Below are 406,882 nucleotides of genomic sequence, written 5' to 3'. Positions count from 1 at the left end.
GCCCTCACCGCCCGCGACCCCGACCGCCTCGCCAAAATCCTCGCAAACCACATGCGAAACAGCTGGGAACGCGTCAGGCAGACGCTCCCGTAGGGTCGGAAGCCTCAACCCTCCCGGTCAGGCTCGTCATCGCAAGTCGGACCCGGTCCGATCTGCCAACACAATGCGCCCTTTCCTGTCGTCATGCCCGCGCTTGTCGCGGGCATCCGCGCCGCACCGCCGATACCAGGCTGAAAGGCGTGGATGGCCGGGACAAGCCCGGCCATGACGTTCGCGCGTCTCATCCCCCTTCCATTCGCGTCGGTCGGACAGCCGTCGCGCCGATCGACGCCGCGTGATGAGCACGGCCGACGGCCCGAGCGGTCGCGTCTCTGATGGCTACGCCAGCTGCGGGGCGCACCTCTCCCGGTACCTGCCCCTCGCCGCCGCGCTCCGCCTCCCCATCGCCGTCGACGCTCCCGATTCCATGCCAGGCGCGCCACCGCACCGGTGCAAGGCACCGCGCCATCCGCGTTCTATATTCTGTATGCAGAATACTTGATGCCGAATTAAGGCGGTGCTAGCGTCACCGGGTCCGATCGGTCAGGGGGGCGCAGATCCTCCGGCCCCGCATGGGAAACGCTCGATATCCGCCGGCCGGTCCCGCCTCACGGCCCGCGCAACGTTGGAGGGAAGACAATGTCCGTGACCACCCGGTCCGTGATCGCCCGGTCCACGACCACTCCGTCCATGACCACTCGTCGGCAGGTGCTCGCAGGAATGGCCGCTGCGGGCGCAGCCCTCGGCCTCGGCGCGAGCCCGTTGCGTGCCGCGCCGCGCAAGCTGCGTCTCGGCCACCCGCACCCTGAATCGGACAACTGGCACAAGGTCTCGCTGCGCTTCGCCGAGATGGTGCGCGAGCGGTCCGGGGGCGAGCTCGAAATCCAGGTCTTCGCCAATGGCGTGCTCGGCAGCGACCCGACCATGATCAACGCCGTGCGTGGCGGCTCGCTCGACATCGCGCTCACCGGCAATCCCTTCTTCACCGGCCTCGCGCCCAAGCTCAACGTGCTCGACCTGCCCTTCCTCTTCAACGACCGCAAGCACGTGGCCGCGGTCCTCGACGGGGAGATCGGCGACGAGATGCGGGCCGAGCTCGGGCAGAGCGGCCTCGTCGCCCTCTCCACCTGGGAAGTCGGCTGGCGCAATCTCACCAACAGCCGCCGCCCGGTGAGGACGCCCGCCGACCTTGCCGGCCTCAAGATCCGCACGACGCCGAACCCGGCCCACGTCAAGGCCTTCCAGCTGCTCGGCGCCGTGCCGACGCCGATGGCCTTCACCGAGCTGTTCACGGCGCTCGAGATGCGCTCCGTCGACGGCCAGGAGAACCCCGTCACCCTCATCCTGAACGCCAAGTTCTACGAGGTGCAGAAGCACGTCAGCCTCACCCGCCACGCCTTCACGACGGCGCCGCTCATCACCAACAAGGCGAGCTTCGAGGCGATGGACGAGAAGAACCGCGAGATTCTCTCGCTGGCTGCGCGCGAATGCGCCGTTCTCCTGCGCACGGCGAACGAGGAGACCGAGGCGACCGCGCTCGCCGCGCTGAAGCAGGAGGGCATGGAGGCGGTGGAGGATCCCGACCGCGCCGCCTTCGCCGCCATCGTCATGGAGCCGGTCCGCAAGGACTATGTCGAGAAGTTCGGCTCCGCCCTGCTCGACCGCATCGTCGCCGCCGCCTGACGACACGCCCGGCCGTCTCGGCGGCCGGGCACCCATCGTTCGCGCCTCGTTTCAAGCTGCCACAGGGTTCCCCATGCGCGTCGTCGACCTCAGCATGGCCATCGCGCCGCATTTCCGCTGGAAGCCGGAGATCTCCGTGACCGGCAACATCGCCCAGGGCGATCAGTTCCGCGTCACGCGGATCGCGACCACCTGCCATGGCTTCACCCATGTGGATGCCATGGCCCATTTCATCGCCGACGCGCCGACGATCGAGCACACGGACCTGGCCCGCGTCGTGGGGCCGGCGCGGGTCTTCGACCTTTCCGGGGTCGCGCCGGACAGCCCCATCGAGCCCGACGTGCTCGCCGCGGCCGATCCGGGCGGCGGCGAGGGCGAGATCCTGCTGCTCGCCGCCCAATGGGACCGCCGTCGCGATATCGCGACGCGCAGCTTCTGGACCGAGGCCCCCTGGCTCAGCCGGGCGAGCGCCGAATGGCTGCTGGAACGCCGCCCGAGCGCCGTGGCGGTCGATTTCCCGCAGGACTATCCCATCCGCCTGCTGCTCGACGGCAAGACGGTGCCCGACGAGCAGCACGTCACGCATGACGTGCTGCTGCGCAACGGCGTCACCCTCGTGGAATATGTCGTCAACACCGCCGCCCTCTCCTCGCGGCGCGTCCTCTTCAGCGCCGCGCCGCTGAAGATCGCGGGGGCCGACGGCGCTCCCGCCCGCGTCTACGCCATCGAGGGCCTGCCGGTCTGACCCGGACCGGGAGCACGCGAGAGGGGGCCGATGTCACGTTTCGTCGATCTGGGGTTTCGCGCGGTCGAGGCGCTGCTCGTCGTCCTCCTCGCCGTGCTCGTCTGCCTCGTCTTCACCAACGTGGTGCTGCGCTATGCCTTCGACAGCGGCATCATCGCCACGGAGGAGATCTCGCGCCTCGTCTTCGTGTGGATCGTCTTCGTCGGCGCGGTTCCGGTGATGCGGCTTCACGGCCATCTCGGCGTCGACATGTTCGTCGAGAGCATGCCCGCGCGCGGGCGCTTCTTGGCGGCGCTGACGGCGAACCTCGTCATGCTCGGCTGCTGCGTGATCTTCGGCTGGGGAACCTGGCGGCAGAGCCTGATCAACGCCGACAACGCGGCGCCGATCACCGGCATCGCCACCGGCTGGGCCTATGCCGCGGCGACGATCTCCGCCGTCTCGATCGGCATCATCGTCCTCGCCGACCTCGTGCGGCTCATTCGCACGGGCGAGCCCGTGCGCGCGCAACCCGGCGGAGACGTCGCGTGACGATCCTCATCTTCGCGACCGTCCTCCTCGGCTCCGTCGTCATCGGCCTGCCGATCGCCTTCGCGCTCCTCGCCACGGCCGTCGCGCTGATGCTGCATCTCGATGCCTTCGACATCGACATCATCGGCCTGCAGATGGTGAACGGCGCCGACAGCTTCCCGCTGCTCGCCATCCCCTTCTTCCTCCTCGCCGGCGAGGCCATGAACGCGGGCGGCCTGTCGCGCCGGCTCATCGACTTCTGCATGGCGATGGTGGGCCACCTGAAGGGCGGGCTCGGCTACGTCGCCATCTTCACCGCGCTCATGCTGGCGAGCCTGTCCGGCTCGGCCGTCGCCGATACCGCGGCGCTCGCCGCCATGCTGCTGCCGGTGATGCGCCAGGCCGGCTACGATGCCGGACGCTCGGCCGGGCTCATCGCGTCGGGCGGCATCATCGCCCCCGTCATTCCGCCGTCGATCGGCTACATCATCTTCGGCGTCGCCGGCGGCGTCTCCATCACGCGCCTGTTCCTCGCCGGCATCGTCCCCGGCGTCCTGATGGCGCTCGCCCTTGCCGCGACCTGGTGGGCGACCTGCCGCATGGACCGGCTGGAGGCCCTGCCGCGCAGGAGCTGGGCGGAAGCCGGACGCGCCTTCCTCGCCTCGCTGTTCGCGCTCTTCCTGCCTGTCATCATCGTCGGCGGGCTCAAGCTCGGCATCTTCACGCCCACCGAGGCGGCGGTCGTCGCCTGCGTCTACGCCATCTTCGCCGGCTTCGTCATCTATGGCGAGCTGACGCCCGCAAAGCTCTACCGCTGCGCCATCGCGGCCGTGCGCACCACGGCCGCCGTGATGTTCCTCGTCGGCGGCGCGGCGGTGACGGCCTATCTCGTGACGATCGCCAACGTGCCCGGCGAGATCTCCGCCCTGCTCGGCCCGCTCGCCGAGCACCCGATCCTGCTGATGGTGACGATCCAGCTGCTCGTCATCGTCATCGGCACGGCGCTCGACTTCATCCCAACGATCCTCATCCTCACGCCGGTGCTGCTGCCGGTCGCCAAGCAGGCCGGCGTCGACCCGGTCTATTTCGGCGTGATCTTCGTCATGAACTGCGCCATCGGCCTGCTGACGCCGCCGGTGGGGACGGTGCTCAACGTCTGCTCGGCCGTCGGGCGGCTGCCGCTCGCCTCCGTCATCCGGGGCGTGCTGCCCTTCCTCGTCGCCGAGGTGGCGATCCTCTTCCTGCTGACGCTCTTCCCGCAGCTCGTGCTGGTGCCGGCGCGCTGGTTCTACTGACAGGCGCCGCGCGCGTCAGTGCAGCTTTTCGGTATAGACGAACTTCGGCATGCTCCAGCCGTAGCGCAGCGCGAGCAGGCGCAGCGCAAGGCCCGCGAGCATCGCGATCCCCATGGCGAGGGCATGCGGCAGGCCGGCATATTGGCCGCCGATATAGAGGGCGCCCGCCAGGATCGAGACCGTCGCATAGAGCTCGGCGCGGAACAGCAGCGGCACCTCGGTGCACAGGACGTCGCGCAGCACGCCGCCGACGCAGCCCGAGATCATGCCCGAGGCGATGACGATGACGTAGGGCATGCCGAGCGCGAGCGCGATGTTGCAGCCGATCACGGTGAAGACGACGAGGCCGACCGCGTCGAGGAAGAGGAACAACCGGCGCAGGTGATGCATGTAGCGGGCGATGAAGACGGTGGCGAGCGCCGCCCCGGCCGTGATGAGCAGATAGGAGGGATGCTCGATCCAGGTGAGCGGATGGCGGCCGAGCAGCACGTCCCGCACCGATCCGCCGCCGAGGGCGGTGATGGCCCCGAGCATCGCGACGCCCAGCCAGTCCATGGAGCGCCGGCCGGCGGCGAGGGCCGCCGTCATCGCCTCCGCAACGATCGCCACGATATAGAGGACGTTGAGGATCTGCTCGGATTGCATGCTCGGCGTGCGGATCGTGAAGGGGCTCCGTCGGTCGGAGCGCGATTGTATGTGCGAAAAGCCAACAAAAGCTTTCAGGGCATGGACAGACCCAAGCCGGGCCTGCGGCTTCGCCGGACGACGGGGACATGACTGCCCCGTCGCCCGGCGAAAAGCCCATGCTCGTCAGCCGGCTGCCGCCCTCCGCTCGGCCACCTTGGCGGTCGCGACGCGGTCCTCGGCATCGAAGGTCAACGGCCGGTCACCGGCCTCGTCCCTGATGCGGCTCGGCAGGCCCATCCGCCCGAGAAGGTCGAGGAAGGGCTGCGGCGGCAGCTCCTCCACATTGGCCATGCGGCCGACGTCCCAGGTCCCCTCGGCGATGAGGAGCGCGGCCGCGACCGGGGGCACGCCCGCCGTGTAGGAGATGGCCTGGCTGCCGACCTCGCCGTAGGCCTCCGCATGGTCCGAGACGTTGTAGATGAAGACCTCGCGCGGCTTGCCGTCCTTGACGCCCTTGACGAGGTCGCCGATGCAGGTCTTGCCCGTGTAGTCCGGGGCCAGCGACGAGGGATCCGGCAGCACGGCCTTCACCACCTTGAGCGGAACGACCTCCTGCCCCTCGGCCGTGCGGATCGGCTGCTCGGAGAGGAGGCCGAGGTTCTTCAGCACGGTGAAGACGGTGATGTAGCGCTCGCCAAAACCCATCCAGAAGCGGATGTCCGGCACGCCGAGGTTCTGCGACAGCGAGTGGATCTCGTCGTGGCCGGTCATGTAGGTGGTGCGCGTGCCGACCAACGGCAGGTCCCAGTCCTTGCGGATCTCGAACATCTTGTTCGACGTCCACTTACCCTTCTGCCACGACCACACCTGCCCCGTGAACTCGCGGAAATTGATCTCGGGATCGAAGTTTGTGGCGAAGTAGCGGCCGTGGTCGCCGGCATTCACGTCGATGATGTCGATCGAGTCGATGCGGTCGAAATGCTCGTCGCGCGCGAGCGCCGCATAGGCGTTGACGACGCCCGGGTCGAAGCCGGCACCGAGCACGGCCGTCACGCCGGCCTTGGCGCATTCCTCGCGCCGCTTCCACTCGTAATTGCCGTACCACGGCGGGGTCTCGCAGATCTTCAGTGGATCCTCGTGGATCGCCGTATCGATATAGGCCGCACCGGTGCGGATGCACGCGGAGAGGATGGACATGTTGAGGAAGGCCGAGCCCACGTTGATGACGATCTGACTGTTCGTGGACCGGATGAGCTCTGCCGTCTTCTCCACATCGAGGGCGTCGAGCGCATGGGCGACGAGCTTGCCGGCCGTCTTCAGGCTCTTCTTCTCGTGGACGGACTGGACGATCGCCTCGCACTTGGCGAAAGTCCGCGAAGCGATATGGATATCGCCGAGGACATCGTTGTGCTGCGCGCATTTGTGGGCCACCACCTGGCCCACGCCACCGGCACCGATGATCAGAACGTTCCTTTTCATTTGGGCTTGGATCTCCTTTCGTTCCGGATGAGCCTCAGGACAGGCTCGACTTGTAGTCTTCGAAGGAAAATTCGCGCACGAGGCGCAGGCTGCCGTCGAGCTCACGCACGACGATGGACGGCATCTGGACGCCGTTGAACCAGTTCTTCTTGACCATCGTGTAGCCCGCCGCATCGTTGATGGAGATGCGGTCGCCCGGCTTCAGCGGTGCCTCGAAGGAAAATTCGCCGAAGATGTCGCCGGCCAGGCACGACTTGCCGCAGACCATGTAGCGGTGCGGGCCCGTGTCGGGGCTGACCTTGGCGCTCTGCCGATAGATCAGCAGGTCGAGCATGTGCGCCTCCGTCGAGCTGTCGACGATGGCGAGGTCCTTGCCGTTGTGGAGCGTGTCGAGCACGCTCACCTCGAGCGTGGTGCTCTTCGTCACGGCCGCCTCGCCCGGCTCGAGATAGACCTCAACGCCGAAGCGCTGCGAGAAGGCTTTCAGCCGCTCGCAGAACAATTCGAGCGGATAGCCCTCGCCGGTAAAATGGATGCCGCCGCCGAGGCTCACCCAGTCGACCTTGGAGAGAAAGGCCCCGAACCTGTCCTCGATCTGGCCGAGCATCCGGTCGAAAAGGCCGAAATCCGCGTTCTCGCAGTTGTTGTGGATCATGAAGCCGTCTAGCTCGTCGACGACGGCCGCGATCTTCTCAGGGTCCCATTCCCCCAGCCGGCTGAACGGGCGGGCGGGGTCGGCGAGGTCGAAGTCCGACGAACTGACGCCGGGGTTGAGGCGCAGCCCGCGCGCCAGCGCGCCGGCGCGATCGGCGAAGCGCTCCAGCTGGCCGATCGAGTTGAAGATGATCTTGTCGGCATTCGCCACGACGGCGTCGATCTCGTGATCGGCGAAGGCCACGCTGTAGGCATGCGTCTCGCCGCCGAAGGTCTCGCGCCCGAGCCGGACCTCGAAGAGCGAGGAGGAGGTGGTGCCGTCCATGTACTCGCGCATCAGGTCGAACACCGACCAGGTGGCGAAGCACTTGAGCGCCAGCAGCGCTTTCGCCCCCGAATGTTCGCGCACGCGCTCGATCACGCGCAGGTTGCGCATGAGCGCGCTCTTGTCGATGAGGTAATAGGGCGTCTGCAGCTTCAAGATCTCTTGCCCGTCGGGTTGATGGTTGGTGCGCTGCGACTCCGCGGCCGCCCCGCTGAAAATGCCGTCCGGCGCACGGACGCCCGGTGGCCGCAGGCCATCGGTGCCGGTGCGCGCAGCGACTGTTATGGGTGGGGAGCGGCTATGCCCGGCAGGCCGCAAGACCCGTCGCCGGGAAAAGCGCTTTGGCGCTGTTGCCCCGCTCGCGTGTCTTTCTGCCCGCTGTTCGTGCGGCTGGCGACATGGCGGCCCAAATGGCCGCATCAGGACAGATGCCCCGATCCGTGGCGCATAGCGCCGTCGCGTGCGCCCTTATGGCGCGCGCCCCAAAAGGTTCTTCCGTTTGGGTGGCATCCAGTCCGACTGAGCCCATCCCCAATTGGAAGAGGGCGTCGTGAGACATGGCGTCCTCCCCAACCAGCAGATGAAACCTGCAAAAGGTCGTCCGGCCTTATCGCATCGATGGCCCGAATGCAACTCCGGGGAGCGCTTCCGGCCATGCCGGAGCGCCGCGATCGCCATCGTTCAGCGCAGCGCCACGGCGGCCGCAGACGTATCCCGTCCGGTTTCGCCGGCGGTCTCTTCGGACGTCTCGTCGAGCCGCCAGCGCAGGCGCACGCCTCCGCCGGGCGTGCTCTCGAGCATGGGAATGGCCGACAGGAGCTCGCGGGTATAGGCGTGCTGCGGCCGGTCGAAGATCGCGTCGCGGGTCCCCTCCTCCACGATCCGCCCGTCCTGCATCACCACCACCCGGTCCGCCACCTGCTCGACGACGCCGAGGTCGTGGCTGATGAAGAGGCAGGAGAAGCCGTGCTTGTGCTGCAGCTCCGCGAAGAGATCGAGGATCTGCGCCCGTACCGTCACGTCGAGCGCCGAGACCGGCTCGTCGGCGATGACGAAGGACGGACGGCGAACCACCGCGCGGGCGATGGCGACGCGCTGGCGCTGCCCGCCCGACAGTTCGTGCGGATAGCGGTCGGCATAGTCTTCGGAGAGGCCCACCTCGCGCAGCACCTCGACGACGCGCTCCGCCTTGTCGCGCCCGCTCATGCCGGGCATGAGCCGGAGGGGCTCGCGCACGAGGGCGCCGATGGTCATGCGCGGATCGAGCGAGGAATAGGGGTCCTGGAACACCATCTGGCAATTGAGCCGATAGTCGCGCCAGCCCTCCCCGCCCGCCACGACGGGCCGGCCGGCGAAGCGGATCTCGCCGCCGCTCGGACGCACGAGGCCGGCAATGGCCCGGCCGAGCGTCGTCTTGCCCGAGCCCGAGCCGCCGACGAGCGCCACCACCTCGCGCGGCCGGATCGCGAGGTCGATGCCGTGCAGCGCGCGCTTGCCGGCCTGCCTGCGCATGAAGCCCTGGCGCCCGGCGTAGTCGACGACGAGGTCGCGCACCTCGACGGCAGGCGCCGGGGCCGGGGGCACCTCGCGCGTGAGCAGGCGCCGCGGCATGGCGGCGAGGAGCTTCTGGGTATAGGCATGCCGCGGCTGGCGCAGCAGGTCCTGCGTCGTGCCCTCCTCGACGACCTCGCCCTTGCACATGACGATGATGCGGTCGGTATAGCGGGCCACCATCGCCAGATCATGGCTGATCATGAGCACTGCCGTGCCGTGCGCCCGCGTCAGCTCGACCATGAGCTCGAGCACGTCGCGCTGCACGACGGCGTCGAGCGCCGTCGTCGGCTCGTCGGCGATGAGCAGCGCCGGCTGCAGCAGCATGGCGGAGGCGAGCATGATGCGCTGGCGCATGCCGCCGGAGAACTGGTGCGGATAGGAGGAAAGCGCCCCCTCGGGATCCTTGATGCCGACCCGCGCCAGCATGTCGAGGGCGCGGGCCCGCCGCTCCCCGGCGGCGAGCTTCGTGTGCAGCGCCAGCCCCTCGTCGAGCTGGCGGCCGACGAGCATGGAGGGGTTGAGGGACGTCATCGGCTCCTGGAAGACCATGCCCACGCGGGCGCCGCGCAGCTGCCGGAGCTCCCCGGGGGCCATCGTCGTGACCTCCCGCCCCTCGAAGCGGATCGACCCGGCGGAGCGGCGGATGGCCGGGGGCTCGAGACCCATGACGGCGCGCGCGGCGAGCGTCTTGCCGCTGCCGGATTCGCCGACGATGCCGACGATCTCGCCCGGCGCGACCGAAAAGCCGATGGTCCGGACGACATCGAGGCCGGTGCGCGCCACCGTCAGCGTCAGGCCCTCGACGTTGAGAAGTTCGCGGCGGTCCATGTCACACCCCCCGCATGCGCGGATCGAGCCTGTCGCGCAGCGCATCGCCGAGAAGATTGATGCCGAGCAGCGTCAGCGAGATGCACAGGCCGGGGAAGATGCCGAGCCATACCGCCTGCGCGATGAAGGAGCGGCTCGAGGCCAGCATGTTGCCCCAGGTCGGTGCCGGCGGCGGCACGCCGAGGCCGAGGAAGGAGAGCGCGCTCTCCGACAGCAGCACCCAGCCGAACATCGAGGTCGCGAGCACGGTCAGCGGCGCGATGCAGTTGGGCAGCACGTGGCGCATCACCGTGAAGATCTCGGAATTGCCCATGACGCGCGAGGCCTCGACGAATTCGCGCTCGCGCAGCGACAGCACCGTGCCGCGCACGATGCGGGCAACGGACGGCGTATAGGCGAGGCCGAGCGCGAGGATGATGCCGTATTTGTTGGCGCCGAAGACCGCGAGCAGCCCGAGCGCCAGCAGGATGCCGGGAAAGGCGAGGAGCGCGTCGTTGAAGGCCATCAGGATGCGGTCGGTCCAGCCGCGCAGGTAGCCGGTGAGCAGGCCGATGATGGTGCCGCCGGTGACGGCCGCGGCGACGGTGACGAGGCTGATCCACACGCTGGTGGCCGCCGCCGCCATCAGGCGGCTGAGGACGTCACGGCCGAACTCGTCGGTGCCCAGAAGATAGGCCCCGCCCGGCGGCTGCAGACGCGCGGCGAAGTTGATCTTGAGCGGATCGACCGGCGTCCACACGGCGCCGAGAAGCGCGGCGACGACGACGACGCCGATGATCGCGCCGCCGAGGACGGCGTTGGGGGCAGGCAGTCTCATTCCGCGGTCACCCTCGGATCGAAGACGGGATAGAGCAGATCGACCACGAGGTTCACCACCACGTAGACGAAGGCGACGAACAGCAGACAGCCCTGGATGACGGGATAGTCGCGGGCGAAGATGGAATCGACCAGCAGCCGCCCGAGCCCGGGGATGGTGAAGACCGTCTCGACGACGGCGATGCCGCCGAGGAGATTGCCGAGCACGAGGCCGATCAGCGTCCAGGTGGGGCCGAAGGCGTTCTTGAAGGCGTGCCGCCACAGCACCGCCCTTTCCGACAGCCCCTTGGCGCGGGCATGGGTGATGTAGTCGAGCCGCAGCACCTCGAGCGTGCTCGCGCGCGACATGCGGATGAGCACGCCCATCTCGTGCAGGAACAGCGTCGCGACCGGCATGAGGATGTAGAGGAGGGCCGCGGTCGGATTGTCCGAGAAGGACACGTAGCCGACGACCGGCAGCCACTCCAGCTTCAGCCCGAACAGGAGAAGCAGCAGCAGCCCGAGCCAGAAGGTCGGGATGGAGAGGAGCACGGTCGCGGTGCCGACGAGGGCGAGGTCGAGCGCGCTGTTCTGCCGCCAGGCGGCGATGACCCCCGCCGGCACGGCAATGAGGCTCGCGATGGCGACGGCGATGAAGACGATGCGGGCGCTCACCCAGAAGCGCTCCAGCACCAGGGGCAGCACCGGCTGGCCGGAGGTGATGGACAGGCCGAGATCGCCCCTGAGGACATTGCCGAACCAGATGACGAACTGCGTGGCGATGTCCTTGTCGAGGCCGAGGCGCTCGCGCAGGTCGGCAAGGCTCGCCGGATCCGCGAGGTCGCCGAGCATCAGCGAGGCCGGGTCGCCCGGGATGAGGCGGATGAGGACGAAGACCGCAACCGCCATGATGGCGAGGGTCGGCACGGCCATGAGGATCCGTCTGATGGCGAAGCGCAGCATGAGCCCTGCCTTCCCTCGTCGTTACGTCAGTTGGTGGCCACGCGGGCGCCCCAGAGCCGCGGCTTGCCCTCCCAGGGATCGGCCCCCTCGAGCCGCTTCGTATGGGCCCAGGCCTCCTGCCCGTTGGCGAAGATGATGAGCGGGGTCGTCTCCAGCTGCAGCTCGTGCAGCTGGTCGAACAGCTTCCGCCGCTCCGCCTCGTCGGAGATGACCGACGCCTTCTCGATCAGGTCCTGGGCGGCGGGATCGTCCCACACCTTGCGCGGCTGCCGGTCCTTGGGACCGGAGAACTGCTCATAGCTCAGGGCCGGGTCGAGCCGCGCCGAATAGGAGAAGGACATCATCTGGTAGTTGCCCTTGTTGTAGCGGTCGAGCTGCGTCGCCCATTCGAGCACCTCGATCTCGGCATTGATGCCGACCGCCTGCATCATGGCCTGGGCGATCACCGCCGCGTTGAAGCTCGGCACGTGCACGCGCTTGTTGGCGATGATCCTGATCGGCTCGCCCTTGTAGCCGGCCTCCGCGAGCAGCTGCTTGGCCTTCTCCGGGTCGTAGGCATAGGCCTTGCGCTGCACGTCGCCGTAATAGGCCGAGGTGAGCGCCACGGCCGAGTTGTTCGCCTTGCCATGGCCGTTGGAAACGGCCGCGACGAGCTCGGGAATGTCGATCGAGGCCGCGATCGCCTGGCGCAGCTTGACGTTCCCGAGCAGCGGATCGCGGGTCTGGAACAGGAAGGTGTGCTTGGTCGCCGACGGATAGAGGCCCACCGCGGCCGACTTGCTGGCGGAGAGTTCCGGCACGTCGGAATCGAGCACCTGCGCGAGGTCGACGGCGCCCGAGACGAGCGCGGCCTTCACCGTCGAGGCATCCGGCACCACGAGGAACTTCACCTCCGCGAGTGCGGTGCGCTTGGCGCCGACGAGACCGTCCGGCCGGTCGCCCGGCGGCGAGGAATAGTCGTCGAAGCGCGTGACCGTCACATATTCCCCGCGGCGCCATTCGCCGAACCGGAACGGGCCGGTGCCGATCGGCTTGTCCCAGGATCCGTCGGCCGCGACGGAATCGCGGTGCAGGACCGCCGTCATGCCGCAATCGGTGCGCGCGAGCGAATCGAGGAAGAGCGCGCTCGGGCGGTCGAGCGTCATGACGAAGGTCGCCGCATCGGGCGCCTCCGCTTTCTCGACCTTGAGACCGCTGCGCCCGTCGAACTCGGACCGGCAGCGCCAGTCGGTCTTCGGATCCATGTAGCGGTTCCAGCTCCACAGCACGTCGTCTGCCGTGAGCTCGGCGCCGTTGTGGAACTTCACGCCCTTGCGCAGCGTGAAGGTGTAGGTGCGGCCATCGGGCGAGACGTCCACCTTCTCGGCGAGAAGCGGCGCGACCGAGCCGTTCTCGCGGTAGCCGACGAGCCCCTCGACCATGTGCAGCACCACGGCATCGGTATTGTCGTCCCGGTTGACGCCCGGGTTGGTGCTGCGGATGTCCGCGTTGAGGGCAACCGTCACGGTCTGTGCCGCGGCCGGCGCGGCGGCGAGCAGGGTGCCGAGAGTGAAAGCGATCGTTCTCTTCATCATGCCTACTCCGCCGCCAGAAGCTGTCTGCTCGAACGCCGCGCCTTCAGGACGTCGGCGAAGAATGCCTCGACGTGAGGCACGACCTTGCGGCCGTCGTGGGGCACGTTCGGCAGCAGGTCGAAGCGCACCTCTATTCCCGCCGCCTCGAAGGAGCGGCGCAGGCTGTCGAGCCGTTCCGGCCGCGTGCGCCCGGCGTCGTTGGCGCCCGGCATGTAGTGGCGGCCGCCCTCGCGGTGGGTGATTTCCCAAGTCTCCAGGTCGGCGGCGCCAACGATCATCTGCACCGGGACCTCCCGCATCGCTGCCATATCGAGCTCGATGCCGAAGCGCTCCCTGACGTTGCGGATGCCGACCCACCAGTCACGCTCGCGGTCGAGCAGCGTCACCGAGCCCGGTGCGCCGATGGAGGCGGCCCACAACCGGTCGGGATGCAGCATCAGGAAGCGATGGGTGAAGTGGCCGCCGCCGGAATAGCCGAAGAGCGCGAAGCGCTCGACATCGAGGCCGTAGCGCGCGCCGACCTCCTCGACCATGGCGAGCAGCACCTCGTCATAGCGGATGTCGCCTTCGACGATGTACTTGAAGCCGTCACGGTTGTCGTCGCCGCGCACCCCCACGGGAAACAGCGGGCACAGGATGACGCAGTTGTTCCAGCGCCCGAAGGCGGCGAAGGCATCGCGATATTCGATGAAGGCCCGCCCGGTGCCGTGCATGGCGACGACGAGGTCGAGCGCCTCGGCCGGATCGGACCGGCGCGGGATGTAGAGGCAATAGGAGAAGCGGGGGTCGCCCTTGCAGGCGAAGACGGTCGTCTCGCCGAGATCATACGTCTCGACGGCACGCGCTCGGAGGTCGACGTCCTCCAGGAGCGCTGGAGCAAGGCTTTGGACCATTGAGGATTTCCAGTTCGCGCAGAAATTGGCGCCAAAAATGTTTACACCGCCTGCCGCCTTTGGCAAGACGTATTTCCGACACTTCCGCGACGGCGGTCGGCCCGGGCCTTCACGCCGCAGGAGCGGGGCGGGATTGCCCTTGCCGCGCCGCCGCGTATGAGATGGGCCTGTCCGCATCATTGAGGTTGCTCCACTCCCATGACCGCCAAAGCCGATGGAACTGCCGCAGCGCTCGTCGACATCATGGCGCGCGACATTCAGGCCGGCGTCTTTGCCGCGGGCGCCTGGCTGAAGCAGATCGACCTCGAACGGCGCTATGGCGCAACCCGCATGGACGTGCGCCGGGCGCTCGACCAGCTCGCGCTGAAGCGCCTCGTGCGGCACGTGCCCAACCGCGGCTACCACGTCCATGCCCTCGATGACCGGCAGGCGGACGAGATCCGCGAGCTGCGCGTGGTCCTCGAATCGGCCGCGGCCCCGAGCATGGTCCGCAACGCCACCGCGGCCGATATCGCGGAGCTGCGCGCCCTCGCCCGGCGATTCGAGGAGCTGATCCTCACCGGCACGCTGCTCGAGCAGTACGAGGCCAATATCGCCTTCCACGTACGGCTCCTCCGGCTCTGCTCCAACCGCGAGCTCATCAACATGGCCCTGGAGCTGCGCGGCCGCGGCCCGTCCGCCCCGGCCACGCAGTGGAAGACCCGCGCCCGCATCGAGCAGTCCGGCCGCGAGCACTTCATGATGGTCGATGCGCTCGCCGCCGGGGACGCCGACCTGCTGCGCAGCGTCATCGCGGCCCACATCCAGCAGTCGGAAGCGCAGACGACGCTCTGACGGCCCCGTCAGTCGGCGATCGTCACTTCCCAGGCGCGCGGCTTCGACAGGACGGACGCCTCGTAGCCCTTGACGTTCTTGCGGAAGGCGCTGGCCTCGACGCCGTTGTAGAGCATGACGAACGGCACCTCCTCGAGGAAGCGGCGGTGCAGCTCGTCGAAGATCTGCTGCCGCTCGGCCTTGTCGGAGATCACCATCGACTTCTCGAGCAGCGCCTGGGCATCCGGGCTGTCCCACACTTTGCGCGGCTGCTTCTCCTTGGAGCCCATGACGGAATCGTAGCTCAGCGAGGGATCGAGCCGGGCCGAATAGGGAAAGGCCATCAGCTGGTAGTTGCCCTTGTTGTAGCGGTCGAGCTGCGTGCCCCACTCCAGCACCTCGAGGGTCGCGTTGATGCCGGCCGCCTGCAGCATGGCCTGGATCAGGACCGAGGAGGAGAAGGTCTGCGGATAGCGCTTGTTGGTCAGGATGACGAGCGGCTCGCCTTTGTAGCCCGCCTCCTGCAGCAGCCTGGCGGCGGCCGTCGGATCATGGGTGTAGCCCATGTCGTGAGCCGGCGTGTGATAGGCCGACGGCAGCGGCACGATGGAGTTGTTGTGCCGGGCGAGCCCCTCGGTGACCGCCTTGGTGATCTCGGCCGTGTCGAGGGCCGCGGCGATCGCCTGGCGCAGCTTGACGTTCGACAGCAACGGATCGCGCGTCTGCATGAGGAGCGTGCTGATGCCCATGTTCTGCGCGATCGAGAGGCTCAGGTCCGGATTGGCCTTCAGCTCCTTCACATCGGCATTGGCGACGTCCGGCACGATGTCGACGTCGCCACGCAGCAGCGCCGCCTTGGCCGCCGCACTGTCCGGGATGACCATGAAGCGCACCTCATCGACCAGCGGGCGCTTGGAGCCGACATAGCCATCGGCCTTGCCCTCGCCGGGATTGGCGTAGGCGTCGAACTTCGCCAGCCTGACGAATTCGCCGCGCCGCCATTCCCCAAAGGTGAACGGGCCCGTACCGATTGGCTTGTCCCAGGAACCGTCGGCCTTGAGCGAGTCCTTGTGCAGGATGCCGGCCATGCCGCAATCGGTGCGGGCAAGGGTCGCCAGGAACAACGCATCGGGCTTGTTCAGGCGGAAGACGACGGTTTGCGCGTCAGGCGTCTCAACCGCCTCGACCTTCGCACGGCCGCGGCCGTCGAATTCGGAAAGGCAGCGCCACTCCGTCTTCGGGTCCATATAGCGCTGCCAGCTCCACGCCACGTCCTGCGCCGTCAGCTCGGCGCCGTTGTGGAACTTGACGCCTTGGCGCAGGGTGAAGGTGTAGCTCAACCCGTCGTCGGAAACCGCGACGCCCTCGGCGAGGAGCGGCGCGATGCCGGCATTCTCGGTGTAGCCGACGAGCCCCTCGACGACGTGCAGCACCACCGCATCCGTGTTGTCGTCGCGGTTGACGCCGGGATTGGTGCCGCGGATGTCCGCGTTGAGCGCGATGCGCAGCACCGACGTCTGTGCGAGCGCCGGGCCGGCCGCAACCGCCAACAGGCCCGTGAGACACCCTGCGAGCAGGGCTCTGGTATTCGACCTCATCTTCATCCTCCGCATCCTGCTGGTTCCCGCTCTGTTGTTGTCATGACCAGCCGCTTGCGGCCGTCTCTCAGACGGCCGCAGCCAAGGGCGGCGACGTGCGCCCGGCCTGCTCCGGCTGCCGCACGTCCATCTCGAGTGTGTAGGTCGTGAAGGTGCGGTTCAGGGCCGGCAGCATGGCCACCTCCATGAGGCCGAGCATCGGCTCCATCACGATCATCGCCACCGTGGCGCTCAGGTTGTTGCTGAGGTTTTTTCGCGGCGGCCGGCACACCGACCACGGCGTCTCGAAATCGTCGAAGAGCGCCTCCTTCACCACCTCGCGCGTGACGGCGCCGAGGTGCGGCGCGACGAGGCCGCGCACGCGGATGTCGCGGTAGAGGCTGTCCGGCGTGTTGGCGATGCCCGTGTCCTTGAGCTTCGACAGCGCGACGGGGCTCTGGAAATGGTTGGCGTGGACGATGAGGCCGCGCTCGGGATGCACCTGGAAGGTCTCGTCCGGCGCGCATTCGAAATCGATGGCGACGCCGTTCGCCTGGCTGACGATCATGTTGTTCGCCGCCGACTTGGGGGTGACGTAGACGGCCCGCATGGCCGCGGCGAGCTGCCTCTGCTCCAGCACCTTGCGCCGGATGAGGGCGAGCGGCACGCCGAGCTGACGATAGTCGCGGTCGGTCTCGAGATAGTTGGCGGTGATGGCGATGCCAGCGGCGTTGAAGCCCGAGCGGCCGAGGGCGCCGGCCTCGGTGAAGGTGAGGATGTCCGGACCGTCGTCGCGCCGCACCTTGAGCACCACCGCCGTCTCGGCGCATTCCACCTTCCAGTCCCAGTTCTGGGCGTGGATGAGGCGCCCGTCACGCGTGGCCTCCGGCAGGGCGACGACACCCGTGCAGCCATCCGGGTCCTCGTCCGTGAACGGCCGCTCTCCGGCGGGACGCTGGGCGAGCTTGAGGATTTCGGTGCGCGCATTGAGCAGCATCACGGAGCCGTAGGGAACACCCGCCCCCTCGGCGATGCCGTGCATTTCCTCGATATAGGCCGGGTCGAAGGCGGCGATCGTCGGCTCGAAGCGGCGGGCGAGCGTGTCGATGGCCTCGTCGGAGAGCTTGCCCGCCCTCAGCTGCTCCGAATAATGCGCGATGCCGAGGCGGATGCGCTCCGCTGCCTGCTCGCCATATTGACGGCCGCGCTCGCGGGGCGAGCCGGATATTTCGACGAGCGGGCAGGATGGAACCATCGGGGGCGACCTCTCTCGGCAGCGGGTGTTTACATTTCGCCTATTGTATTTCATCGTGAGATAGAACAATCAAGAGGGAATGCCTCGTGCACCAGCCGAGCCGCCTGCAGCAGGACCTTGCCAACCGCATCGTCGCGCTCGTCAACGACGACGGGCTCGCCGTGGGCGCCCTCCTCAACGAGAACGGGCTCGCCCGGCGGCTCGCGGTCTCACGCACGCCGGTGCGCGGGGCGCTGCGCTATCTGGAGGACCAGGGCATCGTCGCGCGCCGGCCGAACCGGGGCGTGGAACTCGTCGCCATCCCTCCGAAAGCGCAGGTCGCGCCGGCCGAGGATCACGACGAATGGCTCGTGCGCATCGCCCGCGACCAGCGCAGCGGATCCCTGCCGCAGGAGATCACCGAAGGCGAGGTCATGCGGCGCTACGGCCTCAACAGGGCGAGCGTGCAGCGCATCCTGTCCCGCCTCGCCGAACTCGACATGGTGGAGCGCAAGGCCGGCTACGGCTGGCGTTTTCTCGCCGGCACCCGCGACCGGGCGACCCACGACGAGAGCTACCGGTTCCGCCTGCTCCTCGAGCCGGCCGCCCTCCTCGAGCCCGGCTTCCACCTCGAGGGGGCGTGGATCGAGGCGATGCGCCGCCGCCACGAGGAGACGCTGGCGAGGCCCTGGCAGGAAAGCTCGAGCGTCGCCTTCTTCGAGATGAACGCGGATTTTCACGAAGGCCTCGCGGCGGCATCGAACAATCGCTTCATCCATGCCGCCATCCGCCACCAGAACCAGCTGCGCCGCTTCTCGCAATACGACTGGAAGTTCGGCTTCGAGCGCGTGGTCGTGAACTGCCGCGAGCATATGGAAATCCTCGATCACCTGGCGCGGAACGACCGCGAGGTCGCCTCCCTCCTGCTGCGACGACACATCGAGCGCGCCAGCCTGATCCGCGCATCCGGTACCGACCCCGGGTGACAGCCATGTATTTTGCCTAAAATAAAATCATACGATCGGAGCCGTCATGACCGCTGCCGCCCCATCCGCACGCCCGTTCGCCAACGACGTCGGCGATGCCTTCTGGCTTCCCTTCACGGCCATGCGCCAGTTCCGCGCCAATCCGATGACCTTCGTGGCTGCGGAAGGCATGGACTACATCGCCGCCGACGGGCGCCGGGTGCTCGATGCCATGGCCGGCCTGTGGTGCGTCAACGCCGGCCATGCCCAGCCGCGCATCGTCGCCGCCATCCAGGAGGCAGCGGCCCGGCTCGACTTCGTCTCGTCCTTCCGCATGAGCCATCCCGCCGCCTTCGCCCTTGCCGAACGGCTGGCGCAGCTCGCGCCGGAAGGGCTCGACCATGTCTTCTTCACCAATTCCGGGTCGGAGGCCGTGGACAGCGCCCTCAAGATTGCCCGGGCCTACCACCATGCGCGCGGCGAGGCCGGCCGCACCGGGCTGATCGGCCGCGCCAAGGGCTATCACGGCATGGGCTTCGGCGGCCTGTCGGTCGGCGGCATCGGCCGGCACAAGCGCGACTTCGGGCCGCTCCTGCCCGATGTCGCCCATCTCCGCCTGCCCTATGACGGCTCCATGGCCTTCTCCCGCGGGCAGCCGGCGCACGGCGCCGGCTATGCCGACGAGCTGGAGGCGCTGCTGCAGGTCGTCGATCCGGCGACGGTGGCGGCCGTCATCGTCGAGCCCGTCATCGGCTCGGGCGGTGTCTATCCGCCGCCGGTCGGCTATCTGGAACGGCTGCGCGCCATCTGCAGCCGCCACAGCATCCTCCTCGTCTTCGACGAGGTGATCACCGGCTTCGGCCGCCTCGGGCGCGCCTTCGCGGCGGAAGCCCTCGGCGTCACGCCCGACATCATCACCTGCGCCAAGGGCATGACGAACGGCGCGGTGCCGATGGGCGGCGTGATCGTCAGCCGGCAGGTCTTCGATGCCTTCATGGCCGGACCGCCGGAGGCGATCGAGCTGTTCCACGGCTATACCTATTCGGCCCATCCGCTCGCCTGCGCGGCCGGGCTCGCAACCCTCGATGTCTATGAGGAACAGGGCCTCTTCCAGCGCGCCGCCGCGATGGCGCCGGCCTGGGAAGAGGCCCTGCACGACCTGCGCGGGGAGCCGCACGTCGCCGACATCCGCTCGATCGGCATCCTCGGCGTCGTCGAGCTGACGCCCCGGCCGGGCGCCGCCGGCGCCCGCGCCACGGCCTGTGCGCAAGCGTGCCACGAGGCCGGGGTGCTCGTGCGCGCCTCGGGCGATCTCATCGTCCTGTCGCCGCCGCTCATCCTCGCGGAGGAGCACGTCGCCCGCATCGTCGGCGCCATCCGCACCGCCCTGCGCGCGCTCGACTGAGACCTCTCCCGCCGCTCAGCCCGGCAGGCTGTAGTTCAGCGGCACCCAGTCGTAGCCCTTGTCGTCACGGCGCACGTGGCCGAGGCCCGGGAAGCGGATGTGCGCGCCGCCGACGAGGTAGCGCTCGTCGGCCGCCTCGGCGAAGGCCAGCGCCCGCGTCGCCACCGCGGCCGGCGTATCCTCGTCGAAGGCGATGCCGACGCCGGGCTCGTCGAACTGGATGACGTCACCGTGGGTGATGTCGCCCCACAGCACCAGCTTCTCGCCGCGGCTCTCGACGACGACGGCGCTGTGCCCCGGCGTGTGGCCCGGCCGGAAGACCGTGCGGAAGCCGGGCACGGGCTCGGCGTTGTCGTCGAAGGGGACGAGGCGGCCCGCCTTGCGGTAGGGCTCCAGCGAGGCGACAGCGCCCTCGAAGAGCTCCTTCTTGTCCGCCGGCGCCTCGGCGCGATTGGCCTCGCTCAGCCAGTAGTCGATGTCGCGGCGGTGGGCGTGGACGGTGGCATTGGGGAAGACCTGCTCCCCGTCGACGACGAGGCCGCCGGAATGATCCGTATGGACATGGGTGAGGACGACGTCGTCGATCTGGTCGGGTGAATAGCCGGAGGCCTTCAGCGCCGAGGGCAACCGCCCGAGCGTCGGGCCGAGCAGGGTGCCCGTCCCGGCATCGACGAGGACGAGCCGCTCGCCGGTGTTGACGAGGAAGGCGTTGACCGAAAGATCGACGGGCGAGCGCAGGAAGGCGGCCGCCAGGCCCTCCTCCACCCGCTCGGGGCTGGTGTTGTTGTAGAGCGTGGTGAGCGGCACCGGCACCGTGCCGTCGAGCAGCACCGTGAGCTCATAGTCGCCGAGCTTCATGCGATAGAAGCCGGGCGGGGCGGAGCCCGCGAAGGGCGCCGCGGCGAGCGCCGGCAGGGTCGCGGTTGCACTTGCCGCGGCAGCGGCGGGAGCCAGCGACAGGAATCTGCGTCTGTCCATGATCCGTCCAATATCCGTCGTTTCGATCGATCCGGCGCCATTGCGCCGCCGCCGAAATCTGGCTACGCCTGCTCCAGCAAACAAATCGATACGGATCATGAGCTCCATCGATCATTTCGATCTACGGTCCTTCGACCTCAATCTGCTCGTCGCCTTCGATGCCCTGATGCAGGAGGGCACGGTGACGCGCGCGGCGGCGCGGCTGAAAATCGGCCAGCCGGCCATGAGCCACAGCCTCGCGACGCTGCGCGTGCTGATGCAGGACGAGCTTTTCGTGCGCGTCGGCCAGGCGATGCAGCCGACCGCCAAGGCGCTCGCCGTCGCGCCGCGCGTGCGCCATGCGCTCGAGCAGATGCAGGATGCCATCCGGGCCGAGGACGGGTTCGACCCGGCGACGCACCAGCGCACCTTCCGCATCGGCTTCTCCAGCGAGATGGAACTGCTGCTGCTGCCCGACCTCGCCGCCCTCGCGCGGCGCACGGCGCCGGGCATCCGTCTGCTCGGACGCTCTGCGGACAAGAATGAGGTGCACCATCTGCTCGACAACGGCACCATCGATGTCGCCGTCGGCTGTTTCGAGCCCGGCGCCCAGCGCCACCGGCACCAGCATCTCTTCGGGCCAGAGCTGATGTGCTGCTTCAACGCCGCGTTGCTGCCGCTCGCGACGCCGATCAGCCTCGAGGACTATCACGCCGCCGACCATGCGCTCATCAGCCTCGGCCAGTCGCTGCAGGGCTGCCTCGACGAGGCGCTGACGCGCGCCGGCCTGTCGCTCAACGTGGTGATGGCCGGCTCCGAATTCCTCACCATCCTCGCGGCGGCCGCCGAGGCGCCGCTCGTCGCCACGTTGCCGGCGCGCATGCTGCGCCGCTTCGGCGCCCGCTTCGGCCTCACCCTGAGCCCGCTGCCGCTCACCTTCGACCTGCCGGCGGTCTCGATGGTGTGGTCCGCCCGCAGCGACCGTGACGCCGCGGCCGCCTGGCTGCGGCACGGCATCACGGCCGTGCTCGGCGGGCAGAACGAGCTGCCGGCTGCGGCGGCTGGCCCTCAGCGCCTTCGGGCGGTCTGATTCAGCGCCGCACGGCCTGCGGCAGGGCGCAGACCCGCGAGCGGGTCAGGAAGCGGCGCTCGCGCCCGTTGTCGAGCGAGAACATGCCGCCGCGCCCCGGCACGACGTCGATGATGAGTGCGGTGTGCTTCCAGGCCTCGTACTGGGCCGCGCCGATATAGAACGGCGCCCCGCCGATGTGCCCGAGGAGGACATCGCCGTCCCCGACCATGAACTCGTCCCGCCGGTAGCACATGGGCGAGGAGCCGTCGCAGCAGCCGCCGGACTGGTGGAAGAGGACCGGCCCGTGCTCGGCCACGAGCTCCGCGATGAAGGCGAGCGCCGCAGCCGTCACCGTGACGCGCGACGTGCCCTTTTCCTCCGCCATGTCCATGGGTAGCGCCCTGCATTGCTGCGGAAGGGCGGGTCGGACCCGCCCTTCCCTGTCGCTATCAGAAGAAGCCGAGCTTCTTCGGGCTGTAGCTCACCAGCATGTTCTTGGTCTGCTGGTAGTGATCGAGCATCATCTTGTGCGTCTCGCGCCCGATGCCGGACTGCTTGTAGCCACCGAAGGCGGCGTGGGCCGGATAGGCGTGGTAGCAGTTGGTCCACACGCGGCCGGCCTCGATGCTGCGGCCGAAGCGATAGGCACGGTTCATGTCGCGCGTCCAGATGCCGGCGCCGAGGCCGTAGAGCGTGTCGTTGGCGATCGACAGCGCCTCCTCGTCGTCCCGGAAGGTGGTGACGGAGACGACCGGGCCGAAGATCTCCTCCTGGAAGATGCGCATGCGGTTGTGGCCGCGGAAGACCGTGGGCTTGACGTAATAGCCGCCGGCGAGGTCGCCGGGCAGCACGTTGCGCTCCCCGCCCGCCAGCACCTCGGCGCCCTCCTGCCGGCCGATGTCGATGTAGGACAGGATTTTCTCGAGCTGCTCGCCCGAGGCCTGCGCGCCGATCATCGTCGCCGGGTCGAGTGGGTCGCCCTGCACGATCGCCGCGACGCGCGCGAGCGCCTTCTCCATGAAGCGGTCGTAGATCGCCTCGTGCACCAGCGCGCGGCTCGGGCAGGTGCAGACCTCGCCCTGGTTGAGCGCGAACATGACGAAGCCCTCGACCGCCTTGTCGAGGAAGTCGTCGTCCTCGGCGAGCACGTCCTTGAAGAAGATGTTCGGCGACTTGCCGCCGAGCTCGAGCGTGACGGGGATGAGGTTCTGGCTGGCATATTGCATGATGAGCCGGCCGGTCGTCGTCTCGCCGGTGAAGGCGATCTTGGCGATGCGCGGGCTCGAGGCGAGCGGCTTGCCGGCCTCGAGGCCGAAGCCGTTGACGATGTTGAGCACGCCCGGCGGCAGGAGGTCGCCGACGAGCTCGGCCCAGACGAGGATGGAGGCCGGCGTCTGCTCGGCCGGCTTCAGCACCACGCAATTGCCGGCCGCGAGCGCCGGCGCGAGCTTCCACGCCGCCATCAGGATGGGGAAGTTCCACGGGATGATCTGGCCGACGACGCCGAGGGGCTCGTGGAAGTGATAGGCGACCGTGTCATGGTCGATCTCGCCGATCGAGCCCTCCTGGGCGCGGACGATGCCGGCGAAATAGCGGAAGTGGTCGATGGCGAGCGGGATGTCGGCCGCCGTCGTCTCGCGGATCGGCTTGCCGTTGTCCCAGGTCTCCGCCCGCGCGAGGAGGTCGAGGTTGTCCTCCATGCGCTGCGCGATGGCATTGAGGACGGCGGCGCGCCCGGCGGCGCTGGTGCGTCCCCAGGTGTCCTTGGCGGCATGGGCGGCGTCGAGCGCCGCCTCGATATCCGCCGCGTCCGAACGGGCGATGTCGCAGAGCGGCTGCCCGTTCACCGGCGAGGTGTTCTGGAAATACCGGCCGGCCTTCGGCTCGACCCAGGTCCCGTTGATGAAATTGCCGTAGCGGGCGGCGAACGGCGAGCGCGCGGTGCGCGAGACATCGACCTTGTTCATTCTCTTTCCTCCCAAGGCTCTGCGAGAAGGCTGCTGCGAGCCGGTGAGGAAGCTTGCGCCCTGGGCCGAAGGCCGTCAGCCGGCCCCTCGCGCCCGAGGGCCGGCGAGTGTTTCAGAACTGAGACAGTTCGGCGGGAGATTCTCGGGTCGGGATCAGTGAGCGGCGTCGAGGCGCAGCCGCTTCAGCGCCCGGTAGAAGGTGGCGCGACTCATGCCGAGCGAGGCCGCCGCCACCGAGACGTTGCCGTGCGAGCGCGCCAGTGCGCGCTGGATGACGCCGCGCTCGGCATCCGCCAGCTGCTCGCGCGTTCCCGGCCCGCCGGCGAGGAGATCCGCCGCCGGCAGCGAGCCCTTGAGGTCGCCGTCGTCGAGGCCGAAGGCGAGGCGGGCGGAGCGCGTCGCGCCGATGACGAGGTCGTGCCGGTCGACGGCGATCAGCCCGCCCCCGCCGCGCTCCGGCGATGGCGCCAGCAGCACGCGGGCGTCGGGAAAGGCCCGCCGGAAGTTCTCCGCCTCGATGCGCCGCACCGCGTCGCTCACCGCGACGGCGATGAGGTTGACGAAGCCTTCGGTGAGGTCGGCGCGGCAGGACGACACGTCGAGCGCGGCCGCGAGCCGGCCCTCATGGTCGTGGATCGGGGCGGTGGTGCAGCTGAGGCCGCTGTTGCGGGCGTGGAAGTGCTGGTCGCGGTGGATGGTGAGGAGACGCTGCTCGACGAGGCAGGTGCCGATGCCGTTCGTCCCCTCGCTCGCCTCGCTCCAGACCGTCCCGGTCCACAGGCCCCAGCGATGGAAGGTTTCGTCGTCGGCGGGGGCCCCGCGCCGGTCGACGGGCACCCCGTCGGCATTAGCGAGGAGCACGCAGCAGCCGACGCCTCCCACCGCCTGGTAGAGGCGGTCGAGGCTGTCCTGCGCCGACCGGATCAGCAGCTCCAGCCGTTCGCGCGCCCGCTGCAGCTCCGGCCCCGTGAGCGTTTGGGGACTGCGGCCGTCGGCGGGATCGAGCCGGTGAAGGGCGCATGAGCGCTGCCAGGAGGCGACGAGGGCCGAATGCGCCGCCTCGCTGCCTGCGATGGCGGATTCGATGCGGTCGACGTGGCGTGCCACCGACGCATCGCGCATGTGGCTTCCTCCCATGGTGCGGGCGTTATGGCCGCCCCTTGCGGCCGACGATAGTGGCGCCTGCCCGTGCGGACAAGCCGTGCGGCCTTAGACTTAAGGCCGCACGGCGCGTACCGGCGTGGCCTCTCGTTCAGACGAAGACCATGCCGCCGTCGACGAGGAGCGACTGGCCGGTCATGAAGTCCGAGGCCGGGGACGCGAGGAAGCAGGCCACGCCGACGAGGTCCTGCGCCGTAGACGCCCGCCCGAGCACGGCGCCCGCCGCGAAGGTCTCGAAGGCCTCGTCCGGCTTCTTCGTCAGGCCGTGGTCGCGGAAGCCCTCGTCGATGACCTTCCACATGTCGGTCGCGACGACGCCCGGGCAGATGGCGTTCGCCGTGATCCCGTCCTTGCCGAAGGCCCGGGCCGCCGCCTGGGTCAGCGCCACGACGCCGAACTTGCTGGCGCTGTAATGGGCGAGCGGTTCGTAGCCCTGCTTGCCGGCGATGGAGGCCGTGTTGACGATCTTGCCGCCGCCGCCCTGCGCCAGCATGGTGCGGATCGCCTCCTGCATCGCGATCAGCACGCCGAGGGCGTTGACCTCGTTGACGAAGCGCCAGTCCTCCTCCGTGATGTCGAGGAAGGGCTTGGTCTGGGCGACGCCGGCATTGTTGAAGATGACGTCGAGGGGCCCGTGCGCCTTCACCGCCTCGTCGATCATGGTGCGCACGGCGGCCCGGTCCCGGACGTCCACCTCCACGGCGATCGCTGACCCGCCCGCCTCGCGGATCGCCCGCGCGGTCTCGTCCGCCTTCTCCTTCGACAGATCGGCGACGGCGACGCGGGCGCCCTCGGCGGCAAGGCCGCGGGCGATGGCAGCACCGATGCCGCGCGCGGCGCCTGTCACGATGATGCTCCTGTCCTTCAGTCCGAACGGCATGGCATTCTCCTCGGCCGGCCGCGAGAGGCCGGCCTTCGTTGCAGGTCATAGGGCGTTGTCAGCGATCTTCAGCCGGTGACATGGGCGCCGATCAGCTCGTTGACGCGGCTCGCCTTTTCCATCTGCACCATGTGCCCGGCGCCGGGGATGACCTCGGCCTTGGCGCGGCCATTGAGCGCCTCGGCATGGGCGGCCGGGATGATGCGGTCCTCCGCGCCCCAGACGACGAGAACCGGGATGTCGAGCGCGGCAAGGGAGGAGGCGACGAGCGTCTTCTGCCGCCCGTCGGCGAGGAAGGCGCCCGACAGCGCCTCGAGCGCCGCCGAGACGCCGTCGAGGCGCTTGTATCTGAGGAGGTCCTCGACGAGCTGGCGGCTGACGAGGGACGGATCGGCGAAGAGCTGCTCCACCACCGGCTTCAGCTCCCGGCGGGAGGCGGCGGAGACGAAGCCGGCGATGTAGCCGGCATTGATCTCCTCCCCGAGCCCGGCCGAGCCGATCAGCGTCAGTGATCGGGCCCGCCCCGGCGCGGCATTTGCCGCGAGTGTCGACACGGCGCCGCCCATGGAATGGCCGACGAGATGGGCGCGCTCGATCGAGAGCGCGTCCATGAAGCCGAGGAGGGCGCGGGCGAGGCCCTCGACGCCCCCCTCCGGCATCGCCTTGGCCGACTGGCCGTGGCCCGGCAGGTCGAGCGCATAGACCGTCGCCTTGTCCGCCAGCGCATCGATGTTGAACAGCCAGTTGTCGAGATCGCCGCCGAAGCCGTGCACGAGCACGATCGTCTCGGCGCCCTCCCCGCGCCGCGCATAGCGCAGCCGGCCGGCGGGCGTCTCGACGAACTCATAGGTCGGGCCCGCCTCCTCCTCGCCCGCCTCGTCCGCAGAGGGGGTGACGTAGCCCGCCACATAGGCGTCGATCTCCTCCTCCGGCACGTCGGCATCGGCGACGACGCCGATGAGGGCCTTGACCGGATAGACCGTGTCGACCTCGCCGATGGCGCGGCGCAGGACGCCAGCCTCACTCGCCTCGACGACGCCGGCGATCTTGTCGGTCTCGACCTCGACGATCTCCTCGCCGACGGCGATCCTGTCGCCAGGCCGCTTCAGCCAGCCCGTGACCTTGCCCTCTTCCATGGCAAGGCCCCACTTGGGCATCACCACCGGCTTGATGCGCTGATCCGTCATGTCCTTCCCCTCAAGCTGCCATGGCGCGCGGCGCGATCTTCGACACCGCGGCGGTGATCGCATCCGCCGTCGGGATGTAGAGGTCCTCGAGCACGGGCGAGAACGGCACCGGCGTGTGCGGCGCCGTCACCATCTGCGGCGCGGCCTTCAGCGCCCCGAAGGCCTCCTGCACCACATGCGCGGCCACATCCGTCGCAATGGAGCAGCGCGGGTTCGCCTCGTCGACGACGACGAGCCGGCCGGTCGTCTCGACGCTCTCGAGGACCGTGTCCCAGTCGATGGGCGAGAGCGTCCTCAGGTCGATCACCTCGGCCTCGATGCGCTCCTTGGCGAGCCGCTCGGCCGCCTCCAGCGCCCGGTGCACGGTGAGCCCATAGCTGACGATGGTGACGTCCTTGCCCTCGCGCACCACCGCCGCCTCGCCGAAGGGGATGGCATAGGCCTCCTCCGGCACGTCGGCCTCATGGCCGTAGAGGTTCTTGTGCTCGCAGAAGATGACGGGATCGTCGTCGCGGATGGCCTGGATGAGCAGGCCCTTGGCGTCATAGGCATTGGACGGGCAGACGACCTTGAGCCCCGGCACATGGGTGAAGACGGGCGTCAGCATCTGCGAATGCTGGGCGGCGGCGCGGAAGCCGGCACCGACCATGGCGCGGATGACGACGGGGGTCTTGGCCTTGCCGCCGAACATGTACTTGAATTTCGCCGCCTGGTTGAGGATCTGGTCGAAGCACACGCCCATGAAGTCGAGGAACATCAGCTCGGCCACCGGGCGCATGCCGCAGGCGGCCGCGCCGATGGCGGCGCCGATATAGGCCGATTCCGACAGGGGCGTGTCGAGCAGCCGGCCGGGATATTTGGCGTGCAGCCCCTTGGTGACGCCGAGCACGCCGCCCCAGGCATCCTCCTCGCCGGGGCTGCCGGCCCCGCCGACGATGTCCTCGCCCATGACGATGACGGCGGGATCGCGGCGCATCTCGAGGTCGAGCGCCTCGTTGATCGCCTGTTTCATGCTGATCTTGCGGGCCATGACGGTTTCCTCCGGATGTTCTTGGCTGTCGAGCGTCAGTAGGCGACGTAGACGTCGCTCGTGAGGTCGCGTGCCGACGGCAGCGGCGCGGCCTTGGCGGAGGCCACCGCATCCTCGATGAGCGCCCCGACCTCCTGGTCGACCGCCGCGAATTCCTCGGCCGTGACGACGCCCGTCTCGCGCACGCGGGCGGCGAAGATCTTCAGGCAATCGCGGTGCTCGCGGTTGTAGTCGTTCTCGCCCTTGGCCTTGTAGGTCTGGGCGTCGCCCTCGAAATGGCCGAAGAAGCGGACCATCTTGCATTCGAGCAGCGCCGGCCCGCCGCCCTCGCGCGCGCGGCGGATCATCTCGCCGGCCGCCTCGTAGACGGCGAAGAAGTCCGTGCCGTCCACGGTCACGCCCGGCAGGCCGAAGCCGGAGGCGCGGTCGACGTAGGAATCGACGGCGGTGGCGTAGTCGACCGAGGTCGATTCCGCATAGCCGTTGTTCTCGACCACGAAGATGACCGGCAGGTTCCACACGGCGGCGAGGTTCATGCTCTCCAGCACCATGCCCTGGTTGGAGGCGCCGTCGCCGATGAAGGTGATGCCGACGCCGCCGTCGCCGCGGAACTTGGCCGCGAGGCCGGCGCCGCAGACGAGCGGGGCTCCGGCGCCGAGGATGCCGTTCGCCCCCATCATGCCCTTGGCGAGGTCGGCGATGTGCATGGAGCCGCCCTTGCCGCGGCAGGCGCCGGTCGCCTTGCCGTAGATCTCGGCCATCATCTCGTGGACGTCGACGCCCTTGGCGATGCAGTGGCCGTGGCCGCGGTGCGTGGAGGCGATGCGGTCGACGTCGGTCAGGTGCATCATGATGCCGGTGGCGCAGGCCTCCTCCCCCGCATAGAGGTGGACGAAGCCCGGAATGTCGCCCTTGGCGAATTCGACATGCAGCCGCTCCTCGAACTCGCGGATGGTCCGCATGGTGCGGTAGGCCTTCATCAGGTCCGCCTTGTCGAGCGGGAAGGGATTGGTGGACATCGGCATTTCCTCCTTTGGTCGACCCTTGGGGTTGTCGTTGGTTCAGGCGAGAGCCGTGGCGAGCAGGGATGCCCCGGCCCTGAGCAGCCCGTGCGTCGCGGCGAATTGCATGACGGCGGGCACGTTCACGGTGCGGAAGGCATCGGCCGTGAGCGTCACCGAGACGGGCTCGCGCCCGTCGAAGAAGATCTCGCGCTCCCCGTCGAGGGCGACGGAGCCGGCGGCAAGATGCGGGTGGAAGGGGATGCCCGCCGGCATGCGCCGCCAGTCGTCGATGCCGACAGGCACGACGAGGCCGGGCGCAATCGGGGCGCTGAGGACGGTGCGCGCCGTCGCGGCGGGCGCCAGCGAAACCATCATGCCGCCCGCCTCCTCGCGCCCGACCGGCTCGATCAGCCCGGCGATGGCCGCCATGCCGATCACCTCCGGGTCGGCGAAGGTGACGAAGAGCTCGCGGAAGGTCTCGGTGCGCCACAGCGCCCTGGCGCCGATATAGCTGTCGGTGACGAAGGCGACGTCGACGAGCGCGATCTCCGCCGGCCGCTCGCCGACCGCGACGTCGAGGCGCTTGTTGGACGCGAAGGCGACCTTGGCCGGCACGCGCCCGGTGGCGGCGAGGCCGGCCGCGAGGCCGGTGACCGTCGGCTCGCGATGCTCCGGAAAGGCGTTGTTGGTGCCCGTCGAGATGCCGGCGATCGGCACCCGCCCGCATTCCTTGACCACGGCCCGGTGCGTGCCGTCGCCGCCGAGGACGACGATGGCCGCGACGCCCGCGCGGTGCATGAGGCGGGCGGCGCGCGCGCTGTCCTCCGCCGTGCCGGTGACCGGCATGTCGAGATGGGTCACGTGCGGAAAGCGGCTCTCACCCTGGTTGCGCGAGCGCTCGATGCCGCGCATCACGTGGCCGCGGATGCCGCCGTGCTCCGGCATCATCACCACATGCTCGATGCCGCAGGCGGCGAGCGCGGCGAGCACGCGCAGCACGATGTTGGCGCGATCGGCGATCTGCAGGCTCGCCGCATTGGCGACGACGCGGCGGATGTCGCGTGCCGAAACCGGATTGGCGATGATGCCGACGATGGGCCCCAAGCCGTCCTCCCTTCGCTTGTCGTCTTTTGCGAAGGATGCGGCAAGGACGATGCCAATGGCGCGATCAGCGCCAAGTCATTGAAAACAAATGCTCCGGCTGTTCTCTCAGGCGGGACTGGTGAGGCGCCGGCGCCCCAGCTGTGGCGCCCCGCCTGCAACAGGTGTGGCGCCCGTCAGCTCAATTTATGCGGCGGCACGATGCCGAAGCGGCGCATGCGACGGTGGATGGTGGAGCGGTCGAGACCCCATTCCCGCGCCACCGCCGAGACGTTCCACTGCCGCGCGCGCAAGGCCTCGACGAGACGCTCCGCCCGCACCGTCTCCTCCGGGACGGCGGCGCGGGCCGGCGATGGCACCGGGGAATGAAGCAGTGCCTCCTCGAAGATGGTCGGCGGCAGATCGGCGACGTCGATGACGTCGCTCGTCGCGACGGCGCGGGCATAATCGAGGCAATTGACCAGCTCGCGGATGTTGCCGGGCCAGGAATGGGCCTTGAGGGCGTTCATGGCGGCGGGCGAGAGCCGCCGCGGCAGGGCGCCGTCGCCGCGCGCGGCCATGAGGTGCTCGATGAGCCAGACGAGATCGGCGCGCTGGCGCAGCGCCGGCAGGGCGAGCACGGCGCTGTTGAGGCGGAAGTAGAGGTCCTCGCGGAATTCGCCGGCCCGCACCAGCTCGACGAGGTCGCGGTGCGTGGCGGCGATGACGCGGATGTTGACCGGCACCGGCCGGGTGCGGCCGACGGGCGTCACCTCGCGCTCGGCGAGCACGCGCAGCAGGCGGGTCTGCAGCGCGAGCGGCATGTCGCCGATCTCGTCGAGGAAGAGCGTGCCGCCGTCGGCCTCGATGACGAGGCCCTTCTTGCCCTTGGCCGCAGCGCCCGTGAAGGCCCCCGGCTCGTGGCCGAACAATTCGCTCTCGATGAGCGCCTCGGGCAGCGCGGCGCAGTTCACCGCGACGAAGGGCCTTCCCGCCCGGGCGCTCGCGGCGTGGATGGCCTTGGCGAGATGCTCCTTGCCCGTGCCCGTCTCGCCATGGATGAGGATGCTCATCTGCGTGTTGACGAGCCGGGCGGCCCTGGCGATGACCTCCTCCATCATCGGGTCGCCGCCATGCAGCTTCTCGAGGGGCCGCGCCAGCGCCGCCTTCCGTGCCGGCGCCGGCTGCTGCGACGCGCGGGCGGGTGGCGGCAGGCTCTGCGCGAAGAGGGTCGTGCCGCTCGCCAGAAGCCGGACGGCCCGCTGGCGCGTCGGCAGCGAATGGGCGAAGAGCGGCAGGTCGTCGACCCGGCAGTCGAGATAGTCGCTGATCATCGCCCCGAGCGGGTTCGGATTGCGCATCGAGCGCAGGGCGGCCTCGCGCAGCAGGAGGCGGCGCGCGCGGTCGTTGAAGCCGATGATGCGCCCGCCCGCATCGACCGCCAGCACGAAGTCGGGATCGACGTCGGCGAATTCCTGGCTCGCCGCCAGCTTGAGGATCCACTCGCTGCGGAAGTTGTTGAGGAGATTGGCGTTTTCGATCTTGTGGGCATACGACCTGACGAGCTGCAGCGCGAGGTGCTGGCTCTGCTTCGGCTCCGGCGACTTGAGCGCCGAGATGTCGAGCACGCCCGCGAGCGTGCCGCCCGAGTCGAAAATGGGCGCGGCGGTGCAGGTGAGCGGGATGTGCGTCGCGTCGAAATGGTCGCTCTGGTGCACCGTCAGCGCCTCGCCGGTGGCGATGCAGGTGCCGACGGCGCAGGTGCCCATATGCGTCTCGGCCCAGTCGGCGCCGAGATAGAGCCCGGCCCGGTGCAGCTGGTCGTTGAAGGTGGGATCGCCGATGAAATCGACCGTGACCCCCTTGGCGTCGGTGAGGAGGAGCACGTAGCCGAGGCCCGAGACCTGGCGGTAAAGTGTCTCGAGCCCCACGCGCGCGGTGTGCAGGAACTCGTCCATCGCGTCGCGGTGTTCGCGCAGCTGCGCCTGGGGCAGGATCTGCGCATCGCGCAGGACGACGGGATCGAGCTTGTGCTCGTCCACGCACCGCCGCCACGACTCCCGGATCACCGCGTCGCGCGCTGTCCGCTCGCCGACGGCGACCCGCACGACCTCGTCGATATGGGCGGCCTGCTCCTGCCTCATGGCTGCGCTCCTCCCCATATGTCTTCTCGATTTTGCGTGAAGTGTCGCCCCGGACGCCGGTCCGATCAAGCCGTGACGGCACGTCCATCCTTCGCCTTGCTTCAACCCGTTGATCATGCGTGTGAAACCGTCTCGGCCGGCTGCGCCGTCATGCCCGCGCCTGTCGCGGGCATCCACGCCGTCAAAGTATCGAGGAAGCCCCGAAAGGCGTGGATGGCAACAGCAACGCGCCTTGCGTCTCTTTGAAGTGACCCAAGTCGCACAGGCTCGACTTGGGTTGGACAAGCCCGGCCATGACGGCGGAGAACTTGCACACTACAAATCGGACAACCGCACCCGGGGGAAGAAAGCGGCCTGCTCGCGAAAGCGGCAGCGGCGCAACCGGTCTGCCCAAACCGTCATCGGGATGTTATGAATAGAGCCTATGTCCGGACCTGACTTGCAGGGCATCGCCGCACCGCGATGCACAGCTGTGCAACGGGGGCTCGATGACACTGGCGCCGTTTCTCGAGGTGAAGAAGGCGAGCGTCGCGTATGGCGCGACAACGGTGCTCGACGGCATCGACCTCGCCATTGCCAAGGGTGAGTTCGTCGCCCTGCTCGGCTCCTCCGGCTGCGGCAAGACCACCCTGCTCCGCACGATCGCCGGCTTCGTGATGCCCTCCGCCGGGACCGTCGCGGTCGCCGGGCGGGACGTGACGCGCCTGCCGCCGGACAAGCGGGGCATGGCCCTCGTCTTCCAGTCCTACGCCCTGTGGCCGCACATGAGCGTGGCCCAGAACATCGGCTACGGGCTCAAGCTGCGGCGCCAGCCGGCCGAGGCGATCGCCCGGCGCGTCGCGGAGATGGAGGCGCTGCTCGGCCTCACCGGCCTGTCGCGCCGCAAGCCGGCCGAACTCTCGGGCGGCCAGCGCCAGCGCGTCGCCCTCGGCCGGGCGCTCGCCATCGATCCCGAGATCCTGCTGCTCGACGAGCCGCTGTCGAACCTCGACGCGCGCATCCGCCTCTCCGTGCGGCACGAGATCCGCGCCCTGCAGCGTCGGCTCGGCATCACCGCCGTCCACGTCACGCACGACCGCGAGGAGGCCATGGTGATGGCCGACCGCATCGTCATCCTCGACAACGGCCGCATCGCCCAGGCGGGCACGCCGGAGGAGGTCTACAACCGGCCCGTCTCGTCCTTCGTCGCCGCCTTCATGGGCGCGGAGAACCGCATCGGCCTCGTCGGGACCGTCGCGGGCGACCGCTTCGCCATCGCGGCCGGACCAACGAACGAGCCCTGCTCTGTGCCGCTCTCGGGGCGGCCGCTCGCCGACGGACCCGTCGTCGCCCGCTTCCGCGCCGAGGCGGCCGAGCTCGTGCCGGCGGGCGATGCCGCGCACATCCCGGAGGGCACGCTGGTTCTACCCGGCCGCGTCGAGAGCGCGAGCTATCCCGGCGGCCATTGGCGCCACGCCGTCGCCGTCGGCCCCGACACCGTCCTCGTCGACGCGCCGCAGGCCTTCGCCCCGGACGCGGCCGTGAAGGTATGCGTGCCGCCTGAGGCGCTCTTCCTGTTCAGCCCGGCCGGCGCCGAACCGGCCGCAGCCGGATCCTCCCGACACAAGACAGACAAGGCCAGCGAACTGGCCGGAGCCTGACATCGGGCCCCCGCGCCCGACCATAACGGAGACCGAGCAATGAAAACGTTGTTCAATGCAGCACTCGTCCTCGGCTTCGCGGCCACTCCGGCCGCGGCAGCCGATCTCACGGTGGTCACCGCCGGCGACCAGAACATGGTCGAATATGTGAGCGAATATCTCGGGCCGCTGTTCGAGAAGGAGAACCCGGGCACCAAGGTGCGCGTCGTCGGCACTGGCCCCGGCGATGCCGGCTCGCAGAAGATCCTCGAGCGCTTCGAGGCCCAGTCGAAGGCCGGCAGCACCAAGTGGGATGTCGACGTCGCCGTGGTGCACGAGAAGTTCGCCGGCCCCATGGTGGAGGCGGGCTATCTCGAGGCCTACCGCGACAAGATCCCGAGCGGCAAGCTCGTCACCCGCGGCAATGCCGACATGGCGCTCGGCACCAAGGTGAGCGGCTATGTCATGCCGATGTTCAACAGCCAGACGGCGCTCGCCTACAACCCCAATCTCCTCGCCAACCCGCCGAAGAGCTATGCCGAGCTCGCGGAATGGGCCAAGGCGAACCCCAAGCAGTTCGGCTACAACGGCATCAAGGGCGGTGCCTCCGGCGTCAGCTTCGTCATGGGCTGGGTCTACGCCTTCGGCGAGGGCGACGCCGGCAAGCTGCAGAACGGCCCCTTCGAGGAGGCCGAGACGAAGAAGTGGGACAAGGCGCTCGCCAGCCTCAAGGACTTCACGAGCCACGCGACCCTCACCCCCGGCAACGCCGGCACGCTCGACCTCCTGAGCCGCGGCGAGATCGCCATGGGCCCGGTGTGGGTCGACATGTTCTATTCCTGGCAGGCGGACGGGCGCCTGCCGCCGGACCTCAAGCTCGTGCTGCCCGAGCCCGGCATGCCCGGCCAGCCGATGCACTACGTGGTGCCGGCGAAGAGCCCGAACAGCGAGCTCGCCGAGAAGTTCGTCGCCATGGCGACGAGCCCGAAGGTGCAGGCCGAGGGCATCGTCAAGCGCTTCAACTGGTATCCCGGCATCGACGCCCAGCACGTCCAGGCCGAGCTCGACGAGGCCACCTGGAGCAAGCTGTTCAAGGACATCACGCCGGAGGACCTCGCCAAGAACGGCAAGCCCTTCCCGATCGCGCCCTACAACAACGCGATCCTCGAGGCCTACGAGCGCCAGGTCTCGAACTGAGCGGGGCCATTGGCGCCCGGTGTCAACGGTCCCGGACGCCGCAATTCCCTTCCCCGCACGACGAGCAATCGTGATTGGTACGTGCGGCGCCAGATCCCTCCCCTTCAGGGGAGGGTGGATCGGTCTGAAGGACCGAGACGGGTGGGGTCACGGCCGGAAACGACGCGCAAATGTCGATCGCGTGCCCCCTCCGTCGCCGCATCGCGGCGCCACCTCCCCCGTGCGGGGGAGGATCCGTGCCACTCTTGCCATACACGGCCGACCTATTCCTGTGAGGGAAGAGAACTAGCAGCTCCCATCCATGATGTTCGCCGCATAACCGGATCACCCCATGTCGAAACGCCTCCTCGGCCTCATCCTCGTCCTGCCGGCGCTGGCGACGATCACGCTGCTCTTCATCGTGCCGCTCGCGGCCTCGGTCGTTGGTGCCTTCGAGGTCGAGGGCCGCTACGGGCTCGGCAATTTCGACAAGGCCTTCGCGCTCTACAGCCAGGATATCCTGTTCACCGTCGTCATCGTCAGCCTGTCGACGGCGATCATCGGCCTCGTCGCCATCGCCATCGGCGGCTATCTCACGCTCGGCGAGAATCCGGTCGCCGTCGCCATCCTGCGCTGGCTATACCGCTGGCCGCTGTTCATCCCCTTCATCGTGGTCGGCCAGGTGCTGCGCACCTTCCTCGCCAAGAACGGCATGATGAACAACACGCTCGTCTCCCTCGGCATCCTGACGCCGCTCGAGACGACGAGCTTCCTCGACTGGCGCGGCATCGTCATCGCCTTCGTCTGGAAACAGGCGCCCTTCGTGGCCCTGCTCGTCTCCGGCGCCATGGCCTCGCTCGACCGCGGCACCATCGAGGCGGCGCGCAACCTCGGCGCCTCGCGCCTGCGCATCCTCATCGAGATCGTCGTGCCGCAGGTGGCGACGACGCTCATCGTCGGGCTCGTCCTGTCCTTCGTCACCATGATGTCGGTGCTGTCGGTGCCGCTCATGATCAACGCCCAGTCGCCGACCATGATCACCGCCGACATCGCCTTCCGCCTCAACGCCTATCGCGACTACGGCGTCGCCAATGCGCTCGGCCTCATCTCGCTCCTCATCACCGCGAGCGTCGCCTGGATCTATCTCAGGCACAACGTGAGGAGCCGGGCATGACGAGCCTCGCGACGACGACACCGGCCACCGGCCGCCGGCTGCCGCGGATCGACCTCTGGTGGCTGCCGCGCGGGCTCGTCCTCGGTCTTCTCGCCTTCATCATCTTCGGGCCGCTCACCAATCTCGTGCTGTGGACGGTGGCGGAGCGCTGGTACTTCCCGCACGCGCTGCCGCTGGAATACGGCTTCAGCTATTGGCAGCGCGTCTTCTCGCCACGCGGCAACGCCATGGAATCCCTGGCGAACAGCGTCTTCGTCGCGACCTTGACGGTGATCGTGGCGCTCGCGCTCGCCGTGCCGGCGGGCTATGCGCTGGCGCGGCTCAGGCTGCCGCTGCGCAGCCTCATCCTGATCGCCTTCCTCATCCCGCAGGCGTTCCCGAACCTGCCCGTCTACGTCAACATCGCGCGGCTGTTCTACGGGCTCGGTCTCAACGGCACCATTCCCGGCGTCGTCCTCGTCCACGTCACGCACGGGCTCGTCTATGCGGTATGGATCGCCACCGCCGCCTTCTCGGCGGTCGACCGGGAGCTGGAGGAGGCCGCCCGCTCCATCGGCGCGAGCGCGCTGCGCGCCTTCCGCGACGTCACCCTGCCGCTCGCCGCCCCGGGGCTGATGGCGAGCGCCATCTTCGTCTTCCTCGAATCCCTCGACGAGTTCACCGGCTCGTTCTTCGTCGGCGCGCCGGACGTCAACCTGCTGCCGCTTCTGCTCTATACGGCAGGCGCCGGGGGCAACTACCAGATCGCCTCGATCACGGCGCTCCTGCTGCTCGTGCCCTCCATCGCCTTCATGCTGGTGGTGGAACGCTTCCTCAAGGCGGACGTGCTGTCGCGCGTCGGCCACTGACGCAAAGGCCGCATGACCTTGGACGACATCCCCGGCCCGCCCCGAACGACCGGCAAGCCGCGCTTCGTCAGCGCACAGGACGTGGCGCGCCGCGCCGGCGTGTCGCGCTCGGCCGTCTCGCGCGCCTTCACGCCCGGCGCCAGCATCGCGGAGGAGACGCGCGAGAAGGTGATGCAGGCGGCCGCCGAGCTCGGCTATCAGGTCAACGACCTCGCGCGCGGCCTCCTCGCCAACCGCAGTCGCCTCGTCGGCATCGTCGCGACCAAGCCCGAGGTCGGCTTCCGCGCCGACCTCACCGCCGCGCTCGCCAAGACGCTGATCCGGCGCGGCAGCGTGCCGCTCCTCATCAACACGGGCGAGACGGAGGACGAGCTCACCGCGGCCCAGCAGACGCTCTTCGGCCATCGCGCCGAGGCGACCATCGTCCTCTCCGGCTCGCCGCCCTCCTCCTTCGTCGATCTCGCCCGGCGCAATGGCCAGCCCCTCGTCGTCATCGGCCGCTCGGAGCCGGAGACGGACCACGTTATGGTGGACAACATCGCCGCCGCGCGCCTCGCCGCCCGGCTCTTCGTGACGCGCGGCTTCACGCTGCTCGGCCTCGCCGGCTCGCGGTCGGCGACGCCGAGCATCGTCGAGCGCGAGCAGGCGTTCTGCGACGAGGCCGCCCGCCTCGGCGCGACGATCGTCGTCGAACGTGGACCCGACACGGATTATGCAGGGGGCCTTGCCGCCGGCCGCGCCCTGCTCGACGGCCAGCCGCGGCCGCGGGCGGTCTTCTGCGTCAACGACCTCGTCGCCCTCGGCGTCATGGATGCGGCGCGCACGGATCTCGGCCTCGCCGTGCCCGGCGATGTCGCCGTGATCGGCTTCGACGACGTACCCCAGGCCGACTGGCTCGCCTATCGGCTTACCACCTTCCGCCAGGATCCGGAACTGATGGCCGCTCGCGCCGTCGCCGTGCTCGATCGGCGCCAGCAGGATCCGGCCGGGCCGCTCATCGCGGAGCGCATCGAGGCCCGCCTCGTGGTGCGTGACAGCTTCGCGCCGGCGGAGTGAGAAATCTATGACGCTGCCGCGCGGAGGATCCGCCGGGCGCGGGCGAGGAGCGGCGCATCGACCATGGCCCCGTCGAGCTTGACCGCCGCGCCCGAAGCCGCGGCCGCGACGACGCGCCGGGCCCAGGCGACATCGTCCTCGCTCGGCCGGAACGCGGTCCGGATGGGCCCGACCTGCCGGGGGTGAACGGCGAGCTTGCCGCCGAAGCCGAGCGCGGCGGCCCGCCGCGCATCCGCTGCGGCGCTCTCCTCGTCGAGCGCCGTGGTGACGCCGTCGACGGGCGCCGGCAGGCCCGCGAGGCGCGAGCGCAGCACGATCTCGCTGCGCGCCATGAGCAGGGCCTCCCACGCGTGCTCGCAGCCGAGATCGAGCGCAAAATCGAGCGACCCGAAGGCCGCCGCCGTCACGCCGGGGGCGGCGAGGAGAGACGGGAGCTGCGCCAGCCCCCGCACGGTCTCGACCAGCGGCACGATCGCCCTCGCCTCGCCGAGGACCGTCCGCAGGGCGGCGATGTCGGCCGCCTCCTCCGCCTTAGGCAGCATGACGCCATGGGCGGCGGACGCGGCGACAGCCGCCAGGTCGTCGTCGAACCAGCCGCTCGCCCGCCCGTTGATGCGCACCAGCACCCGGCAAGCGTCTACCGGCAGGCGGGCGAGATTGGCGCGTGCCGCCGCCTTCTCGCCCGGCGCCACCGCATCCTCCAGATCAACGATGATCGTCCCCGCGCCGCTCGCCGCCGCCTTGGCGAAGCGTTCCGGCCTGTCGGCGGGAACGAAAAGGGGTGAAAGAAGCGAGAGGTCGGCGGTCATCGTCATTGCTGAAGGGCACGATCGGCCGCGGCTCCGGCCGCGACCGAGGGTGCTCACATCTCCATCTTCATCGGCTCGGGGAAGTAGCGGAAGCCCTCGCCGTCCTTGGCCACATGGCCGACGCCCGGCCAGGCGAAGTGATAGGCGAGGATGGGGATGCGGTTCGCGGCCAGCATGGTCAGCATCTTCACCCGCGACTGCGCCGCCTGCTTGGGGTCCGTGTCATAGGCGAATTCCGTCAGCGGCTTCTTCATGAGCAGCACGGGATGGTGCGTGAGATCGCCGATGTAGCAGAGCTGCTTGCCGCCCGTGGTGATCATGAAGATGGTGTGGCCGACCGTGTGCCCCGGCGCGGCAATCGCCTGGATGCCGGGCAGGAACTCCTCCCCGTCCTTGAAGAAGACCATGCGGTCGCGATTGGGCAGGAGGTTCTTCTTCGCCGTGTCGAGGAAGACCGCGAAGTCCTTCGGCACCTTCGTCTCGTCGGTCCAGAAGTCGAAGTCGGCCTGGGCAATGTAATACTGCGCATTGGGGAAATGGCGCGTGCCGTCGTCCGCCATGCAGCCGCCGCAGTGGTCGATATGCGCATGGCTCATCACCACGGCGTCGATGTCCTTCGGGTCGATGCCGGCCTGCTTCATGGAATTGAGCAGCTTGCCCGTCGTCGGGCCGAAGAGCTTCAGGCTGCCCATGCCGGTGTCGAAGAGGACGAGCCGGTCGCCGGTGTTGAGGATGAGCACGTTCTGCTCGAGCACCGCGTTCGACAGCGGCAGGAAGTTGTCGGTGAGCTGCTGGTCCATCTCCAGCGGCGAGAGGCCGAGGAAATTGGTATGCGGATCACCGAGCGGCAGCGTGCCGTCGGAGACGATGGTCGCCTCCGCATCGCCGAACTTGAAGCGGTAATAATAGGGTGCCGGCTCGCCGATCATCGGCGCCTTGGCGAGGAGGCCGCCCGGATGCATCAGGGCGAGCGCGCCGCCCGCGGCGGCTCCCCGGACGAGCTGACGACGCGACAGCTTGAAGTCGAGACTCTTCATCGAACGTCCCTCCACTTGGCTTTTGCCCGCATCCGCTTGCAACGCCCCAGGCCCGGATGCCCGGCCCGGCACTCCACTTCGTTCCGCCCCTCAGATCGTGCGTCCGCCATCGACCTCCAGCACGACGCCGGTGACGAACTCCGCCTCGTCGGAGGCGAGGAAGAGGCAGGCATTGGCGATGTCGCGCGGCGTCGAGAGGCGCCCGAGCGGGATGGTGGCGAGGAACTTAGCCCGATTCTCCGGCGTGTCGGGCGCGCCGATGAAGGCTTCCAAGAGGCCGGTGGCGCCGAGGACCGGGGCGATGCAGTTGACGCGGATCCTGTCCGGCGCCAGCTCGACCGCCATGGACCGGGACAACAGGTTCACCGCCCCCTTGGTCGAGTTGTACCAGGTCAGCCCCGGCCGCGGCCGGATGCCGGCGGTGGAGCCGATATTGACGATGGCGCCGCCGCCGGCCGCGCGCATCAGCGGCACCACGGCCCGCGTCATATGGAAGATCGACTTGACGTTGATGTCGTAGACGCGGTCGAACTCCTCCTCGCTCACCTCCAGCATGGGCTTGTTGCGGTGCGTCCAGCCGGCATTGTTGACGACGATGTCGATGCGCCCGCCGCCGTGCCCGGTCGTCGCCGCCACGGCCCTCTCGATGTCGGCCGCCTTCGTCACATCGCCGGCGACGGCGCGGGCGGCGGAGCCGATGGACGCCGCCATCTTCTCCGCGCCCTCGCCGTTGAGATCCATGATGACGACCCGGGCGCCCTCGCGGGCGAAGGTCGCGGCGATCTCGGCGCCGAAGCCCGAGGCTCCGCCCGTGACCAGCGCCGACTTGTCCTTGAGCCGCATGGTGCGTTCCTTCCCGTTCTTTTCAGTTGTGCTTGAAGACGATGGTGCGCAGCGTCGAGAAGTCGTGGAGCGCCGCGAAGCCCTTCTCGCGGCCGTGGCCCGACTTCTTCATGCCGCCGAAGGGCAGTTCGATGCCGCCGCCCGCGCCGTAGGCGTTGACATAGACCTGGCCGGCGCGGATGGCGCGGGCGACGCGCGTCGCCCGGCTGGCGTTCTCGGTCCACACCCCGGCGATGAGGCCGTAGTCGGTGCCGTTGGCGAGCGCCACCGCATCGGCCTCGTCGTCGAAGGGAATGACCGCCATCACCGGGCCGAACACCTCCTCGCGCGCCAGCGCGTTGGTGCGCGGCACGGGGCCGAAGAGCCTCGGCGCGACGAAATAGCCCTCGGCCGGCGTGCCCTCGGCGATGCGGCCCTCGGCGAGAAGGTCGATGCCGTCCGCGCCGGCGCCGTTGCAGAATTGCTCGACGCGCGCCTTCTGCCGGGCGCTGATGATCGGCCCGAGGTCGAGGTCCATCTCCGGCGTGCCGGCGCGCAGGGTCGCGAAGCGCTCGACGACGGCACCGACGATGCGGTCATAGGCCGAGCGTTCGACAAGGAGGCGCGAGCCCGCCGAGCAGGTCTGGCCGGCGTTCTGGACGATGGCATTGACGAGGGTCGGCAGCGCCGCATCGAGGTCGACGTCGGCGAAGACGATCTGGGGCGACTTGCCGCCGAGCTCGAGCGTGCAGCCGATGTGGTTGCGCGCCGCCGCGGTCTGGATGAGCACGCCCACCTCGGGGCTGCCGGTGAAAGAGATGAAGTCGATGTCCGGATGCTCCGACAGCGCGCGTCCGGCGACGCCGCCGAGCCCAGGCACGACATTGATCGCCCCTTCCGGGAAGCCGACCTCCGCGGCCATCTCGGCGATGCGCAGCGGCGTCAGGCAGGCCTCCTCCGCCGGCTTGATGACGGTGGCATTGCCGACGGCGAGCGCCGGCGCCAGCGTGCGGCCGAACATCTGCGCCGGATAGTTCCAGGGGATGATATGGCCGGTCACCCCGTGCGGGGCGCGCTCGGTGGCGACGAAATAGCCCTTGAGGAAGGGGATCGTCTCGCCGTGGAACTTGTCGGCCGCGCCGCCGTAGAACTCGAAATAGCGCGCGAGCGCCGCGATGTCGGCCCGCGCCTGTTTCATCGGCTTGCCAGTGTCGCGCGCCTCGAGCCGGGCGAGATCCTCGGCGGCATCAAGGACGGCCTCGCCGAGGCGCGAGAGGAGCCGCCCGCGCTCGACGGCGGTGAGGCGTCCCCAGGCACCCGTCTCGTAGGCGCGGCGCGCGGCTTTGACGGCCTTGTCGATGTCCGTGGCATTGCCGGCGGCGATCTGGGCGAAGGGCTTGCCGTCGGCGGGGGCGAAGACGTCGATGGTGCCGCCGCTCTCGCACGGCTGCCATTCGTTGTCGATGAAGACGCCCTTGGCGGGCACGAGCCGGGCGGCCTCGCGCCGCTTGGCGGTGGCGGAAACGGTCATGGCGCTATCCTTCAGGCGGCGGCCCGGCGGTCGATCTCGCCGCGCTCGATGGTGATCGTGCGCTCGGCGAAATGTTTCAGCAGGGCGGGATTGGATTCGGTGATGATGAGCGAAAGCGTGCGGTCGGCGTCGCGCAGGGCGCGCAGCGCCTCGGCGTAGCGGTTGGCGAGCACGGGCGCGAGGCCCTGGAACGGCTCGTCGAGCAGCACGAGCCGCGTGCCGAGCATGAGGGCGCGCCCGAGCGCCACCATCTTGCCCTGCCCGCCCGAGACGGAGCCGGCCGGGCGCTCGGCAAGCTGCGCAAGCTCCGGCAGGATGGCATAGACCCGGTCGAGCCGGCGCTTCGTCTCCGCCGCCGACAGCCGCGCGACGCGCGCCGGCAAGAGGATGTTCTCCGCGATCGAGAAGGCGGAGAAGAGCCGCCGGTCCTCCGGCGCATAGCCGATGCCGAGGCCGGGACGCTCGTGCGCCGGCACCGGGTCGATGGCGCGACCGTCGAGCCGGATCGAGCCCGAATAGTCGATGAGGCCCATGAGGGCGCGCAGCGTCGTCGTCTTGCCCGCGCCGTTGCGGCCGACGAAGGCGACGGTCTCCCCCTCGCGGACGCGGAAGGCGACGCGCCGCAGCACGGGCGTGCCGGCGATGGAGACCGAGATGTCGGCGAGTTCCAGCATGGCATCAGCCTCCGATCACGGTGCGCACGACCTCGGGGTCGTTGAGGACCTCCGCGGGCGGGCCCTGCCGGCTGATGGTGCCGGCGCTCCACACGGCGACGCGGTTGGCGTAGCGGGAGACCATCTCCATGTCGTGCTCGACGAAGACGGCGGTGACGGCCCGCTCCCTCAGCGCCGCAACGAGCGTGTCCATGATGGTGAACTTCTCCGAGGAGGCGACGCCCGAGGTCGGCTCGTCCATCAGCAGCACCTCCGGTTTCAGCGCGAGGGCGAGCGCGATGTCGACCAGCTTGCGCTTGCCCTCGGGCAGTTCCCCCGCCTTGCGGTCGGCGACGTCGGCGCAATCGACGAGGGCGAGCAGGTGCTCGACGTCGCCGCGCTCGGGAATGTCGGCGAGACGCGCGAAGGGGGCGAAGCGTCGCGCCTGTGATGCGGCGGCGATCAGCATGTTCTCGCGCACGCTCTGCTCGAGGAAGAGCTGCGGGATCTGGAAGGCGCGGGCGATGCCGAGGCGCGTGATGGCGCGGGGCGAGGAGCCGAGAATGTCGCGCCCCTTGAACTGCACAGTCCCGCCCTGGGGCTTTAGGTAGCCGGTGCAGATGTTGAGGAAGGTCGTCTTGCCCGCCCCGTTCGGCCCGATGATGGCGAGGTGATCGCCGGCGAAGACATCGAGCGAGACGCCGTCGGCTGCGACGACGCCACCGAAGCGGATGGCGATGCCGCGGGCGGAAATGAGCGCGCTCATCGGCCACCTCCCACGATGCGAAGCGGCCGGGGCTCGCGCGCGGGCGCGTCCGGCGCGTCCGCCTCCTCAGGGGCGGGCTCGGCGCGGGCGGAGCCGCCCGTGAGCCGGCCCCACAGGTCCGCCGCCATGCCGACGATGCCGCGCGGGGCGAAAAGGATGACGGCGAGAAGGACGATGCCGAGCGTCATCTGCCACGTGTCGCCCACATAGGCGGCGGCGGAGGAGCGGATGAACTCGTAGACGAAGGCGCCCGCGAGCGCCCCGGCGACATGACCCGTGCCGCCGAGGATGGCGACGAAGACGAACTCGCCCGAGCGCACCCAATAGGCATAGTCGGGCGTCGCGATGCCCTGGATGGCACCGACGAGCGCACCGCCGAGGCCGGCGAGCACGGCCGAGGCCACATAGGCGACGAGGAGCACGAGGCGGGCCGAGATGCCGAGATATTCGACGCGCGTCTCGTTCGACTTGATGGCTTTCAGCGCATGGCCGAGCGGACTGTCGAGGAAGCGTGCGCCGCCATAGAGCGCAAGGGCGAGGATGGCGAGCGAGACATAGTAGAGAATGGTCTCATATTGCGCGCGCCCCATGGCCTCGCCGAGGATGGTGGGGCGCGCGATGCGCAGCCCGTCCGAGCCGCCGGTAACGTGGATGAACTTCTCCAGCATCGAGAACAGCACCATGGAGAAGGCGAGGTTCAGCATGCCGAAGAAGATGTAGCGGTAACGCACCACGAAGACGCCGACGAGAAGGCCCGCGAGAAGCGAGGCGAACGCCGCCGCGACGAGGAGCAGCACCAGTTCCCCGCCCGCCATGGCGCGGCCGACGAAGCCGATGGTGTAGGCCCCGACGGCGAAGAACATCGCGTGGCCGAAGGACACCTGGCCCGCCTGCAGGAGAAGGATGATGCCGAGCACCGGCAGCGCCTTCGCCCAGACGATGGTGAGAAAGCTGCCGGACGAGCCCGAGACGATGGGATAGGCGACGGCCACGAGCGCGGCGACGGCAAGGAGGGCGAGACGGAGGGAGCTGTTCGTCGCCATGGCTCAGATCTTCCGCGCCGTGGCTTTGCCGAAGAGGCCCTCGGGCCTCACGAGGAGGACGAGCACCATGATGAGATAGGGCATCAGCACCTCGAGCTCGGGAGCGAAGAAGACGGCGAAGGAGCGGCCGAGGCCGATGGCGAGCGCCGCCACCGCCGCGCCCTCGATCTGGCCGAGACCGGCCGTCGCCGCGACGGCGAAGGACAGCACGATCATGTCCGCCCCCATGCCAGGAAGGATCGAGGTGGTCGGCGCCGCGAGCGCGCCGCCGAGCGAGGCGAGCGTCGTGCCGATGACAAAGGTGAGGAGGAAGACGCGGCTCGCGTTGATGCCGATGGCGGTCGCCGCCTCGCGATCCTCGGTCACGGCCACGATGACGGCGCCGGCGAGCGTGCGGCGCAGGAAGAGGCGCAGCGCGAGGAGAACGGCGATGGCGACGAGCGGCAGGAACACCACCTGATAGGCCGTATAGGTGATGCCGGCGACGGCGACATTGCCGAGAAGGCGCAGCGGCTCGCTGTAGAAATAGGGCTGCACGCCCCAGATCAGGCGCTGGGCATTGTCGAGGATCATGAAGACGGCGAAGGTGACGAGCAGCTGCAGCGCCTCCTCGTGCCGGTAGATCCGCTGCAGCAGGAAACGCTCCAGCGCACCGCCGACCACGACGCCGACAGCCGCGGCCGCCACGACGAAGAGCGGATAGCTCAGCCAGGGCGACAGGCCGAGGGCCGAGAGCCCGAGGCCGAGGCTCGCCGCCGCATAGGCGCCGAGGGCATAGAAGCTGCCGTGCGCCACGTTGAGGATGCGCATGACGCCGAAGACGAGCGTCAGGCCGACGGCGACGAGGAAGACGAGGGAGCCGTAGGCGACCCCGTCGAGGACGGCGAGGATGATGATGTGTGACATCGGACCCGCTGCACCAGGAATGCTGCGCCAGGAATGACGGACGGCCGGACGCCCGGGGCACACGGCCCCGGGCGCAAGAAGTCACTTGCCGTGCTTGTATTCCTTGGCTGGCGTCTCGATGAAGCCGGCGCCGAGGCCCTCGATCCATTCGAGCGACTTGCCGCCGGACGGGGCCATGATGGCCTCGGCATCGAAGATCATCATGTCGTCGATGATGGGGAACGGATGATCGCCGGTGGTGCGGGTGACGCCGATGAGCTGCGCCTCGAGCCCCTGGTTGTCGGGCCGGATGGTGATGGGCCGGCCGTAGCCGCGGAACTTCAGGCCGTCCATGGCGTCGACCACCTTCTCCTTGTCCGGGAAGGCGCCGCCGTTCGCCGCCGCAGCCTTGTCATAGGCGGCTTCGAGCGCCGCGAAGGCCTGGGCCATGTGGAAGGCGGGATAGATCGGATAGGCGCCGGTCCGCTGCTTGAACTCCTCGACGAAGCTCTTGAAATCGGCGTCGTCCTTGTACTCCGGATGCAGGAAGTAGTGATCGCCGCGGGCGCCGACGATGACACCGTCCGGCAGCTCGCCGGCGAGGCGCTGCAGCGAGGATTCGGCGAGCGGCAGCACGAAGGTCGACATGCGGAAGAGGCCGCGCTGGTTCGCCTGCCGCACCAGGGTGTCGAGGTCGCCGCCCCAGGAGGTGGAGAGGATGACGTCCGGGCGGGCGGCGAGCAGCCGCGAGATCTCGGCCGAGAAATCCGGCGCGCCGAGCTTCGGGAAGAGCTCCGCCACCACCTGAACATCCGGCTTCAGCTTCTTGAGCGCGGCCGAGAAGAGCTGCCAGCTGTCGCGGCCCCAGGCGTAGTCCTGGTTGACGACGGCGATGGTCTTGAAATCGGGCTTCGTCTTGAGGAGATAGAGCAGCGCCGCCATCATCTCCGGCGTCGCATTGGCCTGGGTGCGGTAGTTGTAGCGGTGCTCGCCCTCCTCGAAGATGCGCTGCGTGCCGCAGTCCCACATCAGGTTGAGCACCTTGAGGTCCTCGGCGAGCGGCGTGAGGTTGACGCAGTTGCCGGAGGAGATCGCCGCCATGGTGACGTCGACCTTCTCGCTCTCGACGAGGCGGCGGTATTCGGCCGTCAGCGTCTCGGCGCCGGCACCCTCGTCGATGAAATAGAGCTTCAGCGGCACGCCCTGGATGCCGCCCTTCTTGTTGATGCGCTCGGCCAGCATCTCGGCCGCCTGCTTGCCCGGCACGCCGAAGACCGAAGCCGCGCCCGAGGTGAAGGTGGTGATGCCGACCTTGATCTCGGCCGGCTTCTGCTGCGCCATCGCCGGCGCAGACAGGATGAGCGACAGTCCGAGCCCGGCCGCCAATGCGGCCAGCTTTCCGCCATGCTTCACGGCTGATCCTCCCTGATGATGATGTCGGCCTCTTCCGGGCCTGAATTCGACATCGAAGACGCTCGGGGAGTTTTGCCTGCAAAGCAAAGACAGAGTTGCTTTGGCCGGTATAAGCAAATGTTCTTGGTGGCTTCGTGATGGCCGGCAGGTGGAAGGCGAGCTTATAGCCCGGATATTGCTTCTGTATTGGCACCTCTCGCCTAGGGCGGCGCAGGATGGACGACAAATGCTCGGGGAGGACATATGCCGAGGCCGTTGAGCGGACTTCTGGTCGTGACGCTGGAACAGGCGGTTGCGGCGCCCTATGCCTCGTGCCGGCTCGCCGATGCCGGGGCGCGCGTCATCAAGCTGGAGCGGGCCGAGGGCGACTTCTCCCGCGGCTACGACCGCTTCGCCAAGGGCTCCTCCTCCTATTTCGTCTGGCTCAACCGCGGCAAGCAGTCGTGCCGCGTCGACCTGCGCAACCCGCAGGATCTCGCCCTGGTGCAGGCGATGATCGCGGAGGCCGACGTCTTCATCCAGAACCTCGCGCCCGGCGCCACGGACCGCCTCGGCATCGGCAGCGAGGCGCTGCGCCGCGACCATCCGCGGCTCATCACCTGCGACATCTCGGGCTATGGCGACAGCGGCCCCATGCGCGAGCGCAAGGCCTACGACCTGCTCGTGCAGGCCGAGAGCGGGCTCGCCGCGATCACCGGCACGCCCGACGGGCCATCGCGCGTCGGCGTCTCGGTCTGCGACATCGCCACCGGCATGCATGCCTATGAGGCGATCCTCGAGGCGCTCATCGCCCGCTCACAGACCGGCCACGGGACGGGGGTCAAGGTCTCGCTGTTCCACTCCATGATGGACTGGATGAACGTGCCGTGGATCTCCCATGCCTACGGCGGCAAGACGCCCCGGCGCATCGGCCTCGCCCATCCGTCCATCGCCCCCTACGGCATCTTCACCTGCGCGGACGGCGCTTCCTTCCTCATCTCCATCCAGAACGAGCCGGAGTGGCGGATGTTCTGCGCCGACGTGCTGGAGCGGCCGGAGCTGATGGAAGATTCCCGTTTCCGCACCAACAACGACCGCGTGGACAACCGGGCTGCAACCGATGCGGCCGTGCAGGAGGCCCTCGGCCGTCTTCGCCGCGAGACGGTGGTGGAGCGGCTTGAGCAAGCGCGGATCGCCTACGGGCGCCTGTCGGAGGTGGCCGACATCGGCGAACATCCGCAGGCGCGTTTCATCACGGTCGAATCCCCCGGAGGTGCGCTGCGCATCTTCTCGCCCGCCGCCACCTTCACCGACGGCGAGCGCAGCTACGGGCCCGTGCCGGCCCTCGGCAGCCACGACGAGGCGCTGCGCCGCGAGTTCGGCACCGCCGCGGCGGAATGATCAGGACGCCTCGGCGAGGCTCGCGTCCCAGGTGCCCTCGATGACGAGCTGGCGCAGGATGTCGTGGCAGAGCGCCTCGATGGCGACGGCCGCGGCCGGCAGCGGCCGGTCGGACGCCGTGGCGACGAAGACCTTGCGCCTTATCTGCGGCCGCGCCAGCGGCCAGGCGCGCAGGCGTCCGGCCGCGCATTCGGCCTTGATGGCCATGGCCGGCAGGATCGAGAAGCCGTAGCCCGATTCGACCAGCGTCTTGATGGGCGCGTAGGAATCGATCTCCGTATCGGCATTGAGCGCGGCCCCGCACTCGACCGCCGCCACCTCGTCGAGCAGGTCGCGCAGGCCGTGGCCGGGGCTCGGCACGACCAGCGGCAGGGCGATCGCCCGCGCGTAGTCGATGGGATCGCGGAACGGCCGGGCATCGTCGAGTGTCGCATCGGCCGGGCCGAACAGCAGCAGCTCCTCCGACAGCACATGCGAGAGCTTCAGGCCGCGCCCGTCGATGCCGCGGTAGAGCACCGCGATGTCGATCTTGCCCTCGCGCAGCCAGTCGAGGATGAAGCCGCTCATCGCTTCCGCCACTCGCAGCTTGATGCGGGGATAGCGCTTCGCCGTCTCCTTGATGAGCCGGGCGCTCAGGACCTGGCTCACCGTGCCCGGCACGCCGAAGCGCACCTCGCCCGAGGGCGCGACGCTGTCGCCGCGCACCTGGTCCGGCAGGGCATCGAAGGCCTCGAGAAGATGCCTCGCCTGGGCCACGAGCCGCTCGCCCGCCTCGGTCAGCTGCACGCCGCGCGAGGTGCGGAAGAGCAGCTCGGTCTTGAGGTCGAGCTCCATGTTGCGCACGTGCTGGCTGAGCGCCGGCTGGGCGACATGCACGCGCTCGGCCGCGCGGGAGAGCGAGCCCTCCTCGGCGATGGCCACGAAATAGCGCAGATGACGGATGTCCATGGTGGCGACGATATAGCACAATCTTATCGGCGCCAGCTCCAAAATATCTTTGCAATATGCCCCATCGCCCCGCACGGTCACGCTGCAGCATGAGGGAGCCGCCCCGGCCATGAACGCGAGACCGTCCGGCATGCAGGAAGACATGGACCTCGAACCCGTCCGTGCGACGACGCGGGCGCTCTGTGCGAAATTTCCCGGCGAGTACTGGCGCCGGCTCGACCGCGAGCGCGCCTATCCGACCGAATTCGTCACCGCCATGGCCGAGGCCGGCCTGCTGGCGGCCCTGATCCCGGAGGAATACGGCGGCAGCGGCCTGCCGCTCGCCGCCGCCGCGGCGATCCTCGAGGAGGTGCATGCGAGCGGCGCCAACGGCGGCGCCTGCCACGCGCAGATGTACACCATGGGCACCCTGCTCCGGCACGGTAGCGAGGCGCAGAAGAAGCGATACCTGCCGAAGATCGCGAGCGGCGAACTGCGCCTGCAGGCCTTCGGCGTGACCGAGCCCGGCGCCGGCACCGACACGCTCTCCATCACGACGACGGCCGAGCGGCGCGGCGACACCTATGTGGTGCGCGGCCAGAAGGTGTGGACGAGCCGCGCCCAGCATTCCGACCTCATGATCCTGCTCGCCCGCACGGCGCCGAAGGGCTCGCTGCCGTCGCGCACGGACGGGCTGTCGGTCTTCCTCGTCGACATGAAGGCGGCGCCCCCCGGCCGGCTGCGCATCAGCCCGATCCCCACCATGATCAACCACGCCACGACCGAGGTGTTCTTCGACGAGCTCGAGATCCCGGCGGACGCGCTCATCGGCGAGGAGCACAAGGGCTTCCGCTACATCCTCGACGGCATGAACGCCGAGCGCATCCTGATCGCCGCCGAATGCGTGGGCGACGCCCGCTGGTTCATCGAGAAGGCGACCCACTACGCCAGCGAGCGCAAGGTCTTCGGCCGGCCCATCGGCCAGAACCAGGGCATCCAGTTCCCCATCGCCCGCAACTATGTCGAGCTGCACGCCGCGCGCCTCGCCGTCGCCCACGCCATCGGGCTCTACGACAGCGGCCAGCCCTGCGGAGCGGAGGCGAACATGGCCAAGCTCCTCGCTTCGGAGGCCTCGTGGCACGCGGCCGACACCTGCCTGCAGACGCACGGCGGATTCGGCTTCGCCGAGGAATACGACGTCGAGCGCAAGTTCCGCGAGACGCGGCTCTACCAGGTGGCGCCGATCTCGACCAACCTCATCCTGTCGCACGTGGCCGAGAAGGTGCTCGGCCTGCCCCGCTCCTTCTGAGGCCATCATGAGCGACTGGAACGCCTGGCTCGGCCGCAGCGAGCGGCGCGGCGACGACATCGTCCACAGCCCGGCCGTGCGCCTCGCGGCGACGCTCGGCGACCTGACCACCTCCTATCATCCCGACACGGCGACCCTGCCACCGCTGTGGCACTGGCTCTACTTCCTCGACGCAACCCCGCGTGCCGACATCGGGCTCGACGGCCATGCCGCCAAGGGGGGCTTCCTGCCGCCGATCCCCCTGCCCCGGCGGATGTATGCCGGCGGGCGCTTCACCTTCCCCGGCAGGCTCACCTTCGGTGCGGTGGCCGAGCGGGTCTCGACGGTCGCCTCGCTTGCCGAGAAGACGGGCCGCACCGGCCCGCTCGCCTTCGTCACCGTACGCCACGAGGTGAGCCAGGGCGGCGTCCTCGCCGTCACCGAGGAGCACGACATCGTCTATCGCGAGGCCGCCCAGCCCGGCGCGCCGCCCGCCCCTGCGTCGCGGGCCGAGCGCCCGGTCGAGGCCGAGGAGACCGTCGCGCCGGACGAGGTGATGCTGTTCCGCTTCTCGGCGCTGACCTTCAACGGCCACCGCATCCACTACGATCATCCCTACGTCACCGGCGTCGAGGGTTATCCCGGCCTCATCGTGCACGGGCCGCTGATCGCCATGCTGCTGTTCGAGTACGCCCGGCGCTCGCAAGGCGGGCGCGACGTCGCCGCTTTCAGCTTCCGCGCCGCCTCGCCGCTCTTCTGCGGCACGCCACTGCGCCTCGTGCGGACTGCCGGACCGGAGGCCGCGCCCGTCTTCGAGGCACGCGCCGAGGACGAGCGGCTGGTGATGACGGCGACCGTGACCTTCGCCTGACGAACGCGCAGCCTACATCGCCGCCGCGCTCGCCCGTCCGGCCGGGCCGGTGAAACATTGCGAGAACAGCTGCGCGACCGGCGCGCCTTTCGCCATGGCGTAGACGGCGTCGATGGTCCGGCCGGCTTCGGCCCGCGCCACGCCGCCGAGGGCGAAGAGGTCGAGGGCCTTTTCGCTCAACTCCTCGCGCGTCAGCGGATAGTCGGGATCGCCCTTGCAGACGGCGCGGACCTCTTCAAGTCGTTCGCCGCCCGCGAGCGTCACGGCGACCTTCGCCCCCCATGCGCCGGGATAGCCGGCGTTGACGGCTTCATCGAGCGCGAGCGCGGTCCTCGCCCGCAGGTCGGCGAGCCGCTCGCGGGCTTCGGCCTCGAAGCTCGCTTGCACGACCTTGCCATCCGCGAGCGCCGCGGCGACGCAATGCTGCAGCGAGAACTTGGCGCCGTAGGGCTCCCGCGGCTTCGGCCGGTCGCAGACGTCGATGCCGGCGCGGTAGGTGCCGATAGCGACGTCCGCGATGAGCCGCCCGGCGATACGGCCATGGAGCGCGATGGCTGCATCGATGGCCGGGTGCGTGTGCCGGCAGCACGGCCAGGGCTTGATCGAGGTGAGCGCGAGCTGCCACGGCGCGGCAGGGTCGGCGAGGACGGCTTCCGGATCGGGGTCCGGGCACAGGCCGACGAAGAACCCTTTCTCGCCCTCGAGGATCGAGGCCGGACCGGTGAAGCCCTCGCGCGCCAGCAGCGCGGCAAGGACGCCGGATTCGGCGGCGCGGGCGGTGTGCAGATGCTTGCTCATGGCGCCGGCGGCGAGAAACTCCCACAGCCCGCTCGCCTGCGTGCCGGCATTGCCCAGCGCCCAGACCGTGCGCTCGTCGTCGAGCCCGATGAGATGCGCCGCAGCCATGGCGGCACCGAAGGGCCCGCAGGTCGCGGTGTTGTGCCAGACGCGGTAATGGGCCTTGCCGACGGCGTTGCCGATGCGGCAGCAGGCCTCGTACCCGTGGAGGACCGCCGTGAGAAAGGCCCGGCCATCTGCGCCGCCCGTTTCGGCGAGCGCCGCCGCGGCCGGGATGATCACGGTTCCCGGATGCGTGACGGAGGTGCGGTGCAGGTCGTCGAGCTCGAGGATATGGGCGAGGCCACCGAAATGGAACGCCTGCCGGCCGATGTCCCCCGTGCCCCACGGCGCGACCGCGGCGATGGCCCGCGCCGGCGCCGTATCGCGCGCGCCGACGGCGCAGGCGAGCGTGTCGACGACGAAGAGCGCCGCCCGTTCGAGGTCGTCCTCGCCCACCCGTCTTGCCCGGATGAGGCGAACGAGTTCGGACGTCAGGCTCATGCGCTTGTCTCCCTTCGGCCGCGATGGGATGCGATTTTCCTCCCGCGCGCCAATAGAAGATTGCGATGGCAGCTATCGGCGGGACTTTTGGGCCCGCCCGCCCGGCCACTGACGCGGCTCCGGCGCGTCAGGGCGCCTCGTCCGTGCGGCCGAGCCGAGCCATCATCGCCGTGATATCGGCGGCGAAGAGCTGCGCCGCGGCGCCGAGGGTGCGGCCGCGCTTCTTCAGCAGCATGGACCGGGCCCCGACCAGCGGCCCGTCGGTGAGGGCGACGGTCACGAGCCCGCCGTCGATGCCGTGGATGGCGAAGCGCGGCAGGAAGGTGACGCCGCTGCCCTCGCGCGCGAATTCGAGCAGCAGGGCGATGGAATTGCTCTCCACCTGCTTGCGCAGGCGAAAGCCGCCGAGCCACTCCGCCTGCTCGATGGCGCGGCGCGTGCCGTAGCGCGTCAGCTGGAGCGCGCATGGCACATCCGCGAAGGCCGACAGCGGCAGCCGCTCGGCGCCGGCGAAGGGATGGCCCCTGTTCATCACCGCGAAGACCGGCGTCGCCGCCTCGGCCAGGCAATCGAGCGCAGGCGTGAGGCGCGGGCTGAAGGCGAGGGCAAGGTCGAGTTCGCCGGCGCCGAGGCGCTCCAGCATCTGCTCGGTGCCCGCCGTCTCCGCATGCAGCGTCACATTGGGATGGGTGGCGAGGAAGCGCGCCGTGCGCGTGCGGAAGGTGGCGGCGATGAAGCCCTCGCCGATGGCGAAGCGCACGATGCCGCGCTCCCCGCCCTCGACGGCCGACAATTCCTCGATGAGGCGCTCGTCGAGCCGCCAGCGCTCCTGGGCGTGCTGCGCCAGGAGTTCGCCCGCGACGGTCGCGCGAATGCCGCGCCGCCCGCGCTCGAGCAGCGGCACGCCGAGGTTGAGCTCGATGGCGCGCACGGCACGGCTCACCACGGAGGGCGCGACGCCCATGGCCTCGGCTGCGCCGCGGATGGAACCGGCATCGAAGGCGGCCCGGAAATATTGCAGCGAGCGGTCGTCGATGGAGCGCAGGGCGCGCGCCAGCCGCCCGCGGGCTTGGGTCAGGCCCCGCCGGCTGCGCTCGCCGCCATCTCCATCAACCGTAGCCAAAGCTGAAGCCGGGCTTCTCCGCTGTCTCGATCCAGATGCTCTTGGTCTGCAGGTATTCGTCAAGTCCCTCGCGCCCGCTCGAGCGGCCGAAGCCGCTGTCCTTGAAGCCGCCGAACGGCGTCATCACGCTGATCGACTTGTAGGAATTGACCCACAGCGTGCCCGCCTCGAGCTGCGAGACGACACGCATGGCGCGCCCGACGTCGCGGGTCCAGACCGCACCGGCGAGACCGAAGTCGCTGTCGTTGGCGATGGCGAGCGCCTCCGCCTCCCCGTCGAAGGGAATGACGCCGACCACCGGGCCGAACACCTCCTCGCGTGCGATCTCGAGGTGGTTGGTGACATCGGCGAGCACAGTCGGGCGGTAGAAGAAGCCGTCGTCGTATCCGGCCGGCCGGGCACCGCCCGCAAGAAGCCGGGCGCCGTCGCGCCGGGCCTGCGCCACCATCGTCTCGATGCGCTCGTACTGGCGCGCGTTCTGCACGGGGCCGACCTGCGTGCCTGTCGCCAGCGGCGCACCGACCACGATCTTCTCGGCAAGCGCGGCGAGCCGCTCCGTGACCTCGCCGTAGATGCTGCGCTCGACGAGGAGCCGCGAGCCGGCGACGCAGCTCTGGCCCGCGCCGGAGAAGATGGCGCCGGCAGCGCCGCCAACGGCCTTCTCGATGTCGGCATCGGCGAAGACGATATTGGCCGACTTGCCGCCGAGCTCGAGCACGCAAGGCTTGACGCCTTCGGCGCACAGGGCGGCGATGCGCCGGCCCGTGGCCGGCGAACCGATGAAGGCCACCTTGCGCACGGCGCGGTGGCGGATGGCGGCTGCACCCGTCGTGTGGCCGAGGCCGGTCAGCACGCCGACGGCCGCTTCGGGCACGCCCGCCTCGATCATGAGCCTGCCGAGGGCGAGCGCGGTGAGCGGGGTGTTCTCGGAGGGCTTGAGCAGCACCGCATTGCCGGTGGCGAGCGCGGGGGCGGCATTCCAGCCGGCGACGAAGAGCGGCGCATTCCACGGCGTGATGATCAGCACGACGCCGTAGGGCACCTTCATGGTCTGGTTGACGTGCGAGGTCGGCACCGGAATGACCTCGCCGTGGATCTTGTCGCACCAGCCGGCGTAATACTCGAACATCTCGGCGACCTTGATCGCCTCGGCGCGCGCATCGGCCAGCGGCTTGCCGACATTGACCGCCTCCATGCGGGCGAGATCCTCGGCCCGCTCGCGCACCAGGGCGCCGACGCGATGGAGGATGCGGCCGCGCTCGGCAGCCGTCAGCCCCCACCACGCCTTGCGCCCCTCATCGGCCGCCGCCGCGGCGGTGGCGACGAGCGCCTCGCCCGCATCGGCATAGGTGAGGAGGGTGCGCCCGCTCGCCGGGTCGGCGACCGTCACCGTCTCGCCGGCGCCGTCGACGAGGCGGCCGGAGACGAGGCTCGCCACCCGGGCCTCCTCCCCCCAGAAGGGGGAAAGGAGCGAGCGCGCGTCGCCAGGTGCTGCGGAAAGGGCGGTCGCGGAAGGGGCGGTCATGCGGGATCTCCCAGAACGGCGCGGTTGAAGTCGGCAGCCGGGCCCCAGCCCCTGGTCAGCGCATTCCAGCGCTCGCGCACCTCGCGCAGCATGGGGATGGCGAGGCCCGTGCGCTCGGCGAGCTCGAGCGCGAGGCCGACGTCCTTGGCCATGAGGCCCATGGTGAAGCCGGAATCGAAGCTGCCGCTCGCGATCCAGCGCGGATAGTTCACCTCCGTGACGGCGCTGCGGCCGGAAGCGCCGTTGACGACCGTGATCAGCCCCTCCTGCGAGGCGCCTGCGGCGACGCCGGCGCGCATCGCCTCGCCGGCGAGGATGAGATGGCCGGCGACGAGCACGTTGTTGACCAGCTTGGCGATGTGGCCGTCGCCCGGCCCGCCGACGACCGAGACCTTCTGGCCGAGGATGGCGAGCACGGGCCTCGCGCGGTCCACCGCCTCGGCCGTCCCGCCCACCATGATGGCGAGCGTGCCGGCCGCGGCACCGGCGGGCCCGCCGCTGACGGGCGCATCGACGAGCGCGTGCCCGGCCGAGGCGAGGCGGGCGTGCAAGGCGCGCGTCAGGTCCGGATCGCTCGTCGAGGTGTCGATGACGAGCCGACCCTTGACGGGCGAGGCGGCGAGGCCGCCCTCCCCCGTCAGCACCGCCTCGACGGTGGCCGGGAACGGCAGCGACAGGACGATCGTCTCGGCCTCGCGCCAGATCGCGGCGAGGTCGGCGGAGACCTCGGCGCCGGGGACCGTTGCCGCCGCCTCGCGGGCGCCGGCGGAGACGTCGTAGCCGATCACCGGCACGCCCGCCCGCGCCAGGGTCGCGAGCATACCCTGCCCCATGCGGCCGAGACCGACGACCGCAACCTTCTGCACTGCCATGTTGTCAGACCTTCTCAGCCGGTGATGCGCAGCACGAGGTCGGCGATGACGACCGAGCCGATATAGGTGCCGAACATCACGCAGATGGCGACGACCACGATCTTCCAGCCCGACTTTCGGGCGATCGTGAACTCGTTCTTCGTGAGCGCGAGGCCCGCATAGGCGAGCGCCGGCGTCGCCATGGCGAGGAAGTTCAGCTTGCCGACCGCCTCGTTGACGACGGCCGCCCCCGGCACGCCGGGGATCGTCGCGATGATGGCGACGAGGGAGATCCAGGCGACGCTCGGCAGGTAGAACGGCATGTACTTGGCGATGACAAGGCCGACGATCGTCATGGCATAGAGGCAGGCCATGCCCGGCAGCGCCTCGAGCGGCGAAACCTTCGTCGCCACCCAGTTGCCGACGAGCGCGACGGCGCAGACGACGAGGAGCTGGACGGCATGGCTGGCGAGGTCGATCGAGCGGCCCTCGGCCGGCGTATCGGAAATGGCGATCTCGTTGTTCATGGCTGAGGCTCCTCAATGCATCGTGCTGGCGCGGTCGGCCGGCGCACAGGTGCGGTAGAGCCACTCGGTGAGCGGCAGGGCGAGGAAGAGGCCGGCATAGAGCCCCGTGGCATAGGTCAAGATGTTGCTCGCCGCGGCGAGGGCGAGGATGAGGTCCTTCTGATCCGGCACGACCGCGGCAAGGCCGCCGGTGCAGGCCGCGAGCATCGAGCCCGAGCCGACGCCGCAGGACATGGCGAGCGCGCGCACGTCGAAGATGCCGAGCCCGTGCACGAGCGGTGGCATGATGGCGAAGATGAAGGTGCCGATCAGGGTGCCCGTGGCATAGACGCCCATGGCGCCGGCGCCCTCGGGGCTGTTGAGCCCGTACTTGTCGGCGATGAGGGCAAGGTTCGGCTCGCGGTCGATGGAATAGCTCGCGCCGATCGCCTCGCGGCCCATGCGCAGGAGGAAGACCGCGACCGGGAAGGCGATGAGGATCGTGCCGAGATTGCCGAGCTCCTGCAGGATGAGCGCGGGCCCGGCAGCGATGATCTTCTCGATCTGCGGGCCGACCGTCGTGCCGAAGCGGGCAATGAAAGGCATGATCGCGATGGTGATCATGGTGCCGGCGAGCTTCGTCGCGTCGTGGTTCAGCACCTTGCCCGTCGCCTTGAGCACGTTGGGATTGAAGATGATGCCCAGCGCGAAGGCGTAGAGGATCGGCAGGAGGATCACCGCCCCGATGCCGATCGGCACGCGGATGAGGCCGATGACCTCGGACACGACAACGATGGCGAGAACCGCCAGGTGAAGAACGAGCGCGGGACCGATCGCCCCGCCGCGGCTGGTAGCCATGAGAAGACCCCCTCTGTGGCGCCGGCCGTCGTTGATTCTCGAACGCTCGCGCCCACGATCTGGCCGGCAAGGGGGCACCATGCCGGCAAAATTGCGTTGCGAATAGAACTGTTTTCGCGCCGTAGAGTTGCGCTGTGAGCAACGCTGAGGCGGATGTTTGTTGTGACTGGGTTCTAAGGAGACCGATCTACCGTTCCTTGAAACGCCATGCGTCGCCTGTCATATTGAAACAGGACACTTGACGCATGAGGTGGATGATGCCGGCCGCTGCCAACGAGATTTCCCCGGAGAAAGGGCTCGGAGATCTGCAGAAAGTCGCGAAGCTGCTCGGGGGCTCGCGCGTATTGTCGCGTCAGATCACAAGCCCTCTCGATGCCCATGATTTGCTGCTGCACGGACTGCCGACATCGGCCTTGAATTACCTCATCGCCCATCTCGCCGTGCTGCGTAAGGGGGACTCGCTGGAGAAGGCCGTCGGCATGAGCGTGCGGACGTTTCAGCGTCGCAAGGACGCGCCGTCCAAGCCACTCAGCCAAGAGCAGAGCGGGCGGACATGGAAGTTCGCCGAAATCCTTGCCAAAGCGGTCGACGTGTTCGGCTCCCAGGAAGAGGCGGAGCAATGGCTCGAGCGTCCGGCGATCGGCCTCGAGCACCGCCGCCCGATCGATCTCCTGTCTACCCCGGCCGGCATCGAACTCGTCGAAGACCACCTCGAACGGCTCGCATACGGTGTCTATGCATGATGCCGCTTCCCGCCGCACTCGGCGGCCGTGAGCTTCTGGCATGGCGGCTCGATCAGGCCAATTTTGCCGCCGGCTGGGATAGCGGCGAAGGCGCCTATCGTGTCGGCGGGCGCTGGAACAGCAAGGGGGTGCGGGCCGTCTATTGCTCGATCGACCCCGCGACGGCCATTCTTGAAGTAGCCGTCCATAAGGGCTTCAAGACGCTCGACACCGTCCCGCACATGCTGACAGCCGCGGTTATCACCGACACCTCGGCTGTCCAGGTCGTGTCCCCCCACGATGTTCCCAATCCGAACTGGTTGCGGCCGGGGATTCCGAGCGCCGGCCAACAGGCATTCGGCGACGATCTTCTCCGTCAGCACCGGTTCGTCGTGATTCCAAGCGCGGTTTCTCCGCACAGCTGGAATTTGATCTTCACGGCGAGCATGGCCGCCGGGGCCTATGCAATGAAGCATCAAGAGGCATTTGCGCTCGATCCGCGACTTCACCCGCCGGCAGCGGAATGACGGGCCGGCGTCGTCCGCGCACCTCACGCTTGCGACGCGGGAAAAGACCTGAGGCGGCAGGCTTTCACCCGCCGCCTCAGGTCTTGAGGCGATAGCCGGTCCGGAAGATCCAGCTGACGACGGCGAGGCAGAGCACGAGGAAGGCGAGCGTCATCGCGACGCTCACCGTGATGTTGACGTCGGAGATGCCGTAGAAGCTCCAGCGGAAGCCGCTGACGAGATAGACGACCGGGTTGAACAGGCTCACCGCGCGCCAGAAGGGCGGCAGCATGTCGATGGAATAGAAGCTGCCGCCGAGGAAGGTGAGCGGCGTGACGACGAGCAGCGGCACGAGCTGCAGCTTCTCGAAATTGTCGGCCCAGATGCCGATGACGAAGCCGAGCAGGCTGAACGTCACCGCCGTCAGCACGAGGAAGGCGAGCATCCAGAAGGGATGCTCCACGCGCAGCGGCACGAAGAGAGCGGCCGTCGCCAGGATGATGAGGCCGAGGATGATCGATTTCGTCGCCGCCGCGCCGACATAGCTGACCACGATCTCCATCGGCGAGACCGGCGCCGACAGCACCTCGTAGATGGTGCCGACGAAGCGCGGGAAATAGATGCCGAAGGAGGCGTTGGAGATGCTGTGCGTCAGCAGCGTCAGCATGATGAGCCCGGGCACGAGGAAGGCGCCGTAGCTCACGCCGTCGATCTCGGCCATGCGCGGGCCGATGGCCGCGCCGAAGACGACGAAATAGAGGGAGGTGGAGATGACGGGGGAGACGATGCTCTGCAGCAGCGTGCGCCCGGCGCGCGCCATCTCGAAGCAGTAGATAGCGCTGACGGCGTGGAGGTTCATCGGGCGTTCCTCACGAGGCTGACGAAGATTTCCTCCAGCGAGCTCTGCCGCGTCTGCAGGTCGCGGAAGCGAACCCCTGCCCCGGAGAGGTCCTGCAGCAGGGTGGTGATGCCGGTGCGCTCGCCCTGGGTGTCGTAGACGTAGGTCAGTTCCGTGCCGTCCTCGGAGAGCTCGAGCGCATAGCCATCGAGGCCGGGGGGCAGCGCCTCGAGCGGCACCTGCAGGTGCAGCGTCAGCTCCTTGCGGCCGAGCTTGCGCATCAATTCGTCCTTCTCCTCGACGAGCACGAGCTCGCCGCGGTTGATGACGCCGATGCGGTCCGCCATCTCCTCCGCCTCCTCGATGTAATGGGTGGTGAGGATGACCGTAACGCCCGTGTCGCGCAGCGTGCGCACGACGTTCCACATGTCACGCCTGAGCTCGACGTCGACGCCGGCGGTCGGCTCGTCGAGGAAGAGGAGCCGCGGCTCGTGCGCCAGCGCCTTGGCGATGAGCACCCGGCGCTTCATGCCGCCGGACAGCGTCATGATCTTGGCGTCGCGTTTGTCCCACAGGGAGAGGTCCTTCAGTACCTTCTCGACATAGGCCGGGTTCGCCGGCTTGCCGAAGAGCCCGCGGCTGAAGCTCACGGTGGCCCAGACAGTCTCGAAGGAATCGGTCGTCAGCTCCTGCGGCACGAGGCCGATGATGGAGCGCGCGGCCCGGTAGTCGGCGATGATGTCGTGCCCGTCGACCCGCACGGTGCCGGCGCTCGGCCTCACCAGCCCGCAGACGATGCTGATCAGCGTCGTCTTGCCGGCGCCGTTCGGCCCGAGCAGCGCGAAGATCTCGCCGCGCCGGATCTCGAGATCGATGCCCTTCAGGGCCTCGAAGCCGGATGCATAGGTCTTCGAGAGATTCGTGATGGAGAGGATGGGCTGCATGCGCGGCAAGATAGCGTCGGCGCGTGCCGTTTCGACGGTTTTTTCCGGCTTGCCGGATACGGCGTCCGGCTCGGCCTCCGCGACAGCCGCGTCGTGGCCATGGGTGGTGGGCATGGATCGGTCCTTGCGAGGGTGCAGGCCCGACAAGTGGGGTCACGCTTGCGTGATCGCAACCCGTTCACCGGCTGCGACCGCACGTTGCCCGCGCTTCAGCCAGGCCCGCGGCGCCTCGCCCGTCATGCGCCGGAACATCGTGATAAAGGCCGCGATGCTTTCATAGCCGAGGTCGAGCGCCACAAGGGTCACCGGCTCGCCGTCGGCAAGGCGTGGCAGCGCGGCGAAGAGGCAGGCCTGCTGGCGCCACAGGGAGAGGCTGAGCCCGGTCTCGCGCTGGAAGGTGCGGGTGAAGCTGCGCCGACTCATGCCGGCGGCCTTCGCCCAGGCGTCGATGGTGACATGCGCCGAAGGCTCGGCGAGGAAGCGGCGGCACAGCGCGACGAGCTGGGGATTGGCCGGAAAGGGCAGCGCCAGTGGCCGCTCGGGAAGGCGCGGAATCTCGTGCAGGATGAGGTCGAGCAGCAGCGCGTCGCGGCCGGCCGCGGGCACATCGCGCGCCAGCGCCATCGCCTCGACGATGAGGCTGCGCATGAGGCTGGTGACGGCGACCACGCGCAAATCTTGCGGCAGGCCGGGAATGGCCGCGGGGTGGACATAGACGGAGCGCATCGCGACGTCGCCGAGCATGTCGACCGCGTGATCGATCCCCGCCGGCAGCCAGATGGCATGGCCGGGCGGCACCATCCAGCGGCCGCTGTCCGTGTGGACCATGGCGACGCCGGACAGGGCATAGAGCAGCTGCGCGCGCGTGTGGCGGTGGCGCGTGACGTGATGGCCGTCCGGATAGTCCGCCGGCAGGGCGATGACCGCCGCCTGCGCGCTGTCGATCCACTCCCGGCGCTGCCGATCGACATGCAGGGGCTGCATGACGCTACGCCCATTCATGCGCCACCCTCAGACTTGGCCCAGTCACGAAACTTTTGGACCAAAACACGAAAGTAGTACGCCCGCAAGCGGCCTATGGAAGAAGCAGCAAGCCATCGGAGCCCAGCCCGTGACCGACACGCCCGTCACCGCCAGATCCCATGCCGAGAACACGGCCTTCCTCGTGATCGCGGCGGTGAGCCTGTGCCATCTCATCAACGACGTCATGCAGTCGCTGCTGGCGGCGATCTATCCGATGCTGAAGCGCGACTACGGGCTCGACTTCTGGCAGATCGGGCTCCTGACCATGACCTTCCAGGGCACGGCATCGCTGCTGCAGCCGATGATCGGCCTCTACGCGGACAAGCGGCCGATGCCCTATTCGCTGCCCGTCGGCATGGGCTCGACCTTCGTCGGCCTGATGGTCCTTGCCTTCGCCAGCGACTACCTCCTCCTCGTCGCCGGGGCGGCGCTGATCGGCATCGGTTCGGCGATCTTCCATCCCGAGGCCTCGCGCGTCGCGCGTCTCGCCTCCGGAGGACGCTACGGCCTCGCCCAGTCGCTGTTCCAGGTCGGCGGCAATTTCGGCTCGGCGCTCGGGCCGCTGCTCGCCGCCTTCATCGTCGTGCCGCGCGGCCAGGCGAGCGTCGCCTGGTTCTCGGTCATCGCCTTCATCGGCATGGCCATCCTCTGGCAGGTCGGCGCCTGGTACGCGCGCTATCAGGCGCGGGCGACGCAGCGCCCGAAGGCGACGCGTGCGGTCACGATCGCCCGGCACAAGATCGTCGTCGCCCTCGTCGTCCTCGCCATCCTCACCTTCTCGAAGAACGTCTACATGGCGAGCATCTCGAGCTTCTACACCTTCTACGTGATCGACCGGTTCGGCGTGTCCGTGCAGATGTCGCAGGTGATGCTGTTCGTCTTCCTCGGGTCGGCGGCGGCCGGCACGATCCTCGGCGGCCCGGTCGGCGACCGCATCGGGGCCAAGGCGGTGATCTGGGTGTCCATCCTCGGGGTGGTGCCGTTCACCCTCGCCCTGCCCTATGCCAGCCTCGAGTGGACGATCGTGCTCTCGGCCATCATCGGCCTGGTGCTCGCCTCGGCCTTCCCCGCCATCGTCGTCCTGGCGCAGGAGCTCGTCCCCGGCCGCGTCGGCATGGTCGCCGGCATCTTCTTCGGCCTCGCCTTCGGCACGGCCGGCATCGCGGCGGCGCTGCTCGGGGTCGTCGCCGACGCCAAGGGCATCGCCTATGTCTACTGGCTGTGCTCCTTCCTGCCGCTGCTCGGGCTCCTCACCATCTTCCTGCCCAACCTGCGGCGCGGCGGGGCCGCCTGATACGGCGCGACGCGAAGGCGACAGCGTACCGACGAGGGAGAGCCGGGAAACGGCGACGCCCCTCCTTCACCGCGGCCTCATGGAAGGCCTTCTCGCCCTCGTAGAGCTCGGGCCGTAGGGCTGCGGCCGATGCCGCAGGCCGCCGTGACGACCTCCGGCCGCACCAGGATCATCGCCCACGGCACCGGGCCATGGCCGACGATGCCGCACGCCCGCTCGCCGAAGGACGCGCGCATGAACCGATGGCCCGTTACGTGCCGCGCCGGAGGCTGGCGTGGTTCACGAAGCGGGCGACGGCCCCACCGGCCGCATGCCGATCAGCCAATTTGATGCGCCTCAAAGTGCCGGAGGCCGAATGCGCCCAAACAGGATGCACGCCGTGCCCAACTCGTGGGCAGGCGACGATCCTGACGGGACATGATGAACTGCCGCAGCCCCTTCGCCTTCCTGGCCGTGCCGCTTCTCGTCGCGGCGTGCCTCCTCCTCGCCGCGGTGGGGCAGCCGGCGGCGGCGGGCGAGCTTGACCGCTACCTCGGCAGGGTCGCCCCGCAGGACATTTTTCCACAGGCGGAGCGCTTTGGCCCGCCCCAGGGGGAGCCGCCGATCGCGCCGGTGATGCGCGGCGAGGAGCGGCTCGGCTTCGTCTATCTCAATTCCGACTTCGCCAATGCCGTCGGCTATTCCGGCAAGCCCATCAAGATGCTCGTGGGCATCGAGACGAGCGGCGTCGTGCGGTCGATCAGGCTCGTCGACCACAAGGAGCCGATCGTCCTCATCGGCATCCCGGAAGCGCGCATCGTCGCCGCCGTCAACAGCCTCATCGGCAAGGACATGGCCGCCGTGGCGCGTGGTGCCGAGCGTCCGCCGCAGGTCGACATCGTCAGCGGCGCCACCGTCACGGTCCTCGTCATGGGCGACAGCGTCGTGCGCTCGGCCGTCGGCCTCGTGCGCAGCGGTCGCCTCGGCGGAGGCACCGATGCCGCGCCGGTCGCAGCGCCGGCGGCGCGCGCCATCGACATGTCCGTGAGCGAGATCCGTAGCTGGGAGGACCTCGTCGGCGACGGCTCCGTGCGGCGCCTCAACCTGTCCGTCGGCGAGGTGAACGAGGCCTTCGCCAAGGCTGGCCAGCCGGAAGCCGCGGCCCATGCGGAAGGGGAGAACGAGGACCTCTTCATCGACCTCTATGCCGCGCCCGTCTCGGTGCCGACGATCGGCCGCAGCCTCCTCGGCGATGAAGGCTACGAGCGCCTGACGAAGCGGCTCGCGCCCGGACAGCACGCCCTCCTCGTCGCGGGCGAAGGCGCCTATTCCTTCAAGGGCTCCGGCTATGTCCGCGGCGGTATCTTCGACCGCATCGAGCTGGTGCAGGACGGCAGCACGACGCGCTTCCGCGATCGCAACCACACGCGCCTCGGCGACCTTGCGGCCGAAGGAGCGCCGGACCTGCCCGAGATCGCGCTCTTCGTCGTGCCCGAGCACTTCCCCTTCGATCCGGCGCAGGAATGGGACCTGCAACTCCTCGTGCAGCGCCCGGTCGGAGCCCGCGACAAGGCCTTCCTCACCTACGACCTCGCCTACCGGCTGCCCGAGCGCTATCTCGTCGCCGAGGCGCCTGCGACGCAGCGGCCAGCCGCCGCGCCCGCCCCGATCCCGGCAGCGGGCGAAGCGCTCCTCCCGGCCGGCATGGAAGACGTGCTCGCCATGCCGCTGTGGGAGCGCATCTGGCGCGACAACACCGTCAACATCTCGATCGCCGCCGTCGCCATCGGGGTGCTGACGCTGATCTTCTTCTTCCAGGACTGGCTCGTGTCCCGGCCGCTGCTCTTCACCTGGGTGCGGCGCGGCTATCTCGCCTTCACGCTCTTCTGGCTCGGCTGGTGGATGAATGCCCAGCTGTCGGTGGTCAACGTCATCACCTTCACCAATGCGCTGATCACCGGCTTCAGCTGGGAATATTTCCTCGCCGCGCCGCTCGTCTTCATCCTGTGGTCGTCGGTGGCGGCGGCGCTCCTCTTCTGGGGGCGGGGCCCGTTCTGCGGCTGGCTGTGCCCCTTCGGCGCCCTGCAGGAACTGACCAACAACCTCGCCCGCTTCTTCAAGGTGCCGCAGCTGACGCTGCCCTGGGGCCTGCACGAGCGGCTGTGGCCGCTGAAATACATCATCTTCCTCGTGCTCTTCGGCCTGTCGCTGCATTCGGTCGGGCTCGCGGAGCAATGGGCTGAGGTCGAGCCGTTCAAGACCGCGATCATCCTCAAGTTCGCGCGCGAATGGCCCTTCGTCATCTATGCGCTGACGCTCCTGTCCATCGGCCTGTTCGTCGAGCGGTTCTTCTGCCGCTACCTGTGCCCGCTCGGCGCGGCGCTCGCCATTCCCGGCCGCATCCGCATGTTCGAATGGCTGAAGCGCTGGCCGGAATGCGGCTCGCCCTGCCACCGCTGCGCCAAGGAATGTCCGGTGCAGGCGATCCACCCCGAAGGGCACATCAACGTCAACGAGTGCATCTACTGCATGCACTGCCAGGAACTCTACCACGACGACCAGCACTGCCCGCACATGATCCAGGTGCGCGTCAAGCGCGAGCGCTGGCTGGCCCAGAACGCACCCCGCCCGGCGGGTGAAGCCCCCAACAAGCCGATCATCACGCGCAACGGCAAGGCCGTGGCTGATGCGGCCCGGCCCGCCGAGACGGCGGGTGCCCCCTCATGAGCGAAAAGGAGGCTCTGATGGCACAGGAAGACACGAAGTCGGTAGAAACGAAGGCCGGCGTCAGCCGGCGGCAGCTGCTCGGATCGACCGCCTCCGTCGCGGCGGTGGCAGGCGTCGCCGGTGCCGGCGGAACGGCCGCGCTGACGACGCTCGGCGGCCCCCTTGCCGGCCCTGCCGAGGCCCAGACGCGCCCCGCCGCGCGCGCCGGCCAGAAGGCGGAGGTGCATCCCGGCGAGCTCGACGAATATTACGTCTTCTTCTCAAGCGGCCAGACGGGCGAACTGCGCATCGTGGGCCTGCCCTCCATGCGCGAGCTGATGCGCGTGCCGGTGTTCAACCGCTGCAGCGCCACCGGCTGGGGCCAGACCAACGAGAGCCTCAAGGTGCTGACCGAGGGCCTCCTGCCCGAGACGCGCGAATTCCTCGCCAAGCAGGGCCTCAAGACCTATCTCAACGGCGACCTGCACCACCCGCACATGTCGTTCACCGACGGCAGCTATGACGGGCGCTACATCTTCGTCAACGACAAGGCCAACACGCGCGTCGCGCGCATCCGCTGCGACGTGATGAAGTGCGACAGGATCATCCAGCTGCCCAACCAGCACACGGTGCACGGCCTGCGCGTGCAGAAATATCCGCGCACCGGCTATGTCTTCGCCAATGGCGAAGACCGCGCGCCGATCCCCAACACCGGCGAGGTGCTCGACGACCACAAGCAATACCACGCCATCTTCTCGGCCATCGACGGCGACACCATGAAGGTCGCCTGGCAGGTGATGGTCGACGGCAACCTCGACAACGTCGATGCCGACTACCAGGGCAAGTACGCCTTCGCCACCTGCTACAACTCGGAAGAGGGCGTGACCCTGCCCGAGATGATGGCGAACGAGCAGGACTGGATCGTCGTCTTCAACCTTGCGCGCATCGAAGAGGCGGTGAAGAAGGGCAACTTCAAGGAAATGGGCGGCGTGCCGGTCATCGACGGCCGCAAGGGTTCGCCCTACACGCGCTATATCCCGGTCTCCAACAGCCCGCATGGCATCAACACGGCGCCCGACGGCATCCATGTCGTCGCCAACGGCAAGCTCTCGCCGACCGTCACGGTCTTCGACGTGCGCCGGTTCGACGACCTGTTCGACGACAAGATCAAGCCGCGCGACACCGTCGTCGCCGAGCCGGAGCTCGGCCTCGGACCGCTGCACACGGCCTATGACGGCAAGGGCAACGCCTATACGACGCTGTTCATCGACAGCCAGGTCTGCAAGTGGAACATCGACGCCGCCAAGCGCGCCTACAAGGGTGAGAAGGTCAACCCGATCATCCAGAAGCTCGACGTCCACTACCAGCCCGGCCACAACCACACCTCCATGGGCCAGACCAAGGAGGCGGACGGCAAGTGGCTGATATCGCTGAATAAATTCTCGAAGGACCGCTACCTCAACGTCGGCCCGCTGAAGCCGGAGAACGATCAGCTCATCGACATCTCGGGCGATCGCATGGTCATCGTCCACGACGGCCCGAGCTTCGCCGAGCCGCATGATGCGACCATCGTGCACCGCTCCAAGGTCAACCCGGTGCACGTGTGGCAGCGGGAGGACCCGCTCTTCGCCGATGCGGTGAAGCAGGCGGCGGCCGACGGCGTCAACCTGATGGAAGACACCAAGATCGTGCGCGACGGCAACAAGGTGCGCGTCTACATGACGTCGGTGGCGCCGACCTTCAGCCTTGAGACCTTCCAGGTGCAGCAGGGCGACGAGGTCACGGTCTTCGTCACCAACCTCGACGAGATCGAGGACCTGACGCACGGCTTCTGCATCGTCAACTACGGCATCAACATGGAAGTCGGGCCGCACGCCACGGCCTCCGTCACCTTCACGGCCGACCGGCCCGGTGTGTACTGGTACTACTGCAGCTGGTTCTGCCACGCCATGCACATGGAGATGAAGGGCCGGATGTTCGTGGAGCCGCGCAACGCCTGAGCCGAAGACGAGGCCGGGGGGCCTCATCCCCCTCTCCCCGCGGGCTGGCCGGGCTTGCCCGACCTGCCCAGACAACGGCGGAACCCGGAATCCCGCGTTCCGTCGGGGAGAGGGGGCAAGGCCACCACGCCCCCGTTCCAGAAGGACCTTGAGCGATGTGTGCGCTCGCGACCATCCTGCGCAGCCTGCCGGCGGCGGCCCTTGCCGCCGGCCTGTCCTCAGCCGCCACGGCGGGGGAGATCGTCGTCTCTCCCGGCGAGGCGCTGCAGGCGGCGCTCGACCGGGCTGAGCCCGGCGACATCCTGCGCCTTCAGCCGGGCGTCCATCGCGGGCCAGTCACCATCGGCCGGGCGGTGACGCTCGACGGGCAGGATGCGGCGACCGTCGCGGGCAGCGGCGAGGGCAGCGTCATCACCGTGACGGTGCCGGGCGTCACCTTGCGCGGGCTCACCGTGCGCGGCTCGGGGCGCAGCCTCGAGACGCTCGATTCCGGCATCCTCCTCACCCGCACGGCCGCCGGCGGCGCGCTCGTCGAGCACAACCGCATCGAGGACAATCTCTTCGGCGTCTATGTGCACGGCGCCGCCGGAGCGCTGGTGCGGGACAACGTCATCGTCGGCCAGACGAGCGGCCGCTCGAGCGACGCGGGCAACGGCGTCTCGGTGTGGAACGCACCGGGGGCGAAGATCATCGGCAACGACATCAGCTTCGGCCGCGACGGCATCATGGTGATGTCGAGCCGCGACAACGTCTTCCGCGGCAACCGCTTCCACAACCTGCGCTTCGGCGTCCACTACATGTACACCAACAACAGCGAGGTCTCCGGCAACATCTCGCGCGGCAACGCCATCGGCTTCGCCATCATGTTCTCCAACCGGCTCTCCGTGCGCGACAATCTCTCCGACGGCGACCGCGACCACGGCCTCCTCTTCAACTACGCCAACGGCTCGGTGATCGCGGGCAATGTCGTGCGCGGGCGCATGCTGCCGGCGACGCGCTGGCGCGATGCGGGCCTTTCCGCCGACACCGGCGAACATAGCCTGCCGGCCGGCGGGGCGGAGGCGCGCGAGGCCGACGGCGCTGCGCGCATCGGCCCGGAGAAATGCGTCTTCATCTACAACGCCAACAACAACCGCTTCGAGGGCAACCGCTTCGAGGCCTGCGAGATCGGCATTCACTTCACCGCCGGGTCCGAGGGCAATGCCATGACGGGCAATGCCTTCATCGCCAACCGCACGCAGGTGAAATATGTCGGCACCCGTTTCCTCGACTGGTCGAAGGACGGGCGCGGCAACTACTGGAGCGACAACCCCGCCTTCGACCTCGACGGCGACGGCATCGCCGACACCGCCTACCGGCCCAACGGCATCGTCGACCGGGTGCTGTGGACGGCGCCGCAGGCCAAGGTGCTGCTCAACAGCCCGGCCGTGCAGGTGATCCGCTGGGCGCAATCGCAGTTTCCCGCCCTCTACCCCGGCGGGGTCGTCGACAGCCGGCCGCTGATGGCGCCGCCCGCGCCGCCGCCGCACCTGCCGCAAGGAGACCGGTCATGACCGCAACCGTCGCGCTCTCGGGCGTTGGCAAGCGCTTCCGCACCGTCGAGGCGGTGCGCGATGTCTCGTTCTCGCTCGACGAAGGCGAGATCGTCGCCCTCGTCGGCCACAACGGCGCCGGCAAGACGACGCTGATGAAGCTGATGCTCGGCCTCATCCAGCCGACCGCGGGCAGCGTGCGCGTGCTCGGCGAGGACCCGGCCTCGGGCGCCTTCGCCGCCCGCCGGCGCCTCGGCTTTTTGCCCGAGAGCGTCTCCTTCAACTCGGCGCTGACCGGGCGCGAGACGCTCGCCTTCTACGCCCGCCTCAAGGGCGAGCCGGTCGGCGAGGCGCTCGCCCTGCTCGAGCGCGTCGGCCTCGGCGCCGCCGGCGGTCGCCGCGTCGGCACCTACTCCAAGGGCATGCGCCAGCGCCTCGGCCTCGCCCAGGCCCTCATCGGCGCGCCGCGCGTGCTGCTGCTCGACGAGCCGACGACCGGGCTCGATCCGGCGCTGCGCCAGAGCTTCTATGAGATCCTGCAGGAGCTGCGCGGCCGGGGCGCGACGATCCTGCTCTCGTCGCATGCCCTCTCCGAGCTTGAAGGCGAGACGGAGCGCGTCGTCATCATGAACCGGGGCGCCATGGTGGCGGACGGCTCCCTCGCCGAATTGCGCCGGCTCGCCCGCCTGCCGGTGCGCGTGCGCCTCACCGCAGCCGGCGGGCTCGACGGGCTCGCGGGGCGCTTCGCCGATCTCGGCCCGCTGCAGCGCGTCAACGGCCATGCGGTCGAGATCGCCGTCGACGACGCGCGCAAGATCGAGGTCGTGCGCCGCGCCCTCGCCGACGAGACGCGGATCGAGGACATCGAGGTGACGCCGCCGAGCCTCGACGAGCTCTACGCCCATTTCCTGCGCTCCGGGGAGACGCGGTCATGAGAACGATCCTGATCATCGCCGGCAAGGAAATCCGGGACGGGCTGCGCAACCGCTGGGTGCTGGCCACGACCCTGCTGCTCGCCGGCCTCGCCTTGTCCCTCACCTTCCTCGGGGCGGCGCCCTCCGGCGCGACCGGCGCCCAGCCGCTCGATGTCGTCATCGTCAGCCTGTCGAGCCTGACGATCTTCCTCCTGCCGCTCATCGCGCTTCTCATCGCGCACGACGCCGTCGTCGGCGAGGTGGAGCGCGGCACCATGCTGCTCCTCCTCAGCTATCCGGTCGGCCGCTCGCAGGTGATCCTCGGCAAGTTCGCGGGCCAGGTCGCCGTGCTCGGCTTTGCGACCTTCGTCGGCTACGGCGCGGCGGCGGCCGCGCTGCTTGCCAGCGGGGCGGAAATCGACGCGACGAGCTGGCTCGCCTTCGCCGCCATGATCGGCTCCTCGGTCCTCCTCGGCGCGGCCTTCGTTGCCATCGGCCAGCTCATCAGCGCCTCTTCCCGCGATCGTGGCACGGCCGCGGGCATCGCCGTCGGCGTGTGGCTCGTCTTCGTGCTCATCTACGACATGGGCCTTCTCGGGCTGATGGTTATGGACCAGGGCCGCACCGTCACCGGGCCGGTGCTCAACGCCCTCCTGCTCGCCAACCCGACGGATGCCTACCGGCTCTTCAACCTCACGGGCTTCGCCAATGTCAGCCAGTTCGCCGGCATGGCGGGCCTTGCCGGCTCCGCCGCCGTGAGCCCGTCGCTGCTCCTCGGCGCCCTCGGCGCCTGGGCGCTTGCCCCGCTCGCGCTCGCCACCCTCGCCTTCTCGCGGAGAGAACTATGAAACGCCTTCTGGCCGTCGGCCTCGTCCTCGCCATGGCCACCGTCGCCGGGTGCCGGCAGGAGGAGGCCGCCGCCCCGCCGCCGCCCCACGCCCTGACGCGCGAGGCGCTCGGCGCCTATTGCGGCATGAACGTGCTCGAGCACCCCGGGCCCAAGGGCCAGATCATCCTCGACAGCCGGCTGCACCCGGTCTGGTTCTCCTCCGCCCGCGACGCCCTCGCCTTCACCATGCTGCCCGAGGAGCCGAAGGACGTGCTTGCCATCTATGTCTCCGACATGGGCAAGGCACCGAGCTGGGAGGAGCCGGGCGAACGCAACTGGGTCGAGGCGCGCGAGGCCTTCTTCGTCATCGACAGCACGCGGCGCGGCGGGATGGGGGCGGCGGAGGTCGTGCCCTTCGGCGAGCGAGCGGCCGCGGAGGCTTTCGCCGCCGACAACGGCGGGCGCGTCGTCACTTTCGCCGAGGTGCCCGAGGATTACGTGCTCGGTTCCGGCGAGCCGGCTGAGACCGGATCCCTTCTTAATCACGCGTTGCACTGAGGCCGCCATGACGAATGTCCCGACGCGCCGCCGCTTCATCGGCATCAGCGCCGCCGCCGCCGGCCTCGCGCTTCTGCCGACCGGCGGCGCCCTGGCGCACGCAGCGGACGGCAAGGTAGTGGTCTGGCGCGGAACGGCGCTCGGCGCCGTCGCGACGCTCAGGATCCACCATCGGGACCGGACCGCGGCCGAGCGGCTCGCCGCACGGGCCGTCGCGGAGGTGCGCCGCCTCGAAGGGCTCTTCAGCCTCTACCGGGACGATTCCGCCCTCGTCGCGCTCAACCGGCGCGGGGTGCTGGAGGCGCCGCCGCCGGAACTCGTCACGGTCGTTGAGGAGTGCCGGCGCTTCCATACGCTGACCGGAGGCGCCTTCGATCCCACTGTTCAGCCGCTGTGGGAGCTCTATACCCGCCACTTTGCGCAAGAGGCGGCCGCCCCGGACGGGCCGCCCGCGAACCGCCTGGCCGAGACCCTGCAAAAGGTCGGCCTGCAGCACGTCATGGCCGACCGCGACCGCATCGCCTTCGCCCGCCCCGGCATGGCGCTGACGCTGAACGGCATCGCCCAGGGCTGGATCACCGACCGGGTGGTGGCGCTGCTGCGCGCCGGCGGCATCGCATCGAGCCTCGTCGACATGGGCGAGGCGCGCGCCTTCGGGCAGCGGCCCGACGGGACGGCCTGGCGCGCGGGCATCGCCGATCCCCACGCCGCCGGCCGCATTACCGAAACAGTGGCGCTCGACGACTGCGCCGTCGCGACCTCCGGCGGATACGGCCTGCGCTTCGATGCCGCCGGGCGCTTCGACCACCTCATCGATCCACGCACCGGCCGCTCTCCACGTCGCTACGACAGCCTCTCCGTCATCGCGCCGGACGCGACGACGGCCGATGCCCTGTCGACGGGCTTCAGCTCTCTTGGCGCGGCGGAGATCCGCCGCATCCGGCAGGAAGCAGGAGCCGCCGCCGTGCTGGCGACGACCGGCACCGAAACCCTTCACCTCTGAAGCGGGCGTCTCGCACGGCTGCTCCCGCTCCCCGCGCCCGCGTGCATTGCCGCCGCTTGACAACACGATCCTACTACATCATTTATATCGCACGCGATCTGATCGCGTGCGATTATTGACTGATTGTGACGCCCCGAGCGCCGCCTCCGAGAAGGAAACTGCCATGTCCGTGAATGTTCTCTACCGCACCTCCGCCCGCGCCACCGGCGGCCGCGACGGCCGTTCGGCGACGCTCGACGGCGCCGTCGACGTCAAGCTGACCACGCCGAAGGAGCTGGGCGGGGCCGGCGGCGACGGCGTCAATCCCGAGCAGCTCTTCGCCACCGGCTATGCCGCCTGCTTCCTCGGGGCCATGAAGTTCGTCGCCTCCCAGGGCGGCGGCACCAAGGTCCCCGCCGACGCCACCGTCACGGCGACGGTCGGCATCGGGCCCCGCTCGGCAGGCGGCTTCGGCCTCGACATCGCGCTCGAGGTCTCGCTGCCCGGCGTCGAGCGCGCCGCAGCCGAGGCGCTCGTCGCCAAGGCGCACGAGGTCTGCCCCTATTCCAACGCCACCCGCAACAACGTCGACGTGCGGCTCACCGTCGTCTGAGGTTCCGGGGCGCCTCTTCGTCCGTGACGGAGAGGCGCCCCGCCGCTACGACGCCGCGTTCAGGGTGGTGACGGCCACCGCCGCGGCCGAGGCGCGGTTCTCGACGCCGAGCTTGGCGTAGATCTGCTCGAGGTGCTTGTCGACGGTGCGGGGGCTGAGGCCGAGGATGGCGCCAACGTCGCGGCTCGACTTGCCGCGCGCCACCCACAGCAGCACCTCCGCCTCCCGCGCCGTCAGGGCGAACCGCTGCCGCAGCAGCGCATCGGCCGAAGCGGCCTCGGTCATGCTCAGCCTCAGGAGCGTCTCGCTGCCCTCCCCGGCGCGGACGACGGACAGGCGGCATTCGGGCCGGCCCGGCAGCGCGATCTCCATCGTTGCCGGGCCGTCGGCACGCCGCGTTGCCGTCAGCCAGGCGCGGATCTCCGCCGGCAGGACGGGCTCCCCGAGGGCCTCCTCCAGCAGGCGGCGGGCCTGCGGCGTCGACCACAGGATATCGCCCGCTCCATCGACGGCGAGGAGAAAGCGGCCGCTCGCATCGAGGGCGGCGCGGGCGCTCGACGCGATCCGGGCGTTGCCGAGATGGGTGCGCATGCGGGCCAGGAGCTCCTCCCGCCGGACCGGCTTCGTCACATAGTCGACGCCGCCGGCCGAAAAGCCGGCCACGATATGCTCGGTCTCGGTCAGCCCGGTCATGAAGATGACGGGGACATGGGCGGCGCGGCTCTCGCGCTTCAGGGCGCGGCAGGTCTCGAAACCGTCCATGCCCGGCATGACGGCATCGAGCAGGATGAGATCGGGGGTGATCTCCTTGACCAGCGACAGCGCCGCGGCGCCGCTGACGGCGACGAGCGCCGTGAAGCCGGCCTCGCTGAGGAGATCGTCCAGCATGGCGAGGCTCTCCGGCGCATCATCGACGACGAGCACCACGTCCCGGCGGCCTTCATCCCGCGTCATGTCTCCTGCCGCTCCCGCTTGAGAGGCCCGCCTGCGCCTGCGAGCGCAGCGCTGAGGCCATCAAAGTCGTACCGGTCGACGAACAGCGTGAGCCGCGCCGCGAGCCGGGCATGGACGGGATGCGCCGCGGCCAGCCTCCCGAGCAGGTCGCGCAGAGCGCGCGCATGGCCGATGCGCGCCAGCCTGCCGAGCTCGCCGGCCACATCGGCCGGCAGAGCCGGAACCGGAGGCTCCGCGCCCTCATCCCGCTCCGGCGCGCTGTCCTCTCCGTCCTCGATCCATTCGATGCCGGTCAGCCGGCGGATCTTGTCGAGCAGCCGGCGGATGTCGGTCGGCTTCATCATCACGTCGTCGACCACGGCCGAGAACGAGCGCTCCGCCTTTGCCTCGAGCGCGTTGGCCGAGATCATGATGATGCGCGTCCCGGTCAGGCCCCGCTCGCGCAGCTGCTGCGCCACCTGCCAGCCGTCCGGCCCGCCGGGCATGGCGATGTCGAGGAGGACGACGTCGGGCCGGCACAGGTCGGCGAGATCGAGGCCCGCCGTCCCGTCCGGCGCCTGCAGGACGATGAAGCCGAGGGGTGCCAGGATCTCATGGACGAGGTCGCGGTGGGGTGGGTCGTCGTCGATGACGAGGACGGTGAGGCGCGGGCCGCGGTAGCCGCGGATGCGCTCCTCGTCGGCCGGCCGCGAGGACGGCTGCGACACCTCGGACAGGACCAGCTTGACGCGGAAGGTCGAGCCGCGGCCGACCTCGCTCGTGACGGTAATCGCCCCGCCCATGATGCCGGCGAGCAGCTTGGAGATGGTGAGCCCGAGCCCTGTGCCGGCCACGGCGCTCGACGGCGGCAGGGCGCCGCGCGCAAAGGGCTCGAAGATGCGCTCGATGTCCTCGGGGCGGATGCCGACGCCGGTATCCTCGATCTCGAACTCGGCCACCGGGCTTCGGTAGTGCACGCGCAGGCGGACATGGCCGCGCTCGGTGAACTTGATGGCGTTGGAGACGAGGTTGATCAGGATCTGCCGCAGCCGCTTCTCGTCCGTATAGACCGCCTCGGGCAGGTTGGCCGGGCAGTCGAAGATGAAATCGATGCCCTTCGCGCGCGCCTGCAGCCGCACCATGCCGACGAGCTGGTCGAGGAATTCCCGCAGGCGCACCTCCTCGCGCTCGAGGTGCAGGCGCCCGGCCTCGATCTTGGAGATGTCGAGCAGCCCGTCGATGAGGCCGGAGAGATGCTCGGTGCTGCGCCGGATGACGCCGACCTGCCCGCGCCGGCGCGGGCTCAGGTCCATGTCCTGCTCGATGAGCTGGGCATAGCCGGAGATGGCGTTGAGCGGCGTGCGCAATTCGTGGCTCAGCCCGACGACATAGCGGCTCTTGGCGAGATTGGCCGCCTCCGCCGCCTCCTTGGCGCGCTGCAACTCGGCGTCGGTGCGCTCATGCGCCTCGATCTCGCGCATCAGCAGCTCCGTCTGGCGCTCGGCCTCCTTCTGCGCGGCGCGCCGGCTCTCGGCGGCGAGCACGAAGAGCCAGGCGGTGACGCCGACGATGATGATGAGGATGGCGAAGACCTTCCACAGGATCGCGCCGATGATCGCGCGCTCCTCCATGTAGTCGAGGCGCGACTGGAAATAGACGAGCGCCAGGACGACCGCGAGCAGGACGCACGAGACGAGGAAGACGCCGAGGAAATGGCCGAGGCGCGAGTTGAGCCGCGCCACGATGCGCATGGGCAAGGCCCGCGTGAGGCCGGCAAGGATCTGGTCGGGAAGGCGCGCGCCGGTCTTGCACAGGTCGTGGCAGCGCGCATCAAGCGAGCAGCACAGCGAGCAGATCGGCCCCGAATAGGCCGGGCAGCGCGCCATGTCCTCGGCCTCGAAGGCGTGCTCGCAGATGCAGCAGCGGATGGCGGTGGCGCCCTTCCAGTCGTGCTGCGCCTCGCGCGCCAGGTAGTAGCGCCCGCCCGTCGCCCAGGCGATGGCCGGGGCGGCGATGAAGGCGACGGCGAGGGTGACGAACGGGGTGAGCGCCTGGGCCGTCTCGCCGGCGGCCCCGGTCGAGGCGACGATGGAGGCGAGCGTCGCCAGCAGCATGGCGCCGACGCCGACCGGGTTGACGTCGTAGAGATGGGCGCGCTTGAACTCGATGTGCGGCGGGCTGAGGCCGAGCGGTTTGTTGACGACGAGGTCGGCGACGAGCGCGCCGAGCCAGGCGATGGCGACGTTGGAATAGAGCGCGAGGATCCGCTCCAGCGCCTTGTAGATGCCGAGTTCCATGAGCAAGAGCGCGACGAGCACGTTGAAGACGAGCCACACGACCCGGCCGGGATGGCTGTGGGTGAGCCGCGAGAAGAAGTTCGACCACGCGATGGAGCCGGCATAGGCATTGGTCACGTTGATCTTCAGCTGCGCCACGACGACGAACAGCCCGGTCAGGGCGAGCGCCACCTCGGGCGTGCCGACGGCATGGCGGAAGGCGGCAAGATACATCTGCGCCGGCTCGGCCGCGTTGTCGATCGGCACCCCCTGCACCAGCGCGAAATAGGCGAGGAAGGAACCCGCGATGAGCTTGGCGACGCCGAGCACGGCCCAGCCCGGCCCGGCGCTGACGAGCGCGAGCCACCAGCTCAGGCGCCGTCCCGCCCGCTGGCGCGGCAGGAAGCGCAGAAAGTCCACCTGTTCGCCGATCTGCGCGATGAGCGAGAAGGTCACCGCCGCGGCGGCGCCGAAGAGCAGCAGGTCGAAGGTGCCCTCGGGCGTTCCCTGCCGGCCGGGGAAGGCGAGCCAGCCGTCGAAGGAAGAGGCGCTGGTGGCGGCGATGACCACGAAGGGCAGGAGGTTGAGCGCGATCCAGACCGGCTGCGTCCACAGCTGGAAGCGGCTGATGAAGGTGATGCCGTGGGTGACGAGCGGGATGACGACGAGCGCGCTCACCACATAGCCGAGCGCCTGCGGGACGCCGAAGCACAATTCCAGCGCCACCGCCATGATGGCCGCTTCGAGCGCGAAGAAGATGAAGGTGAAGGAGGCGTAGATCAGCGAGGTGATGGTCGAGCCGATGTAGCCGAACCCCGCCCCACGCGTGAGGAGATCGATGTCGACGCCGTATTTGGCGGCGTAGTAGCTGATCGGCAGGCCGGTGGCGAAGAGGATGGCACCGACGGCGAGGATGGCCGCCACCGCATTGGAGACGCCGTAGCTCAGCGTGATGGCGCCGCCGATGGCCTCGAGCGCGAGGAAGGAGATGGCGCCGATCGCCGTGTTGGCGACGCGCGCGGGCGACCATTTGCGCGCGCCCATGGCGGTGAAGCGCAGCGCATAATCCTCGAGCGTCTGGTTCGCCACCCATTGGTTGTACTGGCGGCGGACGCGATCGATCTTCCGAGCTTCTGCCATGGCCGGCCCTTACGGCGCGGGCGGCGGGCACCGCCCCCGTGCTGTCCGGCCACGACAAGCAGCAATCGTGCCGGATGCGCGGGACGGCCTCGCGCGCTCCCCTTCAGCCCTCGCCGGCGGCGTCTCTGCGGACATTGCGCTCCTCGTGAGCGGCGATGATGCGGCCGGGCGCGGTGCCCGCCCATACGTCATTCTACGTATTGCTGCATCGCACAAAGCCCTCGACCGTGAAGGCCACGAGGGCGAAACGGCCCTCCTCCCGCCAGGGAATCCCCGCCTGACCGGCCGGCGCGCAGCGCCGCCGCCATGCCGCTTCCACGATCAATTGCGAGGCAGCCATGTCGCATAAACCGCCACCGACCGAAATGCCCGCCCTTCCCTCGGCGCTGCGCCGCAAGCTGCTTCTCGGCATGGCGGCCCTGCCCGCCGCGGCCGTCCTGCCGCGGGTGGCCTGGGGCGCGGCGCCGGCAACCGCCGCCGTCAACACCACGGGCCTTGCCGTGAGCGACGACAGCGTCACCGTCGGTATCCTGCATTCCGTCACCGGCACGATGGCCATCAGCGAGACCGGCTCCGTGCAGGCCGAGAAGCTCGCCATCGACCAGATCAACGCCGAGGGCGGCGTCCTCGGCCGCAAGATCAAGTTCATCCAGGAGGACGGCGCGAGCGACTGGCCGACCTTCGCCGAGAAGGCCAAGAAGCTCCTCGTCAACGACAAGTGCGCCGCCGTCTTCGGCTGCTGGACCTCGGCCTCGCGCAAGGCGGTGCTGCCGGTCTTCGAGCAGTACAACGGCATGCTCTACTACCCGACCTTCTACGAGGGGCTCGAGCAGTCGAAGAACGTCATCTACACCGGTCAGGAGGCGACGCAGCAGATCATCGCCGGGCTCGACTGGGTGACGAAGGAGAAGGGCGCCAAGACCTTCTACCTGCTCGGCTCCGACTATATCTGGCCGCGCACCTCCAACAAGATCGCGCGCAAGCACATCGAGAACGTGCTGAAGACGAAGGTGGTGGGCGAGGAATACTTCCCGCTCGGCCACACGCAGTTCAACTCCGTCATCAACAAGATCAAGCTGACCAAGCCGGACGTCATCTACGCCATCATCGTCGGCGGCTCCAACGTCGCCTTCTACAAGCAGCTCAAGGCGGCGGGCATCGACCTCTCCAAGCAGACGCTGGTCACGATCTCCGTCACCGAGGACGAGATCGACGGCATCGGCGGCGAGAACATCGCCGGCGCCTATGCCTGCATGAAGTACTTCCAGTCGCTCGACAACCCGAACAACAAGTCCTTCGTCTCCGATTTCAAGAAGATGTGGGGCGACAAGACCGTCATCGGCGACGTGACGCAGGCCGCCTATCTCGGGCCCTGGCTGTGGAAGCTGACGGTGGAGAAGGCCGGCTCCTTCGACATCGACAAGGTGGCCGCCGCCTCGCCCGGCGTCGAGTTCACCGCCGCGCCGGAAGGCTACGTGCGCATCCACGACAACCATCACCTGTGGTCGAAGACACGCGTCGGCCGCGCCAAGGCGGACGGCCAGTACGAGGTGATCTACGAGACGGCCGAGCTGATGGAGCCCGACCCCTTCCCGAAGGGCTACCAGTAAGGAGCAGCACGGGTACGGCAGCGATTGGAGCGTTGCCGGTGGAACCCTCTCCCCGCCTGCGCGGAGAGGGCAGGGTGAGGGGGAAGGGCACCGCCCTTGGCACGGGCTGGCCTTGTGAAGACGGCCTTGCCCCTCACCCCACCCCTTCCCCGCAAGCGGGGAGAGGGGCCACCGGCCGCCCGATCGCCCGCGTGTCCTGCCCTTCTTCGGCTCAGCCCCTCGCCTACCCCACCCGTCGCCCAATCACCGGAGACGTCGATGTTCGCAGATTACTCGCTGAGCGAGCTCGGCTCGATTTTCGTCATGCAGGGCTTTGCCGGCCTCATCCTGTTCTCCGTCTTCGTCCTGATGGCGCTCGGCCTTGCCATCATCTTCGGCCAGATGGGGGTCATCAACATGGCCCACGGCGAGTTCATGATCCTCGGGGCCTATGTCACCTATTTCACCTCGCAGTTCTTCCAGAACGTCCTTCCCTCCCTCTTCCCCATCTACTTCTTCGTGGCCATGGGGCTCGCCTTCCTCGCCTCCGGCGGGCTCGGCATCGCCGTGGAATGGGCGCTCATCCGCCATCTCTACCGGCGGCCGCTCGACACGCTGCTCGCCACCTGGGGGCTCAGCCTGATCCTGCAGCAGGTCTATCGCTCGGTGTTCGGCCCGCGCGAGGTCGGCGTCGAGCTGCCGTCGTGGATGATGGGCTCCCTGCCGCTGACCGATGTCATCGAGGTGCAGATCAACGGGCTCTTCGTCATGAGCCTGACCTTCGTCATCACCCTCGTCGTCGGCCTGATGATGTTCCGCTCCCGCTGGGGGCAGCAGGTGCGGGCGGTGGTGCAGAACCGGGTGATGGCGGGCGCGGTCGGCATCAACACCCACAAGGTCGACCGCCTCACCTTCGGCATCGGCTGCGGCATCGCCGGCGTCGCCGGCTCGGCCTTCACCATGATCGGCTCGACCGGGCCGACGGCCGGCCAGCTCTACATCGTCGACACCTTCCTCGTCGTCGTCTTCGGCGGTGCCCAGAGCCTCGTCGGCACCATCTTCTCCGCCTTCACCATCTCCCAGGCCCAGTCGACCATGGAGTTCTTCCTGTCCGGCTCGACCGCCAAGGTACTCACCCTGCTCGCCGTCGTCGGCATCCTGATGCTGCGGCCGCAGGGCCTCTTAGTCCTCAAGATCCGCCGCTGAGGTGACGCGATGGAGCGCATCGGCTTTCTCAAGACCTCCGAGGCCGTCGGCATCGCGATCCTCGCGGCCCTCATCCTCATCGTCCTGCCGCTCGGGCTCGACATCTTCCGGCTCAATCTCGCCGGCAAGTATCTCACCTACGCCTTCGTCGCCATCGGCCTCGTGCTGTGCTGGGGCCACGGCGGCATCCTCAGCCTCGGCCAGGGGATGTTCTTCGGCCTCGGCGGCTACGCGATGGCCATGTTCCTGAAGCTCGAGGCATCGAGCCCGGAAGCGACGAAGATCCAGTCGACGCCGGGCATCCCCGACTTCATGGACTGGAACCAGCTCACCGAGCTGCCCTGGTTCTGGCAGCCGTTCCACAGCCTGACGCTGTCGCTCGTCGCGGTCGTCCTGGTGCCGACGGCCTTCGCCTTCCTCATCGGCACGGCGATGTTCAAGCGGCGCGTCGGCGGCGTCTATTTCGCCATCATCACCCAGGCGATCGCCGCGATCCTGACCATCCTCATCGTCGGCCAGCAGGGCTACACCGGCGGCATCAACGGCATCACGGACCTGCGCACGCTGAAGGGCTGGGACATCCGCACGGACGAGGCGAAATACGTCCTCTATTTCGTCAATGCCGGCCTCCTCCTCGCCGCCGTCGCCGCCGCCTATTTCGTGCGCCAGTCGAAGCTCGGCCGCATCCTCGTCGCCATGCGCGACAAGGAGGACCGGGTGCGCTTCTCCGGCTACAACGTCGCCAATTTCAAGACCTTCGTCTTCTGCCTGGCGGCCGCCCTGTCGGCGATCGGCGGGGCGATGTTCACGCTGCAGGTCGGCTTCATGTCGCCGTCCTTCGTCGGCATCGTGCCCTCCATCGAGATGGTCATCTACACGGCCGTCGGCGGGCGCCTCTCCATCCTCGGCGCGGTCTACGGCACGCTCCTCGTCAACTGGGCTAAGACGAGCTTTTCCGAGAGCTTCCCGGAACTGTGGCTGCTCGGCCTCGGCGGCCTCTTCATCGCCGTCGTGCTCGCCTTCCCGAACGGCCTCGCCGGCATCTACGCGGACACCATTGCGCCGAGGCTGTCCCGCCTGCTGCGCCGTGCCCGCCCCGCGCTCGGGGGCACGGTGCCGGCCGGCGCGCCGGCCGAATGAGGAGGGACACCCCCATGCACACCATCGCCCGCGATGCCGCGGCACCCGATTTCCTGCTCTCGGTCGAGGGTCTCACCGTCTCCTTCGACGGCTTCAAGGCGGTGAACGACCTGTCGTTCTACGTCGACAAAAACGAGATCCGCGTCATCATCGGCCCGAACGGCGCCGGCAAGACGACGGTGCTCGACCTCATCTGCGGCCGCACGAAGGCGACCGCCGGCTCGATCCGCTTCAGGGACATCGAGTTGACGCGGCTCAGCGAGAACCGCATCGTGGAGGCCGGCGTCGGCCGCAAGTTCCAGACTCCATCAATCTACGAGGACCTGACGGTCTTCGAGAACCTCGAAATCTCCTTTCCGCGCGGCCGCTCCGTCTTCGGCGCCCTCGCCTTCCGGCGCGATGCCGCCGTCAGCGAGCGCATCGAGGAGATCGCCGAGATGATCTTCCTTAAGGACCACCTCGCCGAGCGGGCCGCCTTTCTCAGCCACGGCCAGAAGCAGTGGCTCGAGATCGGCATGCTGCTGATCCAGGATCCCGAGCTCCTCATGCTCGACGAGCCGGTGGCGGGCATGAGCGTCGCCGAGCGGCGCAAGACGGCCGAGCTCCTGCACAAGATCATCGTCGGCCGCTCGGTCATCGTCATCGAGCACGACATGAAGTTCGTCGAGGACATCGCCCACCGGGTCACCGTGCTGCACCAGGGCAAGGTGCTGTCCGAAGGCAGCATGGAGCGCGTCAAGAACGACCCCAAGGTCGTCGAAGTCTATCTCGGACATTGAGGAGGCGCCGATGCTCGACGTATCCGCACTGCGCGTCGCCTACGGGGAGAGCGAGGTGCTGCACGGCCTCGGCTTCTCCGTGAGGCCGAACGAGATCGTCGCCATCCTCGGCCGCAACGGCATGGGCAAGACGACGCTGATGAAGGCGCTGATGGGCATCGTGCCGGCAAGGAGCGGCCGCATCAGCGTGGGCGAGGCCGAGGTCACCGGGCTCGAAAGCTATGAGCGGGTGGCGCGCGGCATCGCCTATGTGCCGCAGGGGCGCATGATCTTCTCGACCATGACGGTGGAGGAGAACATCGAGACGGGGCTCGCCGTCTCGGGCCGGCGGCGCGTGCCGGAAGACATCTATGAACTCTTCCCCGTCCTCCTCGACATGAAGCAGCGGCGCGGCGGCAATCTCTCGGGCGGGCAGCAGCAGCAGCTCGCCATCGCCCGCGCGCTCGCCACCGATCCCAAGGTGCTGCTGCTCGACGAGCCGACGGAGGGCATCCAGCCCTCGATCATCCGCGACATGGGCCGGGCCCTGAAGCGCATCCGCGACGAGCGCGGCCTCTCCATCTTCGTCTCGGAACAGGTGCTGAGCTTCGCCCTCGACATCGCCGACCGCGTCCTCGTCATCGAGAACGGCGAGATCGTGCACGAGGACGCCCGCGCCGCCGTCGACGAGGCGAAGATCGCGAGCTTCCTGTCGGTCTGACGAAACCCCCGCAGAACTTTCCCCGGAGGAGCGAACATGCCCGAAACCATCATCAAGGTAGACCTCACCCAGTCGCCCTACGAGAACGACATGGTCCACAACCGCTGGCATCCGGACATTCCGATGGTGGCGTGGGTGAAGCCGGGCGAGGATTTCGTCATCGAGACCTACGACTGGACCGGCGGCTTCATCAAGAACAACGATTCCGCCGAAGACGTGCGCGACATCGACCTCTCCATCGTGCACTTCCTCTCCGGCCCCATCGGCGTTGAAGGTGCCGAGCCCGGCGACCTCCTCGTCGTCGACCTCCTCGACGTCGGCGCCAAGCCGGAGAGCCTGTGGGGCTTCAACGGCTTCTTCTCCAAGAAGAACGGCGGCGGCTTCCTGACCGATCATTTCCCGCAGGCGCAGAAGTCGATCTGGGACATCGAGGGCATGTTCACGCGCTCCCGGCACGTGCCCGGCGTGAGCTTCGCCGGCCTCATCCATCCCGGCCTCATCGGCTGCCTGCCCGACCATAAGCTGCTGGAGACTTGGAACCGGCGCGAGGTCGACTTCATCGCCACCAACCCGACACGGGTGCCGCCGCTCGCCAACCCGCCGTTCGCCGCCACCGCCCACATGGGCCGCCTCGCGGGCGAGGCGAAGGCCACAGCCGCCGCCACCGGCGCGCGCACGGTGCCGCCGCGCGAGCACGGCGGCAATTGCGACATCAAGGACCTGTCGCGCGGCTCGAAGATCTACTTCCCCGTCTATGTGCCGGGGGCCGGCCTCTCCATGGGCGACCTGCACTTCAGCCAGGGCGACGGCGAGATCACCTTCTGCGGCGCCATCGAGATGGCCGGCTGGCTGCACCTCAAGGTCGACATCATCAAGGACGGCGTCGCCAAATACGGCATCCGGAATCCCATCTTCAAGCCGAGCCCGATCACGCCCAACTACCGCGACTACCTCATCTTCGAGGGCATCTCGGTCGATGAATGGGGCGGCCAGCACTATCTCGACGTGCACGTCGCCTACCGGCAGGCGTGCCTCAACGCCATCAACTACCTGACCAAGTTCGGCTACACGCCCGCCCAGGCCTACGCCATCCTCGGCACCGCGCCGGTGCAGGGCCACATCTCGGGCGTCGTCGACATCCCCAACGCCTGCGCCACATTGTGGCTGCCGACCGAGATCTTCGACTTCGACATCAACCCCGGCAATGCCGGCCCGCAGAAGATGATCACGGGCGACATCGACGTGCCGCTCGCGCCGGACCTGTGAGGCGCCCATGCCGGTCTACGACTATGAATGTGTGGATTGCGGCGTCTTCACCGCCTTCCGCCCCATGGACGCCTGGCGCGAGCCGTGCGCCTGCCCGGCCTGCGGCGGCGAGGCGCCGCGCGCCTTCGTCACAGCGCCGACCGTGGCGGGGATGGATCCACAGCGGCGCGCGGCCATCGCCACGAACGAGCGCAGCCGGCACGAACCGCGCCGCAGCGCAGCCGGCCACGGCGCCGGCTGCAGCTGCTGCTCCGGCGGCCTGCGACGACGCAGTGTCACGACAAAGGGCGGCGCCAAGAGCTTCCCGACGGCGCGACCGTGGATGATCAGCCACTGAGCGGCGGCGTAGCTTATGACGCAAACGATGGGGGGACGCGTGTCCTACCCATTGTTCACCGGTCGCAGAAACCGCCGGGAGCTGGAGAGCTGGCTATTTCTGCAGCCCCGGTCTGGCTTGTCGAAGAGTTCATCTCAATAAAATTTTATGAAAATTGGCGATTATTGTCCGGCCAGGCCGCGTGTCGCCGCACCGGCATAACGCTCCTGAAAACAAGGAGATCGCCACCTGCCGTCCGCTCCGGCGGTTGCTGCCGCGCGGGTGTCCGCCACGCGTCTGCCATGCATTTCGGCAGGGCTGCGGATGTTGCAGGCGCATGATCGTGCTAGTCTTACCGCCGGGCGGGAGCGAGGCGTGCTGGTGGACGAGAGCGATCTTTTCTACCTCACCGATGATATGCCTCAGGATGAAGAGGCCGGCGGGGCGCGACCATGGACGGTTGCCGTCATCGACGACGACTGGGCCGTGCACGAGGCGACGCGCTTTGCCCTGCGGGATTACCGGCTCGACGGGCGCGGCCTCGAGATCCTCACTGCCGGCTCGGCCGCCGACGGCCGCCGGCTCGTCGCCGAGCGGCCGGATATCGCGGTGATCCTGCTCGACGTCGTCATGGAGAGCGACGACGCGGGCCTGGGCCTCGTCGATTTCATCCGCCGCGACCTCGGCAACGAGACCGTGCGCATCATCCTGCGCACCGGCCAGCCCGGCCAGGCGCCGGAGCGCCGCATCGTCATCGACCACGACATCAACGACTACAAGGCGAAGACCGAGCTCACCGCCGACCGGCTCTTCACCACGCTGACGGCCGCCCTGCGCAGCTACGCCCAGCTGGAGCGCCTCGAGGTGGCGCACCGCCAGCTCGCAGAAGGGAACGCCCTGCTCGAGCAGCGTGTCGCCGAGCGTACCGCCAGCCTGCGCGAGGCCAACGAACGCCTTGCCGCCCGCGGCGCCGAGCTCGCCCGGGCCAACCGCCTGAAGTCCGAGATGCTCGGCACCATCGCGCACGACCTCAAGAACCCGCTCGGCATCATCCTCGGGCGGATGGAGATCCTCGACGACCTCGTACGCCAGGAGCCGCCGCCGCGCGAGGCCATCCGCGCGCAGGTGGAGCACGTGCGCAGCTCCGCCCGCCACATGGGCCGCATGATCGACGCGCTCATCGCCGACGCCATGGGCGATGCCCTCGACATCACGCTGCGCCGTGGCCCGGCCGACCTTGCCGCACTCGTTGCCGACGTCGCCACCAGCAACCGCGTCCTCGCCGAGCGCAAGGGCCAGCGGCTCACCGTGGAAGCGCCGGAGCGCCTCATGTTCACGGGCGATGCCGACCGCCTGCGCGAGGCGCTCGACAACCTCGTCTCCAATGCCGTCAAGTACAGCCCCGGGGGCACGAACATCACGCTGTCGCTCGTGCGCGAGCCCGGCCGCGCCGTCTGCCACGTGCGCGACGAGGGGCCGGGCCTGTCGGCCGAGGACGAGTTGCGCCTCTTCGGCCGCTTCCAGCGCCTCTCGGCCCAGCCGACGGGCGGCGAGAGCGCGACGGGCCTCGGCCTCTTCATCACCCGCCGCATCGCCGAGCTGCACGGCGGCACGGTGACCGCCCGCAGCCATGGCCCGGACCGTGGCGCCACCTTCAGCCTCCTTCTGCCCCTCGACGACGGTGACGACGCGCCATGACGAACACGGGGCCGCACATCGCGGTGGTCGACGACGAGCCGGCCACCCGTGAGATGGTGGGCGACTACCTGCGCCTGCACGGCTTTGCCGTGACCCTGTGCGACGGCGCCACCAGCCTGCGCCATTTCATGGCCAGGCAGCAGCCGGACCTCGTGGTGCTCGACCTCAACATGCCGGGCGAGGACGGGCTGTCGGTGGTGCGCCAGCTCAAGGCGGCGAGCGACGTGCCGGTCATCATGCTCACCGCCACCGCGAGCGCCATCGACCGGATCGTCGGGCTCGAGCTCGGCGCCGACGACTATCTCGCCAAGCCCTGCGAGCTGCGCGAGCTCGTCGCGCGCATCCGCTCGGTCCTGCGCCGCAGCACGCGCGTCGCCCCCTCCCAGCCTGCGGCCGGACGCAGCGTCCGCTTCGGCACCAAGTGGCTCGACATCGACACGCACCGCCTGCGCGACGAGGATGGGCAGACGCAGCCGCTGACCAAGTCTGAATTCCTGCTGCTCAAGGCCTTCGCCGATCATCCGCGCCGCGTCTTGTCGCGCGAATATCTGCTCGATGTCGCCGATGCGCGCGACGCCGAGGCGTTCGACCGCGCCATCGACGTGCGCATCACCCGCATCCGCCGCAAGATCGAGCCCGACCCGGGCAACCCGCGCTTCATCCGCACCGTGCGCGGTCTCGGCTACGCCTTCGAGCCGGACGGCGAATAGCCTTCTCGTTTCGTGCCCGGCCCCGGGACGAAACATCATGTCACGCCTGAAAAGAAACGGCGCAACCGCGGCCGGCGACGCAAAAGCCCCGCAACGGCGGGCGGGCAGGATGCCCGCCAGTCCGTCGGAGGGGTCATGCGGATCAGGGACAAGATCATGCTCGTCGGCGGCATTCCCATCGCGATTGCCGCCGGCATCGCCGTGGCCGCCTGGCTGCTGCTGAGCGAGGCCGAACGCGCCCGCAGCGGTGCGGTCCTCGCGGGCGCCATCTATCGCGATCTCCTGGTCGCCATGACCATCCGCGACGATTACGTGAGCGCCAATCCGGCCGAGCGCGACCCGCACACGGAGCGCTTCCGCGAGCAGGCGGCGAGCGCACAGGTGCAGCTCGCCTCGCTCGGCCCGCTCGCACGCACCCAGGCGCAGCGGCGCGAGGTGGCGAGCCTGCAGGACACACTCGCCCGCTATGTCGCCCGCATGGACGAATATATCGCCGTGACGACGGTGAACGACCGGCTCATCGCCGAGATGTCGCTGCGCGCCGCGAGGCTGGTCAACCTCGCCGACGAGGCGCGCGCCCGGCAGCACGCCTCCAACGCCGACATCATCACGACGCTGACCGAGAAGGATCAGCAGCTGCGGCGCCTGCGCGACATCGTCGACCGGGCCTATCAGCTGCGCGCCACCCTGTGGGGCCTGCAGACGGCGTTGCAGCATTCCGACGGGCATGACCATGGCTTCGCCGTGGCGCAGATGCGCCATGCCGCGAGCGGCCTCGCCGAGGCGCTGGGCGCCGGGCGCGGCGGCGCGGCGCTCGAACTCGGCAACCTCGCCCGCGCGGCGGCTGCGGCGGGGCCTGCGGAGACCGGCACGGTCGCCGAGCGCCTGCTCGCCTGGTGCGACCGCCTGCTCAAGATCGAGGTGACGGCCCAGCGTGCCCTGCAGGAGGAGGTGGCCCAGCTCCTCACCTATTCCGTCGAGGCCAACGAGACCGAGCAGGCCACCCAGAACGTCGCCGTCTCCACGCTCAAGCTCGGCCAGGAAACGCACGAGGCGCTCACCCGCCGCGATGCCGACGTCGCCGAGCGCAAGCTGGCGCGCAGCGGCGAGCTCGCCAACATCGCCGCCGCCCTGCCGATCTCGCCCCTCATCCAGACCGACATGATCGATGCCATCACCGAGTGGCGCGAGCGGCTCGGCACCACCATCGAAGGCATCCGCAAGCAGAACGCGATGATCGCCGACATGGACCGGACGGCGTCGGCCATGGTGGCCAAGGCGCGCTCGCTCAACGACCTCTTCACGGGCGATGCCGACTGGCTCGGCGCCTTCATCGGCCACGTGCTCGTCATCGGCGCCACCATCGGCCTCCTGTTCGGCTCGATGGCCGCCTTCGCGGCCGCCCGGTCGATCACCATGCCGCTCCGCCGGCTGCAGGGCAGCATGCTGGCGCTCGCCGCCGACCCGCTCGCCGGCCGCATCGCCGAATCCGACCGCCGCGACGAGCTCGGCGACATGGCGCGGGCAGCCAATGTCTTCGTCACCGAGATCAGCCGGCGCGAGCGCGACCTGCGCCATGCGAAGGAACGGACCGACGAGACGCTGGCCGAGCTGCGGCAGACGCAGGCGGACCTCATCCAGGCGGAGAAGCTCGCTTCCCTCGGCCAGCTCGTCGCCGGCGTCGCCCACGAGATCAATACCCCGCTCGGCATCGCGCTGACCACCGCCACGCTGCTGGGCGACGAGGCGCAGGAATTCGAGCGGGCGCTCGATGGCAACCAGCTCGCGCGCTCGCGCCTTGCCCATTTCCTGGACCGGATGAAGGAGGGCTCGCGCCTGCTCTTCGACAATCTCGGCCGGGCGAGCGACCTCGTGCACAGCTTCAAGCAGGTCGCGGTCGACCAGGTCAGCGACGAGCCGCGCCGGTTCGAGATGAAGGGCTGGCTCGAGGACGTGATCCGCAGCCTCGGGCCGCTGCTGCGCAAGACACGGCACGCGGTCGCCATCGACTGTCCGGCCCGGCTGCAGGTCGCCACCTATCCGGGGGCGCTCGCTCAGGTGCTGACCAATCTCGTCATCAACGCCGCCCTGCACGCCTATGACGAGGGCGAGAGCGGGCGCATCACCATCGCCGTGGAGGAGGCCCCCGACCAGTTGCGACTCACGGTGCGCGACGACGGCAAGGGCATCGCGCCGCAGCATCTCGGGCGCATCTTCGATCCCTTCTTCACCACCGCCCGCCACCGGGGCAGCACCGGGCTCGGGCTCCACATCGTCTACAACCTCGTCACCAACAAGCTGCAGGGCCGCATCGACGTGGAGAGCCGCCCGGGCGTCGGCACCGCCTTCCGCATCGAGATGCCGAAGCAGCTCGCCGGCGAAGCACGGGCCGAAGCCCTGGCGGCGCTCTGAAGAGGGGGAGAACATGATGAAATACCTGGTGGCCGGCGCCCTGGCGCTCGCCCTCGCCGCCTCGCCCGCCGCCGCCAAGACGCTGGTCTTCTGCTCGGAAGGCAGCCCGGAGGCCCTCAACCCGCAGATCGTGACGACCACGACGGGCATGAACGCGGGGCGGCCGATGTTCAACAACCTCGTCGAATTCGTGCCCGGCACGACGCAGATTGTGCCGGCGCTCGCCGAATCCTGGGAGATCTCGCCGGACGGCACCACCTACACCTTCCACCTGCGGCGGGGGGTGAAGTTCCATGCCAACGCCGTCTTCACCCCGACCCGCGACTTCAACGCCGACGACGTCCTCTTCTCCCTGATGCGGCAGTGGAAGGAGGACCACCCCTTCCACGGCACGCCGGGAGCCACCTTCGACTATTTCCGCGACCTCGGCATGCCGGACCTCATCCGCGCCATCGAGAAGGTCGACGACCACACCGTCCGCATCAGCCTTGCCCGTGCCGAGGCGCCGTTCCTCGCCAATCTCGCGATGCCGTTCAACGTGATGCTGTCGGCGGAATACGGCGAGCTCCTGCTGCGCCGGGGCGAGCCCGCGCGGCTCGATGCCGATCCCGTCGGCACCGGGCCGTTCGCGCTGGTCGGCTACCAGAAGGACATCGCCATCCGCTACCGGGCCTTCGCCGACCACTGGAACGGGCGGCAGAAGATCGACACCCTCGTCTTCTCCATCACGCCCAATCCGGCCGTGCGGCTCGCCAAGCTCAAGGCGGGCGAGTGCCACATCATGGCCTTCCCCAACCCGAGCGACCGGGAGGCGATCGCCGCCAATCCGTCGCTGCGCCTCCTGCAGCAGGAAGGGCTCAACATCGGCTATCTCGCCATGAACGCCGCGCGCCCGCCCTTCGACAACGTCGAGCTGCGGCGCGCCGTCAACATGGCGATCGACAAGCGCGCCATCATCGAGGCCGTGCACCAGGGCACCGGCACGGTGGCCAAGAACCCGATCCCGCCCCTGCTGTGGTCCTACAACGAGGCGATCGAAGACTACCCTTACGACCCCGCGCAGGCCCGGCGCCTGATCGCCGAGGCGGGCTACCCGGACGGGCTCGACACCGATCTCTGGTACATGCCCGTCAACCGGCCGTACAATCCCGACGGCCGCCGCGTCGCCGAGCTGGTGCAGGCCGATCTCGCGCGCATCGGCATGCGCACCCGCCTCGTCACCGAGGAGTGGGACCAGTACCGCGTGAAGCTGCAGGCCGGCGAGCCGCCGCTCGCGCTCTACGGCTGGACCGGCGACAACGGCGACCCCGACAATTTCCTCAACGTGCTCCTCGGCTGCGCGGCGGCCCGGCCCGGCGGCAACAACGTGGCCAAGTGGTGCCTGCCCGAATACGACGCGCTCGTCACGCGCGCCAAGGCCACGAGCGACCGCAGCGAGCGCGAGACGCTCTACCGACAGGCACAGGAGATCTTCAAGCGCGAGGCTCCCTGGGTTCCCCTCGCCCATTCCATCGTCTTCATGGCCACACGCAAGGAGGTGAAGGGCTTCGGCATCGACCCGCTCGGGCGCCACGTCTTCGAGGGCGTCGACCTCGATGGGGAAGCCTCGCGTTGAAAAGCGAAGCCGAAACGAAACTGCAGATAGGTTGAATCGAACGATTGTTGCGGCAAAACCGCAAGAGACGAAACCAAAAACGTTTCGGACGCAATGCGCAGGAAACGCGATCCGCGCATTCTCACCCCGTCGGCACCGCCGGCCGGGCACCCGTCCGGCGGCGGGCCCCCGGCTCGTGGGTCAGCCATGCTCGCTCCTCGTTCGCACACACAGCACCAGCACCGGACAGCGACGACCTCGCTCGCCTTCCTCATCCTGCCGCTCGTCATCGGGCTTCCTCTCGCGGTGTGGCTCGACCTGAGGGGCCTGTCCACGCGGATGATGCAGGGCGAGGCGACCGAGATCGGCGTGCTCATCGACGAGATGCGCACCTATTACGCCAATGACGTGCTGGGGCGGCTCGACAGCGAAAGCCATGGCGAGGAGGCCCCGATGCCGACGGCCATGTCCATCGAGCTCGGCAAGCGCATCAGCGCGCGTGATGGAGCGGTCAAGGTCCGCATTTTCTCGGATTTTCCCTTCCGCAAGCGCGCGGGCCATCCGATCGACGCCTTCGAGCAGACGGCGCTCGAACAGCTCAGGCAGGATGCGACGAGGCCGGTCGTCGACGTCTCGGGCACGCTCGTCGACCGCACGGTGCGCATCGCGACGCCCATCGTCATGGGCCCGGCCTGCGTCGCCTGCCATAACAGCCATCCCGACAGCCCGAAGCAGAACTGGCGCGTCGGCGACGTGCGCGGCGTGCAGGAGGTCACCGTGCGCCGGCCCATCGAGGCGAGCATCTTCTCTTTCCAGTCCCTGCTCGTCTATTTCGCGGTGGTGGCGGCGTGCGGCCTCGCCTTCATCCGCATGCAGAGCCGGCAGACGGCGCTCATCCGCCACATGAACGGCGAGCTCGCGCAGGCGAACGCCTTCCTCGGCACCGTCTCGGCCAAGATCGCGCGCTATCTCTCGCCGCAGGTCTACCGCAGCATCTTCAGCGGCGCCAAGGATGTCGCCATCACCGCCGAGCGCAAGAAGCTCACCATCTTTTTCTCCGACATCAAGGACTTCACGGCCCTGACGGAGCGCCTGCAGCCGGAGGACCTGACCGCGCTCCTCAACGAATATTTCACCGAGATGTCGGTCATCGCGCTGCGCCACGGGGCGACCATCGACAAGTTCGTCGGCGACGCCATCCTGCTCTTCTTCGGCGATCCCGATACGCGCGGCGTCCGGGAGGATGCGGCGGCGGCCGTGCGCATGGCGCTCGACATGCAGGCGGCACTCGGCCGGCTCAACGCCGAATGGCGCAAGCGCGGCCTCGCCGAGCCGCTGGAGGTGCGCATGGGCATCAACACCGGCTTCTGCCACGTCGGCAATTTCGGCAGCGACAACCGCATGGACTACACGATCATCGGGGCGGAGGCGAACCTCGCGGCGCGCCTGCAGGCCGTCGCGCAGCCGGGCTCGATCGTCATCAGCTACGAGACCTATGCGCTGGTGCGCGACATCGTCGAGGCCGAGGCACTCGCGCCGATCGCGGTCAAGGGCGTGAGCCGCGCGGTCGTGCCCTATGTCGTGCGGGGGCTCGCCGGGGCGGCCGAAGCCGAGGTCATCCACGGCCAGGCCCAGGGCCTCGACCTCTTCCTCGACATCAAGGCGCTCGACGCCTGCTCGGCGGGCGAGACGCGCCGGCTCCTCGAAAAGGCGCTGACGGCGCTGGAGACCCGGGCCGGACGGGAGCGGCCGCGCGCCATGTGACCAAACCGCTCCCTCAGATGCTGCCCCGCCGGTGCAGCACGGGCTCGAAGACGGTGACGGGATCGGCCAGCTCCTCGCCCCGCAGGCGCTTCAGAATCATCTCCCCGGCGCGCCTGCCGAGGGCCTCGACGTCGATGGCGAGCGTCGTCAGCCCCGGGCTCAGCGCATCGGCGAGATCGTTGTCGCCGAACCCGAGGATGGCGATGTCGCCCGGCACGTCGAGGCCGAGCCGCCGGGCCTCCATCAGCGCGCCGACGGCCAGAAGATCGTTGGCGAAGAACACCGCCTGGACCTCCGGCGCCCGCTCGCGCAGGGCATGGAAGGCGGCGCGCCCGTCCGCCACGCTCTCGACCACGTCGACGGTGAACTCGCAGGCGACCGTGAGGCCGCGCTCCCCGGCCCGGGCGGCGAAGCCCTTGCGGCGCAAGGCGCCGCGCCCGCCGCTGCGGCCCACATAGGCGACGCGTTGATAGCCCGCATCGGCGAGGCAATCGGCGGCCATCCGCCCGCCGTCGATGTTGGAGAAGCCGACCAGCATGTCGATCGGGTCGCGCGGATAGGCCCAGGTCTCCATCACCGGAATGCCGAGCCCGGCGAGGAAGCGGCGGTTGTCCTCGAGCTCGATGACGCCGGTGAACATGACCGCCGCCGGCCTGATCTGGCGCAGCGAGCGGATCATCGCCGTCTCGCGCGCATAGGAATAGGACGTCTGGCCGATCATGAGCTGGAAGCCTTCGGGCTCCAGAATGGCGGCGCAGGCCCGCACCGCAAGGCCGAACTGGGGGCTCAGAATATTCGAGACGAAGGCCGCCACGATGTCGGAACGGCCGGAGCGCAACGCCCGCGCGTGGGGATTGAGGGCATAGCCCGTGCGCTCGACCACCTCGAGGATGCGCTTGCGGCTCTTGTCCGCGACCTTGGAGGGGTCGCGCAGGGCGCGCGAGACCGTGATGGGCGAGACGCCGGCGAGCGCGGCGACATCCTCGATGCGCATCGCCCGCTCGCCCGAGGCGGCGGGGCCGGCCGAGGCCGGCAGGCGCAGAACGTCGTCGATGGTGGGCTGCCGCCTGCCGTTCTCAGCGCTCACGCCCTCACCCCCCGATATCCGCCTGCGGCGCGGCAAGATCGCCGGCCGCGACCGGGCGCGCCACCTGGATCAGGCAGTCGCCGGCCTCGCTGTCCGTGTGCAGCCGCCGCGAGATGACGATGCCCCCCTGCCCGAAATGGAGTGCCTCCTCCGGCAGGTCGAGCCGTGTCAGGTCATGGTAATAGCCTGCGAGATCACCCGCCGCCACGCGGTCGCCGACATCCGCCACCGGCTCGAACCAGCCGCGGCGCGTGGCATAGATGGCCTGGTCGTGGCTGTCGAGGGCGAGCAGTTGCATCGGCTCGGCCGGCCGGTCCGCCTCGGACAGGACCGGCGCGGCGATGGCGCCCGTGGCGATGAGCAGATTGTCGATGGCCCGCGCCGTCAGGCGCATGGTCTCGCGCGTGACCGTCGCCCCGCCGCCGAACTCGCCGCTGATGCCGATGGCGCCGGCCCGTGCCGCCGCGCCCATGGAGGTCGGCGCTGCCGCGCCGTTCTCGGCGACGAAGCCGTAGGGCATGGCGAGCGCCTGCATCAGCTGAAGCGCCCGCGCGAAACGCTCCGGCGGCCCCTGCTGCTCGATGAGCGCGCAGGGCAGATGCGCCATGGAAGTGCCGCCCGCATGCAGGTCGAAGACGACGTCGTGACGGCGGAAGAGATCGTGCTCGAGGAAATGGGCGATGCGCGCGGTCGGCGTCCCGTCCGCGCTGCCGGGGAAGGCCCGGTTGAGATTGCCGTCGTCGTAGGGCGAGCGCCGCCGCGCCGCCATGACCGCCGGCACGTTGACCATGGGCAGGATGGTGATCTCGCCCCGCACGGCGGCCGGCGCGAGCCGGCGCATCAGCCGCGCCAGCAGCAGCTCTCCCTCGTATTCGTCGCCGTGGTTGCCCGCCATCAGCAGCACCCGCGGCCCGGCACCGTTACGGATGCGGCAGATGGGGACGTGGATGTGGAAATAGGGCGAGCGGTCGATGGAATACGGCAGGCGCAGATGGCCGGACTGCTTGCCGTCGGCGTCGAAATCGATCGAATGGATGAGGCCGGTGTGCATGAAGCGGACCTTGATGGGCGGGCAAGGGGCCCGCGAGGCGGCCACGGCCATGGCCGTGGCCTCGAGCAGGGCTCAGAGCGCGGCGACCGCCGTCATCTCCACGCGCAGGTCCGGATTGGCGAGGCGCGCCTCGACGCAGGCCCGGGCCGGCGGATTGGCCGGGTCGATCCAGGCGTCGTAGACCGCGTTCATGGCGTCGAAATCGGTGATATGCGGCAGGAAGACGTTGACGGCCACGAGCTTCGACTTGTCGGAGCCGGCCTCGGCGAGCAGCGCCTCGATCTTGGCGAGCACGGAACGGGTCTGCGCCTCGAGCGAGCCCTTCGGGTCGTCGGCGACCTGGCCGGCGATATAGACGGTGCCATTGTAGACGACGGCCTGGCTCATGCGCTTGCCGGCCTGATAACGCTGGATCATCTTCTGATCTCTCTTCTTGCTGCGGGTGAGGTGGCGGCGCGGGCCCGCGCCGCCACTTGGCGTCACATGTGCGGCAGGTCCTGCGCTTCTTTGAACCAGCGCTTCTGCAGCTCGGCGAGCTTGCCGTTCATGCGGTTGTAGAAGAGCGCCGTGTTGATCCAGTTGAGCAGGTTCTGCTCGCCCTGGCGCACGGCAACATGGGCGGGCGACTGGCGGATGAGGAACTTCAGCTCCACCTCCTTGCCGGGATTGTCGTCCGACACCTTGAGCGCGATGGCGCTGTTCTCGGCGAAGGCCTGGGCCTGGCCGGCGAGATAGGCCGCGACGGCGGACGGCGCGTCCTCGAAGCGCACCAGCTTGACGCCCGGCGCATTGTCGGTGAGCCAGACATCGAGCGTCGTGCCCTTGGCGACGGCGACCGTGCGGTCCTTCAGCTCGTCGGCCGCCTTGGCGGCCGGCATGTCCTTGGCGCCGTAGACACCGAGGTTCACCGCCGCATAGGGCTGCGAGAACATGACCTGCTGGGCGCGCTCGGGCGTGGCGCCGGCGGCGGCGATCAGGATGTCGACCTTGTCGGCGAGCAGGCTCGGGATGCGGCTCGCGCCCGTCACCGGCACGAGCTCGAGCTTCACGCCCATGTCGGCGGCCAGCAGCTTGGCGAGATCGATGTCGAGGCCGGTGGCCTCGCCCTTCTCGTCCTTGAAGCCCCAGGGGGCGACATCCATCAGGACGCCGACGCGCAGCTTGCCGGCGCTGATCGCGTCCTGCAGCTTGTCGGCGCGCGCGGCGTCCGGCATGGCGAGCGTCGCGCAGGCGATCGCCGCGGCGGCGAGTGTTGCGAAAATCCTCATCCTCGTTCTCCTCTGACTTCTCCTTGGGCGCTCACCGTTGCGCCTATTTGACGGAGCTGATGAAGTTCCTGAGCTCGGGGGTCCTGGGGTCGGCGAAGAGCTCGGCGGGCTTGCCCTGCTCCCAGACCCTGCCCTGGTGCATGAAGACGAGCTTGGTGGCGACGGTGCGGGCAAAGCCCATCTCGTGCGTGACGAGGATCATGGTCATGCCCTGGCGCGCCATGTCCTCCATCACCTTCAGCACCTCGCCGACGAGCTCGGGATCGAGCGCCGACGTCACCTCGTCGAACAGCATCAGATGCGGCGACATGGCGAGGCAGCGGGCAATCGCCACGCGCTGCTGCTGGCCCCCCGACAATTGCTCGGGCCAGGCGTCGATCTTCTCGGCCAGGCCGACGCGCGCGAGCACGTCACGCGCCAGGTCCCGCGCCTTGTCCTTGGCGATCTTGCCGGTCAGCACCGGAGCGAGCGTGATGTTGCGCTCGACGGTCAGGTGCGGGAACAGGTTGAAGGCCTGGAAGACGATGCCCACCCGCTGGCGCAGCTGCCTGAGGTTGGGCATGTCGGCGGCGATCCGTTCGCCCTCGATGCGGATCTCGCCGCCGTTGATGGTCTCCAGCGCGTTGATGCAGCGCAGCAGCGTCGACTTGCCCGAACCCGAGCGACCGATGATGGTGACGATGTCCCCCTTCTCGACATCGAGCGTGATGCCCTTCAGCACCTCGACGTCGCCGAAGCTCTTGTGGACGTCGCGAATTTCAACGAGCGCCATTGAGACGGGCCTCCAGTTTGCGGGACCAGACCGTGAGCGGCAGGCACAGCGTGAAATAGATCGCCGCCACCACCGAGTAGACGAGCAGCGGCTGGAAGGTCGCGGCGCTCGCCATCTGTCCGGCGCGGGCGAGCTCGACGAAGCCGACGACCGAGGCGAGCGAGGTGTTCTTGATGAGCTGCACCAGGAAGCCGACCGTCGGCGGCAGCGCCATGCGGAAGGCCTGCGGCCCGACGACGTAGCGGAACTGCTGCCAGCGCGTCAGCCCGAGGCAGGCCGCCGCCTCCCACTGGGTCTGCTTCACCGCCTCGATGCCGCCACGCCAGATCTCGCCGAGAAAGACGGCGGTATAGGCCGTGAAGGCGACGCCGACGGCGACGAGGGACGGCACCTCGATGCCGAGGAACACCGGCATGCCGAAATAGAAGAACATGAGCAGGCCGAGGAGCGGCACCCCCTGCACGAGCTGCAGGACACCGGCTGCCAGCCAGCGCAGCGGCGCGAGCCGGCTCGAGCGCATGAGCGCGAGCAGCAGCGCCAGCGGGCCGCCGCAGGCGAGCGCCAGGGCGACGAGAACCACCGTCCAGCGCAGGGCCGAGAACAGCGAGATGAGATCGGCTTCGTTGAACGTGCGCATGGGAACCCTCAGCGCCGCACCGGCCAGCGGAACATGAGCCTCTGGAGCCCGGCGAAGACGAGCTTGAAGGCCATGACGAGCGCGAAGTAGATGGCGCAGACGACGGCGTAGACCTCGAAGCTGCGGAAGGTGCGGCTGTCGATGAAGCCGCCGGTGTGGAACAGCTCCTCGGCCGAGACCTGTGAGGCGAGCGAGGTGCCGAGCAGAAGCAGCACGAACTGGCTGGTGAAGGAGGGATAGATGGTCCGCAGCGCCGGCAGGAAGACGATGTGTCGGAAGACCTGCCAGCGCGTGAGCCCGAGGCATTCGCCGGCCTCCAGCTGGGCACGCGGGATGGCGTCGAGCCCGGCGCGGATGATCTCGATGGCATAGGCCCCGAAATAGATGCTCAGCGCCACCGCCGCCGCCTCAAAGGGCGGCAGGCGCAACCCGAGGCTCGGCAGCACGAAGAAGATGATGAAGAGCTGGATCAGTGCCGGCGTGTTGCGGATGACCTCGATATAGCCACGGATGGCCCAGCGCACCGGCCGCGGCCCGCCCCGCACCAGCACGGCCCCGCAGACGCCGATCAGGGTGCCCGCGACCGCCGCGATCACCGTCAGGAGCAGCGTCAGCAGCGCCCCGTGCAGGAGCAGGTCGTCGTAGCGCCAGAGCTGGCTGAAGTTCAGCGTCATGGCGTGCCTCAGCCGAAGAACGTCGGATAGGCGTTCGCCACCCGCCCGTCCGGGCCAAGGCCGAACACGAGGCGCCAGCGGTCGAGGCAGGTGCACGGATGCGAGATGCCGAAGGCGACGATGTCGCCGACCGCGAGCGACGCATCGTCCGGCAGTTGCAGGAAGGCGTGCTGATCGTTGAGCTTGACGACGGCGGCGCCTAACAGGCTGCCGATCGGCGCGCCATCGCGAAACGCCTCGAGCGGCACCGGCACGCCCTGGTCGAAGGAGACGTCGCGCATGCCCATGCCGCAGATGGCAAGGCCCGGCTCCGGCCGCGACAGCACCTCCGCCCACAGCCGCAGCGCCGGGCGGAAGGCCTCGGCCGCCTTCACGACCTTGCCATCGATCGAAAAGCCGTTGCGCGCGTCGAGGCCCGAAAGGGCGCGGGCATAGACGCCGTGGTCGTGGAAGAAGATGGCGCCGCTGCGCAGCATGAGGGCGGCATTGCCGTCCGCACGCACCAGCGGCCCGAGCGCCGCGACCACCCTGTCGAAGTAAGACGAGCCGCCGGCCGTGACGATCAGCGGCCGGCCGGGCGCGGCCCGGCGCACGCGGGCGAAGGCCTCCCCCGCAAGCGCCATCAGGGCGCCGATCGCGTCACGCGTCGCCGCGGCATCGGCGCCAGCCACGGCGCCTTCATAGGCGGCGACACCGTCGAGCACGAGGCTGCCGTCCGCCTCGGCGACGGCGGCGACGATCGCCTCGACCGCAGCGAGGTCCCGCGCGCCGGCCCGCGCGCCGCCCACCTCGACGAGGACAGGCAGCACGCGCCCGGCAAGGCGCGCGGCCTCGGCAAGGGCCGCGACGCAGGCCGGCGAATCGGCGAAGGCGCGCAGGTCGACGCCCGGCCAGGCCTTGAGGAAGGCGCCGAGCTGGCGGGCACCGGAGCGGCCACCGATCTCGTTGGCGAGCAGCAGACGCTCGATGCCCGCATGGGCCATGACCGAAGCCTGCTGCACATTCGCGACCGTCGCGCCCCAGGCGCCGCGGGCGACGAGGGTGCGCGCGAGGTGCGGCGACATCGGCGTTTTCGCGTGGGGGGCGATGAGGACGCCGTGTGAGCGGGCATAGGCGAACATCAGCTCGCAATTGCCGGCAAAGGCCACCTCGTCCAGGGTCAATACCGGCAACGCCATGTCCCCGGCCGCCGGATGCCAGCCGAAGGCCGCAACGGCATCGAGCCCGACGGCGCCGCATTCCACGGGAATGCCGCGGAAACGGCTGTCGACCTCACCCCACACGGCATCGGCGCGCTGCATGTTCCCCCACCGCTCGACTCGCTATGACAACGTTACCATAGAGGAATTTCGATCGATGACAACGTTGTCATTTCCGGATGTCGGGATTGAGCGCGCGCTGGCCTCCGGGCCGACCACGGCACAAAAGGAAACGACCCTGAGCAGGCCGTCGGAATTTGGGGGGATGAGAGCCACTCAGGGCCGGAAGTCGTTGGCGTCGGGCTGGAGGAACGCCAAAGCTGAAACACTTTTCTGCAACGCTCAAAATCTAGCGCAGAGCATTATCGATAACAAGCCGGCTCGCGAACGGTGTTTATTTGCCCACAAATAGTAATGCGCCCTGAAAGCTTTTCGGGGCGCATTACTGGTGAGCTTTCTATGCTTTGCTCGCCCGCTGCGCAGCAGGCGAGACAGGTGTCGGCGGCCGCCCCGTTCAGGAGGTCAGAGCGCCGGCGGTCATGCCCTGCACCATGTATTTCTGCAGGAAGATGAAGGCGACGACGAGCGGCAGGCTGGCGAGGACGGAGAAGGCCATCATCATGTTCCACTCGGTGACGAACTCGGCCATCAGGCTGTAGATCGCCATGGTCAGCACGCGGTTGCCCCAGGATTCGATGAGCACCACCGCGAAGAGGAACTCGTTCCAGGCCAGAAGAAACGTGTAGAGACCCGCGCCGATGAAGGCCGGATAGGACATCGGCACCAAGGTGCGGAAGATGGCGCCGAGCCGGGAGCAGCCGTCGACCATCGCCGCCTCCTCGATGTCGCGCGGGATGTTGAGGAAATAGCTGCGCAGCATGAGGATGCAGAAGGGCAGCGTGAAGGTGAGATAGACGATCACGAGCGCCGTGCGCGTGTCGTAGAGGCCGAACGTGATGAAGATGCGGAAATAGGGGATGCACAGGAGCACGAGCGGGAACATCTGCGTCGTGATCAGGAACATCAGCACGGCGCGCTGGCCGGCGAAGCGGAAGCGTGCCAGCGCATAGGCCGCCGTCGCCCCGAGCACCAGCGACAGGGCCGTGACCACGAGCGATATGATCATCGTGTTGGCGAAGACGACGAGATAACGCGGGCTGGAGAAGATCTTGGCATAGGGCTCGAGCGTGAAGACCTCCGGCACCCAGTCCGGCGGCATCTTCGTCACTTCGAGGTTGGGCCGCACCGAGACGGTGCCCATCCATGCGAGGGGGAAGAACACGATGACGATGGCGAGGATGAGCAGCCCATAGGCGAGGAGCCGCATCAGCCGCTCGCGGTTGCGCAGGCCGAGGTAATAGGGAGAGACGACGGCCGGTTCGGTCGCAGGCATCAGCATCTCAGTGCTCCTTGCTCATGGTGCGGCGCACGTAGATGGCGCTGACGACGAAGAGGACGATGAACATCACCATCGCCTCCGCCGAGGCATAGCCGAAGCGCAGCTTCTGGAAGCCGTCGAAATAGATCACGGTCGCCAGCACCTCGGAGGAATGGGCCGGCCCGCCGCCGGTCATGACGAAGACGGGGTCGAAGGCGCGGAAGGTCCAGATCGAATCGAGCAGCACGATCGTGGTGATGACGCCGCGCAGCTGCGGCAGGGTGATGTGCCAGAACTTCTGCAGGCCGGAGGCGCCGTCGATGTCGGCCGCCTCGTAGAGATGCTTCGGGATGGCCTGCAGCCCGGCGAGCAGCATGACCATGAAGAAGGGAAAGGCGCGCCACACGTTCATGGCCGTGACGGAGCCGAGCGCCGTCGCGGGATCGCCGAGCCAGGACGTGGCGAAATTGATGTCGATGAACCCGAGGCGGGCGAGAAGGCCGTTGAACACGCCGAAGGGCGCGAGCATCAGCACCCAGATCATGCCCGCCACGGTCGGCGCCAGCAGCCAGGGCACGATGAGCAGCCCCCGCGCCAGCGAGCGGAAGGTCTCGTTGAGCTGCATGTTGAGCAGGAGGGCGAGCCCGAGGCCGATGACGAGATGCAGCGCGACGCTCGCCGCCGTGAACACCACCGTCTGGCCGAAGGCCTGCCAGAAGAGCGGGTCGTCCATCAACGCCGCATAATTGCCGAGGCCGACCCAGGTCTCCCGCTGCAGGTTGCTGTCGTAGAAGCTGAGGCGGATGACCTCGCCGAGCGGATAGATGAGCAGGGCGACGAGGATCAGGAGCGATGGCCAGAGAAAGGAATAGGCCAGAATTTCATCGTGAAAGCGGTTTCGAAACGAGGGCATGGCTCACCCGGCCGTTGTCGGGGGCCGGCCGCCATGCGGCGACGCGGCCCCCTGAACAAGAGGGAAGGTCGGCAGGGGCCTGCCGGAGCAGGCCCGAGAGGAGCCGTGCGCCTATTTCGTCGCGGCGAAGATCTTGTTCCACTCGGCCGCGGCGTCGTCGAGGGCCTCCTTCGCACTCTTCTTGCCCTGCACGACGTTCTGCACTTCCGTGGTCATGATCTTGTTCATCTGCACCGCGTTCGGCATGACGAGGAAGGGCGACTGGGCCGTGGGGCGCTCCATCTGCGAGACGAAGGCGGCGAACTCGGTCTTCTCCTTGAACCACTCCTCGTTCATGACATCGGTGCGCGCGGGCAGCGCGCCGGTGCCCTTGGACCAGATCGCCATGCCCCTGGGGCCGGACAGCCACTTGAGGAAGGTCCAGGCGGCCTCCTTGTCCTTGGCCTGGGCGGTCAGGGTGTTGAGCGAGCCGCGCACCATGGTGCCGGTGGTCTTGCCCTCGGGCAGCGGGGCGATCTTGTAGTTGAGGTTGGGGTTGAGCTGGCGCTGGATGGCGATGCCCCACGGCCCCTCGAACATCATGGCGATGTTGCCGGAGGCGAAGTTCGCGCGCTTCTCCTTCTCGCCGTTGCTGAGGACGCCCGGCACGCTGATCTTGTCCTTGTTGACGCGCTCCACATACCACTCGATCGCCGCGACACCCTCGGGGCTGTTGAAGGCGGCCTTGTTGGTCTCGGCGTCGATGAGCGTGCCGCCCGCCTGCAGGATCAGCGGATAGATGTCGTAGGTCATGTTCGTCGGCGGCTCCGACTGGAGCGTGGCGGTCACCGCGAACTGGCGCTTTTCCGGGTCGGTGAGCTTGCGCGCCATCTCGGCGAATTCGTCCCACGTCTTCGGCGGGTCGGACAGGCCGGCGGCCGCAAACAGGTCGGTATTGTAGAACAGCGCGACCGAGCCGCTTTCGACGGGCAGGTAATATTGCTTGCCGCGCCATTTCTGGTGGAAGGCGGAGGGAATATTGCCGAAGAACTCCGGCGGCTCCTTGGCGATGAGGTCGTCGAGCGGCTCGATCATGCCGAGGTCGGCGAACTCGGCCACCCAGTCGACCTGCACCATCAGCACGTCGGCGAGCTTGTTGGCCTGGTGCTGCACGATGGCGCGATCGTGGAAACCGGTGAAGGGCGCATCGACCGACACGAGCGTGATGTCCGGATGGTCCTTCTCGAAGGCCGCCTTGAGCTCGGACATGAACTTCTCGCCGACCTCCGTGCCCTTCCACTGGTTCCAGCGCACCTCGCGCTGCTGGGCGACAGACGATGTCGACATGGCGAGCGACGCCGCAAGGGTCGTCGCGACCGCGGTCAACCACACGGATCCGCGTCTGTTGTTCATGATCGTCCTCCTCAGATGGTGGCGTTTCCTCTGTCTTCGGGGAGCTCTCGGCCCGGCCGGGCTCCCTTCTCGTCATCAACCCGTTCTTCTCGTCAGCGGGCCAATCGCGTGATCGCCTCGGGCTTCGTGGCGTGCACCTTCACGGGGCGGGCATATTCGCGCACCAGAGCGCGCGTTTCGCCGACGTTCATCCAGGTGAACATGTTGCGGAACATCTCCTGAAGCGAGGCCATGATGTCCGCCTGCACGTCCTGCGGCAGCTCCCAGAAGCGCTTCTTCATGACTTTCCAGGCCTTCTTGCGGGTGTTGTAGAGAAACTGCACGTCGTTCTCGTCCGGGTGCCGCTCGGCGCCATGATGGGCGAAGGTGTAGTCCCTGATCTCGTCCTTCACCGCCTGCGGCAGGCGCGGATGGTCGAAGATGAGGTTGTTGAAGCCGAGCGCCAGATGGATCTCGATGGCGCCCGTGCGCGGGAAGCGGGCGAGCTGCTCGCCCGACAGGGTCGAGGCCCCGTGCTGCACCGCGCCGCCCATGCCGAACTCGGACCGGCACAGGTCCGAGATCGTCCTGACGAGGGCATAATCGACCTCGACGGCGGCGAGCGTCCCGTCCGGCAGCATCTTGCCGCCGTGATGCGTGCCCGAATTGATGCTGATCTTGCTGACCGGCGCGACCTCCCCGTCCCCGGCGGCGAGAACCTCCCGGTAGACGGCCATGAACTCGCGCAGCTCTTCCGGAGTGGTGTTCTCGTGGCCCACCTCGCCGATCTCGGCACCGAGCGAGATTGTCACGCCCTCGGGCTCGATGGAGCGCACGAAGCGCGTGAAATGGGCGGTCAGCTCCGCATTGAGGCGCTGCTGGTCGCGCACGGTCGGCAGCGACAGATCGACGACGGTCGAGGCATCGATGTCGATGCTGTAGAAGCCGGCCGCCACCTGCTCGCGCATCACCGCCTCGAGCCGTTCGATCTCGGCGGCCGCATCCCGGGCATAGGCGGCGGCATTGACCTGGTCATGGTCGGCCTGGAGGAAGACCGGCCCCTCGTGCCCCTCGCGCAGGGCGGCGGCGAGCACGGCGGCGGTGTATTCCACCGGCGGCTGCGCGGCATAGAGCGCCTCGGCGACCGCCTGCTCGAAAATGAACAGCGCCGCATCCATCTCCCGCGCCGCGCGGAAGACGGCCCGGCAGGTCTGATAGCTCCAGCCGCGCAGGTTCATGGCCGGAACCGTGCGTCCCTCCCAGCGCCCCGCGGCCCGCGCGAGATAGAGCTCCTGCACCGACGCCGGCACGATGCCGGCGGCCAGCGCCGCCTCGCGGATGGCCCAGATCGCGAGGGCCCGCGCCTCCGGCTCGCCCAGCGCGGCCGTCTCCGCCCAGCGGTCGATCATGTCGGCCGGCGGCCGGCGGCTCGCCGAGAAATCCCCGCCCCTGGCGAGATCGACGTCGATGCTGCGGAGATCCTCGGCAAGCGCGGCAACGGTGGAACAGCCCATGGGTCATACCTTCCCGGATGATGATCGGATCGCATCACGGCGCCGGAGGGGCCTCGCTGGGATGCCGCCCGTCATCGCCGCCGCTGCAGTGCCGGCCTTCGGCCCGCCGCGGACACCGCTGCAACGGAACGGGTCATGCCGGCGCATCGCCTCCTCCCGTCGTGGTTCGTGATTGTTTTCGATCACCAGTTAGGCATTTTCCTTTCGTAATCGCAACATTCGATTTTCGATTTATGACTCAAGCTGCGCGACCTCGGTGCGCGACCGCTCGCCGTCCGTCAGCAGGCGCACGACGGCGGCCCGGTCGGGCATGCCGTCCCAGCCGCGCCCGCGCGCCCCCTTGAGCGCCGCCGCGGCAGCCGCGAAATGGGCCGCCACGACGGGCGACATGCCCTCGCACAACCCGAGCGCATAGGCCCCGTGGAAGACGTCGCCGCAACCCGTGCTGTCGGCGATGGCGACACTGAAGGCCGGCACGGGCACGATGTCGCCGTCGACCAGCCACAGGCTGCCCTCCGCCCCGCGGGTGACGGCGAAGATCCGGCCCGGCGCCGCCCGGGCGCACCGGCGCAGCAGCTGCTCGGGCGGCCCCTCGCCGGCATAGTCGCGCAGACCCTCGCTGGAGAAGACGATGTGATCAGCCTTGGCGAGCAACCGCTCGCCGTCGGCCGCCAGGCCGCCGTCCGCGTCGAAGATGGTCGGAACCCTGCGCTTGCGCGCCCGGTCCAGCACCACCTCCGCCGCCGCCGGCCAACGGCTGTCGACGAGGACGGCCGCCGTGCCGTCGAGCGGATCGTCCGGCAGCACCGCGGGATCCGGCGCGAGGCTGCGCCGATCGGAGACGATGCTGCGCTCGCCGCGCGCGTCGACGAGCACGATGGCGCGCAGCGTGCGGCCGGCGGGAAGCTGCGCGACGCCGCTGCAGTCGACGCCGCTCGCCTGCATCAGCCGCAGCGCCTCGCGCCCGGCATCATCCTGGCCGACCCGGCCCCAATAGGCGGCACGGCCGCCGAGCCGGGCAATGGCGACGGCCGCGGTGGCGGCGGGGCCGCCGAAGCGCGATTCGTAGTCGAGCACCCCCGTCTTGATGCCCGACGACGGCAGCGCGCCGACCCGGAAGACTTCGTCGTGGACGAGATTGCCGACACAGACGATCCTCATCATGGCGCGCCACGTCCCCCCACGAAGGGCCGTCGTTGCGACGGCTGTTCGGTTCCGCTCATGCGGCCCGCATGTTCTTCTTCGGCGCCGGCTGGCCGGCAGACGGTCCCTGCCCGGCAGATGAGGCGCCCTCCATGATGAGCATTCCGTTTTCGTTTCCGCAAGCCTGTTTTCTTTTTCGAGCATTGCGGGCGCCGCCGGGGCGCGCTATGGCAAGATCATGGCTGCGCTGATCACCCGCCACGACCGGATTCTCGAAACCCTCGAGGTGCAGGGCTACCTGACCATCGAGGAGATGGCGGACATGTTCGCCGTGTCGCCGCAGACCATCCGCCGCGACATTCGCGATCTCGCCGACCGGGGGCTTCTGCGCCGTCACCACGGGGGCGCGAGCGTCAACCGCAGCACGGCGAATGCCGCCTACAGCCTGCGCTACGAGGAAACCGCGGCGGAAAAGGCCGCGATCGCCGAGACCGCGGCGCGCCTCGTCAAGCCGGGCAATTCCCTCTTCCTGACGCCCGGCACCACCGTCGACGCCTTTGCGCGGGCGCTCGCCAGATGTCAGCCGGCCGGTCTGCGCATCGTCACCAACAGCATCTCGGCGGCCACGATCCTCGCCGATTGCCCGGATGTCTCGATCCAGGTCACCGGCGGCCGGTGGACGAAATACAACGGTGCCGTCTGCGGCATGTTCGCCGCCGAATTCGTCGAGCAGTACCGCTGCGACCTGTTGGTGACGAGCATCGGCGGCATCGATGCGGAGGGCAACCTGCTGGAATACCGGGACGAGGAGGTCATCGTCGGGCGCAGCATGCTGCGCAACGCCCGGCGCCGGGTGCTGCTCGCCGACCACAGCAAGTTCGGCCGGGTCGCCATGGCGCGCCTCGCCCACCTGCGCGACTTCAACGTGCTCGTCACCGACAGGCGGCCCGTCGGAGCGATCAAGGCGATGATCGAGGAGGCGCGCTGCGAGCTGCTGATCGCCGAGGCGGAGCCTGCGCTCGAGAAGAAGCGGGCTTAAGACCTCTTCTGATCAGCTGATCCGCGCGAGGGCCGCGACGACATCCGCCACGGCGAAGGGCGGGCTCGCCAGCACCTTGCCACGCTCCTCCTCCGCGAGCGCCGGCACCACCCGCGCCATCGAGGCCTGGGCCAGCACCACGACATCGCTGCGCGCCGCGACCTCCCCCAATGCGTCGACGAGGCGCCGGTCGTGCCCGTCGCGGTCGCCCGCCATCAGGGCGTCATAGGCACCCTCCACCAGCACGGCCTCGACATCGGCCTCGACGCCTTCGGCCCGGGCCGTCTCCTCGACGAGCGCCGTGGTCGGCTCGAGCGTGGTGGGCAAGGTGGCGATGACGGCGATACGCCGGCCGCGCCGCACCGCCGCGCGCGCCATGCCGGCATCGACCCGCAGGATCGGGATGCCGACCTGCGACGAAACCGTGGCGCCGAGCGCGCCGATCGACGAGCAGGCGTTGAGGAGGAGCCGCGCCCCCTGATCCTTCGCCGTGCGGCAATAGCCGGCCCAGCGCGGCAGCACGGCCTCGAGGCGCCCGCCGTTGTCGCGCAGCTCCGGCAGGATCGAATCGTCCAGGATGTTGATGATGCGGAGCTCGGGCGCCTCGGCGCGGATCAGGCCGGGGAAGACGTCGAGGGTCGCCACGGACGTGTGGATGATGCCGAGGGTCACGGTCATGCGGGCCTCGCGGTGAAGAAACGGCGGCGCCGACCGGCGCTCGACCGCCCGGATGAATGAGATCGCCACTATTCCGCCCCGTCGCCGGGCCTTCAAGTGCGAACCCGTCGCGCTCATGCCCGCTTGCCTTTCGCCGCGGCCGTGGCAAAGGTCGCGCGTCGTCGCCTCAACGCCGGTCGCTCAGGAATGCCCGCCACCGCTCCCGCATCCGCCGTCTCCATCGCCTTCGCCACGCCGGCGGATGCAGCGACGGTCGCAGCGCTCATCGCGGCCATGGATGCGCATTATCGCCCGGGCGAGGCGCTGCCGCCGGCGGGCGACTATCGCGCGATGGTCGCGGCGACGCTCGGAGAGCGGGAGGGCACGCGCTTCGTGCTCGCCAGCGGCGCGGACGGCGCGCCGCTCGGGCTCGCCTGCATCGCCGTGATCCGGCCCGGCCGCGACCTCAAGGGGCTCGTCTACCTGAAGGACCTCTTCGTCGTCGAGGCGGCGCGGGGCCGGGGGCTCGGCCGTGGCCTCATGGCCTTCATCGCGCGCTTCGCCGCCGACAACGGCATCGGCCGCATCGACTTCACCACCGACCGGGGCAACGAGGGCGCCCAGCGGCTCTATGCCGCGCTCGGCGCGCGGGCGGTGGAGAAGGTCTATTACACCCTGCCGGGCGAGCAGCTCGCAGCGCTCGCCGCCGAGGCCTCATAGAGGCTATTCCATCGCCGACTGGCGGCATGGAAATCATTTCAATTGGCATTTTCCCGCCGGCTGGCAGCATCGGCCGCAAGAGGAGACGATCATGCCAGCCGACATGCCCCGCCCGGCCAATCCCGCGCCGCCCGCCCCGGACTTTCCCTGGCCCGACGGCAAGCAGTCCGCCTTCTTCCTCGGCTTCGACGTCGATGCCGAATCGGTCTGGCTCGGCATCGACCGGCGCAATGCCGAGCGCCTCGTCACCATGTCCTACGGCGGCTACGAGGCGCGCGTCGGCATCCCGAAGCTCCTCGAGCTGCTCGCCCACCACGGCGCCAAGGCGACCTTCTTCGTCACCGGCTGGACGGTGGACGCCCATCCCGCCGCCTGCGAGGCCATCCTGAAGGCGGGGCACGAGATCGCCCACCACGGCTACTGGCACCTGCGGCCGGAGCCGGGCGACGACGAGGTGATGCGCGAGGAGGTGGAGCGGGGCTTCGAGGCGCTGAAGCGCGTCCTCGGCGTCGTGCCCGTGGGCTACCGCGCGCCGTCGGGCGAAAGCTGCGTCGCGCTGCTCAAGATGCTGCGCGAGCGCGGCATCCGCTATTCCAGCTCCTGGCGAGACGACATCCGGCCCTACCGCCACCTGCTGCCGGACGGGCCGGGGCCGATCGAGATCCCGGTCAACTACAGCCTCGACGATTGGAACTTCGGCATCACGCACCGCATGAGCCCGCGCGCGCTCTTCGGCCGCGAGGCCGTGCTCTCCATCTGGCGCGACGAATTCGAGCAGACGCACGCCTGGGGCGGCGTCACCACCATGATGCTGCATCCGCAGGTGTCGGGACGGCCGATGCGCCATCGCCTGCTCGACGAATTCCTGACCCATGTCGCGTGCTTCGACGACGTCTGGTGGGCGACGGGCCGCGACATCGCCGACCATTACGAACGCTGCGAGGCAGCGAGCGGCGCCTGAGCCGCCGCTGTACTTTCCGTCTCGCGCGCTTCCGCCAGCGCCCAGTCGCAGAAGGTGGCGAGGTCGGCATGCCGCGGCCGGTCGAGCGGCGTCGTCAGCCAGTAGCAATTGGTGCTCGAGTAGCCGAGCCCCGCCGGATTGACGAGTTGCCCGCCGGCGAGCTCGTCGAGGATCAGGCTGCGCGGCACCAGCGCCAGGCCCTGTCCCGCGATGGCCGCGCGGATGACGAGCGAATAATAGCCGAGCCGCACCATCCGCTCCGGTCGCACATCGCCGATGCCGTGGCTCGCGGCGAAGTCGCTCCAGTGGAGCGGCGTCTGCCGATGCTCCAAAATCGGGAAGCGCCATGCATCCTCCGGCGCATCGATGCCGCCGCCGCGGGCGATGAACTGCGGTGCGCCGACAAGGAGCACCTCCCGGCCGAGGAAATAATCCGCCTGCCAGCCGGGCCAGTGCCCGTCACCGAAGCGGAAGACGATGTCCGCCTCCTCCACCGTGTCGCTGGCGGCGAAGGTGCTGAACTGCACCTCGATATCGGGATGCGCCTCGACGAAGCGCGAGAAGCGCGGCATGAACCAGCGATCCCCCAGGATCGGCAGCACGTGCAGCCTGAGCGCCGGCCGCGAGGAGCGCAGGCCCGCAACCCGGGCTGCCGCCGTCTCCAGCGCGCCGAGGGCGACGCGCGCCTGGGCGATGTAGATGACGCCGGCCTCGGTCGGCGCCAGTCCGCGGCTCGTGCGCGTGAAGAGCGCGAGGCCGACGAGGTCCTCCACCGCCTTGAGCTGCTTGCTGACCGCGCTCTGCGTGAGGTTGAGCGCCTGGGCCGCGGCCGAGACCGTGCCGTGCTGGGCGAGCGCCGCCACGACGCGCAGCCCCGTCGTCGTCGGCAGATGCGGGCGCGTCATGCCCCCTCTCCTATTCCATTTTGGACTAGTGTTTCGGAAATCTATTCAATTGTCCAGTTTCGGGGCCGGTGCCAGCATCGATTGTGACAGGAGGATTGCGGATGACCGAACCGGTGAGACTGTGGGGTGCGCGCTTTCGCTCGCCGCCGTCCGAGGCGCTGATGAATCTGTCGCGGGCGCCGGCGAACTATTTCCGCCTGGTGCCGGAAGACCTGCAATCCTCAGTGGCGCATGCGCGCGAACTGATGCGCGCCGGCATCCTGACCGAGGCCGAGACGGGCGAGATCATTGCCGCCCTCGAGGCGATCGGGGAAGACTGGCGCGCCGGGCGCATCGCCCCCTCCCCGGCCGACGAGGACGTGCACACCTTCCTCGAGCGCATGCTGAAGGACCGGCTCGGTGCGCTGGGAGGCAAGCTCCGGGCCGGCCGCTCGCGCAACGACCAGGCGGCGAACGACCTCAAGCTCCACCTGCGCAGCGCCGCCCGCCGGCTCGCCAGCCAGGTGCTCGCCCTGCAGGGGGCGCTGATCGCGCAGGCGGAACAGCATCGCGACACGCTCTGCCCCGGCTTCACCCACCTGCAGCCGGCCCAGCCCGTCACCTTCGCCCACCAGCTCCTCGCCCATGCCCAGGGCTTTTCGCGCGACGTCGAGCGCTTCCGCGACTTCGACCGGCGCGCCGCACGCTCGCCCCTCGGTGCCGCCGCGCTCGCCGGCTCCGCCATCGCGCTCCATCCCGAGCTGTCGGCCAAGGAACTCGGCTACGACGCCCCGTGCGAGAACTCGATCGATGCCGTCGGCAGCCGCGACCACGTGGCCGAGTTCCTGTTCGTCACGGCGATGCTCGGCGTCAACCTCTCGCGGCTCGCCGAGGAAGTCTTCCTCTGGTCCTCGAAGCAGTTCCGCTGGGTCAGCCTCGACGACGGCTATGCCACCGGCTCTTCCATCATGCCGCAGAAGAAGAATGCGGACATCGCAGAGCTGACGCGCGGGCGCGCGGCGCGCCTCATCGCCAGCCTCAACGGCCTCCTGGTGGCGCTCAAGGGCCTGCCCTTCGCCTACAACCGCGACCTCTCCGAGGACAAGTGGGCGAGCTTCGAGGCCATCGACACGCTCGACCTCGTGCTGCCCGCCATGGCCGGCATGATCGCCACCATGGCGGTCGACCGCGAGCGCCTCGCCGAACAGGCGACCGAGGGCTTCACCCTTGCGACGGAGGTCGCGGACTGGCTGTCGCAGAACGGCGTGCCCTTCAGCGAGGCGCACGAGATCACCGGGTCGCTGGTGCGCTATTGCGAGGAAATGGCCATCGACCTGTCGGAGCTGACGCCGGCGGACCTTGCCGCCGTCGATGCACGGCTCGGTGCCGACGTTCTGCCCAGGCTGACGCCCGAGGCGGCCGTCGCCGCGCGCAGCGGCTATGGCGGCACCTCGCCGGCGCGGGTCGGCGAGCAGATCGAGCGGCTGAAGAGGACTGTCGAGGCGCAGCGGCGCTGGGCGGAAAGCGCCTGAGCGCGCACACTTCCGGGGAAAGCATCGTCATCGGCGCCGAGGGCCCAATGGACGATGCCAGGAACGATCCCTTGCCGACGGCCGAAGATGCCGCGGCGGGATCAGGAGAACGAGCAAAGCCGATGACCGACACCGTCTACCAGATCAGCCATCTCGTCCATGTGCCCCGGCGGCACTATGGGCGGATGGTCGCCGCCGCCCTGGTCCTGGCGGCGCTGGCCGCCATCGCCCACGCCTTCGTCGTCGGGCAGATCGAGTGGAGCTACGTCGGCGAGTTCCTGACGGTGCCGGCGATCATGACCGGCCTCGTCAACACCATCGTCATGGCCATCCTCGCCATGGTCGTCGGCATCGTGCTCGGCGTCGTCTTCGCCATCATGCGGCTGTCGGACAATCCGGTGCTGTCCTACACGGCGCTCGGCTACATCTGGCTGTTCCGCGCGGTTCCGGCGCTGCTGCAGCTGCTCTTGTGGTTCAATCTCGCCCTCATCTTCCCGACCATGGGCATTCCGGGCCTCTTCTCGGTGCCGACGGTCGAGGTGATGACGCCCTTCGTCGCCGCCCTCCTCGGCCTCGGCATCCAGCAGGGCGCCTTCACGGCCGAGGTCGTGCGCGCCGGCCTTCTCTCGGTCGACCGCGGCCAGTACGAGGCGGCCCAGACGCTCGGCATGACGCGGCTCAAGATGCTGCGCCGCATCATCATGCCCCAGGCCATGCGCGTCATCATCCCGCCGGTGGGCAACGAGTTCATCGGCATGGTCAAGCTCACCTCGCTCGCCAGCGTCATCCAGTATGCCGAGATCCTGCACAGCGCGCAGAACATCTACTACGCCAACTCGCGCGTCATCGAGCTGCTGATCGTCGCCGCCTTCTGGTACCTCATCGTCGTGACGGCGCTCAGCCTCATCCAGGGGCGCATCGAGAAGTACTATTCCAAGGGTGCGGCTCCCGCCGCCGATACGAAGTGACGGGAGGACTGGCCATGGACATCCGCACCACCGCCGCAGCCGACGACCAGAACCTTTCCCCGGCCGCCCCGCTCGTCGTCGCCGCAGATGTGCGCAAGCGCTTCGGCGACAACGAGGTGCTGAAGGGCATCGACATCGCGGTGCCGAAGGGCGAGGTGGTCTGCATCATCGGCCCCTCGGGCTCGGGCAAGAGCACCTTCCTGCGCTGCATCAACCAGCTCGAGCGCATCGACGGCGGCGCCATCTGGGTTGCTGGCGAGCTCGTCGGCTACCGGCGCGACGGCAACTTCCTGCACGAATTGACCGATGCCGAGATCGCGCGCCAGCGGCGCCGCATCGGCATGGTCTTCCAGCGCTTCAACCTCTTCCCCCACCTCACCGCGATCGAGAACATCATCGAGGGCCCGGTGCAGGTGCTTGGCGAGAAGCCGGCCGAGGCCCGCGAGCGCGCCGAGGCGCTTCTGGCGCGCGTCGGCCTCGCCGACAAGCGCGACGCCTACCCTGCGCACCTGTCCGGCGGCCAGCAGCAGCGCGTCGCCATCGCCCGTGCGCTCGCCATGCGCCCCGAGCTCCTCCTCTTCGACGAGCCGACCTCCGCACTCGACCCGGAACTCGTCGGCGAGGTGCTCGGCGTGATGCGCGACCTCGCCGGCTCCGGCATGACGATGATCGTGGTCACCCACGAGCTCGGCTTCGCCCGCGAGGTGGGCAACCGGGTCGCCTTCATGGACCAGGGCCAGCTCGTCGAGATCGGCGACGCCCGTAAGGTGCTGACCGATCCGCAACAGGCGCGCACGCGCGCCTTCATTTCCGCCGTTCACAAGTAAGACAATCACTTCTGGAGCAACGGAGCCAACTGCCATGAAGACACGTACCCTCGTCCTTTCCGCACTCGCGCTCGCCCTTGCCGGCGGCGCGGCGATGGCCCAGGCGCTGCCCGAGCGCATCATGACGAAGAAGCAGATCGTCGTCGCCAACGTGCCGAACTATCCCCCGCTCGAGTTCAAGGATCCGAAGACCGGCACTCTGACCGGCCTCGATATCGACCTCGGCAATGCGCTCGCCAAGAAGCTCGGCGTTGAGATCAAGTGGGAGGAGATCAGCTTCGAGCAGATGGTGAGCGCGCTCACCACCGGCCGCGCCGACATGATCCTGAGCGGCATGAGCGACCTGCCCGGCCGCCGCGAGACGCTCGACTTCGTCGACTATCTCGAATCCGGCGCCCAGTTCTACACGACGGCCGACCGCGCCGCCGAGTACAGGGCGCCGGAAGATCTCTGCGGCAAGACCGTGGGCGCGAGCCGCCGCACGTCCTTCCCCGCCGAGATGGAGAAGTGGAGCAAGACGACCTGCGAGGCCAACGGCAAGCCGGCGCTCAAGATCGTCGGCACCGAGGGCTCGGCCGATGCCCGCACGCAGCTGCGCCAGAAGCGCCTCGACGCCGCCGTGCAGGGCAGCGAGACGCTTCCCTACCTGCTCAATCTCGAGCCCAACACCTACGCCATCGTCGGCAAGCCCTTCACCTCCGTCTACCAGGGCATGGGCTTCGCCAAGAAGGACACGGAGCTGCGCGACGCCGTCGCCCACGCCTTCAAGGAGATGATCGCCGACGGCACGTACGAGGAGGTGCTGAAGAAGTGGGAGCTTCAGGACGCCAAGCTCGACAAGCTGATGATCAACGGCGAGGCTAAGTAAGCCTCCGCTCCAGGTTCTCCCCTCGACTGCGCCGGGCGGCCTCCGCCCGGCGTCCTTTCCCTTCCACCGCGGTCCCCATGACAGCCAGTGCCGACAACCTGCGCGCCGCCGCGCTTGCCCGCTTCGTCGTGCATGCTTCGCCCGACGACTTGCCCCGGCCCATCCGCGACAAGAGCGCCCGGCACATCCTCGATACGCTGGCCTGCGGCATCGCCGGCGCCGCCTCGCGCGAGGCGCAGGCCTGCCTTGACCTTGTCGAGGCGACGGAGGAGCCCGGCCCCGCCCCGGCCTGGGGCACCGACCGGCGCCTTGCCTCCCGCTCGGCCGCACTCGTCAACGGCATCGCCTGCCACGCCTTCGAGCTCGACGACACCGGCGGCTGCGACCATTCCGGCGCCGTCGTCGTGCCGGCAGCCATGGCCGCGGTCGCGCTGTCCGAGCGCGCGATCTCCGGCGACGAATTCATCCTCGCGGTCACCCTCGGCTATGACGTCGCCCGGCGGGTGCTCGAGGCCTGCGGCGGCTACGAGCCGCACAACAACGCCGGCTGGCACTCGACCGCGACCTGCGGCACCTTCGGCGCCGCGGTGGCGGCCGGACGGCTGATGCAGCTCGATGTGACACGCATGGCCCATGCCCTCGGCCATGCGGCGAGCTTCAGCGGCGGCCTGTGGGCCTTCATCCACGACGGCAGCCAGACGAAGCGCGTCCACGCCGGCCGCGCCGCCGAAGGCGGGTTGCTCGCGGCGATGCTCGCCGGCGCCGGCGTCACGGGCCCCTCGGCCGTTTTCGAGGATCGCTGGGGCGGCTTTCTCGCCACCTTCGCCCAGTCCTCCGCCCGGCCGGAAGCGCTGACCATCGGCCTCGGCGAACGCTGGCGCATGGAGCGCGTGTCGCTCAAGCCCTATGCGTCGTGCCGTGGCACGCATTCTTCCATCGACGCGCTCGGCCTTCTTCTCGACGACAACGGCCTTGACGGCGGCGACGTCGAACGCATCGAGGTGCGGCTCAGCCGCTTCCTCCTCGACATGTGCGGCGGGCGGACGGTCGATACCCTGCCCGAGGCGCAGATGAGCCTGCCCTATGCGCTCGCGGCCCGCCTCGTGCTCGGCCATGCGGGGCTCGACGCCTATCGCGCTGTCCGCCGGTCCGATCCCCTGCTGCGCGCAGCCATGGACCGCATCGCGCTCACCGCCGACGACGCCATCCCGGCAACCGACGAGCCCTTCGTTCGGATCGCGGCGCGGGACGGGCGCTCGTTCGAGACCCGCGTGACGAGCCCGCTCGGCTCGCCGGCCAATCCGGTGGGCGAGGCGGCCTATTTCGACAAGGTGCGCGGGCTGTGCGGCATGGCGCTGCCGGCCCCCGCCGTCGAGCGCCTCGTCGCCGGGGTTCTCGACCTCGGGGGCGACCCGGACATGCGCTGGCTCGGCGACGCCCTCGGAGCGCCGCGGCGGCCGCCCGTCTTCGACTGACGCTTGGCGCGGCGACCACTCCCTGAGCCCGCGCCACGACGGGGCAGCGAAGTGTCGACGAAGCCGCAGTGCGCGCGTTCAGCCCATTTTCCGGCCCATCGGGACCGGTCTGAAAGCGCAGGATAGCCCCGCCGGTCGGACCGTGCAGGGTTACCGGAAGGTCCCGGCGCAACGCGCCGGGACCAGGATCAAGGGATCAGCCCCACCAGTGGTGATGGTCCTGGAAGGCCTGATCGTGGCTTTGCATGGCCCCGAAGACGCTCGACAGATCGATATGGTCCGTCGGTGTGAACGCGTCACTGGCGGCCGCGGCATGGGACTGGAAGTCGCTTCCCATTTTGGAGGGCGAGAACGATCCCGCCCGCGCGCCATGGTCCAGGAGTTGCGAGAAGTCGATCCCGCCCCATCGGGCCGCATCGCTCCCACCCTGATGCCACCAGCCATGATGACCGGGCCTGGAATCGCCCGCCAGGTCCGGCGTAGGCACCAGATCCGGCGCAGGCACCAGGTCCGGCGCGGGATCCACCGCGGCGGTGGCGTCTTGGGCCTGGCTCGCGCTCACATCGGCGACGAGGCTCTCCTCGCCCGAGGTGGCGGAAGCCGTCTCGGTGGTCGCAGCCGAGCCGTCGGTCGCACCCGATCCACCATTGGCATCAGCCGAAACGTCGGCATCCGCCTCGACGGTGACAGACGCATCGGCATCGGCTGCTTCGATAGCATCGGCAGCTTCAATCGAGCCCTGCGTCGCCGACGCCTCGGCCGCAGCCGCGCTCTCGGTCGTCGCGCTCGTGGACGAGCTGGAGGACGTGGACGCCGTCACCGACGGATCCGTGATGCCGTCGCCTGCACCTTCCGCATAGACGCGAACGTAATCAACCTCCATCGTCGACGGGCCGGACCCGCCGCCATCATTGGTGTAGAGATTGAGCAGCAGGTACATGGGGTCGTGCATGTCCGCCGGTGTCGCAGCCTGATAGACCTGCTGGCCGTCGAGGTACCAGGTGATCTTATCGGGCTCCCAAGCCACGCCGTAGCGGTGGAACGAGGTCGACAGATCCGGAATCTCGAGCCAGGTGCTGTCGGCCGAGTGCCCGCCGACCCCGGTGTGGGCGGTGAACACGCCACCCCAGGAATTGGACTCGAAGACATCCAGCTCCGGCGGCCAGGCGCCGCTCGTGGGGAGAAGCCAGAACGCACCGCCGCCGGCCCCGCTGCCGTTGCCGCCATCGGCGATCGTGCCCGTCGCGGGCATCTTGGCGCTCATCTCGAAATACCCATAGGTTTGCGAGAAGGTGCCCTGCGTATCGAGGTGCCCAGAGGTGTACGGCTCACGCAGGCCATCCGGGGCCGCTTGAGCCGTGATGTTCAGAACGCCATCGTCGACTGTCCACGGACGGACGCCGGACGTGCTGGGATTGTCGGCACTCACGAACCATGTGGTTCCGGCCGAGTATCCGTCCGGCGCGTAGTCATGCGTCGTATTCCACGTGCCAGAACCGGCGTGATTATGCCGAATGGAAAGATCATCGAACTCATCGCTGAAGGTTAGATGAGCTGTTGCGGCTAGGTTGTTGGGATCTATAGCCAATAGTGCCTCCGTTATCGTGGTTGTTATTCATCGGCGCGAGGGTGATGTTGGAGGTCAACGTGGCAGCAATATGGCGCCCGCACAGATGAGCCGCACGCTCGGCTTGGCGGCCGCGCGGCTCATCATCAAAACGGCTGCCTGATCTGGCGCTTACGGAACGTTGCTGACGTTCTCATGCAGGGGCCGGCACGACCGGCTTGGGAGACGGTCCATGGCGCCCGAACACCGCAAATGGCGTCGCCTGCCGAGAGCCCGATCGGACCGGGCGCGGGCTCAGGCCCCGCTCGCCCGTTCCGTCTCGGGCGCCGCCCGGACGAAGAAGATCCTGATTTCCTTCAGCGCCGTCCTCACGAAACCGGGCAGCAGGACATATTCGAGCAGGACCGCATAGACGACGAACCCCAGGCCGATGCCGCTCAACAGCGAGAGCAGCATTGGCCAATCGTAGGCGGCCATCCAGTTGATCGTGACGAGCGCACAAACGGCAAAGCCGAGCCCGGCGGCCGCGATCCGCAATGCCGATTTGGTTCCCACGGTCCAGTTGACGCCGCACGCTTTCTGCAGCGTGAACAGGCATAGCGGGACGATGCAGGCAAAGGCGCCGGACCACGCGAAACCGACCGCCGTGAGGCTGAACTGGGCGCCGATGACGATGAAGATGGAAACCGTCAGCAGTTTCGCCGTGGCCAGCTTGAAGAACAGGTCCGGCCGTCCGGCCGCCGACAGCGCCGAGCCTGCGAAGAAGGACAGCGGCAAGGTGAATGCGACCAGACACATGGCCTGCAGGATGCCGACGGCGCCCGACCATTGCGGCCCGAGTAGCGCCAGGACGAACACCTCCGCCCCGATGCCGAGCGCGAGGAGCATGGGCATCCAGATGGCCAGGGTGGACCGCACCATCATGTCGTAGGAGCTTGTGAAAACGCCGCGGTGAGCGGTGTTGCGGCTCAGGATCGGCATGACGAGCATGCGCATCGGCGTCAGCAGGACGGTGCTCGCCATATCGAGGAGGCGTGAGGCAAGCACGTAACAGGCAACCGCATCGGGCGGGAAGAACAGGCCGACGATCAGGCTGTCGACGCTGTTGCTGAGCGCGGTCGCAAAGCTTCCCCCCATGAAGCAGAAACCGAAACGCGCCAGTTCACGGCCCTGCTTGAGATTGAATATGAAGCGCGGCCGCCATGAGGTCGCCGTCCACAGGATGACCACCGAAACGACAGTCTGCGTCAACTGCAGGGCGACGAGCGACCAAACGCCCCAGTCCGCGGCCGCCAGCGCGATGCCGACGACGACGCCTGCGATCCGTCCGACAATGGTGCGCCGCGCCAGGACGGCCGTGTCCAGGTTGCGCAGGAAGAGCGCGATCTGGACGCTCATCAGCGCCTGCAGGGGTGCGAGGAAGGCGATCCACCTCAGCACGGGCTCTATGATGGGAGCGTGGTAGACCGCTGCGAGCCAGCCGGCGAGTCCCTGGATCGCGAGAAAAATGGCCGCTGCCAGGAGCAGGTTCATCCAGAATACCGTCGATGTGCGCGACGGCCCCGGATCCTCCACCCAGATGAGAGCATCCGCTATGCCGTGATAGAGAACCACATTCATCAGGCCGATCAGCGCCATCGCGATCGCAAATACGCCGTACTGCTCCGGTCCGATCAGGCGCGCGATGATCAGGAATGCGAGGAACGGGATTCCCTGGCCCCCCACGACATCCATGAAAGTCCAAAGCAGCGCTTTCTTCTCTCTGGTCTGCAAGAGCCTATCTCCAATATTGGACTGGAGCACTCGCTGAGCGGGCGACTTGGGTCCGCTCACCATTTCATGTGCGCGAACAGCGCATTGGATGCGTGTTCCGCCATCTCTTCCTGGGAATGACCGACACCCGGAGCTTCGATGAGGCGCCAGGCGAACTCCGTCTTGAGACGCTCGGCCTGACGTTTGCCGAAAGCGATGAAGAACTGCCCGCGAGCGACGCGGTTTACACCTTGGCGGCCGGCGCAGGCCTCGTATCCGTCGGCCCCGAAGTAATCCGTCGATTTCGTATCGTGCTGCCCGACATCGACGACGAGCGGGTGGCCCAGGGCGGAGCGGAGCGCCTCCTCGTCCGGAGCCGCGCCGCCGAGACCGCAGGGATAGTCCTGCGTCGGATCAGGCAGGGTGTACCACCCCCCGCTGTCGGCCACGACGAGGTCGACTCGTGGTGCGCCGGTCAGCAGAAGGTATCGATGCGCGAACTGCGCTCCGGCGGAGAATCCGTAGAGCTGGAAGCGGTCCTTCACCGCGCCGGTCGCCTGGCGAACCGCATCGACGGCCCGATCGAGCGCATGGAAGGTCCAGGCTGCCTTGGGCTGGGGCCGGCGGGCCGCATCGGTGACATTACCAAGGTTGTACCACAAGGTGCCCGGGAACTTGGCTTCGCTGAACTCGGGCACGATCAGCAGGAGGTTGTACCTCTCGGCAATCGGGCGCCAGGTGTCCCGCAAGAGCGTCGCGTTCCGGTCGGCGCCATGCAGGACAACGAGCAGGCGCCCGTCCTGCGGGCGCCAGGCAGCCGGCTTGTGAATGAAGACATCCATGGGACCGGGCGTAACGCCCGCCGGCTCGAAATACCGCAAGACATCTCTTCCCGCCGCAAGATCATTCTGCGCCGTGCTCCGGCCCTCCAAGACCATCACCATGGGCACCATGAGGATTGCCCCGGCTATCCCTGCCGCAATCCCCCTGAGGGAGGCGATCGTTCGTGCATAACGCAGCAAATGCATCCTCCCCAAAGCAACAATTACAATAGCAGTCTAATAGTGCTGCCGGCGCAGACCATCGCTGTAGACGGATCGTGGTGAGCGATTGCGAACTAATCCGAGGTGATAGGCGGGCGCAGCACGGCCCCGGCCGTCCACACCGCCCCTCGGCTGCTGCACCTCACGGCGCAACCGGTGCGAGCGGGGCGGCTGGCTTCCCGTCTGGCGGGCGAGAGATCCGGCGGCATCGAGCAACGCCAATCCGGGTATTTGCCGGGGCCGCCGGCGGTGCTTCGGCGCAAATGCCCGGCAGTCGTGCTCCGCCCTCAAGCTTAGCCGGTCCGGTATGGAGGCTTATCTCGGAAAGTCAATACGCTCTATGGTATCTACTCCCGAAATGCCGAACTACCTCAGGATGTCCCGACCCGCACTGCATAGTTCCGATAATATATTCCCCGAGTCCGACAGACTTGGACCCTGACAGATTTTAGACGTCATGCCGCTGCGCTGGTCGCCATCGAACATAGGGAAGGTGCCCATGAGCATCTCCTTCTCGTTTCGCCTGAGGGAGCTGGCGCCAATCGCCGTCCTTCTCGCCGCATTGCTGTGGCCGCATGGTCCCGCATGGGCGGCCTACCGCTTGCAATCGGGCGATGTTCTTGAACTGGCGGTTGCCGGCGTGCCGGAGCTGCGACAGCGTTCGACGGTCGGGATCGACGGCGAGGTTGCATTCCCGCTCGTCGGAAACGTTAGGGCCGGCGGCCTGTCCGTCGCCGATCTCAGAGCCAGGCTCCTCAACATCCTCGCTTCGAAGATCTACCAGCAGCGAACGAGCGACGGGCGCGAGGTCTCGCATGTCGTCCTCCCCGAAGAAGTCACGCTGTCGATCGTCGAGTACAGGCCGATCTACCTGAACGGAGACGTGACGAGACCGGGCGAGCAGCCGTTTCGGCCGGGCCTCACAGTCCGCCAGGCGGTCGCAGTCGCCGGCGGGTACGACATCATGCGGTTCCGGATGAACAATCCCATCCTGGAATCGGCCGACCTGCGGGCAGAATATGAATCGCTGTGGACGGATTACGCGCGGGAACAGGCGCATCTGTGGCGCCTGCGCACGGAACTCGGGGATGCGGTCTCGCCGGATCCGGCCAATCTCCCGATCGCACCGGACCTGCTCCAGCAGCTGCGCTCCAATGAGGAGCGGCAGCTCGCGGCGCGAATGGCCGATCAGGACAAGGAACGCGCCCATCTGCAAGGCGCGATCGACGCCGCGACGACGCACCTCACCATTCTGGCCGGGAAACGAAAGAACGACGAGGATGGCCATCGCGCCGACAGCAACGAATTCGACAAGGTCCGCGATTACTTCCAGCGCGGCATGGCATCCAACGTGCGGCTGTCGGAAGCCCGCCGCGCCATGCTCATGTCGTCGACGCAAGTGCTCCAGACGATCGTCGAGATCAACAATATCGAACGGCAACGCACGGAGTATCAGAGGCTGTTGACCAGGCTCGACGACCAGCGTCGGATCGAACTCCTGCGGGAGCTGCAGGACGTCAACGTGCGCGTCGCTCAGGTCACGGCACGGCTGCGCAGTGTCGGCGAGAAGCTGCTTTACACGAGCACGCTGCAATCGCAGCTCATAAGGGGCACCGGCGGCCAGCCCGAATTCGTCGTCTACCGGGCTGCCGAGAACCGCGAGATGGAAAGCAGCGAGGACACGGAGCTCTTTCCCGGCGATACCGTTTTCGTGACGCTGCGCGCCACTCCAGTGACGGCCGAGTCCGCGCAAACCCGTCAATCAACTGCGGCTGGGGATAAACACTATGCTTCAGGTTCCCCATAAGCACGACGCCGGTAATCGGGACGTGCCTGTTGCGGCACATGGAGGCGTGCCCGATGTCGAACTTGCCGACATTGCAGCCCTTGCCGCTTTCGCCCGGAGAAACCTCGGGACCATTTTGGTCTGCACGATCCTGTGCATGGCCGTCGGCATTTCGTATCTTGCCTTTTCCACGTCCTACTACACAGCGCGCACAACCGTGCTTCTCGACGTCAAGAAGCCGCGGGCTGTTCAGGATCAGGATGCGATCCCGAACAACGTCGCCGAGATCGGCTATATCGAAAGTCAGGTCGTAGTGCTGCAATCGGCCCTGACGATCGAGAATACGGTCACCCAGCTCCATCTCGACGACGATCCGGAATTCAACGGAATGCTGGACTGGCGGGCCAGCATTGCGCGACTTTGCCCGAGCGCGGCATGGCTTCCCTGCCCCCGGCAGCCTCCAGACAGCGCAGCCGCGCGTTTGCGCAGTGCGGCAGAACATGTGCGGCAGGCGCTCGTCGTGCAGCGCATCGGCACCTCGCAAGTGATCGAGGTCAATTTCTCATCGCGCAACAAGGATAAGGCCGCCGAAATCGCCAACGCGCTGGTGAGCAGCTATCTGGCCGGCCAATCGGCCGCCGGCATGCGTCTGACGCAACAGGCAATCACCTGGCTGGAGCAGCGGATCGAAGCCTTGCGGCAACAGACCCTCGAAGCGGCCCAGAGGCTGCAGGAGTTCAAGGCCGGCAGCGGGCCCAGCGATCCGGCCCAACGCGCCTTCATGCTGCGCGAACTGCTGAGCGCCCTGGAGAACCACCAGACGCTGTACCAGGGTTTCGTGCACCGCTATGCCGAAACCGCCCAGCAGCTCTCCTTTCCGATCTCCGACGTCCGCGTCCTGACGGTCGCATCCCCGCCGTCGAGACCCGACGGGCCGTCGAATACCGCCATCCTGGCGATCGCCGCCCTCGGGGGGATCGTCCTCGGCCTGATGATAGCGGCGGCGAAGGAGCGCCTCGACCGGACGATCCACACGCCGGATCAGCTGGAAGCATCGACGGGCCTGACATGCGTGGCAGCCATGCCGCAGATACCGTCTTCTCCCCGCAAAATGCGCTCGCAGCGGCCCGCGGCTTCGCCAGGTGAAGCGGGCGCGCGGCTGTGTGCGACACGGCCGGACACGGACGCTTTGAGACAGGTCGTGAAAGACCCTGGCTCCGAGTTCTCCCGCGCGATCGGCCTGCTCCTCTCCCGCCTCGAAACCCGGCTGAGGGACACGGGCTCGGCTGTCATCGGCATCGCACCCGTCGGGCACCGCCTGTCGCACGAGATCGTCGCATCGAACCTTGCAATGCTGGCCGCCGGCTTGGGGCGCAAGACGCTCCTGATCGATGCCGACCGGCATGCGGCCGCACTGACCCGCTGTCTCGCGCCCGGTGCCGCCTGCGGCGGGATCGACATCGCGGCCAAGAAGAGCACGATCGAAACGGCTCTCTACACGGACGAGACGACCGGGATGCAGTTCCTGCCGAGCCGCTTCCCCTCCCGGCCGGAGCCGGCCGAGGCCATCCGCTTTCCTGACTGGATCGCGGCGGCGATCTCCCAGGCGCGGGACAATTATCCCTTGATCATCGTCGCGATGCCCGAGTGCCTCGAATCCGCCGACGCCCACTATGCGATCGATGCCCTGGACGACCTCGTGCTGGTCGGTCAGGCGGGGCGGCTCACCGTCGGCCAGATCAGCGAGTTCTTCCGTTCCATCCGAGGAAACGAGAAACGCGTGGCCGGAGTGGTCTTGAGCCATGTCTTCGATCGCTCAAAGCGCTGCTAGGGCGAACCCTTTCGGGCTTGCAGCCCCCGGGTTCGGCGAGCGCCAGGCTGCGCCGATAGTCGGAGCCGTTGCCGCCCTCCTGTTCCTGATCATATGCCCCGGTCTTCTCCTTTCGATCGGCGCGCCGATGCTCGCCTTGCCGGCGATTTTCGCCGTCGTTTTCTTCTTCGTCTTTCGGGACAGCATCCCTGCCCTGTTGATCGCAACGGCCATTTTCCAGAACGTGGCAATCGCCTTCTGGGTTGAGGAAAGCTCCACCGTCGGCCAGATCAGCACCGCCCGGGCCCTCAGCTTTCTGGTGATGGTCTCGTTGTTTGCCGCGGTATCGATCGGAGCCATCGCCGCACGGCAGCGCGTCGCCCGTTGTCATGTTCATCTCGTGTGGCTGTCGTGGATCGTCCTTGTCGTCATCGGCGGCCAGACCGCCCTGGGTATCCCCACCGCCGGCCTCAACGGCGCTGCGGCCTATGCCAGGAACATCAGCCTGCTGCCGATCGCCCTGGCGCTCGGCCTGCTGTGCCAGCCCCGGAACGGCACCGGCAGCCTACGGTGGTTCAGTGCGGCGTTCGTCGTCCTGCTCGTGTTCGGCTACGTCGAGATGGCTTTCCGCGAGGAACTGTATCCCCTTGTCGGCTTCGACCGGTTCATGCTCAGGACCTCTGAACGCTCAGCCGACATCCAGTACCGACTGTTCCTCGGTTTCTCGCAATATCTGAATGCGCAGCAAACCGCCCTGTTCAATGATCCGAACCTCGATGCGTTCTCCATCATCCGCCTGCAGGGTCCGACCGCGCATCCGATCAGCTTCGGCTATGCTCTGGTCATCACCTCCTTGCCTCTCCTCGCCAGAGCACCTTTGACGGTGCTGCTGCTGCAGGCTCCTCTTCAGTACGGGATCAACTCGAAGGGCGCCGTACTCCTCTTCCTCGCTTGTGCGGGGGCGCGCCTCGGTGTGCGAATCCTGCTGTCGATGCCGTCCATTCTTCGTGCCCTGGCCGTGGTGACGGTCTGGGCTATGTCCACGGCCGCGGGGATCGTTCTCGGGCTCCGGCATGGGGATTTCCATGTGCTTGGGTTCCTGGGCGGGCTGAAGGCCTTCGTCGCAAAACCTCTCGGCCATGGCGTGGGAACGAGCGGCAATCTGACGGAGACGGGCGTCAATGGCCGGATCGACTGGGTCGCCATGCAGCATGCCGGCAGTGCTGATCGCGGCATCGAGAGTGCCGTCGGCGTGATGCTCGATCAGCTGGGCGCGTTCAGTGCGGTCTATTTCCTCTTGGCCATCCTGGTCATCCGGCAGCTGATCGTCGCGAGAGATCCGCTGCACATCGTTCTCGCGACGGCCGCCATCGGTCTCATCGCGAATGGCGTCCTGCAGGAGGAAGCACTGTTTTCTCCCTCGAGCGCCGGACTGCTGTTCTTCATGATCGGCCTTGTGCTTGCTGCGCAGCCCGCCACCTCCGGCCAGCCTGTCCATGGCCGAAGCGCGTCCTTCCGGCCAGCGGATTGGTCGCAGCTGCGACAGCCCGGCAGCGCGGCCTGATCACGGGATCGGACGAACCGCGCAATCGGGTTGCACGCGGGCCGACAGGCCCGGAATTGGCAGCGGGATCCTCCACGACACCGCCGAACCGTCGATGCATTCGAGCCGCCCGGCCCGGTTGAGCGTATGGATGCGGCGGCCTGGCCAGTCCGGGCCGGGAGCAAGGATCGTGCGGACGGTCTGCGCGAATTCCTCCTCATCGAGGCGGGTCACCTCGGCAAGGCCCAGCGCCCGCCCGTAGCCGCTGCGGCAATCCTGCACCGGCCGCCACAGCCGCCCGTTGCGGCACACGATATTGCCGGCGGGACGCGCAGCGGACGCATCGATCAGGACCGGATTGGCCGGGTGCGGCCGCCACGGCCCGACCAGCGCATCCGCCATGAACAGGGACAGAGTATCGGAGGGCGCACCGGCGCCGTCGCGGGTGGCGACGAACATCCAATAGCGCCCGCCATGGCGGACGATCGTCGCGTCGCTGGCTTCGATGCCCTCGAGCAGCACGGCTTCCTCCACCCAGCGGGTGGGAAACGGATCGGCGCGGTACAGGCGGACGGAGCGGTCAGCCGAGCTTTCCGGAACCATCCAGATCTCGCCACCGTCAACCATGAGGAATGGATAGGACAAGTGCCAGGGCGTCTCCAGCACCGGTCGGGCTGCGCCGGTCGGACCATCCGGTCCGAACGGGATCGCCGCGATGATACCCTTCTGCTGACGGTGGTCGAAATCCTCGACCATGATCCAGGTCTCATCGCGCCAGACGACGGGGAACGGATCGGCCAGGAAGCGCAGGCCCGGATCGGGAACATCGCGCCACGGCGTGCCCCCGAGATCGCGACGGTCGAGAACATCGGCCTCGTCGTCGACGAACCGCCATCCGACCCGCCAGTGCGGTGCTCGCGTGCACAGCCGGTACAATCGCCGCAATGCCGAGAAGGCGAGGTCACCGACCGCGTAGCGCACCGCCGCCGTTGCGCTCGCCGGAGCGGCAGCCCGGGGCATGGGCCGCACGCACTGCCCCGGTTGCGACAGGGCCGAGAGCGCGAGCGTCTGCACGCGCGCGACGATGCATTCGTAGGCTTCGACCAGGCTTTCGGCTGTCTCGATGGAAGGCAAGGCACGCGCGAGGATGCGGGAACTGCCCGCCTCGGCGATCTCGAGGAGCGGTGTACGCCCCGCGAGCAGCGCCCCGAACAGCGCAGCCTCGTCCGGCACGCCGTCGTAAAGGAGACGCAGCGCACCCGGTCCGCCCGCGCCGGCGGTGCTGAGGTCGAGCACCGGGCCCGCGGGCAGCGGGCAGCCCGAAGCGGCGGAGACGCGGTCGCTCGGGCGCGGCCCCGGCAGTCCGCGGACCAGTTGCTCCAGGGAGAGGAGGAGCTCGACGGCGGTCGGCAGTGTGGCACCGTCTGTCACGACGAGGGATGCCGCTCGCCCGGACGCCAGCCGGGACGCGAAGTCGACGTGCCAGCGTCTCAGCCGCCGTCTATCCACGATGAGGGAGGTCATGGCGCCGCCGCTTGCTTCGCGCCGAGATCGCGAACGAGGCTGTCGTAAGCCTCCACCATCGCGTCGACCGGATATCGCGCAGCCAGGCGCCGGCCGCGAGCGGCCATTTCGGCAGCACGCCCCGGAGCCGCCACGAGGCCTGCCACGGCCGCCCCGAATGCCGCCGGATCGCTGGCATCGACGAAAACCGCACAGGGCTCGCCGGCGACCGAAAGCACCTCCCGCAGCACCGGCAGATGGTTCGCCACGACCGGAACGCCGGCTTGCGCCGCCTCCACTGCCGCGATTCCGAAGGTTTCGGCCAGCGACGGGAAGACGAAGACGTCGAGGGCGGCAAAGAAGTCGGCGATGTCCTCGGCACCGAGTTCACCAAGAAGATGGAGGCGCTCGGCACAGGCGAGATCGCGTGCCAGTGCTCTCAGCCGCGCGGCGTCCGGCCCCTGTCCTGCCAGGGCCAGGTGCCAGGTCGGGTTCAACGGCAGCAGCCTGACGGCGGCGTCGAGCTGTTTGGTCTGATGCAACCGCGCGGCGCAGCCAAGGACTGTCGGGCGGACGGGCAGACCGAACCGGATCCGAGCGCCCTTTCGGTCGAGGAGACTGCGCTTCACCGCCACGCCGTGGTCAATCCGCATCAGGCGGCTCCGGTAGGCGCGAGGGTGGTCCTTGAACTCGGCTGCCGCCTCGCCCGACACCGCCACGATGCGGCTGTAGACGCCAAGGCAGCCGAGCCAGCGGTCGGCGGTGCGCACCGGCGCTGCCACGACGGCGCCCGCCGAGTTCTGGTTGGCGATGACGTGACGCACGCCGGCAAGCCGGGCGAGCGGTGCGCCGATCACATTGCCGTAGTGCTGGAAACAGAGGACGACATCGGGCCGGAAGCGCCGGATTTCGCGCCCCAGTCCCCACAGAAGACGCGCAAGGGCACGCGGCCCCGTCGGGCGGGCGGTGGCGCAGAACACCGTTCTCTCATCCCCGTCGAAGGCCGCCGTGCGGCGATAGAAGAAGATCTGCCGGATATCGTGCCCGCGGTCTGCCAACCCCGCTGCGAGAAGCCGGGCAATCTCCTGCGCGCCGGCATTTTCGGCCTGCGTCTGCAGGAGGAGCACACGCATCCCCCCATCCGCAGTCGGCTTACGACATGTCCTGACCTCCGATGGAGCGCGGTGAACAGGACCAATGACCGCGGAATCACTCTGCATCACACTATTCGCTCCGCTAAAGGGCGAATTGCTCAATAACGCTTGGTCAACTGTCGAAGTGTCCCACTGAAGCTGCGCATTGTCGAGGCACGCGTCCGACTGCTCCGGTGTTATGTCAAGGCAATATTGAATTACACCTATGGTATTCGCCAGGCCGCGCATGCTGGCGCGGGGGGACGTCGAATATCTCCTGGAAGTGGTGCGCTTCGCCTGCTGGCAAGACGCTGCAGCGCCTTGCGCCAGCGATCGACCGGCAAGGGGCGCGCCCGGTGCAAGGCGCTTTCGCGCTCCCCAGCCGGTGCGAGCGGACCGGTCGCGCAAACCGTTCTGCCGCAGCGCAGCCTGCCGCGTCAACACGGGCGGCATTCAATATCGGAGACTCGGATAATCCATCTGAAGTAGTCCGACGAGGTGGGCCCGTCGCCCTTTTGCTGGATATGGACACCAGCTGCCGTATATTATCGCTGCTCGCCCCGTTGTGGGTACGCTCGATGATTTCAGGCGGGAGCCTGGCGCTCTAGCCAACATATCGGCCAGTCATACCAAGGAGATTCCCGAGCCAGAGATATCTCAGCGGCCCCTTAAGCTTGCGAATAGCACTACGGACTAGTTCAAAGGATCCGACAATGATGTCGAGTATCGAGACGGTCGTTTTGGAGCCCAACGTTCTTCTGCGCGCAGGCCTCTGTAAGCTTCTGAACGGAACGCAGTTCAAGGTGATCGCGGCGGTAGCCTCCCTCGGTGAGTTGCGCCTCAGGGCGAAGCACCACCCCACGCTGATCATTGTGAGCGCGGACGCGGCACCGGAAGATGTTTCGAATGTATTCGGCGAGCTGCAGCAGCAGCACCCGGACGCACGCATCGTTATATTGGCGAGGGGCCACGATTCAACCAGGATGCGCGAATTGGCTCAGTATGGTGCAAGTGCCTATCTTTGCGAAACCATGTCTCCGGAGGCCATCATCAAGTCTCTCGAGCTGATCATGCTGAACATGAGCGTGGTTCCGGCGGCCATGTTGTTCAATCTGTGGGAGAGCGAGCCCGACGGCAGTGACGTGTCGTTGCCGGAGGCCGATCCCGCCATGCCGAGCGGCGCCGATCCGACCCGGCCGCATCTGTCCGGTCGGGAAGTGAGCATCCTTCGCTCTCTGGTGCACGGAGATTCGAACAAGCACATCGCGCGCCAGCTCGATATCGCTGAGGCGACCGTCAAGGTTCATGTCAAGGCGATCCTTCGCAAGATTCGCGTGCGCAACCGGACACAGGCCGCCATCTGGGCGATGGCGAACAGCATTCCGGATCGGGGCGCCGAAGTGCTGCGCGAGGAAGCCCCGCCCGTTCCGCATCGGCAGCTGGCCTGAGCGGAAGGCGCATCCGGGAGGGGCCTGTCACGGGCCGGCGGAGGCATCAAAAGCTTCGCAACCGCTGCCGGGGCCGGATCGGATCAGGCGGATTCAACCTGATGGGAGCGGGTTCAGTGCTGTTCTAACCGCGCGGCGAGCCCCTGCTTACGCGAAACAGGGCTACCACCTAAGACCGACGGAATATACATAGAAGAAGTTGCCCCGGTCCAAAGCTTTGAAATACCTTATGCAAGGCGACAGAAGTGGCGAAACATGCCCTTGCAGAGGTTCAATCATCATGCAAGAGCTTAAGAAGAAAGAGAGCTCCTCGCGTGAAGCATATGCTTGGATCGTATCGAGTTTGGTAGAGTAGAGGCACCACCCATGGAGTCCTCGAGAAATATCCGCGTCGTCCTTCTGTCGCCCCCAGGCGATCTCGGGTACATCGTGCTTCGCAGTCTCGCCACGTTGGGTTCCAGCACACTTCTCGTTTGTCAGCCGCGATCGGCAATCCGTCTTTCCCGCTACAGGACCAGGACGCTCCTGACGCATTCACAGGCGTTCCAGGATCCGCACATGGTTGCAGACGCCATCAATGCGGAGGTCGGGCGCCAAGGTGTCGATGTTGTTCTCGCGAGCTCCGTTCCAGGCTTGAAGTTGCTGGCCGAGATACGCGATCGCATCCGCGCTCCCGTGTTCCCGATGCCGGACCTGCCGACGCTCGAGATTCTCAATCATAAGCTGAAGTTTGCCGACATCTGCGCGGCGTGCGGCGTGCCGACGCCGCCGACGCTGTTCTATCGCAGCCAGACGGAGCTGCGACCGGCCGAAATCCGCACCAAGATCGCGTTTCCCTGCGTCCTGAAGCCCGTCAGCGCCTCCGGAGGTGACGGCGTGAACGTGGTCCACGGCGAAGCCGAGCTGAACGCCGCCTTGTCGTCGGCGGCCGAATACCTGCACGACGGGCTGCTCGTCCAAGAGTATATAGCCGGGCGTGACGTCGGGCTCAGCGTTTTCGCGCAGGATGGCGAGATCAAGAACTGGGCGAGCTTCTATTGTGATGGCCACTGGTCTACCGAGTTCGCGCATATTCCAGGTTTGCTCGAAGCCGGGAGAGCCATCATCGCCCACACCAGGTTCACGGGGATTGCCAATTTCGACGCGCGTTTCGACCCGCAGTCGGGCCGGCTTCTGTTCCTCGAGTGCAACCCGCGCTTCTTCCGGCGTGTCGAGGCCGGGCGGAACTGTGGCCTCGATTTCGTTGCGGCTGGCCTTGCCGCGATGGGGCTCGCGGCAGACCAGCCGACGAGCCTCACCGAAGGCCGCCACCTCTCGGCCCGGGATCTCTTCAGCCGTCCCGGTCTGAAGCTGGTCTCCTCCCACGCCTATTCCCTCAAGAGCGCGAGCCGGGATATCATGAGCATTCTCAGGGACCCCGCACCGGTGCTCGGATCCTTCCTGCATGAACACGCGGTGCGGTCGGTGAAGTTGTCATGGCTGGGCTTGGCCGCAATACTGTCGAACGTGGCGGACTGAACAGAGCGGACCGCTTTTTCTCGAACCCGTCCTGCCCGCGCATCAATCCGGTTCCTGATGACTATCGTAGGCCCGCATGACACGAGGCAGCATCTGGGAAGACGTGAGGCCTGCCTTGAGGACGGGCGTTGCACGTTGCCATGGCCGGGCAGGCCGTGCTTGCTCCTGCCTTGCGGCGCCGGAAGCTTTGAGCGCGCGATCCGCCAAGACGATCCGCGAACGCCGGCCGCTGATGAAGCTGGTGATCTTGCTGCTTTCCGCGGCGCTCACCGGCATTCCCTCTCCCGCTCCGGCGGAAGATAAGGCGACCGCCGCGGTGGCCGCCGCGAGCTCATGCAACAATGAGGATCAGACCGGCGTCCCGGTCGCGCGGCTGCGGGCTATCGCCCGCGGCTTCTCGCTGCCAGGCTGGACGGACCGATGGCCGCCCCGCGCTCCCGACGAGCGAATGCTGGCGCAGTTGCGCACGATGGGACTGACTCATGTCCGGCTGCCCCTGCTCCTCGAGAGGCTCTCTCCCGCGTTCAGCGGCCCGGCGGTGATTGCGCAGTCGCTCCAGCAGACCGACCATGCCGTCGAGATCCTGCTGCAGCTCGGCTACGCCGTGACGCTCGACATGCACCCGGCGGAACGGTTCCAAGAGCTTCATCAGGCGGAGCCCGACCAAGGGCTCGCCATTCTCGCAGAAGTCTGGCAACGGCTCGCAACACGCTATGCCAATACCGCCCCGGATCGCATCTTCTTCGAGATCCTGAACGAGCCGTCCGTTCCCTCCCCCATCTGGCTGGAGCAGGGCCCCCAGATCGTCGCGATCGTGCGGCGCGCCGCTCCGGACCATACCATCATCTACGGGCCGGCCTTCTACCAGCGCTACGAGGCCCTGCAGGCGCTCACCCCGCTGGCGGACCCGAACATCGTCTACGCATTTCACTTCTACGATCCGATGGCGTTCACGCATCAAGGACAGACCTGGGGGCGCGATCCGCCGCCGAGCGTCGGCCGCATACCGTTCCCGGCCGGCCTCGCCGATATCGAGCCGTTGATCCGCAGGTTGCAGCAACAGGGCCAGTCCGAAGCGGCGGAGAGCTTGTCGGAGCAGTTCCGTGAACCCTGGACGCCGCAGACGATCGACCGGATCTTCGCCGGGGTGGCCGATTGGGCCGCGTCGCACGCGCGGCCGGTCATCGTCAATGAGTTCGGCGTGCTCTCGTTCAGGGCCGACCCGCAATCGCGGGCGGCGTGGATCCGAGCGGTCCGCACTGCCGCCGAACGGTACTGCATCGGCTGGACCCATTGGGAATATGCCGATGGCTTCGGCTTCGTGCGTCGCACCGGCAGCCGCGAGACCATCGACCCGGTGGTTGGTCCCGCCCTGACCGCGCCGCTCGGGAGCACACCCGTTCCGTGATGGGTCGGGGTCGGACCGGGCGGGAAGCGCCGCCGCGGTGCCCGGCTCGGGGTGCGTATGGTCGTCACCGATAGACTGGCATGCCCGCCGTCTTGGTGAAGAGGTGGTAGAGCGCCGGAATGTTGGTCTTGAGATAGCGTGCGCCCAGGCGATGCGGCTCCTGACCTGCACGAAACAGCCACTCCAGGCCGATCCTCTGCATCCAGAAGGGAGCCCGCGGCGCCCGCCCGGAATAGAAATCGAGCATTCCGCCACAGGTGCGGATCCAGCCTACACCCTGCAGCCGTGTCCGGTTGCGAACGGCGAAACTCTCCTGCAGGGGGCTGCCGAGACCCACCCACAGCACGTCGACAGCCTGGGAGCGGATCGTCTCGCAGATGTCTTCTTCCTCTTCCTTCGCAAAATATCCGTCCCGGCCGCCGATCAGCTGCAGGCCCGGAAAGGCCTGCCTGAAATAGGCGATGGCCCGCTCGTTGTCGCCGGCGCGGCTGCCGAGAAAGAAGAAGCGCAGTCCAGCCGATACCGCCGCCCGCGAAGCATCGAGGATCAGGTCCGTCGTCGCAATGCGCTCAGGGAGCGGGACGGTGCTCATCATGCGCGAGACCAAAACCAGCGGCATGCCATCGGCATCAATGATGTCGGCCTGATCCATCAGGGTACGGAAATCGGGATCGCGGTGATAGCGGGCGATCACCGAGCCGTTCGATGCGAAAACGAGCTTTGGCAGCACGGCGCCGTGTCGCGCAGCATAGCAATCCTCGATCATCCGTCCGATCAGTTCGGCTCTGGTGAGGCAGGCAGTGGGAATGCCGCCGACATTCAGAACGGGGACGCGTGGTCCGGAGCCATCCGGCTCGAGCCTTGCCGTAGACATCACAACGCTCCTCGCCCCCAGGCTGCCCCGAGGACCGTTTTGGTTATGATGATGACGTCGAGAGACAGCGATCGGTTCTCGACATACCAGGAATCCAGCCGGACGCGCTGGGCCATGTCGCTGAGTTCCGGTGTCGGCCCGCGGGAACCGTTGATTTGCGCCCAACCGGTCAATCCCGGCTTGACCCTCTGGCGAATGTCATAGCCTTCGATCAGGCGCCCATAGTATTCGTCATGCGCGATCGCGTGGGGGCGCGGCCCGACGAGCGACATCTCGCCCCGCAGGACATTGATCAGTTGCGGGAGCTCGTCCAGGCTCGTCTTGCGCAACAGCCGGCCGACACGGGTGATGCGGGGGTCCTGCGGCTTTGCCTGTTCGATCGTTGCACCGTTCTCGAGCACCGTCATGGTCCGGAACTTCAGGATCTCGAACGGCCGTCCGCCCCGGCCCCTGCGCGTCTGCCTGAAGATGATGGGGCCCCTGGAATCCCATCGGATGACGCACGCCAGGACGAGGAAAAGGGGGATCAGCAGCAGCAGGCCGATGGTCGACAGAATGATGTCGATGATGCGCTTGGCGGCATCCGACCACATCGGTGCAAACTGAATGCGATGAGGGATCTTGGAATCAGGCGAGTAAGACCTGCTATCCAGATCACGCGACACGCTCCACGACATCGACGTCCCCCTAGATGGATTCAACTGATCAGTTGAACAGAGCGCACCTCTCTCCCGGGCTCCTTCTCTTCTCCTCTGCACGCAGGCCACACTTCATAATCTTACTACTGATGGTGATTTCCTCGTAATAACCTTTTGAGGTACTTCCTGAAATCTCGTGCCCCATCGGCCCACTGCGCCCGCAGCGAGACAGGTGCCGCACCTGTTCGAGACCAATGGAAACCAGGCTGGATGGCGTTCCGACGCGACCGGCCGGGGCGGACCACACGGCCGGGGACAGCCGTGGTTCAAGCGTCCGAGCCGGTCGAAGAAACCCCGACCGGATCCGAGCCGCATGAGATCGTGATTTCAGAAAGCCCGTGTAGGCGAGCGGCGCTCCTGGCAGCGGCCGAGGCGTCGGCCGCCATGCTCCCCTTGTCCCCCGCGGCGAGAGACTGCCACTCCGCAGCGCCGACGTGCCACAGGCATCCCGCAGGCCCTGCACCGCCGTAAACCGGTTCTGGAGCGGCGAATATTCAATGCGCCGAATGTGGAGGAGACAGGAGCGCTCGACGGCAAAGATAATAAATCCATCTGTCTCGGCAATGTTCGTAATCAGCCTCGGGCACGACCTTCCCGTCGATCCCGAACGGAAGCACACGGTCAAACCCGACGGAGTGCAGCTGAGTGATCTGATCTTCGATGGCAATGTAGTATGTCATCAACCGAAATAGATGCGCCTGATCGTTGATGATTGCATATGTCTGATGAAATTCCTCGTGGCGGGCACGCGCCATGTGAAATGTCATGCCAGCGACATAGGCGGCGAGGGTCTTCGCCGCCGCAAGGGGATTCCTGAAGCGCTCGCGGCGAAACCGGGTGATGTCCCATGCCTTCCGGATATCGGCCCGGCGATTATGGGTTGAAAACGCAAATGAACCATCGATTGACAGGAGACGATGGCAATTTCTGAGTATCATTAACCTGGATTCGTGGTCCACATAATCGATGCCATTGAAGCTGAACAGTATAAAGTCAAACGACCCCTCCTCGAAATCATCCATGTAGCGCGCATCCCGCAGCTGAAATGAAACGCCGGGAAAGGCCTCCCGGCACATGCGCACCATTTCCGGCGAATAGTCGATGCCGATATAGTCCCTGCTGATATCCAGCAGATATGGCGTCGTTCGTCCTCCACCCACGCCGATGTCCAGTATCCGCTTGTTGCTGATCCTATCGCGCAGCATTTCCAGGACCTCGGCCTCCGCCGGTTGCAGTTCCTCCGCCCTGCGATAGCGGGATACGACGCTCCGGGCGCGATAGGCCGCCTGGTTAGGGTCGGTTGTCCGGCCGGCAGACCTGCTCAATAGAGTGCACATGCGACATCCCCACATGTTCAGCTGAAGCAGCCATGCCCCGAATGCCGTTCCCGTGCGAGCTAGCGCCGATTAGACAGGAGTAAATTTGCAAAATAAATAATTGTTTTACCAAATATGGAACCTGCGAATGAGAAATCGTCGACTCCATATTGCATATTGGCCATCTGCGCCTTGTATCCTTCATCTCCACGCAGGAGATCCATTTCTTTCAAACCGTTGGACGAAGCCCAATCGATGAGCCTGATCATCAGGTGCCGACCAGGAGAATATTTCGACCACGCCGCGTCATAGCTCGGCATGTAATAGTATAGCTTCCCCCCGAATACACAGCCCAGGTGAACCGAGATGATCTGATCACCACATCGGAGCCAGGAAAGGTGCAGGATACCCATTTGTCGTAAGGCCGCGGCCAGCGCATGCACGACGCCCGCCGCCTCTTCCGGATCGTTGAACAGTCCCTTCTCGCCGCGTTGCGTCGTCCAGTTTGTCTTCTGCTGCAACAAGGCCGCAAGCACATCAGCCGGCGCGAGATCCGTATCCACTTCGAATTCGATATTCTGCTTCTTCTCCACCTTCTCGAGGCGCCGTATGTGCTTTGCAATATCGGGAAGCGGCCCCCGATCTTCGGGCGCCCCACCGGATAATGCGCCGCACGTCTGAACGGCGTAGATGGTATTGCTCCTGATGTTTCTGCCGATGGCGCACAACGAGCGATGGGTCGGTGTGGCGCGATGAACCGTCTTGATCAGCGCAATGTCGTAGCCGCCACCGCGGCGGACGCTATCCCACAGGAAGGCATTCAAGCTATCGTCCGCCGTCAGGACGTCGCAGTAGTCGAACAGCTCACCTCCCGCCCAGCGCAGGACGCGCACGCCGTTGCGCCTGCATACGGCGAGCGGCGCGACGGCGACGAGATTGCCATCTCTTGTCACGGTCGTGACATGCAGTCTGTAGCCGTTCTTTCTGCCCCGCAGGCGCCACCAGGCCTCGATCAGCGCCGGGTCGGTAAACGGCACTTTCCCATGGGCGAGCTGCAGGCGTTTCCACGCGTCGCCCACCGCGGCGACCGCTTCTTCCGACTGCATCGTTTGCACGTGCAATCCTTGCAGGCGCTGGGCGGCTCGGGCCGCCACGGCGGTATCGGCAACGGCTGATGTGATGGTCATCGGCAGCCAACGGTTCGCTGTGAGGCGGCCATGCTAGCGACAAGCCATTCACGGCCGCATGGAGGATCGGGATACCCCTGCGTGGAATATCGGGGTAACGCATCCGGAGCGGCGCTTCGGCGCCGGACATCGGCTCCCGGCCATGGGCCCCGCCACCCTGCCGCGCTTCCCAAGGACCGTGACGACGCAGCGACACGTCACCTCCGGGGCGGGAAGCCGACGTCGTCATCCGTCCGCGGGGTAGCCCGTTAGGAGGCGGCCATACAACTCCTGCCCCGTTTTATGCGGGATTGGGCGGCCGCAGAGTAGATAGTGCAGCAATGCCTGCGCGAGCACGATCGACCAAGGCGGTCTCATGAACCTATCGCGGGCGTTTGAAATCGACGATTTGAGACGCATGGCCAGGCGGCACTTGCCGCGCATCATCTTCGACTGGATCGAAGAAGGTGCCGGGGACGAGGCCGCTCTGCGCGCGAACCTGGAGAGCTTCGGCCGCTACCGGTTCCTGCCCCGTTACATGCGTGACGTGTCGGATCGTGATCAGGCGACGCACCTGTTCGACAGGACCTATGCGAGCCCGTTCGGGCTCACACCGACAGGCATGCAGGGCCTCATCCGCCGCAACGGCGCGCTGATGATGGCCAAGGCCGCCAATGCGGCGAACATTCCCTATGTCCTGTCGGGATTGACGACGACGTGCCTGGAGACCGTCGCCGCAGCTGCGCCGGAGCATTTCTGGTATCAGCCATACCCCTCTAACGACCGCACGATCGTCGAGCGCCTCATCGAGAGGGCCAGCGATGCCGGAGCCACGGCCCTGGTGATCACGGCGGATCTGCCGGTCGAGGGCCTGAGATTGCGCAGCATGCGCAACCGATCGTCCGGGCATCCCAACCCGTGGCTCATCCTTGAGGCCCTTCGCCACCCGGCCTGGCTTGCCGATTATCTTCGGAAGAAGCCAAAGTTGGAGGACCTAATCCCTTATGCGCCGCGCGGAGCCACCCGGCGCGATCTCGATGCGATGTTCGGCCGCGAATACGCGCCGATACGATCGAAGCAGACATGGAGCGAATTCGAGCGGTACCGCAAGATGTGGCCGCGCGCGCTCATTCTCAAGGGGATCATCAGCCCGGATGACGCCATCCGCGCCGTGGAGCTCGGCGCTGACGGCATCATCGTATCGAACCACGGCGGGCGCCAGCTCGACCGTGCCCCGCCGCCGCTTGAAGTGCTGCCCTTTGTCAAGGCGGCCGTCGGCAATCGCGCCGCAGTCATGCTCGACGGCGGCATCCGACGGGGCTCCGACATCGTCACCGCGCTTTGTCTCGGAGCATCCTTCGTCTTCATCGGGCGGGCGGCGCTCTACGGCCTGGCAACAGCAGGTACTGCGGGCGTGGCGCGGGCAATCGCCATCTTGCAGAATGAGATCGACGTCGTCCTGGGCCAGATCGGGTGCACGCGCATTGACCAGCTTGATCCCCACTGCCTGTGGCAGCCGGATACCTACCGGCCGGCCGACAAGATCCCGCCCCTGTCCAGCCTGTCGCTGGTGAGATGACCCCGTCCTTTCCGTCGCGTTTCACGTCATGCACCGCCGCGACGCCGTTCGAAGGCCGTCATCGAGCGCCAGTCCGAGCTTCGCCCGATCCTGGCGATGAGGCGCGGCCGGACTGCGGCAAGGCCTGAGCTATCCCGCGGTCCTTCAGTACCGATCGAAATCCCGCCATACAGGCGGTTGCCGAACCCGGCCCCGTGGCATAACAAGAGCCGCCGGATGACATTGGTGGCCCGCCGCCAGGAGCACACAGCATACCGACAATCCGGACGAGATGGCTCCGGGTCTCGAGCCCTGCTCTCCTGAGGCGGCCGGTTCAATCAGAGCGCACGCCCATGGTCGTCGTCCTCACGCTCGTAGCCATCCTGGGAGGCGTGCTCACGATGGTGGCCGTCTGGCCTTGGGGGCTCCCTGCCGCGCTGGTATGCGCTCCGATCGGAGGCAGCCTTGCGGTGGCGATCGCGGCGGCATTGCTCGCCCTCCGTAACCGTCTCCACGATGGAACGGACAGCCAGCCGCAGGACGACGGTGCCCGCCCGGCGGGAGACAGCGCCCGCGGCCCTGCCGATCCCCAGGATCCGCCGCAGCAGCGTTGCCGCTACGCCGGCGAGGGCGAGTCAGCCGGCCCAGCCCCCGGCAGGGCATCGCGGCGTCAGGGCCGAAGCGGAGCCTCCCCCGCCGATGCCGACCTCAATTTTCGCGCATGCCGCGACGCACCGCATCCATCAGCGGCTGGGTGAGATAGGCGAAGACCGTCCGTTCCCCCGTGGCCACGAGCACGTCGGCCGGCATGCCGGGCTTCAGCTTTTCGCGAACGTCCTCCGGAAATTGCGCAACCTGCACCGAGACCTTGAGTTCATAATAGGTCTGACCGGTCAGTTCGTCGCGCAGCGCGTCCGCCGCCACGGACCGCACCTCGCCGATGGCGATCGGCGTGGTGCGCGCCTTGAAGGACGGCAACCGCACCTCCGCCGGCAGCCCCACATGCACGTGATTGACGTCGAGGGGCGACATCTTCGCCGATACGATCAACCTGTCGTCGTCCGGCACGATTTCCATCAGAGTGTCGCTCGGCCGCACGACCGCACCGATCGTGTGGACTTTGAGCCCGACAACCCGCCCGGCCCTCGGCGCGCGCACATTGACACGGTTCGATCGGTCGACCGCCACGCCCAGCTTCTCGCGGGCATCGGCGAGCCGGGCACGCGTCTCCGCCAGCTTGACGGAAGCGTCCTCGGCGGTCTTCTGCTCGACCTGGGCAATCTGCAGGCGCGCCTCCTCGATCGTTCGTTCCAGCCTGGCCATATCGGCTTCGAGGCTGCCGACCCGCCCCTCCAGTTCGGCCTTCGAGCGCTCGAGCGTGGCAACGCGGGAGACCGGGACCAGCCCCTTCTCGGCCAGCGGCTTCAGCTTCGCATATTCCCGGTCGACGCTGGCGAGCTGCGACTGCGCAGCGTCGCGCTGGGCGACGGCCCCGCGGATCTGACCCTTCGCCTGGGCGATCCGCTCCCCCAGGATCGAGACCTGGATCTTGCGGGCGGAGCGGTGTTCCCTGAACTGCCTCAGTTCATCGTCGGCCGCCCGCCGGGCCGCGGGATCCGCCATCTGCTGCACGAGTTCGGGCGGGAAGCTGACCGCGTCCAAAGCCTCGGCCTCGGCTTCGAGCCTCGCCTCCTCGGCCTGCGCCGAATAGAAGGCCGAGCGGGCCATGTCCTCCTGGGCGCGGACCTGGGTCGCGTCGAGACGGATCAGCACCTGCCCCTCCTCGACGTGGGCATCATTGGTCACGAGGAGGTCCTTGACGATCCCCCCTTCGAGGTGCTGAACGGCCTTGCGATCACTCTCGACGACGACGGAGCCCGATGCGACCACGCCGCTGTCGATCTGTGCGATGGACGCCCATCCCCCGAGCACGCCGAAGGTGAGGACCACCACGCCGAGCCCGCGTCGGGCCGGCGTGCGCCAGTCGCCGATCAGGGTCTTTCCCTTGCCGGCCTGATCGTCCCGCTCGAAAGCCTCCTGCAGCCGCGCAAGCACGCCGGCGGCCCGAGCCGTCACCACAGCGAGAACAGCTCCCATGGCGGCAAGCCGGGCGTCGGCAGGGAATGCCCCCCTCGGACGGCCGGCGAAAGCCTGCGCAAGGCGGTGGCGAAACATCTTCGACAGCAGCTTCATCTTGCTGATCATGCCGATCCGCCCGTCACAGTCCGGCAGCCTGGGCCGGCCGATGCGAGGCGAGCGGCGGCCGCTCGTCCTGCACGGCCGGGCTGTCGCCCGCGGCCGTGCGCCGTGGTCCCGCCGCAGCGACATTCTGGCCGAGGAGCAACGGCAGGAGCTCGTCACGCGTGCCGACGCGCGCGACACGGCCTTCGTGCATGAGGATGATCCAGTCCACGATCGAGAGGAGATTCGGCCGGTGGGTGACGATCGCGATCGTCACCCCCTCCGAGCGGAGATTGCGGATCGCCTGGGCGAGCGCCATGTCGCCGTCGCTGTCGAGATTGGCGTTGGGCTCGTCCAGCACGACGAAGGCGGGCTTGCCGAAGAGGGCGCGCGCCAGGCCGATCCGCTGGCGCTGGCCGCCCGAGAGCCCGGCCCCATCCTCGCCGATCTCGGTTTGGTAGCCTTTGGGCAGCCGCTGGATCATGGCATGGGTGGAGGCAAGCATGGCCGCCTCGACCACGGCCTCGTCGGGCGCGTCGTCCCGGAACCGGGCGATATTGTCGCGGATGGAGCCGGCGAAAAGTTCGACGTCCTGCGGCAGATAGCCGAGCGCCCGCCCGAGTTGATCCGGATCGAAATGGCGCAGGTCGTTACCGTCCAGTCGCACGCAGCCGTGGACAGGCGACCAGGCGCCGACCAGAGCCCGGGCGAGCGACGACTTGCCTGATCCCGTCGGTCCGATGATGGCGACGACTTCGCCGGGCTCGAGCTTGAGCGTCACGTCCGCGACGACCGGCGTCGCGCCGCCGGGCGCCACGACGGTGAGCCCCTCGACCGAGATGGCGCCGGTCGGGCGCGGCAACTGCATCGGCTTTTTCCTGGCCGGTTGGGACTTGAGCGTGTTCTCGAGGCGCGCGTGAGCCGTGCGGGCAGCGACGAAACTGCGCCACTGCCCGACGATCCCCTCGATCGGGGCGAGCGCGCGCCCCATGATCAGCGAGGCGGCGAAGAGCACGCCCCCCGAGATCTCCTGGCGAATGGCGAGATAGGCACCGACACCCATGACCCCCGTCTGAATGGCCATGCGCAGGAACTTGGAAATCGCGAGAAGCGTCACGCCGCGCTCTCCGGCTCTGACACCGAAGTGCAGGGCCTCGTCGCGCGTTTCGGCCCAGGCAGCCCGCACCTGGGGTGCCATGCCGAGGCCGCGGATCGCGTCGGCATTGCGCAACGTGGCGGTCAGGTGGTCGAGCGCCTGGTGGTTCTTGAGGGATGCCGCCACAAGGGAGGCCTTGGTGACGCGCTCGTTCACGAAGGCCAGGGCCAGTATGGCGAGGCCGCCGACCAGCGCCACCAGGCCGATGAGCGGATGCAGAAGGAAGCACACGCCGAGAAAGATCGGCGTCCACGGCGCGTCCATGAGTGCCGTGACCATGCCCCCCGAGAACACGTCGCGCAACGTGTCGAGGTCGCGCAGGATGTGAACGTGATGGACGCCTCGCGTCTGCGAGGCCGACGCCAGGGCTGCCTCGAAGCTTTCTCCGGCGAGGAGGCGGTCGAACTGGACGCCGGCGTGCAGCAGGATGCGGCTGCGGAAATGCTCCAGCGCCGCGAAACTCACGAGCAGGACGAGCGCGATGCAGGAGATCATCACCAGGGTCATGCCGCTGCGGCTCGTCAGCACCCGATCATAGATCTGCAAGGTGTAGATCGGCGACACGAACATGAGCAGGTTCATGAACAGCGACAGTGTTCCCGCTGCGACGAAGGCGGGGCGGATTTGCCGGAAGGCGCTCGCAAGCGCGGAGGGATCTCGGGTTTGCATGACCTGTCAGACGTTCCGCAACATGTCCGGCTCCTCGTGCGGCGCGGCCAAGGCTCCGCTCCCGAGCGGCGGTGCGGGCCGGTTCAGCGCAAGGATGTCGGAGCTGCCGTTGTTGGGGCGAGCGGCCCCTTCCGGCGAATGGGATGATGGCTCTCTCGCCTCGGACGCGGCTGTTCCGCGGCGGGAGCGTTTATTGGCCGGCGGGCGTGCCGGCAGTGGCAAGGCTGGGGGTCGTGGCCCGAAGCGACCACATGCTACTGATCGACGTCATCGTGAATTGCCGGGAGTGTCACGGGATCTCCTCCGCTGATGGAGACGGAATAAGCCGGCCTGTATTCCGTTCAATCGAAACCGCACCGGCATGTATTGCCATTGCCGCCTTCACCATTCGTCTTACGCATGGGGAGAGGACAACATTCTCATGCCGAGAACAGCCTTGAATTGCCCGAAAGCAACCTAGACCATTGTTGCGTTTGGTAATTGCAACCAGCAGTTCATGCTGATTAATTACAATTTGACGGGTTTTATGGCGACAATATGACTCCTGAAATAGCCTGTTTTTCTGCTTGTTTTTCCATGACCGCATGGGCGGTGAGCCCAGCAGCCGGGCGGCATTTCGAGCGTTGCCGCGCACATTCCGCCGCGCTGCACCGGAGGTCGAGATCCTCAGGCCCAACGCAGCAAGCGAGATGGTCGTCGCCAGGCTCCGGCTCGCCGGCGCGGTCAACCCGTACGCAATCGCTGCGGCAGCTGAAAGCTAGGCGCGCGAATAGGCGTCCGCGCGGAGGATCACACGGGTCCAGTTCTGTGCTGCGCGGAAGGCTTCGGCACGCTCGCGCTTGTTCCGTTTCTCGTCCTTGACAGCACATATGAAGTGGAGCAGCGCACCGGCAAGGGCGTTTCGGGCGCCCGCAACCCAGTAGGCTGCACGAAGGCTTGAGGTGATCTTCCGCTCCTGGCCGATTTCCGAAAGATAATCACAAAGCAGCTTGTCGTGGCGCCGCTTCGCTTCCCATTCATAGCAGCCGAGGGATTGCAGCCACGAGCTGATGTCTTCGATCGGCGAACCGACCCGGGCTCGTCCCCAGTCCAGCAGGATGGGGCTCAAGCGCGATTGCCGATGGCGGATGAGCACGTTGCCCGAATGAACATCGCCGTGGATGGGGCCCTCCCCGAACGGCGCCTCGCCGCAGAGCTGCTCGCGCAGCCGTTTCTGCTGCAGTATCAACCGTCGGATCGCGGGCAGGCTCCGGGCGAGCGGCTGCAGGTCCGGATCCTTCCGGCAGCCCGCGACCGCCGCCTGTGTCAGATACGCCATTTCCTCGAGACGCGCCTCGAAGTCCCAACACGGCACCGCGATGTGTGCCTGCTTTGCCTCGAGATGGAACCGCGCAAGCCACCGAAGAAGGTCCCCGGCAAGTTCCACATCCTGCCAGGGCCAGGCCTTCGCGCGTCGTATCGCTTCGATGCACAGAAACACCTTGCCCGGTTCAGGATGCATGACGCCCAGCAGCTGCGGCGACAGCTCGCGCGCGTATTTGGTTGCCAGGTTCCGGTAAATCGAGGCTTCGCGCACCATCCAGCCGTCGAGCTCCTTCAAGACCGTGCGGAGCAGTCTCGGTCGGCCATGCCGATCGCAGAACCTGACGGTTACTTCGCCAACCCGGGAGGATTCCAATCCACCCGGGAATCGACGGCACTCGACGGCTGCTTCCGCCGGCAATTCGCCCGCCACGGTGCGAATTGTATCGAGCGCGAACTCCATTGCCTGAGATGAAATCATCTCGCCAAGATAAGCGGTCCCAGCGAACACTCAACGTTACTGCTGCTGGACTCGCAAACGCCACGAGAGGCCGGACGCCTGCAACCCTCCGGCGCACTGCCACGGCCTCCGGAGACGGCAGGCGGCCGGAAAGCGATCCCGAAACGCAACAGATGCCGCAAATCGGTCGCACAATGCCCGTTCCTCACGCCTTGCCCATTGCACAACCCCCTTTTGCGGGCGTATTCGACGGTGCCGTCCGCCGGATTTCGACGCCCCGGCGCTCGGGCAATCCATCGTCGCCCGATGGCGGGGCGCTGGCGACCACCGGACCGTCATGCTGAAAGCCTTCATCGCCTACTACCGCCCCCACCGGGCGCTGTTCTTCCTCGACTTCGGCTGCGCCGTCCTGTCCGGGCTGCTCGAGCTCGGCTTCCCGATGGCGGTGAAGGCCTTCGTCGACGTGCTGCTGCCGGGCGGCGACTGGCCGCTGATCCTGCTCGCGGCGGCAGGCCTTACGGCAGTCTATCTCGCCAATACCGGCCTCATGGCGGTCGTCACCTACTGGGGTCACGTGCTCGGCATCAACATCGAGACGGAGATGCGGCGCCGGGCCTTCGACCATCTGCAGAAGCTCTCCTTCCGCTTCTACGACAACGAGCAGAGCGGCCATCTCGTGGCGCGGGTGACGAAGGACCTCGAGGAGATCGGCGAGGTGGCCCACCACGGGCCCGAGGACCTCTTCATCGCGCTCATGACCTTCATCGGCGCCTTCGCGCTGATGCTCTACGTGCACGTGCCGCTCGCGCTGATCACGGCGCTCATCGTGCCGATGACCGGCTGGGTCATCGCGCGCTACGGCAGCCGCATGACGACCAACTGGCGCGCGCAATACGGGCGCGTCGGCGCCTTCAACGCCCGCATCGTCGAGAACATCGGCGGCATCCGCGTGGTGCAGGCCTTCGCCAACGAGGAGCACGAGCGGCGCCTGTTCGCGCGCGACAACCGCCTCTACCGGCAGACGAAGCTCGAGGCCTACCGCATCATGGCGGCGAGCCAGGCGCTCAACTATGTCGGCATGCGCCTGGTGCAGATCCTCGTCATGCTGGCGGGCACGTGGTTCGTCGTCGGCGGCAGCCTCTCCATCGGCGGCTTCGTGGGCTTCCTCCTCCTCGTCGGCGTCTTCTACCGCCCGCTCGACAAGATCGCCGCCGTCATCGAGACCTATCCCAAGGGCATCGCCGGTTTCCAGCGCTACCAGGCGCTGCTCGCGACCGAGCCGGACGTCGTCGACCGGCCCGGCGCCATCGAGGCGCCGGCGCTCCGGGGTGACATCCGCTTCGAGGGCGTCGGCTTCGGCTACGACCCGGCCCGCCCCATCCTCAGCGACACGAGCCTCGCCATCGCCGCGGGCGAGACGGTCGCCTTCGTGGGCCCCTCGGGCGCCGGCAAGACGACGCTGATCTCGCTTTTGCCGCGGTTCTACGAGGTGACGGCCGGGCGCATCACCATCGACGGCATCGACGTCCGCAACATGACGCTCGCCTCGCTGCGCCGGCAGATCGGCATCGTGCAGCAGGATGTCTTCCTGTTCGGCGGCACCATCCGCGACAACATCGCCTACGGGCGGCTCGAGGCGAGCGAGGACGAGATCCGCGCCGCGGCCGAGCGCGCCCGCCTCGGCCCGCTCATCGACAGCCTGCCGGACGGGCTCGACACCGTCGTCGGCGAACGCGGCGTCAAGCTGTCGGGCGGCCAGAAGCAGCGGCTCGCCATCGCCCGCATCTTCCTGAAGAACCCGCCCATCCTCATCCTCGACGAGGCGACCTCGGCGCTCGACACCGCGACCGAACGCTCGATCCAGCAGTCGCTGAACGAATTGGCGGAGGGACGCACGACGCTCGTCATCGCCCATCGCCTCGCCACCATTCGCCATGCCGACCGCATCGTCGTCATCACCGAGGACGGCATCGCCGAGCAGGGGCGGCATGACGAGCTTCTCGCCGCGCGCGGCGTCTATCGCCGGCTGCACGAGGCCCAGGCCATGCAGCCGGCGGCCGCCGCCGACCTCCTCCCGCTCACCGTCGGCACCTGACGAGGCTCCCGATGCTCGACCTCCTGACCCGCCCGACCGAAGCCGCATCCGGCACGACCGGCCCGCTCTTCGCGCTCGACGACGTCGCCTTCGCGCTGCCAGAGCGCACCCTGCTCGGGCCGCTGTCGCTGACTTTGCCGGCCAAGCGCGTTGTCGGCCTCATCGGCCACAACGGCTCCGGCAAGTCGACGCTGGTCAAGCTGCTGGCGCGCCAGCAGCAGCCGTCGGCCGGCACCGTGCGCTTCGCCGGCCGGCCGCTGCCGAAATGGGGCGACCGGGACTTCGCCCGCAAGGTCGGCTATCTGCCGCAGCAGACGCCGCCCGCCACGGGCATGCTGGTGAAGGAGCTCGTGGCGCTCGGCCGCTATCCCTGGCACGGCGCGCTCGGGCGCTTCTCCGCCACGGACCGGGAGAAGGTCGCCGAGGCGATGGCGCTCACCGATGTCGAGATCTTCGCCGACCGGCTGGTCGACACCCTGTCCGGCGGCGAGCGCCAGCGCGCCTGGCTCGCCATGCTGGTGGCGCAGGATACCGAATGCCTGCTGCTCGACGAGCCGATCTCCGCCCTCGACGTCGCCCACCAGGTCGAGGTGCTGGCGCTGGTGCGCCGCCTCGCCCACGAGCGCGGCCTCGCCGTCATCGTGGTGCTGCACGACGTCAACATGGCGGCGCGCTTCTGCGACGAGATCGTCGCCCTGCGCGGCGGCCGCCTGCTCGCCCGCGGCACGCCGGACGCGATCATGACGCCGCCGCAGCTCGAGACCATCTACGGCATCGCCATGGGCGTGATGCGCCACCCCGACACCGGCGAGCCCATGGGTTTCGTGCGGTAGCTAGACCGGCGCGTGGTCGAGGCCGCGGATCTTCAGGTCGTCGGGCGATGAAACGTAGTTGAAGGTCAGGAGGCGCGCTGCGGCCGGCGAGACGGCGCGGTTCACGGCGAAGACGGTGATGGCGCCCGGCACGAGTGGGGCGAGGCTTTCGGGCGCGAGCCCGACCAGGACATCGCAGGCGGCGCGCACGACGCCCTCGTGCGTTACGACGACCGCATCGCCCGACGCGCGGGCGAGGATGTCCGCGATCGCCGCGCCGACGCGCGTGCGGAACGCCTGCCACGTCTCGCCGCCGGGCGGCGTATGGATGCCGAGCCGCCAGTCGCGATAGGCGTGCCGGTCCTCGGCCTCGATCTCCGCAATATGGCGACCCGTCCAGTCGCCGAGGTCCATCTCGCGCAGGCGCGGATCCGTCACGGCGTCGGGAAAGCCGAGGATCTCGGCCGTGCGGCGCGCGCGGCCGAGGTCGGAGGAGACGGCGAGGCCGGGCGCCGGCTCCGCCGCGAAGAAGGCGGCCGCCCGCCGCGCCTGGGCGATGCCGCGCTCCGACAAGGGGGCGTCGGCGTGGCCCTGCAGGCGGCGCTCGGCGTTCCACACCGTCTCGCCGTGGCGCACGAGGATCAGTCGCATGGGATGGGTCCTGAGGCTCAGGCGGCGACCGCCTCGTCGAGGAGGGGCGGCAGCTCGGACATGGTGTCGAGGAGGCGGTCGGCGCCGAGCTCCGTATGCGGCCGGTGGCTGTAGCCGTAGGTGACGGCGAAGGCGCGCACGCCGGCGGCCCGCGCTGCCTCCACGTCGTGATAATTGTCGCCGACCATGATCGCCGCCTCGGGCGAGACCTCGAGGCGCGCCAGCGCGGCCTGGAGCGGCGCCGGGTGCGGCTTGCGCTCGGGCAGGCTGTCGCCGCCGATCACCGCGCCGAAGAAGCCGGCGAGGCCGAGCGCCTCGAGGATATCCATGGTCGCCGCATGGGGCTTGTTGGTGACGACGGCGAGCCTCAGCCCGCGCTGCCTGAGCTCGTGGAGGACCTCCGGCACGCCGGGATAGGCCACCGTGTGACGGGCGGCGCCCGTCTCGTAGATGGCGAGGAAACGCGCGATATGGGCGGGCAGGCGGGACAGGTCGCCCCCCGTCGCGGCGAGCGCCCGCTCCACGAGCTTCGCCGCCCCGTCGCCGATCATCGACTTGACCGCCGCGAGGCTCACCTGCGGCAGCCCCTCCTCGACGAGAAGAACGTTGACCGCGTCGGTCAGGTCGCGGGCACTGTCGACGAGCGTTCCGTCGAGGTCGAAGAGAATGGCCTTGGGCGGCGTCATGGGAAGCTCTCGGATTGGGAAGCTCGAATGTGGAGCGGCTCTACGCGGCGGGAAGGACACCGCCGCGCAAGGAGACCACCGCAAGGCATATGCCACGCGGCGGACCGCTGCACATCCCTTCAGGATGCAAGCCAGACCGCCGAATTCAGCGACAGACCCACCTCGACGGCAGCGCCCGGCTTGTGGATGGCCTCGCCCGACTGGAAGGGCACGTCGATCGAGACCTCGGCCGAGCCGACCTTGACCCCGTAACGCACCGTCGAGCCGAGGAACTCGCTGTGCAGGACGGTGCCCGGCAGGGATACGTCGCGGGCGCCGTCGGCCCCGAGCGAGGCATGCTGCGGGCGGAAGACGAGCTTCGCTCCCTCCAGCACCGTGACATGGGCCGGAATCGGCAGGCGCACGCCGGCGTCGATCTCGAAGAGGCGCGCCCCGCCCTCCTCGATCACGCGGCCGGGCACGATGTTGGCCGTGCCGAGGAAGCTGGCGACGAACAGGTTGGCCGGCTTCTCGTAGAGCTCCATGGGCGAGCCGACCTGCTGCACCGCGCCGTCGTTCATGACGGCGATGCGGTCGCAGATCGTGTTCGCCTCCTCCTGGTCGTGCGTGACGAAGATCGTCGTCAGGCCGAGCCGCTGCTGCAGATCGCGCAGCTCGCGCCGGACCTGCACGCGCATCTTCGCGTCGAGGTTGGAGAGGGGCTCGTCGAGCAGCAGCACCTTGGGCTCGATGGCGATGGTCCGCGCCACGGCGACGCGCTGCTGCTGGCCGCCGGAGAGCTGCGAGGGGCGGCGGTCGGCGAGATGGGCGAGGCCGACGAGCTCGAGCGCGGCCGCGACGCGCCGCTCGATCTCGGCCCTGGGCACCTTCCTTTCCTCGAGGCCGAAGGCGACGTTGCGCTTCACGCTCATGTGCGGCCACAGGGCATAGGACTGGAAGACCATGCCGACGTCGCGCTTCCACGGCGGCAGGTGCGACACCTCCCGCCCGCCGACCAGCACCTCGCCGCCGTCGGCGCGGTTGAAGCCGGCGATCAGGCGCAGCAACGTCGTCTTCCCGCAGCCCGACGGGCCGAGGAAGGCGAAGAACTCGCCGGGCCGGATGTGGAGGTCGATGCCCTTGAGGACATGGTTGGTGCCGTAGGAGAGATCGACGCTGCGGATATCCACGTCGACGGCCTGGGCGCCGAGCGTGGAGACGGAAAGGGGCTGGTTCATTGGCTTTTTCCCTTGGGGCCGGCGCGCTTGGCGGCGGGGCGCATCAGTGCCCCGCCCCCTTGGCCTTCTGGCTCTTCTCGATGATGAGGTGCGAGGCGAAGGTGCACAGGGCGACGAGCAGCACGGCGATGACGCCGAGCGCCGCCCCCGGCCCGCGCCCGGCGGCCGATTGCATGAAGACGTAGAGCCCGTAGGCGAGCGGCGCATCCGCGTTCGACTGCACGAGCATCAGCGTCGCCGACAGTTCAACCGCCGCCGTGGCGAAGCTCGTCACGAAGCCCGCGAGGATGCCGCCGGCCATCAGCGGCAATACGATGCGGCGCACGGTGCGCACCTTGGTGGCGCCGAGGTTCTCGGCCGCCTCCTCCAGCGACACCGAGATCTGCTGGAGCGCGGCGTAGCAGGCGCGCAGCGCATAGGGCAGGCGCCGGATGGCGAGCGCCAGGACGATCACGATCCACAGCGTGGCGAGCGGCGTCCCGTCCGGCAGCTGCACGCCGTAGAAGGTGCGCAGATAGCCGATGCCGAGCACGACGCCGGGAATGGCGAGCGCCGCCGTCGCCGCCCAGTCGAGCCATTGCCGGCCGATGAGCTTCGTGCGCAGCACGAGATAGGCGATGGCCGTGCCGAGCACCACGTCGATGAGCCCGGCGAGCGAGGCATAGATCAGCGTGTTCTTGACGTAGACGAAGCTCTCCCCGAACACGCGGCCGTAATGCGCGAGGGTGAAGCCGTCGGGCAGCGGGCTGAAGGACCAGATCGTGGCGAAGGACAGGAGCAGGAGCCCGATGTGGGGCGCGAGCACGAGCAGAAGGATGAGGAAGACGGCCGCATAGGCCGCGACGCTCTCCCACGGCCGCATCTGCCGCCTGGCGAGGCCTCCGCCGCCGCGCTGGACCGTGGCGTAGTCCTTGCCGCGCATGGCCCGCGCCGACACCCACATGGCGAGGATCGACATCACGATGAGCACCACCGAGATGACGTAGCCCATCGGATCGGCGATGCCGATGGAGGTGACGCGCAGATAGGCCTGCGGCGCCAGCATGTCCTTGACGTTGAGGAGGAGCGGCGTCGCGAGGTCGTCAAAGACCTTGACGAAGACGAGCGAGGCGCCGGCGATGTAGCCGGGCATGGCGAGCGGGAAGACGATGCGGCGGAACAGGCGGAAGCCCGAGCAGCCGAGGTTCTGCGCCGCCTCCTCCATCGCCCGGTCGATGTTGCGCAACGCCGCCGACAGGTTGATGAGGATGAACGGGAAATAGTGCACCGCCTGCACGAAGATGACGCCGTTCAGCCCCTCCATGAAGGGGATGCGGAAGCCGAACCAGTCGTTGAGCAGGAGGTTCACCGTGCCGTTGCGCCCGAAGAGCAGCAGCATCGCGACCGCGCCGACGAAGGGCGGCATGATCAGCGGCAGGAAGCCCAGCGTCTGGATCAGCATCGCGCCGCGGAAGTCGAAGCGCGTGGTGATATAGGCGAGCGGCAGGGCGAAGATCGAGGCGAGAACCACCGACATCGCCGAGACATAGACGGAGTTCCAGAAGGAGCGGATGAAGAGGTCCGTCCGCGCGAAGTCGACGAAATTGACGAGCGTGAAGGTGCCCGTGCCCTTCTCCGTGAAGGCGACGTAGATCACCGTCCCCACCGGGATGATGAGGAAGAGGGCGAGGAAGACGGTGATCGCGAGGGCGAGGGCGAGCTGCCCCGGCGTCGCGGACGTCATGAAATGCCGGAAAGGTCCGGACGGCGCATGCGCACGCCCGGCGGTCGTGGCGTCAGCCATGGACGCTCCCCCGAATGGACATGAAACCGTGGGGGCGGCCCCGCCGGGGAGCCGCCCGGTCGTGGCGCGGGATCAGCGCGCGCGCTTGAGCACCTCTTCGGCCTTGGCCTGCGCCTGCGCATAGCGCTCCTTGGCGAAGGCGGACCACTGCTGCTCGAGCTCGGCCTGGCGGGCGCCCTTCTCCTTGCCGCCGGTGAAGGCGCCGGTGATCTCGGGTGAAGCGGCCTGTTCCGCGGTAATGGGCATGGCGGCGACGAGGTCGCGCGCCTCGCTGACGAGGGCCCGGGCCTCGGCGTTGTCCTTCTTCGCGAGGGCCGCCTCGGCGTCATGGATGGCCTTGGTCGCCGCCTTCAGGGCGTCGAGCTGGAAAGTGACGGTCTGGTCGTAGAGCACGTCGACGACGTTGGAGCGCTTCTCCGACACCTCGACGTCGAACTTCACCCGCGCCCCGAGGGAGGGATCCTTGAAGGGGTTGGGATAGTCGGCCGGGGCCTTGTCATAGACGGCCGGGTTGACCGGCAGGCGGCGGATGCTCGGCTCGAGCAGCACCTCCTGCCCGGCGGGCGAGATGAGATAGTCGACGAAGGCCTGGGCGCCTGCCTTGTTCGGCGCATTGGCGACGACCGCGACATTGGCCGGCACGATGGTCGTCACCGTCGGATAGACGAATTTCACCGGGAAGCCGGAAGCCTGCGAGGAGAAGGCGAAGAAGTCGATGACGATGCCGAAGCCGACCTGGCCGGAATTGACGGCCTCGGGCACGCCGAAGGAGCGCTCGGTGATCTGGCGGAAGTTGCCGGACACCTCCTTGAGCGTGCGCCAGCCCTTCTCCCAGCCCTCGCCCTGCAGGATGGTCTCGATGGTCAGGTGCGTCGTGCCCGAGCGCGACGGCGCCGCCATGGCGACATGGTCGAAGTAGACCGCCTTGGCGAGGTCCTGCCAGTCCTTCGGCTCGGGCAGCTCGTTGGCCTTGGCGTAGCGCTCGTTCCACATGATGCCGTAGCCGGAGGCGGCAAAGCCCGAATAGAAGCCGGCCGGATCATTGATCGGATAGGAGCCGATCTTGTCGGGGATGCCCTCGGCCTTGGGCTTGTAGGCTTCGAGCAGGCCCTTGCCCTTCAGCACCTCGAAGGCGTCGGGCGCCGAGGCCCAGAACAGGTCGACCTGGTTGTTGGCCTTCGTCTCCTCGAGATATTTCACGCCGGCATTGGTGTTGCGGTTCTGCACGTCGAGCGTGACGCCCGGATGGGCCTTCTCGAAGGCCTGCTTGAACGGGTCCGTCACGTCCTTGGAGAAGGAGGTCACGACCGTGACCTTGCCGGTCTGGGCAAAGGCGACACCCGTGAACAGGGCAGCACCGATCAGCGCCGCGGCGGCGGCGTAATGACGTGGCATCTTTTTCCTCCCGAATGGGCTGTTCTGCTGGGCCACCCGAAGGCAGCACGCCCTTTCCAGCAACAAGCGGGCCAGATGCCGGAAACGGCACGCTGCAAGGGCTTGCGCAGACGACGGCCCCCGCGGACGGGTCAGGCGGGTAACAACGCCGGCGACCGATGGGTCAGGTGGGTAACATCAGGCGTCGATCGCGGTGCCGCGGCCGAGGTCGTATTTCTTCATCTTCAGGTAGAGGGTCTTGCGCGTGATGCCGAGCGCTTCGGCCGTAACCCCGATGCGCCCGGAGAACTGCGCCAGCGTCTCCTCGATGATGCGCCTTTCGACCGCCTCCGTCTGCTCCTCGAGGCTCTGGAGCCCCGCGCCGCCGCGCACGGGCTGCTGCGGCTCGTCCTCGTCCAGCCCGAGGAGATAGCGCTCGGCCGCGTTGCGCAGCTCGCGCACGTTGCCGGGCCAGTCCTGCTGCCTGAGCCGCTCGCTGAGCGCCGGATCGGGCGGAGGCGCCGCCCGGCCCTGCCGCTGGGCGGCGAGATCGAGGAAATGGGCGAAGAGCAGGGGCACGTCCTCGCGCCGCTCGCGCAGCGGCGGCAGGCGCAGCGTGATGACGTTGAGGCGATAGACGAGATCCTCGCGGAAGGCGCCGCGGCCCGCGAGCTCGGCGAGATCGGCCTTGGTCGCGGCGACGACGCGCAGATCGACCGGGATTTCCCGGTTCGAGCCGAGCCGCTCGATGGTGCGCTCCTGCAGCACGCGCAGCAGCCGGACCTGCGCCGGCAGGGGCATCGATTCAATCTCGTCGAGAAAGAGCGTGCCGCCGCTCGCGTGCTCGATCTTGCCGATGCGCCGCTCGCGCGCGCCGGTGAAGGCGCCCGGCTCGTGGCCGAACAACTCGCTCTCGATCATCGTCTCGGGGATCGCGCCGCAATTGACGGCGACGAAGCGGCCCTTGGCGCGCCGGCCGAAATCATGCAGGGCCCGCGCCGCCACCTCCTTGCCCGTACCCGTCTCGCCGAAGAGGAGCACGTCCGTCTCCGCATCGGCGAGGGTGCGCAGGGTGCGGCGCAGCCGCTCGACGGCGGCCGAGCGGCCGACGAGCCGCCCGGCGAAGGGGTCCCGGTCGGCCGCACCCGTCCGCAGCGTCCGGTTTTCGAGGATGAGCGCGCGATGCGCCAGGGCGCGCCGCAGCGTCTCGACGAGCCTGACCGGATCGGCCGGCTTCTCGATGAAGTCCCAGGCGCCCGCCCGCACCGCCTTGATCGCCATCGGCACGTCGGCATGGCCGGTCACGAGCACCACAGGGATCTCGGCATCGATGGCGCGCACCGCCTCCAGAAGGCCGAAGCCGTCGAGCCCCGGCATGCGCACGTCGCTAAGGACCACGGCCGGCACGTCCGCCGTCAGGAGGTCGAGCACCTCGCGCGCCGAGCCGACGGCGGTGACGGCAAGCCCGTCGAGCTCCAGCGTCAGCCGGTAGGCGTCGCGCACCTCCCCGTCGTCGTCGACCAGAACGATCCGCGCCCCCATCCCGTCCGCCATGCTCATGCCCGCCCCGCTGCAGCAAGATCGACCACGAAGGTCGTGCCCGCCGGCCCCGTCTCAGCCAGCGAGAGATCGCCGCCGAAGTCCTTGACGATGTTGTAGGACATCGACAGGCCGAGGCCGAGCCCCAGCCCCGCCGGCTTGGTGGTGAAGAACGGATCGAAGACGGCGGCGTGCGCCTCCGCGTCGATGCCCGAGCCGCTGTCCCTGACGGACAGCAGCACGCGCCCGCCCTTCACCTCCGCACCGATGGCGATGCGCCGCTCCTCGCCCCGGTCGAGCGCATCGAGCGCATTCGAGACAAGATTGACGACGACCTGCTCCAGGCGGATCTCCTCCGCCTCGACCGTCACGGGACCCTCGGGGAATTCGAGCCGCACATCGACGCGCTCCTCGTCGAGGCGCTGCGCGAAGAGGCTGAGCGCGCCATCGACCACGGCCTTCAGGTCCACCGGCTCGAGCGTCGGCGCCGGGCGCCGGGCGAAACGCTTGAGATGGCGGATGAGCTCGGCCATCCGGGCCGTCAGGCCCTGGATCCGCTCCAGGCTCGCCCGCGCCTCGTCCATGCGCCCGCGCGCGATGATGACGGCGCTGTTGTGCGCGTGGGAGCGGATCGCGGCGAGCGGCTGGTTGAGCTCGTGGCTGATGCCCGCCGCCATCTGGCCGAGGGCGGCGAGCTTGGCGGCCTGGACGAGGTCGTCCCGCGTCTGCCGGAACACCGCGAGCGCCTTCGCAAGGTCGCCGAGCTCATCGTCGGTCGGCGGCGGCAGCACCGGCATGGTCGGCCCGCTCGCGATCGTCGTCGCGGCGAGCGTCAGGCCCTCGAGGCGCGCGACGAGGCTGCGGCGCACGTAGAACCAGCCCACGACGATGGCGATGGCGAGCGAGGCAACGGCGATGGCGAGGAGGAGGTTGCGGCCCACCACGATGGCGGCGGCCGAGCGCTCGGCCGCCCGCCGCGCGATCACCTCCGTGCGGCTGACCTCCTGCGAGACGAGCGCGCCGAGTTGGGTGACGAGACGCCTGTTCTCGGCGAGCAGCGCCTGTGCCTCGGCAATGGCGGCGAGCTCCGCCCGCTTGAGGGCGGCAAGGCCGGCCTTGCTATCGGAGACGGCGAGCAGGCGCGCCACGATCTGGCTCACCGTGATGGTGTCGGTCCAGCTCGCGAGCGCCTTCGTCTCGATGTCGAGCTGATCGGCGATCTCGCCGATGAAATTGCTCGTCTCGTCGAGGTCCTCGACGGTCGGCACGGTCGCGAGCCGCCCCAGGAGCCCGACGACGAGGTTGGCGTGGGCGTTGATCGTGAGAAGCGCCTCGCTCTTGCGGCTCTCCTCGCGCAGCGTGCGGCGTCCCGCTTCCGCGGCCTCGCCCGGCCCGACGCGGCCGATGGCCGATTCCATGTTGAACCGGGCGTCGTCGATCAGCGGCTCGACCTCCTCGATGAGGTCCGCCTGCAGCCAGCGCAATTCCTCGCTCATCTCCCGCGCCCGTTCGCCGAGCGGAAAGCGCAGCTCCGCCACCCGGTCGATGGCCTGAAGATTGGCCTCGATGCCCTCGGTCACGACGATGAGTTCCGGCGGCAATGAATCCTCGCTGCTGCGCGTATCGAGCACGGAGCGCAGCACGGCGAGCCGCCCGACGAGCACCTTGCGCGTCGCATCATAGGCCTCGCGCCGCTCGGCGACGGCAAGGTCGGGCGTGCTGGCGATGACGTTGGCGCCCGCCTCCGCCAGGCGCGCGGAAAAGGCGAGCGCCGGCAGGTGATCGGTCGCGACGGCGTTCAGCTCCTCGCTGAGGCGCGCATAGGACAGCCAGCCGACGATGCAGGCCCCGACCGCCAGCCCGCCGACGCCGAGGAAGGCGAGGAGGAGGCGCCCGCCGATGCCGAGCCTTGCCCTGCGGCTCATGGCGGCAAGGCCTCCGCACCGGAGGCGCCGCCACCTGCGGCGCGTGGGTCGAGCCGGGCGGCCGCCTCGGCCACGGCCCGGGCGGCCCGGCGCAGGTTGTCGTCGATCGCAGCCTTGATGCGCGCTTCGAGCCGCGCCTGCGGCTCGGGAGCGGGAACGCCGCGGCGCACGCGCTCCAGCGTCCGCCAGCGCTCGAGGTCCATGGCCTCGTCCGCGCCCACGGGCGGGCGCGTGAGGGCGTCGCGCGCCTCGCCGACCAGGCGCGCCGCCTCCGCATCGCCGCGCCGTACCAGCGCCGCCTCCACCGTCCGCACCGACCGCCAGAGGCGCGCGAGCTCGGCACGGCGGAAGGTGATCATCTCGTCGAAGATGATGTTGACGAGCTCGTAGCGGGCGGCCGACAGGCGCGGATCGAACAGCCCGTGCGCGAACAGGCCCTCGCGGCGGAAGGGGCTGTCCGGCGCCGTCTCCCCGGCGGGATAGGCGGCCGGGGAGATCGGCAGCCGGGCGATGGCGGGCTCGAGCAGGATCGCCTGCCCCTCGGGCGAGAGCACGAGATCGACGAACCGCTCGGCGCCCTCGCGGTTGTCCGCATCCCGCAGCACCGCGATGCTCGCCGGCACGAACAGCGTCTCCTCCGGCAGGGCAAAGGCGGTCGAGCCCCTGGGCAGGCTGTCCTGGTTGGCGAGGAAATCGATGGAGGGGCCGACGCCGAAGCGCCCGCCCGCAACGCCTGCCGAAACGCCGAAGCTGCGCGCGGTGACGGTGGCGAGATTGCCGCCGATCTCGGACCACAGGCCCCAGCCGCGCTCCCAGCCGTAGACCTGCAGGATGGCCTCGACCATGAGGTGCATGGTGCCGGAGCGCGAGGGCGCGCTGATGCCGATGTGTCCGGCATAGATCGGCGCCGCGAGGTCCGACCAGGCGCGCGGCACCGGCAAGCCCTTCTCGGCCAAGTAGTCGGGATTGTAGACGAAGCCGTAGCCCGACAAGGCAAAGCCGAGATAGGCGCCGTCCGGGTCGTTCACCGGATAGCCGGCGATGCGCTCCGGCGCGCCCGTCGGGCGCGGCTTGAGGCGCGCCAGCCGGCCGGCCGCCTTCAGGATCTCGAAGGCATCGGGCGCCGAGGCCCAGAAGACGTCCGCCCTCTGCCGGCCGCCGACGATGCCGGCCACCGCCGCCGTCGTCTTGCGCTGCACGAATTCGATCGTGCTGCCGGGGTGGCGCTCCTCGAAGGCCCGCCTGTACGGCTCCAGGAACTGCGGCGGGAAGGAGGTGAGGACCCGGACGGGGCGTGCGTCCGGCCCGGCCGCCGTCGCCGGAAGGGCCAGATGGACAAAGACGGCAGCGAGGCAGACGGCGAGGACGCGGAACATGGCCCCTGGCTGTTATCGCAGGTCGCGCGGCAGGTATGCCCTCTTCTCACGAAGGACCGGCCTTGTCACGGCCTGCGCAGGGCCCCTACCTGCCGAGCGGCACGCCCGCGCCGCTCTCGATCGCCCGCCTGTAGACGAGCGCCGCGACCGCGAGATCCGCGAGCGCAAAGCCGCGGAAGAGAAACATCGACCGCTCGCCCGGCCGCGGGCGCTCGCCCTCCCCGGCGCACAGCGCCGCGAGATCGGCGTCATAGCCGGGCGCCGGCCGTCCTGCGATGAGGCCGGCATAGTCACCCGCCTGGCTGCGATCATCGATGGCGAGCGTGTCGAAGGCGGCGAGGCTCTCGCCGATCCAGCTGCGGCCGACATCGACGGCGGCGACGAAGGCACCCGGCTTCAAGAGCTGCGCGTCGAGAAACGGCTGGAAGCCCGGCCGCATCGGCACGCTGGTGACGACGATGTCGCATTCGGCCAGGAGGGCAGCGCAGTCCTCGGTGGCGACGGCGTCGAGGCCCATGGCGTGCGCCTTCTCCGCGAGGCGCTCCGCCGAAGCCCGCGTGCGGCTGAAGGCCCGCACGGCGCTGAGCGACGGCACGGCGGAGCCGAGCGCCGCAAGATGGCTCTCGGCCTGCAGGCCGCAGCCGACGAAGCCGATGGTGCGGCTGTCGGACGGGGCAAGATGCACGGCCGCGGCAGCCGATATCGCCGCCGTGCGCACGCCGGTGAAGGCGTTGCCGTCCATGAAGGCGAGCAGGCGGCCGCTGGCGAGGTCGTTGAGCGACAGGCTGGCGTCGATGCCGTGCTCGGTGAAGCCGTACCACTTGTTGACGGCGAGCCCGAGCGTCGGCGAGGCGGCGCACATCGACTGGAAGGCGTGTCCCGGGCGCACGTCGAGCGACAGCTTGGGCCGCGTCAGGGCCGGCTCCACCCGGTGGGCGGCGAAGGCGGCGGCGACCGCCTCGCGCGCCGCTGCGACATCGCCGATCAAGGTGGAGACCGTGGCCTCGTCGAGATAGAGGAAGGTGCGTCCTGTCATCCCTTCACCTCGTCAGGCGCCACGGCGGCGGCTGAAGCGCTGCGGCGCATAGGGGGTGGGGTCGATGGCCGGCGGCCGGCCGGCGACGAGATCGGCGACGAGGCGGGCGCTTGCCGGCGCCATCGACACGCCGGTGTGGCCGTGGCCGAAATTGTGCACGATGTCGGGGCTGGCCGAGGCCCGGCCGAGGCTCGGCAGCCCGTCCGGCGTCGAGGGACGATGGCCCATCCAGCGCGACAGGCGCGCCTCGTCCGGCCGCGCCGACAGGGCCGGGAAGACGCGGTTGAGATAGGCGAGCTGGATGTCGGCCCTGCGCCAATCCGGCGGCGCGGCGAGGCCGCCGAGCTCGACCTGCCCGGCGGCCCGCAGGCCGGCCCGCGTCATCGTCACCGCCATCTTGCCGTCGCTCGTCATGATCGGGTGGCGGGGCACATATTCCGGATCGCGCACCACGACGTGGTAGCCGCGCTCCGTCTCGAGCGACACGGCATCGCCCGCCTGGCGGGCGAGCGCCCCCGACCAGGCGCCGGCCGCGATCACCGCCTTGTCGCAGGCGATCTCACCTGTCTCGGTGATGACGGCGGCAAGGCGCGTGCCGGACAGGGCGAACCCTGTCGCGCGCGAGCGCTCGACGCGCGCGCCGAGGCTCCGCGCGTGGGCGACCAGCGCCGCCACATAGGCGCCGGGATCGGTGAGGTTGCAGCCTGCCTCGGGCACATGCACGCCGAAGCGATAGGCGGGGCCGATGCCCGGCTCGAGCGCGCGCAGCGCCTGTTCGTCGAGCTCGCGACAGACGATGCCGTTCTCGCGCCGCATGCGCCAGTCGAGCGCTTCGGAGAGGAAATGCGCACGGTCCGGATAGAGGTAGAGCAGGCCGCGCTTGACGATGAGGTCGGACACGCCGGCGGCCTCGGCGAGAGCCGTGTGGCTCGCCACCGTGCCGTCGAGCAGCGGGCGGCGTGCCCGCACCGTCGCCTCGACCTTGGCAAGCGTGGCGCCGGCCCGCACGAAGCGCGCGAGCCACGGCAGGAGCCGCGGCAGGTAGCGCCAGCGGATGGCGAAGGGGCCGAGCGGATCCATGAGGTAGCCGGGCACCTGCCGCCACAGGCCCGGCACCGAGACGGGCATGAGCGCGCCGTTGTTGATCCAGCAGCCGTTGCCGTAGCTCGCCGCCTGCGCCCCGCCGGGTTCGCCCGGATCGAGGATGGTGACGCGATGCCCGCGTTCGAGGCAGGCGAGCGCCGTCGTCGCCCCCATGAGGCCGGCCCCGATGACGACGACGTGCTGGCTCAAGGCGCCCTCATCTGGCTGCGGCCGGAAGATCGAACTCCCGCCGGAATTTCTCGTCTTCCGCGACGGCACCGCGGAAGCGGGCGATGGAGAAGGGGTCAAGCGGCGTCTCGGTGCTGCCGTCGCAGATCATCTCGCTGAGGCACAGCCCGACGCCCGGGCCGATCTGGAAGCCGTGGCCGCAGAAGCCGAAGGCATGGAAGAGCCCGTCCGTCGTCATGCTCGGCCCGATCACCGGGATCATGTCGGGCAGGTAGCCCTCGATGCCGGACCAGACGCGGATGACGTGGCAGTCGCGCAGCGCCGGCACCACCGCCGTCAGGTGACGCATGGCGGCGAGGGTCTTCGCCGGCGGCACGGGCGCGCGGTTGCGGATCGGGTCCGCCGCCGTGCGCGGATAGCCGGCGAGGATGACGTTGCCGCGCGGGATCTGGCGGAAGATGACCGTGCCGTCCACCGCCTGCACCGAGGGGCGGATGAAATAGGGGAACGGCTCCGTGACGAACTGTGGCGGCCCGGCGGGAAAGAGCGGCGCGCCCTCGCCGAACATTTGCGCGATCTCGCCCGCCCAGGCCCCGGCGGCATTGACGAGATGGTCGCAGCCGAAGCTCCGGCCGTCCGCCGTCTCCAGCACGAAACCCGCCGCCTCGCGGCGCGCCTGCATCACGGTGCACTGCTCCACGACCTCGACGCCGAGCGCCTTGGCCGCACGCGCCACGGCAGGCGTGACGAGACGCGGATTGGCGGTGGCATCGCGCGGCGAGAATGTGGCCGCCACCGCCTTGCCGCTCAGCCAGGGATAGCGCCGGGCAAGGTCGGCTGCGCCGAGATGCTCGATGGCGAGGCCGTGGCTCTCGGAAACGGCGGCGTATTTCTCGAGCTTCTCGCGTTCCGCGTCATTGAAGGCGATGTAGAGATGGCCGCTCGGGTCGAATTCGCAGCGGTCGCCGATGAGCTCCTCAATGTCCTCCCACAGCGCCTGCGCGCGCAGCGACAGGGGATATTGCCCCGGAAAGCGGCCCTGCAGGCGCAGGTTGCCGAAATTGGTGCCGCTCGACTGGGCGCCGACTACCCCTTTCTCGACCAGCACGACCTTGCGGCCGCGCCGGGCGAGGAAGAAGGCCGTCCAGGCGCCGATGAGCCCGCCACCGACGATGACGACATCCGTCCGGCGCATCGTCATGCCTCTTCCTCCTCGAGGATGCCGAGCGGAACGGGCTTGAGCGGTGCCTGGCCGCGCAGCCGGCCCACCGCCTCGACCGGCAGGCCGGCATGGGCGGCCGCGATTTCCTGCAGCGCCGGGCCGCAGACGCGGCCTTGGCAACGACCCATGCCGCAGCGGGTGATGGCCTTGACGCGGTTGACGTCGACGGGGCCGAGGTCGGCATCCATCGCCCGGCGGATGTCGCCCGCCGTCACATGCTCGCAGCGGCAGACGGCGACCTCGTCGGAAAGGCGGGCGAGCGCCGCAACCGGCCAGCGGAAGGCCCGCGCCAACCCCTGCTGGAAGCGGCGCAGGCGAGCGAGCCGGCGGCGCAGCGCGGGGCGCTCGTCGTGTTCTGATCGCAGACCGAGATCATGGAGCACGGCGAGCGCGGCGAGCGCACCGCTCGCCTCCGCCGCATCGGCGCCGCCGATCGCCGCGCCGTCGCCCGCCAGATAGAGCCCTTCGCCGGCCCGGCCGTCCTCGTCGGTCACCGGCAGCCATAGTCGGAAGCGGGCATCGAAGGCGAAGCGCGCCCCGGCGAGCTCGGCGAGCTGGGTCTCGGGCTTGAGGCCGTAGCCGAGCGCCACCGCATCGCAGGCGATGCGCCGCTCGTGCCCGCGCCCGTCGCGGAAACGCAGGGCCGTCACGCCCGCCTCCCCCTCGATCGCGAGCGGCGTGACACCGTCGAACAGGGGCACGCGGGCGCGCTTCAGGGCGGCCAGATAGGCGATGCCGCGCGCCAGCGTGCGCGGCACGGCGGCGAGCTGCGGCAGGGCCGCGATCTTGTCGCGGAAGGATGAGGTGTCGCAGACGGCCACGACCTCGGCGCCGAGCTTGCGGTATTGCAGCGCCGCGAGCGACAGGAGCGGCGAGGCGCCGAGAAAGGCGACGCGCCGGCCGACGAGGCAGCCCTGGTCCTTCAGCACGGCCTGGGCGCCGCCGAGGGTGAAGACGCCTGGCAGGATCCAGCCCGGCAGTGGTGCGATGCGATCCATGGCGCCGGTGGCGACGATGAGCGCATCGAAGGCGATGGTCGTCTGGCGGCCGTCGCGGACGCAGTGGAGCCGCCGGTCCTCGATGCCCCAGACGAGCGTACGCGGCCGGTAGTCGATCCGATTTAGGAGGGCGGCGAAATCGGCGTGCAGGGCTTTGTATTTCCCCGCCTCGGTGCCCATGAGGGTATCCATGTCGAGGGCAAGGCCCGGCGAGGGGCGGCGGTAGCCCTGCCCGCCGGCCTGGCGGCCCTCGTCGACGAGGATCGGCCGGAGGCCCTGCGCCGCGAGGATGCCCGCCGCCCGGATGCCGGCCGGACCGGCCCCGACGATGACGACCTCAGCCATGAGCTCGGCCATGGGCGAAGCGCTCCGCCGGCGGCTCGGTCACGATCGCCATGCCCGCCGCGACCGGGGTGGTGCAGGCGCGCAGACGCTCGCCGGCCTCGCTCCACACCCAGCAATCCTGGCAGGCGCCCATGAGGCAGAAGCCGGCACGCTCGCCGCCGTCGAACTCGTGCCGGCGCAGGACAGGCCGTTGAACGAGGATGGCGGCGAGAAGGCTGTCGCCGGCCTGCGCCTCCGCGCTCTTGCCGTCGATGGTGAAGCGCACCCGCTCGGCCTCGCGCGGCACCGCCTGTACGAAGCGCCCCTCTCCCGCCGCGCTGGCGCCATTGTCGCCGCCTGCCATGGCCGATATTCCCCTATAGTTATTATCGTATTGCAATAATTCTTATTATCTATACGAGGCCTATCGCGCCGGCCTGTCAAGGCCCGCCTGGTCAGTTGCGCGAGACAGCGCGCGCGGCGGCGACGACGAGGGAGCTGAAGCGCTCGATGACCTCCTCCTGCGTATAGCGGGCGTAGGACACGGCGATGTTGATGGCGCCCTCCGGCCGGCCGTGCTCATCGAGGATGGCCGCCGCGACGGAGGCATCGCCGTTGTAGAACTCGCTGAAGGCGGTGGCGAAGCCGCGCTCGGCCGACAGCCGGAGCTTGGCGGCAAGCTCCTCGCGCTGGAAGGTGGTGTGGGCCGTGTGGGGCTTGAGATCCGACCGGTCGATGATGGCGAGCGCCTCCGCCTCCGGCAGGCACGACAGCATGGCGATGCCCGGCGCGGTGCAATAGGCCGGCATGCGCGTGCCGATGATCACGTCGGTGTTGAGCATGTGCCGGCTCATGAAGCGCGAGACGAAGATGATGTGCGTATCGTCGAGCACCGTGAGGTTGACCGTCTCCTCCGTCTCCTTGCTGAGATGCATGAGATAGGGCATCGCCCGCTCGATGAGGCGGTTGCCGCGCAGGAAGTGGTAGCCGAGGTCGAGGCTCTTCGGCGTCAGCTCGAAGCGCTTCGTCTCCGGGTCCTTGCGCAGGTAGCCGAGGCGCGTGAGCGTGTGGGTGAAGCGCTGGGCGGCGCTGACGTCCATGTCCGTCGCCGCCGCGACCTGCGACAGGCTCATGGTCTGGCGCTGGCCGCCGAACGCCTCGAGCACGCGGAAGGCCTTCTCCACCGACATCACCATGAGGGTGTCGCCACCCTTCTCTCGGCCGTTCCCCGCCCTGCCCCGCTTTGCCGGCGCCGCCGCGCTCGTGTCCGCCATCTTCGCCACTCCCGTCGAATCGCAACCAATTTCACAAATGCCGTTGACAAGGCCAATTCGTTCGATGAACATTCAATAGACTTTATTGCATGTCAATAAAACATATCAATGACAAAGGGTTGACGATGTCGGAGTTCGTGCTCAGAGAGAAACGGGGGAACGTCGGCATCGTCACGCTGAACCGCCCCCAGGTGCTCAACGCCTGGAATTCGGCCATGCGTGTCGCGCTCGTCGAGGCGCTGGATGCGATGGAGGACGATGCTGCCGTCCGCGCGATCATCCTCACCGGGGCGGGCGAGCGGGCTTTCGGCGCCGGTCAGGACCTCAACGAGACGAAGACCTTCGACGCGAACCGGGCCGAGGCCTGGGTCGGCGAATGGGAGCGGCTCTACGACCGCATCCGTTCGCTGTCGAAGCCGATCATCGCCGCCGTCAACGGCGTGGCCGCCGGCTCGGCCTTCCAGGTGGCGCTGCTGTGCGATCTGCGCATCGGCCATCCGGGGGTCAAGATGGGCCAGCCGGAGATCAATTCCGGTATCGCCAGCACCACCGGGCCGTGGATCATGCGCGAGATCATCGGCCTTGCGCACACCATCGACCTCACGCTCACCGGCCGCATGATGGATGCCGAGGAATGCTACCGCATCGGCGTCCTCAGCCGCCTCGTCCCGCAGGACAAGGTCATGGAGGAGGCGCTCGCCCTCGCCGGGCATCTCGCCGAAAAGCCGCCGACCGCCATGCGCCTCGACCGCCAGCGCTTCCGCGAGATGACGGAGGCGGGCTTCCGCGACGCATTGTCCGCCGGCGTGCGCATCCAGCGCGAGGCCTACGCGTCGGGCGAGCCGGCGCGGATGATGGAGCAGTTTCTCGCCAGCCGGGCGGCGAGAAGGGGCTGAACCCCCACCGCCCGTTCACACCAGAGGGGAAAGGCAGGCACCGCGCCTGCAGGAGGCCAGACATGAACAAAGACAAGATGTTCCTCAACCGCCGCAGCCTCTTGAAGGCTGGCGCCGGCGCCAGCCTCGCCGCCCTCGCGATGCCGGCGCTCGTCGGCCGCGCCGCGGCAGCGACCCAGATCACGGTCGCCGACCCCGGCGGTCCCTTCAGCCCGGCCTTCCGCAAGGCCTTCTACGATCCCTTCGAGCAGAAGACAGGCATCCGCATCGTCAACGTGGCGCGCGAGGCCGAGCCGACGGCCCAGTTCAAGGCCATCGTCGATACCGGCTCCTACACCTGGGACGTGTGCACGCTGACGCTGTCGGCCCGCGACATCCTGACGAAACAGAACCTGCTCGAGCCCATCGGCTTCACGCAGGCCGACGTGCCGGGCCTGATGCCGCTCGCCATTTCACCCGTGTGGATGGGCACGGACGTCTATTCCACCGTCTTCGCCTATCGCACCGACCGCATGAAGGCGGAGCCGCAGAGCTGGGCCGACTTCTGGGACGTCGAGAAGTTTCCCGGCCGCCGCGCTCTGCGCAAGAACCCCATCGACACGCTGGAGCAGGCGCTGCTCGCCGACGGGGTGGCCCTCGACAAGCTCTACCCGCTCGACATCGACCGCGCCTTCAAGAAGCTCGACGAGATCAAGTCGCACATCGACGTGTGGTGGACCGGCGGCGCCCAGTCGACGCAGCTCCTCCAGAGCGGCGAGGTCGACCTCATCTCCGGCTGGAACGCGCGTTTCCAGGCGGCGATCGACGGCGGCGCCCCGGCGAAGATCGTCTGGAACCAGGGCCTCTACTCGATCGAGGGCTGGGGCATCCCCAAGGGCTGCCCGCGCGCCGACGCGGCCCGCCAGTTCGTGCGCTTCTGCGCCGAGGCCGCCCAGCAGGCGATCTTCACCGAGATTCTCGCCTATGGGCCGACCAACCTCGACGCCTACAAGACGATCCCCGACGCGCGCGCCTCGGCCCTGCCGACCTCGCCGTCGAACCTGAGCCGCATGACCGTGGCCAACGAGGACTGGTGGAGCGCCAACCGGGCGGCCGTGACCGAGCGCTTCAACAGCTGGTTGCTGGCCTGAGGCACGCTGCGCCCCGGCGCGCGACACGAAGTTCCTGAATGCGAGCGCGTGCCCCGGTCTACCATGGCCGGAGCACGCATCGGGAGGTTGCCGTGACGGCGACAGAGACGACCCACTCCACGACGACCCATTCGGCGCCCCAGCCGATGCCCCATGCCGACGGCATGCCGCCGAAGCTCCTCGTCGACGGCCTGTCCAAGCAGTACGGGCAGGTCACGGCGCTGGAGCCGACGCAGCTCGCGGTCGAGAAGGGCGAGTTCCTGACCCTTCTTGGCCCCTCCGGCTCGGGCAAGACGACCCTGCTGCAGCTCGTCTGCGGCCTCGTCGATCGCTCGAGCGGGCGGCTCTTCATCGACGGCGTCGACCAGTCGGACACGCCCGTGCACCAGCGCGACATCGGCCTCGTCTTCCAGCACTATGCGCTGTTCCCGCACCTGACGGTGGCGGAGAACGTGGCCTTCCCGCTCAAGATGCGCGGCTGCGCGCCCGGCGAGCTCGGCCGGCGCGTCAAGGACGCGCTCGACATGGTGCATCTCGGCCATCTCGCCGACCGCTTCCCGCGGGCGCTGTCCGGCGGCCAGCAGCAGCGCGTCGCCCTCGCCCGCTGCTTCGTCTACCAGCCCTCGATCATCCTCATGGACGAGCCGCTCGGCGCCCTCGACAAGAAGCTGCGCGACCACATGCAGATCGAGATCAAGCGCCTGCACCGCGAGACGGGCACGACGATCATCTACGTCACGCACGACCAGGAAGAAGCGCTCGCCATGTCGGACCGCATCTGCCTGATGAACCACGCGCGCATCGAGCAGATCGGCGCCCCGCACGACATCTACATGCGCCCGCGCACCGCCTTCGCCGCCGATTTCATCGGCATCTCCAACATCTTCCGCGGCGAGTTCGTCCATGGCGACGGCAGGCCGCGGCTGTCGACGCCGCACGGCCTCTTTGTCCTGCCGGAGGCGGTGACGGCGAGCGGAAAGGGCGGCGCGCTCGTGGTGCGCCCGGAGCACCTGCGCGTCGGCGCCGGTGCCGCCAACAGCATCACCGGCACCGTGACCGAGGTGGTCTATGCCGGGTCCGAGACCCGCGTCATCGCCGACCTCGGCGCCGGCACGCAGGCGATCCTGCGGCTGTGGCCGGGCGAGCCCGTGCCGCGGCTCGGCGAGCCGGTCACGGCGGGCTGGGACGCGGACAACGCGGCCTTCGTGCCATGACGATGGCGCTGTCGCTCCCGGCGGCGAGCCCGCGGACCTGGCGGCCGAGCCCGCTGTGGCTTGCCGTGCCCGGCTTCCTGCTGCTCGTCGTCTTCTTCGCCTTCCCGGTGGCGCGCCTGCTCGTGCTCAGCGTGCAGGACACCGAGACGGGCGCCTTCAGCCTTGCCTCCTTCGCGCGCATCGCGACGACGGACGTCTACATCCGCGTCCTCGGCATCACCTTCAAGATCGCCGGCTACACGGCGCTCTTCTCGCTCCTCCTCGGCTATCCCCTCGCCTATTGGCTGGCGCGGATGCCGGATGCGATGCGCGGGCGCATGCTCATCTTCGTCATGGTGCCGTTCTGGACGAGCTATCTCGTCAAGACCTTCGCCTTCATGCTGCTCCTCGGCCGCACCGGCGTCGTCAACGAGATCCTCGTCGGCTCCGGGGTCGTCTCGCAGCCGCTGGCGCTCATCAACAACGAGCTCGGCGTCATGATCGGCATGGTGCACGCCATGGTGCCGCTCGCGGTCATGACCATGCTGCCGGTGATGGCCGGCATCGACCGGCGCCTCGTGCAGGCGGCGCAGACGCTCGGCGCCTCGCCCGCCCATGCCTTCTGGCTCGTCTATTTCAAACTGTCGCTGCCGGGCGTTGCCGCCGCCGGGCTCCTCGTCTTCATCTCCTCGCTCGGCTTCTTCATCGTGCCGGCCTTCCTCGGCGGACGGCGCGAGACGATGCTCGCCCAGCTCATCATCACCCAGGTGCAGGAGCTCCTGAACTGGTCCTTCGCCGGCGCGCTCGCCGCCATGATGCTGGTGGCGGCCCTGGTCTCGTGCTGGGTCTACGACCGCGTCTTCGGCCTCTCGACGGTGACCGGCCAGGGCTCGGACGGCAAGGAAGCGACGGGGCGGCTGCGCCTTGCGGGCCTCGCCGTACTGCACGGCCTCGCCGGGGCGAGCGCGCTCCTTGCCGCGCCGGTGCAGCGCCTCTTCGGCGCGCGCGCCGGCCGAGCCATGCTGCCTGCCGTCTCCGGCGCCGTCATCGTCTTCCTCGTCGCGCCGACGCTCATCGTCATCCCCATCGCCTTCACGACGTCGCAGTTCCTCGAATTCCCGCCGCCCGGCTACGGCCTGCGCTGGTTCGAGACCTATTTCTCCTCGCCGCTGTGGGTGTCGGCCACCATCCGCTCCTTCCTCGTCGCCGGTGCGACGGCCGTGGCCGCGACGATCATCGGCGGCCTCGCGGCGCTCGCGCTGGCCCGCAGCAACAGCCGCTGGAACGGCGCCATCTTCGCCTTCTTCCTCGCGCCGATGATCGTGCCGCGCATCGTCATCGCGGTCGGGCTGTTCTACCTCTTCGCCCAGCTCGGCCTCGTGGCGAGCGACCTCGGCCTCGTCATCGGCCACACCGTGCTCGCCATCCCCTTCACGCTGGTCACCATCGCGGCGGTGCTGAAGAGCTACGACACCCGCCTCGACCAGGCGGCGGCGACGCTCGGCGCCAACCGCCTGCGCACGCTCTTCCTCATCACCGTGCCGCTGGTGAAGGGCGGGCTCATCGCCGCCTTCCTCTTCGCCTTCATCACCTCCTTCGACGAGCTGACCATCGCCATCTTCGTCAGCGGCGGGGTGAAGACGACGCTGCCCAAGCAGATGTGGGACGACATGATCCTGCAGCTCAACCCGACGCTGGCGGCGGTCTCCGTCGTGGTCTTCGTGATCGTGACGGCGCTGCTCCTCGTCGCCGAGCGGTTCCGCCGCTCGCCCTGAACCGCCGGCCGCCCGGGCGGCCGGCAATCCGTGCAACGCGCGCCGCGGTGCGCGAGCCCGCTCCCGAGGGCCTCGCGCCAGCCGGACTGCGGCTTCGATCGAGCAAGAGACGCTGACGATGGCTTTGACCGAGGATGGATTTGCCGGCCTTTTGGAGGCGCGCGCCGCGAGCGACCCGGACGGCATCTACGCCCGCTTCAACGGGGCGCCGCTGACCTTCAAGCGGCTCGCCGGCGAGGCGGCGGCTTTTGCGGCCGAGCTCGCCGCGCGCGGCATCGGTCCGGGAGACCGCGTCGCCGTGATGCTGCGCAACAGCCCGGCAACGCTCGCCGTCGTCTTCGGCCTCATGCGCGCCGGCATCGCCTGGGTACCGGTCAACGTGCAGCAGCGCGGCGACGGGCTCGCCTATCTCCTCTCCCATGCCGCGCCGAAGCTCCTCGTCGTCGAGCGCGACCTCCTCGGGACCGTCACGGAGGCGACCGGCGGCAGCGGGCCGGAGCTGATGCTCAACGGCACGCCGGAGGCGCCGGCGGCGCTGCAGGCCGTGCTGGCGAGCGGCCATCCCTTCGATGCGCCGCTGCCGGGGCCCGAAGCCACGGCGGCCATCATGTACACCTCCGGCACGACCGGGCGTCCCAAGGGCGTCATCGTCTCGCACCGGATGCTGCGGCTCGCCTCCGAAGCGGTGTCGCGCGTGTCGGTGGCGCGCCCGGGCGACGTCTTCTTCGTGTGGGAGCCGCTCTACCACATCGGCGGCGCGCAACTGATGCTCCTGCCGATGACGCACGGCATCACCCTCGCCATGGTGGACCGCTTCAGCGCCAGCCGCTTCTGGGGCCAGGTGGCCGCCGAGGGGGCGACGCATATCCACTATCTCGGCGGCATCCTGCAGATCCTGCTCAAGCAGCCGGAGGGACCGCAGGACCGGGCGCACAAGGTGCGCATCGCCTGGGGCGGCGGCTGCCCGCCGGAGATCTGGCGCCGCTTCGAGGAGCGCTTCGGCGTCGAGATCCGCGAGTGCTACGGCATGACCGAGGCCTCCAGCATCACCACCTTCAACGACAGCGGCGCCGTCGGCGCCGTCGGCGCGCCCCTGCCCTGGTTCAAGGTGCTGCTGCTCGACGAGGCCGGCGCGCCGGTCGGCCCCGGCGCGCGCGGCGAGATCGTCGTCGAGACGAGCCTGCCGGGCGCCCTCTTCGAGGGCTATCTCGACAATCCGGAAGCGACCGCGAAGGCCCTGCGCGGCGGCCGGCTGCATACGGGCGACCTCGGCTCCTACGATGCCGCCGGCAACCTCCTCTTCCACGGCCGCATGACCGACAGCGTGCGCTGCCGCGGCGAGAATGTCTCGGCCTGGGAGGTGGAGCACGTCGCCGCCGAACACCCGGACGTCGAGGACTGCGCCATGATCGGCGTCGCGACGGACGTCGGCGAGCAGGACATCAAGCTCTTCGTCAAGCCGCGCCCCGGCAGCCGCATCGACGCGGCGGCTTTGTCGCGCTGGCTCGGGGCGCGCCTCGCCTCCTACCAGAACCCCCGCTATATCGCCGTCGTCTCGGATTTCGAGCGCACGGCGAGCCAGCGCATCATGAAGCACAAGCTGCCCGCGAGCCGCGACGACTGCTGGGACCGGCTCGCCATGCAGGAGGCCTGACATGCACGAGAGCTGTGAGCACGAGAGCTGCGACATCCTGCTCAGCGGCACCGGCGGCTTCGCCGCCCGCATCGCCTTCGACCTCGCCGGGACGGCGCGCCGCCCCGTCTCGGTCGTCATCGCCGGCCGCAACGCCGATCGCCTGAACTGGCTGGTGCTGGCGGCGAATGCCCGCGCCGCCATCTTCGGCGCGCCGGCCACCTTCCGCGGCTATCGCACCGACCTTCTGGCGCCCGACGCGGCCCCGGCGCTGATCAGCGCGACCCGGCCGAAGGTCGTGGTGCAGGCCGCCTCGGTGCAGACCTCGCAGGTGATCGCGACCACGGGCGATGCCTGGTCGCAGCTCGTGGCGGAGGGCGGCCTCAGCGCCACCGCCGTCTTCCAGACGCTGATCTCCGCCCGCGTCGCGGCGGCGATCTCCGCCGCGGGCAACGGCGCGGCATTCGTCAACTGCTGTTTCCCGGATGTCGTCAACGGGCTCATCGCCGCGCTCGGCCACGACGTCGCCTGCGGCATGGGCAATGTCGCCATCCTCTCCAATGCCTTCGCCGGCGCCCGCGGCATCGCCGACCCGGCGCGCATCCAGGTGCTCGCCCATTACCAGAACCTCGCCCCCTTCCGCCGGGCGCCCGAGGCCCGCTCGGAAAGGCCGCCACGGGTGTGGATCGACGGACAGGAAATCACGGACGTCTACGGCGCCTTCGCCGACATCCGCCTGACACCCGAGCCCGTCATCGACATCTCCGGCGCGAGCGGCGTGCCGCTGGTGCTCGCGATGGCGGCCGGTGAGGACTGGACCGGCCATGCGCCGGGACCCGGCGGACGCCCGGGCGGCTATCCCGTCGCGCTGCGCGACGGGCGGCTCGCCCTGCGTCTGCCGCCGGGCGTGACGGAGGAGGAGGCGGTGGCGTGGAACCGCGCCTTCGAGGCGCGCGGCGGCCTCGTCATCGACGGCGACCGCGCGGTCTATACGGGCGCCCTGCGCGATGCCCTCGCCCGCCACTCCCCGGCGCTGGCGGAGGGCTTCGCCATCCGCGACATCGAGAGCGTCCACGCGGACATGCGCGCCCTGCGCGACCGCCTTCAGGACATGCGCTGACCCAGCGGGGCGTCCGGTCAACGCGCCAGCTGGAAGCGCTCGAAGCGGTGCAGCTCCTCGTCGATCACCGTCTTCAGGCCCTCGCGCACGCCCTCGGTGAACCAGGTCCACTGCTGGATGAGCAGCTTGCCGTTCTCCCGGTCCGCCTTGAGGTCGATGGCGGCGACGATCTCGTCGCCGACGAGGACCGGCAGCGCGAAATAGCCGAGACGGCGCTTGTCCTTCGGCACATAGGCCTCGAAGCGGTGCTCGTAGCCGAAGAAGAGGTGCGCCCGTTTGCGCTGGATCATGAGCGGGTCGAAGGGCGAGAGGATGTGCACCGTATCGGACGGCGCGCCGCCCGCCGTGGCCAGCACCTCCGGCCGGGCCCAGTGGAGCAGCTTCTCCTCCCCCGCGAGGACGACGGGCACGAGCTCCTTGCGGCGCACCCGCGCCTCGATCGCCTGCCGCACGGCGGGCTTGCTGCCGGCGTCGAGATAGCAGATGGAATCGAGGCTCACGAGGCCCTGCGCCCTGAGCGCGCGGTCGAGCAGATAGGCCGCCCGCTCCTTCTCGGAGGCCGGCTTCGGCGGCGCGTCCCAGCCGAAATGCCGCTCCATCAGCTCGTAGGTCTTGACCATGCCGTTGCGGGCGCTAACCGTCAGCACGCCCGTGTAGAAGGCGAGCTGCAGCGCCCGCTTCGACGGCTTGCGGCTGGCCCAGGGATGGTCCTTCTCGACGAGGACGTCGTCCTCGATGTCGCGGATGGTCAGCGGTCCTTCGCTCCTGACGAGCGTCAGCACCTTGCCGAGATCCGCCTTCTTGACCGAGGCGAACCACGGCCGCGGCTGCCGGCGGTAGCGCTTCATCGCGCCGAGATAGAAGCGCAGGTCCCGCGTCGGCACGTAGGACAGGGCGTGCGTCCAATATTCGAAGACGCTCTTGTCGACGCTCTGCGCCCGGGCGAGGTCCTCGCGGCGATAGGCCGGGATGCGCGTCCACAGGATGTGGTGATGGCAGCGCTCGATGACGTTGATGGTGTCGATCTGCACATAGCCGAGATGTTCGACCGCAGCCTGCGTCGCCTCCGGTCCCGCGCCGAAGGGCTCGGGCGTGTCGAGCCGTTGCGCGGCGATCCAGATATGCCTGGCCGCGGCCTTGGAAAGAACGTGGGGTGTCGTCGTCTTGGGCGCCATGGCGCGGACGATAGCCGGATTCGCCGCGGGATGGGGAGCTACCGCCGGCCGCCTACCTCGTCGATGTGCTTGAGCAGGTCGGCCGGGTCGTCGTAGACGCGGAAGGCGCCGGCCTGGCGCAGCTCATCCGGGCCGTAGCCGCCGCTCAGGAGGCCGACGCCGAGCGCGCGGCAGCGCGTTGCCGCCAGCATGTCCCAGATGGCGTCGCCGACGACGACCGCCGTCTCGATGGGCGCGGCGAGCCGGCCGGCGGCGGCGACGAAGAGGTCGGGGTCGGGCTTGGCGTATTTCACCTGGTCGCGCGTGACGACCGGCACCCTGGCGGGGTCGACGCCGAGCGCCTCGATGTTGAGCGATGCCGTCTCCATGCGGCCGCTGGTGGCGATCGCCCAGGGAATGCCGTTGTCGGTGAGCCAGGCGAGCAGTTCGCGCGCCCCGGGCAGCGGCCGCACCTGGCCGGCGAGGCGCTTGTAGGCCGCCGCGTGACCCTGGCGCAGGCGGTCGACGCGCTCGGCCGAGATATCCATGCCCGTCTCGCGCAGGAGCTGGTTGGTGAAGAGGCCGCCGCTCATGCCGATCTTGCGGTGGATGCGCCAGACGGACAGGTCGATGCCCTCGGCATCGAGCGCCTCCTTCCAGGCAAGGACATGCTGGTAGACGCTGTCGACGAGCGTTCCGTCGAGATCGAACAGGAAGACGGGTTCGATACGCATGGGGGTCGCACCTCGCGGCTGGGTCGGGGCTCACACCGTCTTCTCACGACGCGCCCGGCTTGTCACCGCTCAATGGCGGGTCCGGCGCCGGCGTGCCGTTCGAGCGCCGCACCGAAGGCGCGCGCCGCCGGGCCGAGCGGCGCGTCCGTCCGGTGCACCAGATAGGCGGTGACGACGGCCTCCCCGCCCGGCCCGAAGGCCGTCGCATTGAGCCGCACCAGGCGGCCCTCGGCGAGATCGCGCGCCACGAGCCACAACGGCAGGCGCCCCCAGCCCAGGCCGCCGAGGATGAGCGCGTGCTTCACCTCCTGGGTGTCGACGCGCCAGGTGCCCGGCGACAGGACGCCGAAGTCCCGCCCCTGCGACAGGGGCGAGGGATCCTCGAGCACGATCTGCAGGTGGTCGGCGAGGTCCTCCATGCCGAGCGGCTCCTGCGGATCGCGCTGGCCGAGCGGATGAGAGGCGGCGGCGACGGCGACGAAGGCGAGCCGCGTCAGGATGCGGCGCGCGATGCGCGGGTCGGGAAAGTCGCCGCCCACGTTGATGCCGAGCGTCGAGCGGCCTTCGCGCACGGCGACGAGCGGACCGCCGAGCGGCAGGAAGGAGACGCGCACCGCCACGGACGGGTGGCTCGCCCTGAGGTCGCGCAGAGCGGCCGCGATGACGGGCAGGGAAAAGAGCGTGTCGACCACGATCGGCAGCTCGATCTCGAGGTCCTGCGAGAGGCCGCGCGCCCGGGCGCGCAGGAAATCGACCTTGAGCAGCGCCGCCCGCGCATCCTCGAGCAGCGCCCTGCCCTCCCGGGTCAGCACCGGGCGCCGGCCCGAGCGGTCGAACAGGGCAAGGCCGAGCTCCGCCTCGAGATTGGCCATCGCATGACTGATGGCCGACTGCACACGGCCGAGGCGCGCGGCGGCCGCGCGGAAGCTGCCGGCCTCGGCGACCGCGACAAAAACCCGGAGCTGATCGAGAGTGAGTGCATCCAGCATGATCTAAATCTTCGATCGTTCAGAGCGAAATTTTCTCACTTATATCGATCGATGCAAGCGTCCATCTCTTCTGTGCCACGCGCTGAGAGGATGCACGACATGCGAACACGCGAAGACATAACGGACGGCAGGCACGGCAACGAGGTGCGCCCGCGGGTGCTCGTTCTCTATTACTCGTCCTACGGCCATATTGCCGCCCTCGCCGCCGCGGTTGCCGAAGGGGCCGGCGGGGCCGGAGCCGAGATCGCGGTCAAGCGCGTACCGGAGCTGGTGCCCGTCGAGGTGGCGCGCCGGGCCGGCTACGACCTGACGCAGGAGGCGCCCGTCGCCGCGGTGGCCGAGCTCGCCGACTACGACGCCATCGTCATCGGCACGCCCACCCGCTTCGGCAACATGGCGGCGCAGATGAAGAACTTCCTCGACCAGGCCGGCGGCCTCTGGGCGCGGGACGCGCTGGTCGGCAAGGTCGGCGCCGTCTTCACCTCCACCGGCAGCCAGCACGGCGGGCAGGAGACGACGATCCTCACGGCGCATGTGGTCATGATGCACCTTGGCATGGTCGTCGTCGGCCTGCCCTACACCTTCAAGGGCCAATTGCGCATGGACGAGATCACCGGCGGCTCGCCCTACGGCGCCTCGACGCTCGCCGACGACGGCAGCGGCGGCGACCGGCGCCCGAGCGAGAACGAGCTCGCCGGCGCCCGCTTCCAGGGCCGCCACGTCGCGGAGATCGCCGGCCTTCTCGCCATCGGCCGAGCCCGGCGGGACATCCGCGCGCGGGAGGACGCATGACCGGCGGGCGCGGCACGACCGGCCTCATCGTCGGCGCCGGCATCGTGTCCGCCTTCCAGGTGGGCAAGGCGCCGCTGGCGCTGGAAGCCGTGCGGGCGGATCTCGGCCTCTCCCTTGCCGCCGCCGGCTGGCTGCTCTCGGCCTTCGCCATCGTGGGCGCCGTGGCGGGCATGGCGATCGGCCTCGCGGCAGGGCGCGCCGGCATGCGCCGGCTCGCCGTCGGCGGCCTTCTCCTGCAGGCGCTCGGCAGCGCCATCGGGGCCGGCGCCGGCGGCGCGCCCCTCCTCCTCGCGAGCCGCGCCATCGAAGGCCTCGGCTTCCTCGCGGTCGTCGTCGCGGCCCCCGCGCTTCTCGCGGCGATCACGCCCGCGCCTCGCGCCGGCCGGGTCTTCGCGCTGTGGAGCACCTTCATGCCGGTGGGCATGACGATCATCCTCGCCGCGGCGCCGCTGCTGCCCGTCCTCGGCTGGCGCGGGTTATGGCTCGGCAATGCCGCGCTGCTCGCGGGCTATGCTCTCGTCGTCGCTCTGCGCACGAAGGGCCTTTCCCTGCCCCTTCCGCCGGAAGGCATGGGCGCGGATGCGCGCGAAACCCTCGGCAGGCGCGGACCATGGCTGCTCGCCGGGCTGTTCGCGGCCTTCTGCATGGGCTTTTTCGCCGCCTTCGGCTTCCTGCCGACGATCCTCGGCGAGCGCCTGGCCGTTGCGCCGGCGGCGGCGAGCCTGCTGACCGCGCTCGCCATCCTCGCCAGTGCCGGCGGCAACCTTGTCTGCGGCCGCCTCATCGCCCGGGGCTGGAGCCGTCGGGGCCTTCTCGTCATCGGCTTCGCGGCCATGGCCGTCTGCGGCATCGGCATCTTCACCCCGTCGATGCCGGGCGCCGGCGCCTATGTGTCGTGCCTCATGTTCTCGGCCATCTCCGGCCTCATCCCCGTCGTCCTCTTCGATGCCGCGCCGCATTACGCACCGCGGGCCGACCGCGCGGGCGCCACCATGGGGCTGCTGATGCAGGGCAACAACCTCGGGCTGCTCGTGGGCCCGGCCGCGGCGGGGCTCCTCGCCGGAAGCCTCGGCTGGCCGAGCCTCGCCGCCCTCGTGGCCGTCGTCGCGCTCGCCGGCATCGCGCTTGCGGCGATGCTGCCGCCGCGGCGGGCGGAGCTCAGCGGCGGGGCGAAGCCGTCGGCCGCTCCCAGTTGAAGGCGGCAAGGCGCGGATCGTCGGCGAAGGCCTCGCGGCCGAATTCGAGGCCGCTCGCGGGAAAGTCGCAGACGGCCTGCACGCCGCTCGGCCCGAGGCGCATGCGCCAGGTCTGCCGCTCGAGCGGGCGCGGCTCGGAGAAGGCGGCGCAGGTCAGCACCGCGAGATTGGCGCCGCGCTCGGGATCGCGCACCGATTCATAGCGGATGACGGCGATGCCCGCCTCCCGCGCCGCATCGGCGAGCCCCTGGCAGGCCTCATAGGCGAGACGGTCGGTCCACAGCGCCCTGTCGCGCACGAGCGGCGGGGCCGTGAGGTCGAGCGCCCGCGCCACGGCGACGGCGGCGGAGAAGGCCGTGTAGTCGGTCGTGTTCGCCGGCCAGGGCGTCATCGGCGATTCGGCGAAGAAGAGGAGGCGGTAGAAGGCCATCTCGGCCACGGCGGTGCGCGGCGCCTCGGCGGCGTAGTAGACGCCGGCGGTGCGGCCGGCGCGGCGGAAGCGCGAGCCCCTGGGATATTCCGCCCCGTAGCGGAACGGCGTGGCCAGCAGATAGTCGAGGTGCCGGCACTCCGGCGGCAGCGCCGGCTTCGTCTCCTCGATGAGGTCCTCGAGGAGCTTCTGCTCATCGAGGTTGTCGACGAGCTTGAGGGTCGAGACGCGGTGCTGCGCCTCGATGAGCCGCCAGCAACGCCCCGCGTGCGGACGCGCCTCAGACGAGAGCGCGGCGGGCGTCCAGATAGGCGATGACATCGACGAGACCGGCGACGGTGCCGATCCGGTCGAGCGGCCGGGCACCGAGAAGGGTGTTGGGATTGCGCAGCCAGGCGCGGGCGACGGTCTCGTCCCCGCCGACGATCGCATCGAGCGAGCGGAAGAGACGCACGAACAGGACCGACAGCTCGAAGGACTTGGTGCCGGTCTCGAGCACGTAGTCACCGCGCTTCATGCGCGATACGGTGGCTTCGCTGAGGCCAACGATGCCGGCGAGCGCCCGCGCGGTGATGTCGAGCCGGTCGGCCGCCCGCAAGAGCGCCTTCGTCAGCACCGTGCCCGGGTCGGGCACATCGGCTCGCCGCTCGAGGATCTGCGCCATGGTCGCTTCTTTCAACCGCTTCTTTCCACGGAAAACATGAATAGCATAAATTTCTATGGAACGGAAATTTTCACCGGCTCTGCCCCGCTTTCAGCCGTGCCACTTCGACGCGGATGGGTGCAAACGGCCCGTAGCGGTGCTGGCTTTCCGAAAACCCGTCGGCATAGGGGCCATAGGGCGCATCCACCGGTTTGTCGAGCTTGTCGGGGAAATCCGCGGCAAGGTCCGCCTTGCGCGGCCGCGGCTGCGAGACGACGAAGGCAGCGACGTCCCAGGCGTCCTCGGGGGCGAGCCGCGGCATCACCCAGCTCGTGCCGTTCGGCATGTTGTCGTGCACGAAATTGGCGATGGTGATGAGCCGGTTCATGCCGGCCCCGTCGTTGAAGCTGTCCTCGCCCCAGAGCGGCGGCGTCGCATAACCGAGCGCATCGCCCCTGACGCCGCGCCGCACGCCTTCGCCGCCGGTGCCGTGGCACAGGGCACAGTTGGCGCGGTAGACTTCGGCACCGCGCGCCGGATCGGCCGGCCGGTCGAGCTCCGCCATCGCCTGCAGGCCCTGCCCGGCCACGGCGGCATCCTTCGGCAGGCCGTTCGAGAGCACGCGGATATAGGCGACGAGCGCCAGCATCTCGCGGCCGGCCGCCGGCAGGGGCCGGCCGTTCATGGATCGCGTCATGCAGCTGTTGACCCGGTCCTCGATCGACACCTCCTCGCCGCGCCGGGTGCTGTAGCGCGGGTAGTCGACGAAGGCACCCACGAGAAGCAGGCCGAATTTCTTGCGCCCCTCGTCGAGATGGCAGTTGCGGCAGGCGAGATTGTTGCCGGCATAGCGCCGGGAAGCATCCGCCACCTCCGGCCCGACATGGGCATAGGTCGCCGCCACCAGCGAGCGGCCGTAGCGCACGAGCCGGCCGTTCTCGTCATCCGGCAGATGATCGATGTCCGGCACGCTCCAGACGGTGACGGGCGCCGCCGGCGCGCTCTGGGCTTGCGCTCGCTCCGCGCCGGCGAGCCCGACGAAGAGGACGAGCCCCGCGGCAAGCCTGCCCAGAACCCTGTCGACCATCATGATGTGCCCCCGTCCATCCCGGGCGAATGCCCGGTCCCCATCGTCCATGCAAGCCGAAGCGGCCGGCAAGAGCAAGGCCGCAGGCAGCCGGACCTGCACCGCTGGAACAATGGGCCGCCGTTCCCATTTCTTGAGGGAGCCCGCTGCGAACCCGGGCTCAAATCCGTGGCTCCCGACCGAGGGGAGAACAAGCGATGCTGCCATCCCGCCGCTCCGTCCTCCACGCCTTCCTTTCGGCACCCGCAGCCTCCCTGCTCGCCTCGGCTTCCGCCGGCGCGCAGCCGGTCCCCGCACCGCTCACACGCACGCCGGCCTGCGACGGGCTGGAGCCGACGCCGCCCGCAACCGAGGGGCCCTTCTACAAGCCGGACACGCCGGAGCGGCGCAGTTTCGCCGAGGACGTGCCCGGCGGTGAGCCGATCACGCTCGCCGGCTTCGTGCTCGACGAACAATGCCGGCCGCAGGCAGGGGCCCTCGTCGAGCTCTGGCACGCCGACGACGAGGGGCGATACGACAATGCCGGCTACAGGCTGCGCGGGCACCAGTTCACCGACGAGGGCGGACGCTGGTGGTTCTCCACCATCGTGCCCGCTCTCTACACCGGCCGCACGCGCCACTACCACGTCAAGGTGCAGCGCCGCGGCGGCGACGTGCTGACGACGCAGCTCTACTTTCCCGGCGAGGCGCGCAACGCCCGTGACCGCCTGTTCGACGAGCGCCTCCTGATGCGTGTCGAGGAGACCGCCGACGGAAAATTCGCCCGTTACGACTTCGTCGTCTGACGCCGGCAAGGCGGGATCACCGATCCGCGAGAATTGCGCAGATCATCATATGTATTGATCGCGCCCTTCGGCCCACGTCAGGCTTTCTCCGATCATATCCGCCATCCCTTGCGGCCCTGAAGGGTTGCAATGCCAGGCTATATCGCCTAACGTGCGCCGCATCATACATATGCAGCAATCATCAACTGCGCAGGCGCATGTCTGCGCAATGCTTGTTGTATTTGGCATCGATTTTCTTGCGCAAGAACAAGAAATATAAAGAATCAAATTCACGGAACCAAGAGGAAGAGCTAATGACAATCACGAAGACGATCGGCCTTGCCGCCGCGATGTCCCTGGCTGCCATCATCGGCGCCGCGGCGCCCGCTGCCGCCCAGAGCTGCGAGGTCGACAGGCCTGTTGTTTTCGGCGATCTCGATTGGGATTCGAACTTCTTTCACAATGCTGTCGCCCGCTTCATCGTGGAGAAGGGATACGGCTGCAAGACCGATTCGATCCCCGGCTCCACCATCCCGCTCTACACGGGTGCGGTGCGCGGCGACGTCGACGTCGTGATGGAGATCTGGTCGAACACGGCGCCAGAGGTGTGGCGCGACGGCGTCAAGGACGGCAAGGCGGTGGAGATCGGCGTCAACTATCCCGACGCCATCCAGGCCTGGTTCGTGCCGCGCTACCTCGTCGAGGGCGAGGACGCCCCCGCCAAGGACCTGAAGTCGGTGTCGGACCTGCCGAAGTTCAAGGAGCTGTTCAAGGATCCGGAGGAGCCGGAGAAGGGCCGCTTCTACAACTGCATCTCCGGCTGGGCCTGCGAGGTCATCAACACGAAGAAGCTCGCCGCCTACGACCTCAACGAAACCTACGTCAATTTCCGCCCCGGCACGGGCGCAGCGCTGATCGCGGCCATCGAGAGCAACATCAAGCGCAAGCGGCCTATCGTCTTCTACTACTGGGGCCCCACCTGGGTGCTCGGCAAGATCGGCGATCAGGTCGTCCAGCTCGAGGAGCCGGCCTATGACGACGCCATCTGGAACACGCTGATGGAGACGAAGAACGCCGAGGACGTGGAGAAGGCGACCGCCTATCCCCTCACCAAGGTGCTCATCGGCGCCAATGCCGAATTCGCCAAGAAGGCGCCGAACCTGGTCGCCTTCCTCGAGAAGTACGAGACGACGAGCGCGCTCGTCTCCGAAGCCCTCGCCTACATGCAGGACAACGACGGCTCGGCCGAGAAGGCCGCCGAGAACTTCCTGAAGACCCGCGAGGATCTGTGGACGCAGTGGGTGCCGGCGGACATCGCCGAGCGCGTCAAGCAGGCGCTCTGACTGCCCCAGCGCCTCGCCGCCCCCGGCGGTGAGGCGCCCCACCGGACACCTTTGGCATGAACATCTTTCCCGACATCCGCGGGCCGATCGCGGCCGCGACGAACGACCTCGTGGATTTCCTCGTCGTCGATTACGGCGACGCCTTCGAAGCCTTCTCAAACGTCCTCCTCCAGGCGCTGCTCTTCATCGAGCGCGGCCTGCGCGCCGTGCCGCCCTGGGCGATGATCCTGATCATCGCGGCCGTGGCGCTGGCGGCGAGCCGCAAGCCGCTCATGGCCGTCGGCGCCGCCGCCGGGCTGTGGTTCATAGGCGCGCTCGGGATGTGGGACCAGGCGATGCAGACGCTCGCCATCATCCTCGTGTCGGTCTGCTTCTGCATCCTCGTCGGCCTGCCGCTCGGCGTCCTCGCCGCCTCCTCGCGGATGTTCCGCCGCGGGCTCATCCCCGTGCTCGACCTGATGCAGACCATCCCGAGCTTCGTCTATCTCATCCCGGCGGCGATGCTCTTCGGCCTCGGCAAGGTGCCGGCGATCCTCGCCACCGTCATCTATGCCCTGCCGCCGCTCATCCGCCTCACGGACCTCGGCATCCGCGAGGTCGACGGCGAGGTGGTGGAGGCGAGCCGCGCCTTCGGCGCGACGCGCGCCCAGATCCTCACCGGCGTGCAGATCCCCCTGTCGATGCCGACCATCATGCAGGGCATCAACCAGACCACGATGCTGGCGCTGTCCATGGTCGTCATCGCCTCGATGATCGGCGCGCGCGGCGTCGGCGAGACGGTGCTGCTCGGCCTGCAACGCAACGATTCCGGCACCGGCCTCGTCGGCGGCATCACCATCGTCATCCTCGCCGTCGTGATCGACCGCATCACCCAGGCCTACGGCCGGCGCCTGCAGCGCCACCGCAGCGCCGAGGCCTGAGAGGAGCCGCCATGCCGCTCATCGAACTCGACCACGTCGTCACCATCTTCGGCAATGATCCGGAGGGAGCCCTCGCGCGCGTGCGCGCCGGGGCCGACAAGAAGACCCTGCTCGCCGAGACGAACCACGTCCTCGGCCTCGACGACATCACGCTCTCCATCGAGGCGGGCGAGATCTTCGTCGTCATGGGCCTGTCCGGCTCGGGCAAGTCGACGCTGGTGCGCCACATCAACCGGCTGATCGATTCGACCGCCGGGGCGGTGCGCATCGACGGCACGGACATCATGGCCCTGTCGAAGAAGGAGCTCATCGCCCTGCGCCGCCGGCGCATCGCCATGGTGTTCCAGCGCTTCGGCCTCTTGCCGCACCGGCGGGTACTCGAGAATGCCGCCTACGGCCTCGAGATCCGCGGCCTGCCCAGGGCGGAGCGCGAGGCGCGCGCGCAGGAGTGGCTGGAGCGCGTCGGCCTCAAGGGCTACGAGGACCGCTATCCCGGGGAGCTGTCGGGCGGCATGCAGCAGCGCGTCGGCCTCGCCCGCGCGCTCGCCGCCGATACCGACATCATCCTCATGGACGAGGCCTTCTCGGCGCTCGACCCGCTCATCCGCAGCGAATTGCAGGACGAACTCGTCGCCCTGCAGCGCGCCACGGGCAAGACCATCGTCTTCATCACCCACGATCTCGACGAGGCGCTGCGCCTCGCCGACCGCATCGCCATCCTGAAGGACGGGCGGCTCGTGCAGGTGGGCACGCCCACCGACATCCTGCTCTCGCCGGCCGACCCTTACGTCGAGGCCTTCGTGCGCGACGTGAACCGCGCCCGCGCGCTGACCGTCGACAGCCTGATGCAGCCGCCGGCCCTGCGCCTCAGCGAGGAGAGCATCGGCGAGGCGCTCGCCGCCATGCGCCGCACCAAGTCCGACGTCGCCTACGTGGTCGACGACGGGCGCTTCGCCGGCGTGGTGACGAAGGAAGGGCTGGAGCGCGCGGCGGTAACGCAGGGCGCCGGCGAGGCGGTGGCCGCCGTGGCGGAGGCCCATCCCGCCGTCACCGCCGATACGGCGATCGAGAGCGCCATCCCGACGCTGCTCGAAAGTCCCCATCCGCTGCCGGTCGTCACCGAGGACGGGGAACTCGCCGGCATCGTCCGCCCCGAAAGCGTGAGCGAGGTGCTCGTCAGCGAGCGCACCCAGGCGGATCTCGTCGAGAGTGCGGGTGCCGGCGAGGCGGCCGCGAGCCGCCGCGCCGATATCGACAGCGCAGCGTGAGCGGAGGCGGGCCGGCGGCCCGCCTCACCGTTTCACCGCGGCAGCACGGCCTCGACAGCCGCCTTCGCCGCGGCTACGACCACATCCGCCTCCTCGCGCGCCAGGCACAGCGGCGGCGCAAAGCCGAGGATGTCGCCCTGCGGCATGGCGCGGCCGATGACGCCGCGTTCGAGAAGGGCGGCTGCGACGCGCGGCCCGACCTTCTCTTCCACCGCGAAGAAGGCGCGGTCGTCCTTGTCCTTCACGAACTCGACGGCCGCGAGCAGCCCCTCGCCGCGCACCTCGCCGACATGGGGATGGTCGGCGAGCGCCTCCTTGAGGCCCTTCACGAAATAGGCGCCGACCTCCCCCGCATTGGCGACGAGGCCGAGCTCGTCGACGAGCTCGAGATTGGCGACGCCCGCCGCGGCGCAGAGCGGATGGGCCGAATAGGTCCAGCCATGGCCGATGGGGCCGAATTTGTCCGAGCCCTCCTCGAGCACGCGCCACACCTTCTCCGATACGATGACGCCCGAGAGCGGCGCATAGGCCGAGGTCAGCCCCTTCGCGATCGTGATGAGGTCCGGCCGGATGCCGTAGTGGTCGGAGCCGAACATCGAGCCGAGGCGCCCGAAGCCGGTCACCACCTCGTCGGCGATGAGCAGGATGTCGTACTTGGCGAGCACGGCCTGGATCTTCTCCCAGTAGCCGGCCGGCGGCGGCACGATTCCGCCGGTGCCGAGCACCGGCTCGCCGATGAAGGCGGCCACCGTCTCCGGCCCCTCGGCGAGGATCAGCGCCTCCAGCTTCTCGGCGCACCAGGCCGAGAACTGGTCCTCGCTCATGCTCCGGTCGGGGCGGCGGAAGTAGTACGGCGCCTCGGTGTGCAGCACGGGCGGCAGCGGCAGGTCGAACTGGTTGTGGAAGGCGGCGAGGCCCGTGAGGCTGCCGGTCATCAGGCCGGAGCCGTGATAGCCGCGCCAGCGCGAGATGATCTTCTTCTTCTGAGGCCGGCCGAGCACGTTGTTGTAGTACCAGACGAGCTTGATGTTGGTCTCGTTGGCATCCGAGCCCGAGAGGCCGAAGAAGACGCGGCTCATGCCCTCCGGCGCGCGGTCGATGATCATCTTGGCGAGGCGGATCGACGGCTCGGAGCCGTGGCCGACATAGGCGTGATAATAGGGCAGCTTCGCCGCCTGCTCGGCGATGGCCTCGGCGATCTTCTCCCGGCCGTAGCCGACATTGACGCAGTAGAGCCCGGCGAAGGCGTCGAGGCTGCGCCGGCCCTGCCGGTCGACGATATGGACGCCCTCGCCGCCGGCGATGATGCGGTTGGGGCTCTCGCCACGGGCGTGCTGGCCCATGTGGGTCGACGGGTGGAAGAAGTGGTCCCGATCCCAGGCGGTGAGTTCGTTGTCGGGCAGGATGGTCTTGTCGAGCATGGTCGTCTCCGGGATCAGGACAGGTCGAGGCAGAGGTACTTGAGATCCGTGAAGGCTTCGAGGCCGTGGCGCGAGCCCTCGCGGCCGAGGCCCGAGAGCTTGACGCCGCCGAAGGGCACGGGCGGGCCGGTGAGCTTGACGCGGTTGACGGCCACCATGCCGTAATCGAGCGCCCGGCCGAGGCGCAGGGCCCGCGCCCCGTCCCGCGTCACCACGTAGGCGGCGAGGCCGTAGTCGCTGGCATTCGCCCGCGCGACCGCCTCCTCCTCCGTGTCGAAGGGCGTGACGGGCGCGACCGGCGCGAAGGTCTCCTCGCGCATGATGGCCGCGTCATCGGGCACATCGGCGAGCACGGTCGGCTGGAAGAACAGCGTGCCGTCCTCCGGCCCGCCGCCGACGAGGCAGCGCGCCCCGCGCCGCACGGCATCGTCCACATGTGCCTTGGCCTTGGCGACCGCGCGCGCATGCATCAAGGGGCCGATATCGGTCCCCGACGCGAGGCCGGGGCCGACCTTCAGCATCTTCACCTGCGCGGCAAAACGCTCGCAGAAGGCCTCGTAGAGGCCGCGCTGGACATAGATGCGGTTGGCGGCGAGGCAGTCCTGCCCCGAGGTGGCGAATTTGGCGTCGATCGCGATGGCAACGGCACGGTCGAGGTCGGCGTCGTCGAAGATGATGAGCGGGGCGTGCCCGCCGAGCTCCAGCACCAGCCGCTTCATGCCGGCGGCGGCCTTCATCGCCACCTGCCGGCCGATCTCGGTCGAGCCGGTGAAGCTCACCGCGCGCACCCGCTCGTCCTCGCAGAAGCGCCCGGCGATGGTGGCGGCATCGCCCGTCACCACGTTGAAGACGCCCCCGGGCAGGCCGGCCCGCTCGCCGAGCTCGGCGAGCGCCAGCGCGGACAAAGGCGTGTAGGAGGAGGGATGGGCGACGACCGTACAGCCGGCGGCGAGCGCTGCGGCCGCCTTGCGCGTCAGCATGGCGGAGGGAAAGTTCCACGGCGTCAGCAGCGCGGCGACGCCGACCGGCTCGCGCCGCACCATCATCTCCGCGCCGGGGAGATGGCTGGTGACGCCCTCGACATTCACCCGCACGGCCTCTTCCGCATACCAGGCGACGAAGGAGGCGGCGTAGTCGATCTCGCCGCGGGCCTCGGCGAGGGGCTTGCCCTGCTCCATCACCATGATGACGGCGAGGTCCTCGCGCGCCGCGATGATGAGGTCGTACCAGGCCCTGAGGCGCGCCGCCCGCTCCTGCGGCAGCAGCGCGCTCCAAGCCGGAAAGGCGCGGTGCGCCGCCGCAACGGCCGCATCGGCGGCATCGGCCCCGAGCGCGGCGACGCGGGCGACGAGCGTGCCGTCGGCGGGATCGTTGACGTCGAAGACGGCGCCGTCGGGCGCCGCCGTCCAGCGGCCGTCGACATAGCCGAGCGTGCGTACGAGCCGCTGGTCCTTCAGGCGGCCGTAGCCCGGGTGATGCTCGACGGCACGCGCCGTCGCGGCAAGAGCGTTCATGGTTCTCCTCCGGCGAAGTCCTTCACCGCGAGGCTAGCCGCGGCGGCGCCGAGACTTGGTCCGTTCTCGCCTCCCGCCGCCGAGGAAGTTTCGGTATTTCGGCCGGAGGGCGAAAAACTCTCGCCGCCTCAGCCGAGCACCGACTGCAGGAACTCGCGCGTGCGCGGCTCGGCCGGGGCCGTGAAGATGCGCTCGGGCTCGCCCTCCTCGACGATGCGGCCCTTGTCGAAGAAGCAGACCCGGTCCGACACCTCGCGCGCGAAGCGCATCTCGTGCGTGACGAGCAGCATGGTGAGGTCGTGCTCGCTGGCGAGGTTGCGGATGACGCCGAGCACCTCGCCGACGAGCTGCGGGTCGAGCGCCGAGGTCGGCTCGTCGAAGAGCAGCACGCGCGGGCGCATGGCGAGCGCACGGGCGATCGCGACGCGCTGCTGCTGCCCGCCGGAGAGCTGGGCGGGATAATGGTCCTTCTTGTCGGCGAGGCCGACCATGCGCAGCAGGTCGATGGCGCGGCACTCGGCCTCGGCGCGCGACAGGCCGAGCACGGCGGCCGGCGCCTCGGTGACATTGCGCAGCACGCTCATGTGCGGGAAGAGGTTGAAACTCTGGAACACCATGCCGACGTGGCTGCGGATCTGGTGCAGGTGCCGGTCGCTGGCGCGGAAGGGGCCCTTGCCGTTCGGCTCGTGATAGGGAATGCCGGCGAGCGTCAGCTGCCCCTCCTGGAAGGGCTCCAGCGTCATCAGGATGCGCAGCACCGTCGACTTGCCCGAGCCCGAAGGGCCGATGAGCGTGACCTTCTCGCCCGGCGCGACGGCGAAGTTGAAGTCGTCGAGCACGGTGAGCGCGCCGAAGCGCTTGGTGACATTCCGGAACTCGATGACGGGCGCGGCGGCGGCGCTCGCCGCATCCGGCTGTTGTGCAAGGACCTTGTTCATCGCAGCGGTATCCCGGCTTTCGGCAGCACCTTCTCCAGCCGGTGGATGCCGGCCGAGCAGATGAGGGTGAGCAGGAGGAAGATGATGCCGACCATCGACAGCGGCACGAGATATTCGAAGGTGCGCTCGCCGATCATGTTGGCGAGGCCGAGCATCTCGAGCACGGTGACGACGGAGAGCACGGGCGTCTCCTTGAGCATGGCGACGAGGTAGTTTCCCATGGTCGGGACGATGCGCGGCACCATCTGCGGGATGACGATGTCGCGATAGGTCTGCCAGCGCGTCATGTTGAGCGCCGTCGCGGCCTCCCACTGCCCGCGCGGGATGGCCTCGATGCCGCCGCGATAGACCTCCGACGTATAGGCGGAATATTGCAGGCCGAGCGCGATGACGCCGGTGAGGAAGGCCGGCAAAGTGATGCCGTAGTCGGGCAGCACGTAGTAGAGGAAGAAGAGCTGCACGAGGAGCGGCGTGTCGCGCAGGAACTCGACGACGAAGGCCGTCGTCAGGGCCACCGCTTTGATGCGGCTGCGGCGCAGGAGCGCGAAGACGAGGCCGAGCACGAGGGCGAGCGCGAAGCCGGCCGCCGCCGCCTGCAGCGTGACGGTGAGGCCGATCAGCAGGATCGGCAGGATGGACGCCGCATAGGTGAGCGGCGTCGTGAGGTCCCAGGCGTAGCCGTACATCATGCGTGCGCCGCCCTTGGAAAGGCCGCCCCGCGCCGCACCATCCGCTCGATCAGCCGCATGGCGAGCATGAGCACCAGCGACATCAGGAAGTAGCCGACGAGCGTCAGCGTGTAGACGGTGGCGCTGTCGAGGGTGATGTTGCGGATGGACTGGGCGCGGAAGGTCAGGTCCGCGATGGAGATGAGCGAGACGAGCGAGGAGAGCTTCAGCGTCTCGATGGCGAGATTGCCGAAGGCCGGCATCATCTCGACGATGGCCTGCGGCAGGCAGATGCGCATCAGCGTGTGCACGCGCCCGAAGTTGAGCGCCCGCGCCGCCTCGCGCTGCGCCACCGGCACGGCGTTGAGCGCCCCGCGCACGATCTCCGAGCCATAGGCGCCGACGTGGAGCGACAGGCCGACGATGCCCGTCGTCACCGGATCGAAGGACAGGCCGACGAGCGGCAGGGCATAATAGAGCCAGAAGAGCTGCACGAGCAGCGAGGTGCCGCGGAACACCTCGGTGTAGCACAGCGCGAGCGTCGAGACGGCGCGCCCGCCTTCGACGCGGGCGATGCCGGCGGCGAAGGCGAGCGCCGCCCCGATGGCGATGGAGGCCAGCGTGATCCATGCGGTCACGAGGGCGCCCTGCGCCAGGGATGGCAGATAGGTGAGCCAGTCCATCGCGGCCCTCCCGGTCGGACGTCGTGGACGGGAATGTCGCGCCCGGTCGGGCCGGGCGCGACGCTGCGCTCTAGCCCAGGCTCACTTGCCGGCGCACAAGTCGGCGACGTTCTTCTCCGCTGCGGCCTTGATGCTCTCCTCGCTGAGGCCATAGGAGGCGAGGATCTTCTTGTACTCGTCGGTCTTGCGGAACTCGACGAGCTCCTTGTTGAAGGCGTCGTGAAGATCCTTGTCCTCGGGACGGAAGGCGAAGCCGCCGTAGTTGCGCACCGGCTTGTTGTCGACGACCGGGTCGGTGAAGGGCTTCACCTGCTCGACGGCCCCCTGGCCCTTGGCGAGGTTGGCGACGGTGAGCTCGGTCGCCGCATAGGCATCGGTGCGGCTCTGCACGGTGGCGAGCGCATCGGCATTGGCCGTGATGAACACCACCTGCTCGTCCTTGACGCCGACGGCGCGCAGGAAGTCGATGTTGTTGGCGCCGGAGACGACGGCCACCTTCAGCGACGGGTCCTTGGCGATGTCGGCGTAGGTCGTCAGGCCCTTGGGGTTGCCCTTCTTGACGAGCAGGCCCTCGCCGTAGCTCGAGTTCGGCTCCGTGAAGGCCACCTGCTTGCAGCGCTCGGGCGAGATGTTCTGCTCGGCCGCGACGAAGTCGTAGCGGTTGGCCTTGAGGCCGGGGATGAGGGTGCCGAAGGGCGTCACCGTCCAGTTGATCTCGGTGATGCCCATGCGCTTCAGCACGGCGATGGCGACCTCCGGACCGATGCCGGCGGCGGAGCCGTCGGGGGTCATGTAGCCGTAGGGCACCTCGTTGGCGGTGGCGGCGCGGATGTAGCCCTGCGACTTGATGTCGTCGAGGCTCGCGGCCTGCGCAGTGCCGAGGCTGAGAACGAGGGCAATGGCGGCGGCGCCGGTGGCAAGGGACAGCTTCATCGATCTTCTCCTCTGGTCTTCAGTCATCCGCATGCCGATTGGCTCGGCTTTCGGCGCTGCCGCCGGCGGAAATGGCTTGGCCGCTCTGGAGCCCTTCCGGCTCCGGAGCGGCGAACGGGTCAGGGCGCCTCCTCGACCGTTGCGGTGACGAAGAGGCAGTCGCCCGGCTTCACGAGGCCGGGAAAATGCCGCGCGGCGAGGATGCCGCCGTGCTTCGCGCGCATCGCGAGGGGGGCGAGCCCCGTGCGCGCGATGGGGTGGATCAGCGCGACCACCTCCCCTTCCGAAACCTCCTCGCCGAGGTCCTTGGCGAAGGCGACGAGGCCCGCCTCCTCGGCGAAGACGAAGCAGTCGTCCGATGGCATGTCGAGGAAGCGGCTCGCGGCCGGCTCGGGCTGTCCGGCGAGGATGCCGGCGTGACGCAGCACGTTGGCGACGCCGCGCCGGGCGATGGCGATGGTGCGCGCGCTCGCGGTACCGCCGCCGCCGAGCTCGGTGGTGACGAAGACCTTGCCCATCTCCTCGACGGTCGTGTCGTACATGCCGACCGCGTCGATCTCGCGCATGCGCATCGAATAGGGAGCGCCGAAGGCGGCCACCGCCGCGAAGCAGCGTGCCTCCTGCGCCTTGTCGGGCAACTCGTGCGCGGCCGCATAGGGCACGAAATCGAGCGTGCGCCCGCCGGAGTGGAAATCGAGCACGATATCGGCGAGCGGCACGAGGTGGCGGGTGAAGTAGTCGGCGATCTTCTCCGTCACCGTGCCGTCGGGCCGGCCGGGGAACGAGCGGTTGAGATTGCCGCGGTCGATGGGCGAGGTGCGCGTGCCGGCCGCGAAGGCCGGGTAGTTCATGGCCGGCACGATGATGACGCGCCCGCTCACCGCCTCCGGCGTAAGGCGCTGCGCGAGGTCGAAGAGCGCCGCCGGCCCCTCGTATTCGTCGCCGTGATTGCCGCCGGTGACGAGTGCCGTCGGCCCCTCGCCGCCCGCGACGACGGTGATCGGGATCATCACGGAGCCCCAGGCACTGTCATCGCGGCTGTAGGGCAGGCGCAGGTGCCCGTGCCGCACGCCGGGAGCGGCAAGGTCGATGGTCGGCACGACCGGTGAGGGGCGCGAAGCGGGGGTCATGAGCACGGGTCTTCAGTCCCTGACGAAGAGCTGGCGCGGCACGTTCGACAGGCACGCGACGCCGTCTTCGGTGATGACGATGCTCTCGGTGATCTCGAGGCCCATGTCCTCGAGCCACAGCCCTGTCATGAAGTGGAAGGTCATGCCCGGCTCCAGCACCGTGCGGTCGCCGGGCCTGAGGCTCATGGTGCGCTCGCCCCAGTCGGGCGGATAGCTGAGGCCGACGGGATAGCCGGTGCGGTTGTCCTTGACGATGCCGTAGCGCCGGAGCACCGCGAAGAAGGCGTTGGCGATGTCCTCGCAGGTATTGCCGGGCTTCGCCGCGGCAAGCCCCGCCTCCATGCCCTCGAGCGTCGCCTTCTCCGCATCGAGGAAGGCCTGCGTCGGCTTGCCAAGGAAGACGGTGCGCGACAGGGGGCAGTGATAGCGCCTGTAGCAGCCGGCGATCTCGAAGAAGGTGCCCTCGCCCGCGCGCATCGGCGCGTCATCCCAGGTCAGGTGCGGGGCGGAGGCATCGGCGCCCGAGGGCAGGAGCGGCACGATGGCGGGATAATCGCCGCCGTAGCCGTCCGCGCCACGGATGCCGGCGTCGTAGATCTCGGCGACGAGGTCGCTCTTGCGCATGCCGGACTTCACGGCCTCGAGGATGCGCGCATGCATCTTCTCGACGATGCGGCCGGCCTTGCGCATGTAGTCGAGCTCGGTCGGGCTCTTGATAGCGCGCTGCCAGTTGACGAGCGCCGTCGCATCCTTGAAGCGCGCGTTCGGCAGGTGCTTCTGCAGCGAGGCATAGGCGGCGGCGCTGAAATAATAGTTGTCCATCTCGACGCCGACGGCAGCGTTGCCCCAGCCGCGGTCGGTGATGATCTCAGACAGCAGGTCCATCGGATGGCGTTCGGTGGACTGCACGTAGTGGTCCGGATAGGCGAGGATGTTGTCGTCGCCGATCCAGGCCGTGCGCCGGGCGCCGTTGGCATCCTGCGTGCGGCCGTACCAGACCGGCTCGCCGTCGCCGGCAACGAGCACGCACTGGTGTACGTAGAAGGACCAGCCGTCGTAGCCCGTCAGCCAGTGCATGTTGGAGGGGTCGGTGACGATCAGGAGATCGATGCCCGCCTTCTCCATCGCCGCCCGCGTCTTGGCGAGGCGCGCGGCATATTCCTCCCGCGAGAAGTTGAGTGTGGCTGCGCTCACGCGTCCGCTCCCGTCCTTGTCGTTGTGTCGAAAGCCATGCCGGCATCCGCCTCCACCGCGCGGCGGTGGGCGAGGATGGCGATGGCCGTGTCCTGCACGCCCGTGCCCGTCAGGTCGCACAAAGTGATCTCGTCCTCGCTCTGCCGGCCCGGACCGAGGCCCGCGACGACAGCGCCGAGCTCGGCAAAGGTCGCATCGTCGGCGACGACACCGGCAGCGATGGCATGGTGGAGTTCGCCGAGCCGGCGCGTCTGCTTCAGGCTGTCGGCCACATAGGTGGCCCGGCCGAAGACCGCCGGGTCGATCTCGTTCTTGTGCTCGGCGTCCGAGCCCATGGCGGTGACGTGCTGGCCGGGGCGGAGCCAGTCCGCCTTGAGGATCGGCGCCTCGGCCGGCGTCGTGGTGACGATCACATCGGCGCCGCTCACGGCGCTCTTGGGATCCGCCACGGCCGTGGCGGCGACGCCGAGTTTGTCGGCCATCGCCGCCGCCGTCTCGCGCGCCTTCTCCGCGTCCCGCGCCCAGATGCGCGCCTCGGCGATCGGCCTCACCAGCGTCAGCGCCTCGAGCTGCAGCCGCGCCTGCACGCCGGCGCCGAGGATGGCGGCGACGCGCGCATCGGGCCGGGCGAGGTGCTTCGCCGCCACCGCGCCGGCCGCGGCGGTGCGCACGTCGGTGAGATAGCCGTTGTCGAGGAACAGCGCCTCGACGAGCCCGGTATGGGCGGAGAAGAGGATCATGAGCCCGTTGAGGCTCGGCAGGCCGATCTTCGGATTGTCGAAGAAGCCGGGGCTCACCTTGATGGCGAAGCTGCCGAGACCGGGCACATAGGCGCTCTTCACGTCCACCTCGCCGCGATGCTCGGGGATGTCGATGCGCATGATCGGCGGCATCGCCACCGCCTTCGTCGCGAGCGCGGCGAAGGCCCCCTCCACCGCATCGACGGCGCTCCTGTCGAGGGCGACGATGCGGCGCAGCTCGGCCTCACCGAGGATCAGCATGCGGCTCATGCGGCACCTCCCTGCGCGACGATGGCGCGATGGCGCTCCGGATCGATGTTGCGCCCCGTGACGAGCGCGACGACCGGGCCATGGGCCGCGATCCGGCCGGCGAGGATGGCGGCGACGCCGACCGCACCCGCCCCCTCCACCACCTCGCCCTCAACATGGAAGGCATGGCGGATGCCAGCGGCGATCTCCGCCTCGTCGAGCAGCACGACCTCGTCGAGCAGCGCCCGGCACATGGCGAAGGTGTAGCGATTGGCAAGCCCGATGCCGCCGCCGAGGGAATCGGCCAGCGTCTCCACCTCCTCCACGGCGACGGGCCGGCCGGCCGCGAGGCTCGCGTGCATGGCCGCGCCGCGCGCCATGGAGATGCCGATCACGCGCACGGATGGCTTCACGCCTTTGACCGCCGCCGCCACGCCCGCGGCGAGCCCGCCGCCGGACAGCGGCACGAGCATCGTCGCGAGGTCCGGCAATTCCTCCACCACCTCGAGGCCGAGGGTGCCCTGGCCCGCGATGACGTCCGGATGATCGAAGGGCGGGATGGCCGTCAGCCCCTCCTCACGCACGAGGCGGTCGACCTCGACCTGGGCGTCGTCCTGCGAGCGGCCGACGATGCGCACCTCGGCGCCGAGCGCCCGCACGGCCTCCACCTTGTTGGCCGGCACGAGCGCCGAGAGGCAGACGACAGCCCGGATATCGAGCGCCTTCGCCGCATGGGCGAGCGCGCGGCCATGGTTGCCGGTGGAGGCCGTGGCGACGCCGCGCCGGCGCGCATCATCACCAAGCGCAAGGAGCGCGTTGGTGGCGCCGCGCAGCTTGAAGCTGCCGGTCTCCTGCCGGCTATCGAGCTTGAGGAAGACGGGCGCGCCCAGCCGCCCCGTCAGGCTCGGCGAATGCTCCAGCGGCGTCACCGACACCTTGCCCGCAAGCGCACCCCGCGCGCGCTCGATCGCGGCGAGGCCGACCGGCGGAGCGTCGATGGGTGGCGCTTCGATTGACCTGGGCCCGGCAGATGACATGGGCGAAGGCAGCTCCCGTCACTGGTTCGGGAGCATGCTCGGACCACGCATGCATCATGTCAATCGAAACATTAAATCATTACAATTTTTCGTCAGGCGATGGCGTCGACGTCGTAGATGGGCGGCAACTGGGCGAAGGTGTCGCGCACCGCCTCCAGCGTCTCGCGCAGGGCCGCGTGCGACAGGCGCCCGCCGAGGCAGATGCGGATGCCGCCCGCCGGCCGCTCCTCGCTGGCGACGAAGGGGTCGGAGGGCGTCACGGCGATGCCGCGGCGCGCCAGCTGGCGCACCAGCCCATCCTCGCTCCAGTGCGGCGGCACGGCGAGCCAGGCGCTGAGCGAGAGCGGATGGCTGCCGGCCACATAGGGGCCGAGCACATCGGCGACGATCGCCTGGCGCGCCTGCGCTTCGGCCCGCTGCAGGGCGACGAGCTCGTCCGCCGTGCCGTCCTCCACCCAGCGCGTGGCGATCTCCGCGGCGAGGTTGGTGGCGCTCCAGCTCGTCACGCGCAGGATGCTGGCGACGCGGATGGCATATTGCGGCGGCACCACGAGATAGCCGACGCGCAGGCCCGTCAGCACCGACTTGGTGAAGCTCGTGACGAAGAAGGCGAGGTCCGGCAGAAGCTCGGCATAGGCCGGCAACGGCTCGGCGACCAGCGGCTTGTAGACCTCGTCCTCGATGACGAAGACGCCATGCCGGCGCGCCACCTCGGCGATCTGCCGGCGCCGCTCGGCCCCGGCCACGTGGCTCGTCGGATTGCCGAGGGTGGGCACCATGACGAGCGCGGCGACGTCCCCGCTGCGGCAGGCGACCTCGAAGGCCTCCACCAGCACGCCTTCCCCGTCGGTCGGCAGGCCGCGCAAGGTGAAGCCGAGCACGTTGGCAAGGCCGATGATGCCGTGGTCGGTCAGGCTCTCCGTCAGCACCACGTCGCCGCGCCGCACCACGGCGGCGACGGCCAGGAAGAGGCCGTGCGCCGCGCCGTTGGTGATGAGGATGCGGTTGCGGTCGGTGCTGACGCCAAGCCGCGCCACCCATTGCTGGCCGGCGGCGCGGTGCGCATCAAGCCCGGCGATCGGTCGGCACGGGCGCATGAAGGCGCTGTTGTCCGCCTCGGCGAGCGCGGTCATCATGGCCCGCGAGGCGCGCTCGTGCGCCTCCGTATAGACGGCGCGGATGATGGACAGGTCCGCCTTGTCGCCCGGGCTGCGGTCGAGCATGAAGCGGTCGGCCTGCTCGGTGATGCGGCTGCGCACGAAGGTGCCGCGCCCCACCTCGCCGCTCAGGTAGCCGAGCCGCTCCGCCTCCTTGTAGCTGATGCTGACCGTCTGCACGGAGACGCCGATGCGGCGGGCGAGCTCCCGGTGCGTCGGCATGCGCGCCCGCGGCGGCAGGAGGCCCCCCTCGATATCGGCGATGATCGCCTCGGTGAGCAGCTTGTGCTTGGTCGCGCCGGGCCGGCGCGGCAGCAGCGGATGCCATCCCCCGGCTGATCCGGATGCCGCCTCTCCATGGCCCGCCTCGCCGCCGGCGTCAATTTCGATGTGTCGCACCATGGATTGACCCGCTACAATGCCGCTTCGACATCATTACAATATCCGGCTGCGGGACGCGATGGCAAAACTCGACAGGATCGACCTCAACATCCTTTCCGTGCTGCAGCGCGACGGGCGCATCACGAAGCTGAGGCTCGCCGAGGCGGTCAACCTGTCGCCGACCGCCTGCTGGGAGCGGCTGAAGCGGCTCGAGGAGATCGGCCTCATCCGCGGCTACGAGGCGCGGCTCGACCTGGAGCGCATCGGCCGCTTCACGACCGTGCTCGTCGAGGTGACGCTGCGCAGCCACGCTCAGGCCGACTTCCGCCGCTTCGAGGATGCGATCGCGCGCGAGCCGCAGATCGTCGCCTGCGACGCCACTGGCGGCGGCGTCGACTACATCATGCGGGTCATGACGCGCGATATCGACAGCTACCAGCGCCTCATCGACCGGCTGCTGACGGCCGAAATCGGCATCGAGCGCTATTTCACCTATGTGGTGACCAAGACGATCAAGGCCGCCCCGCCGAGCGTCGCGGAGATCGCGGCGGCCACGTAAGGCGCGATCAGCCCTGGCCGGGCGTGCCTGCGAAAGCCGCCGGGTTCTTCACCTCGATCTCGATGAAGGACAGCGGATGGTCGGAGCCGTTCATCACGTCGTGCTCGACGCCTGCCTGGCGCATGTAGGACTGGCCGGCGACGAGATGGTTGTCGTGGACCTGCTTGCCGTCGTGGATGAGCAGGATGCCGTCCGTCAGCAGCACGACGAAATAGGGCCAGCCGTGGCTGTGCCAGCCGGTCACCGCGCCCGGCGCGAAATCCCAGCGCGTGATGCGGATGTTGGCGTCGTCGACCTGCACGGTGGGAACGGCGGGGACGGTGCATTTGAAAGCCATCGGATCACCTCACGGGTTTCAGGACAGGCGCGGACGGGGCAGCACCGCTGCCGCCGCGGCGACGAGGAGGGCAAGGCCGAGCCAGTCGGTGACGGCCGGCCGCTCGCCGATGAGGAGCATGGAGCCGAGGACGCCGACGACGGGAACGAGCAAAGTGCCGAGGCTCATCGTGCCGGCCGGCACGCGCGCCAGCGCCGCAAACCAGACGAGATAGGCGAGCGCCTGCGCAAGGAGCACGTGATAGGCGAGCGCCGCGAGCACCTTCGGCCCCGGCAGGACGAGCGCCGGCAACCCCTCGAAGGCGAGCATGCCGGCCGCCGCCGCGGCGGCGCCGATGAGGAGCTGCCAGCCGGCGATGACGAGGGCGGAGGCGGGAACGGGATGGCGCTTGCCGATGACGGTGCCGAGCGCCCAGGCCATGCCGGCGCCGAGCGCCAGCAGAAGCCCATAGGACCAGGCGCCGGCCAGGACGAGCGGCACGCCGAGCGCCGCAAGGCCGAGGATGCCGAGCAGAAGGCCCGCGCGTTTGCGCCTGTCGAGGCGTTCGCCGAGGAGCAGCCGGGCGAAGAGCGCGGCCCACAGCGGCATGGTGAAGGTGAGGATCGCCGCGCGCGAGGTCGGCGCCGCGAGCTGCGCGAAGGCGAGCAGGATGTTGAAGGCGGCGATGGAGAGAAGGCCGGTCAGGACGAGCACCGGCACCGCCCGCGCCGGCACGGCGAGCGGCAGGCCGCGCATCCAGGCGACGCCCATCAGCACCGCCCCGCCGAGCGCGAGGCCGATGGAGCGCAGCGTCCACGGCGCGATCTCGTCGAGCGCGATGCGTACCGCCGGCCAGTTGAAGCCCCACAGCAGCGCAAGCAGCAGAACCGCCCCGATATGCCGCCCTTCGAGCGCGACCGGGGCGGATGCGCCGGACGCGGCGCCTGCGGTGCTCATGGGGCCAGTCCGCCGAGCACCTCGTCGGTGGCGGCGAGGAAAAGGTCGGCGTCCGCCTCGGAGAACACGAGCGGCGGGCGGATCTTGAGGATGTTGCCGGCGGGGCCGGCGGCGCTGATGAGGATGCGCCGCTCCCTCAGGCCGTTGACGAGACGCGCGGCGATATCGCCCGCCGGCGCGCGGCTGGCGCGATCGCGCACCAGCTCGACGCCGACGAACAGTCCCGCGCCGCGCACGTCGCCGATCACCTCGTGGCGCTGGGCGAGGTTGTCGAGCCCAGCCTTGAGATAGGCGCCGACGCGCCGCGCATTGTCGAGGAGGCCCTCCTTCTCGATGACGTCGAGCACCGCCATGCCCGCCGCGCAGGAGACGGGATTGCCGCCGAAGGTGTTGAAGTAGCGCACCGTGCGACCGAAGCTCTCCACCACCTCCGGCTGTACGACGAGCCCGGCGATCGGGTGGCCATTGCCCATGGGCTTGCCGAGGCTGACCATGTCCGGCGTGATGCCGTGGCGGGCAAAGCCCCACATGTGCGCGCCCGTGCGGCCGAAGCCCGGCTGCACCTCGTCGGCGATGAAGACGCCGCCGGCCCGGCGGATCGCCTCCACGGCCGGCGCGAGGAAGCCGGCGGGATCGGGAAAGATGCCGTCGCTCGAGAAGATGGTGTCGACGATGAGGCCGGCGGGGCGGATACCCGCCCGCTTCATGTCGGCGATCGCCGCCTCGACGTCCTGGGCGAAGCGGGCACCGGCGTCGCCCTCCGTGCGATAGCTGTCGGGTGCCGGCACGGTGCGCACCGCCTCGCCGAGCGGCGCGCCTTTGCCCAGTGAGGGAGACATGCCGGCGAGCGTGCCGGTGACGCCGTGATAGGCGAAGCGGGTGACGATGAACCCCGTGCCGCCGGTGTGGGCGCGGGCGATGCGCAGGGCAAGGTCGTTGGCTTCGCTGCCCGTGCAGGTGAACATCACATGCGCGAGCGCGGGCGGAAACAAGGCGAGGAGGCGCTCGGCATAGTCGAGCACGAGGTCGTTGAGATAGCGCGTGTGCGTGTTGAGCACCGCCGCCTGACGGGCGATCGCCTCCACCACGTGCGGGTGGCTGTGCCCGACGCAGGCGACGTTGTTGTAGACGTCGAGATAGGCGTTGCCGTCCGGGTCGTAGAGCCGCGCCCCCTCCCCGCGCACCACATGCACGGGGTTCTCGTAGAACAATCGATAGGCGGGCCCCAGCAGCCGCTGGCGGCGGGCGATCATCTGCCGCTCGCGTTCCGGCACCGCTCCGGCGCCGGCGGGGTCATAGGCATTGATCATGGTCATGGGCTGTCTCCCCTCGCAGCGGCGGCCAGGAAGGCCCGGGCCTCGTCGCGCGTGAGCGCGGCAAGGCGCTCAAGGCCGGTCCAGGCGGCGGCGTTGTTGCGCAGGATATAGGCGGCGTTGTCCGGATAGCGCGCCGCACGCCAGCCGCCGATGGCGACGATGAGCACGAGCCGCGTGGCGATGAGATCGAACAGCACCGCGAGCTCTTCCGGCCCAAGCGCCATGCCTTGCGCAAAGCCGGCCACCACGTCGGCCGCACCGGCGAGCGGATGGCCCTCGTCGAGCAGCTGGTAGGCGGCGGCGACGGCGAGTTCCTGCACCAGCGGCGCCCGCACCATGTCGCCGAAATCGATGAGGCCCGTCACGACCTCGGGCGCGTCCCGCGCCACGAGGAGGTTGTGCGGATTGGCATCGTTGTGGATCACCTGCCGGCGCAGGCCCGGCAATGCCGGCAGGGCGTGCTCCTCGAAGGCGTCGAGGAAGCGCCGAGGCAGGCCATGGTCGCGCCCCGGCGGCAGGTGGGGGAAGAGCTCGCGCACCTTCGCCGCCTGCTGCAGGTCCCACAGCAGGGCGTGGTCGGCCGCCGGATGCGTAAAGTCGCCGAGCGCCCGGTCGAGCCGGGCAAGAAGCGCGCCGATCGCCCGCCGCTGGGCGGGGCTGCGCGGCGCCTCGGGCAGCGGCAGGCCGTCGAGATAGGAGAGGATGCGCAGGACGCGCGCGCCGGACGGCCCGGGGATGTCCACCATGAGGGCGCCGTCGCGGGCCGGCACCGGTTGCGGCAGGGGCAGGTGCGGATCGCGGGAGCGCGCATGCTGCAGCGCGCGGGTCTGGAAATCGATGACCGCCCGCTCCTCGGCCGGGTTGCCGAGCTTGAGCACCAAGCGCCGGCCGTCCGCGTCGGTGACCAGGAAATTGCTGTCGCGCTCGCCGGTGAGCGGCCGTGCCGTGACGGCGAGGCCGAAATGCACGCGCGCCAGCCGCTCTGCCTCGGCTGCGTCGAGCGGCGGCACGCCGGTGGCCAGGAGATCGCCGGCCGGCGGCCGGGTGCGAGGGCTCGTCATCATCCTCTTTCCGTGCGGCGGCCGCTTCAGCGGTCGGCCCGGGCCACGGCGGCATGCAGCAGCACGTTGACGCCGGGGGCCAGTTCCTCGCGGCTCGCGAATTCGTTGTTGTTGTGGGTGATGCCACCGCGGCAGGGCGTGAAGATCATCGCCGTCGGGCAGACCCGCGCAAGAAAATAAGCGTCGTGCCCGGCCTGGCTCGGCAGGTCGCGATGGTTGTAGCCAAGGCTGCGCGCCGTCTCGCGCACGCCGGCGACCATGTCGGCATCGAAGATGCGGCCGCCCCATTGCCAGCGATCGAGGATCTCGGCGGTACAGCCGGCCCGCGCCGCCGCCTCGCCGACCCCGCGCGTGACGCGCTCGGCCATTACCGCGGCAGTCGCCGGATCGTCGTGGCGCACGTCGCAGACGCATTCCGCCCAGTCCGACAGGATGCCGGCCTTGTTGGGCCAGGCGGCGAGGCGCGCGGCCGTCGCCTTGCCGCCGGTCGCGGCATGGTCCCAGCCGATGTCGTCGACGGCGACGAGCAGGCGCGCGGCGGCGACGAGGGCATTGCGCCGCTTCTCCATGGGCCACGGCCCGGTATGGGCCGTCTCGCCGCGGAAGGCGACGAGGAAGCCGTGCGAGGCATAGGCGTGGGTGACGACGCCGACCTCGATCCTTTCGGCGTCGAGGATCGGCCCCTGCTCGATGTGCAGCTCGAAATAGGCGTCGAGCGGACGCCCGCCGACCGGCGCCTCGCCGAGATAGCCGATGCGCTTCAGCTCCTCGCCGAACGTCGGGCCGTCGTCGCCCGGCCGGCCATGCACGAAATCGAGGCTGTAGGCGCCGGCAAAGCAGCCCGAGGCCGTCATCGGCGGTGAGAAGCGCCCGCCCTCCTCGTTGGTCCAGTCGACGATCTCGATGGGCCGACGCGTGATGTGGCCGATGTCGTTGAGCCGGCGCACGACCTCGAGCGCGCCGAGCACGCCGACGATGCCGTCGAAGCGGCCGCCGTTGGCCTGGGTGTCGAGGTGGCTGCCCATCACGACCGGCGGCAGGTCGTTCTCGCGCCCCGCGCGGCGGGCGAAGATGTTGCCGACCTTGTCGACCGTCGCGGCAAGGCCGGCCTCCCGGCACCAGCCGACGAAGACGTCGCGCATCTCCTTGTCGGCATCGCTCAGCGCCAGGCGCGACAGGCCGCCCTCGCGGCCGAGGCCGATCTCGGCCGAACGCTCGATGGTCGACCAGAAGCGCTCGGCATCGATGCGCGTGTCGCGCGGGAGGGACGAGGGGGTGCTGGCCATGGCGGAGCTCGCAAATCAGTCGTCGGAAGGGGAAGCAAGCACGTCGGTGCCGAGGATGACGTCCCCGCCGCAGGCGATGTCCTGCTGGATGGCGGCGCGCGCCCCGGCGGGGTCGGCCCGGCGCACGGCGTCGAGCACGGCATGATGGTGGTCGATCATGGTGCGTCCGCCGCGCTCGTAGGCGGCCGAGATGACCGGCCCCATCTTCAGCCACAGCCGGTGCAGGATGGCGCGCAGCTGGCCGAGGCCGGCGATCTCGGCAAGGGCGAAGTGGAACACCTGGTTGAGCGCGACCGCCTCGTCGAGGCGCCCCTCGGCGAAGGCGCGCTCGTTGTCGGTGAGGATGGCGGCGAGGCGCCCGATGTCGTCGAGCGTCGCCTTGCGCGCCGCATCCTCCGCCGCGAGGCCCTCGAGCTCGAGGCGGATGCGGCGGATCTCCAGATATTCGTCGCGCCCCAGCACGGGCACGCGGATGTCGCGCGGGCTGCGCTGGACGAGCGCCCCGTCCTGCACGAGACGCAGGATGGCGTCGCGCACGGGGGTGACGCTCGTGCCCATCTCCTCGGCGATGTCGCGGATCTTCAACCGGTCCCCGGGACGCAGCTCGCCCCGGACCAGCGCCTCGGCGATGCGCTGGTACACCGCCTCGCCAAGGCGCACGTGCTCGATCGCGTCGAAGGCCCGGGGCCTGACGCGCGCGCCGGCGCTATGGCGGACACGGACGGCCACGGGTCCTATCCCGCAAGCCCGGTCAGGAAGCGCTCGAGGCAATCGCCGATGACGGAGACCTGGTAGCCGCCCTCCTGCACGACGACGGTCGGCAGGCCGGCGGCGCCGATCAGCCGGCCGACGCCGGCAAAGCCGTCCGTCGTGACGGACAGGACGCTGAGCGGATCCTCCCGGTGGCTGTCGTAGCCGAGGGCGACGACGAGCGCCTCGGCGCCGAAGGCGGCGACCGCCTCGAGCCCGCGCGCCACCGCGGCGTGGAACGGCTCGTCGCCGCTGCCGGCGGAGAGCGGCAGGTTGAGGTTGAAGCCTTCGCCCTCGCCCGAGCCCCGCTCGTCCGCATAGCCGATGTAGAAGGGATAGTAGATCTGCGGGTCGGCATGGACGGAGACCGTCAGCACGTCGGCCCGGCGATAGAAGATCTCCTGCGTGCCGTCGCCGTGGTGGGCATCGACATCGAGCACCGCCACCTTGGCGAAACGCGAACGCAGCCGCTGCGCGGCGATGGCCGAGTTGTTGAGATAGCAGAAGCCCGAGGCCCGATCCGTGCGGCAATGGTGGCCCGAGGGGCGGCACAGCGCATAAGCGAGGCGCTCGCCTGCGAGGACGGCATCGGCCGCGGCCGTCGCGGTATGGGTCGATGAGAGGGCCGAGCGCCACGTCTGCGGACCGAGCGGCACGGCGAGGTCACCGAGGTAGTAGCCGGCCTCGGCCACGACGTGGCTGGAGCGGCACGGCGGCCGGCCGTCACGGTCGGGGCTGCCGTTCCAGTAAGGCGAGACGTTGGGCAGCACCTCCGGCCCGGCGTTCGGCAGCTTGACCCAGCGCTCGTAGGCGGTGGCGAGGAAGTCGAGATAGTGCGGCTTGTGAATGGCGAGCGCCGGCGCGGTGCCGTAGTCCTCCGGCACCTGCGGCGCGATGCCGACCCGGGTCAGCGCCGCCATGAGCGCTTCCGTGCGGCTCGGCAGGTCGGTCGGATCGGCGATGCGGCCGACGCGCATGAACTGCTTGGGATCGTGGAGGTGCTGGTCCGGGTGGAAGAATGCGCGCATGGCGCTCGGCTCCTTGGCTGCGCGGGGCGCCCGCCCTCGTCAGGCGACGGCGGCGCGAGGGTTCCAGTGGCGGCCCGGGATGGCCGCGATGAGCTTCTGCGTATAGGCGTGGCGCGGCGCATTGAAGACCTCGGCCGGGGGGCCGGCTTCGACGATGGCGCCGCGATACATCACCGCGATCTTGTCGCAGACCTCGGCCGCCACCCTGAGATCGTGCGTGATGAAGATGACGGCGATGTCGAGCTTCTTCTGCAGGTCCTGCATCAGGTCGAGCACCTGCGCCTGCACCGAGACGTCGAGCGCCGACACGCTCTCGTCCGCCACCAGCAGCTCGGGATCGAGCGCGAGCGCACGGGCGATGCCGACGCGCTGGCGCTGGCCGCCCGAGAACTCGTGCGGGTAGCGGTCATAGGCCGAAGGGTCGAGCCCGACGAGGGCGAGCAGGTCGCGCGCCTTCTTCTGCGCCTCGTCCATCGGCACGCCGTTGGCGACCGGCCCGTCCGTGAGGATGCGGCCGATGGTGTGGCGCGGATTGAGCGAGGCGAAGGGATCCTGGAACACCATCTGCAGGTGCCGGCGCATGGGCCGGAAGGCCGCCTGCGAGAGCGGCACGAGGTCCTTGCCGCGGTAGCGGATCTCGCCCCCGTCCACGTCGGTGAGCTTGAGGATGCAGCGCCCGAGCGTCGACTTGCCGGAACCGGATTCGCCGACGACGCCGAGCGTCTCGCCGCGCCGCAGGGTGAAGCTGACATCGTCCACCGCCTTGACGATGCGCGGGCGCGTGAAGAGGCCCCCGCCGCTGCGGTAGGTCTTCTGAAGGTTGCGCACCTCGAGGAGCGGCTCGCCGGCGGCCTCGGCGCGCGTGGCGCTCTCGTCGGGATGCGGCACGGCCGCGATCAGGCGGCGCGTATAGGGATGCCGCGGCCGGTTGAGCACGTCGTCCGCCGTGCCCTGCTCCACGATGAGCCCCTTCTCCATCACCACCACCTTGTCGGCGATGTCGGCGACGACGCCGAAATCGTGGGTGATGAAGAGCACGCCCATGCCCTTGGCGCGCTGGATGCGGCGGATGAGGTCGAGGATCTGCGCCTGGGTCGTCACGTCGAGCGCCGTCGTCGGCTCGTCGGCGACGAGCATCGCCGGCTCGAGCGCCAGCGCCATGGCGATCATGACGCGCTGGCGCTGCCCGCCGGAGAGGCGGAAGGGATAGGAATGGCGCAGGCTCGCCGGGTCCGGCAGGCCGACGTAGTCCAGCAGTTCGAGCACGCGCTCATCGCGGCTCCTGGCATCGCCCTCGCCGTGCACCAGCATGACCTCGGCGATCTGCTCGCCCACCGTCATCAGCGGATTGAGCGCCGACAGCGGCTCCTGGAAGATCATGGAGACGGTGCGGCCGCGCTCGCGGGCAAGCTCCGCTTCGCTCATGGCGAGGAGATCGCGCCCCTTGAGAAGGATGCGCCCTGCCGAAGGCTTCAGGTAGGACGGCAGCAGCCCCATGATGGCGTTGGCCGTCATCGACTTGCCGGAACCGGATTCACCGACGACGCAGAGGATCTCGCCGGCTTCGAGCGTGTAGGAGAGGTTCTCGACGGCATATTTGCGGTCGAACCCGGCGGGCAGTTCGATCGACAGGTTGTCGACCTTGAGCAGGGGTGTGATCGGCTTCATCGTCTCGTCCTCACCCCTTGCGGCCGCGCAGGTGCGGGTTCATGGCGTCGTTCAGCCCCTCGCCGATCAGGTTGATGGCGAGCACCGTGACGAGGATGGCGACACCGGGAAAGACGCTGAGCCACCAAGCCTCGCGCAGCATGGTGCGCGCCGCACCGATCATGAAGCCCCAGCTCATCATGTTGCGGTCGCCGAGGCCGAGGAAGGACAGGGAGCTCTCCGTCAGGATGGCGGTCGCGACCATCAGCGAGGCGGTGACGATGATGGGCGAGATGGCATTGGGCAGGATCTGCGTCGCCATGATGCGCGGGCCCGTCTGGCCGACGACCACCGCCGCCTGCACGAACTCGCGCGAGCGCAGGCTCAGGAACTCGCCGCGCACCAGCCGCGCCACCGGCGGCCAGGAGACGACGGCGATGGCGAGCGTGATGGAGGTGATGTTGGGGCTGAAGATGGCCACCAGCACCACCGCCATGGCGAAGGCCGGGATGGTCTGGAAGAACTCGGTGAAGCGCATCAGCATGTCGTCCACGCGCCCGCCGTAGAAGCCCGCGAGCGCGCCGAGCGCCACCCCGATGACGACCGCGACCGCCGTCGAGATGATGCCGATGAGGAGCGAGACGCGCGCCCCATAGGCGATGCCGGCGGCGATGTCGCGGCCGAGCAGATCGGTGCCGAGCGGATAGGCGGGATCCTCGAAGGGGCCGAGCAGCGGCTCGCCGACGCCCTGCCACGGGCTGACCGGATAGAGGAGGGGCGCGGCGAACGCGACGAGGACCACGACCACGAGGATCGCGAGGCCGATCAGCGCGCCGATGTTCTGCGCATAGCGGCGAAGGAAGCTCATGGCCGTTACCCTGCAGTTTCGATGCGCGGATCGACGAAGCGATAGAGCAGATCCGCCACGAGGTTCACGAGGACGACGACGGCCGCCGTGACGAGGAAGACGCCGAGCAGGACCGGATAGTCCCGCTGCATCAGCGCGTCGAACATCAGCCGGCCGATGCCTGGCCAGGCGAAGACGGTCTCGGTCAGCACCGCCCCGCCGACGAGCTGGCCGGCCTGGACGCTGGCGAAGGTGAAGACCGGCAGGATGGCGTTGCGCAGCACGTGGCGGCGGATGATGCGCCCCTTGGGCACACCCTTGGCGCGGGCCGTCTTGACGAAGTCGAGGTTCATCACCTCGAGCATGGAGGCGCGGGTGAGGCGCGTGTAGACGGCCGTGAAGAAGAGGCCGAGCGTCACCGTCGGCAGCACGAGATGGTGGGCGATGTCCGCCGCCCGGGCCCAGCCGGTATAGCCGGCGCCGATGCTCTCCATGTCGAAGGGCGGCAGCCAGTCGAGATGGATGGAGAAGACGAGGACGGCCATCAGCGCCACCCAGAAGAGGGGCGTGGCGTAGAAGACCAGCGCGCCCGTCATGATCAGGCTGTCGCCGAGGCTGCCGCGCTTGTAGGCGGCGAGCACGCCGAGCACGATGCCGAGGACGAGCGAGAAGACGAAGGCGCTGCCCGTCAACAGCAGCGTCGCCGGCAGGCGCTCCATGATGAGATCGGCGACCGGTACCTGGTTGCGGTAGGAATAGCCGAGATCGCCGGACAGGATGTTCTGGAGATAACTCAGGAGCTGCACGTAGAGCGGCTGGTCGAGCCCGAACTGGGCCCTGAGCTGGGCGATGAACTGCTCGTCGCCGGCACCCGCCTCGCCCGCCAGCACGGCGGCGGGATCGCCCGGCGCGAGCTGGATGAGCAGGAAGTTGAGGATCACCACCCCGAGGACGACGAAGGCCGCCTTGGCGAGGCGCTGGATGAGGAACTCGAGCGTCTTCACGCTTTACTCCGGAGTTTGGCTTGGCCCCACGCCAGCGGGCGCAGGGGGCCGGGCACGGATGCCCTCGCCCACCCGCCCGGCGCCGCACGGGCGGCGCCGGGCTTGAGGGATCGACCCACGTCAGATCGACCGGCGCGTTACTTGGCGATCCAGACGTCGTCCATCGACTCGTTGACGCCGATGCCGGTGCGCACGAGGTTCTTCACCTTGTCGCGCATGATGGTGACGTTGCGCTGCTCGAACAGCCAGCCGAGCGCCACGTCGTCGGTGATCATCTTCTGCACCTCGGCATAGGCGGCCTTGGCCTCCGCCTCGTCCACCGCGCTCGCGGCCTTGAGGAACAGCTCGTCCACGGCCGGGTTCTGGTAGCCCTCGTTGTTGGCGAAGGGCGTGCCCTTGATGATGTTGGTCGACAGGTAATGGCGGGCGACGCCGAGCGCCGGGTCACCGTACTGGTAGGTGAAGTTGAAGGTGATGTCGAAGTCCCACTCGGACAGGGCCTGCGACCAGCCGCCGGCATCGACCGCGCGGATGTCCACCTTGAAGCCGAGCTGCTCGAGCTGCTGCTTCACATATTCGGCCATGCGGTCCCACTGCGTGCCGTAGGGGATCGGCATGAGGCGGATGGTGTGCTCCTGCGGCTTCACGCCGGACTGGGCGATGAGCTCCTTCGCCTTGGCGAGGTCGAAGGGATAGGTCGACACGTCGTCGGAGAAGAAGCGCGTCGTCGAGGCGAAGGGGCTGACCGCAGGCTTGCCGAGGCCGAACCAGACGTTGCGGACGACGAAGTCGCGGTCGACGGCGTGCATGATGGCCTTGCGCACGAGCTTGTTGTCGAACGGGGCCTTGCGCATGTTCCACTGCATGAAGACGAGCGGGGAATACATCTCCCAGCCGTCCGTCGTCGTCGTGACGCCGTCGAGCTTCGACAAGCGGCGCACCTCGAAGCCTTCCACGTCGCCGCCGCGCAGCACGTCGACGGCGCCCTTCTCGAAGGCCACCGCGCGCGAGGCCGCGTCCGGCACGATGCGGAAGTAGAGCTCGTCGAGGTGGGGCATGCCCGGCTTCCAGTAGTCCTCGTTCTTCACGAGGTGGATGTAGGAGCCGCGCTTCCACTCCTTGAACTTGAAGGGACCGGTGCCGATGGGCGTCTGGTTGGCCGGGTTGGTGCGATAGTCCGTGCCGTCATAGACGTGCTTCGGCACCACCGGGAAGGAGCTGAGCTCGAAGGCGTAGAGGAAGGCCGAGAACGGCCGCTTGAGCTTGAACACCACCGTGTCGGCCGACGGCGACGTGATGCTCTCGATGTAGGTATTGGCGATGTAGCGCCAGCGCGGATGCGCCTCGCGCAGGAACTTGTCGGCGGTGAAGACGACGTCCTCGGCCGAGAACGGCTTGCCGTCGTGCCACTTCACCCCCTCCTGGATGGTGAAGGTGTAGGTGAGCCCGTCCTCCGACACCTCCCAGGCCTTGGCGAGCGACGGCAGGACCTTGAGGTCCTTCCCGTAGCTCAGGAGGCCCTGGTAGATCTGGCCGCCGACGTAGAGCGTCGGCCCCTGGGTGTTGAGCCCGACCATGAGCATCGGCGGCTCGGGCTGGGCGATCATGTTGAGCGTGCCGCCCGGCGTCGGCTTCTCCTGCGCACCCGCCGCCGCGGCGAGCGTGAGACCGGCAAGGCCGACGAGCCCCGCGATCAACCGGCTAGACTTCTTCATCCACTCCCCCTTGCTGCTTGCCCTGCCTCACGGCCATGGCCTTGCCAGGGCATCGCAAGGCCTGTGCCAATCCGGTGCGAGACGAAGAAGGGAATGAAGGCGCGGCAAGGCGGATGCGCCACCTTGCACGCCCGGCCCTCGGGACCGGTTTCCCCGCTTGTGATCGTCTCCTCCTGACGGGCGGCGGTGGCCTTGTGGCCATTCTCGCCGGCGCTCCCGTCAGCGTTGCGCCGCCCCTGCCCAGTGATGGGGCAAGCGCCCAATTAAGATGCATCATACAGCATCTGCGTCAATTATATTCGACACCAGAGGACGGCCTGTCCCCGGTTCAGACAACCGCTTCAATGAGGAAGGGGCCGCGCTGGCGCAGCGCACCGTCGAAGAGGCGGACAAAATCCTCGACGGTTTCGGCGCGCCCGGCCTCCACGCCCATGCCGCGCGCCATCGACACCCAGTCGAGCGCCGGATCGTCGAGCGTCAGCATGCGCTCGGCGTTGCGGCCGAAGTGGTTGACGCCGACGTTGCGCATCTCGCCCTCGAGGATAGCGTAGCTGCGGTTGGCGAAGACGACGGTGACGATGTCGAGCCGCTCGCGCGCCTGGGTCCACAACCCCTGCACCGTGAACATGCCGCTGCCGTCGGCCTGCAGCGCCACCACCTTGCGGTCCGGGCACGCCACCGCGGCGCCAGCCGCGAGCGGAATGCCGATGCCGATCGACCCGCCCGTGATGCGCAGGTAGTCGTGCGGGGCGGAATCCTGCGAAAGCCCGAAGAAGCGGGCGCCCGCCGTGATGCTCTCGTCGCAGACGATGGCGCCCTCCGGCAGCATGCGCGCCACGGCAAGCGCCACCGCATCGTCCGTGAGCGTGCCACCCGGCAGCGCCGTCTCGTCGGTGAAGCCCCGGCTCACCCGCACGGCTGCCTCGGCCGCGACGCCGATCTCGTCGGCGAGCCAGGCGAGCGCCTCGGCAAGGTCGTCGCCCGGACGCGCGAGGTCCACGATCTCGCAATCCTTGCGCACGAGAAGGCCCGGCTTGCCGGGATAGGCGAAGAAGGCGACCGGGACCTTCGCGCCGACGACGATCATGGCGTCGATGTCGGCCAGCGCGGCGAGCGCCGCGTCGACCGGATAGGGCACGTTGTCGATGGCGACGCGGCCCGCCCCGCGCTCCACGCGGCTGTTGGAGGTCTGCATCAGGAGGCGCGCGCCCGTCGCGGCGGCGATCCTGTCGGCCGTGGCGAGCGCATCGGCGCGCAATGCGCGGCCGGTCAGGAGCAGCGCGACCCGCCGGCCCGAGCGCAGCGTCTCCGCCGCCTGACGCACGGCCTCCGGCGCGACGGAGCGGAAGGGTGGCAGCGACACCCGGCGCGGCGGAGCCCCGGCCGGCAGCTCGCCCCAGGCGGCATCAGCCGGCAGCACGAGCGTCGCGACGCCCGGCAGGCGCATGGCTGCCTCGTAGGCCTCCAGCGTCTTCGCCTCCACCTCCTCGGCACGGCCGATTCGGCCGTACCACTGCGACATGGGACGGGCGAGGCTGTCGATGTCGCTCGCCAGCGGCGCGTCGTGCTTGAGGAAATAGGTGGCGTGGTCGCCCACGACGTTGATCATCGGCGTGCGGGCGCGCCGGGCGTTGTGCAGGTTGGCGAGGCCGTTGGCGAGCCCCGGCCCGAGGTGAAGGAGCGTGGCCGCCGGCTTGTCCGCCATGCGCGCATAGCCGTCGGCCGCGCCGGTCACCACGCCCTCGAACAGGCCGAGGACGCAGCGCATCTGCGGGCGGCGGTCGAGCGCCGCCACAAAGTGCATCTCGGACGTGCCCGGGTTGGCGAAACACACGTCGATGTCATTGGCGAGCAGCGTCTCGCACAGCCGGTCGGCGCCGTTCATGTCATCCTCTTGAAAAGGGGTTGTCCCACGCTCAGGCGCCGACGGCCTCGGCCAGCGCCTCCTCGAGGATATCGAGTCCCTCGCTCACCTGCTCCTGCGGAATGGTCAGGGGCGCCAGAAGGCGGATGATATTGCCATCCGGCCCGCAGGTGAGGAGGATGAGGCCCTTTTCCTGCGCCTTCGCCACGAGCCGGCCGGCAAGCGCCGTATCGGGCTCGCGCGTCGTGCGATCCTTGACCAGCTCGAAGGCCACCATGGCGCCGAGGCCGCGCACGTCGCCGATGGCGTTGAAGCTGTTGCGCCGGGCCATCGCGGTGAGGCGCTCGCGCATCATGGCGCCGATCCTCTCGGCGCGCTCGCACAGCTTCTCGTCCTCGATCACGTCGAGCACCGCATGGGCGGCGGCGATGCCGATGGGGCTGCCGCCATAGGTGCCGCCGAGCCCGCCGGGGTGGGCGGCGTCCATGACCTCGGCCCGGCCGGTGACCGCCGCGAGCGGGAAGCCGCCGCCGAGCCCCTTGGCCATGGTGACGAGGTCCGGCACCACGCCCGCATGGTCGACCGCGAACATGCGCCCGGTGCGGGCGATGCCGGTCTGGATCTCGTCGGCGACGAGCAGGATGCCGTACTCGTCGCAGAGCGCGCGCAGCGCCGCGAGGAAATCGGCCGGCGCCGGATAGAAGCCGCCCTCCCCCTGCACGGGCTCGACGACGATGGCGGCGACCCGGGCCGGATCGACGTCGCTCTGGAAGAGCTGGTTGAGCCCCCTGAGCGCCTCGGCCGTGCCGACGCCGTGATAGGTCTTCGGGTACGGCACGTGATAGACATCGGCCGGGAAGGGCCCGAAGCCCTTCTTGTAGGGCGCGACCTTGCCGGTGAGCGCCATGCCGAGCAGCGTGCGGCCGTGGAAGGCGCCGCCGAAGGCGATTACCGCCGGGCGCCCGGTATGGGCGCGGGCGATCTTGACGGCATTCTCCACCGCCTCGGCGCCGGTGGTGACGAACATCGTCTTCTTCGGGTGGTCGCCCGGCGTGAGGGCGTTGAGGCGCTCGGCGAGGCTGATGTAGCTCTCGTAGGGCGCGACGTGGAAGCAGGTATGCGTGAAGCTCTCCGCCTGCTCCTTCACCGCGGCGATGATGCGCGGATGGCGGTGGCCGGTGTTGAGCACGGCGATACCGGCGGCAAAGTCGATGTAGCGCTTGCCTTCGACATCCCAGAGCTCGGCGTTCTCGGCCCGCGCGGCGAAGATCTGCTTGGTGGCGATGCCCTGCGGCACGGCCTCTTTCTGGCGCTTGCTCAATGTCTGCGTCGTCATGGTCTGCGTGGTCATGGCCCCTCGTCCCTGCCGCGACTGCCGATTGTCGTCATGCTCAAAATATTGAGCACGATGCGGAAGGCAAGCCCTCTCAATGGGCAGGAGCCGGGCCGACCACAGAACCTTTGAACGCGCGAAACGGGACGTCCGGCGTCGCAAGTTCACTGCCCAACCTGTACAACGATCCCGTTTGCCGGCGTTTGCACTCATTTTCCCCTCGGCAAGATACGTCGCCGCCGGCCGGACTGATCCCCGCTTGCGGCGGGCCAGCAACCATCCTACCACTGTCGTGCATAGAATTTTGAGCGTCCGGCGGCGCTCGGCCGCCGCGTAAATCAAGAGGGCGAAGCCATGAAGGACCATCTCCAGTTCTACATCGACGGTGCTTGGGTGCCGGCCTCGGGCGGGCGCATGCTCGAGGTCGTCAATCCGGCGACGGAAGAAGCCTATGCCCGCATCGCGCTCGGCGAGACGGCCGACGTGGACAAGGCCGTGGCCGCGGCCAAGCGCGCCTTCGGCCGCTTCGCCCGCGCGAGCCGCAAGGAGCGCGTCGAGCTGCTCGAATCGGTGATCGCCGTCTACAAGAAGCGCTACGACGACATCGCCGAGGCCATCAGCGACGAGATGGGCGCACCGATGAGCTTTGCCCGGCAGACGCAGGCCGCCGCCGGCCTCGGCCATCTCTCGGAGGTGCTGCGTGTCCTGCGCGACTACGAATTCGACGAGGTGGTCAACGAGACCGTGGTGACGCGCGAGCCGGTGGGCGTGTGCGGCTTCATCACGCCGTGGAACTGGCCGCTCAACCAGATCGCCTGCAAGGTCGGGCCGGCGCTCGCCGCCGGCTGCACCATGGTGATCAAGCCGAGCGAGGTTGCCCCGATCTCCGGCATCGTCTTCAGCGAGGTGATGCACGAGGCCGGCGTGCCGGCCGGCATCTACAACATGGTCAACGGCGACGGGCCGACGGTGGGCCAGGCGCTCGCCACCCATCCGGACATCGACATGGTCTCCTTCACCGGCTCGACCCGGGCCGGCATCGCCGTGGCGCGGGCGGCCGCCGACACCGTCAAGCGCGTGGCGCAGGAGCTCGGCGGCAAGTCGCCCAACGTCATCCTGCCCGATGCGGACATCGTGCGCGCCGTCACCCATGGCACGCGCCAGTGCTTCTCCAACAGCGGCCAGTCGTGCAACGCCCCGACGCGCATGCTGGTGCCCGCCGACCGGCAGGAGGAGGCGATCGCCGTCGCGCGCGAGGTGGCCGCGGCGACGGTGGTGGGCGATCCCCGCGCTGAGGGCACGACCATCGGCCCCGTGGTCAGCAAGGTGCAGTTCGACAAGATCCAGCGCCTCATCGAACAGGGCATCGCCGAGGGCGCGCGGCTCGTCGCCGGCGGCCCCGGCCGGCCGGAGCATCTCAACCGCGGCTACTATATCCGCCCGACCGTCTTCGCCGACGTGCGCAACGACATGACCATCGCGCGCGAGGAGATCTTCGGGCCGGTGCTCTCCATTCTCCCCTACCGGGACGAGGAGGAGGCGATCGCCATCGCCAACGACACGGTCTACGGCCTGTCGAGCTACGTCACCTCCGGCGACCTCGACCACGCCCGCGCCGTGGCGCGGCGCATCCGCGCCGGCATGGTGCACATCAACGGCTCGCCCGGCGACCTCGCCGCCCCCTTCGGCGGCTACAAGCAATCCGGCAACGGCCGCGAATGGGGCCGCTACGGCCTCGAGGACTTCCTCGAGGTCAAGTCGATGTTCGGGTACAGTCCGAAGGGCACGTGACGAAAGAGGGGCGGCTCGCGGGCCGCCCATTTCATTTCACAGATAGGGCGGCGAGCAGGCGCTCACGACCGTGCAGCGCCCCTTGCCGACATTGCGGAAGCGGTGCGGGATGCGGCTGTCGAAGAGATAGGCGTCGCCGGCCTTGAGCACGCAGACCTCGTCGCCCACCGTCACCTCCAGCTCGCCCGTCAGTACCACGCCGCCCTCGTGCGAATCGTGGGCGAGCATGGTGAGCCCCGTGTCCGCGCCCGGCTCGTAGCTCTCGTGCAGGATCTGCAGGTTGTGGGCATGGGCGTCGCCCACCTGGCGCAAGGTGAGCTTGCCCCGGGCGCGCGTGCCGTTGACCTGGTGCAGGCGCGAGGTGAGGTCGACGAGCTCGTCGGCGGCGAAGAACACCTTGTTCCTGACCGGCCGGTCCTCCTCGAAGAACTGGGCCATGGTCATCGGAATGCCTTCGAGGATCTTGCGCAGCGAGGCGACGGACGGGCTGTTCTTGTTCTGCTCGATGAGCGAGATGAGCCCGTGCGTCACGCCGGCGCGGGACGCCAGCTCGCGCTGCGACAGGCCGGCGGCTTGCCTGATCTGTCTGAGGCGGGCGCCCACGTCGAATGTCATCTCATCCCTCCGGCGCATCGGCGCCCCTGCCGCAAGCGCGGATTTGGCTGCGGCGCGGGGCATCCGTCAATTGTTCGAAGGGAGCAAATGCCCGAACCGTTAGCGTTCGTCCAGCCGGGCGGTCGGCGTCCCGCTCCCGACCGGCCGCACGACGATCACATCGTCCAGCCGCCGTCGATGACGTGGGCCTGGCCGGTGGTGTAGGCGGACTCGTCGCTGGCGAGATAGACGACGAGGGCGGCGATCTCCTCCGGCTTGCCGATGCGGCCGATGGGCTGGCGGGCGATGAAGGCGGCCTTGGCGGCCTCGTAGTCGCCCTGGGCCCTCAGCCGCTCGTCGAGCGAGGGGGACTGCACCGTCCCCGGGCAGATGGCGTTGCAGCGGATGCCGCGCCCGACATAATCGGTGGCGACCGACTTGGTGAGGCCGATCACGGCCGCCTTCGAGGCGCTGTAGGCGAAGCGGTTGGGCACCGCCTTCACGCTCGAGGCGACCGAGGCCATGTTGATGATGGAGCCGCCGCCCTTCTCGAGCATGCCCGGCAGATAGGCGCGGATGGTGCGGTAGGCCGCCGTGACGTTGAGCTGCAGCGCGAAGGCGAGATCATCCGGCGGGCAGTCGAGGATCGCGCCGGCATGCACGACGCCAGCGCAGTTGAAGAGGATATCGACGGCACCCGTGCGGTCGCGCGCGGCGGCGACGTCCTCGTCGCTCAGCACATTGAGGCGGAAGGGCTCGATGCGGGCGTCCGCTTCCTTGAGCGCCGCGAAGGCCGCCTCGTTGATATCCGTCGCGAACACCCTGGCGCCGGCCTTGGCCAGGGCCACGGCCGAGGCGAAACCGATGCCCTGCCCCGCCGCCGTCACCAGCGCCGACTTGCCGCTCAAATCGAACATCCCGGAACACTCCCCATCTGTCGCGGCCGTGCCGCGGATCTCTCGATTGCGGCGCATGCCGTCTGCATCCCGGTACTTAACCGCCTCGGGATGGCCGGTACAGAGCACCGGACCCGTCACTCTCGCATATTGCGGGCCTGCGATGACGGCTCCCCGATCTAGCGGGCCGACGAAAGATTCGGCGCGAAGGTCACGGGCAAAGTGATCTGGCGCGCGGCGAAGCGACCCTCGGCCAGGCGCGTCAGGATCGCCTCGCCCGCCTGCCGGCCGATGGCGAAGGCCGGCGAGAACACCGTCGTCAAAGTGGGCGTCGCATAGCGCCAGATTTCGAAGCCGTTGAAGCCGGTGACGCGGACCTCCTCCGGCACGCGGCGGCCGCGAGAGGTCAGGAGGTTCATCGCCGCGATCGCCATCTGGTCGTTGCCGCCGATGACGACGTCCGGCACGCCCCGCTCGGCCAGATAGGCCGCAAACGCGTGCTGCGTGTCGGCGTATCCCTCGTCGCCGCAGCGCACCAGCTCGAGCGCCGGCGGGTCGGCCTGTCGTGCGAGCACGGCCCTGACCCCCGCCTCGCGCCGCTCCATGGCGGACCAGACGGCGCCCGGCACGAGCATGGCGATCCGCCGCGCCCCTCCTTCGAGCACGTGGCGGGCGACCTCGGCGCCCCCGCCGAAATCGTCCTGCACCAGGGCACAAACGTCCGACAGGCCGGGCCCTCCGCCCTCGAAGTCCGCGAGATCCTCCTGCAGCAGCACGAGCGGCTGGCCGAGCGCGGCAAGATCGGCGAGCAGCCTCTGCCGCTCGGCGCGCGTGCCGGCGAGGAAGATGCACAAGGCGTCGGTCTCGATCCGCTGCATCATCGGCAGCGCCGCGATCTTCTCCGGCACGGCCCCGTGCAGCACGATGCTGTAGCCGCTGGCGGCGAGGCTCTCGTTGAGGCCGGCGAGCAGCGCGGCGATGAACGGGTCGGCGAGGTAGTGCGGCGAGGGATCGACGATGACGACCCCGACCGCCATGCGCCGGTCGGTCCGCAGGCGCCGCGCGCTCGCGTGCGGGCGATAGCCGAGCGACCGACACATCTCCATGACGCGCGCGAAGGTCTCGCGGCTCACCTCATTGGTGCGCCCGTTGATGACGTTGGACACCGTCATGGGGGTGACGCCGGCGGCGGCGGCGACGTCGCGGATCGTTACGGCCTTGCGCTTCATGCGGCCATCAGCCAGCATTTTCGACACGGATCAAGCCTTCGTCGCGGGCGCGCGCGGCGCCCGCCGGCGCAGCACGGCGGCAAGCCCGAGAAGACCGACCGACAGGAAGGTCAGGACGGTCGAGACCGCAGCAACGACAGGCGAGACATCGTAGTCCAGCTCCTCGAAGATCTTCCGTGGCAGAGTCTTGTCGCGCACGCTCGACAGGAAGAAGGACACCACCGCCTCGTCGAAGGAGACGACGAAGGCGAAGACCGCCCCGGCGATGACGCCGGGCAGGATCAGCGGCAGGGTCGCATGCACGAAGGCGCGGCTGCGGCTCGCGCCGAGGCTCATGGCCGCGAGCTCGAGGTCGGGATCCGCGGCAGCAAGGGCGGCCGAGACCGTGATGACGACATAGGGCGTCGCGAGCACCGTGTGGGCGAGCACGAAGGCGACGAGCGAGCCGGACATGCCGAGGCGCGAGAAGAAGAGATACATCGCCACGGCCACGACGATGTTCGGCGCGACGATCGGCGCGAGCACCGCAACCGACAGCGCCCTGGCGCCGTGAAGCCGCCCGCGCGTCAGGGCGAGCGCGGCCGCCGTGCCGAGCGCGGTCGACAACAGCGTGACGAGCACGGCGATCTGCAGCGAGAACAGGGCGGCACGCATCCAGCCCGGATCGCCGATGAGCGTGCCGTACCATTCGAGCGAGAAACCCCGCGGCGGAAAGTGCAGGTACTTGTCCGGCCCCACCGAGATGGGCACGACGATGAGCGTCGGGATGAGCAGGAAGAGGACGCCGAGAATGCCTGCGAGCCGCGCGGCCGCGATGGCCGGATGCGGCAGCCTGGTGGTCACGTTCATCACATCTCCACCCGTCCGAAGCGCAGGAACCTGCTGAAGAGGCCGATGAGCAGCATCACCATCACCAGCAGCACCGCCGACAGGGCGGCCCCGAGCGGCCAGTTGAGGTTCTCGGTGATCTCGCCGCTGATGAGCGTCGCCAGCATGAGGCTGCGCGGGCCGCCGATGAGCGCCGGCGTCACGAAGGCACCGAGCGTGACGATGAAGACCATGAGGAAGCCGGCGACGACGCCGGGCCGCGAGAGCGGCCAGATCACCTCGCGGAACACCGCCGTGCGGCTCGCTCCGAGGCTCAGCGCCGCGCGCGGCAGCTCATCGGGGATCGCCCGCAGCGACTGGTAGATCGGCATGATCATGAACGGCAGCATCACGTGCCCCTGGGCGATGACGACGGCCGCCTCGTTGTAGAGGAAGGAGAGCGGCCCGGAGGTGATGCCGAGACCCTGCAGCGCCTCGTTGACGACGCCGTTGCGCTGCAGGAGCACGGTCCAGGCGAAGCTGCGCACGAGGACGCTCGTCCACAGCGGGATGAGCACGCAGGCGCCGACGATCGCTGCCCCCATGGGCGGCAGGGAGCGCATCAGCGCCGCCACCGGATAGCCGACGACGAGCGCGAAGCAGGCGACGAGAAAACTGACGCGGAACGTGCGCAGGAAGACGCCGAGCGTGAACTCGCTCGTCAGCACTTGCTCATAATGGCGCAGCGTAAAGTCGGGATCGAAGAGGCTCGCCGACAGGAGCTGCAGGATCGGCCAGCAGAAGACCGCGATGAGTACGAGGACGAAGGGCGCGACCAGCATCAGGCTCGCCGGCCCCGACAGCCGGCGCCTGTCGCCGGCGGCAAGCGCGCTCATGCGCCCTGCCCCGTGCGGGCGAAGCAGCGCGCCTGGCCCGCCTCCGGCACGAGGACGACCTCGGCGCCCGGCGCAAGACCCGCGAGCTCGCGGGCCGGCCGTCGCGCGACGAGACGCTGGCCGCCCGCCGCCTCGAAGGTCAGAGCGACGGTGGCGCCGGCGAAGCTGTGTCCGACGAGCCGCGCGGCGAGACCGTTAACGCCGCTACCAGCCGGCATCACCGCGACATGCTCCGGCCGCAACATGACCTCGGCGGCGCTGCCCTCGGCCAGGCGGCGCTCTGCCGGCAGGGGCACCGCGATTTCGCCGCCCCCGTCGAGCGCGACGGTGCCATCCTGGCCGGATCGTCGGTGCACGATGCCCGGCAGGATGTTGGTCTCGCCGACGAAACGGGCGACGAAGGACGTCGCCGGGTTGCCGTAGATTTCCTCGGGCGTGCCGACCTGCTCGAGACGGCCGTGGCTCATGACGGCGATGCGGTCCGACATGGTGAGCGCCTCTTCCTGGTCGTGCGTCACGAAGATGACCGTGAGCCCGAGGCGCCGCTGCAGGTCCTTGATCTCGGCCTGCATCTCCTCGCGCAGCTTCTTGTCGAGCGCCGACAACGGCTCGTCCATCAGGAGGAGCGGCGGACGGAACGAGATGGCGCGAGCGAGCGCCACGCGCTGCTGCTGGCCCCCGGAGAGCTGCGCCGGCAGCCGGTCGCCGAAGCCCGACAGGCGCACGGTGGCGAGCGCCTCCTCGACGACGGCTTCGGCCTGACGGCGCGCCATGCCCCGCATCTTGAGCGGAAAGCGCACGTTGTCGCGTACGCTCATGTGGGGAAAGAGCGCATAACGCTGGAAGATGACGCCGATCTCGCGCCGGTTCGGCGGCAGGGCCGTCACCTCCCGGCCGCCGATGTGCAGGGAGCCGGCCGAGGGGATCTCGAAGCCGGCGAGGCACATCAGCACCGTCGTCTTGCCGGAGCCGGACGGCCCGAGCACCGACAGGAACTCGCCCGAGGCCACCGCGAGCGAGATGTCCTCGACGGCGGTCACCGGCCCGTAGCGCTTGACGAGGCTGCGGATCGAGACATCCGCACCCATGCCGGCCGTGTCGATCGTGCGGGTCGCGACGTCAGCCATCAGTGCGACTCCCGCGGCACGTAATCCCCGCTGCCGCCGACGAGGAAATCGAAATCGACGCCCTGGTCCGCCTGCAGGACGTGCTCGACATAGAGCTTCTCGTAGCCGCGGCTGTAGGGCGACACGAAGGGGCGCAGGGCCGCCCGGCGCCGGGCGAGCTCTTCCTCCGCCACGTCGAGATGAAGGCGCCGGCCGGCCACGTCGAGCTCGATGATGTCGCCGTCGGCGACGAGCGCGAGCGGCCCCCCGGCCGCCGCCTCGGGCGCGACGTGCAGCACGACCGTGCCGAAGGCGGTGCCGCTCATGCGGGCATCGGAAATGCGCACCATGTCCGTGATGCCCTGCCGCAGGAGCCTGGCGGGGATCGGCAGGTTGCCGATCTCGGCCATTCCGGGATAGCCCTTTGGCCCGCAGTTGCGCAGGACGAGGACGCTGTCGGCATCGACCGGAAGATCCGGGTCGTCGATGCGCTTCTTGAGATCATCGGCCGAGTCGAAGACGACGGCCCGGCCGCGGTGGCTCATCAGCTGCGGGCTTGCCGCGGACGGCTTGATGACCGCCCCGCCGGGCGCGAGGTTGCCGCGCAGGACGGCGATGCCGCCGTTCTCCTTGAAGGGCCGGGCGAGCGAATGGATGACCTCCGGATCCTCGATCTCCGCTCCCGCGACGCTTTCGCCCAGCGTGCAGCCGGCGACCGTCGGCGCGCCGGCATTGAGGCGCGGGCGGAGCTCCCTGAGGACCGCGGAGACGCCGCCTGCGCGATGGAAATCCTCCATCAGGAAGGCGCCGGAAGGCATGAGGTTGACGAGGCAGGGCACGTCGGCGCCGATCCGGTCCCAGTCGTCGAGCGTGAAGGGCACGCCGAGCCTTCCGGCGAGGGCGATGAGATGGACGACGGCATTGGTCGAGCCGCCGAGCGCCGCATTGAGGACGACGGCATTCTCGAAGGCCTCGCGCGTCAGGACCTTCGACAGGCGCTGGTGCTCGTGCACCATGGCAACGGCGCGGCTGCCGGCGTCGAAGGCGAGAACCTGGCGGCGGGCATCCACCGCCGGAATGGCGCCGTTGCCGGGCAGCGCCACGCCGAGCGCCTCGCACAGGCTCGCGAGTGTCGAGGCCGTGCCCATGGTCATGCAGGATCCGGCGCTGCGCGACATCGCGGCCTCGGCGGCCATGAACTCCTCGACGCTCATCTCGCCGGCCCGCACCGCCTCCTTGAAGCGGATGACGTCCGTGCCGGAGCCGATGCGCCGCCCCTTCCAGTGGCCCGAGAGCATGGGCCCGCCGGAGACGACGATGGTCGGCAGGTCGACGCTCGCCGCGCCCATCAGGGAGGCCGGCGTGGTCTTGTCGCAACCGACCAGGAGCACGACGCCGTCGATGGGATTGGCCCGGATGGAGGCCTCCACGTCCATGCTCGCGAGATTGCGGAACAGCATGGTCGTCGGGCGCATGTTGGATTCGCCGAGCGACATCACGGGGAACTCGACCGGAAAGCCGCCGGCCTCGTAGACGCCGCGCTTCACGTGCTCGGCGAGCATCCGCAGATGGGCGTTGCACGGCGTCAGTTCCGACCAGGTGTTGCAGATACCGATGACCGGCCGCCCGTCGAACATGCGCGCCGGAAAACCCTGGTTCTTCATCCAGCTGCGATAGATGAAGCCATATGAATCCTGCCGGCCGAACCACTGCCGGCTACGCAGGCCTGTTTCCAGGGCATCCTTCTCGCCCGGCTTCTCGTCGTCCTTCATGATCCCCTCCGGTCACGCCGGCCCACGGGCCGGCGGCCTTCATGCGCCTCGTGGATGCGGAACGTCTCAGCCCGGATAGCCGCCGTGCCACCAGTGCTCGAGCGGGTTGGAATGGATGATGCGCTCGATGGTCTCGCCCGCCACGCGCGGCAGCCGCGTGCCTTCGACCTGGTCGTTTATGCGGCGCAGGCCTTCGATCGATTCACCGACCTGCGTGAAGGGAAAATCCGTGCCCCAGAAAATCTTGTCACGCTCGGTGATGAGATATTCCTGCGCGCAGATGAGAATGTTGTAGAACTGCCAGGGACGATAATAGAGCGCCGACACCTCGCAGTAGACGTTCGGCTGCTTGCGCGCGACGACGATGCATTCCTCGTACCAGGGGTGGCCCATGTGAGCCATCACCATCTTGAGGTCGGGATAGCGCATGGCGATGGTATCGACATCGAGCGGGCGACCGTAGTTGATCGGCGCGTTGCGCCCGTAGGTCGTGCCCATGTGCATGGTGAGCGGGAGGTTGTGACGCTGCAGGTACTCGTAGACGGGCTCGAGCCGCGGATCGAGCAGCGAGACGCCGTTGTAGATGGGGCCGAACTTCACGCCCTTGAGCTTCAGGTCCTCGATCGCATGGACGAGGAGGTCCATGTAATCGGGCCTGCGCGGGTCGACGGCGGCGAAGCCGATCAGCTTGTCGGGATATTTGGCAACGGCGCGGGCCGTTACCTCGTCATCACCGTCGATGCCGATGGAATCCTTGTAGCGCAACGAGAAGACGATCGCCTTGTCGACATCCCGCATAGCCTCGTAAACGACATCGGGATTGGCCTTCAGGGTGAATTCCCCCGGCCGGGCCTTCGGGGTCGAGGCGGTGAAGAGCGGCAGGATCTGCTCGTCTTCATAGACGTTCACATGGCAATCCACGATCATGGCGCGGCTCCGATCAATTGGACCGTCGTTCAGAGAATGCCGTAGCGGGCGAAGACATCGGCCAGGGAATGGCCGGCCTTGAGGTCCGCCAAGGTGTTGCGCTCGCCCGACACCTTCTCGTGGGCGAGGCGCAGAACCTCGTCCTCCACCTCCCGCGGCACGATCACGACGCCATCGGCGTCGCCGAAGACGAGGTCACCGGACCGGACCGTGACCCCGCCGCACTCGATCGGCACGTCGATGGCACTGACGACGCCGCGACCCTTGCTGTCGAGCGGGGCGATGCCGCCGTGGAAGACCGGAAAGCCCATGGCCCTGATGGCGCGCGTGTCACGCACGCATCCGTCCATGAGGGCGCCGGAGGCGCCGCGGAACGCCGCGGCGGTGCTCAGCAGCTCGCCCCACGGCGCGATGCGGCCGGACAGGCCGCAGGCGAAGACGGGGATCTCGTCGCGCTGCAGGCTGTCGACCAGCGCGATCTCGAGCGCATAGGGGTTTTCTCCGGGCACGACGTGGAACACCTCGGTGTAGAGCGCCGTGCGCGCCCGGCCGACCATGACCGAGGCCTCGTCGAGCGGGCGGATGCGGCTCGCAAGGGCCTGCCGCGTGTGCCCGACCTGATCGAGGCAGTCGGAAAGCACCGCCGAAAAGAAGCGACTCCGCATGTCCTCGAGGCTGAATAGCGACATTTTCCACCTTCTCCTTGACGTCGGCGGGCTGGATACTGGCCGCGCCATTCCGGCCCTGCCCGCGGCGCGGGCAGGCGTTCTTCGCAATCGGGGAACCGAGGGCCCGCCGGCGCAGGCCCGGCAGTGGACGGATCAGCGGCTCAACAGCTCGAGCACGCGCTGCTTCACCGTCGCTTCGTTCTCGGCGAGCCATTTCCAGTCGGGCTCGATCTGGACCGCGAGATTGGCAGGGTCGGCGCCCCGGGTCTTGCGCTCTTCCGGCGAGACGAGCTCGATGGCCCGCCGGTTCGGCGTCTCCGACGTGAAATCGCGGGTGAAGGCCGCATGCGCCTCGGGATTGCCGAGATAGAAATTGACGAACTCCATGGCGGCCGGCTTGTTCGGCGCGTTCTTCAGCACCGCCCACAGGCCGACGTCCTTCGGCGCCCCGTTCCAGGTGAAGGCTACCGGCTCACCGGCCTTCACGAGGGACATCACGCGCCCCGATCCCATCAGGGCCATCACCACCTCGCCGGAGCGGATGATGTTCTGCGACTGGTCGGCGGTCTTCCACCACACGGTGATGTGCGGCTTGATCGCCTCCAGCTTCTTCAGCGCCCGGTCGACGTCGAGCGGGAAGAGCTTGTCGGCCGGCACGCCGTCCGCGACGAGCGCCACCATCAGCAGGGTCGACCAGTAGCCGGCGTCCGGCAGGCTGCGCGGGCCCGGGAAGTTCTCGACGTCCCAGAAGTCCTTCCAGCTCTTCGGCTCCTTGCCGGCGGGGAAGCTCTTCGTGTTCCAGGCGAGCACGTTGCCGCCCCACGTGCGCAGCATCGCGTTGCCCATGCAGGCGTTGGCGATCGCCTCCCCGGCGACGTTCGGCATCGCGGCACAGTCGAGCGCAGCGAGATTGTCCGCCTGGGCGAAGGTGTCGCTCGGCACGGCCGTCACGATGTCCCACTCGGCCGCAGGCATCGCGGCCATGGCCTTGACCTTCGCCCACTGCTGGCCGAGCCCGGCGGCCACCGGGATGACCTCGATCCCCGTCGCCTCGGTGAAGGGATCATAGAAATGCTTCTTCATCGCCTGCTCGAACACGCCGCCCGAGGTGACGATCACCAATGGCTCCTTGCCGGCCGCCGTGGCAGGCATCGTTGCCAGACACAGCGAGGTGAGCGCGCCGGCGAGCGCGACGCGCCAGCCTCGCATCAAGCCGGCGCGGAAATGCCCTGAAGCTCTGTTCGTCATTGTCATCCCTCTGGCTGCTCGCATTTCGATCGCGTCGTCCCTTTCACGTTATAGGACAGAGCGCTGCTTCGGCTGCGGTCGCGGATCGCCGTCTCGTGCGGCCTTCGTCCTTTTCATTGCTTTAACGTTATAGCTAATTGATGTCAACCGCTGCCCGGCGGCTGCACCGGGCAGGTCTCGGAGATCAGCCGCGCGGATAGGCGGGTGGCGCGAGGCTGCGCGCGAACCAATCGATGAAGCCGATGATGTCGAAGACCGGCAGGCCCGTGGCGGCGGCGATGGCGGCGGCATGGGGCGGCAGGTTGGTGCATTCGCACAGGATGGCGCCGACTTCGGGGTGCTTATCGACGAGGCGCCGCGCGGCCGCGACCACTTCCGCTTCGAGCCGGTCGATGTCGCTCTCGCCGCCCTTGGCGCCATAGACGCTGCGGAACAGGCTGTCCGGCGGCAGGCCCTCGATGGGCGTGTCGGTGCGCACGCCGACGGCGGCGAGGTGGCGCTCGGTGAGGGCCTCGGCGGCAAAGGTGAGAATGCCGACGCGCCTGCCCGCCGGGAGCATCGCCTCGATCACCGGCGCCTGCAGGAGGCTGCTCGTCGCCACCGGCACCGGCAGGGCGGCCGCCATCTCCCGCTGCAGCAGGGCGAGAAAGCCGCAGCTCGTGGTGATGCCGCGCACGCCCGCCGCCACCATGTCGAGCGCCGCGTCGACGAAGGGCTGCAGCAGGCCCTTCGCCTCGCCGTGCACGACCCGGGCGGGATCCGCCCCCTTCACGACCCGGAATTGCACCGGGAAGTCCCACGTGCGGGCATTGCCGATGTCTCCCGGCAGACGCCGGAAGGGCGTGTCGAGCATCAACACCCCGATGCGTAGATCGTCGACCGTGCCGCGGCGCATCACACGCCCTCCCCTTCCGCGAAGAACCAACCGAGGAACCTGTTGGCGCGCAGGGCGCCGGGCGCAATATCCTCCTGCGCCACGAGGCCCGATGCCGGCAGGGCGCCCTCGCGCAGGAGATCGAGGACGGCGGCGACGTGGGCGGCAGCGGTGCGGCGCAGGGCGCTGATCACGGTGCCGTTGCGCTCCACGGCCGTGATCCGCCGCATCCAGTTGCGCTCCTTGGCAAGGCCGTTACGGGCGCCGCGCGCCGACACGAAGATGATGAGCTGGTCGTCCTCCACCTCGGGCAAGGCGTTGAGGAGCAGGCTGCGCAAGAGGTCGGGCCGGCGGCGCAGGTTGAGGTCGTCGAGCAGGAAGGTGACGTGATCGAGATGGCCCTCGTAGCGGATGGTCTTCGACACCAGCGTCTCGACCCGGCCGGCGAGCCGGCGGCAGAGGCTCGCCGGGACGGAGCCGGAGACGAAAGCCTCGAAGGTGCTGCCGTCGATGCGCAGCATCTCGCGCCCCGACAAAGGCGGCAAAGTCACCGGCCGGCCGTCCATGAGCGCCGCGGAGGGGTTGGTATATTCGGCGATCAGGGCGTTGACGTCCCACGTCAGGCCGTAGCCGAGCCGGTTCGTCGAATGGCGCGGCAGGATGCCGACGCGGATCTGCACGTCACGCGGTGCGGCGACCTCCTCGACGAGCGCGAGCGTGATGGCGGAGACGAGGCCGGGGGAGATGCCGCATTGCGGCACGAAGCTGCGGCGCGCGCCCACCGCGATGCCGGCGATCTCCGCCGTGACCGGCGAATCCTCGTTGAGGTCGAGATAGTGGACGCCGGCCCGCGCCGCGGCCGCTGCGACGGCGGGGCAGGCGGACGCCGGCAGCGCGGCGACCACCGCATCGTGCCGGCCGATGAGCCGCTCGAGGGCCGCGCCGTCGGCCGGGCTGCAGTCGATGAGCGGCAGGCCGAGCGCCCCGGCCCGCTCGCGCGCCGGCTCGGTCGGGTCGGCGAGCGTGACGGAGAAGTCCGGCGTGTCGCCGAGCGTCAGGGCGAGCGCCGTCCCGACGCGGCCGGCGCCGAGGACGAGGCACCGGAACGGAGACTGCACGGGCGCAGGCATCCTGCCCTCCTCAGGCGTTGAAGCGGGCGAGGAAGGCCTTCAGGCGCTCGTGCCTCGGCTCGCGGCAGATCTCCTGCGGCGAGCCTTCGGCCGCGATGACGCCCCCCTCCATGAAGACGACGCGGTCCGACACCTCCGCCGCGAAGGAGATCTCGTGCGTGACGATGGCCATGGTCATGCCCTGGTCGGCGAGCCGGCGCACGACGCCGAGCACCTCGCCCACGAGCTCGGGATCGAGCGCGCTGGTCACCTCGTCGAGCAGGAGGGCATCCGGCTGCATGGCGAGCGCCCGGGCGATCGCGACGCGCTGCTTCTGCCCGCCGGAGAGCTGCGCCGGCCAGGCGTCGCGCTTGTCGGCGAGGCCCACCTGCGCGAGATAGTCCATCGCCACGGCCTCGGCCTCCTTCTGCGACTGGCCGAGCACCACGGTCGGCCCCTCGGTCACGTTCTGCAGCACGGTGCGGTGGGGGAAGAGGTTGAAGTGCTGGAAGACCATGCCGACGTGGCGGCGCAGCGTGCCCTGGCCGATCTCGGCACCGTGGTCGGCAAAGCGGGCGCCGACCCGTCGGCCGCGGAAGCGGATCTCGCCGGCATCCGGCCGCTCCAGCATGTTCATGCAACGGATGAAGGTCGACTTGCCGGAGCCCGACGGCCCGATGATCGACACGACCTCGCCGGCCGTGAGCGCCAGGTCGATGCCCTTGAGCACCGGCAGCTGGCCGAAGCTCTTGGCGATGCCGCGCGCTTCGAGGATCGTGTCCGCGGCTGCGGGGGAAGCGACTGACATGACTTTCTTTTCCTTCACTCGCTCACCCTCAGGCGCCGCTCGATGTAGTCGGCGAGGCGGGTCAGCGGGAACAGGATGACGAAATAGAGCACCGCCACCGCCGTGTAGGATTCGAGCGGACGGTAGGTCTGGCCGTTCACGACCGAAGCCATGTAGGCGAGGTCCGCGACCGAGATCACCGAGATGAGCGAGGTGTTCTTGAACTGGATGACCGACTGGTTGATGAAGGCCGGCAGCATCCGGCGCGAGGCCTGCGGCAGCACGATGCGGCGCATGATCTGCGCCTTCGACATGCCGATGGCCGCTCCCGCCTCCGACTGTCCCTTGGCGATGGAGAGGATGCCGCCGCGGAAGATCTCCGCGTAGAAGGCCGCCGCATAGAGCGACAGGGTCGCCATGGCCGCGACGTGGTTGTCGATGTCGATGCCGAGGAGCAGCGGCAGGGCGTAGTAGAACCACAAGAGCTGCACCAGGAGCGGCGTGCAGCGGAACAGCTCCTGGAAACCCTGCGCCACCCAGTCAAGGGCGCGGTTGCCGGACAGGCGGCAGAAGCACAGGGCGAGCCCGAGGACGAGACCAAGGACGATCGATCCGAACGTGTAGACGACCGTGACCCAAAGACCCCACAGGAACAGGTCGCTGGCCTGGAAGATGGGAAAGAAACTCCAGGAATACATACGGCTATCCTTCAAGAAGAGCGGCCCACCGGCGGCTCCGGCCAGGTCCGATCGACCCGGCCGGAACGGGCGCCAAGGGGGCCGCTCCCGCCATCAACCACCGAAACCGACGCCCTCGGGCATGTCGTCGAGCGTGATGCCGAAAGGCTCAAGGCTCTTGACGATCCAGGTCTGGTTGTTGCCGATGCGGCGGTTGTATTCGGCCCAGGCCGAGATGAAGGCCTTCCACTTCTCGTCGGTGCCGTAGTTCATGGCAACGACGGACGGCGTCGACAGCACCGGCTGCGGCACCATGACCCGGCCGATGGCATCCGTCTTCTTGGTCATGACGAGGCCGTTGAGCATGGTGTTGACGAGGCCGACGGCCTTGCCGCTCACCACCGCCACGATCGCCTCGTCGCGGCTCTTGAAGCGCAGGACCTTGGCCTTGGGCAGGTACTGCTGGGAGATGAGATCCTGCGAGGAGCCCATGTCGACGGCGAAGGTGTACTTGGGGTCGTTGAGCTCGGCCCAGCTCAGCTTGGCGAGCTCCGGGTTGGGCGAGACGATGACGAAGCTGTTGAAATAGGTCGGCGCCGAGAAGGCGACCGAGAGCGCTCGCTGCGGCGTCGCGGTGATGCCGAAGGCAAGGTCCGCCTTGCCGCTCTGCACGTCGAGGATGGAGTTGGGCCATGAGGATTCCACCACCTCGAGCTTGACGCCGAGCGTGCTGGCGATGTCGCGGGCCATCTCCACGGCGAAGCCGCGCCATTCGCCCGTGCGCGGATCCTTGTTGAAGTACGGGTCCTCGTTGAGGATGCCCGGGATGCGCAGGACGCCGCGCGAGCGCACGGCCTCCACCGTGTCCTGCGCCACGGCGGGTGCGCTCGTCAGGGCGAGCGCGACGGCAAGGGCCCTGCCGATCTTGGCAAACGCTGTCTTCATGATTGGCTCCGCTGTTCCCCGAAGGTTTGTGAATTCTCGTGGCCCGGGCCTCGCCGGACCCGTCGATGGTAGGCGAGGCTCTTATGCGAACAATGCTAGAGTACGCCCCCCTCCTATCGGCTTTTTTGTAGGTTTGCGGCCTCGAAGCCGGCGAGGCTCTTCTCGAGCACGGCAAGGCTCGCGGGCATCAGCGGCGCCAGCGGCGCGCGCACCTCGGCCGCCATCGCGCCGCGCCGGGCGAGCGCCGTCTTGACCGGCACCGGGTTGCTCTCGACGAAGAGGTCGCGGAACACCGGGTAGAGCCGCTCGTGCATGGCCCGCGCCGCCGCTACGTCACCCGCCTGCCAGGAAGCGACGAGCGCCACCATCTCCGCCGGCACGAGGTTGGAGGCGACGCTCGTCACGCCGTCGGCGCCCGCCGCGAGGAAGGGCAAGGTCAGCCCGTCGTCGCCGGAATGAATGATGAAGTCGGGCCCGCAGGCGAGGCGCAGTTCCGTCACCCGCTCGACGCGCCCGCCCGCCTCCTTGATGGCGACGATGTTGGCATGCTCGCTCGCGAGGCTGGCGCAGGTCGCTGCCGCGAGTTCGACACCCGTGCGCCCAGGCACGCTGTAGAGCATGATCGGCAGGTCGACCGCGCCTGCTACGGCGGCGAAATGCGCGGCGAGGCCCGCCTGCGAGGGCTTGTTGTAATAGGGCGTGACGACGAGCAGACCGTCGACGCCGAGGTGCGCGGCGCGCTCGGCCTTGGCGACGGCGATGCTGGTGGCGTTGGAGCCCGCGCCCGCCATGACGAAGGCCCGGCCGCGGGCCTTTTCGACCGTGAGGCGGATGACCTCGTCCGTCTCGGCCTCGCTCAAGGTCGCGGCCTCGCCCGTGGTGCCGATCGGCACGAGCCCGGCGACGCCGGCGGCGAGCTGCGCCTCGATGTGGCGCTCGAGCGCGGCAAGATCGATCCGTCCGTCACGCATCGGGGTGACGAGGGCTGTGAAGACGCCGGAAAGGCGACGCCGGAGCGAAATGTCGTTCATGGCTTTGTCCATCATTGTCCTGGCACGCTCAGTCGATCACGACCTTGAGCTCGCTCATTTCCCGCAAGGTCACGTGGATGCCCTCGCGCCCGAGGCCGCTCGACTTGATGCCGCCGAAGGGCACGTTCTCGGCCCGGAAGTCGGGGCCCTCGTTCACCATCACGCCGCCGACGCGCAATTGCCGGGACAGGCACCGCACGAGGGCATGGTCGTTGGTAAAGATGCCGGCCTGCAGGCCGTAGGGGCTGTCGTCCACCTCGGTGATGACCGTGTCGATCGCGGTGAAGCGCCGCACCGCGAGGACCGGGCCGAAGGTCTCCGACTTGACGAGATCGGTCGAGGCCGGCACGTCGTCGATCAGGGTCGGTGCCACCAAGGTGCCGCGGCGCGTGCCGCCGGCGAGGATGCGTCCGCCCTCCGCCGCCGCCTTGCGCATGCGCCGTTCCACCTCGGCCGCCGCCGCCTCGTCGATGACCGGGCCCATGACGGTCGCCGCGTCAGCGGGATCGCCCGTCACCACCTCGGCGATGCGGGCGATCAGGCGCTCGATCATGGCGTCGTGGATGTCGTCGTGCAGGTAGAGCTTCTTCACCGCCGCGCAGCTCTGGCCGGCGATCTCGAAGCGGTGGGCGATCGCGGTATCCGCCGCCCGGTCGAGATCGGCGTCGGGCAGGACGATGAGCGGATCGTTGCCGCCGAGCTCCATCAGGCAGCGCACGAGGCCGGAGGCGTTCTTGAGTGCCAGCCCCGCCTGCGGGCCGCCGGTGAAGCTCAGGATGTCGATGTCGCCGCTCGCCAGCACCGCCGCCGCCTCGGCGCCGCCGTGCACCACCGAGAACAGGCCCTCGGGGAAGCCGGCCTCCTCGGCGAGCTCCGCGAGCCGCGCCGCCGCAAGCGGCGCCTTCGGCGAGGGCTTGGCGACCACCGCATTGCCGGCGGCGATGGCCGGCCCGAGCTTGTGGCACAGGAGGTTGAGCGGGTAGTTGAACGGCGTGATGGCACCGACGACGCCCGCCGGCTGCCACGACACCTGCGCCACCTTGTCCGGCGCGCCGGCGACGACGGCGCAGGGCAGCACCTCCCCATGCAGCACGATGGCCGCCTCGGCCGAGAGGCGCAGGGTGTTCTGCGCGCGACGCACCTCGTTGCGCGCCTCCGCGATGGTCTTGCCCACCTCGGCCGAGATCAGCTGCGCCATCGGCTCGGCCTCACCGGCGAGCTTGTCCGCAAGGGCGAAAAGCAGCGTCTTGCGCTCGAAGGGCGTCGAGCGGCGGAATTCCTGCCAGGCGCGGCGCGCGGCACGCAGGGCGGCGGCGATGGTGACGGCATCGTCGGCGACGACGCGCCCGACGACCTCGCCTGAGAAGGGCGACGTCACGTCGAGAACGGGCCGTTGCCGGCCGGCTTCGTTGAGGGCGAGCGAATGCGTGGTCATCGGTCCTCGGTGTCCTGATGGATCCTGGGGTTGGTGCGGGCGGCGGGATCGCCGAAGCCCGCGAGGGAGGCGAGCGAGACGGGCCGGACCGGCCAGCGCGGCACGGCCGAGGCCTTGAGCGAAGGATCGGCATCGGGGCGCAGCGCAGCGACGCTCGCGCCGCAGAAGCGGCCCTGGCACGGGCCCATGCCGAAGCGGCCGACAAGCCTGAGCTCGCGCATGGACGCGTCAGGCCGGAGGTGGTCGAGGTCGGCGACGCGCAGGCCCTCGCAGCGGCAGACGAGCGTTTCGGGCGGAGGCGACGGTGGCGGCGCCTCGCAGAGCCGGGCGAGCGCCGCCTGGAACCGGCGGGCCGCGCCGAGCGTCTGTTCGTCGCCGGCACTGGCCGCGCCTCGCCCGAGAAGGGCGAGCATCTCGGCCGCGGCGCGGCGTCCGTCCGCGACGGCGGCATCGGCGCCCAGGATCTCGCGGCCGTCGCCGGCGAGGAGGACCGGAACCGGCCCGTCGCGCGTCTCGGTGATCCCCGTGCTCGCGCCCGCCCGTAGGCCGTCATGGACGAGGAGATGGCGCACACGATAGGTGCGCTCGGCCGCGCCGTGGCGCACCATGACGTCGAGGTCGTCGCCTTGCGTGCGGACGGCAGTGACCGCCGCGCCCGTGACATAGGGCACGCCGTGCCGCAGCAGTCGCGCGGCATAGCCGACGCCTTCGGCGACATTCGCGGGTGAGGCGAGCATCGCCGCAAGTGCTGTCGGCCGGCGCCAGGGGCGGCCCCGCTCCAGCACTGCGACGGGCGGATTGCCGGCAGCGGCGAGCTGGGCGGCGACGGCGAGGAGGAGCGGCCCGCTGCCCGCAACGAGGACCGGCCCGTCGGGCGCCCGGCCCGTCTCCTTCAGCAGCACCTGTGCGCCGCCGGCCGTCATGACGCCCGGCAGCTCCCAGCCGGGGAAGGGATGCACCTTCTCGACCGCGCCAGTGGCGAGGATGATGCCGGCCGGGCTTAGCGCCTCGACGCGCTGCCTGCGCCTGTCGTCGATGAGGGCGTTGTCGGCCCCGTCGAGGCCGAGGAAGACGGTCGAGGTGCGCAGGTCGATGCGGCCGCCCGCGGCGGCGAGACCGGCCGCGAGCATGGCGAAGCTGCGGGCGTGGCGCGCCGGGCGCAGCACCTTCGGCACCTGCGGGCTTGCCGGTTGGCGGTGGATGGCACCGCCGATCGCGTCCCGCTGCTCGGTGAGGACGACCGGCACGCCGGCCTGCGCAAGGGCGAGCGCCGCGCCGAGCCCAGCGGGGCCGGCGCCGACGACGAGGACGGGCGCGTCAGACATGGTCGTCTCCCGTCATCGCCGGGCCAAGGCGCATGCCGTCGACGGCCGGCGTCAGGCAGGCCTCGACGACGCCGAGCCCTTCGACCGTCACGGCGCAGGCCTGGCAGGCGCCGATGCCGCAGAAGATGCGCGCGGGCCGTCCATCCGGCCCGCCGAGGTCGCGAAGCCCCGCTGCCAGCAAGGCCGCGGCCAGCGTCTGGCCTTCGCCGAAGGGCACGCGCCGGCCCTGCCAGAAGAAGGTGCCGGTCATTGGGCCACCTCCCGGACGGCGAAGCGCCGCGGCGACAGCACCGAGACGTCGGTTGCGGGAGCCTCGCCGAGCGCGAGGCGCGCCGCGCAGGCCCCCATCAGCGGCCCGAGGCAGATGCCGTCGCCCTCGAAGCCCGTGGCGACGACGAGTCCGTCGACCGCCGGATGCGGACCGACGATGGGCAGGCCGTCGCGGCAGGCCGTGCGGATGCCGGCGAAGGTGCGGATCACCCGCCGGCCCGCCAGCGGCGGATAGAAATCGAGCGCCTCGCGCAGGATGGCGGCGATGGTCGCCGCATCCGTGCGCCGGTCCGAGCGGTTCTCCTCCCGGCTGCCGCCGATGAGGAACTGGCCGGTGACCAGCGGATCGATGACGAGGCCGATATGCGGCTTGTCGAGGCTGATGCCGCGCTTGGCCGCGAGATAGGTGGCCGCCATCAGGTGCCCGCCGATCGCCGGGCCGGACGGTTGCGCCCGGTCGGTCACGGCCATCTGCCCCTTGCGCGGCACCAGCACGTCGCCGAGGCCGATGAGCACCGCCGAGCCGATGCCCGCCGCGACGATGACCCGATCGGCGGCGATCTCGCCTTGCGCCGTTACGACGCCTGCGACCCGATCGCCCCTGAGCTTCAGGGCCCGGACCGGCGTCGCGCGGCGCAGCGCCGGTCGCGAGCGGGCGAGGAAGCGCGCGGTGATCTCGTAGCCGATGGCGTGGCCGTCGTCGGGCACCTCGATGCCGGCCGTCACGCTGGCGCCGAGCCCCGGCAGGAGGCGGCGAAGATCCACCGCGCTGCGGGCGACGACGCGCTCGCCGGCCGCGGCGAGATCGGCCCCGTGGCGCTCGAGAAGGCTCGCCTCCTCGTCGCCGCGCGCGAGGAGGAAGGTGGAGCGGGGATGGAACAGCCCCTCGAGCACGCCCCTGGCGGCGAGCTCGCGGTAGAAGGCCCGCGCCTCGAGCGCCAGCGCCATCATCGGGCCGGGCCGCTTGCTGGCGACGGAAACGGCGCCGTCGGAAGCGCCCGTCGCGCCCGCGGCCGGGGCCTCGGCCTCGACCAGCGTCACCCGCGCGCCGGCCGCCTCGAGGAAGAAGGCGGCGGCCGCGCCGACGATGCCGGCACCCACGACGACGACGTGAGGAGAAGACCTTGAGTGCATGAAAACCGTTGCCGCAGGAATGGCTTGCGGCCGGGATCATCATCGCGGGCACGGCTCCGGGTCGATACAAATGATGGGCGCCGACTTGCCGGTTTTCTTGAAGTTGGCAAAGCGGCCCGGGCCGTGCAAAGGTCCGCCGCCACGAAGGAAGCCGGACAGGCCGGGGGGACCGGGCAGATGCGCGACGCCAATCTCACGCTGATCCAGACCTTCTTCATCGTCGCCCGGAGCGGCTCCTATTCGGCGGCGGCGCGCGCCCTCAACATGAGCTACCAGTCCGCCGCCAACCACGTGCGGCGGCTGGAGCAACTGCTCGGCGAGCAGCTCGTCGTCTCCGAGCAGGGCGCCAAGGCGATCACGCTCACCGCCCGCGGCCGCAGCCTCTACCAGCTGCTGCAGCCCGAGCTCGAGACCATGCTGACGCGCCTCGGCGGCATTCTCGACAAGGAGCGTCCGGTGCTGCGCGTCGGCCTGCCGCAGGCCATCTTCTTCTATCTCCTGCCGCCGATCATGACGGCGTTCCGCGAGCGCTACCCCACCATCGAGATCATGGCCTACGAGCGCGACACGGTGCTCGCCGACATGATCCGCGACGGCAGCCTCGACGTCTGCATCACCGAGCGCTACTTCGGCGACCGGTCCATCCCGCAGCACCTCATCGGCACCTATCGCCTGTCGCTGATCTACCCGGGCCACTGGGGCGCACCGCCAGCACCCGCAGACGTGCCGGAATGGACCAGGGGCCGGCCCTTCGTCACCTACGAGCCCGGCCAGCTCGTGCGCAACCTCGCGCTCGACTACCTGAGCCGCGCGGGCGAGACGGAAATCGCCGTCTCCACCTCCGGCAGCTCCAGCGTCAAGCGCTGCGTCGAGGCGGGCCTCGGCTTCGGCATCATCCCGAGCTGGTGCTGCACGGCCGGCGACGACCACCTCATCGCCGTGGAGCTCGACGCCCTGCCCGAGATCCCGATCTACTTCGGCGAGGCGAGCTTCCTCGCGAGAAATCCTTACGTGGCGCTGCTGCGCCAGCTCTGCGACGAGCGGCTGCTGCAGCGCGCCCCGGCGGCCGCCTGGTGAGGAGAGCCGCAGCAGCAGTGCTGTTCAGTCGGATTTCCGGCGCCCAACGCATTCCGCCGTCATGGCCGGGCTTGGCTAACGCAAGTCGGGCTTGCCCGACTTGCGTCACTTCAAAGAGACGCAACGCGCAAAGCGCGCTGCTGTTGCCATCCACGCCTTTGAAGCGTCTGTAACGTCAAGGCGTGGATGCCCGCGACGAGCGCGGGCATGACGGCGGGAACGGTTGCGCTACACATCTGTACGCGACCACACCGGCACGCGACCACACCTGCTCACGGCCACGCCCGCACGCTGCCACACCGCTCGGGCTGACAACGCTGCCGTTGCAGCGCCATCCCTGCTGCCGCATGCAAGCCATGCGGGGAAGGAATATGCGCTCGCGGCATCTTCGGTCATAGATGGCGCACCGCTCGCGGGCGGTCCGACCTGCCGGCTGCGGGCCGCGAAAACGTTGCGGCACGGGGCTTGCACCTGCCCGCCCATGGACCACTTTCGGGTGCCTCCCGTCCCATGACGGAGCACCGCCGGCAGCGTCGACGAGGTCGGGGAGTTAACGTGCACATCGTCCTCTTCAATCCGAATTCGAACGAGGCAACGACCGACACCATGGTCGCCATCGCGCGCGAGGCGGCGGCGGGTTCGGCCATGATAACAGGGCGCACGGCGCCCTTCGGCGCGCGCATGATCGTCGACCAGACGGCCCTGTCGAAGAGCGGCGAGGCCATCGCGCAGATGGCCAAGGACCTCGCGGCCGAGATCGCGGCCGGCCGGCAGCGCGTCGATGCGGTGATCGTCTCGGCCTTCGGCGACCCGGGCCTCGATGCGGCGCGCGACGCCCTGCCCTGCCCGGTCATCGGCATCGGGGAAGCCGGCATGGCCGAGGCGGCCGCCGGCGGACGTCCCTTCGCCGTGGTCACGACGACGCCCGGCCTCGTCGAGGCCATCAACGCACGCGCGGCCGCGCTCGGCTACACGGCCCAGTTCCGCGGCACGCGCCTCACGGAAGGCGACCCGACCGAGCTGACCGCGGCTCCGGCCCGGCTGGAAGCGGCGCTCGCCGCGGCCGTCGATGCCTCCGTCGAAGAAGACGGCGCCGAGGCCGTGATCATCGGCGGCGGGCCGCTCGCCCGCGTCGCCAAGCTGCTGACGCCCCGCTCGGCCGTCCCGATCATCGAGCCGGTGCCGGCCGCCATCCGCCGGGCGCTGACCCTGTCGGCCGCGGCCGCCTGAAGGTCTACTCAGCCGCCTCCAGCCTGTCCGCGAGAACGCAGGCGACGCGGCGACCCGGCCCCGGCACGATCATCGGCGGCGGGGCCGTGCGGCAGCGCTCGTCGGCGAAGTCGCACCGCGGCGCGAAGGAGCAGGCCTCGGGCGGCCTCTCGAGCGCCGGCGGCGCACCGCGGATCGCCTCGAGCCGCGCACCCTTGACGGCGCCGTGCAAATTCGCGGCAAGCAGGCCCTTCGTATAGGGATGGCGGGCGTCGCGGATGACCTCGGCGACCGTCCCCGTCTCCACCACATTGCCGGCATACATGACCGCGATCCGGTCGGCGACCTCGACCGCGACGCCGATGTCGTGGGTGACGAAGATGACGCCCATGCCGAATTCGCGCTGCAGCTCGCGCAGGAGGAGCAGGATCTGGATCTGCACCGTGGCATCGAGCGCCGTCGTCGGCTCGTCGGCGAGCAGCAGCTTCGGCCGGCAGGCGAGCGCCAGCGCGATCATGGCGCGCTGGCGCATGCCGCCGGACATCTCGTGCGGGAAGACCTTCAGCCGTCGCTCGGGCGAGGGAATGCGCACGCGCGTCAGCATGTCGAGCGCCCGCTCCATCGCCGCCCGGCGGCCGAGGCCCTCGTGGCGCATCACCGCCTCGGCGATCTGGTCGCCGATGGAATAGACGGGGTCGAGCGCCAGCATCGGCTCCTGAAAGACCATGGAGACCGTGCCGCCGCGGTAATCGGCGAGCCGGCGCCCCGAGAGGGACAGGACGTCGACGCCGTCGACCGCGATCATGCCGGAGATGGCCGTGCGGCGCGGCGGCAGCAGGCGCAGCAGCGTCTTGAGCGTCACGCTCTTGCCCGAGCCGGATTCGCCAAGGATGGCGAGCACCTCGCCGGGAGGGAGCGAGAGGTCGAGGCCGTTGACGGCGTGCACCGTGCGCTCGCCGGAGAAGGTGACGCTGAGGTCGCGGATGTCGACGAGAGGCTTCGTCATGCGGCGCCTCCGGCGGCTGAATGGCCGGAGCCGGCCACCAGCATGTGGCAGGCGGCGACGTGGGCCTCCGCTCTCGCCTCCCCTCCCCGGGCCTCGCCGGGAACGGACGCCAGCGCCGGCTTCACCGCCGCGCAGACCGCTTCGGCGAAGCGGCAGCGGGTGTGGAAGCGGCAGCCCGTGGGCGGGTCGATGGGATTGGGCGGGTCGCCCGCCAGGGGCGGCTCCTCGGTGCGCGCATCCGGATCCATCGACGGCATCGCGGCGAAGAGCGCGGCCGTGTAGGGATGCGCCTTGCGGGCATAGACCGCCTCCGCCGGGCCGATCTCCACCACCTCGCCGAGATACATCACCATCACCCGGTCCGAGATGTAGCGCACCACGTTGAGGTCGTGCGAGATGAAGACATAGGTGAGGTCGCGCTCCTCCTTGAGGTCGGCGAGAAGGTTCAGCACCTGCGCCTCCACCGACTTGTCGAGGGCCGACACCGCCTCGTCGAGGATGACGAGGCGCGGCGCCATGGCGAGCGCCCGGGCGATGTTGACGCGCTGGCGCTGGCCGCCGGAGAGCTCGTGCGGATAGCGGCCGGCAAAACGCGCCGGCTCGAGGCCGACACTCGCCAGCAGCTCGCGCGCCCGCCGCCGCGCCTGCCCTTCGCCCATGCCGTGCACCTTGGGGCCGAAGGCGATGGAATCCTCGATGGTGAGGCGCGGGTTGAGCGAGGCGTAGCTGTCCTGGAACACCATCTGCACGCCGCGGCGCAGCTCGCGTAGCGAAAGTTGGTCACCGAGGCGGTCGCCGTCGAAGATGATGTCGCCTTCGTCGAGCGCGATGAGGCCGACGAGGAGGCGCGCCGTGGTCGACTTGCCGCAGCCGGATTCGCCGACGATGCCGAGCGTCTCGCCCTTCACCACCTCGAAGGAAACGCCGTCGACGGCGTGCACCGTGCCGGTGCGCCGGCCGAAGAAGCCGGAGCGGATGGGGAAATGCCGCCTGAGGTCGCGTGCGATGACGAGCGGCTGCTGCGGGCCGCCGCGGTCGGGCAGCGGGGCGACGGGGGCAAGGTCAGTCGCGGACATTCATCGCACTCCTGAGGCCGTCGCTGACGAGATTGAGGCAGAGCGACGTGACGAAGATCATGAGCCCCGGCAGCGCCGCCACCCACGGGTTGATGTAGATGGCCGTGCGCAGGGTGTTGAGCATGAGGCCCCATTCCGGCTCCGGCGGCTTGACGCCGAGGCCGAGGAAGGAGAGCCCGGCGGCGAGGATCATCGAGACGCTGGTGAGGCTCGTCGCATAGACGAAGATCGGCCCGAGCACGTTGCCGAGCACATGCACGCGCACGATGGTGAAGGCGCCCGCCCCGGACGCCCGCGCGGCATCGACATAGTCGAGCGAGCGCACGCTCGCCGTGACGCTCTCGGCGACGCGGGTGATCGGCGGCACGAAGACGATGGTGAGCGAGACGAGGCTGTTGACGATGCCGGCCCCGAGCGCGCCCGAGATGGCGATGGCGAGCAGCACCGAGGGAAAGGCGAAGAACACGTCGACGAGGCGCATGATGACGGTGTTGGTGCGCCCGCCGACATAGCCGGCGACGAGGCCGAGTACCGTGCCGATGGAGAAGGCCGCCACCACCGGCGTGATGCCGAGGAAGAGCGTGAGCCGGCCGCCGTAGACGAGGCGGGCCAGCATGTCGCGGCCGAGCTCGTCCGTGCCGAGCGGGAAGCCGGGCGTGCCGATCCTGCGCAGGCGCCGCGCCATGCTGCCGGCATAGGGGTCGGCCAGGCCGAGATAGGGCGCGAAGATCGCCGCGAGGATCAGCAGGAGGAGCAGGACGGCGCAGCCGGCGGCGACCGGATCGCGCCGGAAGCGGCGGGCGACGCCCGACCAGTAGCCCTGCGTGCGCTCCACCGGGGCGACGATGCTCTCGGTGATGACGGCCATCGTCATGTCCTCTTGATGCGCGGGTCGATCACCGTCTGGGCGAGATCGACGAGGAGGTTCACGGCGACGAAGAAGAGCGCCAGCACGAGGATGGTGCCCTGCAACAGCGGCAGATCACGCTGGAAGATGGCGTTGGAGAGCAGGAAGCCCGTGCCCGGCCAGTTGAACACCGTCTCGATGAGGATGGAGCCGCCGAGGAGATAGCCGAGCTGCAGGCCCATGACGGCGAGCGCCGTGGGGGCGGCGTTGCGCACCACGTGGCGCAGCACGCCGCCGTGCATCAGCCCCTTGGCATAGAGCGCCTGGACGAATTCCTGCGAGAGGATGTCACCGACGAGGGCGCGCACGGTGCGCGCGACGATGCCCATGGGCACGACGGCGAGCGTCACCGCCGGCAGGACGAGATAGCGCAGGTGCTCTGCGTCCCAGCCCCAGTCGCGGGAGCCGCCGGGGCCGGCCCCCATGGCGGGCAGCCAGCCGAGCGTGACGGAAAAGACGATGACGAGCACCATGCCGAGCCAGTAGTTCGGCACCGAGACCCCGGTGATGGCGAGGGCGGTGACCGCCCGGTCGACGCCGGTGTCACGGAAATAGCCGGCGACGAAGCCGAAGAGGAGCCCGAGCGGAAAGCCGATGAGGCTCGCCGCCGCCGCGAGCACGAGGGTGTTGCCGACGGCGGTCATCACCTCCCCCGCCACCGGCCGGCCCGTGGCGATGGAGCGGCCGAGATCCCCCGTCGCCGCCTTGGCGACCCACAGGCCGAACTGCACCGGCAACGGCTTGTCGAAGCCGTAGGCGGCGCGCATCTCGGCCTCCTGCTCGGCCGTCGCGTCGAGCGGCATCACCGCCACGAGCGGATCGCCCGGGGCGATGTGCACGAGCATGAAGCAGATCAGGCTGACGCCGAGCGCCACCGGGACGACATAGACGAGGCGCCGGAGAAGATAAGCGAGCATGCGTCGTCCACCCTTCGTGAGATGCGCCGCATCCGTTCGATGCCCGGAAGCAAGGGGCGCGGCGGACCCGGCCGGCATGGCGCCGGCCGGGAGCGCTGGGGTTAGTCCATCGTGATGGAGCCGAAGTTCTGGTACCAGTTCTGCGCCTGGACGAAGCCCTTGACCTTCGTGCTCATGGCGCGCGGCGCCACATCGTGCGTGACCATCAGGAAGAGCGCCTCGTCGACGAATTTCTCATGCGTGCGGCGCATCACCTCGTCCTGCGCGGCGGCGTCGAAGGTGGTGCGGATCTCCTTGAAGAGCGCGTCCATCTCCGGGTCGCAGTAATGGCCCCAGTTGGTGCCGTTCGGCGGTTTGAGATCGCAGGCGAGGTGCCGGATGAGGCCGGTGAAGGGATCCTGGATGAAATAGCTGAAGTTGATCGACTTCGTGCCCTTGGCGCTCTCATGTCCGGCGCCGGCGCGCCAGATGTTGATCATCGTGTTCCATTCGACCACCTCGAACTCGACGTCGATGCCGACCTCGGCGAGGTTCTGCTGGATGAACTCGTTCATCGGCAGCGGCAGCATCTGGCCGGAGCCGGAGGGCGAGATCAGCGCCTTGACCTTGAGACGCTTGTCGGGCCCGTAGCCGGCTTCCGCAAGCAGCGCCTTCGCCGCCTCGGGGTCGTACTTCACCGCGAAGGTCGGCTCGCCGAACCACTGCGAGCCAGGCGTGAAGAAGCCCTTGGCCGGGAGCATCAGGCCGCCGAGCAGCTCCTTCATGCCCTCGCGGTCGATGGCGAGATTGGCCGCCTTGCGGATGCGGATGTCGTTCCAGGGCGAGCCCTCGAGGCGCGACAGGTGCCACGTCCAGTTGTGCGGCAGGGCGTTGGAGACGATCTGGTGGCCGGCCCCCGTCAGCGCCGGGATGACGTCCGGCGCCGGGGCCTCGATCCAGTCGACCTGGCCGGACAGGAGCGCGGCCGAGCGCGCGTTCGGCTCCGGCAGGGGCACGAGCACCATCTTGTCGAGCCTCGGCACCCGGGTCTGGTCCCAATGGTCCTTGAACGGCACGAGATCGGCGCGCTCGCGCGGCACGAAGTCGGCCAGCATCCAGGGCCCCGTGCCGGACGGCTTCTTGGCGACCGCTTCCCAGCTCTTGCCGAGCGCCTCCCAGTTGGCGGGCGAGGACATCAGGATCCAGGCGAGCTGATAGGGCAGCGTCGCGTCGGGCTCCTTGGTGACGATCTCGAGCGTGTACTTGTCGAGCGCCTTGTAGGAGGCGACGGCGGGAATGCGCGACTTGCCCTGGGCCGCCTGGCGCGGGTCGTATTGCGGGCTCTTGTCATCGAGCAACTTGTCGAGGTTCCACACCGCCGCCTCGGCGGTGAACGCGCTGCCGTCGTGAAACTTCACGCCCTCGCGGATCTTGAAGGTCCACTTGGTCTTGTCCGCCTCGTCCACCTTCCATTCGGTGGCGAGGCCCGGGATGAGGCCTGACGGCTTGTCGGCGCTCGTCAGGTCCCAGTTGATGAGCGCGTCGTACAGCGTATAGCCGATGAAGCGCATGCCCTCGCCGCCGTTGTCCGTCTGGCCGGTGGTCAGCGGGATGTCGGAGGCGGTCATGCCGATGCGCAGCGTGCCGGCGGCAAGCGCCGGGGCCGCCAGCGCCGTTCCGGCCAGGACCGCCGCGGCGAAGGCCGTTCTCAGTCGCCCGATACCCATGCTCTAAACTCCTTCCTGTCCTCTGGTCTTGTCGCTCCGATCATTCGTGGCGGATCGGATGAAGGATGCGATGGCGGCCGCGCCGACGATCCCGGGACGGCCGGGGAGCGGGAGAGGCCGGTCGAGCCGCGCCTGGCGCAGCCGCTCGCGCTCGCCCTCCCACACGGCCATCAGGAATCCGGCCGGCCGGTCGGCCGTGGTGAGCGGCGCATGCCAGACGCCGGGCCCGTAGACGATGGCCTGGCCGTGCCGGCCGACGAAGGCGGCGAGCGTCCCGGCCGCGACGGCGCCGTCCTCGCGCGCCAGCGCCACGACGACGAGCGGCGCGCAATCCTCGAGCGGCAGGAAGGCCTGCGCCGAGAAGGGATGGCATTCGAGGCCGGCGATGCCGGCCCCCGCCGGCCGCGGCGAGACGGCGAAATGGGCGAGGCACAGCCGCGCCGTCGGATCGCGGCTCTCGAGGTCGAGCAGCGCGTCGCGGCGCCGGGCATGGCCCTCGTTCACGACGGCGGCCGCGCCGATGTCGATGACGCGCCCATAGGGCGCGAAGGCCGCCGCGGACAGCGGGCGCCACGGAACGCCCGGCGCCGGGGAAATGGCGTCCTGCCCCGTCTCGGCGATGCCGTTCATGTCCGCCCCCGCTGCACGTTCCGGGCCTGATGTTCCGGAGTGATGTTGCAGACTTGCCAATCCCGGTGCCGGCCAGCATGGTGACGGGCCGGACTGACCGGTCTGACCAGTCAAGGCTGCGATCTGCCGCTTTCCGGTTCAAGCAACAAGTCTAGGCAGCGGCGCGCGAAAATTGGTCAACGGAGCAAAGCGAAGGAATGAGACGGGAGGCAGGAAGGTGACACCAGCCATGCCGCGCGGGCGCGAGCATCGCTCTGTACCGATGAAGACGGCAGAGGCCATCGAGGCCATGATCCGGGCCCGCGGTCTCGCCCCCGGCGACCAGTTGCCGGCCCAGCGCACGCTTGCCCAGGATTTGGGCATATCCCGCCCCTCGCTGCGCGAGGCCCTGTCCGTGCTCGAGACGCTCGGCGTCGTGCGGATCGAGATCGGCCGCGGCGTCTTCGTCGCACCGCGCGAGGACGGGCCGAGGGCGCCGTCGTGGCGTTTCGGGGAAAGCTTCACGCTCGCCGAGGTCTTCGAGATGCGCCTCGCCGTGGAGGGCCTCGCCGCCCTGCTCGCGGCGCCGCGCATGCCCCAGCCGGCACGCGAGGCACTGGCTGCCTCTGCCCAGGCCATGGGCAATGCCGCCCGGCGGGGCGATGTCGTCGGCGCCGCGGAGGCGGACACCGTCTTCCACGACCTCGTCGTCGCCCATTGCGGCAACCGCCTCCTGCAGGAGGTGCACGGCCGCACGCACGCGCTGACCACCGAGAGCCAGCGCGTGCCCATGGTCGCGCGCGACAGCCTGTTCGACACGACCGACGAGCATTTCGCGATCCTCGCCGCCTTCGTCGAGCGGAACGGCGAGCGCGCCCGCGCCGCGATGGAGGCGCACATCCGCGCCGCCGCCGGGCGCGCGGGGATCCACCTCGGCGCCGGCCCTGCGGTGCCGATGCTTCAGGCGGTGCCGTAGCAGCGCCGGTCGTGGTCGAGCACGGCCGCGAGCAGCACCTGCGCTCCCGCCCGGCATTCCTCATAGGACGTCGCCTCGGCCTCGTTGTGGCTGAGCCCGCCGGCGCAGGGCACGAAGACCATCGTCGTCGGTGCGATGCGCGCCACATAGGCCGCGTCGTGGCCGGCGCCGGAGACGATCTCCCGCCAGGAGAGCCCGAGCCCGTCCGCGGCCCGGCGCACGGCATCGACGAGGGCCGGGTCGAAGGCGACGGCAGGCGAATTCCACACCTGCCGCAGGGCGTGCTCCAGACCGCTCGCGCGGCCCGCCTCCTCCACCGTCGCGAAGAGCGCCTTCTCCATGACATCGAGCGCCGCATCGTCGGGATGACGGAAATCGACGGTCAGGAAGACATGGCCGGGAATGACGTTGCGCGAATTGGGGCCGACCTCCACGAGGCCCACCGTGCCGACGCCGGGCGGATGCGCCCGCGCGATGGCCTCGACCGCGCCGATGATGCGGGCCGCGCCGACGAGCGCGTCGCGCCGCAGGGACATCGGCGTCGAGCCCGTATGCGCCTCCCGTCCCGTCAGCGCGATCTCGTACCAGCGCATACCCTGCACGCCGGTGACCACGCCGATCGCCTTCTCCTCCGCCTCGAGGATCGGCCCCTGCTCGATGTGCAGTTCGAACATGGCGCCGAAGGCCGTGGACCCCACCTTGGCCGGCCCGCGATAGCCGATCTCATCCAGTGCCTCGCCGAAGGTCACGCCCTGCCTGTCGGTGCGGCTGTCGGCATAGGCGCGATCGAAGACGCCGGCATGGACGCCCGAGCCGAGCATGGCGGGCGAGAAGCGCGAGCCCTCCTCGTTGGTCCAGTTGACGAGCATGAGGGGCGCGTTCGTCTCGTAGCCGGCCTCGTCCAGCGTGCGCAGCAATTCGAGCCCGGCGAGGACGCCGAGGATGCCGTCGAACTTGCCGCCGGTCGGCTGCGTGTCGAGGTGGCTGCCGACGGCGATCGGCGGCACATCCAGCCTGCCCGGCCGCACGGCGAACATGTTGCCGACCTCGTCGACCGTGACCGTGCAGCCGAGGTCCTCGCAGGCGCTCTTCAGCCAGTCCCGTACCTGCCGGTCGTGGTCCGTCAGCGCCAGCCGGTTGATGCCGCCTTTCGGCGTGCCGCCGATGGCCGCCGTCTCCATGATCGACCGCCACAGGCGGTCGGGATCGATCGTCAGGTTGTGCATCTGCTCCTCATTGCCGGTTCGACTTTCCGGCAACGGGAGCAAAAGCCGTACCGCTTTCCCTAAGCCTTTCCGATGCAATTGAACCGGAAAGGCGTCCATCTTTTCAAATAGAGCATTTTCTTCGCGCCGAACCGGCATCCACTTCGGCGGAAAATGCTCTAGAGAGGCTTCAGATTGGCCTCGATCGCCGCCCGCTGCGGCTCGAGGAAGGGCGGTAGCGTGAGCTTCTCGCCGAGGCTGTCGAGCGGCTCGTCGACCGCGAAGCCGGGGCCGTCGGTCGCGATCTCGAAGAGGATGCCGTTCGGCTCGCGGAAGTAGAGCGAGCGGAAGTAGTAGCGTTCCACCTCGCCGCTGTTGGGCAGTCGGACGGAGCCGAGCCGCGCCGCCCAGGCCGTGAGGCCCTCCCTGTCCGGCGTGCGGAAGGCGACATGGTGAACGCCGCCCGCCCCCTGCATCGCCGGCCCGAGGCCGGACTCGACGAGGACGTGCAATTCGGCCGCCGGGCCGCCCTCGCCCATGGCGAAGACATGCAGCGTGGTGCCGCCGTCGACGGGATGAACGCGCTCCGGCCGCATGCCGAGCACCTCGGTGAGAACGAACTGCGTCGGCGCGAGATCGGGCACCGAAAGCGTGATCGGCCCGAGGCCGCGGATCTGGTGGTGCGCCGGCACTGGGCTGTCCTGCCACGGATGGCCCTCGCCAGAACCGCCGTCGTCGACGAGGTGGAGGCGCTGGCCCTCCGGGTCCTCGAAGACGAGCGCGGCGCGCCCCGCCCGCTCGCCGATCTCGCCGACCGTGCAGCCTGCCTCGGCAAGATGCTCGCGCCACCAGGCGAGGCTCTCCTCGCCCGCGACCCTGAGGCCGGTGTTGACGATGGCATGGGTGCCGCGCCGCTCGCGCGCCACCGGCCAGTCGAAGAAGGTCACGTCCGAGCCGGGCGAGGCGGCGCCGTCGCCGTAGAAGAGGTGGTAGGCGGAGGTATCGTCCTGGTTCACCGTCTTCTTGACGAGGCGCATGCCGAGCACGCCGGTGTAGAAGCGGTGGTTCTCGCTCGCCCGCGCCGTGATCGCCGTCAGGTGGTGAATGCCCGTCAGCATGTCGTCCATGGCCATTCTCCTCGCCGAAGCCTCAACGACATATCGGCCGGGAGGCGGGCATTGCAATGTCAGCGCCGGGAATTGCCCGCCGCAAGGAGATGATCGAGCGACAGGCGGCCCGGTCCGAAGGCCATGAGGGCAAGCGCCATGGCCGCCCAGGTGACGTGCACCGGCCAGCCGTCGGGCACGGTGAGCTGGATGATGAACGTCATGACGAGGAGGCCGAGGGCCGCCAGCCGTGTGCCCAAACCGAGGACGAGAAGGATGGGCAGGACGATCTCGGCGGTGCCGGCCGCAAACGCCGTGACGTGCGGGAAGGGATAGGCGTAGGGCCCGCCCGGCAGATGCAGCTGGAACTCCGAGGAGAAGAGCAGCACGGCGACCTCGTTGAGCGTGCCGAAGCCATCCCACTTGTTGATGCCGGAGCGCCAGAAGGGCACGGCAAGCGCGAGGCGCAGCAGCGCCTGCGCCACGGAAGGCGGCGCCAGTGCCGCGATCGCGGCCTCCACGCGTCGCATCGCCGTGGCGAGCAGGCGCCCGCCGTCGGCAGCGAGGTTCCAGCGCTCGGATATGCTCATCGTCCGTCTCCCGCAATGATGGAGGTGAAGGCGCCCGCCGCGAGAAGGCCGGCGAGATTGGCGGCGAGGTCGAAGCCGGGCGCCTCGGCGAGGGCCTCGCTCGCCGCGGTCGCGAACGGCGCCCCGGCGAGAAGGCGGGCGGCGAAGACGGCGCCGCCCGCGGGCAGGTGGCGGACCGCCACCGTGAGGCCGGGCCGCGTGACGAGCGCATCCTCAGGCGTGCCGGCGTCGATCGTCTGCGCCTGCCCCTCCTGCCGGTGGGCGGCGAAGATCGTGACGGCCGCGAAGGGCGAGCGCACGACCCGCGCGGCGGGATGGGCCACGAAGACGATATCCGCCAGCCGTTCGGCCGGGACGGCGGCAAGAGCCTGCGCCTCGAGCGGCGCGGCGTCCGCCGCGTGATAGGCGTCGAGCCACGCCCGCTCGAGGCGCGCGACATCCGCGAGCCACGGCGCCGGGGCGGCATGGTCCCAGGCGGCGATGAAATCGGGGAAGTCACGGCCGTATTCGAACAGCAGCGGCGAGGACGGCGGCCTTGCCCGCACATAGGCGCGGGCCACGGCGCGGAAGAAATCCTCCCCGGTGATGCGCCGCACGGCCGGAAACACGGCCCCGAGCGCCTCGATGAGGCTCACCGTGACATTGTTGCGATAGACGTTGTAGCGCTTGTCCGCCCGCTTGCCGCCGGGCCCCGAAACGAAGGCCGGCGTCGGCTGCAGGGGATCGAGCAGGCCGGGAGAGAACCGGGCCGCATAGGTGAGGCCGCCGCCGGCTTCCCCTCTCGCGTGTTCAGGCCGCTGCATGGGCGCCTCCGGCGGCATCGCGGCCGGCGTGCCGGTCGAGGATGACCTGGGCCGCGGCCGCCTCGCGCCTGAGCACCGGCCAGTCGGGAATGTTGCTGTCCCATTCGATCAGGGTCGGCACCGGGCCCCACCGGGCGATCACAGTGGCGAACAGGGTCCACACCGCATCGGCAACGGGCCTGTCGTGGCTGTCGATGATGAGCGGCTCGCCCTCGTCGTCCGCCTGTTCGGTATGGCCGGCGAGGTGGATCTCCCCGACGGCCGCGAGCGGGAAATCGGCGAGGTAATCGAGGGCCGAGAAACGATGGTTCGTGGCCGAGACGAAGACGTTGTTGACGTCGAGCAGCAGGCCGCAGCCCGTGCGCGCGACGAGCGCGCCGAGGAAATCCGTCTCGCTCATCGTCGATTCGCGGAAGAGGAGGTAGGTCGCCGGGTTCTCGATGAGGATCGGCCGGCCGATGGCCTCCTGCACCTCCTCCACGTGCGCGGCGACGCGCGCCAGCGTCTCGGGGGTATAGGGCAGCGGCAGGAGATCGTTGAAGAAGGCGGTCTCGTGCGTCGACCAGGCGAGATGCTCGGAGACGAGCGCCGGCTCGTAGCGCGCGACGAGCTCCCTGAAGCAGGCGAGATGCGCCTTGTCGAGCGGCTGCGGCCCGCCGATCGACATGCACACCCCGTGCAGCGACACGGGATGCTCGCGGCGGATGCGGGTGAGCGCATCATGCGGCGGCCCGCCGGCACCCATGTAGTTCTCGGCGTGGACCTCGAAGAAGCCGCGCCGCCCGTCGTCGGCTATGATGGCGGCGAGGTGCTCGTGCTTGAAGCTCGTGCCGGCGAGGCCGGCGACGGCGTGGTCTGGAAAGCGGGGGGCGCCGGCGCCCCCGGCCTTGTCGGCAGCTTTGCTGGCAGTGGCGAAATCGCGCATCGGCGCCCTCCCTGTCCGGTGGTGTCGCCGATCAGGCCGGCACGTCGCGCGTCAGCGGCGTCGGCGAGCCCGTGCGCCCGCCGGGAAGCTCGACCTTGGCGCAGGTGCCGCCCATCACGAATTTCCAGGCATTGCCCTGGAAGTCGACGGTCGAGGTGCCCTGGCAGGTGGTGCCGGGCCCGGCGGCACAATCGTTCTGGCCCCTGAGCGCCACGCCGTAGCATTTCTCCTTGCCGGCGGCGACGGCGGCCTTGGCCTCGGCTTCCGTCAGCGGTGCGGAATAGGCGAAGGAGGACAGGGCCGTGGCGACGGCGCCTGCGAGGATCGCGGTGCTGACGGTGGTCTTGGTGGACATGGTGTCGTCTCCCGTTCAATGACTGCGCAAGCTGTCCCTGCGCGCACAAACCCATTCGGGCGGGAGCGCCGGGGTGTTACATCCTCCCGGCTACACGAAGTCGTGAACCGTCAGGGCGATTGACCTCGATGAAACTTTGCCGCTCCCCGTAACAGCGGGCCGCCGGCGGACGAAGGGGAGGAAGAGGCGCTTGGACGAAACCGGCGACAGCGAACTCGCCCGGCTCATGCGGGCCGCGCTCGCGGGCGACGAGAAGGCCTACCGCGCCTTCCTGGGGCGGGCCGGTGATCTGGTGCGCCGCTTCGCCCGCCGCAGGATCGTCGACGGCGCCATCGACCCGGAGGACATCGTGCAGGAGACGCTGCTCGCCATCCATCTCAAGCGCCATACCTGGCGGGCCGACATGCCGATCGAGCCCTGGATCGCCGCGATCGCGCGGCACAAGCTGGTCGATGCCTTCCGGCGCCGTGGCCGGCACGTGGACGTCGATATCGACGCCATGGCCGAGACCTTCGCGGCACCGGTGGCCGAGACGTTGGCGCAGCGCGAGGTCGACCGGGCGCTCGATACGCTGTCACCGGGACAGCGCACGGTCGTCGCCGCCGTGTCGCTCGACGGCCGCTCCATCCGCGAGACGGCCGAACAGCTCGGCATGAGCGAGGGGGCGGTGAGGGTGGCGCTGCATCGGGGCCTCGCGGCCATCGCGAAACATTTCGGCAGGCGGCACGGACGTGACTGACATGGATACCGAGGATCTCATCAAGGCGCTTGCCGCGGACACGCGCCGCCCGCGCCTCTCACTGCCGGCCACCTGGTGGGCCGCCGCCGGTCTCGCCGCCCTCGTCGCCGCCGTCGTCTTCATGCTGACGCTCGGGCCGCGGCCCGATTTCGCGGCGGCGGCCGAGACCCCGCGCTTCCTCCTGAAGTTCGTCGTCGCTGCCGCCCTCGCCGCCGCCGCCTTCGGCGCGGTGCGCTCGCTGTCGCGGCCCGGCGCCGACTGGCGGCCGGCAGCGGCCTGCCTCGCCGCCGTCGCGGCACTCCTCGTGACGGCTGTCGTTGCAGAGCTCGCCGTCCTGCCGCGAGCCCTGTGGGCGACGCGGCTCGTCGGCACCAACAGCCTCGTCTGCCTCACCTACATCCCGCTCATCGGCCTCGGCCCGCTCGCCGTCTTCCTCGCGGCCCTGCATCACGGCGCACCGACGCGGCCGCGGCTCGCCGGCGCCATGGCGGGTCTGCTCGCCGGCGGCCTCGCCGCCGTCTTCTATGCGGCACACTGCCCCGACGATTCCCCGCTCTTCGTGGCGACCTGGTACACGATGGCCATTGCCGGGCTCGCGGCGCTCGGCGCCCTCGCCGCCCGGCGCCTGGCGCGCTGGTGAGCAGGAGGCGTGGCCGTCAGGCCCGGATGCCCGCCAGGATGAGATCGACAACGTGGGCGCGGCGCTCGGCGATCTGCTTCTTCGACATCAGGTCGCGGTCGAGGATCACCGACAAGGTGAAGATGTTGGAGAAATAGAAGAAGGACACGCCGGCAATCGAGATCCACAGCTGCGCCGGGTCGATGCCGCTGCGGAAGACGCCGGCCGCCACGCCCTTGTCGAGGATGTCCTGGAGCATGCCGATGAGCGGCGAGTGCATCGTCTTGATGCGCGTCGAGCCCTTGAGATGGCGCGCCTGGTGCAGGTTCTCGCTGTTGAGCAGGTTGATGAAGGTGCGCTCGCCGATGAAGGAATCGAAGGTGAAAGCGACGAGCGCCCGCATCGCCTTCTCCGGCGCGAGCTGCTCGAGATGCAGGCGCAGCTCGGCCGTGCGCACGCGCTCGTAGGCCGCCTCGAGCACGGCGAGCCACAGCCCGCGCTTCGAGCCGAAATAGTGATAGATCATGCGCCGGTTGGCGCCCGAGCGCTTGGCGATGGCGTCGATGCTCGCACCGGCGAAGCCGCGCGATGAGAATTCCACCGTCGCGGCGGCGAGAATGTTGCCGCGCGTGCGCTCGGGATCGCGCGTGCGCACCTCGCGCTTCACCGCGGCGCCTTCGGGCGCCGCTGCGGTCTCGGCGGCCGACGCCGGGCCGGCCTTCGTCTTCGTCATGCCGTCGTTACGCTCCACTGCCCCTGAAGCCTATTCCGATCCGATCGGGTCGGAATAGGCCTCTTAACTCGTGATAGTGGGCGCATGTCGCTGGCGCGGATTTTCGGTTCTACGCCGAGCCGCCGGCCGCTTCGGCCGGAAAAAGCTCTCGCGCGACGAAAGACGTTCCGCCCTCTTCAGACCGTGGACCGGTGGCGGGCGATACAGGTCGCCAGCACCTCGTCCATCGGCCTTGCCCACCAGTCCTCGGAAAAGATCTCGACTTCCGCATAACCCGCGTAGCCCACCGCTTCAACTGCGGCGCGGATGGGTTTGAGGTCGATGACGCCATCGCCCATCATGCCGCGGTCGAGAAGTAAGTCACGCGTCGGCACCAGCCAGTCGCAGACGTGATAGGCGAGCATGCGCTCGCGCCCGGCCCGCGCGATGCCGGCGAAGAGGTCCGGATCCCACCACAGGTGATAGACGTCGCAGGCGACGCCGAGGAAACCGCTGCGGCCGGGATCGAGCCGGTCGCAGATGTCGAGCGCCTGGCCGAGCGTGTTCACGCAGGCGCGGTCGGCGGCGTACATCGGGTGCAGCGGCTCGATGGCGAGCGGCATGCCGACAGAGCGGGCATAGTCCAGCAATTCGCCGATGCCGTCCTCCACCATGGCACGCGCCGCGCCGAGGTCCTTCGACGGGGCCGACCCCGGCCGCGAATATTGCGGCAGCCCGCCGACGACAAGGACGAGGCAGGGCGCTCCAAGGGCTTTCGCCTCGTCGACGGCGCGGCGGTTGTCGTCGCGCATCTCCGCAAGATGCGCCGCATCGCTCGGGAACATGCCGCCGCGGCAATAGCCGGAGAGTTCGAGCCCGGCCGCCTTGACGGCAGCGACCGCCCGGTCGAGCCCAACGGCCGCCACCTGGTCACGCCACGGCGAGATGGCGCGGATCTCCGCCCGCGCGCAGGCGTCGATGATGGCGAGAAGATCGCCCTGCTTGCGCACGGTGGCCGTGTTGATCGACAGGAAGCGGTGGTCCCGCGAAAAGTCGCGCATGGCGGAGGCGCTTGCCGCGGCGGGAGAGGCAGTGCGATTCATGCGTCACCCTTCCACGCCGTGCGTCGCGAGCACGTGGCGCATGCGCCTGACCGCGAGGGCCGGCTCGCGCAGCAGGCCCGCCGCATCGGCGAGCCGAAAGAGCTCGGCGAGATGCAGCGTCGAGCGCGCGCTCTCCTGGCCGCCGACCATGGTGAAATGGTCCTGCCAGCCGTTGAGATAGGCCATGAAGACGACGCCCGTCTTGTAGAAGCGCGTCGGCGCCCGGAAGATGTGGCGTGACAGCGGCACCGTCGGCGAGAGGATGTCGTGGAAGGTCGCTTCGTCCCCCTCGGCGAGGCTGACGAGCGCGGCCGAGGCTGCCGGCGCGATGGCATCGAAGATGCCGAGCAGCGCGTCGGAATAGCCCTTGTCGTCACCGGCGATCAGTTCGGCATAGTTGAAGTCGTCGCCCGTATACATGCGCACGCCCGGCGCAAGGCGCCGGCGCATGTCGATCTCGCGGTCCTTGTCGAGCAGCGAGATCTTCACGCCGTCGACCTTGGCCGCATGGGCGTTGATGATGGAAACCGCCGTGTCCATCGCCGCTGCGAGATCGCGCGTGCCCCAATAGCCGGCGAGCGCGGGATCGAACATGTCGCCGAGCCAGTGGATGATGACGGGCTCGCGCGCCCCCGTCAGCAGCCGGTCGTAGACGCGCACGTAGTCGTCGGGCCCCGCCGCCACGCGGGCGAGCGCCCGCGAGCACATGAGGATGATGCGCCCGCCGACCTTCTCGATGGCCTCGAACTGCGTCTCGTAGGCCGCGATCACCTCGTCGACGCTCTTCACCGCGGCAAGGTCGAGATGGTCCGTGCCGGCGCCGGAGAAGACGAGCGCCCCGCCGCGCGCCTTCGCCGCCGCGACCGAGCGCGTGATGAGATCGAGCGAGGTCGGCCAGTCGAGGCCCATGCCGCGCTGGGCCGTGTCCATGGCCTCGGCGACGCCGAGGCCGAGGTCCCACAGGTGCTCCCGGTAGGCGATGGTGCGGTCCCAGTCGATGGCGCAGTCGAGCCACGGGTCCGCCTCGCGCAGCGGATCGGCTACGACATGCGCCGCCGAGAAGGCGACGCGGTTCATGGGGCCGGCCGCGCGCTCGGGGAAGTCGCGCGGCGCGCGCGGCCGGAAGGTCTCGAGCGACCGGTCGGCGCGCGGCAGGCGGATGGTGAGGCTCTGGTCGACGACGTTCATGGCCTGTTTCCCTGCCCTCACTCGGCTGCCTGAGCCCGCGCCGCCTTCAGCGGCAGCGGCGGCACGTCGACCCAGCGGCGCTCGCGCCAGCTCTCGAGCGCGCATTCGACGAGCTGCACGCCCTTGGCGCCCTCGTGCAGCGTGTACTTGTAGGGCGCGCCCTCGACGACATGGCGGACGAACATCTCCCACTGGGTCTTGAAGCCGTTGTCGTAGACCGCGGTGTCCGGCACCGGCTGCCAGTCGGCATAGAAGTCGTGCGTCTGCTTCTGGTCCGGGTTCCACACCGGCCGGGGCGTGCCCTGGCGGGCCTGCATGACGCAATCGGTCAGGCCTGCCACCGCCGAGCCGTGCGTGCCGTCGACCTGGAAGGTGACGAGGTCGTCGCGGTAAACCCGCACGCACCAGGACATGTTGATGTGGGCGATGACGCCGCCGTCGAGCTCGAAGGTGGCATAGGCCGAGTCATCCGCCGTCGCCGGATAGGACTTGCCCCGCTCGTCGACGCGCGCCGGGATGTGGGTGGCGCCGAGGCAGGAGACGGCCTTCACCTCGCCGAAGAGGTTGTCGAGCACGTAGCGCCAGTGGCAGACCATGTCGAGGATCATGCCGCCGCCGTCCTCGTTGCGGTAGTTCCAGGACGGGCGCTGCGGCGCCTGACCCCAATCGCCCTCGAAGACCCAGTAGCCGAACTCGCCGCGCACCGAGAGCATCCGGCCGAAGAAACCGGAATCGCGCAGAAACTTCAGCTTCTGCAGGCCGGGCAGGAAGAGCTTGTCCTGCACCACGCCGTGCTTCACGCCCTTGGCGTCGGCGAGCTCGCAGATCCTGAGCGCCTTGGAGAAGTCGGTGGCGATCGGCTTCTCGCAATAGATGTGCTTGCCGGTGGCGATCGCCTTCTCCAGCAGTTCCGGCCGCATCTGCGTCGTCGCCGCGTCGAAGAAAATGGTGTCGTCGGGATTGGCGATGGCGGCGTCGAGGTCCGTCGTCCAGCGGGCGATGCCGTGGGCTTTGGCGAGCGCCTCGACCTTCTCGGCATTGCGGCCGACGAGGATGGGGTCGAGCTGCACGCGCGAGCCGTCCGACAGCGGCACGCCGCCCTGCGCGCGGATGGCGGCGACCGAGCGGATGAGATGCTGGTTGAGCCCCATGCGGCCGGTGATGCCGTGCATGACGATGCCGAGAGTACGCTGGCTCATGATGTCTGCCCTTCGAGGATGGATTGGGAAGTGAGGCGCGCGAGGCTGCCCCAGATGGGTTCGGCGCCGCCGGCGAGGCCGGGAACGCGGAAGAGGGAACGGGTGGCGAGCGCGCCGCTGCCGGTCGCAAGCCGCAGGCGGCCGCCGCGCTCCTCGTAGAGGTCGGGATGGGCGGCGGCGAAGGCCTCCGCCTCTTCCGCCGGCGCCGGCCCGAAGCCGTCGACATAGTGATGACCGTTGCGCTCGACGTGGCCGAGGCCGAGGAGCGCGACGAGCGCCGTGTCCTGCTGCACGCCGAGGCCGGCCTGGCAGGTGAGGTCTTCACCACTCAGGAAGCAGTGACCGGGGCGCCCTGCGGCCTCGTTCAGCGCCCGGGCCCGCACGGCATTGAGGAGCGACTTGTAGAGGCCCTTGCAGGCCTTGGACGAGACGCCGCGATAGCCGCGCGCCATCGCCTGCGGAAAGGCATCGTAGGTGCCGTCCGCCTCGTCGATGATGAAGGCCATGCCCTCAGCGACGTCGCCGAGGTCGTGGGCGAGGGTCGTGGCACGGTCGAGCGGCTGCTCGACATACATCAGCCGCTCGCGCAGGGGAGCAAGGGCCGCATCGGACGTGAGCGCCTCGACGAGCGCCGCGAGGCCGGGAAGGTCGTATTGCTCGTTGGCGTCGAGCGTCACGCCCGTGATGGTGCCCGCCCGCGCCATGATGCCAGCGATCTCGGCTAGGCGCGCCCGGTCCTGCGCAACGTCGCCGCCGAGCTTGAGCTTGAGGTAGCGGAGCGACGAGCGCGCGATCTCGCCGGGCAGCTCCGCAAGGTCGTCGCCGAGGCCGACCGTCCAGCGCAGGGCAACCTCCGCCCGCGGCGCGAGACCGGCGAGGAAGTCGTCGATCCGCCCGGCCTCGATGTCCGGCGTCAGCCGCGCATCGAGCCCCGGCAGGTTGCGCCTGAGACCCGTCGCGGCGTCGACGCCGAGCGCCTTGAACAGGGCATCGAGGATCGCCTTGTCGATGACGGCGGGGCCGTAGCCGCGCACCAGCGCCGGCGCCGCATCCTGCGCCGTCGCGCCGACCGTGCGGGCATGATGCCCGAAGGCCGTGTCGAAGCCGCGGGCATCGCGATACACCGCCGCGGCCCGCGTGAGCCCGGCGCGCAGGTCGTCGATGGTGTCGGCCGGGCTCTTCGCCGGATTCTTGTCGAACCACTTCGGCATCATCATCTCGGCCGCGGCGCCCGTCGCGATGCCGTGGCCCTCGACCTCGGCGGTGACGCGCACGAAGGCCTGCGGCGCCGCCGTCACGCTCACCGCGCCGAAGCGGAAGGCATGCGTGAACGGCATGAGCCGCTCGAAACAGGCAATGTCGAGGAGGCGAAGCCGTGGGGCCATGGCGTCAGTCCAATGCGCCGCGGGCATAGAAGTGCCCGCGGATTTCCTTGGTGATCTCGGCGAAGGACCGCTCGCCCATCATCTCCAGCGAACGCGGCCGCGGCAGGTCGACCTTGTAGATCGCCTCGACCGTGCCGGGACGCGACGACATCACCACCACCCGGTCGGCCAGGAACACCGCCTCCGGGATCGAGTGGGTGATGAAGATGATGGTCTTGTTGGTCTCGCCGTGGATGCGCTGCAATTCGAGATTCATGTGCTCGCGCGTCATGGCGTCGAGCGCGCCAAACGGCTCGTCCATCAGGAGCAGCGCCGGGTCGTGCACCAGCGCCCGGCAGATGGCGGCGCGCTGCTGCATGCCGCCCGAGAGCTGCCAGGGATACTTGTCCTCGAAGCCCTTGAGGCCCGCCGTCTCGAGCAGTTGGTGCGCCCGGGCGAGATGCGTGGCGCGGTCGAGGCCGCGCACCTCGACGGGCATCATGACGTTGCGCAGCAGCGTGCGCCAGGCGAGCAGGACCGGGCTCTGGAAGACGATGCCGACATTGTCCGGCGGCTCGCGCACCGCCTCGCCGTCGATGCGCACCTCGCCCTCGGTCGGCGCGATGAGGCCGGCGAGAAGCTTCAGGAGCGTGGACTTGCCGCATCCCGAGGGGCCGACGACGGCGATGAACTCGCCCTCGTCGACGTCCAGATCGACCGGGGACAGGGACGGCACGTCCCCGGCCCGCGTGCGGTAGGTCTTGCTCAGGCCGCGGATCTCGATGAGACGGCGCGTCCCGGCCGGCTCGTCCCGGCTGATCACGGTGAAGCGGCGCGCGGCGGCAGGCATCGCGGCACCCCTCACTGGCTCGCCGCCGGCAGGAAGTCGTTCGTGTAGAACGCCTTCGGATCCCCGGCCGACGCCGCCTCGACGCCGCCGTACTGCACCAGGAGATCGACCGTGTCGGCCATGATCTTGTCGCTCACGCGCCACGGCCGCTGCCCCTTGGTCTCGTCCGTGTGATAGAGCGGTATCGTCAGCTCGAAGCCTTCCTGCAGGGTCTCCTTCTTGCCCGCCTTGGGCAGGGCCTCGAGCACGGCCTCGGCCGCCTCGGCCGAGTGCTTCTCGGCATATTCGATCGACTTCGTCGCGGCCGCCATGAAGCGGCGCACGAGATCGGCGTTCTCACCGAGCATGTCCTTGTGCACGAAGATGCCGGACGAGACCATGTTGATCCCGTAGTCGGCAAACATCACAGGGAAGACATCCTTGCCGGTGGCGTCCTTGATCTTCATGCTCTGGTCCATGGCATAGCCGAGGAGCACGTCGGCGCGCCCGTTGATGACGGCGTTGAGCTTCGTCTGGGCGTCGCCGGAGACGACCTGGAAATCGCCCTCCTTGAGGCCCGTGCGCTTGAGGAACAGGGGCCAGATCTGCGACATGGAATCGCCGGGCGTCATGGCGACGGTCTTGCCCTTGATGTCGTCGGGCGTGCGGATGTTCTTCTCGGAAAAGCCCATGACGGACATGGGGCTCTTCTGCAGGGCGATGCCCGTGGCGACGACCGGCGCGCCCTTCACGGCGGCGCGGATCATGGTCGGCACGTCGGCATAGCCGAAGGGCACCGTCTTGGCCGCCACCGCCTGCACGGTCAGCGCCGAGCCCCTCCCCTCCTGGATGTCGAGGTCGATGCCCTCCTCCGCGAAGAAGCCTTTCTTCTTGCCGAGATAGAACGGCGCGTGCTCGCCGTAGACATACCAGTTGAGCAGCAGCACCGCCTTGTCGGCGGCCTCGGCCTGCGCGCCTGCGAGAAACGCCGCCATACCCGCCAGGGACAAGATCTTCACAAACCGGGCCTTCAACATGATGTCCTCCCCATGAGCTCTGTCAGAGCGTTGCTTTGGTGCTCCCGTCTTGGCGCGGGATGAGGATCAGGCTGTCGCGATGACGTCGGCGCGCTGGCTCGCGTGCCAGGGCACGGCGAGGCGCTCGACGAGGTCGATGGTCCAGAACAGGACGACGCCGATGAGGGCGAGGATGGTGAGCGCCGCGAACATCGTCGGCAGCTCGAAATTGCCGATGGAGCGCTGCAGCACGAAGCCGATGCCGGAATTGGCGCCGACGAACTCGCCGACGACGGCCCCGACGACGGCGAGCGTCACCGACACCTTGAGGCCGGAGAAAATCGACGGCAGCGCGTGCGGCAGGCTGACGATCATGAAGGTCTGCAGCCAGGAGGCCTTCACCGAGCGGGCGAGGTCGCGCATGTCCGGCTCGACCGACTTGAAGCCCTGCACGCCGGCGACGACGACGGGGAAGACGCCGAGCAGGAAGGCGGAGATGACCTTCGGCGCCATGCCGAAGCCGAACCAGACGACGAGCAGCGGCGCCACCGCCACCTTCGGGATCGACTGCGAGAAGACGAGCAGCGGATAGAGATAGGCCTCCACCGTGCGCGAGCCGGCGATGAGCATGGCGAGCGGGATGCCGACGGCGACCGACAGGGCAAAGCCGCCGATGGTGGCGATCGTCGTCGGCACGGATTCGGCGAGCAGCATGTCGCGCTCGTGGACGAGGACGAGGATGACGTCCCACGGCTTGGGCACGAGATAGGGCGGGATGGCGAAGAGCCTAACCGCCAGCTCCCACAGGACGACGATGACGACGATGAGACCGACCGGCCGCACCCAGGCCGAATCGAGCCATTGCACAAGGGTGCGTCCGCTCGCACGAGAACCCGCGGCACGGGCCATGGCGCCTTCCTCCCCAGACGAAGCGCGAGAATCGCGCACGGCGTGTGATCACGCTCTTAAGTAACTCATCAGGTAGTTACTATTGGACGAGAGCGGCGGACTGTCAAGCACCGCCCGGGCAAGGGGCGTGCCGCTGTGGCACCTCGCGCGCCCGGCGTGGTCTATGGCCGGTCCGGCGCAAGGGATGAGACCGCCAGCGGCAATGGGATCGCCGACCCAGGCACGACGGACGATCGTCAGATCGCCTGGCGGAAAAGCTCCCATACCCGCCGGACGACAGGCGGCTGCGCCCCGCGCCGCGCGATCATCGAGAGCGAGAAGGCCGGCACGGCCGCGTCCGCGATCGCAGCATAGCGGACCCCGTCAAAAGCGACCCGCCGGATCGATTCCGGCAAGAGCGCTGCGCCGAGGCCCGCCGAGACGAGCGACAGCATCGTCAGCGCCCGTGTCGCTTCCTGCACGACCTGCACTTCGATCCCGGCATTGGTGAAGCTGTCCATGATGCAGGCGTGCAGCACCGGGCCCTGGGCCGGCGGAAAGAGGATCAGCCCGCAGGCGGCGATCTGTTCCAGACTGACAGGTCCCGTTCCTCCATCGTCGGGCAGGGCCGCCACGCTCGTCTCGGCGGGCAATTCGAGGACGGCCAGGCGCTCGCCCGTTCCGAGGGGAGGATGGGCAAAGCCGATGTCGATCGCGCCTGCGGCAAGGGCATCGAGTTGCTCGTTGGTCGACATTTCGACCAGCCTCGGCTTCACGCCCGGAAGCGCCTGCCGCAGCCGGCCGAGGCGCCTCGGCAGGTGGTGATAGAGGGCTGCCGAGACGAAGCCGATCCTGACCTCGCCGGCGGCGCCGTGCTCGGCGGCCCTTGCGAGAGCGAAGGCTGCATCGGCATGCTGGAGGGAGGCGCGGGCCTCATCGAGAATGGCGATTCCGGCCCGCGTGAGGGTCAGCCGCCTGTTCGCCCGATCGAAAAGACGGACGCCGAGCTCCCTTTCCAGCCTGGCGATCGACTGGCTGAGCGGCGGCTGCGCCATGCCGAGGCGCGCTGCCGCTTGTCCCATGTGCAGTTCCTCGGCGACGGCCAGGAAGTGGCGAAGATGGCGAAGCTCCATATCGCCACGATATCAAAACCCATCAGATGCATCATCGATCGAGGCGCTTCGGCCCGTCATCTTCCCCGGATCACAGTCGAGGGAAGACGCGATGACCCGATTAGCTACGCTCATCCTGGCAGGTGCACTCATGGGACCGGTCGCGACAGCTGCCTCCCAGCCCCCGGTCGAAAGGACCGACCAGTACGTTGATCTGCCGTCCGGCGAGCGCCTTTTCGTCCGGGAAGTGCGCAGCCCCGGCGGGCCCGCCGAGATCGCTTCGGCCGTCCTTCTCATCCATGGGGCGCGGGTGCCCGGCGTGGCGTCCTTCGATCTTCCGGTGCCCGGAGGCTCCCTGGCAGCCGACCTCGCCGAAGCAGGCCACGCCGTCTACATCCTCGACCTGCGCGGCTACGGTGGATCGAGCAGGCCGGCGGCGATGGAGCGGCCGCGAGCCGAAGCTGAGCCCTTGATGCGGACCGAGGATGCGGTGACGGACATCGCCGCCGCGATCGACGCCATCATCGGCTGGAGCGGAGACCCGCAGGTCGGCATCATCGGCTGGGCGACCGGAGGGCATTGGGCCGGCGCCTATGCGGCGAGATATCCGCAAAAGGTCGAGCGGCTCGTCCTCTACAACACGCTCTATGGTGGCTCGCGCGAACACAAGTCGCTCGGCCACGGCTCGCCGCTCGAGGATCCCGCGAGGCCGGGGCACTTCAATGCGGCAGCCTACGGCGCCTATCGCCTCAATACCGGGGCAAGCCTGTTGCCGGCATGGGACAACAGCATTCCGATGCCCGACAAGGCCTCCTGGCGGGACGAACGCGTCAAGCAGGCCTATGTCGAGGCCGCGCTGGCCTCCGACCCGACGTCGCAGAGCCGCGAGCCGCCAAGCTTCCGCTCTCCGAGCGGCGCCATGGCCGACAGCTTCGAACTGGCGACCGGCGAGCGGCAGTGGTCCGCATCCGCGCTCAGCATGCCCGTGCTCGTGCTACGCTCGGAGGCCGACTTCTGGAGCCGGCCGGAGGATGCGCTGGCGATCGCCGGCGAAGCGCCGCAAGCGGAGCTCGTCGCGATCCCCGACGCGACGCATTTCGTGCATCTCGACAGGAGCGAAAGCGGCCGCGCCGCCTTCCTCGGCGCCGTGACACGCTTCCTTGCACCATCTGCGGCTTCGCAGCAGGACTGATCGAGGCAAGCCCGGGGCGTCGGCCCGTCGCGGCCTCGCGCCCGACGCTCTGCAACGGCCGTCCCCTGACAGGGCCGGCGCGGTGCGAAACGGCGTCAGACGAGCCCGGCAGCGCGCGGGTCGCGGGTGGCGAGGCGCTTGAGGAGATAGTCGATCTCGGCCACGGCCGCCTCGGAAAGGCGGCCCGCCGGCTTGCGCTGCGCATCGGAGGCGAGGATGCCGCGGCGCATCATGACATATTTGCGCACGGCGAGGCCGACGCCCGGCTGCTGCTCGTAGCGGAGCAGCGGCAGATGCGCGTCGAAGATGTCATGGGCCGCATCGCGCTCGCCGCGCGCCTGCAACCGGACGACGTCGATCAGCATCTCGGGGAAGGCATAGCCGGTGTTGGCGCCGTCGGCGCCGCGCTCCACCTCGAAATCGAGGAAGAGGCCGCCGTTGCCGCACAGGATCGCAATCGGCCGCATGGACCCGTCCTGCTGGAAGCGGCGCAGCGTCGAGATCTTCTCGAGGCCCGGCCAGTCCTCGTGCTTCAGCATCACGCAGGAGGGATTGTCCATGACGATGCGGCGGATGACGCCGGGCGTCATGACGACCGAAAGCGTCAGCGGATAATCCTGGATGACGAAGGGGATGTCGGTGCCGATCGCCTCCACCGCCTGGGCGTAATAGGTGACGATCTGGTCGTCGGTGCGCAGCGACGAGGGCGGCGCGATCATCACGCCGGCGGCGCCAAGGTCCATGACCGAGCGCGCCATGGCGCGCATGGCGGCGAAGCCCGGCGCCGAGACGCCGACGATGACGGGAAGATTGCCGACGCGCGCGATGCAGCGCTTGACGAGGGCAACCGATTCCTCGGCCTCAAGCTTGGGCGCCTCGCCCATGATGCCGAGCACGGTGAGGCCGTCGGCGCCGATCTCGCGATAGAAGTCGAACAGCCGGTCGACGCTCGCCCAGTCGATCTCGCCCGACGGGGAAAAGGGCGTCGGCGCGATCGGGAACACGCCGCGGGCTTCGTTGGTGAGGGGCATCGTCGTCTCCATGGCCGGCGTTCGGGCAGCTTCCAGGATAGCGCCCTTCCCGGCCACTCATGGCCGCTGGCCGTTCGAAATAAAATCTCTATTGTTGTTTCTTCAAACGATAGATTTCCTGTTCGATGGACACGCGCTTCCTCGAGAGTTTCGTCGCCGTGGCGGACCACGGCTCCATGGCCGAGGCCGCACGGCGCCTCGCCATCACGCCCGCCGCCGTGGCCCAGCGCATCAGGGCGCTCGAGGCCGAGCTCGGCACCTCCCTCCTTGCCCGCGCCGGGCGCACCATGCAGCCGACGGAAGCGGGAGCCGTCGTCATCGAGCGGGCGCGCCTCCTCCTCAACGACGAGCGCGAGCTCAAGGCGCTCGCCCTCGCCGACACGCCGGCCGGCGAGCTGCGCATCGGCGCTATCGCCACCGCCGTCACCGGCCTTCTGCCAGGCGTGCTGGCGCGGCTCGCGGCCAACCATCCGCAGGTCGAGATCTATGTGCAGCCGGGCAATTCGATCGAGCTTTATGATCGGGTAATCGGCGGCGAGCTCGATGCGGCGCTCATCGTCGAGCCGCCCTTCGCGCCGCCCAAGACCCACGCCTTCGCCCTGCTGCGGGAGGAGCCAATCGTCCTCGTCGCGCCGCACGGGCGGGCGGGAGAGGACCCGCTGCGGCTCCTCGCGCGCGAGCCCTTCATCCGCTACGACCGCAACCACTGGGGCGGTCGGCTGGTCGATGGCGCGCTGCGCCGGCTCGGCATCCGCCCGCGCGAGTGCTTCGAGCTCGACGCGCTCGATGCCATCGCGGTGCTGGTCGATCGCGGGCTCGGCGTCGCTCTGCTGCCCGACTGGCCGCCGCCCTGGCCCGAGGGGCTCGCCATCGCCAAGCTGCCGGTGCCGCGTCTCGCCGTCACCCGGCGCATCGGGCTGATCTGGCCGCGCAACTCGCGGCGCCGGCGGCTGATCGAGGCGCTCATCGGCGAGGCGCGCGGGCGCTAGCGGGATAACGGCCGGCCGAGCGGGCGCAGCGGCGGCGCCGGCGGCAGCAGGCCGCGAATGTCGCTGAAGGGAAAGCGCGGCGAGAAGGAGAAGGCCTCCGCATAGGCGCAGCCGTCATAGCCGCACTGCAGCGCCCGAAAGCGGTTCCAGCCCGTCACCGCCTCGACGAAGCGCTGCGGCCGCTGCGAGGCATGCGCCGCGATGGCCGCGCATTTGGCGGCGAAATGGGCCGAGATGTCGACATAGATCGTCGGCGCGGCATCGACCCCGAGGAGGGTGTCGGCGAAGAGCACCGGCACGCGGAAGCGCGCGGCGTCGCTCACCAGATGGCTGAGCGCCCGATGGTCCGGGTGATAATCGTTCGGCGCGTGTGTCACGATGAGGTCGGGCGCCGTCTCCTCGATCAGGGCGGCGATGCGGCCGGGCACCGCCCGGTCGTCGGCGAGGGCGCCGTCCGGCGCGTCGAGGAAGACCGGCGTGACGCCGAGGACGGCCGCGCCGGCCAGCGCCTCGGCCCGGCGGGTGCGGCGCAGAGCCTCCTTCTCCCCCTCCCCTCCGGCGGCGCCGTCCGTCGCGATCGCCCAGCCGATGTCGTGGCCGCCGGCACGGTAGGTGGCGAGGAGGCCGAAGAAGAAGATCTCGACGTCGTCCGGATGGGCGCCGAAGCCGATGATGCGCATCGTTTTCCCTCGCGCCTCAGGCGGCGGCGCTCGTCGCCAGCGTCTCGATGAGGATCGCCGCCGTCCAGGTGAAGTTGCCGCCGCCGAGGCCCTCGCCGGTCAGCGGATCGTAATATTCGGCGAAGCCGTTTTCGACGAGCGCCAGGCTGTCGGCCCGCACGGCAGCCGCATCCGCGGCGAAGCCGCAGCGGTCGAGCCCGTCGGCGAGGAGATAGTTGATGATCAGCCAGCACGGCCCGCGCCAGTAGCGCTTGGGCTCGAAGCGCGGATCGGTGGGATCATGCGTCGGCACACCGTGGCGCACGCGCGTGCGCAGGGTGCGGATGCGATCGCGCATCGCGGCGCGCTTCTCCGCATCGCCCAGCCCGGCGAGGAGGGGCAGGAGGCCGCCCACCGACGGGCTCGCGATGAGCTGTCCGGCGACGCGGTCGAACGGCAGGTACTGGCCGAGATCGCGGCTCCAGAGGCCGTCGAAGGCCGCGCGCGCCCGCGCCGCGCGCGCCCGCGCCTCCTCCGCCAGCGCCTTGTCGCCGAAGCGCTCGGCGAGGTGGGCGATGTCCTCGTCGGAGCGGACGAGGATGGCGTTGATGGCCGGATCCACGACCTGGAAGGGCGAGGCATCGTGCAGCAGGCGGTTGTCCCAGCCGAGGTCGCGGAAGCGCTGCACCAGCCAGAGATAGCGGTCGTACTCGGCCTTGTGCGGCCGTTCGGCGGCGTCGACATGCTGGGTGTCGCGGCGAACGTAGGGCTCCACCCCCGCCGTCGGCACCCGCGCCAGGGCCTCGTCCCAGTCGATGCTGTTGTCGCGCCCCGATTCCCAGGGATGCAGGATGGCGACGAGGCCGGAGCCGGCGGGATCGCGCATGGCATGGAACCAGCGGTGCCAGGCGGCGATCTTCGGCAGGAGGGCTCGCGCCTTCTCCTCCGCGAAGGCCTGGTCGGCCGCCGTCTCGACGAGGCGGCGCAGCACGAGGCCGGCGACCGGCGGCTGGGTGATGCCGGAGGTCGGCGTCGGCCGGCCGGTGCGCCAGACGTCGGGGCCGGGAAAATAGCTGTCGTCGGGCGTGTGGAAGACGATGTGCGGCACCATGCCGTCCGGCCACTGGTGGGCGAAGAGCGTCTCGATCTCGAGGAAGGCGCGGCGCTCGTCGCTGTGGCGCTGGCCGAGGGCGGTCAGGCAGGAATCCCAGTTCCACTGGAAGGGATAGAGCCCCTTGGTCGGCACGGTATAGGCGCCGCGGTCATTGTCGCGCACGATCGCGGCGGCGCGCGTCCGCAGGGCCTCGAGGGAATGGGTCGTCATCTCATGCTCCGGTGACGGGTTCAGGCTGTGTGATCTCGGCCAGGCTCGCGCCGCTGTCGGCGTCGAACCAGCGCGCCCGGCCGGGACGCGGCGCGAGCACCAGGGTTTCGCCGGGACGAACGGCAAGGTCGTTGTCGAGCACGGCGCGGAAGAGGTGGCCGGCGAGGTCCATGGTCACGAGCTGGTGCGGACCGAGCGGCTCCACCACCTTGACGCGGCCGGCAAAGCCCTCGCCGGCCGGCGCGAGGTCTTCCGGCCGGATGCCGAAGGCGAGCGCTCCGCCGCTGGCCGGCGCATCGCGGAAGAGATGGCCGGCGACGCGCGCGCCCTCTCCTTCCCGGCTGGCGGGCAGGAAGTTCATGGGCGGGTTGCCGATGAAGCCGCCGACGAAGCGCGTCGCGGGGTGGTGATAGACCTCGGGCGCCGGCGCCGCCTGGACGATGCGGCCCTCGTGCATGACGGCGATGCGGTCGGCGAGGCTCATCGCCTCCACCTGGTCGTGCGTGACGTAGATGGTCGTGGTGCGGCTCTCCTGCAGCACGCCCTTGAGCTCGGCGCGCATCTCGAGCCTGAGGAGGGCGTCGAGGTTGGAGAGCGGCTCGTCCATCAGGAGGACGGCGGGTTCCACCGCGAGCGCGCGGGCGACGGCGACGCGCTGGCGCTGGCCGCCGGAGAGCTGGCCGGAATAGCGCTTCAGCAATTCCTCGATGTGCAGCATGCCGGCGACGCGGCGCACCTTCCGCTCGATCTCGGCCGCCGGCATCTTCTGCATGGCGAGGCCGAAGCCGATGTTGTCGAACACCGTCATGTGCGGAAAGACGGCGTAGTTCTGGAACACCATGGCGATGCCGCGCCGGCGCGGCGGCAGGTCGTCCACCCGCCGGCCGCCGATGCTCACCGTGCCCTCGCTCGCCGTCTCGAGCCCCGCGATGATGCGCAGGAGCGTCGTCTTGCCCGAACCGGAGGCGCCGAGAAGGACGACGAATTCCCCGTCCGCCACCGTGAGGTCCACGGCGTGCAGGGCCTGGTGGCTGCCGAAGCGCTTGGCGACCTGCCTGATGTCGATATCGGCCATCCGGTGACCCTTTGCTCATCGCCTAGCGGTTGGCGATGCCCCAGAGGGAGAAGAGATATTTGCGCACGGCGAAGAGGAAGAGGAGCGCCGGCACGATGAGGACGGCCCCGCCGGCGAACTTGAGCGGCAGGGGCGAGACATCGAGGCTCTGCAGCAGGAAGGCCGTCAGCGTCTTGTTCTCGATGGTGAGCACCGCCGCGGCGAAGACCTCGTTCCACGAGATGACGAAGGCGAAGATGCCCGCCGCCGCGATGCCCGGCAGCGCCAGCGGCAGCACCACCTTGCGGAAGGCGGAGAGCCGCGAGCAGCCGAGCGTCCAGGCCGCCTCCTCGAGCTCCTCGGGAATGCTCATGAAGAGCGAGGCCATGATCAGCACGGCAAAGGGCATGGCAAGCGTCGTGTGGACGAGCGCCAGGCCGATGATGGTGTCGTCGAGGCCGACGCGGATGAAGAGCACCGTCAGCGGCAGGGCGAGGAGCGGCAACGGGAAGGCGCGCGTCATCAGCACCGCGAGGCGGAAGAGGTTCGCCCCGGGGAAGCGGAAGCGCGCCAGCGCGTAGCCGGCCGGCGCGCCGAGTCCGATGGACAGCACCATCGTCAGCCCGGCGACGAGGAAGGAGTTGAGCAGTGCCCGCGGCACGCCGGCGTAATTGGCGAAGAATGCGAGGCTCGCGAGGTCGAACTCCGGCACCAGCGACTTCGGCCAGGCCGTCACCGCCGCGACGGAGCCGAGCGCGTTGACGACGAGGAGGTAGATCGGCACCAACACCCAGGCGACGAGCACGATGACGGCGCTCGCCATGACGAGCCGGCCGCTGCTGCGCGGCTCGGCCCGCGTCGGGGCTTCGGCTTCGGTGGTCGCGAGACTGGTCATGCCGCGGCCTCCCGCGTGCGGTCGTGCAGCGCCCACAGGAAGAAGACCGTGAAGGCGAGCGAGATGGCGAGGATGACGATGGCATAGGCCGAGGCCACCTTGTGGTCCTGCAGGTCGAACTGCCAGGAATAGGTCTCGCCCATCAGCACCGGCAGGTTGTTGCCGGCCAGCACGGCGACGACGGCGAAGACCTCGAAGGCGAGGATGGTGCGCAGGATCAGCGCCGTCTGCAGGCTGGGCCTCAGCAGCGGCAGGGTGATGAGGAAGAAGCGCTTCAGCGGCCCCGCGCCGAAGACCTCGGCCGCCTCGTCGTATTCCTTCGGGATGAGGCCGAGGCCGGCGACGAGGATGACGAGCACGATGGCCGTGGCGCGCCACACCTCCGCGACGACGACCGCGACGAACAGGCCCGCCGTGTTGCGGTAGTCGAGCAGGTTCTGCGGGCCCGGGATGACGCCGAGGCCGTAGAGGATGCTGTTGAGGAAGCCGTTCTGCTCGAGCAGCGCGAACCAGATGAGCCCGGCCGCGAGGTCCGAGATGCCGAGCGGGATGGTGAAGACATAGAGGACCACGTCGCGCCCGCGCCTGAGGCGCGTGACGAGGCTCGCCATGACGAGCGCAAGCGTGATCTGGATCGGCACGACGACGAGGGCGAGGCCCAGCGTGTTGCTGAGCGCGGGCATGAACTTCCAGTCGTCGGCCATCGTCCTGAAATGCGCTAGGGTGAAGCCCTCGTCGCTCGTGAAGGCCTCGAGGACGACCTGCACGAAGGGCACGAAGAAGAAGGCCGCGAGGAACAGGCTCGCCGGCAGGATGAGCAGGTAGGGCAGCACCTTCTGGCTGCTCAGCAGTCTTTGCATCGCACGCCTCCGCAGGGACGGCCGGCGCGGAACGCCACTGGCGTCCGCGCCCGTCCACGCCGTACCGGTCATTCCACCGGGCAGGGCCCTTCGCTCGCCTTGTCCGGCGCCCAGCACGGGGCCTTGCTCTCACTCATGATGTCCTTGAGCGTCGCCCCCTGCTCGTCGAGCACCTGGCGCACGTCCTGGCCGCGCAGCACGACGCGCTGGAACGTGTCGATGAACACCTTGTTGAACTTGCCGTCGAGGCCGCCGAGACCGATGGGCAGCAGGCTCGGCTTGGCGTCCGGCGCCGCCGACTGGGCGGCGACCGCGGCGCCCGACATCTTCACCGCGGCGGGCATGTCGTCCGGCAGCGTGACCTCGACGACGGGGAAGAAGCTCGTCGCCCGGAGGGTCGCGATCTGCGTCTCGGGCTTCAGCATGTAGGCGGCGAGCGCCTTGGCCTCCTCGACATTCGGTGAGGTCTTCGGGATGGCGATGCCGGCGACGACCGGCATGAAGCCGCGCCCGGCGGGGCCGGCCGGCGCCGGGAAGGTGACGAACTGATCCGGCTTCTGGTTGAGCGCGTCCTGCAGGCGCGCCGTATGCTCCCAGGCGACCCAGACCTCGCCGGTGAGCAGCGGCTCCTGCATGAAGCCGTAGTTGGTCGAGGCGGGGTTGACCTCCTCCCACAGCGTCTTGAAGGCGTTCCACATCGCCTCCGCCTCGGGCGAGCGGAACTTCGTCACGACCGAGCCGGTGTAGGAGGGATAGAGATAGCTTTGGAAGAAGCGGTGCAGCAGGCCCTTGGGGCCGGCCGGCAGGCCGATCTTCGGTGATCCCGTCGCCTCGCGAATCGCCTTGCCCCAGGCGATGAGCTCGTCATAGGTGAGCGTCTGGACATCGGCGCCCGCCGGCAAGTACTGCAGGGCCTCCTTGTTGGCGGCCATGACGTAGCTCGCCTGCATCCAGGGCAGGTATTTCTGCTCGGCCGTGCCGTAGGTGCCGAGCGAGACGAGGGTGGGATTGATCTTGGCGTCCCCCGCCGCCGAGAGCACGTCCTTCAGGTCGACGAGGTCGGACGACAGCGACGCGAGCTCGCCGTGCAGGCCGCCGAGCAGCGCGATGGTGCCCTTGCCGGCCTTCAGCTCCGCCTGGATGCGGGTGAAGAAGGGGCCCGCGTCGTTGCCATAATAGTCGACCGGCTTGCCGAAGCCGCCGAGCACCTCGGTGCGCATCTTCTGCGTCTCTTCCACGGGCTTGGCCTGGGTCGACCAGAACAGGAGCCCCTGCGCCTCGGCCCGCCCGGCAACGCCCAATGCGAGCGTCAGCGCGGCGAGCGCGATCATCGTTCCCTGTTTCCTGCGCATCATGTCACGTCCTCCCCTTCGGTTCGGCGGAGCGCCTTGTTGTCGCTCTTCACGCTCCCACCGCTGCGGCACCGGCCGCGTTCATGTCGCCCCGGCCGGCGCGGGCCCGTGGCTCGCGCGCGGCACGAAGCGTGGCTCGACAAGATGTCCGGCGATGCCGGCCTCGCCCTTCTCGAGACGCTCGACCACCATGGCGGCGATCATCGCCGCACCCTCGGCGATGTTCTGGCTGAAGGTCGTCAGCGGCGGGTCGGCGTAGGCCGCCACCGGCGTGTCGTCGAAGCCGACCACAGTGAGCGCCTGCGGAACGGAGATGCCCTCGCGCCGCGCCTCGTCGAGAACGGCGAGCGCGAGCTGGTCCTTGAGGCCGACGATGGCAGTGGGCCGCGGATCGCGGTTGATGAGCTGTGCCGCCGCCCGCGCCATCGCGGCCGCGTCGCCGAGCGGCACCGTCAGCACGTCCGGCTGCGGCAGGCCCGCTTCGGCGAGCGCCCTCTCGAAGCCGCGCCGGCGCAGGAAGGCATAGGTGAAGTCCTTCGTCGGCGCGAGCATGGCGAAGCGGCGGTGGCCGAGGGCGATGAGCCTGCGGCCGAGGTCGTGGAAGGCGCCCTCGCCGTCGGTGTCGAGCCAGGAATAGGCGTCGGTGCCGGCAAGCGTGCGCCCGTGCGCGACGAAGGGCACGCCGCGCTCGATGAGGAAGGCGACGCGCGGATCCTCGCAGGTCAGGCGATAGAGCACGACCGCATCGGCCCGCCGGCTCTCGACGACGCGTTGCAGCACGGCAAGGTCGTCCTGCCCTGCGGGCACGGTCGCGAGAAAGAGATCCCGCCCCCTCTGCGTGAGGCCGCCGGCGAGACCTGCGAGAAAGTCGGCGAGATAGGGATCGACGAGCTCGTGCGGATGGATCGGCAGCAGCATGCCGACGAAGTTGCTGCGGCCGGAGACGAGCATTCGGCCCACCTGGTTCGGCACGTAGCCGAAGGCGTCTGCCGCCTCGCGCACGCGCCGCCGCGTCTCCTCGCTCACGTCCGAATAGCCGGCGAGCGCCCGCGACACCGTCGTGATCGACAGGTCGAGGTGGGCCGCAAGTTCCTTGAGGCGCAGCCGCTTCGTCCCCGTCTTGTGCGTGCGTGTGTGCATCGGCCTTCCAAAACGTTTTGGAAAGGTGCCGCCAACGTCCTGACGAGTCAAGCCGCTGCGCGCTCAGCCGGGGATCGCGGCCACGTCCCGATCGGCCGCGGCGGGACCATCGAGGTGGACGACCTCCACCCTCCCCTCCTCCAGGATGATGGTGGAGGCACGGAAGGAGACGCCCCAGGTGCCGTCATCGTAATCGACGGCGGGCACGAAGAGCCGGCGGATGCCGGACTGGACGATGCCGCGGGCGCAGTCGAGGCAGGGATAGAGATTGCAGAACAGGCTGGCACCGGCGAGCGCGATGCCGCGGCGTGCGGCCTCGTAGATGGCGTTGCGCTCGGCGTGCTCCATGAAGACGAAACGCGCCTCGCCGTCGCAGCGCTCGTCGAGCGCGGCAACGCCCGTCGGAAAGGTGTTGAAGGCCGTGATCGTCGTGCCGTCGGCTGTGACTAGGACGGCGCCCACCTTGCGGCGCCGGTTGGGGCTGTGCTCCGCCGCCGCCCGCGCGGCATCCATCAGCGCGTCGATATCCATGCTCCCTCCGCGCCTTACGTCCTCTGCAGGGCGGTGCCCGCAGGAGCCGCGGCGACGAGCGGGTGGTCGCGGTCGCTCACGTGGCTGCTGTCGGCGCCGCCCGGCGCACCCCAGCCGGTGACCTGCGGTCCGAAGAACTCGGCATTGGCCGCGGCGAAGGCGGTCTCCGCCGCCGGCAGCTCGTCATCGGCATAGATCGCCTGCACGGGGCAGACCGACAGGCAGATGCCGCAGTCGATGCATTCCTCCGGGTGGATGTACATCATGCGGCCGCCTTCATAGATGCATTCGACCGGGCAGACCTGCTGGCAGGCGCCGTCCTTCACGTCGATGCAGGCCGAGGCGATGATATGGGCCATGGCGCACCTCCCCGGCGCGGATCAGGCTCCGCGCCACTGTGGCGGTCTCTTCTCCTGGAAGGCGCGCACGCCTTCCTCCTGGTCGGACGACATGAGCGCCTCGACGAGCGCCGGCAGGCGCAGCATCTGCGCCTCGCGCGGGCTCAAACTTGCCCCGGCCCGCACCATCTGCTTGATGGCCCGCACCGACAGCGGCGCGCAGGAGAGGATGTCGGCGAGCCAGCGATCGACGGCCGCGTCGAGCTCGGCCGGCGCCACGACTTCATTGACGAGGCCGAAGCGCAGCGCCTCCTCGGCGCCGATGCGCCGGCCGGTGAGCAGCATGCCCATGGCCCACACATGCGGGATGCGCCGCGTCAGCAGGGCGATGCCGCCGTCGAGGGCGAGGCGGCCGACGCGCGGCTCCGGCAGGCCGAAGGTGGCGTTGCTCGCGGCGACGACGATGTCGCAGCCGAGCACCATCTCCATGCCGCCGCCGAGGGCATGGCCGTTGACGCGGGCGATCACCGGCACGTCGAGCGTCTCGCGCAGGGCGATGCCGCCGAAGCCGCCGGGCCGTGGCGCCGCCCAGTATTCGAGCCCGCTCGCGCCCGAGCCGCCCTTCATGTCGGCCCCCGTCGAGAAGGCCCGTTCGCCGCTGCCCGTCAGCACCACGGCGCGGATGTCGCGGTCGGCCTCGATCGCCCGCCAGATCTCCTCGAGGCGCTTCTCCGTCGGCGCATCGACGGCGTTGAGCCGCTCCGGCCGGTCGATGGTGATGCGCGCGACATGGTCGGCGACCGTGAAGAGCACGCTCATGCCAGCACCCCCGCGGCCTTGAGCGCGGCGATGCGCTCGCCCGCGAAGCCCGCCTCGGCGAGCACCTCGTCGCCGTGCGCGCCGAGATCCGGCGGGTCGTAGCGGTGCTGGAAGGCGGAGGGATGCATGGTCAGCGGCGTGCCGATCAGCCCGAGCGCGTCGTCCTGCTTCAACGACACGACCGTGCCGTTGGCCTTCGTCTGGTCGTGGGCGAGGGCGTCGGACAGCTTTAGCACCGGCGCGCACAGAAGGTCCTGCTCGTCGAGCCGGGCGAGCCAGTGCTCCGTCGTATTGGTGGCGAAGCGCTCGCGGAACATGGCCTGCAGCTCCGCCTTGTGCGCCACCTGGCCCTGGAAGGTGGCGTAGCGCTGGTCCTGCGACAGGTCCGGCAGACCGAGCGCCGTTGAGATGTCGCGCAGGGGATTGGTCTTGAAGGCGCCGACGAGGACGATGGCTCCGTCGCTCGTCCGGAAGACGCCGGTCAGCGGATAGGCGCCCCAGCTGAAGTCCTTGCCGCGCTGCAGCCACATGGCCGCTTCCTGCATCTGCATGGCGAGCATCGATTCGAACAGCGACACCGAGACCTGCTGGCCGCGGCCCGTGCGCTCGCGATGCAGGAGCGCGAGCAGGATCGCCTGGACGAGGTGCATGCCCGCCGAATAGTCGCACAGCGAGGTGGCGTAGATGGTCAGCGGCTCGTCGTCGTTGCACTTGCGCAGCATGACGCCCGACAGGGCCTGGGCGAGGATGTCCTGGCCGCCCTTGTAGGCGAGCGGGCCGGACATGCCGAAGCCGGTGCCGAAGGCGCAGATGATGCGCGGGTTGATCTCGGCGAGGCGCTCGTAACCGAAGCCCATGCGCTCCATGACGCCGGCGCGGAAGTTGTTGACGACGACGTCGGCCGTGCGGACGAGCTCGTAGATCACCTCCCGCCCCTCCTCGCGCCTCAGGTCGAGCGCGATGGAGCGCTTGTTGCGGTTGAGGCTGCGGAAGACCGGGTTGTTGGGCCCGTCCGGATCGTCCGGCACGGAGGCGCGCGACAGGTCGCCGACGCCCGGCCGCTCGATCTTGATGACGTCGGCGCCGTAGTCGGCGAGCACCTGCGTGGCGCTCGGCCCCAGCATGACCTGGGAGAAGTCGATGACCCGGATGCCCGTCAGCGGCTGCACGTTGTCCTGATGCATGATGCCCCTTCCCGCCTATTCCGCCGCCACGGCGACGAGCGCGTTCTGCGCCGGCCGGTCGCCGGGGTCCGCCCCCTGCGCCCTGAGCCTTGCCTGCAGCGCGGCGACATCCACCCTATCGATGGTCACGCCCGCGTCGAGGGCCAGTGCCGCGGCGACACCGGCCGCCTCGCCCATCGCCATGCAGGGCGGGATCTCGCGCGAGATGCGCTGGGCGGACGAGGTGGCGGAATAGTGCCGGCCGGCCACGATGAGCTGCGAGACATCGCGCGGCAGCAGCGAACGATAGGGATAGTAGTAGTCGCGGCCGCGGGCCACCGTATCGGCGAAGTGGCGGCGCTGCGTCACGTCCTCCTTGGTCATCACGTAGACGCCCTCGAGCAGGCGCGTCTGGCGCACGCCGATCTGCGGCGCGACGTCGATGACGAAGGCATTCTCGAAGCCCGGCATCTTCTCGCGCACGAAGGTGAGCAGCGCCGAGATGCGGTCCCGCCCCACGAAGTCGGCGCGCGTCAGGTCCTCGACCTTGAGCCCGTCGAAGCCGGCCATGTGCGGGCAGTTGCACCAGACGATGCCCGGCAGCGGCGTCTTCAGCCACCACTTGTCCCACGAGCCGCCCATGATCTTCTTGGCCTCGCGGTCGAGGGCCGCGAAGGCTTCGGGCTCCTCGTACTCGAAGCGCTCGGCCGCCTCCGTGTCCACGCCTCCGAGGCGGAAGACCGTGGTGACGATGAAGGAGCCCTCGCTGAAGGGCGCGCCGGCGGAGGCCGCGACATCGAGATCGCCCGTCGCATCGACGACGATGGAGCCCATGACGGCCTGCCGGCCGCTCTTCGTGTCGCAGATGACGCCGGTGATGTGCCCGTCCTCGACGATCGCCCGCGAGAACCAGCTGTGCAGGCGCAAAGTGATGCCCGCCTCGCGCACCATGTCGTTGGCGGCGCGCTTGTAGCCGTCCGGGTCGAAGGCGGCCGCATAGCAGATCGGCTGCGGCTTGACGTGGGAATGGAAGTCGAAGACGCCCCAGCGCGACCACTTGCGCCACAGCGTCTCGTCCGAGAGGCGCTCGCTCTCCGGCGGCACGACGCACAGGCCGAGCCGCTCCATGCGGTCGATCATCTCGCCGCACAGGCCGCGCACACTGATCTCCGGCCCGTTGCACATGTCGTCGAGGACGAGGACCATGCCGCCCGAGGCGAGGCCGCCGAGATAGGCATAGCGTTCCAGCAGGATGACCGAGAGGCCGTTGCGGGCCCCGGCGACGGCCGCGGAGATGCCGGCCGGACCACCGCCGACGACGAGGAGATCGGCCCGCGCGGCGACCGGTACGCGGCCCTCGCGCTCGTTGATGAAGTCAGGGGTCGTGGACATGGGATCACAGCTCCGGAAAGGGCTTGCGGACGGGGCAGCGCCTCAGCTGGCGCGCCCGGCGTTCCACTTGAGGAAGCGATGCTCGGCCCAGGAGATCAGCCCGAAGAAGGTCGCCGAGAAGACGGAGCCGACGACGATCGTGGCGTAGAGCAGCGGCGAGTCGAAGTTGTAGGTGGCCTGGATGATGAGGGCGCCGATGCCGCTCGTCGCGCCGATCCATTCGCCGACGATGGCCCCGATGACGGCCGTGGAAGCGGCGATCTTGAGCGCCGAGAACAGGTAGGGCAGCGCGTTCAGCAGGCGCAGCTTGAAGAACACCTCCCGCGGCGAGGCGGAGAGGATGCGCATCAATTCGAGCTGCTGCGGGCTCACGTCGCGCAGGCCGCGCGTCATGTTGACGAGGGTGGGGAAGAAACAGATGAGCGCCGCGATGGCGATCTTCGGCTCCATGCCGTTGCCGAGCAGCAGCACGAGGATCGGCGCCTTGGCGACGACCGGCACTGTGTTGATCATCACGGCGACGGGGAAGAACGCCTCCTCCAGCGTGCGCTTGTAGACGAAGGCGGTGGCAATGAGGATGGCCGCCGCATTGCCGAGGAGGAAGCCCAGCAGCGCCTCGATCGCCGTCGGCACCAGGTTCTGCATCAGCAGGCCGAACTTGGCATAGAGCACCGCGGCGACGGCGCTCGGCGCCGGGGCGATGAAGGGGCGGATGCCGAAGGCCCGGACCGCCCCCTCCCACAGGAGGAGAAGGCAGGCGACGGCGATGAGCGGCAGCAGCCTTTTGCGCCACTTGAGGTAGCGCTGCATGCTGTCGAAGCGGGCCTGGGCCTCGGCATCGTCGGTGAAGGCGCTGGCGATCGGCAGGGCGTGGACGGCTTGCGAGGACATCAGCAGGTCTCCAGCACACGCCGCAGATGGGCGACGAGCTCGATGAAGGCGGACGTTTCGCGCATCGGGATGCACCGCGGGCTCGGCAGGTCGACCGGCACGCGCTCCTGCACCCGGCCCGGACGGGCGGCGAGCAGCAGCACCTCCTCGCCGAGGAAGGCCGCCTCGTAGAGCGAATGCGTGACGAAGAGGATGGTCGTCCCCGTCTCCGCCCAGACCTGCAGCAGTTCCTCGTTCAGCCGGTCGCGGGTGATCTCGTCGAGGGCACCGAAGGGCTCGTCCATGAGCAGCAGCTTCGGATCGTTGACGAGGGCACGGGCGATCGAGACGCGCTGGCGCATGCCGCCCGAGAGCTCGTGCGGATAGGCCTTCTCCCAGCCCGCGAGCCCGACGAGCTCGAGCAGCTCGCGCGGCGAGCGCTTGCCCGGCCGTGCCCGGCCGTTGCCCACCTCGAGCGGCAGCGCGACATTCTCGATGATGGTGCGCCATGGCAGCAGGGCAGCATCCTGGAAGACGAAGCCGATGTCGCGCCGTTGCCGCGCGGCCGAGGGCGGCCCGCCGAGCACCTCGGCCCGGCCGCTCGTCGGCGCGATCAGATCCGCGATGACGCGCAGCAGGGTCGACTTGCCGCAGCCCGAGGGTCCGAGCAGGGTGAGGAAGCCGCCCTGCCGCACCTCGAGGTCGATGTTCTCCAGCGCCGCGACCGTGCCGCGCTCGGTCGTGAAGCGCACGCCGACGCCCGACAAAGCGATGGCGGTGGAAGTTGTCGCGGCCGGCCGGGACGGCGGCCGCTGCAGGGCGGCGACGGACATGGCATCCTCCTGCCGGTCAGCCGATCTTCGGCCGGTTGTCACGCGTCGCCTCGAGCACCGCCGGCGTCATCACCTTGTCGAGCGACGGCGCACCGGCCGAAAACTCCTTCAGCGCGTCATAGAGCGTGATCTGCTCCTGCCAGATGCCGGGGTCGAAGGTGGCCCAGCCGGCCTGCCTGGTCTTCTCGTTGAAGATGTACTTGAGCAGCATCTTCGAGGCGGTGAGCTCGTCCTCCCGCACAGCGGCCGGATATTCCGCGAGGAAGAGGTCGACGGCCTTCTCGGGATTGTCGAAGGCATATTGCCAGCCCTTGCCGGCGGCCCGCAGGAAGGCGGCGAGCAGCGGTGCCTTGGTCTGCAGCGTCTCTTCGGTCGCGTAATAGGGCATGGCGTAGAGCCGGACGCCGCTGTCCCACAGGCGCATGGTGATCATCTCGGGGCCGAGCACCTTGAGCGCCGTCGTGTTGGTCTCCCAGCCCGTGACGCAGTCGACCTGGCCGGTGAGCAGCGGCGACATGTCGGAGCCGATGACGACGACCTCGACATCGCTCTCGGCGATGCCATTGGTCTTGAGCAGGGCGCGCAGCAGGGGCTTGCCGGTCGCCTGGATGCCGACCTTCTTGCCGACCATGTCCTGCGGCTTGCGCACCGGGCTCTTCGGCAGGGAGAAGAAGCTGTAGGGATGTTCCTGGGCGCCGACGGCGAAGCACTTGACCGGGATGCCCTGCGAGGCGGCGAGGAGGAGCGAGGGGCTCGACGAGACCTGCCCGATCTCGTAGCGGCCGGAAGCCACGATGGCGATGCCGTCGATGTTCGGCCCGCCCGGCTGGATGACGAAGTTGATCTTCTCTTCCTCGAAATAGCCGAGGCGCTTGGCAACGATCTCGCCGAGCTGGTTGTTGTTCGCGAGCCAGCCGAGCTGCATGTTGACGGTTTCAGTCCCAGCCGCGGCGTGGCCACGGGTGCTGTTCAGGGCGGGACAGGCAAGGCCTGCCGCAAGCGCGGCACCGGCCTTCAGCACACGCCGGCGCGAAGCGAGCATCGTCATGGAAAGCAGACTCCCGAGAGTGGGCGGGCGGCCCGTTGATTCCCCTGCCGTGGCGGATCTTCTCTCGTCGCTCGACGGGTCCGCTCATCGGCATCTGCGACTTTAGGAGAGGTCTGGTGCACACCGGAAGAATAGATTTTAGTGCGAGGTGATGCCTTTTCGGCATCGCCTGCGGAAAGATGGACCAGAGGAACGAGCCATGCATGCGGTGGTGCTGCGCTATCTCGATCAGGTGGCCCGTTTCGGCTCCATCCGGCGCGCGGCGGAGGCGCTCAACGTCGCCTCCTCGGCGGTGAACCGGCAGATCCTGAAGCTGGAGGCGGAGCTCGGCGTCGCGCTGTTCGAGCGGCGCGGCAACGGCGTGCGGCTGACGCCGGCGGGCGACTACCTGCTGCGTCACGCGCGCAACACCCTGGCGGAGTGGCAGCGCACCTGCACGGACATTGCCGCTCTTGAAGGCGACATCCGTGGGGAAGTCCGCATCGTTGCCATTCCCTCGCTGCTGGTGAAGGCCATCCCGCGCGCCATCGAGACGGTGGCGAAGCGTCATCCGCGCATCTCCTTCCGCGTCATCGATGCGGATCCCGCCGAACATACCGAGGAGATGCGGGCCGGACGGCCGGATATCGCCGTGCTCTTCATCGACCGGCGCATGCGCAACTACGAGGTGCTGACGCGGCTGCGCACGACGCTCGGCGCCATCATGCGTCCCGATCATCCCCTCGCCCGGGAGAGGACCGTTACGCTCACCCAGTGTGCGGCCTATCCCGTCGTCATGCTGAACGATCCGTGGCTGCTGGACGCGGCGTCCGAGACGGAATTCGTGCACAGCGGCGCCCAGTTCAATGCCCGCGTCATGTCCAATTCGCTGCTCGTGATGAAGGACGCGATGAAATCGGGGCTCGGCATCGGCTTTTTCACGCCGACGGGCTTCGTCGACGAGATCAGGCACGGCGAACTCGTGCACGTGCCGCTGGCGGAGCCAGGCCTTGCAGGAAGCGAGATCGGCCTGTTCGTCCACCGCGCCCGCGCGACGGCGCCACACGTGAGCATCTCGGCCAAGGCGATCGAGAGGGAGCTGGCCGGGATCACCGACGAAATCGCGGCGTTGTAGCGTCTCCCCCTCCCCTGCCGGCTGCCCGGCGACGGTTTGCGGCCGTAATCGGAACGCCTCCGCCCTGCCGGCTGTTCAATGGTGCGAACCCGCGAGCGACCGCACCATGAGCAGAACCGGAACCATCCGCATCGGCATTTCGGGCTGGACCTACGCGCCCTGGCGCGGGGTCTTCTACCCGCCGGGCCTGCCGCACAAGCGCGAGCTTGCCTATGCGGCGGACCGGTTCCGCTCCATCGAGATCAACGGCACCTTCTATGGCCTGCAGCGTCCGGAGAGCTTCGGGCGTTGGCGGGAGGAGACGCCGGACGACTTCGTCTTCGCCATCAAGGGGTCGCGCTACATCACCCACATGCTGCGGTTGAAGAACGTGGAGACGGCGCTCGCGAACTTCATGGCCTCGGGCGTGTTGCGGCTCGGGCCGAAGCTGGGGCCGATCCTCTGGCAGCTGCCGCCCCGCATGTCCTTCGATCCGGACGTCCTCGCGCCCTTCCTCGCCCTTCTGCCGAAGGACACGAAAGCCGCCGGGAAGCTTGCCCGCCGTCACGATGCACGGCTCGATGGGCGCGACTGGCTCGACAGCGATGTCGACATGCCCTTGCGCCATGCCCTGGAGATCCGACACGACAGCTTCCGCACACAGGTGTTCGTCGATCTCCTGCGCCGGCACGGCGTCGCCCTCGTCTGTGCCGACAGCGTCGACTGGCCGCTCGTCATGGATCTGACCAGCGATTTCGTCTACTGCCGCCTGCACGGTTCCCAGGAGCTCTACGTCAGCGGCTATGACGATGCCGCACTCGAACGATGGGCGACATGGATCCGGTCCTGGGTCCGGGGCAACGATCCCCAGGGGGTGGAGCGCATCGCGGATCGCACCAAGCACCGGGCGGGAGGCCGCGACGTCTATGTCTATTTCGACAATGACGCCAAGGTTCGCGCGCCGGTGGATGCCGAGAGCCTCATCCGTCGCACGGGTTCGTCGAGTTGAGAATAGGTCCGGGGCGCTGCAATGGAGTGGGATTGTGGTTGTGACGTGCTCCAGAGACCGATGATCGGCCGAGAACCTCATGTCCCTGGTCCGGGTCGGGCGAAATGGCCGCGTACTGGATATCGGTTCATCTCTTCCGGATCGGTGCAGTCGGATCTTCCGAGGGGAATGGGCGGATGGAAGCGGGGGAACGAGAGCGTGCCGGGACGGTGGGGAGGGAGAGTGCCGATGGCCCTCCCGGCAGCCTCTTCATTCACTGTGGCGGCATCGCTTGTCGGTTGTTCTGCAGCGAGTTTGGCACGCCTCAGCGCCAGCAACATCGGACCGACCGAGAAGGTCCGGATCCTGGCGCGGGCGGTCAGCGCATGCAGGTAGGCCCGCGGACTGTGGATCTGGTCATGACGTTCCAGGACGGCAGCGATCACGGCGGCGGCCGTTCTGGGCCCGAGCAGTTGGCAACTCTCGTGCCAGGCATTCCGGCCGATACCAAGAAAGGTGCGGACGAGATCAGCGGCTTTCAGCAATTCGCTCCAGCTGGTGATCGGTGTGGAGCAATAGTCGGTGATTGTCGGGCAGGCGGAAAGAACATCCTCGAGGCGCACGTCGTCGTGACGACCGGTGGGCTGATGAAGGGCTGGAGGCGTTTCCGGAACCGTCGCGGCAATGGATCGGTCTTCAGATTCTGAATCCTCTGAAGATAGAGTCTGTAGGTGGCGCTCAGATTGGGATTCATCGGCGCTCATTTTTTGGGAAATGATGTTGTCTTCCAATGTCTTATGCACATCGTTGCAGAGGTGTTGCAGGGCGTTGGCAGTCGCTTCGAGAACGGCTTTCGTCGTTGTCGGGGGCAGCTGGCTGGAGAGACTGGCGAGTCGATCGGCCAGATCGGGCCAGGGGCCGGGCAGTGTTTCCTGCTCGGCGAACTGGATGAGCTTGCGCGCGTCGCGGCGTAGCAGCGTGATGCGTTCGCGCAGCAGTCGGACGGCCTTGCGGTGGGCTCTGACGTCGTCGGCGATGCGCTCGAACTCGCCGGCGCGGCTGACGAGCGGCGACAGGTCGAATCCGTAGGCGGTCTCGATGACGCCTCCCGGGCCCTTGCGGGCGTAACGCTTGCCGTTGGGACTGTCGCGGCGAATGACGAGCCCGGCCTCGACAAGGGCGGCGAGGTGCCGTCGCAGCGTCGCAGGCGCCATGCCATGGGCGCGCAACGACAGTTCGCGGTTCGAGGGAAAGACCACGAGCTCGTTGCCGGCCGCCAGCAGCGTTTCAGGATGGAAAGACAGAAGGGCGTTGAGGACGGCGAGCGAGCGGTCGCTCACGCCGAGCCTTGCCTTGCCTTCCGTGATGTCGCGGAAGACCTGCCATTTCTGGACCCGGCCTTCGCTTGCAGCCGCCCGGGCGGCGTTCTGCCTGGCCAATTGGCCAAGCGTCATCGGCCGCCGCCCGAAAGGCGTCGTGAAATAGGCGTCGCTCATCATTCCTGCTCCTCGCAGGCAAAAGATTTTTGCTCGCCGAAACGACGCCGACTCTTGACTGCGATTCGCGGAAGTGCGATTCTCACGGTCGCTACACACATGAGGAAGGGCTTCCGGAGCGGAGACGTTTCGGGGGCCTTTTCTTTTGCGGTGCTTGCTCCTTGAGTTGCTAAGGTTCGTGGCGATGGACGGGCCTCAGCGCCGCCCCTTCTCCTGCGCTGCGTAACGGTCGAACAGCGCCGGAATCTGATCGAGCACGAAGGCGGCAAAGCCCTCGTCGAGCGGCCGGGCGAAGGTGAGCTTGAGCGCGCGGCCCTTGTGCTCCGCGTCCGCGATCTTGGCCCCGTCGGTGGTGACGACAGCCTGCATCGGCGAGCGGCTTGCCCTCCCCTCCTCCGTCTGCGCCGTGGCACAGGCAAGGACCTGCAGGAAGCGGCTGTCCGAATCAGCCTGGCCGAAGGTCGCGCTCTTGACGAGGCGACGGGTGCGGGCGAGCGCGCCGGGCTCGGTCAGGCGGGCGGCGAGGGCCTGCCAACGCGGTCGCCCGATCTTCGGCGCGCGACCGATGGCGGTCACGATGTCCTCGGGGATCTCGCTTGCGACGGCGATGAGCTTGGAGACCTCGGCCCGGTCGACCGTGAGCGCCTCCTGGATCACGGAGCGCTCGTGCCCTGCCCGCTCGAGGCGCAGCGCGAAGACGGCGCGTTCGATGAAGGACAGGTCCTGCCGCGCCGAATTCTCGATGCCCTGGGCGATGACGAGATCGGTGTCGGACAGCGCCCGGATGACCGCCCGCACGTTGAGGCCGAGCTCGCGCGCGGCCCGGATGCGGCGGTGGCCGAAAGCGGTCTGGTAGCGGCCTTCCTGCGTGGGATGCCGGCGCAGCAGCACCGGCACCTCCTGCCCGTTGGCCCGCATGGAGGCCTTGAGCTGATCGAACTCGGGCCCGCCGTCGTCGGTGAAACGGTCGCTGTAGGGCGAGGGCTCGATGAGCGCGGGATCGACCTCGACCACGTTGGCGCCGGCGGCGATCGTCTCGCGCAGCACTTCGTTCTCGCGCTCGATGCCGGAGAAGGATTCCTTCATCGAGCGGATGGAGCCCGCGGCGACGCGCGGGAGCGGCGCAGCCTGGTTGTCAGCTGACAACGCCTGCGCCTGCGGCGCGCCGAAAAGAGCCTTCAGGGTATCGGATCGTTTCGTCATCGGCCCCACACTGCATTGATGAGCTGAACGATTTCGGCGTTGACGGCATCGACGGATTCGAGCGCCCGGTCATAGGCGGCCCGACCGACGGAGCCGCGCTCGAGCTCGTAGAGCGACTGCTTGGTGAGCCCGGCATTGGCGATGGCGGTGGATTTCCAGGCCGTAGCCTTGAGCACATCCTCGCCGAAGAGGCTGCGCAGCAGCGCGACGATCTGCGTCTCGGGGACGTCGTTGGGATCGTGCCGCGTCACGACGTAGCGGATGAAGTCGTGATCGAGCCGGCCGCCATATTCCTCGACGACCGACATGAGATCTGAGGTCATGAGCAGGAACTGGTTCATCGAGGCGACGTCGACCATCTGCGGATGGACGGTCACGACCATCGAAGTCGCCGCATTGAGCGCGCCGAGCGTGAGATAGCCGAGCTGCGGCGGGCAATCGATGACGACGATGTCGTAATCGTCCTCGACCTCGCTGATCGCGGTCGCGACGCGGCGGAAGAAGAGATTCTGGCCGCGGGCGCTCGGGTCGCGCATGGCGCGCGGCGTATGGTGCTCGAACTCCATGAGCTCGAGATTGCCCGGCACGATGGAAACGCCGTCGAAATAGGTCGGGTGGATGATTTCGCGCATCGGCCGCCGGTGCTCGTCATAGCGGATGGCGCCATAGAGCGTCTGGTTCTCGGCGATGTCGAACTCCGGCTGGTAGCCGAACATCGCCGACAGCGACGCCTGCGGGTCGAGATCGATGGCGAGAACGCGAAAACCGCGCAGGGCCAGATATTGCGAGAGGTAGAGCGACGTGGTCGTCTTGGCCGACCCGCCCTTGAAATTGGCAACGGCGATGATCTGCAGCTTGTCGCCGGGCCGGCGCGTCGGCAGGAAATTGAGCGCCTCGCGCGGCCGCGAGGCGGCGAGATAGCGCCGGAGTTCATTGACCTGGCCGAGGCTGTAGGACCGGCGTCCACCGGTGAGGATCGTGGGCATGGGCCCGAGGCCATCGAGCGAGAGCTGGCGCAGATAGCCGTCGGATACGCCGATGATGCGCGCGACTTCCCCCGAGGTGAAGGAACGCAGCGTCTTCTGGGCCATGGGCGGGAAGAGTGTCGCGCCGAGGCTGCGCAGCTGGGCCGAGAGAACGCCCGCGTGACGCGCTATCCTGGCCGAGGCCGATTCGATTCTGGTCTGGTTTTCGACGATCGTTTGCATATCCCACCGCTCTCAGACGGAATTATGGCGTTTAACGCTCACATGCCGTCTGGCGCAGGAGACACGATTCTGCCCCGGGCGGCAAGAAGATTAGGGTTAACGAAATCTTAACGGCCGCATTCGTCATCTCGACGACGTTCGCGGTGCAATCGGTGATCTTTTCGGATATTCGCGCCGCAGAAAGTAATCGGCCTCGGATTGCGAGGCTCACGCGCCGAGTGGGATGCTGGAGGGCCGGCACAGCGTGTTGTCAGCTGACAACGGCAGCGGTTGCTCTTCGCGCGGACCGTTGGCGAAGACGGCTCGGCGGGGACTGTTAGGCGTCCCGTTAGAAGCGGTGCAGGCACGATGCCCTGGCATCGGCTGCCGGCGTTGGCGGCCGCGGCCGGTCGCGAGCTCGGTCGGAGTGGGCGCCGGAGCTTCGGTGGGGGGCGTGGCTCCTGATGGCCTTGATGTGAAAGACTGAGAGCGATCTGTGCGAAGCGAGGCCGTCTCGCACGGCTGCGCACGTCGCGCCTCCTTGCTGAAGGGTGTTCGGCCGTTCTTGCGGAATGTGCTGTCGATGCCGATCCGACGTTGTCATCTGACAACGGATCGGGTTGTGGAGGTTGCGGGAGGTGGCGGGCCCTGCTTCCGGCCGGGAGTAGCGTTGGGAGTCCCGCTCCCTAGAAGGGTGTCGATCGGCGGCCGGCCGTCATGCCGTGGTGCCGAAGGATGCGTGGCGGGTCCGGTGGTTGCCGGTGCCGACCCGCCTTTCGGGTGGTTGATCGGGTTTCGTCCGGCGCGTGGCGCTGCCGTGGTCCGTGCAGATCTCTGGCTCCTTGCGGGGATCTCGGCCTGATCCGCCGCTGTCCGCGTCAAAGGCCGAGGGCTTTCGTCAAATTGACGCGGAAGCGGTCGCGCCCGGGTTGCGCGGGTTCATCCTGCATCATGCCGTTGCGCACGCCGCTCTCGTCCGGCGGGTGGCGGCCGATTGTTGCCGCGCGAACAAGGCCCGTGCGCAGGGACTGGGCGGAAAGGGCGGCGGTGCGATCGGCGTCGAGCCCGGCGGCGCGGGCCGTCTGCTTGACGAGCCGGGCCACATGCTTGTCCGTGAGGCGCGCCTCCGCGACCGTGTGCCCGTCGCGGCCGATGCGGCGGAAAAGGGGGCCTTGGCTGAGCCGGGCGAAGCGGATCCAGCGCTCCACGGCCGCCACAGGGCAACTGTTCTCGCCGGATCCGCGGCCGACCGCGATCTCGCGCCGGCCGCCGGTCTCGTTCAGCCTGAGGATGAGGCCGTCGGGAAGGATCTCGACCAAGCCGTCGCCTTCGAGGGGGCTGCGGCTGCCGAGGTCGAGCCCTACAATCTGCGAGCGACGCAGCCCGGCAGCGAAGCCGAGGAGCAGGATGGCCCGGTCACGCAACCCGCGCAGGTCGTGCGGCAACGTTCCGAGCATGGCGAGGATGTCCGCGGCATCGACGGCTTCCCGGCGGCGCGGCAGGCGGGCCGGCCTGCTGCGGATGCCGGCGAGCGCGCCGGCGATCTGTGGGGCGTCGCGGTCGAGCGGGTGGCCGCGTTGCGCCGCATTCCAGGCCAGGCCGCAGAGGCGGCGCTCGATGGTCGTGCGGGAGAGGGCGCGGCCGCCGGCCTCACCCATGGCGCAGGCTTCGAGATAGAGGGCGATGGTTTGCGCGGCGGGCGGCAGCGCGGCATGGCCGCTCCGGCGGCACCAGGCAGAAAAGTGCTTCCAGTCCTTCGCGTAGGCGAGCCGCGTGTTGGCGGCGGGAGGCCGGCCGGCCGGCGTGTCGCTCCCATAGGGGAGGGGCGTTCCGTCCGCCTCGTCGTGCGGTGCATCGGGTGCCCTCGCGTGCGCGTGGGCCGGCTGGTTTTCGAGGGCCGGATGGGAGGCATTTTTTACCTTCGGGGTGTTATTGCGAGGCATGATCCGGCCTGGTCGCCAGTACGTCCGATAATATTACATTACCGGACATAGGCGGCTTTCGACAAGCGCGGCGCTTTTCGGTGCTTCTGGTAGGAAAAAGCGCCGCGCTGGGTTAGCCTCCACCCATGGAAAACCCGCGATTCGCCTCCCGGACGATCGTGCCGCCCCCCCCTTGGGTGCGTGGCCGCGGCGACGCGGAGGACGAGGCCGGGGCGGCCTTCCGTGCCGGCGCCGCCCTGGCGTTGCTCAACACGGTGGCCGGCGTGGAGCATGGGCTCGGCATCCTGTGGCGCCAGCGCTGTGCGCTGCGCGCGGCCGTCGCCCATATTGGCCTCATCGGCCGCCACGAGGACGAGGCGGCCCTGCGGGATAGCTGGTATTTGCGCCGGGCGGGCGATGATCCCGGCCCCGGCGGTCGCATCCTCGGCCTCTGGCGGCGTCTCGCTGTGCCGGGAGCCCTGCGCCCGCAGGCCTGGCCGGGTGCGCTGCGTGAGGCGGGCCATGCCGCCGAGGAGGGGGCGCTCGAGCGGGTTCTCGCCGCGGTGGCCGACGAGGCTTCGAACAGACGCGGCTTTGCCGTTGCCGTCGCGGTCGGGGCCGCTGCCACCGTCCTGCAGGCAAGGCCTGAACTCGACTGCGCGGCGCTCTGGCTGGCGGATGTCGTGCTTGCCCGGCAACTGGGCTGGCCCGCGGCCGTGCCGCTCATCGCGCCGCAGGTCCGCCGCGCCGACTTGCGCCTCGCGGCCCGGTCCGATGGTGCGGAAGCCTGGCTGCGGGTGTGCTGCCTCGCCTATCAGCGCGCCGCGCTCGAGGCGCTCGATCTCTATGGCGATCTCGCAAGGCGTGCCGAAAGGCTGGTGACAGCTGCGCCGCGGCTGCGCTCGAAGGCCGCGGCAGGGGCGGTCGCGCTGTTGCTGCGCGAGGACGCGACCGCGGCGGCCGACGTGGGACAAGGGGCGAGCGACCGGGCGGGACGGCGCCTGTTCGAGCGGCTCGTTGCCCTTGGGGCTGTGCGGGAACTCACCGGGCGGCCGAGCTTCCGCCTCTACGGGCTGTAGCCATGGCGACGCGCCGCAAGAACGAGGATGCGCTCGACCGGGAGCTTGCCGATCTGCCGGCCGAACTGCGCTGGCGGGAGTGGATGGGGCGGGTCGAGGCCGTGCTCTTCGCCGCTGCCGAGCCGGTGCCGCGTGAGGCGCTCGCCCGCATCGTCGGCCGCGACTGCGATGTCGATCTCGTCATCGACGACATCCGCGCCGAGCTTGCCGGCCGTCCCTACGAGGTGGTCACCGTCGCCGGCGGCTGGCAGATGCGGACGCGCCGTGCCTATGGCGCGGCGGTGCGCGCCGTGCGCGGGCAGGGCGAGCGGGGCGAGCAGCTGTCGTCGTCGGAGATGCTGGCCCTTGTCGCCATCGCCTATTTCCAGCCGATCACGCGCAGCGAGCTGTCCACTTTCTTCGGGCGGGAGGTGGGCCGCGACCTCGTCGCGCGCCTGCGCGCTGCCGGCCTGGTCGCCGCCGGGCCGCGCAGTCCCCAGCCGGGGGCGCCCTACACCTATGTGACGACGCCGACCTTCCTCGCCCGCTTCGGCTTCACCAGCCTGCGCGAGCTGCCCGACATCGAGCAGCTCGAGGAGGCCGGGCTCCTCGACAAGGAGAAGCTCCTCGCCGACGGCTGGACCAGGCCGGGCGGGGAGGGGGATGAGGACGCCGAGGACGATATCGACGAAGAGCCTCTCCACGATGCGTGACGAAAGGGGGTCGGTTCAGCTCTCGTTGGAAGACCAGGCGCCGAGGAGGCGTGGCAGGTCGCCGAAGCGGGCGACGAAGCTGAAGATGAGCGCGGCTGCCGCGACGAAGAACACCGTCACCGCCGCCATGGTGGGGGTGTAGCCGTAGCGCAGGGCGTTGAAGATCTTGATCGGCAGCGTCTCCACGGTGAAGCCCGCGACCATGTAGGCGATGATGTATTCGTTGAGGGAGAGCACGAAGGCGAAGGCGTAGCCGGAGACGAGATAGGGGGTGACGAGCGGCAGCACGACTGTTCTCAGCACGGTGCGGTCGTCGGCGCCCATGGTGGCGGCGGCCTCCGTCAGGCTGCGGTCGACGGAGGAAAAGCCGAGGGTGATGGTGACGAGCGGCAGCGTCACGAGGAAGATCGCGTGGCTGATCACCACCGTCCAGGGTGCGCCGTAGAAGCCGGCGGTCGCCCAGAAGCTCAGGAAGCCGAGGGCGGTGATCACCGGCGGCAGGATGAAGGGCGCCGTGCCCAGCGCCTGGAACAGGCGTGCCCACGGAGCGTGCCAGCGCCACAGGAACCAGGCGAGCGGGAAGGCGATGGCGACGGCGAGCGCCGCCGAGCCGGCCGCGATGGCGAGGCTGGTGAGGAGCGCGCCGCGCCAGCCGGCGTCGGTGAAGACTTCGCCGAACCAGGCGAGCGAGAAGCCGACCGGCGGGAAGGTGAGCGTCCTCTGCGCATTGAAGGAGACGCCCGCGACGACGACGATCGGGGCCGCCAGCACCAGGGCGACAAGGGCCATGAACAGGCGCGTGAAGAGGCGGCTCATTGGGCGGCCTCCTTGCGTCCGACGAGCAGCGAGAGCCCGACAAGCGCGAGGCTCACAAGGACGAGGAACACGGCCATCGCCGCCGCGAAGGGCAGGTTGGACTGGTAGATCGCCTGGTCGGTGATGAGCACGGACAGCGTCCAGTTGCTCGGCCGCCCGAGGAGCTGCGGCAGGAGATAGGAGCCGAGCGCGAAGACGAACACCATGATCATGGTGGCGAGGATGGTGTTGCGCAGGGCCGGCACGACGACCGTGACGAAGGCGCGGGGAGGGGAGGCGCCCAGGGTGCGCGCCGCCTCCATCAGCGTGGGGTCGAGCCGGGCGAGCGCCGGATAGAGCACGAGTACCGTATAGGGAAAGGCGTGATAGCTGAGGCCGGTGAGCAGCGCCCCGAAGCTCGGCGACAGCGACATGGGCTCGCTCATGAGGCCGAGCGCGACGAGGATATTGGTGACGCCGGCCGTGCGCGAGAACAGCGTCGACCAGGCGAAGCCCACGATGACCTCGGACAGCGAGACGATGGAGAGCAGCGCGACGAGCCACACCACCTGCCAGCGCCGCGACAGCCGCGCGAGGAGAAAGGTGAAGGGAAAGGCGATGGTGACGGCAACGAGGGCGACGAGCGCCGCCAGCACCAGCGAGAAGCCGAGCACCTGGCCGAAGAAGGCGGACAGGAACCGCGCGTAATTGTCGAAGACGAAGTCCGGCTCGTAGAAGGCGCCCTGCACGCGGCGGAAGAAGCTGATCGCCACCATGATGCCGAAGGGCACCACGAAGAAGACGGTGAGCATCAGCGCCGGAAAGACGAGCGGCGCGTAGTCCCGCAGCCGTTGGGGCCGTGCCGCCGTCATGCGCCGAGCACCACGCAGGCGTCGGCCGGAAGCGCGAGGCCCACCGGGGCGCCGGGCTGGAGGTCCGGCCGCTCGCGCGGGCTCGCCACGGCGACGATCCTCTGGCCGTCCGCCTCGACATAGATCTCGATGCTGGCGCCGAGGTCGCGCACGAAATCGACCCGGCCGGTGATCGCTGCCTCGTGTGGCGGCACGAGGCGCACGTCCTCCGGCCGCACGGAGATCGTCGCCTCCTCCGCCGGCAGGGCGATGCCGGCCAGGGTGCCGCCCGGGACGCGCACGGTGCCGTCCGCGCCCCGCCGCGCCCTGATGAGATTGGTGATGCCGATGAAGTCGGCGACGAAGGTGTCCGCCGGGCGGCGGTAGATGTCGACGGGTGGCGCGCTCTGGCGGATGCGTCCCTCGTTCATCACGACGACGAGGTCGGCCATGGTCATGGCCTCGCGCTGGTCGTGGGTGACGACGACGGTGGTGATGCCGAGGCGCTGCTGCAGCTGCCGCAGCTCCACCTGCATGGCTTCGCGCAGCTTGGCGTCGAGCGCCGACAGGGGCTCGTCGAGCAGGAAGAGCCGCGGCTGGAGCGCCAGCGCCCGGGCGATGGCGACGCGCTGGCGCTGGCCGCCGGAGAGCTTCGACACCGGCCGTTCGCCGAAGCCGGGCAGGCGCACGAGCGCGAGCAGCTCCTCGACGCGACGCGCCTGCTCCGCCTTCGCCACGCCGCGGATGCGCAGGGGATAGGCGATGTTCTCGCCGACGGAGAGGTGGGGAAACAGCGCCAGCGACTGGAAGACCATGCCGAAGTCGCGCTGGTGGGCGGGCGCCCGCGTCACGTCCGCGCCGCCGACGAGGATGCGCCCCTCGCTCGGCTCCTCCAGCCCCGCGATCATGCGCAGGAGCGTGGTCTTGCCGCAGCCCGAGGGGCCGAGCAGGCAGACGAAGCTGCCGTCGGGCACGGAGAGGTTCACCCGGTCGACGGCGGCGACGGAGCCGAAGCGCTTCGTGATGTTGTCGAGGACGAGGCCGGTCATGGGAATCCCTTTGCGGCAGTCGGCAATGGGCAGTCGGTAGCGCAAAGACCTGACGACTGCCTACCGCCGATTGCCTCCCCTCAGCCGACGATCATCTCCGTCCATTTCTGGTTCAGCCAGTCGGCCCGCGACAGGTAGAGGTCGTAGCGCGGCACGATCGGCGGAATGTCGGAGGAAACGGCCGCGAATTCAGCATCGGTCAGGTCGAGCAGGTCGCGGCGCACCGTGGGCGAGGTGCCGACCTTGCGCGACATCAGCGCCTGGATCTCCGGCTGGCACATGTAGTTGATGAAGACATGGGCCTCGTCGAGCGCCTTGGAGGCGCGCGAGACCGCCCAGGAGCCGGAATCGAGGATGCCGCCCTCCTTCGGGAAGGTGGAGCGCACCGGGTGCCCGTCGGCGGCGGCAAGGCCGGTGACGTCGTGATAGTACTGGCCCATCGGGATCTCGCCCGATTTCAGCGCCTGCTCGAACTGCGCCTCGTCGCGATACCACAGCTTCACGTTGGGCTTGACCTCGGCAAGCTTCTCGAAGGCCTTGAGCTGGCCGGCCTCGTCGTCGAGCGCCTTGGTGCCGCCGAAGAAGGTGGCAGCCGTCACCTCGAGGAGGAAGGAGTTGGAGACGAGGGCGAGCAGGCCGAGCTTGTCCTTGTTGGCCGGGTCCCACAGGGCTGCCCACGAGGTCGGCGCCTCGGGAAAGGCCTTCGTGTTGGTGACGAGCGTGATGTACCAGGAGACGGCGCCGATGCCGGCGACGCGCCCGTCCGGGTACTTGTTGACGAAGCGCTCGACGAGATTGGCCGTGTTCTTCATCTGGCCGAGGTCGAGCGGCGCCCACAGGTCGCCGGCCTCGCCCTTGAGGAGGGCGGTCTGCGACATCATCGAGACGTCGGCGGGGGCGACGCCCGCACGCGCGGCCTGCGACAGCTGCACCAGCCAGGCCTCGCCCGTCGGCTCGGCGATGCTCTCGACCGCGATGCCCGTCGCCTTGGTGAACTCCGGGAAGATGTGCTTGTCGAACGAATCCTTGAAGAAGCCGCCGTAGACGCCGACCTTCAGCGTCTTCTCGGCGGCGCGCAGGATGGTCGGCATGCCGAGCGCGGCAAGGCCGGCGGCCCCGCCGGCAAGGATCCTGCGGCGGTTTACGCCCTGTGTCGGTCTCATCATGACAATCCCCTCGATGTCCCGGCGTTGAATCGCCGTTTGACGTATCTTGCCGCCGTTTGCCGCCGGCGGCACGCGGTTTTCACTCCTTCCTGCCGCCGATGGACGGGCTGAAGACCATCAGGCTGAGGATCTCGAACAGCATCTGCGCGCCGGCATGGGCGGTATTGGCCGTCGCATCGTATTGCGGCGCGACCTCCACCACGTCGCCGGCGACGATGTTGAGCCCCTTGAGGCCGCGCAGGAGTTGCTGCGCCTCGCGCGTCGACAGCCCGCCGACCTCGGGCGTGCCGGTGCCCGGCGCGAAGGCCGGATCGAGGCTGTCGATGTCGAAGGAGAGATAGGTCGGGCCGTCGCCGACGACCTCGCGCGCCCGGGCGATGACCGCCGCGGGCCCCATCGCGGCGAATTCCTCGGCGTGGATCACCGTCATGCCGGAATCGGTGGAGAACTCCCACAGATATTCGGCCGCTCCGCGGATGCCGATCTGGATGGTGCGCTTCGGGTCGAGCACGCCGTCGAGCACGGCGTTGCGGAAGGGGCCGCCGTGATGGAACTTGGTGCCGTCGAAGGCGCCGCCCGTGTCGCAATGGGCATCGATGTGGATGAGGCCGACCGGCGCCTCGCGGCCGACCGCGCGCAGGATGGGATGGGTGATCGAATGGTCGCCGCCCACCGCGAGCGTCGCGACGCCCTGTTCGAGGAAGCGGCGGAAATGGGCCTCGATGTCGGCATGGCAGCCCTCGAGATCGTAGCGGCTGCGGAAGGGCACGTCGCCGACATCCGCGGCGGTGAGCTCGCCGACGGGTATGCAGTCGAGCACATGGTTGTAGGGGCCGATGCGCTCGATGGTGCGCAGCGCCCGCGGGCCGAAGCGCGAGCCGGAGCGGTTGGTGACGCCGAGGTCCATGGGCACGCCGACGAGCGCCACCTGAAGGTCGCCGAAGGTCGTCTCCTCGGGGCCGACCGGGCGGTATGGCGCCGACAGGAAGGTCGGCACGCCGCCATAGGGCAGGGCGCGCGTGCCCTTGGCGCTGAAGATGCGCTCGGCCACCTTGCGGAAGCGCGGATCGAAGACGGAGCCACCATGTCCGGCACCGTATTTCTCCCGCAACCGCTGAAGATCTTTCTCATCAATCGTCATGGCAGGCGTCCGATCACCGTGTTGGTATTGCATTCACTCTGCGCGCCGCAAGTTATGGATCGCGCATTTTCTAATTACAATGCCGCAAATGAGCCATGGTATCGTTCATGAATGCTTGTTTTTTGGCATTTTCATAAATATATATCAATTTATATGCACTCGGTATATGCGAGCCTCTTGATCCGATAATGCTGCAGTCTCGCCCGGCTGCTGGCAAGCGAGATTATTAGAGGCTAATCTGTGAGGAATTTTCACAGTCCGGACGATGGCGCCGTGTCCAAACGCCTGCCGCCCCTCAATCCCCTGCGCGCCTTCGAGGTGACGGCGCGTCACCTGTCCGTCTCGCGCGCGGCGGCCGAGCTGCACGTGACGCACGGGGCGGTGAGCCATCAGATCAGGGCGCTGGAGACAGCGCTCAAGGTGCAGCTGTTCGAGCGGCGGGGCGGACGGCTCGCGCTGTCGCCGCACGGGGCGGCGCTGCTGCCCGTCGTCGCGGGCGCCTTCGATTCCATCGCCGAGGCGATCGCCCTGCTCACGCGACCGACGACCGAGGGCGAGCTGGTGGTGAGCTGCGTCCAGGCGGTGGCGTCATTCTGGCTGGTGCCGCGGCTCGGCAGCTTCACCGAGCGGTACCCCGGCGTGCGCCTCAAGCTCATCGCCTCGAACGATCCGCGCGAGATCTATTCCGACCGGGTGGACCTCGCCCTCGTCTACGGCGACGGCCATTGGCCGGACCGCGTCGTCGAGCCCTGGACGGACATCTCGCTCTTTCCCGTCTGCAGTCCGACGCTCGCCAACAGCCGGCCGCTCCGCGAGGTGGCGGATCTCGCCAGCCACGTTCTCCTGCACGGCGACGACGGGCGCGAATGGAACAGCTGGCTCGCCGCCGCTGGGGCGCCGACGCTGGCCTACGGCCGCCGGCATCTCATGTCGAACGCCCATCTTGCCCTCGAGGCCGCGATCAACGGGTTGGGGGTGGCGCTCGGCGACACCGTGACGGTGAGCCGGCTCCTGGCAGACGGGCGGCTGATCGTGCCCTTCGACCTTGCCGTGCCCGCGCCCGATGCCTTCTTCATCGTCACCCGCAGCGAGTTGCGCAACACGCCGATGGTGCGCGCCTTCATCGACTGGCTCTTCGCCGAGCGTGCCCGGGACGAGGCGCGGCCGGAGCGAGCGCCGCGCCGGGCGCGAACCCGCCGGCGCGTGTTGCAACGCGCTTCCTGACAGGCTAACCCGCGGCGACACGCGCGCCGCTATTCCCGCCCGAGACACATCCGATGCTGGTCAATCCCCTTCTCGCCGCCACGGCGAGCCCGCCCATCCCCGAAGCGCAGGCCTGGCGCGCCGCCTATGACGGCGCCTTCGGCCCCTTCGTCGACCTGTCGCAGGCCGTGCCGGGCCGCCCGCCCCATGCCGACATGCTCGAGAAGCTGGCCGAGGCGGCCGCCAGTGCGGAAGCCGCCCGCTACGGCGCCATCACGGGCGACAGGTCCCTGCGCGAAACATATGCGCAGCATGTGTCCGGGCTCTACGGCGGACGGGTGAGGCCGGAGGAGATCGCCGTCACCGCCGGCTGCAACCAGGCCTTCTTCGTCGCCATGCTCGCACTCGCGCGGGCCGGGGAGGCCGTGCTCCTGCCGACGCCGTGGTACTTCAACCACCAGATGACGCTGGCGATGCTGGGCATCGAGGCGCGGCCGCTGCCCTGTGACCCGGAGGCCGGCTTCGTGCCGGATCCGGAGACGGCCGAGGCGCTCGTCGACGAGCGCCTGCGCGCCATCGTCCTCGTCACGCCCAACAACCCGACCGGTGCCGTCTACCCGCCCGAGGTCATCGCCCGCTTTGCGGAGCTTTGCCGGCGGCGTAACCTGTGGCTCGTCATCGACGAGACCTACCGCGACTTCCTGCCGCCGGAGGCGGGCCGGCCGCATGAGCTGCTGGCGGGGGAGACGTGGCGCGACAACGTCATCCAGCTCTACAGCTTCTCGAAGGCCTACGGCATTCCCGGGCACCGGCTCGGCGCCCTCGTCGCCGGTGCGCCCGTCATCGCCGAGATCACCAAGGTGCTCGACTGCCTGCAGATCTGCGCCCCGCGCACCGGCCAGGCGGCGCTCGCCTGGGCGATCCCGGCGCTGGCCGCGTGGCGCGCCGCCAATGCCGAGGACATCAACCGCCGGCTTGCCGCCTTTCGTGCCGCGCTTGCCGAGGTGCCGGAGTGGGGCATCTCCTCGATCGGCGCCTATTTCGCCTATCTGCGCCATCCCTTCCCCGGCCGGCGGGGGCGGGACGTGGCCGAGCGGCTCGCCGCCGAGCGCGGCGTGCTCGCGCTGCCGGGCAGCTATTTCGGCGAGACGGCCGACGCCCATGTGCGCGTCGCCTTCGCCAATGTGGAGGCGGAGGAGATCGCCCGCCTGCCGGAGCGGCTGGCGGCCTTCCGGCTTTGAACGCCGGCAGCCTGTGCGAGTCTCGTCCTCGCGTAGCCGCGCCGTCAGGCCCGCGCCTGTCGCGGGCATCCACGCCTTGGAAAGACGTCCAACGTCGGAAGCGTGGATGGCCGGGACAAGCCCGGCCATGACGGTGGCGAGGGCCGGATCAGCGGCGGAAATGTCGCCCGCGCGTTCCTGTTCCTGGCGTCGACGAAGTGCCATGGAGCGCCCGTGCTGCGGCGAGACGCAACAAGCCCCACCGTCATGCCCGCGCTCGTCGCGGGCATCCATGCCTTGGAACGACGTCCAACGTCGGAGGCGTGGATGGCCGGGACGAGCCCGGCCATGACGCGGGAGAGGGAGCGTTTGTTCTTCGGCTAAGCGACTATTGCGCCTCGATACCGGCGAGATAGGCGCGGACGGCGTCGAGGCCGTCGCTGCCGCCGTGCCAGGACTGGCGGCCGGAGGCTTCGAGCTCGGGGTCCACCGTCCAGCCCGGTTCGATGCCCGTCATGTCCGGCAGGAGATGGGCGATGCCCTTGTGGCAGTCGATGCAGGTGCGCTCGCCGGTGACGAGATAGCGGCTGTGGATCTCCGCCGCGCGCCGCGTCTGCTTCGTGAAGTCCATGGCGATGGACGAGTGGCAGTTGCGGCATTCGAGCGAGTCGTTCGCCTTGAGGCGCGCCCATTCGTGCTTGGCGAGCTCGAGCCGGGCGTCGAGAAACTTCTGGCGCGTGTTGATGGTGCCGAAGATCTTGCCCCACACTTCCTTCGAAGCCTGCATCTTGCGGGCGATCTTGTCCGTCCAGTTGTGCGGCACGTGGCAGTCGGGGCAGCTCGCGCGCACGCCCGAGCGGTTCGAGAAGTGCACCGTCTGGGTGAGCTCCTGATAGACGTTGTCGTGCATCTCGTGACAGGAGACGCAGAACTTCTCCGTGTTGGTGACCTCGAGCGCGGTGTTGAAGCCGCCCCAGAAAATGACGCCGCAGATGAAGCCGCCGAGCGTCAGGAAGCCCAGGCTGAGATAGGCGCTCGGCCGCGAGATGACGTGCCAGAAGCGCAGGCAGACCTGCCACAGCCGTCCGAAGAGGTTTCTCAGCCCCTGCATGGCAGCCCCTTATTGCCGTCCGCCGAGCTTGCTGGCGTCCTGGAAGAGATTGGGCACGAGCGGCGACGCATCGGTCTGCGACACGTGGCACTGGGTGCAGAAGTAACGCCGCGGCGTGACATCCGACAGCACCTGCCCGTCCCGGTCCATGAAATGCGTGACGCTGATCATCGGCGCGCCGGAGCCCTCGGTGAACTCGCGCTTGTGGCAGGACAGGCAGCGGTTGGTGTTCAGCGTCAGCTGGTAGCCCTCGATGGAATGGGGGATCACCGGCGGCTGCTCGGGATAGTTGCGCATGCGCTTGACGTCGTCGACGATCGGGCGCGCAAGCGGCGGGGCCTTCACCTCGCTCATCGGCTCGGCCTCGCCGGTCAGGCGCGGCACCACCTGCGGCGCATCGCTCGCGGCCGACAGGGCGCCGGCGAAGAGCACGAGACAGGCCGCGGCGAGCCCGGCGCGGATGGCGCCGGCCGGCGGGTTCAGACGGGGACGACCTTGACCGCGCATTTCTTGAAGTCCGTCTGTTTGGAGATGGGATCGGTGGCGTCGAGCGTCGTCTTGTTGATGAGCTGGCTCGCGTCGAACCAGGGCACGAAGACGACGCCGGGCGGCATGCGGTTGCGCCCGCGCGTCTCGACGCGGGTGCGGATCTCGCCGCGGCGCGAGATCAGCCGGATCTCGGCGCCGTGGTTGAGCCCGCGCTGGCGCGCATCGTCGGGATGCATGAAGCAGCGCGCGCCGGGGAAGGCCTTGTAGAGCTCGGGCACCCGCATGGTCATGGAGCCGGAATGCCAATGCTCCAGGACGCGGCCGGTGACGAGCCACAGGTCGAACTCCGCGTCCGGCACTTCGGCCGGCGGCTCGTAGGGTGCGGCGACGATCTTCGCGCGCCCGTCCGGATTGCCGTAGAACTGAACGCCCTTGCCCTTCTCGACATAGGGGTCGTAGCCCTCGCGGTAGCGCCACAGGGTTTCCTTGCCCTCGACCACCGGCCAGCGCAGGCCGCGCTCCTTATGATAGGTGTCGAAGGGCGCAAGGTCGTGTCCGTGGCCGCGCCCGAACTCCGCATATTCCTCGAAGAGGCCCTTCTGCACGTAGAAGCCGAAGTGCCTGGCCTCCACGTTCTCGTAGTTCGGATCGAGCTCGGCGAGGGCGAAGCGGTCGACGTTGCCGTTGCGGAACAGCACGTCGAACAGCGTCATGCCCTTGTAGTTCGGGTTCTGATCGAGGATCTCCGCCGGCCACACCTCGTCGGTCGTGAAGCGCCTGGAGAATTCCATCATCTGCCAGAGGTCGGAGCGCGCCTCGCCGGGCGCATTGACGAGCTGGTGCCAGAAATGCGTGCGCCGCTCGGCATTGCCGTAGGCGCCCTCCTTCTCGACCCACATGGCCGCGGGCAGGATGAGATCGGCGGCGAGCGCCGTCACCGTCGGATAGGCGTCGGAGACGACGATGAAGTTCTCGGGATTACGATAGCCGGGATAGGTCTCGTTCGAGCTGTTCGGCGCCGCCTGCAGGTTGTTGTTGACCTGGATCCAGTAGAAGTTGAGCTTGCCGTCGTGCAGCATCCGGTCCTGCTGCACCGCGTGGTAGCCGGGCTTCTCCGGGATGATGCCGTGCGGGACGCGCCAGATCTCCTCGGCCTTCTTGCGGTGCTCTGGGTTGGTGACCGTCATGTCGGCCGGCAGGCGGTGCGCGAAGGTGCCGACCTCGCGGGCCGTGCCGCAGGCGGAGGGCTGGCCGGTCAGCGAGAAGGGGCTGTTGCCCGGCTCGGAGATCTTGCCCGTCAGCAGGTGCAGGTTGTAGACGAGCTGGTTCGCCCACACGCCGCGCACATGCTGGTTGAAGCCCATGGTCCACAGCGAGACGACCTTGCGGGCGGGGTCGGCATAGAGCTCGGCGAGCTCCTGGAGGAAGCCCGGCTCGACGCCGGAGAGCTCGGACACCTTCTCGAGCGTGTAGTCGGCGACGAAGCGCTTGAAGGTCTCGAAGTCGCTCGGCTCCATGGCCGTGACGTCCTTCGCCTTGCGCGCCTTGACCTCGCGCGGGTCGTCGTCGCGCAGGCCGTAGCCGATGTCCACCGCCGCCTTGAAGAAGGTGGTGTGCTTGCCGACGAAATCCTCGTTCACGCGCCCGGTCGTGATGATGTGGTTGGCGATGTAGTTGAGGATGGCGAGGTCGGTGCCCGGCTTGAAGACGATGGGGATGTCGGCGAGATCGGCGCTGCGGTTGGTGAAGGTGGAGAGGACGGCCACCTTCACATGCGGATGGCCGAGCCGCCGGTCGGCGATGCGCGTCCACAGGATCGGGTGCATCTCCGCCATGTTCGAGCCCCACAGCACGAAGGCGTCCGTGGCCTCGATGTCGTCGTAGCAGCCCATCGGCTCGTCCATGCCGAAGGTGCGCATGAAGGCATAGGCCGCCGAGGCCATGCAGTGGCGGGCGTTGGGGTCGAGGTTGTTGGAGCGGAAGCCGGCGCGCATCAGCTTGGTCGCCGCATAGCCCTCCCAGATCGTCCACTGGCCGGAGCCGAACATGCCGACCGCTTCCGGCCCCTTCGCCTTCAGGACCTCCTTGGCCTTGGTGGCCATGACGTCGAAGGCCTCGTCCCAGGTCACGGGCGTGAAGTCGCCATCCTTGGCGTAGACGCCGCCCTTCTTGCGCAGCAGCGGCTGGGTCAGCCGGTCGGCGCCGTACATGATCTTGGAGAGGAAGTAGCCCTTGATGCAGTTGAGGCCGCGGTTGACCTCGGCCTTGACGTCGCCGTGGGTGGCGATGACCTTGCCTTCCTTGACGCCCACCATGACGCCGCAGCCCGTGCCGCAGAAGCGGCAGGGCGCCTTCGACCACTGGATCTCCAGCGTCTCGACGCCGCCCATGACCGGCTGGGCGGCGGCCGTGTGGATGCCGGCTGCCATGGCCGCGACGCTGGCGGCCTGCGCCTTCAACATGTCTCGCCGCGAGAGCGTCATGGCGATTCTCCGAGGTCTGCAAGGGTTGTGATCTGCTCGAACACCAGATTGGCGGACAGGACGCCGTCGAAGGTGGCGATCGTCGCCAGGCGCCCGCCGAGGGTGGCGCTGTCCGGCCCTTCCATCACCACGACGATCCTGCCGTCCGCGACGTGGTGGATCTCCGTGTCGGGAAGGGTGCCGACGCGCTTCACCACCTCGGCGCAGCGGTCCGGCAGGGTGCGCACCACGGCGCTCGAGATATGGACGGTGGTGTCGGGCTCACGCGTGACGGGCTCAGGCACGGCGGGCTCAGGCATGGGCCGCCTCCGCCGGAACGCGGGTGGCGATGGCCGCGGCCGGGCAGGCGGCGATGCAGGCGCCACAGCCGGTGCAGCGGTCGCTCGCGATCTCCGGCAGGGCAGGGCCGCCGAGGCGCGGCCGGAAGCGGATCGCCGCTTCCGGGCAGGCGTCGCCGCAGCTCTGGCAGACGATGCCGTGCACCGCGAAACATTGCGCCCCGATGGCCGCCACATGGGGAAAGGCTGGTTCGGTGAGGTCGAACACCGGCTCGGGGCAGGCTTCGGCGCAGGCGCCGCAGAAGGTGCATTCGCTGGAGAACGCGATCGCGGGGCGGCCGTCGGCGTCCGGCGTGATGATGTGCTGCGGGCAGGCCGCGGCGCAGGCGCCGCAGGCCGTGCAGGCGGTGGTGATCGTGGCCTCGCGCGACCAGGGCGGCCGGACGGCTTCGGGCCGGGGGGCGATCCGCCCCCTGAGGAAGCTGCGTCTGTCGAGCCTCGGTGCCTCGCTCACGATTGGCCTCCTCAATGCGGAGGGCCCGGCGGGCCGAAGACGATCTGCCACATCCAGACGAGGAAGCCGTAGCCGCCGACGATGCCGACCGCCAGGACAGGCCAGATCAGGATGGCGAGGATGATGAAGGCGGTGAACTCTTCCCGCCGCGAGGGTGCTTGTGCTGTCGCCGTAACGGCCGGTTCCTGCCGATCAGGCATGACGATCGTCTCCTCCGGCACAACTGCACGGCCTTGAACAAGGCCGAGGCATTTTTTCTTTTTTACAATGTAACGATGACAACATTGCTGCATGTGCCTGTCAAGGCGGGCCCCGGCGGGAATGATTTCCAGTCCGAAACCAAGGATGCCGCAAGAGCCGGCCTCCGCCTTTGATCCATGTCATGGCCGGCGACGCGGTCAACTGGCCGGCCGCGATTCCTTGCCCGTGTCCTCCTTTCTCCTGCTGATGTCCGTTGGTGGCGGCCGGCGCCTACCGCATCAGCTGCCGGTAGATGGCCGGCAGAGCCGCCGGCAGGCGCGCGATCTGGCCGACGATGGCATAACCGCCCCGGCCGAAGATGACCGGGAAATAGGACTGCGCCTCACGGTCCACGGTCACGCCGAAGACGGCGACGCCGCCCCGCCGCGCCTCGCGCACGGCGCGGCGCGTGTCTTCGAGGCCGAAGCGGCCTTCATAGTGGTCGACGTCGTTCGGCTTGCCGTCGGTCAGCACGATGAGGAGGCGCTTGCGGTTGGGGCGCCTGGCGAGCTGCGCGCTCGCGTGCCGCAGCGCGGCGCCGATGCGCGTGTAGTAGCCGGGTCTCAGGGCCGCGATGCGGCGCTCCACGGCCGGGCCCATGGGCTCGTCGAAGCCCTTGACGGTCTCGACCCGCACCCAGGAGCGTCGCCGCGAGGTGAAGGTGAGGATCTCGGCATTGTCGCCGCAGGCGGCGAGGCCGTGGGCGAGCGTCAGCAGCGCCTCCTTCTCGACGTCGAGCACGCGGTGGCCGTCGACCCAGGCATCGGTCGACAGCGACACGTCGACGAGCAGCGTCACCGCGAGATCGTGGCCGAGCGGCCGGCTCATGAGGTGCAGCCTGTCCGAGCCCTCGCCGCCGGCGCGGATCTCGCTGATCGAGCGCACGAGCGCGTCGACGTCGACGTCCTCGCCGTCGAGCTGGGCGCGCAGCGTCTCGCGCCGGGGCCTCAGCGCCTCGAACTGGCGGCGTACGCGCCGGATGCGCCGGCGGGCGGCTTCGTCCGGCGCCCACCGCTCACCCTCCTCGCGCGCGGTGCCCGCCAGCACCCGGCAATGGCCGGGAAGATAGGCGCGGCGCGTGTAGTCCCATTCCGGATAGGTGTGGAGGCCGGCCAGGGCCGCCGTGTCCACCGCCTCGGGCGGCAGGTCGAGGTCGAACTTGAAGCGCGCGGCCGGCCGGCCCGGCTGGCGCCGCGAGACCGTCAGCTCTTCCACGTCGTCCGCGGCCTTCTCGGCCTCCTCGTCCTCGTCGCCGTCCGACGGGCGCGAGACGTTCACCATCTCGGCGATGGCGAGCATCTTCTCGAAGCGGTTGAGGACGAAGGGATCGCGCCGCTGCGCTGCATCCGCCTCTCGCCGACGGGCGAGGCGCTTGCGCAGGTCGACCACCGGCGCGAGCAGGCCATTGCGGGCCGGCTCGTCGGCGCTCGGCGTCGCCTCGGCCGGCCGCACGCCGGCATCGACCCAGAGCGGAACGGGCAGGAAAGGCTGATAGTTTGCCGGCGCATGGACGCCGCCCTCGGCCAGGCTGCGCGCCGCCTCGTCGAGCGCTTCCGGCGCCTCGCCGGTCAACAGGGCGTGGACGAGATGCTCGACCTCCCGCTCCACCGCCGGCAGGGGCCGGCCGGGCCGCACGGCAAGAAGCGCCTCGCAGAGGTCGCGATAAGTCGTCACGAGGCCGGGCTGGGCGGAAAGCACGCGGCCGACCGTATCGCGCGCCCGCAGGAGGACGGCGAGATCGCGGCGCAGGGGATCGGCCTCGGTCACCGGCGCGAGCGGCATGTGCACGCCATAGGCCGCCAGCCAGAAATAGAGCGCGCGGTTGAGCCGGGCCTCGGGCAAGAGTTCGATGCGCGCGGGCAGGAAGAGCGAGCCCGTATCGCGCCGCGGCTGCTCGAGCCGTTCATCCGCCATGCCGACGCGCTGGCGCAGCGTCAGGCGGTGATGGAAAGTGCGGCCGGCGCTGGCGGCGAGCTGCACGCCCGCTTCGCCGCCGAGGCCGCGGAAGAAGACCGCGAGCGCGCCGCGCACCTCCTCGAGGCCGACGCCCGCCTCCGGGTGGCGCCGGTAGCTCGCCGCGTCACCGACGAGGCGGTGCCAGGCACGGCCGACGGTCTCTTCGAGCTCGAGGAAGTCCAGCATGGTGGTCAGCCCAGTGTCGCGCGGGCGATTTCGGCGAGCGCGGTGCGCACGTCGGGTTCGTCGGTGAGCGGCTCGATCATCGTCGCCGTCACGGCCTCCTCGGCCGGCATGCCGGCGGCGATCAGCGTCGCGCAATAGACGAGGAGGCGCGTCGAGATGCCCTCCTCGAGGTCCTGGCCCTTGAGGGCGCGCAGCCGGCCGGCGAGGCTGACGAGGGGCCGCACCTTGCCTTCCGCAAGGCCGCTCTCGGCTGCGATGACAGCGGTCTCGCGCTCCGGCGGCAGGAAGTCGAAGCTGATGGCGACGAAGCGCTGGCGCGTGCTCGGCTTCAGCGCCTTCAGGAGGTTCTGGTAGCCGGGATTGTAGGAGACGACGAGCATGAAGCCGTCGGGCGCGGCGAGTTCCTCGCCCGTGCGCTCCAGCGGCAGGATGCGCCGGTCGTCGGAGAGGGGATGCAGCACCACCGTGACGTCCTTGCGCGCCTCCACCACCTCGTCGAGGTAGCAGATGCCGCCCTCGCGCACGGCCCGGGTGAGGGGACCGTCCACCCACACCGTCTCGCCCGCCTTGAGGAGGTAGCGGCCGGTGAGGTCCGCCGCCGCAAGGTCGTCGTGGCAGGAGACGGTGAAGAGCGGCAGGCCGAGCTCGGCCGCCATGTGGGCGACGAAACGCGTCTTGCCGCAGCCGGTCGGTCCCTTGAGCAGCACCGGCAGGCGGTTGCGGTGGGCGTGGGCGAAGAGCGTGCATTCGTTGCCCGCCGGCACGTAGTAGGGAATGGCCGGGGCGGGCGCGGTGTCCAGTGCGCGGAGCATGGGAGGGCCCTTTGTTCGGGAAAAGAAGGAACGGGGCGGCTCTGCCGCCCCGTCCGGTCATTCGGCCGGCTGCAGCGCGCCGCTCGAGGGCGCGGTGCGCTCGCGGCCGGGCACCAGCACGGCCCAGACGAACATCAGGGCGGCGACGACGACCACCACGCCGGAGCCGAGGCGGATCCAGTAGAACAGCGCCAGCTGGTCCTGCACGTCCATGTAGCCTTCGCCGAGCACCCGCTGCAGGTGCACCTGGATGACGCCGGCGAAGGTGAGGGCGAAGGTCATCACCATCATCGCCGTGCTCATCAGCCAGCAGCTCGCCATGGACAGCCACTGGTTGTAGGGGGCGCGGCCGGTCAGCTGCGGCCAGGCATAGGCCATGACGGCGAGGTTGAGCATCACATAGGCGCCGTAGAAGGCGAGGTGCCCGTGCGCCGCCGTCACCTGCGTGCCGTGGGTGTAGTAGTTGACCGAGGAGAGCGTGTGCAGGAAGCCCCACACGCCCGCGCCGAGGAAGGCCATGATCGAGCAGCCGACGGACCATAGCAGCGCGGCTCGGTTGAGGTGCCGGCGCCCGGCCTTCCAGGTCATGGTCACGGTGAAGGCGACCATGGTGAAGAAGGGCGCGACCTCCAGCGTCGAGAACAGCGAGCCGATCCACTGCCAGTAGCCGGGCGCGCCGATCCAGTAATAGTGGTGGCCGGTGCCCAGGATGCCGGAGAAGAGGGCGAGGCCGACGATGACGTAGAGCCACTTCTCCACCACCTCGCGGTCGATGCCGTTGAGCTTGATCATGAGGAAGGCCAGCACCGAGGCCATGATCAGCTCCCACACGCCCTCGACCCACAGGTGGATGACGTACCACCAGTACATCTTGTCGAGCGCGAGGTTCGCCGGGTTGTAGAAGGCGAAGAGGAAGAACAGCGCCATGCCCCACAGGCCGAAGAGCAGGATGTTCGTCACCACCGTCTTGCGGCCCTTCAGCGCCGTCATGGTGACGTTGAAGAGGAAGATGAGGGCGACGACGACGATGCCGACCTTGATGGCGAAGGGCTGCTCGAGGAACTCGCGCCCCTCGTGGATGCGGAAGAGATAGCCGACGACGGCGATGCCGGCGGCGACGAAGAAGAGCCAGAACTGCAGCTTGGCGAGGCCGGTGCTGTAGAGCTCGGTCTCCGTCTCTTCCGGCAGGAGGTAATAGGTCGCGCCCATGAAGCCCATCAGCAGCCACACCACGAGCGCGTTGGTGTGGATCATGCGCACGATGTTGAAGGGCAGCAGTTCGGAGAGCGTGTTGGGCAGCACGTAGATGGTGCCGGCGACGACGCCGAAGCTGACCTGGGCGAGAAAGAGCACGAGGGCGCCGTAGAAATAGATGAGCGCCACCTTCTGGGATTCGTATCGCATTGTCGGCACTCCTCAGCCGGCCTTGTTGGGCGGCCAGTTCTGCGTCTTGATCCGGCCCGTCCATTCGAGGAAGTCGGCAAGGTCGTTGAGTTCCTGATCGCTCAGGTTGAACTGCGGCATCTGGCGCCGGCCCTCGATGCCCGTGGGTTGCGACTGCATCCACGCCTTCAGCATCTCGCGGGCCGTATCCGGATCCTCCGTGCCGCCCCAGCGGTCCCAGACGTTGCCGAGCTCGGGGGCGAAATAGGCGCCCTCGCCGAGCAGGGTGTGGCAGTTGATGCAGGAGTGCTTCTCCCACACGTGCTTGCCGCGGGCCACCGCATCGGTCAGCCCCGCCTTGTCGGTCGAGACATTGACCATGAAGTAGTGGCTGTGGGCGGTCAGGCCGACAAAGATGACGAAGAAGAACAGCGAGCCGCCATAGAAGACGTTCCTCGCCGCCGATTTGGTGAGGCTGTCAGCCATCACGCGTCCTCTCTCGCTAGATCGGGAGATCAGGGCGCGCGGCGTGGCCTGTAGCGTGCGCCGCGCATGATCGCCTGGAAACTAGCTTGCGGGACGGCAGGCTCTTTGTGCTGGCACAAGCACTCAGGCAGCAAGGAGAAGGGGGACGAGGCCGGCGAGGAAGGCAAGGCCGGTCACGCCCCAGAGCCAGGCCGTGACGAGGCCGCGCCAGAGCGGCGGCGCGTGCCGCAGCTCGAGGAAGTCGAGCACGATGAGCCGGCCCTTGGCGAGAGCGAGGGCGAGCACGACGAGGCCCGCGAGCCAGGGCGCGGCGGTGGCTGGCAGGCCCACTGCCATCGTTGCGAGCGTCAGGACGACGAGGATGAGCCAGGTGCGGACGGGTGAGGGGCGCATGGCGATCATCCGGCGAGATAGACGAGCGGGTAGAGAACCACCCAGACGAGGTCGACCATGTGCCAGAAGGTGGTGCCGGTGCGCAGGTCCGCATCGGTCACCGTGATGGCCGCGAGAATGACCATGCCGAGCACCACGTGCAGCAGATGGAAGCCGGTGACGAGGAAGTAGAGCGTGAAGAAGCTGTCGGTTTCGATGCCGATGCCGGCCGCGAATTTCGCCTGATATTCGACCAGCTTCACGACGACGAAGAGGCCGCCGAGGAGGATCGCGCCGGCGACATGAAGGCGGGCGGTGCGCCCGCGGCCCGCATCGGCCGCGGCGACGGCCATGGCGGCCAGGAAGCCGCTCGTGACGAGGACGAGCGTGTTGATGCCGCCGAGGAGGGGATCGAGGCGGGCGCGGCCGGCGGCGAAGAGGTCCGGCTCGAGCGCGCCCGCGATGCCGAAGGCGACGATGAGGGCGCCGAAGACGGCAAGCTCGCTCGCGATCAGAACCCACATCATGGGATGGCCCGGCAGGCCCGCCAGAGGGCCCCAGCCCGCTTCCGGCAAGGCTGTCGCGGCGTGCTCCTCGACGTGCAGCTGCGTCATCGCTCCGGTTCCTCCATCCGGATGGTTGGTAGACGCTCGCTGCGCGCCGGCTCGTTGCGCTGGGACAAAAACCGACCGTGCGTCCCGGGGCATGATGGCTGCCGTCGCATCAAGGAAACGGGGTGAACATCGCATGAGCGAGGCGCAGATCGGCCTGACGGTGGCCGCTCCCCTCATCGTCATCTTCGCCCTCGCGCTCCATCGCATGGGCGCCCTGCGCGGCGGCGCGACGCTCGCGGCCGTGGCGGCCTCGGTCGCCATCGCCGTGGTGCTCTTCGTGACGCAATGATGCGGCACGCATCCGGGAACGACGCCATGACCATCGAGGCGAGCGACTATGTGGACGAGGTGATGCGCCGCTGGCCGGCGACCATCCGGGCCTTTCTCGAACACCGCATGCATTGCGTCGGCTGCCCGATCGGCTGCTTCCACACGGTCGAGGAGGCCTGCCGCGAGCATGGCGTCGAGCTGCCGGTCTTCCTCGCCGCGCTGCATGCGCTCGCGGTCGACCCGCGCAGGGAGAGCTGCGGCTGCGGCTGCGCGTCCTGAAAGATCAGGAAGAGGCGCCGGGGCTGCTTTCGGCGAGGATGAAGAGCTGGTGCGGCTCGCGCACCACGATGCGCTGGCGCCCGCCCTCGACGAGGCCGCGCTCCTCCCAGGCGCTGAGGATGCGGCTCACCGTGTGCAGGGTCGTGCCGGTCATCTCGGCCACGTCCTGCCGGGTGATGGGGAAGGCGATCTCCACGCCCTTGTCGAGCTTGCGGCCGGCCTGCTGCACGAGGCGCAGCAGGGCATGGGCGACGCGCTGCTCCACCTGGCGCGTCGACATCTCGACGACGCGGGTGTGCGCCTCCTGCAGCCGTCCGCCGATGGCGTGCATGGCGCGGCTCGCCAGCGCCGGCCAGCGGGCGATGAGCTCCGGCCAGACGGCCGAAGGCCAGACGAGCACGACGCTGTCGATGACGGCCGTCGCGGTCGCCGGATAGGCCTTGCAGCCGATGGCGCAGGCGACGCCGAAGATCTCGCCCGGCACCACGAAGCGCACGACCACCTGCTGCCCGTCCGGCGTCAGCTTCATGACGCGCAGGTGGCCGTGGACGAGGACGAAGAAGGAATGCGCCGCCTCGCCCTGGGCGAAGACGGGGCGCCCCTTGGCGACGCGGATCGCCTTCGCGTCGCGCAGCATGTCCTCGTGCTCGGCCCGCGAGAGACCGGCAAAGAGCGGCACGTCCGCAATGACCGATGGATCGACGCTCGTCATGGCATGCTCCATTCCGGGGCCGCTGCGGAGGAGGGCGCGGCTCCGTCATCCTCAGGCTAAAGCGCGCGGGACAGGCAGAGTCTTTGTCATGGATCAAATCGGGTCCGGCGGCCCGGCGGATATCATCGCTGCAACTCGCGGCAGCACCCGGCAGCGTCACGGCCGCCGATCTGCCCTCGCGCCCCTTCCTCCTGACGACGAGCGAGCGATGAACGCCATCCCGCGCCTGCGCCGCTACACCGGCCCGGCCCTTCTGTCCTACGGTTTCCGGCCCTTCTTTCTCCTCGGGGCGATCTACGCCGGCCTCGCCATCCTCGCCTGGGTGCCGATGTTCCACGGCCAGCTGGAGCTCGCGACCGCCTTCTCCCCACGCGACTGGCACGTGCACGAGATGCTCTTCGGCTATGTCGCGGCCATCGTCACCGGCTTCCTGCTCACGGCCGTGCCGAACTGGACGGGGCGCCTGCCCATCCAGGGAAAGCCCCTCGCGGTGCTCGTCGCCGCCTGGATCGCCGGGCGCATCGCCGTGACCGGATCGGCGCTGTGGGGCCCATGGCCGGCCGCGATCGTCGACTGCAGCTTCCTCCTCCTCGTCGCGCTCGCCACGGCGCGCGAGATCATCGCCGGCAGCAACTGGCGCAACCTGAAGGTCCTCATCGCCGTCGGCCTCCTGTTCGCCGGCAACGTCGTCTTCCATGTGGAGGCAGGGCTTTTCGGCATCGCGCAGTACGGTGCGCGCATGGGCACGGCGGTGTCGATCGCGCTCATCATGCTCATCGGCGGGCGCATCGTGCCGAGCTTCACGCGCAACTGGCTGGCGCGGGAAAATCCGGGCCGCCTGCCCGTCGCCTTCAACCGCTACGATGTCGTCTCGATGATCGTCGCAGTCCTGGCGCTCGCGCTGTGGGTGGCCGTGCCGGAAGGCCCCGCGACGGGCGCGCTCCTCATCCTCGCCGGTCTCCTGCAGGCCGTGCGGCTGGCGCGCTGGGCCGGGGAGCGGACGGCGCGCGACAGGCTCGTGCTCATCCTGCACGTCGCCTATCTGTTCGTGCCGCTCGGCTTCTTCCTCGTCGGCATCGCGGCGCTGACCGGCACCCCCGCCGAGGCCGGCATCCATGCCTGGACGGGCGGGGCGGTCGGCGCCATGACGCTCGCGGTGATGACGCGCGCCAGCCTCGGCCATACCGGCCGGGCGCTCGTCGCGTCCGCCGCGACGCAGGGCATCTATTTCTTCGTGATCCTCGCCACCCTGGCACGTATCGGCGCGGCTTATTTGCCGGCTTTCTATACGCCGCTTATCCATACGGCGGGGCTTGCCTGGGCGCTCGCCTTCCTCGGCTTCGGGCTCGTCTACTGGCCCGTGCTGACGCGCTCTCGTCTCGGCGGCTGAGGCTTACGATTCGATGCGGCGCAGCGCGGCTGCGCCCACCGCGGCCGAGGCGGCGATTTCGTCGAAGAGCAACGCCATCTCCGCGAAGACCGAGCGGTCGCTCTCACCCTCGGTGATCTGGTCGAGCTCCGACAGGAGATGGAGGATGGCGCCGATGCGGTCCTTGCAGTCGCGCGCCTCGGCGAGCCGCCGGCGGGCGAGGCGCCGCACCTCGAGGCGGGCGAAGCGATCGATGGCGCCGTTCAGCGTTTCGCGGCAGGTGCAGTCGATGTCGAGCCGGGTGAGGATGGCCGAGAGCCGGCTCAGCAGCACCTCGGTCTCGTCGCGGCGCTTCGCCTCGGCCATTGGTCTCCTCGGCCCTATGCCCCCACGCGCCGTACGCCCGACTCAGCATGCACGAAGCCATTGGCGAAGACCGCGCCGGGATAGACCTCGGCGAGTGCGGCCTCGGCCTCGCCCGCTTCGCGCCGGCCGTCGATGACGTCGCGGAACAGCCGGGCGACGGCGACCATGTCGCAGCACTGGGGCGACAGGCGCAGCGCGCCGACGCCGGCCGAGCGCAGCAGGTCGATGTCGCCGACGAGGTTCATGACCGTGTGCGACAGCGTCTGCACGCCGTTGACGGTCAAGAAGGGCTCGTTGTCGAGCGTCTCGACGGCGAGGCCGTCCGGGTCCTTCTCGCAGACGAAACGGCAGTTGTCCTTGGTCAGCTTGTGGAGGCGGGCGTGATAGCAGCGCGCCGAGATGGCGAGCGGCACGCGCCCGAAGGCGAAGACCTCCACCGTCACGTCCGGCACCCCGGCCGCGATGGCGGCGACGGAGGCCGCCGGCAGCTCCGGCGGCAGGCACATGCGCCGTGCCCCGCGTGAAGCGAAGAAGGCGGCGGTCGCCTCGTTGTAGATGTTCACGAACGGCCCGATGGCATGGGGCCGGCCGGCGAGATGGCGCAGGGCGGAGACGTCGTTGGCCTCGACCGTCAGGTCCTCGCTCTTCGCCAGCTCCTCCATCTGCCGCCGCTCGCGCTCGAGGGCGACGAGCGCCAGGGAGCCGAAGATCACCGTCTTGCCCGCCGCGGCGAGTCGCTCGGCCACGGCCGGCAGGTGGCGCGCGAGGAAGGGCATGCGCTTCGAGCAGACCACTTCGCCGATGACGACGGTCTCGACCGGCGCGTCGTCGGCGATGCGGAAGTAGAAGTCGCGCCAGTCGTCCGCCTGCCAGTTGAAGAGCACGGGGCCGAGCGTCAGTTCCATGAAGTCCTCGCTGCGAAAGCTCGGCGCCGATCCAGCGCCATATGATCTGGCGCCACCTGATCTAGCGCCATGTCTTGCGATAGGCGCCGACGGTCGTCGTCTGGCCCTCGGTCATGGCCGTGAGGCCGGCTCCGGTGATCGGCCGGCCGGCCTCGAGGGCGGCGAGCGCGGCGCGGAAGGAGGCGACGACGCTCGCGATATAGGCGCGGCCGCGCTGGCGGCCCTCGATCTTGAGCGCCGTGACGCCGGCCTTCTTCAAGCCCGGCAGCATTTCCGCCGCATCGAGGCTCACCGGCTCCTCGAAGATGTAGCCGGCGCCGATTCCGGTGCGGAAACGGCCCTTGCACAGGGTGGGGTAGGCGGCTGGCTCGCCCTTGGCGAACTTGTTGATGGTGAAGTCGCCGAGGCGCGAGACGAGCGTATTGCCGTCGTCCCGGTAACTCACGTGGCTCGCCGGCGAGCAGACGCCGTGCATGTTGGGCGACTGGCCCGTGGCGTGCGAGGAGAGTGAGCAGCGCCCCTCGGCCATCACGCACAAGCCGCCGAAGACGAAGACTTCCGTCTCGCAGGCCGCCGCGCGGGTGATGGCGGCGATCTCGGGCACGCTCAGCACGCGCGGCAGCACCACCCGCTTCACGCCGAAGGCCTCGACATAGAAGGCGATGGCATCCGGGTTCGCCGCCGCGGCCTGCACCGAGACGTGCAGGCGCTGCGCCGGGTGACACTCCGCGGCATAGGCGATGAGACCGACATCGGCGAGGATCAGCGCATCGGCCCCCGCCGCCACGGCGTCGTCGACCGCGCCGTGCCAGAGGCCGAGCTGGCCGGCACGGGGAAAGGTGTTGATGGCGACGAGCACCTTGGCGCCCCGCGCATGGGCATAGGCGACGCCCTCGGCCATCTCGGCGCGGGAGAAGTTGAGGCCGGGGAAGTTGCGGGCGTTGGTCTCGTCGCGGAAGCCGCAATAAACGGCGTCCGCGCCGGCATCGACGGCGGCGCGCAGGGCGGCCGGCGTTCCCGCCGGGCAGATCAGTTCCATGGCATGGCTCCGGGGTCGGTGACGGGGCGCGGCAGTAGGCTGCGCAGCAGCCGCTCGGCGGGCGCGGCGAGGGGGCCGAGGCTGCCGCAGCCCTCGCGCACCAGGTCGATCTGCGCATCGTCGATCGCATTGCGCAGGGCGACGACCGCTTCCATGTCGCCTTCGACGACGAGGTCGCGCGAGAAGAACAGCGCATCGCCGTCATAGCCGCCGTCGACGAGCCCGATGAGCGCGGCGATCGAGCCGCGGATGGTGACGTCGAGACGGGCCGGCAGCGTCCGCACCGCCGTGATGCGTGGGCGGCGGGGCAGCGACTCGAGCAGGAAGGCGAGCGGCAGATCCGTTGGCGCGAGGCCGAAGCGCTTGCCCGCGTGCGGGCCGAGCCGCTCGAAGATGCCGGGATGATTGGCAAGGACCGCCTTGAGCGTCGCCGCGAGGATCGGCTGCAGCGGCAGGAGCGGCAAGGGCCGCAGCGCGAGCTGCACGACGAGCGGCACCCGGCCGGGCATGTCGGCGGCGGCTTCCTCGTGCCCGGCGGTACGCCGGGCAGGTTGTTCCGATGGCATGTCGGTCTCCTCCAGCCGCCCTATACACCCCGGCGCCGCGCCCCTTCTTGCGCCAGGACAAAGACGGCGGGGCGCCGGGGCTGTGCTGTCCGCGGATCCGCAACGCCTGCCCGAAGGACAGCCCTTGACGCTGCGCCGACAGCCCCCCTTCCGCGACCTGCGCGCCTTCCTCGCCCATCTCGATGCGCGCGGCGAGCTCCTGCGCATCGCCGAGCCGGTCTCCATCTGCCACGACATGACCGAGGTTCACCGCCGCGTGCTCGAGGCCGGCGGGCCGGCCCTCCTCTTCGAGCGGCCGGTGCGGGCCGACGGCGCGGTGTCGGACATCCCCGTGCTCGTCAATCTCTTCGGCACCGTCGGGCGCGTCGCCCTCGGCTTCGGGCGGCGCAGCGACGGCTCGGCGGGCGACGGTCTTGCCGGCCTCGGCGAGATGCTGGCGGAGCTGCGCGAGCCGCGCCCGCCGCGCGGCCTCGGCGAGGCCATGGGCAAGCTGCCGCTCGCCCGCGCCGTGATGGCCATGCGCCCGCGCCGCGTCGCGAGCGCCCCCGTCCAGGAGCGGGTGCTGACCGGCGCCGAGGTCGACCTCGGCCTCCTGCCGGTGCAGACCCACTGGCCGGGCGAGCCGGCGCCGCTCGTCACCTGGCCGCTCGTCATCACGCGTCCGCCGGAGGATGCCGGCGACGACACGGCCAATGTCGGCGTCTACCGCATGCAGGTCATCGGCCGCGACCGCGCCATCATGCGCTGGCTGGCCCATCGCGGCGGGGCCAAGCACCACCACCTGTGGCGCGCCCGCGGGCGGGACATGCCCGTCGCCGTGGTCATCGGGGCCGATCCCGCCTTCATCCTGTCGGCCGTCTTGCCCCTGCCGGAAACGGTGTCGGAGGTGGGCTTTGCCGGCCTCATCGCCGGCGAGCGGCCACGGCTCACGCCTTGCGTCAGCGTCCCGCTCATGGTGCCGGCCGAGGCCGAGATCGTGATCGAGGGCTTCGTCTCGGCCGAGGAGACGGCGCCCGAGGGGCCTTACGGCGACCACACCGGCTATTACAATTCGGTCGAGGACTTCCCGGTGCTTGATGTCACCGCCGTCACCATGCGGCGCGCGCCGATCTATCTGTCCACCTATACCGGCCGGCCGCCGGACGAGCCCTCGCGCATCGGCGAGGCGCTCAACGAGATCTTCCTGCCGCTGGTGCGGCGGCAGTTCCCCGAGATCGTCGATCTGTGGCTGCCGCCCGAGGCCTGTTCCTACCGCATCGCGGTCGCGTCGATCGCCAAGCGCTATCCCGGCCAGGCGCGCCGGCTCATGCTGGGGCTGTGGTCCATGCTGCCGCAGTTCACCTATACCAAGATGCTCATCGTCGTGGACGAGGACATCGACGTGCGCGACTGGGCGGCGGTGATGTGGGCGGTCTCGACCCGCTCCGACCCCTCGCGCGATCTCGTGCAGCTCGCGGACACGCCCATCGACTATCTCGACTTCGCCTCGCCGAAGCCGGGCCTCGGCGGCAAGCTCGGCATCGACGCCACCGGCAAGATCGGGCCGGAGACGGCGCGCGAATGGGGCCGCGTCATCCGGCAGGACCCGACGGTCGCGGCGCGCGTCGACGCGCTCTGGCGGCGTCTCGGCATCGAGGAGGGAAGCGCATGAACGGGCGCACGCGCATCGTCGTCGGCATCTCGGGCGCTTCGGGCGCGGCGCTCGGCCTGCGCGCCGTGGAGCTGCTGGCCGGGCTCGGCGGCATCGAGGTGCACAGCGTCGTCACCCGCTCCGGCGAGCGCACGCTCGCCCACGAGGTCGGGCCCCACGCCCTCGGGCGCATCGAGCGCCTGTCGATCCGCCATCCGTGCGAGGACATCGGGGCGTCGATCGCCAGTGGCTCGTTCCGCACCGCCGGCATGGTGGTGGCGCCCTGCTCCATCCGCACCCTGGGCGCGCTCGCGGGGTGTCTCCTCGACAACCTCCTCGTGCGTGCCGCCGACGTGCACTTGAAGGAGCGGCGCCGGCTCGTGCTCCTGGTGCGCGAGAGCCCGCTGCACATCGGCCATATCCGGGCCATGGCAGCGGTGAGCGAGGCCGGCGCCATCGTCGCCCCGCCGGTGCCCGCCTTCTACATGAAGCCGCAGACGGTCTCCGACATCGTCGACGCGACGGCGCGGCGGGCCGTCTCGCTCCTCGGCCTGCCGGGCGGCGGGCCGGAATGGACGGGCGAGAACCCGCCGCCGACGGCGGTCTGAGCCTCCCGCCGGGCTCTTTGTGCCAGCACAAACATCCGGATTGCGGGCCCCGGGGAAGTTGCGAATACGCAAATTCCGGCGGGGTCCGCATGCGAGGCTTGCCTCATCGAACAAGGCAACACGCAACGGAGAAAACCATGTTCACCCGGCGCAATATCCTGGCATGTGTGGCGATGTCGGCCATCGCCGTCGCGGTGCCGGCCATGGCGGACGACCTGTCCAACATGCCGCGCCAGAAGGTGGAGCTGGTCGCGCCGCCCTTCGTCCACCCGCACGAGCAGGTGGCCAAGGACGGGCCCAAGGTCGTCCAGTTCACGATGAAGGTCGAGGAGAAGGAACTCGTCATCGACAACGAGGGCACCAAGCTGCAGGCGATGACCTTCAACGGCTCGGTGCCGGGCCCGATGATGGTGGTGCACGAGGGTGACTACGTCGAGCTGACGCTGATCAACCCCGAAACCAACACCATGCCGCACAACATCGACTTCCATTCCGCGACCGGTGCGCTCGGCGGCGGCGGGCTGACCCTCATCCATCCCGGCGAGCAGGTGGTGCTGCGCTGGAAGGCGACCCGCTCCGGCGTCTTCGTCTACCACTGCGCGCCCGAGGGCATGGTGCCCTGGCACGTGGTATCGGGCATGAGCGGCACGGTGATGGTGCTGCCGCGCGACGGCCTCAAGGACGAGAAGGGCAATTCGCTGACCTATGACCGGGTCTATTACGTCGGCGAGAACGACTTCTACGTGCCGCGGGACGAGAACGGCAAGTTCAAGACCTACGAGACCGTCGGCGACTCCTATGCCGATACCGTCGAGGTGATGCGCAAGCTGACCCCCACTCACGTCGTCTTCAACGGTGCCGTCGGCGCCCTGACCGGCGAGAAGGCGCTCAATGCCAAGGTGGGCGAGAAGGTGCTCATCGTGCACTCGCAGGCCAACCGCGACACCCGCCCCCACCTCATCGGCGGGCACGGCGACTACGTCTGGGAGACCGGCAAGTTCGCCAACCCGCCCGAGAAGGACCTCGAGACCTGGTTCATCCGCGGCGGCTCGGCGGGGGCTGCGCTCTACAAGTTCCTGCAGCCCGGCGTCTACGCCTATGTGAACCACAACCTCATCGAGGCCTTCGAACTCGGTGCGACCGCGCACTTCAAGGTCGACGGCACCTGGGACGACGACCTCATGAAGCAGGTGCGTCCGCCGGAGCCGATCGGCGCGGGCGAGAAGCTCGGCGCCGTCGACGGGGCCCCCGCCCCCGCGGTCCACTGATCCCCTGCGGGCCGTCCCCGGCCGGGGACGGCCCGCCCTTTTCGGGATGTCCGTCATGCGCTGCGCTCTTCGCTCCCTTCTTCTCGGCACCGCTCTTGCCCTCGTCGGCCTCGCTGTCCGGGCCGATGCGGCGGGAATCGAGCCGGCCACGCCCGATGTCGTGCGTATCGCGCCCGGGCGTTTCGACTACCGCGTGCCCGGCGAGTTCATGCGCGGCAAGCGGCCGGTCAACGGCCCGCGCATCGAGATGCCCGTCGAGCAGCCCGTGATGATCATGAAGCGGCAGGTGAGCGCCGCCGAATACGGGCGCTGTGTCGCGGACGGCGCGTGCCGCCCGGCCCTCGGCGGGGCGGGCGGGCGCGGCGAGGTGCCGGTCGTCGGCGTCACCTGGCACGACGCCAGCGACTATGCCGCCTGGCTGTCGGAGAAGACCGGCCGCAACTGGCGCCTGCCGAGCGACGAGGAATGGTCCTTTGCCGCCGGCTCGCGCCTCGTCGACGATGCCGTGAGCGACGATCCGGGCGGCGACGTCGCCAATCGCTGGCTCGCCCGCTACGACGAGGAGTCGCGCCGCGAGATCGTGGCCGAGGCTGAGCCCCAACCCTTCGGCAGCTTCGGCGAGAACGAGCACGGCGTGCTCGACATCGGCGGCAATGTCTGGGACTGGACGAGCACCTGCTTTGCCCGCTACCGGCTCGACGAGGAGGGTGCGCTCGCCGGCAAGCCCACCGTCAACTGCGGCGTGCGGACGGTGGCCGGCGCCCATCGCGGCTATGTGTCGGACTTCATCGGCGACGCCAAGGCGGGGGGCTGCTCCGTCGGCCGCCCGCCGGCCAATCTCGGCATTCGCCTGGTGCTCGACGAGCAGAGCGCCTGGCGGCGGGTGGCGACCCGCCTGCGCCGCCTCGTCGACAAGGAGGACGCGAGCCGCGCGCTGGTCCTCGCGTCGGACCGGTGGTGAAGGGGTTCAGCCCGTCGCATCCGCCAGCATGGCGAGCTCGTGGGGCCGGCGCACGACGACGCGCCGGCGCCCGCTGTCGACGAGGCCGCGGCTCTCCCAGGCGCTCAGGGTGCGGCTCACGGTGTGCAGCGTCGTCCCCGTCATCTCGGCGAGGTCCTGGCGCGAGAGGGGAAAGGCGATCTCGATGCCGCGCGCGGTGCGTCGGCCGGCCTCCCGGGCAAGGCGCAGGATGGTGTGGGCGATGCGGCGCTCGACGTTCTGCGTCGACATCTCGCGCAGGCGCTGCTGCATCTCGCGATAGCGCGCCGCGATGACGGAAACGGCGTTGACCGCGACCTCCGGGTGGCGCGCCATGATCTCGCGGATGGCGGCGCGGGAGATGCCGATGACCTCGCTGTCCGCCACGGCGGTCGCCGTGCTTGGATGAAGGTCGTCGCCGGCGAGGACGGCGAGGCCGGCGAGCTCTGCGGGGCCGACATAGCGGATGATGACCTGCTGGCCGTCGGCGGTCGTCTGCGTCACCCTGAGGCGGCCTTCCGCGACGACATAGAAGGTCTCGGCCGGATCGCCCTGGTGGAAGACGGGATCCTGGATCGCGAGCCGGCGGCGGCTCGCACTGCGGCGCAATTCGCGCAGCGAATCCGGAGACAGGCCGCGGAACAGGTCGGTCCGGCACAGGATGTCTTGTTCCGCAGTACCGTGCATGTCCTCAAGCGCCTCGCGCCGCCTCGACGCGGGCGGCGGCCGGGCGCATCCAGCCACCACCGCGCGGGCAGCGCTTTGATCCGCCGCAAAGATTCGCCGCGCTTGACATCTATCCTGCCGGTGGCGCAGGTGCCGCGCGGCCTTCCGCCGCGCCGCCGCGACCGGGCCGCAGAACGAGGCAGGCTGAGCATGCTGATGATCGACAAGGGCGACTTTGCCCGCCACCATACGCCGGCGAGCCTGGCCGACCGCATCGCGGCCGGCATCGTCCGCCTCATGGAAGGGGCGGCCTCGCTCTTCTTCGGCCGCCGCTACGGCGACGGGGCGGTCGTGCTCGAGACGGTCGCCGCCGTTCCCGCCATGGTGACGGCGACGCTCCTTCACCTCAAATGCCTGCGGCGCATGATCGACGACCGCGGCTGGGTGCGGGCCTTCATGGACGAGGCGGAGAGCCAGCGTGCCCACCTCATGGCCTTCGTCGCCCTGCAGCAGCCCGGGCCCGGCGAGCGGCTGTTCATCGCGGTGGCCCAGGCCCTCTTCTACAACGCCTTCTTCCTGCTGCACCTCGTTTCGCCGCGCACCGGCCACCGCCTGACCGGCTATCTCGCCGAGGCGGCGGTGCGCGACTATTCGCGGCGGATCGTGCGCCTCGAGACCGGCCAGGAGGAGAACGTGCCGGCCCCCGCCTTCGCCGTCAGCTACTGGAACCTGCCGCGCGACGCGCGCCTGTCCGACATGCTCGTGGCCATGCGCGAGGACGAGGCGATCCACCGCGATATCAACCACGCCTTCGCCGATGCGCTCGCCGCCGGGCGGCCGCTGCCCGAGCGCGAGGGCTGGCAGGTCTGACGGCGCCTTCCGGTTTGATACGGCGCAAAGTGCGCGCTGCATCAAGTCCTTAGAGTGACATTCGTGGATGGAGATCGCGAGACCGCGGCTCCCCGCCGCGCCCGCAGGGGCGGGCGACATGATTGAGGACGATATGATGAACCGCTGCACGACCCGCACTCTTCTGACCTTCGGCGCCCTGATGCTGGCGCTGCCGGCCGTGGCGGCCGAGCACGAGGTGAAGATGCTCAACAAGGGTTCGGACAATCAGGCGATGGTGTTCGAGCCGGCCTTCCTGAAGATCGCGCCGGGCGACACCGTGAAGTTCGTGCCGACCGACAAGAGCCACAACGCCGAGACCATCCCGGGCATGATCCCCGAGGGTGCCGAGGCCTTCAAGGGCAAGCTCTCGCAGGAGATCGTCGTCACCTTCGACAAGCCCGGCCTCTATGGCTACAAGTGCCTGCCGCATGTCGGCATGGGCATGGTCGGGCTGATCCAGGTCGGCGACGAGGCGCCGAACCTCGATGCCGCCAAGGCGGTCAAGCTGCCGGGCCTCGGCGGCAAGCGCATGACCGTGCTGTTCGACAAGCTCAACACCTCCACGGCTGCCAAGTAACGCGCCAAGTAAGGCGCCAACTGAGGCGGCTCGGGCAAGCCGGGCGGCCAATGGGTCGTCCTGCCTGGTAGTCCGGCGGGCCGTCTGCCGTGGACGCGGCGGGCGGCCGTCGGTGGTGGCGCCGGCGGAGGGCGCCCCGGCCCGGCCGGCTTATGCGAGCACGGACTCGTAGCCGGCCGGGCTGAAACCCACGACGATCCTGCCGTCGATGTCCAGTACCGGCCGCTTGATCATGGACGGATTGGCCAGCATCAGGCCGACGGCCTTCGCCTCGTCGAGCCCGTCCCTGTCGGCCTCGGGCAGCTTGCGGAAGGTGGTGCCGGCGCGGTTGAGGAGCTTCTCCCAGCCGGCTTGCCGGATCCAGTCCGTGAGCCGGTCGCGATCGATGCCGGCACTCTTGTAGTCGTGGAAGGCGTAGGCAACGCCCTTGGCCTCGAGCCAGGCGCGCGCCTTCTTCATCGTGTCGCAGTTCCTGATGCCGTAGATCGTGATTTCGCGCGCCATTCCAGCCTCTCCCGAGAGTTCGCGCGGCAGCTATAGCATCGATCGCCCGGCTGGTGAGGGCGGCGGACGGCGTCGCTCACGGCTGCCGGATGTCCTGCGAGAAGGAGGGCGTCAGTCCCGCCGCGAGGGCCCGGGGGCTGATGCGAGCCTCCGCGCGCAGTTCCGCCATCGGCCGGCTGCTGTCGAGGGCGCCCATGTCGTAGGCATATTCGGGCAGGTAGCCGTTGACGACGAGCCGCCAGTCGGAGGGCAGCACGTCGCCCAGGGCGCGCGCCATGCGCACCACGGTCGTCGTGCAGTTGGTGGTGAGGGAGTTGTAGAAGGTCGGCCGTGCGGCGAGCGCGTTGGCGTCTGCAACATATTGCAGCAGGAGCGCCCGGATCATCTCCTGCGGGATATCGAGGCGGTAGCGTTGCACGTCCTCGCCGCGGATGTTGGTGCGCACGCCGATGACGTCCCGCTCCTCGGCGGCGACGAGCACGAGGGTGTTGCTCTTGAAGAGGTCGGCGATGGGCGAGAACGCGCCGCCCCTGCGTCGGCGCACCTCGACCGACCAGGCAAGGTACCGGCCGTCGGCGAAGCCGAAGCTCAGGATCATGTGCGCCATGCTCGGCCCGGCCCAGTAGGACATGAACATGTCGAGCGTGCGCAACTGGTCGAGGTCGTAGCGCTGCGTCTCCCAGGCGGCGGTGAAGTCGTCTTCGCCGCGCCAGTCGAAATTGCGCACGCCCGTCAGGGTCAGCACCGAGCCGTCGACGGTTCCCGTGACCTGGCGGGCGACATCCGGCGACCAGTCCGCCTCGGCCGGCGGCACGATGCTCGCCCACCAGACGAAGACGCCGGCGACGGCAAGGGCGAAGAGGCTCGCGGCGGCGGCGCGCCGTCGCACGAGGGCGACGATCGTCGCAAGGCCGAGGAGGCCGAAAGCGCCGGCGGCGAGGAGCCGCGCCTCCTCGGGCAGAGGCAGGCGGTACCGCAGGGCGAGCGCCGCCCAGACGGAGACCAGGAGGACGACCGCGCCGATGGCGACGCGTGCGAGAATTCCGGTGAGGCGAACCAAGAGCCGCTCCCGCATGGTGAAGGCCTGGCCTTAGTAGCCGCCCGCGGGCGCGGTTCAAAGCCTGCTGATCGCGCGTGTCGCCCGCCCGCAGGTGCACGATGGGCCAGCATGCCGGCCCGCACGGCCACGACGGTGGTCCCGTCCCGGTGCACAAGACCGCCCAGCCGGGCCGGGCAAATCAAGCCGGTGCGCATCGACCGAGGCGGTCGCCGCGCGGCTCCAGCAAAGTGGCATTCATCTTGCTTCAGTTCCCGGGCCTTCAGGCTTGGCCCGACGGGAACAAACCCCACGCGTGTGCGTTTCGATGGGCCGCATCGACCGATGCGGTTCGGACCCCCGGGCCTCAAGAAGAAGGAGAACAGACGTGGGCCATCGTCCGTTTCGCGTTCCCGTCAAGCTGCGTGCCGGTGAAACCGGAATCTTTGTCGCCTATAGTGCCTGGGAAGCCCTCGAGTTCCTCGAGCGCGACTGGCCGGGCGAGCGCGACAACGCCTATCTGCGTGCCTGCGCCGCCTGCCGGGACGCCGTCGACGGCTTCCGCGCGCCGGAAGGCGCCCGCCGTGCCGTGGAGAATGCCGCGCGGGCTGCCGGCCTGCTCGCGGAGATGGCTGAGCCATAGTCGTGGGAGCTTGCGCCGCGGCCTCCCGGCGGGGCCGCGGCATTCCGCCTGGTGCGGAACAAACCGTCTGCGATGCGGTTCGGCCCGCATCCGCCGTTCGGCGGCCGATGGAAGGAGCAGACCCATGAAGAACAAGACGCTGGACGATCTTTTCTACGAAGGCCTGAGGGACATCTACTATGCCGAGCGCCAGCTTCTGAAGGCCTTGCCGAAGCTCGCCCGCGGGGCCAGCGCCGAGGAACTCAAGGCGGCGTTCCAGCAGCATCGCGAACAGACCGAGGGCCATGTGACGCGCCTGCAGCAGGTGTTCGAGATCTGCGGCAAGGCGGCGCGCGGCAAGACCTGTCCGGCGATCGACGGCATCATCGAGGAAGGCGAGGAGGTGCTGTCCGAATACAAGGACACGCCCGCTCTCGACGCCGGCCTGATCGCCGCGGCCCAGGCCGCCGAGCATTACGAGATCACGCGCTACGGCACGCTCCGGCGCTGGGCCCAGGAACTCGGCATGAAGGATGCGGCGAAGCTCCTCGACGAGACGCTGAAGGAAGAAGCGCAGACCGACGAGATGCTCACGAAGCTCGCCGAGAAGGACGCGAACAGCAGGGCCCAGCGGGCTGCCTGAGGGCGTCGGCTCCACACCGGCCCGACGAAGGGCGGCTTCGGCCGCCCTTTTTCGCGGCTTCTCACCTGCGCCGGCCGGAACCGGCGGGGTGCCCCGCGGGTTGGAGCAGCGGGGCTCAGTGAGCGGGCCACGAAAGGAGATCGTCATGCCGGCGAAATCGAAAGCCCAGCAGAAGGCCGCGGGCGCGGCGCTCGCCGCCAAGCGCGGCGAGAAGAAGAAGAGCGAGCTCAAGGGCGCCTCGAAGAGCATGGTCAAGTCCATGTCGGAGCGCGAGCTGCACGACATGGCGTCCACCTCCCGCAAGGGCAAGCCCGAGCACGCATCGAAGTCCTGACGGCCGGGAACGGGCGAACGGGAAGGGAGCGCGACATGGGAGAGCGACTTGGAGCAGGCGCTCGCTGACATCGTGGCCGACATCCTGCCGCGCACGGCGGTGCCTTATCACGTCATGCTCGCGCGGATCTGCGGGGCGCTGCTGTGCGTCACCGTCATCGGCATCGAGCGCGAGGTGCGCGGCCGGCCGGCGGGCCTGCGCACGCATCTTCTCGTCGGCCTCGCGGCGGCGGTCTTCGGACTCCTCGCCGGCGAGGTCGTTCGTGCGCCGATCTATGACATCGACCAGGTGAGATCAGACCCCCTGCGCGTGGTGGAGGCCGTGACGGCCGGCGTCGCCTTCCTCGCCGCCGGGCTGATCGTCTTCGCCAAGGGCGAGGTGCATGGGCTGACGACCGGCGCGGGCGTATGGCTCGCAGCGGCCATCGGCCTGTCGGTCGGCCTCGGCTTCTGGATCATCGCCATCTTCGCGACCCTCGTCGGCACTGTCGTGCTGCATCTCCTCTACCAGGTCGAGCGGCACCTGGGGTGGAAGTGACCGGCCACACCGGCCCGGCACCAGGATGCCGGGCTGGTGCAGCGTCGGGCTCTCAGTGCGGAACGGCGGCCGCGACCCTGCGCTCGCGCCCGAGCATCGCGATCACAGGCGCCCCGAGCATCATGACGATGCCGCCCGCCACCATGGTGCTGACGAGGCCGAGACCGTCGACGGTCAGGCCCCCGACGGTGGCACCGAGGGCGATCGCAACCTGGATCAGCGACACGAGCAGGGCGGCGCCGGTCTCCAGCGCCTCGGAGGCGGCGCGGAACATGAAGGTCTGGGTCGCAATGGGCAATGCGCCGAAGGCCAGCCCCCAGACGACGATGATGGCGATGGCGGCGATGGGGATCGCCCCGAAGGCGGCGAGCGCCAGCGCCGAGGCGCCGAGGACGAGGGCAGTGGTGGCGACGGCGGTGCGCGCGTCCTTTCCGGCCACCCAGCTGCCGACGATATTGCCGAAGAAGCCGGCGGTGCCATAGGCGAGCAGCAGGCCCGTCACCATGCCCGAGCCGAGGCCCGTGATCTGAACGAGATAGGGCGCGATGTAGGTGTAGGCGAAGAACTGGCCGCCGAACATGACGAAGGCGGCCAGGAGCCCGATGCGCGCCTTCGGCACGTGAAGCAGGGCAGGCAGGTCGCGCCAGCGGATGGCACGCTGGGGTGGCAGCGACGGCAGCAGCAGCGCCTGCGCGACGAGCACCGCGACCCCGATGCCCGCTGCGGCGGCGAAGGCCGCGCGCCAGCCGAAGAGATCGCCGATGAAGGTCCCCGCCGGCACGCCCGCGACGGTGCCAAGCGAGATGCCGGCGAAGATGATGGCGGTGCCGCGCGTGCCCGTGGGCTCGGGCACGACCCGCGGGCCGATGGCGACGCCGATGCACCAGAAGCCGCCGACACCGATGCCGAGCAGCAGCCTGCCAAGAAGAATGAGGGGGTAGGAGGTGGACAGCGCGACGATCAGGTTGGAAAGGACGAGCAGGCCGACGAGGACCATGAGGACGATGCGCCGGTCGAGCCGCCCGGCACCCACCGTTACCGAGGGGGCGGCAATGGCGCCGAGCACGCCCGCCATGGTGACCATGAGGCCGGCCTGGCCCTCGGTGATGCCGATGTCGGCGGCCATGGCCGGCAACAGGCCGACGGGCAGGAACTCGGCGGTTACGAGCGCGAAGGCCGCGGTGCCGACCGAGCCGGCGGCGAGCCAGTGGCGGGCGGTCGGGCCCGCGGCCTGCGCAGGGGCTGAATCGAGGCAAGCGGTTCCCGTTGGGGCAGTGGACATGAATCCAGCTCCGGAATGAAAGTGGGATCTGATAAACGGCGTGGAGCGCCGGTGGCTGAGTGACGAACCTCGGTGCTGCGGCGACTTGCGCTTTGCGGCGCAGGCGCCCCATGATATTACTGGAGCGATTGCTCCATAATGGGGACACAGTTAGGCAGCAGGACAGGGTCCGTCAAGAATTTATAGAACGATGGTTCCAGAAAATGACATGACGGCGGAGAAGCGCCCGCGCGGGCGTCCGCGCTGCTTCGACCGGGAGGCGGCGCTGGATGCGGCCATGGTCCTGTTCTGGGACCGGGGCTATGAGGCGACCTCCATGGACGACCTCGCCGGCGCGATGCGTCTCAGCCCCTCCAGCCTCTACGCCTGTTTCGGCAACAAGGAGAAGCTGTACGAGGCCGCGCTCGACCGCTATCTGGAGGGGCCTGGCAGCTATGCCGCGCGCATCCTCGCCGAGGACATCCCGGTGCGCACGGCCTTCGAGCGGGTGTTCGAGGCTGCGGCGCGCGAATTGACCCGCGAAGGCCAGCCGGCCGGCTGCATGGTCGCGACGGCGGCGACGCACTGTTCTCCCGCGGCGACGTCCGTTCGCACGGCCCTCGCCGAGATGCGAGCCAGCCACGTCGACCAGTTCGAGGCGCGGATCCGCAAGGGCATCGCGGCCGGCGAGCTGCCGGCCGACACCGATGCGGCGGCGCTCGCCCGTTTCCTTGAGACGGTGCTGCAGGGCCTGACGGTTCAGGCGCGCGACGGCGTCCCGCGCGCGGAGCTGCAGATGGTCGGCCGCCTGGCGATGCGCAGCTGGCCGGCCTGAGCGGATCTTTTCGCCGCGCGGGTGGTCCCGTCCCAGGCTATTCGGACCGCCCACATGGTCAATCACGCCGGTTGTCAGACCACCAAGCAGCGGTCATTCGTTACGCGCGGGGATCGTAGATCGGCCATGTGTCATGCATCTCCGGCGATCTCGCTCCGAAAAATACAATTTCTCTCCTTCGATATCGATCTTGCCGCTCATATGAGCTCTCCTGAACAGGCAATATTCATCCCGTGATTGTGGCGCGGGAGGTGCTTCATTGGGAGATATATTATGAGTATAGCCGTCAATCTCACCTTGCGCAGCCCCGGAGGCGGCGCTGTCCTGACGGGCAACTGGTCCAGCGCGACTCGGGCCGCTGCCCAGTTGGGCAGCGGTTCCGTGCGCGGTGGGCAGGCCATGGGCCGACCGGCGCAGTTTTCCATCAACGGGGATTTCACGCCCCGATCGGGCCCGCAGGCCCGGATATCGGTTGCCGGCGACTTCCGGCCCAGCTCCGGCGGTCTGTTCGGGTGGTTCAAGGGCCTGGCCAAGGGCGTTCTCGGCCTGGCCGGCAACATCCTCGGCAAGCTGCCGCTCGTCGGCATTCCCTTCGGTGTCCTCAACGGCCTCGCCAGGGGCAGCCTGGAGCAGGCGGTGCGGTCGATCCCGATCATCGGCAATGTCTATGACGCGGCGAAGGGGCTGTTCTCCGGCCAGTTCGGGACGGCGCTGAGATCCCTGTCGGGTCTGGTGCCCTTCGTCGGCCCGGCCCTGCAACTCGTCGACGGGCTGCGCCACGGCAGCATCATGGACCTGATCGACGGCGCCGCCGGCCTCGCCCTCGATTTCGCCACCATGGGCCAGGGCCATTTCCTCAAGGGCCGGGCCACGGCGAATTTCGCCCGCGTCTGATCGCGGGCATCGGCAGAGCCGGGCGGGGCGGCGTGATGCAGGCCGCCCCGCTTCACGTCGCCATCGCTTCGGCGAGAACGGCGTAGATGCGCGGATCGGCGGACTGGGCGACGTTGAAGCGCAGGAAGGCCGCCGCGCTTCGCGAGGCGCTGAAGGCATTGCCGGGCGCCAGCACCACGCCCCGGCCGAGCGCATGACGCGCGACCGCGGCGGCATCGCGCCCCCCGGGCAGGCGGCACCAGAGGAACATGCCGGCGCGCGGCTCCACCCACGGCGCGATGCCGAGCTCGCCGAGCCGCGCCAGCGTGCGCTGGCGGGCGCGGGCAAGGCGCCTCCGCACGCCCTCCATATGCCGGCGATAGCCCCCGTCGGCGAGAATGGCGAAGGCGATGTGGCTGGCAAGATGCGCGCCGCCGAAGCTCGTCGCCGTCTTCAGATCCGTCAGCGGCTCGATCCAGTCCGGCCGCATCGCGATGAAGCCGCAGCGCGCCGAGGCCGAGAGCGTCTTGGCGAAGCTGCCGACCTCGATGACGCGTTCGAGCCCGTCGAGCGCGGCGAGCCGCGGGGCCGGCTCCTCCTCGAAATCCGCGAAGATGTCGTCCTCGACGATGGTGAGGTCGTGCGCCTCGGCGAGGCGCAGCAGGCGATGCGCGACGGCCGGCGAGGCGACGGCGCCCGTCGGGTTGTGCAGGCCGGCATTGGTGACGTAGAGCCGGGGCCGCTCGGCCGCGAGGATGGCGGCGAAGCGTTCCACGTCCGGTCCTGCCGGCGTCATCGGCAAGCCGACGACCTTCGCCCTGTGGGCGCGCAGGAGTGCGAGGAAGTTGAAGTAGCAGGGATCGTCGACCAGCACCGTGTCGCCGGGGCTGAGGAGGAAGCGGCAGAGAAGATCGAGCGCGTGGGTGCCCGATTCGGTGAGGATGATCTGGTCGGGCGAAACGGTGATGCCGCGCTCCGCCATGCGCCGGGCGATGAGCTGGCGGAGCGCGGGCAGCCCGAGCGGCGTGCCGTAGTCAGCGAGGGCCGCATCCGCGCCCGAGCGGGCGAGTGTGCGCAGCGCGCGCCGCAGCGCCTCCTGCGGCATCCAATCGGCCGGCAGCCAGCCGCAGCCCGGCTTCAGCACGCCCTCGTCGGTCTCGAGGGCCTGCCGCGACACCCAGAGCGGATCGACGGCGCGCTCCAGCCGGGGGGCGAGCGCGCTCAGGGTCAGCGGTTCCGACGGGCCGCAGACGTAGAAGCCGGAGCCGCGGCGCGCCCGGATGGCGCCGGCGGCGACGAGACGCTCGTAGGCTTCGACCACCGTCGACGGCGACACCTGCATCGCGGCGGCGAGCTTGCGGATGGAGGGCAGCCGCGCGCCGGGCGCCAGCGAGCGCTCCGCGATGCGGGCGCGGATGGCGGCCGCGACCTGCGCGACGCGGCTGCCGGCCTCCCGGGGCAACGGGGCGTTCATCGCAACTGTATTGCTCCATGGACCAGAACAGTAATCGCAGATTGTACTGAACTGTCTCTGGCGCCGCCAGCACCACGGCGCGATACCACGGCATCGGGAGCGGATGGCGATGGACAGGTCTGTGAGCGGCTGGATCAACGGTTTCCTCGGCGTGCTGATCTTCAGCGGGTCGCTGCCGGCGACGCGCGTGGCGGTGGCGGGGTTCGACCCCGTCTTCCTCACGCTGGCGCGGGCGGTGATCGCCGGCCTGTGCGGCGGCGCGCTCCTCGTCCTCTTCCGGCAGACGATGCCGCGGCGCGAGGACCTGCGCCCGCTCGCCGTCGTGGCCCTCGGCGTGGTCGTCGGCTTCCCGCTCCTGACGGCGCTGGCGCTCCGTCACGTCACCGCCGCCCATTCCATCGTCTTCGTCGGGCTCCTGCCGCTCATGACGGCGATCTTCGCCACGCTGCGCGGCGGCGAGCGGCCGCGCCCCGTCTTCTGGCTGTTCTCCTGCCTCGGCAGCGCGCTCGTCGCCGGCTTTGCCGCCTCCCGCGGCTTCTCCGCCTCGCTGACCGGCGACCTCCTGATGCTCGGCGCCATCGTCGCCTGCGGCCTCGGCTATGCGGAGGGGGCGGTGCTGTCGCGCCGCCTCGGCGGCTGGCAGGTCATCTCCTGGGCGCTCGTGCTTGCCCTGCCGGTGATGCTGCTGCTCGCCCTCCTCACCATGCCCGCCTCCTTCGCCGGCACCTCGCAGGAGGCCTGGCTGGGTCTTGCCTATGTGTCGTTGTTCAGCATGCTCATCGGCTTCGTCTTCTGGTATCGCGGCCTTGCCCAGGGCGGCATCGCGGCCGTCGGCCAGCTGCAGCTGCTGCAGCCCTTCTTCGGCCTCACCATCGCCGCGGCGCTGCTTGGCGAGAGCGTCGATGCGGCGATGATGGCCGTCACCGCCGGCGTCGTCCTGTGCGTCGCCGGGGCGAAGCGCTTCGCGTGACGGAGGGAAGCGGCCGGATTCGGCGCCAACCGGCTGCCCCGGCGGGTCTGCGGCGGTCCATTCCCAATTATGCGCATCCTTTCGGCGCAAAAGCCGGTTGATTTTGACGCGAGAGGCGGTGCACAGTCCAAGGACAAGGCTCAAAATAAAAAAGCCCAGAGGACAGAACGGCATCGTGACCGCCGATATCATTCTATCGACGAGGGATCTGACGATTGAATTCAAGGGGTTCGTAGCGGTCGACGGGGTCAGTCTGGACATCCGCCGGGGCACGATCCATGCGCTCATCGGTCCCAACGGGGCCGGCAAGACGACCTGTTTCAATCTTCTGACCAAATTCCTCACCCCGACGAAGGGTACGATCACCTTCAAGGGGAACGACATCACCGCGCTCAGGCCGGCGACCGTCGCCCGGCTCGGGCTTGTGCGCTCCTTCCAGATCTCCGCCGTCTTCCCGCATCTGACGGCGCTCGAGAACGTGCGCGTCGCCCTGCAGCGCAAGCGCGGCGGCTCGTTCGACTTCTGGCGTTCGGAGCGGGTGCTGCGCGCGCTGAACGACGAGGCGCTCAATTTGCTCGACGCGGTCGGGCTCGCCGATTTCGCGGCGATGCCGGCGGTCGAATTGTCCTACGGGCGCAAGCGCGCCCTGGAGATCGCGACGACGCTGGCGCTCGATCCCGAGATGCTCCTGCTCGACGAGCCGATGGCGGGCATGGGGCACGAGGACGTCGAGCGCATCGCCGCGCTGATCCGGCGCGTCTCGGCCAACCGCACGATCCTGATGGTCGAGCACAACCTGTCGGTCGTCGCCTCGCTGTCGGACCACATCACGGTGCTTGCCCGCGGCAAGGTTCTGGCGGAGGGCAACTACGCCACCGTCTCCAGCAATCCCGCCGTGATCGAGGCCTATATCGGAGCCGGTCATGCCTGAGGCGGCACGCGACATCGCGACGAAGGCGGCGACGGCGCCGCTCCTTTCCGTGCGCGGCCTCAACGCCTGGTACGGCGAGGGCCACGTGCTGCACGGCATCGATTTCGACGTGGCGCCGGGCGAGGTGGTGACGCTGCTCGGGCGCAACGGCGCGGGCAAGACGACGACGCTGAAGTCGATCATCGGCATCATGAGGAAGCGCACCGGCTCCGTCGTCTTCGACGGGGTCGAGACCGTGCGCATGCCGTCGCGCACCATCGCGCGGCTCGGCATCGGCTATTGCCCGGAGGAACGGGGCATCTTCTCCTCGCTGTCGGTGGAGGAGAACCTGCTCCTGCCGCCGCAGGTGCGGCCCGGTGGCCTCTCCGTGGAGCAGATCTTCGAATTGTTCCCCAATCTGAGGGAGCGGCTCGCGAGCCAGGGCACCAAGCTGTCGGGGGGCGAACAGCAGATGCTCGCCATCGGCCGCATCCTGCGCACGGGGGCGCGGCTCCTTTTGCTCGACGAGCCGACGGAAGGCCTTGCGCCCGTCATCGTCGACGATATCGGGCGCACCATCGCGCGGCTCAAGAACGAGGGCTTCACCATCGTCCTCGTCGAGCAGAACTTCCGGTTCGCCTCCCGCGTGGCGGACCGGCACTACGTCGTCGAGCAGGGGCGGGTGGTCGACATGATCCCCAACGCGGAACTCGATGCCAATATCGACAAGCTGCACGCCTATCTCGGCGTCTAGCGCCTGCGGCCTGGCCGCAGTGGGGAAGAGACGAGGAGGAACAAGTCCATGAAGACAGGACGCATGTTGCTGGCCACGGCGCTCGTCGCCCTGTTCGCCGGCGGGGCTCAGGCACAGGTCTCGGTGAAGCTCGGCGTGCTCAACGACCGCTCCGGCCTCTATGCCGACCTCTCGGGCGAGGGCTCGGTCATCGCCGCGCGCATGGCGGCGGAGGATTTCAAGGCCAAGGAGAAGGGCATCAACGTCGAGATCATCTCGGCCGACCACCAGAACAAGCCGGACATCGGCTCCAATATCGCACGCCAGTGGTACGACCAGGATGGCGTCGACGTGATCCTCGACGTGCCGACCTCGTCGGTTGCGCTCGCCATCAACCAGATCACGCGCGAGAAGAACAAGATCTTCATCAACTCCGGTGCGGCGGCGTCCGATCTCACCGGCAAGCAATGCTCGCCCAACACCATCCACTGGACCTACGACACCTGGGCCCTCGCCAACGGCACCGGCAGCGCCATGGTCAAGACGGGCGGCGACACCTGGTTCTTCCTGACGGCGGATTATGCCTTCGGCCACGCGCTCGAGCGCGACACCATCGCCGTCGTCGAGAAGTCGGGCGGCAAGGTGCTCGGCACCGTGCGCCATCCCTTCCCCGGCAGCGACTTCTCCTCCTTCCTGCTGCAGGCCCAGTCCTCCGGCGCCAAGGTGATCGGCCTCGCCAATGCCGGCGGCGACACGATCAACTCGATCAAGCAGGCGGCGGAATTCGGCATCACCCAGGCGGGGCAGAACCTTGCCGGGCTGCTCGTGTTCATCACCGACGTCAACGCCCTCGGCCTGCAGACGGCGCAGGGCCTGGTGCTGACCGAATCCTTCTACTGGGACCTCAACGACGAGACCCGCGCCTTCGCCAAGCGCTTCGCCGAGAAGAGCGGCGGCAAGATGCCGACCATGGTCCAGGCCGGCGTCTATGCGGGCACGCTGCACTATCTCAAGGCCGTCGAGGCGCTGAAGGACAAGGACAGCGCCAAGGTGATGGCGAAGATGAAGGAGACGCCGACCGAGGATCCGCTCTTCGGCAAGGGCGAGGTGCGGGCCGACGGCCGCAAGATCCACGACATGTATCTCTTCGAGGTGAAGAAGCCCGAGGAGTCGAAGGGTCCGTGGGATTTCTACAAGCTCGTCGCCACCATCCCCGCGGCCGAGGCCTTCCGCCCGCTCGACCAGGGCGAATGCCCCCTGGTCAAGGGCTGACGTGAAGGGCCGGGGCGGCGGCGCCGCCCCGGCATCCCCCGCCGCGCGTATACGGGCCGGTCGAGAGATGTTCGAACTTCTGGGAATTCCGCCTCAGGCGCTTTTCGGCCAGCTGCTGCTCGGCCTCATCAACGGCTCGTTCTACGCGATCCTGAGTCTCGGGCTCGCGATCATCTTCGGGCTGCTCAACATCATCAACTTCACCCACGGGGCCCAGTACATGATGGGCGCCTTCGTGGCCTGGATGCTGCTCAACTATGCCGGCATCGGCTACTGGTGGGCGCTTCTCCTGGCGCCGGTGATCGTCGGCGCCACGGGCATCGTCATCGACCGGCTGTTCCTCGCGCGCCTGCGCGATCTCGACCATCTCTACGGCCTGCTGCTCACCTTCGGCCTCGCCCTCATCATCCAGGGGCTGTTCCGCAACCAGTACGGCGTCTCGGGCCTGCCCTACAGCATTCCGCCGGAGCTCGCGGGAGGCCGCAACCTCGGCTTCATGTTCCTGCCCAACTACCGCGGCTGGGTGGTGATCGCCTCGCTCGCGGTGTGCCTCGCCACCTGGTTCGTCATCGAGAAGACGCGGCTCGGCGCCTATCTGCGCGCTGCGACGGAGAACCCGACGCTGGTGCAGGCCTTCGGCATCAACGTGCCGCGGCTCATCACGCTGACCTACGGCTTCGGCGTCGGCCTCGCTGCGCTCGCCGGCGTGCTGGCGGCGCCCATCTATTCGGTCAATCCCAACATGGGGGCCGACCTCATCATCGTCGTCTTCGCTGTCGTCGTCATCGGCGGCATGGGCTCGATCCTCGGCTCCATCGTCACCGGTTTCGGCCTCGGCCTCATCGAGGGGCTGACCAAGGTGTTCTATCCGGAGGCCGCCGCCACCGTGATCTTCGTCGTCATGGTCGTGGTGCTGCTCGTCAAGCCGGCCGGACTGTTCGGGAGGACCGCGTGATGGCGAGCGTCAGCGAGAGAATGGCGACGGCGCCGACCACGCGGGCGGCGGTGGAGGCCGCCAATCTGCATCGGGCGATCTTCATCGCCATCGCCGTCTTCCTGGCCGGGGCGCCGTTCCTGCTCTATCCCGTCTTCCTCATGAAGGTGCTGTGCTTCGCGCTCTTCGCCTGCGCCTTCAACCTGCTGCTCGGTTACGGTGGCCTGTTGTCCTTCGGCCACGCGGCCTATCTCGGCACGGCGAGCTACATCTGCGCGCATACGGCCAAGGTCTGGGGCATGCCGCCCGAGCTCGCCATCCTCTTCGGCACGGCGGCGGCGGCGGCGCTGGGCTTCGTCTTCGGCTCGCTCGCCATCCGCCGGCAAGGCATCTATTTCGCCATGATCACGCTGGCGCTCGCCCAGATGGTCTTCTTCTTCTCGCTGCAGGCCCCGTTCACGGGTGGCGAGGACGGCATCCAGGCCGTGCCGCGCGGGCGCCTGTTCGGCCTCATCGACCTGTCGCGCGACACGACGCTCTATTATCTCGTCGCGGTGATCTTCCTCGCCGGCGTGCTCTTCATCTATCGCGTCATCCACTCGCCCTTCGGCCAGGTGCTGAAGGCCATTCGCGACAACGAGCCGCGCGCCATCTCGCTCGGCTATGCCACCAACCGCTACAAGCTCGTCGTCTTCACGCTGTCGGCGACGCTGGCGGGGCTCGCTGGTGCGACGAAGGCCATCGTCTTCCAGCTTGCATCGCTGACGGACGTGCACTGGACCATGTCGGGCGAGGTGGTGCTGATGACCCTCGTCGGCGGCATGGGCACGGTCTTCGGTCCCATGGTCGGGGCAGCGGTCATCGTGACCATGCAGAACTATCTCGCCCATCTCGGCGCCTGGGTCACGGTCATCCAGGGCATCATCTTCGTCATCTGCGTGATGCTGTTCCGCGAGGGCATCATCGGCGTCATCGCCAAGAAGCTGAAGCGGCCGCTGTAGGGCCGCCCACCGGCGTCGTGCTTCAGGTGCCGGCTGCCTCGTGTGCGACGGCCGCCTCATAGGCGGCCTGCAGCCGCGCCAGCACGGACGGGCCTTTGGCCGGCGCGCCGAGATGCAGGCTGCGCAGCTCGTCCATGAAGGCCTCCCACAACGGCGGGCCGCCCTCCTCGAGCAGCTTGGCCCGAATGGACAGTTCAGGTGAGGCCGGCGTGTGGCGGCTGCCCCAGGCGCCCATCTGCGCAAGCAGCGGCACGAGCTGGATCGCCGGTTCGGTCAGGGAATAGACCGCCTTCTGCCGGTGGGCCGGGTCGTCGCTCTTGGTCAGGAGCCCCGCTGCGACGAGCCGCTTCAGGCGGTCGGCGAGGATGTTCGAGGCGATTCCTTCCTCGGATCCGGTGAGCAGCTCGCGGAAGTGCCGGCGATTGCCGAACATGAGATCGCGGATGACGATGAGGCTCCAGCGATCGCCGAGCATCTCCAGCGTCAGGTTGATGGGGCAGCCGGACCGGCAGGCGTTGCTCAACGCGGGACCTCACTATCTGCTTGCAAACTACAATCAGATGGGCGAGAAGAAAACCGATTGCAAATCGCAATCAGTCTCTGGCGGGCACGGTGGCCGATCGGGATGATCCGGCTCGAGCTGCGCCGTCTGCCGCACGAGAACGAGGAGGCCGGTCGTGACCCTGACGCTCTTTGCCCATCCCTTCTCCTCCTATTGCCAGAAGGCGCTGGTGGCGCTGTACGAGAAGGATGTGCCCTTCGCCCTGCGCATGCTGGACGGGCCGGAGGCGATGGCGGAACTGGCGGCCGTTTGGCCGCTGCGGCGCTTTCCCGTGCTGGTCGACGATGGCTGTCCGGTCATGGAAGCCAGCATCATCATCGAATATCTCGATCTCCATCATCCAGGCTCGCTCCGGCTGGTGCCGGAGGACCCGCGGGCAGCGCTCGAGGTGCGGCTGATGGACCGCTTCTTCGACAACTACATTTCTACGCCCCAGCAGAAGATCGTCTTCGACGCTCTCCGGACCGAGGCGGAGAAGGACGGCCGGGGCGTCGCCGAGGCGCGCGAGATGCTGGACCGTGCCTACCGCTGGCTCGATGGGGTGATGGCCGGGCGGGTCTGGGCGGCGGGTGAGGCGTTCACCCTCGCCGACTGCGGGGCGGCGCCGTTCCTGTTCTATGCCCATTGGACGCATCCCATCCCGGCGGCCTGCGCCCATGTCCACGCCTATCGCAGCCGGCTGCTGGCGCGCCCGTCCTTTGCGCGGGCGGTGGACGAAGCCCGGCCCTACCGGTCGCTCTTCCCCTTGCCGGTCCCGCAGGCGGATTGAGGATCCGCGTCCGGCAAAGAAAAGCCCGGCCGGAGACACCTCCGGCCGGGCTTTTACTTGCGGTGTCGCCTGGCTGCTACCAGCAACCCCAGGCGTTGCAGCGATAGTAGTAACCGCGCGGGGCGGTCGCGGCCCCCAGAACGGCGCCACCGACGAGGGCGGCAGCCGTGCCGACGGCCACCTGCGAGGCTGCCTGGTCAGCCTGGCGGCGATTGCTGTTGTAGGCCGCGTTGACGCAGCGGTCATAAGCGCGCGTGCCCGGCCGCAGACCGGCTTCACGACAGGTGAACTCCGCGTCGACCGCCGATTCCTGGGCCGTCTGGCAGGCGGCCAAGGTCAGCGCGAGCGCCCCCGCAACGAACAGAATACGCATAGGTTTCCTCGCATAAAAACGACTCGCCCACTTAATGGAGCGGTTAACAAAAAGTCAACGACCCTGTACAGACGGTCTATATTTCACAAAACTATGGTTAATGCAGAAAAACAGTCGGGTAGCCGCCGCAGTCGGAAATCAATCGATTGACTGAATTGATCGGCAGCCGTATCCTGGCCTCATGTCAACGACGCACGAACCACCGCGGCGGGGTGACGCCGCCCGTGAGAGGCTGCTGAACGCGGCCATCGACGTCTTCGGCCTGTTCGGCTTCGACGGCGCCAGCACACGCAAGCTCGCCGACGCAGCCGGGGTCAACCTTCAGGCCATTCCCTACTATTTCGGCAGCAAGGAAGGGCTCTATCTCGCGACCGCCGAGTATCTGGCCGGGCTCATCCAGGCCCATGTCGCTCCCCTGCGCGAGCGGTTGCGCGAACGGCTTTCACAGGCAGAAGGGCAAGCGGCGCCGATCGGCCGGGAGGAGGCGCAGGCCCTGCTGGCCGAGATGCTCGAGGCGATGGCGGCGCTCTTCGTCAGCCCGCGCTCGGAGCGCTGGGCGCGGTTCCTGATCCGCGAGCAGATGGCGCCGACGGAGGCGTTCCAGCGCATCTACGGAGGTGTCATGGAGCCGACGCTCGGCGTGGCCCGCCGGCTGGTCGGCATTCTCGTCGCGGCGGATCCCGATGCAGACGGCGTGCGCCTCAGGACCCTGGCCCTGCTCGGCGGCGTGATGGTGTTTCGCGTCGCCCATGCCGCGGTGCTGCGCCAGCTCGCGTGGGATGCGATCGGTCCGGAGGAGGCGGAGCATGTGCGGCGCCTCGCCCGCACGCTCGTGGCGGATCTCAGGCCGGGAGGCGCGCCATGAGCGGCAGCAGAGGCCGCAAGGCGGCCATCCTCCTCGCTCTTGCCCTTGCCGTGGCTGCCGCCGGCTGGTGGTTCGACCTGCCGGGCCGGTTCGGCTGGCGGGAGGACCGCAACGAGGCCTTGACGCTCTACGGCAATGTCGACATCCGGCAGGCGCGCCTCGGCTTCCGCGTCGGTGGCCGCATCGCCGAGGCGCTGGTCGACGAGGGCGACCGGGTCGCGGCAGGGCAGCTGCTCGCCCGCCTCGACGCCGGGCCGGCCGAGGACGCCGTTCGCGCAGCCGAGGCGCAGGTTGCGAGCCTCGAGGCGGTGCTCGAGAAGCTCGTGGCCGGGCCGCGTCCGGCCGAGATCGAGCAGGCCCGTGCAGCCCATGTCGAACGGCAGGCCGATCTCGAGAATGCCGAGCTCGCCTTCGAGCGGCAGAACCAGCTCAGGCCGAGCGGCGCCGCCTCGCAGGCCAATCTCGACCAGGCGACGGCGGCCCGTGACATGGCCCGGGCGCGCGTCGAATCGGCTCGTGCCGCCCTGCGCCTCCTCGAGGACGGCACGCGCCCGGAGGACATCGCCGCCGCCCGGGCCAATCTCGACGCCGCGCGGGCGAGCCTCGCGGCGGCGCGGACCGGCCTCGCCGATACCGAGCTCCGCGCGCCGTCGGCGGGCGTCATCCTCTCGCGTGTCGAGGAACCGGGCGCCATCGTGGCGAGCGGCGACGTCGTCTACGTGCTGTCGCTCGAAGCGCCCGTCTTCGTGCGCGCCTATGTCGGCGAGTCGGACCTCGGCCGCATCCGGCCCGGCATGACGGTGGAGGTGACGAACGACACGGAGCCGGGACGTGCGCACCGGGGCACGGTCGGCTTCGTCTCGCCGGTGGCCGAGTTCACGCCGAAATCGGTGGAGACCCCGGCGTTGCGGACCGATCTCGTCTATCGCCTGCGCATCGTCGTCGACGCGCCGGACGGCAGCCTCAGGCAGGGCATGCCTGTCACGGTCAGGGTGCCCCGGCCGGCGGCGGAGGCGGGAGGCGGATGAGATGGCCGAGCCCGTCGTCCGCATCGAGAACGTGACCCTGGACTTCGGCCAGGGAGCACCGGCACTGCGGAATGTCTCCGGCCTTGTCGAGGGCGGCATCACCGGCCTCGTCGGGCCGGACGGCGCGGGCAAGACGACGCTGATCCGCCTCATGACCGGCCTGCTCCTGCCGGACGAGGGGCGGCTCTCGGTGCTCGGCTTCGACACGCGCAGCGAAGCGGCGGCCGTGCAGGCGGCCATCGGCTACATGCCGCAGCGCTTCGGGCTCTACGAGGACCTGTCGGTCGCGGAGAACCTCGATCTTTATGCGGACCTTCGTGGGCTCCCTCCGGCCGAGCGCGCGGAGGTCTTCGAGCGGCTCCTGTCCTTCACGGATCTCAAGCGGTTCACCGGGCGCCTCGCCGGCCGCCTGTCGGGCGGCATGAAGCAGAAGCTCGGCCTCGCCTGCGCGCTGCTCACGAAGCCGCGGCTCCTGCTGCTCGACGAGCCGAGCGTCGGCGTCGATCCGGTCTCCCGGCGCGACCTGTGGGCGATGGTCAAGGAGCTCGCCGGCGAAGGCATCGGCGTCCTGTGGTCGACTGCCTATCTCGACGAGGCGGAGGCCTGCGACCGCGTGCTGCTCCTCAATGCCGGCGAATTGCTCTTCTCCGGCCCGCCGGGGGATCTCACCCAGCAGGTGGATGGCCGTGTCTTCAGGCTGACCGGCGTCGGGCAGGGCAGGCGCGCGGTGCTTGCCGAGGTGCTCGGCGGTCGCGGCATCGTCGACGGCGTCATCCAGGGCGAGACCATCCGCCTCGTGGTCGCAGGGGGCGCCGAGGAGAAGGACGCGGCCATCACTGAGGCCAGGAGCCGGGCCGGGGAGGGCGCCGAGGTGCGGCCGACGCCGCCACGCTTCGAGGATGCCTTCATCGACATGCTCGGCGGCGGCCCCGGCGGGCGCTCGCAACTGGCCGAGGCGAGCCCGATGCGGGCCGCTGGCGGCGACGAGGCCGTCATCGAGGCGCGCGGGCTCACCAAGCGCTTCGGCGACTTCACGGCGGCCGACGACATCAGCTTCTCCATCCCGCGCGGGCAGATCTTCGGCCTGCTCGGCCCGAACGGGGCCGGCAAGTCGACCACCTTCAAGATGCTCTGCGGCCTCCTCAAGCCGACGAGCGGCGAGGGCCGGGTCGCCGGTTTCGATCTTCGGCGCAAGTCGGCCGAGGCGCGCAACCAGCTCGGCTACATGGCGCAGAAATTCTCGCTCTACGGCGACCTCAGCGTCGACCAGAACCTCGCCTTCTTCGCCGGCGCCTACGGGCTCGGCGGCGCCCGCCGTCACGAGCGCACGGCGCTGATGAAGGAGGTCTTCGCCCTGTCCCCCCATGCCGGCATGTCGGCGAAGGACCTGCCGCTCGGCCTCAAGCAGCGCCTCGCGCTCGCCTGCGCCGTCATGCACGATCCCGCCGCGCTCTTCCTCGACGAGCCGACCTCCGGCGTCGATCCGGTCACGCGCCGGGAGTTCTGGACGCATATCAACGGCCTCGTCGAGAAGGGCGTGACGGTCCTCGTCACCACCCATTTCATGGACGAGGCGGAGTATTGCGACCGCATCGCGCTCATCTATCGCGGACGGGCCATCGCCCTCGGCTCGCCTGACGAATTGCGGGCGAGCGTCGCAAGCCCCGAGCGGCCCGACCCCACGATGGAGGACGCCTTCATCGCCCTCATCGAGCGATCACGCCTGGCAGAGGCGGCATGACGAGCGCGCCCAATAGCACGGACCGCACCGGCCGCCTCAGGCGGCTCTGGGCCCTCGTGCGCAAGGAGGCGCTGCAGATCGTGCGCGATCCGAGCAGCATCCTCATCGCCTTCGTGCTGCCGTTCATCCTCGTCTTCCTCTTCGGCTACGGCGTGTCGCTCGACACGACGCGCACCCGCATCGGCCTCGTCGTCGAGGAGACGACGCCGTCGGCGCAGGACCTCGCGGCGAGTTTTCGGGCCTCGCGCTATTTCGACGTCATCGACGGGCACGACCGGCGTGAATTCGAGGAGGCGCTGGTGCTCGGCCGGGTGCGCGGCATCGTCGTCATCCCGTCGACCTTCGCCGCCGATCTCGCCGGCCGTCGCCCCGCCGCCATCCAGGTGCTCGTCGACGGCGCCGAGCCCAATACCGCAAACTTCGTCCAGAACTACGCGCGCGGCGTCGTCGCCACCTGGGCGGCCGTGCGGGCGAGCGAGTCGGCATCGGCACCGGTCGGCGTCGCGGTCGAGCAGCGCTTCTGGTTCAACCCGGAGCTCGCCAGCCGCTTCTTCCTGGTGCCGGGCGCCATCGCCATCGTCATGACGCTGGTCGGCACCCTGCTGACCTCGCTCGTCATCGCGCGCGAATGGGAGCGCGGCACCATGGAGGCGCTGATGGCGACGCCGGTGAGCGCGGCGGAGCTGCTGATCGGCAAGATCCTGCCCTATTTCGTTCTGGCGCTCGGCGCGATGACGCTGTGCGTCGGCCTCGCCGTCTTCCTCTTCGGCGTGCCGTTCCGCGGCTCGCTCGTCGCGCTCTATGCGCTCTCGGCCGCCTTCCTCATGCCGGCTCTGGGGCAGGGGCTCCTCATCTCGGCGGCCACCAAGAACCAGTTCCTCGCCTCGCAGCTGGCGCTCATGTCCGGCTTCCTGCCGGCGTTCCTCCTGTCGGGCTTCCTCTTCGAGATCAATTCCATGCCGGGCCCGATCCAGTGGCTGACCATGATCGTGCCGGCGCGCTACCTCATCCCGAGCCTGCAGACCGTGTTCCTCGCCGGCGACATCTGGTCGATGTTCCTGCCCGCCATTGCCGTCATGGCGGGGATGGGTTTCGTCCTCTTCGTGCTCGCCGCGCGCAACACCGCCAAGCGGATCGCCTGACATGTGGTGGACGCGCCTCAAGGCCCTCATCGTCAAGGAGCTGCTGGCGCTGCTGCGCGACCCGAAGGCGCGGCTCATCCTCGTCGGCCCGCCGCTCGTGCAGCTCCTCGTCTTCTCCTATGCGGCGACGCTCGACGTCACCAACATCGATCTCGTCGTGCTCGACAGGGATGCCGGCGCGGCGAGCCGGGAACTGGTGCAGCGGCTCGAAGGCGCGCCGGACTTCCGCAGCGTCGTGCCGGTGGCGGGCGAGGCGGCGCTCGCCGCGGCCATCGACCGGCAGGAGGCGATCGCCGCCATCTCCATCGGGCCGACCTTCTCGCGCGACATTGCGGCCGGCGTGCCGGCGAAGGTGCAGGTCATTCTCGACGGGCGCCGGTCCAACGCGTCGCAGATCGTTGCCGGCTACATCTCCCGCATCGTCCAGGGTCTTGGCGCGGAGATCGCCGTCAGCGGCGGACGGGCGCCGCCGCCGGTCGATGTGGTGGCGCGCAACTGGTTCAACCCCAATCTCATCTATCAGTGGTTCATGGTGCCGAACCTCGTCGCCAGCATCGCGCTGCTCATCGGGCTCATCGTCACGGCGCTGTCGATCGCGCGCGAGCGCGAGCTCGGTACCTTCGACCAGCTGATGGTCTCGCCGCTGCGCACCCATGAGATCCTGATCGGCAAGGTCATCCCGCCGATGCTCGTCGGCTCGGTGCATCTGACGCTGTACGTGCTGGCGGCCGTCCTCGTCTTCGGCATTCCGCTGCGCGGCTCGCTCGGCCTCCTCTATGGCAGCGCCTTGTTCTATCTCCTGTCCGTCGCCGGCCTCGGCCTCTTCATCTCGGCGCTGGCGGCCACCCAGCAGCAGGCCATCCTCGGGGCCTTCCTCCTGCTCGTGCCGGCCACGCTCCTGTCCGGCTTCGCGACGCCCATCGAGAACATGCCCGAGTGGCTGCAGCCGGTCACGATCGTCAATCCGCTGCGCTACTTCCTCATCATCGTCAGGGGCGTGTTCCTGAAGGACCTGCCGGTGGCGGAGATCGCGGCCCAGACCCTGCCGCTCGCGCTGATCGCCGCCGCGACGCTGACCGCCGCGGCCTGGCTCTTCCGCCGCCGCCTCGAGTAGGGGACAATGAGGACGGCACGGGAACAATCCGCTGCAGTTCCCGTTCGCGGCGCAGGATGGTCGACAATTCCAGGAGGAGGCGATGGCCCTGACGCTCACGAGCCCCGCTTTCGCCGATGGCGAGAAAATCCCCCGCACCTTCGCCCGCGACGGCGAGAACCTGATGCCTCCTTTGCGCTGGACGGGCGTGCCGGAAGGCACGCGCAGCCTCGTCCTCGTGATCGAGGATCCTGACGCGCCGCGCGGCACCTTCCGCCATCTCGGCATCTACGACATTCCCTTCGACCAGAGCGGGCTGTCACAGGGGGCAGATCCGGGCGCGGGCGAGAGCTTCCGCTTCGCCCGCAACGACTTCGGCAACAAGGCCTATGACGGCCCGCAGCCGCCGCCCGGCCATGGGGTACATCACTACTACTTCCGCCTCGCGGCGATCTCCGAGCCGCGCCTCGGCATCCGCGACGAGGTCGGCGTGGCGGAAGTCTGGGAAAAGGCGACAAGGCACCTGATCGAGGAGGTGACCCTGGTCGGCACCTACGAGCGCTGAGGGACGGCGCTCCCGCGTCAATTCGGGCGCAAGAAGCGGAGTGCCCGCCGCTCCGGCGCCTGCGAGGTTGTAGCCCTTCCGGCCGCCCGGCGGTCATTTCGAAGGGTTTGCACATGGATATGCTCAAGGACAAGGTCGCCATCGTCACGGGCGCGAGCTCCGGCATCGGGCGCGCCACCGCCCTCCTCTTCGCGCGCGAAGGGGCCAGGGTCGTCGTGACCGCCCGCCGCAGGGAGGCCCTCGACGCCCTCGTGGAGGAGATCGCCGCGGCCGGCGGCGCAGCCTGCGCGGTTGATGGCGACGTGCGCGAGGAGGCGCTGCACGAGGCAGCCGTCGCGGCGGCGGTCGAGCGCTTCGGTGGCCTCGACATCGCCTTCAACAACGCCGGCGTCGTCGGAGACATGGCACCGCTCGATCAGCTTTCTCCCGACGCGTGGCGGACGATCCTCGACATCAACCTGACGGGGGCGTTCCTCGGTGCGCGCCGGCAGGTGCCGGCGATGCTGGCGCGGGGCGGGGGATCGCTCATCTTCACCTCCACCTTCGTCGGCCACACGGTCGGCATGCCGGGCATGTCCGCCTATGCGGCCAGCAAGGCGGGCATGATCGGGCTCATGAAGGTCATCGCGGCCGAATTCGGGCCCAAGGGCGTGCGCGCCAACGCCATCCTGCCGGGCGGCACCGACACCCCGGCAGCCATCACCAACGCGCCCGACGCGACGCCCGAGCTGCTCGCCTTCATCGAAGGCCTGCACGCTCTGAAGCGGATGGCGCAGCCGGAGGAGATCGCCCGCTGCGTGCTGCACCTCGCCTCGGATGCGGCGAGCTTCATGACCGGCGCGGCGGTGCTGGTCGACGGCGGTGTTTCGATCAGCCGTACCTGATGGGTCGCGACGGGCTGGTGGAGGGTGGCGCCGATACGCCCTGCCGCCATGCCCGCGCCTGTCGCGGGCATCCCGCGTCCTGGCATCCTGTCGTTCAGTTCGTCGTCAGCACGCGGACCGGGCCGGAACGACTGAGCACTTCGACGACGACCTGGGCGCGGGAGCGGCGCAGGGCGATGTCGACGACGCTGCCGGCGAGCGACAGCCGCCGCAAGGTCACGTGGTCGAGGAAATCCGGCAGCACCGGATGGTCGAAGGTGATCTTCATGCCGTCCGGATCGAAACCGAGGCCGAGGCAGGACTGGAGCAGCGACAGCGGCGTGGCCGCTGCCCAGGCCTGCGGGGCGCAGGCGACGGGATAGAAGGTCGGACCCTGGGTGCGCTGGCGCGCAAAGCCGCAGAAGAGCTCCGGCAGGCGGCGCATGTCGATGTAGGTCGACGCCTCGAACAGGCCCTGGAACAGGCGCGCGGCCTCGCCGCGATAGCCGTAGCGGGCGAAGCCGGCGGCGATCAGGGCGTTGTCGTGCGGCCAGACCGAGCCGTTGTGGTAGCTCATCGGGTTGTAGCGCGCTTCCGTATCCGCGATGGTCCGCACCCCCCAGCCGCAGTAGGAGGAGCTCCCCATCAGCGTCCGCATCACGGCCACCGCGCGCTCCGGCTCGGCGAGCCCGGTGAAGAGCACGTGCCCGGCGTTCGAGGAGCGGACGCGGCACGGGCGCTTGGCGCCGTCGAGAGCGATGACGTAGGTGCCGAGCGCCGCATCGAAGAAGGCCTCGTCGAAGCGTCGCCGCAGCGCATCGGCCCTGGCGCCGTAGACCTCGGCCTGGGCCGGCCGGCCCATGCGGCGCAGCATCGCCGCCACCGCCCGCCAGGCGCCGTAGACATAGGCCTGCACCTCCGCGAGGGCGATCGGGCCCTCAGCGATGCGCCCGTCGTCGTGGAAGACGGAATCGTGGCTGTCCTTCCAGCCCTGGTTGACGAGGCCCTCGTCGCTGCGCCGGCCGTATTCGACGAAGCCGTCGCCGTCCCTGTCGCCGTGGCTGTCGATCCAGCCGAGGGCCGCCTCGACGTGCGGCCACAGGCGCTCGATCGTGGCGAGATCGCCGGTGCGCTTCAGATAGGCGCCGGCCAGCATGACGAAGAGCGGCGTCGAGTCGATGCTGCCGTAGTAGCGGCGGAACGGCACCTCGCCGAGCTCGGCCATCTCGCCGTGGCGCACTTCGTGCAGGATCTTGCCCGGCTCGGCATCGGCGAGCGGATCGGAGGTCGTCGCCTGGTTGGCGGCCAGATAGCCGAGGACACCCCTGGCAATGGTCGGATCGAGCCACAGCGTGCAGAGCGCGGTGATGAGCGCATCGCGGCCGAAGACCGTGCTGAACCACGGAATGCCCGCGTAGGGGTAAGGGCCCTCGGGCGTGTCGGTGATGAGCATGTAGAGGTCCGAGACGCTGCGGCGCACCGCCTCGTTGAAGATGTCGTTCGACGTCGCGATGGAGGCCGCGCGCGCGGCGGACTGGCGCAGCGCGCGCCGGGCGTCGCGCAAGGCGCTGAAGAAGGCCCGCCGCGGCGGCTGGTTGGCGCCCTCGAAGCCGCAGTTGATCTCGAGGAACAAAGAGACGCTCTCGCGCGGGGGCAGGTCGAGGGTGAAAATCGCGGAGCTGCCGGAAAGCCTCGCGGGGGCGGGGTCGAAGGCCAGCGTCGTGGCACGGCGGTGCCCGTCGAGCCCGGTGTAGGACAGCACCACCCGGCTGTCGCCGATCTCGGGCGGGTGATGCGTGCCGCGCCGTTCGCGGTGCGAACCGCGCACCTCGAAAAGGTCGGCGAAATCGGCGGCGAAGGCGATCTCGATCGAAAGGCGCCGCGTCTCGGCGTCAAAGTTGCGCAGCACGAGCCGCTCGAAGCAGCCGGCATTCCACAGGAAGCGGGACCGGCGCAGATGGATGAGGTCGTGGCCGAGCACGAGCCGGCCCTTCTCGTCGAACAGGTCCGGATTGGTGAGGTCGCAGGTCAGGGTGGCGTTGTCGTCGCGCAGGGTCGAGCTGAGCAGCATCGGCCGTGCGCCGTCGATGGTGAGGTAGAGATGCGAGAGATGGCGGGTGTCGCGGTGGAAGATGCCCTCCGGGCTGCCCGGCCCGGAGAGCGCATCGCCGTTGTGGTCGAACACGGCGAAGGTGTCGCCGTGCTTCAAGGTGCGCGGCCGCCGTTCCTGCAGCGAGGCGGAGGCCGGAATGAAGAATTGCGCGATCTGCGCTGCCCCGGGCCCTGCGGGAGCCGGTGCATGCGGAACAGCTTCGGCGCCGATCGTCTGCATGTCGCAAATCCCGTTCTCGTCAGCCGATGGACCGGCGGCCGCCACCGTCAGGCGACGACCTGCAGGCTCGTCTCGCCGCCCGCCACGTAGAGGAGCGGCGAACGCGCCTTGACCCCCGGCAGCGTGCGGTAGATCTCGACGTAATCCTCGGCCATGCGCTCGACCGTGAAGCGGCGCTCGAAGGCGGCCCGCACGGCCGAGCGATGGATGAGGCCGAGCCGGCCGACGGCCGCGACCGCCTCGTCGACATTGTCGACGATGAAGCCGGACACGCCGTGCTCGATGACCTCCGGCACCGAGCCGCGGCGCATGGCGATGACCGGGGTGCCGCACGCCATTGCCTCGATCATAACGAGCCCGAAGGGCTCCGGCCAGTCGATCGGGAAGAGGAGAGCGGCAGCATTGCCGAGGAACTCGGCCTTCTCGGCGTCGCCGATCTCGCCGATGTAGGAGACGTTCGGTGCCGCCGCGACCATGGGGGCGATCTGCTCGTTCCAATAGGCCTCGTCGACCTTGTCCACCTTGGCGGCGATCTTCAGCGGCAGGCCCGTGCGCGTCGCGATCTCGATGGCGAGGTCCGGCCGCTTCTCCGGCGAGATGCGCCCGAGGAAGGCGAGATAGCCGCCTTCGGGACGGCCGTTGAACGGCAGGAGATCGCGCGGCAGGCCGTGATGCACCGTGCCGACCCAGTTGACCGGCGGCATCGGACGGCGCTGGTCGTCCGAGATCGAGACCAGCGGGATGTCGGGAAAGGCGGCGTAGAAGGGCTTCAGGTCCGGCAGGTCCAGCCGGCCGTGCAGCGTCGTCACCGTGCGGTCGGCGAAGTCGCGGATCAGCGGGAAATGCAGGATGTCGATATGGAAGTGCAGCACGTCGAAGGTGTCGGCGAGCGCGCGTACGCGATCCAGCATCGCCACGTGATAGGGAACATGGTCGCGCACGGCCGGGTTGAGCCGCAAGGCGATGTCCGAGCATCTGACGAGCTCGGCCTTGGTGCGGGTATCGCCGCTGGCGAACAGCGTCACCTCGTGCCCCTGGCGGACGAGCTCCTCCGTAAGATGGGAAACGATCCGCTCCGTGCCACCGTAGAGACGCGGCGGGCAGCTTTCGGCGAGCGGGGCGATCTGGGCGATCTTCATTGGCAGGACCTTCATCGGCAAGACCTCCTCATGCGAGCGAAGCATCGACAATGAACCGCGCAGCTTCGACGCCTGCGCAGTGGCCGTCCTTAAGGCGCGGCGGTCTGGACGCTGAAGGCCTCGATAACGGTCCGGGTCCCGAACAGCGCCGGAAGTCGAACGTTCCCGGCACGGCCGGCCGAAGGGGCCCGGACGTGCCGCAGACAGGCAGCAACCTTTCCTCCCGCCTTGCGGCAAATCGTGGGCAATGAACGCGGGGCGGACGTGATCTGGGGCCGCTAGAAATAGCGCTCGGCGACGCGCAGGTTGTCGCCCGGAAAGACGGGCACGGGCCGGGACATGTCGTGGGCCCGCTCCTCGCTCTCGCCGCGCCGGCGGATGTAGATGTGCCGCTGGTCGGCCCGGTAGGTGAAGCCGCCGGCAAGCGCCACGGCCTCGAAGGCGGAGAGACCCGGGCGGAACTTGTACTCGCCGCTGTTGCGCACCTCGCCGAGAACGAAGATCGGCCGGTAGGACAGGATCTCGACGACGATCTTGGGGTTGCGCAGGAGCCCGCTGCGGAAGCGCTTCGTCAGCGTGTCCTGCAGGTCGGCGAGGGTCTGGTCCTCTGCCGGCACCGCGCCGATGAGGGGCAGCGTGACGGCGCCGCCGCCGTCGATCTCGAACTCGCCGGAAAGAGCCTCCTCGCCGAACACCGTCACGCGGATGCGGTCGCCGATGCCGAGACGGTAGCGGTAGCTCGACGGTGTCGGCTGGTCGGGCCGGGGCGGCGGCATGGCTGTTGTGCCGGCCGTGGTTTCGGGGACGGCCGCCGCCCGCTTGCCGTTGTTCGCGACGGGGGCCGCACAGGCGGCGAGGAGGGGCACGACAAGGACGAGCGCGCAGGACACGCGGGCAAGGCGGGCGGGCGGTGCGGGGCTCGGGAGCAGAACCATCAACGGCCTCTGGAGGGTATCAGGAACGGAATGGTGCGGATTGCCGGGGCACAGCCGGCGCCGAGAAGGACGGCATAGGTCGTGGCGACGGCCGGGTTCTGCAGGCTGAAGTCGACGAGCCCGTGCGCCGCGAGCGCGACGGAGGCGGCGAAGGCCGAGGCGGCTGCGGGTTGCGGCCGGGGGGCCCTGCGGGCGATCAACAGGCAGGCAAGGGCGGTTGCCGCAAAGGCTGCGACGACGAGCACGGCCATCGGCAGCCCTGCCCCGAGGGCGAGCTCGAGATAGATCTGATGCGCCCGGTCCCAGACGCCCCAGTCCGTCATCTCGGCGCTGCGATAGGCGGGGAAGACGAGATGGAAGGTGCCGAGGCCCGTGCCCGTCAGGGGATGGTCGGCGATCGCCCTCAGCGTCGCGCCGTAGACGGCGGAGCGGTTGCCGCCGTCCAGCCCCTCCCGCAACAGCCGTTCGTAGGCCATGGGCGCGATGCCGCCTTCGGCGAGGAGGATGAGGAAGAGCACGCATAACGTCAGCGCGAGGAGAAGGAAGAGGGCGAGCAGGCGCCGCCGCAGCATGGCGAGGCCGAGCGCGACGAAGCCCAGGAGCAGGGCAGCGGTGCCGGCGCGTGAGCCGGTCAGCAGCACGCACAGGATGAGGAACCCGGCGGCCGCCGCGGCGAGCCCGGCGCGGCCGGCCAGCGCTTTGACGAAGCGCGCCGCGCGCCGCCCTCGGGCCAGCGTCGGAGTGGCCTCGGCCTGCGCGCGCGCCACGGCGCGTGACATCAGCACGAGGCCGCCGAGGCCGAGATAGGCCGCCGCGGTGTTGCGGTTGACGAAGGGGCCGGTCAGGTAGCCGAGATAGGCGTGCTTCTCCACCCACAGGATGCGTTCGAACTCCGCCGCCCATGCGACGAAGCCGTAGAGCCCGACTGCGAGTGCCGTCGCGGCGACGATGCGTGCGATGCGGTCGGGCCCGTGCGGCCGCGCGGCGATGGCGAGGCCGGCGAGAAAGGCGCCGGCATGGGTGAGGAGCTGCAGGACGCTGCCGAGCGTGGCGGTGGGCGAGCGGGACAGCCGTGCCGGGCCCATCGGCCCGGATGGCTCGGCCACCTGCGCCGCTCCCGATACCGGCAGAAGGGCCTGTACCACGCCCCAGAGGCACAGCAGGGCGAACGCCGGCACCAGGAAGCGCGCCGCCGGTGCCATGCCAGGCCGCACGGGGCCGCTGCCGGCAAGGCACAGGAGGCAGAGGCCGGTGAGAAGGGCGAGAACCGCAAACGCCGTCGGGCCCTCGGAGCCGAACATGGCCGGTGCCGCCACGAGAAGAAGCGCGAGCGCCGCCAGGCTCGCCCGCTCGCTCCACCGTCCGGTCCCGTGGCCTTCGGCGGCGCCGGCCCACCGGGACGGCGCCAGTCGCCGTTCACCGTTCGCGAATTGCAAGATGAAATCTCTAGCGAATATTTGGAATGAACGCGATTCGGATATTATGAATGTACAATTCCTGAATTCTAAATCAGTAATATAGAGCTACGATTTGCAATCGATAAGCATTCATGCTCGGCGGCCTGCGGCGCGTTGGAGCGGCGCGGCGGGGCCGGGTTCCTTGCTGTGCGTCTTCCTGGCCGCCTCGTCGCTGGCGGCCGCGCTGCCGGTGGCGGGGCATCTGGCCTTTCCGGCGCTCGGCCCTGTCATGTCTCTCGTCCTGGCGCTCTGTCTCCTGCAGGCGGGGCCGGCGATGGCGCCGCCGCTTCTCCTCTTCGTCTTCACGTTCCAGAACAGCTTCGTCGCCATCCTGCTGCCACTGCTTCCCGACGCGGAGGCATTCGACACGGTGCGCGGCTACAACTTCCTGACCGCCGCGCTGCTGTGGGCGGGCTTCGCCGCCTTTCATCTCAAGGGACGTACGGGCGATCCGCAGACCGTGAGGCGTCTGATGGCGCTCTCCTTTGCCATGATTGCCGCCGTCGCCGCCTATTGCGCCCTTGGCGCGGCCGCCGATCCGCGCGGCGCCGTCGTCTACCTGCGCAACATCGCCCTTCCGGTGATGCTGTTCCAGATCGGCCTCGTCGCCGGTGCCCGCCTTGCGGTGCCCGTCGCGCGTTTCCTGCCGGCGCTCATGCTCATGGTGCTCGCCTTCGGCTATGCCGAACTCCTCGCCTATGACGCGCTGGCGGCGCTGGTCAACGCCGACGGCTATCTCGCCCTGCGCTTCCGGCGCATGGTCGACAGCGGCTTCTGGCTGAAGGCCGTCGAGGCGAGCGGCCGCGTGCTGCGCGATGAGCGCGACATGCTGCTGGTCAACCTGTTCAACGTGCCGTGGTTCGCCGACCTCGGTCTCGTGCTGCGCCGCCTCAACGGTCCGAATTTCCACCCGATCAGCTTCTCCTATCTCCTCGGCGTGCTGTCCCTGGTCCTTCTCGCCGCCGGCCGACCCCTTTACCTCGTCGCGGCGGTGCCTCTGCTCGTCGTCATCGGGTCGAAGGGCACCGTCGCCTTCCTGCTGATGTCGCTGGCCGGCTTCTGGCTGCTGCGCCACCTGCCGCGGCTCGCGGTGCCGACGTTCCTGCTGCTGCTCATGATCTATGCCGCGGCGGCCTTCGTCGTCGGGCTGGAACAGCGCGACTACCACGTGCTCGGTCTCGTCGCCGGCTTCGAGAGCTTCACGGCCAATCCGCTCGGCCACGGCCTCGGCAGCGGCGGCAACCTCGCCGCCGACCCGGCGGTGCTCGACTGGCGACGGGCGCAGTCGCTTGGGATGGCCGGGCAGGCGGTCGAGAGCGCGCTCGGCGTGCTGCTGCACCAGATGGGGATCGGCTGCCTTGGCCTCCTGGCGGGCTATATCCTCATAGCCCGCTCCGCCTTGCGGCTCCATCGGGCGGGGGGCGAGCCGGTCCTGGCCGCCGTCGGCCTTGCCGTGCCGGCGATGCTGGTCAACGGCGCCTTCCAGGAGGAGGCGCTGTTCGCGCCCCTCGCCATGGGGGCCTTGCTGCTCATCGCAGGCCTCGCGATCGGCCGCGAGACGCCTCCGTGACGGGCAGTGCAAGGCCGGCGCGCGCCGTTCTCGCCGGGGCGGGCGGGGCCCTGGCGCTCAAGGCCGCCGGGGCCTGCGCGGCCTTCGTCATGTTCGCCGTCACGGCCCGCACATTGGATGCCGAGGCCTTCGGCCGCCTGGGCATCTGGTTCAACGCCATGTCCTTTCTGGCCGTCGTCGCGCTGTGCGGCCAGGAAACCCTGATCCTCAAGGTCTGGGCGACCGGCACCGGCGCGTGCCGCCACAGTCTCATGCGGTTCGCTCTCAGCAACACGATCGCGGCGGCGCTCGGGCTGTTCGCGGTGGCGCTGACGATTGCCCTTGCCATCGGTCATGCCCCGCGACCCAGCCTTGCCGCCGCCGGCGGCGCCTTTCTCCTGGCGCAGGCGGTGCTGCATCTCACCTCCCACGCGAGCCGCGTGGCCGTCGGCCTCCGGGCGGCGGAGGGGCACCGGGAGGTCGCATGGCGCCTTGCGGTCGCCACGGCCGCCGTCGTCTGCCTCGCCGGCGGACGGCCCCTCCTGCCGGAGGCCTTCCTCGCCCTCGCGGCCCTTTGCATGATCGGGAGCACGGCCTGGCAATGGCGCCGGCTCGCGTCCCGCCTGCGGGACCGCGCCGGCCCGGCCCCTGCCGACCGGCGCGGCTGGCGGCGGCAGATGGGCGGCATGTGGCTTGCAGCCATCCTCGATGCCGGCAACCAGTATCTCGACGTGGTGCTGATCGGGCTGCTGCTCGACCCGTCGGCGGCCGCCGGCTATTTCGCCGCCGCCCGCATCGCCGCCGTCTTCCCGATCCTCGCCGGCGGGCTTGCCAATTATGCCGCGGCCGAGATCGCCGGGCTGTTCCCGGCCGGCCAGCGGCAGCGGCTGCAGAGCCTGCTCGCCCGGCTCCAGTCGCTCGCGGCAGTCGGGGCGATCGCCGGCCTCGTGATCGTCGCTGTATGGGGCGCAGCGCTGCTCGCGATTTTCGGCGACGGCTATCGGGATTTCGCGCCGGTCCTCCACGTCCTCGCGCTGGGAGCGGCCGTTTCGCTTCTTGCCGGGCCCGCGCCGCACCTGTTGCTGCTGTGCGGGCTCGAGCGCGCCTATCCCATGGCGGGCATCGCGGCCCTCGTCCTGCGGATGGTGCTCGTCCTCGTCCTCAGCAGCACCTTCGGCGCCGTCGGCGCGGCGGCGGCGGCGGCCTTCGCGGCATCCGTCCAGGCCGTCGTCCTTAACCGCCTGTGCCGACGCCGGCTGGGCATCGACCCGTCGGTCGTCGCGCTCCTGCGGCGTGCAAACAGGTGAGCGACATGGCTGACGGCTCCCTTCGACTGCTGTTCATCCAGCCTCAGGCCGAAGGTGCCGGCGCCCAGGAACTGGCACGCCTGCTCGGCGAGAAGCTCGCGGAGCGGGGCTTCGAGGTTCATCACTGCTTTCTCTATCGGCGCACGGGCTTCTACGACGGCCTGGCGCGGGTGCATTACTGCGCCGCCGGCCGGCCGCGCGATGCCGTCGCGCTCTTCCGGCTTCTCCTCGATCTCCTGCGCCATCTGCGCAGGGTGCGGCCGCATGCGGTGGTCGCCTTCCAGCACTGGGGCAACGTGATCGCCGCACCCATCGCGCGGGTGGCCGGCGTCCGTTGTGTCCTCGCCAACCGTACCTCCGCCACCCTCGCCATGCGGCCCGCGTTGGCCGCGCTCGACACGATGCTGGGCATGTTCGGCTTCTATACACGCGTCATCGTCAATTCCGGCGAGGTCGCGCGCGAATACGACAGCTACCCTGCCGCCTATCGCCGCCGCGTCGTGCGCATCGACCACGGCTTTCAACCGCGCACCGGCCGCCTGCCGCCGGGCGAGGCGCGCCGGGCCTTGCGGGCCCGGCTCGGCCTCGGCGCGGAAGCGCCGGTCATCGGCTGCGTGGCGCGGCTGCACGCGCTCAAGAACCTCCCGGCGGCGGTGCGGCTGCTGCCGTGCGACGCCAGGCGGCACCTCGTCCTCGTCGGCCAGGGGCCGGAGCGGGAGGCGCTCGTCGCGCTTGCGCGCGAACTCGGCTGCGAGGAGCGTCTGCACCTCCTCGGCGAGCAGCCCGCCGAGGCGGTGGGCGACATCCTCGCCGGGCTCGATCTCTTCGTCTTTCCCTCGCTGGCCGAGACCTTCGGGCTCGCGGTCGTCGAGGCGGCGGCAGCCGGCGTTCCGGTCCTTGCCCATGACCTGCCGGTGCTGCGGGAGGTGCTGCAGGTCGACGGCGAGCCCTGCGCCCGGTTTGCCGATGCACGGGACGAGGCGGCCTTCGGCGCGGCTGCGACGGCGTTGCTCTGCGATGCCGAAGCCTTGGCGCGGCTGGGCGAGGCCGGCCGGGGCCTCGAAAGGCGCTACAGCGCCGACGCGATGGCCCGTGCCTACGAGCGGCTCCTCAGCGATTGCGGCGCCGGCTGACAGTGTCGTCAGAATTTGCGTCACAACCTGACAGTGCATGCATTGAACGATGCATCTATAGGACGCAGAATTCATATATGCCTGCTGTCCACAGGCTGTCCGCATCGGACGCCTGCCGGAGGAGCCGGGTTCCTCCCTCAATTGCTTGAAGCGATGTTGCACCAGCCCCGCACGGACCGCCGTCGTCCCGTCGTCGCGATGCGCGTCGACGCAGCCCTGCCGAAGCGGCGCACGATGGCCATGGATCGGCTGTTCCTCGCTATCCTGTGCGCTCTCGTCGACTTCTGGGCGCTGTACATCGCCGCGACGGCGGTCTACCGGGGCTATCACGCATGGTGGCTGGGAACGCCCTATCCGCCGGACGTGGCGCTGGTCTTCTGCGCTGCCGTGGCGGGCACGACCGCCCTCCTGATCTTCGAGCGCCGCGGCTACGAGATGCCCGGCCTGACGGGTGCCGGTCACGCGCGGATGCGGCGCCGCACCTGGCTCGGCGTGATGGTGGCCGCCATTGTCATCGCCTTCGCCACCAAGCTCGGCGGTGATCTCTCGCGGGCCGCGGCCTGCATCATCGCCCTGGTCGGCCTCGGCGTCCTGTCGTTGACCGGCCGGCTGTTCGGCGCGGTCGCCCGTTTCGCCCAGGCGTCGGGCTATCTCGCCCGCAGCCGTGTCATGCTCGTCGGCGAGCAGGGGCGCATGACGGGATTCGCCGACGCGTTCAATGCGGACGCCCTCGGCCTCGAGGTGGTCGGCCATGTCGATGCGGCGCTGTTCGACGCCGGGCCGGCCTGCCGCGCGAGCGTGCTCGACTTCGCGCGGCGGCAGGCGGTGGAAGAGGTCTTCGTCGCCCTGCCGTGGACCGACGACGAGCGCATCGCCCGCATCCTGCGTGGCCTGGCCGAGCTGCCGGTCGCCGTGCATCTCTGCCCCGACCGGATCATCGGCCGGCTTCCCGAAGCCAAGTTGCGTCTTCTCGACGGTGCCGCCTTCCTGCAGCTGGCGCGCCCGCCGCTCGACAGCAGCGAAGTCGCGGTCAAGCGCTGCTTCGACGTGGCGGTGGCGGCCGCGGTGCTCGTCATCCTGGCGCCCCTGCTCCTCATCATCGCCGTGGTCGTGCGCCTCGACAGCCCCGGCCCCGCGCTGTTCCGGCAACGCCGGCACGGGTTCAACCGGTCGAGCTTCGTCATCTACAAGTTCCGCACGATGACGGGGATGGACGACGGCCCCGTCATCCGCCAGGCCCGCCGTCACGACCCGCGCGTGACGCGTATCGGACGCTTCCTGCGCCGCACGAGCCTCGACGAACTGCCCCAGCTCTACAACGTCCTGCGCGGAGACATGTCGCTCGTCGGCCCGCGTCCCCACGCGCTCGCCCACGACGATTACTACGACGCCCTGATCCGCTCCTATGCCCGGCGGCACAATGTCAGGCCCGGCATCACCGGCTGGGCCCAGGTCAACGGCTGCCGCGGCGAGACGGATACGATCGAGAAGATGCGGAAGAGAATAGATCTCGATCTGTTCTATGCAGACAACTGGTCGTTCGGATTTGATCTGAAGATATTGCGCATGACCTTCGCGCAGATCTGGCGTCACGACGCTTATTGAACTTCCATTATGCTATCGAGAGGTTGGGATGCGACTGCCCAGCAGCCTCAGGGCGCGTCCACCGGTCGTTGCCTTCAGCGATGCTGAAGCGCTTTACGAGGCCTTTGCCGCCTGCCGCCTGCCGCGCCTGACCGTCGGCGGCCTGCCGGGGGAGCGCCTCACCCGCCGGCAATGGGCCGAACTGTTCGTGGCGATATGCCGCTGCCGTCCGCGCGGCGAGGCACCACCGCCGTTCTTCTCGTCGATCAACGGCCAGACGATCTCGCGCTATCATCGCGAGGCGGCGGTGCGCGCGCTGTTCCGCCGCTGCGGCGGGCTTGCGGTGGACGGCATGTCGGCCGTCTTCGCCTCGCGGCTCTTGAGCCGCGCCCCCTTTCCGGAACGTGTCGCGACGACGGACCTGTTCCATGACGTCGCCCGCCATGCGCAGGACGAGGGCCTGAGCTTTTTCCTTCTCGGCGGCACGGTCGAGACCTGCGCTGCCGCGGCGCGCAATGTCGCGGCCCTTTATCCCCGGCTGACCATCGTCGGCACCCATCACGGCTTTTTCGCCGAGGACGAGGAAGAGGCGGTGGCGCAGCGCATCGACGCGCTGGCGCCGGATATCGTCTGGGTATCGATGGGCGTTCCCCGCGAGCAGCTGTTCTGCGTCCGCAATCGCGACCGCTTGCGTCGGGTGGGGCTGCTCAAGACGAGCGGCGGCCTCTTCGACTTCCTCGCCGGACGCCACAGCCGGGCGCCGGTCTGGATGCAGGCCTGCGGCCTGGAATGGCTGTACCGCCTCGCGCTCGAGCCGCGGCGGCTTCTGCGCCGCTACGCGCTCACCAATCTCCACTCCGCGCTCCTGCTCATGACCCGCACCGGACGCCAGACCGGCGTGCAGGCCCCCACGTTGCGTCACCGGTGATGACATCTTATGATTGTATAACTTCTGTATTGCACTTCTAGATATGTGCCCGGCACGTGACGCACGTGGCCCCGGCCAGCGGCGGTTGTGAGGACGTTGCCATGTTGACATCTTTCTTCCGGCCGTTGCGCTGTGCAGGGCGGCGACAGGCGAGAACGCATTTTCTGGGCCCCTGCGGCGCTCTTGCTGCGGCCTCTTTGCTGGTGAGCGCGTCGATGGCGCCCTTGGCGGCGCGGGTCGATGTGCAGCCGGCACCGCGATCGCCGGCCGAGCTGCTGCGCCAGCACCCCCACGGCGGCCCCGGGCTGACGCGGGCCGTGACCGCCTATCTCATCGCCGGTCCTGCAGGGGTCGGGCCACTGCTGACGGCCGTGCGCCGTTCGGCGCCCGGCCAGCGGACGGCTGCCGCGCAAGGCATCGCCTGTGCCGTCGAGGCCCTGCGTGACGTCGATGCGGCGGCATCGGCCGCGGTGAGCCGGGCGGTCGCCGGCGGGGACGACGAGGGCTTCAAGGATCTGCTCGAGACGGCAACCTGCGCATCGGAGGCCGCGGAAACGGCCGCGACGTCTGAGCCGGCCGGCCCCGTCCCCCCTCCGATTGCTTTGGGAGGCGGCCATGCGCCCGCCGCAAGGATCGTCAGCCCGTCAAGGCCGTGACGATGTCGCTGTGGCTGGTCCGGTTCCGATCGCAGGGCCGGACGATGCCGGGATCCGCGCCAGGACAAGGTGATGCCGCCGCACGGATCGGGCCGGCGGCTATCTCCACCGGCGCCTGTCACTCGGCCACGACGACGCTCCTCGATCCGCAGGTCGACCTTTGATCGACGTCTTTTCCAGAACGCTCCTCGGGCTCAATGCTGAAGCGAAGTTCTAGCGAGGGTGCACGCCTGCCGGCCGCCCCGGCGGGGCAGGCTCACGGCCTCGCGCCCGCAGATGTCCTCGACCTGCGCGGCCTGTGGCTCGTGCTCCGCCGTCGCGGCGGCGTCGTGGTGACGACGGTCTGCCTGATCCTCGCCCTCACCATCCTGGCGCTGGTGCTGATCGAGCCGCGCTACAGCGCGACCGCCGTCGTGCTGATCGATCCGCGCCAGCAGCGCGTGATCTCCGCCGAGGCGGTGCTTTCGGGGATCGGATCGGACGCGGCCGCCGTCGAAAGCCAGGTCGAGGTCATCGAATCGCCGACGCTCGCCCTGCGCGTGATCGAGCGGGAAAAGCTCGAGAACGATCCCGAATTCGCCAGGCGGGGGTTCTTGGCCCGCGTCGCCGAGCAGCTTTCGATCGGCCGGCATGCCTCCGGCCATGACGAGGCGGCCCTTCGGCGCGCGGCGGTGCTCGAAGCGTTGCGCGAGCGCACGCGGGTGAAGCGGCGCGGCCTGACCTACGTCCTCGAGATCACGGTGACGTCGCAGAGCCCGCAGAAGGCCGCGCGGCTCGCCAATGCCGTGGCGGACGAATATCTCGCGGGCCAGCTCGCGGCCAAGTACCGGGCGACGGAGCGCGCCTCCCTGTGGCTGGGCGCGCGCCTCGAGGAGCTGCGTGAGCAGGTGCGCGGCGCCGAGCGGGCGGTCGAGCACTACAAGGCGGAGCACAACCTCGTCTCCGTCGGGTCCGGCGACAACCTGCTCGAGCAGCAGATCGCCGAGATCAACCAGCAGATGATCCTGGCGCGGGCGAAGACCGCCGAGGCGCGGGCGAAATTCGCGCAGATCCGCGAAGCGGCCGGGACCGGCGGCGGAGCGCCGGGTATCGCGGAGGCGCTCGGCTCCCTCGTCGTCACCAACCTGCGCACGCAGTTCGCCGAAGCGGCACGCCGCGTGGCGGAGCTCGGCGCGCGCTACGGCGGCCAGCACCCGAGCGTCACCGCCGCCAGGGCCCAAGTGGACGACCTGCAGCAGCAGATCGACGCCGAGCTCGCCCGCATCCTGTCGGGTGTGCGCAACGAATACGAGGTTGCCGTCGGGCGCGAGGCATCGCTCGAGGCGAGCCTCGCCGAGCTGAAGAAGGAGGCCGCCCGCTGGGGCGAGTCGACGGTGAGGCTGCGCGAGCTCGAGCGTGAGGCCAAGGCCCTGCGCTCCGTCTACGAGCAATTCCTGGCACGCTCCAAGGAAACGCTGGAGCAGCAGAGCCTCCAGATCGCCGATGCGGAGATCATCTCCCCGGCCATGGTGCCCATGCGGCCGAGCTACCCGAGGACGCTGCTGGTTCTTGCGGTAGCCTGTGCCGGCAGCCTCCTCACCGGCCTGTCGCTCGCCTTTGCGTTCGAGCACCTCGATCCCGGCTTCCGCAGCATCGAGCAGGTCGAGGCCTATCTCGGCCTGCCCTGCCTCGGTGTCCTGCCCCTCGTCGAGGAACAGGCGCGGCCGGTGCAGTCCGAACCGCGTACAGCCGGGCCCGCCACCTCCCGATCATGGCTGTGGGCGGTGGACCGGCCGGCGGATGCATTGATGCGCATTCTCGTCGAGCAGCCGCTGTCGGCCTTTGCAGAAGCGGTGCGAACGGTTCGCGTCGGCCTGCGCTTCGCCGATCGCGGCCGCGGCGTCCAGGTGCTCGTCGTCGTCTCGGCCCTGCCGGGGGAGGGCAAGTCGACGATCGCCGCCAATCTGGCGCTCGCGCTGAAGGCCGCAGGCGAGCGCGTGGTGCTGGTGGACGGCGACCTGCGCAATCCGGCCCTCACCCGCGCCCTGACGCCACACGCCGAACAGGGCCTCATCGAGGTCCTGCGCGGGGAGCAGCCGTTGGAGACCATCCTCGTGGAGGACGAGGCGACGGGACTGACCTTCCTGCCGACCGTGCGGGCCGGCGCGGTGGCCAATGCCGCCGAGCTCATCGAAACCGGCCATTTCGACACGATGCTCAAGCGGCTGCGGCTTGCCTTCGACCATGTCATCGTCGATGCGGCGCCGCTTCTGCCCGTGGTCGACAGCCGCGCCATCGTCGCCCGTGCCGATGGCGCCCTGCTGGTGGTCGAATGGGGCAGGACCGATCGCGCCGCCGTGCAGGAGGCGATGCGCACGCTTGCCGACAATGCCGACCGGGTGACCGGGGCCGTTCTCTCGAAGGCGACGACCGACGCCTACCAGTACCACTACGGCATCGGGGGCTACGGGGGGGCCGATGGCGAGGCCTGAGCCCCATCGGGGCCTGATGGTCGCTCTCGCCCTCGTCCTCACGACGGCCGCCGCGGCGCAACTGGCGGCAACCATGATGCCCGACGCGGACCTTGCGGCGCTGGCTCCCTGGCCGGAGGACCTCGTCCGGCACCGCGTGGAGGAAGCCTCTGCCGCGGTCACGCGCGCTGCGCAAGCCGGCGACGGATTGGCACCGGCCCTCGCCGAGGCGATCGCCGCAGTGACGGACGCCCTGCAGCGCTATCCCGACGATGCCGATCTCTGGCTGCGCCATGCGGAAATCGCCGCCCTGTCGGGAGCCTTGCCGGCGGTGTGGGAGGACAGCCTGATGCGCTCCTACGCCACGGGGCCGCGCGAGGGCTGGGTATCGGCCCGGCGCCTGCCCTTCGCCCTGTCTCGTCTTGCGGAGCTCTCGCCCGCCGCAAGAAGCAAGGCCATGCACGAGCTCGACGCGATGGTCGGCTGGCGCAGCGCCTATCTCAGCCAGTTCGCCAATGCCTATGCGCGCCTTGCGCCACGGGCGCGCTTCGTCGTCGAGCGGGCGGTGGCGCGCCAGGCGTCGCCTGTTCGTGAACGCGTCACCGCCATCCTCGCCGGTGCCGACCGGCGCTTCGCAGCCAGCAGAGCCAGGACCCCGCCATGATCCGTGCCACCCTCAAGCAACATGCTCCCTTCCTGATGCGGCCCTGGCGCGCGCTGCGCCGCCACGCGCACCGGCTGCGCTACGGGGCCATGGCGGCGCACGTGGAACGGCACGCCCGCGGCCGGATCATGGGTGGGCCCTTCGCGGGCCTGCGTTTTCCCGACAGCGGCATCGGCGGCTCGTACTATGCCCAGATCGTCGGCACCTACGAGGCCGCGCTGGTGCCGGTCATCGAAGATGTCATCGCGCGGGCGCCCGCAGCGGTCATCGATGTCGGCGCGGCTTACGGCTACTACGCCCTCGGCCTCGCGCACCGCCTGCCGGGCGTACCGGTGATCGCCTACGAGATGGACGCCACCCGCGCCGCTCTTCTCGCGCGCTATCGCAGCCTCAACGGGCTCGATGGCGCGGTCGACATCCGCGGCGAGTGCACGCCCGAGGCGCTCGAGGCGGCATTAGCCGCAACGGCGGACACCTTCGTGCTGATGGATGTGGAGGGAGCGGAGGCGGACCTTCTCGATCCGGCGCAGGTGCCGGCGCTGGCGCGGACGGAAATTCTCGTCGAGCTGCACGAGATGTTCGTCCCCGGCGTAACGGCCATGCTGCAGGCGCGCTTCGCCCGCAGCCACACGCAGACCCTCGTCGCGGCCTGCTATCCCGAAGTTGCGACGACGGCCGCGGCGCTCCTCGCCCGGACGGAACGCCAGCGTGCGCAGCTGCGCGCCATGCTCACGGAAAAGCGCGGTGCACCGATGACCTGGCTGCACTGCGTGCCGAAGCCGGCCGCCGCCGGCGGCTCGCCCGGTTGAACGGACCGGCCGCCGTGCTCAGGCCGCCACGGCCTCGGCGGCCCAGGGAAAGGGCGCGACCGTCGTCGCCGTGCCGCGACGCACCGTGATGAAGGCGCCGCGCGGCACCGCCTGCCAGTGATCGCCGCCCCGGTCCACCGGCTCGGAGGCGACGGTCACCGCGCCCGGCTGCTCGCTGAAATAGAGGCTCGCCGGCCGGTCGTCACAGGCGAGGCGAAAACAGTAGAGCGTCTCGCCGTCCGTCAGCGCGGCGGTGAAGCGCAGCGGCTCGTCGACGCCGGCGTCGCGCATCAGCGCCTTGGTGAAGCCGAGCGTCGAGGCAACCGCCTCGGGCGGTGGACTGCCTTTCGCGACCTCGGCCAGGACCAGCAGGAAGAGGGCCTCCGAATCGGTCGTGCCCTGCCGTGCGTGGTAGAGCGCGTCGGGCAGGGCGGCTTCAAGCCGCCGCTTGATCTGCGCATAGCCGCCGATCTGCCCGTTGTGCATGAACATCCAGCGGTCGTGGGCGAAGGGATGGCAGTTGGCGCGGCTGGTGACGGTGCCGGTCGCCGCGCGCACATGGGCGAAGAAATGGCCGGAGCGCACCTGCGTGCATACGGAGCGCAGGTTCTCGTCGGACCAGGCCGGGCGCAGGTCGCGGAAGAGGCCGGGAATGTCCCGCTCGCCGTACCAGCCGATGCCGAAGCCGTCGCCGTTGGTCGCCGTCTTGCACTCGGCCGCGTGAAGCGACTGGTGCACCAGCGAATGTTCCGATGCGCACACGAGCGTCTCGAGGAAGATCGGGTCCCCGTGGTAGGCGAGAAAGCGACACATCGACGGGCCTCATCGACAGGACGGTGCCGGATCAGCGGCGCAGCAGCCACATCACTGGAATCGCGCCGGCTCGCTTTCGTCAAGAGGCGACGCCGGTGCAATGTGCGACGCCGCACCTGAGGGTGCTCCGAAGGAGTGTCTTGCGCGGTCCCTGCCCGCGTGGTGAGCTTGGCTGGCCGGAGCCGGCCCTTATCGTTGGGCAGCAGCGAGTTGACAGCCTCTGCAACCGCTGGTTACGTCGCTGGCATAAATCGGTTAGATCGCGGGCGCTTGCCGCGCGGCCAAAGACCCCGATGAACGGGGCGTCACGTCAAGGGGAGTGAAACGATGAACATCGCAAGGTTGCTGCTTGCCTCGGCCGCGCTCGGGCTTCTCGCCGCGCCGCAGGCCCTCGCCGATACGGCGGACAAGAAGATCGCCCTGTCCAACAACTACGCCGGCAATTCCTGGCGTCAGGCCATGCTGAAGAGCTGGCAGAAGGTCACCTCCCAGGCCGTGGCCGACAAGGTGGTGGCGGCCGCGGACGCCTTCACCACCGCCGAGAACCAGGCGACGGAGCAGGCGGCGCAGATCCAGAACCTCATCCTGCAGGGCTACGACGCCATCGTCGTCAACGCGGCCTCGCCCACGGCGCTCAACGGCGCGGTGAAGGAGGCGTGCGACGCCGGCATCACGGTCGTGTCCTTCGACGGCATCGTCACCGAGCCGTGCGCCTGGCGCATCGCGGTCGATTTCAAGAAGATGGGCTCGGATCAGCTCGACTATCTCGCCGGGCTCCTGCCCGACGGCGGCAACCTGCTCGAGATCCGCGGCCTCGCCGGCGTCTCGGTGGACGAGGAAATCCACTCGGGCATCGTCGCGGGCGTCGGCAAGCATCCGAAGTTCAAGATCGCCGGCTCGGTCAACGGCGACTGGGCGCAGACCGTGGCGCAGAAGGCGGTGGCCGGCATCCTGCCGAGCCTGCCTGAGATCGCCGCCGTCGTGACCCAGGGCGGCGACGGCTACGGCGCGGCCGAGGCCTTCAAGGCGGCCGGGCGCCCGACGCCGATCATCATCATGGGCAACCGCCACGACGAGCTGACGTGGTGGAAGGAGCAAAAGGACGCGAACGGCTACGAGACCATGTCGGTCTCCATCGCGCCGGGTGTCTCGACGCTCGCCTTCTGGGTGGCGCAGCAGATCCTCGACGGCCAGGACGTGCCGAAGGACCTCGTCGTGCCCTTCCTGCGCATCGACCAGGACAATCTCGAGGCGTCCCTGGAGGCGACCGAGCCGGGTGGCGTCGCCAACAAGGAATACACGCTCGACGAGGCCAAGGCCGTCGTCGCCGGCAAGTAGACCCAACAGGCCGGATCGGAGCCGCCCGGCGGACAACGCCGGGCGGCTTCCCGTCTCTCCCGCTGGCATCGAACGGGACAGGTCCATGGACGCTCCGTCCGCCTCCGCCATCGTGCAGCTCGAGGGCGTGCGCAAGAGTTTCGGCGCCGTGCGCGCGCTCGCCGGCGTCGATCTCGACGTGCGCGCGGGCGAGTGCCTCGGCCTCGTCGGCCACAACGGCGCCGGCAAGTCGACATTGATGCAGGTGCTGGCCGGCACGCTCGCCGCCGACGAGGGCCGGCTCGTGGTCGCGGGCGACGACATCACCGCGAGCGCCGGCGTGGCCGCGGCCCGGGCGCACGGCGTCGTCTGCGTCTTCCAGGAGCTGTCGCTCTGCCCCAACCTGACGGTGGCCGAGAACGCCCGCGTCATGCACCGCGCCTTCCGGGGCTTCGGCTGGCGAAAGCGCGCCGGCGCGGCCATGGCGGCCATGCTCGACGACATCTTCCCGCGCCACGGCATCGACCCGGCGGACGTGGTGGCGGACCTTTCCATCGCCCGCCGGCAGATGGTGGAGATCGCCCGCGCCTTCCTTGTCACCGACGAGCCGCTGCGCCTCGTCATCCTCGACGAGCCGACCTCCTCGCTCGATCAGGTGGTGGCCGAGCAGCTCATGGCCTTCGTGCGCCGCTTCGTCGCCCGGGGCGGCAGCGTCATCCTCATCTCGCACCTGCTCGGCGAGATCCTCGCGACCAGCGACCGCGTCGTCGTCATGAAGGACGGACGCGTCGTCGAGACCCGCCCGGCCGAAGCCTTCACACGCGAGAGCCTCGTCGCCGCCATGGGCTCCGTCGCGGCGCAGGAGGATGCGAAGCGGGCGGCGGCGGCGCAGCCGGCGGGCGAGATCGTGGTCGAGGCGCGTCCCGCGCGGCAGGCGGACGAGCGGAGCCTTCGCGCGCGCCAGGGTGAGATCGTCGGCCTCGCCGGCCTTGCCGGCCATGGCCAGACCGATCTTCTCGTGCGCATCAATGCCGCGGCTCAGGGGCGCGAGCCGCACGCGCGCGTTGCCGGCGCGGTCGCCTTCGTCGCCGGCGACCGCCAGTCGGACGGCGTGTTCCCGCTGTGGAGCATCGCGGAGAATATCACGGTCCGGTCCCTCGGGGGCCTGCGCCGGTTCGGGCTCATCGATCCTGCGGCCGAGGTGCGCATGGCCGAGGAATGGCGCCAGCGCATCGCCATCCGCACGCCCGACATGGGCAACGGCATCCTCTCGCTCTCCGGCGGCAACCAGCAGAAGGCGCTGTTCGCGCGGGCGCTCGCCTCCGATGCCGGCATCGTGCTGATGGACGATCCCATGCGCGGTGTCGATGTCGGCACCAAGCAGGAGGTCTACGGCATGATCCGGGCGGAGGCGGCGCGCGGGCGCACCTTCCTCTGGTACACGACGGAGTTCGACGAATTGCGTCACTGCGACCGCGTCTACGTCTTCCGCGCCGGCGTCATCGTCGCCGAGCTCGCCGCCGACGAGATCACCGAGGAGCGGGTGCTGCAGTCCTCCTTCGCCGAGGAGGCGGCATGAACGTTCTGATGCCTTCGCCGCGCCTCGTCAGGGCGGCGCTGCCGGCCCTGTCGCTCGCGGCGCTCCTCGTCGCCATCTGGTTCGTGCAGCCGCGGGCCATCAGCTATTTCGGCTTCAACCTGATGCTGAACCTCGCGATGCCGATCGCCTTCGCGACCATCGCGCAGCTCTGCGTCATCACGGTCAACGACCTCGATCTCTCCATCGGCGCCTTCGTCAGCTTCGTCGCCTGCGTCGGCGCCACCTGGCTCAATGCGACGCCGCTCCTCGGCGTCGCGGTGCTCCTCGGCGCGGTCGTCGTCTATGCGCTCGTCGGCGCGTTGATCCACCTGCGCAACCTGCCGTCGATCGTGGTCACGCTCGGCATGTCCTTCTTCTGGCTGGGCTGCTCGGTGCTGCTCCTGCCTTCGCCGGGCGGCAGCGCGCCGGCCTGGCTCGCGGCGCTCGTGAAGGTCAGGACGCCCCTGGTGCCGTTCGCCATCCTCGTCAGCGCCGCCCTGGCGCTCGTCGTCCATGTCGGCCTCATGCGCTCGGCCTGGGGGGCGATCCTGCGCGGGGCGGGCGGCAATCCGGTGGCGGTGGCGCGGGCCGGCTGGTCGCTGCTGCGCACCAAGGTGACGATGTTCGCGCTCGCCGGCTTCTTCGGCGTCCTCAGCGGCCTGTCGCTCGTCGGCCTCACCACCTCGGCGGACGCCAACATCGCCATCCGCTACACGCTCCTGTCCATCGCCGGCGTCATCCTCGGCGGCGGCGAGTTCGTCGGCGGGCGCGTCTCGCCCGTCGGCGCGGTCCTCGGCGCCATGACGCTGACGCTCGCGGGCTCGCTCCTCTCCTTCTTGCGCATCTCGCCCGACTGGCAGATCGGCGCCCAGGGCGCCATCCTCATCGTCGTCCTCGCTCTGCGCGCCCTCGTCAACCGGCTCGAGCGGAGGCGCTGATGCGGCAAAGCGCCTTCTCCCGCCTCGCCGACTGGTCCGCTGAGCGGCCCTGGCTGTGGTCCTTCGTCGGCGCGGGCCTCATCTTCCTCGCGACGATCGCCTTCACCAGCGGCAAGGGCGGCGGCGACGTGCTGACGGCGGCGCTCACCTTCGCCACCTTCTACGTCATCGTCGGCATCGGCCAGATGTTCGTCATCACGACGGGACCCGGCAATGTCGACCTGTCGATCCCCGCCAATATCGCGCTCGTCGGGGCCGTGGCCATGAAGGTGATGGACGGCAGCAACGCGATGATCGTGCCGGGGCTCGCCGCCGTCGCCGCCGTCGGGCTCGCCATCGGCTGCTTCAATTTCGCGCTGATCCGCATCCTCTCCATCCCGCCCATCATCGCGACGCTGTCGGCGAGCTTCCTCGTGCAGTCGACCGCCATCGCCTATGGCCGCGGCCTGCGCATCAAGCCGCCACCCGTGTTCGCGGAGCTGGCGACCGGGCGCGTTCTCGGCGTGCCGATCCTCGCCATCATCGCCATCCTGGTCGCGGCGGCGATGGCGCTCGTGCTGCGCCGCACGGTCTACGGCCGCTCGGTGCTCGCCATCGGGCAGAATGCGCGGGCGGCGGGGCTCGCCGGCATCCGCGTCGCGCGCGTGCGTTTCGCCACCTATGTCCTCAGCGCCGTCTTCGCGAGCTTCTGCGGGGCGCTGCTCGCCGGCTTCTCAGGCGGGGCCTCGCTCAACATGGGCGAGGAGTTCCTGCTCGCCTCCATTGCGGTCGTCGTCATCGGCGGCACCTCGGTCGCCGGCGGCTTCTCCAACGTGCCGGGCATCTGGGGCGCGTCGCTGTTTCTCTACCTGCTCGTGACCATGCTCAACACCTTCGGCGTCGGGGCCGGCGTCCGCCTCATCCTCACCGGCCTCATCATCATCGCCGTCATCGCCTTGTCGGGCGGGCGCCGGCCGGGCCGCGGCTAGATCACACAAGCGCGGCGATGGCGAGCGCCCCGCGCACGGCGGCGTCCTCGGGCCCCGTGACGACAGCAAGCCCGCTCGCTTCGGCGGCGCGGCAATAGAGGGCGACGAGCTCGTCGTCACCGACGACGGCGACCGTGTCGCCGGCCTTGCACCAGCCGCCGCGCTCGGCCTCGACGAATTCCCAGCCGATGACGAGGCCGGAGAGATAGTCGATCATCGCGCCCGGCGCGATTTTTCCGGCGAGCCATCCGGTGCGGACGGAAAAGAGGCGGGTCAGCAACGCGCCGGCGCTAGGATCGGTGTCGCGCGCAGCGGCAAGGCCGCGTGCGAAGGCCTCCCGGTCGGGGGCGTCGGGCGGTGCCGCGACCTTGGCGAGGAAGGAGTGGCGCGACAGCGTCGAAAAGATCTCGCCGGTCACGAAGGTCTGGAACCGTTCGATGCGCCCGCCGGCGATGCGCGCCCATTTGGCATGGGTGCCCGGCAGGACGACGGTGATGTCCCGCCCGAGGCCGAAGCCGACGAGCTGTGTCTCCTCGCCCCGCATCACATCCGGATAGGGCCGGGCCGCCCGATGGGTGAGCCCGGGCAGGAAAGTGACGGTGTCGCCCCCTTCGAGTTCGAGGCGCCGTGCCGCGGCCGCGAGATCCGCCGGGCTCGCCGGCGTCGGCACGTAGGGCATCTCCAACCAGCCGTTGCGGCTGCCGATCATGCCGGCGGCGACGATGGACAAGGGGCCGCGTCGTTGCCGCCACGGTGTGAGCGTGCGCGCAAGGAGCCCGGAGAAATCGCCGTCCGCCACAGACTGGATGCCCTCCGGCGTGTCGATCTGCTCGCTCGCCCGGCCGTCCGGGCCGATCAGCAGGGCGCGGAAATTCGCCGGCCCCCAATCGAGGACGACGTCGGGCACGCCCTTCGGCCCACGTTTCGCTGCGTCAGCGCTCATTCCAGGACCTCCTCCCATCTCTCTCGGTTGACACTGCTTAGCACCCGGACATATGATCCACAATAAGCAACACATGATCCAATATATGGATCAAAAGGGAGTGACGCTGTGCTGAGGGGTATCCTGCCTGTCCTGCCGACGCCGTTCCGGCCTGATGGCGCCATCGACGAAGCGGCCATGCGTCGCCTCGTCGCCTTCGCGCTCGGGAGCGGGGTTGATGGGGTCGTCTTCCCGGGCTTCGCCAGCGAGGTGGAGAGCCTCTCCGGCGAGGAGCGGCGGCGCCTCCTCGCCGTTGTCGTCGATGCGGTTGCAGGGCAGGTCCCGGTCGTCGCGGGGGCGAGCGCGGCTTCGCTCGAAGAGACGATCGCCCATTGCCGGGATGCGCTGGCTGCCGGCGTCGGCAGCGTGATGATCCAGGCGCCGCGGGGCATCGGCGCGGACCGCGAGGCGGTCACCGCCTTCTTTCGCGGCGTCGCCGAGGCGGTGCCGGGCCTCGAGATCGTCCTGCAGAATGCGCCGGCCCCGCGCGGCTCGGATCTCGACCCGCGAACGATCCTCGCGGTCGTGCGGGATGTGCCGGCGGTGCGCTGGGTGAAGGAGGAGACGCTGCCCTCCGGTCCGGCCATCACCGCGATCCTCGCCGAGGCGCCGGCGCATCTGGCTGGTGTCATCGGTGGCGGCGGCGCGCGCTACATCCTCGACGAATATGCCCGCGGCGCCTGCGGCGCCATGCCGGCGCTGGAGCTCGCGGACCTGCACGTGGCGCTCGACCGTGCCTGGCAGGCGGGGGACCGCATCCGCGCCCGCACCCTCTACATGCGCAGCCTGCCGCTCCTCGTCCTGCAGGCGCTCTATCGCATGCGCCTGACGAAACACGTGCTGACCCGGCGCGGCGTCCTCCACAACGCCGAGGTGCGCGCGCCGACGCCGGAGCTCGACCCGTGGAGCACGGCCGATATCGACGGCTGGTTCGACGAGGTCGCGGATCTCCTCACCGTCATGCCGCCGGCGGCAGCCGAAGCCGTGGGAGCACGCTGATGGCCGAGCGCGTCGCGTCCGTCACCGCCCACACCATCACCCTGCCGCGGGAGACGCCCTATCTCGGCGCGCTGCGGCCCGGGGAGGAAGTGAATGCGCGCGGCTACATCGTGCGCAAGGGCAATCGCACGGTCTATCCCACGGTCGACCGCAGTGTCGTCCTGCGCATCGAGACGACGGGCGGCGCCGTCGGCTGGGGAGAGACCTACGGCATCGTCGCGCCGGGCACGGTGCTGGCGCTGGTGGAGGACCTGCTCGGCCCCTTCGTCGTCGGGCGCGACCCGCTCGACGCGGCCGTCATCCACGACGACCTCTACGACCTCATGCGCGTGCGCGGCTATACCGGCGGCTTCTATCTCGATGCGCTCGCCGCCATCGACATCGCGCTGTGGGATCTTGCCGGCAAGCTCGCCGGCCTGCCCCTCGTCAAGCTCCTCGGCGGCCAGCGGCGCGAGCGCATCCCGGCCTATGTCTCCGGCCTGCCGGAGCGAACGCGCGCCGCCCGGGCCGACCTCGCCGCCCATTGGCAGGAGAAGGGCTTCTCATCGTTCAAGTTCGCCGCGCCGGTCGCCGACGACGGGCTCGCGACGGAAATGGCGACGCTGCGCGAGCGCCTCGGCGCGGATGCGCGCATCGCCTGCGACATGCACTGGGCCCATACGGCGGAGGAGGCGATCCGCCTCATCCGGGCCATGGAGCCGCACGACCTCTGGTTCGCCGAGGCGCCGGTGCACACGGAGGATCTCGCCGGTCTCGCCCGCGTCGCCGCGCAGGTGTCGACGACGATCGCGGCCGGCGAGGAGTGGCGCACGGTCTTTGATCTCGTGCCGCGCGTCGAGCGCCGGGCCTGCGGCATCATCCAGCCGGAGATGGGCCACACCGGCGTGACCGAGTTCATGCGCATCGGCGGCTATGCTGAGGCGCATCACCTCAAGGTCATTCCCCACGCGACCATCGGCATCGGGCTGTTCCTCGCGGCGAGCCTGCACGCGAGCGCGGCGCTCGCCGCCGTCGACTGCCACGAGTTCCAGCATTCCATCTTCGAGCCCAACCGCCGCCTGCTCACCGGCGACATGGACTGCGCGGACGGGTTCTACACCCTGCCGACGGCGCCGGGGCTCGGCGTCGAGCCGTCAAGCGAGGCGCTCGACCTGTTGCGATCATAAGAAACAGACCCAAGGCGACCACGGGAGGAAGCCATGCATCTGACGAAGAGACTGAAAGCCCTCGGCCTCGCCGCGGCGGCCGGCGCCCTTCTGGCGACCGGCGCCATCGCCCCCGCCGCGGCCGACACGACCCTGAGGTTCGTCTCCTGGCAGAAGGACGAGCGTGGCGTCGGCGACTGGTGGGGCGCACTCATCAAGGCCTTCGAGGAGAAGCACCCGGGCGTCAAGATCGAGTGGACGAAGGTCGAGCGCGGCGCCTATTCGGATACGATGACGACGCTGTTCGCCGGCGGCTCGCCGCCGGATATCGTCCATCTCGCCTCCTTCGAGTTCCAGAAATTCGCCGACAATGGCTGGCTGGAGAACCTCGATCCCTGGATCGAGAAGGCGAAGCTCAACCTCGACGGCTGGGCCGGCCAGAAGACCTGCGAATGGCAGGGCGAGACCGTCTGCATCATGATGCTCTATTTCGGCTACGTCATGGGCTACAACGAGGAGCTCTTGCAGAAGGAGGGGCTCGCCGTTCCCACGACCTGGGACGAGTTCATCGCCGCGGCCCGCAAGACCACGAAGGATCTCAACGGCGACGGCATCCTCGACCAGTTCGGCACCGGCCACGAGACCAAGGGCGGCGGCGGGCAGTATCTCTCCGAGATGCTGAACTATGTCCTCGATGCCGGCGGGCGCTGGACCGACGCCAACGGCAAGGTGACCATCGACACGCCGGAGATGGTCGAGGGCCTCACCCGCTGGAAGGCGGTGGTGAAGGATAACCTCACGCCGCGCGACCTCTCGGCGGGCGAGGTGCGCCAGCTCTTCGCCGACGGCAAGATCGCCATGAAGTTCGACGGCCCCTGGCTCTATCCCATCATGCAGAAGGGGGCGGCCAAGGATAAGCTGAAGCTCGCCATGGTGCCCTTCGATCCGCCGGTCGGCGGCTCGTCCAACGTGCTCGGCATGGCGAGCGAGATCTCCGACGACCGCAAGGCGCTCGTGTGGGACTTCATCGCCCTCGCGACCTCGGACGACTTCCAGACGAAATACGCAACCATGGCCGCCTCGACGCCACCGAGCCCGCGGGCCGACGTCTCGGGCGCCAAGGGCGAGACGCCGCATTTCGACCTGCTCGTCGAGGCGGCCCAGGCGGCCGCCAAGGCAGGCGTCGACCGCATCCCGACCGGGCTCGAGATCCAGTACAACGAATTCGCCAAGATGGCCATGGAAGAGGCCCAGCGCATGATCATCCAGGACCTCGACCCCAAGGCCGTCGCCGCGACGATGCAGGCGAAGGCCGAGGCGATCCAGAAACAGTAAAGGCCTCAGGTCGAGCACCGGCCCGCCGGCCTCGCCGGCGGGCTCCCGCACCCCGGGCGCGGTGAGAAGGTTATCGTCATGTCCACGCAGTCCATCCCCGCGCAGCCGCTTGCCGCCCGCGCGCCGGGCCGTCGTCGCCGCTTCGGCCTCGATCTCGCGCGTCCCAGCCGGCGGCACTGGCTCGGCTATCTCCTGCTCGCGCCGGCCGTGCTGCTGATCGCGCTCATCATCGTCTATCCGCTCTTCATCTCGCTCGACCTGTCGTTCCAGAACGTCGGCATCGCCCGGCTCGACCAGCCGCGGCGGCCCTTCACGCTGGCGAATTACGAGCGCCTCTTCACCTCGGCCGAGTTCTGGATGGCCTGCTGGGTGACGTTCAAGCTGCTCGTCATCGTCACCGGCGCCTGTTTCGTGCTCGGGCTCGCGACGGCGCTGCTGGTCAACAACAGGTTCCGCGGCCGCAGCATCGCCCGGCTCTTCGTCGCCCTGCCGTGGGCCGTGCCGGAGGTGATCGCCGTCATCATCTTCGCCTGGATCTTCGATTCCTCCTTCGGGCTGATGAACTGGCTCTTCATCACGCTCGGGCTGACGAGCCAGACGATCAACTGGTTCTCGGACCCTGACGCCGCCTTCGCCGTGGTGGCGATCACCATGATCTGGAAGGGCTATCCCTTCGTCTCCATCATGGCGCTCGCCGGCCTGCAGTCGATCCCGGAGGACTTCTACAACGCGGCGAAGGTCGACGGGGCCAATGCCTGGCAGCGCTTCACCAACATCACCATCCCGACGCTGATGCCGGTGCTCGGCGTCACCATCGTGCTCGTCATGCTGTGGGTGTTCCGCGACTTCTCCATCATCTACGTGCTGACCGGCGGCGGGCCGCTCAAGGCGACGCAGACGCTGTCGATCATGACCTACGAGCAGGCCTTCGGCTTCTTCAAGATGGGCTACGCCTCGGCGGTCGGCATCGTCACCCTCGTCCTGTGCGTGCTGGCGAGCCTTCTCATGGTCGGCCGCCGCGCCGAAGCCATGTACTGAGGAGGCGGCGATGAAGCTCCGGTCCTCGCGCATCGCGCTCTATCTCGGCGTCGCCGCCACCTGCGCGGTGCTGCTGTTCCCGATCTACTGGCTGCTCGTGACGGCCATCTCGCCACCGGCGGACCTGCGCTCGCTGCCGCCGCGCTTCTGGCCGGACGTGCCGCAATGGCAGGTCTTCTCGCGGATCGCCGAGGAGCGGCCGATGCTCCTGTGGCTGACCAACTCGACGCTCGCGGCGCTCGGCTCGGTCGCCCTGTCGATGACAGTATCGGTCTTTGCCGGCTACGCGCTGTCGCGCTTCAGGGTGCGCGGCGGCCAGTCCCTCGGCCTCTTCATCCTCACGGCGAAGATGCTGCCGGCGACGCTGCTCGTCATCCCGCTCTTCGGCATCTTCCGCTCCGTCGGGCTCATCGGCAGTCTCTGGTCGGTGGTGCTCGCCCACGCGACGCTGATCGTGCCCTTCACCACCTGGATGCTGAAGGGCTATTTCGACACCATCCCGCGCGAGCTCGAGCAGGCGGCGATGGTCGACGGCTGCTCGCCGCTCGGCGCGCTCTTCCGCGTCATCCTGCCCGTGGCGACGCCGGGCCTCGCGGCCACCGCCCTCTACGGCTTCGTGCTGTCCTGGTCGGACTATGCCTATGCCCGCACCTTCCTGACCAATGCCCAGCAGAGCTGGACGGCCAACCTCGGCATCACGACCATGAAGGGCGAATACGTCACCGACTGGAACGAGATCTCGGCCGCGGCGGTCTTCGTCGCCCTGCCCATCCTCGTCATCTACCTCTTCCTCGAACGCTATCTCGTCGGCGGCCTGACCGCCGGCGCGGAGAAGTAATCCGGAGCAGCGATTTATGGCCGGTATCCGCATCGAGAACGTCCGCAAGTCCTACGGCGCCGTCACGGTGCTCAGGGACTTCAACCTCGACATTGCCGACGGCGAGTTCGTCGTCTTCGTCGGTCCGTCGGGCTGCGGCAAGTCGACCATGCTGAAGATCCTCGCCGGCCTCGAGGAGGCGAGCGGCGGCCGCGTTCTCATCGGCGAGCGGGACGTGACGGACCTCGCGCCCGGCGACCGTGACATCGCCATGGTGTTCCAGAACTACGCGCTCTATCCCCACCTCACCGTCGCCCGCAACATGGGCTTCGGCCTCAAGATGCGCGGCATGGACCGGGGCGAGATCGACCGGCGCGTGAGCGAGGCGGCGAAGATCCTCGCCGTCGACCACCTGCTCGACCGGCGGCCGAAGGAGCTCTCCGGCGGCCAGCGCCAGCGCGTCGCCCTCGGCCGCGCCATCGTACGCGAGCCGCAGGCCTTCCTCATGGACGAGCCGCTCTCGAACCTCGACGCGAAGCTCAGGGTGCACATGCGCGCCGAGATCAGCGCCCTGCACAAGCGCCTCGGCGTCACCACCATCTACGTGACCCACGACCAGATCGAGGCCATGACGATGGCCGACCGCATCGTCATCATGCGTGACGGGGAGATCCAGCAGATCGCCGATCCCGACACCATGTTCGCCCGGCCCGAAAATCTCTTCGTCGCCGGCTTCATCGGCTCGCCCGGCATGAACTTCCTCCTCGGCAACGTCACCGCCGACGAGCGCGGCGCGCGCGTCAGCCTCTTCGGGCAGGACGTCTGCCTGCCGGTGCCGCTCGCGGCGGTGCCCGGCATCGCCGGCCGGCCCGTCATCCTCGGTCTGCGTCCCGAGCACATCGGGCCGGCGCACGGCCCCGTCTCCTTCGCCGTGAGGCCGCGACTGGTCGAGAGCCTGGGGAGCGAGAAGTACATCTATGTCGACCTGCCGCACGAGAACCGCGGCGCGCCGGCGGACGCCAAGGGCGCCGATGACGAGCGCCGGGGCGACGCCCTCATCGCCCGGCTGGTCGATGCCGGCGCGGTGGCCACGGGCGAGCCCATCACCTTGTCCTTCGACCCGGCGCGCCTGCACGTCTTCGATGCCGAGACGCACCGGGCCATCCGCTGAGGTTTCGCCATGAGCATCGTCCCATGAGCATCGTCCCATGAGGATCCTCCGATGAGCATCGTCGTCACCGGAAGTGCCGGCCGTGTCGGATCGCGGGTCGCGCGCCGCCTCCTCGACGAAGGCGAGGCGGTCGTCGGCTTCGACCTGCGCCCGGCCGGCATCGATCATCCCCGCTACCGCGAGGTCGTCGGCGCCTTTTCGGACCCGGCCGCCGCACGGCAGGCGGCGGAGGGCGCTAAGGCCGTTCTTCATCTCGGCGCCTTCATGTCGTGGCGGCGCGAGGACGCCGACAAACTCTGGGAGGCGAACGTCACCGGCACGCGCATGGTGGCCGAGGCGGCCGCGGCCGCCGGCTGTAGGCGTTTCGTCTTCGCCTCGTCCGGCGAGGTCTATCCCGAGAACGTGCCGGCCTATCAGCCCATCGACGAGGACCATCCGCTCGCGCCCCGCACGCCCTACGGCCTCACCAAGCTCCTCGGCGAGGAGATCGTGCGCTTCCTCGGCCGCACGGGCGCCCTGGAGACGGTGATCCTGCGCTTCTCGCATACGCAGGATGCGGCCGAGCTGCTCGATCCCGACAGCTTCTTCTCCGGTCCGCGCTTCTTCCTTCACCCAAAGATCCGCCAGCAGCAGGCCTTCGGCAACGCGGCGGCGGTCGCGGCGCTCGTGGCGGTGGACGACGGCCGCGAGGCGCTCGTCCTGTCGCGCAACGAGAACGGCCGGCCCTTCGCCATGCACATCACCGACACGCGCGACATGGTGGAGGGGATCCTGCTCGCCGTGCGCCATCCGGCCGCGGCCGGGGAGGTCTTCAACCTCGGGGCGAGCGAGCCGGTTGACTTCGCGCGCGCCCTGCCGCTCATGGCCGAGCGGACGGGCCTGCCTCTGCGCGAGGTCAACCTGCCAGGGCCGGGCGTCCACTACCGGACGGCCAACCGCAAGATCCGGGAACGACTGGGATTTACGCCGACATGGACCATCGAGCGCATGATCGACGAGGCGGTCGCGGCGCGCAGCGCGCGGCAGCGGTCGTAAGGCCGGAGGAGCGGGACGTCCCCACCGGCGCGGCCGCACTCGCCAAGGGGCTCTACCTGCTCGAGGTCATCGGCGAAGCGGAGACGCCGCCGCGCTTCAAGGACTTGCAGGCGGCGACCGGCCTGCCCAAGGGCACGCTGGCGCGCATGCTCAACACCCTCGTCCTCTTCCGCCTCGTGCGGCACGAGGAGAGCGACAGCACCTATCGTCTCGGCCACCGGCTCTTCGAGCTGGCGCACCGGGTGTGGGAATCCTTCGACCTGCGCGGGGCGGCGGCCCCGGTCCTCGACCGCCTGGCCGACGAGATCGCAGAGACCGTGGCCATCGCCACCATCGATGCGGACGAGGTGCTCTACATCGACCAGCGCAGCCGCGGCGGCGCCTTCGGCTTCCGTATCGAGGTTGGCCGCCGGGCGCCGCTCCATTGCACGGCGGGCGGCAAGGCGCTCCTCGCCTTCGCCGCGCCGCACGAGCAGCGGGCGCTCCTCGACCGCATCCGGCTCACCCGGCACACGGCGAATACCATTGCCGATGAGGCGGCGCTGACGGCGGAACTCGCGCTGATCCGCGCCCGCGGCTATGCGATCTCGGTGTCCGAGCATGTCGAGGGCGTCTCGTCCGCCGCCGCGCCCATCTTCGACCATACCGGCAAGGCGATCGCGGTGATGGGCGTCTTCGGCCCGAGCGCGCGCCTTCCCAACGACCGCCTGCACGTGCTCGGCCGCGATCTCATGGCGGCGGCGCGGCAGGTCTCGGGCAATGTTGGCGCCGCGCCGATGAACATCACCTCCCAGCTCGGGCCCGGCCACGGCGCTGATCCCGCCGTCGCGTGCGTCCTGCCATGGGGCGCCCATCTCGCCGAGGGACCGGTGTGGATCGCCGGGCAAGAGCGGCTCTACTGGGTCGACATCCTCGCCCCCTCGGCCAACCGTTTCGACCCGGTGACGGGCGAGAACGAGGAACTGCGCCTGCCGCAGCTCATCAGCGCGCTCCTGCCGCGCCTGGGCGGGGGCCTCGTCGCCCTGACGCAGACGGGCCTCGTCGGGCTCGACTTCGCGACGGGCGCGACGACGCCGCTCGTCGACCCCGAGGCGGACATTCCCGACAACCGCTTCAACGACGGCAAATGCGACCGGCAGGGGCGGCTGTGGGCAGGCAGCATGCGCCTCGACGCGAGCCGCACCTCGGGCTCGCTCTATGTCATCGAGAAGGACCTTTCCTGGCGGCGCGTCTCCTCCGGCTATACCGCCGCCAACGGGCTCGACTGGAGTCCGGACGGGCGTACGCTCTATTTCGTCGATTCCGTGCCCGGCCGGATCTATGCCTTCGATTGCGATCCCGAGACGGGCACGGTCGAGAACCGGCGCGTCTTCGCCGAGGTGCCGCCCGAGGAGGGGAGGCCGGATGGGCTTGCCGTCGACAGCGACGGCTTCGTCTGGTGCGCTTTGTGGGACGGCTGGCGCGTGCGCCGCTATGCGCCCGACGGGCGGATCGACCGCGACGTCGGCCTGCCCGTGCCGCGGCCGACGAGCGTCGCCTTCGGCGGCGCCGACCTGAAGACGCTCTTCATCACCTCCGCGCGCGTGCGCCTGCCCTCGCGCGTGCTCACCGAGGCGCCGTTCTCGGGCGGGCTCTTCGCGCTGCCGGTCACCGTGCCGGGTCTGCCCACGGCGGCTTTCGCGGGATGAGCGCGCTCTACCCCGATCTTGCCGGCCGCGTCGCGCTCGTCACCGGCGGCGCGGACGGCATCGGCCGGGCGACGGTCATGGCGCTCGCGCGCCAGGGCGCCCGCTGCCTCGTGCTCGACATCGATGCGGACAAGGGCGAGCGGCTCGTGGCCGATGTGCCGGGCGTCGTCTTCCGCCGGGCGGACCTGCGTGACGTCGCGGCGACGGTTGCCGCGATCCGGGACGGCGAGCAGGCGACCGGCCCTATCGCGCTCCTCGTCAACAACGCCGGCCATGACGAGCGCCATGCCTTCACCGAGGTGACGCCGGACTATTGGGACGACCGCCTCGCCGTGAACCTGCGCCATTTCATGTTCGTCACCCAGGCGGTGGCGCCGAGCCTGCGCGCCGGCCGCGGGGCGGTCGTCAACCTCGCCTCGACCTCCTGGATGCAGGGCGCGGTCAACCTCATCGCCTATACGACGGCGAAATCGGCGGTCATCGGCTTCACGCGTTCGCTGGCGCGCGAACTCGGGCCAGACGGCGTGCGCGTCAATGCCGTCACGCCCGGCTGGGTGATGACGGGGCGTCAGCGCGCCGCCGCGACCGCCGAGCGGCTCGCCCGCGCGGCCGAGCGCCAGGCGCTGCCCGGCGAGATCCTGCCCGAGGACGTGGCGGCGATGATCGTCTTCCTCCTGTCGGGCGAGGCACGCATGTGCACGGGCCAGAACTTCATCGTCGACGCCGGCGTGGTGTAGGGGGCGCGGGGCCGCAGAAAAAATTTCGACGTCCGAGGGACGAACTCGGGCGGCGGCTCCGTATATGGAGCTGATGACGTCGCAACGGTCCCGCTTCGACACCCTCGGACAGCTCACGGCACTGCGCCGCTATGCGCGGTCGCTGACGCGCGACGATGTCGCCGCCGAGGACCTCGTGCACGACACCTTGCTCCGAGCTTATGAGCGGCGTGGCAGCTTCGAGCCCGGCCGCGGCCTGCGCGCCTGGCTGTTCTCCATCCTCCACAACCTCTTCGTGGACGGGCAGCGGGCCCGGCGGGCGGACGAGCGCCGCAAGGCGCTCGTGGCCGATCTCCATCCCGCGCACCAGCCGGCGGTCCAGGACCAGCAGCTGCGCCTCGCCCAGCTGCGCCGCGCCTTCATGGACCTGCCCGAGGAGCAGCGCGCGGCGCTCCACCTCGTCGCGATCGAAGGCATGAGCTTCGCCGAGGCGGCGAAGGCCCTCGGCATCCCCTCCGGCACGCTGATGTCGCGCCTCGCCCGGGCGCGCGCGGCGCTCAGGGCACTCGAGGAGGGCGAGGCCGGCACCCGCGTCGGCAAGGCGCCTGTGCTCAAACTCGTAGGAGGATCCGATGGACCGTCCCATTGATCCGATCACCGAGGCCGATCTCGAGGCCTATGTCGAGGACCAGCTGCCCGTGGCGCGCCGGATCGAGGTGGAGGCCCACCTGTGCCGGCATCCGGACGAGGCCGTGCGGGTGATCACCGACCTCAAGATCCGTGACGAATTGCGGCTGGCGCTCGCCGGCCCGCCCTATGTCGGACGCAGCGAGACGGCCGAGGCGGCCCTGCGGCTGGAGCGGGGGCTGTCGCGCGACCGTTTCCTGCGCCAGCTGCGCAAGGTGGCGGCCGTCGCCGTCCTCGTCGCGGCCGGCTGGCTCGCCCATGCCGAGTTCGGCGCCCTGCGCGTCGGCGAGGTCGTCGCCTCGGCGATCCCGCCGGCCTATGTGGTCGATGCCATGCAGGCGCACCGCACGGCCGAGGTGCGCGCCGGCATGGCCTCCCAGCCGGCGGCGCCGCGCTACGACCCCGCCGAGATCCGTTCGGCGACGGCGATCGGCCTGCCGCCCCTGCCCGAGGGCTGGTCCGTCGCCGACGTGCAGATCTTCCCCTCCACCTTCGGGCCGAGCGTCGAGATGGCGATCCGCACCGAGGCGCTCGGGACGGTGTCGCTGTTCGCCGTGCGGCCGGGCGCCTTCGATGTCGTGCCGGCGTCGGTCGCTCACCACGGCGATCTCGCCGCCGCCTACTGGCAGATGGGCGAGGTCGCCTATGCGCTGGTGGCGCGCGCCGATTCCAAGGACCTCGACCGGGCTGCCGGCCGGCTGGTCCGGGCCCTCTACTGAGTTCAAACCCAGGCTATTGATCCACCCCAGGAGAACGAAGCGATGAACATGCCGAACTATGGCTACGGCTGGCAGGCGGGCGGTGCCCGCGTCGACCGGGCACTCTTCGACGAGGGCCTGCGCCAGCACATGCTGCGCGTCTACAACTACATGGCCCTCGGCCTCGTGCTGACGGGCGTCGTCGCCTTCATCGTCGGCACGACGCCGGCGCTCTACGTGCCGATCTTCTCGACGCCGCTCAAGTGGGTGGTGATGCTGGCGCCGCTCGCCTTCGTGCTGTTCTTCTCCTTCCGCATCCAGACGATGTCGGCGGCCGGTGCGCAGGGCCTGTTCTGGGCCTTCTGCGGCGTCATGGGCCTGTCGCTCGCCTCGATCTTCCTCGTCTTCACCGGCACGAGCATCGCCCGCACCTTCTTCATCGCCGCCGCGATGTTCGGCGCGACGAGCCTCTACGGCTACACGACGCGGCGGGACCTGTCGCAGTTCGGCTCGTTCCTGATCATGGGCCTCATCGGCGTGATCATCGCGAGCATCGTCAACCTGTTCCTCGGATCGGGCGCGCTGCAGTTCGCCATCTCGGTCATCGGCATCCTCGTCTTCGTCGGCCTGACCGCGTGGGACACACAGGCGATCAAGGAGCGCTACGCCGAGAATTTCGATGCGGAATCGCAGCAGAAGCTGGCGGTCTTCGGCGCCTTCTCGCTCTATCTCAATTTCGTCAACATCTTCCAGCTGCTGTTGAACTTCACCGGCGAGCGGGAAGGCTGATTTCGTTCGACCAACGGAGCTTCGTGACAATGGACAATCAGGACCGGCAGGCCATCGAGGGTTTGTTCGCCCGCCTCGGCGAGGTCGAGCGCCAGGCGGGCCCGCGGGATCAGGCGGCCGAGGGCTTCATCCGCGAGCGCATGGCGCAGCAGCCGGGTGCGCCCTATTTCATGGCCCAGACCATCGTGATGCAGGACTACGCCCTGCAGGAGGCGCAGCGGCGTATCGAGGAGCTGGAGCGCCAGGCGTCGCGCCCGGCCGGCGGGCTCTTGTCGGGCCTCTTCGGCGGCGGGCAGACGAGCCGCGCCGGTTCCGTCCCGGCGATGCCGCGCAGCGTCGCCGGGCCCGGTAGCGCGGCGCCGACAGCGGTGCCGCCGGCCGGGATGCAGCCCGGCCGCGGCGGCGGCTTCCTCGCCGGCGCGGCGCAGACCGCCATGGGCGTCGCCGGTGGCGTGCTGCTCGGCAATGCCATCGCCGGCATGTTCGGCGGCAACGAGGCCCAGGCCTCCGAAGCCCAGGCTTCCGAAGGCCAGGCCGCCGAGGCTGCTGCGCCCGAGGCGGAGCCCGAGCCCGCGGCCGACGAGGGTGGTGGCTTCTTCGACGGCTTCTTCGGGGGCGACGACGAGATCTGAGCGGGTCCACAGGGACCTGTGGCGAAGAACGAGGGGCCGGCGCAAGCCGGCCCTTTTCATTCGGGGGCCGGCTTTTCCACGCCGATCTCGTCGAGCAGCCAGTTGCGGAAGGCCGCCATGGCCGCCGTGTCGCCGCGCGACTGCAGCCGCGTCAGCCAGTAGCGCCCGGTCGTCACTGTGACGGGGAACGGCTGCCGCAGGGCACCCGTGTCGAGATGACGCGCGAACATGAGCGGCGGGGCGAGCGCGATGCCGAAGCCCTGCAGGGCGGCTTCCATCATGGCGAGGGAAGAATCGAAGACGACGCTCTCGGGCAGCGCCGGCCCGGCCTTGACGCCCGCGGCGGCAAACCATTGCGGCCATTCATCGCTGCGGTAGGAGCGCAGCAGCCGGTGCGCAAGCACATCCTTGGGTTTCCCGAGCCGGCCTGCGATCTCGTGGGTGCACAGCACGGACAAAGGCGCTTCCAGCAGCGGCAGGGCGTCGATGCCGTGCCAGGCGCCCTGGCCGAAGCGGATGGCATAGTCGAGCCCCTCGGCCGCGATGTCGACGCGGTTGTTGTTGGTCGACAGGCGCAGGTCGACGAAGGCATGACGGGCGTGGAAGGCGGCAAGGCGCGGCAGCAGCCAGCCGACCGCGAAGGTCCCCACCGCACCGACGGTCAGCACTTCACGCCCGCCGCCGCCCTCGAAGCGTTCGAGCGCGACGGCGATCCGGTCGAACGAGCCTTGGAGCACCGGCAGGAGGGCCTCGCCTTCGCTCGTCAGCATCAGGCCGCGCGGCAGCCGGGTGAAGAGCGCGGCATTGAGCTGGGCCTCGAGGCTCTTGACCTGATGGCTGACAGCAGCCTGCGTGACGCGCAGCTCGATGGCGGCCTTCGTGAAGCTCAGATGGCGCGCGGAGGCCTCGAAGGCGCGCAGGGCATTCAGCGGCATGTAGCGGCGGACCATCGCAGCCCCAAATTTTCTAATGCCTCCGTTGAGATATCCTCGTTTGCGGGAGGCGGGCAGGGGATTGTAGTTCAGTTGTCGAACGCATGTATCGCCGTATTTAAGTCGGATGACGGCGGCCGGGAAGTGCGATAGGCAGGAGATTCGTTCATGGAAAGAAACTGTGTCGTATCGTTATCGCTGCTATGCGCGTCTCTCTTCTTCTCGTCTGTGAGCGCAAAAGCCGAAGAAGCGGATCATAGCCGCCTGAAGTCCATCGTCGACGCTGCAATCCGGCCGATCATGAAGGAACATGCCGTTCCCGGCATGGCCGTCGGCCTCACGGTGGACGGGAAGCATTACTTTTTCAACTATGGCGTCGCTTCGAAGGAGAGCGGGCGGCCGGTGACCGAGACGACGCTGTTCGAGGTCGGCTCCGTCAGCAAGCTGTTCACGGGGCTCGTGGGCGCCTATGGCGCGGTGACGGGCGAGGTCTCGCTGACAGCCTCGGCGAGCAGCTATATGCCGGCGCTCAAGGGCTCCAGCTTCGACGGCATCACCCTGCTGCAGCTCGGCACCTATACGGCCGGTGGCCTGCCGCTACAGTTTCCGCGCGAGGTCAGGGACGGGGCCAGCATGGTCTCCTACTACCGCAACTGGAAGCCGGCCTATGCCGCCGGGGCGCAGCGGGTCTATTCGAACCCCAGCATCGGCCTTTTCGGCCATCTCGCCGCCGCCGGCATAGGTCGGCCGTTCGAGGACATCCTCGAGGACACGATTTTTCCCGGGCTCGGCCTGACGAACACCTATGTCCGCGTCCCGGACGCGCGCATGGACGATTACGCCTTCGGCTACACGAAGGACGGCAAGCCCATCCGCGTCAATCTCGGGGTGCTGGGAGCCGAGGCCTATGGCGTGCGGACGGGTTCCGCCGACCTCCTCACGTTCCTCGACGCCAATGTCGACATGCCGAAGGACGAGCGCCTGCGCCAGGCGATCGCCGGCACGCACACCGGCTATGTCCGCATCGGCGCCATGACGCAGGGCCTCGGCTGGGAGACGTATGACTATCCGGTGCCGCTCGACGTGCTGCTTGCCGGCAATTCGCCGGAGATCAGCGGCAAGCCGAATGCCGCCGCCTGGATCGATCCGCCCGCTCCGCCGCGGCGTGACGCGCTCCTCAACAAGACCGGGGCGACGAACGGCTTCGGTGCCTATGTCGCCGTCATCCCGGCCGAGCGCCTGGGCATCGTGCTCCTCGCGAACCGCGCCTATCCCATTCCCGCCCGTATCCGCGCCGCCCACGCCATCCTGAGCGCCGTGGCGGGCGGGGCGACGAGATAAGCCGGGAAGGAGACGAGGTGCGCCTGTCCGGCGGATGCCCAGGAGGGCTTCCGCCGGCAGTGCTCCTATGAGGCCCCCTGCGTGAAGAAGGCGAGCCGCGTCAGGAGCGTGTAGTCCGCTTCGACCGCCATGGCGGCGAGGAAGGCGAGGACGGCCCCGATCGGCACGAGGATGGCATAGACGAGGGCGAGCCGCTCCCACGCCATGTGCATGAAGACGGCGACGATGAGCCCCGCCTTCAGCATCATGAAGGTCAGGATCAGCGTGTAGCGCAGCACCCCCGTGAGGTGGAAGTAGTCCACGAGATAGGAGAAGGCGCTGAGCACGAAAAGCCAGCCCCAGACGACGAGATAGAGCCGAATGGGGTGGGCCTTGACGACGATGCGGTGGGCCGTGTCGCTGTGGGCGATCTCGCTCATGGCGTCCTCCTCACCACAGGTAGAAGAAGGCAAAGATGAAGACCCAGACGAGATCGACGAAGTGCCAGTAGAGGCCCATGATCTCGACGGCTTCGTAGCGTCCCTTGCGGCCCGTGAAGAAGCCCGGCCGTCCGTGGTCGAAATCGCCGCGGATGACCTTGCGGGCGACGATCAGCAGGAAGATGACGCCGATGGTCACGTGCGTGCCGTGGAAGCCCGTGATCATGAAGAAGGCGGAGCCGAACTGCGCCGCCCCCCACGGGTTGCCCCAGGGCCTGACGCCCTCGCTGATGAGCTTCGTCCACTCGAAGGCCTGCATGCCGACGAAGGCGGCGCCGAGGAGCGCGGTCACGACCAGCAGCGCCGCCGTCGGCCGCCGCTGGCGGCGGTAGCCGTAGTTCACAGCCATGGCCATGGTGCCGCTGCTCGAGATGAGCACGAAGGTCATGATGGCGATGAGGATGAGCGGCAGGTGCTGCCCGGCGATCTCGAGGGCGAAGACCTCGCTGGCATTGGGCCATGGCTCGGCGGTCGACATGCGCGCGGTCATGTAGCCGATGAGGAAGGTGCCGAAGATGAAGGTGTCGCTGAGGAGGAAGATCCACATCATGGCCTTCCCCCACGACACGTTGCGGAAGGCGCGCTGATCGGCGGAGAAGTCGGTGACGATCGTGGCAAGGCCGCTCTCGGGTTCCCGGGTGCGGTGCTCGGTGAACGCGGTGTCCATCGCGCCTTCCTTTCACGACAGCAGCTGGCGGCAGACGGCGAGGAAATCCCCCGCCCAGCCGGTGATGACGGCGAAGAGGACGAGCCAGACGAGGCCGAGGAAATGCCAGTAGAGCGCACAGAGCTCGACGGGCAGCTGCGCCGCCGCGGCATCGGGGCTGCGCCAGAGCTTCACCGTCACGGCGACGAGCGCCACGAGCCCGCCGAGGATATGCGCGCCGTGCAGGCCCGTGAGCACGTAGAAGAAGGAATTGGCGGCATTGTCCGCCAGCCGGTAGCCCGAGCCAACGAGCTCGTCCCAGGCGATGAGCTGGCCGCCGAGGAAGGCTGAGCCGAAGCCCGTGGCGGCGAGGAGCCCGTCGAGCGCGCGCTCCTTCTCGCCGCGCCGGGCCGAGCGGACGGCCCAGACGAGGGCGGCGCTGGCGAGGAGGATGAGCAGGGTCGTCAGCCACAGGATGCGCGGCACCGGCAGGGCTGACCAGTCGGCCAGCTGCATGCGCATGGTGTAGGCGCTGAGGAAAAGCGAGAACAGGGCGCCGACGACGGCGAGGAAGACGCCGAGCCCCACCTTGGCGGCCGGCATGTGCGCGAGACCGCCGGTGTCCTCGACGATACCGGTCGCGAGCCACGGCCGGCTCATCAGCCGCTGGCCGGAGAGCCACCAGGCGGCGAGCGCGGCGAGGAGGACGAGGAAGGCGACGGCCGCCGTCACGACATGCCTCCCGATGCAGGTCGGGCCCCCAACGGCACCGCCTCCGGCGGCATGTTCTGGGGAATGAAGTCCTGGGCGACGCCGGGCACGTTGTAATCATAGGCCCAGCGATAGACCGCGGGCTGCTCCTTGCCCCAGTTGCCGTGCGGCGGCGGCGTCTCGGGCGTCTGCCATTCGAGGCTCGTCGCCCGCCACGGATTGCCGCCGGCCTCGCGGCCATGCCGGATGCTCCAGATGAGGTTGAACAGGAAGAGGAGCTGCGCCGCCCCGACGATGAGGGCAAGGACAGTGATATAGGCGTTGAGCATCTGCGCCGAAGCGGGGAAGAAGCTGGCCTCGCCCATCTCGTGGTAGCGCCGCGGCACGCCGAGGAGCCCGAGATAATGCATGGGGAAGAAGATGGCGTAGGTGCCGAGGAAGGTGATCCAGAAGTGCAGCTTGCCGAGCGCCTCGTTCATCATCCGCCCGGTCACCTTGGGATACCAGTGGTAGATGGCGCCGAAGATGACGAGCACGGGCGCGATCCCCATCACCATGTGGAAATGCGCCACGACGAACATGGTGTCCGACAGGGGCACGTCGACGACGACATTGCCGAGGAAGAGCCCCGACAGGCCGCCGTTGACGAAGGTGACGATGAAGCCGAGGGCGAAGAGCATCGGCACGGTGAGGTGGATGTCGCCGCGCCACAGGGTCAGGATCCAGTTGTAGACCTTGATCGCCGTCGGCACGGCGATGATGAGGGTCGTCGTGGCGAAGAAGAAGCCGAACCACGGGTTCATGCCGCTGACGTACATGTGGTGCGCCCAGACGACGAAGCTGAGCGCGCCGATGGCGAGGATGGCCCACACCATCATGCGGTAGCCGAAGATGTTGCGCCGCGCGTGGGTGGCGATGAGGTCGGAGACGATGCCGAAGGCCGGCAGGGCGACGATGTAGACCTCCGGATGGCCGAAGAACCAGAACAGGTGCTGGAAGAGGATGGGGCTGCCGCCGCCGTAGTCGAGCCGCGTGCCGAGCTCGATGAGCGACGGCATGAAGAAGCTGGTGCCGAAGAGCTTGTCGAACAGCATCATCACCGAGGCGACGAACAGGGCCGGGAAGGCGAGCAGCGCCATCACGCTCGCCGTGAAGATGCCCCAGACCGTCAGCGGCATGCGCATCAGCGTCATGCCCCGGGTGCGCCCCTGCAGCACGGTGACCACGTAGTTGAGGCCGCCCATGGTGAAGCCGGCGATGAAGACGATGAGCGAGACGAGCATCAGGATGATGCCGCTCTCCTGGCCGGGCGTGCCGGAGAGGATCGCCTGCGGCGGATAGAGCGTCCAGCCCGCCCCGGTCGGCCCGCCGGGGGCGAAGAAGCTGGCGAGGAGGATGACGACGGCGAGCAGGTAGAACCAGTAGCTCAGCATGTTGGCGTAGGGGAAGACCATGTCCCGCGCGCCGACCATGAGCGGGATGAGGTAATTGCCGAAGCCGCCGAGGAGCACCGCCGTGAGCACGTAGACGATCATCATCATGCCGTGCATGGTGATGAGCTGGTAATAGGCGGCGGCGTCGATGAAGGCGAAGGTGCCGGGAAAGCCGAGCTGCAGGCGCATCAGCCATGACAGGAAGAGCGCGATGAAGCCGATCACCAGCGCCGTCACCGTGTACTGGATGGAAATGGTCTTCGCGTCCTGGCTGAAGACATATCTCGTCAGCCAGCTGTGCGGATGATGGAGGGAGAGGTCCTCCACCTCGGTCGTTGCGGTTTCTGCCACCCTGTCGAGGGGAACGTCGGCCATCGCTTCAGCCCTCCGCCCTTGCCCGGCCGCCGCGCGGCCGGCATCTCACCGCTCGGCCATCACCGGCACCGTCCGCTGCGCCGTCGGGCGCGCCGGCTGCTGCTGCTCCAGCCAGGCGCGGTAGTCGCTCTCCTCGGCCACCACGACGAAGCCGCGCATGAAGGCGTGGCCGACGCCGCACATCTCGGCGCACAGCACCTCGAAGGTGCCGGTACGCGTCGGCGTCAGCCAGAAATAGGTCACCATGCCCGGGATGAGGTCCATCTTGGCGCGGAACTCGGGCACGTAGAAATCATGCAGCACGTCGAGCGAGCGCAGCACGGCCTTCACCGGCCGGCCGATCGGCAGGTGCAGCTCGCCGCCCTGCACCATGATGTCGTCCGCCCCGCGCGGGTCGTCCGGGTCGAGGCCGAGCGGGTTGTCGTCCGAGATGTGGCGGATGGCCGTGGCGCCCAGCCTGCCGTCGGGGCCCGGCAGGCGATAGCTCCACTGCCATTGCTGCGCGACGATCTCCACCTCGTCGGCATCGGGCGGCACGGTGATGAACTGGCGCCAGACGTAGAGGCCGGGCGCCAGCATGGCTGCGACGCCGATGGCGGTGCCGACCGTGAGCCACCATTCGAGGCGCTTGTTCTCCGGTTCGTACAGCACCTCGGCCTGCTGTGGCCGGTGGCGGTAGCGCCAGACGCACCAGGCCATGAAGAGGACGACGGCGACGAAGACGAGGCCGGTGATCCAGAAGGTGATGGTGATGGTGTGGTCGATGTAGCTCCAGTTGGAGGCGATCGGCGTCCACCACCACGGGCTCAGGAGATGGAACACCACCGAGCCGATGGCGATGATGAACAAGGCGAGAGCAACGTACATGGCTCCTTCACCTCGCAGGTTCCGTCGGGCGCCCCGAGGCGCCGCGTGGCTAATGCGTCAGCGCGACGGGGGCCTCGTCGAAGCTGTGCAGATAGGCGATGAGGTCCTTGATCTTCTGCTCGTCCTTCACCCCGGCGAAGACCATCTTGGTGCCGGGGATCTTCTCGCGCGGGTTGCGGATGTATTCCGTGAAGGTTTCTTCCGTCCAGGTGATGTCGGCGCCTTTGTTCGCCGCCGAGTATTGGAAACCCTCGACCATGCCGGTCTTGCGCCGGAAGAGGCCGTTGAGCACCGGCCCGACGGCGTTGCGCGCATTGGGGCCAACCTGGTGGCAGGCCTTGCACTGGGCGAAGACGCGCTCGCCGGCGGCCGCGTCCTGGGCCGCCGCGACATCCGAGAGAGCGATCGATGCGCCAAGGGCTGCCAAGAACGTCAGGACCGCACGCGGCAGACCTCGTGCAAGGGCCGAGGCTTCACACCGCCCGGTGGCTCGCCGTGCCATATCCGTCCCTCCCGAACCGTGGTTCGAGACGTCGCAGCCCCCTTGCCGCCGGACATCTACACTGCCGGCAGCATCGAGACCTGCCGCGACCCGTAGGAATAGAAGTATAGACTGAAGAAGCCGGCGAGGACAAACGGTTCGACTACCGCTCTCCCAAGGGGCGCGCCGGAGCCGTGGTGCGGGCGTCTGTCGACAGCGGCCAGCGTGCTGGCGACGCGGTCGGTCTCCCCGCGGGACGTGGCCCTTTCACGAGGTGGCGGACGGCGTGCCGGAAGCGATCCGCACCTCCGCTCCGGGCCGTTGCGAGGGGCGTCGCCCCCTGCACGGTCCCCGAGGCGCAGGTCTGCCAGCGCGGTGCATGGCGTCGCGGCTGTTCTTCGTGGTGATTCCCCAGCGAAGACTACGGGCCGGTGATCGTCGACGAACTGGCACCGACGACGACCTGGCGCGGACTCGGCCGGCGAGAACGGCGAGCGGCTGCTGCCCTACGCTTTCGGATAGCGGCGTGCCTGGGGCTGGCGCGCCACACGGCGCAAGGCCGCCCGTTCCACCAGCGTCTCGATGAGCCGTATCTGGCGGGGCAGGCACTGCTCGAGCGCGAATCGCATCGCCACCGTCGCCCGGGCCGCTGTCCTGAGCGGTGCGAGGGCCCGCCCGCGAGCGAGTGCTGCGACGATGGTCTCGGCCAGCGCCTCCTCGTCGAAGAAATCGACCAGGAGCCCGTTGCGCCCGTGCGCGAGCACTTCCCGCACCGGCGCGGTGGCGGAGCCGATGACGAGGCAGCCGCAGGCCATCGCCTCCAGGAAGGACCACGACAGCACGAAGGGGTAGGTGAGGTAGACGTGCGCCGCCGAGATCTGGAACAGGCGCACGAGCGCCGCATGGGGGATGCGCCCCAGGAAGACGATGCGCTCGGGCGCGAGGCCCGTTTCCTCCATCATCGCTTCCCGCCAGGAGCGGCCATCGTCCCGCGCGCGGCCATAGCTGATGCCGTCGCCCCCGGCGACGACGAAGAGGGCCGTGGGATGGCGCGCGGCGACGCGCGCGGCGGCCCGCATGAACTGGGGAAAACCGCGATAGGGCTCGAGATCCCGTGCGACGAAGGTCACGACGGGGTCGCCCTCGGCGATGACGCGGCCGTCGGGCAGCCGCATCCGTGCGCCGGCCTGCGGGCGACAGAGCGCCATGTCGACGCCGTCGTGGCAGACCGCGATGCGCCGGCGCAGCTCGGCGGGATATTGGTGGCGCTGCCAGCGGGTGGGGCTGAGGCCGGCCTCGATCGCCTCCATGGTGAGGAGCTGCGCCGAATTGCGCATGCGCAGGCGCATGCGGTCCTCGAGCGCGGGCTCTTCACCCGGCGCAAAACCCACGTCGCTGCCCTCGCCGCGGTAGAAGAACTCGCAATAGCCGAGCATCGGCGTGCGCGGCAGCACGTCCTTGGCGAAGAGCAGGCCGCCCCAGCCGATGTGCCCGATGACGATCGCCGGCGGGCCGCTGCGCTGGTTGAGGTTGTCGAGCACCGCGGCGACCTGCGTGCCGGTGCGCACGTGCAGGTCGGTCGCGAGGAGATGACGGTGCGGCGTCGCGGCCCGGTGGCCCTCCGTCATGTAGCGCACGATGGCGATGTGCGAGGGGCGTTGCTCCGCCCGCTCGCAGACAAATGTGATGTCCCACCCCTCGGCCGCCATGCGGTGGACGAGGTGGCCGAACTGCCCCGGGAAGTGCCGGTGGACGAAGACGGCCCGCATCGCCGTCAGGCGATGCGCGCTTCGCCCGACCTCAGGGCGTCGGTCCAAGTGTGCTCGATTCGGCGCAGGGTGCGGAACGTGACCTCGAGGTCACGCAGCTCCGCGTCGTCCCGGACCACCAGCCGGTGGTAGCCTTCGTCGACGCCGCGCACCAGCTCGCAGAGCTGGCGGCCCTTGTCGGACAGGCGGATGCGCGCGGACCGGCGGTCGCGCACCGACGCGCTGCGCTCGACATAGCCGGCTTCGACCAGCCGCTTGAGATTGTAGGAGGCGTTCGAACCCAGGTAGTAGCCGCGGTCGATGAGGTCGCGCACCGACAGGTCGTCCGGCCCGATGGTGAACAGCATCATCACCTGGGCGGGGCTGAGGTCGTCGGCCCCGATTCGCATGAGGTCGACGCGGAACAGGTCGAGATAGCGGCGGTGCAGCCGCTCGATGCAGCGAACCAGCTCGAGGTGCGCCACCGAGCCGGCATCGGCCACCTCCTCCCGGGGCATTGAGCCGGGAAAATAGGCTTTGTGCCCGTTGGTCGGCATGGCTGTCAAAGCGGTCATCTCATTGGCAGTTTTGTGTTCCATGCTGGTTCCCGTCGCATCGCTGCAGTTTTAGATCGATTTTCGAACTATCCTTGCAGCGTTTTCCCAGTTTATTAGACCTGTCCAACCGAGTCGCCGGCGGTCTTTATATCATTATAACGTTACAATGCATGCGATTCTTCCGCGACAGCAAAGTCTTCGTTGCGGAGAGGCATGCGTCGACACATTCTTGCACGAATTTTCGGGCAAAAGTGAGGGAATGGTCGAAGCCATTCGTCCGGAGCGGTATACGCATGAAAAACACCACGAGGCCGGCCAGCGCCGCGGACCTCATCCACCAGGGCCAGAAGACGTTCTTCGTGGGCCTCGTCTATGCCGGCCTTCTCAGCGGCATCATCAACATGCTGCAGCTGATCGTGCCGCTGTTCATGCTTCAGGTGCATGACAGGGTGGTCAACAGCCAGAGTCTCGACACGCTGGTGATGCTCATGATCATCGCCGGCATCGGGCTCGTCCTCTTCGGCGTTCTCGATTACATCCGCTCGCTCACCTTCCAGGTGATGGGCGGAACGTTGGTGCGCCGGCTCAACCTGCCGGTGCTGCAGGCGGCCATCTCGGCCTCCGTGGGCCGGGGTGGCGTGCGCGCCAGCCAGGCGATTCGCGACCTCAACGACATCCGGTCCTTCCTCACCGGCAGCGCGATCGGCGTGCCGCTCGAAGTGATCTGGTGCCCCATCTTCCTTGCCGTGCTGTTCGCCCTGCATCCGCTTTACGGCATCCTCGCCATCATATCGGCGGCGATTCTCGTCGTGCTCAGCCTGGTGTCGGACTTTCTCACCCGGCGCGCCCTGAAGCGCGCCAGCGAATCGTCGGTCGAGAACATCAGCGAGATCAGCGCCAGCCTGCGCCACGCCGAGGCGATCGAGGCGATGGGGATGCTGCCGGCGCTGGCGCGGCGCTGGCGCGGCGCGCAGGTCAGGACGCTCGATCTTCTGGACACGGCCGCGCGCCGGGGGCGGGCCATCCATTCCGTCACCCGCACGTGCCGCTACATGATGCAGATCGCCGTGCTGTCCGTCGGTGCGACGCTCGTCATCGAGCAGGAGGTCAGCCCCGGCTCCATGATCGCGGCCAGCATCATCACGGGCCGCCTGCTGCTGCCTCTCGACACGATGGTGGACGGATGGCGCAGCTGGGTCTTCGCCATCGCAGCCTGGAAGCGGGTGCGGGAGCTCCTGGAGAAGCAGACGCCCGTGCGCGACACGACGCCGACCCCGCGCACCGAGGGCGACCTGCTCGTCGACCGCCTCGTCTATGCGCCGCCCGGATCCGACGTGCCGGTGCTGAAGGGGGTGTCCTTCGCCCTCTCGCCCGGTGAGATCCTCGGCGTGGTCGGGCCGTCCGCTGCCGGCAAGTCGACGCTCGCGCGACTCCTCGTCGGCGTCTTCAAGCCGACCGCCGGCGGCGTCTATCTCGACGGCCACAACGTGTTCCTGTGGGAGCGCGGGTCCTTCGGCGAGATGGTCGGCTACCTGCCGCAGAACGTCTCGCTGCTCGACGGCACCATCCGCGAGAACATCGCCCGCATGGGGGAGGCGGACCCGCGCCGCGTCCTCGAGGCGGCGCGCCTTGCGGACGTGCACGACATGATCGGGCGGCTGCCGCTCGGCTACGACACGCCGCTCGGGGACGGTGGCTTTGCCCTCTCCGGCGGCCAGCGCCAGCGCATCGGCCTTGCCCGCGCCCTCTACGGGGAGCCGCGCCTCATCGTGCTCGACGAGCCCAACGCCAATCTCGACGCCGAAGGCGAGCAGGCGTTGATGCGCGGCATCGTGGCAGCGAAGCAGCGCGGAGCCATCGTCGTGCTCATCGCGCACCGTCCCTCGATCATGCAGGTCGCCGACAAGCTGCTCGTGCTGCAGGACGGCCGCGTCAGCCAGTTCGGTCCTCGCACGTCGATCGTGGCCAGCATCCACCCGGCCGACAAGCCGGCCGCGGCAGTCGCCGAGGGCGGGGGCCGCGTCGCCGCGCTCGCGGGTTCCGGGAGGACGGCATGAAGAAAGACATCGAGATCGTCGCGCCGGAGACGCGCGAGGCCGCGCGTCAGCGGGCCAACGAGCGCCGCCTGGAGGCCGCGCCTGCGCAGAACTGGGCCGAGCGCTACGAGGCGGACGGGCCGCCCACGCCAACGCTGCGCGGTCCTGTCATCGCGGGGCTGGTGGCCGTCTTCCTCGGCCTCGGCAGCTTCGTGGGCTGGGCCTTCTCGGCCCAGCTCGACAGCGCCGCCGTCGCGACGGCGACGGTCATCGTCGATTCGAAGCGCAAGACGGTGAGCCATCTCGAGGGCGGCATCCTCAAGCAGCTGCTGGTCCACGAGGGCGAGACCGTCAAGGCCGGCCAGCCGCTGGTGCGCCTCGACGATACGCGGGCCCGCGCCGATTATGCCGCCCTCGACGCCAAGCGCATCGGCCTCGAGGCGCGCCTCGTGCGCCTGCGGGCGGAACAGGCGCGGTCCGACGACCTCGTCTTCCCCGAGGCCTTCGAGACGTCGCCGAGCCCGATCGCCCGCGAGGTCGTGCGGGCGGAGCGCAACGTCTTCAGGGCGCGCCGCGAGATGTTCGACCGGAAGGTCGACATCCAGAGGAAAACCATCGAGCAGCAGGAGGCGGAGCTCGCCGCGATCCGTGCCCAGACCGAGGCCAACACCCGCCAGCGGGAGCTGCTGGACCGTGAGTTGCAGGCGATCGCGACCCTGGTCGAGAAGGGCTATGCGCCCCGTCCGCGCCTGACCGAGCTGCAGACGCGCGAGAGCGAGCTTGCCGGGCGCGCCGGAGAGCTCGTGGCCCGCAAGGCCAAGGCCGAGCAGGCCAAGGCCGCGGCCGAGCTGGAGATCCTGTCGCTCGAGACGGATTTCCAGCAGCAGGTGGCGGCCGACCTGCAGCAGGCGCAGCTCGAGCTCGCCGACACGACGGAGCGCATGCATTCCGCCAAGGACGTGCTGGAGCGCGTCGCGGTGCTGGCGCCCGAGGACGGGATCGTCACCGACATCCGCATGCGCACTCCCGGCGGCGTCATCGCCGCGGGCCAGGCGATCCTCGATCTCGTGCCCGATCAGGAGCGGCTCATCGTCGAGGCGAAGGTCAGCCTGCGCGACATCGATTCCGTGCATGTCGGGGCGCCGGTGCGGGTGCGCCTCCTCGCCTACAACCACCGCAGCCAGGCGCCGCTCGACGGTCGCCTCATCTATCTGTCGGCCGACCAGCAGGTCGACGAACGCAATCAGGCCGCCTTCTATGTCGTACGTGCGGAGATCCTGCCGGAGAGCCTCGCGGCCAATCCGTCGGTGCGGCTCTATCCCGGCATGCCGGCGGAGATCCTCGTCATCAACAAGCCGCGGCTCGCCGTCGACTATCTCCTGGCGCCGATCACCGAGAGCTTCAACCGCGCCTTCCGCGAAGAATAGCCGGCATCGGAGCCGGCAGCGTTCCGGTGGCTGCGTTGCCACGGAAGCGCTGCCGTCCCGCGGCATCGCGGCGCCTGATCATCGCGCTCGGCTATCGCGCTGGAACAGCGCCGGTTTTTGCTGCACTGCATCATTTGGTTCGATTTTCGAACTTTTTTCCCAGCAAAGTGCAGCATTAATATATGAAAATGACTTGCTGGTTTGATGACGATATTATGGCAATACCAGAACCATTGCATGAACTATTATTTTATGACTTCACACTGGCAGAAAGCGCTACTATAGTCCCGCCGTCAAATGCTGTTGTGCGCTGCACACTGCACATGGAGACGAGCCGGCAAGGCCGGGCTGGATGTCCGCTCTCCGGCGAACCAACGAAGGAGACAGCTATGGCGACTCTCGAAGGTGGCGCCTTCGACGACACCCTCTTCGGCACACGGGGCGCAGATGTGATCTGGGGCCACGGCGGCGATGACCTGATCTTCGGCGGCCAGGGCGACGACGTCCTGTTCGGCGGCGAGGGTGACGACACCCTCTTCGGCGGCCAGGGCGACGATGTCCTGTTCGGCGGCGAGGGCGACGACCTGTTGTTCGGCGGCCAGGGTGACGACATCCTGCAGGGGGGTGCAGGCAACGACATCCTGTTTGGCGGTCAGGGCAACGACATCCTGCAGGGCGGCGCCGGGGATGACATCCTCGACGGCGGCCGGGGTGACGACATCCTGCAGGGCGGTGCCGGGGATGACATCCTGCGCGGTGGCCAGGGTGACGACATCCTGCAGGGTGGTGACGGCAACGACGTCCTCATCGGCGGTCAGGGCAACGACATCCTGCAGGGCGGTGCCGGTGACGACATCCTTCAGGGTGGCGCCGGCAACGACGTCTTCGTCTTCACCGGCGGCGGCGGCAACGATGTCGTGCTCGACTTCAAGGTCGGCGAAGATGTCCTGCAGATCTCGAAGGACATCAACGGCACGGGCATCCAGTCGGCCGACGATCTCGTCGACCGCGTGCAGCAGGCCGGTGCCAACACCATCATCGACCTCGGCAACGGCGACACCATCACCCTTGTCAATACGGACGCCGAGAGCGTCCAGCAGAACCCGGGCGACTACTTCACCGTCCACTGACAATGAGGGGCGTCGCGGCCGGTCTCGGCTGCGGCGCCCCCGCCGATGCGGGGTGAACGGATGGCGTTGCTTGATGTCGACGAAAGGGTTGCCGAGGCTACAGAGGCCGGGCATCCGCGGGTTTTCCTCCTCGATCGGGAGGTGCTTCTGCTCGCATGGGATGTGGCGCAGGCGGTGGATGCCGTGGTGCCGCTGTCCGTCGCGGGCGGCCTGTCGATCGCACCGACGGCCTCGCTGCGCCTGACGCTGGCCGAGGGCGGCACGCGCCTTCTGTGGGCCCTGCGCCGGCCGGCCGGCATGCCGCTGAATATCTCCCTGTCCGCGGGCGCGCCCGGCGAGCGCGTGGACATCGCGATCGGCGCGCAGGAGGCGGTTGCCCCGGCCGATGCGGCGAGCCTGCTGGGTGGCCTCGACGCCGCGGGCCGCATCGCGCTTCTGTCCGCGCTGCTCAATCTCTGGCCGTCGCTGTTCCGGCTGCGACGCAGCCGCGCCTATCTGCGGCTGCTGCGCTCGCTGCTGCAGGCGATGGCGCCCAATCCGCCGGCCGCCGTCATCCTGGCGCGCGCCGCCGATGATTCCGTCCTCGTCGAGACGATGCTGGCCGCCGGCTTCGGCCGGATCGATGCCACCTACGTCCTCAGCGACAGGGGGCTCTCAAAGCTGGAGGGCACGCCGCATTGCGCGCCCTTGCGGCGGGACGGCCGCCAGAGCGTGCATTGGCTGGCCGGCGACGCGCTCTCCGGGCCGGGAGCCTTCATCGTGCTGACCGGGCCCGACGGCATGAGCGTGCGCGCGCTGACGCAGGCAGGTGCGCAGCCGCCGACGATGGTGCGCTGGCTGCGCGAGAAGGCCCAGGGCGCGCCCGGCCTGCGCGAGCATCTCCTGCGCGAGCTCTCGGCGCGGTCCGCGGCGGGGCAGGCCATGGCGCTCGAGGCGCAGCTGCGCGCGCCGCTGCAGCCGCGGCGCGTCACGGGCGGGGGCGCCACGCCGTCGGCCGAGATCGCCACCGCGCTGGCCACGGCCTCCGGCACGCTCGTCACCGGCTGGTACCGCGACCCGAGCGAGCTCGTCGCCGGCATCGAGACGGTGACGGGAGACGGACCGCAGGATCTGACACCGGGCCTTCACCGCTTCCCCGTCGACGTCGACGGGCCGGGCGAGGATATCCGCCTGCGCGCCACCGGCTTCGTGGTGCGGGCGCCCGCCTTCCCCGGCGCCGTGCCGCTGCTGCAGCCGCGCTTCCGGCTGCGCCTCAAGTCGGGTGCCTTCCACGATCTCGTGCCCGCCCCGCAGCCGGTCGATCCGGCCGAGCGCCGCGCGGCCGCCCTGCGGGCCGTGCCGCCGCAGTATGTCGACGAGGCGGTTCTGGCCGGCACCATCGCGCCCATTATCGCCCGCCTCCACGCCGAAGCGCGCGGCCGGGTCGGCGAACCATCCGCGGTGATGATCGGGCGCCCCCTGGCGCGGCCCCGGGTGTCGGTCGTCGTGCCGCTCTATCGCGTGCTCGACTTCCTGCGCTTCCAGATCGCCGCCTTCGCGGCCGATGCGTGGTTCCGCGACCATGCGGAGCTGATCTACGTGCTCGATTCGCCCGAGCAGGCGCGGGACGTGGAGCATCTCCTCACCGGGCTGCATCTCGTCTATGCGCTGCCGGTGAAGCTCGTGGTCATGGCGCGCAACGCGGGCTTTGCCCGGGCCTGCAACGCGGGCGCCGCCGAGGCGCGTGGCCCGGTCCTCGCCATGGTCAATTCGGACGTGGTGCCGACCGCACCGGGCTGGTTGCCGGCGCTGGTGAAGCGCCTCGACGGGCGCCGCGGCATCGGCGCCGTCGGGCCGAAGCTGCTCTTCGAGGACGGCTCGCTGCAGCATGCGGGCATGTATTTCTCGCAGGACCACCGCGGCCGCTGGCTGAACCAGCATTTCCACAAGGGCATGCCGCGCGACTATGCGCCGGCCTGCAAGGAGCGCGTCGTGCCGGCCGTGACCGGCGCCTGCCTCGTCCTGCCGCGTGCCCTGTTCGCCGAGGTCGGCGGCTTCACCGAGGACTACGTCATCGGCGATTACGAGGACAGCGACCTGTGCCTCAAGATCACTGCGCGCGGGCGGCGCATCCTCTATGCGCCGTCGGTCGAGCTCTACCACCTCGAACGCAAGTCGATGAAGGAGAGCGCCGACTACATGCGCGGCATCGCCTGGCAATACAACTGCGCCCTCCATGCGGCGCGCTGGGGCGATCTCATCACCGACATCATGGAATCCCCCGGCGGCCGCCGGCGCCGGCGGGAGAGGAGCCTTTGTGCATGACAGCCCAATCCGTCCACCGCATTCCCCCGCGCGATGCCTCGCCGCTCACGGCGGCCGAGGAGGCGCGCCTGGCCTGGCTCTCCGAGTCGGTGCTCAACAACCGCTTCCTGCCCGCGCCGCCGCCCGAGAACGTCTTCGTCGGCGACGGTGACTACCGCGCCATCGGCGCCGAGTTCCTCGGCCATTTCGTCCGCCTCGGCGGGCTGAAGCCGTCCGACAGGGTGCTCGACATCGGCTGCGGCATCGGCCGCATGGCCGTGCCGCTGACGCAATATCTCGACAGCGACGCCGTCTACGAGGGCATCGACCCCGTGGGCGAGGGCATCGCCTGGTGCACGCAGACGATCACGCCCGTCTATCCCAATTTCCGCTTCTGCCGCCTCGACGTGGCGCACCCGCTCTACAACCCGGAGGGGCCGCTCGCCGGCGAGGACGTGGTGCTGCCCTTCTCGGACGGCAGCTTCGATTTTGCCGCCATGGTGTCGGTGGCGACGCACCTGCCGCTTGGCGAGATCGCGGCCTACATGCGCGAGGTCGCGCGCCTGCTCGCGCCGGGCGGGCGCCTGTTCCTCACCGCCTTCATCGTCACGCCGGGCGACCACGCGCGGGACGGCGCCCGCCCGCGCTTCGAGCGCGGCGAGGCTGCCGGCACGTGGGTGGCCGATCCGGAGGCGCCGCTCGGGGCCATCGGCTTCGATTCCGGCCTCGTCGAGGATGCGGTCGAGGCCATGGGCCTGCGCATCGAGCGCGTGAGCCTCGGCCACTGGCGCGGCGGCACGGACGCGCCGCACTACCAGGACGTCATCGTGGCGAAGAGCCCGGGGGTGCCCGCATGAAGGTGCTCGTCGTCGCGCACAATCATCCCGACTTCCATCCCGGCGGCACGGAGATCTTCGCGCACGACCTGTTCCTGAGTCTGAAGGAGCGGGGGCTCGAATCTCTGTTCCTGGCCGCCACCAACCGCATCCACCGCGACCCGCGGCCGGGCACGGCCTTCCAGGGCCTGCCCGGGGCCAGCGACGAGGTGGTGCTGTGGAGCGGCCATTTCGACCGCTTCTACATGAGCCAGACCGATACCTATGGTGTCGTGCCGGACCTCAAGGGCCTCATCGAGAGCTTCCGGCCGGACGTGGTGCACATCCACCACCTCCTGCTCGTCGGCGTCGAGTTCATCGCCCTCGTGCGGCGCCTGCTGCCCGAGACGCGCATCGTCGTGACGCTGCACGACTATTATCCGATCTGCGCGCATGACGGGCTGATGGTGCGCACGAAGGGACGCGAGCGCTGCGACGCGGCCTCGCCGCACCGGTGCCACGGCTGCTTCCCCGAGATCGGCGCCGACCGCTTCCTGCTGCGCGAACGGCACCTGAAGACGCATTTTTCGCAAGTCGACCTGTTCATCGCGCCGAGCCGCTTCCTCAAGGAGCGCTACGTCGCGTGGGGGCTGCCGTCCGGCGCGATCGAGGTGGTCGCGAACGGCCGGCCGGCGGTGCCGGCTGCCGCCCATCGCTCCTCCCCCGACGGGCGGCGGCCGGTTTTCGGCTATTTCGGCAACTTCAACCCGTGGAAGGGCGTCACCGTGCTGCTGAAGGCGGCGGCGCGGCTCACGGACCTCGATGGCTTCGCGCTGCGCCTGCATGGCGGGGCGCCGTTCCAGGCCGAGCAATTCGTGGCGGAGGTCGACGAGCTCGCCGCCGCCGCGGAGCCGCAGGCGGTGCGGCTCGGCCCCTATCGCCGCGACGAGCTGCCGGCCCTGATGGCGGCCGTCGACTGGGTGGTGATGCCCTCGATCTGGTGGGAGAACGCCCCCCTCGTCATCCAGGAGGCCTTCCGTCACCGCCGCCCGGTCATCGCGAGCGGCATCGGCGGCATGGCCGAAATGGTACGCGACGGCGTCGACGGCCTGCTCGTGCGGCCGGACGATCCGTCCGCGCTCGCCTCGGCAATGCGCGATGCGGCCGAAACCCCGGGCCTCTGGGAAAAACTCGTCGAGGGCATCGTCGCGCCGCCGGATATCGGCGAGGTCGCGGACCGGCACATCGCCCTCTACAGCCGCGGCGGCCGCATGGCCGACGCCGCCTGAACGAGGAGAACGCCTCATGACTGCTGCGCAAGCAACGACCGAACGGCCGGCGCCCCAGCCGGCAAATCCTCCGGCGGCGCCCGCAGAAGCGGCCGCCAATCTGGCCGCGGACATCAACGGCCGCATGGATGCCATCGAGGGCGCGCGCCTCTTCGGCTGGGTGTGGGACCGCAACCGCCCGCTGGAGCGGTTGCAGATCAAGGTGCTCATCGCCGGGCGCCAGGTGCTGTCGACCGTGGCCGACAAGCCGCGGGTCGACCTGCGCCGCAACGGCGTCGGCGACGGCGCCCATGCCTTCGAGGTCGAGTTGCCGGAATTCGTCCTGCACCATGCCGACCAGCTGTCCATCATCGCCACCTCGCCCTCGACGGGCCAGGAGGTGGCGCTGCGCATGCCGTCGCAGGACGAGCGCGCGGCCGAGGCGGCGATGAACACGCCGCTCGGCCGGGTGCTGGACCAGCTCGACGTGCTGATCGCGGCCCAGCGCCGCTCGCAGATCATCCAGCGCGAGGCGGCCGAGGCGCTGCGGATGACGGCCGAGCAGGTGGAGAAGATGTCCTCCAACGAGGAGGGCATCGGCGCCGCTGTCGAACTGGTGCGCGCGAGCCAGGCCGAGCTGACGCGCCGCGTGTCGGACATCGAGGTGTTCCTCATGCGCTTCGACCGCACGCTCGCCGATTTCGAGGAGCGCATCCGCGACCTGACGCACACGGCCGACCGGCCCATGCGTCGCGCGGTGACGCTGCTCGGCGCGCTCAGCCTCGTGGCCGCCGCGTCGTCGATCGCGGCGCTGCTCGTCCTCGTCGGGAGGATGGGCGTGTGAGGCAGGTGCGGGACGTTCGATCAGGGGGAGAGGCTCAGTGACCGACCAGGCGAACCTGCCCATCGACGGCGAGACGGCGCTCGCCGCGCCCATCGGCGAGGAGTTCGTGCTCGTCCTCGGCGTGGCCGATGCCATGCCGCCGACGCTGCAGGTGCTGCTCAACGGCGACCCGGCGATGTGCATGGAGGCGACGGTCGTCTCCTGGCGCCGGCCCGGCGCGCCGTCGGACGCCGCGGTCGGCTTCGTGGCCGCCATACCGCTGCAGATCAACGGGCGCCTGCGCCTCGGCTCCGTCGTCATGCGGCGGGCCGGCCGGCCGGCGCGCTTCACGCTGATGCGGCGCGCGCTGCCCCTGCCGCGGCTGCTCCACCTCATGGCCGGCGATGCGGGAGACGCCTTCGCCGAGGCCGTCGACGGGCTCATCCAGGCGCTGATGGCGGGCAAGGGCAGCCAGCGGCGCCTCGCTGCGGCGCTCAACATGCTGCAGGTCGCGGCGCGCAACGACGGTTTCGTCGAGGTGATGGGCGCCCTCGACACGGGCGAGATCTATCTGCAGGGATGGTCCACCGAGCTGCCGGCGGATGCGACGCGCCTGCTCGTCTCGCACGAGGGCTTCCTCGTCGGCGATTTCGTCGCCGCCACGGTGCCGCGCGAGGACCTCGGCGAGAACGGCCGCGGCTTCGTCGGCCTGCTCGACCCGGGCAAGGTCCCCGTCGAGGCGGATGCCTTCGAGCGCCTGTTCTTCCGAGGTGCGGAGGGCTGGCGCTCGCTCGACATCTACGACCGGCGCGTGCTGCTCGCCTCTACCGACGTGCCCGCGCACATCCGTGACGTGCTGCCGCGCGCCGAGGCGAGTCCGGAGACGCTGCGGCAGCTGCGCCGTGCGGCGCAGCGCTTCGATGGCCGTGACACCGTCTCGGCGCTGCAGAAGCCGATCCGCCTCGGTATGGACATGGTGGCGGAAGTGCCGGGCGGCGGCATGCTCGTCTCCGGCTGGATGCTCGATCCTGACGGGCTCGTCGACACCATCGCCCTGCGCTGCGGCACCATGGCCGAGGGCATCAACGGCACCTGGACGCGCCTGCCGCGACCGGACGTGACGCACGCCTTCCAGAACGATCCGCTGTTTGCCGGGCGCGTCGATCCCTCACGCCACGACCACGGCTTCCTCGCCTTCGTGCCCGGCGTGTCGGCGAGCGACGACGCCCCGACCTATTTCGAGCTGACGATCGACGAGGACACGATCGCCTTCTATCCGCTGACGGTCACGCGCGGCCTGTCGCGCCGGGCGCTCGAGCGCCTGATGTCGGCGCTCGATCCGCACACCGCGACCGCCTCGGTCGCCATCGAGCGCCACATCGGGCCGATGCTGCAGGCCATGGAGCGGCCCGCGCCGCGGGTCGTCGAGACGCGCGACTTCGGCTTCGACGAGGCGGCGCCGCTGGCGCTCGTCGTCGGCGCCGCCGGCGAGCCGGAGGAGGCGGCGGTCGCCCTCTCCCTGTTGGCGCTAGACCCCGAGACGCGCAACGTGCCGATCGTCCTGTCCGTGCCCATCGGCCATGCCGACCGTGTCGGAGCCGACGCGCAGCGTCTCGCCGGCTTCTACGGGCTGCGCCTCCGGCTCGTCGTTGCGGAGGGCATCGAGGACATGTGCGACGCCTTCGAGGCGGCCGTAGGCGCCACGAGCGCCGAGACGCTCGCCTTCCTCTCCGCCTCGGTGCTGCCGCGCGAGGCCGGCTGGCTGTCGCGCATGGAGCGCGCCTATCGGGCCCGCGGCGGCAAGGTGCTCGTCAGCCCCACCATCGTCTTCGAGGACGATTCCATCCGCTTCGCGGGAACGTGGCTCGAGACCGAGGATGGCGAGCGGCGGCTGAGCGACCGCTACATCGGCTATCCGCGCGACGTGGTGCGCAATGCCGAGCCGAGCGACGTCGTCGCCGGCACGGTCGCCTGCTGCCTCCTGCCGCGCGCCGCCATGGAGGCCGCCGGCGGCTTCAACCGTTCCTATCTCGGCGCCACGGAAAAGGGACGCGATCTGTGCCTGCAGCTCAAGCTCGCCGGCACGCCGTCCATGTGGCTGCCGGAGGTCGAGATGATCGCCGCGGAAGAGAACGCCGGCGCCATTGCGACACCGTGGCAGAAGCTCGCCCAGCGTGCCGACCGCTGGAGCTTCAACCGCCGCTGGTCGCTCCTTGTCGCCAACATGCGGGGGTGAAGATGACCGATCGTTCGAGATCCGACCGCCAGACGCCGCGCGCCGCGAACCATCCGCTGCGCGTGCTCGTCGTCTCGCATGGCCACCCGAGCTTCTCGCTCGGCGGCGCCGAGATTGCGTCCTACAACCTGCACAAGGGGCTCAACCGCATCGACGGCGTCGGCTCGCGCTATCTCGCCCGCGTCGGCCACCCGGTCGCGCGCCACGGCGCGACGGCGCTCCTGAGCCTGCGCCAGAAACAGGGCGAGATCCTGTACCACGCCGACGAATACGACCACTTCCTGCTGTCGAACCGCAATACGGAGGAGATCGAGCGCGACCTCCTGCGGGTGGTGCGCGACCTGAAGCCGGACGTGGTGCATTTCCACCACTTCATCGGCCTCGGCCTCGAATGCCTCTATGCCGTGCGGCAGGCACTGCCCGAGACGCTGATCATCGTGACCTTCCACGAGTTCCTCTCCATCTGCCACCACCACGGGCAGATGGTGAAGACCGGCGGCGCCAAGCTCTGCAACCGCGCTTCGCCGGCGGATTGCAACGCCTGCTTCCCCGACATCTCGCCGGCCCGCTTCCTGCGCCGGGAGCATTTCGTGCGCGGCCTCCTCGACGTCGCGGACCATTTCGTCTCGCCGAGCCGCTTCCTCGTCGAGCGCTATGTCGACTGGGGGCTCGACGCCTCGCGCTTCACGGTCATCGAGAACGGGCTCGACATCGCCGAGCCGGCGCCGCCGCGACCGCTGCCGCCCGGCGGGCGGCGCTGCCGCTTCGCCTATTTCGGCCAGATCACGTCCTTCAAGGGCGTCGACGTATTGCTCGACGCGGTCGGGCGCATCCCCGAGGCGGTGTGGGGCGAGGATGCCCAGCTGATGATCTTCGGCGGCAACCTCGAGCGCCAGCCCAAGCCCTTCCAGGAGAAGATCGAGGCGCTGATCGAGCGGGCCGGCCCGCGCGTGCGCTTCTACGGCGCCTACCAGAACAGCGAGATGCCGCGCCTGATGCGCTCCATCGACTGGACGATCATCCCCTCCATCTGGTGGGAGAACTCGCCCATCGTCATCCAGGAATCGTTCTTTCACGGCCGCCCGCTCATCTCGAGCAACATCGGCGGCATGGCCGAGAAGATCACCGACGGCGTCGACGGCCTGCACTTCCGCGTCGGCTCGTCGGAGGACCTCGTCGACCGCATGGTCGAGGCGCTGACGGACGAGACCCTCTGGGACCGGCTGCGCGCGGGCATCACCCGCCCCATCGACTACGAGGAGTGCGCGCAGCGCCACCTCGATCTCTACAACGCCGTCGCGGCGGAGCGCGCCGCGACTCGGGCCACCGCCGAGGTGCCCTCGGCGGCGGCGCGCAGCGCCTGAATTGTCCATCGTAACGCCACAGGTGAAAGGGAGAGGTCCTATGGCAAGAATTCTCGTGATGATCCCCTCGGGAGAGGTCTACGATCACGATTGCGTCCGCTGGTACCGCTACAAGGACGTCCAGGCGCACATCAACCACTATCACAACATCGGCGACGCCTTCGTCTTCGATTCCTCGCTGAAGCTTCTCAACTACGAGAAGCTCGACGTGCTGCAGATCGCCAATCCGAACCTCGACGACATCGACCGCATCAACCGGGAATACGACTACGTCTTCCTGCGCGGCTCCAACTACGTGCACAAGGACATGAAGTGGAGCCGCACGCTCGAGGTGCTGCAGCGGCTGAAGATCCCGGTCATCGCCTTCGGCATCGGCGCGCAGGCGCCGGTCAAGGGCAAGATCGAACTGTCCGACGAGACGAAGACCGTGCTGCGCATGATGGCGGATTCCACCACCTCCATCGGCGTGCGGGGTGCCTATTCGGCGCAGGTGCTGTGGGACATCGGCATCCGCAACGTGCGCATCGTCGGCTGCCCCACGGCCTTCCGCCGCAACGACCCGAACCTGGCGATCACCTTGCCGCCGCTGGAGAAGGTGAAATACGCCGGCATCACCATGCGCCGTGAGGTCTCGCCGGCCTATGCGCAGGACATCAAGCGCTATCTCACCTTCCACCGCGACCTCGTGAAGTCGCTGGCCCAGCGCTTCGACGTGGTGCTGATGGCCCAGGGCGAGGTCGAGGAAAAGAAGATCGTCTTCGGCACGCCCGAGCAGAAGGAAGAGGCCTTCGAGGCGCTGCGGGCCAACAAGTGGGTCTCCGAGTGGTATCTCGACGAGGTGATGGAGAAGCTGCATCGCGAGCGGCTGTTCTATTCCGACGTCGTCGCCGACTACGAGGCGCTGGTGCAGCAGAAGGACATCGTCCTCGGCTACCGGCTGCACGGCAACCTGATGGCGCTGTCGAACGGCACCCCGTCCATCTATTTCACCTATGACAGCCGCACGGTGGAATTCGCCGAGACGTACCAGATCCCCAGCTTCGACGTCTTCTCGGGCAAGGACTTCGTGCTCGAGGAATACTGGGACCAGTCGCTCTTCGACAAGTTCAACCGGGCCTATCATCACACCTACCGCGAGATGCGCCAGTTCCTCGTCGAGAACGGCGCCGATACCAAGATGGTCGACGTCATGCAGAAGGCGCCGGAGCCGGCGCGCAAGGTGGCGTGATGGCGGTTAGCGCGAGGGGGGCTGCCACCGCTGTCGTTGCAGGAGTGCTCGCGGGTGCGATCGCGACCGGGCTCACGCCTGGCGCGGCCCGCGCCCAGACCTCCGGCGGCTATTCCCTCGCGCCGACGGGGCCGGTCGAGACCGTGTTCGACTGGTCCCGCGACGCCTGCGTCAAGAGCCACGTGCCGGATGCCCCGGCGCGTGCCTTCCGCAACGTGGACGGCGAGGTGCGGCTGATCATCAGCCACAACGACAACCGCGCGCTGCTCGGCCCCAGCCTCGATGCGGTGGTGCCGAGCTGCGCGGTGATCTACGAGGCCAACCGCTCGCCGAAGCTCGCGGCCTTCGACGACCTCAGCTGGATCAGCAGCGTCTACACGGGCGACGGGCGCACGGTCTATGCGCTGGCCCATACGGAGCTGCGCGGCGAGCGCACGCCGGGCCAGTGCCCGGCCGGCAAGTACAGCGCCTGCCTGCTCAACACCGTCACCGGGCTCGTCTCGCGTGACGGCGGCCGCAGCTTCCGGCCGGAGGGGGAGGGCGGCCCGCCCGTGGTGGCAACCTTGCCCTACGACTTCCCGACCGACCGCCAGGCGCGCGTCGGCTACGCCAATCCGACCAACATCATCAAGCGCGACGGCTGGTACTACGCCTTCATCTTCGCCGACGGCTACCGGGCGCAGAAGCGCGGCGCCTGCCTCATCCGGACGAAGAACCTCGGCGATCCAGCATCCTGGCGGGCGTGGAACGGGCGCGACTTCTCCGCCCGCTTCGTCGATCCCTTCCGCGACGAGGTGACCGATGCCGACGCGCACACCTGCACGCCGGTGGCGACGCGCATCATCGGCCGCATGATCGGCGGGCTCGTCACGCTGCGCGACAGCGGCGAGGTGATGGCGGTGTTCGGCGACAAGCGCAAGATGCCGGACGGCAGCGTGGCCGAGGGCTTCTTCACCTCCACCTCGCGCGATCTCATCGAATGGAGCGAGCCGCGGCTCGTCATGGCGGCGGAGCTCCTGTGGGACAAGTCGTGCGACGAACGGCACGCCTATTTCTACCCCTCGCTCATCGACCCCGGTGCGAAGACCTTTTCCTACGAGGATTTCGGCGAGCGCGGCTATCTCTATCTCACGCGTTATCAACTCAGAAACTGCAAGGTCACGTGGGACCGGGATCTCGTCCGCGTGCCGGTGGAACTGAAGCGCGGCGGCTGATAAGGCCGGGCAGGACACATGCAACGACGGATGATCTCAAGGGGGCGGCGATGACGGTTCTGGTGACGGGCGGTGCGGGCTATATCGGCAGCCACATGGTGCTCGCCCTGCGCGATGCCGGGCGCGAGGTCGTGGTCCTCGACAACCTGAGCACCGGCTTTCGCTGGGCGGTGCACCCCGAGGCGGCCGTCGTCGAGGGCGACTGCGGCGACGAGGCTCTCCTCGGCAAGGTGATCCGCGAGCACGGCGTTGATGCCATCGTGCATTTCGCCGGCTCCATCGTGGTGCCGGATTCGGTCGCCGACCCGCTCGGCTACTATCTCAACAATACGGTCAGGTCGCGCGCGCTCATCGCCGCGGCGGTGGCGAACGGCGTGCCGCGCTTCCTCTTCTCCTCGACCGCCGCCGTCTACGGCGATGCGAAGGAGAGCCCGATCGTCGAGACGGCGCCGCTCGATCCGGTCTCGCCCTACGGCACGTCGAAGCTGATGACCGAGATGATGCTGCGCGACACGGCGCGGGCGCATCCGCTGAAATATGTCGCCCTGCGCTATTTCAATGTCGCCGGCGCCGACCCTGCCGGCCGCTCCGGCCAGTCGAGCCCGCGTGCGACCCACCTCATCAAGGTCGCGACGCAGGCCGCGCTCGGCGAGCGCACGCATCTCGACGTCTTCGGCACCGATTATCCGACGCCGGACGGCACCTGCCTGCGCGACTACATCCATGTCAGCGACCTGGCGCGGGCCCATGTCCTCGCCCTCGACCATCTGGCCGCAGGCGGCGAGAGCGCCGTCTTCAACTGCGGCTACGGGCGCGGCTATTCGGTGCTCGAGGTCATCGAGGCGGTCAAGCGCGTCTCCGGCGTCGATTTTCCGGTCAACCATGCACCGCGCCGGGCGGGCGATCCCGCCGCACTCGTCGCCGGTGCCGGGCGCATCCGCGAGACGCTCGGCTGGAAGCCGGAGCTCGACGACCTCGACACCATCGTGGCCCACGCGCTTGCCTGGGAGCGCAACCTTGCCGCGCGGCGGCAGGCCGCGGAATAGCAGGAAGAGCCGCATCGCCGGCCGGGCGCATCGCTTCCGGCGGCCCTCGCAACCCAAGGCCGCGAGCGCCTCACCGGGGCGGGCGACAGACTTAAGTGTTGCTTCACGTTTTTCCTGCTGACCTAATGCCTAATTCGAGGGCAGCCGGCGTGACGATCATGCGCCGGCCTCGCCTTCGGCGGGAGGGAAGGGTCGGCCGTCCGGGAGCGGTGAGCCCCGGGCCGGCCGGTGCGGTGAGACGTCGAGATGCCGAGAAGGAAACGCCGCGTCGCGCGGCGGGCGCCATCCGCGAGCAATGCCTGGTCGGCTCCCCGCCTCAGGCGGCAGGTGAGCGACCTTTCCCGGCGGTTCGACCGGATCATCAACGGCACGCCGCAGATGCTCTGGATGAGCCGCGCCGACGGCTCCCGGGACATCTTCAACAAGGCCTGGCACGACTTCGTCGGTGTTCCGCCCGGCACGATCACGTCGGACAACTGGACGGGATGGCTCCACCCGGACGACCGTATCCTGGCCGAGCGGGCGTGGCGGCAGGCCATGTGTGCGCAGGACGGATACGAGATCGACTACCGCCTCTGGCATCATTCCGGCGCTTATCGATGGGTGACGGCCCGCGGCGCCCCGACATACGACGCCGACGGCCGGTTGGAGGGGTGGCTCGGGACGACCATCGATGTCGACGATCGCAAGACGGCGGAGCTCCTGCTGGCGCTGAATGCCCAGCGCTACCGTGCGCTTCACGAGACGAGCGCGATGGTCCTGTGGATCGCCTCGCCGGACGGGCGCGTGACCGAGCAATGGGGCTGGGCGTCCCTCTCGGCGCAGCAGGGCGACGATTTCCGCGATTGGGGCTGGCTCGCGGCGGTCCATCCGGAGGACCGCCCGCGGATCGTGGCGCGCTGGCAGACCGCGCTTGCCGACGGGTCGGCCTATGACGGCTCTTTCCGGGTGCTGACGCGCGGCGGCGACTACCGGTGGGTCGAGGCACGCGCCGTGCCCGTGCGCGACGGCGGTGGTGAGATCCGCGAGTGGGTGGGCAAGCTGTCCGACATCCACGAGCGCGTGGAGGCGCAGGAAACCCTGCGCGCCAGCGAGGAGCGGCTGCGCCTCGCCGTCGAGAGCACCGCCCTCGGCATCTGGGACGCCGATTTCGTCACCGGCCGCCGCGAGTGGAATGCGCAGGCGCGTGCCATTCTGGGCCTTCCCGACGATGCGCCGGTCGACCGCGATTCCTTCCGCGCGCGTGTCCACCCGGACGATCGCGACGACGTCGAGCGGCGCTTCTTCATCGCTAGTCCGGCCGACGGCTCCGTCTATCGCGGCGAATACCGCATCCTGCGGGCCGATACGGGCGAGGAGCGATGGGTCGCAGCAACCGGGCGCACTCTCGTCGACGAGCAGGGGCGGCCGGTCCGCAAGATCGGCACGGTTCGCGACATCACGGAGCGAAAGAGATCGCTGCACGCGCTCAGCAACAGCGAGCGCCGCCTCAGGCTGGCGCTGCAGGCGGCGCGGATGATCGCCTGGGAACAGGATCTGGCGACGGGTTTCGTCACCCGCAGCGAGAATGCCGCCGGCCTGTTGGGGATCGGCTCCGGGCCGGTCGAGGAGATCCTGGCCTGCATTCATCCCCAGGACCGGCAGCTGAGGCGTGATTTCCTGCGCTCGCCGGATTGTGGCGACACGATCGAGATCCGCTACCTGCGGCCCGACGGGCAGCGCCTCTGGCTCGCCATCCGCGGTGAACGGGTGGGGGAGGACCGGCTGGTCGGCGTGACCTTCGACATCACGGCGCAGAAGCAGGCGGAGGAGGAGGCCTGGCGCATGGCCAGCCTCGACGGTCTGACGGGTCTCAGCAACCGCGCCTCGTTTCAGGAGACGCTGGAGCACATCTGCGCCAATACGGCCGGCGAGGCCTCGGCCTTCAGCCTGCTTCTCGTCGACCTCGATCACTTCAAGGACGTGAACGACACGCTCGGTCACGATGCCGGCGACCAGCTCCTCATGGAGGTCGGCGCCCGCCTGCGCCGGACGGCCCGTGCCGGGGACGTGGTGGCGCGTTTCGGCGGCGACGAATTCGCCGTTCTCGTGCGCGAGCCCCCTGCGGCCGGCTGTGCCGAGAAGCTGGCCGAGCGCATCCGCACGACCCTCCTCGAGCCCTTCGCGACCCGCGGGCGGACCTTCGCGACGCGGGCCAGCATCGGCATCGCGACCTTTCCCGACGACGGGGCGAGCGCCAAGGATCTCCTGAAGAGCGCGGACATCGCGCTCTATCGCGCGAAGGCCGAAGGCCGCAATCGCTTCGTCACCTATACGCCGGTCCTGCGCGCGGCGGTGGAGGAGCGCATCGCCCTTGTCGAGGACGTGCGGCGCGGGCTCAGGGCGCGCGAGATCGTGCCCTACTACCAGCCCAAGGTCTGCCTCGCCTCCGGGCGGATCGTCGGTTTCGAGGCACTGGCGCGGTGGAGCCATCCGGGCCGCGGGCTGCTGACCCCGGCGTCGTTCGGCGTCGCATTCGAGGACCAGGAACTGTCGCGCGCCCTCGGCGAGCAGGTCCTCGACCGCGTCACGGCGGACATGCGCCGCTGGCTCGATCAGGGCCTCGCCCCGGTCCAGGTCGCGGTCAATGTCTCACCGGCCGAGTTCAGCGACCGCCGCCTCGCATGTTCGATCATGGACATGCTCGCGAGGCGGGGAATACCGGCCCGGTCGATCGAGGTGGAGATCACGGAGGCGGTCTTCCTCGACCAGATGCTGGCCGATGCGGCGGCGACGCTGGAGGAGCTCCACGCGGCGGGCTTCTCCATCGCCCTCGACGACTTCGGCACCGGCTACGCCTCCCTCAGCCATCTCAAGCGCTTTCCGATCAACCACATCAAGATCGACAAGAGCTTCATCCACGAGATCGAGCGCAACGAGGACGACGAGGCGATCGTCTCGGCGGTGATCCATCTCGGCCATCGCATGAAGATGCAGATCACCGCCGAAGGCGTCGAAACGCTCAGCCAGGCCGTCCGTCTGCACGAACTCGGCTGCGACAATGCGCAAGGCCATCTCTATGCCACCGCGATGAGCGCTTCGGACGCGGCGGCCTTTCTGGCGCGCTTGCCTCAGGAGGAGGGCCGGGCCGTGCCGGCGCACCGCGGGCCGGCCGCACTCGCGGGCGGCGGCTGATCGGGAGGCGATCGGTGCTCGCAGGCGCCACGGCCGCGGGCCGCGAGGTACTTGGGCGCTCAACAGTCCACGATGCGGACCTGTCAAATTGCGGTGTCGATGTTGCCTGCCTCACCATTCCATGCGATGACTGCTCTCCCACGCCACGAAAAATCATAATGTGGACCTGAGCGCAGGCTCGCCGCACTGCGGTGGGCACGGGCCGGTGAGGAAACGGGAGGAGCGCGCAGGATGGCTGCCGCGGACAACGACGCTTTGGTGCTCGAGACGCCGTCGGAGGTCGTCGATGCGCGGCCGGGCTCGCGCCTGATGTGGCCGGTCGAGTTCGCGGCATCGGTCCTGCTCGTCGCCGTCATCGGCCTTCTCCTGACCGGCGTCGTGTCGCGCTATGTCCTGTCGTTGCCGATCGTGTGGATCGACGAGGCGGCGTCGATCTCCTTCCTCTGGCTCGCCATGCTCGGCGCCGCGATCGCCATCGACCGCAACGAGCACCTGCGTCTGACGCTCTTCCTCGGTCTCCTGCCGGAAAAGACCCGTGCCTTCGTCAACACGCTGGCGCTGGTCGTCGTCGCCACCGTGCTCATGGCGCTCATCATGCCGGCGGTCGAATATGTCGAGGAGGAGTGGTACGTCACCTCGGCCGCGCTCAACATCCCCATGAGCTTCCGCGCCTCGGCCCTCGTCGTCGGGCTCGTGCTGATGTTCGTGCTCGCGGTCGGCCATGCGGTGCGGGGCTCGACGCTGCCGCACCTTGTCGGCGCCATGGCGCTCGTCGCCGCGCTCGGGCTGCTCGCCTGGTATTTCTCGCCGTTCTTCCTGTCGCTCGGCTATCTCAACATCCTCATCTTCCTCGTCTGCATCGTCGCCCTGTGCCTCCTTGCCGGCGTGCCGATCGCCTTCTGCTTCGGCATGGGGACGATCGCCTTCATCCTCTTCAGCACCCATGTGCCGGTCATCGTGCTGGTCGGGCGCATCGACGAGGGCATGTCGAGCCTCATCCTCCTGTCGGTGCCGGTCTTCGTGCTGCTCGGCTGCGTGCTCGACGCCACCGGCATGGGCAAGGCGATCGTCGAGTTCATGGCCTCGCTGCTCGGCCACGTGAAGGCCGGCATGTCCTATGTCCTGCTCGGCTCGCTCTTCCTCGTCTCGGGCATCTCGGGCTCCAAGGTGTCCGACATGGCGACGGTGGCGCCGGCGCTGTTTCCGGAGATGAAGCGCCGCGGCCACAAGCCGCGCGAGATGATCGCGCTGCTCGCCACGGGCGCTGCCATGGCGGACACGGTGCCGCCCTCGATCGTGCTCATCGTGCTCGGCTCGGTGGCGGGCGTGTCCATCGCGGGGCTGTTCACGAGCGGCTTCGTCATCGCCATGGTGCTGCTCGTCGTGCTCGCCGTCCTGGCGCGCATCAAGGCGGCCCGCGAGAACATGGAGGGGGTCCGGCGCGCGCCGCTCGCCGTCGTGGGCAAGGCGCTCGTCGTCGCGGCGCCCGCACTCGTCCTGCCCTTCCTCATCCGCGGCGCGGTGGGCGGCGGCGTCGCGACGGCCACCGAGGTCTCCACCATCGCGGTGCTCTATGCCATCGTCATCGGCATCGTGCTCTATGGCGGCATCAGCCTGCGCAAGTTCTACAGCATGCTGGTGGAGACGGCGGCGCTGTCGGGGGCCATCCTGCTCATCCTCGGCACGGCCTCGGCCATGGCCTGGGCGTTGACCCAGACCGGCTTCGCCAACCAGCTCGCCGGCTACATGACAAACCTGCCGGGCGGCTGGTTCTCCTTCATGCTTGTCAGCATCGCTGTCTTCCTCGTGCTCGGCTGCGTGCTCGAGGGGCTGCCGGCGATCGTGCTGATGGCGCCGATCATGTTCCCCATCGCGGCAAGGCTCGGCATCAACGACATCCACTATTCCATGGTCGTGGTGACGGCGATGAACATCGGCCTGATGGCGCCGCCCATCGGCATCGGCTTCTACATCGCCTGCAAGATCGGCGACGTCTCGCCGGACGAGGCCATGTCGGCGATCTGGCCCTATCTCGGCGCGCTCGTCGTCGGGCTCCTGCTGATCGCGGCCATTCCGGCGCTGTCGACGGCTTACCTTTAAAAAACGAGAAAAAGCTCAATCAGGAAGGAAACGACCCCATGAAGATCTCTCGTCGCACGATGCTCGCGGGCACCGCTTCGGTCGCCTTTGCCGGCTCTTTGAAATATGCCGGCGCCCAGACCGCCGAGTTCAACTACAAATACGCCAACAACCTGCCCGTCTCGCACCCGATGAACGTGCGCGCGCAGGAGGCGGTCGAGAAGATCCGCGAGGAGACGAGCGGTCGCGTCGCGATCCAGATCTTCCCCAGCAACCAGCTCGGCGCCGACACGGACATGCTGAGCCAGGTGCGCTCGGGCGGCGTCGAGTTCTTCACGCTCTCGCCGCTCATCCTCTCGACGCTGGTGCCCAATGCCTCGATCAGCGGCATCGGCTTCGCCTTCCCCAACTACGACGCCGTGTGGGCGGCGATGGACGGCGATCTCGGCAAATATGTCCGCGGCGAGATCGAGAAGGCCAACCTCGTCGTCATGGACAAGATCTGGGACAACGGCTTCCGCCAGATCACGAGCTCGACCGGGCCCATCAACACGGCCGACGACCTCAAGGGCTTCAAGATCCGCGTGCCGGTGAGCCCGCTGTGGACCTCGATGTTCAAGGCCTTCGAATCCGCCCCCGCGAGCATCAACTTCGCCGAGGTCTATTCCGCCCTGCAGACCAAGATCGTCGACGGGCAGGAGAACCCGCTCGCCATCATCTCGACGGCCAAGCTCTACGAGGTGCAGCAGTACTGCTCGCTCACCAACCACATGTGGGACGGCTTCTGGTTCCTCGCCAACCGGCGCGCCTGGCAGCGCATGCCCGAGGATGTGCGCGCCATCGTCGCCAAGAACCTCAACGAGGCTGCGGTGAAGGAGCGCGAGGACGTCGCCAAGCTCAACGCCTCGGTGCAGGAGGACCTCATCGCCAAGGGCATGAAGTTCAACCAGCCCGCGCCCGATTCCTTCCGCGCCAAGCTGCGCGACGCCGGCTTCTATGCCGAGTGGAAGGGCAAGTACGGCGACGAGGCCTGGGCGATCCTCGAGAAGGCGATCGCCCCGGCGTAACCGGCCTGGAGCAGGTCGGCTCCCGGACAGCAGGCTCTCGTCGTCCCTCGAGGGGAGGCTGGCTTCTCCCTCCCCCCGCTTGCGGTGGGGAGGGTCGGGGTGGGGGGAGGTGCCGCAGGCAGGCGGCAGAAGTCGTTCTGGGGGGGCGGAGGGGGGGGGGGGGGGGCCCCCCCCCCCCCCCCCCCCCCCCCCCCCGGGGGGGGGGGGCCCCCCCCCCCCGGCGGGGGGGGGGGGGGGGGGGGGGGGGGGGGCCCCCCGGTGCCGCAGGCAGGCGGCAGAAGTCGTTCTGGGGGGGCGGATGTCCCCCCACCCCTAGCCCCTCCCCGCCGCAAGCGGGGGGAGGGGAAGAGCTGCGCCGGTCCGCGTCGTGCTCGTCGCGGCGGGCTGGCAATGGCGAA

Annotated in this window: 371 protein-coding genes; 154 read left to right on the top strand and 217 right to left on the bottom strand. The window is 69.1% G+C overall.

Annotated features, from left to right (window positions below; genetic code table 11):
* Positions 1-729: 729 nt before the first annotated feature.
* The 4 genes from GGR16_RS20125 (at position 730) to GGR16_RS20110 (ending at position 4,272) form a co-directional block, all read left to right on the top strand.
* Positions 730-1,722, top strand: a complete 993-nt coding sequence (locus GGR16_RS20125; protein WP_026015011.1) for a TRAP transporter substrate-binding protein — start codon at positions 730-732, stop codon at positions 1,720-1,722.
* A gap of 73 nt (positions 1,723-1,795) precedes the next feature.
* On the top strand, positions 1,796-2,467 hold the full coding sequence (locus tag GGR16_RS20120) for a cyclase family protein (protein WP_019401492.1): 672 nt from the start codon (positions 1,796-1,798) through the stop codon (positions 2,465-2,467).
* Positions 2,468-2,497: 30 nt separating this feature from the next.
* Positions 2,498-2,998 carry a TRAP transporter small permease gene (locus GGR16_RS20115; protein WP_183317776.1) on the top strand — a complete coding sequence of 167 codons (501 nt, stop codon included), beginning with the start codon at positions 2,498-2,500 and terminating at the stop codon, positions 2,996-2,998.
* A complete protein-coding gene (locus GGR16_RS20110) occupies positions 2,995-4,272 on the top strand; it encodes a TRAP transporter large permease (RefSeq protein WP_019401490.1) in 1,278 nt (425 codons plus the stop codon). Before GGR16_RS20115 ends, GGR16_RS20110 begins: the two co-directional genes overlap by 4 nt.
* A gap of 15 nt (positions 4,273-4,287) precedes the next feature.
* Here GGR16_RS20110 and GGR16_RS20105 read toward each other — a convergent pair whose 3' ends face one another.
* From GGR16_RS20105 to GGR16_RS20070, 8 genes are all read right to left on the bottom strand, one after another.
* Entirely contained in the window at positions 4,288-4,917 is a 630-nt protein-coding gene (locus GGR16_RS20105) for a trimeric intracellular cation channel family protein (RefSeq protein WP_019401489.1), read from the bottom strand.
* A 165-nt stretch (positions 4,918-5,082) separates the two neighbouring features.
* Positions 5,083-6,378 carry a saccharopine dehydrogenase family protein gene (locus GGR16_RS20100; RefSeq protein ID WP_183317775.1) on the bottom strand — a complete coding sequence of 432 codons (1,296 nt, stop codon included), beginning with the start codon at positions 6,376-6,378 and terminating at the stop codon, positions 5,083-5,085.
* A 34-nt stretch (positions 6,379-6,412) separates the two neighbouring features.
* Positions 6,413-7,513: a carboxynorspermidine decarboxylase gene (nspC, locus tag GGR16_RS20095; protein ID WP_183317774.1), complete on the bottom strand. Its 1,101-nt coding sequence runs from the start codon at positions 7,511-7,513 to the stop codon at positions 6,413-6,415.
* 525 nt (positions 7,514-8,038) lie between these two features.
* Positions 8,039-9,739 carry an ABC transporter ATP-binding protein gene (locus tag GGR16_RS20090; protein WP_183317773.1) on the bottom strand — a complete coding sequence of 567 codons (1,701 nt, stop codon included), beginning with the start codon at positions 9,737-9,739 and terminating at the stop codon, positions 8,039-8,041.
* Between the two features lies 1 nt (position 9,740).
* Positions 9,741-10,556, bottom strand: coding sequence for an ABC transporter permease (locus GGR16_RS20085; protein ID WP_053194160.1), 816 nt, complete (start codon positions 10,554-10,556; stop codon positions 9,741-9,743).
* Entirely contained in the window at positions 10,553-11,497 is a 945-nt protein-coding gene (locus GGR16_RS20080) for an ABC transporter permease (RefSeq protein ID WP_183317772.1), read from the bottom strand. Before GGR16_RS20080 ends, GGR16_RS20085 begins: the two co-directional genes overlap by 4 nt.
* Before the next feature lie 26 nt (positions 11,498-11,523).
* Positions 11,524-13,068: an ABC transporter substrate-binding protein gene (locus GGR16_RS20075; protein ID WP_425486586.1), complete on the bottom strand. Its 1,545-nt coding sequence runs from the start codon at positions 13,066-13,068 to the stop codon at positions 11,524-11,526.
* Between the two features lie 5 nt (positions 13,069-13,073).
* The gene (locus tag GGR16_RS20070) at positions 13,074-13,964 is read right to left on the bottom strand and encodes an alpha/beta hydrolase family protein (RefSeq protein ID WP_183317770.1); all 891 of its coding nucleotides are present in this window, start codon (positions 13,962-13,964) and stop codon (positions 13,074-13,076) included.
* A 198-nt stretch (positions 13,965-14,162) separates the two neighbouring features.
* Between GGR16_RS20070 and GGR16_RS20065 the strand changes: the two genes are divergently transcribed.
* Complete coding sequence (locus GGR16_RS20065) at positions 14,163-14,798, top strand: GntR family transcriptional regulator (RefSeq protein WP_026014771.1); 636 nt, start codon at positions 14,163-14,165, stop codon at positions 14,796-14,798.
* 8 nt (positions 14,799-14,806) lie between these two features.
* On the opposite strand, the gene GGR16_RS20060 is transcribed toward GGR16_RS20065, so the two are convergent.
* Positions 14,807-16,381 carry an ABC transporter substrate-binding protein gene (locus tag GGR16_RS20060; protein WP_183317769.1) on the bottom strand — a complete coding sequence of 525 codons (1,575 nt, stop codon included), beginning with the start codon at positions 16,379-16,381 and terminating at the stop codon, positions 14,807-14,809.
* Between the two features lie 61 nt (positions 16,382-16,442).
* Positions 16,443-17,609, bottom strand: a complete 1,167-nt coding sequence (locus tag GGR16_RS20055; RefSeq protein WP_183317768.1) for a C45 family autoproteolytic acyltransferase/hydrolase — start codon at positions 17,607-17,609, stop codon at positions 16,443-16,445.
* A gap of 86 nt (positions 17,610-17,695) precedes the next feature.
* Here GGR16_RS20055 and GGR16_RS20050 point away from each other — a divergent pair, with 86 nt between their 5' ends.
* Positions 17,696-18,574, top strand: coding sequence for an FCD domain-containing protein (locus tag GGR16_RS20050; RefSeq protein ID WP_183317767.1), 879 nt, complete (start codon positions 17,696-17,698; stop codon positions 18,572-18,574).
* Positions 18,575-18,620: 46 nt separating this feature from the next.
* A complete protein-coding gene (aptA, locus tag GGR16_RS20045; RefSeq protein ID WP_183317766.1) occupies positions 18,621-19,958 on the top strand; it encodes an omega-aminotransferase AptA in 1,338 nt (445 codons plus the stop codon).
* Between the two features lie 15 nt (positions 19,959-19,973).
* Here aptA and GGR16_RS20040 read toward each other — a convergent pair whose 3' ends face one another.
* On the bottom strand, positions 19,974-20,936 hold the full coding sequence (locus tag GGR16_RS20040) for an MBL fold metallo-hydrolase (RefSeq protein ID WP_183317765.1): 963 nt from the start codon (positions 20,934-20,936) through the stop codon (positions 19,974-19,976).
* A 97-nt stretch (positions 20,937-21,033) separates the two neighbouring features.
* Between GGR16_RS20040 and GGR16_RS20035 the strand changes: the two genes are divergently transcribed.
* A complete protein-coding gene (locus tag GGR16_RS20035) occupies positions 21,034-22,005 on the top strand; it encodes a LysR family transcriptional regulator (protein WP_183317764.1) in 972 nt (323 codons plus the stop codon).
* Between the two features lies 1 nt (position 22,006).
* On the opposite strand, the gene GGR16_RS20030 is transcribed toward GGR16_RS20035, so the two are convergent.
* The 9 genes from GGR16_RS20030 to GGR16_RS19990 form a co-directional block, all read right to left on the bottom strand.
* A complete protein-coding gene (locus tag GGR16_RS20030; RefSeq protein ID WP_183317763.1) occupies positions 22,007-22,378 on the bottom strand; it encodes a DUF779 domain-containing protein in 372 nt (123 codons plus the stop codon).
* 58 nt (positions 22,379-22,436) lie between these two features.
* Positions 22,437-23,954: an aldehyde dehydrogenase gene (adh, locus tag GGR16_RS20025; protein ID WP_183317762.1), complete on the bottom strand. Its 1,518-nt coding sequence runs from the start codon at positions 23,952-23,954 to the stop codon at positions 22,437-22,439.
* Positions 23,955-24,107: 153 nt separating this feature from the next.
* Positions 24,108-25,076 (bottom strand): GAF domain-containing protein, encoded by a 969-nt coding sequence (locus tag GGR16_RS20020; RefSeq protein WP_183317761.1) that lies wholly within the window; start codon positions 25,074-25,076, stop codon positions 24,108-24,110.
* A 130-nt stretch (positions 25,077-25,206) separates the two neighbouring features.
* Entirely contained in the window at positions 25,207-25,995 is a 789-nt protein-coding gene (locus tag GGR16_RS20015; protein ID WP_183317760.1) for an SDR family NAD(P)-dependent oxidoreductase, read from the bottom strand.
* A gap of 68 nt (positions 25,996-26,063) precedes the next feature.
* Positions 26,064-27,182 carry an acetoin dehydrogenase dihydrolipoyllysine-residue acetyltransferase subunit gene (locus GGR16_RS20010; protein ID WP_183317759.1) on the bottom strand — a complete coding sequence of 373 codons (1,119 nt, stop codon included), beginning with the start codon at positions 27,180-27,182 and terminating at the stop codon, positions 26,064-26,066.
* A gap of 10 nt (positions 27,183-27,192) precedes the next feature.
* Positions 27,193-28,212 carry an alpha-ketoacid dehydrogenase subunit beta gene (locus GGR16_RS20005; RefSeq protein WP_183317758.1) on the bottom strand — a complete coding sequence of 340 codons (1,020 nt, stop codon included), beginning with the start codon at positions 28,210-28,212 and terminating at the stop codon, positions 27,193-27,195.
* A gap of 35 nt (positions 28,213-28,247) precedes the next feature.
* Complete coding sequence (locus GGR16_RS20000; protein ID WP_183317757.1) at positions 28,248-29,231, bottom strand: thiamine pyrophosphate-dependent dehydrogenase E1 component subunit alpha; 984 nt, start codon at positions 29,229-29,231, stop codon at positions 28,248-28,250.
* Between the two features lie 42 nt (positions 29,232-29,273).
* On the bottom strand, positions 29,274-30,320 hold the full coding sequence (locus tag GGR16_RS19995) for an ATP-NAD kinase family protein (protein ID WP_183317756.1): 1,047 nt from the start codon (positions 30,318-30,320) through the stop codon (positions 29,274-29,276).
* A 173-nt stretch (positions 30,321-30,493) separates the two neighbouring features.
* Positions 30,494-32,440, bottom strand: coding sequence for a sigma-54-dependent Fis family transcriptional regulator (locus GGR16_RS19990; RefSeq protein WP_183317755.1), 1,947 nt, complete (start codon positions 32,438-32,440; stop codon positions 30,494-30,496).
* Between the two features lie 488 nt (positions 32,441-32,928).
* On the opposite strand from GGR16_RS19990, the gene GGR16_RS19985 reads away from it, so the two are divergent.
* The 5 genes from GGR16_RS19985 (at position 32,929) to GGR16_RS19965 (ending at position 38,313) form a co-directional block, all read left to right on the top strand.
* A complete protein-coding gene (locus GGR16_RS19985) occupies positions 32,929-34,080 on the top strand; it encodes an ABC transporter ATP-binding protein (RefSeq protein WP_183317754.1) in 1,152 nt (383 codons plus the stop codon).
* 39 nt (positions 34,081-34,119) lie between these two features.
* On the top strand, positions 34,120-35,256 hold the full coding sequence (locus tag GGR16_RS19980) for an ABC transporter substrate-binding protein (RefSeq protein WP_183317753.1): 1,137 nt from the start codon (positions 34,120-34,122) through the stop codon (positions 35,254-35,256).
* Positions 35,257-35,587: 331 nt separating this feature from the next.
* Positions 35,588-36,409 (top strand): ABC transporter permease, encoded by an 822-nt coding sequence (locus GGR16_RS19975; RefSeq protein WP_183317752.1) that lies wholly within the window; start codon positions 35,588-35,590, stop codon positions 36,407-36,409.
* Complete coding sequence (locus GGR16_RS19970; RefSeq protein ID WP_183317751.1) at positions 36,406-37,257, top strand: ABC transporter permease; 852 nt, start codon at positions 36,406-36,408, stop codon at positions 37,255-37,257. Before GGR16_RS19975 ends, GGR16_RS19970 begins: the two co-directional genes overlap by 4 nt.
* A 12-nt stretch (positions 37,258-37,269) precedes the next feature.
* On the top strand, positions 37,270-38,313 hold the full coding sequence (locus tag GGR16_RS19965) for a LacI family DNA-binding transcriptional regulator (protein ID WP_183317750.1): 1,044 nt from the start codon (positions 37,270-37,272) through the stop codon (positions 38,311-38,313).
* A gap of 5 nt (positions 38,314-38,318) precedes the next feature.
* Here the strand turns inward: GGR16_RS19965 and GGR16_RS19960 are convergent, their stop codons facing one another.
* The 9 genes from GGR16_RS19960 to GGR16_RS19920 form a co-directional block, all read right to left on the bottom strand.
* Positions 38,319-39,128, bottom strand: coding sequence for an HpcH/HpaI aldolase/citrate lyase family protein (locus GGR16_RS19960; protein ID WP_183317749.1), 810 nt, complete (start codon positions 39,126-39,128; stop codon positions 38,319-38,321).
* A gap of 47 nt (positions 39,129-39,175) precedes the next feature.
* Positions 39,176-40,159 carry an MBL fold metallo-hydrolase gene (locus GGR16_RS19955; RefSeq protein WP_183317748.1) on the bottom strand — a complete coding sequence of 328 codons (984 nt, stop codon included), beginning with the start codon at positions 40,157-40,159 and terminating at the stop codon, positions 39,176-39,178.
* A gap of 90 nt (positions 40,160-40,249) precedes the next feature.
* Complete coding sequence (locus tag GGR16_RS19950) at positions 40,250-41,002, bottom strand: glucose 1-dehydrogenase (protein WP_183317747.1); 753 nt, start codon at positions 41,000-41,002, stop codon at positions 40,250-40,252.
* Between the two features lie 22 nt (positions 41,003-41,024).
* Positions 41,025-42,512: an aldehyde dehydrogenase family protein gene (locus GGR16_RS19945; protein WP_183317746.1), complete on the bottom strand. Its 1,488-nt coding sequence runs from the start codon at positions 42,510-42,512 to the stop codon at positions 41,025-41,027.
* An 11-nt stretch (positions 42,513-42,523) separates the two neighbouring features.
* Positions 42,524-43,186, bottom strand: coding sequence for an ABC transporter ATP-binding protein (locus GGR16_RS19940; protein ID WP_183317745.1), 663 nt, complete (start codon positions 43,184-43,186; stop codon positions 42,524-42,526).
* 4 nt (positions 43,187-43,190) lie between these two features.
* Positions 43,191-43,931: an ABC transporter ATP-binding protein gene (locus GGR16_RS19935; RefSeq protein ID WP_183317744.1), complete on the bottom strand. Its 741-nt coding sequence runs from the start codon at positions 43,929-43,931 to the stop codon at positions 43,191-43,193.
* The gene (locus tag GGR16_RS19930) at positions 43,928-44,974 is read right to left on the bottom strand and encodes a branched-chain amino acid ABC transporter permease (RefSeq protein WP_183317743.1); all 1,047 of its coding nucleotides are present in this window, start codon (positions 44,972-44,974) and stop codon (positions 43,928-43,930) included. Before GGR16_RS19930 ends, GGR16_RS19935 begins: the two co-directional genes overlap by 4 nt.
* A gap of 3 nt (positions 44,975-44,977) precedes the next feature.
* A complete protein-coding gene (locus tag GGR16_RS19925; protein ID WP_019403337.1) occupies positions 44,978-45,880 on the bottom strand; it encodes a branched-chain amino acid ABC transporter permease in 903 nt (300 codons plus the stop codon).
* Between the two features lie 81 nt (positions 45,881-45,961).
* Complete coding sequence (locus GGR16_RS19920; RefSeq protein ID WP_245258924.1) at positions 45,962-47,272, bottom strand: ABC transporter substrate-binding protein; 1,311 nt, start codon at positions 47,270-47,272, stop codon at positions 45,962-45,964.
* A 243-nt stretch (positions 47,273-47,515) separates the two neighbouring features.
* On the opposite strand from GGR16_RS19920, the gene GGR16_RS19915 reads away from it, so the two are divergent.
* Positions 47,516-48,652, top strand: a complete 1,137-nt coding sequence (locus GGR16_RS19915; RefSeq protein ID WP_183317742.1) for a CaiB/BaiF CoA transferase family protein — start codon at positions 47,516-47,518, stop codon at positions 48,650-48,652.
* On the opposite strand, the gene GGR16_RS19910 is transcribed toward GGR16_RS19915, so the two are convergent.
* Entirely contained in the window at positions 48,653-49,600 is a 948-nt protein-coding gene (locus tag GGR16_RS19910; RefSeq protein ID WP_040405018.1) for a LysR family transcriptional regulator, read from the bottom strand.
* 130 nt (positions 49,601-49,730) lie between these two features.
* Here GGR16_RS19910 and GGR16_RS19905 point away from each other — a divergent pair, with 130 nt between their 5' ends.
* Positions 49,731-50,888: an acyl-CoA dehydrogenase family protein gene (locus GGR16_RS19905; RefSeq protein WP_183317792.1), complete on the top strand. Its 1,158-nt coding sequence runs from the start codon at positions 49,731-49,733 to the stop codon at positions 50,886-50,888.
* A 7-nt stretch (positions 50,889-50,895) separates the two neighbouring features.
* On the top strand, positions 50,896-51,738 hold the full coding sequence (locus GGR16_RS19900; protein WP_183317741.1) for an HTD2 family dehydratase: 843 nt from the start codon (positions 50,896-50,898) through the stop codon (positions 51,736-51,738).
* Positions 51,739-51,750: 12 nt separating this feature from the next.
* Here the strand turns inward: GGR16_RS19900 and GGR16_RS19895 are convergent, their stop codons facing one another.
* From GGR16_RS19895 to GGR16_RS19870, 6 genes are all read right to left on the bottom strand, one after another.
* Complete coding sequence (locus GGR16_RS19895; protein WP_019403343.1) at positions 51,751-53,079, bottom strand: MmgE/PrpD family protein; 1,329 nt, start codon at positions 53,077-53,079, stop codon at positions 51,751-51,753.
* A gap of 127 nt (positions 53,080-53,206) precedes the next feature.
* The gene (locus tag GGR16_RS19890; RefSeq protein ID WP_019402766.1) at positions 53,207-54,202 is read right to left on the bottom strand and encodes a LysR family transcriptional regulator; all 996 of its coding nucleotides are present in this window, start codon (positions 54,200-54,202) and stop codon (positions 53,207-53,209) included.
* The gene (locus GGR16_RS19885) at positions 54,189-55,727 is read right to left on the bottom strand and encodes an aldehyde dehydrogenase family protein (protein ID WP_183317740.1); all 1,539 of its coding nucleotides are present in this window, start codon (positions 55,725-55,727) and stop codon (positions 54,189-54,191) included. Before GGR16_RS19885 ends, GGR16_RS19890 begins: the two co-directional genes overlap by 14 nt.
* Complete coding sequence (locus GGR16_RS19880; RefSeq protein ID WP_343059874.1) at positions 55,724-56,617, bottom strand: NAD(P)-dependent oxidoreductase; 894 nt, start codon at positions 56,615-56,617, stop codon at positions 55,724-55,726. The genes GGR16_RS19885 and GGR16_RS19880 overlap by 4 nt, the downstream gene beginning before the upstream one ends.
* Positions 56,614-57,105 (bottom strand): hypothetical protein, encoded by a 492-nt coding sequence (locus GGR16_RS19875; RefSeq protein ID WP_183317738.1) that lies wholly within the window; start codon positions 57,103-57,105, stop codon positions 56,614-56,616. Before GGR16_RS19875 ends, GGR16_RS19880 begins: the two co-directional genes overlap by 4 nt.
* A gap of 12 nt (positions 57,106-57,117) precedes the next feature.
* A complete protein-coding gene (locus GGR16_RS19870) occupies positions 57,118-57,942 on the bottom strand; it encodes a DUF3100 domain-containing protein (protein WP_183317737.1) in 825 nt (274 codons plus the stop codon).
* Positions 57,943-58,199: 257 nt separating this feature from the next.
* Here GGR16_RS19870 and parS point away from each other — a divergent pair, with 257 nt between their 5' ends.
* Positions 58,200-58,685, top strand: a complete 486-nt coding sequence (gene parS, locus GGR16_RS19865) for a type II RES/Xre toxin-antitoxin system antitoxin (RefSeq protein WP_183317791.1) — start codon at positions 58,200-58,202, stop codon at positions 58,683-58,685.
* Positions 58,682-59,191 (top strand): RES family NAD+ phosphorylase, encoded by a 510-nt coding sequence (locus GGR16_RS19860; protein ID WP_019402772.1) that lies wholly within the window; start codon positions 58,682-58,684, stop codon positions 59,189-59,191. The genes parS and GGR16_RS19860 overlap by 4 nt, the downstream gene beginning before the upstream one ends.
* Before the next feature lie 76 nt (positions 59,192-59,267).
* On the opposite strand, the gene GGR16_RS19855 is transcribed toward GGR16_RS19860, so the two are convergent.
* The 3 genes from GGR16_RS19855 to GGR16_RS19845 form a co-directional block, all read right to left on the bottom strand.
* Positions 59,268-60,029 carry an ABC transporter permease gene (locus tag GGR16_RS19855; RefSeq protein ID WP_183317736.1) on the bottom strand — a complete coding sequence of 254 codons (762 nt, stop codon included), beginning with the start codon at positions 60,027-60,029 and terminating at the stop codon, positions 59,268-59,270.
* Positions 60,026-60,952, bottom strand: coding sequence for an ABC transporter ATP-binding protein (locus tag GGR16_RS19850; RefSeq protein ID WP_183317790.1), 927 nt, complete (start codon positions 60,950-60,952; stop codon positions 60,026-60,028). Before GGR16_RS19850 ends, GGR16_RS19855 begins: the two co-directional genes overlap by 4 nt.
* A gap of 153 nt (positions 60,953-61,105) precedes the next feature.
* Positions 61,106-61,954 (bottom strand): AraC family transcriptional regulator, encoded by an 849-nt coding sequence (locus tag GGR16_RS19845; RefSeq protein ID WP_183317735.1) that lies wholly within the window; start codon positions 61,952-61,954, stop codon positions 61,106-61,108.
* Between the two features lie 109 nt (positions 61,955-62,063).
* Between GGR16_RS19845 and GGR16_RS19840 the strand changes: the two genes are divergently transcribed.
* The 9 genes from GGR16_RS19840 to GGR16_RS19800 all read left to right on the top strand — a co-directional run bounded on the left by GGR16_RS19840 (position 62,064) and on the right by GGR16_RS19800 (position 73,382).
* Positions 62,064-63,269, top strand: coding sequence for an MFS transporter (locus tag GGR16_RS19840; protein WP_183317734.1), 1,206 nt, complete (start codon positions 62,064-62,066; stop codon positions 63,267-63,269).
* A gap of 417 nt (positions 63,270-63,686) precedes the next feature.
* Positions 63,687-65,975 carry a NosR/NirI family protein gene (locus GGR16_RS19835; RefSeq protein ID WP_183317733.1) on the top strand — a complete coding sequence of 763 codons (2,289 nt, stop codon included), beginning with the start codon at positions 63,687-63,689 and terminating at the stop codon, positions 65,973-65,975.
* A 17-nt stretch (positions 65,976-65,992) separates the two neighbouring features.
* Entirely contained in the window at positions 65,993-67,954 is a 1,962-nt protein-coding gene (gene nosZ, locus GGR16_RS19830) for a TAT-dependent nitrous-oxide reductase (protein WP_183317732.1), read from the top strand.
* A 155-nt stretch (positions 67,955-68,109) separates the two neighbouring features.
* Positions 68,110-69,507, top strand: a complete 1,398-nt coding sequence (locus tag GGR16_RS19825; RefSeq protein ID WP_019402779.1) for a nitrous oxide reductase family maturation protein NosD — start codon at positions 68,110-68,112, stop codon at positions 69,505-69,507.
* Complete coding sequence (locus GGR16_RS19820) at positions 69,504-70,421, top strand: ABC transporter ATP-binding protein (protein WP_183317731.1); 918 nt, start codon at positions 69,504-69,506, stop codon at positions 70,419-70,421. Before GGR16_RS19825 ends, GGR16_RS19820 begins: the two co-directional genes overlap by 4 nt.
* Positions 70,418-71,248 carry an ABC transporter permease gene (locus GGR16_RS19815; RefSeq protein WP_183317730.1) on the top strand — a complete coding sequence of 277 codons (831 nt, stop codon included), beginning with the start codon at positions 70,418-70,420 and terminating at the stop codon, positions 71,246-71,248. The genes GGR16_RS19820 and GGR16_RS19815 overlap by 4 nt, the downstream gene beginning before the upstream one ends.
* Positions 71,245-71,787, top strand: a complete 543-nt coding sequence (locus tag GGR16_RS19810) for a nitrous oxide reductase accessory protein NosL (protein WP_183317729.1) — start codon at positions 71,245-71,247, stop codon at positions 71,785-71,787. Before GGR16_RS19815 ends, GGR16_RS19810 begins: the two co-directional genes overlap by 4 nt.
* A 7-nt stretch (positions 71,788-71,794) precedes the next feature.
* The gene (locus GGR16_RS19805; RefSeq protein WP_183317728.1) at positions 71,795-72,790 is read left to right on the top strand and encodes an FAD:protein FMN transferase; all 996 of its coding nucleotides are present in this window, start codon (positions 71,795-71,797) and stop codon (positions 72,788-72,790) included.
* A 163-nt stretch (positions 72,791-72,953) separates the two neighbouring features.
* Positions 72,954-73,382 carry an organic hydroperoxide resistance protein gene (locus GGR16_RS19800; RefSeq protein ID WP_183317727.1) on the top strand — a complete coding sequence of 143 codons (429 nt, stop codon included), beginning with the start codon at positions 72,954-72,956 and terminating at the stop codon, positions 73,380-73,382.
* Positions 73,383-73,427: 45 nt separating this feature from the next.
* Here the strand turns inward: GGR16_RS19800 and GGR16_RS19795 are convergent, their stop codons facing one another.
* Positions 73,428-74,336, bottom strand: a complete 909-nt coding sequence (locus GGR16_RS19795) for a response regulator transcription factor (RefSeq protein ID WP_183317726.1) — start codon at positions 74,334-74,336, stop codon at positions 73,428-73,430.
* Complete coding sequence (locus GGR16_RS19790; protein ID WP_183317725.1) at positions 74,333-77,731, bottom strand: ATP-binding protein; 3,399 nt, start codon at positions 77,729-77,731, stop codon at positions 74,333-74,335. The genes GGR16_RS19795 and GGR16_RS19790 overlap by 4 nt, the downstream gene beginning before the upstream one ends.
* Before the next feature lie 410 nt (positions 77,732-78,141).
* Here GGR16_RS19790 and urtA point away from each other — a divergent pair, with 410 nt between their 5' ends.
* The 12 genes from urtA to GGR16_RS19730 all read left to right on the top strand — a co-directional run bounded on the left by urtA (position 78,142) and on the right by GGR16_RS19730 (position 92,905).
* Positions 78,142-79,341 carry an urea ABC transporter substrate-binding protein gene (gene urtA / locus GGR16_RS19785; protein WP_183317789.1) on the top strand — a complete coding sequence of 400 codons (1,200 nt, stop codon included), beginning with the start codon at positions 78,142-78,144 and terminating at the stop codon, positions 79,339-79,341.
* Positions 79,342-79,599: 258 nt separating this feature from the next.
* Entirely contained in the window at positions 79,600-80,526 is a 927-nt protein-coding gene (gene urtB / locus GGR16_RS19780) for an urea ABC transporter permease subunit UrtB (protein ID WP_183317724.1), read from the top strand.
* Positions 80,527-80,535: 9 nt separating this feature from the next.
* Positions 80,536-81,666 (top strand): urea ABC transporter permease subunit UrtC, encoded by a 1,131-nt coding sequence (gene urtC / locus GGR16_RS19775; RefSeq protein WP_183317723.1) that lies wholly within the window; start codon positions 80,536-80,538, stop codon positions 81,664-81,666.
* A 14-nt stretch (positions 81,667-81,680) separates the two neighbouring features.
* Positions 81,681-82,445, top strand: a complete 765-nt coding sequence (gene urtD / locus GGR16_RS19770) for an urea ABC transporter ATP-binding protein UrtD (RefSeq protein WP_183317722.1) — start codon at positions 81,681-81,683, stop codon at positions 82,443-82,445.
* A 10-nt stretch (positions 82,446-82,455) separates the two neighbouring features.
* Positions 82,456-83,145, top strand: a complete 690-nt coding sequence (gene urtE, locus GGR16_RS19765) for an urea ABC transporter ATP-binding subunit UrtE (RefSeq protein ID WP_183317721.1) — start codon at positions 82,456-82,458, stop codon at positions 83,143-83,145.
* A 36-nt stretch (positions 83,146-83,181) separates the two neighbouring features.
* Entirely contained in the window at positions 83,182-84,411 is a 1,230-nt protein-coding gene (gene fmdA, locus GGR16_RS19760) for a formamidase (protein ID WP_183317720.1), read from the top strand.
* Positions 84,412-84,418: 7 nt separating this feature from the next.
* Positions 84,419-84,748, top strand: coding sequence for an FmdB family zinc ribbon protein (locus GGR16_RS19755; RefSeq protein ID WP_183317719.1), 330 nt, complete (start codon positions 84,419-84,421; stop codon positions 84,746-84,748).
* Positions 84,749-85,105: 357 nt separating this feature from the next.
* The gene (locus GGR16_RS19750; RefSeq protein ID WP_425486585.1) at positions 85,106-86,425 is read left to right on the top strand and encodes an ATP-binding response regulator; all 1,320 of its coding nucleotides are present in this window, start codon (positions 85,106-85,108) and stop codon (positions 86,423-86,425) included.
* Complete coding sequence (locus GGR16_RS19745) at positions 86,422-87,135, top strand: response regulator (RefSeq protein ID WP_183317717.1); 714 nt, start codon at positions 86,422-86,424, stop codon at positions 87,133-87,135. Before GGR16_RS19750 ends, GGR16_RS19745 begins: the two co-directional genes overlap by 4 nt.
* A 135-nt stretch (positions 87,136-87,270) precedes the next feature.
* Positions 87,271-89,547 (top strand): sensor histidine kinase, encoded by a 2,277-nt coding sequence (locus tag GGR16_RS19740; protein WP_183317716.1) that lies wholly within the window; start codon positions 87,271-87,273, stop codon positions 89,545-89,547.
* 13 nt (positions 89,548-89,560) lie between these two features.
* Complete coding sequence (locus GGR16_RS19735; RefSeq protein WP_210289638.1) at positions 89,561-91,162, top strand: ABC transporter substrate-binding protein; 1,602 nt, start codon at positions 89,561-89,563, stop codon at positions 91,160-91,162.
* 186 nt (positions 91,163-91,348) lie between these two features.
* Positions 91,349-92,905 (top strand): adenylate/guanylate cyclase domain-containing protein, encoded by a 1,557-nt coding sequence (locus GGR16_RS19730; RefSeq protein ID WP_183317715.1) that lies wholly within the window; start codon positions 91,349-91,351, stop codon positions 92,903-92,905.
* Between the two features lie 13 nt (positions 92,906-92,918).
* Here the strand turns inward: GGR16_RS19730 and GGR16_RS19725 are convergent, their stop codons facing one another.
* The 13 genes from GGR16_RS19725 to GGR16_RS19665 all read right to left on the bottom strand — a co-directional run bounded on the left by GGR16_RS19725 (position 92,919) and on the right by GGR16_RS19665 (position 105,933).
* Positions 92,919-93,992: a LacI family DNA-binding transcriptional regulator gene (locus GGR16_RS19725; RefSeq protein WP_019402576.1), complete on the bottom strand. Its 1,074-nt coding sequence runs from the start codon at positions 93,990-93,992 to the stop codon at positions 92,919-92,921.
* Positions 93,993-93,996: 4 nt separating this feature from the next.
* The gene (locus tag GGR16_RS19720; protein WP_026015208.1) at positions 93,997-95,043 is read right to left on the bottom strand and encodes a M14 family metallopeptidase; all 1,047 of its coding nucleotides are present in this window, start codon (positions 95,041-95,043) and stop codon (positions 93,997-93,999) included.
* 72 nt (positions 95,044-95,115) lie between these two features.
* A complete protein-coding gene (locus GGR16_RS19715; protein ID WP_019402578.1) occupies positions 95,116-95,460 on the bottom strand; it encodes a RidA family protein in 345 nt (114 codons plus the stop codon).
* 62 nt (positions 95,461-95,522) lie between these two features.
* Positions 95,523-96,311, bottom strand: coding sequence for a transporter substrate-binding domain-containing protein (locus tag GGR16_RS19710; protein WP_019402579.1), 789 nt, complete (start codon positions 96,309-96,311; stop codon positions 95,523-95,525).
* A 43-nt stretch (positions 96,312-96,354) separates the two neighbouring features.
* Positions 96,355-97,083 carry an amino acid ABC transporter ATP-binding protein gene (locus GGR16_RS19705; protein WP_019402580.1) on the bottom strand — a complete coding sequence of 243 codons (729 nt, stop codon included), beginning with the start codon at positions 97,081-97,083 and terminating at the stop codon, positions 96,355-96,357.
* On the bottom strand, positions 97,070-97,720 hold the full coding sequence (locus tag GGR16_RS19700; protein ID WP_019402581.1) for an amino acid ABC transporter permease: 651 nt from the start codon (positions 97,718-97,720) through the stop codon (positions 97,070-97,072). The genes GGR16_RS19705 and GGR16_RS19700 overlap by 14 nt, the downstream gene beginning before the upstream one ends.
* 8 nt (positions 97,721-97,728) lie before the next feature.
* Entirely contained in the window at positions 97,729-98,388 is a 660-nt protein-coding gene (locus GGR16_RS19695; RefSeq protein WP_026015209.1) for an amino acid ABC transporter permease, read from the bottom strand.
* 14 nt (positions 98,389-98,402) lie between these two features.
* Positions 98,403-99,695, bottom strand: a complete 1,293-nt coding sequence (locus GGR16_RS19690; protein ID WP_183317714.1) for an alanine racemase — start codon at positions 99,693-99,695, stop codon at positions 98,403-98,405.
* Positions 99,696-100,107: 412 nt separating this feature from the next.
* Entirely contained in the window at positions 100,108-100,992 is an 885-nt protein-coding gene (locus tag GGR16_RS19685) for a carbohydrate ABC transporter permease (RefSeq protein WP_019402584.1), read from the bottom strand.
* Position 100,993: 1 nt separating this feature from the next.
* The gene (locus GGR16_RS19680; RefSeq protein WP_183317713.1) at positions 100,994-101,884 is read right to left on the bottom strand and encodes a carbohydrate ABC transporter permease; all 891 of its coding nucleotides are present in this window, start codon (positions 101,882-101,884) and stop codon (positions 100,994-100,996) included.
* A 111-nt stretch (positions 101,885-101,995) separates the two neighbouring features.
* A complete protein-coding gene (locus GGR16_RS19675) occupies positions 101,996-103,276 on the bottom strand; it encodes an ABC transporter substrate-binding protein (RefSeq protein ID WP_183317712.1) in 1,281 nt (426 codons plus the stop codon).
* Positions 103,277-103,368: 92 nt separating this feature from the next.
* Positions 103,369-104,769, bottom strand: coding sequence for a class II fructose-bisphosphate aldolase (locus GGR16_RS19670; RefSeq protein ID WP_183317711.1), 1,401 nt, complete (start codon positions 104,767-104,769; stop codon positions 103,369-103,371).
* A 231-nt stretch (positions 104,770-105,000) separates the two neighbouring features.
* Positions 105,001-105,933 (bottom strand): PfkB family carbohydrate kinase, encoded by a 933-nt coding sequence (locus tag GGR16_RS19665; RefSeq protein WP_183317710.1) that lies wholly within the window; start codon positions 105,931-105,933, stop codon positions 105,001-105,003.
* A gap of 217 nt (positions 105,934-106,150) precedes the next feature.
* Here GGR16_RS19665 and GGR16_RS19660 point away from each other — a divergent pair, with 217 nt between their 5' ends.
* Positions 106,151-106,951, top strand: coding sequence for a DeoR/GlpR family DNA-binding transcription regulator (locus tag GGR16_RS19660; RefSeq protein WP_019402589.1), 801 nt, complete (start codon positions 106,151-106,153; stop codon positions 106,949-106,951).
* Between the two features lie 12 nt (positions 106,952-106,963).
* On the opposite strand, the gene GGR16_RS19655 is transcribed toward GGR16_RS19660, so the two are convergent.
* A complete protein-coding gene (locus GGR16_RS19655; protein WP_026015212.1) occupies positions 106,964-107,629 on the bottom strand; it encodes an aspartate/glutamate racemase family protein in 666 nt (221 codons plus the stop codon).
* A 186-nt stretch (positions 107,630-107,815) separates the two neighbouring features.
* On the opposite strand from GGR16_RS19655, the gene GGR16_RS19650 reads away from it, so the two are divergent.
* Together GGR16_RS19650 and GGR16_RS19645 are read left to right on the top strand one after the other, a co-directional pair.
* On the top strand, positions 107,816-108,328 hold the full coding sequence (locus tag GGR16_RS19650) for a GNAT family N-acetyltransferase (protein WP_019402591.1): 513 nt from the start codon (positions 107,816-107,818) through the stop codon (positions 108,326-108,328).
* A gap of 91 nt (positions 108,329-108,419) precedes the next feature.
* Positions 108,420-109,289 (top strand): polysaccharide deacetylase family protein, encoded by an 870-nt coding sequence (locus GGR16_RS19645; RefSeq protein ID WP_183317709.1) that lies wholly within the window; start codon positions 108,420-108,422, stop codon positions 109,287-109,289.
* Here the strand turns inward: GGR16_RS19645 and GGR16_RS19640 are convergent.
* On the bottom strand, positions 109,256-110,194 hold the full coding sequence (locus tag GGR16_RS19640; protein ID WP_183317708.1) for a LysR substrate-binding domain-containing protein: 939 nt from the start codon (positions 110,192-110,194) through the stop codon (positions 109,256-109,258). The genes GGR16_RS19645 and GGR16_RS19640 overlap by 34 nt on opposite strands.
* Before the next feature lie 101 nt (positions 110,195-110,295).
* Between GGR16_RS19640 and argH the strand changes: the two genes are divergently transcribed.
* The 5 genes from argH (at position 110,296) to GGR16_RS19615 (ending at position 115,843) form a co-directional block, all read left to right on the top strand.
* Entirely contained in the window at positions 110,296-111,705 is a 1,410-nt protein-coding gene (gene argH / locus GGR16_RS19635) for an argininosuccinate lyase (protein ID WP_019402594.1), read from the top strand.
* Positions 111,706-111,827: 122 nt separating this feature from the next.
* On the top strand, positions 111,828-112,673 hold the full coding sequence (locus GGR16_RS19630) for an amino acid ABC transporter permease (RefSeq protein ID WP_019402595.1): 846 nt from the start codon (positions 111,828-111,830) through the stop codon (positions 112,671-112,673).
* A gap of 14 nt (positions 112,674-112,687) precedes the next feature.
* Positions 112,688-113,500, top strand: coding sequence for an amino acid ABC transporter ATP-binding protein (locus tag GGR16_RS19625; protein WP_210289636.1), 813 nt, complete (start codon positions 112,688-112,690; stop codon positions 113,498-113,500).
* A 34-nt stretch (positions 113,501-113,534) separates the two neighbouring features.
* Positions 113,535-114,368, top strand: coding sequence for an ABC transporter substrate-binding protein (locus GGR16_RS19620; protein WP_019402597.1), 834 nt, complete (start codon positions 113,535-113,537; stop codon positions 114,366-114,368).
* 77 nt (positions 114,369-114,445) lie between these two features.
* A complete protein-coding gene (locus GGR16_RS19615) occupies positions 114,446-115,843 on the top strand; it encodes an MmgE/PrpD family protein (RefSeq protein ID WP_183317707.1) in 1,398 nt (465 codons plus the stop codon).
* Positions 115,844-116,039: 196 nt separating this feature from the next.
* Here the strand turns inward: GGR16_RS19615 and GGR16_RS19610 are convergent, their stop codons facing one another.
* The 3 genes from GGR16_RS19610 to GGR16_RS19600 all read right to left on the bottom strand — a co-directional run bounded on the left by GGR16_RS19610 (position 116,040) and on the right by GGR16_RS19600 (position 120,043).
* Complete coding sequence (locus tag GGR16_RS19610) at positions 116,040-117,431, bottom strand: glycoside hydrolase family 16 protein (protein WP_183317706.1); 1,392 nt, start codon at positions 117,429-117,431, stop codon at positions 116,040-116,042.
* A gap of 273 nt (positions 117,432-117,704) precedes the next feature.
* Entirely contained in the window at positions 117,705-119,183 is a 1,479-nt protein-coding gene (locus GGR16_RS19605; protein WP_183317705.1) for a lipopolysaccharide biosynthesis protein, read from the bottom strand.
* 56 nt (positions 119,184-119,239) lie between these two features.
* Complete coding sequence (locus tag GGR16_RS19600; RefSeq protein ID WP_183317704.1) at positions 119,240-120,043, bottom strand: alpha/beta hydrolase family protein; 804 nt, start codon at positions 120,041-120,043, stop codon at positions 119,240-119,242.
* A 661-nt stretch (positions 120,044-120,704) separates the two neighbouring features.
* Here GGR16_RS19600 and GGR16_RS19595 point away from each other — a divergent pair.
* Genes GGR16_RS19595 through GGR16_RS19585 form a run of 3 tightly spaced genes read left to right on the top strand, consistent with a single transcriptional unit; the run spans position 120,705 to position 125,365 of the window.
* Positions 120,705-122,012 (top strand): polysaccharide biosynthesis/export family protein, encoded by a 1,308-nt coding sequence (locus GGR16_RS19595; protein WP_019402602.1) that lies wholly within the window; start codon positions 120,705-120,707, stop codon positions 122,010-122,012.
* Positions 121,993-123,822 (top strand): Wzz/FepE/Etk N-terminal domain-containing protein, encoded by a 1,830-nt coding sequence (locus GGR16_RS19590; RefSeq protein ID WP_183317703.1) that lies wholly within the window; start codon positions 121,993-121,995, stop codon positions 123,820-123,822. Before GGR16_RS19595 ends, GGR16_RS19590 begins: the two co-directional genes overlap by 20 nt.
* On the top strand, positions 123,794-125,365 hold the full coding sequence (locus GGR16_RS19585; protein WP_019402604.1) for a hypothetical protein: 1,572 nt from the start codon (positions 123,794-123,796) through the stop codon (positions 125,363-125,365). The genes GGR16_RS19590 and GGR16_RS19585 overlap by 29 nt, the downstream gene beginning before the upstream one ends.
* Here GGR16_RS19585 and GGR16_RS19580 read toward each other — a convergent pair whose 3' ends face one another.
* Complete coding sequence (locus GGR16_RS19580) at positions 125,366-126,868, bottom strand: glucosamine inositolphosphorylceramide transferase family protein (protein ID WP_183317702.1); 1,503 nt, start codon at positions 126,866-126,868, stop codon at positions 125,366-125,368.
* Complete coding sequence (locus GGR16_RS19575; protein ID WP_019402606.1) at positions 126,865-127,980, bottom strand: glycosyltransferase family 4 protein; 1,116 nt, start codon at positions 127,978-127,980, stop codon at positions 126,865-126,867. The genes GGR16_RS19580 and GGR16_RS19575 overlap by 4 nt, the downstream gene beginning before the upstream one ends.
* A gap of 713 nt (positions 127,981-128,693) precedes the next feature.
* On the opposite strand from GGR16_RS19575, the gene GGR16_RS26085 reads away from it, so the two are divergent.
* The 3 genes from GGR16_RS26085 (at position 128,694) to GGR16_RS19560 (ending at position 132,354) form a co-directional block, all read left to right on the top strand.
* Positions 128,694-129,428, top strand: a complete 735-nt coding sequence (locus tag GGR16_RS26085) for a LuxR C-terminal-related transcriptional regulator (RefSeq protein ID WP_019402607.1) — start codon at positions 128,694-128,696, stop codon at positions 129,426-129,428.
* A 558-nt stretch (positions 129,429-129,986) separates the two neighbouring features.
* Positions 129,987-130,946 carry an ATP-binding protein gene (locus GGR16_RS19565; RefSeq protein WP_183317701.1) on the top strand — a complete coding sequence of 320 codons (960 nt, stop codon included), beginning with the start codon at positions 129,987-129,989 and terminating at the stop codon, positions 130,944-130,946.
* Between the two features lie 232 nt (positions 130,947-131,178).
* A complete protein-coding gene (locus tag GGR16_RS19560; RefSeq protein ID WP_183317700.1) occupies positions 131,179-132,354 on the top strand; it encodes a glycoside hydrolase family 5 protein in 1,176 nt (391 codons plus the stop codon).
* Positions 132,355-132,418: 64 nt separating this feature from the next.
* Here GGR16_RS19560 and GGR16_RS19555 read toward each other — a convergent pair whose 3' ends face one another.
* The 4 genes from GGR16_RS19555 to GGR16_RS19540 all read right to left on the bottom strand — a co-directional run bounded on the left by GGR16_RS19555 (position 132,419) and on the right by GGR16_RS19540 (position 136,429).
* Complete coding sequence (locus tag GGR16_RS19555; protein WP_156332919.1) at positions 132,419-133,228, bottom strand: WecB/TagA/CpsF family glycosyltransferase; 810 nt, start codon at positions 133,226-133,228, stop codon at positions 132,419-132,421.
* Positions 133,228-133,905 (bottom strand): exopolysaccharide biosynthesis polyprenyl glycosylphosphotransferase, encoded by a 678-nt coding sequence (locus tag GGR16_RS19550; RefSeq protein WP_245258903.1) that lies wholly within the window; start codon positions 133,903-133,905, stop codon positions 133,228-133,230. Before GGR16_RS19550 ends, GGR16_RS19555 begins: the two co-directional genes overlap by 1 nt.
* A gap of 515 nt (positions 133,906-134,420) precedes the next feature.
* Complete coding sequence (locus GGR16_RS19545; RefSeq protein WP_183317699.1) at positions 134,421-135,263, bottom strand: class I SAM-dependent methyltransferase; 843 nt, start codon at positions 135,261-135,263, stop codon at positions 134,421-134,423.
* Positions 135,264-135,322: 59 nt separating this feature from the next.
* On the bottom strand, positions 135,323-136,429 hold the full coding sequence (locus GGR16_RS19540; RefSeq protein ID WP_019402613.1) for a GNAT family N-acetyltransferase: 1,107 nt from the start codon (positions 136,427-136,429) through the stop codon (positions 135,323-135,325).
* A 355-nt stretch (positions 136,430-136,784) separates the two neighbouring features.
* Between GGR16_RS19540 and GGR16_RS19535 the strand changes: the two genes are divergently transcribed.
* Positions 136,785-137,987, top strand: a complete 1,203-nt coding sequence (locus GGR16_RS19535) for an alpha-hydroxy acid oxidase (protein WP_082312681.1) — start codon at positions 136,785-136,787, stop codon at positions 137,985-137,987.
* A 687-nt stretch (positions 137,988-138,674) separates the two neighbouring features.
* Here the strand turns inward: GGR16_RS19535 and GGR16_RS19530 are convergent.
* The 3 genes from GGR16_RS19530 to GGR16_RS19520 all read right to left on the bottom strand — a co-directional run bounded on the left by GGR16_RS19530 (position 138,675) and on the right by GGR16_RS19520 (position 143,572).
* Positions 138,675-140,171, bottom strand: coding sequence for an HlyD family type I secretion periplasmic adaptor subunit (locus GGR16_RS19530; protein ID WP_245303254.1), 1,497 nt, complete (start codon positions 140,169-140,171; stop codon positions 138,675-138,677).
* Between the two features lie 13 nt (positions 140,172-140,184).
* Entirely contained in the window at positions 140,185-141,972 is a 1,788-nt protein-coding gene (locus GGR16_RS19525) for a type I secretion system permease/ATPase (protein WP_019403107.1), read from the bottom strand.
* 757 nt (positions 141,973-142,729) lie between these two features.
* The gene (locus GGR16_RS19520; RefSeq protein WP_019403106.1) at positions 142,730-143,572 is read right to left on the bottom strand and encodes a phosphotransferase; all 843 of its coding nucleotides are present in this window, start codon (positions 143,570-143,572) and stop codon (positions 142,730-142,732) included.
* A 499-nt stretch (positions 143,573-144,071) separates the two neighbouring features.
* On the opposite strand from GGR16_RS19520, the gene GGR16_RS19515 reads away from it, so the two are divergent.
* Together GGR16_RS19515 and GGR16_RS19510 are read left to right on the top strand one after the other, a co-directional pair.
* Entirely contained in the window at positions 144,072-145,829 is a 1,758-nt protein-coding gene (locus tag GGR16_RS19515) for an ABC transporter ATP-binding protein (RefSeq protein WP_183317698.1), read from the top strand.
* 11 nt (positions 145,830-145,840) lie between these two features.
* Complete coding sequence (locus tag GGR16_RS19510; RefSeq protein ID WP_183317697.1) at positions 145,841-146,662, top strand: ATP-binding cassette domain-containing protein; 822 nt, start codon at positions 145,841-145,843, stop codon at positions 146,660-146,662.
* Here GGR16_RS19510 and GGR16_RS19505 read toward each other — a convergent pair whose 3' ends face one another.
* From GGR16_RS19505 to GGR16_RS19440, 14 genes are all read right to left on the bottom strand, one after another.
* Positions 146,663-147,292 (bottom strand): histidine phosphatase family protein, encoded by a 630-nt coding sequence (locus GGR16_RS19505; RefSeq protein WP_183317696.1) that lies wholly within the window; start codon positions 147,290-147,292, stop codon positions 146,663-146,665.
* A 17-nt stretch (positions 147,293-147,309) separates the two neighbouring features.
* Positions 147,310-147,978 (bottom strand): phosphoglycolate phosphatase, encoded by a 669-nt coding sequence (gph, locus tag GGR16_RS19500; RefSeq protein WP_183317695.1) that lies wholly within the window; start codon positions 147,976-147,978, stop codon positions 147,310-147,312.
* A 119-nt stretch (positions 147,979-148,097) separates the two neighbouring features.
* Entirely contained in the window at positions 148,098-149,195 is a 1,098-nt protein-coding gene (locus GGR16_RS19495) for an ABC transporter ATP-binding protein (protein WP_183317694.1), read from the bottom strand.
* 43 nt (positions 149,196-149,238) lie between these two features.
* The gene (locus GGR16_RS19490) at positions 149,239-150,918 is read right to left on the bottom strand and encodes an ABC transporter permease (RefSeq protein WP_040404902.1); all 1,680 of its coding nucleotides are present in this window, start codon (positions 150,916-150,918) and stop codon (positions 149,239-149,241) included.
* A 132-nt stretch (positions 150,919-151,050) separates the two neighbouring features.
* The gene (locus GGR16_RS19485; protein WP_183317693.1) at positions 151,051-152,373 is read right to left on the bottom strand and encodes an ABC transporter substrate-binding protein; all 1,323 of its coding nucleotides are present in this window, start codon (positions 152,371-152,373) and stop codon (positions 151,051-151,053) included.
* Positions 152,374-152,550: 177 nt separating this feature from the next.
* Positions 152,551-153,912, bottom strand: a complete 1,362-nt coding sequence (locus GGR16_RS19480) for a sigma-54-dependent transcriptional regulator (protein WP_425486584.1) — start codon at positions 153,910-153,912, stop codon at positions 152,551-152,553.
* Positions 153,909-155,816, bottom strand: coding sequence for an ATP-binding protein (locus GGR16_RS19475; RefSeq protein WP_183317692.1), 1,908 nt, complete (start codon positions 155,814-155,816; stop codon positions 153,909-153,911). The genes GGR16_RS19480 and GGR16_RS19475 overlap by 4 nt, the downstream gene beginning before the upstream one ends.
* On the bottom strand, positions 155,813-157,192 hold the full coding sequence (locus GGR16_RS19470; RefSeq protein WP_183317691.1) for an ABC transporter substrate-binding protein: 1,380 nt from the start codon (positions 157,190-157,192) through the stop codon (positions 155,813-155,815). The genes GGR16_RS19475 and GGR16_RS19470 overlap by 4 nt, the downstream gene beginning before the upstream one ends.
* An 85-nt stretch (positions 157,193-157,277) precedes the next feature.
* On the bottom strand, positions 157,278-158,228 hold the full coding sequence (locus GGR16_RS19465) for an ornithine cyclodeaminase family protein (protein ID WP_183317690.1): 951 nt from the start codon (positions 158,226-158,228) through the stop codon (positions 157,278-157,280).
* Positions 158,229-158,240: 12 nt separating this feature from the next.
* On the bottom strand, positions 158,241-159,521 hold the full coding sequence (locus GGR16_RS19460; protein ID WP_183317689.1) for an NAD(P)/FAD-dependent oxidoreductase: 1,281 nt from the start codon (positions 159,519-159,521) through the stop codon (positions 158,241-158,243).
* Between the two features lie 7 nt (positions 159,522-159,528).
* Positions 159,529-160,701, bottom strand: a complete 1,173-nt coding sequence (locus GGR16_RS19455; RefSeq protein WP_183317688.1) for an NAD(P)/FAD-dependent oxidoreductase — start codon at positions 160,699-160,701, stop codon at positions 159,529-159,531.
* Complete coding sequence (locus GGR16_RS19450; RefSeq protein WP_183317687.1) at positions 160,698-162,077, bottom strand: FAD/NAD(P)-dependent oxidoreductase; 1,380 nt, start codon at positions 162,075-162,077, stop codon at positions 160,698-160,700. The genes GGR16_RS19455 and GGR16_RS19450 overlap by 4 nt, the downstream gene beginning before the upstream one ends.
* Complete coding sequence (locus GGR16_RS19445) at positions 162,058-162,408, bottom strand: (2Fe-2S)-binding protein (RefSeq protein ID WP_183317686.1); 351 nt, start codon at positions 162,406-162,408, stop codon at positions 162,058-162,060. The genes GGR16_RS19450 and GGR16_RS19445 overlap by 20 nt, the downstream gene beginning before the upstream one ends.
* A gap of 91 nt (positions 162,409-162,499) precedes the next feature.
* A complete protein-coding gene (locus GGR16_RS19440) occupies positions 162,500-163,318 on the bottom strand; it encodes an IclR family transcriptional regulator (protein WP_183317685.1) in 819 nt (272 codons plus the stop codon).
* A gap of 125 nt (positions 163,319-163,443) precedes the next feature.
* Here GGR16_RS19440 and GGR16_RS19435 point away from each other — a divergent pair, with 125 nt between their 5' ends.
* The 6 genes from GGR16_RS19435 to GGR16_RS19410 all read left to right on the top strand — a co-directional run bounded on the left by GGR16_RS19435 (position 163,444) and on the right by GGR16_RS19410 (position 171,065).
* Complete coding sequence (locus tag GGR16_RS19435) at positions 163,444-164,214, top strand: enoyl-CoA hydratase/isomerase family protein (RefSeq protein ID WP_019403089.1); 771 nt, start codon at positions 163,444-163,446, stop codon at positions 164,212-164,214.
* A 62-nt stretch (positions 164,215-164,276) separates the two neighbouring features.
* Entirely contained in the window at positions 164,277-165,344 is a 1,068-nt protein-coding gene (locus GGR16_RS19430) for an ABC transporter substrate-binding protein (protein WP_183317684.1), read from the top strand.
* Between the two features lie 38 nt (positions 165,345-165,382).
* A complete protein-coding gene (locus GGR16_RS19425; RefSeq protein WP_183317683.1) occupies positions 165,383-166,558 on the top strand; it encodes an ABC transporter ATP-binding protein in 1,176 nt (391 codons plus the stop codon).
* Between the two features lie 2 nt (positions 166,559-166,560).
* The gene (locus tag GGR16_RS19420; protein WP_246373197.1) at positions 166,561-168,312 is read left to right on the top strand and encodes an ABC transporter permease subunit; all 1,752 of its coding nucleotides are present in this window, start codon (positions 166,561-166,563) and stop codon (positions 168,310-168,312) included.
* Between the two features lie 118 nt (positions 168,313-168,430).
* Positions 168,431-169,966, top strand: coding sequence for an AMP-binding protein (locus GGR16_RS19415; RefSeq protein WP_183317681.1), 1,536 nt, complete (start codon positions 168,431-168,433; stop codon positions 169,964-169,966).
* Position 169,967: 1 nt separating this feature from the next.
* Positions 169,968-171,065 carry a hypothetical protein gene (locus GGR16_RS19410; protein ID WP_183317680.1) on the top strand — a complete coding sequence of 366 codons (1,098 nt, stop codon included), beginning with the start codon at positions 169,968-169,970 and terminating at the stop codon, positions 171,063-171,065.
* Positions 171,066-171,082: 17 nt separating this feature from the next.
* On the opposite strand, the gene GGR16_RS19405 is transcribed toward GGR16_RS19410, so the two are convergent.
* The 3 genes from GGR16_RS19405 to GGR16_RS19395 all read right to left on the bottom strand — a co-directional run bounded on the left by GGR16_RS19405 (position 171,083) and on the right by GGR16_RS19395 (position 173,942).
* Positions 171,083-172,240 carry a winged helix-turn-helix domain-containing protein gene (locus GGR16_RS19405; RefSeq protein WP_183317679.1) on the bottom strand — a complete coding sequence of 386 codons (1,158 nt, stop codon included), beginning with the start codon at positions 172,238-172,240 and terminating at the stop codon, positions 171,083-171,085.
* A 38-nt stretch (positions 172,241-172,278) separates the two neighbouring features.
* Positions 172,279-172,953, bottom strand: coding sequence for an HAD family hydrolase (locus GGR16_RS19400; RefSeq protein ID WP_183317678.1), 675 nt, complete (start codon positions 172,951-172,953; stop codon positions 172,279-172,281).
* Positions 172,954-173,015: 62 nt separating this feature from the next.
* Positions 173,016-173,942, bottom strand: coding sequence for a LysR family transcriptional regulator (locus GGR16_RS19395; protein ID WP_019403081.1), 927 nt, complete (start codon positions 173,940-173,942; stop codon positions 173,016-173,018).
* A gap of 99 nt (positions 173,943-174,041) precedes the next feature.
* Between GGR16_RS19395 and wrbA the strand changes: the two genes are divergently transcribed.
* Both wrbA and GGR16_RS19385 read left to right on the top strand, forming a co-directional pair.
* The gene (gene wrbA, locus GGR16_RS19390) at positions 174,042-174,734 is read left to right on the top strand and encodes an NAD(P)H:quinone oxidoreductase (protein WP_183317677.1); all 693 of its coding nucleotides are present in this window, start codon (positions 174,042-174,044) and stop codon (positions 174,732-174,734) included.
* Complete coding sequence (locus tag GGR16_RS19385; protein WP_183317676.1) at positions 174,731-175,930, top strand: MFS transporter; 1,200 nt, start codon at positions 174,731-174,733, stop codon at positions 175,928-175,930. Before wrbA ends, GGR16_RS19385 begins: the two co-directional genes overlap by 4 nt.
* Here GGR16_RS19385 and GGR16_RS19380 read toward each other — a convergent pair.
* The 3 genes from GGR16_RS19380 to GGR16_RS19370 form a co-directional block, all read right to left on the bottom strand.
* On the bottom strand, positions 175,893-176,681 hold the full coding sequence (locus GGR16_RS19380) for an RES family NAD+ phosphorylase (protein ID WP_183317675.1): 789 nt from the start codon (positions 176,679-176,681) through the stop codon (positions 175,893-175,895). The genes GGR16_RS19385 and GGR16_RS19380 overlap by 38 nt on opposite strands.
* Positions 176,641-177,024 carry an antitoxin Xre/MbcA/ParS toxin-binding domain-containing protein gene (locus GGR16_RS19375; RefSeq protein ID WP_019403077.1) on the bottom strand — a complete coding sequence of 128 codons (384 nt, stop codon included), beginning with the start codon at positions 177,022-177,024 and terminating at the stop codon, positions 176,641-176,643. Before GGR16_RS19375 ends, GGR16_RS19380 begins: the two co-directional genes overlap by 41 nt.
* A 70-nt stretch (positions 177,025-177,094) precedes the next feature.
* Positions 177,095-178,093 carry a c-type cytochrome gene (locus GGR16_RS19370; RefSeq protein ID WP_019403076.1) on the bottom strand — a complete coding sequence of 333 codons (999 nt, stop codon included), beginning with the start codon at positions 178,091-178,093 and terminating at the stop codon, positions 177,095-177,097.
* A 194-nt stretch (positions 178,094-178,287) separates the two neighbouring features.
* Here GGR16_RS19370 and GGR16_RS19365 point away from each other — a divergent pair, with 194 nt between their 5' ends.
* The 4 genes from GGR16_RS19365 (at position 178,288) to GGR16_RS19350 (ending at position 182,385) form a co-directional block, all read left to right on the top strand.
* Entirely contained in the window at positions 178,288-178,875 is a 588-nt protein-coding gene (locus tag GGR16_RS19365; RefSeq protein WP_019403075.1) for a dioxygenase family protein, read from the top strand.
* Between the two features lie 293 nt (positions 178,876-179,168).
* The gene (locus tag GGR16_RS19360; protein WP_183317674.1) at positions 179,169-180,197 is read left to right on the top strand and encodes an ABC transporter substrate-binding protein; all 1,029 of its coding nucleotides are present in this window, start codon (positions 179,169-179,171) and stop codon (positions 180,195-180,197) included.
* Between the two features lie 62 nt (positions 180,198-180,259).
* Positions 180,260-181,117: an ABC transporter permease gene (locus GGR16_RS19355; RefSeq protein WP_026015292.1), complete on the top strand. Its 858-nt coding sequence runs from the start codon at positions 180,260-180,262 to the stop codon at positions 181,115-181,117.
* A gap of 11 nt (positions 181,118-181,128) precedes the next feature.
* Positions 181,129-182,385: a quaternary amine ABC transporter ATP-binding protein gene (locus GGR16_RS19350; RefSeq protein ID WP_183317673.1), complete on the top strand. Its 1,257-nt coding sequence runs from the start codon at positions 181,129-181,131 to the stop codon at positions 182,383-182,385.
* A 32-nt stretch (positions 182,386-182,417) separates the two neighbouring features.
* Here GGR16_RS19350 and GGR16_RS19345 read toward each other — a convergent pair whose 3' ends face one another.
* From GGR16_RS19345 to ehuR, 11 genes are all read right to left on the bottom strand, one after another.
* Entirely contained in the window at positions 182,418-183,806 is a 1,389-nt protein-coding gene (locus GGR16_RS19345) for an aspartate aminotransferase family protein (RefSeq protein WP_183317672.1), read from the bottom strand.
* A 14-nt stretch (positions 183,807-183,820) separates the two neighbouring features.
* A complete protein-coding gene (locus tag GGR16_RS19340) occupies positions 183,821-185,320 on the bottom strand; it encodes an NAD-dependent succinate-semialdehyde dehydrogenase (RefSeq protein WP_183317671.1) in 1,500 nt (499 codons plus the stop codon).
* Positions 185,321-185,448: 128 nt separating this feature from the next.
* Complete coding sequence (ehuA, locus tag GGR16_RS19335) at positions 185,449-186,258, bottom strand: ectoine/hydroxyectoine ABC transporter ATP-binding protein EhuA (RefSeq protein WP_019403069.1); 810 nt, start codon at positions 186,256-186,258, stop codon at positions 185,449-185,451.
* Positions 186,255-186,947: an ectoine/hydroxyectoine ABC transporter permease subunit EhuD gene (ehuD, locus tag GGR16_RS19330; protein WP_026015290.1), complete on the bottom strand. Its 693-nt coding sequence runs from the start codon at positions 186,945-186,947 to the stop codon at positions 186,255-186,257. Before ehuD ends, ehuA begins: the two co-directional genes overlap by 4 nt.
* On the bottom strand, positions 186,944-187,609 hold the full coding sequence (gene ehuC, locus GGR16_RS19325) for an ectoine/hydroxyectoine ABC transporter permease subunit EhuC (protein ID WP_019403067.1): 666 nt from the start codon (positions 187,607-187,609) through the stop codon (positions 186,944-186,946). Before ehuC ends, ehuD begins: the two co-directional genes overlap by 4 nt.
* A gap of 81 nt (positions 187,610-187,690) precedes the next feature.
* The gene (ehuB, locus tag GGR16_RS19320) at positions 187,691-188,542 is read right to left on the bottom strand and encodes an ectoine/hydroxyectoine ABC transporter substrate-binding protein EhuB (protein WP_183317670.1); all 852 of its coding nucleotides are present in this window, start codon (positions 188,540-188,542) and stop codon (positions 187,691-187,693) included.
* Between the two features lie 119 nt (positions 188,543-188,661).
* The gene (gene doeB, locus GGR16_RS19315) at positions 188,662-189,672 is read right to left on the bottom strand and encodes a N(2)-acetyl-L-2,4-diaminobutanoate deacetylase DoeB (RefSeq protein WP_183317669.1); all 1,011 of its coding nucleotides are present in this window, start codon (positions 189,670-189,672) and stop codon (positions 188,662-188,664) included.
* Positions 189,673-189,684: 12 nt separating this feature from the next.
* A complete protein-coding gene (gene doeA, locus GGR16_RS19310; RefSeq protein ID WP_183317668.1) occupies positions 189,685-190,866 on the bottom strand; it encodes an ectoine hydrolase DoeA in 1,182 nt (393 codons plus the stop codon).
* Entirely contained in the window at positions 190,863-191,876 is a 1,014-nt protein-coding gene (gene eutC, locus GGR16_RS19305) for an ectoine utilization protein EutC (protein WP_183317667.1), read from the bottom strand. The genes doeA and eutC overlap by 4 nt, the downstream gene beginning before the upstream one ends.
* Positions 191,873-192,892 (bottom strand): hydroxyectoine utilization dehydratase EutB, encoded by a 1,020-nt coding sequence (eutB, locus tag GGR16_RS19300; protein WP_183317666.1) that lies wholly within the window; start codon positions 192,890-192,892, stop codon positions 191,873-191,875. The genes eutC and eutB overlap by 4 nt, the downstream gene beginning before the upstream one ends.
* A gap of 92 nt (positions 192,893-192,984) precedes the next feature.
* The gene (gene ehuR, locus GGR16_RS19295; RefSeq protein WP_246373195.1) at positions 192,985-194,451 is read right to left on the bottom strand and encodes a MocR-like ectoine utilization transcription factor EhuR; all 1,467 of its coding nucleotides are present in this window, start codon (positions 194,449-194,451) and stop codon (positions 192,985-192,987) included.
* A 58-nt stretch (positions 194,452-194,509) separates the two neighbouring features.
* Here ehuR and GGR16_RS19290 point away from each other — a divergent pair, with 58 nt between their 5' ends.
* Positions 194,510-194,989: an Lrp/AsnC family transcriptional regulator gene (locus tag GGR16_RS19290; protein ID WP_040404882.1), complete on the top strand. Its 480-nt coding sequence runs from the start codon at positions 194,510-194,512 to the stop codon at positions 194,987-194,989.
* 7 nt (positions 194,990-194,996) lie between these two features.
* Here the strand turns inward: GGR16_RS19290 and GGR16_RS19285 are convergent, their stop codons facing one another.
* From GGR16_RS19285 to gabT, 13 genes are all read right to left on the bottom strand, one after another.
* Entirely contained in the window at positions 194,997-195,326 is a 330-nt protein-coding gene (locus tag GGR16_RS19285; RefSeq protein ID WP_183317665.1) for a cupin domain-containing protein, read from the bottom strand.
* Positions 195,327-195,344: 18 nt separating this feature from the next.
* Complete coding sequence (locus GGR16_RS19280) at positions 195,345-196,262, bottom strand: DMT family transporter (RefSeq protein ID WP_183317664.1); 918 nt, start codon at positions 196,260-196,262, stop codon at positions 195,345-195,347.
* The gene (locus GGR16_RS19275) at positions 196,259-197,578 is read right to left on the bottom strand and encodes an aspartate aminotransferase family protein (RefSeq protein ID WP_183317663.1); all 1,320 of its coding nucleotides are present in this window, start codon (positions 197,576-197,578) and stop codon (positions 196,259-196,261) included. The genes GGR16_RS19280 and GGR16_RS19275 overlap by 4 nt, the downstream gene beginning before the upstream one ends.
* The gene (locus GGR16_RS19270; protein ID WP_210289635.1) at positions 197,575-198,642 is read right to left on the bottom strand and encodes a phosphotransferase; all 1,068 of its coding nucleotides are present in this window, start codon (positions 198,640-198,642) and stop codon (positions 197,575-197,577) included. The genes GGR16_RS19275 and GGR16_RS19270 overlap by 4 nt, the downstream gene beginning before the upstream one ends.
* A gap of 23 nt (positions 198,643-198,665) precedes the next feature.
* Positions 198,666-199,925 carry a Zn-dependent hydrolase gene (locus GGR16_RS19265; protein ID WP_183317662.1) on the bottom strand — a complete coding sequence of 420 codons (1,260 nt, stop codon included), beginning with the start codon at positions 199,923-199,925 and terminating at the stop codon, positions 198,666-198,668.
* A gap of 15 nt (positions 199,926-199,940) precedes the next feature.
* On the bottom strand, positions 199,941-200,654 hold the full coding sequence (locus GGR16_RS19260; protein ID WP_019403053.1) for a GntR family transcriptional regulator: 714 nt from the start codon (positions 200,652-200,654) through the stop codon (positions 199,941-199,943).
* A gap of 5 nt (positions 200,655-200,659) precedes the next feature.
* Entirely contained in the window at positions 200,660-201,703 is a 1,044-nt protein-coding gene (locus tag GGR16_RS19255; RefSeq protein ID WP_183317661.1) for a histone deacetylase family protein, read from the bottom strand.
* A gap of 39 nt (positions 201,704-201,742) precedes the next feature.
* Positions 201,743-203,371, bottom strand: coding sequence for an ABC transporter ATP-binding protein (locus GGR16_RS19250; protein ID WP_183317660.1), 1,629 nt, complete (start codon positions 203,369-203,371; stop codon positions 201,743-201,745).
* A 10-nt stretch (positions 203,372-203,381) separates the two neighbouring features.
* Positions 203,382-204,218: an ABC transporter permease gene (locus tag GGR16_RS19245; protein ID WP_183317659.1), complete on the bottom strand. Its 837-nt coding sequence runs from the start codon at positions 204,216-204,218 to the stop codon at positions 203,382-203,384.
* 5 nt (positions 204,219-204,223) lie between these two features.
* Complete coding sequence (locus tag GGR16_RS19240) at positions 204,224-205,201, bottom strand: ABC transporter permease subunit (protein WP_183317658.1); 978 nt, start codon at positions 205,199-205,201, stop codon at positions 204,224-204,226.
* 137 nt (positions 205,202-205,338) lie between these two features.
* Positions 205,339-206,916, bottom strand: coding sequence for an ABC transporter substrate-binding protein (locus GGR16_RS19235; protein ID WP_183317657.1), 1,578 nt, complete (start codon positions 206,914-206,916; stop codon positions 205,339-205,341).
* Between the two features lie 328 nt (positions 206,917-207,244).
* Positions 207,245-208,801 (bottom strand): acetolactate synthase large subunit, encoded by a 1,557-nt coding sequence (locus GGR16_RS19230; protein ID WP_183317656.1) that lies wholly within the window; start codon positions 208,799-208,801, stop codon positions 207,245-207,247.
* A gap of 31 nt (positions 208,802-208,832) precedes the next feature.
* Positions 208,833-210,116 (bottom strand): 4-aminobutyrate--2-oxoglutarate transaminase, encoded by a 1,284-nt coding sequence (gene gabT, locus GGR16_RS19225; protein ID WP_183317783.1) that lies wholly within the window; start codon positions 210,114-210,116, stop codon positions 208,833-208,835.
* A 351-nt stretch (positions 210,117-210,467) separates the two neighbouring features.
* On the opposite strand from gabT, the gene GGR16_RS19220 reads away from it, so the two are divergent.
* On the top strand, positions 210,468-211,904 hold the full coding sequence (locus GGR16_RS19220) for an aldehyde dehydrogenase family protein (protein ID WP_183317655.1): 1,437 nt from the start codon (positions 210,468-210,470) through the stop codon (positions 211,902-211,904).
* A 36-nt stretch (positions 211,905-211,940) separates the two neighbouring features.
* On the opposite strand, the gene GGR16_RS19215 is transcribed toward GGR16_RS19220, so the two are convergent.
* The 20 genes from GGR16_RS19215 to GGR16_RS19120 all read right to left on the bottom strand — a co-directional run bounded on the left by GGR16_RS19215 (position 211,941) and on the right by GGR16_RS19120 (position 231,634).
* Positions 211,941-212,519 (bottom strand): cupin domain-containing protein, encoded by a 579-nt coding sequence (locus tag GGR16_RS19215; RefSeq protein WP_050996660.1) that lies wholly within the window; start codon positions 212,517-212,519, stop codon positions 211,941-211,943.
* Between the two features lie 155 nt (positions 212,520-212,674).
* A complete protein-coding gene (locus tag GGR16_RS19210) occupies positions 212,675-213,415 on the bottom strand; it encodes an SDR family oxidoreductase (RefSeq protein ID WP_183317654.1) in 741 nt (246 codons plus the stop codon).
* 158 nt (positions 213,416-213,573) lie between these two features.
* Positions 213,574-214,623, bottom strand: coding sequence for a LacI family DNA-binding transcriptional regulator (locus GGR16_RS19205; protein WP_040403703.1), 1,050 nt, complete (start codon positions 214,621-214,623; stop codon positions 213,574-213,576).
* Between the two features lie 30 nt (positions 214,624-214,653).
* Positions 214,654-215,472, bottom strand: a complete 819-nt coding sequence (locus GGR16_RS19200) for an ABC transporter permease (RefSeq protein ID WP_019401069.1) — start codon at positions 215,470-215,472, stop codon at positions 214,654-214,656.
* A complete protein-coding gene (locus tag GGR16_RS19195) occupies positions 215,472-216,326 on the bottom strand; it encodes an ABC transporter permease (RefSeq protein ID WP_019401070.1) in 855 nt (284 codons plus the stop codon). The genes GGR16_RS19200 and GGR16_RS19195 overlap by 1 nt, the downstream gene beginning before the upstream one ends.
* Positions 216,323-217,453: an ABC transporter ATP-binding protein gene (locus tag GGR16_RS19190; RefSeq protein WP_183317653.1), complete on the bottom strand. Its 1,131-nt coding sequence runs from the start codon at positions 217,451-217,453 to the stop codon at positions 216,323-216,325. Before GGR16_RS19190 ends, GGR16_RS19195 begins: the two co-directional genes overlap by 4 nt.
* Positions 217,453-219,204 carry an IlvD/Edd family dehydratase gene (locus GGR16_RS19185; RefSeq protein WP_183317652.1) on the bottom strand — a complete coding sequence of 584 codons (1,752 nt, stop codon included), beginning with the start codon at positions 219,202-219,204 and terminating at the stop codon, positions 217,453-217,455. The genes GGR16_RS19190 and GGR16_RS19185 overlap by 1 nt, the downstream gene beginning before the upstream one ends.
* Before the next feature lie 66 nt (positions 219,205-219,270).
* Complete coding sequence (locus GGR16_RS19180) at positions 219,271-220,131, bottom strand: amidohydrolase family protein (RefSeq protein ID WP_019401073.1); 861 nt, start codon at positions 220,129-220,131, stop codon at positions 219,271-219,273.
* 29 nt (positions 220,132-220,160) lie between these two features.
* Positions 220,161-220,820, bottom strand: coding sequence for an RraA family protein (locus GGR16_RS19175; RefSeq protein ID WP_019401074.1), 660 nt, complete (start codon positions 220,818-220,820; stop codon positions 220,161-220,163).
* Between the two features lie 132 nt (positions 220,821-220,952).
* Positions 220,953-221,918, bottom strand: a complete 966-nt coding sequence (locus GGR16_RS19170; protein WP_183317651.1) for an ABC transporter substrate-binding protein — start codon at positions 221,916-221,918, stop codon at positions 220,953-220,955.
* Between the two features lie 313 nt (positions 221,919-222,231).
* The gene (locus tag GGR16_RS19165) at positions 222,232-222,942 is read right to left on the bottom strand and encodes an aspartate/glutamate racemase family protein (protein ID WP_019401076.1); all 711 of its coding nucleotides are present in this window, start codon (positions 222,940-222,942) and stop codon (positions 222,232-222,234) included.
* The gene (locus GGR16_RS19160; protein ID WP_183317650.1) at positions 222,942-224,051 is read right to left on the bottom strand and encodes a saccharopine dehydrogenase family protein; all 1,110 of its coding nucleotides are present in this window, start codon (positions 224,049-224,051) and stop codon (positions 222,942-222,944) included. Before GGR16_RS19160 ends, GGR16_RS19165 begins: the two co-directional genes overlap by 1 nt.
* 10 nt (positions 224,052-224,061) lie before the next feature.
* A complete protein-coding gene (locus GGR16_RS19155; protein ID WP_019401569.1) occupies positions 224,062-224,838 on the bottom strand; it encodes an amino acid ABC transporter ATP-binding protein in 777 nt (258 codons plus the stop codon).
* Positions 224,839-224,852: 14 nt separating this feature from the next.
* Entirely contained in the window at positions 224,853-225,515 is a 663-nt protein-coding gene (locus GGR16_RS19150) for an amino acid ABC transporter permease (protein ID WP_019401568.1), read from the bottom strand.
* A gap of 93 nt (positions 225,516-225,608) precedes the next feature.
* Positions 225,609-226,439 carry a transporter substrate-binding domain-containing protein gene (locus tag GGR16_RS19145; RefSeq protein ID WP_019404441.1) on the bottom strand — a complete coding sequence of 277 codons (831 nt, stop codon included), beginning with the start codon at positions 226,437-226,439 and terminating at the stop codon, positions 225,609-225,611.
* A gap of 113 nt (positions 226,440-226,552) precedes the next feature.
* The gene (dapA, locus tag GGR16_RS19140; RefSeq protein ID WP_019404440.1) at positions 226,553-227,470 is read right to left on the bottom strand and encodes a 4-hydroxy-tetrahydrodipicolinate synthase; all 918 of its coding nucleotides are present in this window, start codon (positions 227,468-227,470) and stop codon (positions 226,553-226,555) included.
* A gap of 28 nt (positions 227,471-227,498) precedes the next feature.
* Entirely contained in the window at positions 227,499-228,905 is a 1,407-nt protein-coding gene (locus GGR16_RS19135; RefSeq protein WP_183317649.1) for an aldehyde dehydrogenase family protein, read from the bottom strand.
* A complete protein-coding gene (locus GGR16_RS19130) occupies positions 228,902-230,230 on the bottom strand; it encodes an FAD-dependent oxidoreductase (RefSeq protein WP_019404438.1) in 1,329 nt (442 codons plus the stop codon). Before GGR16_RS19130 ends, GGR16_RS19135 begins: the two co-directional genes overlap by 4 nt.
* Positions 230,223-230,480 (bottom strand): 2Fe-2S iron-sulfur cluster-binding protein, encoded by a 258-nt coding sequence (locus GGR16_RS19125; RefSeq protein ID WP_019404437.1) that lies wholly within the window; start codon positions 230,478-230,480, stop codon positions 230,223-230,225. The genes GGR16_RS19130 and GGR16_RS19125 overlap by 8 nt, the downstream gene beginning before the upstream one ends.
* A complete protein-coding gene (locus GGR16_RS19120; protein WP_183317648.1) occupies positions 230,477-231,634 on the bottom strand; it encodes an NAD(P)/FAD-dependent oxidoreductase in 1,158 nt (385 codons plus the stop codon). The genes GGR16_RS19125 and GGR16_RS19120 overlap by 4 nt, the downstream gene beginning before the upstream one ends.
* 177 nt (positions 231,635-231,811) lie before the next feature.
* On the opposite strand from GGR16_RS19120, the gene GGR16_RS19115 reads away from it, so the two are divergent.
* Together GGR16_RS19115 and GGR16_RS19110 are read left to right on the top strand one after the other, a co-directional pair.
* The gene (locus tag GGR16_RS19115) at positions 231,812-232,711 is read left to right on the top strand and encodes a LysR family transcriptional regulator (protein WP_019404435.1); all 900 of its coding nucleotides are present in this window, start codon (positions 231,812-231,814) and stop codon (positions 232,709-232,711) included.
* A 555-nt stretch (positions 232,712-233,266) separates the two neighbouring features.
* The gene (locus tag GGR16_RS19110) at positions 233,267-233,941 is read left to right on the top strand and encodes an aspartate/glutamate racemase family protein (protein ID WP_019403499.1); all 675 of its coding nucleotides are present in this window, start codon (positions 233,267-233,269) and stop codon (positions 233,939-233,941) included.
* A gap of 4 nt (positions 233,942-233,945) precedes the next feature.
* On the opposite strand, the gene GGR16_RS19105 is transcribed toward GGR16_RS19110, so the two are convergent.
* The 6 genes from GGR16_RS19105 to GGR16_RS19080 all read right to left on the bottom strand — a co-directional run bounded on the left by GGR16_RS19105 (position 233,946) and on the right by GGR16_RS19080 (position 240,162).
* Positions 233,946-234,926 carry an ABC transporter ATP-binding protein gene (locus GGR16_RS19105; protein ID WP_183317647.1) on the bottom strand — a complete coding sequence of 327 codons (981 nt, stop codon included), beginning with the start codon at positions 234,924-234,926 and terminating at the stop codon, positions 233,946-233,948.
* A complete protein-coding gene (locus GGR16_RS19100) occupies positions 234,923-236,002 on the bottom strand; it encodes an ABC transporter ATP-binding protein (protein ID WP_183317646.1) in 1,080 nt (359 codons plus the stop codon). The genes GGR16_RS19105 and GGR16_RS19100 overlap by 4 nt, the downstream gene beginning before the upstream one ends.
* Positions 235,989-236,876 carry an ABC transporter permease gene (locus GGR16_RS19095; RefSeq protein WP_425486583.1) on the bottom strand — a complete coding sequence of 296 codons (888 nt, stop codon included), beginning with the start codon at positions 236,874-236,876 and terminating at the stop codon, positions 235,989-235,991. Before GGR16_RS19095 ends, GGR16_RS19100 begins: the two co-directional genes overlap by 14 nt.
* The gene (locus tag GGR16_RS19090; RefSeq protein ID WP_019403495.1) at positions 236,873-237,826 is read right to left on the bottom strand and encodes an ABC transporter permease; all 954 of its coding nucleotides are present in this window, start codon (positions 237,824-237,826) and stop codon (positions 236,873-236,875) included. The genes GGR16_RS19095 and GGR16_RS19090 overlap by 4 nt, the downstream gene beginning before the upstream one ends.
* Before the next feature lie 101 nt (positions 237,827-237,927).
* Positions 237,928-239,532 (bottom strand): ABC transporter substrate-binding protein, encoded by a 1,605-nt coding sequence (locus GGR16_RS19085; protein ID WP_183317644.1) that lies wholly within the window; start codon positions 239,530-239,532, stop codon positions 237,928-237,930.
* Between the two features lie 3 nt (positions 239,533-239,535).
* Positions 239,536-240,162, bottom strand: a complete 627-nt coding sequence (locus tag GGR16_RS19080) for an ureidoglycolate lyase (protein WP_183317643.1) — start codon at positions 240,160-240,162, stop codon at positions 239,536-239,538.
* 217 nt (positions 240,163-240,379) lie between these two features.
* Between GGR16_RS19080 and GGR16_RS19075 the strand changes: the two genes are divergently transcribed.
* Positions 240,380-241,117 (top strand): FCD domain-containing protein, encoded by a 738-nt coding sequence (locus GGR16_RS19075; protein WP_183317642.1) that lies wholly within the window; start codon positions 240,380-240,382, stop codon positions 241,115-241,117.
* Here GGR16_RS19075 and GGR16_RS19070 read toward each other — a convergent pair.
* The 6 genes from GGR16_RS19070 to GGR16_RS19045 all read right to left on the bottom strand — a co-directional run bounded on the left by GGR16_RS19070 (position 241,102) and on the right by GGR16_RS19045 (position 246,101).
* Entirely contained in the window at positions 241,102-242,343 is a 1,242-nt protein-coding gene (locus tag GGR16_RS19070; RefSeq protein ID WP_019403491.1) for a Zn-dependent hydrolase, read from the bottom strand. The two genes, GGR16_RS19075 and GGR16_RS19070, sit on opposite strands and share 16 nt — an antisense overlap.
* Positions 242,344-242,501: 158 nt before the next feature.
* Positions 242,502-243,449, bottom strand: a complete 948-nt coding sequence (locus tag GGR16_RS19065) for a ring-cleaving dioxygenase (RefSeq protein ID WP_019403490.1) — start codon at positions 243,447-243,449, stop codon at positions 242,502-242,504.
* Between the two features lie 59 nt (positions 243,450-243,508).
* Positions 243,509-244,018 carry a DoxX family protein gene (locus GGR16_RS19060; RefSeq protein ID WP_019403489.1) on the bottom strand — a complete coding sequence of 170 codons (510 nt, stop codon included), beginning with the start codon at positions 244,016-244,018 and terminating at the stop codon, positions 243,509-243,511.
* Complete coding sequence (locus tag GGR16_RS19055) at positions 244,015-244,821, bottom strand: HvfC/BufC N-terminal domain-containing protein (protein ID WP_040405113.1); 807 nt, start codon at positions 244,819-244,821, stop codon at positions 244,015-244,017. The genes GGR16_RS19060 and GGR16_RS19055 overlap by 4 nt, the downstream gene beginning before the upstream one ends.
* Positions 244,808-245,746 carry an MNIO family bufferin maturase gene (gene bufB, locus GGR16_RS19050; protein ID WP_183317641.1) on the bottom strand — a complete coding sequence of 313 codons (939 nt, stop codon included), beginning with the start codon at positions 245,744-245,746 and terminating at the stop codon, positions 244,808-244,810. Before bufB ends, GGR16_RS19055 begins: the two co-directional genes overlap by 14 nt.
* A 31-nt stretch (positions 245,747-245,777) precedes the next feature.
* On the bottom strand, positions 245,778-246,101 hold the full coding sequence (locus tag GGR16_RS19045; protein WP_019403486.1) for a BufA1 family periplasmic bufferin-type metallophore: 324 nt from the start codon (positions 246,099-246,101) through the stop codon (positions 245,778-245,780).
* Between the two features lie 190 nt (positions 246,102-246,291).
* On the opposite strand from GGR16_RS19045, the gene GGR16_RS19040 reads away from it, so the two are divergent.
* Both GGR16_RS19040 and GGR16_RS19035 read left to right on the top strand, forming a co-directional pair.
* A complete protein-coding gene (locus tag GGR16_RS19040; RefSeq protein ID WP_019403485.1) occupies positions 246,292-246,840 on the top strand; it encodes a sigma-70 family RNA polymerase sigma factor in 549 nt (182 codons plus the stop codon).
* A gap of 1 nt (position 246,841) precedes the next feature.
* A complete protein-coding gene (locus GGR16_RS19035; RefSeq protein ID WP_019403484.1) occupies positions 246,842-247,480 on the top strand; it encodes an NrsF family protein in 639 nt (212 codons plus the stop codon).
* A gap of 16 nt (positions 247,481-247,496) precedes the next feature.
* Here the strand turns inward: GGR16_RS19035 and GGR16_RS19030 are convergent, their stop codons facing one another.
* The 9 genes from GGR16_RS19030 to GGR16_RS18990 form a co-directional block, all read right to left on the bottom strand.
* A complete protein-coding gene (locus tag GGR16_RS19030; protein ID WP_183317640.1) occupies positions 247,497-248,192 on the bottom strand; it encodes a TetR/AcrR family transcriptional regulator in 696 nt (231 codons plus the stop codon).
* Between the two features lie 176 nt (positions 248,193-248,368).
* Positions 248,369-249,232 (bottom strand): sugar phosphate isomerase/epimerase family protein, encoded by an 864-nt coding sequence (locus GGR16_RS19025; RefSeq protein ID WP_183317782.1) that lies wholly within the window; start codon positions 249,230-249,232, stop codon positions 248,369-248,371.
* A 45-nt stretch (positions 249,233-249,277) separates the two neighbouring features.
* A complete protein-coding gene (locus GGR16_RS19020) occupies positions 249,278-250,462 on the bottom strand; it encodes a dihydrodipicolinate synthase family protein (protein WP_183317639.1) in 1,185 nt (394 codons plus the stop codon).
* A gap of 17 nt (positions 250,463-250,479) precedes the next feature.
* Entirely contained in the window at positions 250,480-251,661 is a 1,182-nt protein-coding gene (locus GGR16_RS19015) for a Gfo/Idh/MocA family protein (protein ID WP_183317638.1), read from the bottom strand.
* Positions 251,658-253,046 carry an enolase-like domain-containing protein gene (locus GGR16_RS19010; RefSeq protein ID WP_246373193.1) on the bottom strand — a complete coding sequence of 463 codons (1,389 nt, stop codon included), beginning with the start codon at positions 253,044-253,046 and terminating at the stop codon, positions 251,658-251,660. Before GGR16_RS19010 ends, GGR16_RS19015 begins: the two co-directional genes overlap by 4 nt.
* Before the next feature lie 4 nt (positions 253,047-253,050).
* Positions 253,051-253,875 (bottom strand): ABC transporter ATP-binding protein, encoded by an 825-nt coding sequence (locus GGR16_RS19005; protein ID WP_183317636.1) that lies wholly within the window; start codon positions 253,873-253,875, stop codon positions 253,051-253,053.
* Between the two features lie 11 nt (positions 253,876-253,886).
* Entirely contained in the window at positions 253,887-254,849 is a 963-nt protein-coding gene (locus tag GGR16_RS19000; protein WP_183317781.1) for an ABC transporter substrate-binding protein, read from the bottom strand.
* A 108-nt stretch (positions 254,850-254,957) separates the two neighbouring features.
* Positions 254,958-255,779, bottom strand: a complete 822-nt coding sequence (locus GGR16_RS18995) for an ABC transporter permease (RefSeq protein WP_183317635.1) — start codon at positions 255,777-255,779, stop codon at positions 254,958-254,960.
* 236 nt (positions 255,780-256,015) lie between these two features.
* Positions 256,016-256,840, bottom strand: a complete 825-nt coding sequence (locus GGR16_RS18990; RefSeq protein ID WP_245258930.1) for a LysR family transcriptional regulator — start codon at positions 256,838-256,840, stop codon at positions 256,016-256,018.
* 142 nt (positions 256,841-256,982) lie between these two features.
* Between GGR16_RS18990 and GGR16_RS18985 the strand changes: the two genes are divergently transcribed.
* Positions 256,983-258,062, top strand: a complete 1,080-nt coding sequence (locus GGR16_RS18985) for an alpha/beta fold hydrolase (protein WP_183317634.1) — start codon at positions 256,983-256,985, stop codon at positions 258,060-258,062.
* A 95-nt stretch (positions 258,063-258,157) separates the two neighbouring features.
* Here the strand turns inward: GGR16_RS18985 and GGR16_RS18980 are convergent, their stop codons facing one another.
* A complete protein-coding gene (locus tag GGR16_RS18980; RefSeq protein ID WP_183317633.1) occupies positions 258,158-259,093 on the bottom strand; it encodes a dihydrodipicolinate synthase family protein in 936 nt (311 codons plus the stop codon).
* A 125-nt stretch (positions 259,094-259,218) separates the two neighbouring features.
* Between GGR16_RS18980 and GGR16_RS18975 the strand changes: the two genes are divergently transcribed.
* Positions 259,219-260,082 carry a LysR family transcriptional regulator gene (locus GGR16_RS18975; protein WP_183317632.1) on the top strand — a complete coding sequence of 288 codons (864 nt, stop codon included), beginning with the start codon at positions 259,219-259,221 and terminating at the stop codon, positions 260,080-260,082.
* Here the strand turns inward: GGR16_RS18975 and GGR16_RS18970 are convergent.
* The 15 genes from GGR16_RS18970 to GGR16_RS18900 all read right to left on the bottom strand — a co-directional run bounded on the left by GGR16_RS18970 (position 260,079) and on the right by GGR16_RS18900 (position 274,360).
* Complete coding sequence (locus GGR16_RS18970) at positions 260,079-260,762, bottom strand: PIG-L deacetylase family protein (protein WP_019403471.1); 684 nt, start codon at positions 260,760-260,762, stop codon at positions 260,079-260,081. The genes GGR16_RS18975 and GGR16_RS18970 overlap by 4 nt on opposite strands.
* Before the next feature lie 16 nt (positions 260,763-260,778).
* Entirely contained in the window at positions 260,779-262,065 is a 1,287-nt protein-coding gene (locus tag GGR16_RS18965; RefSeq protein ID WP_019403470.1) for an MGH1-like glycoside hydrolase domain-containing protein, read from the bottom strand.
* Position 262,066: 1 nt separating this feature from the next.
* A complete protein-coding gene (locus GGR16_RS18960) occupies positions 262,067-263,140 on the bottom strand; it encodes an ABC transporter ATP-binding protein (protein WP_019403469.1) in 1,074 nt (357 codons plus the stop codon).
* Between the two features lie 22 nt (positions 263,141-263,162).
* The gene (locus tag GGR16_RS18955) at positions 263,163-264,014 is read right to left on the bottom strand and encodes a carbohydrate ABC transporter permease (protein WP_183317631.1); all 852 of its coding nucleotides are present in this window, start codon (positions 264,012-264,014) and stop codon (positions 263,163-263,165) included.
* Positions 264,011-264,865 carry a carbohydrate ABC transporter permease gene (locus GGR16_RS18950; RefSeq protein ID WP_210289644.1) on the bottom strand — a complete coding sequence of 285 codons (855 nt, stop codon included), beginning with the start codon at positions 264,863-264,865 and terminating at the stop codon, positions 264,011-264,013. The genes GGR16_RS18955 and GGR16_RS18950 overlap by 4 nt, the downstream gene beginning before the upstream one ends.
* Before the next feature lie 77 nt (positions 264,866-264,942).
* Positions 264,943-266,229 carry an ABC transporter substrate-binding protein gene (locus GGR16_RS18945; protein ID WP_246373191.1) on the bottom strand — a complete coding sequence of 429 codons (1,287 nt, stop codon included), beginning with the start codon at positions 266,227-266,229 and terminating at the stop codon, positions 264,943-264,945.
* 78 nt (positions 266,230-266,307) lie between these two features.
* Positions 266,308-267,366: a LacI family DNA-binding transcriptional regulator gene (locus GGR16_RS18940; protein WP_183317629.1), complete on the bottom strand. Its 1,059-nt coding sequence runs from the start codon at positions 267,364-267,366 to the stop codon at positions 266,308-266,310.
* 63 nt (positions 267,367-267,429) lie between these two features.
* On the bottom strand, positions 267,430-267,897 hold the full coding sequence (locus tag GGR16_RS18935; protein ID WP_183317628.1) for a deoxycytidylate deaminase: 468 nt from the start codon (positions 267,895-267,897) through the stop codon (positions 267,430-267,432).
* Positions 267,898-267,911: 14 nt separating this feature from the next.
* Positions 267,912-268,256 (bottom strand): ferredoxin, encoded by a 345-nt coding sequence (gene fdxA, locus GGR16_RS18930; protein ID WP_183317627.1) that lies wholly within the window; start codon positions 268,254-268,256, stop codon positions 267,912-267,914.
* 21 nt (positions 268,257-268,277) lie between these two features.
* Positions 268,278-269,054, bottom strand: coding sequence for an enoyl-CoA hydratase-related protein (locus tag GGR16_RS18925; RefSeq protein WP_183317626.1), 777 nt, complete (start codon positions 269,052-269,054; stop codon positions 268,278-268,280).
* Entirely contained in the window at positions 269,051-270,238 is a 1,188-nt protein-coding gene (locus tag GGR16_RS18920) for a CaiB/BaiF CoA transferase family protein (RefSeq protein ID WP_183317625.1), read from the bottom strand. The genes GGR16_RS18925 and GGR16_RS18920 overlap by 4 nt, the downstream gene beginning before the upstream one ends.
* A gap of 15 nt (positions 270,239-270,253) precedes the next feature.
* Positions 270,254-271,609 (bottom strand): FAD-dependent oxidoreductase, encoded by a 1,356-nt coding sequence (locus GGR16_RS18915; RefSeq protein ID WP_183317624.1) that lies wholly within the window; start codon positions 271,607-271,609, stop codon positions 270,254-270,256.
* 42 nt (positions 271,610-271,651) lie between these two features.
* Complete coding sequence (locus GGR16_RS18910; protein ID WP_183317623.1) at positions 271,652-272,500, bottom strand: ABC transporter permease; 849 nt, start codon at positions 272,498-272,500, stop codon at positions 271,652-271,654.
* Complete coding sequence (locus tag GGR16_RS18905) at positions 272,500-273,312, bottom strand: ABC transporter ATP-binding protein (protein WP_183317622.1); 813 nt, start codon at positions 273,310-273,312, stop codon at positions 272,500-272,502. Before GGR16_RS18905 ends, GGR16_RS18910 begins: the two co-directional genes overlap by 1 nt.
* Positions 273,313-273,328: 16 nt before the next feature.
* Entirely contained in the window at positions 273,329-274,360 is a 1,032-nt protein-coding gene (locus GGR16_RS18900) for an ABC transporter substrate-binding protein (RefSeq protein WP_019402833.1), read from the bottom strand.
* 199 nt (positions 274,361-274,559) lie between these two features.
* Between GGR16_RS18900 and GGR16_RS18895 the strand changes: the two genes are divergently transcribed.
* Together GGR16_RS18895 and GGR16_RS18890 are read left to right on the top strand one after the other, a co-directional pair.
* Positions 274,560-275,474 (top strand): LysR family transcriptional regulator, encoded by a 915-nt coding sequence (locus GGR16_RS18895; protein WP_183317621.1) that lies wholly within the window; start codon positions 274,560-274,562, stop codon positions 275,472-275,474.
* Between the two features lie 106 nt (positions 275,475-275,580).
* A complete protein-coding gene (locus GGR16_RS18890) occupies positions 275,581-276,462 on the top strand; it encodes a DUF72 domain-containing protein (RefSeq protein ID WP_183317620.1) in 882 nt (293 codons plus the stop codon).
* A 77-nt stretch (positions 276,463-276,539) separates the two neighbouring features.
* Here the strand turns inward: GGR16_RS18890 and repC are convergent, their stop codons facing one another.
* The 4 genes from repC to GGR16_RS18870 all read right to left on the bottom strand — a co-directional run bounded on the left by repC (position 276,540) and on the right by GGR16_RS18870 (position 282,270).
* Positions 276,540-277,937: a plasmid replication protein RepC gene (gene repC, locus GGR16_RS18885; RefSeq protein ID WP_082312731.1), complete on the bottom strand. Its 1,398-nt coding sequence runs from the start codon at positions 277,935-277,937 to the stop codon at positions 276,540-276,542.
* A 195-nt stretch (positions 277,938-278,132) separates the two neighbouring features.
* Positions 278,133-279,140: a plasmid partitioning protein RepB gene (repB, locus tag GGR16_RS18880; protein ID WP_183317619.1), complete on the bottom strand. Its 1,008-nt coding sequence runs from the start codon at positions 279,138-279,140 to the stop codon at positions 278,133-278,135.
* Positions 279,137-280,348, bottom strand: a complete 1,212-nt coding sequence (gene repA, locus GGR16_RS18875) for a plasmid partitioning protein RepA (protein WP_019402838.1) — start codon at positions 280,346-280,348, stop codon at positions 279,137-279,139. Before repA ends, repB begins: the two co-directional genes overlap by 4 nt.
* A gap of 857 nt (positions 280,349-281,205) precedes the next feature.
* Positions 281,206-282,270 (bottom strand): site-specific integrase, encoded by a 1,065-nt coding sequence (locus GGR16_RS18870; RefSeq protein WP_183317618.1) that lies wholly within the window; start codon positions 282,268-282,270, stop codon positions 281,206-281,208.
* Between the two features lie 158 nt (positions 282,271-282,428).
* Here GGR16_RS18870 and GGR16_RS18865 point away from each other — a divergent pair, with 158 nt between their 5' ends.
* Positions 282,429-283,328 (top strand): DUF1403 family protein, encoded by a 900-nt coding sequence (locus tag GGR16_RS18865; RefSeq protein WP_183317617.1) that lies wholly within the window; start codon positions 282,429-282,431, stop codon positions 283,326-283,328.
* 2 nt (positions 283,329-283,330) lie between these two features.
* The gene (scpB, locus tag GGR16_RS18860; RefSeq protein ID WP_183317616.1) at positions 283,331-284,020 is read left to right on the top strand and encodes an SMC-Scp complex subunit ScpB; all 690 of its coding nucleotides are present in this window, start codon (positions 283,331-283,333) and stop codon (positions 284,018-284,020) included.
* 15 nt (positions 284,021-284,035) lie between these two features.
* On the opposite strand, the gene GGR16_RS18855 is transcribed toward scpB, so the two are convergent.
* The 5 genes from GGR16_RS18855 to speB form a co-directional block, all read right to left on the bottom strand.
* Entirely contained in the window at positions 284,036-284,836 is an 801-nt protein-coding gene (locus GGR16_RS18855; RefSeq protein ID WP_183317615.1) for an ABC transporter permease, read from the bottom strand.
* A complete protein-coding gene (locus tag GGR16_RS18850; protein ID WP_183317614.1) occupies positions 284,833-285,687 on the bottom strand; it encodes an ABC transporter permease in 855 nt (284 codons plus the stop codon). Before GGR16_RS18850 ends, GGR16_RS18855 begins: the two co-directional genes overlap by 4 nt.
* Positions 285,684-286,715 carry an ABC transporter ATP-binding protein gene (locus GGR16_RS18845; protein WP_019402844.1) on the bottom strand — a complete coding sequence of 344 codons (1,032 nt, stop codon included), beginning with the start codon at positions 286,713-286,715 and terminating at the stop codon, positions 285,684-285,686. The genes GGR16_RS18850 and GGR16_RS18845 overlap by 4 nt, the downstream gene beginning before the upstream one ends.
* Before the next feature lie 80 nt (positions 286,716-286,795).
* On the bottom strand, positions 286,796-287,881 hold the full coding sequence (locus tag GGR16_RS18840) for an ABC transporter substrate-binding protein (RefSeq protein ID WP_019402845.1): 1,086 nt from the start codon (positions 287,879-287,881) through the stop codon (positions 286,796-286,798).
* Positions 287,882-287,960: 79 nt separating this feature from the next.
* Positions 287,961-289,022 (bottom strand): agmatinase, encoded by a 1,062-nt coding sequence (gene speB / locus GGR16_RS18835; RefSeq protein WP_183317613.1) that lies wholly within the window; start codon positions 289,020-289,022, stop codon positions 287,961-287,963.
* 273 nt (positions 289,023-289,295) lie between these two features.
* Between speB and gcvA the strand changes: the two genes are divergently transcribed.
* Positions 289,296-290,246: a transcriptional regulator GcvA gene (gene gcvA, locus GGR16_RS18830; protein WP_183317612.1), complete on the top strand. Its 951-nt coding sequence runs from the start codon at positions 289,296-289,298 to the stop codon at positions 290,244-290,246.
* 53 nt (positions 290,247-290,299) lie between these two features.
* Positions 290,300-291,466 (top strand): aminotransferase, encoded by a 1,167-nt coding sequence (locus GGR16_RS18825; protein ID WP_183317611.1) that lies wholly within the window; start codon positions 290,300-290,302, stop codon positions 291,464-291,466.
* Positions 291,467-291,833: 367 nt separating this feature from the next.
* Here the strand turns inward: GGR16_RS18825 and GGR16_RS18820 are convergent, their stop codons facing one another.
* The 12 genes from GGR16_RS18820 to GGR16_RS18765 all read right to left on the bottom strand — a co-directional run bounded on the left by GGR16_RS18820 (position 291,834) and on the right by GGR16_RS18765 (position 302,369).
* Positions 291,834-292,556, bottom strand: a complete 723-nt coding sequence (locus tag GGR16_RS18820; protein WP_183317610.1) for a cytochrome c3 family protein — start codon at positions 292,554-292,556, stop codon at positions 291,834-291,836.
* Positions 292,557-292,565: 9 nt separating this feature from the next.
* Positions 292,566-293,063 (bottom strand): nitrate reductase cytochrome c-type subunit, encoded by a 498-nt coding sequence (locus tag GGR16_RS18815; protein WP_183317609.1) that lies wholly within the window; start codon positions 293,061-293,063, stop codon positions 292,566-292,568.
* Positions 293,036-295,528, bottom strand: a complete 2,493-nt coding sequence (gene napA, locus GGR16_RS18810; protein WP_183317608.1) for a periplasmic nitrate reductase subunit alpha — start codon at positions 295,526-295,528, stop codon at positions 293,036-293,038. Before napA ends, GGR16_RS18815 begins: the two co-directional genes overlap by 28 nt.
* Positions 295,525-295,827, bottom strand: a complete 303-nt coding sequence (locus GGR16_RS18805; RefSeq protein WP_183317607.1) for a chaperone NapD — start codon at positions 295,825-295,827, stop codon at positions 295,525-295,527. The genes napA and GGR16_RS18805 overlap by 4 nt, the downstream gene beginning before the upstream one ends.
* Complete coding sequence (gene napF / locus GGR16_RS18800; RefSeq protein WP_183317606.1) at positions 295,820-296,320, bottom strand: ferredoxin-type protein NapF; 501 nt, start codon at positions 296,318-296,320, stop codon at positions 295,820-295,822. Before napF ends, GGR16_RS18805 begins: the two co-directional genes overlap by 8 nt.
* An 11-nt stretch (positions 296,321-296,331) precedes the next feature.
* Positions 296,332-296,520, bottom strand: coding sequence for a periplasmic nitrate reductase, NapE protein (gene napE / locus GGR16_RS18795; protein ID WP_183317605.1), 189 nt, complete (start codon positions 296,518-296,520; stop codon positions 296,332-296,334).
* A 271-nt stretch (positions 296,521-296,791) separates the two neighbouring features.
* On the bottom strand, positions 296,792-298,702 hold the full coding sequence (locus tag GGR16_RS18790; protein ID WP_183317604.1) for a nitric oxide reductase activation protein NorD: 1,911 nt from the start codon (positions 298,700-298,702) through the stop codon (positions 296,792-296,794).
* Between the two features lie 5 nt (positions 298,703-298,707).
* Positions 298,708-299,514: a CbbQ/NirQ/NorQ/GpvN family protein gene (locus GGR16_RS18785; RefSeq protein ID WP_183317603.1), complete on the bottom strand. Its 807-nt coding sequence runs from the start codon at positions 299,512-299,514 to the stop codon at positions 298,708-298,710.
* A gap of 57 nt (positions 299,515-299,571) precedes the next feature.
* Positions 299,572-300,918, bottom strand: a complete 1,347-nt coding sequence (locus GGR16_RS18780; RefSeq protein WP_183317602.1) for a cbb3-type cytochrome c oxidase subunit I — start codon at positions 300,916-300,918, stop codon at positions 299,572-299,574.
* Between the two features lie 12 nt (positions 300,919-300,930).
* Positions 300,931-301,383, bottom strand: coding sequence for a c-type cytochrome (locus GGR16_RS18775; protein WP_183317601.1), 453 nt, complete (start codon positions 301,381-301,383; stop codon positions 300,931-300,933).
* A 123-nt stretch (positions 301,384-301,506) separates the two neighbouring features.
* Complete coding sequence (locus GGR16_RS18770; protein WP_183317600.1) at positions 301,507-301,776, bottom strand: cytochrome C oxidase subunit IV family protein; 270 nt, start codon at positions 301,774-301,776, stop codon at positions 301,507-301,509.
* A gap of 5 nt (positions 301,777-301,781) precedes the next feature.
* Positions 301,782-302,369 carry a cytochrome c oxidase subunit 3 gene (locus GGR16_RS18765; RefSeq protein ID WP_019402861.1) on the bottom strand — a complete coding sequence of 196 codons (588 nt, stop codon included), beginning with the start codon at positions 302,367-302,369 and terminating at the stop codon, positions 301,782-301,784.
* A gap of 133 nt (positions 302,370-302,502) precedes the next feature.
* Here GGR16_RS18765 and GGR16_RS18760 point away from each other — a divergent pair, with 133 nt between their 5' ends.
* Both GGR16_RS18760 and GGR16_RS18755 read left to right on the top strand, forming a co-directional pair.
* Entirely contained in the window at positions 302,503-302,658 is a 156-nt protein-coding gene (locus GGR16_RS18760; protein ID WP_019402862.1) for a hypothetical protein, read from the top strand.
* Between the two features lie 26 nt (positions 302,659-302,684).
* Complete coding sequence (locus GGR16_RS18755; protein ID WP_019402863.1) at positions 302,685-302,918, top strand: DUF1858 domain-containing protein; 234 nt, start codon at positions 302,685-302,687, stop codon at positions 302,916-302,918.
* 4 nt (positions 302,919-302,922) lie between these two features.
* Here GGR16_RS18755 and GGR16_RS18750 read toward each other — a convergent pair whose 3' ends face one another.
* On the bottom strand, positions 302,923-303,630 hold the full coding sequence (locus tag GGR16_RS18750) for a Crp/Fnr family transcriptional regulator (RefSeq protein ID WP_026015253.1): 708 nt from the start codon (positions 303,628-303,630) through the stop codon (positions 302,923-302,925).
* A gap of 208 nt (positions 303,631-303,838) precedes the next feature.
* Here GGR16_RS18750 and GGR16_RS18745 point away from each other — a divergent pair, with 208 nt between their 5' ends.
* Positions 303,839-305,020, top strand: a complete 1,182-nt coding sequence (locus GGR16_RS18745; protein ID WP_183317599.1) for an NnrS family protein — start codon at positions 303,839-303,841, stop codon at positions 305,018-305,020.
* A gap of 3 nt (positions 305,021-305,023) precedes the next feature.
* Here GGR16_RS18745 and GGR16_RS18740 read toward each other — a convergent pair whose 3' ends face one another.
* The 4 genes from GGR16_RS18740 to ubiT all read right to left on the bottom strand — a co-directional run bounded on the left by GGR16_RS18740 (position 305,024) and on the right by ubiT (position 307,875).
* Complete coding sequence (locus tag GGR16_RS18740) at positions 305,024-305,365, bottom strand: hypothetical protein (RefSeq protein ID WP_183317598.1); 342 nt, start codon at positions 305,363-305,365, stop codon at positions 305,024-305,026.
* Between the two features lie 14 nt (positions 305,366-305,379).
* Complete coding sequence (gene ubiV / locus GGR16_RS18735; protein ID WP_183317597.1) at positions 305,380-306,270, bottom strand: ubiquinone anaerobic biosynthesis protein UbiV; 891 nt, start codon at positions 306,268-306,270, stop codon at positions 305,380-305,382.
* 61 nt (positions 306,271-306,331) lie between these two features.
* Positions 306,332-307,309, bottom strand: coding sequence for a ubiquinone anaerobic biosynthesis protein UbiU (gene ubiU / locus GGR16_RS18730; RefSeq protein ID WP_183317596.1), 978 nt, complete (start codon positions 307,307-307,309; stop codon positions 306,332-306,334).
* Positions 307,300-307,875, bottom strand: a complete 576-nt coding sequence (gene ubiT, locus GGR16_RS18725; RefSeq protein WP_246373188.1) for a ubiquinone anaerobic biosynthesis accessory factor UbiT — start codon at positions 307,873-307,875, stop codon at positions 307,300-307,302. Before ubiT ends, ubiU begins: the two co-directional genes overlap by 10 nt.
* A gap of 124 nt (positions 307,876-307,999) precedes the next feature.
* On the opposite strand from ubiT, the gene GGR16_RS18720 reads away from it, so the two are divergent.
* The 4 genes from GGR16_RS18720 to GGR16_RS18705 all read left to right on the top strand — a co-directional run bounded on the left by GGR16_RS18720 (position 308,000) and on the right by GGR16_RS18705 (position 312,342).
* Positions 308,000-309,526 carry a UbiD family decarboxylase gene (locus GGR16_RS18720; RefSeq protein ID WP_183317595.1) on the top strand — a complete coding sequence of 509 codons (1,527 nt, stop codon included), beginning with the start codon at positions 308,000-308,002 and terminating at the stop codon, positions 309,524-309,526.
* A complete protein-coding gene (locus GGR16_RS18715; RefSeq protein ID WP_019402871.1) occupies positions 309,523-310,113 on the top strand; it encodes a UbiX family flavin prenyltransferase in 591 nt (196 codons plus the stop codon). Before GGR16_RS18720 ends, GGR16_RS18715 begins: the two co-directional genes overlap by 4 nt.
* A gap of 137 nt (positions 310,114-310,250) precedes the next feature.
* Complete coding sequence (nirK, locus tag GGR16_RS18710; protein ID WP_183317594.1) at positions 310,251-311,381, top strand: copper-containing nitrite reductase; 1,131 nt, start codon at positions 310,251-310,253, stop codon at positions 311,379-311,381.
* 55 nt (positions 311,382-311,436) lie between these two features.
* The gene (locus GGR16_RS18705) at positions 311,437-312,342 is read left to right on the top strand and encodes a formylglycine-generating enzyme family protein (RefSeq protein WP_246373186.1); all 906 of its coding nucleotides are present in this window, start codon (positions 311,437-311,439) and stop codon (positions 312,340-312,342) included.
* 6 nt (positions 312,343-312,348) lie between these two features.
* On the opposite strand, the gene GGR16_RS18700 is transcribed toward GGR16_RS18705, so the two are convergent.
* Positions 312,349-313,047: a Crp/Fnr family transcriptional regulator gene (locus tag GGR16_RS18700; protein ID WP_019401483.1), complete on the bottom strand. Its 699-nt coding sequence runs from the start codon at positions 313,045-313,047 to the stop codon at positions 312,349-312,351.
* 189 nt (positions 313,048-313,236) lie between these two features.
* On the opposite strand from GGR16_RS18700, the gene GGR16_RS18695 reads away from it, so the two are divergent.
* A complete protein-coding gene (locus GGR16_RS18695; protein WP_183317592.1) occupies positions 313,237-313,896 on the top strand; it encodes an alternative oxidase in 660 nt (219 codons plus the stop codon).
* 118 nt (positions 313,897-314,014) lie between these two features.
* Positions 314,015-314,494 (top strand): pseudoazurin, encoded by a 480-nt coding sequence (locus tag GGR16_RS18690; protein WP_019401823.1) that lies wholly within the window; start codon positions 314,015-314,017, stop codon positions 314,492-314,494.
* Positions 314,495-314,644: 150 nt separating this feature from the next.
* On the opposite strand, the gene GGR16_RS18685 is transcribed toward GGR16_RS18690, so the two are convergent.
* Together GGR16_RS18685 and GGR16_RS18680 are read right to left on the bottom strand one after the other, a co-directional pair.
* A complete protein-coding gene (locus tag GGR16_RS18685; protein WP_019401822.1) occupies positions 314,645-314,998 on the bottom strand; it encodes an ArsC family reductase in 354 nt (117 codons plus the stop codon).
* A 76-nt stretch (positions 314,999-315,074) separates the two neighbouring features.
* Positions 315,075-316,058 (bottom strand): Lnb N-terminal periplasmic domain-containing protein, encoded by a 984-nt coding sequence (locus GGR16_RS18680; protein ID WP_425486582.1) that lies wholly within the window; start codon positions 316,056-316,058, stop codon positions 315,075-315,077.
* Positions 316,059-316,422: 364 nt separating this feature from the next.
* Here GGR16_RS18680 and GGR16_RS18675 point away from each other — a divergent pair, with 364 nt between their 5' ends.
* The 4 genes from GGR16_RS18675 to GGR16_RS18660 all read left to right on the top strand — a co-directional run bounded on the left by GGR16_RS18675 (position 316,423) and on the right by GGR16_RS18660 (position 318,170).
* Positions 316,423-316,677 carry a DUF982 domain-containing protein gene (locus GGR16_RS18675; RefSeq protein WP_019401820.1) on the top strand — a complete coding sequence of 85 codons (255 nt, stop codon included), beginning with the start codon at positions 316,423-316,425 and terminating at the stop codon, positions 316,675-316,677.
* Between the two features lie 124 nt (positions 316,678-316,801).
* The gene (locus GGR16_RS18670; RefSeq protein WP_019401819.1) at positions 316,802-317,299 is read left to right on the top strand and encodes a YciE/YciF ferroxidase family protein; all 498 of its coding nucleotides are present in this window, start codon (positions 316,802-316,804) and stop codon (positions 317,297-317,299) included.
* 145 nt (positions 317,300-317,444) lie between these two features.
* The gene (locus tag GGR16_RS18665; RefSeq protein WP_019401818.1) at positions 317,445-317,633 is read left to right on the top strand and encodes a DUF3008 family protein; all 189 of its coding nucleotides are present in this window, start codon (positions 317,445-317,447) and stop codon (positions 317,631-317,633) included.
* A 114-nt stretch (positions 317,634-317,747) separates the two neighbouring features.
* Complete coding sequence (locus GGR16_RS18660) at positions 317,748-318,170, top strand: MgtC/SapB family protein (protein ID WP_050996549.1); 423 nt, start codon at positions 317,748-317,750, stop codon at positions 318,168-318,170.
* A 52-nt stretch (positions 318,171-318,222) separates the two neighbouring features.
* Here GGR16_RS18660 and GGR16_RS18655 read toward each other — a convergent pair whose 3' ends face one another.
* Complete coding sequence (locus GGR16_RS18655; protein ID WP_183317590.1) at positions 318,223-319,452, bottom strand: MFS transporter; 1,230 nt, start codon at positions 319,450-319,452, stop codon at positions 318,223-318,225.
* A gap of 208 nt (positions 319,453-319,660) precedes the next feature.
* Here GGR16_RS18655 and GGR16_RS18650 point away from each other — a divergent pair, with 208 nt between their 5' ends.
* Both GGR16_RS18650 and GGR16_RS18645 read left to right on the top strand, forming a co-directional pair.
* Complete coding sequence (locus tag GGR16_RS18650; protein ID WP_183317589.1) at positions 319,661-320,266, top strand: TetR/AcrR family transcriptional regulator; 606 nt, start codon at positions 319,661-319,663, stop codon at positions 320,264-320,266.
* Positions 320,267-320,539: 273 nt separating this feature from the next.
* A complete protein-coding gene (locus GGR16_RS18645; protein ID WP_183317588.1) occupies positions 320,540-321,160 on the top strand; it encodes a hypothetical protein in 621 nt (206 codons plus the stop codon).
* A 52-nt stretch (positions 321,161-321,212) separates the two neighbouring features.
* On the opposite strand, the gene GGR16_RS18640 is transcribed toward GGR16_RS18645, so the two are convergent.
* Positions 321,213-322,613, bottom strand: coding sequence for an aminotransferase-like domain-containing protein (locus tag GGR16_RS18640; protein ID WP_183317587.1), 1,401 nt, complete (start codon positions 322,611-322,613; stop codon positions 321,213-321,215).
* A 109-nt stretch (positions 322,614-322,722) separates the two neighbouring features.
* Here GGR16_RS18640 and GGR16_RS18635 point away from each other — a divergent pair, with 109 nt between their 5' ends.
* From GGR16_RS18635 to GGR16_RS18610, 6 genes are all read left to right on the top strand, one after another.
* Positions 322,723-323,583, top strand: coding sequence for a DMT family transporter (locus GGR16_RS18635; protein WP_026015582.1), 861 nt, complete (start codon positions 322,723-322,725; stop codon positions 323,581-323,583).
* 175 nt (positions 323,584-323,758) lie between these two features.
* On the top strand, positions 323,759-324,514 hold the full coding sequence (locus GGR16_RS18630; RefSeq protein ID WP_019404708.1) for an ABC transporter ATP-binding protein: 756 nt from the start codon (positions 323,759-323,761) through the stop codon (positions 324,512-324,514).
* Entirely contained in the window at positions 324,507-325,247 is a 741-nt protein-coding gene (locus GGR16_RS18625) for an ABC transporter ATP-binding protein (RefSeq protein WP_019404707.1), read from the top strand. Before GGR16_RS18630 ends, GGR16_RS18625 begins: the two co-directional genes overlap by 8 nt.
* Before the next feature lie 48 nt (positions 325,248-325,295).
* Positions 325,296-326,498: an ABC transporter substrate-binding protein gene (locus GGR16_RS18620; RefSeq protein ID WP_019404706.1), complete on the top strand. Its 1,203-nt coding sequence runs from the start codon at positions 325,296-325,298 to the stop codon at positions 326,496-326,498.
* A gap of 67 nt (positions 326,499-326,565) precedes the next feature.
* A complete protein-coding gene (locus GGR16_RS18615) occupies positions 326,566-327,453 on the top strand; it encodes a branched-chain amino acid ABC transporter permease (RefSeq protein ID WP_019404705.1) in 888 nt (295 codons plus the stop codon).
* Positions 327,453-328,433, top strand: coding sequence for a branched-chain amino acid ABC transporter permease (locus tag GGR16_RS18610; RefSeq protein ID WP_019404704.1), 981 nt, complete (start codon positions 327,453-327,455; stop codon positions 328,431-328,433). The genes GGR16_RS18615 and GGR16_RS18610 overlap by 1 nt, the downstream gene beginning before the upstream one ends.
* A gap of 22 nt (positions 328,434-328,455) precedes the next feature.
* On the opposite strand, the gene GGR16_RS18605 is transcribed toward GGR16_RS18610, so the two are convergent.
* Complete coding sequence (locus GGR16_RS18605; protein WP_019404703.1) at positions 328,456-328,956, bottom strand: winged helix-turn-helix transcriptional regulator; 501 nt, start codon at positions 328,954-328,956, stop codon at positions 328,456-328,458.
* 154 nt (positions 328,957-329,110) lie between these two features.
* On the opposite strand from GGR16_RS18605, the gene GGR16_RS18600 reads away from it, so the two are divergent.
* Positions 329,111-329,764, top strand: a complete 654-nt coding sequence (locus tag GGR16_RS18600; RefSeq protein ID WP_019404702.1) for a glutathione S-transferase family protein — start codon at positions 329,111-329,113, stop codon at positions 329,762-329,764.
* Positions 329,765-329,840: 76 nt separating this feature from the next.
* Here GGR16_RS18600 and GGR16_RS18595 read toward each other — a convergent pair whose 3' ends face one another.
* Entirely contained in the window at positions 329,841-330,137 is a 297-nt protein-coding gene (locus GGR16_RS18595) for a hypothetical protein (protein WP_019404701.1), read from the bottom strand.
* A gap of 181 nt (positions 330,138-330,318) precedes the next feature.
* Between GGR16_RS18595 and GGR16_RS18590 the strand changes: the two genes are divergently transcribed.
* From GGR16_RS18590 to GGR16_RS18560, 7 genes are all read left to right on the top strand, one after another.
* Positions 330,319-331,002 (top strand): CerR family C-terminal domain-containing protein, encoded by a 684-nt coding sequence (locus GGR16_RS18590; RefSeq protein ID WP_183317586.1) that lies wholly within the window; start codon positions 330,319-330,321, stop codon positions 331,000-331,002.
* A complete protein-coding gene (hlyD, locus tag GGR16_RS18585; RefSeq protein WP_183317585.1) occupies positions 330,999-332,030 on the top strand; it encodes a secretion protein HlyD in 1,032 nt (343 codons plus the stop codon). The genes GGR16_RS18590 and hlyD overlap by 4 nt, the downstream gene beginning before the upstream one ends.
* A gap of 1 nt (position 332,031) precedes the next feature.
* Entirely contained in the window at positions 332,032-333,771 is a 1,740-nt protein-coding gene (locus GGR16_RS18580) for an ATP-binding cassette domain-containing protein (protein WP_183317584.1), read from the top strand.
* Complete coding sequence (locus GGR16_RS18575) at positions 333,768-334,913, top strand: ABC transporter permease (RefSeq protein WP_183317583.1); 1,146 nt, start codon at positions 333,768-333,770, stop codon at positions 334,911-334,913. Before GGR16_RS18580 ends, GGR16_RS18575 begins: the two co-directional genes overlap by 4 nt.
* A gap of 1 nt (position 334,914) precedes the next feature.
* Complete coding sequence (locus GGR16_RS18570) at positions 334,915-336,027, top strand: ABC transporter permease (RefSeq protein ID WP_183317582.1); 1,113 nt, start codon at positions 334,915-334,917, stop codon at positions 336,025-336,027.
* An 82-nt stretch (positions 336,028-336,109) separates the two neighbouring features.
* Positions 336,110-336,571, top strand: a complete 462-nt coding sequence (locus tag GGR16_RS18565) for a YbhB/YbcL family Raf kinase inhibitor-like protein (RefSeq protein WP_019404695.1) — start codon at positions 336,110-336,112, stop codon at positions 336,569-336,571.
* Between the two features lie 113 nt (positions 336,572-336,684).
* The gene (locus GGR16_RS18560) at positions 336,685-337,455 is read left to right on the top strand and encodes an SDR family oxidoreductase (RefSeq protein ID WP_053194121.1); all 771 of its coding nucleotides are present in this window, start codon (positions 336,685-336,687) and stop codon (positions 337,453-337,455) included.
* Between the two features lie 94 nt (positions 337,456-337,549).
* Here the strand turns inward: GGR16_RS18560 and GGR16_RS18555 are convergent, their stop codons facing one another.
* The 4 genes from GGR16_RS18555 to GGR16_RS18540 form a co-directional block, all read right to left on the bottom strand.
* The gene (locus tag GGR16_RS18555; protein ID WP_183317581.1) at positions 337,550-339,766 is read right to left on the bottom strand and encodes an amylo-alpha-1,6-glucosidase; all 2,217 of its coding nucleotides are present in this window, start codon (positions 339,764-339,766) and stop codon (positions 337,550-337,552) included.
* A 47-nt stretch (positions 339,767-339,813) separates the two neighbouring features.
* Positions 339,814-340,905, bottom strand: a complete 1,092-nt coding sequence (locus GGR16_RS18550) for a glycosyltransferase family 4 protein (protein WP_026015580.1) — start codon at positions 340,903-340,905, stop codon at positions 339,814-339,816.
* Between the two features lie 278 nt (positions 340,906-341,183).
* Positions 341,184-341,840, bottom strand: a complete 657-nt coding sequence (locus GGR16_RS18545; protein ID WP_019404691.1) for a polysaccharide biosynthesis/export family protein — start codon at positions 341,838-341,840, stop codon at positions 341,184-341,186.
* On the bottom strand, positions 341,840-343,276 hold the full coding sequence (locus GGR16_RS18540) for an O-antigen ligase family protein (RefSeq protein ID WP_183317580.1): 1,437 nt from the start codon (positions 343,274-343,276) through the stop codon (positions 341,840-341,842). Before GGR16_RS18540 ends, GGR16_RS18545 begins: the two co-directional genes overlap by 1 nt.
* A gap of 163 nt (positions 343,277-343,439) precedes the next feature.
* Here GGR16_RS18540 and GGR16_RS18535 point away from each other — a divergent pair, with 163 nt between their 5' ends.
* The 9 genes from GGR16_RS18535 to GGR16_RS18495 all read left to right on the top strand — a co-directional run bounded on the left by GGR16_RS18535 (position 343,440) and on the right by GGR16_RS18495 (position 354,377).
* A complete protein-coding gene (locus tag GGR16_RS18535; RefSeq protein WP_183317579.1) occupies positions 343,440-344,867 on the top strand; it encodes a hypothetical protein in 1,428 nt (475 codons plus the stop codon).
* The gene (locus GGR16_RS18530) at positions 344,864-346,153 is read left to right on the top strand and encodes a lipopolysaccharide biosynthesis protein (RefSeq protein WP_183317578.1); all 1,290 of its coding nucleotides are present in this window, start codon (positions 344,864-344,866) and stop codon (positions 346,151-346,153) included. The genes GGR16_RS18535 and GGR16_RS18530 overlap by 4 nt, the downstream gene beginning before the upstream one ends.
* Before the next feature lie 5 nt (positions 346,154-346,158).
* Positions 346,159-347,286, top strand: a complete 1,128-nt coding sequence (locus GGR16_RS18525; protein WP_183317577.1) for a glycosyltransferase family 4 protein — start codon at positions 346,159-346,161, stop codon at positions 347,284-347,286.
* A 198-nt stretch (positions 347,287-347,484) separates the two neighbouring features.
* A complete protein-coding gene (locus GGR16_RS18520; RefSeq protein WP_183317576.1) occupies positions 347,485-348,891 on the top strand; it encodes an undecaprenyl-phosphate glucose phosphotransferase in 1,407 nt (468 codons plus the stop codon).
* Positions 348,892-348,919: 28 nt separating this feature from the next.
* Positions 348,920-349,798, top strand: a complete 879-nt coding sequence (locus GGR16_RS18515; protein WP_183317575.1) for a WecB/TagA/CpsF family glycosyltransferase — start codon at positions 348,920-348,922, stop codon at positions 349,796-349,798.
* Positions 349,799-350,115: 317 nt separating this feature from the next.
* Positions 350,116-350,454 carry a hypothetical protein gene (locus tag GGR16_RS18510; protein ID WP_183317574.1) on the top strand — a complete coding sequence of 113 codons (339 nt, stop codon included), beginning with the start codon at positions 350,116-350,118 and terminating at the stop codon, positions 350,452-350,454.
* 197 nt (positions 350,455-350,651) lie between these two features.
* Entirely contained in the window at positions 350,652-352,925 is a 2,274-nt protein-coding gene (locus tag GGR16_RS18505) for a GumC family protein (protein ID WP_019404683.1), read from the top strand.
* Positions 352,912-353,568, top strand: a complete 657-nt coding sequence (locus GGR16_RS18500) for a hypothetical protein (protein WP_156332910.1) — start codon at positions 352,912-352,914, stop codon at positions 353,566-353,568. Before GGR16_RS18505 ends, GGR16_RS18500 begins: the two co-directional genes overlap by 14 nt.
* A complete protein-coding gene (locus GGR16_RS18495) occupies positions 353,565-354,377 on the top strand; it encodes a class I SAM-dependent methyltransferase (protein WP_183317573.1) in 813 nt (270 codons plus the stop codon). Before GGR16_RS18500 ends, GGR16_RS18495 begins: the two co-directional genes overlap by 4 nt.
* An 18-nt stretch (positions 354,378-354,395) precedes the next feature.
* On the opposite strand, the gene GGR16_RS18490 is transcribed toward GGR16_RS18495, so the two are convergent.
* The gene (locus tag GGR16_RS18490) at positions 354,396-355,190 is read right to left on the bottom strand and encodes a class II glutamine amidotransferase (RefSeq protein ID WP_183317572.1); all 795 of its coding nucleotides are present in this window, start codon (positions 355,188-355,190) and stop codon (positions 354,396-354,398) included.
* 327 nt (positions 355,191-355,517) lie between these two features.
* Between GGR16_RS18490 and GGR16_RS18485 the strand changes: the two genes are divergently transcribed.
* The 4 genes from GGR16_RS18485 (at position 355,518) to GGR16_RS18470 (ending at position 359,992) form a co-directional block, all read left to right on the top strand.
* Positions 355,518-356,528: an ABC transporter substrate-binding protein gene (locus GGR16_RS18485; RefSeq protein WP_183317571.1), complete on the top strand. Its 1,011-nt coding sequence runs from the start codon at positions 355,518-355,520 to the stop codon at positions 356,526-356,528.
* An 85-nt stretch (positions 356,529-356,613) separates the two neighbouring features.
* Positions 356,614-358,086: a sugar ABC transporter ATP-binding protein gene (locus tag GGR16_RS18480; RefSeq protein ID WP_183317570.1), complete on the top strand. Its 1,473-nt coding sequence runs from the start codon at positions 356,614-356,616 to the stop codon at positions 358,084-358,086.
* The gene (locus GGR16_RS18475; protein ID WP_019400532.1) at positions 358,083-359,024 is read left to right on the top strand and encodes an ABC transporter permease; all 942 of its coding nucleotides are present in this window, start codon (positions 358,083-358,085) and stop codon (positions 359,022-359,024) included. Before GGR16_RS18480 ends, GGR16_RS18475 begins: the two co-directional genes overlap by 4 nt.
* A complete protein-coding gene (locus tag GGR16_RS18470; protein ID WP_183317569.1) occupies positions 359,024-359,992 on the top strand; it encodes an ABC transporter permease in 969 nt (322 codons plus the stop codon). Before GGR16_RS18475 ends, GGR16_RS18470 begins: the two co-directional genes overlap by 1 nt.
* A gap of 1 nt (position 359,993) precedes the next feature.
* On the opposite strand, the gene GGR16_RS18465 is transcribed toward GGR16_RS18470, so the two are convergent.
* Positions 359,994-360,935: a 2-dehydro-3-deoxygalactonokinase gene (locus tag GGR16_RS18465; protein WP_183317568.1), complete on the bottom strand. Its 942-nt coding sequence runs from the start codon at positions 360,933-360,935 to the stop codon at positions 359,994-359,996.
* 108 nt (positions 360,936-361,043) lie between these two features.
* Between GGR16_RS18465 and GGR16_RS18460 the strand changes: the two genes are divergently transcribed.
* The 13 genes from GGR16_RS18460 to GGR16_RS18400 all read left to right on the top strand — a co-directional run bounded on the left by GGR16_RS18460 (position 361,044) and on the right by GGR16_RS18400 (position 373,724).
* The gene (locus GGR16_RS18460) at positions 361,044-361,973 is read left to right on the top strand and encodes a dihydrodipicolinate synthase family protein (RefSeq protein ID WP_183317567.1); all 930 of its coding nucleotides are present in this window, start codon (positions 361,044-361,046) and stop codon (positions 361,971-361,973) included.
* A complete protein-coding gene (locus GGR16_RS18455) occupies positions 361,973-363,139 on the top strand; it encodes a mandelate racemase/muconate lactonizing enzyme family protein (RefSeq protein WP_183317566.1) in 1,167 nt (388 codons plus the stop codon). The genes GGR16_RS18460 and GGR16_RS18455 overlap by 1 nt, the downstream gene beginning before the upstream one ends.
* Before the next feature lie 33 nt (positions 363,140-363,172).
* A complete protein-coding gene (locus tag GGR16_RS18450) occupies positions 363,173-364,453 on the top strand; it encodes an ABC transporter substrate-binding protein (protein WP_425486581.1) in 1,281 nt (426 codons plus the stop codon).
* Between the two features lie 78 nt (positions 364,454-364,531).
* On the top strand, positions 364,532-365,491 hold the full coding sequence (locus tag GGR16_RS18445) for a carbohydrate ABC transporter permease (protein ID WP_183317565.1): 960 nt from the start codon (positions 364,532-364,534) through the stop codon (positions 365,489-365,491).
* A 10-nt stretch (positions 365,492-365,501) separates the two neighbouring features.
* Positions 365,502-366,329, top strand: a complete 828-nt coding sequence (locus GGR16_RS18440) for a carbohydrate ABC transporter permease (protein WP_183317564.1) — start codon at positions 365,502-365,504, stop codon at positions 366,327-366,329.
* Positions 366,330-366,345: 16 nt separating this feature from the next.
* A complete protein-coding gene (locus tag GGR16_RS18435) occupies positions 366,346-367,479 on the top strand; it encodes an ABC transporter ATP-binding protein (protein WP_183317563.1) in 1,134 nt (377 codons plus the stop codon).
* A gap of 51 nt (positions 367,480-367,530) precedes the next feature.
* Positions 367,531-368,514, top strand: a complete 984-nt coding sequence (locus tag GGR16_RS18430) for an NAD-dependent epimerase/dehydratase family protein (RefSeq protein WP_183317562.1) — start codon at positions 367,531-367,533, stop codon at positions 368,512-368,514.
* The gene (locus GGR16_RS18425) at positions 368,451-370,202 is read left to right on the top strand and encodes an SMP-30/gluconolactonase/LRE family protein (RefSeq protein ID WP_183317561.1); all 1,752 of its coding nucleotides are present in this window, start codon (positions 368,451-368,453) and stop codon (positions 370,200-370,202) included. The genes GGR16_RS18430 and GGR16_RS18425 overlap by 64 nt, the downstream gene beginning before the upstream one ends.
* Positions 370,199-370,939 (top strand): SDR family NAD(P)-dependent oxidoreductase, encoded by a 741-nt coding sequence (locus tag GGR16_RS18420; RefSeq protein ID WP_183317560.1) that lies wholly within the window; start codon positions 370,199-370,201, stop codon positions 370,937-370,939. The genes GGR16_RS18425 and GGR16_RS18420 overlap by 4 nt, the downstream gene beginning before the upstream one ends.
* A gap of 73 nt (positions 370,940-371,012) precedes the next feature.
* Positions 371,013-371,567, top strand: coding sequence for a sigma-70 family RNA polymerase sigma factor (locus tag GGR16_RS18415; RefSeq protein WP_026014832.1), 555 nt, complete (start codon positions 371,013-371,015; stop codon positions 371,565-371,567).
* Complete coding sequence (locus GGR16_RS18410; RefSeq protein ID WP_019400519.1) at positions 371,551-372,324, top strand: anti-sigma factor family protein; 774 nt, start codon at positions 371,551-371,553, stop codon at positions 372,322-372,324. Before GGR16_RS18415 ends, GGR16_RS18410 begins: the two co-directional genes overlap by 17 nt.
* 42 nt (positions 372,325-372,366) lie before the next feature.
* Positions 372,367-373,092, top strand: coding sequence for a Bax inhibitor-1/YccA family protein (locus GGR16_RS18405; RefSeq protein WP_183317559.1), 726 nt, complete (start codon positions 372,367-372,369; stop codon positions 373,090-373,092).
* Between the two features lie 29 nt (positions 373,093-373,121).
* Positions 373,122-373,724 carry a DUF2076 domain-containing protein gene (locus GGR16_RS18400; RefSeq protein ID WP_053194113.1) on the top strand — a complete coding sequence of 201 codons (603 nt, stop codon included), beginning with the start codon at positions 373,122-373,124 and terminating at the stop codon, positions 373,722-373,724.
* A 56-nt stretch (positions 373,725-373,780) separates the two neighbouring features.
* Here GGR16_RS18400 and GGR16_RS18395 read toward each other — a convergent pair whose 3' ends face one another.
* Positions 373,781-374,674: a LysR family transcriptional regulator gene (locus GGR16_RS18395; protein WP_183317558.1), complete on the bottom strand. Its 894-nt coding sequence runs from the start codon at positions 374,672-374,674 to the stop codon at positions 373,781-373,783.
* A gap of 150 nt (positions 374,675-374,824) precedes the next feature.
* Between GGR16_RS18395 and ampC the strand changes: the two genes are divergently transcribed.
* On the top strand, positions 374,825-375,997 hold the full coding sequence (ampC, locus tag GGR16_RS18390) for a class C beta-lactamase (RefSeq protein ID WP_183317557.1): 1,173 nt from the start codon (positions 374,825-374,827) through the stop codon (positions 375,995-375,997).
* Between the two features lie 65 nt (positions 375,998-376,062).
* On the opposite strand, the gene GGR16_RS18385 is transcribed toward ampC, so the two are convergent.
* The 8 genes from GGR16_RS18385 to GGR16_RS18350 form a co-directional block, all read right to left on the bottom strand.
* A complete protein-coding gene (locus tag GGR16_RS18385) occupies positions 376,063-376,416 on the bottom strand; it encodes a cytochrome C oxidase subunit IV family protein (protein WP_183317556.1) in 354 nt (117 codons plus the stop codon).
* Between the two features lie 10 nt (positions 376,417-376,426).
* Entirely contained in the window at positions 376,427-377,143 is a 717-nt protein-coding gene (locus GGR16_RS18380) for a heme-copper oxidase subunit III family protein (RefSeq protein WP_183317555.1), read from the bottom strand.
* 12 nt (positions 377,144-377,155) lie between these two features.
* Complete coding sequence (locus tag GGR16_RS18375) at positions 377,156-377,854, bottom strand: cytochrome c oxidase subunit 3 (RefSeq protein WP_183317554.1); 699 nt, start codon at positions 377,852-377,854, stop codon at positions 377,156-377,158.
* Positions 377,851-379,641: a cytochrome c oxidase subunit I gene (ctaD, locus tag GGR16_RS18370; protein ID WP_183317553.1), complete on the bottom strand. Its 1,791-nt coding sequence runs from the start codon at positions 379,639-379,641 to the stop codon at positions 377,851-377,853. The genes GGR16_RS18375 and ctaD overlap by 4 nt, the downstream gene beginning before the upstream one ends.
* A 45-nt stretch (positions 379,642-379,686) precedes the next feature.
* The gene (locus tag GGR16_RS18365; RefSeq protein ID WP_183317552.1) at positions 379,687-380,508 is read right to left on the bottom strand and encodes a cytochrome c oxidase subunit II; all 822 of its coding nucleotides are present in this window, start codon (positions 380,506-380,508) and stop codon (positions 379,687-379,689) included.
* 49 nt (positions 380,509-380,557) lie between these two features.
* Entirely contained in the window at positions 380,558-380,935 is a 378-nt protein-coding gene (locus GGR16_RS18360; protein WP_019404485.1) for a c-type cytochrome, read from the bottom strand.
* A gap of 560 nt (positions 380,936-381,495) precedes the next feature.
* A complete protein-coding gene (locus GGR16_RS18355) occupies positions 381,496-382,758 on the bottom strand; it encodes a glycosyltransferase (protein ID WP_183317777.1) in 1,263 nt (420 codons plus the stop codon).
* A gap of 5 nt (positions 382,759-382,763) precedes the next feature.
* Positions 382,764-383,336 carry a MarR family transcriptional regulator gene (locus GGR16_RS18350; RefSeq protein ID WP_245258962.1) on the bottom strand — a complete coding sequence of 191 codons (573 nt, stop codon included), beginning with the start codon at positions 383,334-383,336 and terminating at the stop codon, positions 382,764-382,766.
* Positions 383,337-383,587: 251 nt separating this feature from the next.
* Between GGR16_RS18350 and GGR16_RS18345 the strand changes: the two genes are divergently transcribed.
* The 15 genes from GGR16_RS18345 to GGR16_RS18275 all read left to right on the top strand — a co-directional run bounded on the left by GGR16_RS18345 (position 383,588) and on the right by GGR16_RS18275 (position 406,484).
* Complete coding sequence (locus tag GGR16_RS18345; RefSeq protein ID WP_183317551.1) at positions 383,588-385,351, top strand: type I secretion system permease/ATPase; 1,764 nt, start codon at positions 383,588-383,590, stop codon at positions 385,349-385,351.
* Positions 385,348-386,757: an HlyD family type I secretion periplasmic adaptor subunit gene (locus tag GGR16_RS18340; protein ID WP_019404481.1), complete on the top strand. Its 1,410-nt coding sequence runs from the start codon at positions 385,348-385,350 to the stop codon at positions 386,755-386,757. The genes GGR16_RS18345 and GGR16_RS18340 overlap by 4 nt, the downstream gene beginning before the upstream one ends.
* 389 nt (positions 386,758-387,146) lie before the next feature.
* Positions 387,147-387,887 carry a calcium-binding protein gene (locus GGR16_RS18335; RefSeq protein ID WP_019404480.1) on the top strand — a complete coding sequence of 247 codons (741 nt, stop codon included), beginning with the start codon at positions 387,147-387,149 and terminating at the stop codon, positions 387,885-387,887.
* A gap of 60 nt (positions 387,888-387,947) precedes the next feature.
* On the top strand, positions 387,948-390,191 hold the full coding sequence (locus GGR16_RS18330; protein WP_183317550.1) for a glycosyltransferase: 2,244 nt from the start codon (positions 387,948-387,950) through the stop codon (positions 390,189-390,191).
* A complete protein-coding gene (locus tag GGR16_RS18325) occupies positions 390,188-391,027 on the top strand; it encodes a class I SAM-dependent methyltransferase (protein ID WP_019404478.1) in 840 nt (279 codons plus the stop codon). Before GGR16_RS18330 ends, GGR16_RS18325 begins: the two co-directional genes overlap by 4 nt.
* Positions 391,024-392,274 carry a glycosyltransferase family 4 protein gene (locus tag GGR16_RS18320; RefSeq protein WP_183317549.1) on the top strand — a complete coding sequence of 417 codons (1,251 nt, stop codon included), beginning with the start codon at positions 391,024-391,026 and terminating at the stop codon, positions 392,272-392,274. The genes GGR16_RS18325 and GGR16_RS18320 overlap by 4 nt, the downstream gene beginning before the upstream one ends.
* Before the next feature lie 16 nt (positions 392,275-392,290).
* Complete coding sequence (locus GGR16_RS18315; RefSeq protein ID WP_019404476.1) at positions 392,291-393,097, top strand: hypothetical protein; 807 nt, start codon at positions 392,291-392,293, stop codon at positions 393,095-393,097.
* 37 nt (positions 393,098-393,134) lie between these two features.
* Positions 393,135-395,312, top strand: a complete 2,178-nt coding sequence (locus GGR16_RS18310) for a glycosyltransferase family 2 protein (RefSeq protein ID WP_019404475.1) — start codon at positions 393,135-393,137, stop codon at positions 395,310-395,312.
* Positions 395,313-395,314: 2 nt separating this feature from the next.
* A complete protein-coding gene (locus tag GGR16_RS18305) occupies positions 395,315-396,676 on the top strand; it encodes a glycosyltransferase family 4 protein (RefSeq protein WP_183317548.1) in 1,362 nt (453 codons plus the stop codon).
* A 40-nt stretch (positions 396,677-396,716) separates the two neighbouring features.
* On the top strand, positions 396,717-397,904 hold the full coding sequence (locus GGR16_RS18300) for a polysaccharide pyruvyl transferase family protein (protein WP_053194109.1): 1,188 nt from the start codon (positions 396,717-396,719) through the stop codon (positions 397,902-397,904).
* Between the two features lie 44 nt (positions 397,905-397,948).
* Positions 397,949-399,118 (top strand): hypothetical protein, encoded by a 1,170-nt coding sequence (locus GGR16_RS18295; RefSeq protein WP_183317547.1) that lies wholly within the window; start codon positions 397,949-397,951, stop codon positions 399,116-399,118.
* Between the two features lie 50 nt (positions 399,119-399,168).
* Entirely contained in the window at positions 399,169-400,164 is a 996-nt protein-coding gene (gene galE / locus GGR16_RS18290; RefSeq protein ID WP_183317546.1) for a UDP-glucose 4-epimerase GalE, read from the top strand.
* A gap of 327 nt (positions 400,165-400,491) precedes the next feature.
* Positions 400,492-403,338, top strand: a complete 2,847-nt coding sequence (locus GGR16_RS18285) for an EAL domain-containing protein (RefSeq protein ID WP_183317545.1) — start codon at positions 400,492-400,494, stop codon at positions 403,336-403,338.
* 231 nt (positions 403,339-403,569) lie between these two features.
* A complete protein-coding gene (locus tag GGR16_RS18280; protein WP_019404469.1) occupies positions 403,570-405,438 on the top strand; it encodes a TRAP transporter large permease in 1,869 nt (622 codons plus the stop codon).
* Positions 405,439-405,476: 38 nt separating this feature from the next.
* On the top strand, positions 405,477-406,484 hold the full coding sequence (locus GGR16_RS18275; protein ID WP_019404468.1) for a TRAP transporter substrate-binding protein: 1,008 nt from the start codon (positions 405,477-405,479) through the stop codon (positions 406,482-406,484).
* Positions 406,485-406,882 lie beyond the last annotated feature (398 nt).

The organism is Chelatococcus caeni (genome assembly GCF_014196925.1).
Classification (GTDB): domain Bacteria; phylum Pseudomonadota; class Alphaproteobacteria; order Rhizobiales; family Beijerinckiaceae; genus Chelatococcus_A; species Chelatococcus_A caeni.
This window is presented reverse-complemented; position numbering and strand designations above follow the sequence as displayed.

Bases quoted from the DNA above. Each gene is read 5' to 3' on its own strand.
- GGR16_RS20125 (WP_026015011.1), top strand. From the start codon at position 730: ATGACCACTCGTCGGCAGGTGCTCGCAGGAATGGCCGCTGCGGGCGCA.
- GGR16_RS20120 (WP_019401492.1), top strand. From the start codon at position 1,796: ATGCGCGTCGTCGACCTCAGCATGGCCATCGCGCCGCATTTCCGCTGG.
- GGR16_RS20115 (WP_183317776.1), top strand. From the start codon at position 2,498: ATGTCACGTTTCGTCGATCTGGGGTTTCGCGCGGTCGAGGCGCTGCTC.
- GGR16_RS20105 (WP_019401489.1), bottom strand. From the start codon at position 4,917: ATGCAATCCGAGCAGATCCTCAACGTCCTCTATATCGTGGCGATCGTT.
- GGR16_RS20100 (WP_183317775.1), bottom strand. From the start codon at position 6,378: ATGAAAAGGAACGTTCTGATCATCGGTGCCGGTGGCGTGGGCCAGGTG.
- GGR16_RS20090 (WP_183317773.1), bottom strand. From the start codon at position 9,739: ATGGACCGCCGCGAACTTCTCAACGTCGAGGGCCTGACGCTGACGGTG.
- GGR16_RS20085 (WP_053194160.1), bottom strand. From the start codon at position 10,556: ATGAGACTGCCTGCCCCCAACGCCGTCCTCGGCGGCGCGATCATCGGC.
- GGR16_RS20080 (WP_183317772.1), bottom strand. From the start codon at position 11,497: ATGCTGCGCTTCGCCATCAGACGGATCCTCATGGCCGTGCCGACCCTC.
- GGR16_RS20075 (WP_425486586.1), bottom strand. From the start codon at position 13,068: ATGAAGAGAACGATCGCTTTCACTCTCGGCACCCTGCTCGCCGCCGCG.
- GGR16_RS20070 (WP_183317770.1), bottom strand. From the start codon at position 13,964: ATGGTCCAAAGCCTTGCTCCAGCGCTCCTGGAGGACGTCGACCTCCGA.
- GGR16_RS20065 (WP_026014771.1), top strand. From the start codon at position 14,163: ATGACCGCCAAAGCCGATGGAACTGCCGCAGCGCTCGTCGACATCATG.
- GGR16_RS20060 (WP_183317769.1), bottom strand. From the start codon at position 16,381: ATGAAGATGAGGTCGAATACCAGAGCCCTGCTCGCAGGGTGTCTCACG.
- GGR16_RS20055 (WP_183317768.1), bottom strand. From the start codon at position 17,609: ATGGTTCCATCCTGCCCGCTCGTCGAAATATCCGGCTCGCCCCGCGAG.
- aptA (WP_183317766.1), top strand. From the start codon at position 18,621: ATGACCGCTGCCGCCCCATCCGCACGCCCGTTCGCCAACGACGTCGGC.
- GGR16_RS20040 (WP_183317765.1), bottom strand. From the start codon at position 20,936: ATGGACAGACGCAGATTCCTGTCGCTGGCTCCCGCCGCTGCCGCGGCA.
- GGR16_RS20035 (WP_183317764.1), top strand. From the start codon at position 21,034: ATGAGCTCCATCGATCATTTCGATCTACGGTCCTTCGACCTCAATCTG.
- GGR16_RS20030 (WP_183317763.1), bottom strand. From the start codon at position 22,378: ATGGACATGGCGGAGGAAAAGGGCACGTCGCGCGTCACGGTGACGGCT.
- adh (WP_183317762.1), bottom strand. From the start codon at position 23,954: ATGAACAAGGTCGATGTCTCGCGCACCGCGCGCTCGCCGTTCGCCGCC.
- GGR16_RS20020 (WP_183317761.1), bottom strand. From the start codon at position 25,076: ATGCGCGATGCGTCGGTGGCACGCCACGTCGACCGCATCGAATCCGCC.
- GGR16_RS20015 (WP_183317760.1), bottom strand. From the start codon at position 25,995: ATGCCGTTCGGACTGAAGGACAGGAGCATCATCGTGACAGGCGCCGCG.
- GGR16_RS20010 (WP_183317759.1), bottom strand. From the start codon at position 27,182: ATGACGGATCAGCGCATCAAGCCGGTGGTGATGCCCAAGTGGGGCCTT.
- GGR16_RS20005 (WP_183317758.1), bottom strand. From the start codon at position 28,212: ATGGCCCGCAAGATCAGCATGAAACAGGCGATCAACGAGGCGCTCGAC.
- GGR16_RS20000 (WP_183317757.1), bottom strand. From the start codon at position 29,231: ATGTCCACCAATCCCTTCCCGCTCGACAAGGCGGACCTGATGAAGGCC.
- GGR16_RS19990 (WP_183317755.1), bottom strand. From the start codon at position 32,440: ATGAGGCAGGAGCAGGCCGCCCATATCGACGAGGTCGTGCGGGTCGCC.
- GGR16_RS19985 (WP_183317754.1), top strand. From the start codon at position 32,929: ATGACACTGGCGCCGTTTCTCGAGGTGAAGAAGGCGAGCGTCGCGTAT.
- GGR16_RS19980 (WP_183317753.1), top strand. From the start codon at position 34,120: ATGAAAACGTTGTTCAATGCAGCACTCGTCCTCGGCTTCGCGGCCACT.
- GGR16_RS19975 (WP_183317752.1), top strand. From the start codon at position 35,588: ATGTCGAAACGCCTCCTCGGCCTCATCCTCGTCCTGCCGGCGCTGGCG.
- GGR16_RS19970 (WP_183317751.1), top strand. From the start codon at position 36,406: ATGACGAGCCTCGCGACGACGACACCGGCCACCGGCCGCCGGCTGCCG.
- GGR16_RS19965 (WP_183317750.1), top strand. From the start codon at position 37,270: ATGACCTTGGACGACATCCCCGGCCCGCCCCGAACGACCGGCAAGCCG.
- GGR16_RS19960 (WP_183317749.1), bottom strand. From the start codon at position 39,128: ATGACGATGACCGCCGACCTCTCGCTTCTTTCACCCCTTTTCGTTCCC.
- GGR16_RS19955 (WP_183317748.1), bottom strand. From the start codon at position 40,159: ATGAAGAGTCTCGACTTCAAGCTGTCGCGTCGTCAGCTCGTCCGGGGA.
- GGR16_RS19950 (WP_183317747.1), bottom strand. From the start codon at position 41,002: ATGCGGCTCAAGGACAAGTCGGCGCTGGTCACGGGCGGAGCCTCGGGC.
- GGR16_RS19945 (WP_183317746.1), bottom strand. From the start codon at position 42,512: ATGACCGTTTCCGCCACCGCCAAGCGGCGCGAGGCCGCCCGGCTCGTG.
- GGR16_RS19940 (WP_183317745.1), bottom strand. From the start codon at position 43,186: ATGCTGGAACTCGCCGACATCTCGGTCTCCATCGCCGGCACGCCCGTG.
- GGR16_RS19935 (WP_183317744.1), bottom strand. From the start codon at position 43,931: ATGAGCGCGCTCATTTCCGCCCGCGGCATCGCCATCCGCTTCGGTGGC.
- GGR16_RS19930 (WP_183317743.1), bottom strand. From the start codon at position 44,974: ATGGCGACGAACAGCTCCCTCCGTCTCGCCCTCCTTGCCGTCGCCGCG.
- GGR16_RS19925 (WP_019403337.1), bottom strand. From the start codon at position 45,880: ATGTCACACATCATCATCCTCGCCGTCCTCGACGGGGTCGCCTACGGC.
- GGR16_RS19915 (WP_183317742.1), top strand. From the start codon at position 47,516: ATGCCGAGGCCGTTGAGCGGACTTCTGGTCGTGACGCTGGAACAGGCG.
- GGR16_RS19910 (WP_040405018.1), bottom strand. From the start codon at position 49,600: ATGGACATCCGTCATCTGCGCTATTTCGTGGCCATCGCCGAGGAGGGC.
- GGR16_RS19905 (WP_183317792.1), top strand. From the start codon at position 49,731: ATGCAGGAAGACATGGACCTCGAACCCGTCCGTGCGACGACGCGGGCG.
- GGR16_RS19900 (WP_183317741.1), top strand. From the start codon at position 50,896: ATGAGCGACTGGAACGCCTGGCTCGGCCGCAGCGAGCGGCGCGGCGAC.
- GGR16_RS19895 (WP_019403343.1), bottom strand. From the start codon at position 53,079: ATGAGCCTGACGTCCGAACTCGTTCGCCTCATCCGGGCAAGACGGGTG.
- GGR16_RS19885 (WP_183317740.1), bottom strand. From the start codon at position 55,727: ATGACCGCCCCTTCCGCGACCGCCCTTTCCGCAGCACCTGGCGACGCG.
- GGR16_RS19875 (WP_183317738.1), bottom strand. From the start codon at position 57,105: ATGAACAACGAGATCGCCATTTCCGATACGCCGGCCGAGGGCCGCTCG.
- GGR16_RS19870 (WP_183317737.1), bottom strand. From the start codon at position 57,942: ATGGCTACCAGCCGCGGCGGGGCGATCGGTCCCGCGCTCGTTCTTCAC.
- parS (WP_183317791.1), top strand. From the start codon at position 58,200: ATGCCGGCCGCTGCCAACGAGATTTCCCCGGAGAAAGGGCTCGGAGAT.
- GGR16_RS19860 (WP_019402772.1), top strand. From the start codon at position 58,682: ATGATGCCGCTTCCCGCCGCACTCGGCGGCCGTGAGCTTCTGGCATGG.
- GGR16_RS19855 (WP_183317736.1), bottom strand. From the start codon at position 60,029: ATGAACCTCCACGCCGTCAGCGCTATCTACTGCTTCGAGATGGCGCGC.
- GGR16_RS19850 (WP_183317790.1), bottom strand. From the start codon at position 60,952: ATGCAGCCCATCCTCTCCATCACGAATCTCTCGAAGACCTATGCATCC.
- GGR16_RS19845 (WP_183317735.1), bottom strand. From the start codon at position 61,954: ATGAATGGGCGTAGCGTCATGCAGCCCCTGCATGTCGATCGGCAGCGC.
- GGR16_RS19835 (WP_183317733.1), top strand. From the start codon at position 63,687: ATGATGAACTGCCGCAGCCCCTTCGCCTTCCTGGCCGTGCCGCTTCTC.
- nosZ (WP_183317732.1), top strand. From the start codon at position 65,993: ATGGCACAGGAAGACACGAAGTCGGTAGAAACGAAGGCCGGCGTCAGC.
- GGR16_RS19825 (WP_019402779.1), top strand. From the start codon at position 68,110: ATGTGTGCGCTCGCGACCATCCTGCGCAGCCTGCCGGCGGCGGCCCTT.
- GGR16_RS19820 (WP_183317731.1), top strand. From the start codon at position 69,504: ATGACCGCAACCGTCGCGCTCTCGGGCGTTGGCAAGCGCTTCCGCACC.
- GGR16_RS19815 (WP_183317730.1), top strand. From the start codon at position 70,418: ATGAGAACGATCCTGATCATCGCCGGCAAGGAAATCCGGGACGGGCTG.
- GGR16_RS19810 (WP_183317729.1), top strand. From the start codon at position 71,245: ATGAAACGCCTTCTGGCCGTCGGCCTCGTCCTCGCCATGGCCACCGTC.
- GGR16_RS19805 (WP_183317728.1), top strand. From the start codon at position 71,795: ATGACGAATGTCCCGACGCGCCGCCGCTTCATCGGCATCAGCGCCGCC.
- GGR16_RS19800 (WP_183317727.1), top strand. From the start codon at position 72,954: ATGTCCGTGAATGTTCTCTACCGCACCTCCGCCCGCGCCACCGGCGGC.
- GGR16_RS19795 (WP_183317726.1), bottom strand. From the start codon at position 74,336: ATGACGCGGGATGAAGGCCGCCGGGACGTGGTGCTCGTCGTCGATGAT.
- GGR16_RS19790 (WP_183317725.1), bottom strand. From the start codon at position 77,731: ATGGCAGAAGCTCGGAAGATCGATCGCGTCCGCCGCCAGTACAACCAA.
- urtA (WP_183317789.1), top strand. From the start codon at position 78,142: ATGGCGGCCCTGCCCGCCGCGGCCGTCCTGCCGCGGGTGGCCTGGGGC.
- urtB (WP_183317724.1), top strand. From the start codon at position 79,600: ATGTTCGCAGATTACTCGCTGAGCGAGCTCGGCTCGATTTTCGTCATG.
- urtC (WP_183317723.1), top strand. From the start codon at position 80,536: ATGGAGCGCATCGGCTTTCTCAAGACCTCCGAGGCCGTCGGCATCGCG.
- urtD (WP_183317722.1), top strand. From the start codon at position 81,681: ATGCACACCATCGCCCGCGATGCCGCGGCACCCGATTTCCTGCTCTCG.
- urtE (WP_183317721.1), top strand. From the start codon at position 82,456: ATGCTCGACGTATCCGCACTGCGCGTCGCCTACGGGGAGAGCGAGGTG.
- fmdA (WP_183317720.1), top strand. From the start codon at position 83,182: ATGCCCGAAACCATCATCAAGGTAGACCTCACCCAGTCGCCCTACGAG.
- GGR16_RS19755 (WP_183317719.1), top strand. From the start codon at position 84,419: ATGCCGGTCTACGACTATGAATGTGTGGATTGCGGCGTCTTCACCGCC.
- GGR16_RS19745 (WP_183317717.1), top strand. From the start codon at position 86,422: ATGACGAACACGGGGCCGCACATCGCGGTGGTCGACGACGAGCCGGCC.
- GGR16_RS19740 (WP_183317716.1), top strand. From the start codon at position 87,271: ATGCGGATCAGGGACAAGATCATGCTCGTCGGCGGCATTCCCATCGCG.
- GGR16_RS19735 (WP_210289638.1), top strand. From the start codon at position 89,561: ATGATGAAATACCTGGTGGCCGGCGCCCTGGCGCTCGCCCTCGCCGCC.
- GGR16_RS19730 (WP_183317715.1), top strand. From the start codon at position 91,349: ATGCTCGCTCCTCGTTCGCACACACAGCACCAGCACCGGACAGCGACG.
- GGR16_RS19720 (WP_026015208.1), bottom strand. From the start codon at position 95,043: ATGCACACCGGCCTCATCCATTCGATCGATTTCGACGCCGACGGCAAG.
- GGR16_RS19715 (WP_019402578.1), bottom strand. From the start codon at position 95,460: ATGATCCAGCGTTATCAGGCCGGCAAGCGCATGAGCCAGGCCGTCGTC.
- GGR16_RS19710 (WP_019402579.1), bottom strand. From the start codon at position 96,311: ATGAGGATTTTCGCAACACTCGCCGCCGCGGCGATCGCCTGCGCGACG.
- GGR16_RS19705 (WP_019402580.1), bottom strand. From the start codon at position 97,083: ATGGCGCTCGTTGAAATTCGCGACGTCCACAAGAGCTTCGGCGACGTC.
- GGR16_RS19700 (WP_019402581.1), bottom strand. From the start codon at position 97,720: ATGCGCACGTTCAACGAAGCCGATCTCATCTCGCTGTTCTCGGCCCTG.
- GGR16_RS19690 (WP_183317714.1), bottom strand. From the start codon at position 99,695: ATGCAGCGCGCCGATGCCGTGTGGGGTGAGGTCGACAGCCGTTTCCGC.
- GGR16_RS19685 (WP_019402584.1), bottom strand. From the start codon at position 100,992: ATGCTGATGCCTGCGACCGAACCGGCCGTCGTCTCTCCCTATTACCTC.
- GGR16_RS19680 (WP_183317713.1), bottom strand. From the start codon at position 101,884: ATGCCCTCGTTTCGAAACCGCTTTCACGATGAAATTCTGGCCTATTCC.
- GGR16_RS19675 (WP_183317712.1), bottom strand. From the start codon at position 103,276: ATGAACAACAGACGCGGATCCGTGTGGTTGACCGCGGTCGCGACGACC.
- GGR16_RS19670 (WP_183317711.1), bottom strand. From the start codon at position 104,769: ATGGGCTGTTCCACCGTTGCCGCGCTTGCCGAGGATCTCCGCAGCATC.
- GGR16_RS19665 (WP_183317710.1), bottom strand. From the start codon at position 105,933: ATGATGAGGATCGTCTGTGTCGGCAATCTCGTCCACGACGAAGTCTTC.
- GGR16_RS19660 (WP_019402589.1), top strand. From the start codon at position 106,151: ATGGCTGCGCTGATCACCCGCCACGACCGGATTCTCGAAACCCTCGAG.
- GGR16_RS19655 (WP_026015212.1), bottom strand. From the start codon at position 107,629: ATGACCGTGACCCTCGGCATCATCCACACGTCCGTGGCGACCCTCGAC.
- GGR16_RS19650 (WP_019402591.1), top strand. From the start codon at position 107,816: ATGCCCGCCACCGCTCCCGCATCCGCCGTCTCCATCGCCTTCGCCACG.
- GGR16_RS19645 (WP_183317709.1), top strand. From the start codon at position 108,420: ATGCCAGCCGACATGCCCCGCCCGGCCAATCCCGCGCCGCCCGCCCCG.
- GGR16_RS19640 (WP_183317708.1), bottom strand. From the start codon at position 110,194: ATGACGCGCCCGCATCTGCCGACGACGACGGGGCTGCGCGTCGTGGCG.
- argH (WP_019402594.1), top strand. From the start codon at position 110,296: ATGACCGAACCGGTGAGACTGTGGGGTGCGCGCTTTCGCTCGCCGCCG.
- GGR16_RS19630 (WP_019402595.1), top strand. From the start codon at position 111,828: ATGACCGACACCGTCTACCAGATCAGCCATCTCGTCCATGTGCCCCGG.
- GGR16_RS19625 (WP_210289636.1), top strand. From the start codon at position 112,688: ATGGACATCCGCACCACCGCCGCAGCCGACGACCAGAACCTTTCCCCG.
- GGR16_RS19620 (WP_019402597.1), top strand. From the start codon at position 113,535: ATGAAGACACGTACCCTCGTCCTTTCCGCACTCGCGCTCGCCCTTGCC.
- GGR16_RS19615 (WP_183317707.1), top strand. From the start codon at position 114,446: ATGACAGCCAGTGCCGACAACCTGCGCGCCGCCGCGCTTGCCCGCTTC.
- GGR16_RS19595 (WP_019402602.1), top strand. From the start codon at position 120,705: ATGAGCATCTCCTTCTCGTTTCGCCTGAGGGAGCTGGCGCCAATCGCC.
- GGR16_RS19590 (WP_183317703.1), top strand. From the start codon at position 121,993: ATGCTTCAGGTTCCCCATAAGCACGACGCCGGTAATCGGGACGTGCCT.
- GGR16_RS19585 (WP_019402604.1), top strand. From the start codon at position 123,794: ATGTCTTCGATCGCTCAAAGCGCTGCTAGGGCGAACCCTTTCGGGCTT.
- GGR16_RS19580 (WP_183317702.1), bottom strand. From the start codon at position 126,868: ATGACCTCCCTCATCGTGGATAGACGGCGGCTGAGACGCTGGCACGTC.
- GGR16_RS19575 (WP_019402606.1), bottom strand. From the start codon at position 127,980: ATGCGTGTGCTCCTCCTGCAGACGCAGGCCGAAAATGCCGGCGCGCAG.
- GGR16_RS26085 (WP_019402607.1), top strand. From the start codon at position 128,694: ATGATGTCGAGTATCGAGACGGTCGTTTTGGAGCCCAACGTTCTTCTG.
- GGR16_RS19565 (WP_183317701.1), top strand. From the start codon at position 129,987: ATGGTTGCAGACGCCATCAATGCGGAGGTCGGGCGCCAAGGTGTCGAT.
- GGR16_RS19560 (WP_183317700.1), top strand. From the start codon at position 131,179: ATGAAGCTGGTGATCTTGCTGCTTTCCGCGGCGCTCACCGGCATTCCC.
- GGR16_RS19555 (WP_156332919.1), bottom strand. From the start codon at position 133,228: ATGTCTACGGCAAGGCTCGAGCCGGATGGCTCCGGACCACGCGTCCCC.
- GGR16_RS19550 (WP_245258903.1), bottom strand. From the start codon at position 133,905: ATGTCGTGGAGCGTGTCGCGTGATCTGGATAGCAGGTCTTACTCGCCT.
- GGR16_RS19545 (WP_183317699.1), bottom strand. From the start codon at position 135,263: ATGTGCACTCTATTGAGCAGGTCTGCCGGCCGGACAACCGACCCTAAC.
- GGR16_RS19540 (WP_019402613.1), bottom strand. From the start codon at position 136,429: ATGACCATCACATCAGCCGTTGCCGATACCGCCGTGGCGGCCCGAGCC.
- GGR16_RS19535 (WP_082312681.1), top strand. From the start codon at position 136,785: ATGAACCTATCGCGGGCGTTTGAAATCGACGATTTGAGACGCATGGCC.
- GGR16_RS19530 (WP_245303254.1), bottom strand. From the start codon at position 140,171: ATGATCAGCAAGATGAAGCTGCTGTCGAAGATGTTTCGCCACCGCCTT.
- GGR16_RS19525 (WP_019403107.1), bottom strand. From the start codon at position 141,972: ATGCAAACCCGAGATCCCTCCGCGCTTGCGAGCGCCTTCCGGCAAATC.
- GGR16_RS19515 (WP_183317698.1), top strand. From the start codon at position 144,072: ATGCTGAAAGCCTTCATCGCCTACTACCGCCCCCACCGGGCGCTGTTC.
- GGR16_RS19510 (WP_183317697.1), top strand. From the start codon at position 145,841: ATGCTCGACCTCCTGACCCGCCCGACCGAAGCCGCATCCGGCACGACC.
- GGR16_RS19505 (WP_183317696.1), bottom strand. From the start codon at position 147,292: ATGCGACTGATCCTCGTGCGCCACGGCGAGACGGTGTGGAACGCCGAG.
- gph (WP_183317695.1), bottom strand. From the start codon at position 147,978: ATGACGCCGCCCAAGGCCATTCTCTTCGACCTCGACGGAACGCTCGTC.
- GGR16_RS19495 (WP_183317694.1), bottom strand. From the start codon at position 149,195: ATGAACCAGCCCCTTTCCGTCTCCACGCTCGGCGCCCAGGCCGTCGAC.
- GGR16_RS19490 (WP_040404902.1), bottom strand. From the start codon at position 150,918: ATGACGTCCGCGACGCCGGGGCAGCTCGCCCTCGCCCTCGCGATCACC.
- GGR16_RS19485 (WP_183317693.1), bottom strand. From the start codon at position 152,373: ATGCCACGTCATTACGCCGCCGCCGCGGCGCTGATCGGTGCTGCCCTG.
- GGR16_RS19480 (WP_425486584.1), bottom strand. From the start codon at position 153,912: ATGAGCATGGCGGACGGGATGGGGGCGCGGATCGTTCTGGTCGACGAC.
- GGR16_RS19475 (WP_183317692.1), bottom strand. From the start codon at position 155,816: ATGAGCCGCAGGGCAAGGCTCGGCATCGGCGGGCGCCTCCTCCTCGCC.
- GGR16_RS19470 (WP_183317691.1), bottom strand. From the start codon at position 157,192: ATGTTCCGCGTCCTCGCCGTCTGCCTCGCTGCCGTCTTTGTCCATCTG.
- GGR16_RS19465 (WP_183317690.1), bottom strand. From the start codon at position 158,228: ATGACAGGACGCACCTTCCTCTATCTCGACGAGGCCACGGTCTCCACC.
- GGR16_RS19455 (WP_183317688.1), bottom strand. From the start codon at position 160,701: ATGACGATGCGCCGGACGGATGTCGTCATCGTCGGTGGCGGGCTCATC.
- GGR16_RS19450 (WP_183317687.1), bottom strand. From the start codon at position 162,077: ATGGCCGAGCTCATGGCTGAGGTCGTCATCGTCGGGGCCGGTCCGGCC.
- GGR16_RS19445 (WP_183317686.1), bottom strand. From the start codon at position 162,408: ATGGCAGGCGGCGACAATGGCGCCAGCGCGGCGGGAGAGGGGCGCTTC.
- GGR16_RS19440 (WP_183317685.1), bottom strand. From the start codon at position 163,318: ATGGCGGACACGAGCGCGGCGGCGCCGGCAAAGCGGGGCAGGGCGGGG.
- GGR16_RS19435 (WP_019403089.1), top strand. From the start codon at position 163,444: ATGTCGGAGTTCGTGCTCAGAGAGAAACGGGGGAACGTCGGCATCGTC.
- GGR16_RS19430 (WP_183317684.1), top strand. From the start codon at position 164,277: ATGAACAAAGACAAGATGTTCCTCAACCGCCGCAGCCTCTTGAAGGCT.
- GGR16_RS19425 (WP_183317683.1), top strand. From the start codon at position 165,383: ATGCGAGCGCGTGCCCCGGTCTACCATGGCCGGAGCACGCATCGGGAG.
- GGR16_RS19420 (WP_246373197.1), top strand. From the start codon at position 166,561: ATGGCGCTGTCGCTCCCGGCGGCGAGCCCGCGGACCTGGCGGCCGAGC.
- GGR16_RS19415 (WP_183317681.1), top strand. From the start codon at position 168,431: ATGGCTTTGACCGAGGATGGATTTGCCGGCCTTTTGGAGGCGCGCGCC.
- GGR16_RS19410 (WP_183317680.1), top strand. From the start codon at position 169,968: ATGCACGAGAGCTGTGAGCACGAGAGCTGCGACATCCTGCTCAGCGGC.
- GGR16_RS19405 (WP_183317679.1), bottom strand. From the start codon at position 172,240: ATGGCGCCCAAGACGACGACACCCCACGTTCTTTCCAAGGCCGCGGCC.
- GGR16_RS19400 (WP_183317678.1), bottom strand. From the start codon at position 172,953: ATGCGTATCGAACCCGTCTTCCTGTTCGATCTCGACGGAACGCTCGTC.
- GGR16_RS19395 (WP_019403081.1), bottom strand. From the start codon at position 173,942: ATGCTGGATGCACTCACTCTCGATCAGCTCCGGGTTTTTGTCGCGGTC.
- wrbA (WP_183317677.1), top strand. From the start codon at position 174,042: ATGCGAACACGCGAAGACATAACGGACGGCAGGCACGGCAACGAGGTG.
- GGR16_RS19385 (WP_183317676.1), top strand. From the start codon at position 174,731: ATGACCGGCGGGCGCGGCACGACCGGCCTCATCGTCGGCGCCGGCATC.
- GGR16_RS19380 (WP_183317675.1), bottom strand. From the start codon at position 176,681: ATGTCATCGCCTATCTGGACGCCCGCCGCGCTCTCGTCTGAGGCGCGT.
- GGR16_RS19375 (WP_019403077.1), bottom strand. From the start codon at position 177,024: ATGGCGCAGATCCTCGAGCGGCGAGCCGATGTGCCCGACCCGGGCACG.
- GGR16_RS19370 (WP_019403076.1), bottom strand. From the start codon at position 178,093: ATGATGGTCGACAGGGTTCTGGGCAGGCTTGCCGCGGGGCTCGTCCTC.
- GGR16_RS19365 (WP_019403075.1), top strand. From the start codon at position 178,288: ATGCTGCCATCCCGCCGCTCCGTCCTCCACGCCTTCCTTTCGGCACCC.
- GGR16_RS19360 (WP_183317674.1), top strand. From the start codon at position 179,169: ATGACAATCACGAAGACGATCGGCCTTGCCGCCGCGATGTCCCTGGCT.
- GGR16_RS19350 (WP_183317673.1), top strand. From the start codon at position 181,129: ATGCCGCTCATCGAACTCGACCACGTCGTCACCATCTTCGGCAATGAT.
- GGR16_RS19345 (WP_183317672.1), bottom strand. From the start codon at position 183,806: ATGCTCGACAAGACCATCCTGCCCGACAACGAACTCACCGCCTGGGAT.
- GGR16_RS19340 (WP_183317671.1), bottom strand. From the start codon at position 185,320: ATGAACGCTCTTGCCGCGACGGCGCGTGCCGTCGAGCATCACCCGGGC.
- ehuA (WP_019403069.1), bottom strand. From the start codon at position 186,258: ATGAACAAGGTCCTTGCACAACAGCCGGATGCGGCGAGCGCCGCCGCC.
- ehuD (WP_026015290.1), bottom strand. From the start codon at position 186,947: ATGATGTACGGCTACGCCTGGGACCTCACGACGCCGCTCACCTATGCG.
- ehuC (WP_019403067.1), bottom strand. From the start codon at position 187,609: ATGGACTGGCTCACCTATCTGCCATCCCTGGCGCAGGGCGCCCTCGTG.
- ehuB (WP_183317670.1), bottom strand. From the start codon at position 188,542: ATGAAGCTGTCCCTTGCCACCGGCGCCGCCGCCATTGCCCTCGTTCTC.
- doeB (WP_183317669.1), bottom strand. From the start codon at position 189,672: ATGACCCCCGCTTCGCGCCCCTCACCGGTCGTGCCGACCATCGACCTT.
- eutC (WP_183317667.1), bottom strand. From the start codon at position 191,876: ATGAGCCGCATGCTGATCCTCGGTGAGGCCGAGCTGCGCCGCATCGTC.
- eutB (WP_183317666.1), bottom strand. From the start codon at position 192,892: ATGTCATCTGCCGGGCCCAGGTCAATCGAAGCGCCACCCATCGACGCT.
- ehuR (WP_246373195.1), bottom strand. From the start codon at position 194,451: ATGGTGCGACACATCGAAATTGACGCCGGCGGCGAGGCGGGCCATGGA.
- GGR16_RS19290 (WP_040404882.1), top strand. From the start codon at position 194,510: ATGGCAAAACTCGACAGGATCGACCTCAACATCCTTTCCGTGCTGCAG.
- GGR16_RS19285 (WP_183317665.1), bottom strand. From the start codon at position 195,326: ATGGCTTTCAAATGCACCGTCCCCGCCGTTCCCACCGTGCAGGTCGAC.
- GGR16_RS19280 (WP_183317664.1), bottom strand. From the start codon at position 196,262: ATGAGCACCGCAGGCGCCGCGTCCGGCGCATCCGCCCCGGTCGCGCTC.
- GGR16_RS19275 (WP_183317663.1), bottom strand. From the start codon at position 197,578: ATGACCATGATCAATGCCTATGACCCCGCCGGCGCCGGAGCGGTGCCG.
- GGR16_RS19270 (WP_210289635.1), bottom strand. From the start codon at position 198,642: ATGATGACGAGCCCTCGCACCCGGCCGCCGGCCGGCGATCTCCTGGCC.
- GGR16_RS19265 (WP_183317662.1), bottom strand. From the start codon at position 199,925: ATGGCCAGCACCCCCTCGTCCCTCCCGCGCGACACGCGCATCGATGCC.
- GGR16_RS19255 (WP_183317661.1), bottom strand. From the start codon at position 201,703: ATGCGCGCATTCTTCCACCCGGACCAGCACCTCCACGATCCCAAGCAG.
- GGR16_RS19250 (WP_183317660.1), bottom strand. From the start codon at position 203,371: ATGAAGCCGATCACACCCCTGCTCAAGGTCGACAACCTGTCGATCGAA.
- GGR16_RS19245 (WP_183317659.1), bottom strand. From the start codon at position 204,218: ATGAGCTTCCTTCGCCGCTATGCGCAGAACATCGGCGCGCTGATCGGC.
- GGR16_RS19235 (WP_183317657.1), bottom strand. From the start codon at position 206,916: ATGAAGAAGTCTAGCCGGTTGATCGCGGGGCTCGTCGGCCTTGCCGGT.
- GGR16_RS19230 (WP_183317656.1), bottom strand. From the start codon at position 208,801: ATGAACGGCGCCGACCGGCTGTGCGAGACGCTGCTCGCCAATGACATC.
- gabT (WP_183317783.1), bottom strand. From the start codon at position 210,116: ATGACGACGCAGACATTGAGCAAGCGCCAGAAAGAGGCCGTGCCGCAG.
- GGR16_RS19220 (WP_183317655.1), top strand. From the start codon at position 210,468: ATGAAGGACCATCTCCAGTTCTACATCGACGGTGCTTGGGTGCCGGCC.
- GGR16_RS19215 (WP_050996660.1), bottom strand. From the start codon at position 212,519: ATGACATTCGACGTGGGCGCCCGCCTCAGACAGATCAGGCAAGCCGCC.
- GGR16_RS19210 (WP_183317654.1), bottom strand. From the start codon at position 213,415: ATGTTCGATTTGAGCGGCAAGTCGGCGCTGGTGACGGCGGCGGGGCAG.
- GGR16_RS19205 (WP_040403703.1), bottom strand. From the start codon at position 214,623: ATGAAGCGCAAGGCCGTAACGATCCGCGACGTCGCCGCCGCCGCCGGC.
- GGR16_RS19200 (WP_019401069.1), bottom strand. From the start codon at position 215,472: ATGAACGTGACCACCAGGCTGCCGCATCCGGCCATCGCGGCCGCGCGG.
- GGR16_RS19195 (WP_019401070.1), bottom strand. From the start codon at position 216,326: ATGAGCGCGCTTGCCGCCGGCGACAGGCGCCGGCTGTCGGGGCCGGCG.
- GGR16_RS19190 (WP_183317653.1), bottom strand. From the start codon at position 217,453: ATGGCTGACGTCGCGACCCGCACGATCGACACGGCCGGCATGGGTGCG.
- GGR16_RS19185 (WP_183317652.1), bottom strand. From the start codon at position 219,204: ATGAAGGACGACGAGAAGCCGGGCGAGAAGGATGCCCTGGAAACAGGC.
- GGR16_RS19180 (WP_019401073.1), bottom strand. From the start codon at position 220,131: ATGATCGTGGATTGCCATGTGAACGTCTATGAAGACGAGCAGATCCTG.
- GGR16_RS19175 (WP_019401074.1), bottom strand. From the start codon at position 220,820: ATGTCGCTATTCAGCCTCGAGGACATGCGGAGTCGCTTCTTTTCGGCG.
- GGR16_RS19165 (WP_019401076.1), bottom strand. From the start codon at position 222,942: ATGCGCCGCGGCACGGTCGACGATCTACGCATCGGGGTGTTGATGCTC.
- GGR16_RS19160 (WP_183317650.1), bottom strand. From the start codon at position 224,051: ATGCCTGCGCCCGTGCAGTCTCCGTTCCGGTGCCTCGTCCTCGGCGCC.
- GGR16_RS19155 (WP_019401569.1), bottom strand. From the start codon at position 224,838: ATGTCAGTCGCTTCCCCCGCAGCCGCGGACACGATCCTCGAAGCGCGC.
- GGR16_RS19150 (WP_019401568.1), bottom strand. From the start codon at position 225,515: ATGTATTCCTGGAGTTTCTTTCCCATCTTCCAGGCCAGCGACCTGTTC.
- GGR16_RS19145 (WP_019404441.1), bottom strand. From the start codon at position 226,439: ATGAAGACAGCGTTTGCCAAGATCGGCAGGGCCCTTGCCGTCGCGCTC.
- dapA (WP_019404440.1), bottom strand. From the start codon at position 227,470: ATGAACGACATTTCGCTCCGGCGTCGCCTTTCCGGCGTCTTCACAGCC.
- GGR16_RS19135 (WP_183317649.1), bottom strand. From the start codon at position 228,905: ATGACCACGCATTCGCTCGCCCTCAACGAAGCCGGCCGGCAACGGCCC.
- GGR16_RS19130 (WP_019404438.1), bottom strand. From the start codon at position 230,230: ATGTCTGACGCGCCCGTCCTCGTCGTCGGCGCCGGCCCCGCTGGGCTC.
- GGR16_RS19125 (WP_019404437.1), bottom strand. From the start codon at position 230,480: ATGACCGGCACCTTCTTCTGGCAGGGCCGGCGCGTGCCCTTCGGCGAA.
- GGR16_RS19120 (WP_183317648.1), bottom strand. From the start codon at position 231,634: ATGCACTCAAGGTCTTCTCCTCACGTCGTCGTCGTGGGTGCCGGCATC.
- GGR16_RS19115 (WP_019404435.1), top strand. From the start codon at position 231,812: ATGCGCGACGCCAATCTCACGCTGATCCAGACCTTCTTCATCGTCGCC.
- GGR16_RS19105 (WP_183317647.1), bottom strand. From the start codon at position 234,926: ATGACGAAGCCTCTCGTCGACATCCGCGACCTCAGCGTCACCTTCTCC.
- GGR16_RS19100 (WP_183317646.1), bottom strand. From the start codon at position 236,002: ATGTCCGCGACTGACCTTGCCCCCGTCGCCCCGCTGCCCGACCGCGGC.
- GGR16_RS19095 (WP_425486583.1), bottom strand. From the start codon at position 236,876: ATGACGATGGCCGTCATCACCGAGAGCATCGTCGCCCCGGTGGAGCGC.
- GGR16_RS19090 (WP_019403495.1), bottom strand. From the start codon at position 237,826: ATGCTCGCTTATCTTCTCCGGCGCCTCGTCTATGTCGTCCCGGTGGCG.
- GGR16_RS19085 (WP_183317644.1), bottom strand. From the start codon at position 239,532: ATGGGTATCGGGCGACTGAGAACGGCCTTCGCCGCGGCGGTCCTGGCC.
- GGR16_RS19080 (WP_183317643.1), bottom strand. From the start codon at position 240,162: ATGAACGGCATCGCCGAGACGGGGCAGGACGCCATTTCCCCGGCGCCG.
- GGR16_RS19070 (WP_019403491.1), bottom strand. From the start codon at position 242,343: ATGCACAACCTGACGATCGATCCCGACCGCCTGTGGCGGTCGATCATG.
- GGR16_RS19065 (WP_019403490.1), bottom strand. From the start codon at position 243,449: ATGGACGACATGCTGACGGGCATTCACCACCTGACGGCGATCACGGCG.
- GGR16_RS19060 (WP_019403489.1), bottom strand. From the start codon at position 244,018: ATGAGCATATCCGAGCGCTGGAACCTCGCTGCCGACGGCGGGCGCCTG.
- GGR16_RS19055 (WP_040405113.1), bottom strand. From the start codon at position 244,821: ATGCAGCGGCCTGAACACGCGAGAGGGGAAGCCGGCGGCGGCCTCACC.
- bufB (WP_183317641.1), bottom strand. From the start codon at position 245,746: ATGCGCGATTTCGCCACTGCCAGCAAAGCTGCCGACAAGGCCGGGGGC.
- GGR16_RS19045 (WP_019403486.1), bottom strand. From the start codon at position 246,101: ATGTCCACCAAGACCACCGTCAGCACCGCGATCCTCGCAGGCGCCGTC.
- GGR16_RS19035 (WP_019403484.1), top strand. From the start codon at position 246,842: ATGGATACCGAGGATCTCATCAAGGCGCTTGCCGCGGACACGCGCCGC.
- GGR16_RS19030 (WP_183317640.1), bottom strand. From the start codon at position 248,192: ATGACGAAGACGAAGGCCGGCCCGGCGTCGGCCGCCGAGACCGCAGCG.
- GGR16_RS19025 (WP_183317782.1), bottom strand. From the start codon at position 249,232: ATGCGCGACTTTTCGCGGGACCACCGCTTCCTGTCGATCAACACGGCC.
- GGR16_RS19020 (WP_183317639.1), bottom strand. From the start codon at position 250,462: ATGAACGTCGTCGACCAGAGCCTCACCATCCGCCTGCCGCGCGCCGAC.
- GGR16_RS19015 (WP_183317638.1), bottom strand. From the start codon at position 251,661: ATGAGCCAGCGTACTCTCGGCATCGTCATGCACGGCATCACCGGCCGC.
- GGR16_RS19010 (WP_246373193.1), bottom strand. From the start codon at position 253,046: ATGGCCCCACGGCTTCGCCTCCTCGACATTGCCTGTTTCGAGCGGCTC.
- GGR16_RS19005 (WP_183317636.1), bottom strand. From the start codon at position 253,875: ATGCCTGCCGCCGCGCGCCGCTTCACCGTGATCAGCCGGGACGAGCCG.
- GGR16_RS19000 (WP_183317781.1), bottom strand. From the start codon at position 254,849: ATGGCGGCGTTTCTCGCAGGCGCGCAGGCCGAGGCCGCCGACAAGGCG.
- GGR16_RS18995 (WP_183317635.1), bottom strand. From the start codon at position 255,779: ATGGCCCGTGCCGCGGGTTCTCGTGCGAGCGGACGCACCCTTGTGCAA.
- GGR16_RS18990 (WP_245258930.1), bottom strand. From the start codon at position 256,840: ATGGGACAAGCGGCAGCGCGCCTCGGCATGGCGCAGCCGCCGCTCAGC.
- GGR16_RS18985 (WP_183317634.1), top strand. From the start codon at position 256,983: ATGACCCGATTAGCTACGCTCATCCTGGCAGGTGCACTCATGGGACCG.
- GGR16_RS18980 (WP_183317633.1), bottom strand. From the start codon at position 259,093: ATGCCCCTCACCAACGAAGCCCGCGGCGTGTTCCCGATCGCGCCGACG.
- GGR16_RS18975 (WP_183317632.1), top strand. From the start codon at position 259,219: ATGGACACGCGCTTCCTCGAGAGTTTCGTCGCCGTGGCGGACCACGGC.
- GGR16_RS18970 (WP_019403471.1), bottom strand. From the start codon at position 260,762: ATGCGCATCATCGGCTTCGGCGCCCATCCGGACGACGTCGAGATCTTC.
- GGR16_RS18965 (WP_019403470.1), bottom strand. From the start codon at position 262,065: ATGACGACCCATTCCCTCGAGGCCCTGCGGACGCGCGCCGCCGCGATC.
- GGR16_RS18960 (WP_019403469.1), bottom strand. From the start codon at position 263,140: ATGGCCGATATCGACATCAGGCAGGTCGCCAAGCGCTTCGGCAGCCAC.
- GGR16_RS18955 (WP_183317631.1), bottom strand. From the start codon at position 264,014: ATGACCAGTCTCGCGACCACCGAAGCCGAAGCCCCGACGCGGGCCGAG.
- GGR16_RS18945 (WP_246373191.1), bottom strand. From the start codon at position 266,229: ATGATGCGCAGGAAACAGGGAACGATGATCGCGCTCGCCGCGCTGACG.
- GGR16_RS18940 (WP_183317629.1), bottom strand. From the start codon at position 267,366: ATGCACACACGCACGCACAAGACGGGGACGAAGCGGCTGCGCCTCAAG.
- GGR16_RS18935 (WP_183317628.1), bottom strand. From the start codon at position 267,897: ATGGATATCGACGCGCTGATGGATGCCGCGCGGGCGGCGGCGGAGCAC.
- fdxA (WP_183317627.1), bottom strand. From the start codon at position 268,256: ATGGCCCATATCATCGCCTCGGCCTGCATCGACGTGAAGGACGGCGCC.
- GGR16_RS18925 (WP_183317626.1), bottom strand. From the start codon at position 269,054: ATGAGCGTGCTCTTCACGGTCGCCGACCATGTCGCGCGCATCACCATC.
- GGR16_RS18920 (WP_183317625.1), bottom strand. From the start codon at position 270,238: ATGCATCAGGACAACGTGCAGCCGCTGACGGGCATCCGGGTCATCGAC.
- GGR16_RS18915 (WP_183317624.1), bottom strand. From the start codon at position 271,609: ATGTCCACGACCCCTGACTTCATCAACGAGCGCGAGGGCCGCGTACCG.
- GGR16_RS18910 (WP_183317623.1), bottom strand. From the start codon at position 272,500: ATGTCCTCGCAAGCCGTCCACGCCCTGCCGATCGCCAGCGCCTTCACC.
- GGR16_RS18905 (WP_183317622.1), bottom strand. From the start codon at position 273,312: ATGTCCGTCGCCGCCCTGCAGCGGCCGCCGTCCCGGCCGGCCGCGACA.
- GGR16_RS18900 (WP_019402833.1), bottom strand. From the start codon at position 274,360: ATGACGATGCTCGCTTCGCGCCGGCGTGTGCTGAAGGCCGGTGCCGCG.
- GGR16_RS18895 (WP_183317621.1), top strand. From the start codon at position 274,560: ATGCATGCGGTGGTGCTGCGCTATCTCGATCAGGTGGCCCGTTTCGGC.
- GGR16_RS18890 (WP_183317620.1), top strand. From the start codon at position 275,581: ATGAGCAGAACCGGAACCATCCGCATCGGCATTTCGGGCTGGACCTAC.
- repC (WP_082312731.1), bottom strand. From the start codon at position 277,937: ATGAGCGACGCCTATTTCACGACGCCTTTCGGGCGGCGGCCGATGACG.
- repB (WP_183317619.1), bottom strand. From the start codon at position 279,140: ATGACGAAACGATCCGATACCCTGAAGGCTCTTTTCGGCGCGCCGCAG.
- repA (WP_019402838.1), bottom strand. From the start codon at position 280,348: ATGCAAACGATCGTCGAAAACCAGACCAGAATCGAATCGGCCTCGGCC.
- GGR16_RS18870 (WP_183317618.1), bottom strand. From the start codon at position 282,270: ATGCCTCGCAATAACACCCCGAAGGTAAAAAATGCCTCCCATCCGGCC.
- scpB (WP_183317616.1), top strand. From the start codon at position 283,331: ATGGCGACGCGCCGCAAGAACGAGGATGCGCTCGACCGGGAGCTTGCC.
- GGR16_RS18855 (WP_183317615.1), bottom strand. From the start codon at position 284,836: ATGAGCCGCCTCTTCACGCGCCTGTTCATGGCCCTTGTCGCCCTGGTG.
- GGR16_RS18850 (WP_183317614.1), bottom strand. From the start codon at position 285,687: ATGACGGCGGCACGGCCCCAACGGCTGCGGGACTACGCGCCGCTCGTC.
- GGR16_RS18845 (WP_019402844.1), bottom strand. From the start codon at position 286,715: ATGACCGGCCTCGTCCTCGACAACATCACGAAGCGCTTCGGCTCCGTC.
- GGR16_RS18840 (WP_019402845.1), bottom strand. From the start codon at position 287,881: ATGATGAGACCGACACAGGGCGTAAACCGCCGCAGGATCCTTGCCGGC.
- speB (WP_183317613.1), bottom strand. From the start codon at position 289,022: ATGACGATTGATGAGAAAGATCTTCAGCGGTTGCGGGAGAAATACGGT.
- GGR16_RS18825 (WP_183317611.1), top strand. From the start codon at position 290,300: ATGCTGGTCAATCCCCTTCTCGCCGCCACGGCGAGCCCGCCCATCCCC.
- GGR16_RS18820 (WP_183317610.1), bottom strand. From the start codon at position 292,556: ATGCAGGGGCTGAGAAACCTCTTCGGACGGCTGTGGCAGGTCTGCCTG.
- GGR16_RS18815 (WP_183317609.1), bottom strand. From the start codon at position 293,063: ATGCGCGGTCAAGGTCGTCCCCGTCTGAACCCGCCGGCCGGCGCCATC.
- napA (WP_183317608.1), bottom strand. From the start codon at position 295,528: ATGACGCTCTCGCGGCGAGACATGTTGAAGGCGCAGGCCGCCAGCGTC.
- GGR16_RS18805 (WP_183317607.1), bottom strand. From the start codon at position 295,827: ATGCCTGAGCCCGCCGTGCCTGAGCCCGTCACGCGTGAGCCCGACACC.
- napE (WP_183317605.1), bottom strand. From the start codon at position 296,520: ATGCCTGATCGGCAGGAACCGGCCGTTACGGCGACAGCACAAGCACCC.
- GGR16_RS18790 (WP_183317604.1), bottom strand. From the start codon at position 298,702: ATGCTGGACTTCCTCGAGCTCGAAGAGACCGTCGGCCGTGCCTGGCAC.
- GGR16_RS18785 (WP_183317603.1), bottom strand. From the start codon at position 299,514: ATGCTCCGCGCACTGGACACCGCGCCCGCCCCGGCCATTCCCTACTAC.
- GGR16_RS18780 (WP_183317602.1), bottom strand. From the start codon at position 300,918: ATGCGATACGAATCCCAGAAGGTGGCGCTCATCTATTTCTACGGCGCC.
- GGR16_RS18775 (WP_183317601.1), bottom strand. From the start codon at position 301,383: ATGGCTGACAGCCTCACCAAATCGGCGGCGAGGAACGTCTTCTATGGC.
- GGR16_RS18770 (WP_183317600.1), bottom strand. From the start codon at position 301,776: ATGCGCCCCTCACCCGTCCGCACCTGGCTCATCCTCGTCGTCCTGACG.
- GGR16_RS18765 (WP_019402861.1), bottom strand. From the start codon at position 302,369: ATGACGCAGCTGCACGTCGAGGAGCACGCCGCGACAGCCTTGCCGGAA.
- GGR16_RS18760 (WP_019402862.1), top strand. From the start codon at position 302,503: ATGAGCGAGGCGCAGATCGGCCTGACGGTGGCCGCTCCCCTCATCGTC.
- GGR16_RS18755 (WP_019402863.1), top strand. From the start codon at position 302,685: ATGACCATCGAGGCGAGCGACTATGTGGACGAGGTGATGCGCCGCTGG.
- GGR16_RS18750 (WP_026015253.1), bottom strand. From the start codon at position 303,630: ATGACGAGCGTCGATCCATCGGTCATTGCGGACGTGCCGCTCTTTGCC.
- GGR16_RS18745 (WP_183317599.1), top strand. From the start codon at position 303,839: ATGAACGCCATCCCGCGCCTGCGCCGCTACACCGGCCCGGCCCTTCTG.
- GGR16_RS18740 (WP_183317598.1), bottom strand. From the start codon at position 305,365: ATGGCCGAGGCGAAGCGCCGCGACGAGACCGAGGTGCTGCTGAGCCGG.
- ubiV (WP_183317597.1), bottom strand. From the start codon at position 306,270: ATGGAACTGACGCTCGGCCCCGTGCTCTTCAACTGGCAGGCGGACGAC.
- ubiU (WP_183317596.1), bottom strand. From the start codon at position 307,309: ATGGAACTGATCTGCCCGGCGGGAACGCCGGCCGCCCTGCGCGCCGCC.
- ubiT (WP_246373188.1), bottom strand. From the start codon at position 307,875: ATGCCATCGGAACAACCTGCCCGGCGTACCGCCGGGCACGAGGAAGCC.
- GGR16_RS18715 (WP_019402871.1), top strand. From the start codon at position 309,523: ATGAACGGGCGCACGCGCATCGTCGTCGGCATCTCGGGCGCTTCGGGC.
- nirK (WP_183317594.1), top strand. From the start codon at position 310,251: ATGTTCACCCGGCGCAATATCCTGGCATGTGTGGCGATGTCGGCCATC.
- GGR16_RS18705 (WP_246373186.1), top strand. From the start codon at position 311,437: ATGCGCTGCGCTCTTCGCTCCCTTCTTCTCGGCACCGCTCTTGCCCTC.
- GGR16_RS18700 (WP_019401483.1), bottom strand. From the start codon at position 313,047: ATGCACGGTACTGCGGAACAAGACATCCTGTGCCGGACCGACCTGTTC.
- GGR16_RS18695 (WP_183317592.1), top strand. From the start codon at position 313,237: ATGCTGATGATCGACAAGGGCGACTTTGCCCGCCACCATACGCCGGCG.
- GGR16_RS18690 (WP_019401823.1), top strand. From the start codon at position 314,015: ATGATTGAGGACGATATGATGAACCGCTGCACGACCCGCACTCTTCTG.
- GGR16_RS18685 (WP_019401822.1), bottom strand. From the start codon at position 314,998: ATGGCGCGCGAAATCACGATCTACGGCATCAGGAACTGCGACACGATG.
- GGR16_RS18670 (WP_019401819.1), top strand. From the start codon at position 316,802: ATGAAGAACAAGACGCTGGACGATCTTTTCTACGAAGGCCTGAGGGAC.
- GGR16_RS18665 (WP_019401818.1), top strand. From the start codon at position 317,445: ATGCCGGCGAAATCGAAAGCCCAGCAGAAGGCCGCGGGCGCGGCGCTC.
- GGR16_RS18660 (WP_050996549.1), top strand. From the start codon at position 317,748: ATGCTCGCGCGGATCTGCGGGGCGCTGCTGTGCGTCACCGTCATCGGC.
- GGR16_RS18655 (WP_183317590.1), bottom strand. From the start codon at position 319,452: ATGTCCACTGCCCCAACGGGAACCGCTTGCCTCGATTCAGCCCCTGCG.
- GGR16_RS18650 (WP_183317589.1), top strand. From the start codon at position 319,661: ATGACGGCGGAGAAGCGCCCGCGCGGGCGTCCGCGCTGCTTCGACCGG.
- GGR16_RS18645 (WP_183317588.1), top strand. From the start codon at position 320,540: ATGAGTATAGCCGTCAATCTCACCTTGCGCAGCCCCGGAGGCGGCGCT.
- GGR16_RS18640 (WP_183317587.1), bottom strand. From the start codon at position 322,613: ATGAACGCCCCGTTGCCCCGGGAGGCCGGCAGCCGCGTCGCGCAGGTC.
- GGR16_RS18635 (WP_026015582.1), top strand. From the start codon at position 322,723: ATGGACAGGTCTGTGAGCGGCTGGATCAACGGTTTCCTCGGCGTGCTG.
- GGR16_RS18625 (WP_019404707.1), top strand. From the start codon at position 324,507: ATGCCTGAGGCGGCACGCGACATCGCGACGAAGGCGGCGACGGCGCCG.
- GGR16_RS18620 (WP_019404706.1), top strand. From the start codon at position 325,296: ATGAAGACAGGACGCATGTTGCTGGCCACGGCGCTCGTCGCCCTGTTC.
- GGR16_RS18615 (WP_019404705.1), top strand. From the start codon at position 326,566: ATGTTCGAACTTCTGGGAATTCCGCCTCAGGCGCTTTTCGGCCAGCTG.
- GGR16_RS18610 (WP_019404704.1), top strand. From the start codon at position 327,453: ATGGCGAGCGTCAGCGAGAGAATGGCGACGGCGCCGACCACGCGGGCG.
- GGR16_RS18595 (WP_019404701.1), bottom strand. From the start codon at position 330,137: ATGCGTATTCTGTTCGTTGCGGGGGCGCTCGCGCTGACCTTGGCCGCC.
- GGR16_RS18590 (WP_183317586.1), top strand. From the start codon at position 330,319: ATGTCAACGACGCACGAACCACCGCGGCGGGGTGACGCCGCCCGTGAG.
- hlyD (WP_183317585.1), top strand. From the start codon at position 330,999: ATGAGCGGCAGCAGAGGCCGCAAGGCGGCCATCCTCCTCGCTCTTGCC.
- GGR16_RS18580 (WP_183317584.1), top strand. From the start codon at position 332,032: ATGGCCGAGCCCGTCGTCCGCATCGAGAACGTGACCCTGGACTTCGGC.
- GGR16_RS18575 (WP_183317583.1), top strand. From the start codon at position 333,768: ATGACGAGCGCGCCCAATAGCACGGACCGCACCGGCCGCCTCAGGCGG.
- GGR16_RS18570 (WP_183317582.1), top strand. From the start codon at position 334,915: ATGTGGTGGACGCGCCTCAAGGCCCTCATCGTCAAGGAGCTGCTGGCG.
- GGR16_RS18565 (WP_019404695.1), top strand. From the start codon at position 336,110: ATGGCCCTGACGCTCACGAGCCCCGCTTTCGCCGATGGCGAGAAAATC.
- GGR16_RS18560 (WP_053194121.1), top strand. From the start codon at position 336,685: ATGGATATGCTCAAGGACAAGGTCGCCATCGTCACGGGCGCGAGCTCC.
- GGR16_RS18555 (WP_183317581.1), bottom strand. From the start codon at position 339,766: ATGCAGACGATCGGCGCCGAAGCTGTTCCGCATGCACCGGCTCCCGCA.
- GGR16_RS18550 (WP_026015580.1), bottom strand. From the start codon at position 340,905: ATGAAGATCGCCCAGATCGCCCCGCTCGCCGAAAGCTGCCCGCCGCGT.
- GGR16_RS18545 (WP_019404691.1), bottom strand. From the start codon at position 341,840: ATGGTTCTGCTCCCGAGCCCCGCACCGCCCGCCCGCCTTGCCCGCGTG.
- GGR16_RS18525 (WP_183317577.1), top strand. From the start codon at position 346,159: ATGGCTGACGGCTCCCTTCGACTGCTGTTCATCCAGCCTCAGGCCGAA.
- GGR16_RS18520 (WP_183317576.1), top strand. From the start codon at position 347,485: ATGCGCGTCGACGCAGCCCTGCCGAAGCGGCGCACGATGGCCATGGAT.
- GGR16_RS18515 (WP_183317575.1), top strand. From the start codon at position 348,920: ATGCGACTGCCCAGCAGCCTCAGGGCGCGTCCACCGGTCGTTGCCTTC.
- GGR16_RS18505 (WP_019404683.1), top strand. From the start codon at position 350,652: ATGCTGAAGCGAAGTTCTAGCGAGGGTGCACGCCTGCCGGCCGCCCCG.
- GGR16_RS18500 (WP_156332910.1), top strand. From the start codon at position 352,912: ATGGCGAGGCCTGAGCCCCATCGGGGCCTGATGGTCGCTCTCGCCCTC.
- GGR16_RS18495 (WP_183317573.1), top strand. From the start codon at position 353,565: ATGATCCGTGCCACCCTCAAGCAACATGCTCCCTTCCTGATGCGGCCC.
- GGR16_RS18490 (WP_183317572.1), bottom strand. From the start codon at position 355,190: ATGTGTCGCTTTCTCGCCTACCACGGGGACCCGATCTTCCTCGAGACG.
- GGR16_RS18485 (WP_183317571.1), top strand. From the start codon at position 355,518: ATGAACATCGCAAGGTTGCTGCTTGCCTCGGCCGCGCTCGGGCTTCTC.
- GGR16_RS18480 (WP_183317570.1), top strand. From the start codon at position 356,614: ATGGACGCTCCGTCCGCCTCCGCCATCGTGCAGCTCGAGGGCGTGCGC.
- GGR16_RS18475 (WP_019400532.1), top strand. From the start codon at position 358,083: ATGAACGTTCTGATGCCTTCGCCGCGCCTCGTCAGGGCGGCGCTGCCG.
- GGR16_RS18470 (WP_183317569.1), top strand. From the start codon at position 359,024: ATGCGGCAAAGCGCCTTCTCCCGCCTCGCCGACTGGTCCGCTGAGCGG.
- GGR16_RS18465 (WP_183317568.1), bottom strand. From the start codon at position 360,935: ATGAGCGCTGACGCAGCGAAACGTGGGCCGAAGGGCGTGCCCGACGTC.
- GGR16_RS18455 (WP_183317566.1), top strand. From the start codon at position 361,973: ATGGCCGAGCGCGTCGCGTCCGTCACCGCCCACACCATCACCCTGCCG.
- GGR16_RS18450 (WP_425486581.1), top strand. From the start codon at position 363,173: ATGCATCTGACGAAGAGACTGAAAGCCCTCGGCCTCGCCGCGGCGGCC.
- GGR16_RS18445 (WP_183317565.1), top strand. From the start codon at position 364,532: ATGTCCACGCAGTCCATCCCCGCGCAGCCGCTTGCCGCCCGCGCGCCG.
- GGR16_RS18440 (WP_183317564.1), top strand. From the start codon at position 365,502: ATGAAGCTCCGGTCCTCGCGCATCGCGCTCTATCTCGGCGTCGCCGCC.
- GGR16_RS18435 (WP_183317563.1), top strand. From the start codon at position 366,346: ATGGCCGGTATCCGCATCGAGAACGTCCGCAAGTCCTACGGCGCCGTC.
- GGR16_RS18430 (WP_183317562.1), top strand. From the start codon at position 367,531: ATGAGCATCGTCGTCACCGGAAGTGCCGGCCGTGTCGGATCGCGGGTC.
- GGR16_RS18425 (WP_183317561.1), top strand. From the start codon at position 368,451: ATGGACCATCGAGCGCATGATCGACGAGGCGGTCGCGGCGCGCAGCGC.
- GGR16_RS18420 (WP_183317560.1), top strand. From the start codon at position 370,199: ATGAGCGCGCTCTACCCCGATCTTGCCGGCCGCGTCGCGCTCGTCACC.
- GGR16_RS18415 (WP_026014832.1), top strand. From the start codon at position 371,013: ATGACGTCGCAACGGTCCCGCTTCGACACCCTCGGACAGCTCACGGCA.
- GGR16_RS18410 (WP_019400519.1), top strand. From the start codon at position 371,551: ATGGACCGTCCCATTGATCCGATCACCGAGGCCGATCTCGAGGCCTAT.
- GGR16_RS18405 (WP_183317559.1), top strand. From the start codon at position 372,367: ATGAACATGCCGAACTATGGCTACGGCTGGCAGGCGGGCGGTGCCCGC.
- GGR16_RS18400 (WP_053194113.1), top strand. From the start codon at position 373,122: ATGGACAATCAGGACCGGCAGGCCATCGAGGGTTTGTTCGCCCGCCTC.
- GGR16_RS18395 (WP_183317558.1), bottom strand. From the start codon at position 374,674: ATGGTCCGCCGCTACATGCCGCTGAATGCCCTGCGCGCCTTCGAGGCC.
- ampC (WP_183317557.1), top strand. From the start codon at position 374,825: ATGGAAAGAAACTGTGTCGTATCGTTATCGCTGCTATGCGCGTCTCTC.
- GGR16_RS18385 (WP_183317556.1), bottom strand. From the start codon at position 376,416: ATGAGCGAGATCGCCCACAGCGACACGGCCCACCGCATCGTCGTCAAG.
- GGR16_RS18380 (WP_183317555.1), bottom strand. From the start codon at position 377,143: ATGGACACCGCGTTCACCGAGCACCGCACCCGGGAACCCGAGAGCGGC.
- ctaD (WP_183317553.1), bottom strand. From the start codon at position 379,641: ATGGCCGACGTTCCCCTCGACAGGGTGGCAGAAACCGCAACGACCGAG.
- GGR16_RS18365 (WP_183317552.1), bottom strand. From the start codon at position 380,508: ATGTACGTTGCTCTCGCCTTGTTCATCATCGCCATCGGCTCGGTGGTG.
- GGR16_RS18355 (WP_183317777.1), bottom strand. From the start codon at position 382,758: ATGCGGGCCGTCTTCGTCCACCGGCACTTCCCGGGGCAGTTCGGCCAC.
- GGR16_RS18350 (WP_245258962.1), bottom strand. From the start codon at position 383,336: ATGGAACACAAAACTGCCAATGAGATGACCGCTTTGACAGCCATGCCG.
- GGR16_RS18345 (WP_183317551.1), top strand. From the start codon at position 383,588: ATGAAAAACACCACGAGGCCGGCCAGCGCCGCGGACCTCATCCACCAG.
- GGR16_RS18340 (WP_019404481.1), top strand. From the start codon at position 385,348: ATGAAGAAAGACATCGAGATCGTCGCGCCGGAGACGCGCGAGGCCGCG.
- GGR16_RS18335 (WP_019404480.1), top strand. From the start codon at position 387,147: ATGGCGACTCTCGAAGGTGGCGCCTTCGACGACACCCTCTTCGGCACA.
- GGR16_RS18330 (WP_183317550.1), top strand. From the start codon at position 387,948: ATGGCGTTGCTTGATGTCGACGAAAGGGTTGCCGAGGCTACAGAGGCC.
- GGR16_RS18325 (WP_019404478.1), top strand. From the start codon at position 390,188: ATGACAGCCCAATCCGTCCACCGCATTCCCCCGCGCGATGCCTCGCCG.
- GGR16_RS18320 (WP_183317549.1), top strand. From the start codon at position 391,024: ATGAAGGTGCTCGTCGTCGCGCACAATCATCCCGACTTCCATCCCGGC.
- GGR16_RS18315 (WP_019404476.1), top strand. From the start codon at position 392,291: ATGACTGCTGCGCAAGCAACGACCGAACGGCCGGCGCCCCAGCCGGCA.
- GGR16_RS18305 (WP_183317548.1), top strand. From the start codon at position 395,315: ATGACCGATCGTTCGAGATCCGACCGCCAGACGCCGCGCGCCGCGAAC.
- GGR16_RS18300 (WP_053194109.1), top strand. From the start codon at position 396,717: ATGGCAAGAATTCTCGTGATGATCCCCTCGGGAGAGGTCTACGATCAC.
- galE (WP_183317546.1), top strand. From the start codon at position 399,169: ATGACGGTTCTGGTGACGGGCGGTGCGGGCTATATCGGCAGCCACATG.
- GGR16_RS18280 (WP_019404469.1), top strand. From the start codon at position 403,570: ATGGCTGCCGCGGACAACGACGCTTTGGTGCTCGAGACGCCGTCGGAG.
- GGR16_RS18275 (WP_019404468.1), top strand. From the start codon at position 405,477: ATGAAGATCTCTCGTCGCACGATGCTCGCGGGCACCGCTTCGGTCGCC.